This window comes from Streptomyces rubradiris, assembly GCF_016860525.1.
GTDB lineage: Bacteria > Actinomycetota > Actinomycetes > Streptomycetales > Streptomycetaceae > Streptomyces > Streptomyces rubradiris.
Genome location: NZ_BNEA01000015.1, coordinates 230687 through 692059, shown reverse-complemented (window position 1 = coordinate 692059; position 461373 = coordinate 230687). Strand labels below are relative to the sequence as shown.

Genomic DNA, 461373 nt, shown 5'->3' with positions numbered 1-461373 from the left:
GTGTCGCCCGTCGTCACGAGCCGGGCCACCAGACCGGCCGAGGCCGCGCACAGGAGACCCACGTTGCGCAGCACGTGCCGGAGGGCGACGGGCTGTCCGCCGCCGCCGAAGCAGTGGCAGGCCACTGTCTCCTCCCGGCGCAGCGCGCCGGCCAGCACGGCGGTGAACGCCGCCAGCAGTACGGCGGCCAGAGCGAAGCCGGCTGTCACGGTCGTGGGCACCGCGAGAGCGCCGACCACCGCCGTCTCGGCGCCGACGACGAGCACGGCGACAGGTCCGGTCCGGCCGCGCAGGGCGGGGACCAGCCGAGCCATCGCGACCCTGAAGCCCGTGTAGGCGGCGCCGCCGCGGATCTTGCCGACCACTGAGCAGAAGAAGACCAGGCCGAGGAAGATCCGGCCGGTGTCGATCAGATGGTTCACCGGGCTGAGTCCTTCGGTTGACCGGAGCGGGGTGCGACGGGGAGGCACGGGCCGGCCCGCCCCCTCAGGGCGGCCCGACCCGTGCCCGCGACGTCAGGACCTCAGCAACCACACCACTTCATGTAGTCCCGGTCGTTGCACGGGTCGTACGCCCAGTACGCCTTGTTCTGCGCACACCCGCTGTAGGGAATGCACTCGTACTGCCAGCACGCCACAGCCGAGGCCGATGCCTTGGGTGCCACCTTCTCCAGCAGACGGTCCGAGACCGCCCGAATGACGACACGCATGATCTGTTCCTCCTCCGGAGGTGGGGGACGGCGTCCCCGGGAAGTGCCCGGGGAGCCTGACCCCCGTGGACGGCAACGAGACTGCGCAGCGGCACCCGTCCGGCACAACCGCCTCCGCTCGTCCCGGACATACCGCCGCTGTCCGGTGTGGTCACAGGCGTGTCCGCATCGTGTCCGGCGTTGTCCGGACCGGCGGGAGCAGCCGGCGGGGGGCTCAGGTGTGAGAGAGAAGCGTCGGGCGTGAAGGGAGATGTCCCATACCTTCCGCTGTTTGTCCGGATCTGCGTTTGTCGGGCCGGGCCGGACCCAAGAGCATGTGGACGTGAGCACGGACAGCGTGGGAAAGCTCGACCCGCAGGGAGTGAGTGACGCCGCGGCCCTCGTTCAGCTGCTGCGCGAGCTCAAGCAGCGGTCCGGCCTCACCCTGCGCGAGTTGGAGGAACGGGCCCGCGCGCGGGGAGAGCTCCTGGCGCGCAGCACGGTCAGTGACATGCTCCGGGGCATACGTCTGCCGGCCCCCGGGACCGTGGCAGCGTTCGTCCGGGCCTGTGGTGCGCACGAAACGGACGTCGACGCCTGGCTGGAGGCCAGGCAACGGGCCGAGGAAGCGGCGAGTGCACGGCCGTCCGGGCCCGCCCCCGATCCGGACCCTGACATCGTTGCCGGGGCCCGGCGGACCCGCTCACGGGTGACGGCCCTGAGGCTCGGCGGGCTGACCCGGCGGGCCCGGTCGTGGGTCCTGGTCGGGGAGCTCACGACGTGTCTGGTCGCTGTCGCCGTATGGGCGCTCTCGGCGGTCCTCGGGGCTGCTCCCCCCTCACCGGCCGTCCCGCCTGACGTGAACACGGCGGCCCGGGATTCCCTGCGGGGCTTCGCGGAGATCCGTCCGGCCCGCACTCCCCAGCTGTGTCTCACCGAGGGCCGGGACACCCAGGGCGCATACCTGAATGCCGTCGCGGCACAACTCCCCTGCGAGGAGGCCCGGCCACCGCACACGTACCTACGGCCGGTCGAACCCAGCGCGGCGACGACGTCGTACTTCATCGAGTGGCAGCACCCGCAGCACGGGTGGGGCTGTCTGACCGTGCGACGCGAGGGGCCCGGCAAGGACCTGCTGGAACCGTGGCCGTCGAGGAGTTGCGACGCTCATCGTGCCTATCAGCACTTCCGCATCGAGCCCGCCGCCACGACCGACGGCCGTTACCGCCTGCGCCTGGAGGGCACTCAGCGGTGCGTGGGCCTCCGCGGCGATTCCACCGAGAAGGGGGCCGACGCGATGGTGGAACCCTGTGGCAAGGCAGCGGACCAGGAGTTCCTGATCAGGTCCGCGGCCTGACGCGGGACTCCTGATGGTGCGGCGGGCGCGGCTGAGGGCCGCCGACCTCGCCCACGACGACGGGTACGCCATGCCGCTGTTGCGGCTCTCCGGTACGACGGCGTACGTGTTCCCGAGGACATCGCCGCGGCCGGCGCCGACGACCTGACGCCCGTGCGGCCGCCGCGGCCCCGGCTCGGCGCCGCGCACATCGCGGCCCCCGGCGCGCGGCCTCGTCGCGCTGGACGTCCGCGGTGCGCGACCCCGGCGGCGAGCCGGGACGCACACCGTACCGGGGGGTCTCCCCGGTGCGGCGCGAGCCCGGCCGGCCCGTGCGGCGACGCTCGGCGTCCCCAGGGGGCGCCGAGGTGCTGCCCTGCCGTACGGGGGCCTAGCGCGGGGCCTGCCCCTGCTGGGCGGCGACGCTCTTGCGGACCTCGTCCATGTCCAGTGCGCGGGCCTGCTCGATCAGGTCCGCGAGGGCCGGCGCGGGCAGGGCGCCCGGCTGGGCGTAGACCGCGACCTGGTCGCGGACGATCATGAGCGTCGGGATCGACCGGATCTCGAAGGCCGCGGCCAGCTCCGGCTGCGCCTCGGTGTCCACCTTGCCGAACACCAGGTCCGGGTTGTCCTCGGCCGCCTTCTCGTACACGGGCGCGAACGACCGGCACGGCCCGCACCAGGACGCCCAGAAGTCGATCAGAACGAACTCGTTCCCGGAGACCGTCTCGTCGAAGTTCTCCTTGGTCAGTTCCACGGTGCTGGTCATGGCGTGCTTCCCTCTTCCTGGTGTGGGGTGTGCCGACGGCGCAAACACGGCCGCCGGGCCGCCTATTCCAGCCGTGCACACCGGTGTTCCGCGCGCGTACCCATGTGGCCGCGGCGCACACCACCCACCAGACTGACCCCATGACGGAAACGGAATCGAACACGTACGACGTCGTGGTGATCGGGGCGGGCCCGGTGGGCGAGAACGTCGCCGACCGGACCCGGGCGGCCGGGCTGACCACCGCCGTCGTGGAGAGCGAACTGCTCGGCGGCGAGTGCTCGTACTGGGCCTGCATGCCCAGCAAGGCCCTGCTCAGGCCGGTCATCGCCCAGGCCGACGCCCGCCGCCTGCCCGGCCTCGCCCAGGCCGCGCGGAGCCCGCTCGACACCCCGGCCGTGCTGGCCCGACGCGATGAGTACACCTCCCACTGGCAGGACGACGGGCAGGCCGACTGGCTCGCGGGCACCGGCGCCGACCTGTACCGCGGCCACGGCCGGCTCGCCGGCCCGCGCAAGGTCACCGTCACCGGCCCCGACGGCACCCTGACCACGCTCACCGCCCGGCACGCCGTCGCCGTCGCCACCGGAACCCGCGCCCAACTGCCCGACCTGCCCGGCCTCGCCGACGTCGGGCCCTGGACCAGCCGCGAGGCCACCAGTGCCAAGGCGGCCCCCGGGCGGCTCATCGTCGTCGGCGGCGGGGTCGTCGCCACCGAAATGGCCACCGCCTGGCAGGCCCTCGGCTCCCGGGTCACCCTGCTGGTCCGCGGCAAGGGCCTGCTGAACCGGATGGAGCCGTTCGCCGGGGAACTGGTCGCCGAGGCCCTCACCGAGGCGGGCGCCGACATCCGCACCGGCACCTCCGTGGAGTCCGTCCGCCGCGAGAACGGCACCGTCGTGGCGGTCACCTCCGCCGGCGACCGGATCGAGGCCGACGAGATCCTCTTCGCCACCGGACGCGCCCCGCGCACCGACGACCTCGGCCTGGAGACCGTCGGCCTGGAACCCGGCTCCTGGCCGGCCACCGACGACAGCCTCCGCGTCACCGGCACCGACTGGCTGTACGCGGTCGGCGACGTCAACCACCGGGCCCTCCTCACCCACCAGGGCAAGTACCAGGCCCGCATCGCCGGCGCCGCGATCGCCGCCCGAGCCGCCGGCGACACCCTCCTGGAGGAGCCCTGGGGCGCCCACGCGGCGACGGCCGACCACCACGCGGTACCCCAGGTCGTCTTCACCGACCCCGAGGCCGCCGCCGTCGGCCTCTCCCTCGCCGAGGCCGAGCAGGCCGGGCACCGGGTGCGCGCCGTGGACGTCGAGTTCTCCTCCGTGGCGGGCGCCGGCCTGTACGGCGACGGCTACCGGGGCCGCGCCCGCATGGTCGTCGACCTGGAGGACGAGATCCTGCGCGGAGTCACCTTCGTCGGCCCCGGCGTCGGCGAACTGATCCACTCGGCCACCATCGCGATCGCCGGCCGCGTCCCGGTCGGCCGCCTGTGGCACGCGGTCCCGTCCTACCCGACCCTGAGCGAGGTGTGGCTGCGACTGCTGGAGGCGTACCGGGACAACTGACCGCGCCGCTACGGCAGTCGGAACCCCAGGGCCTCGGCTGCCGCGTGCGGCGTCGGGTGGGCCCACAGGGACGCCACCGCCTCGTTCGTCGACAGCGAGCGCGGCTCCGCGCGGTCCAGGTACAGCGTGCCGTCGAGGTGGTCCGTCTCGTGCTGGACGATCCGGGCCGGCCAGCCGGTGAACACCTCGTCCAGCGGGCGGCCCCGTTCGTCCTCGCCGCGCAGCCGCACCTCGGCGTGCCGGGCCACCACCGCCTGCCAGCCCGGCACGCTCAGACAGCCCTCGAAGAACGCGGCCCGGGCGGTGCCCACCGGCTCGTACACCGGGTTGACCAGCACCCGGAACGGCTGGGGGACCCGGCCCCGGGCCGCCGCCACCTCCGGCGGCACCGGCGCCGGGTCCTCGATGACCGCGATCCGGAGCGGGATGCCGACCTGCGGGGCGGCCAGTCCCACACCGGGCGCCGCGTGCATGGTGGCGCGCAGCGCCTCGACGAACCGGACCAGCAGCGCGGGGCCGAGCTGACCGTCGTACGGCTCGGTGCCGCGCCGCAGCACCGGCCGGCCGGCCGCGACGATGGGCAAGGGACCGCCGGCGGCGAGGAGTTCCTCGACCCGCTCGGCGAGCGGTGTGTCATCACGGGGTGCCATCGCGTCAGCATGCCACGCCCGCCCCGCACCCGGCGGCACCCCCGGGCATCGGCGCGGGCCGCGCGGCCGGGGGCACTGTCAGTGGCGTGAAGTAGCGTGGGACGGGTCGGTGACAGAGCGGTGCAGACGGGGGAGGGGACCGGAGAGATGACAGGGCAGGACGGGCAGGACGGCCGGGCCCGGCGGCGCGGCCAGGGCGAGCTGGAAGGCCAGGTGCTCGGCGCGCTGCGCGAGGCGGACGGGCCGGTCAGCGCCGCCTGGGTGCAGCAGCGCCTCGGCGGCGACCTCGCCTACACCACCGTCGTCACCATCCTGACCCGGCTGCTCGCCAAGGACGTCGTCTCCCGCGAACGGCACGGCCGGTCCTTCGTGTGGACGCCGACGGCCGACGTCGCCCGGCTCGCCGCCCTGCGCATGCGCCGCCTGCTGGACGGCGAGCGGGACCGCGAGGCGGTCCTGGCCAGCTTCGTCACCGCCCTGCCGCCCGGCGACGAACAGGTGCTGCGGGCCCTGCTCGACATCCCGGCCCCGGACGCCGGCCGCCCGGAGGACTGAGCGCCGATGGGGGTCTTCGTCTTCCTGCCGCTGGTGCTGCCGCTGTCCGCGTGGCCGGTCGCCCGGCTCGCCGAGAACCGGCTGCACCCGCGCACCGCCACCCGGCTGCTGACCGCGGTCGCCGTGGTCATGGCCGTGTGCAGCACGCTGTGCCTGGCCCTGCTCATGGTGGTCGGCACCGCGCAACTGCCCGGCAACCCGCTGCCCGACGGCTGGTCCGACCCCGAGGTGCGGGCCGCCGTCCCGCACGACGAGGTGGCCGGCCGGGCCGCGATACCGGCGCTCGCCGTGGTCGCCGCCGCCTGCGCCCGCACCCTGTGGCGGCACCGCCGGGTCACCCGCCGCGCCCGCCGGGCCCTGGCCGCAGTGCCGGGCCCCACGGTGGCCGTCCTGCCCGACAGCACGCCGTACGCGTACGCGCTGCCCGGCGGCCGGGGCCGGATCGTGGTCAGCACCGCCCTGCTGGACGGACTCGCCCCGGCCGAGCGGCGCGCCCTGTTCGCGCACGAACGCGCCCACCTGACCGCCCGCCACCACCGTCATCTGCTCGCCGCGCACCTGGCCGCCCGCGCCAACCCGTTCCTGCGCCCGCTGCGCACCGCCGTCGTCTACACGGCCGAGCGGTGGGCGGACGAGGAGGCGGCCCGCGCGGTGGGCGACCGGCGCACGGTGGCCCGGGCCATCGGCAAGGCGGCCCTGCTGTCGCCGCGCACCCCGGCGCCCACCCTGGCCGCGCTCGCCGCGACCGGGCCCGTGCCGCGCCGGGTGGCCGCGCTGCTCGCGCCCGCACCGGCGGCCCGCACCTGGCCGTCGGCGTTCACCGCGGTCGGCCTGGCCGCCTGGGGCGCCGCCGCCGGGGCGCTGGCCTCCGCCATGTCGTCGGCGAACTCGGCCGTCACCCTGGTGCTGATCCTGCGCGCGGCCACCCCTTTGTGAACCGGAGGCGTCCATGGCCCGCACGGCATGGACTGAGGTTGGGGCCGGGGCCTTGGGCGTACCCGGCGGCCGGCAGGAGCCGCCGGGCGGTCACCCGGACGGTCGCGCCCGGGGCCTGAGCGGGGCGGGCCGCGCGAACGGGCGCCGCCCGGGGCGCCAGGTGGCGACCAGCGCCGCCGCCAGCAGCAGTTCGGCGATGTCACCGCCGTAGTACATGATCTCCGCGCCGCCCCGGACCTCGGACGCGGGCGCGTGGACGGCCACGCCGAAGCCGCCGTACATCAGTTGCGCCGCGACCGCGTGCACGGCGATCGCGCAGCCCAGCCAGACCAGCCGGGCGGGCACGCCGGGCCGGGCCGGAGCGGGGTCGGGACCGGCGACGGCGTGCGCCAACAGGCACCCCGACAGCAGGAAGTGGGCGTGCGTCAGCCAGTGCCCGGCCGGGTGGGCCATGGCGGTGTCGTACAGCGGGGTGAAGTACAGCACCGGGAGACTGCCGGCCGACAGCAGCACGGCCACCGGCGGACGGGTCAGCAGCCGCGCCGGAGCGCTGTGCAGCACCGCGGTCAGCCGGCGCGCGCGGGGCGCGGAAACCGCGCGCAGCACCAGGGTGACCGGGGCGCCGAGCACCAGCGCGAGCGGGGCGTACATCCCGATGAGCAGGTGCTGGACCATATGACCGCGGAAGTCCCGGTGTGCGAGGGGCGCCACCGGCGGCAGCAGCGCCACCGCCAGCAGCACCACACCGGCGCAGAACGCGACGGTGCGCCAGGGACTCCAGGCCCGCGCCGGATTCCGCCGGCGCGCCCGGAGGACCAGCAGCAGATAGCCGCCCGCGCACACCAGCAGGGCCAGGACCGGCAGGACGGCACCCGGCGCGCCACCGGCCGCCGGGTCGGAGGTGTGGTGGTGGCCCATCAGGCGAGGCGTCCCGCACGGACGGCGCCCGGAGCCGCCGGGTCGAAGGACCGGCCGCCCCGCTTCAGCAGCAGCCCGCCCGCGACCAGCAGCGCCCCGAGGACCAGGAAGGCCACGTCCCACCACACCTGGTACGCCCCGCCGCGCACATGGTGGATGCCCAGGATCTGGTGGTCCAGCAGACCCTCCACCAGGTTGAACAGGCCCCAGCCGGCCAGGATCCAGCCCCACAGCACCCGCGAGGTCCACACCCGGCGCCGGCCGGTGGTCACCCGCGCGTACAGCACGGCGAGCCCGGACAGGACGGCCAGCCAGCACACGGTGTGGAAGACGCCGTCCCACACGGTGTTCATCTCCAGCCCGGAGACGCTCTTCGGGTCGTAGTACTTCACCCCGATGCGGTCGTGGTCGGTGCTGGTCAGCATGTGGTGCCACTGAAGGAGCTGGTGCAGCAGGATGCCGTCGACGAATCCGCCGAGCCCCACGCCCAGCAGGATGCCGGGCAGGCGCAGACTGGCGGGCGCGGTGTCGCTCCTGGTGTCGCGTACGGTCGTTGCCATCGCTCCTCGTCTCGGTCGATTCGAGTGGATCGGTTCCGGCTGAGGTGCCCTCACGACAGCTACCAGTTCCCGGACGCCACCGCTGCCGCAGGCTCGGCCATCTGCGCGGCCCTGCGGGACGGCCGACTTCCGACGGCCCGGGGACGCCCGCGGGGCGCGCGCGTCCGTATCCGGTACCCGGCGAAAGATTGATAAGCCATAACTTGCACGCTTTCAGCCGCGTTTCACCGGGTGCGGGCAAGTGCCCGCGACCGTATCTGGAAGGACAGGGAACCGATGAAACGGGTTACCCGAAACAGTGTCATCGCCGTCGCCGCCGCCTCGGGCGCGATGGCAGTGGCCGGGCCGGCGCACGCCGACTCCGCCGCGGGCGGTCACGCGGGCGGCTCGCCCGGGCTGATCTCCGGCAACGGCATCCAGTTGCCGGTACACGTTCCGGTGAACGCGTGCGGGAACACCGTGAACGTGGTGGGGCTGCTGAACCCCGCCATGGGCAACCGCTGCGCCAACCAGGGTGACCGGACCGGGGGCAAGGAGGGCGCCGCGACCTCGGGCGGGGCCACCGCCGTGGGCAAGGAGCAGGGCTCGCCCGGGGTGATCTCCGGCAACGGCCTCCAGCTCCCGGTCGACCTGCCGGTGAACGTCAGCGGCAACACCGTGGACGTGGTGGGGATCGGCAACCCCGTCTTCGGGAACCAGTCCGTGAACACCTCCGGCACCCGTCCCGACACCCCCGAGCGGCCCACACCGCCCGTGCGGCACACCCCGCCGCCGCGCCACGAGCCGCACGAGCCGTCGCACCCCGCGACCCCCACCCGCCCGGCGCCGCACCCGGCGTCCAGCGTCGTACGGCAGCGCACGCCCGGCACCCTGGCCCGCACCGGAACGGACGGCACCTGGACGGCCGCCGCCGCGAGCCTGGCGTCGCTGGCGGGCGGGACCGTGCTCTACCGGCGCTTCCGGCCGGGGACCGGGCGCTGACCCCGGCCGCCCCCTCCGACTCCGGGAGGGGGCGGCCTCCCGCTGCCCGCCACGCCGGATCCGCCCCGGCGGGGCCGGCCGCACGACCGCGGCCGGTGCGGGCTCAGCGGCGCAGGACGACCTCCTGGTCCATCCGGGACAGCTTCTCGGGGTTGCGCACGGCGTACAGGCCGGTGACACGGCCGTCGGCGATGCGCAGGGCGAGCACGGTGTCCACCTTGCCGTCGAGCCGGAGGACCAGTGCCGGGCAGCCGTTGACCAGGGCCGGGCGCAGCGCCGCCGCGCCGAACCTGCGCAACCCGGCGGCCAGCGGGGCGACCCGCTCGGCGCCCACGACCGGCTCCGGCGCGGCCCGGACGATTCCACCGCCGTCGCCCAGGAAGACGACGTCCGGCGCCAGGATGTCGAGCAGCCCCCGCAGGTCGCCGGTGTCGACGGCGCGCCGGAACGCCTCCAGCGCGGCGTGCGTCTCGGCGGCGGAGACCGTTCCGCGCGGCCGGCGGGCGGCGACATGGGCGCGGGCCCGGTGGGTGATCTGACGGACCGCGGCCGGGCTCTTGCCGACGGCCCCGGCTATCTCGTCGTACTCCACCGCGAACACCTCGCGGAGCACGAACACCGCCCGTTCGGTGGGGGTGAGCGTCTCCAGCACCAGCAGCATCGCCATCGAGACGCTGTCGGCCAGTTCGGCGTCCTCCGCCACGTCGGGCGCGGTCAGCAGCGGCTCGGGCAGCCAGGGACCGACGTAGGACTCCTTGCGCCGGGCGAGCGTCCGCAGCCGGGCCAGCGCCTGGCGGGTGGCGATCCGGACCAGGTACGCCCGCGGGTTGCGCACGGTCCCCGGGTCGACGTCCGCCCAGCGCAGCCAGGTCTCCTGGAGGACGTCCTCGGCGTCGGCGGCCGAGCCGAGCATCTCGTAGGCGACGGTGAACAGCAGGTTGCGGTGGGCGACGAACGCCCGGGTGGCCAAGTCCACGCCCGGCACCCGGGGTTCCGCGGTGCCCGTGCCCGTACCCGTACCCACTCCCGTGCTGCGCCCGCTCATGTCCGCTCCCGCCGGTCCGCCCTCGTCACACCCACGAGATGCCGGCGGGCGCCGCCGTGTGACATCCGCGGCCGGTGACGTGCCTCACAGGGGCGAGCGGGGCCTCACCAGGTGACCGGCAGCCGCACCGGGAAGCGGCGGATGGTGCCGGTGTCCCACTCGATGTCCTCGGGGGCCACGGCGAGCCGCAGCGTGGGGAAGCGGGTCAGCAGGCCGGTGACCGCGCTGTCCAGCTCCGCCCGGGCGAGCGGCGCCGCCAGGCAGTGGTGTCCGCCCCAGCCGAACGTCATGTGCGGGCGCACCGGTCGCTCCAGGTCCAGCCGGTGCGGGTCGGGGAAGACGGCCGGGTCCCGGTTGGCCGCCAGGTACGACACGTGGACGTAGTCGCCGGCGCTGATGAGGGTGCCCTCGACCTCCGCGTCCTCCAGGGCGATCCGGGGGATGCCCACGCCCTTGCGGAACGGGATGAACCGCAGCAGCTCCTCCAGCGCGCCGGGGAACCGGCCGGGGTCGCGGGCGAGCGCGGCACGCTGCTCGGGATGGGTCAGCAGCACGTAGGCGATGTCGCTGATCTGGCAGGTCGCGGTGTCGTTGCCGCTGAGGATGAGCGTCACGGCCAGCACCGCAAGCTCGTCGTCGCTCAGCGGCTCCTCGCCCTCCGGCACCGGGGCCGTGGCCAGCGTGCTGAGCAGGTCCTCGCCCGGCGCCCGCCGCCGCTCCGGGACCAGCCCGGCGAAGTACGCCCGCAGGGACGCCTTGGCCTCGGCCGCGGTCTGCCGGGCGTCGGCGGAGGTGGCCAGCAGCCGCATGGTGCGGTCCCGCAGCTCGTCACGGTCGGCCTCGGGCACGGCGAGCAGCTCGCAGATCGTCAGGTGCGGCAGCGGCACCGACAGATGGGTCACCAGGTCGGCGGGCGGGCCCGTCTCGGCCATCGCCGTGAGCAGGCCGGCCACCACCCGGTCCACCGCCGGCCGCATGGCCGCCACCCGGTCCCGGGTGAACGCCTGGGCCGCCACGTGCCGCAGCCGGGTGGCGTGCGGCGGGTCCGTCACGTTGATGGACTCCGGCGACACGATGGGCTCGGGCGTCATCCTCGGGTAGTCGCGCCCGACGATCGCCGCCCGGCTGAACCGGGGGTCGCACGTCACCTGACGCACGCCGGCGAAGCTGGTCACGAGCCACGCCTCGGCCTCGCCGTAGGGGAGCCGGATCCGGCTGACCGGGCCGCGCCGGGCCAGCGCGTCCAGCTCCGGGTCGAAGTCCAGCGCCTCAGCGAAGTCGAAGGGGCATTCGAGCACTGTCGGTTCCTGGAACGACATCACAGCCTCCTTTGTGCGCCGCCGGGCGCGCTCCTCGCATGCGGCCGGGCGCGTTTGCCGGTGAGGGCGCCGCCGACCGGAGTACGGCCGGCAGGTGTACGGCCGGCCGGGCATTCGTGGCTCGTACGGCTCCGAGGCGTCGCCTCGTCCCCGGGAGAGTCACTTCCCCAATATGCGGGAGGTCGACGGGCTTCGCACGACAGACGCGGGTGGCGCGGGCGGGTCGCGGACATCGGCCCCGCGGGCTCGGCGTCGGGTCGCGGGCGTCGGGTCGCGGGCGTCGGGTCGCGGGCGTCGGCCCGGCGGGCTCAGGCGTCGACCCGGTGCCGTCGGCGCCGGAGCAGGGCGGAGCGGCCGGGCGCGGCGGTGCCGCCGCGGGCGGCGGCGCGGGCGGGGCCGTCGGGCATCGTGAAGGTGAAGACCGCCGTGGCCGCCGCGATCGCGGCGAGGGCGAGGAAGGCGTGCTGGTACGCGGCGACGGGCGGGGCCGCGGCGGCGCCCGACGGGGTGCCGAGGACCAGGGCCGTGGTCACCGCCGCCGGCGCGAGCGCGCCGCCGGTCTGGCGCACCACGGTGTTCAGCATCGTGGCCTGGGCCAGGTCGGCCCGGTCGACGGTGGCCAGCGAGGCGACCGTCGTGGGGATGAAGAAGCAGCCGATCGCGGCGCCGAACAGGAACATGTAGCAGCGGACCGTCCACAGGCCGGTGCCGGCGTCGCAGCCGGCGAGCAGCACCAGGGTCGCGCTGACCCCGGCCAGTCCCACGCCGACGATCAGGCGCGGACCGACCCGGGCGTACAGCGCGCCGGTGATCTGCACGGTCAGCAGGACGCCGAACGCCTCGGGGAAGGTGGTCAGGCCCGACTCCAGCGCGGTACGGCCCTGCGCCTGCTGGAGGAAGAGGGGCCCCAGGTACAGGGCGCCCATGATGGGTATCAGGCCGACCAGGTTGATCAGGTTGGTGTCGCGGAAGAGCCGGTCGGTGAACAGGCGCAGCCGCAGCAGGGGGTGGGCCGTGCGCAGCTCGACGGCGACGGCGGCGGCCAGCAGCACCGCGCCCAGGACCAGGCAGCCGACGACGGCGGGGGAGGACCAGCCGCGGTTGGGTCCCTCGCAGACGCCGAACATCACGGTGCCCAGCGCCCCCGCGCTCAGCAGCAGGCCGGGCACGTCGAACCGGCCGGGCCGGCCGCCGCGGTCGCCGGCCAGGAACAGCGCGCCGAACAGCACGGCCGGGAGTCCCACGGGCAGGTTGACGTAGAACACCCACCGCCAGGACAGGTGGTCCACCAGCAGCCCGCCCAGGACGGGGGCCGCGGCCGGGGCGATCTGCTGCGGAATGATCATGTAACGGGAGACGCGCACTTGTTCGGCGGGGGTGAAGGTGCCGAACAGCAGCGCGGCGGAGGCCGGGAAGAGGACGCCGGCCGACAGTCCCTGCACCGCGCGATAGGCGACGAGCTGACCGAGCCCGGCCGCCGCCCCGCACAGCAGCGAGGAGCCGAGGAAGCCGGCCAGGGCGGCCAGCAGCACGCGTTTGCCGCCGAACCGCTCGACCAGCCAGGCGGAGGCCGGGATGGCCATGGCCAGGCAGACCGGGTAGGCGACGACGACGCCGTCCAGCGCGGCGGTCGTCAGGTGGAACTGACGGGCGATCGAGGGCAGGGCCACGGTGGTGATCGCTCCGTCGACGATCGCGATGAACGTCACGCTGACGCAGATGACGGGGACGACCAGACGCTGACTGAGCGACGGCAGGGCGAACGGCACGGAGGGACGACGGCGCATATGCTGAGCATACGCACTATGTTGTTGCTCAGTACATGGCTTTCGGCGTGCCCGATGCGGGACGGGGCCTGACGGGCAGTAAGCGGACCGGGCCGGCCGGGCCGACGGCCGGGCTCGATGGTCCCGGCCGTGCGGGACAGGAGAGACTGGGCACCATGGCAGTGCACGGCAGCAGCGACATCCTCATCGACGAGCTGTACGAGACGACCAACCGGCTACGGCAGTTCGTGGAGGCCCGGCTGCGGGAGAAGGGGGCCTCGGTGGCCCGGCTGCGCGCCCTGCGCATGCTGGCCAGGTCGCCGGAACCACTGCGGATGCGGGACCTCGGCGAGCTGGCCGGGATCGCCGCCCGCACCACCACCACGATCGTGGACAGCCTGGAACGCGACGGCCTGGTGGAGCGGGTACGCCACCCCACGGACCGGCGCGCGTTCCTGCTGCGCCTCACCGAGGACGGGCTGCGCTGCCACCGCGAGGCGGAGGAGACCGACCGCCTCGCCCTCGCCGAGGCCACGGCGACGCTGGACGCGGCCGACCGCGAGCGGCTGCGGGCCCTGCTGGCCCGCATCCGGGAGAACACGGGGTGAGTGCCCTCCCGGTGGCGCCGGGCCGCCGTCAGCCGGCCACCAGCACCGGACGCAGCATCAGCGTGCGCAGCTGGTCGCGGGTCAGCGGCGGGCTGCTCAGCAGGGGACCGAGCCGGCCGTCACCGTCATAGCCGGTACTGTCCCGCACCGACAGGGCCCGCCCGTCGGGCAGCAGCAGGCGGCCGGTGAGTTCCTCCCCCCACACCGGGGTGCCCTCGTCGTGCCGGGCCGGCTGCCGCCAGATCGTCAGCACCCGGCCGTCGGGCAACTCCTCCCGTACGCAGTCGGCGCGGCGGTCGCCGGTGTCGGCGTCCGGTGCGCACAGGTCGGCCGCCGGGTCCCCGCCGGGATGCTTCCCGGCGACCTCCTTCGCGCTGCGGACACTGATGTGCAGGAAGCCGACGCCGCCGTCCCGTCGTACGGCGTACTCGCCGTCCAGCGGGCCCCCCGTCCCGGTATCGGTGCCGGCCGCCGGGTCGGCGCCCTTGATCAGCACCGGCCAGGAGACCTCCTCCACCTTCCCGACCCCGGACGGCAACAGCGCGGCGAGCTTCTCCTGCCGTCCGGTGCCGGCGGTCAGCTGCGTGGGGGCGGTGGCCGTCACCGCCCGTTCCGTCCCGCCGGATGCCAGGCCCGGCCCGGCGATCACGGCGGCGGCGACCAGGGCCAGCCCCGTCCCCCCGACCACCGCCCGGCGCCGGCGGCGGATCCGGGACGCCGCGCCGAAGACCGCGGCCGGGTCGGTGGAGGGACCGGTGACCCCCTCGACGGCCCGCCCCAGCAGCTCCCGCACCTCGTGCGTGCCGTCGTTCATACGCGTTCCCCTTCCCTTTCCCTCTCGGTCTCCCGCTCCATGCGGGCGCGCAGCACGGCCAGGCCGCGAGCGGTGTGACTCTTCACCGTGTTCTCCCGCATGCCGAGCACCGCGGCCGTCGCCTCGACGCTCTGGTCCTCCCAGAACCGCAGGACCAGCACGGCGCGTTGCTTCGGCGTGAGCCCGGCCAGGGCCGCCCGTACGGCCATCCCGGTCTCCGCGTCCGGCTCGGGCACGGCCCGGTCGGGCAGCTCCCCGTACGCGTACTCGCGCCGCCAGAACCGTCGCCGCCCGGCGATGAAGGTGTGGTACAGCGTCTTGCGGGCGTACGCCTCGATGTTGTCCAGCCGCTGCCACCGCCGCCAGCCGAGGACCACCTTGACCAGCGTCGTCTGGACCAGGTCCTCCGCGTCGTCGCGGTTGCCGCAGATCAGATACGCGCTCCTGAAGAGCGCCAGGCGTCTGTCCCGGACGAAATCGTGCAGCGCGTCCTCACCGCGCTTCATCCCGTCCCCCTTCCCGGCCCGCGGACGCGGACCGTCTCACCCCTCAAGTGCGCTGGGCCGGACGGTAGGTTGCGGCACGGGGCGGCGGATACGGGCACGCCCCGCTCAGGGGTGTGCCGCCCGCGGGGTGGGCGTCGCCGTGACCGGGCTCGGGGTGGCCGGGGTGGGCGCCGGGGACGGGGTTCCGGTCCGCGGGTGCGGTGAGCGGGCCGGAGGGGCCGGGGCCGGGTGCCCGTCGTGCGTCGTGGAGAGCACCAGCGTGAGGAACACCAGCGCGGCGACGGCGGCCAGGGCCATCGCGCCCACCACCATCCGGCGCGCCCGCGTGCGCCGCGACCGCACCGGCGGGGCGGGCGGTGACAGGGGCCGCAGGTCGGCCGGACCGACGGCGTGCGCCCGCGCGGCCAGCGCGGCCCGCAGGCGCTCCTCGACGGGCGCCGCCCCGCTCCCTGTACCGTACTCGTTCATCGCAGCCCCTCCAGACGCCGGCCCAGAGCGTCCAGGGCCCTGCTGGCCGTGGACTTGACGGCACCGCGCGACAGGCCGAGCGTCGCCGCGATCTCGGCCTCGGTCAGATGCGACCAGTACCGCAGCACCAGCACCTCCCGCTGCCGCCGGGTCAGCGTGCGCAGCGCGGCCAGCACCTCCCGGTGGTCCTCGTGCAGCAGCACGTCCTCCTCCGGGGCGGGCGCGTGCTCCTCGGGCGCGGGAACGTGCGCCCGTACGGTCCTGCGGCGACGCAGCACCGAGCGGGCCCCGTTGACGACGCTGGTCCGCAGATACGCCTCCGGGTCGTCCAGCGCGGCGAGCCGGTGGCCGTGCCGCCGGAACAGCGCGGTGAACGCGTCCTGGACGACGTCCTCGGCCGTGGGCAGATCGTCCACCAGCAGCACCGCGAGGCGCACCAGGGACAGCCTGCGGTGGTGGTACAACTCCTCGATGCCCGGCGGCGTTCCGGCCGCGACCGCGCCGGCCGGGGCACCGGTGCGGGGCGCGGCCGGTGTCGTACCCGCGTGGGTGCGGGCGAGGACGCGGACGCGGAGCACGTGGGTGAGCCGCCGCGGCCAGGACGCGGAGGGCTTCGGGGCGCCGGCGCGTGCCCAGGGCAGGGCCGTGGCCGGTGGTGTCGCTGTCGTCATGGGTCTCCCGGTGCCTGGTCCCGGTGCGGGGAGCCGCCGCGCGACGGCTCCCCGCACCGGACCTGCCTCAGTGCTGCCGCGGAACCGGAACCGGCGCCGGTGCGGCGTGGCGGTGGTGGTGCGGGACGGGCACCGGGCGGTCCGCCTCCGGGGCCGGGGCCGGGGTCGCCGTGGCCGGAGCGGGGACGGGGGAGGGGACGGCCGTGGCCGGTGCCGGCGCGGGGGTCGCCGTACCCGTCGGCGGTACCGGGGCGGGGGTTCCCGTGCGGACCGGCGACGGCACCGGGGCCGGGGTGGCGGTGTGGGTCGGTGGGACCGGGGCCGGGGCCGGGGTGGCGGTGTGGGTCGGCGGGGCTGGGGCCGGGGACGGGGTCGCCGTGTGGGCCGGCGGTACCGGAGCCGGGGTGGATACCTGGTCGTCCGCCGGGGCCGGGGCCGGGGCGGTGGCCTGGTGGGCCTGGGTGGGGGCCGCGGACGAGCGGTCGGCCTTGGCGGGCCCGCTGTCCTGGGCCGCCTGCGCGGTCATGGCGCCGGCGACGGTCAGGGCGGCGCCTACGGCGGAGACCCCCAGGGCGGCGCGCAGCCGGTGCGTACGGTGCTGGCGTGGGGCACGGTGTGCGGACATGTGTTCCTTCGGTCGCTCGGGTCGGACGTCTGTCGAAGTGGAGGCCTCCACCCCGACAGACGTCCGGCCCCGGACGAGGTTGCAGGTCCCGGCCGACGAATTTTCTCCGCCACGTTCCCGCGCCGCCGGCGCAGGCAGGTCCGGGCGTCTCGGCCCAGCGGCTTCAGCGCGCTGCCGGCCCCCGGACGTGACCCGCGTCCGGCGGACCGCCGTCAGGCAGCGTCAGCCGCAGGGCCGGCCGTCCACTCGGGGGCCAGCACCGCCCAGATCTCCTCGTCGTGCCGCTCGCCCCGGTGGAGGTGGCTCTGCCGCAGGACCGCCTCCTTGCGCATGCCGAGCCGGCGGGCGACGGCGATGCTGGGCGCGTTGCCGGCCGACACCCACCACTCCACCCGGTGCACGCCACGCTCCCGGATCGCCCAGTCGATCAGGTGCCGCGCCGCCCGGGTCACCAGACCCCGGCCCACCGCGTCCGGCTCCAGCCAGCAGCCCGCCTCCGCCGTGCCCTGCGGGACGTCCAGCCGGCGCAGGATCACCGCGCCCACCAGGGTGCCGTCGAGGCGGATCGCCCGGATCAGTCCCGCGTCGGCCGCCTCCTTGCGGGCGTACGCCTCCAGGAACGCCCGGCTGGACTCCGGGTCCGTGACCGCGTCCGGCAGTCCGTTGAACCGGCCGATGAACTCCCGGCCCCGGTCCACATGGGCGAGGAACTCCTCGGCCTGCCAGGGCTGGAGCGGGCACAGCTCGGCGCCGTCGTCACCGAGAGAGAGCGCGAACATGGGTCACCTTCGGGTCGTCGGAGGACAGGGGGTATCCGGTGGGCATTCGGTGGCCAGCCTATGGCCGGCGCCCGACCTGGTGTTTCAGGGGGCTCCGGCCACCGTCCGGCCCCTGTTGGCGGTCACGCCTCGAAGGCCGCCGCGCCCTCCTCCGCGAAGGTCAGCGCCGCCGGATGGCCGAAGAGGCCCGGCAGGCCGCCGGTGTGCAGGAAGACCGTCTTCTCGCCCGGGCGGATGTCACCGTCCCGCACGGCCGCGTGGAGGCCGGCCAGGGCCCGGCCCGTGTAGGTCGGGTCCAGGACCAGGCCCTCGGTGCGGGCGGCGAGCCGGAGCGCCTGCGTCACCGGGCCGGTCAGGGCCGCGTACCCGGCGCCCACCTGGTCCCGGCGCACCCGCAGCCCCTCCGGTGCGACCTCCTCGTCCGTGAGCGGCGCGGCGAACTCCGCCACCGCGGCGGCCGGTTCGGCCAGCGCGCCCACGTCGACACCGAGCACCGAGTCGCTGCCCAGGGCCGCGACCAGCCCCGCCATGGTGCCGCCCGAGCCGAGCGCGACCACCACCGTGCGCAGCCGGGGCACCTGTTCGCGCAGTTCCGCCCCGCAGTCCGCGTAGCCCCTGGCCGACAGGGTGCTGGAGCCGCCGAACGGGATCAGCGCCGGACGGGCGCCGGCGGCCCGCAGCCGCGCGCGGACCTCGTCGGCCGCCGCGTCCAGCCCGGCCCGGTCCGCCTCGCCGGCCCAGGCGATCCGTGCTCCGAACAGCCCGTCCAGGGCGAGGTTTCCGGAGTGCGAGCCGCCCGGGGAGCCGCGCAGGACGAGGACCACGTCCAGCCCCAGCCGGGCGCCCGCGGCGGCGGTCAGCCGGGCGTGGTTGCTCTGCGGGGCACCGGTCGTCACGAGGGTGTCCGCGCCCTCGGCGAGGGCCGCGCCGAGAGTCCACTGCAGTTTGCGGACCTTGTTCCCGCCGCCGCCGAGTCCGGTCAGGTCGTCCCGCTTCACCCACAGGTCGTCCGGCCCGAGTCCAAGCGCGGTGGCGAGCCGGGGCGCCGGTTCGACGGGGGTGGGGAAGGTGCCCAGCGGCACGGGCGGGTGCTGGCTCATCGCGGTGTCCTCGGTTCGGTGTTCGGCGGGCGGGGGTGCCGCCGCGCCCAGTCGATCACGGTGGGCGGCCGGCCGTCACCCACGCCGGCGGACGCGCCCCGGGTCCGCCTCACACCGGCAGCAACCGGGCTGTCAGCGCGCCGAGTTGCCGGGCCGTGCGGCACTCGTGCATCTCCACCAGGCCGGCGTACGCGGGCGCCGCCGAGTCGCCGGTGCCCCAGAGGTCGCGCGGCTCGGGGTTCAGCCAGTGGACGCGCCGGGCCCGGCGGGCGATGTCCCGTACGGCGGCGAGGTTCGGGTCGCTCATGTTCGTCCGGGCGTCACCGAGGACGAACACCGTCGTACGCGGGCCGACCGCGCCGCCGTACCGTTCGGCGAACTCGCCCAGTGCCATGCCGTAGTCGCTGCCGCCGTGCCAGCCGGTGAGCGTGGCCTCGGCGCGGATGCGGGCGCCGAGCCCGTCCGGGTCGGCTCGGCCGTGGCCGAGCAGGCCGGTGACCTCGTCCAGCCGGTTGACGAAGGCGAACACGCGCACCTTGGTGAACTCCTCGTGCAGCGCCTGGACGAGGAGCATGGTGAAGTCGGAGAACCCGGACACCGAGCCGGACACATCGCACAGCAGCACCAGTTCGGGGCGGACCGGTCGGCGCCGGCGCAGTACCGGCCGCATCGGCACCCCGCCCGTGGACAGCGAGGTGCGCAGGGTGCGGCGCAGGTCGATCGTGCCGCGCGCGGCCCGGCGGCGGCGCGCGGCCAGCCGGGTGGCCAGCTTGCGCGCGAGCGGCTGGACGGTCCGGCGCAGTTCGGCGAGCTGGTCCCGGCCGGCGTACAGGAAGTCGACCCGGTCGGCGGTCGGGCTGACGCCCCGCCGGGCGATCTCGTCGCGTCCGCGCCGCTCCGCCACCCGGCGCCGCGCCTCCGTCCCGACCATCCGCCGGAACTCCTCGATGCGGCGCCGGATCTCGTCGTCCAGCAGCCGGTCCGCGAAGTCAGCCCCGCCCGCGCCGCTTCCGCCCGGGTCCCGCATTCCGGCCCGTACCCGGGCCAACAGGGTCTGCGGCCGCAGCCGTTCCAGGGTCTGGTACGCCGACCAGCCGTCCGAGCCGGGTGAACTCCCGTACCCGCCCAGCCCGTCGACCGCCTCGGCCGCCAACCGGGCGAGCAGCGCCCGGTCGTCGGCGGCCAGCGCCCCGACGAGCCGGTCGCGCAGGTCGTCCCGGTCCCCGGAAGCGCTCCGCGGAGCGCCGACGCCGCGCGGGAAGTACAGGTCGAAGACCGAGTCGAACAGGGCCCGTTGGCCCGGACCGTGCAGCAGGGTCGCGGCCAGGCCCTCGCGCAGCAGCTCCCGGTCCGCGAGGCCCAGCGCCGCCACCGCCCGCGCCGCGTCCACGGTCTCCCCGGTGCCGATCCGCACCCCGTGCGCGCGCAGCGCCCCGACCAGGCCGGTGATCCGGTCGGCGACGGCGGTCACAGCGCGTCCAGGTCCAGCTTGGCCGCCGCCTTCTGGATGTCGTCCTGGTGCTTGAGGATCACCCCGAGGGTGTCCCGTACGACGCCCTCGTCCAGGGTGCCGGCGCCGAGGGCCAGCAGGGTGCGCGCCCAGTCGACGGTCTCGGCGACGGACGGCGCCTTGCGCAGGTCCATCGCGCGCAGCGCCCCGGCCACCCGCACCACCGACTCGGTCAGCGCGTCCCCGAGGCCCGGCACCTTCAACCGTACGATCCGCCGCTCCAGTTCCTCCTCCGGGAACCCGATGTGCAGGAACAGGCAGCGGCGGCGCAGCGCCTCGGACAGTTCCCGGCCGGCGTTGGAGGTGAGGACGACGAAGGGGCGGCGGGTGGCGGTGACCGTGCCCAGTTCGGGGACCGTGATCTGGAAGTCGCTGAGCACCTCCAGCAGCAGTCCCTCCATCTCGACGTCGGCCTTGTCGGTCTCGTCGATGAGCAGCACCGTCGGCTCGTCACCGCGGATGGCGGTCAGCAGCGGGCGGGGGAGCAGGAACTCCTCGCTGAAGATGTCGGTACGGGTCTCGTCCCAGCTCTCGTCGCGGCCCGCGCTGATGCGCAGCAGCTGCTTGGCGTGGTTCCACTCGTACAGCGCCCGGGACTCGTCCACGCCCTCGTAGCACTGGAGCCGTACCAGCCGGGCGCCGGCCACCTGGGCGACGGCCTTGGCCAGCTCGGTCTTGCCGACCCCGGCGGGTCCCTCCACCAGCAGCGGCTTGCCCAGCCGGGCGGCGAGGAACACGGTGGTGGCGACGGCGGGCGAGGCGAGGTAACCGGCCTCGGCGAGGCGGACGGAGACGTCGTCGACGGACGTGAACAACGGGGGCCTCCGGCGGGTCGGGAGCAGTGCGGTCCTGGAGCGGGCCCCAGGGGAACGTTCCGGCTTCTATCTAAGCGCTTGTTCAGTTCCCGCGCCACGGTTCCCTCCGGCCGGCCACGCCCGGTGAGCGCCACGGTCCGCGCCGATCAGCCGTGTCCGGCGAGCACCGCGAGCCCCGTCCAGCACGGGCCCGCACCCCTGCCCAGCGACGGCCACACCCCCGCTCAGCAAGGGCCCAGACCCCCATCCAGCCCACCCCAACGCGCCTTTGCCCGCCCCCGCCCGCTGCAATGGACCCGTGGCACCGCTCCCCGACGACTGCCTGACGCGCAACGAGTGGATCTGTGGGATCTACCTGAGCACCCGTCGGCAGATCCTGCTCGACGCGGTCGTCCAGCATCTCCAGCTGACCTCCCTGTCGGTGCTGCTCGGCCTGGTCGTCGCGGTGCCGCTCGCGGTGCTGGCCCGGCGCTGGGGCTGGGCGGCCGGCCCGGTGCTGGCCGTGACGACGATCCTGTACACCATCCCGTCGCTGGCCATGTACTCCCTCCTGCTGCCCCTGTACGGCCTGTCCGCCGCCCTCGTCGTCGCCGGGCTGGCGCTGTACTCGCTCACCGTGCTCGTACGGAACATCCTCGCGGGCCTGCGCGCCGTCCCGGAGGAGACCCGGCAGGCCGCGCGCGGCCTCGGCTACGGACCCGTCCGCCTGCTCCTCGCCGTGGAGCTGCCGCTCGCCCTGCCCGCCGCGATGGCGGGCCTGCGCATCGCCACCGTCTCGGCGGTCTCCCTGGCCACGGTCGGCGCGATCGTCGGCTACGGCGGCCTCGGCAACCTCATCTACGCGGGCATGAACAGCTACTTCAAGGCCCAGGTGCTCACCGCGTCCGTGCTGTGCGTGCTGATCGCCGTCGCCGCCGACCTGCTCCTGCTGGGCGTGCAGCGGCTGGTCACCCCCTGGACCAGGACGGCCCGCGCATGAGCACCCTCGCCGCCGCCTGGGACTGGCTCACCGACCCCGCGCACTGGCCGGGCGAGGACGGCATCCGGCACCGGCTGCTCCAGCACCTGCTGCTCACCGCCGTCTGCCTGCTGCTGAGCTGTGCGCTCGCCCTGCCCGTCGCGCTGGTCCTCGGCCACCTCGGCAAGGGCGGCGCGCTCGCCGTGAACCTCTCCAACGCGGGCCGGGCCGTGCCCACCTTCGCCGTCCTGGTCCTGCTGCTGCTCACCCCCGTCGGCCGCTGGGACGACGGCCCCACCGTGGTCGCCCTGGTGCTGTTCGCCGTACCACCGCTGCTCACCAACGCCTACGTCGGCATGCGCGAGGTCGACCGCGGTGTCGTACAGGCCGCCCGGGGCATGGGGATGACCGGCCGCCAGCTGCTGTTCCACGTGGAACTGCCCCTCGCGCTCCCCCTCCTGCTGAACGGGGTCCGGATCGCCGCGGTCCAGCTCGTGGCCACCGCCACCATCGCCGCGCTCGCGGGCGGCGGCGGCCTCGGCCGCATCATCACGGCCGGGTTCAACCTGGCCAGCACGCCCCAGGTGGTCGCGGGCGCGTTCCTCGTCGCCGCCCTCGCCCTCGCCGTGGAGGCCGTCTTCGAACTCGCCGAGCGACTGGCGCCGGCCCGGGCGAGGGGCGGCCGGCCATGACAAACCCCAGGACACCCGGCCTGGCCCTCCTCGCCCTGTTCCTCCTCGCCGCCTGTGCCGCCGGCCCCGCGCTGGAGGACCGCGGCCAGGTCACCGCCGCGCCCGGTGACAGCCGCCGGCTGACCATCGGCTCGGCCGGTTTCACCGAGAGCGACCTGCTCGCCCAGCTGTACGCCCGGCTGCTGGGCGACGCCGGATACCGGACCTCCGTCCTCACGGTCGCCAACCGGGAACTGTACGAACCGGCCCTGGAGTCCGGCCGGATCGACGTCGTACCCGAGTACGCGGCCACCTTCGCCGACTGGCTGAACGCCAAGACGCACGGCGCCGACGCGAAACCCGTCGGCTCGCCGGACCTCGGCGCCACGATGAAGGCCCTGCGCGCCCTCGCCGCCCCCCGGGGCCTGACCGTCCTCGCGCCGGGCCGGGCCGTCGACCAGAACGCCTTCGCGGTGAGCGCCGGCTACGCCCGCCGGCACCGCCTGAAGACCCTCAGCGACCTCGGCGCCAGGAAACTTCCGGTACGGCTCGCGGCGGGCGACGAGTGCGTACGGCGGCCGTACTGCGCCCCGGGCCTGCGGAAGGTGTACGGCATCGACATCACCGCAATCGACCCCAAGGGCGTCGGCACCACCCAGGCGAAACGGGCCGTGCAGCAGGGCCGGGACCAGATGGTGCTGACCACCACCACCGACGCCACCCTCGACTCCTTCGGCCTGGTCCTGCTCGCCGACGACAAGCGGCTGCAGAACGCCGACCACGTCGTCCCGGTCGTCAACCGTGCCCGCGCCGGCGGCCCCCGGGCGGCGAAGGCCCTGGGCCGGCTGGGCGACGTGCTCACCACCGCCGACCTCGCCGCCCTGAACCGGCAGGTCGACTCCGCGCGCCGGCTGCCCGCCGACGTGGCCCGCGCCTATCTGGAGGACAAGGGGCTGACCGGGTAGGCCGCCTCAGGCGTCCGCCACCGAGTCGAACGGCACCTGCCCCCGCGTCACCCCGCGCGCGTCCGCGTCCACCGAGCGGCGCAGCGCCTCGTGCAGCTTCGCCGGGGTCAGCACGCCGAGGAACCGCGCCCCGTCCAGCACGGCCACCCACCCGGCGTCGTGCTGGAGCATCACCCCGAACGCCTGCTTCAGCGGCGCCCCGACCGGCACCCAGGCGGTCATCCGGTGGGCCCGGTCCCCGACCGTGCCGCCCGCCGCCAGTTCCCCGACGCCGACCCAGCCGTGCAGGTCACCGTCCGCGTCCAGGACCACCGCCCACCGGGCGCCCTGACCGAGCAGCCGCTGCCGGGCCCGCGCGGCGGACTCGTCCGGGCGGGCCACCGGCGGCTGCTCCAGGTCGTCCGGCTCGATCGCGGTGACCGACAACCGCTTCAGCCCCCGGTCGGCGCCCACGAAGGAGGCGACGTACGGCGTGGCGGGCGCCCCGAGGACCGCGCCGGGCGTGTCGAACTGCTCGATGCGGCCCTGCCCGTACACGGCGATGCGGTCACCGAGCCGGACGGCCTCCTCGATGTCGTGCGTGACCAGCAGCACCGTCTTGCGCACCTCGGCCTGCATGCGCAGGAACTCGTCCTGCAACTGCTCGCGCACCACCGGGTCGACCGCGCCGAACGGCTCGTCCATCAGCAGCACCGGCGGATCGGCGGCCAGCGCGCGGGCCACCCCGACCCGCTGCCGCTGCCCGCCGGACAGCTGGTGGGGATAGCGCGGCCCGTACGTCTTCGGGTCCAGGCCCACCAGGTCCAGCAGCTCGGCCGCCCGGGCCCGGGCCCGCGCCCGCTTCCAGCCGAGCAGCGCGGGCACGGTCGCGGTGTTGTCCAGGACGGTGCGGTGCGGGAAGAGGCCCACCTGCTGGATGACGTACCCGATGCGGCGGCGCAGCCGCACCGGGTCGACGCCGGCGATGTCCCGGCCGTCGACGAGGATCCGGCCGGAGGTCGGTTCGATGAGCCGGTTCACCATCATCATGGTCGTCGTCTTGCCGCACCCGGACGGCCCGACGAGCGTCACCAGTTCGCCCTCGGCGACCTCGAAGGAGAGGCCGTCCACGGCCGTCGTACCGTCCGGATACCGCTTGGTGACCTGCTCGAACCGGATCATTCCCCCACGCTACGGCAGCCGGCCCGGCCCCTCATCCCGCCGTGCCCCGACCGGCGGACCGCGCCCGCCGAGGGGTCATCCGAGCAGGATCACCTCCAGCGTGCGGGGGCCGTGCACGCCCTCCACCCGGTCCAGTTCGATGTCGCTGGTGGCCGACGGACCCGAGATCCAGGTCAAGGGGCGCGCCGGGTCGAGGCGTTCGAGGGCCTGCGGGACGGAGGAGACGACCTGGTCCGGGACGCGGACGACACAGATGTGGTGGTCCGGGATCAGCGACACGCGGCGCCGGCCCTGGTCCGGGGAGCCGTCGAGCACGAGGGTGCCGGTCTCCGCGATCGCCACGGCACAGCCGGTCACCACGCTGTCCACCCGGTCCAGCCGCGCGGCGGTGAGTGCCGCCCGGTCGTGGACCCGCACAGGATCGGCCTCGGCCAGCCACCCGGGCGGCAGCCCCGGCGGCACCAGCACCTCCCGGGAACCGCGCTCGGCGAGCAGCCGCATGACAACCGTCGGCAGTTCCTCCGCGTCCGTGCGGTGCACGATCGCCCGGTAGTCCGCCAGGTTCTCCGCCAGCAGCTCCACCGTCTCCGCGACGGTGCGCTCCCCGTGCGCGCGCAGGTAGTCCCGGGGCACGGCCTCCTCGTACGGCCGCTGGTCCGGGGTGACGTCCGCGAGGGCCCGCCGCACCCGCCCCAGAATCCGCTCCCTGCTGTTCACCTGTCGCCGTCCTTCCCGCCGCGGGTGCGCTGCCACCAGTCCCGGAAGGGCTCCGGGGGCACGGCAGGCAGATCCCGCGCGCCGCTCCACGCCCGGCCAGGACCCGGCAGGGTGCGCGGATGCAGCCGGCGCGTCCGGGAGGCCAGCCGCTGGCCCGCGCGCAGGGCGCCGGGGTGGGCGAACGCCCAGCGTGCCGCCCGCATCGCCGCCCGCTCGGCCGCGTGCCCCTTCGCCGGTTTCAGCAGCACCTTGTTGCCCCGGCGCACGGCCGGGCCGCCTTCCACCACCCGCTCCCTCAGGTGCACCAGCACCTCGGGGATGTCGATGGCGACCGGGCACACCTCGTAGCAGGCCCCGCACAGCGACGAGGCGTACGGCAGGGAGGCGTCGATCTCGCTGCCCGTGCCCCGCAGCTGGGGGCTGAGGATGGCGCCGATGGGGCCCGGGTAGACCGAGCCGTAGGCGTGCCCGCCCGCCCGCTCGTACACCGGGCACACGTTCAGGCAGGCCGAGCAGCGGATGCAGCGCAGCGCCTGGCGGCCCACGGTGTCGGCGAGGGTGTCGGTGCGGCCGTTGTCGAGCAGCACCAGGTGGAAGGCGCGCGGGCCGTCCTCGTCCGTGGTGCCGGTCCACATGCTGGTGTACGGGTTCATGCGCTCGGCGGTCGAGGAGCGGGGCAGGGTCTGCAGGAAGACCTCCAGGTCCCGCCAGGTGGGCACGGTCTTCTCGATGCCGACGACCGAGATCAGTGTCTCGGGCAGGGTCAGGCACATCCGGCCGTTGCCCTCGGACTCGACGACCACGAGGGTGCCGGTCTCGGCGACCATGAAGTTGGCGCCGGAGATGCCGACCTTCGCCCGCAGGAACTTCTCCCGCAGGTGCAGCCGGGCCGCCTCGGCGAGGTCGGCGGGCGTGTCCGTCAGGTCCTCGGGCGCCGGCCGGCCCCACTCGCCCATCTCGTGCGCGAAGATGTCCCGGATCTCGCCCCGGTTGCGGTGGATGGCGGGGACGAGGATGTGCGAGGGGCGGTCCTTGCCCAACTGCACGATCAGCTCGGCGAGATCGGTCTCGTAGGCGCGGATGCCCGCCGCCGCGAGGGCCTCGTTCAGCTCGATCTCCTGCGTGGCCATCGACTTGACCTTGACGACCTCCGACTCGCCGGTGGCCCTGACCAGTTCGGTGACGATCCGGTTGGCCTCCGCGGCGTCGGCCGCCCAGTGCACCGTACCGCCGGCCGCGGTGACCGACTCCTCCAACTGCTCCAGGTACCGGTCGAGATGGCGCAGGGTGTGGTCCTTGATCCGGCGGCCCGCCTCGCGCAGTTCCGCCCAGTCGGCCAACTCGCCGACGGCACGGGCCCGTTTGGCGCGGATGGTGTGGGTGGCGTGGCGCAGGTTGCCGCGCAGGGTGGGGTTGCGGACGGCCTCCCGCGCGGCCTCCGGAAACGCGGGCATGCCGACGAACGTGCCGCTCACAGCGCCGGTTCCTCCTCCGTGCTCGCCAGGATCTCCGCGAGGTGTACCGGCCGCATGCCGCTGCCCAGCCGGCTCATCGTGCCGCCGATGTGCATGAGGCAGGAGTTGTCGGCCGCGCACAGCACCTCGGCGCCCGTCGACTCCGCGTCGCGCACCTTGTCCACGCCCATCGCCGCCGACACCGCGGCGTTCTTCACCGCGAATGTGCCGCCGAACCCGCAGCACTCCGCGGCCCCCGGCAGCTCGGCCAGCTCCAGCCCCTTCACCGCCTCCAGCAGTCGGCGCGGCCGGTCCCCGAGCCCGAGTCCGCGCAGCCCGTGACAGGTCGGGTGGTAGGTGACCCTGTGCGGGTAGTAGGCGCCCACGTCCGTCACCCCGAGCACGTCCACCAGAAACTCCGTCAGCTCGTACGTCTTCGGCACCACCGGCGCCAGCGCCCGGGCGAGCCCGTCCCCGCGCCCCTCGGCCCGGGCCCGCTCGCCCAGCCGCGGATACAGCTCCCGCACCATCGCCCCGCACGACCCGGACGGGGTCACGATCGCCTCGTAGTCGCGGAAGACATCGGAGAAGTGCCAGGCCAGCGGCTCGGCCTCGTGCCGGTAGCCGGTGTTGTAGTGCGCCTGCCCGCAGCAGGTCTGGTCCATCGGGAAGTCGACGTCGACACCCAGTCTGGTCAGCAGCTTCACCACGGCCCGGCCGGTGTCCGGATACAGCGTGTCGTTGACACAGGTCAGGAACAGGGCGACACGCATCGGGCTCCTCGGTGTCGGTCGTCGGACGGGTCGATCGGATCATCGGACGATTGCAGGGTAGTCGGCGGGGTCCGGCCGCGGGGAGAACGCGGCTCACCGCGCGGCGAGCCGCTCCTCGGCCGCCCGCCACCGGCCGGTGTCCCCCCGGGGTGAGTACCGGGTGAGCGGCTGGGTACGGGTCAGCAGCCGGCGCAGCGCGGGCAGATCGCCGGCGAGTCCGTGCGCGCGGGCCTGCACCAGCACATTGCCCAGGGCCGCCGCCTCGGTGGCGCCCGCGACGACCGGCAGCCCGCAGGCGTCGGCCGTCAGCTGGCACAGCAGCGCGTTGCGGGTGCCGCCGCCGACGAGGTGCACCACGTCCACCGGATGGTCGGCCAGCCGGGCCGCGTCCAGCACGGCCCGCCGGTGCGCGAGGGCCAGCGAGTCCAGGATGCACCGGGTCACCTCGGCCGGGGTCACCGGCACCGGCTGCCCCGACGCCCGGCACGCCTCGGCGATCCGCTCCGGCATCCGGCCCGGCGCGAGGAACGCCGCGTCCCCGGCGTCCACCACCGAACGCAGCGTCGGCACGGCCGCCGCCTGCCGCAGCAGCAGCCCCAGGTCCGGCTCCCCCCAGGCCCGTACGCACTCCTGGAGCAGCCACAGCCCCATGATGTTGCGCAGGTAGCGGACCGTGCCGTCCAGCCCCAGCTCGTTGGTGAAGTTCGCCGCCCGGCTCTCCTCGGTCAGCACCGGCGCGGTCAGCTCCAGGCCGGCCAGGGACCAGGTGCCGGTGCAGATGTAGGCGAACCGCTCGTGCGTCGCCGGGACCGCCACCACCGCCGACGCGGTGTCGTGCGAGCCGACCGCCGTCACCGGCACCGGGCCGCGCAGCCCGGTCTCCGCCAGCACCTCGGGCCGCAGCGTCCCGGCCGGGTCGCCGGGCTGCCGCAGCGGCGCGAACAGGCCGAGGTCGATGCCCAGCCGGTCGGCGACGCCGTGCGCCCAGGTACGGGTCCGGGGGTCGACGAGCTGGGTGGTGGAGGCATTGGTCAGCTCGGTGCCCTGTTCGCCGGTGAGCCAGTACGTCAGCAGGTCCGGGACGAGCAACACCCGTGCCGCGAGGGCGAACCGGGCGGTCGAGCGGTCCGCCGTGAGCTGGTACAGCGTGTTGAACGGCGCGTACTGGATGCCGGTCGCCGCGTACAGCTCCGCCGCCGGCACGGTCGCCCACACCTTCTCCGCGACCCCCTCGGTGCGGGCGTCGCGATAGTGGACCGGGTTGCCGAGCAGCGCCCCCGCGCCGTCCAGCAGGCCGTAGTCGACCGCCCAGCTGTCGATGCCGACCGAGGCGAGCCGGCCACCGCCGCGGGCGCCCGCCGCCCGCAGCCCGTCCAGGACACCGCCGTAGAGCGCGAGGATGTCCCAGCGCAGGCCCTCCGGGAGCCGCAGCGGCCGGTTCGGGAACCGGTGCGCCTCGGTCAGCTCCACGGAGTCCGGGCCCACCCGGCCCACCATGACCCGCCCGCTGGACGCGCCCAGGTCGACGGCCGCGTACGCCTTCACGCCCGCGCTCATCGCAGGAACGCGGCCGCCACACCCGCGTCGACCGGGATGTGCAGCCCGGTGGTGTGCGTGAGGTCCCCGCCCGTCAGCGCGAACACCGCGTTCGCCACGTGCTCGGGCAGCACCTCGCGCTTGAGCAGGGTCCGCTGCGCGTAGAACTCGCCCAGCTTCTCCTCCGGCACCCCGTAGACCGCGGCCCGCCGAGCCCCCCAGCCCCCGGCGAAGATGCCGGAGCCGCGCACCACACCGTCCGGGTTGACCCCGTTCACCCGGATGCCGTGCTCGCCCAGCTCGGCCGCCAGCAGCCGCACTTGGTGGGCCTGGTCGGCCTTGGTGGCGGAGTAGGCGATGTTGTTCGGCCCGGCGAAGACGCCGTTCTTGGAGACGATGTACACGAGGTCGCCACCGAGTCCCTGCGCCGTCATCACCCGCGCCGCCTCCCGGGACACCAGGAACGAGCCGCGGGCCATGATGTCGTGCTGGAGGTCCCAGTCCCGGGCGGTGGTCTCCAGCAGCGGCTTGGACACGGAGATCCCGGCGTTGTTGACGACCAGGTCGACCCCGCCGAAGGCGAGCGCCGCCGACCGGAACGCGGCGGTGATCTGCTCCTCGGAGGTGACGTCCACGGTGACGGCGACGGCCTGGTCCGGCCCGCCCAGTTCCTCGGCGACCCGCGCCGCGCCCTCGGCGTTCAGGTCGGCGACGACGACACACGCCCCCTCCGCGGCCAGCCGGTGCGCGATGGCCCTGCCGATCCCGCTGCCCGCCCCCGTCACCAGCGCCACACGCGTGGCGAGCGGCTTGGGCGCGGGCATCCGCCGGAGCTTGGCCTCCTCCAGCGCCCAGTACTCGATGCGGAACTTCTCCGCCTCCTCGATCGGCGCGTACGACGAGACGGCCTCGGCGCCCCGCATCACATTGATCGCGTTGACGTAGAACTCGCCGGCCACCCGGGCGGTCTGCTTGTCCTTGCCGAAGCTGAACATGCCGACGCCCGGGATCAGCACGACGGCCGGGTCGGCGCCGCGCATGGCGGGGGAGTCGGGCCGGGCGTGCCGCCGGTAGTAGGCGGCGTACTCCTCCCGGTAGGCGGCGTGCAGTTCCCTCAGCCGGGCGACGGCGTCCACGAGCGGGGCGGCCGGCGGCAGGTCCAGCACGAGCGGCCGCACCTTGGTGCGCAGGAAGTGGTCCGGGCAGGAGGTGCCGAGGGCGGCCAACCGGGGGTGCTCGGCGCGGGCCAGGAAGTCCAGGACCACGTCGGAGTCGTCGAAGTGCCCCACCTGCGGCCGGTCCTGTGACGCGAGGCCCCGGACGTACGGCGCGAGCGCGGCGGCCCGCTCCCGCCGCTCCGCCTCGGGCAGCGCCTCGTACCCGGCGACGACCGGCCCGAACGGCTCCGCCCTGCCCCGCTCGGCGAGGAACGCCTCGGCGGTGCGGATGATGTACAGCGAGTTGCGCTCGCACTCCTCCGACGTCTCGCCCCAGGCGGTGATGCCGTGCCCGCCGAGGACGCAGCCGACCGCCCGCGGGTTGTCCCGCTTGATCGCGGCGATGTCCAGCCCGAGCTGGAACCCGGGCCGCCGCCACGGCACCCACACCACGCGGTCCCCGAAGCACTCGGCGGTCAGCTTCTCCCCGTCGGCCGCGCAGGCGAGCGCGATACCGGAGTCCGGGTGCAGATGGTCCACGTGCGGGGCGTCGACCAGGGCGTGCATGGCGGTGTCGATGGAGGGCGCGGCCCCGCCCTTGCCGTGCAGGCAGTAGTCGAAGGCCCCGACCATCTCGTCCTCGCGCTCCACACCGGGGTACACCCCGGTCAGGGCCCGCACCCGGTCCAGCCGCAGCACGGCCAGCCCGGCGTCGGTGAGCGTGCCGAGGTCGCCCCCGGACCCCTTGACCCACATCAGCTCCACATCACCCCCGGTCACGGGATCGGTGGCGGTGCCCTTGGCGGAGGCGTTCCCGCCGGCGTAGTTGGTGTTGCGGGGGTCGGAGCCGAGACGGTGGGAGCGGGAGAGGAGAGCGGCTACTTGGGGATGGGTGGTCATGGCTGTCGGTTCTTTCCAGGAGAGGGAACGTTACGAAGGGGCGCGGGGAACTGCGTGACCGGCCGAAGACGGCCCGCACCCCGCGACGGAACAGCGACCCGGCAGACGCTCACGCCCCCCAGCCCGCCTGCTCCCCACCGACCCGCTCGGCGACGATCTTCTCGGCCCACCCGGACCGGGCATACGCGGCCATCGGATCGGGGTCCACCCCCATCTCCTCCCGGACCGCACGGAGCAACGGCCGCACATCCGTGTCGTACGCGTCCATCAGCACGGCGTTGGCCCCCAGCACGTCCCCCGCGGCCTGCGCCTTCGCCAACGCGTCCCTGTCGACCAACAGCGCCTTCGCCGTGGCCTCCTGAACGTTCATCACGGAGCGGATGATCGCCGGGATCTTCGGCTCGATGTTGTGGCACTGGTCGAGCATGAACGCGACCTCGGAGGTGAACCCCCCGCCGCGCACCACCTCGTACATGATCCGGAACAGCTGGAAGGGATCGGCCGCCCCCGCCATCAGGTCGTCGTCGGCGTAGAACCGCGAGTTGAAGTCGAACCCGCCGAGCTTGTCCTCCCGCAGCAGTGTGGCGACGATGAACTCGATGTTGGTGCCCGGCGCGTGGTGCCCGGTGTCCACCACCACCCGCGCCTTGTCGCCGAGTCCCAGGCAGTGGGCGTATGCGGTCCCCCAGTCGGGCACGTCCGTGGTGTAGAACGCGGGCTCGAAGAGCTTGTACTCCAGCAGCATCCGCTGTTCCTCACCGAGCCGCGCGTACACCTCGGCCAGCCCCTCGGCCAGCCGGTCCTGGCGGGCGCGCACATCGTCCTGCCCGGGGTAGTTGGTGCCGTCCGCGAACCACAGCTTCAGGTCCCGGGAGCCGGTGGCGTCCATGATGTCGACGCAGCGCAGCAGGTGGTCCACGGCCTTGCGCCGTACCGCCGCGTCCGGGTGGCAGACGCTGCCCAGCTTGTAGGCGTCGTCCTGGAAGGTGTTGGAGTTGATCGTGCCCAGCCGCACCCCCTGGTCCTCGGCGTACTTCGCGAGCGCGGCGTAGTCCTCCACGGTGTCCCAGGGGATGTGCAGGGCGACCGACGGCGCGACCCCGGTGAACGCGTGCACCCGCGCCGCGTCCTGGATCTTCTCCCAGGGCGAGCGCGGCACCCCGGCCTGCGCGAACACCTTGAACCGGGTGCCCGAGTTCCCGTACGCCCACGACGGCGTCTCGACGGCCTGGGTCTTGAGCGCGGCCTTCACCGCGGCGAGGTCGGTCACTTCAGGGCTCCTGTGGATATCGGGCGGACGACGGACCGAGTGTATGAAACGATTCAGAACGGCAAGCTAGGGGCCGTCACCAGGGGTGTCAAGCACTCCGGCCAACCCGGTCACCGCGACCGTGCCATACCCGAGCGATGCTCGAAAGTTTTTCGATCCGGGCCCATTGACGTGACAGGGGCACGGTGTCTACGGTCCCGGCAATCCACTTGAAACCTTTCACGGCATTGTGGGCGGCTCCGCGGCCCCCGCGCCGGTGCCGTCGAGGAGCCCCATGACCCATCCGCCCGGCCCGGGACCTCTCCCGGTGCTCGCGCTGAAGGGCGTCTCCAAGTCCTTCGGCGCCGTACGCGCCCTGCGGGACGTCTCCCTGGAGCTGCTGCCCGGTGAGGCGCACGCCCTGGCCGGCGAGAACGGCGCGGGCAAGTCGACGCTGATCAAGATCCTCGCCGGGGTGCACCGCCCGGACACCGGGCAGGTGCTGCTCGACGGCGGACCCGTCGTCCTCCACGGCCCCGGCGACGCCCGTGCCGTCGGCATCGCCGTCATCCACCAGGAACCCACCCTGTTCCCGGACCTGTCGGTCGCCGAGAACATCTTCATGGGCCGCGGGCCCACCCGTGCCCTCGGCCGGATCGACCACAAGGCCACCCGCGCGGCGACGGCCGCGCTGATGCGGCGGCTCGGCGTCGGTCTCGACCCCGGGCGGCCCGCCCGCGGACTGTCCATCGCCGACCAGCAGCTGGTGGAGATCGCCAAAGCGCTCTCCTTCGACGCCCGGGTCCTGATCATGGACGAGCCGACCGCCGCCCTCACCGGCAGCGAGGCCGCCCGGCTCTTCGGCGTCGTGCGCACCCTGCGCGAGCAGGGCGCCGCCGTGCTGTTCGTCTCCCACCGGCTTCAGGAGATCCTCGAAATCTGCCAGAAGGTGACCACCCTGCGCGACGGCACCCGGATCGCCACCGAGCCCCTCGCGGGAATGACCGAGGACGACCTGATCCGCCGCATGGTCGGCCGCGACCTGGCCGAGCTGTACCCGAAGCGGCACGTCCGCGCCGGCGACGTCGCCCTCAGCGTGCGCCGGCTGACCCGCGAGGGCGTCTTCACCGACGTCTCCTTCGACGTGCGGCGCGGCGAGATCGTCGGCCTCGCCGGGCTGGTGGGGGCCGGCCGCACCGAGGTCGCCCGGGCCGTGTTCGGCGTCGACCGCCGGGACGCGGGCGAGGTGGAGGTCGCCGGCCGGCCGCTTCCCAACGGCGCGCCGTCGGCCGCGATGGCCGCCGGACTGGCCCTCGTCCCCGAGGACCGGCGGGCCCAGGGCCTGGTGATGAACCTGTCCGTCGAACGGAACATCGGCCTGACCGGCCTGCGCACGACCGCCCGCGCCGGCCTGGTGCACCGGCGCGCCGAACGCCGCCGGTCCCTGGACTGGGCGGTGCGGCTCCAGGTGAAGTACGCCCGGATCGCGGACGCCGTCTCCACCCTGTCCGGCGGCAACCAGCAGAAGGTCGTCCTCGCCAAGTGGCTCGCCACCGCCCCGAAGGTACTCGTCGTGGACGAGCCGACCCGGGGCATCGACGTCGGCACCAAGGCCGAAGTGCACCGCCTGCTGGGGGAGCTGGCCGCCGACGGGGTGGCCGTCCTGATGATCTCCTCCGATCTGCCGGAGATCCTCGGCATGGCCGACCGGGTCCTGGTGATGCACGAGGGCCGGATCACCGCCGACCTCCCGCGCGCCGCCGCCACCGAGGAGACCGTGCTGGCCGCCGCCACCGGGAGGGCCGCCGCATGACGGTGACCACCACGGACGAGCCCTCCGCCGCCGGGACACCCCCCTCCGGCGGCGCCCGGCTCCTGGAGCGCGTCCTCAGGATGCGCGAACTCGCCGTCCTCGCCGTCTTCCTGGTGATGATCGCGGTCACCCAGGCGGGCAACAGCCGGTTCCTGTCCGAGCAGGGCGTGAAGGACCTGCTGCTGAACGCGGCCGTCCTGGTGCTGGTCGCCACCGGACAGTCGCTGGTCGTCCTCACCCGCAACGTCGACCTGTCCGTCGGCTCCACGCTCGGGATCAGCGCCTTCGCCGCCGGCACCTGGCTGCACGGGGGCGGGAACGCGGTCGTCGCGGTGCTCGTCGCGGTCCTGCTCGGCGTCTGCTGCGGGCTGCTCAACGGCCTGCTCGTCAGCCTCGGCCGGGTTCCGGCCCTCGTCGTCACCCTCGGCACCCTCTACGTCGTGCGGGGCGCCGACTCCCTCTGGGTGGGCGCCCGCCAGATCACCGCCGCCGATCTGCCCGCAGGCTTCGCCGACTTCGGCTCCGGCGGCATCCTCGCGGTGCCCTGGCTCGCGCTGATCGCGCTGGCGGTGCTGGTGGCCACGGCGTACTACCTCAAGCACTACCCCGGCGGCCGGGAACTGTACGCGCTCGGCTCCAGCCCCGAGGCGGCCCGGCTGGCCGGCATCCCCGTGCGCCGCCGGATACTGGCCGCCTACACGTGCTGCGGCGCCCTCGCCGGACTGGCCGGAGCGCTGTACCTGGCGCGGTTCGGCAACGTCGACTCCGGCACCGGCAGCGGCTACGAACTCACCGTGGTCAGCGCGGTGGTGGTCGGCGGCGTCGCCTTCACCGGCGGGTCCGGCAGCGTGTACGGCGCCGCGCTCGGCGCCCTGCTGCTCACCTCCGTGGGCAGCGTGCTGCCCGCGCTCGGCGTCAGCTCCGTGTGGGTGCTCGCCATCGACGGCGCCCTCCTGCTGCTCGCCATCGCCGTGGACCGGGTCGTCGCGCTGCGGGTGGCCACCGCCCTGAAGAAGAGTCCGGGCCCGAGGAGGCCCGCCATGGCGAAGGGGAACGCCGGTGCCTGAGTCACGAACGGGAACGCCGGTGCGTGAGTCGCGGAGGGCGACGCCGGTGCGTGGGTCACGAACGGGAACGCCGGTGCGGGGGTCACGAACGGGAACGCCGGTGCGGGGGTCACGGAAGGGAACACCGGTGCCTGAGCCGCGCAGGGGAACGCGGATGTCCGAAGCCGCGAAGGAGGGCACCCGTGCCTGAGCCGCTCACCCGCGCGGTCCGCTGGGACACGGTCGTCGGCGCGCTGCTGATCGTGCTGTCGCTGCTGTCGTTCGGCTGCGTCGACGGCTTCGGCAACGCGCTCAACCTGTCGTTCCTGCTCGGCAACACGCTCCCGATCGCGCTGATCGCCCTGCCGATGACGCTCCTGGTGGTCTCCGGTGACGTCGACCTGTCCGTGGCGTCCACCGCGGGCCTGTCCGGCGCGGTGCTGGGCCGGCTGTGGAACGAGGGCCTGGCCATCCAGACGATTATCCCGCTGTGCCTGCTGCTGGGCGTGGCGTGCGGGCTCGTCAACGGCCTGCTGGTGACCCGGCTCGGGCTGCCCTCGCTCGCGGTCACCATCGGCACGCTCGCCGCGTACCGGGGGATCGCGCAGATCGTGCTGGGCTCCGACACGGTGACCGACTTCCCGCCGCAGTACCTGGACTTCGCGGCCGGCCGCATCGGCGACTCCTTCCTGCCGCGCGCCTTCCCCCTCTTCCTGGTGCTGCTCGCCCTCGCCGCGGTGGTGCTGCACGCCACCCCGTTCGGCCGCTCGCTGTACGCGATCGGGGCCGGGGAGGAGGCGGCGCGGTTCGCCGGCATCCGGGTCAGGCGGACCAAGCTCGTGCTGTTCGTCGCCACCGGGTTCATGTCCGCGCTCACCGGGGTGTTCTGGGCGCTGCACTACGCCAGCGCCCGCTACGACAACGCCACCGGGCTCGAACTGTCCGTCGTGGCCGCCGTGTTGCTCGGCGGAATCGACTTCGACGGGGGCCGGGGCACGATCGGCGGCGCCCTCGCCGGGGTCTTCCTGCTGGGCGCGCTGCAGAACGTGATGAGCCTGCTCGACGTCTCGGCCCAGTCGCAGACCGTGGTGACCGGTGTGCTGCTCGTGGTGTCCGTGCTCGGGCCCCGGCTGGCCCGGCGGTTCGCCGTGGCACGACGGCCGGCCTAGACCCCTTTTCCCCGGACGAAGGACGCCTACGATGCCGCACCCCTCCCCGCGCCGCGCCCGCGTGCTGCTCGCCGCCGGCACCGGGCTCGCCCTCGCGCTCACCGCCTGCGGCGGCACCACCAAGGACGACGTCAAGGCGGACTACGCCGCCCCCGCGCCCGCCGGCCCGGCCGACCCGGGCGCCGCGACCAAGAAGGACCTGACCGTCGGATTCCTGCCCAAGCAGGTCAACAACCCCTACTTCACCACCGCCGGCAAGGGCGGCGAGCGGGCCCTCGCCGAACTCGGCTCGCACTACAAGGAGGTCGGTCCGGGCAGCGCCACCGACACCGCCGGGCAGGTGAGTTACGTCAACACCCTCACCCAGCAGCGGGTGGACGCCATCGCCGTGTCCGCGCAGGACCCCGGCGCCCTGTGCACCGCGCTGAGGCAGGCCATGCGGGGCGGCATCAAGGTCGTCACCTACGACTCCGACACCACCCCCGGCTGCCGCAACGCCTTCGTCTCGCCGGCCGGTGCGGAGGACCTGGGCCGTGTCCAAGTGCGGCTGCTCGCCCGGCAGATCGGCTACAAGGGCGAGATCGCGATCCTGTCCGCCGCGCAGACCGCGACCAACCAGAACACCTGGATCGGCCATATGAAGGACGAGCTGAAGGACCCGAAGTACAAGGACATCCGGCTCGTCGGCATCGCCTACGGCAACGACGACGCCCAGCAGTCCTTCCAGCAGACCCAGGGCCTGCTCCAGGAACACCCGGACCTGAAGGGGATCATCTCCCCGACCACCGTCGGCATCAAGGCCGCCGCCCGGTACCTGTCCGGGTCCAAGTACCGGGGCAAGGTCCGGCTGACCGGCCTCGGCACCCCGAACGACCTGCGCCGGTACGTCAAGAACGGCACCGTCGAGGCCTTCGCGCTGTGGGACCCGGACAGGCTCGGCGCGCTCGCGGCCCGCACCGCCGTCGCGCTGGCCTCCGGGCAGATCAGCGGCAGGCGGGGCGAGACCTTCCGGTCCGGCGGGACGACGTACACCCTCGGCGAGAACGGCGTGATCGACCTCGGCGAGCCGACCGTGTTCGACGCCCGCACCATCGACCGGTACCACTTCTGAGAGGACGGAGACTGTTCATGCAGCGCGTGTGCTTCCTGCTGAAGGTCAGGACGGACCGGCTCGCGGAGTACCGGGCGCGGCACGCGGCCGTCTGGCCGGAGATGCTCGACGCCCTGAAGGCGGCCGGCTGGCACAACTACTCGCTGTTCCTGCGCGAGGACGGCCTGCTCGTCGGCTACCTGGAGACCGAGGACTTCGCCGCCGCCCAGGCCGGCATGGCCGCCACCGAGGTCAACGCCCGCTGGCAGCGGGAGATGGCGCCCTTCTTCGAATCCCTGGACGGCACCCGGCCCGACGAGGCCATGCGACCGCTCACCGAAGTGTTCCACCTCGCCTGAAGTCCGGGAGCCACGCGGATGAGACCCTCGCTGACCGGACCGGCCCGCACCCGACTGGACGCCCGCGCCCTGTACTTCGTCTCCTACGACGGCCTGGTCAACACCAACTCCTTCCAGAAACACGGCCTGCTGACCCACGGCGGCCACCAGTACGCCGTCTGGTACACGGCGAGCCGCGAGGCGGTCGTGGCCCGCCGCGCGCTCGGCACCGCCGCCTGGACGGCCGTCACCCTGCCCCACCGGCTGAAGGCCGACGACTCCCACAACGTCATCTGCATGGGCGTCTCCCCGGTGGACGGCCGCCTGCACCTGAACCTCGACTCCCACAGCGACGGCTTCCACTACGTCAAGTCCGTCGCCGGACTCCTTGACGATCCCTCCGGCACCGCCTGGGGCCCGTCCGCCTTCGGTGCCGTACGGACCACCCTGGACGGCCTGCCGCTCACCGAGCGGTTCACCTACCCGCAGTTCCTCACCACCCCCGAGGGCCGGCTCCAGCTGTCCTACCGGGCCGGCGTCTCCGGGAACGGCCGCAACGCCCTCGCGGAGTACGACGGTTCCCGGTGGACCGCGCTGGGGGAGTGGTCCGGCGCCACCGGCACGTACACCAGCGCGCACGGCTCCAGCACCGCCCGCAGCATGTACCTGCACGGCCTCGACTACGACCGGCGCGGCCGGCTGCACGCCCTGTTCACCTGGCGGGAGCGGGACCCGGCCGTCCTCGCCGACGGCGGCGGACTGACCAACCACGACACCGGCTACGTCACGTCCGACGACCGCGGCCGGACCTGGCGCGACGACGCGGGCACCGTGGTGGGCACCACCGGCGGGCCGGACCGGGTCCGCGTCACCGACCCCGGCCTGGTCGTCGACCCGCTGGGCCCGGACCACTGCCTGATGAACCAGGAGAGTCAGTGCACCGACTCGGCCGGCCTGCCGCACGGAGTCGTCAGCCACCTCCCCGTCCGCCTCGGCCCGCGGCCCGGCGGCTACGCCGCGGCCCGCACCGCCCACGCCCGCGCCCACCATCTGCGCAAGACCGCCGCCGGCACCTGGCTGAAGACCGAGATCCCCGTCCCGCTGCGCTCCAGCCAGCGCACCAGGCTGGTCCTGGACCGCCACGACAACGCCTACGCCGTGCTGCCCCGCGGCCGGATCGCCGCCGCCTCGGCGGCCCGTGGGTACACCGACTGGGCGCTGCTGTTCGACGGCGCCGGGCTGAACGCGTTCGGCGAGGTGGTGGTGGACGAGACCCGGATCGCGGCGGACGGCGTCCTGTCGTTCATGTACCAGGAGAAGTCCGCCGGTACGACGCCCTCACCGCTGTACGTGGCCGACTTCGCCCTGCCCGCGTGACGGTAATGTGAGGCTCGTCCCGCCGCATCCCGTCCCCTGGAGGTCCGAAACCCGATGGCCCAGTCGGTGGGTATCAAGGACGTCGCCCGCGCCGCCGGAGTGTCCGTGGGCACGGTGTCCAACGTCATCAACCGCCCGGACACCGTGGCGAGCGAGACCCGGGCCCGGGTGCTGTCCGCGATCGACCGGCTCGGCTACGTCCGCAGCGAGTCGGCGCGCCAGCTACGGGCGGGCCGCAGCCGGATCATGGGGCTGCTCGTGCTCGACATGGGCAACCCGTTCTTCGTGGACGTGGCCCGCGGCGCCGAACGGGCCGCCCGGAACGCCGGGCTGGGCGTGATGGTGTGCAACAGCGCCCAGGACGCGGCCGAGGAGGCCGAGTACCTCTCGCTCTTCGCCGAACAGCGGGTGCGGGGCGTGCTGCTGACCCCGGCCGACGCCACCGGCCGCAACATCGCCGCCTTCCGCCGGCACGGCATCCCGTTCGTGCTGGTCGACCGGGTCGCCGAGGGCACCACCGAGTGCTCGGTGTCGGTGGACGACATCGCGGGCGGCGCGCTCGCGGTGCGCCACCTGGTGGACGCCGGGCACCGCTCCATCGCCTACGTCAGCGGGCCGCCCGGGCTGAACCAGGTCCGCGACCGGCGCACCGGCGCGCTGTCCGCGCTCGCCGAGGCCGGGCTCGGGCCCGAGGCGCTGCGCGAACTGCCCACCGAACGCCTCGACGTGGCCGCGGGCCGGGACGCGGGCGCCCGGCTGCTCGGCCTCGCCGACCGCCCCACCGCCGTCTTCTGCGCCAACGACCTGCTCGCCCTCGGCCTGCTCCAGGCCATGTACGCGGCGGGCGTCGCCGTCCCCGACGAACTGGCGATCGTCGGCTACGACGACATCGAGTTCGCCGCCGCGGCGGCCGTCCCGCTCACCTCCGTACGCCAGCCCGCCGTCACCCTGGGCACCCTCGCCGCCGAACTGCTGCTGGAGGAGACCGAGCGGGGCGAGCGGGCCCACGAGCACCGCCGGGTGGTGCTCCAGCCGGAGCTGGTGGTGCGCCGCTCCAGCCTGGTCGCGCGCTGACCGCCCGTCCGGTGTCCGAACGGTGATCCCGGGGTGCGGCCCGCGCGCGCTCATGTGCTGAACTGGGACGCGTCCGTACCGCCCGTTCCGGGAGACCCGTTGAGCCACAGCTACCGCCAGCCCGGCGTCGTCCTCACCGACCACCACTTCACCGTGCCCCTCGACCACGCCGACCCGGGGGGCGAGACCATCGAGCTGTACGCCCGCGAGGCGGTGGCGAGCGGCAAGGCCGGGCAGGACCTGCCCTGGCTGGTGTATCTCACGGGTGGCCCCGGCTTCGGGGCGAATCGTTTCGTCGGACGTCAGTCCTGGCTCGACCGGGCCCTGGAGGAGTACCGCGTCCTGCTGCTCGACCAGCGCGGCACCGGCCGCTCCACCCCCGCCACCCGGCAGACGCTCCCGCTGCGCGGCGGCCCCGCCGCCCAGGCCGACTACCTCACCCACTTCCGCGCCGACTCCATCGTCCGCGACTGCGAGGCCATCCGCCCCCGCCTCACCGGCGGCGCCCCGTGGACCGTGCTCGGCCAGAGCTACGGCGGCTTCTGCACCGTGTCGTACCTCTCCCTCGCCCCCGAGGGCGTGCACACCGCACTGATCACCGGCGGCCTGCCGTCCCTGCACGCCCACGCCGACGACGTCTACCGGGCGGCCTACCCGCGCATCGAGCGCAAGGTCGCCGCCCACTACGACCGCTATCCCGAGGACGTGCGACGGGCCCGCCGGATCGCCGACCACCTCCTCACCCACGACGTGGTCCTGCCGAACGGCTACCGCTTCACCGTGGAGGCGTTCCAGTCCCTCGGCCTGATGCTCGGCACGACCGACGGCAGCCACCGGCTGCACCTGCTGCTGGAGGACGCCTTCGTGCGCACTCCTGCCGGCCACGAGCTGTCCGACGCCTTCCAGGAACAGGCGCAGACCCTGCTGTCGTACGCCGCCCACCCGCTCTACGCCCTCGTCCACGAGTCGATCTACGGCCAGGACGCCCGCCCCACGGCCTGGGCCGCCGAACGCGTCCGCGCCGAGTTCCCGCGGTTCGACGCTGCCAAGGCGCTCACCGGGGACGGCCCGGTGCTCTTCACCGGCGAGACCGTCCACCCCTGGATGTTCGAGGCCGACCCCGCCCTGCGGCCCCTGCGCGAGACCGCCGACCTGCTCGCCGCCCGCACCGACTGGCGCCCGCTGTACGACCCGGCCCGCCTCGCCGCCAACGAGGTCCCCGTCGCCGCCGCCGTCTACCACGACGACATGTTCGTGGACGCCACCCACTCCCTGGAGACCGCCGCCGCCATCCGCGGCCTGCGCCCCTGGGTCACCAACGAGTACGAGCACGACGGCCTGCGCACGGCACCCCGGGTCCTGGACCGGCTGCTGTCCCTGGTCCGCGACGAGGCATGACGGGCGGGCCGCACCGGCTTGACCCTCCCCCTACGTCAGGCCGCAGCCTGTGACCGGACGAAAGGGCGGGCACATGGGCTACTCGGTGGGCCAGGTCGCGGCGTTCGCCGGGGTGACCGTGCGGACGCTGCACCACTACGACAGGACGGGGCTGCTCTCGCCCGGCGAGCGCAGCCCCGCCGGCTACCGCCGCTACGGCGACGCCGACCTGGCCCGGCTCCAGCAGATCCTCTTCTACCGGGAACTGGGCTTCCCGCTCGACGAGATCGCCGCCATCCTGCGCGACCCGCACGCCGACGCACTCGGCCATCTGAGGGAACGCCAGCGCCTGCTGCGCGAGGAGATCGCCCGGCTCGAACGGCTCGCGGAGGTGGCCGAGCAGGCCATCGAAGTGCAGCGCACCGGGGTGCGGCTCAGCCCCGAGGAGCGCTTCGAGGTCTTCGGGGAGATCTCCTTCGACCTCAGCTACGCCACCGAGGCGCAGCTGAAGTGGCGGGACTCGGCCGCGTACCGGGAGGCGATGGCACGGGCGGCCGGCCACAGCAAGGAGGACTGGCGGCGGCTGATGGCCGAGGCCGCGGCCTGGCGGGCCGACCTGCTCGCCGCCTTCGACGCCGGTGAACCCGCCGACGGAGAGCGGGCCATGGACCTCGCCGAGGAACACCGCCGCCATCTGGCCCGCTGGTTCACCCCCTGCCCGCCGGACACCCACCGGCGCGTCGCCGACGACCTGGCCGCCGACCCGCGCGCCTTCGCCCTCCTCGTCCCGCCGTCACAGCAACGGCCCGGCCTCGCCGCGTACGTGAGCAAGGCGATCCACGCCAACGCCGCCCGCCGCGAAGCCGCCGGCCCGGAACCCGAGGAGCAGCCATGAGAATCCTGATCGCCACGGCCGGATCGCGCGGTGACGTCGCGCCCTACACCGGCGTGGGCGCCGCACTGACCCGCGCCGGGCACCAGGTGACGCTGGCCGCCACCGACGGCTTCGCCGGCCTCGCCCGCGGTGCCGGGCTGGGTTTCCGGCCGCTGCCCGCCGATCCACGGGCGCACGGCGGGGCCGGGAGCCGACGGGACCTCATGCGCACGGCCGCCGCCTTCGTCACGGAACTCGGCCGGGGGTTCGCCGACGCGGTCACCGACGACACCGAGCTGCTCCTGTTGTCGGCCACCACGGCCCCGCTCGGCTGGCATCTCGCCGAGGCCACCGGCCTGCCCAGTATCGGCCTGTACCTCCAGCCGACCGCGCCCACCGGTGACTTCCCGCCCGTGGTCGCGGGCGCCCGGTCGCTGGGCCGGGCCGGCAACCGGGCGGCCGGCCGGCTGGCGCTGCGCATGACCGACCGGATCTACGCTCCGGCGGTGGCCGAACTGCGCCGGCGGCTCGGGCTGCCCCCGCTCACCGCCGCCGCGATGCGCCGCCGCCGGGAACGGGCGCACTGGCCGGTGCTGCACGGCTTCAGCACGGCCCTCGTCCCCCGGCCCGCCGACTGGCGGCCCGGCCTGGAGGTCGCCGGCACCTTCCAGCCCCACCTGGGCACCGGCGAACGCCTGCCCGCCGCGCTGGAGGACTTCCTGCGGGCCGGACCCCGGCCGGTCCTCGTCGGCTTCGGCAGCATGGCCGCCGGGCAGGGCGAGCGGCTCAGCGAGATCGCCGTGGCGGCGCTGCGCCGGGCGGGGCTGCGCGGCATCCTCCAGTCGGGCGCGGCCGGGCTCGCCGCCGACGGGGACGACCTGCTCACCGTCGGCGAGGTGCCGCACGCCCTGCTGTTCCCGCGGCTGGCCGCCGTCGTCCACCACGCCGGGGCGGGCACCACCGCCGCCGCGCTGCGCGCCGCCGTGCCCTCGGTCGCCGTACCCGCCGCGGCCGACCAGCCGTTCTGGGCCGCCAGGCTCGCCGCGCTCGGCGCCGCCGCGGCCCCGGTCCCGCTGCGCGGCCTCACCGTGGAACGGCTCGCCGCGGCACTCACCGAGGTGACGGGCCGGCAGACGTACGCGGCCGCCGCCGCGCGGGCCGCCCGCCACATGGCCCTGGAGGACGGCGCGGACCGGGTGCGGGCCGCCGTCGAGCGGGTGGCCGGGCGACGCGACGGACAGGGAGCTTTCGCAGGTCAGTAGGCTGGTTGTCATGCCGGAGAAGACAACCGTCCCCGCCGACCTGCGGGGCGAGTGCGCACAGTGCTTCGGACTGTGCTGCGTCGCCCTGCCCTTCGCCCGCTCCGCCGACTTCGCGGTGGACAAGCCCGCGGGCACCCCCTGCTCCAACCTCCGGGACGACCACCGCTGCGGCATCCACGCCCGCCTGCGGCAGCAGGGCTTCACCGGCTGCACGGTCTACGACTGCTTCGGCGCCGGGCAGAAGGTGTCCCAGGTCACCTTCGGCGGACGGGACTGGCGCGGCGGGCCGAAGGAGCACGCGCGCCGCATGTTCGACGTCTTCCCGGTCGTCCGGCAGCTGCACGAGCTGCTGTGGTACCTGACGGAGGCGCTGGGACTGCCCGCCGCCGCACCCGTCCACCCCGAGCTGCGCACGGCCCTGGAGCACACCGAGCGGCTCACCCGGCAGGGCCCCGAGGAGCTGGCCGCGCTGGACGTGGCCGCGCACCGGCAGGAGGTCAACGTGCTCCTGCTGCGCACCAGCGAGCTGGTCCGGGCCGGTGCCACCGGCAAGGGCAGGGGGAAGGCGAAGGGCAAGGACCGGCGGGGCGCGGACCTGATCGGCGCCCGGCTCAGGGGCGCCGATCTGCGCGGGGCGAGCCTGCGCGGTGCCTACCTCATCGCCGCCGACCTCACCGGGGCCGACCTGCGCGACGCGGATCTGATCGGCGCGGACCTGCGGGACGCCGATCTCACCGACGCGGACCTGACCGGGGCCTTCTTCCTCACCCAGCCGCAGGTGAACGCCGCGCGGGGCGGCGCCGGTACGCGTCTGCCGGGGTCAGTCACCCGCCCCGCGCACTGGACAGCGGCTCGCTGACCGGGGCTGTGGCTGATGCCGCCGGGGTGCGGCGGGTTCGTCCTGGTCCGGGGGGACCGTACGCCGCGCCTCTTCGGGGTGCCGGCGTCGTCGTTCCAGCCGTAGCCGCAGCCCCTCCGGCATGAGTGTCAGGCGTTCGGTGACGGTCAGGCGGTAGCCGGGGTCGGTGTGCAGCTCGTAGCGGCGCAGCAGCAGGCCGAGGACCAGGATCGCCTCGTGCAGGGCGAACTGCCGGCCGATGCAGGCCCGGGCCCCGGTGCCGAACGGCTTGAAGGTGTGCGGCGGACGGGCGCGCACGGCCTGCGGGGTGAAGCGGTCCGGGTCGAACCGCTCGGGGTCCGGGCCCCACACCTCCGGCGCGCGGTGCAGCATCGGCGTCAGCACCAGGGCCCACGCGCCCCGGCGCATCGGATGCTCCCCGGCCAGGACGGTGTCCTGGCGGGCCTCGCGGGCGAAGGCGGGCGCGGTCGGCCACAGCCTGAGCGACTCGTCCAGCACCCGGCGCACGTAGCGCAGCCGGGCGACCTGGTCGTAGCGGGGGTGCGGGGTGTCGCCCCAGACGCGGTCCACCTCGGCCCGGGCCCGGGCGGCGATCTCCGGGTGCCGGGCGAGGTAGTACAGGGCGAAGGAGAGCGCGCCCGAGGTGGTCTCGTGGCCCGCCACCAGGAACGTGATGACCTGCTTGCGGACGTTCTGCGGGGACAGCCGCTCCCCGGTCTCCGGGTGCGCGGTGGCCAGCATGCGGTCCAGCAGGTCCCCCTTGCCGCCCCCGGACCGGCGCCGGGCCGCCACGAGTTCGTCCACCGTGCGGTTCAGGTAGGCCATGTCGGCCGCGTTGCGCCGGGTCGCGGTGCGCAGCAGCAGCGGGGCCAGCGGGACGGGAACGGTGTTGAGGCGCTGGGCGTAGCCGAGGGTGCCGATCATCGCGGTGACGAACGGGTGCGGCCGGTCGCGTTCGAAGGAGCCGAAGTCGTGCCCGAAGCCGGTCCGCGCGATGGTCTCCAGGGTCAGCCGGGTCATGTCACCGGGCACGTCCACCGTGCGCCCGGCCGCCAGCCGCCGGTCCCAGTGGTCGGTGAGCCGGCCGGCCACGGACAGCATCATGCCGTGGTAGCCCTCCATGGCCTCCCGGCTGAACCCGGGCGCGAGGACGTCGTGCGCCAGCTGCCAGTTGGGCTCGTGGTTGTAGGCGGTGAACAGGCCGTCCCCGGCCACCGGCCGCAGGTTGGCGACGCCCAGCCCGACGTGCTTGGCGAACCGTGACTCGTCGGCGAGGTCGGCGACCAGCCGTGCCCCCCACACCAGCACGAACTCGTTGCCGAAGGCCCGGCGCCGGAAGATCGGGCCCAGCTCGCGGGCGTGGCGCAGGGAGTCCTGGAGCGGGCGGTGCCGGTCGGCGCCTAGCACATCGCCGAGCAGCGGCAGCCGGTGCCGCGGGTGCGGTATGCGATGCAGTTCCGGCCAGCCGTGCTCGGCGCTCCGGAAGCCCTTCGGCGGCCGGTTCCCCTTGGTCTTCGTCGTCTCCGCCATGCGTGATCCCCCTTGATCCAGCGGATGGTTGACGCCGCCCCCGCGTGTTGGACGTGGGTTCAATAACGCGTTTCAGTGTGGTGCCGTATTAGATTCGGCGTCAAGTAGAGTGACGGCATGCCCGCGAACGAGGGGGAGCGCGCCCGGCGCCGGCTCAGTACCGAAGAGCGCCGTGAGCAGTTGCTGTCGGTCGGCGCGAAGCTGTTCTCCGAGAGCGCCTACGACGATGTGTGGGTGGAGCGGGTCGCCGAGATCGCCGGGGTGTCGCGGGGGCTGCTGTACCACTACTTCCCCACCAAGCGGGAGTTCTTCGCCGCGGTCGTGGAGCGCGAGAGCGAGCGGATGCTGCGGATGACGGCGGCCGTGCCCGGGGTGCCGGTGCGCGAGCAGCTGGCCGCCGGCCTCGACGCGTATCTCGGCTATGTCGAGGCCCACGCGCACGGGTTCCGCGCCTTCCACCGCGCCGCCGCGGCCGGCGACCCCGTCGTGCGCCGCGTCTACCAGCGGGCGCTGGCCGCGCAGGAGCGGCAGATCCTGGCCGCGTTCGCCGCCGACCCCGAGTTCGGGCCGGTCGTCGAGAGCGCCCCCGAGGTGCGTCTGGCGGTGCGCGGCTGGCTCGCCTTCACCACCGCCGTGTGTCTGGAATGGCTCGGCGGGCAGGGCGAGTCGGGTCGCGAGCGGGTGCGCGACCTGTGTGCCCGCGCGCTGCTGGGCGTCCTCGCGTAACCCGGAACGACTCCGTCCGCCGGTGCGGCGTGGTTGGCGCGGGCCCCGAACTCCGATAGGTTAGGCAAGGCTTACCTAAGGAGGTCTCGGATGGGTGACACGCAGGACTGGACGGCCGCCCCCGGCGCGGCGGAACGGGCACGCACGGTGCTGTCCGTGGCGTGGTCGTGCGCGGTGACCGCGGACGGCGTGCGCGAGGAGTACGCCGGAGCGCACACCGTGACCGAGGACGGCCTGGTGCGGCTGACCGTGCCCGACGACAGCGGCCTGTTCGCCGCGTTCCTGTGCGCCCCGCGCCAGGAACCCTCCGCCCTGCTGGAGTTCGCCGACGTCGCCCCCGTACCGGTGCGCAACCGCGTCCGGGCCCGGCTCTACCTCTCCGGCCGGCTGGAGCCGTCCGAGGGCGCCCTGCTCTTCCGCCCCACCCGGGTCGTGCTCCGGCAGGCATCCGGGCCCGTCGTCGTCGACCTCGACGAGTTCGCCGCCGCCCGGCCCGACCCCCTCGCCGAGGCCGAGGCCCGGCTGCTCACCCACCTCGCCGACGCCCACCCGGACGCCGTCGAGCGGCTCAGCCGCCTGGTGCGGCCGGAGAGCCTGCACGCCGCGACCCGGGTGGTGCCGCTCGCCGTCGACCGGCACGGACTGACCCTGCGGATCGAACGCACCCGCGCCCACGGCGACGTACGACTGCCCTTCCACACGCCCGCCGACGACCTGCCCCAGCTCACCGAGCGCGTGCACGCCCTGCTGGCCCAGGCCGCCGCCGCGGGCTGCCCCCGGGCGCTACAGCGGCAACGCGCAGACGGCGACGGGTGACGCGAACGGCTCGCCGGCCGGGCTCAGCCGCCCCCTGCCCGCGTCGACGTGGAAGACGGTGACCGTGCCGGAGCGCTGGTTCGCCGCGAACAGCAGCCGGCCGTCCGGGGAGAACGCGATCTGCCGCGGGAAGTCCCCGCCCACCGGCACCGTCCCCAGCAGCCGCAGCCGGGCCCCGGCGGCCTCCACGGCGTACCGGGCGAGGCTGTTGTGGCCCCGGTTGGCCAGGAACGCGAACCGGCCGTCCGCCGTCACCAGGAGCTGCGCCGGATAGTTGGTGCCACCGTCCGAGCCCGTCGGCTGCGGCGCGCCGACGCTCAGTCGCCCGGAGCGCGGGTCGTAGGCGCAGACGGTCACGGTGTCGTCCACCTCGTTGGCCAGGTAGGCGTACCGGCCACCGGGGTGGAAGGTCAGGTGGCGCGGGCCCGCGCCGGGCCGGGTGCGCGCGCGGGCGACCTCCGTGAGCGTGCCCCGCACCGGATCCAGGCGGTAGGTGTAGACGGTGTCGGTGCCCAGGTCCACGGCGAGCACGTGCCGTCCGTCGGGGCTGGTGACGAACTGGTGGGCGTGCGGCCCCTGTTGGCCGGGACCGGGCGGCGGGGAGGTGTGCGTGACCCGGTCGGTGCGCTCGCCCAGGGCCCCCGAGGCGTCGATCGGGTGCACCGAGACGCTGCCCGAGCCGTAGTCGGCGCTCAGCAGCCAGCGACCGCTGGGATGCACCGACAAGTGGCAGGGACCCGCGCCGCCGGTGCTCCGGGTGCCGAGGACCCGCCGGTCGGCCAGGCGCACGGCCGTCACCGCGCCGTCCTGCCGCTCGGCCACCGCGTACAGCGTCCGGCCGTCCGGGTGCACGGCCAGATACGACGGGTCGGACACCCCGGTCAGCGTGCCCTCCCCGGTGATCCGGCCCGACCGGGGGTCGTACGCGGCGATGCCGATGCCGGTGCCGCCGCCCGCCACCGAGGTGTAGGTGCCCACGTACAGCGGGCGCGGTCCCGACGGCCCCCGGGACGGCCCGGAGGGCTCCGGGGTGCCCCGGGTCGCCGGAGCGTGCGCCGACGGGGTCACCCGGGCCGTGCACGCGGTGAGGGCCGCCGTGCCCGCCACCGCCCCGACGAACCGGCGCCTGGTCCACCCGCTCCCGTGCTCCCGGCTCCGTGCGGATGCCCGTGACTCCGTCTCCATGCCCCACCTCAGGTCGTCGGCCGGCCCGCTCCTGACAGGACACCTTGGCCCGCACCCGCCGCCAGGGGCAACCCGTGCCGCGCCCGGGCGGCCCCGGCGCACCTCACCGGGAACGGTTGCCGAGGCCCGCGCGATTGCGCCACAGCTCCTCCTGGACCCCGAGCCAGTCGCGCAGCCGGGCCAGCCGGGGCAGCTTGGTCCGGTGCTCGCGGGAGACCCGGTCCAATTCCTCCAGCAGCCGCCGGGTGCGGTGCTCGGTGTTCAGCTCATCGATGATCCTGGTCGTCTCGGTCAGCACGGCACCCAGCAGCTGCCAGTCCGTCCAGTCCTCGGCGATCTCCTCCCGGAGCAGCTCCGCCAGCCGGTCCCGGGTGCCGGCCGCCGTGTGCAGCTCGGCCGACAGCCGGGCCTCGGCCGACTCGGCGTCCTGGCTCAGATGCGTGGTCACCAGCACCGCGAAGCTGACCACCGCGTCGGCGATCTCCGACAGCAACTGCTCCACCGTCGCCCCCACCCGGGGCGGGAACAGGTCCTGCGAACCGCGGGCCTTCGCCAGGTCGGTGAACGAGCGGGCCAGCACCCGCAGCACCACCGTGCAGATCTCCAGCGTGTCCAGACCGGTGCGCAGCACCACCCGGTGCAGCAGCCCCTCCTTCACCCGCGGATTGAGCCGCAGACTGTCCTCCGCCTGCCGCAGCGCCGCGTCCACCCCCGTGATGTCGTGGTCGAGCCGGCGCGCCTCGTGCAGCCGCTCGGCCGCCCGCTGCCAGGGGACCCGGCCCGCGGCCTCCTCGCCCATCCGCAGCATCAGCTGCCGCACCCGCCGGGCCAGGCCCTCGATGGACCGGCCGGCCTCGTCCACCCACACGGGCGGTGGCAGCAGCAGATTGCAGGCGGTACCGACGGCCGCGCCGATCAGCGTCTCCACGATCCGGGCCCACGCGGTGTACCCGACCGTGGCACCGAGCACCAGCATGGCGCTGATCGCCACCTCGGCCGTGTACTCGTCCACCCGTACCAGCCGGCCCACGGCCAGCGCGGCGACGATGAGCAGCGCCAGGCTCCACCAGGTCAGACCCACCAGCACGCTGAACGCGATGGCGACCAGCACACCGGCGACCACCGAGTTCACCCGGCGGATGCCGTTGGTCAGCGTGGCGTAGAACGTCACCTGGACGACCAGCAGCGCGGTCAGCGGCGCGGTGAGCGGGGCCGGCTCCGGGCTCAGCCGGAGCGCGATGACATAGGCGACCGACGCGGCCCCGGCCGACCGCAGCGTCTGGACGACCGCCGGCTCCCGGCGACGCCTCAGCACCCGCTGCAGTCCCGAGGTCCACTTCCGTACGTTGATCATCCTTTGGCCTGTTCCCGTTCCTCGGGCAGGTCGAACCTGGCCGTTCGCGGGCTGTTCCCGGCCACGCCCGCCACGGCGCGGGCCGGACGGCTCTCAGGTGTACAGCTTGTCCAGGAAGGCGAAGAGGTTGTTCCGGGTCCGGGCGATCTGCTCCTCCAGGGTCAGGCTCTCCTCGAACCGCCCCCCGGACTCCGGCGCCTTCCTGCCGCGCACGTACAGCGAACACGCCAGGTCGGTGCACATGTACAGCCCGACCGAGTTCCCCTCCCGGCCGGCCGTGCCCGCCTTCCGCGCGGTCATCAGCGACACCCCGCCGCCGGGGTGCGTGGTCAGGCACACCGAGCACAGGCTGCGGTGCAGGAAGCCGCGCTGCGAGGCCGGGTAGCGCAGGGCCACACCGGCGAGACGGCCGTCGCGCTCGGTGACCAGATAGCTGCGGTCCGGCGCGCCGGGGTCGCGCCAGCCGAGGAAGTCCAGATCGTCCCAAGGACGGTCCCCGAGATCCCGCGGCACGGCCAGACGCTTGGCCTCGCCCTTGGAGCAGTTGACGAAGGAGGCGCGGATGTCCTGCTCGGTGAGCGGTCTCATGGGGGTCCTTCCGGATGTGACGGCACGCTGCCTAGAGATCCTAGGCAGGCGGCTATCGTATTTAGCCCGGCAGGAGTGGGCCAATGGTTTTCCGGCAGGGCTACTCGGACTCCCCGGGCCGCGCCCGCGGGGGCCAGACCCCGGGCAGCAGCACACCCAAGGCGTAGGCGCGGGCGACCAGTTCGGTGCGGTTGGCGGCACCCCAGCGCGCCGACAGCCGCCGCAGGTGATAGGTGACGCCGTCCCTGCTGAGACCCAGCTCACGGGCGGCGCGGGCGGTGGTGGCCCCGCCGGCCAGCAGTGCCAGCACCTGCCGCTCCACCTCCGTGGTGGGCGCCGGCCCGGGCCCGGGCGCGGCGCGCTCGCCCAGCACCCGCAGCATCACCAGCAGCGCCGGTGTCTCCTCGGCGCTGTCGCTCACCGGATCCGCGGTCAGCTCCCCGTACCGCTCCGCCCCGCCGGGCGCCCGCCAGCACACCGACACCTGGTAGCGGGAGCGGTGCCGCAGCCGCAGCGCCTCGGCGATCCGCTCCACCTGACCGGCCTCCTGCGGCCGGAACAGCTCCAGCACCTGCCGGCCGCGCAGCCGGCCCGGGGTGGTACCGCACTCCGTGGCCATCGCCGGGTTCGCCAGCACCACCTGGCCGTACACATCGCACACCGCCACCGGTACCGACACCCGGTCGAACACCAGCAGCGCGCGGTTGCGCCAGGTCACCGCGTCGGCCCGTCCCGCCTCCATCGCACCTCCCGGTCCGCCGGCCGCCCGCCCATCAAAGAGGAAAAGGCAGGTCAGCGGCAACTCGAGGGAGGCGGACACGGCCCCGGGCCGGCCGTGCCCGCGCATGACCGGGCACCGGGTGGCGCTGCCCGGTCACCCGCGGGCGCGCAAGAGCCGTCACCGACTTTCCCCTACACGATCGTGTAGTGCCCTGGCGCCGGTCCGGCCCGCCCGTCGACCACCCTGGAGCGCAGGAGTCCGTTCCCGCGAAAGGCAGTTGTCGCGCATGCCCCCCACCACACTGCACCCCGAGCCCGCCGCCACCCTGCCCGGCGTGCCCGTCGTCGACATCACCGCCACCGGCCCCGGCCGCACCCCCATCCAGCAGGTGATGCGGCTGATGCGCGAGCACGGCCCGGTGCTGGTGCGCCGGCTGCACGGCCGGGACGCGATGTTCGTCGCCGACACGGACCTGGTCGCCGACCTCGCCGACGAGGGGCGGTTCGCCAAGCACGTCGGACCCGCCCTGGAGAACGTCCGCGAATTCGCCGCCGACGGCCTGTTCACCGCGTACAACGACGAGCCCAACTGGGCCAAGGCGCACGACATCCTGATGCCCGCCTTCGCGCTCGGCTCGATGCGCACCTACCACCCGGTGATGCTGAAGGTGGCCCGCCGCCTCATCGACTCCTGGGACCGGGCCGCCCGGGACGGCCGGCCCGTCGACGTGCCCGACGACATGACCCGCATGACGCTCGACACCATCGGACTGGCCGGATTCGACTACGACTTCGGGTCCTTCGAACGCGCCGAACCGCACCCCTTCGTGGAGTCGATGGTCCGCTGCCTGGAGTGGAGCATGACCCGTCTGGCCCGCACCCCCGACGGGGACCACGCGGCCGCCGACGCCGCCTTCCGGGCCGACGCCGACTACCTCGCCCGGGTCGTGGATGACGTCATCGCCGCCCGCACCGGCACCGACCAGAGCGGCGCCAAGGACCTGCTCGGGCTGATGCTCAGCGCCCCGCACCCCGCCGACGGCACCACCCTGGACCCGGCCAACATCCGCAACCAGGTCATCACCTTCCTGATCGCCGGCCACGAGACTACCTCCGGCGCCATGTCCTTCGCCCTGTACTACCTCGCCAAGCACCCCGCCGTGCTCCGGCTCGTCCAGCGCGAGGCCGACGCGCTGTGGGGCAGCGCCCCCGACCCCGAGCCGACGTACGACGACATCGGCCGGCTCACCTACACCCGCCAGGTCCTGAACGAGGCGCTGCGGCTGTGGCCGACGGCCGCCGCGTTCAGCCGGCACGCCCGCGAGGACACCCTGCTCGGCGGCCGGATCCCGCTGCGCGCCGGCCAGGCCGTCACCGTGCTCACGCCGATGCTGCACCGCCAGAGCGTGTGGGGCGACAACCCGGAGCTGTTCGACCCCGAGCGGTTCACCCCCGAGGCCGAGGCGGCCCGCCCGGTGCACGCCTACAAGCCGTTCGGCACCGGCGAACGCGCCTGCATCGGACGGCAGTTCGCGCTGCACGAGGCGACCATGCTGCTCGCCCTGCTGGTCCACCGCTACCGGCTGCACGACCACACCGGCTACCGGCTCACCGTGAAGGAGACCCTCACCCTCAAGCCCGAGGGCTTCACCCTCACGCTCACCCCGCGCACCGCCGCCGACCGCGCGCACGCCCCGCTGCCCGGCACCGCCCCCGCGCCCGCCCAGGACACCCCGGCCCCGGACACCCTCCCGGCCCGGGTCCGCACCGGCACCCGCGCCCTGTTCCTGCACGGCAGCAACTACGGCACCTGCCGCGACTTCGCCGCCCGGCTCGCCGACGAGGCCGCCGCCGTGGGCTGCGCCACCGAGGTCGCCGCGCTGGACGCCTACGCGGACGGCCTGCCCACCGACCGGCCCGTGATCATCACCGCCGCCTCCTACAACGGCCGCCCCACCGACGACGCCACCGCCTTCGCCGCCTGGCTCGACGGCACCCCCGACCTGACCGGCGTCACCTACGCCGTCCTGGGCGTCGGCGACCGCAACTGGGCCGCCACCTACCAGCAGGTCCCCGCCCGGATCGACGCCCGCCTCGCCGAACTCGGCGCCACCCGGCTCACCGGGCGCGCCGCCGCCGACGCCTCCGGCGATCTCGCCGGCACCGTACGGGAGTTCACGGACCGCCTGCGCACCGCGCTGCTCGCGCGGTACGGCGACCCGGACGCCGGGCCCGGCACCCCGGAGGAGGAGCCCGCCCACGCCTACGAGGTACGCACCCTGACCGGCGGCCCGCTGGACGCCCTCGCCGCTCGGCACGGCCTGGTCCCGATGACCGTCACCGAGGCCCGCGACCTCACCGCGCCCGGCCACCCCCGCACCAAGCGGTTCCTGCGCATCGCCCTGCCCGACGGCGTCACCTACCGCACCGCCGACCACCTGACCGTGCTGCCCGCCAACGCCCCGGAACTGGTGGACCGGGCACTCGCCGCGTTCGGTCTCGACGCCGACGCCGTCCTGGACATCCGGGCCACCCGCCCGCGCCGCGACAGCCTTGCCGTCGACCGGCCGCTGACGGTACGCGAACTCCTCACCCACCATGTGGAGTTGCAGGAGCGCCCGACCGACCGGCAGCGGGCCCTGCTCGCCGCGGCCAACCCCTGCCCGCCCGAGCGCGCCGCCCTCGCCGCCCTGCCCGGCGACGACCCGCGCACCCTGGTGGAGCTGGCCGAGGACCACCCCGCGCTGCGCGGCGCCCTCGACTGGCCGGTCCTGCTCGACCTGCTCACCCCGCTGCGCCCCCGCCACTACTCGATCTCCTCCGCGCCCGCGACCGACGCCCGCCACGCCGACCTCATGGTCTCCGTGCTCGACGCCCCGGCTCGCTCCGGCAAGGGCCGCTACCGGGGCACCGGCTCCGGTCACCTCGCCTCCCTGCGGCCCGGCGACACCGTGTACGCCCGCGTCCAGCCCTGCCGTGAGGCGTTCCGCGTCGACGGCTCGGCGCCGGTGGTGATGGTCGCCGCCGGCACCGGTCTGGCGCCGTTCCGGGGAGTCGTCGCCGACCGGCTGGCCGCCCTCCGCTCGGGCGCCGGACTCCCGCCCGCCCTGCTGTACTTCGGCTGTGACGCGCCCGACGCCGACTATCTGCACGCCGACGAGCTGCGGGCCGCCGAGCGGGCCGGCGCCGTCGCGCTGCGCCCGGCCTTCAGCGCCGCCCCCGTGAACGGCGCCGCCTTCGTCCAGCACCGCATCGCCGCCGAGGCCGATGAGGTGTGGCGGCTGCTGACCGCCGGGGCGCGGGTGTACGTGTGCGGCGACGGCGCCCGCATGGCACCCGGCGTCCGCGAGGCGTTCCGTACCCTGTACCGGAAGCACACCCCGGACGCCGACGCCGCGCAGGCCGAGCGGTGGCTCGACTCGCTGGTGGCGGACGGACGTTACGTGGAGGACGTGTACGCGGCCGGGTGAGCCGGGCCGCGGGGGAGGGGCCCGGTGGGAGACCCCGCGGAACGCACGCCGGGGCACCCGGCGGACCGGGCTCGCGCGGAACCGGCGGAGCGGACACCGGGCGACCCGGCGGCCCGGGGTCGTGCGGAATCGGTGGGGCGGGCCCGGCGGGCGCCGGCGGAGGCGGGCGTACCGCCGCCCGTCTCCCCGGCCCGCTGGGCGACAGCACGCGTTCCGCTTAGCTCACAGCGTGAACTAAGGCGTGGGGTAATGTCGCGTCCCGCTGCCCGAAGGAGTATGTTGCAGGTCGGGCACGGTTCGTGAAGGGAGCCACATGGCGGGGCGCAACGGGCGCACGGTACGCGACCTGAGACGAGGCAACCGCACGGCGGTGCTCCAGCGACTGTACTTCGACGGCCCGCTCAGCCGCTTCGAGCTGGGCCCGGCCACCGGACTCAGCTCCGGCTCGGTCAGCAACGTGGTCGCGGACCTGATCGCGGACGGCCTGGTCGAGGAGGCCGGCAGCGTCGACTCCGACGGCGGCCGGCCCCGCACCCTGCTGCGCGTCGCCCCGCACAGCGGACAGATGATCGGCGTCGACGTCGGCGAAACCCGCGTCCGCGTCGAGCTGTTCGACCTGGCCCTGACCGAACTGGCCCGGGTGGAACGGCCGTTGACCCCGCAGGGCTACGACGTCGACGTCATCGCCGGTCACATCCGCGACGGCGTCGCCGAGGTCCTCACCGCCGCACAGGCCGCCCCCGGCCGGCTGCTGGGCGTCGGCGTCGGCGTCCCGGGCATCGTCGAACACACCCCGGACCAGGGCGCCGTCGTCCACGGGCAGACCATCGGCTGGGACGCCGTCCCGCTGGAGCGGCTGCTGCGCTCCGCCTCCCCGCTCCCCGACGGGGTGCCGTACCTCATCGACAACGGCGCCAAGACCCTCGGCCAGGCCGAGATGTGGTTCGGCGCCGGGCGCGGCGCCCGCAACGCCGTGGTCGTGCTGTTCGGCTCCGGCGTCGGCGCCTGCCTGGTCACGCCCGAGGTGGAGCACGGGCGGGCCGTGGAGTGGGGGCACCTGACGGTACGGGTGCGCGGCCGACGCTGCCGCTGCGGTGCCCCCGGCTGCCTGGAGGCGTACGCCGGCGCCGAGTCGCTGCTCGCCCGCTGGCGCGAGGAGGGCGGCCGGCCGCCCGAGGACACGGACGAGGAGACCGCGCTCACCGCGATGCTCGCCGCCGCGTACCCGCCCGAGGGCACCGCGCCGGACCCGGTCGCGCTGGCCGTCCTGGAGGAGACCGCCGAGTACCTCGGCGCCGGCCTGTCCGACCTGATCAACCTCTTCCAGCCCGAGCGCATCCTCATCGGCGGCTGGGCGGGCCTCCAGCTGGGCACCCGCTTCCTGCCCGCCGTCCGCCGGCACGCGGCGACGTACGCCCTGCGCCATCCGGGCGACCAGGTGACCATCGAGCTCGGCCGGCTCGGCCCGGACGCGGTCACCGTCGGCGCCGCGATCCTTCCCCTGGCCGACTTCTTCGCCGCCGGCGGCCGCCGCCCGGAACCGGCCGGCGAGACTCCGCTCCCCACCTGGCACACGGCCCTCAAGGAGAGGGCGCCGCACTGACCCCGGCCGCGCCCCGCCGGCGCGTGCGGTCCGGCGGGCCGGCCGCCGGCAGACACCCCCCACGCGGGCCTACGCCGGTGACTCGTCCGGACCCGGGTGTTCCGGGTGCACCGTGCCTGTCCGGGGCGCGCCGCGCGGGCCGGTGCCGGCCTCGTCCGTGTCCGGCGCGGTGTCCTCGCCGTCCTCGCCCCGCCCGTCCTCGGCGGGCCGCCCCGGGGCGGTGACGTCCCACCGGTCCTCCCCGGCACCGACCTGCTGGTCGGGCATGTCCCTGGGCACCGGCCGCTCCTCGCCGCCGGACCCGGGTTCCCGCACTGCCATGGCGTCTCTCCGCTCCTCCGTCGGGCCTCGGGGCCCGCTCAGCCGACCTTCCGTCCCCGCATGGGCTCGGTCTCCATTCCGCCGCCCTGCCGCAGGCCCTCCAGGAACTCCTGGATCACCTCGGTCGCCGTACGCCGGGGACGCCAGCCCAGTTCGGTGCGGGCCCGCGCGCAGTCCATCAGCGGCAACCGCAGCACGGCGTCGAACAGGTGCGGAGACGCGGGCAGCAGGTGCAGCCCCCAGGCGGCGGCGATCGCCGAGCGGGCCGCCGTACGCGGCAGCCGGACGGGCCGGGAGCCCAGCAGCTCGGCCAGGACGGCGGCGTCCAGCGGAGGATCGGCGGCCAGGTTGAAGGGGCCCCGGGCGTTGTCCGAGCGCACCGCGAGCCGGTAGGCCTCGGCCGCGTCGTCGGTGTGCAGCGCCTGCACCCGCAGCCCCGGGATGTCCGGCAGGAACCGCAGCAGCTCCGGCCGGGCCAGCGGACCGGGCAGGAACCGCCCGCCGAAGATCCGCCGCTGCTCGCTCGCCGACTGCCACTTGAACAGGAACGCCGGCCGCATGCGCACCACCCGCACCTCGGGGTGATCGCGTTCGAACACGTCCAGCGTGCGCTCCAGATAGGCCTTCTCCCGGCAGTACGCCGCGTCCGGCCAGCCGTGTGTCGGCCAGGACTCGTCCACCGCGCGGTCCTTCGGCCCGGGTGAGTAGGCGCCGACGGAGGAGGCGTGCACCAGCACCGGCACCCGGGCCGCCGCGACCGCCTCGAAGACCCGGATACCGCCCAGCACATTGGTCCGCCAGGTCCGGGCCGGGTCGTGCGTCGGCTGGAACGCCCAGGCGAGGTGGATCACCGCGTCCGCGCCCTCGAACCGCTCGGCGAGGTTCTCCTCGTCCGAACCCAGGTCCACGGCGGACCACTCGGTCTTCGGCGGCGACCACTGCGGCGTCCGCCGGGCCAGCCCGCGCACCTCGGCCACCTCGGGGTCCTCGGAGAGCAGGCGCACCACACTGGTACCGACATTGCCGGTGGCGCCGGTCACGACCACCCTGCTGCCCGCTGAGCTGCTCACCTTCGGCTCCTCTCGTCGGCACGGCCGGGCTGCGACGAGCGCCCGGGTACCCGGACACCCGGCGCGCACACGCGGCACGGCGGCGGCTCCGGCGCCCATGTCGCGGTGACGGCGGTTTATCGCGTTGAGGGCGGGGGAGCGCGGACATAAGGTCACCGGCATGTCTCTACGTCTTCGTATGCGCCAGGCACTGCCGGAAGCGATGCGTGCCCGCGACAAGGCCGCCGTGAGCGCCCTGCGCTCGACCCTGGCCGCGCTGGACAACGCCGAGGCGGTGCCGGTGAGCGAGGCCGAACTCCGCGGGGTCGCCCTCGAACTGTCACCGGCCGGCGCCGGCACCACCGAAGCCGCGCGGCGTGAGCTGAGCGAGCGTGAAGTGATCCACGTCGTACGCGCCGAAGCCGGCGAACGGCTCGAAGCCGCCGCGCGGTTGACCGCACCGGCCCACGCGGACCGGGCCGCCCGGCTCCGCGCGGAGGCCGACGTCCTGCTCGGGTTCCTCGACGGCCCGGAACCCGCGTAGGACACACCTCCGCATGCCCCGGACGCCCCGGACGCCCCGGACGAGGATGGTTCACGTCACCGCGGCGGGTGGGCGGCGTCGTAGCGGCGGCGGTTGTCGTCGACCTCGTGCCGGTGGGTGACGGCCCAGTCGGCGAGGGCGGTCATGGAGTCCAGCAGGGTGGTGCCGAGCGGGGTGAGCGCGTAGTCGACGCGCGGCGGCACGCTGGGGTGCACGGTCCGGGTGAGCAGTCCGTCGCGCTCCAGCTGGCGCAGGGTCAGGGTGAGCATCCGCTGCGAGATTCCCCGCACCGCGCGGTGCAGTTCGCTGAAGCGCAGGGTCCGGTCGCGCAGTTGCCCGACGACCAGGATGCTCCACTTGTCGCCGATCAGGGCCAGGATGCGCAGCACTTGCCGGCACACCTCGTCGTCCGTCTCGCCACCGCCCGCGGCCGCCGGCGGCCCGGACCCGGCATCGCGGTGCCGTAGGGCCGGTGAGCTGTTCCCGCGGGCCGTCATGGGTTACCTCCTTGTGCGTCACCGACATGAATGTGCCGTCTTGTCCCCGGCAGGCCGGTGACAAAGGATGCTGCTGCGAACAAACAGTAACCATCCGGCGGGCAGGTCGCGGCCGCGTCCGACCGTCCGCCGTGGCCGGAAGGGGCAATGCGGTGACGAAGACGCTCGCTGTGGTCGGGGCAGGCCCGGGACTCGGGATGGGCGTGGCCCGGGCTTTCGGCAGCCACGGTTTCCGGGTGGGGCTGATCGCCCGGAACCAGGACACCCTGGGCCGTCTGGTGGACGAGCTGACCCGGTCGGGCGTCACGGCGGCGGCCTTCCCCGCCGACATCCGGGACCGCGAGGCGCTGGCCGGTGCCCTCGCCGGAGTCGGGGAGCGGCTGGGGCCGGTCGACGTGCTGGAGTACAGCCCGAGCCCGACCGGCGCCATCACCAGCGCCGCGCGGACCACGGCCGCCTCCGCCACCGAGCAGTTCGAGCTGCATGTGCTGGGCGCGGTCACGGCGGTCGGGCAGGTCCTGCCGCACATGCTCGCCCGTGGCGCGGGGACGTTGCTGCTGACCACGGGGGTTTCCGCGACGATCGCCGCGCCCTTCCTGGGCAATGTGGGCCTCGCCATGGCCGGCCTGCGCAACTGGGCGCACGCGCTGCACGCCGAACTGGGCCCCCAGGGAATCCACGCGGCGACGGTGACCATCGCCTCCCGCATCGTCCCCGGCGACCCGGTGACCGGCCCCGACGCCATCGGCGCCCGCTACTGGCGCCTCTACCGGCAGCCGGACCGCAGGGAAGAGGTCATCGGCGACCCGGAGGCGTTCCGCGCGCTCGTCGCCGGGACGACCGGCGTGAGCGACGCCGACGGCTGACCGGCCCCGCAGGTGTCAGTCCGCCCGTCGACCCGGGGAACGACGGCAGACCCACCTCCGGAGGGACGCGACCCGCCTCCGGAGGGACGCGACCCGCCTGCCGTGGACCAGCCGGGTGCGCACGGAGCGCCGTGCCGGGGGCAGCGGCAGCCGCGTCTGCCGGACGTAGGCCTTCCATTCCTCGTACACCCCGGGCGCGAGGACGACGGCGAGCAGTATCGCGGGGATCACGACGGCGGACAGCACTGCGACAACTCCTTCCTCACGGCAGGCGGCTCATGTCCGGACGGGTTCCGCCACCTCCACCTGGGCCGGCCGCAGCAGCTGGTCGCCCACCCGGTAGCCGGGGCGGAGGACGACGGCACAGGTGGACTGCCGGACGTCGGCGGTGAACGTGCAGGAGACGGCCTCGTGCACGGCCGGGTCGAACGGGTCGCCCGCCGTGCCGAACGACCGCAGCCCCAGGGCCGCGAGCTCGCTCTCCAGGACCTCGGTCACCCGCCGGAAGCCGCCCGTGACCTCGCCCTGCTTGTGGGCCTGGTCGATGGCGTCCAGGACGGGCAGGAGGCCGGTGAGCACATTGGCCACCGCTATCTCGCGGACCGCCAGACGGTCGCGGCCGACCCGTTCGCGGTAGGTGTCGTACTCGGCCCGCACGCGCCGCAGGTCCGCCGTGCACTCGCGCAGCCGCGCGCGCAGCACGGCGGCCTCGGCGGGCTCGCCGGCGGTCCGGGCCGGCTGCCGGGCGGGTTCGACATCGCCACGGCGGCGGGGCTCCAGGCTGTTTCCCGGTTCCCGCCGCCGGGTGGCCCCGACGACCGACAGCGCGGGCCTGCCACGGCGGCCGGTGCCGCTCGGACCGGTCATCCGGCACCGTCCTGCCGCTTGTCCTCGTCGACGATCTCGGCGTCCACCACGTCCTCGTCCGCCCCGCCCGCACCGGACGCGCCACCGTCCGTACCGGACGCGCCCCCGCCCGCACCGCCACCGGCCGCCTGCGCGCCCTGTGCCTGCTGCGCCTGGGCGTACATGGCGGTGCCCACCTTCTGGGCGGCGGCGGTGACCTTGTCCGTGGCCTGCCGCAGGACCGCCGTGTCCGCCGGCTCCGCCTTCAGCGCCTGCTTCAGCTCGGCCAGAGCCGTGTCGACCTCGCTTCTGATGTCGGCGGGGATCTTGTCGGCGTTGTCGCTCAGGAGCCTCTCGGTCTGGTAGGCGACCTGCTCGGCACGGTTGCGGGTCTCGGCGGTCTCGCGCCGGTTCCGGTCCTCCTCGGCGTGCTGCTCCGCCTCCCGCATCATGCGGTCGATGTCGTCCTTGGGGAGCGAGGAGCCGCCGGTGACGGTCATCTTCTGTTCCCTGCCGGTGCCGAGGTCCTTCGCCGTGACGTGCATGATGCCGTTGGCGTCGATGTCGAAGGAGACCTCGATCTGCGGGACGCCGCGCGGCGCCGGCGGCAGACCGGTCAGCTCGAACATGCCGAGCTTCTTGTTGTACGCCGCGATCTCGCGCTCGCCCTGGAAGACCTGGATCTGCACCGACGGCTGGTTGTCCTCGGCCGTGGTGAAGATCTCCGAGCGCTTGGTCGGGATCGTGGTGTTGCGCTCGATCAGCTTGGTCATGATGCCGCCCTTGGTCTCGATGCCGAGGGACAGCGGGGTGACGTCGAGCAGCAGGACGTCCTTGACCTCGCCCTTGAGCACACCGGCCTGCAGGGCCGCGCCGACGGCCACGACCTCGTCCGGGTTGACGCCCTTGTGCGGGTCCTTGCCGGTCAGCTCCCGCACCAGGCCGGTCACCGCAGGCATCCGGGTCGAGCCGCCGACCAGGATGACGTGGTCGATGTCCGACACCTTGATCCCGGCGTCCTTGACCGCGTTGTCGAACGGGCCCTTGCACCGCTGGAGGAGATCGCTGGTCAGCTGCTCGAACTGGGCGCGGGTGAGCTTCTCGTCCAGGTGCAGCGGGCCCTCGGCGGACGCGGTGATGTAGGGCAGGTTGATCGTGGTCTCCGAGGACGACGACAGCTCGATCTTCGCCCGCTCCGCCGCCTCCCGCAGCCGCTGCACGGCCATCTTGTCCTTGGCCAGGTCGACGCCGTAGTGGTTCTTGAACTGCTGGACCAGGTGGTCGACGATCCGCTGGTCCCAGTCGTCGCCGCCCAGATGGGTGTCGCCGTTGGTGGCCTTGACCTCGACCACGCCGTCGCCGATCTCCAGCAGCGACACGTCGAAGGTGCCGCCGCCGAGGTCGAACACGAGGACCGTCTGGTCGTTCTCCTTGTCCAGGCCGTAGGCCAGGGCGGCGGACGTGGGCTCGTTGATGATCCGCAGCACCTTCAGCCCGGCGATCTCCCCGGCCTCCTTGGTCGCGGTGCGCTGGGAGTCGTTGAAGTACGCCGGTACGGTGATCACCGCGTCCGTGACGTCCTCGCCGAGGTACGCCTCCGCGTCCCGCTTCAGCTTCTGCAGCACCCGCGCGGAGATCTCCTGCGCCGTGTACCGCTTGCCGTCGACGCTCCCGGTCTCCGGGAACCTCCACTGCGCGTCACCCATGTGCCGCTTGACCGAGCGCACGGTGCGCTCCACGTTGGTGACGGCCTGCCGTTTGGCGACCTCGCCGACGAGCACCTCGCCGTTCTTGGCGAACGCCACGACCGACGGGGTGGTGCGGGCGCCCTCCGTGTTGGTGATGACGGTGGGCTCGCCGCCCTCCAGGACCGAGACCACCGAGTTCGTCGTGCCGAGGTCGATTCCTACCGCGCGTGCCATGGCCCTTTCCTCCCTCCGTGTCCCAGACCCCGGAGCGGACACACGTCACTGAGAGTCTGGATGAAGTCCCCACGCCAGCTTGTCAAGAAATCCAGGTTTCCACCTCTTTACAAGCTTTTGCGAAGGACGGTAGCTGTGGAGACGGGACCAGGCCGGAAGGAGGCAGGCCGATGATCACCGAACTGGCTGTCGAGCGCGTGGAATTCACCTGCGGCCACTGCTGGCACACCTGGAGCGCCGATTACGACGTGCAGTACTACCGCGACGAGAACGGCGCTGAATGGGAGTACTTCACCCGCGACGGAGACGGCGTGCCGTCCCCCTACGAGCCACAAGGCGCTCCGCCCTGCCCGCTCTGCGGTCGCCGCTGGGTGGGCCGTCTCACCGCCCGCCGGCCCGTCCCCGTGCCGCCCGGCCCGGCCGGCACGCCCCGGCAGCGGCTCACCACCACCCGCGAGCAGCACCGCACCGACCGCCATGCCGCGCCACCGCTGGGCGCGGACGCCGCTGAGCGGTCCCGGGACACCACGGCGGGGGCACCCGGCGATTCGTGAGGCTCCCGGAGGGTGCCGGGCCGCCGCCCGCTCAGCCGGCGGGCGGCGACCCGGCCGCCGAGATCACGGTGAACCGGGCGCCGTCGGGGTCGCGCAGTACGGCCTCGTGCTCGCCCTCCTCCAGGACGCCTCCGCCGTGCCGCCGCGCGGCCCGCGCGCACCCCGGCACATCGTCCACCAGGAAGGTGACCTGCCAGTGCGGCCGTACCGAGGGGTCGGGCGCCGTGTCCGACTCTCCCGACTCGAGGCGCGCGACGACGTGGCCCTGGCTGCGCAACAGCACCTCGTCGGCCTCGTACTCGACCTCACAGCTGCCGGGGCGGTCCGAGGCCCAGTCGAGGACACCGCCGTAGAACATGGCGGCGTCGAAGGCGTCGCGGGTGTGCAGGGTGATGAAGGCGGGTGCCGAGCGCCGCCAGGGTTCCCAGCGGCCGAACCGCTCCCCCTCCCAGATGCCGAAGGTGGCCCCGTGCCGGTCGGAGAGGAGTGCCACGCGCCCGGGCGGCAGCCGCAGCGGGCCGACGCCCGCCGTGCCGCCCCGCTCCCGGGCCCGCGCCGCGGCCTGGTCGGCGTCGGGGACGGCGAAGTACGGCGTCCAGGCCACCCCCGTCTGCCGCAGGGCGGGCAGCACGGCGATCCCGGCGACCGGCGCCGAGTCCGCCAGCGCGATACGGAAGTGATCATCTGCTTCGGCCGGGCGCCACTGCCAGCCGAGCACGGCCCCGTAGAACCGCTGTGACGCCTCAAGGCCGTGGCTGGTCAGGCTGATCCAGCACGGTGCGCCGCACCCGGAGCCCGCGGAGCCGGCGTCCGTGGCCCCCGGGGTCCGTGTCTTGCCGTGATTCATGGCCATCGCGCCCGGCCTCCTGTGTCCCAACCGCCAGCGCTGTGAGACCGATGTCCGACGGGAATGCGAAACCTGAAACGTCAGCGTACCCACAGCACCCCTGGGGAAACGGCTCCTGCCGCGTGTCGCTAGCGCCTGGTGAGGCGGGTGAGGGTGACGCCGTTGGGGAAGGCGGTGCGCTCGGCGACATCGAACGCGGTGGGGGCGAACGTGCCGTCGAAGGCCGGTATCCCGGCACCGGCCACCACCGGGTAGCTCTTGAGCACCAGTTCGTCGATCTCGGGCAGCAGGGCACCCGCGAGCTTCCCGCCGCCGCACAGCCAGATGTCCAGCCCGGTGCCCGCCTCCCGCTTGAGCGCGCGGACCAGGCCGAGCGGGTCGCCCGGGACGACGGTGACGGCCGGGTCCACGTCCGGCGTGAGGGTGCCGGAGACCACGTACTGGCGCAGGTGCGCGTACGGACGGGTGATCCCCGCGTCGAGTGCGGGACGGTAGGTGCCGAGGCCCATGACGACCGTGTCGAAGCGCCGGCCGGGTGCGCCGTCCAGGCCGGCGGCGGCGCGGTGGGCCGTCGGGACCGTCTCGGGATACAGGGCGCCCGTCCAGGCGGAGTAGGCGGCGGCCTGCCGTTCGTCGCCGGCCGGGAAGAAGTCGTACTCGCCGCCGGGGCCGGCGATGCGGCCGTCGAGCGAGACGGCGACGTAGTACACGAGCTTGCGCAAGCTGGTAACTCCCTACGTAGTACTCTGGTTGAAGTGGTTTGAACGTAGTACTACAACTGGAGTGGTGTCAATGGTGAGACGGAACGACCAGCGCCGGGCCGCCCTCGTGGACGCGGCGATCGAGGTGCTGGCCAGGGACGGCGCGCGGGGCCTGACGTTCCGGGCGGTGGACACGGAGGCCGCCGTGCCCGTCGGCACCGCCTCCAACTACTTCGCCGACCGCGACGACCTGCTCACCCAGGCCGGCGCCCGGGTCTACGAGCGGCTCCAGCCCGACGAGGCCACGATCAGCCGTCAGCGGTCGGCCGGCCGCGACCGGGAGACCTACGCGGAGCTGATGCGCGAACTCGTCGGCCGCGTGGCCGCTTTCCGCACCGGCTACCTCGCGCTGCTCGAACTGCGCCTTGAAGCGACCCGCCGCCCCGGACTCCGCGAGGTCCTCACCGAGCGGGTCCGGGCCGACATGGCCGCCAACGTCGCCTACCACGAGGCGTCCGGCCTCCCCGGCGACGCCACCGCGGTCAAGCTGCTGATGCTGACGCTCAACTGGCTGATCGTCGAGCAGCTCACCCTGCCGGACGTCTTCACACCGGCGGAGCGCGAGCGGTTGGTGGCGGCGGCGGTCGAGCGCATCGTGACCGAGGGGTAGGCGGCCGGGGCCGTCCGTACCCGCTGTCCCGGAAGGCCGGGGCTCAGCGCCGTAGCGCCGCCCGGGCCGGCAGCGTCACCGCCAGCAGGCCGAGCCCCACCGCGCCCCCGGCGAAGGCCGCGTACACCAGCGGCGGCACGTACGGGTCCTCGCCGGTCAGGCCGCGGGTCATCGGGATCAGGGTGGCCGCGGCGATGGCCGTGCCGAGGGCGACGCCGGCCCCCGCCACCAGCAGGCCCTCCCAGCGCAGCATGCCCATCACCTGGCGCCGGGTGGCGCCGACGAGACGCAGCACGCCGAGTTCCCGGCGGCGGTCCAGGACGGTCATCACCAGGGTGTTGACGGCGGCCACGGCGGCGAAGCCGCCCAGGACCGCGGCCATCGTGTAGTTCGCCCAGGCGTTCAGCTCGCGACCGGCGCTCCGCTCGACCGCGTAACCGGACCCGTCGGCGACCTGGCCCAGCGGGGCGAGGTCCCGCGCGTCTCCGCCGCGTACCAGCAACGTGCTGTCGAAGCCCGAGGAGACGTGGGCGGCCAGCGACGCGCGGTCCATGGTGACGGCCGGCAGGCCGAGCCCACGGCCGTAGACGGCGACGACCTCGGGGCGGGCCCGGGTGCCGTCCGGCAGGTACAGCGGCAGCCGGTCGCCGACCGTGACCCCGGCCGACGCGGCGAGCGTGGTGTCGACGGCGATACGGTCCCCGCCGAGCCGGTCCAGGTCGCCGTCGCGCACATCGAGGTCCTGCACCTCGGCGAGCCGGGCGCCGGAGCCGGAGACACCCTGGGCCGCCGCGTCCTGCAACCAGCGGCCGCCGCCCGACCCGACGGGCACCAGCACCTCGGTGTCCAGCAGGCCCACGGCCGCCCGGACGCCGGGAGCACGGGCGGCGCGCTCGACGGCACCGGCGGACAGCCCGGCGGGGTGGGTGACGACGTGGTCCGCGGTGATGCCGGCGCGCGACTGCTCAGCGGCGACGTGGCTTTCGCTCGTGTGCAGGAAGGTGAGCGTCGAGGCGAAGGCCATGGCCAGCACGATCGGGGTGAGCGCGGACGCCAGCCGGCGGGCGTTCGTACGGGAGTTGGCGGCGGCGAGCGAGGCCGCGGCGCCCAGACCGCGCAGCGGCAGCCCGGACAGGGCCGCGCACAGCCGCGCCACCAGCGGACCGAGCAACGCGACCGCCAGCATGAACAGCATGACCACGCCGAGGGCGGCGTTGGCCGCGTCCTCCCCGGCCGAACGTGCCGCGAGCACGGTGAGGAACCCGCCACCGACCAGGGCGCCCAGGCCCAGTGCGGTACGGATCACGCCCGGACGCCGCCGTTCCACCGACGCCTCGGTGAGCGCCTGCCCCGGCTTGATCCGCGCGGGCCGGCGCCCGGCCGCCCAGCCGGCGGCGAGCGCGGTCAGCAGCCCCGCGCCGACGGCGACGACGAGCGGGAGCCAGGAGACATGCAGGCGCACGGGTTCCGGAATGGCCCCGCGGTCCTTCAACTGCCCGAACCACCAGTGCGCGAGCCCCACCCCGGGCAGGCAGCCGGCGAGCCCGGCGACGGGCGCGACGAGCAGCCCCTCGGCGGCGACCGCGCGGCGGATCTGCCGCGGCGTGGCGCCGATGGCGCGCAGCAGCGCGAATTCCCGGGCGCGCTGGGCGACGGACAGGGCCACCGTGCCGGCGGCGGTGAAGACGGCGACCATGGCGGCGATTCCGCCGAAGGAACCGCCGAGCCCGGTGAGCGTCTCCTTCGCGTACCCGAGCCCGCGGTTCTCCACCGCGCCGCGGTCGTCACCGGTGCGCACCCCGGCGCCGGACCCGGCGAGCGCCTCGCGCACACCGGCGGCGAGGGCATCGGTCTCCGTCCCGCCGTCCGCCAGTACGACGATGGCGTCGGCCTTGCCGGGATGCCCGGCGAGCACGGGGGACCGGGCGTCGGCGAACCAGCCCACGGGCCCCCCGGCCAGGTCGCCGGGCCCGGCCTGGGCCAGCCCCGAGACGCGGAAACCGGCGCGTCCGGCGGCGGTTTCCAGCACGACGGTGTCGCCCACCCCGGCCCGCGCCGCCCGCGCGGCGGCGGCGTCCAGGACGACCTCCCCGGCACGCGGCGCGGCCCCGGAGCGGAGCGCGGTGCCGGTGAAGGCGTGCGATCCCCAGCCATGGCCCGTGACCGCGCGGTTGCCCTGGCGCACGGGGAACGTGAAGTCCGGGACGGCCGCCCGGACACCGGGCACGCGGGCCGCCCGGCCGGCCAGCGCGGTGTCCACGCGGGCGGTGTCCGGCAGCGGGGTCGTCTCCTCGGAGCGGCTGTCCCCGCTGCCCGTGACGAGGTGGGCGTACTGGTCGGCCGCCGCGACGACCGGCGCCTTCGCGTACCGCGCGGGCGGGACCGAGGCGCGGACGCCGGTCTCCAGGAGGATGCCGCAGGCGGAGACGATCAGCGACGCCATCATCAGCGCCACGAAGGTGCCCGCGAACGAGGCGGGCTTGAAGCGTACGGCCGCGCGGGCGAGGCCGTTGGGGGCGAGGGTCCTCACGCGGCGGCCACCGCCGCAGCGCCCGTACGGGAGGTGAGGGCGGCCATGCGCGCCGCGATCTGTTCCGCCGTGCCGCGGTCGAGGCCGCCGGCGAAGACGCCGTCGGCGAGGAACAGCACGCGGTCGGCCCATGCGGCGGCGGCCGGATCGTGGGTGACCATGACGACGGTCGCCCCGAGGGTGTCCACCGCCTGCCGGAGCAGGCCGAGGACCTCGGCGGCGGTCACCGTGTCCAGGGCGCCGGTGGGCTCGTCGGCGAACACCACGTCCGGGTCGGTGATCAGGGCGCGGGCGACGGCCACGCGCTGCTGCTGGCCGCCGGACAACTCGCCGGGACGCCGCCCGGCCTTGTCGGCGAGACCGACCCGCGCGAGCATCGCCTCCGCCCGCCGGCGGTCCCGGCGCTGCCCGGCCAGCCGCATGGGGAGCAGCACGTTCTGCTCCACGGTGAGGGAGGGCAGCAGGTTGAAGGCCTGGAAGACGAAACCGAGGCGGCTGCGCCGCAACTCGGTGAGCTGGTTCTCGCGCATGCCCGTGATCTCCGTACCGCCCAGGCGCACGGAGCCGGCCGTCGGCCGGTCGAGACCGGCCGCGCACTGCAGGAAGGTGGACTTGCCGGACCCGGACGGGCCCATGACGGCGGTGAACGTGCCGCGCGGCAGGGCGAGATCGACGCCCGCGAGGGCGTGCACGGTACGGGAGCCGCGGCCGTACTCCCGCCGTACCCCGCGCAGTTCGACGGCGAGCCCGGGTGTGCCCTGGGGCTCCAGCCGGTCGTCCGCCGTCCGCCGCTTGCCGCCGCGCAGCCTCATGGTCCGTCCTCTCGCGATCTTTCCCAGCCGATGACCCGACGCTACGGAGCACGGCCGTCGCGGGACATGGAGGCTCCCGGCGGATCGGGGTGGGGATATCCCGAGCGCGCCGGTCAGGACAGCTCGACCGGGGGCGGAACCGGCCGGTCAGGACAGCTCGACCTGCGGAACGGACCGCGAGGCGGACGCCCGCGCCCACGAGGCAGCGGCCCAGGGCTCACCGCTGCCGGACGCCAGAAGTGGCTCAAGTCCAGCTCAGAGAGACGAACATCTCCTGGATACGGTCCTGGTCGGACCATAGTGTTCTGGTTGCCGCCCGTGACCAAGGCGGGTGTCTGAAGAGGGGGGCACACATGAGCCTCGGTACGCGCCCGGCGGCCATGGCATCCGGCACCGCGCTGCGGCTCCGCCTGGGGACCGTAGCGGCGCGGGTCGTCACCGGCATAAAGGGCCGGGCCGACCGGGAGAACCATGACCGTGAGCGTCACCAGTACGGGGAGACCTCCTCATGAGGCCGGTGCCTGTATGGCTGCCAGGCGTCGCTCTGGCCCCGGTGCTGTGCCTGACGGCGTGTACGCCCGGCAACGTCCCCGCACCCGATCGCGCTGCCGCAACGTCTCCTCGCGCGAGCGCGGAACGCCTAGCGGAGGACGACCTCACCGCGCAGGCGCAGTCGGCGTTGGACGCGGTCACCGACCAGGGCCCGTCCATGGTCGAGTCGGGTGTGGAACGCGTCTCCGACGGAGTCCACACCCAGCCCGGCCTCCCGGCAGGTCGTTCCTACGAACTGACGGTGGTCTGTGCCGGTGCGGGAGAAGCGTGGCTCTTCTTCACCCCGAGCAGGACGGCGCCGGGCAAGGCCGTACCCTGCGATCGCTCAGTTGTCTTCGAGCGCTTCACAACCGGTAAGTCCGTGCGCATCGATGTCAGAGGTGACGCCCGTGCGACCGGAATGATCGCTTGGCGGATCAACACCGTCTGAGGCGGTCCGGCGCGGTCGCGTCCCGGGCGGGAGATGGAGCTGGGCGGACTGCCTGTCGCTGCGACAGCCTGGCGCCGGTGTAGCAGGCGCCGGCTGAAACCTCAGACCGTCCGGCAAGTGCGCCTGTGCCTGGAGCAGACGTTCCAGCACGCCTTCCCCCGAGTAGGAGAAGGCGTCCGAGCCGTCCTGTTTCCGCGAGACCACAGGGAGCGGTGCCCTTCGGATGCCGACCAACGGCTCGGCGTGGGACGGGCCTTGAGTCGTGGGCGCGGTCAGGGGCGCGCGGGCCAGGGCGCCCGACCGCCGGCCGGTGATGACCGGCTGTGGGTCCGTCTCTTGCGGAGGGTCGCCGCAAGTGGCAAACAGGGGGTCCTCACCCCGCTCCCAGGGGGCGCATTTCGGCGCGTACACCACCCAACCGGTTCCAGCCCGAACAACCGGCGTTCTCCAGCCACTTGACCCGATCTCCCTGCACCGGACGCCTCGGCCGGGGCAGCATACAAAGCGTGCTCGATCAGCTACGTAACGCAATGAAATGGGGGATGATGGCCAGCCAGCCGGACCCGGATCTCTCCAACTCCCTGGCCATGCTCCACACGGCCGTCATGCACACGGACAAGAACATCCGGGACGCGCTCGACAAGAGCGTGGAGAAGCTGGAGTCGGCCGGTCGGGCCGCCCAGGACAGGACGAAGGAGGTCGTCGACGAACTCGGCCGGATGCGCGCCGGCTTCGGCGACGTCTACACCAAGCTGAACGCCAACGGGGAATCGCTCAACAGCACAGTCCACGACATCGTCACCCAACTGCGCACCGGACTGGAGGACGTCCGCGCCGCGCTCGCGGATCTCACGCCGCCCGCGCCGCCGCAACAGCACCCCGACCCGCCGACCCCTGATCCTGGCCCCACGGTCCACGAGACACCCGGCACCGAGCGGGACCGCACCAGCCCCGCGACGGCACCCGTCACCACCATCACGGAGTCCGGCGAACTGCCGGGAGAAACCCTGCACAGCGTGATCCCGGCGCAGCGCACCGTTGACCCGTGCCCCGCTCCCGGCCCGGCGCTGACGGTCGACGCCGTCCGCCGTGCTGTCCGCGAGGCCCTCAGTGAGGCCCTCAGTGACGCCCTCGGTGAGCAACTCGCCCCCGTGCTCGCCGCGCTCACCGCCCCGGACGGCACCGCTGGCGAGAGCCTGGCCGATGACCGGCACGACGGCCCGGACCCGCTGCAGGAAGCCGCCGGGGAGATCAAGCAGGAACTCGGCACCGCCCTGGAGGAAGCCCGCTCCGGCCTGGCCTCGCTGCAGCGGGAGATCGCCGGTCTGCGCGGTGCCGTGGAGGAGTTGCGGACCCGGCCCGGCCCCAGTTCCGCAACCACGACTCCCGAGGTGAGCACGGAGCACAGCACCCTTCTCAAGACGGCCGCCCGCGTCTCCACGGCCTCCCTGCTGTGCCACCGCGACATCTGGGAGTTCCTCACCGCCCACGCCGGACGGCACCCGCACTTCCGCGTGCCGCCGCACGTCACCGGCGAAGGCGGCGAGCGGATCCGCGCCGCACTGTCCGGCCGCTCCCTGATCGCCCTGCTGATCAGCCTCCACGCCATCAAGCACACCTCCGGCAGTGGCGACGGTGACCAAGAGCTCGCCGCCACCTTGTACGAACGGATCGAGAACAGCCTGACCGGCCTCGCCCCCGACGGTGAGCCGGTCACCATCGCCCTCGACGACCGCGCCGCCCCCGGCCCGAACACCCCGGCCATCGAAAACAGCACCCCGGCCGACGGTGAACCCGAGAACACGGCCACCCCACCGGCTCCCGGGGAGCAGAACACCGGCACCGGCGAGACGGACGGCCCCGCCACCGCGTGACCTGTCCCGGCCTGCCGTGTCGGTGCGATGGTCCGCAGGCCGGGGACGACCGGGCCGGTGCTTCGGGTGATCCGCCCGAAGCACCGGGTGCCGGGCTTCGCGGTCCTCTTCCCTGTCGCGCGCGGTTCTCCACCAGACGGGCGGTCCCGGACGGCCGCCGATGTCCCTCTTCCCTGTCGCGCGCGGTTCTCCATCCTCCGACCAGGACAGCGGCCGCGACCGGGTGCCGCTCGTCGGCTGGGCCCACGTCAGCCGTGTGGGGAGCTCTCGCCCCGCCCACCCGCACCCTCGGCTGGGTCGGCCGCTGAGTCCGGTCGCCGGGATGGGCGCGGCCCCGCGTTTCCGTCGCCGGGGACGCGGGACCGCAGGTTCGGCTTCGCGGGCCGTTGGGGGACTTCCCGGTGTCACACCCGCTGGTAGCGGAGCGAGGTGCGGCCGGAGCCGTCCGAGAAGATGTCGGCGCGGTAGGTCTGACCGACGCTGTTGACCCGCCGTACCTGGAGGCGGATCACGGTCTCCCGGTTCACGGTGATGCGCTCGCTGATCGGTGCCGTCGACTGCCTGGCGACGGGCCCGCTCAGCGGGGGCGTGTTCATGTGCGTGACCAGGCGCTCGCTCTGCGGTACCAGGGTGCCGTTGGTGACGTTCCAGAGCCGGGCCTGGACGGACGCGAGGAGGCGTGCGTTGCCGTCGCCGGCGACGCGTCCGCGGACGTCCGCGTCGAGGAGGTAGGTGCCGGGCCGGGGCAGCGTGACCACGACCGTGGTGTTCACCCACCGTCCCGAGGGGGTCCCCTGTAGGTTCAGGCTGCCTGGCCGCATGTGGTGGACGCCCCCGTCGGGGCCCTGCGCGGAGGCGGTGGTGGTGCTCTGCAGGCTGATCACGGCGCCGGCCAGACAGAGCAGGACGACCGCGATGACGGCGGAGAGCCGGTGTCGGACGACATGCATGTTTCCTCCCGGATTCAGGCCCGATGGACGGGCGCTGGCGTCAGAGTAGGAAACGCGCATGGAGGGCGTAGTCCCTCGAACGGGTGAAGAGAGCGCTTATCGGATAAGACTTCATATCAGGCGCACTACCGGCGTGTTGGAGACACGGCCCGCTCCCGTCCTGGGCTGCTCCGCGCCTGGGTGGCACTCTCCGCGCCGGCCGGCATCCTGCCGTTCACCCGGCGACGACGCCCCGCGCCGAAGGACCGCGGGCCTTCCCCTCAGGTCTGGCCGGAGCGGTGGCCGGCCGCGCGGCGGAGGGCGTCGCGGCAGGCGAGGATGGCGGGGTGCCGGCTGCCGCCCCGGCGTACGACGGTGGAGATGCGGCGCGTGCGCCGGCCGCGGGGCAGTGGGCGCAGGGGGACGGTCGGAGTCCGTCCGCTCCAGACGAGGTCGGGGAGGAAGGCCGCGGCGTGCTTCTGCTCGACCAGACGCTGGTGGAGCAGGACGTCGGTGGTCTCGAACCGCACGTCGGGTTCGAAGCCGGCGTCACGGCACAGGGTCACGGCCCAGTGCCGGGCGGCCGTGCCTTCCGGCTCCATCACCCAGGGGTGGTCGGCGAGCGAACGCAGCGCCGCCGTGGGGCCGTCGGTGTCAGGGGCGCCGGCCGGCGTCGGCAGGGCGAGGCGCAGAGGATCGTCGAGCAACTCCTCCTGCTCGAGTTCGGCGGGCCGCGGGTTGGGGTTGCCGGGGTATTCCTCGGCGAGGACGAGGTCGAAGTCCCGGGCCTGGAGCGCGGGCAGTGCCGCTTCCGGCTCCATGTGGGTGACGTGGACGCGCAGGTGCGGATGCCGGTCACGCAGCAGGCCGAGCGCGGTCGGAACCAGGGCCAGGGCGGCCGTCTGGAACGAGGCGATGCGCAGCGTGCCGGTCAGGTCGGTCAGAGAGGCGGCGATGTCCGCCTCCGCGCGTTCCAGGCGTTCGAGGACCGCCTCGGTGTGGGCGACGAGGATCTCGGCCTGCGCGGTCAGCCGCACCCGCCGCCCGACCGGCTCGAGAAGCCGGACGCCGACCTCGGCCTCCAGCTGGGAGAGCTGCTGGGAGACGGTCGAGGGGGCGTAGGAGAGGGCGGTGGCGACGGCCGCCAGGGTGCCCCGGTGCTTGAGTTCCCGCAGCAGACGCAGTCGATGCAGGTCGAACATGACAAGCGTGGCTCTCCTCGCCGTCCCGGACCGAACAGAACGCTCGGTTTCTCCGATGAATATAGGTCGGAAACATTCGCTGGACCGATCGCAGGGCGCACCGCACCCTGATCATGTGTCTGACAACGCTTCCCCTCGCCTCGCCCTGCCATGGTTCGTACGGCCCGAAGCCCGCGCCTGGCGGTGTGAACCCGCGCCCGCGAAGGCACGGGCCTTCCACTCCTCGCTGCCCGACTACGCCCGCACTCCACTGACGGAAGTCCCGTCCCTGGCGGCCGAGCTGGGAGTCGGACGGGTCTTCGTCAAGGACGAGTCGTGCCGACTGGGCCTCCCCGCGTTCAAGGCGCTGGGCGCGTCCTGGGCGATCCACCGGGTCCTCGCCGAGCGGGCCGCCGATGGCGCGGGGGAGGACCCGGTCACCCTGGTGACCGCCACCGACGGCAACCACGGCCGCGCGGTGGCCCGCATGGCACGCCGCCTCGGTCAGGACGCCCACGTCTTCGTCCCCCAGGGGGTGCATCCGCGGGCCGTGGCCGCCATCGTCGCCGAACAGGCGAAAGTCACCGAGGTCGCGGGGCCCTACGACGAGGCCGTACGCCTGGCGGCCGAGGAGGCCACCGCGCCGGGCACGGTCCTCGTCCAGGACACCGCCTGGCCGGGCTACGAGCGGATACCCGGGTGGATCGTCGAGGGCTACTCCACCCTCTGCGCCGAGGTGGACGAGCAACTGACGGCCGAGGGAGTCCCGGCCGGCCCCGACCTCGTCTCCATACCGGTGGGTGTGGGATCGCTGGCCCAGGCCGTGGTCACGCACTACCGCAGCCGCCCGGGCGGGCGGGCCCCGGCGCTGCTGTCCGTGGAACCGGAGGCAGCGCCCTGTGTCCTGGAGAGCCTCATCGCCGGCGAACCCGTCAGCGTCACCACGCGGCCGACCATCATGGCCGGGCTGAACTGCGGCGCCCCGTCCGGCATCGCCTGGCCCCGCCTGCGCGGCGGACTGGACGCCGCCGTCGCCGTCGCGGACCACGACAGCGCCCGCGCGGCCGGTGATCTGGCCGCCGCCGGTGTCCCCTCGGGCCCTTGCGGAGCCGCGGCGCTCGCCGGCCTGCGGGCGGTGCTCTCCGGCGCGGGCGCCGGGGTACGCCGTACGGCACTCGGGCTCGGGCCGGACTCGGTCGTCGTACTGCTGAGCACCGAGGGCACCGCGGCCAACCCGCACTCCGGGCCCGGTCACGCGCCGAACGGCTGATCCGGACTGCGACCGGCTGCTGTGTTCGGTCATGTGTTCAGAACGCCATGGGGCGCGGTCATTAAATATGACCTACTTGAGCGGAATCCTTTCCTCTTCGCCGCGACTGTTGGGGGAAATCGGTGAGGGTACATCACGAGAGATGGAATTTGCGGCAGACTCGCAGGGGGAAACATGACCAATCCGGAAGGGGACGGTCCGGGTCAGGAACTCGCCGTCGCCGATCGGCCGGTGGCCGTGGCGTGCGACGGCGGTGGCGAAGGGTATTGCGCGGGGCCGACCTTGAGCCGCGCCGAGCTTTTCACGCTCACCGGTGACGACGACAACAAGGACCACGACACCGGTATCTACATCACCGTCAAGACGAGTGACGAGAAGTCGCTGCTGGCCTCGATCAACAACGCGGACAGCTCCGGCAAGGACATGACCACGTACAACGACGACTCCCATCACATCGTCCCGCTCGTCGTCGAGGCGCCGGGCGCGCGGAAGTGGGAGTGCTCGGGCTTCCGGGTCCGCATGTGGATCAAGACGAACGGCAACGACAACTGGACCATCGACGTCGCCCGCGTCACGCTCTACTTCAGTGACGGCACCACACTGGTCGCCGAGAAATTCGGATTCAACCTGGACGGAGACGGCGCCACGGCCGAGTTCGCATCGCTGTAGGCGGGCGTTTTCCGCCGGTCGCCAGGGGAGTCTCTCGCCGGTGAGTGTTTCCGGAATGCGTTCCGAGGCTGGTCGAGCGGAAGGCATTCCGGAACGCCACCCCGGTCAGATGCCGATGTGGGGGGTTGTGGGGCTGAGGTAGTGGGCCGTCGTCCGGTCGCTGTGCGGGGCGAGCAGGTCCTGGAGTTCGTCCGCCGCGGTCTTGAGGAGGTGGCCGTCGCGGGTGGCGTGGAGCGTTTCCAGGACGAAGGCGACGTGTGTCGAGTCCTCGGTGACGCGGGTGCGGTGGGCGTCGCGGTGGTTCCAGTGGCGGGTCAGCACGCCGGTGGTGTCGGCGTAGATGATCTCGCCGGGCTTCGGGTTCTCGACCGTGTCGGGTTCGCCGAGCGGGGTGAACTCCTCGGCCCCTTCGGCGTGGCGGATGTCGACGTCTCCGGTGACGTGGTCGAGGTCGAAGGCGCCGGCGGGCAGGCCGTGGCGGACGGAGACGGCGTTGTAGGAGTCGACGGCCGGGTTGATCCGCGGCAGGCCGCCCTTCTTGGCCATGCGGCGGCCGAGCGCGTCGACGCTGGGCCGGATGCGACGGGGATTGGTGCCGAAGGAACGGTAGGCGGCGTGCCACGCCTCGATGCGCGGATCCGTCTCGTCGGCCGGCTGCCAGGTACCGGCGGCGAGTTGTTGCTCCAGGTCCGCCACGGCCGTGACGGTGGCGGGCCAGGGCTCGTGGCCGCGCAGGCCGGTGACGGTGACCACGGCGATGAGCGTGTCGGGGAACGCGTCGGCGACGGCGGGGCTGATGCGGAAGGCGGTCATGGGCGTGATCCTGTTTCGTGCGAGTGCGAGTGCGAGTGCGAGTGCGAGTGTGGGGTGCGGGGTGCGGGGAGCGACGGCCAGGGGCCGGGTCATGGGGTCCAGGTGCCGATGCGGCCCAGTCGGCGCAGTTGGTGTCGGGCGGCGGGTATGTCGAGGCCCTGGCCGCGGCGGGTGAGGCGGTCGGCGACGGCGGTGCGGTGCTCGACGGGCTTGTGGTCGTCGTACTTGAACTTGGCGCGTACGTCGACGACGTCCAGGCGCAGGCCGCGGATGCCGGGGAGCATCCGGCCGTACGGGGGTTCGCCGGGGTCGATGGGGGCGTGGTCGCCGTCGGGCTGGAAGTGGGCCATCTGGCGGCGCAGCAGGTCGGCCTTGGCCTCGGGGTCGTCGATGATGTGGGCCCGGCAGGTGAACTGGACGGCGGCGTAGTAGCTGGTGGGGACGGAGTCCGTGGGCGGGATGCCCGGCTTGGCGCGCCAGGGGCCGGGGACGAAGGCGTAGTCGCCGACGACGGTGAAGGTGACGTCCGGGTCGCGCTCGATCGCCTTCCAGACCGGGTTGGGGCGGGCGAGGTGGATCAGCAGACGGCCGTCGTCGGGGGCGAAGTGGGTGGGGACGACGACGGGCGGCAGGCCCGAGGGGCCGTTGACACAGAGCTGGCCGAAGTCATGGCCGTCGGCGATCCAGTTCTGCCATTCGGCGTCGTCCAGGGCGGCGTCCCAGGGCTGGATGAACATGCGCTTCTCCCTGTGGGAAGGGCGGGCGGGCGAGGGTGAGGGCGAGCGGGTCGGTGGGCGGGCGGGGAGAAAGGGGCCCTACAGCGACCCCGGGACCCTACGGCGGCCCGGGCGGCTCGGTCGCATATGGACGCGCCGAGGTGCTCGGCTGTCCCGGCGCCCGCACGGACCGGGTCCGGCGGCCGACCGGCGGCAAAGCGTTCACGAGACGATCCCTTACCATCAATGGAACGACTGAACCGTACAACGTACCGACCGGGGCGTGTCAATCGAACGACCGAGCGGTGCAGTGCAGTGCCCCATTGAGGAAGTGATCGGATGGCAGAGACCGAGGCGGCCCTGCGGACGCTCGCGCGCAACGTCCGGGCGGCCCGTACCCGCGCGGGTCTGTCGCTGGACGAACTCGGCCGGCGGGCCCAGGTCAGCAAGGGGGCCCTGGTCGCGCTGGAGAAGGCCCAGGGAAATCCGAACTTCGCCACTCTGGTACGGCTGGCCGACACCCTCGGTGTCTCCGTCTCCGCCCTGCTGGAGGGCCGCGCCGAAGGACGCGTACGCGTCGTGGCCGCCGGTGATCTGACCCCGCTGTGGACCGGAGCGCGGGGGAGTGAGGCCCGGCTCATGCTGACCACCCAGGGGCCGGCCCCCGTCGAGGTCTGGCGCTGGACGCTGGAACCGGGTGAGGAGTACCCGAGCCACCCCCACCAGGCCGGCGTCGTGGAGACCGTCAGTGTCACGTCCGGTCGGATGACGCTGATCGTGGACGGTGCCGAGCACCCCGTGGAGGCCGGGCAGACCGCCGCCTTCGACGGGGGCGTCCCCCACGCCTACCGGGGCGCGGGCACCGGGACCTGCCACCTGATCATGACCGTCCACCTTCCGCCCGGCCCCGGCTCCCCGTCCTGACCCGCGCCCCCATCTCCCACGGACAGGAGCTCGAAACCGGCCGTCGTCATGGAAATGCCCCGGCCGTGACGGGGGAATCACGGCCGGGGCGGTCGATGGTGGGCGCGGACGGCGGTCGCCTCGCGGCGAAAGGCTCCACAGGGCTTCAGCCGAACGATCGTCCCTGTGGGCGAATGGTGAGGCCCGGGGACACTGTCCCGTCCACACCCACGGCTTGTTCAACGGGCAACCATACGGGGGTGTTCCGTTCACTCGCGTGACCTGCGTCACGGCTTACGCCAGCGGGCTCCCGGCCAGCCGAGCCAGCAGGTCGGCGGGGTCGGCGTACACCGCCTCCGCCCCGGCCTCCTCCAGGTCCGCGCGGGGAATCCCGCCGCACAGCACCCCCACACACCGCACCCCGGCCTTGCCGCCCGCCCGCATGTCCCACACCGTGTCCCCGACGAACACCGCCCGCGAGGCCGGGACCCCGGCCAGCTCCAGGGCGTGCTCCACCGGCTCGGGGGCCGGCTTGCCCTCCTGGACGTCGTCGGAGCTGGCCGTGGCCGTGATGGCGTCGTCCGCGTCGATCGCCCGGCGCAGCGCGCCCAGCTCGGCGCCGCTCGCCGACGTGGCCAGGACCACCGCCCAGCCGTCCCCGCGCAGCCGCCGCAGCAGCTCCCCGGCGCCCGGCAGGGCGGGCAGCCGGTCGAAGTACTGGCCGTACAGCGCCGTGTGCGCGGCGCTCAGCTCGCCGTCCTGGTCCCGGTCGCGGCCGTCGCCGAGCAGGTGGGCGATCAGGTCCGTGGAGCCCAGGCCGACGGCCCGGTGCACGGCGTGCATGGGCACCTCGTGCCCCGCCTGGCGGAACGCCTCCCACCAGGTGACGACGTGGAGGTGGTTGGTGTCGACGAGGGTTCCGTCCACGTCGAAGACGGCGGCTCGTTCCATGCGGGGTTCCTTTCCTGGCGCTCGCTCCGGGGACGGACGGGTACCACGCGGGGGCGGTTCGGGAACCCGCTGTCCGCGCCCGGAACCCGCCGTGCGGGCCGGGACCCGGCGTGCGGGCCCGGAGGGGCGCCACGCCGGACGGGCCAGGAGGGCCACGCGGACGGGGTGTGGAGGGCACGACGGACGGGGCGGGAGGGGGGCGCGCCGGACGGGGCGGGTACCTGCCGCGCGGGCCAGGAGCGGTGCCGCGCCGGACGGGCCGGATGCCTGCCGCGCGGGCCGGCGCGGGATCATGCCGAGAGGGTCGGGAACCCTCGCGGCGACCAGGGCGGATAGCCCGCCGACCCCGGGTCAGGGGCCCGTCGCCCGGGACGGCAGGCGGCCCTCGTGGGTCCAGGCCAGCAGGTCCTCGGCCGGCCAGGTGGTCACCACCCGCCCGGGCGGCACCCCGCACTCCTCGGCCCGGGCGCAGCCGAGGATCTGCCAGTCCAGCTGGCCGGGGGCGTGCGCGTCGGTGTCGACCGCGAACAGCACCCCCGCCTCGACCGCCCGGCGCAGCAGCCGCCGCGGCGGGTCCAGCCGCTCCGGGCGGCTGTTGATCTCGACCGCCGTCCCCGACTCGGCGCACGCGGCGAACACCTCGTCCGCGTCGAACCGCGACTCCGGGCGCCCCCGCCCGGTGACCAGGCGCCCGGTGCAGTGCCCGAGGACGTCGGCGTGCGGATCACGTACGGCGGTGACCATGCGGCGGGTCATGGACCGGGCGTCCATCCGCAGCTTGGAGTGCACCGAGACCACGACCACGTCGAGCCGCTCCAGCAGCTCGGGCTCCTGGTCCAGCGAGCCGTCCTCCAGGATGTCGCACTCGATCCCGGTGAGCAGCCGGAACGGCGCCCAGCGCGCGTTCAGCTCCGCCACCACCGCCAGCTGCTCACGCAGCCGCTCGGCCGACAGGCCCCGGGCCACGGTGAGCCGGGGCGAGTGGTCGGTGAGCGCCGCCCACTCGTGCCCCAGCCCGGCGGCCGTCCGCCCCATCTCCTCGATCGGGCTGCCCCCGTCGGACCAGTCCGAGTGGGTGTGGCAGTCCCCGCGGATCAGCGCCCGCAGCCCGGCCCCCGGCCCCTCGGGCGGCGCCCCGGCCTCCTCCTCGAGACGGCGCAGATAACCGGGCACCTCACCGGCCAGCGCCTCCCGCACCACCTGCGCGGTCTTCGGCCCGACCCCCTTCAGCGACTCCAGCGTCCCGGCGGCGGCCCGCTCGGCCACCTCGTTCCCCGGCAGCGCGGCCAGCGCCCGGGCGGCGGTACGGAAGGCCCGTACCCGGTAGGTGGGCGCGAGCGCCCGCTCCAGCAGAAACGCGATCCGGTCGAGTGCGGCGACGGGTTCCATCCCACCAGGTTCACACCAGGGGGCGGGGGACCGCACGGGCACCCACGCGCCCCACTGTGCTCCCTCACCCCCGCGACGGTCCCGTTTGTCCACCCCGCCCCCGGGTACTGCCATGCCCACACTCACCGAGAGGAGGCCGGTCATGCCCCGAGCGGCCATCGTCACCGGCGCGGACTCCGGCATCGGCCGCGCCACCGCCGTACGCCTGGCCGAGGCGGGCCTGGACGTCGGGATCACCTGGCACACCGACGACAAGGGCGCCGAGGAGACGGCCGAGCGGGTCCGCGCGCACGGCCGCCGCGCCGCCGTGACCCGGCTGGACCTGACCCGGCTGCCCGAGGCCGCCGACACCGTGGACGAGCTGTGCGCGGAGCTGGGCCGGATCGACGTCCTGGTCAACAACGCGGGTACGGGCACGATGACGCCGTACCTCGACCTCACCCTGGAGGACGTGCGCCGGGTCCTGGACGTCGACCTCGTCGGCCCCTTCCTGCTGGGCCAGCGGGCCGCGCGCCGGATGATCGAGCAGGGTGACGGCGGCCGGATCGTCAATGTCACCTCGGTGCACGAGCACCAGCCCCGGGTCGGCGCGGCCCCGTACTGCGCGGCCAAGGGCGGGCTCGGCCTGCTCACCCAGGTGATGGCCCTGGAACTGGCCGAGCACGGCATCACGGTGAACGCGGTCGCGCCCGGTGAGATCGCCACCCCGATGACCGGCCAGGAGGACACCGACGTGCACACCGTGCGCCGGCCCGGCGTGCCGCTCGGCCGGCCCGGCGACGCCCGTGAGGTCGCCGCCGTGATCGCGTTCCTGGCGAGCCCCGACGCCTCGTACGTCACCGGCGCCTCCTGGAGCGCCGACGGCGGCATGCTGCGCATGGGCCCGCAGGCCGGATCCCATCTGACCAGTGACGACTGGCGCCGCCCATGACGGGCCGCCCCGGCCGCAGCCGCGTGCGGCCGGCCGCGGGGGTGCGGCCGGCCGTCGTGGACCGCCCGTCGGTCCGCCGAGCGTTCTAGGCTCTATTCCATGACCGAACAAGCAGCTCCCCACATCTCCCACCCGCGGATCCTGGTCCTCGGCGTGTGCCCGGGCAAGCCGGGTGAGCCGCCGTTCCGGATCATGGAGATCGACGGTCAGGTGGTCGGTGAGGCCAGGAACGTCACCGACGTCCTGGAGGCGGCGGCCTCCCACGGCATCACCATTCATGATCTCGACGATCCGGACGTGATCCGGTTCGTGGGCGGGGACAAGTACACCTGGCGGCCGCGTCGCTGAGCGGACCGTTCAGCCGACCGTCCACTTCTGGTTGGCGCCGCCCGTGCAGGTCCAGATCTGCAGCCGCGTACCGTTGGCCGAGTTGTTCCCGGTGACGTCGAGGCACTTGTCCGCCTGCGGGTTGACGATGTCGCGGGCCGCCGGGAGGGCCCACTTCTGGGCGGGGCTACCGTTGCAGTCCCACAGCTGGACGGGTGTGCCGTCGGCGGTGCCGCCGCCGCTGACGTCCAGGCACTTGCCGAGGGCCCGTAGCGTGCCGTCCGAGCCGACGGTCCACGCCTGCGCGTTCGTGCCGTTGCAGTCGTAGAGCTGGACCGGGGTGCCGTTCGCGGAGTTCGCGCCGGCCACGTCCACGCACTTGCCCGCCAGGCCCCGGATCGGCACCCCGGCGGCGCTGTCGCTCGTCGTCACCGACACCGAGTCCACCACCAGCGTCTGCGGGAACTGCGTGGAGCCGTCCGGGTCGCCGGGCCAGTAGCCGCCGACCGCGAGGTTCAGGATCAGGAAGAACGGCTTGTTGAACACCCAGGTCCGGCCGCCCAGATCGGCGGGCGTGCGGCGCTGGTAGACGTTCCCGTCCACCGACCAGGTGATCGAGTCGGGCGCCCAGTCGACGGCGAAGGTGTGGAAGGCGTCCGCGAAGGCCTGCCCGTTCGGCAGGGTGTAGCCCGCGCCTATGCCGCCCGAGCCGGAGTAGCCGGGGCCGTGGAGGGTGCCGTGCACGGTCGACGGTTCGAAGCCGACGTTCTCCATCACGTCGATCTCGCCCGAGTCCGGCCAGTTGACCGGGGTGCCGAGCATCCAGAACGCCGGCCACATGCCCTGCCCGCGCGGGATCTTCATGCGGGCCTCGACATGCCCGTACTGGGCGGTGAACTTGCCGGCGGTGTTCAGCCGGGCGGAGGTGTACTGGCAGCTGCCGTACCAGCACTGGTAGCCGGCCGGGTTCTCCTTGCGGGCCGTGATCACCAGATGGCCCTGGCCGTCCAGGGCCGCGTTCTTCGTGCCCGAGGTGTAGTACTGCCGCTCGTGGTTGTTGACGTTGTCGCCGGTCTCCAGCGTCCACTTGGAGCCGTCGACCGCCGCGCCCGCGGGCCCGTCGAAGGTGTCGGAGAAGGTGGTGACGGCCGCGGCCGCCGGGGCGGCGCTCTCGGCGCGCGCCGGGCCGACGGCGGCGGAGCCGATCAGCGCCGCGGACAGGGCGGCGAGGAGACATCTGCGGAGCAGGCGTGGGGAGGCCATGGCTCTCCGTTTCTCGTGGGGGTGGTCGTGGAGGACGCCGTGGGGATGCGTGTCTTGATTTAAGGGGTGAGATAAGGGGCCGTCAATACTCTGGTACGGACCAGCTGTCGGCCCTGACCGTACGGACCCCTCGGCCGTCCCGGCGGCAACTTCCCGGTCCGGCACGCCGGTTGCCCGGCCGGACCCGCCCGGGTTTCCGTTCCCGCCTCCGGGGCACTCCGGGTGCGGACCCGCGCGCCGCCGCTCCCGCGCGGGTCCCGCGGTGCTTGGATGCCCCCAGCGGCATTCCGGGCACATCGCCGCGAATCCCTGCGCGACGCACCGAGGAGGTGCCGCATGAACCGCCGTACGGCCCCCCGCGCGGTCCTCCTGGCCGCCGGCGAACTCCTGGCCTGGTGGGCGGCGCTGGCACTGCTGTGGCTGGTGCTCATCACGACCGTCGACACCCTGGAGCGGATCGTCGGGGCGAGCTGCGCCGCCGTGGGCGCGGTGCTGGCCCGGGCCGGCCGGCGGGCGGTGACCTGGCGGTGAACGGCTGGAACCTCGCGGCGGCCGTCCTGCTCGGCGCGGGCGGGGCCGCCGCGCTGTGGGGCGTGACCACCGGCCCGCCGGCCCGCCGGGTGATCGCTCAGAACATGACCACCTCCGCCGTCTGCCCGGCCCTGCTGCTCCTCGCCCAGGGCTACGGCCGCCCCGCCTACGTCGACCTCGCCCTGCTGCTCTCCCTGCTCGGCCCGGTCGGCACGCTGGTCTTCGCCCGGCTGTTCTCCGACGACCTGTCCGAGGGGTGCCCGGGCGCCTGGGGGCTGACCTGGACGGCGGTGGGGGCCGGCGCGGTCGTCGTGATCGTGCTGTGCGTGGCCGTCGGTCCCGGCCGCGCCCTGGTCAAACTGCTGCTGACCGGTGCCCTGTTGACCGGCGGCAACATCATCGCCTCCCGGGCGCTGGCCGGCGGATTCCGGGGGGTGCGGGGTGGCTGACGCGCTGATCGGCCTCGCCCTGCTGCTCGTCGCCGCCTCCGCCACCGCGGCCGTGGCCCAGCGCGACCCCGCCCGCCAGGCGCTGGTGCTGTCCTTCATGGGCGTGCTGCTGGCCGCGCTGTTCACCGTGCTCCAGGCCCCGGACGTCGGCCTGTCCCAGCTCGCCGTCGGCTCGGCCCTCACCCCGCTGCTGATCATGCTGTCGGTCCGCAAGGTGAGACGGCGGGGCCGCGCGAAGAAGGAGGCGAAGTGAAGCGGCTGCGGGGCCGTGCGGGGAAGGAGCGGCTGCGGGCGTGCGCGGAGGGAGCCGAAGCGAACCGGCTGCGGCGGCGTGCGGAGAGGGAGCCGAAGTGAAGCGGCTGCGGCGGTGTGCGGAGGGGGAGCCGAAGTGAACCGGCTGCGGCGGGGTGCGGAGAGGGAGTCCGAGTGAACCGGCTGCGGCTGTGGTTGCTGGCCGTGGGCGGCGCAGGGCTCGCCGCCCTGCTCGTCGCCGCCTGCCTCGAACTGCCCGGATTCGGCGGCGACCGCCACCCGTACGGCGACCGGGCCGTCCACGCCTCCCTCCTGCGGCACACCGCCAACACCGTCGCCTCCGTCAACTTCGACCAGCGCGCCTACGACACCCTCGGCGAGATGAGCATCCTGTTCGCCGCCGTCCTCGGCTGCGTGGTGCTGCTGCGCCAGGCCCGCGACGAGCACCGCGCCCCGCCCGAACCCGCCGAGGTGGCCCGCCCGGTCCGCCGCTACGCCCTGCTCGTGCTGCCCGTCGCCCTGGTCACCGGCCTCTACGTCATCGCCCACGGCCAGCTCAGCCCCGGCGGCGGCTTCCAGGGCGGGGTCGTCGCCGCGACCGCCCTGCACCTGCTCTACCTCGGCGCCGACTACGGCGCGCTGGAACGCGTCCGCCCGCTCGGCGTCTACCAGACCACCGACGCGCTCGCCGTCGGCGCCTACCTCGTGATGGGCCTCGCCCCGGTCCTGGCCGGCACCGCCTTCCTGGCCAACACGCTGCTGCCGTACGGCACGTTCGGCACGCTGTCCTCCGGCGGCGCCGTCCCGCTGCTGAACGCGGCCATCGGCATGGAGGTGGCGAGCGCGGCCGTCGTGCTGCTCGCCCACTTCCTGGACCAGGCCGTCGAGATCGAGGAGGAGCACGGCAGGTGAACACCGCGGACGAAACGGAGAGGCGCACACCGTGATGCACGTCCTGCCGTACCTGGTCGCCGTCCATCTCTTCCTGACCGGCTGCTACGGCCTGGCCACCAGCCGCAACCTCATCCACGCCGTGGGCTGTCTCGCGGTGTGCCAGTCCGCCACCTACGTCCTGCTGCTCGCGGTCGGCTACCGCGACGGCGGCACCGCGCCCGTCTTCTCCGACGTCCGGCCCGGCTCCCGCCCGGTGGTCGACCCGGTGGTGCAGGCCCTCACCCTCACCGACATCGTCGTGGGCGCCACCGTCACCGCGCTGCTGCTCGCCCTCGTGCTGCAGATCGCCAAGCGGCACGGCACGGTCGACCCCGACGAACTGCGGGAGCTGCGCGGCTGATGCGCCATCTGCTCCCGCTGCTCGTCGCCCTCCCCCTGCTCGGCGCCGCCCTGCTGGCGGCCACCGGCCGCCGGCTGCCCCGGATCGCCGTCGAGATCACCGGGTTCGTGGTCTGCGGAGGCACCGCCGCCCTCGCCCTCGTCCTGCTGCTGAACTCATCCCCGCCGATGACCGAATGGGTCGGCGCCTGGCCGCCCGCCGGCCGGGAGAGCGTCGGCATCCTCGTCGTCGGGGACGGCCCGGCCCTCGGCATGGCCACGCTGGCCTCGCTGCTCACCCTCGCCGCGCTCGCCTACTCCTGGCGCTACTTCGACGCGCCTCCGCACGGCCTCACCGGCGCGTTCACCGCGCTGATGCTGGTCTTCCAGGGCGCCATGTGCGGATTCGCCCTCGCCGGCGACCTGTTCAACGCCTTCGTGTTCTTCGAGTTGATGAGCGTGGTGGCGTACGCCCTGACCGGCTACCGCATCGACGAGGCCAAGGCCGTCCAGGGCGCGCTCACCTTCGGCATCGTCAACTCCCTCGGAGCGTACGCCTTGTTGATGGGCATCGCCCTGCTGTACGCCCGCACCGGCGAACTGGCCATGGCGAGGATCGGCCACGGCCTCGACGCGGCCGGACCCGGCGGACCGGACGCGCTGGTCCTAACCTCCTTCGTGCTGGTGCTCACCGGACTGCTGGTCAAGGCGGCGGCCGTGCCCTTCCACTTCTGGCTGCCCGACGCGCACGCCGTCGCCCCCACCCCGGTCTGCATGCTGCTGTCCGGCGTCATGGTCGAACTCGGCGCCTACGGCGTGTGGCGGGTGTACGGCACCGTCTTCGCCGGACCCGGCGGCATCCCCGCCGCCGACCTGACCCGGGTGCTGGTGACCCTCGGTGCCCTCACCGCCGTGACCGGCGCCGTCATGTGCTGGTACCAACGGCACATCAAACGACTCCTCGCCTACTCCACGGTCGCCCACACCGGACTGTTCCTCGTCGGCCTCGGCGTGCTCACCCCCGAGGCCGACGACGGCGTCGCCCTCTACCTCCTCGGGCACGCCGGGGTGAAGGCCGCGCTGTTCGCCTGCGCGGGCGCCCTGCTGGACCGGTTCGGCAGCGTCGACGAGCACTCCCTGCACGGCCGGGGCCGGCCGCTGCGCGCGACCGGGGTGATGTGCGCCGTCGGCGCCCTGGGCCTGGCCGGGCTGCCGCCGTTCGGCACCGCGCTCGGCAAGGCGGTCACCGAGGAAGCGGTCGGCGGCCCGCTCACGGTGGTGTACGTGGCCGCCTCCGCGATCACCGCGGGCGCGGTGCTGCGGGTCACCGCCCGGGTCTTCCTCGGCCTAGGGCCGCGCCCCCGGGACGCGGAGTACGAGACCAGCGGCTCGGACGAGGAGCCCGAGACCACCGGCCTGCTGAGCCGGATCCCGGACACCATGACGACCGTGCCCGCCGTGCTGCTCGCCGCCGCCCTCGCGGTGGGCGTGTCTCCCGGTTTCGGCACGCTGGTGGCCCGCTCCGTCGGCCGGGCCGGCCCGGGCGACGCGCACGCCGCCGTGCACTGGACCGCGCACGGCGTGTTGCTGGGCGTGGCCTCCACCGTGCTGGCCGTGGCGCTGGCCGGCCTCGCCGTCACCCGCCCGGACCGGACCGCCGCGCCCGGCTGGGCCGCGCCCCTCAGACGCCTGCAGTCCGGGCACGTCGGTGACTACGTGGCCTGGCTGCTGGTGGGCACGACCGTGCTGGGGGCGCTGGCCCTGCCGGGAGTTCTCGGGTACTGAGCCACCGTAGGTCCGCCCGCCGGGGAGGCACCGTGCCCTGCGCCCTCGCTCACGGCGACCCGGCCGGGCGGTCCAGCGCGGCGTCCAGACCCGGCTGCGGGGGCAGCAGCCGGGCCAGGCCGGTGACCCGGATGACCCGCAGCGTCAACGGGTGGGTGCACACCAGGTGCAGCTCGCCGCCGCGCTCCAGCACCCGGGAGCGCGCCCGGTACAGCAGCCGCAGCCCCGAGCAGTCGAAGAACTCCACCGGCCGCAGATCGAGCACGGCCCGCACACCGGCCCGGCCGGTGACCCGGTCGAGGAACGGGCCGATCTCCTCCGCGGCGACGAGGTCGATCTCGCCCCGGAACTCCAGCACCGTGTGCCCGCGGTAGGCGTACACGCCGAGCTGCCGGGTGAGGGGCACAGGTTCGTGTCGCACCTCGGCACCACCTCCCACCCGCACACCGACGTCACTTTCCGACCGACAAGTTACCGTTACCGGACGGAATTTGAGCATGTTCGATTGACATATGTCTGCGACTTCGCGGCGTGTCGCCGGGGCTCGCTCAGTCCGCCAGCAGCACCAGCTTCCCCGCCGTCCGGCCGGTCTCGCCCAGCTCGTGCGCCTTCGCGGCCTCGGCCAGCGGAAACGTCCCGGCGATCGCCGGTGCCAGCCGCCCGGACTCCGCCAGTTCCGCGATCGCCCGCATGCCGGCCCGGTCGGCGTCCACCAGCATCCACACCGCCCGCACGCCCAGCCGCTCGGCCTCGGTGTGGAAGTCGTCCGAGGCCGGCGGCAGGATCGAGACCACCACACCGCCCGGCCGCACCATCCGCAGCGACCGCACCGCGTTCTCACCGCCGAGCGTGTCCAGGACGACGTCCACGTCCCGCACCGCCTCTGTGACATCGGTGGCCCGGTAGTCGACCGGCTCGTCCACGCCGATCGCCCGCAGGAATCCGTGCTTGCCCGCGCTCGCCGTGCCGATCACGTACGCCCCGCGCGCCTTGGCGATCTGCACGGCCACGTGACCGACCCCGCCGGCCGCCGCGTGGATCAGCACCCGCTGTCCGGGCCGCACGTCCGCGTGCTCGGTCAGCGCCTGCCAGGCCGTCAGTGACACCAGCGGCAGCGCGCCCGCCCGCACGTGGTCCAGGCCGGCCGGCTTGTGCACCAGGGCCCGGGCCGGGGCGATGACGTACTCGGCGTGCGAGCCGTGGCCGAAGGGGAAGGGCAGCATGCCGAAGACCTCGTCACCGGGCCGGAACGCGGTCACGCCGAACCCGGTCTCCGCGATCTCCCCGGAGACGTCCCAGCCGAGGACGAACGGCGGCTCGCCGAGGTGCCCGCCGATGGCCCGCAGCTTCCAGTCGGCGGGGTTCACCCCGGCCGCCCGGACCCGTACCAGCACCTCGTTGGCCCGCGGCCTCGGCCGCTCGACCCGTACTTCCCTCAGCACCCCGGGTCCGCCGAGGACGTCCTGGCTGATGACACGCATCGTGTTCGCTTCGTTCATGATCACCAGCCTGCCGGAGCCCGCCCGGCCGGGAAATGGCATGAATGCCAATCACCGATAGGATCATGCCATGCCCGCCCCGCGTCCGCGCACCCACCGTCCGCAGCAGGTCGCCGTCCTCGCCCTCGACGGCGCCTACCCCTTCGAGCTGGGCATTCCGAGCCGCGTCCTGGGTGCCGCCGACGGCCGCTACGAGGTGCGCACCTGCACGGTTGACGGCCGGCCGGTGCGCTCCGGCGCCGACTTCACCATCGGTGTGGCGCACGGCCCCGAAATCCTGGACACCGCCGACACGGTCGTCATCACCTCCGTGCCGCCCGCCGACATCCCCACCGGACTGTCCGGCGACCTCGCCGCCGCGCTCGCCCGGATCCGGCCGGACGCCCGCATCGTGTCCATCTGCACGGCCGCCTTCGTCCTCGCCGAGGCGGGCCTGCTCGACGGCCGCCGGGCCACCACCCACTGGCAACTGGCCGACGCCTTCCGCCGCCGCTACCCGAAGGTGGACCTCGACCCCGACGTGCTGTTCGTCGCCGACGGCCGCATGCTCACCTCCGCCGGCGCGGCCTCCGGCGTCGACATCTGTCTGCACATCGTCCGCACCGACCACGGCAGCGCACTGGCGAACACCGCCGCCCGCCGCTGTGTGGTGCCCCCCTTCCGGGACGGCGGCCAGGCCCAGTACATCGAACAGCCGGTCCCCGAGAGCGGCGCCGCGAGCACGGCCGCGACCCGGGCCTGGGCGCTGGAACGACTGGACCGGCCGCTCACCCTCGCCGACCTCGCCGGCCACGCGCGGATGAGCCTGCGCACGTTCGTCCGCCGCTTCAACGACGAGGTCGGCCTCAGCCCGGGCCGCTGGCTGATCCAGCAGCGGGTGGCCCGCGCCCGGCACCTGCTGGAGGCCGGCGACCTGCCGGTGGACCGGATCGCCGCCGAGGTCGGCTTCGCCACCGGCGCCTCGCTGCGCCAGCACCTGCACGCGGCGCTCGGAGTGTCCCCCCAGGTCTACCGCCGCACCTTCCGGCAGACTCGCTGAACCCCATGCCCGGACCGACGCCGTGCGGGCGGCCCGCGCTCATGGCCACACTGAACGGAACGACCGGTGAGAAGAGGAGGCCGTACGCCATGACCCCGCCCCCCGCCCGTTCCGTCGAGCAGTGCACCGAGGACGTCCTTCGCCGGCTGGAGAACGATGTCGACGCGTGGGTCGCCACCGCCGCTCCCGACGGTGCGGTGCCCCATCTCGTGCCGCTGTCGTTCGTGTGGGACGGCACCTCGCTGCTGATCGCCACCGCGGCCGGCAGCCCCGTCGGCCGCGGCCTCGTGGCCACCGGCAGGGCCCGGCTCGGTGTCGGTTCCGCCAGGGACGTCGTCCTGATCGAGGGCGTCGCCCAGGCGGTGACCCCCGAGGACCTCCCCGAGGAGGACGCCGAGGTGTTCGCCGGCAAGACCGGCTTCGACCCGCGCCGGCTGGCCGACCGTTACCTGTACTTCCGGGTCGTCCCGCGGCGGGTCCAGGCATGGCGGGAGGAGAACGAACCGCACGGCCGCGAGCTGATGCGCGACGGGCGGTGGCTGGTCGCCGGCTGAACCCGGGCGCTGTGCCGGGCGCCGGCCGGCCCCGGCCGCCTTATGGCGCTACGGTCAGCCCGGCCGCCCCATGCCGACGGCGACCAGCCCCTGCCGTCTCAGGCCGGTGACGATCAGCCCCTGCCGTCTCATGCCTGTGTCGGTCAGTCCCGGTCGTCCCGTTCCGGTGTCGGTCAGTCCCGGCCGCCCTTGTCCGTCGTCGGCCACACGCCCGTCGAGCGGGCGATGGCCTTCGCGCCGGTGCGGTCCACGGCGCTGCGTACCACCGCGAAGATCGCCCCCTGGACCGCCGCCGCCAGCAGGATCTCGCCCCAGCCGCGGTCCGGGTCCAGCGCGTCGGGCGCGTCGTCCTCGTGCCGGATCACCTTCCACGCCTTGCGGAACGCCAGCCCGGCCAGCGCGCCGCCCGCCCAGCTGAGCGCGAAGCCGAACGGCTGGTAGACGAGCGGGAGCTTCTTCTTGTGCTTGTCCTTCTTGGCCATGTGTCACTCCTTCCTCGTCGGGCCGCCCTCATGCGGGCCGGCCCTGGGGGGCCACCCGTTCGCCCGGCGGTACCGCGCCCGGCGGCGTGCCGTCGCCGAACGGCCGGCCGCCCAGCTCCGCCCGGTGGTGCTCGGTCAGCCAGCCGCCGAGGTCCGGGCCGAGCGGCACGATCCCGGTGGGGTTGATGCCGGTGTGCACCTGGTAGTAGTGCCGCTTGATGTGGTCGAAGTCGACCGTGTCGCCGAAACCCGGCGTCTGGAACAGGTCACGGGCATACGCCCACAGCACCGGGTGCTCCGCCAGTTTCCAGCGGTTGCACTTGAAGTGGCCGTGGTAGACGGCGTCGAACCGGACGAGGGTGGTGAACAGCCGGATGTCCGCTTCCGTGAGGGTGTCACCGACCAGATAACGCTGCCCGGACAGCCGCTCGCCGAGCGCTTCCAGCCGCCGGAAGACGGCCGCGCACGCCTCCTCGTACTCCCGCTGCCGGGTGGCGAACCCGGCCCGGTAGACCCCGTTGTTCACGTCCTCGTACACCTCGGCCATCACCTCGTCGATCTCCGCGCGCCGGGCGGCCGGGTACAGGTCCGGTGCGCCGGGGCGGTGCAGGGCGGTCCACTCGGTGGCCAGGTCCAGGGTGATGCGCTGGTAGTCGTTGGTGACCAGCCGCCCGCTGGGGACGTCCACGATCGCGGGCACGCTGACGCCACCCGGACAGCCGGTCTCCCGCCGGTCGTAGGCCTCGCTCAGGAACCGGATGCCGAGCACCGGGTCCCGGCCGTCCGGGTCGAGGGTGAACCGCCAGCTGCGGTCGTCCTGGACCGGATCGGCGACCGCCAGCGACAGCGCGTCCTCCAGCCCCAGCAGCCGGCGCGAGATCACCGCGCGGCTCGCCCAGGGACAGGCACGGGAGACCACCAGCCGGTAGCGGCCCGCTGCCACCGGCCAGCCGTCCCGGCCGTCGGCGGTGATCCGGTCGTCGAAGTGGCTCCGGGACCTGGTGAACGTCCGGTGCCCGTAGGCGCTGTTTCCGTCGCCACCCATGTCTCCTCCTCGCCGGCCGGTTCCTCCTGGACCACGCGTTCCCCGTTTGGCGCGGACCGCACGGTGTGAGGTGCACGGTCGGGGGCAATCGGCGAGAGGTGAGCGGAACATCCTCGAATCGGGAGACGGCCGCGCGTACGGACGGGGGCGACGCCCACCGGCCGGCCCGCGGAGCACCTCCGGGCGCGCCACGGACCCACACCGGACGCGGCGGCCCGCCGCACCACCGCGACGGAACCGGCGGCCCCACAGGCCCCGGCGGACACACCGCCCCGGGCACCAGCGGCCACGCCGACACCGGCCCCCGCGCCGATCCCGCCGCCCCGGACACCGGCGGCCACGCCGACACCACCCCCCGCACCGAACCCGCCGCCGACCCGGACACCCGTCGCCGCCCCGGCTCCCCGGGCGGTGCCAAGGGTGACCGGTCCACCAGGGTCACCGTGCTCGTCGCGCTCGCGGCCAATCTGGTGATCGCCGTCGCCAAGGCGGCCGGTGGGGTGCTGGCCGGCTCGCCCGCGCTGCTGTCGGAGGCCGCGCACTCGGTCGCCGACAGCCTCAACGAGGTCTTCCTGCTGGCCGCCCTGCGCCGCAGCCGCCGCCCGGCCGACAGCCGGCACCCGTTCGGCTACGGCAAGGAACGCTTCTTCTGGTCCCTGCTCGCCGCCGTGGGCATCTTCGTCATGGGCGGCTGCTTCTCCTTCTTCCAGGGCTTCGAGGCCCTGCGCGTCGGCACCGAGGAAAAGTTCAGCGGCTATGTGGCGGGCCTGATCGTGCTGGGCGTGGCGCTGGTCGCCGAGGCCGGTTCGCTGCTGCGGGCCCTGCACCAGGTGCGCCGACAGGGCGGCGGGCTCCGCGGGCTGCGTGATCCCGCGCTGCGCACGGTGGTCGCCGAGGACGGCACGGCGGTCCTCGGCGTGACCCTCGCCCTGGTGGGCATGGCCCTGCACATGGTGACCGGGCAGACCGCCTGGGAGGCGTCCGCCTCGCTGGCCATCGGGGTGCTGCTGGTCTACGTCGCCTACCGGCTCGGCCGCGACGCCCGGGACCAGCTGATCGGGGAGGCCGCCGACCCGGAGCTGAGCGGCAGGATCGGGTCGCTGCTGCGGGCCCAGCCGGAGATCGACAGCGTGGAGGCGCTGTTCACCATGAAGCTGGGCCTTGACTCCACGCTGGTCGCCGCCCGCATCGACCTGGTGCCGGGCCTGGACAGCGAGCGCGTCGAGGAGGTCGCCGACCGTATCAAGCGGTCCCTGGCCCGGACGTTCCCGGACGTCGGCCAGATCTTTCTCGACGTCACCGACCGGTCCGCGGCCGGGGCAGCGGAAAGCCCCGCCGCGACGGGGGAACGCGGCGGGGCCTGACCGACGAGTGCCCGGCGCCGGGCCGCTCCACACGCGCCCAGAACAGATTTTTCTGAAACGCAGCGGTCGGCGGCCGGAAATCAGCTCTGGCCGGGGGAGTCCTCGTCGAACGGTTCCAGCACGAAGACGGGGATCTCCCGGGAGGTCTTCTTCTGGTAGTCGGCGTACGGCGGGTACGCGGCCACGGCCCGCTCCCACCAGTCGGCCTTCTCCGCCCCGGTGACCTCACGGGCCCGCATGTCCCGCTTCACCGGGCCGTCCTGCAGCTCCACGTGCGGGTCGGCCTTGACGTTGAAGTACCAGACCGGGTGCTTGGGCGCACCGCCGACGGAGGCGACCACCGCGTACCGGCCGTCGTGCTCCACCCGCATCAGCGGCGTCTTGCGGAGCTTCCCGCTCTTCGCGCCCCGGGTGGTCAGCACGATCACCGGCAGCCCGGTGTCGCGCAGCGTCGTCCCCTTCGTCCCGCCCGAACTCTCGTACAACTCGACCTGCTCGCGCACCCACCGTTCCGGGCTGGGCTCGTACACGCCCTCAAGAGGCATGGGATCCGATTCCTTTCATGCGTCCGGCGGACATCCGCCACGGCAGTCGACAACCGTGGCCGCCGGACATATCCGTACCGCGCGGTGCGGGTACTCATGTCCGCCGACGCGCCGCCCCCCGTCGCCGGGGCTCCCGCGCGGTCCGGCCGGGGCGGTGGCCGGTTCCCGCCCCCCGGTCCGGGGTACTTCGGCCAGATGACGAAGGCCGCCGAAGTGGCCGAACTTCCCGTCGACCCATAGATGCCTGGGGCATCTAATGAAGATCGGCACGACGCACTCATTCGTCTGCGAGGTCTTTCCATGACGGAACTGACGGACATCACCGGCCCGGCTGCCCAGGCCGAACCCGTCGCATTCCCCCAGGACCGCACCTGCCCCTACCACCCCCCCACCGGATACGACCCGCTGCGCGACGGGCGACCCCTGTCCCGCGTCACCCTCTACGACGGCCGCGAGGTCTGGCTCGTCACCGCGCAGGCCACCGCCCGCGCCCTGCTCGCCGACCCCCGGCTGTCCACCGACCGCCGCCGCGACGGCTTCCCGGTGCCCACCCCGCGCTTCGAGGCGGGCCGCGACCGCAAGCTGGCCCTGCTCGGCCTTGACGACCCCGAGCACCAGCAGCAGCGCCGGATGCTGATCCCGTCGTTCACCGTCAAACGCGCCACCGCGCAACGCCCCTGGATCCAGCGGATCGTCGACGAACTACTGGACGCCATGATCGCCCGGGGGCCGGTCGCCGACCTCGTGTCCGCGTTCGCGCTGCCCGTGCCGTCCATGGTCATCTGCGCACTGCTCGGCGTGCCCTACGCCGACCACGAGTTCTTCGAGGAACAGTCCCGCCGGCTGCTGCGCGGCCCGACCGGCGCGGACACGACCGAGGCCCGGGACCGGCTGGAGGCGTACCTCGGCGACCTGATCGACGCCAAGGCCAAGGAGGCCGAACCCGGCGACGGCATTCTGGACGAACTGGTCCACAACCGGCTCCGCGCGGGCGAGCTGGACCGGGAGGACCTGGTGTCGCTCGCCGTCATCCTGCTGGTCGCCGGGCACGAGACGACCGCCAACATGATCTCCCTGGGCACCTACACCCTGCTCCAGCACCCCGAGCGGCTGGCCGAGCTGCGGGCCGACCCCTCGGTGCTGCCCGCCGTCGTCGAGGAACTGCTGCGGATGCTGTCCATCGCCGAGGGGCTGCAGCGGATGGCGCTGGAGGACATCGAGATCGACGGCACCACCATCCGGGCCGGTGACGGCGTCCTCTTCTCTACTTCGGTCATCAACCGGGACACGGCCGTCTACGACGACCCCGACAACCTCGACTTCCACCGCGCCGACCGGCACCACGTGGCGTTCGGCTTCGGCATCCACCAGTGCCTGGGCCAGAACCTGGCCCGCGCGGAACTGGAGATCGCCCTCGGCACCCTGTTCACCCGGCTGCCCGGGCTGCGTCTCGCCGCCCCCGCCGAGGAGATCCCCTTCAAACCGGGCGACACGATCCAGGGGATGCTGGAACTCCCCGTGACCTGGTAAGAGGCTTCGCTCATGCACATGGACATCGACATCGACCAGGACGTCTGTATCGGCGCCGGACAGTGCGCGCTGGCGGCACCGGGCGTCTTCACCCAGGACGACGACGGCTACAGCACGCTGCTGCCCGGCCAGGAGAACGGCGTCACCGACCCGATGGTCCGGGAGGCCGCCCGCGCCTGCCCGGTCAGCGCCATCACCGTACGGGAGCGCACCGCCTGACGGACACGGCGGTACGGCGCGGCCCCGGCCCCGCCGTACCGCCGTGGCGGTGCCCCTACCGCACCGCGCGGACGTAGGCCGCGCTGCCCGGGGTGGACACGTCCCGGTCCCGGCGGACGATGCTCAGCCGGCCGCCCCAGTGGGCGCGGGCCGCGTCCAGGCCCCGGTCGGTGTACTCGATGTCCACCACCCGGTCGTCGAACGCCTCGGCGTACACCCCGCACTCGTCGTACTGGCCGCACTCCTCCGTCACCGCGAAGTCCAGTCCGGCCCGCTCGCGCCGCGCGGCCAGTTCGGCGGTGTTCTTCTGCGCGATGGCCAGGTGCCGGGCGTGCGCGTGCCGGGACAGCAGGGCCATGAACGCGGTCGCGTCGTCCGGGGTCAGCAGCCCGTCGGAGCGGGTGTAGCTGTCGTAGTTGTCGGGTTCGACGGCGTCGAAGCCCTTGTCCGCGCAGCCGTCGATCCAGCCGTTCACCCGCTTCGCGACCCGCTCCCGCTTGGCCGGGGTGCGGATGTCCAGCAACGGCTCGTCCCAGTCCTCGTCGATGACCGGACCGCCGCGCCCGTCGCGCAGCAGCAGATCGGCCGGCCAGGAGGACCGCTCGGCCGGCTGGGCCTGGAACGCGTTGACGTAGCAGATGTTGTACAGGCCCGGGGCGGGGGAGTCGGACCGGTCGCGGCTGACCACGCGCACGCCCTTGGGCGGCGGGTAGGCGCCGCCGATCTGGTAGTCGAAGCCGGCGCCCTTCGGGGGCAGCCGCACCGCGGCGGGCTTTCCGGAACCGTCCTCGTGCCCGTCACCGGAGGCGCAGCCGGCCAGCGCCGACATCGCGACGGCCAGGGTCGCTGCCAAGGCGCCCAGGGCCGTACGCGGCCTCCGGACGCGGGGATCACCCATGGGGGGCAAGTCCGCTCCATCCTGCCCACGCCGGGCGGCGCGGCACGTCCAGGATCAAATCGTCCGTACGCTCCCGTCGTCAAGTCGCTTCCCGGGCCACGTCGTAGGCTCGCCGGTGATCATCGTCTCGACGGCAGGAGCAGTAACGATGCAGTACGTGAAGCTCGGTTCGACGGGCCTGGACGTGTCGCGGATCTGTCTGGGCTGCATGACGTACGGGGTGCCGGACCGCGGCACGCACGAGTGGACGCTCGACGAGGAGGCGTCCCGGCCGCTGATCCGGCAGGCGCTCGAGGCGGGCGTGAACTTCTTCGACACCGCGAACGTCTACTCCGACGGCACCAGCGAGGAGATCGTCGGCAAGGCCCTGCGGGACTTCGCCCGCCGTGACGAGATCGTGCTGGCCACGAAGGTGCACGGCCGGATGCGGCCGGGCCCCAACGGCGCCGGGCTGTCCCGCAAGGCCATCATGACCGAGATCGACCACAGCCTGCGCCGCCTCGGCACCGACTACGTCGACCTCTACCAGATCCACCGCTACGACCACGCCACCCCCGTCAAGGAGACGATGGAGGCGCTGCACGACCTGGTCAAGGCGGGCAAGGTCCGCTACCTCGGCGCCAGTTCGATGTACGCGTGGGAGTTCGCCAAGGCCCAGTACACCGCCGAACGGCACGGCTGGACCAAGTTCGTCTCCATGCAGAACCACTACAACCTGCTCTACCGCGAGGAGGAGCGGGAGATGCTGCCCCTGTGCGCGGACCAGGGCGTCGGCGTGCTGCCGTGGAGCCCGCTCGCCCGGGGCCGGCTCACCCGCGACTGGGGCACCGTCACCGGACGCAGCGCCACCGACGACTTCGGCAGCCGGCTGTACCTGGAGAGCGACCGCGCGATCGTCGAGGCGGTCACCCGGATCGCGGCCGGCCGGGGTGTGCCGCGCGCCCGGGTGGCCCTCGCCTGGCTGCTGCACCAGGACACCGTGACGGCGCCCATCGTCGGCGCCGCCAAGCCGCAGCACCTCGAGGACGCGGTGGCCGCGGTCGGACTGGAGCTGACCGCCGAGGAGATCGAGGAGCTCCAGCGGCCGTACACCCCGCGCGCGGTCAGCGGCCACTGACGGCGCGGGGCCGGGTCGGCGGGCGTGCCGGGGCGGCCCCTGACCGGCGGCGTCGCGGCGTGAAGTCCGAGCGGAGCCGCCGCGCCGTCACCGGCCGTCCGGTCGGCCGCCCGATATGAACCAGCCTTCCTGTGACGGACGTTCATATCGAGCCGCGGGGTCACGGCTGGTGGTGCGGTGGCGGTGGCGGGATCGTGGCCAGGTCGGGGGCCGGTTCCGGCCACACCAGCAGGACCGGGCAGGGCGCGTGGTCGACGGCGAACCGGACGGCGGGGCCGAGGCTCTTCGGCCCGAGCCGGGAGCGGTCGCCGTCCCGTGCCAGCACCAGCAGCCCCGCCCCCTCGGCGGCGGCCACCACCTCCCGCTCGGCCCGGCCCGACCGCTCCTCGCGCACACAGGGTCGGCCCAGCCGCCGGGCCGCCGCGTCCAGCAGCGCGGCCGCCGAGGTGCCGCCGAGCGCCTCCAGCCGGTCCCCGGGGTCCCGCTCCCAGCCCTCGGCCGGGCGGTGTCCTGTCCGGTGACCGCGCCCGAGCAGCCCGTCGAAGGCCCCGTGCGCCACCGCGGGCACCTCGGGCCCGCTCACATGGAGCAGCACCACCTCGGTGGCCTGCGGCGCGTGCGCGCGCACCGCGTCCACACAGGCCGGCCAGGTGCCCTCCACCAGCCAGGCGACCACCCGCATCCGCCGAACCTCCCGCCGTCGTGCGCGCTACGGGACGCAACCCGCCCACCGCCTACAGAACCAGCAACGATCCCCACAGTGCCACCACCGCGACCGCGAGGGACGACGGCACGGCGAGCAGGCCGAGCCGGGTGAACTCCCCGAGGTTCACGTCGTGCTCGTGCTGGTGCACGATCCGCCGCCACAGCAGCGTGGCCAGCGATCCGGCGTAGGTGAGGTTCGGGCCGATGTTCACCCCGAGCAGCACCGCGAGCACCGCCCCCGGGCCGGCCGGGGCCGCCAGCGGCAGCAGGACCAGCACCGCGGGCAGGTTGTTGATCAGGTTGGCCAGCAGCGCGGCCAGTGCGGCGATCGCCAGCAGCTCGGCCAGCCCGGTGCCGTCCGGCATGACATGTCCCAGCACGTCCGCGAGCCCGTTGTCGACCACCGCCCGCACCACGACGCCCAGGGCCAGGACGAACGCCAGGAAGGCAGGGGACGCCGCCCGTACGACCGTCAGCGGGGTCGCCCGGCGCCGCGCCAGCGCCCGCCCGGCCAGCACCAGCGCGCCCCCGGCCGCCACCCAGGCCGGCTCGACGCCGAACAGCGACGCCACCACGAACCCGGCCAGCGTGCAGGCCACGGTCACCAGCGCGAACAGCGGCAGTCGCGGTGCGGCGCCGACGGCCCGGTCCGCCGGGGCCGCCGCGGCGAGGTCGCGGACGAAGAACCGCCGGAACACCAGGTACTCGACGCCGATCGCGGCCAGCCACGGCAGGGCCATCAGCGCCGCGAACCGGGTGAAGCTCAGCCCGCTGGCCGCGAACGCCAGCAGGTTCGTCAGATTGGACACCGGCAGCAGCAGCGAGGCCGTGTTCGACAGGTGCGTGCAGGCGTACACATGCGGTTTGGGCCGTACGCCGGTGCGCGCGGCCGTGGCGAACACCACTGGGGTGAGCAGCACGATGGTCGCGTCCAGGCTGAGTACGGCGGTGATCGCCGAGGCCAGCGCGAACACGGCGGACAGCAGCCGCACCGGACGGCCGGCCGCCCACCGGGCCATCCAGGCCCCGCACGCCTGGAACAGCCCTTCCACGTCGCAGAAGTGGGCGATCACCAGCACCGCCGCCAGGAAGCCGACCACCGGGCCGAGCCGTTCGGCCTCGGCGCGGGCGTGCCCGAGGGAGAGGGCGCCGGTGGCCACCGCGACCCCGGCGGCGGGTACGGCCATGACCGCCTCCGGCCACCCGAAGGGCCGTACGACGGCCCAGGCCAGCACGGCGATCAGCAGAGCGGCGGACACGGCCGCGGCGAGCGGGGTGTTCAGGGCGGGTCCTTCCGGAAATGATCACGGGGCTGCCCGCCCATGAAAACAGACCGGACACCGAAGGCCGGTCAGGGGCTCGGCCGGGGGGCGGTCAGGGGCCCGTGCCCGGGCTCAGCACCGTCAGCCGGACGGACGAGGCGGTCCCGGAGACCGGGACCGGGCCGCCCGGCCAGGCCACCCGCAGCGGGTCCCGTTCGTCCGGCGGGGTGACCAGCAGCCCGGCCGGTGTGGCCGACCGCGCCCCGCTGACCTCCGGGTTGGAGAAGGTCAGCCCCGCCCAGGCGCTCTGCCCCGGCCGGACCGTGACGGTGACCGGGGTGCCCGGTACCCGCCTCGGGTCGGCGCCGAGCTGATGACCGGAGGCGTCGACGAAGGCCGCGCCCGGATAGCCGCGCAGGGTGCAGGTGCGGCCGGAGGCGTTGGTGAGCACCAGCGGGAAGTTCTCCTGCCCGGCGCCCGGGTCGTTGCGGCCCACCGAGGCCCGCAACTCCGAGGTGTGGCAGCGGGAGCCGCCCGCGGGCGTCGCGGGCGCGGCCGTCGTGCCGCCCGAGGGCGCCGTCGTCCTCGGCGGAGCCGGCGAGGCGGTCCGGGCGGGGGCGGAGGAGGTGGCCGGGGCGGACGCCGGGGGGCTCGGGGTCTCCCGCGCGGGGGCGGCCGTACCGGCGGAACTGGCCGGCGGTTCGCCGCTGACGTCCTCGCCGCTGCCGTTGCCGCAGCCGGCCAGCAGGCCCAGCACGGCGGCCGTGCTCACGAGCAGGGCCCCGCGCCGCGTGGACCGGGGGGTGTGCACCATGTCGCTCAACACTCCTGAAAGGTCGTGGCACGCGACCGGGGTGCGTGCCTGGGGCGCCGGGTGCGCCGTTTCTCCCCGTCCGATGCGCGGACCGCCGGAAAAGTTCGGGGCACGCGGGTTCTTTTCCCCGATTCGCCCCTGGGCAGGCGCCGTTCAGGCCACCCGCGGCGAACGCGGTACGCCGTCGGTCGCGTCGCCGTCACCTCGTCGGCGTACCCGCGCGTACACCCGCGGCCGGACGGCACCGTCCGTTGGGGCAGGCGCGGACCCGGTGAGCGGGCAGCCGCTCCGGGACCGGGTCCGGCGCGCCCTACCGGTCCCGCTCGAACAACGGCAGCTCGGCCCAGATGGTCTTGCCCTCCGCCGTGTGCCGGCTGCCCCAGCGCTGGGTGAGCTGGGCGACCAGCAGCAGACCCCGGCCGCCCTCGTCGAACACCTTGGCCCGGCGCAGATGCGGGGCGGTGTGGCTGGCGTCGGAGACCTCGCAGGTCAGCGTGTTGGCGTCGTGGATCAGCCGGAGCCGGATGGGGTGGGAGCCGTACCGGATGGCGTTGGTGACCAGCTCGCTGACCACCAGTTCGGTCGTGAACGTCGCCTCGCTCAGCGCCCAGTCGGACAGCTGCTCCACGACCTGCTTGCGGATCGGCGCGACCAGCGCCGGATCGGCGGGAATGTCCCAGGTCGCCACCTGCGAGGCGGGCAGGCCCCGGGTACGGGCGAGCAGCAGGGCCACGTCGTCGGGTGCGCCGCCGTAGGGGAGCAGGGTGTGCAGGACGCGGTCGCAGGTCTCGTCCAGGGAGCCGGCGTACGCCCCGAGCGCCGCGTGCAGCATCTCCCGGCTGGTCTCCGGGTCCCGCTCCCGGGACCACACCAGCCCGTCCGTGTACAGCGCGAGGACCGTGCCCTCGGGCAGCTCCACCTCGGCGGACTCGAACGGCAGCCCGCCCAGGCCCAGCGGGGGACCGGCGGGCAGGTCCAGTGCGCGGGGCGCGCCGCCCGGCTCCAGCACCACGGGCGGCGGATGCCCGGCGCGGGCCAGGGCGCAGCGCCGGGACACCGGGTCGTAGACGGCGTACAGACAGGTGGCGCCGAGTTCGCCGGGGCTGCCCGCCTCGCCGGCGCTCGCGGTCCCGGACTCGTCCGAGAGCCGCAGTACCAGGTCGTCCAGGTGGGTCAGCAACTCGTCCGGGGCCAGGTCGATGTCCGCCAGGGTGCGCACGGCGGTGCGCAGCCGGCCCATGGTGGCCGAGGCCCGGATGCCGTGCCCGACCACGTCCCCGACGACCATCGCGACCCGCATCCCGGACAGCGGGATCACGTCGAACCAGTCCCCGCCCACCCCGGCGCGCGCGGCCGGCAGATACCGGGAGCAGGCCTCCAGCGCGGCCGTGTGCGGCAGCGAGCGGGGCAGCAGGCTGCGCTGGAGCGCGAGCGCCGTCTCCCGTTCGCGCGAGTAACGGCGGGCGTTGTCGATGCAGACGGCGGCCCGCGCGGTGATCTCCTCGGCCAGCAGCACGTCGTCCGGGGTGAACGCCTCCGGGCGCCGGTGCCGGCCCAGCACCGCGACCCCGAGGGTCAGCCCGCGCGCCTGGATCGGCACCGACATCGCGCAGTGGACGCCGAACTCGCGCACCGGGGTGCCGCCCGCGCCGTGCCGGGCCGGTACCCGGCCCACGGCGCCGGGGGCCGGCGGGACGGCGACGGTGCGGCCCGTGGCCAGCGCGTCCGCCTGCGGGGAGCCCTGCGGGTACTGCTCCGTCTGCCCGGGGCCGATCTCCGTCTCCGGTACGCCGGGCAGCACCGACCGCTGGGCGGTCCGGCGCAGCCGCACCGGCGCGGTGATGCGGGCCGGGGCCTCGGCGCCGCCGTCCTGCGGATCGAGCAGGTCGATGGTGACGAAGTCGGCGAGCGCGGGCACGCACACGTCCGCCAGCTCCTGGGCGGTACGGGTGACGTCCAGCGTCGTCCCGATGCGCACGCTGGCCTCGTTGACCAGCTGGAGCCGCTGCCGGGCGCGGTGGTTGTCGGTGATGTCGTGCGCGGCCATGGACACGCCCCGCACCCGGCCCGCCCGGTCCCGCACCGGTGCCATCCGGGCCAGCCAGGCGTGCGCCCGGTCCTCGCCGCCGGTGCGCAGGAAGGTCTGCACGTCCAGTGGCCGGCCCGAGGACAGCACCCTGAGCAGGTCCGCCTCCAGTTCCTCGCTCTGCGGTTTGCCGCCGATCTCCGCGATCCGCAGCCCCCGTACCCGCTCCTCGGGCAGCCCGACGACGGCGGCCATCGCCTCGTTCATCCGGCGCAGCCGCAGCCGGTCGTCGTACACGGCGATCGCGCAGGGCGACTGGATCAGGCCCGCCTCGGTGAGCGGGTCGTCGGCGGCGGGCGGCTCGGTGCCGGCGAGCGGGGTGACCACGAGCCAGTCGCCCGGCGCGCCGTCGTGCGGCGGGCGGTGGTGGGCGAGCAGCCACACGGAGACGGTACGGCCGTCGCGGTGGCGCAGGCCGAGCGTGCCCTCCCAGCGCGGGCCGGGGGGTGCGGCCGGGGCCGGGGCGCCGCCGGCCAGCAGCTTCGCGGCGGGGCGGCCCAGGACGGCGTCCGCCGGGTGGCCGAGCAGGCGGACTGCTCCCTCGTTCCACTCCACCAGCGTGCCGTCGTCGCCGATGACAGCGCGTGCCGTGCCCGCGTCGTCGAACGGATAGACCCGGCTCATCGTCGCCGCTCCCAAGCGCACACACTCTCAGTGAACAGGTGGCACCACTCGTGTTCCAGCGTAGTGCGTGACGTCTCCCGGTGAGCGGCGGCGCCGGGGCCGGTCGGCCGACCGGTCGAACACGGTCAGGGGCCGGTCAGGGGCAAATCCGGACTGTTCACGGCCGGAGGCGGCCGGGCACGTCCGCACTCTTGACGGTCGCGGTGAGCAGGCCGTCAGAATCTGTTTGGTCGCGATCAATTGTGAGTAGTTCTGAGTCCTGATGAGCCCTGAGCCATGACGGGGGTCCCTTCCGTCATGACGAGTCCCGATGGGGGAGAGCCGCCTATGACGGTCACGCGCAGGTCGGTCCTGGTCGCAGCCGCGGCAGCGCCCGCGGCCGGAACGCTCCCGGCCCTCGCGGCGGCCCCGGCCGCCCTCGCCGCCGAGGCGTCCGGCACCGGCGGACGCCTCATCGTGCCGCTGCGGGACGGCTGGCGGTTCCGCCTGGCCGACCCGGTCGGCGCCACCGACCCGGCCGGCGACCCGGCGCGCACCGCCGGCCCGGATCACGACGACTCGGCCTGGCACGAGGTCGCCGTACCGCACGACTGGAGCATCGAGCAGGCCCCCACCACCGAGCACAACACCACCGGCGGCACCGGCTTCCTCCCGGGCGGCCTCGGCTGGTACCGGCTCGCCTTCACCCTCCCGCGCTCCTGTACCGGCCGGCGGATCTCGGTGGAGTTCGACGGCGTCTACATGGACGCCCACGTCTACTGCAACGGCACCGAGGCGGGCCGCCACCCCTACGGCTACACCGGCTTCGCCCTCGACCTCACCGATCTCGTGCACACCGACGGCAGCACGCCCAACGTGCTCGCGGTCCGGGTGCGCAACCAACTGCCCAGCAGCCGCTGGTACTCCGGCAGCGGCATCTACCGCGAGGCCCGCCTGGTGATCACCGAGCCGGTGCACGTCGCCCGCTGGGGGACGTACGTCACCACCCCGGAGGTCTCACCCGGCCGGGCGCTGGTCCGGGTGCGCACGATGGCGCGCAACGACTCCGGCACCGCCGCGGACGTGGAGATCAGGTCCCGGATCACCGCCCCCGACGGCCGGACCGTGGCCCGTACGGACAGCACGGTCGCCGTCGCCGCCGCGGGGGAGGCCGCCGCGACCCACGAACTCACCGTCCCGGACCCCCTGTTGTGGGACTTCGCGACGCCGGGGCACCGCTACACCCTGCACACCGAGCTGCGGGTGGGCGGCCGCACCACCGACACCCACCGCACCCCCTTCGGCATCCGCACCTTCCGCTTCGACCCCGACGAGGGCTTCTCCCTCAACGGCACCCCCACCAAGATCAAGGGCGTCGACCTCCACCACGACCAGGGCGCCCTCGGCGCCGCGATCAGCGCCGACGCCGTCCGCAGACAGCTGCGGATCATGAAGTCGATGGGCGTCAACGCCCTGCGCACCTCGCACAACCCGCCCGCGCCGGAGCTGATCCGGGTCTGCGAGGAACTGGGCATCGTGATGCTGGTGGAGGCCTTCGACTGCTGGCGCACCGGCAAGACGCGGTACGACTACGGCCGGTTCTTCGACGAGTGGTGCGAGCAGGACGCCACCGAGATGGTCCTGGCCGCCCGCAACTCACCGGCCGTGCTGCTGTGGTCCATCGGCAACGAGATTCCCGACTCCACCTCCACCGCGGGCCTGGTCATGGCGGACCGGATCATCGGCGCGATCAAGGCCGCCGACGGCACCCGGCCGCTCGTCATCGGCTCCGACAAGTACCGGCGGCTGCCCGCCAAGGGCTCGGCGGCCGACCTGATGCTCGCCAAGCTCGACGGCCTCGGCCTCAACTACAACACGGCCAAGTCGGTGGACGCCCTGCACGCCGCCTACCCGCACCTGTTCCTCTTCGAGTCCGAGTCCTCCTCGGAGACCTCCACCCGGGGCACCTACCAGGAGCCGGAGCACCTCAACACCGGCGAGAACCACACCCCCGGCAGGCGGGAGGTCTCCTCCTACGACAACAACCTCGCCTCCTGGACGATGAGCGGCGAGTACGGGCACAAGAAGGACCGGGACCGGAAGTGGTTCGCGGGCCAGTTCCTGTGGTCCGGCATCGACTACATCGGCGAACCGACCCCGTACGACGTGTTCCCGGTGAAGGCGTCCTTCTTCGGCGCCGTCGACACGGCCGGCTTCCCCAAGGACATGTACCACCTGTTCAAGAGCCAGTGGACGACCGAGCCGATGGTCCACCTGCTGCCGATGACCTGGAACCACGAGGAGGGCGACACCGTCGAAGTGTGGGCGTACGCCAACGTGCCCACGGTCGAGCTGTTCCTCAACGGAGAGTCCCTGGGAGTACGGGAGTTCGACGTCAAGCAGACCACCGACGGCCGCACCTACCTGGAGACCACCGAGGCCACCGGCGACGACAAGACCTTCACCGACGGCCCCTACCCGGGCAGTTACACCAGCCCCAACGGCAGCGCCGGCAAACTCCACCTGACCTGGAAGGTGCCGTACCGGCCGGGCGAGCTGCGGGCGGTGGCCCGGCGGGACGGCAAGGCCGTCGCCAGTGACGTCCTGCGCACGGCCGGTGCCCCGCACGCCGTACGCCTCACCGCCGACCGCACCTCCCTCGCCGCCGACGGCCGTTCGCTCGCCTTCGTCACCGCCGAGATCACCGACGCGCACGGGGTCGTCGTGCCCGACGCCGCACACCTCATCGCCTTCGGCGTCTCCGGCGGCTCCCTGGCCGGCGTGGACAACGGCCGCCAGGAGAGTGCCGAGCGCTACCAGGCGAGCACCCGCACCGCCTTCCACGGCAAGGCGCTCGCCATCGTCCGGTCGGGCGTGCGGCCCGGCACCCTTGAGGTCACCGCCCGGGTGGCCGGCCTGCGCCCGGGCACCGTCCGCCTGCGCACCACCGAGGCCGGCCACGCCGCGACCACCGCACCCGCGGTGCTCCGCCCCGACCCTCCCGCGCCGCCCGCCCACCCGTACGCGGACGCGAGTTACTCCGGCCGTCCGGACACCCCGCCCGCCGCGATGCTGGACGGCGACCCGGCCACCGGCTGGTCCAACGCCTTCGTCAAGCAGGCCACCGCGCTGCTGCCCGCGTTCGACGGGGCCCGGGCGAAGGACTGGGTGTCGGTCGACTTCGGGCGCGCCCGCACCCTCGACCGGGTGGCCGTGTCCTTCACGGCTGACGCGGGCCACACCCCGCCCGCGCGGGCCGAGGTGGCGGTGTGGGACGGGCACGCCTACGTCCCGGTGACCGGGGCGAGGACGGAGTGGGCCACCGCCTCCGACAGCCCCACGGTCATCACCTTCGACCCGGTCCGCGGCTCCCGGCTGCGCCTGACCCTCACCAGCGCCCGCCCGGGCCGCCCGGAGGGAGCGGTGCGCATCAGCAGGCTGGACGTGTGAGGGGGCGGGTTCGGAGCCGGCGGTACCGCGATGCAAGGGGTCCCACCTGGGCGTATTTACGCGTGAGTACTCGCGCGGTACCGTGAGGGCATGCCAGCTCTCAACGTGGAGTTCAGCGAACGGGAACTAGAGGACCTGCGCCAGATCGCCAAGGAGCGCGGTACGTCGATGAAGGCCCTGGTGCGCGAGGCCGCCGCCGCCGACATCGCCCGGCACCGCGCACTCCAGGAGGGCGCGGAGGCGTTCCGCCGCTTCTTCGCCGGCCACGCCGAGGAGTTCGCGGCGGCCTTCCCCGACGACGAGCGCCCCGGCCGGGGCGAGGCCGCCTGACCGATGTCCTCCGTCATCCACATCGACGTTCCCTGGCTGCTCCAGCGACACGAAGAAGTCCTGCCCGACCAGCCCGCCGTGGACGACTTCTCGGCGCTGGTCGCGGCCGTCGCCCGGCACCGGGTGGACCCGCCCCGGCTCGGCGTCGACTCCGACGCGGCCTGGCGGGCCGCCGCCCTGCTGCACACCCTCGCCGTGCTCAAGCCGCTGCCCGCCGCCAACGCCCGCTTCGCCTGCGCCACCGCCGTCGCCTACATGTTCGTCAGCGGCGCCGGCATCGACCCGCCCTACGGCGCGCTCGTCGACCTCGCGCGGGACCTCATCTCCGGCAAGACCGACGTCTACGGCGCCGCCGACCGGCTCCGCTCCTGGCAGATCTGATCCCGCTCCGGCCGGTGGGGGAAGCCACCGGAACCGCCGGCCGGAGCGGGGCCCTACGGGGAGGACCGGGTCCCAGTCCACCACCGGACCGCGCCCCTGGGGAGCGTGTGCGTCCGGCCGGTGCGTGCGCCTGCTTCGCACGGGGCGCGCGGGGCCGTGCCGTCCGTGCGTCCCGTGCCCCGGCCGGACGGGAACCGTCCACGCGATGATCACTTCATGAACACGCGGAGTCATGAAGGGTCTCCGGGCGGGCGGGATCGGAATGTTTCAGGACGATTAACGACGCGCTGATTTTCGGCCATCCAGCTCGCCCCAGGACCGGGGAACCGCTCTGTTACGGGCTCCCGCCGTTCGAATTCCGTGACTTCACGCCACTGATTCAACACGAAAGGTTACTGAAACCCATGGGTTCGATGTGAGTTTCGGCGGTGGACTCGGCAGAGTGGCGCACGCCGCTCCGGCACCCGACCGGGCTGGAGCCGGCAACCCGTCTGTTCGAGCGGAAGGATGCACACAATGCGGAACACCGCGCGCTGGGCAGCGGCCCTCGGCCTCACGGCCGCCGCCGTTTGCGGACCCCTGACCGGGGCCGCCGTCGCCGCACCGGGCGCCGCCCCGTCGTCGCTCTACGCCCCCTCGGCACTGGTGCTCACCACCGGCCACGGCGACGACGCGGCCACGGCCACTCCGGAGCGCGCCGTCACCCTGAGCTGCGCGCCCACTGCCTCCGGCACCCACCCCGCCCCGGCTGAGGCCTGCGCCGAACTGCGCGGCCTCGATGGCGACCTCGACGCCCTCAAGCCCGCCGACGGCGTGATGTGCACCAAGGAGTACAACCCGGTCGTGGTCACGCTCCAGGGCGTCTGGCAGGGGCAGCGCCTCTCCTACGAGCACACGTTCGACAACGCGTGCATGAGGGATGCCGTGGGCGGCAGCCTCTTCGCGTTCTAGGACCGGGATCGCATGGAACCCCGTGAACGCCGGATCAGGCCCGCAACTGGGGAGTGCGGCCCCTGGGCACGGGGAACCTGCGATCTCGCACCGGGGCAGGCGGGCGGAGTGGGGCCGCCCGCCGGCTCCGGGCAACACAGCCGCTCCCCGGCCGGTCCGTGGGGGGCCGTCCGGGGAGCGGCGAAAAACGTACGGTTTCAACGCGGCGGGTCCGCTCTGCGCCGGTGACTCGTGTCGCACCAGGGGTAACGGCGGCTGCGCCGACAGGTACACAGAGCGACACGGAACCGGTCCGACCGAACCGTGGTCCCGTCCTCCAGTTCGACTTCCACGGGCCCTTCCATCAGGAGGGGCCCGCGCCGTCGCACGGTGACCCGCCGGGCGGGCGCGGCGGGGGCGCCGGGTTCGCCCGGCGCGCTGTCAGAGGGGTCGTTCGGCACGGATGACCACCAGCTCTTCCTTGTCGTCGGCCGGCCCGAGCAGCCCGCGCCGGCGCAACCAGTCCTCCCGGGAGCGCAGCACCGGGCCGAACGGGACCCGGCGGCGCCGGACCACCTCGGCCTTCAGGCCCGCCGCCCGCAGCAGCTCCAGGGTGCGGTCGGGGCCGCTCAGCGCCGAGTGCACGAGCAGCAGCAGCCCGCCGGGGCGCAGCAGCGCCGGGGCGTCCCGGCAGATCCGGTCCAGCAGCAGCCGGCCGTCGCTCCCCGCGTCCCAGGCCCGGGCCCGGCCGCGCGGCCCGCGCCCGTCCTCCGGCGCTGGCACATAGGGCGGGTTCGCCAGGATCAGGTCGTAGGCGCGGCCCCGGACCGGGGCGAAGAGGTTGCCCCGACGGATGCGCACCGGCAGCCGGCTCAGCCAGGCGTTCAGCCGGGCCGTCCACACCGCCTGCCGGGACACGTCCACCGCGGTCACCTCGGCACCCTGCCGGGCCGCCGCCAGCGCCAGGGCCCCGCTCCCAGTGCCCACGTCCAGCACGCGCGCGCCCGGCGGCGGGGCCTCCTCGCGCAGGGCCTCCGCCAGCATCTCCGTGTCGTCCTGGGGGGCGTACACGCCCGGCAGCAGCAAAAGGTTCACGTAACCCGAATGCCCTTCATTTCAGGATGTATGGGAAATCCGTCGCTCCGGCTCCCGCTGCCCCGTCGTTCCCAGAGGCACCCGCAGGCACGACCGGCCCGCCCGCCAGTCGGTCAGCAGCCGCCGGGCCAGCCGGTCCTCCAGGTACTCGGTCGCGTCGATCCCGAAGGCGACGTCCGGCGCCAGCTCCGGTTCCTCGGCGAGCAGCCCGCCGATCACCTCGTGCCGGACCACCTGCTCGTGCACCGCGTCGGCCTCCACGTGCTCGTCGTAGAAGAACTCCGCCGCCGGGCCGGCCCCGGTGCGGCGCATCGCCTCGGCGAGCCGGCGGGAGGCGGGCGAGGAGGTGATCTCCACCTCGGCGAAGTGGCCCACCAGCGCGCCGCGCAGCTCCCGGTGCAGGCCGAACAGGGACATCAGGTTGACCAGGGCCAGCATCTCGGCCGGGGCCGCGTCCAGATGGCGGCCGTAGGCCGTGTCCAGGCCCAGGTCCGTCATCAGGTCGGCGAACAGCCGCGCGTGCACCCGGTCGGCCCGGCCGCCGCCGAACTCGTCGAACTCCACCGCGGCCATCGCCGCCTTCGCCCGGCCCCACAGCCGCGGCAGCACCCAGGCATGCGGGTCGGCCTCCTTCAGGTGGTACAGCGAGCGCAGCGCCGCGTACTCGCGCAGCTGCCACAGCTCGCCCTCCTTGTGCAGGAAACCGGCGACCCCCGCCCCCTCGGCCGGCTCGACCAGCAGGGCGCCGAGCGCGTCGTCCAGGCTGTCGTGGACCGGGGTGTCGGCGCGCAGCGCGTCCAGGAAGCGGCCCTCCAGCGCGGCCCGCACCCGCAGCAGCTCCGGGTCCCACTCGCGCTCCGCGGGCACCCCGGCGAAACCGCGGTAGTGCAGCTCATAGCACACGTACAGGGCGAGCTGGAGGTCGTCGCCGTACGGGTCCGCCGCCCCGGCGTCGGCGGAGCGGGGGAGCGGGCCCGCGCCGCGCAGGCTCGCGGTCAGCGCGGCGGACAGGGGGCCTCGGGGTCGGGGCAGCCGGGGTTCTCGCGGGTGGTGACTCATGGAACCCGGGTACCCGGCGCGGCGTCGATCAACGGCACGGCTCGGTATCCGGTTCACCGGTCAACGGCACGGCCGCTCGCTACGGGGCCCGCCGGACAGCGACATGGCTCGCTACGGGGTCCGCCGGTCGGCGGCATGGTTCGCTACAGGGTCCGCCGGTCAGCGGCACGGCTTCTTACCTGGCCCGTCGAGCAACGGCTCGGCCGATGTATCGGACGTATCCGGTCCGCCTGCCGACGGCGTGGGCCGTGACCCGGCCCCCGGCCCACGGCCCGCCCGTGAGCAGCCCCGGGGCGCGCCCGCCCGGTCGGCTCACTTCCCTCACTCCCCGTCCGCCTGTTCCTGGGCCCCGGTGTTCGGGGTGATGGCGTCGCCGGCCTGGCCCGAGGCCTTGTCCTCGTCGCGCTTCTCGGCCTGTTCGACCTCCCGGAGCACCTCCTCCAGGGCCGACTCCTGCCGGTCTTCGTGGTCGTCGTGGCCGTTCCCGCCCGGCATGACCTCTCCTTTCCGCCGATGGGGTGATCTCCCTTGCGAGTTACCCGGCGGCGCCGTCCCAAGCGTCCGGCAGTGCGGCACGACGGCCGCTTCCGGGGCCGGGGGAGCCGGGGGGAGGCGGTCCGCTCCGGGCACCGGCCCACGGCCCGGGGGCCTCCGTGCGGGCGGCGGGGACGGTCCTCGCCGTGCGCGGTGTTTCAGGGTGTGGCGCCCTGGATACACCCCGAGGGTTCGGCCCCCACAGTTCGCGAGCCCGTACGCCGTCGCAGTGAGGTCGTCACATGTCCCATGCCCCGTCTCCCGCAGGACCGTCGAACGGCACCCGGCCGGCCCCGGCCCCGGCCCACGAGCAGCGCGCGGCCCCGCCGCCCGGCGGCCGGCCCGGCCGGGGCGGTGCCGCCCTGGTGACGGGCGCCTCCTCCGGCATCGGCGCGGCCGTGGCCCGCCGGCTGGCCGCCCAGGGCGGCTGGCGGCTGGCGCTGAACGGCCGCGACATCACCCGACTGGAGCAGGTGGCCGCCCAGTCCGGCGCGGTCGCGCTGCCCGGGGACCTCTCCCGGCCCGGCGCCGACCGCGCACTCGCCGAGCTCGCCGTGGAGCGCCTCGGACGGCTCGACCTGCTGGTGGCGGGCGCCGGTGTCGGCTGGGCCGGCGACTTCACCGGCATGCCCGCCGCCCGCATCGACGAGATCGTGGGCGTCGACCTGCTGGCCACCGTCCGCCTGGTGCGCGCCCTGCTGCCACCCATGGTCGCCGCCGGAACGGGCCGTGTCGTGCTCATCGGCTCCCTGGCCGGCAGCGTGGGCGTGCGCGGCGAGGCCGTCTACTCCGCGGCGAAGGCCGCCCTCGGCACCTTCGCCGACTCCCTGCGCTACGAACTGCGCGGCACCGGGGTCGGCGTCAGCCACGTCGTCCCCGGCGTGGTCGACACCCCCTTCTTCGACCGGCGGGGCATCCCCTACACCCGGTCCTGGCCCCGGCCAGTGCCCGCCGAGCGGGTCGCGGACGCGGTCTGCGCCGCCGTACGGCACGGCAGGGACGAGGTGTACGTCCCCGGGTGGCTGCGGCTGCCCGTCCTGGTGCGCGGCGCCGCGCCCGGACTCTACCGGCGGCTCGCCGCCCGCTTCGGGTGAGCGGCCATGACCGCGGTCACGGTGCTGCTCGCCCTGCTCGCGGCCCTGGCCAACGCGTCCGCCTCGGTGCTCCAGCGCCGGGCCGCCGTACAGGAGACGGACCAGGGCGGCGGGCCCGGGCTGTCCATCCTGCGCCGGCTCCCCCAACTGCTGCGGCGCCGCAGCTGGCTGGCCGGGGCCGGCATGCTGCTGCTGTCCAGCCTGCTCCAGGCCGGGGCGCTGGCCACGGGCAGCCTGTCCCTGGTCCAGCCCCTGCTCGCCGCCGAGCTGCTGTTCACCCTGGCGGTCGGCAGCGTCGTCTTCCGCCGCCGCCCCGACGCCCGGACCTGGCTGGCGTTCGTCGCCCTGGCCGGCGGACTGGCCCTGTTCCTGCTGGCCGCCGCGCCGACCGCCGGGCGGGACATCGCGCGGCCCGGGGCCTGGCTGCTGGGCGGCGGCGGAGTGCTCGGCGCCGTCGTGCTGCTCTGGCTGGCCGCCCGCCCGGCCCCGGGCGCCTCCCGGGCCACCCTGCTCGGCCTGGCCTCGGCGCTGTGCTTCGCCACCACGGCCGCGCTGCTGAAGGAGGCCGTGGGCCGGCTGGCGGACGGGCCCGCGGCGATGTTCGGGCACTGGTCGCTGTACGCCACGGGCGCCGCCGGACTGGTCGCCTTCGTGCTCCTCCAGGGCGCGCTCGCCGCCGGACCGCTGACGGCCTCCCAGCCCGCCCTCACCCTCGGCGACGCGCTCGGCAGTGTCGTCCTCGGCTGGGTGCTGTTCGCCGAGACGATCCACCTGGGCCTGCGCATGCTGCCGGAGGCCGTCGGGGTCGCCCTGATCGGCGCGGGCAGCATCGGCCTCGCCCACGCCCCGTCCGTGGGCGGGCAGTGGGACACCGGCGGCCCGGCGTCGTCCCCCGGCTCCACTACCGCTGTTCCCCGCACACCGAGGAGGTAGGTCCACCGATGTTCCCCGTGTCCGGACGCTCCTGGCGGACGGCCGCCGCCCTGCTGCCGGCCGGCGCCGCCGCGGCCCACATCGTCCCGGCGGCGAGCTGGCTGCCGGGACTGCGGCCGTTGCTCCTCCCTGGTCTCGCCGGCACCGGCCACGTCCGGCACATCGCGCTCACCTTCGACGACGGACCCGATCCGCGGTCGACCCCGCGGTTCCTCGACGCGCTGGACCGGCTCGGGGTGCGGGCCACCTTCTTCGTGGTCGGCGAGCACGCGGTGCGCCATCCCGGGCTGGTCCGCGAGACCGTGCGGCGCGGGCACGAGCTGGGGGTGCACGGCTGGCGCCACGACCGGCCCTGGCGGCCCGCGTTCGCCCGCGACGCCGAGGAGGTGGCCCGGACCGTCCGCGTCGTCCACGACCTCACCGGGCGGCGCCCGCACTGGTACCGCCCGCCCTACGGCATCCTCACCACCGGCCGCTGGCTGGCCGCCCGGCGGGCCGGGCTGCGCACGGTGCTGTGGTCGGCGTGGGGCAGGGACTGGACGGCCGACGCCACACCGGGGTCCGTCCGGGCCAGGGTCGCCGCGGACCTGCGCGGCGGCGGCACCGTGCTGCTGCACGACGCCGACCGGTACTCGGCCCCCGGCTGCTGGCACGCCGCGCTGGGTGCCCTCCCGGCCATCGTGGCGGACTGCCGGGAGGCGGGCCTGACGGTGGGTCCCCTCCGCGACCACGACACGGCCCCGGCCGCACCCCGGCCCGCCGAACCGGAGCGCGTGGCCGGGGGGTGACCGTGCCGGTGCGGTGGCGTGGACGCGTACCGGCGGGAGCGGCCCCGCCCGTGGCGCGGCGGCGGGGCCGCTGCGCCGGGGCGGGCGGCTGGCGGGGGAGTGTGCGGATGTCTGGGTGGGGGTTCTGCCGCAGGGAAGTGTGGCTGCCGTGGCGGGGGTTCTGCCGCAGGGAAGTGTGTGCGCGGGGCCGGGGGGCGGCCCCGCGCTCGCCGCGTGCCGGTGCGATGAGTGCGCCGGGTGCCGTGCCGGGGTGCGGCGCCGGGGCGTCTTCAGCGTCTCTCAGGAGGCCGCCGGTGTGCGCGGCACCGCCCGTCTCACAGGTCCCTCAGGCTCTCCAGCGCGTCCCCCCGGAACAGCGCGTGCCCCCGGGCCACCCGGGCGGCGCGTTCGGGCGTGTTCTCCCCGAGGCCGTCCAGGGCCTTCAGGAGCGTGGGACCGTCGGGGGCGAGGGCGCACAGGCCGAGGTCGGCCATCCGGCGGACGCCCTCCGCGCCGTGGCCGGGCAGCGGGCGGTGGGCGACCACCGGCAGGCCCGCCGCGAGCGCCTGCACGGCCGTCTGGCCGGCCGCGTTGTCCACCAGGGCGTGACCCGCCACCAGCAGCCCGGGCATGTCGTCGACCCAGCCCAGGGCCAGCGCGGCCGGCTCCCGGGACATCCGGGCGTACAGCCGCTCGTTGCGGCCGCACAGCACCACCGGCAGCCAGCCGGCCCCGGCCAGGAGCCGGGCGGTGGCGGCCGGCCGCGACGCCGCGCCCCACGCGCCGGCGGACAGCAGCACCGGGGGCCGGCCGGGCGCCCGCGCGGCGAACCGCTCCCGCCACCGGGCCGCGCCGGGGGCCGGAGCACGGAAGGCCGGGGCGACCACCGGGCCGGTGGTGACCACGGGCGCGCCGAGCGCCCGGCGCACCTGCGCCGCCGCCGTGTCCGTCAGGCACAGATACCGGTCGTTGCCCGGGTGCAGCCACTGCCGGTGCACCGCGAAGTCCAGCAGGAACACGGCGCTGGGCACGCGCAGCGCCCCCCGGGCCCGCAGGTGCCCGGTGAGCTGCGCGGCCAGATGGAAGACGGACACCACCACGTCGGCGCGCAGCCGGTCCACCAGGTCCGTCAGCCGGTCCCCGGCGAGCCGGGCCAGCGGCACCCCGCTGGGCCGCGGGCCGCGTCCCTCGCGCAGGAACGCGCCGTAGATCCCGGCGTACACCCAGGGCAGATGGCGCACCGACGCCTGGTAGCCGCGGCGCAGCCCGGTGCCCAGGCCGTGGGGCAGCAGCCGCAGCACGTCGACCATCTCGGCCCGCTCGCCCCGGGCCACGGCCCGGCGCGCGAGTTCGGCGGCCACGGTGTCGTGACCGGCTCCCATGCTCGCGCTGAGGATCAGGGTCCGCCGCCGGCCGTCCGGCGTGGCGTGGTCGGTGCTTCGCACGGATTGACGTTTCTCCGCGGTGGCGGTGCCCAAACCGCCCGCCGGTCGGCCGGGTCACCCGTGCGCACCACCCCGCAGGGCCGGTGCCCGCCCTGCGGCTGCGAGCCGCCCGGCACGTGCCAGGCTGGGGACATCGGTACGACGGCGGGTCGGCGGCGAGCACGGGAGGAGCCGTGAGGCGGTTGCGGCGCGGCCTGCACCGCGCGTGGCGGTGGCTGCGGGTCCGGGCCCTGTTCGAGCACGGGCGGGAACTGGAGCTGATGCACCGGGCCATGGGGTTCGCCACCCTCGCCCTGGTGACGCTGGCGCCGCTGCTGATCGTGGTCGCCGCGGCCGACCCCCTGGTGCGCGGCGGCTTCGCCTCCTGGCTCACCGACGGCATGGGCCTGTCCGGCCGGTCCGCGCGCGCGGTCACCGACGTCATCAGCCCGCCGCGCAAGGTCATCGGCACCACCAGCGTCCTCAGCGGCGTCCTGCTCGCCGTCTTCGGCGTGGCCTTCGGCGGCAGCGTGCAGAACGCCTACGAACGGATCTGGGGCCTGGCGTCCGGCCCCTGGCACCGGGTGTGGCGGCAGGCGACCTGGCTGGTGGTGCTGACCGCGTACCTCTACCAGGAGGCGGCGACGAAGACGACGCTGCACGGCGGGCAGCGGATCACCCTGTCCACGGTGAGCGGCGCGCTGTTCTTCTGGTGGGGACAGCGCTTCCTGCTGGGCGGCCAGGTCCGCTGGCGGGCGCTGCTGCCGGGCGCGGTGGCCACCGTCATCGGCCTGATCGGCCTGCGGGCCTTCTCCTACCTGGTGTTCACCCCGCTCATCGTCACCAACGCCCTCAGCTACGGCGCCGTCGGCACCGTCCTCGTCGTGGAGTCATGGCTGATCGGCGTCGGCTTCGTCATCTACGGCGGAGCCCTGTTCGGCCGCTGGTTCACCGAACACCACTGGATGCCCTCCCACCACGAGCCGGAGTGGACGGACGGGACCGACGAGCGGGAGGGGTCTTAGGCGGCCGAGGGACCTCGTGGCACAGAGCGGACGGCGGCGTCCGGCGCGGCCGGAACGCCGTCGAAGCCGTTGGCGTCATCGCCGCTGTTCCCGTGTCTTCCCGCTCCCGGGTGCCGGACGGGCTGCCGGTCGTGGTCATCCGGCGGGCCGGTAATAGGCCGCCACGGGGTCGCGCGCCTCGTCGTGGAGGGCCGGACCGTCGTGCGGCACCGTCGGCCAGGCGCCCGACGGCGGGTTGAGCGCGACGAGTTGCTCGGTCGACAGGGCGTAGACGACCCGGCCGATGCCGGAGCGGATGATGCCTCCGTCGCACATGCCGCACGGCTGGCAGCTGGTGTACAGGGTGGTACGGGCGGCCGTGTCCGGGTCGAGTTCGCGGGCCGCCCAGCGGGCGAGCTTCAGTTCCGGGTGGGCGGTGATGTCGTCGTCCCGCCGGACCGTGTTGTGGGCTTCCGCGAGCACGGTGCCGTCCGGTCCGGCCAGCAGGGAACCGTACGGCGCGTCGCCCAGGGTGACCGCGTGGGCGGCGATGCCGATGGCACGCCGCAGAAGGGCCTCGTCGGCCGAGGTGATCATGATCGAGTGCTCCAGTGGGTGGCCACGGTGGTGAGTGCCCGCCATGCCGCGTCGGGCCGGCGAGTCGCTTCCGGGTCTCCGTGGTAGGGGTCGAGTACGACGGTGTCCGCGCCCAGCAGGCGCAGCTGGTCGAGATCGTCGAGGATCTGTTCGACGGTGCCGACGCCGGCGAGCCGGTCGGAGGCGTCGACCGGTGCGCTGGTGACGCGCAGGGCGATGCGCGGCGCGAACCCCGGCAGCGCGTGCCGTTCCAGGACCGCGCGCATGTGGGGCAGGGAGAGCCGCAGCGGGTGCCAGGCGTCACCGAACTTCACGGCGCGCCGCAGGGCCGCCTCGCTGTGGCCGCCGACCCAGAGCGGAACGTCGCCCTCCGGGCGCCCGGCGTCCCTGGCCTCCCGGAGAACGCCGAGACATTCGTCCGTGAGCCGGCCACGCGCGGTGAACGGCACGCCCAGCGCCTCGAATTCCTGCCGGGCCCAGCCGACACCCGCCCCGAGGACGAAGCGACCGCCGCTGAGCTGGTGGAGGTTGGCGGCCATGCGGGCCACCAGCAGGGGATGCCGGTACGGCAGGATGAGCACGGTCGTGCCCAGCCGCACCGTGGTGGTGAGACCGGCCAGCCACGACAGGGTGGTGAACGGCTCGTAGAAGGGTTCCGGGTACCGCACGGCCACGTCCGGTGTGACCGCCACATGGTCCGACACCATGAGGGTGCCGAAGCCGAGGTCCTCCGCGAGCCGCGCCCATTCACGCAGGATGCCGGGATCGGTCCCCGGGCCGAAATTCGGTACGTTGACGCCGAGTTGCATGGCCCGAGGCTATCCCGGTGATCATGGCGTACGGAATGGAAACCTCCCTGCGTAACCGCTGTTTCTCCGTGATTTTGCTGGTACTTTCGCCGCATGGCCGGGAAACTTGATCATGTCGACTGGGCGATCATCGAGCAGCTGCAACGGGAGGCCCGCATCTCCCTCAGCGAACTGGGCCGCCGTGTGAACCTCAGCCCGTCGGCCACCACCGAACGCGTCCGCAATCTGGAGGCCCTGGGCGTCATCACGGGCTACCGCGCCGAGATCGACCTGGCCAAGGTCGGCTACCCCGTCCTCGCCGTCGTCCGCCTCAAATATCCGGGCAACCGCCACGAACCGCTGCGCCGCCTCCTCGCCGAACGCCGCGAGATCCTGGAGTGCCTGCGCACCACCGGCAACGACTGCTACACCCTGAAGGTGGCCGCGACCTCCATGGAACACCTGGAGGTCCTCATGGACGAACTCGCCGGCTTCGGCAGCACCACCACGAGCGTCGTCTACAGCCAGACCCTCCCCTACCGCGGCCCCATCGCCCCGGACTGACCACCGGCCCGCCCCCCGATCGTGGCCGCACCAGCGCTCGTCCGGGGCCCTGCTCCCGCGCTCCCCGTCTCTCTCCCCCCGCCCGACACCTTGTGCCGCTCAGGCGAGCTGCCGGCGCACCAGTTCGTGCAGGCGGCCCCCGGTGTCCGCGAGGAGTTCGGACGGAGTGCCCTGCTGGACGATCTTGCCCTCCTCCATCACGATCACCCGGTCGGCGTCCAGGACGGTCGACAGCCGGTGGGCGATCACGATCCGGGTGGCGTTCAGCTTGCGGGTGCTGTCGATGACGACGCGCTGGGTGTCGTTGTCCAGGGCGCTGGTCGCCTCGTCGAGGAACAGGATCCGCGGCCGCCGGATCAGGGCCTGGGCGATCATCAGGCGCTGCCGCTGCCCGCCGGAGATCGCGCCATTGCCCGCCACGATGGTGTGCAGCCCCATCGGCATCCGCTGGATGTCCTCCGCGAGGCCCGCGAGCTCGGCCGCCGCCATCACCTCCTCCGGCGTGTACGGCTCCGCGCCGCAGATGACGTCCATGATCGAGCCGGAGAACGGCTGCGCGTGCTGGAGGACGACCCCGCACTGGCGGCGCACCGCGGACTGGTCCAGCGCCGCCAGGTCCTGGCCGTCGTACAGGACGCTGCCGGAGACCGGCCGGTCGAAGCCGATGAGCAGCCGCAGCAGCGTGGACTTGCCGCAGCCGCTCGGGCCGACGACCGCCACGAACTCGCCGGGCCGTACGGCGAAGGACACGTCGTCCAGGACCAGCGGGCCGTCGTCGGCGTACCGGAAGGACAGCCGGCGGGCCTCCAGCGCGCCCGACAGCGGACCCGGACGGGTGCTGGAGGCCCGGACCTCGGGCCGGGCCTGAAGCACCGGCTTGATCTCCTCGAACAGCGGCAGCGCCGCCACCGACGACACGAACGCGCCGGTCAGCTGGGTGACCGAGGTCAGCAGCATGGTCACCGACGTGTTGAAGGCGAGGAAGTCCGCCGCCGACATCGAGCCCTTGGCCGGGCCCGCCAGCAGCATGAACATCAGCAGGGTGCAGACGGGGAGGTAGACCGCGCCCAGGACCGTGGTCAGGTTCTTGATCCGGCCGACCTTCTGCTGGAGTTCCCGGCCGCGCGCGAACTCGCGGGCCCACGCCGCGTAGGCGTAGTTCTCGGCCGCCGCCACCCGCAGCTTGGGCAGCCCGCGCAGGGTCTGGAACGCCTGGTTGTTGAGCTTGTTGCCGAGCACCACCAGCCGCCGCTGCCAGCGCACCTGCCACAGCCCGAGCCCCGCGAACACCGCAGCGACCACGAGCAGCATCCCGACCGCCGCGAGCGCCATCGGCACGCTGTACCACAGCAGCAGCCCCAGGTTCATCGCGCCGACCGTCACCGACTGGGCGACGACCGGGCCGACGCCCGCCAGCAGCCGGCGGATCGCGCTGATGCCCATCGCCGCACTGGCCAGCTCACCGGTCGAACGCCGGGTGAAGAACCGGGTGGGCAGCCGCAGCAGCCTGTCCCACACGGCCGGTTGCAGCGCCGCCTCGATACGGCCCTCCAGGCGCAGGATGGACAGGTTCTCCAGCAGCGTGAACGCCGCCGCGACCACCCCGCTCACCATCACCGCCAGGCACACCCGGCCGATCAGCCCCTCCTCGGCCCTCGGCACGTACTCGCCGAGCACCTTGCCGGTCGCGATCGGCACCAGCGCGCCGACGGCCACCGTCACCAGCCCCGCGAGCAGCAGGTTCAGCAGGTCGCCGCGGGTCCCGCGGAGACTGAACCGCAGCAGCCCGAGCGGGGAGAGCGGTTTGTCGGGCAGCGGCCGGTAGAACATCACCGCCCGCGGCTCGAACTCCCCGGCGTTGTCCTTGCCGACCGGGGTCTCGCGGCCGGTGCCCGGGTGCACGGCGACATAGCCGCCGCGCCGCCACAGCAACGCCACCGGGGCCCCGGACAGCGCCCGGTGGCCGACCAGCGGGCCCGCGTTCTCCCGCCACCAGCGCCCCTCCAGGCGCACCGCGCGGGTGCGCACCCGGGAGGCCAGCGCGACCCGCTCCACCGGGTCCAGCCGCTCGCTCGCGGTGCCGCTCCGCCCGGGCTCGGCGAGCGCGATCCCGGCCGCCGCGGCGACCAGCTCGCAGGCCGCGTAGGTGGCGTCCGCGTCGGCGGCCGTCGGGTGGCGGGCCGAGCGCTTGCCGATCGCGGCCAGCAACGTCCGGTCGGCCTGCGCGCGCACCGCCTCGCCGGCCCTGATCCCGGCGGCCGTCCGCGTCTCGTGCGCCTGCTCCAGCTGCTCGATCCACCGGTCCAGCGCGGTCAGCAGCCGGTACTGCTGGTCCACCATGCTCTGCCACAGCGCCGGGTCCATCAGCAGATCGGCCGCGGCCTCGGCGCCGTACAGCGAGCCGTACTGCACACTGCCCGGCGGCACCTGCATCCAGAACACGTCGTCGTCGGCCGGCGCGGCGGCGCGTTCGTCCGCCAACGGCGCCTGGAACAGCACGGACAGGCCCCGGCCGACGCCCAGCGCGACCGCGTACTCCAGCGGGCTGGAGGCCGGCGGCACGTACTGCGGGGTGCCGTACTCGTCGTAGGACCAGGTCTGGGTGCCGGCCGGCTGGTACAGCTCGCGCAGGCCGACGCGGTGCACCACACAGTCCCGGACCGGGCGGGCCACCAGGGTGTGCCGGGGCCCGGTGACCGGGCCGAGCAGCAGCGTGCCCGCCTCCAGCCGGCCCAGGTGGTGCCAGTGGCCCTGCTCGGCGGCGTCCACCGCGAACAGGTCCAGCGCGCCGGCCGCGACCAGCCACACCACCTGCGGGCCTTCCAGGTCCAGGCGGCCGAGGCCGGCGCAGTCCAGCCGGGTGCCCAGCGACCCGAGCGCCCCGAGGACGAGGTCGCCTTCCTGTACGGACGTCATCTCACCGCTCCCTGACCAGCGCCGCGTACGCGCCGCCGCGCGCCACCAGCTCCTCGTGCCGCCCGCGTTCCACGACCGTGCCGTGCTCCAGGACGACGATCTCGTCGCTGTCGCGGACCGTGCTCAGCCGGTGCGCGATCACCACACAGGCGCAGCCGCGCCGGCGCAGGTTGTCCATCACCACCAGCTCGGTCTCCGCGTCCAGTGCGCTGGTCACCTCGTCCAGCACCAGGATGCTCGGCCGGCGCACCAGCGCCCGCGCGATCTCCAGGCGCTGGCGCTGCCCGCCGGAGAAGTTCCGGCCGTCCTGCTCGACCCGGCTGTGGATGCCCCCGGGCCGGCGCATCACCACGTCGTACAGCGCCGCGTCCGTCAGTGCCTCCACCACGGCCTCGTCGGGGATCGACGGGTCCCACAGGGCCACGTTGTCGCGGACCGAACCCTCGAACAGGAAGACGTCCTGGTCCACGAAGGACACGGAGGCGGCGAGCGCGCCGCGCGGGATGTCCTCCAGCCGGCGGCCGTCGATGCGGATCACCCCGTCCCACGGCGTGTACAGGCCCGAGATCAGCCGGGAGACCGTGGACTTGCCGCTGCCCGAGCCGCCGACCAGCGCGACCTGCTGCCCGGGGCCGACGGTCAGGTCGAAGCCGGTCAGCAGTGGCTTGTCGAGCGGGCTGTAGCCGAAGGTGATGTTCTCCAGCTCGACGTGGCCGTGCAGCCGCCGGGCCGAGTCGCCGCCGGGGCGGGCGTAGAGCGGGTCGGTCCGGAAGTTCTCCACGTCCTTCAGCCGGGCCACGTCGGCCGCGAAGTCCTGGATGCGGCCCGCCACGCCGTTGAGCCGGGTCAGCGGCGCGGTGAAGCGGGCGACCAGCGCCTGGAAGGCGACCAGCAGCCCGACCGAGATGTGCCCCTCCACCGCGCGCAGCCCGCCGATCCACAGGATGAGCGCGCTGTTGAAGGTGGCGAGCGTCGGCGCGACCACGCCCAGCCAGGCGCTCGGCACACCGAGCCGCTGCTGCTCCTCCAGCGTGGTGGCGTGCTGCCCGGCCCACTTGCGGAAGTAGCCGTCCTCGCCGCCGGTCGCCTTCAGCGTCTCGATCAGCTGAAGTCCGGTGTACGAGGTGGTGGTGAGCCGTGCGGTGTCCGCGCGCAGCTTCGCCGTACGGGTCGCGCGCAGCCGTACGACGAGCCTCATGGCCACCACGTTCAGCAGCGCCACCGCGATGCCGACGAAGGTCAGCTGCGGGTCGTAGGTGTACAGCAGGACCGCGTACAGCACGACCACGATCGCGTCCACGCCGGCCGCCGCGAGGTCGCGGGCCAGGGTCTCGGCTACCTGGTCGTTGGACTGCAGGCGCTGCACCAGGTCGGCGGGGGAGCGCTGGGCGAAGAAGGTCACCGGCAGCCGCAGCAGATGGCGCAGGAACCGGGCGCTGGAGAGGGTTGAGGAGATGATCCGGCCGTGCAGCAGGTTGGCCTGCTGCAGCCAGGTCAGCACCAGCGTGAGCAGCACACAGGCGGCCATCGAGGTGAACAGCACGCCCAGCAGCGAGGTCTGCCCGCCGATGAGGAACGTGTCGATGTAGGTGCGGCTGAGCGCGGGCACGGCCGCGCCGACCGCGACCAGCAGCAGACTGGCCAGCACCGCCGCCGGGAGGGTGCCGGCGGTGCCGCGCAGCCGGGCCGGCATCGCGCCGAGCACCCCGGAGCGGCGCCCGCCCCGGGCGAAGCCCTCGCCGGGCTCCAGCACCAGCACGACCCCGGTGAAGCTGCCGTCGAACTCCTCCATGGGCACGAAACGGCGGCCCTTGGCGGGGTCGTTGACGTACACCCCGCGCCGGCCGAGGCGGCGGCCCATGCCGTCGTAGACGACGTAGTGGTTGAACTCCCAGAAGAGGATGGCCGGGGCCCGTACCTCGGCGAGGGCGGCCAGGTCCATCTGCATGCCCTTGGCGGTCAGCCCGTAACCGCGGGCCGCCTTCAGCAGGTTGGAGGCGCGGGAGCCGTCGCGGGAGACACCGCAGGCGATGCGCAGCTCCTCCAGCGGGACGTGCCGGCCGTAGTGGGCGAGGACCATCGCGAGGGAGGCGGCGCCGCACTCGACGGCCTCCATCTGCAGCACGGTGGGCGTACGGGTCCTGCCGGTACGGGACTTGGGGGCCGGCCGCTTGGCGGGGGCCGCCCGTCTGCGGCCACGGGTTTCCTGGGCGGTGGTCACGGGAGCAGCCAATCGACGGGGTGCTGGTCGGCGAGGTGGACGGAGCCGGTGGCGAGGGTCATGGACTCCAGCCGGAACGGCGGTCCGCCGGCGCTGGACCAGCGGTAACCGCTCTTGGTGGCGGGCGACTCGGCGAGCTCCACCAGGACGGCGACCGGGCGGCCCTCGCGGGTGAACTGCTCGCCGAGCTGGCTGTCGCCGAGGTACGCGGCGATCGACCGGGCGGACTGCGCGCCGCGGTCCACCGACTTCACGGTGCCGCGCAGCACGCCGTAGCGCTGTGCCGGGACCGAGGAGACGGTCAACTCGACAGAGGCGTGCGGCGGGATGGCGGCGGCGTTCTCGGCGGGCACGTACACGGTCGCGTACAGCGGGTCGGAGGCGTGCGCGACCTTCTCGACGGCGGCGACGTCGGCGCCCGTCCGGATGATCTGCCCGATGGACGCGGCGAGGGTGGTGACGCGGCCGGCGGCGACCGTCCGCACCACCGTTTCGCCTTGTTCGGTGCGGACCTTGAGGACGGGCGCGTTCGCGGGGAGCCGTTCGCCCTGCCGGGCGAGGACGGCCGTCACCTGCCCGGCCACCGGGCTCTGGAGCACATAACTGCCCTGTCCGTGGGTGAGAATGGCGGGCGCGCTCACCGTGGCGGCCACCGAGCCGGTCACCGCCCACACGGAGGCGGCGGCCATGACGACGACGGTGACGCCGAGCGCGAGCCAGCCCTGCGGACGGGCCAGCCGCACCGGAAGGTCCAGCTCCTCCGGCGACTGGAGCTTGGCGAGGGCCTGTTGGCGGAACTGCACGGAACTTCCCTCACCTGTGGGTAAGACGCATGAGGTGACGCATGGGGTGACGCGTCCGGTGCCCAACGTCCGAGAGTCCCGGAGCCGAGGGACGGCTCCGGGACTTCGGGTGACACCGGGGTGTGATCAGAGACCGGCGACCAGGCCGTTGATCGGGGCGGTGTTCAGGCCGGTGACACCCTCGACGGTGCCGACGACCGTGTTGACCAGACCGGTCACGCCGGGGGCGATCTCGTTCACGGTGCCCAGGGTGCTGTTGAGGGTGTTCACGGACAGACCGCCGGAGACGTTGTCCAGCTCGGCGTCCGAGATCTCGACGGTCTCGACCTGGGGGGTGGAGTTCATGATGGAACTTCCCTTCGTATGGATGACTTCACAAGGGGGGAGCGGCCCCCTCTGGGGACAGACGGACGGCCGCGACCGCGGGCGCCGGGCACCCGGTTCCGGGGGCCCGCCGGACCCCGGCGGTGCGATGGATCAAAGCACGCACGCGGGGCGCTCTTCCAATCAATCAGGGCTCTCACCTGGGAACTTGGCTCCCGACGGGGTTCATCCGTGCAGGTGTGCGCACGTCGTGTCGGCGACTCCTTCACATGCCGCACGGCATCGACGCGACGGGCGCCTTGCGGGCCGGAACGCGAATCCGGCACTCCTCGCCAAAGGCGTGTCGCGGGGTGCGCGGTTGTGCAGAAGCCCGGGGGCCGGTGAGGCGCCTGGGTAATGGATGTGCAGATTCCCTGAAGGGGGGCTTCCGCTTGATGTCGAAAGCTGATCGTTACCGATAAGTAACTGACAGTAATCGACCGTGGGTTGTTGGCTGGTGGCCGGCTCACCGCCCCACCACGGCCGTGCGGAACCGGGATTGAACACACCGCGCCGCCGGTGCGTACCTACGACCGTCCAGGCGCCGCGACACCCACCCCGGTCCGCACGGCCCGCGAGCGGCGGGCTCCCCCTCCCAGGAGGTCGACAAAGTTGAGTCACCAGCGAATGCCCCGGCGCAAGGCGGCGATGGCGGCGGCCGGTGTCGCGGCACTCGGCGCGGCGGCGTTCCTGCTGCCCCGCGCGAGCGCCTCGCAGGAAGCGGGGGACGACGGCCGGGCGCCGGGCGCCACCGGCGCCGCGAGGACCCTGCGGGCCACGGACGCGCCGGACCTCGACGCCCGGTTGCGCAGGCTCCTCGGCGACGCCTTCGCCGGCTCCTACTACGACAGCGGCCGGCAGCGGCTCGTCGTCAACGTGGCCGGCGGCGACGGCGACGTCATCGGCCAGGCGAAGAAGTCCGGCGCGGTCGTCCGGCAGGTGGCCAACAGCGCCGCCGAACTCAGGGCCGCCACCCGGACGCTGAGGGCGGAGGCGGCCATCCCGGGCACCTCCTGGGCCGTCGACCCGCACACCGGCAAGATCCTCGTCACCGCCGACTCCACGGTGACGGGCGCCCGGTGGGACAGGCTCCGGTCGGCCGTGCGCGGGCTCGGGTCCGGCACGGCGACCCTGCAGAAGTCCGCCGGCACCTTCAGGCCGTTCGCCTCGGGCGGCGACGCCCTCTTCTCCCGGGCCCAGGGCGGCAGCGTGCGCTGCTCCCTCGGCTTCAACGTCACCGCCGCCGACGGCACCCCCGCCTTCCTGACGGCCGGTCACTGCGGGGTCGCCGCCGGGGAGTGGTCTGACACGGAGACCGGCGAGCCCACGGCGACCGTCGACCGGGCGACCTTCCCCGGCCAGGGCGACTTCTCCCTCGTCACGTACGACGACCCGGGCACCCGGGCGCCCAGCGAGGTCGACATCGGCGACGGCCGGACCGTGCCCATCGGCCGGGCCGCCGAGGCCACCGTCGGCCAGGCCGTGTTGCGCATGGGCTCCACCACCGGGCTGCACGACGGCCGGGTGACCGGGCTGGACGCCACCGTCAACTTCCGGAGCGAGACCGACCCCGGCGGCGTGGACACCGTCACCGGCCTGATCCAGACGGACGTGTGCGCCGAGCCGGGCGACAGCGGCGGGCCCCTGTTCACCCAGGACGGCGGCGCCCTCGGCCTCACCTCCGGCGGCAGCGGCGACTGCACCGGCGGCGGCGAGACCTTCTTCCAGCCGGTCACCACCGCCCTCCGGGCCACCGGGGCGACCCTGGGCGGGGGCGGGACGGGCGACCAGGCGGGTACGGGTGATCAGTCCGGTGCCGGTTCTGACTCCGGTTCCGGTTCCGGCGCCGATTCCCCCTCCGATTCCGGAGCTTCCCCTTCCGGTTCCGGTGCCAATTCCCCTTCCGGTTCCGGTGACGAGGCCGGCGCGGGTGCCGGTGGTGACCCGGCCGGCGGGGACGGTGACTCGTCGGCGCCCTCCGGCGCCTCCCGTTCCGGCGCGGCGGACGACGGATGGCCGGCCCTCACCGGTAAGCGCTGAGCGGACCGGAGCCCCCTCGGACTCCCCGGCCGGCCCCCCTCGGTTCCAGCCGGCGGGGAGCGGTCCGGCCCTCCTGCGGGAGGGCCGGACCCGGACCGTCGGAGCGCAGGGCCGGACCCGGACCGTCGGAGCGCAGACCGGGCCCGGCCCCGGGATCTGTGGGCTGGACCTCGTCGTCCGGTGGGAGCGGCGGACGGCCGGTCCCACCGACGCCCGGCCGGGCCCCGGCCCGGCGTTCAGCCGTCGTCGCGGGCCCGGAGCAGCAGCACCGCCACGTCGTCCACCCGTTCCCGCGCCGCCACGCTGTGCCGGACCACCTCGTCCACCAGGCGCTCCAGCGGCTGGTCGCCCGCGTCCGCGAGCAGTGCGCCGAGGTCCGCCAGCGCGTCCTCGATGTCGACGCCCCGGGACTCCACCAGCCCGTCGGTGTACAGCGCGAGGAGCGAGCCCGGCGCCAGGGACACCTCGGTCGTGGGATACACCGCCGAGGCGTCGATGCCCAGCAGCGGACCCCCGGCCAGGTCCAGCACCCGTACCTTCCCGTCCGGCCGGCGCAGCAGCGGCGGCGGATGGCCCGCCCGCGCCATCACGGCCCGCCCCTGCGCCGGGTCCAGCCGCAGATACAGACAGCTGGCGAACAGCTCGGCGCCGAGCTCGATCAGCAGCCGGTTGGTGCTGCTGATCACCTCGTGCGGCGCCTGTCCCACCGCGGTGTACGCCCGTACGCCGGTGCGGAGCTGCCCCATCAGGCCCGCCGCGGTCACGTTGTGCCCCTGGACGTCCCCGATCACCGCCGCCGCCAGCGGCCGGGCCGGCACCAGGTCGTAGAAGTCGCCGCCGATCTCCATGCCGTGGGTGGCGGGCAGATAGCGGGCCGCCGCCTCGATGCCGGGCAGCGGCGCCAGCGAGTGCGGCAGCAGCGCCTGCTGGAGGCCGTGCGCCAGGCTGTGCTTCGCGTCGTAGAGCCGCGCCCGCTCCAGGGCCTGCGCGATCAGCCCGCCGAGCGAGGTCAGCACCGCCCGCTCGTCGGCGGGGAACACATGCGGCTCGGCGTACGCCAGCACACATGTGCCCACCGGCCGGCCGGACGCGATCAGCGGCAGGTACGCCCAGGCCGCGAAGCCGTCCGGGGTCTCGTGCCGGCTCGGATACAGCCGCTCCAGGTGCGCCCGGGAGTCGAAGAACGCCGGCACGCCCGTGCTGAGCACCTGTGTCCCCGGGGTGCGCTCGGCCAGCGGCAGCCCGTCGAACCGCTCCACGATGTGCGGGTCCCGGTAGCCGCGGTGCCCGAGCACATGCAGCCGCCCGCCCTGCGAACCGAGGATCGCCATCGCCTGGCTGCCGACGGCGGGGGCCACCTCGTCCCAGACCAGCTGCACCACGTCCCGCACCCCCACCGCCTCGGTCAGCGCGCCCGCCAGGCTCAGCACCTGGGAGATCGTCATCAGCCGGGACGGGCCCGGGCCGGTCTGCCGGGCCCCGTGCGGGGGCTCCGTCACCGAGTGGGCCCGGCTGACGCGCACGCTCAGCCCGGTGGTGCTCGGGTACAGCCGGAACCACAGCCAGTCCCCGGGCGGGCGCAGCGCCACGAACGACGCCATCTGCTGGCTGATCAGCGCCGCCCGGTAGCGGTCCTCGTACATCGGGTCGTTCAGCCAGGGCACCGAAGCCCACAGCGATGTGCCCAGCAGCTCCCCGGCCGGCCGGCCGAGCAGTTCGGCGGCGGCCGGGTTCACGAAGCCGATCCGGCCGTGCAGATCCAGTGACATCAGCCCGTACGGCAGCCGGGACACCAGTCGGACCGCCTCGACCGAGCCCAGCGTCTCCGCCACCGTCGCGGCCCCGGCCACCGAGGACGCCTGCATGTCCTCCTCCGGGCCGGGCGCCCGGGACCAGGGCGCCGACCGTTCCAGCCGCAGCGCCAGCCGCTCGCAGGCCGCCCACAGACGGTCGCGTTCGGCGCCGGTCAGCTCCGGCGGACGCCCGCCGGGCCAGGTCACGAACACCGCCCCGTACACCCGCCGCTCCGTCGCCACGGGCAGCGCGGCCAGCGCGAACGGATACGGCAGCACCACCGCGATGCGCGGGTAGCTGCGGGCCATCTCCTCCTCGCCGCCCACCCACACCAGGCGCCGTTCGCACACCGCGTCCACCACCGGCAGCGGGGCGCTCAGCCCCACCCGCTCCCACGGCGCCGCGAACGCCCGGGGCATGCCCGCGTGCACGGCCATCTCCAGGACCGGTTCGTCGGGGCGGAGCAGATACACCGCGCCGGAGTGCGCGTGGACCTCGTGCATCATCGACACCAGGGCGAGCGACAGCACCGGCCGGGCGGCCGTCTCCCCGTCGGCCGCCGGTGCCGGTTCCGGCCCCGGCCCGTCGGACACGCCGACCACCTCCTCCGGCCGCGTGCCGTGTCCAGGGCACAAGACTCCCTCGGGGCGGCGCCCGGCGCACGGCGAACGGTCCCGGCGCCCCGGTGCGGCCGGCGCGCGGCGCGGCGCACCGTAACCCTGTCAGACCGCTGCGTGCGCCGCCGTCCTGCGCGCGGGTTACAGGGCGCACGGACGGGCGCGCGGTGCGCCTTTGGTGCGGGGACAGCTTCTATGCGCCCCCCTGCCACACCAGGACGACCGGAACCGTAGGCGTGCGTGCGGGCCGGTGGATTCCGGATCCCGCGGCGGCAGGGCGCCGGGGCGACGGGGTGCGGGGCGGGCCGGACGTGTGGGTGGCGGGGCCAGGTCGCCCACGGCGTGTCGCTCGCCGTCCGCGTGGCGGGCCCAGCGTGTCCGGTGGCTGAATCGTCACCACAGGTCAGGCGAGGTTCGGCCAACCCGTTGTACCGGCCGGTAGGGCACCGGCCCGGGCGCCCCGCGAACGGGAGGCGGCACCTCAGGCGTCCCCCTGGCATCTTTTTTCCCGCGCCCGGTTTGCCGGTGAGCCGCCGGGGCACACGCGGGGGCGACGATCAGGCCGCGGCCTCCGCGGGCGCGAGGGGCTCCGTCAAATGCCCCGACGATGACGCAAAAGCACCTGCACAGTACTCTCCGTTCAACTTCAGGGGGTTGCTTGCGCGTGACGCACCGTGAAGACTGTGGCCGAGTTCCCTCGAAACGAAGGTGTCCCGGGGTGTGCACCATGCCCATCACGGGGTGGCGTCCGCGCAACACGGGAGGGCGGGCGCCCAGAACGCGTCATCTCGCACCTCGTTTCGAACGGCCGGGGCTGGGGGCCCGCTGTCGTACAGGAGCCGGGAGGGTCCCGCGTGATCGCTGCGCGGGAGGTATCGCCGAGGGGATGGGTTATGTCGGGTTGGCGCGCCGCACGACCGTGCTCGCCGCGGGGCCGTGGCCGGCCGCGCGGTCGCCGCGTCCTGTATCGCACGTGTTGAGGGCCATGGGGCCGCCCCTGCGTCGGACGGGCGGCGACTGACCGCCCCGCCGCGCACCACCGAGGCCGCGCGGGCCACGCGCTGCCTCCGGACCGGTGTCCGGAAAGCGCCGGCACAGCCGTGTCCGGAACCGCTCGCGCCCCGGGCGGCCGGGGCCCCGACAGCCCCGGTGTGTGACTCCCGCGTGCCCGCACGCGCCACCCGCTAGCAAGGAGACAAGGTGATCAGCAAGCAACCGACGGGCGAGCGCCTTCTGTTGGAGGAGTTGCCCGACCGCTGGCGGCGCTTACGCGAGGCCGGGCCGGTGCGGTACGACGAGACACAGGGCGTCTGGCAGGTGCTGGACCACGAGTCGGTCGCCACCGTGCTCGCCGACCCGGCGACGTACTCCTCGGACCTGTCCGCCCTCACCCCCACCCAGCCCGACTTCGAGACCTTCCGGCAGGGCAACTTCGTCGGCATGGACCCGCCGGCACACCGCAGACTGCGCACCCTGGTGAGCCAGGCGTTCACCCCCCGGGTCGTCCAGGGACTCGGACCCCGGATCGAGGCCGTCTGCGCCCGGCTGCTGGACGCCGTGGCCGACCGCGACCGGTTCGACCTGGTCGACACGCTGGCCTACCCGCTGCCGATCATCGTCATCGCCGAACTGCTCGGCGTCCCGGCCGGGGAACACCGGCTCTTCCAGGAGTGGGCGGCCGTGCTGTTCGGCGGCGACCAGCTCGGCGAGGCGCCCGACATGGCCGACCTGGAGCGGGCGCTGGAAGCCATCGCCCCCACGGTGCGCGAGATGAACGGCTACATGCTGGAGCACATCCGTGCCCGCCGCGCCGACCCCGGCGACGACCTCACCAGCAGACTCATCGCCGCCGAGGTGGACGGCGTGCGCCTGCGGGACGAGGAGATGGTCGGCTTCGTGGCGCTGCTGCTGGTCGCCGGGCACATCACCACCACCGCGCTGCTCGGCAACGCCGTCGTCGCCTTCGACCGCCACCCCGGCACGGACGCCGCGCTGCGCGCCGACCCCGCGCGCGTCCCGGCCGCCGTCGAGGAGGTGCTGCGCTGGCTGCCGCCCTTCCCGGAGCTGGGCCGCCGGGTCACCCGGCCCGTGGTCCTCGGCGGCCGTGAACTCCCGGCCGACACCCTGCTGATGGCCCATCTGGGCGCCGCCAACCGGGACCCCGCCCGGTTCGCCGCGCCCGACGTCTTCGACGTGACCCGGAGCCCCAATCCCCATCTCACCTTCGGGCACGGCATCCACTTCTGTTTCGGCGCACCCCTGGCCCGGCTGGAGGCACGGATCGCCCTGCGCATGTTGCATGAACGATTCCGCATGCTGGTGATCCCCTCCTACGAGGACATCGCCTACCAGAACCCGGCCGTCATCGTCGGCGTACGACAGCTCCCCGTCGAGGTCGGCAGACCCTAGCCCCGGCGCGTGCAGCGCCCTCCGGCCGGCCCCCGCACCGCTCGTCACGGGCCGGACCGGCACGCCCGCACCAAGACCCATCCAACGGAGTCCCCTTCTCATGCCGTACACCATCCCCGCCGCTCCGGCCGCCTCCCGGACACCGTCCCCCTCGCCCCGGGAGTCGCGGGAACCGCACCGGGAGTTGCAGGACCGTCTCGACGCCCTCGCCCGGACCCACCGGGTGCCCGGAGCCCAACTGGCCCTGGACACCGGCACCGACGTGATCGCCGTACACACCGGCACGGCCGACGTCACGACCGGCAGCCCCTTCACCGCGGACACCGCCGTCCCGCTGGGCTCGCTCACCAAACCCTTCACCGCCGCGCTCGTCCTGCTCCTGGCCGACGACGGCGACCTCGACCTGGACGAACCCGCCGCCGGCCTGCTTCCCGAACTGGCCGCGATACCCGAGGTGACGATACGTCACCTTCTCGCCCACACCGGCGGGTTGCCCACCGGGCCCGATTCGGACACCGCCGCCACGACCACCGCCGCCCGCTATCTCGCGGCCGTCTGCACCGACCGCGACCTGCTGTTCCCGCCCGGCACCGGCTTCTCCTACTCCAACGCCGGCTACGTCGCCGCCGGACGGCTGGTGGAGACGACCACCGGCATGCCGTGGCCCGAGGCGGTCCGGGCGCTGCTCCTCGAACCCCTCGGCATCCGGCCCGCGTTCACCGGCGACACCGCGCCCGCCCGCTCCGTGGCCGCCGGACATGCCGTCAACACCGCGACCGGGCAGGCCCGTCCGGCCCGGCAGAACCTGGCACCACTGGAGGCACCGGCCGGCGCGCTGCTCGCGAGCGCCCTGGACCTGGTCGCGTTCGGCAACGCGCTCACCGGCCGCTCGGACCTGCTGCCGCCCGCCGTCGCCAAGGAGATGCGCCGGCCCGAGAGCGCCGCCCGCCCCGGGACGCTGGCCGACGGCTGGGGCCCCGGACTGGCCCTGTACCGGCGGGACGACCGGATCTGGTGCGGCCACGACGGCAACGCCCAGGGCACGTCCTGCCATCTGCGGGCGGACCCGGAGAGCGGGGTCGTGGTCGCCTTCACCGGCAACTCCGGGTCCGCGACCGCGCTGTGGCGCGACCTCGCCGAGGAGGTGACCCGGCTCACCGGCATCCCGGTGCCGGCCGGCCCGCACACCGCGGACCGGGGGCACGCCGTGGACCGGGGGCGGCCCGTCGACCTGCCCGGCTGCGCGGGCACGTACCGCAACGGCACCACGACCTACCGCGTCGCACCCGGTCCCGACGGCGCGCCGGCCCTCTCCGTGGACGGGGACCTGCCCCTCCCGCTGGTCTGTTACGCCGACCTGACCTGCGATCTGCGCGATCCGGCCACCGGGCGGCTCGAACCCGGCGGACGGTTCCACCGCGATCCGGCCACCGGCCGGATCGACCGGGTACAGATCTCCGGACGCACGGCACGCCGGACCGACGACGGCTGAGACGGGGCGCCGCCGGTGCCGGTGCCGGTGCTGGTGCCGGTGTCAACCGGTAGCGGTGCCGTGCCGGTTCGAGTCCGGCTCCGGGGCTGTGCCGGTCGCGGTTTCGAGTCCTGGTTCCGGTTCCGGTTCGAGTCCCGCTTCGGTCGCGCTGGTGTGGCCGGTTCGCGGGGACGGCCGGCGGGGAGCCGGTGGCTGCCATGGGTCCGGGGCCCGGCTCCGTTCGTGGTCCCACCGCCCCGTGGTCCCGCGGTCCCGTGGTCGTCGTCTTGGCCGCCGGTCTGTCGCGGTTCGGATCGGTCCGGTGTGACGGGATCGTTCGTCGCCGAGACCAGGCATCTCTTCAGGCCACCAGGCACCGTTCGCGGACACCGGTCACCGCTCCCGGACACCGCCGCCCGCCACGCACAGCCCGCTCCGTCACGCACCTCCGGTGACCCGCCGTTTCCCCGCCCCGGGGCCCACCGGGGTCGCCCCGCGCCGTATCGCCCCGCTCTCCAAAGGACTTCACCCATGACGGACCTGCACGACAAGCCCGCTCCGGCGTCCTCCCTGCCGCAGGCCGGCCCCGCCGCCGGCCTGCCGGAAAGCGGTGCCGCACCGGCGTATCCGACGCTCGGCGAGCTGTTCACCGCCTGGGTGGCCCGCACCCCGGACGCACCGGCCCTCACCGACGGACAGCGGACCTGGACCTACCGCGAACTCGCCGCCCGTGCCGAGCGGTTGGCAGCACACCTGGTACGGCGGGGGGCCGGACCGGACCGGGTGGTGGCCCTGGTCCTGCCGCGCTCCATGGAGCTGATCGCGGCCGAGCTGGCCGTCGCGCGGGCGGGCGCCGCCTTCCTGCCCGTGGACCCGGCCTACCCCGCCGAGCGCCGGGCCCTGATGCTCGCCGACGCCGGGCCCGCCGTCACCCTCGACGATCCGCGCCGGGTCCGCGAACTGCTGGAGACGGGCGAGCCGCCGGCCGCCGAGGACGGCACCGACCGGCGGGCCCGCGCCGACCGGTGGGCCGGCGCCGACCACGCGGCGTACGTCATCTACACCTCCGGCTCCACCGGCACCCCCAAGGGCGTCACGGTCACCCATCGCGGCCTGGGCGGCTTCACCTCGGCCGCCGCCGAACGGTACGCGGTGGGTCCCGGCGACCGGGTGCTCCAGTTCTCCTCGCCGAGCTTCGACGCCTCCGTGCTGGAACTGTGCGTGTCCGTCCTGTGCGGCGCCACGCTGGTCGTACCGCCGCACGGGCCGTGGCTCGGCGACGAACTGGCGGCGGTCCTGGACGAGTACCGCATCACCCACGCCCTGATCCCGCCCGCCGCGCTGGCCACCCTGCCCGACCCCGCGCAGGGCACCGCGCGTCATCTGCGCACGCTGATCGTGGGCGCCGAGGCCTGCCCGGCGGGGCTCGTGGACCGCTGGGCGCCCGGCCGCCGCATGATCAACTCCTATGGTCCGACCGAGGCCACCATCGTCGCCACCTGGACCGGGCCGCTCACCGCCGGCCGGGGCACCCCGACGATCGGCGGTGCCCTGCCGCACACGCGGGTGTACGTCCTGGACGCCGCGATGCGGCCCGTGCCGCCCGGCGTGGACGGGGAGCTGTTCGTCGGCGGCGACGCGGTGGCCCGGGGGTACCTGGGCCGGCCGGGCCTGACCGCCGCCCGCTTCGTCGCCGACCCCTTCGGCGCGCCCGGCGCCCGGCTGTACCGCACCGGGGACCGGGCGCGCCGGACCGCCGACGGGGAACTGGAGTTCCTGGGCCGGCTGGACCGGCAGGTGAAGATCCGCGGCTTCCGCGTCGAGCCCGGCGAGATCGAGGCGGCCCTGCGGCGCGCGGGCGGCGGGGCGGTCGGCGAGGCGGTGGTCGTGGTCCGCGAGGACACCCCGGGCCACCAGCGCCTCGTCGCCTACGTCACCCCGGCACAACAGCCGCCACCCAGCGCGTCGTCCGACACCGCGGAAGGGGCCGACTCGGCCGCGCCGTCCGACTCCGCCGAGCCGACCGACTCCATGGAGCCGGATGACGCCGCTGGCCTGGCCGACGCTGCCGAGCCGCGTGGTGTCACCGACCGAGCCGACGCCGCCGTCCGAGCCGACTCCGTTGCCCTGACCGCCGCTGGGCGGGCCGACTCTGCCGAGCCGGGTGATGCCGCCGTCCGGGCCGACTCTGTTGAGCCGCGTGATGCCGCCACCCTGGCCGACGCTGCCCAGCCGGCCAACTTCGCCATCCTGACCGGCTCCGCCGGGCCCCGCGACCTCGCCGAGCAGGCCGACACCGCTGCCCCGGCCGACGCCACCGAGTCGGCCGACCTTGCCGAGCCGGCCGGCTCCGCCGCCCCGTCCGACTCCGCCCATCCGGCTGCCTCCGCCGCCCCGACCGACTCCGCCGAGTCCCGTAATCCCGTCGCCCCGGACCGCCTCGCCGAACCGCTGAGTCCCGTCGAGTCGCTGGACCCCGGCTCTCTCCGTGCCGCCGTGGCCGGTCTGTTGCCCGCGCACATGGTGCCCGCCGTCGTCGTGGTGCTGGAGCGGATGCCGCTCACCCCGCAGCACAAGATCGACCGGCGGGCGTTACCGGCGCCGGAACGTGCGGCCGCGGCCGGGCGGGTGGCGCCCCGGTCGGAGCGGGAGCGGGTGCTCGCCGGGATCTGGGCCGAGGTGCTGGGTGTCGACGAGGTCGGGGTGACCGACGACTTCTTCGACCTCGGCGGCGAGTCCCTCCTCGCCGCCCGGGTGCTCGCCCGGGTCCGGGACGAGCTGGGGGTACGGCTGACCCTGCGGGACGTGTTCACCGCGCGGACCGTCGCCGCCCTCGCCCCGCTGCTCGCCGACCCGTCGGCCGCCGCGGCATCGGAGCCGATCCCGCCGGCCCCGGCCGAGGGCGCCCTGCCGCTGTCCAGCGCGCAGCGGCGGCTGTGGTACCTGGACGACCTCTCCGGCGGCGGCACCGAGTACAACACCGGCGTGGCCCTGCGGCTGCGCGGCGCCCTGGACGCGGACGCGCTGCGCCGCTCCCTGCACCGGCTCGCGGCCCGCCACGCCTCCCTGCGCACCACCTTCGCCACCGCCGACGGCCAGGGCGTCCAGCGGGTGGCGCCGGAACCGGAGCTGCCGCTGCGGACGGCCGACCTCTCCGGCGCTCCGGACGCCGAGGAAGCCGTCGAGGCGCTGCTCACCGAGGAGTTGGAGCGGCCCTTCGACCTGGCGGCCGGCCCGCTCACCCGGGCCCTGCTCGTCCGGTTGGGCGCCGAGGAGCACGTACTCCTCCTGGCCCAGCACCACATCGTCACCGACGGCTGGTCGGTCGGCATCCTCACCCGCGAACTCGCCGCCCTGTACCACGCCGAGACCACCGGCGAGCCGGCCGGGCTGCCCGAACCCGCCGTGCAGTACCCGGACTTCGCGCTGTGGGAACGCCGGCAGCGCACCGGCGACGCGGACACCGCCGATCTCGCCTACTGGAAGCGGCACTTGGCGGGACTCCAGCAGTTGGAGCTGCCCACGGACCGGCCGCGTCCAGCCGTGCGCACCACCGCCGGCGCGGCCCACCGGCACACTCTGCCCGCCGAGTTGGTGACCCGGCTGCGCCACCTGGCCGCCGGGCGCGGCACCACGCTGTTCACCCTGTTCGCGGGCGCCGCCGCGCTGCTGTTCTCCCGCTACTCCGGACAGCGGGACATCGCGTTCGGCACCGTCACCACCGGGCGCGGCCGGCGGGACCTGGAGGACGTGCCCGGGTTCTTCGCCAACACGGTGGTGCTGCGCGGCGAGGTGGACGAGCGGGCCACCGTGGACCGGTTCGTGGAGATCATGCGGACGACCGTGCTGGACGCCTTCGCCCACGACGGCGTGCCCTTCGACCGGGTGGTGGAGGAACTCGCCCCGCCCCGCGACCCCAGCCGCACCCCGCTGGTCCAGGCGCTCGTCGTACAGCAGAGCCCGCTGCCCGTTCCGCCGCTCGCCGGGGAACTGCGCCTGGCCGAGCACCCGCTGCCCCGCCCGGCCGCCCGCTTCGACCTGGTCCTGGAGTTCACCCCGGACCCGGGCGGCGGCTCGCTCCTGACCGCCGAGTTCAACACGGACCTGTTCGACGCGGCGACCGTGGCCCGGATGACCGCCCATCTGCACCGCCTGCTGGAGGGCATGGCGGACGGCCCGGGCCGCACCCTGGCCGAACTGCCCATGCTCTCCGCCGCGGAGCGGCACACGCTGGTGGACAGCTGGAACCCGCCCGCCCGCGAGCCCCGGGAGACCGGGCCCGCCACGCTGCCCGGACTCCTCCACGCGCAGGCGGCCCGCACCCCCGGCCGTACGGCGGTGATCTGCGGACCGGACCGGCTGGCGTACGCCGAGGTGGCCCGGCGCGCCAATCGGCTGGCCCGGCTGCTCGTCGCACGCGGCGCGGGCCCGGAGGCCCTGGTCGCGCTGTGCCTGCCGCGCACCGCCGACCTCGTGCCCGTGCTGTGGGCGGTACTCGCCTCGGGCGCCGCCTACCTCCCCGTCGACCCCGGTTATCCCGCCGGGCGGGTCCGGTTCATGCTCGCCGACGCCCGGCCCGCGCTCGTCGTCGCCACCCGGGAGACCGCCGCCGCCCTGCCCCCGGACTGTGACCCGCTGTTCCTGGAGGACGCCACCGACCCGGCGGGGCCCGACACGGACCTCACCGACGCCGACCGGCTCCGCCCGCTGCTGCCGGACCACCCCGCGTACGTCATCTACACCTCCGGCTCCACCGGCCGCCCCAAGGGAGTGGTGGTCACCCACCGCACGGTCGCCGCGCTGGCCCGGTGGGCGGGGGAGCGGTTCGGCGCCGAGGGGCTGGACCATGTGATCGCCGCGACCTCCCTCAACTTCGACGTCTCCGTCTTCGAACTGCTCTGCCCGCTCACGGCCGGCGGCACCGTCGAGGTGGTCGCCGACCTGCCGGCTCTCGCCGACGGCACCGGACCACGGCGGGCCGGGCTGCTCAGCGGGGTGCCGTCCGTCGTCTCCCGGCTGATCGCGGGCGGCACCGCACCCATCACCGCCGGCACCGTCGTCCTCGCCGGCGAGGCCCTGCCCGCCCAGACGCTGCACGAGCTGCGCGCCGCCCTGCCCGGCTGCCGCGTCGCCAACGTCTACGGCCCCACCGAGGCCACCGTGTACGCCACCGCCTGGTTCGCCGGGGACCGGCCGCCCGAGCAGGCCCCGCCCATCGGCGCCCCGGTGGCGCTCACCCGGGCCTATGTCCTGGACGGCGCCCTGCGCCCGCAACCCGTCGGTGTCACCGGTGAGTTGTACCTCGGGGGCGGCGGCCTGGCCCGCGGTTACCTGAACCGTCCCGGACTGACCGCCGCCCGGTTCGTCGCCGATCCGTTCGGCGCGCCGGGGCAGCGCATGTACCGCACGGGAGACCTGGTGCGCCGCCGCGCCGACGGCACGCTGGAGTACGTCGGCCGGACCGACCAGCAGGTCAAGGTGCGCGGCTTCCGCATCGAGCTGGGCGAGGTGGAGGAGGCGCTGCGCGGCTGCGCCGGCGTGGCCGAGGCCGCGGCCACGGCGGCCACCGACCGCGACGGCCACCGGCGCCTGGTCGGCTACGTCGTCCCGGCCGCCGGACAGCGGACCGAACCCGAGGCCGTGCGCCGGGACCTGGGCCGCACACTGCCCGACTACATGGTCCCGTCGGCCGTCGTCGTGCTGGACGCGCTGCCGCTCAGCCCGAACGGCAAGGTCGACCGCGGCCGGCTCCCCGACCCCGGGCCCGCCGTGCGCGCGGTTCGGCATGTCGCGCCCCGCACGCCCACCGAGCGCGCGCTCGCCGCGATCTGGGCCGAGGTGCTGCGGGTGGAGCGGATCGGCGTCGACGACAACTTCTTCGAACTCGGCGGCGACTCGATCCTCAGCATCCAGGTGGTGGCCCGCGCCCGGCAGGAGGGCCTGCCGCTGACCTCCCGGGACGTCTACCAGCACCAGACGGTGGCCGCCCTGGCCCGCCGCGCGGACGCGGTCGGCGGCCCGCGCGAGGCCGCCCCCGCGCCCCAGGCGGCCACCGGCACCGCCCCCCTGACCCCCATCCAGCACTGGCTGTTCGACGCCGCCGCACGCGCCGGCCACTTCGCCCAGGCGCTGTCCGTCCGGCTGCCCGACGACCTGGACCCGGCGGCGCTCGAGGACGCGCTGAACGACCTGGTCGCCCACCATGACGCCCTGCGCTCCCGCTTCACCGCCGACGGCACGGACGGCCGGCCCGTCTGGGCGGTGGCGGAACGGGCGCCCCGCCTCCGCCTGGCCCGCCACACCGGACCGGAGACCGACACCCCGCACTTCGGGCCCTTCGACCTCGCCCGAGGGCCGCTGCTGCGGGCCGTGCTGCACGACACCGGAGCCGGCCGGACCCCGGTGCTGCACCTCGCCGTCCACCACCTGGTGGTCGACGGCGTCTCCTGGCGGCTGCTGCTGGAGGACCTGGACCGCGCCTACCGGGCCCGCCGCACCGGCCGCGACGGCGCCGCCGCGCTGCCCGCCAAGTCCTCGCCGCTGCGCCGGTGGGCCCACCGGCTCGCCGCCCACGCGGCGGACGGCGGCTTCGACGACGAACGGGCGTACTGGGCGCGGGCCCTCCCCGAGGCCGTCCCCGCGCTGCCGACGGGGCCCGCCGGAACGTACGCCCAACAGCGCGCCCACACCGTGCGGTTGAGCCCCGAGGTCACCTCGGCGCTGCTGCGCACCCTGCCCGACACCTACCGCACCCGGGCCAACGACGTCCTGCTCGGCGCCCTCGGCCGGGCCCTGTGCGGCTGGAGCGGCCAGGACCGGGTGCTGGTCGACGTCGAGGGCCACGGCCGCGAGGATCTCTTCCCCGAGCTGGACATCAGCCGCACGGTCGGCTGGTTCACCACCCGGTACCCCGTCGCGCTCGCCGTCCCCGAGGACGCCGGCTGGGACACCGTGCTGAAGCGGGTCAAGGAGCAGCTGCGCGCCGTACCCCGGCACGGCCTGGGATACGACGCGTTGCGCCGGCTCGCCGGTCCCGGGGCGGCGCCGCCCGCCCCCGGCGCGCAAGTCAGCTTCAACTACCTGGGGCGGATGGAGCTGCCGCAGGACCCCGACGGCCTCTACCGGGGCACCGTACGCCCGCTGGAGCTGGACGCCGACCCGGCCGCCGACCGCCCGCACGCCCTGGAGGTCGTCGGGCAACTAGTCGACGGCGCCCTGGAGTTCACCTGGTTCTACGCCGACGGGCCGCAACGCGGGGAAGAGGTCGCGGACCTCGCCGGGCGGTTCGCCGCCGCGCTCGCCGACCTGGCCCGGTACGCCACCCGCCCGGGGGTGGCGGGCCGCACCCCGTCCGACTTCCCGCTGGCCCGGCTCGACCAGGCCGCCGTCGACCGGATCACCGGCCCGGACCCGGCGGCGGTGGCGGACGTGTACCCGCTCACCCCCACCCAGGCGGGCATGCTCTTCCACGGCCTGTCCCAGGACGACCGCGGTGTCTACCTCCAGCAGCTGACCTTCGTCCTGGACGGCGTGCCCGACCCGGGCGCCCTCGCCGCCGCCTGGCAGCACGTGACCGACCGCACCGAGACGCTGCGCTCCCGGGTCGTCTGGCAGGACGTGCCCGAGCCGCTGCTGGTGGTGGCGCGCCACGCGGACCTGCCGGTCACCCACCTGGACTGGCGCGACCTGACCGAGGACGAGCGCCGCGCCCGCCTGGACGACGTGCTCGCCCGGGACCGCGCCGAGGGCATCGACCTCGGACGGGCCCCGCTCCAACGCCTGTACCTCATCCGCCTGTCCGGGACCGCCGTGCGCGTGGTGTGGACCTTCCACCACCTGCTGCTGGACGGCTGGAGCATGTTCCAGGTCCTCTCGGACGTCTTCGCCCACCACGCCGGGGCCGCCCCCGGCACCCTCCCGCACCGCCCGCCGCACCGGGACTACGTGGCCTGGCTGCGGCGACGCGACCCCGCCCCGGCCGAACGGCACTGGCGCCACCGCCTGTCCGGGCTGACCGAGACCACCCCGCTGCCCTACGACCGCGAGCCGCGCGAGGCCCACCGCGCCGAGTCCACCCACGCCGTGCGCCGCACCCTGCCCCCGTCCGCCACCCGGACGCTCCAGGAGCTGGCCCGGACCTCCGGCCTCACCCTGAACACCCTGGTCCAGGGCGTCTGGGCGCTGCTGCTGGCCCGGCAGGCGGGCCGCGACGAGGTGGTGTTCGGCACCACCGTCGCCGGACGGCCGCCCGAGCTGCCCGGCGCCGACACCATGACCGGCCTGTTCATCACCACCCTGCCCACCCGGGTCACCGTCCCCGGCCACGGCACCCTGCTCGACTGGCTGCGCGCCCTCCAGCACGACCAGAGCGAGGACCGCCGCTTCGACCACCTGCCGCTCACCCGGCTGAAGGCGTTCACCCAACTCCCCGAACGGGCCGGGCTGTTCGACAGCATCGTGGTCTTCGAGAACTACCCGGTCGACGACGACCTCGCCGCCGCCCACGGGCTGCGCCTCAGCGGCCTGGAAGGCGTCGAGACCACCAACTACCCGCTGAGCCTGACCGCCTACCCGGGCCAAGAGCTGACCCTGCGGCTCGGCTACGACCCCGGGCTGTTCGACGCCGCGACGGCCGAGCGCATGGCCGAGTACCTGACCGTCCTGCTCACCCACCTGCCCGCCGGCGCCCACCGCCCGCCCGCCCGGCTGCCGCTGCTCGCCCCGGACCGCCGCGCGCAGGTGCTGCGCGCCTGGAACGACACCGCCACCGACCTGCCCGACACCACCGTCGCCGCCCTCTTCGCCGCACAGGTGCGCCGCACCCCCGGCGCCGTGGCCCTGGACGCCGGGGACACCCGCCTCACCTACCGCGAACTAGACCAGCAGGCAGGTGAGTTGGCGGCCCGCCTGGCCGGGCTCGGGGTACGGCCGGAACGCCCGGTCGGCGTGCTCATGGACCGCTCCGCCGGGCTGATCGTCGCCCAGCTGGCCCTCGTACGCACCGGCGGCGTGTACGTGCCGCTGGACGGCAGGGCCCCGGCCGAACGGCTGCGCCGGATGCTCGCCGAGGCGGGCGCCGACCTGCTGCTCACCGACGCCGGCCGGGAACGGACGGCCCGCGAACTGCTGCCCACGGGCGGGGTGCTGCGGGTGGACGACACATCCGGCGCACCCGCCGCGGCGGCACCCGTGGCCGAGCCCGCGCACCCGCACACCGTCCACCCCGACAACGTCCAGTACCTGATGTTCACCTCGGGCTCCACCGGCACCCCCAAGGGGGTCGCGGTGCGCCAGCGGGACGTCGTCGCGCTCGCCCTGGACCGGGCCTTCGCCGGACACGACCGGGTCCTCGTGCACTCGCCGCACGCCTTCGACGCCGCCACCTACGAGGTGTGGGTGCCGCTGCTGCGCGGCGGCACGGCCGTCCTCGCCCCGCCCGCCGGCCTCGACGCCGCCCAGGTCCGCCGCGCCGTCACCGAGCGGGGCGTCACCTGCCTGTGGCTGACCGCCGGCCTGTTCCGGCTGCTCGCCCAGGAGGACCCCGGCTGCCTGCGTGGCGCCCGCGAGGTGTGGACCGGCGGTGAGGCCGTGCCCGGCGCGGTGGTCCGCCGGGTCCTCGACGCCTGCCCCGGGCTGACCGTCGTGGACGGCTACGGCCCCACCGAGACCACCACCTTCGCCACCCGCCGCGTCTTCCGCTCCGGCGACCCGCTGCCCGCCGTCCTGCCCATCGGCCGTCCCCTGGACAACACCCGCGTCTACGTCCTGGACGCCGCACTCCAGCCCCAACCTCCGGGCATTGCTGGTGAGTTGTACATCGCGGGCGCGGGGCTGGCCCGGGGCTACGCGGGCCGGCCGGGCGCGACCGCCGCCCGCTATGTCGCCGACCCCTACGGCCCGCCCGGCACCCGGATGTACCGCACCGGCGACCTCGTGCGCTGGAGCGCCGACGGCGAACTGCACTTCGTCGGCCGCGCGGACGACCAGATCAAGATCCGCGGCTTCCGGGTCGAACCCGCCGAGATCGAGGCCCGCCTCACCGCCCACCCGGCCGTCGCCGAGGCCGTCGTCTCCCTGTACGAGGACGCCGGACGCAAACGGCTCGCCGCCCACCTCGTACCGGCCGAAGGCGCCGACGTGCCCTCCGCCGCCGGGCTGCGCGCCCACCTGGCGGCCGCACTGCCCGACTACATGGTGCCCGCCGCGTTCGTCACCGTGCCGGAGCTGCCGCTGACGGCCAACGGCAAGGTCGACCGGCGGCGGCTGCCCGCCCCCGACTGGGCGGCGGGCGCCGAACGGACCCACCGCGACCCGCGCACCGACACCGAACGGACCCTCGCCGCGATCTGGGCCGAACTGCTCGGCGTCGAACGCGTCGGCGTGGACGACAACTTCTTCATGCTGGGCGGCGACTCCATCCTCAGCATCCAGGTGGTCTCCCGGGCCCGCGCCGCCGGACTCACCCTCACCCCCCGCGACCTGTTCCGGCACCCCACGGTGGCCGAACTGGCCGCCGCGGGCGGCGGCGCCGCGCCCGCCGTCACCGGCACCGCGCCGGTCGCCGGACCGGCCGGTCTCACCCCGATCCAGCACTGGTTCCTGGACGCCCGGCCCGCCCACCCCGCCTTCTTCAACCAGTCCGTCGTGGCCGAGACGCCCGGCCCGGTGGACGAGGACGCCCTGCGGCGCGCCCTCACCGCGCTGTGGACCCACCACGACGCCCTGCGCGCCCGGTTCCGCCACGGTCTCGACGGCGCCTGGCACCAGGACATCGCCGCCCACGACGGCCCCGCCCCAGAACTCCTGGAAGTCCACGACCGGCGGGACGAAGAAGGCGTCACGGCCGCGACCCACGCGCAACTCGTCCTGGAAACGGGCCCGTTGTTCGTCGCCCGCCTGTTCACCGCCGACGGCGCCGGGCCCGCCCGGCTGCTGCTCGTCGCCCACCACCTGGTGGTCGACGGCGTCTCCTGGCGCATCCTGCTGGAGGACCTGGAGACCGCCTACCGGCAGGCCACCGCCGGCGAGCCCGTACGGCTGCCCGCCCGCACCACGTCCGCGGCCGAGTGGGTCCGCCGGCTGCGCGAGAGGGACCTCACCGGCCAGCTGCCCCACTGGGAGCGGACCGCCCGCGCGTGCGCCGATCCGCTGCCCGTGGACTCCGACGGCGGCAACACCATGGCCGACATCCGCGAGGTGACCGTACGGCTCGACCGCGAGCGCACCGACGCCCTGCTGCGCCGGGTGCCCGGCGTCTACCGCACCCGCGTGGACGACGTCCTGCTCACCGCGCTCGGCCGGGTCCTCGCCGACTGGACCGGACGCGCCACCGTCGCCGTCGGCCTGGAGGGACACGGCCGCGAGGACCAGTGGGCCGAGGACGTCGACCTGTCCCGCACCGTCGGCTGGTTCACCGCGCTCCACCCGGTCGCCCTGACCGTCCCGGCGGCGGGGGACTGGGGCGCCGCCCTGAAGTCCGTGAAGGAACAACTGCGGGCCGTACCCGACCGGGGACTCGGCTACGGCGTGCTGCGCCACCTCGCCCGCGACCCACGGCTCACCGCCGCCCCCGAACCCGGCATCAGCTTCAACTACCTGGGCCGCTTCGACTGGTCCGCCGACGACGCCGCCCTGGTCCGGGCGGTGCCCGGCGGCCTGGGCGGCGCGGAGGCACCGGACACCGAGCGGCCGCACCTGCTGGACGTCGTGGCCCGCGTCGAGGACGACCGGCTGGAGATCACCTGGCACTACAGCGGCGGACGCCACCGCGAGGAGACCGTCACCGCCCTCGCCGAGGGCATGCTGGACGCGCTCGGCGGCATCGTCGCCCACTGCGCCCGCCCCGACGCGGGCGGCCGCACCCCGTCGGACTTCCCGCTGGCCCGGCTCGACCAGACCGCCGTGGACCGCGTCGCCGGCGACGGCCGGGACGTGCAGGACATCTACCCGCTCACGCCGATGCAGGAGGGCATGCTCTTCCACAGCCTGCTCGACCCCGCCGGCCGCACCTACGTCAACCAGGTGCAGCTCGTGCTGGCCGGCGTCACCGACCCGCACGCGCTGGCCGAAGCCTGGCAGCACACCGCCGACGCCAACCCCGTGCTGCGCACCGGCCTGGTCTGGCAGGACACCCCCGAACCGCTCCAGGTCGTACGGCACCGGGCCACCGTGCCCGTCACCCACCACGACTGGTCCGCGTGGCCCGACGAGCGCCGCGCACCCGAACTCGACCGGCTGCTCGCCGAGGACCGCGAGCGGGGGATCGACCTCGCCGCCGCGCCCCTCATGCGGCTGACCCTGATCCGGTTGGCCCCCGACCGGGTCCGCATGGTGTGGACCTTCCACCACGTCCTGCTCGACGGCTGGAGCGCCGCCCAGGTCTTCGAGGAGGTGTGCGAGCGGTACGCCGCCCTGACCTCCGGGCGCCGCCCGCACACCCCCGAGCGCAAGCCCTTCGCCGACTACCTGCGCTGGCTCGCCGGGCGCGACACCGGCCAGGCCGAGCGGTACTGGCGCACCACCCTCGCGGGCTTCCAGGCCCCCACCGAACTGCCCCGCGACCGGCGGCCCGCCGAGGCACACCGCACCTCCTCCTGCAAAACCGTGCGCATGACCCTCGGCCCGGACCTCTCCGCCCGGCTGCGGGAGACCGCCCAGCGCCACGGGCTCACCCTCAACACCGTGCTCCAGGGCGCCTGGGCGCTGCTGCTGTCCCGCTACGGCGGCGGCACCGACGTGGTGTTCGGCACCACCGTCTCCGGACGGCCCGCCGAACTGCCCGGCGTCACCTCGATGGTGGGCCTGTTCATCAACACCCTGCCCACCCGGGTCCGCGTCGACGGCTCCCGCCCGCTGCCCGAGTGGCTGCGCGAGATCCAGACCGCCCAGTCCGAGGCCCGCCGCCACGGCTTCGTCTCGCTGGCCCAGATCCAGTCCTGGAGCGAACTCCCGGGCGGCACAAACCTTTTCGAATCCCTCGTGGTCTTCGAGAACTACCCCTTCGACCCGGACGCGCCGGCCCGGCACGGCCTCACCATGGAACCGGAACGGGACCTGGAGCCGACCAACTACCCGCTCAGCGTGGTCGTCGCGCCCGGCGACACGCTCACCGTGCACCTGGACCACGACCCGGCCGCCTTCGACACCACCACGGTCACCGCGCTCGGCGAGAGCCTGCGCACCCTGCTCACCGGCATGGCCACCGGCCTCGACCGCCGCCTGGCCGACCTGCCGCTGCTGGACCCGGCCGAGGGCCGCGCGCTGGTGGCCCGGTTCGGCGGACGGACGGCCGAGGCACCCCGGGGCACCCTGCCCGACGCGTTCCGCCGGCAGGCCGAGCGCACCCCCGGCGCCCCGGCCGTCCGGCACGGCGACCACGTGCTCACCTACCGGGAACTCGACGCCCGCTCCAGCCGGCTCGCCCGGCGGCTCATCGCCGCCGGCGCCGGACCCGAACGGTTCGTCGCCCTCTGCCTGCCCCGCACCGCCGACCTGGTCACCGCGCTCCTCGCGGTGCTCAAGAGCGGCGCCGGCTATCTGCCCGTCGACCCCCGGTACCCGGCCGAGCGCGTCGCGTTCCTCTTCGACGACGTACGGCCCGACGCCGTGATCACCGCCGTCGAGACCGCCGGCCGGCTCCCCGAGGGCGACTTCACCCGAATCCTGCTCGACGACGGGGAAACCGGGGCGCCGGACACCCCGGTGGGCGACGACGAGCGGCACACCGCCCTGCTGCCCGGCCACCCGGCCTACGTCATCCACACCTCCGGCTCCACCGGCCGCCCCAAGGGCGTCGTCGTCAGCCACGCCTCCGTGCTCGCCCTCACCGACTGGGCGGCGGCCGAGTTCGCCGGGCGGGGACTGGACCACGTGGTGGCCTCCACCTCGCTCAACTTCGACGTGTCGGTCTTCGAGGTCTTCGCGCCGCTGCTGTCCGGCGGCTGCGTGGAGATCGTCCGCGACCTGCTGGCCCTCGCCGAGCGCCCCGGGCCCTGGCGGGCCGGACTGCTCAGCGCGGTGCCCTCGGCCCTGGACCGGCTGCTCGCCGAGGACGCCGTACGGATCACCGCCGACACCGTCGTCCTCGCGGGGGAGGGGCTGCCCGCCCGGACCGTACGCCGGGTCCGCGACGCCATACCCGGCAGCGAGGTGCGCAACATCTACGGCCCCACCGAGGCCACCGTCTACGCCACCGCCTTCACCTGCGACCCGGCCGACCCGGACCGGGACCCGCCGATCGGCCGGCCGCTCGGCGGCGCCCGCGCCCACGTCCTGGACGAACGGATGCGCCCGGTGCCCGTCGGCGTGCCCGGCGAGCTGTTCCTCGCCGGGACCGGTGTCGCCCGCGGCTACCTCGGGCGCCCCGGCCTGACCGCCGCCCGCTTCCTGCCCGACCCGTTCGGCCCGCCGGGCAGCCGCATGTACCGCACCGGCGACCTGGTCCGCTGGACCGCCGACGGCGACCTCGTCTACCTCGGCCGCGGCGACGACCAGGTGAAGGTGCGCGGCTTCCGCATCGAACTCGGCGAGGTCGAGGCCGCGCTGGCCCGCCACCCGGCCGTGGCCGCGGCGGCGGCCCGGGTGATCGAACACGCCGGCCACCGCCGCCTCGTGGGCTATGTGGTGCCCCACAAGCCGGTCCCGGCGGACGACCCCGGGGCGTCGGGGGCGGCGACCGTGCAGGGATCTGCCGCTGTCGGGGCACCGGGCACGACCCCTTCCGGGGCACCGGATACGGCCATCGTGCCGGGTTCTGCCGGTTCCGGGGCGTCGGGTGCGGTCACTGGGCCGGGCTCGGCTGGTTCGGGGGTGGCGGGTGTGGTCACCGTGCCGGGTTCTGCCGGTTCCGGGGCGTCGGGTGCCGTCATCGTGCCGGGTTATGACGGTTCCGGGGAGCCCGGTACGCCGGTGTCGGCCATGTCCGGCGGCTCCGAGGGGACCGGCGCGGTCGGCCTGCCGGGGGCCCGTACGGGGGTTCCCGACCCCGCCGAGCTGCGTGCCTTCCTCGCCCGGAGTCTGCCCGACCACCTTGTCCCCGCGCTCGTCGTCCCGCTGGAGCGGCTGCCGCTGGGGGCCACCGGCAAGCTCGACCGGCGGGCGCTGCCCGTGCCCGAGTGGGCCGCGCCGGCCACCGGTACGGCCGGACGGCCGCCGCGTACCGAGGCCGAGCGGACCCTCGCCGCGATCTGGACCGAGGTGCTGGGCGTGCCCGAAGTCGGCGCCGACGACAACTACTTCACGCTCGGGGGCGACTCCGTCCTCGGCATCCGCATCGTCTCCGCCGCCCGCCGGGCCGGTCTCGCGCTGACCCCACGGCACCTGTTCACCCACCAGACCCTCGCCGAATTGGCCGCCGCCGCCGAACGGTTGCCGGTCTCCGCGGTCGTCGCCGAGCAGGGCCCGGTGACCGGCGACACCCCGCTCACCCCCGTACAGCACTGGCTGCTGTCCACCCTCACCGGCGACCCCGCCCACTTCAGCCAGACGGTCGCCCACGAGCTGGCGGCCGACCCCGACGAGACGCTGCTGCGGGCCGCCCTGGCCGTCGTACTGGAGCACCACGACGCGCTGCGGATGCGCTACGAACGTCAGGCGGACGGGAGTTGGCGGCAGTACGGCACGCCGCCCGGCGACCGTGACCCGTACCTGGAGGTGCACCACGGGGCGGACCCGGCGGCGGTGGCCGAGGCCCTCGGTGCCGGGTTCGACCTGGAAGGCGGACCGCTGCTGCGGGCCGCGCTGTGCCGCCCGGCCGACGGAACACGCGCGGTCAATGGGGCACACCCGGCCGACGGAGCACGCCCCGCTGACGGCGCCCGGCCGGTGCTGCTGCTGGCCGCCCACCACCTGGTCGTGGACGCCGTCTCCTGGCGGCTGGTCCTGGAGGACCTGGACACCGCCTACCGCGCGCTGCGGGACGGCGGACGGCCCGCCCTCGCCCCGAAGAGCACCGCGTTCCGGGACTGGGCGCGACGGCTCGCCGCACACACCGAGGCGGGCGGCTTCGACGGCGAACTCCCGTACTGGCAGGGGACGGACACCGGCACCACGCTGCCCGTCGACAACCCCGGCGGCCCGAACACCGTCGCCGACGAGGACAGCGTGACCGCCGGGCTCGACGCGGAGGAGACCCGCCGGCTGCTCCAGGACGTGCCCGAGGCGTACCGCACCCGCGTCAACGACGTGCTGCTCACCGCGCTGGGCCGGGTCCTGGCCCGGTGGACCGGCCGGGACCGGGTGGCGGTGACCCTGGAGGGCCACGGCCGCGAGGAGCTGTTCGAGGACACCGACCTGGCCCGCACCGCCGGCTGGTTCACCGCGATGTACCCGGTCGCCCTGGACGTGCCCCGGGACGCCGGCCCCGGCACCGCGCTGAAGTCCGTCAAGGAGAACCTGCGGGCCGTACCGCACGGCGGACTCGGCTACGGCGCGCTGCGCCACCTGCGTCCCACCGCCGGCCGCGACCTGCCCGCCCTGCCGCCGGTCTGCTTCAACTACCTGGGCCGGCCGGACACGGCCCCCGCCCCCGGCGGCCTGCTGCACGCGCCTCACGGCGGCCTCACCGGCGGCATGGACCGCTCCGCGAACCGGCCGCACCTCCTCGACATCCTCGGCCAAGTCACCGACGACCGGCTGGAGTTCACCTGGGCGTACTCGCGCGGGCGGCACCGGCGGGAGACCGTGGCCCGGCTGGCGGCCGAGCTGGCGGCGGAACTGCGCGCGATCATCCGGCACTGTGCCGAACCCGGCGCGGGTGGCCGCACCCCCTCCGACTTCCCGCTCGCCCCGCTGGACCAGGCGGCAGTGGACCGGCTCGTCGGCGACGGAGCCGGCGTCACGGACGTCTACCCGCTCACCCCCACCCAGGCCGGCATGGTGATGCACGGCCTGGACGAGGCCGAACACGGCCTCTACGTCGAGCAGATCACCTTCGTGGCCGACGGCGCGCACGACCCCGCGACGCTGGCCGCGGCCTGGCGGCACGTGGTCGACCGCACCCCCGTGCTGCGCACCTCCGTCGCCCTGCACGGCGTACCGGTGCCCCTCCAGGTCGTCCACCGGAACGTGACCCTGCCGGTCACCGAGCACGACTGGAGCGCGCTGCCGGCCGAACGGCACACGGCGGAGCTGGAGCGGCTGCTCGCCGAGGAGCGGGCCCGGGGCCTCGCCCTGGACCGGGCCCCGCTGCTGCGGCTCGCCCTGGTCCGGCTCGGCCCGGACGCGGTCCGGGTGGTGTGGACCTTCCACCACGTCCTGCTGGACGGCTGGAGCGTCTTCCACGTCCTGTCCGACGTCATGGCCGCGCACGCCGCCCTGACCCGGGGCGAGCTGCCCGAGCTGCCAGAGCGCCGGCCGTTCGCGGACTACGCCGCCTGGCTCGCCGCCCGCGACACCGCCGCCGCCGAGGAACACTGGCGCCACACCCTGGCCGGACTCGGCGCCCCCACCCCGCTGCCGTACGACCGGCGGCCCGCCCCCGGCGCCACCCCCCGCTCCGGCACCTGGCTGTCCCGGCGGCTCGACACCGGGCGGACGCGGAGCCTTCAGGAGTTCGCCCGCCGCCACCGCCTCACCCTCAACACCCTGGTACAGGGCGCCTGGGCGCTGCTGCTGTCGAGGTGGAGCGGCCGGCGGGAGGTCTGCTTCGGCACCACCGTCTCCGGGCGGCCCGCCGGACTGCCCGGCGCCGACACCATCACCGGCCTGTTCATCACCACGCTGCCCGCCCGCACCGAGGTCGACGGCGCCGCCCGCGGCGACACCTGGCTGCGCGCCCTCCAGGAGGCACGGGCCGAGGACCGCCGCCACGACCACCTGCCCCTGAGCGAACTGCACTCCTACACCCAACTCCCGCCGGGAACAGCTCTGTTCGACAGCCTTGTGGTGTTCGAGAACTATCCGGTCGGGGACACGACCGCGGGCACGCACGGGCTGGCGCTGCGCGACCTGGACGCCCGGGAGGCCACCAACTACCCGCTCACCGTGGTCGTCTCGCCCGGCGACCGGCTCACCGTCGAACTCGGCTACGACCCGCGGTACTTCGAGAAGTCCACCGCCGACTCGATGGCCGGACAGCTGCTGCACACCCTGCACGCGCTGGCCGCGCCGGACGACACCGCCCGCCTCGACGACCTCGACGTGCTCCCGCCCGCGCACCGCGAACGGCTGCTGCACGGCCCGTCCCGGCCCGCGCTCGCCCCGGTGCCCGCCGCCACCCTGCCCGCGCTCGTGGAGGCCGCCGTCGACCGGTGGCCCACCGCACCCGCGCTCGACGCCCCCGGCACGCTCCTCACCTTCGCCGAGGCCGAGGCCCGGGCCAACCGGATGGCGCACCGGCTCATCGCCCGCGGCGCCGGACCCGGTGACCTCGTCGCGCTGCTGCTGCCCCGCTCGGCGGAGATGGTGCTGGCCCAGCTCGCGGTGGCCAAGTCCGGCGCCGCGTTCCTGCCGGTGGACCCCGCCTACCCCGAGGAGCGGATCGCCCTGATGCTGCGCGACGCCGCCCCCGCCCTCACCCTGGACGCCAAGGAGATCGCCGCCCTGCTCGCCGCACCCCCGGACGACACCCCCGGACACCGGCCCACCGACGCCGACCGGAGGCGCCCGCTCGACCCGGACGACCCGGCCTACGTCATCTACACCTCCGGCTCCACCGGCACCCCCAAGGGCGTCGTCGTCACCCACCGGGGCCTCGCCGCGTTCAGCGCGGCCGAGGCAGCCCACTACCAAGTCGCCGCCGGAGACCGGGTGCTGGCCTTCGCCACGCCCAGCTTCGACGCCTCCGTGCTGGAGCTGTGCATGTCCCTGCCGCACGGCGCCCGGCTCGTCGTACCCCGGCCCGGCCCGCTGCTCGGCGCCGAACTCGCCGGCGTACTGCGCACCGAACGCGTCACGCACACCCTGCTGCCGCCGGCCGCGCTCGCCACCCTGCCCGCCGACACCCCCGGCACCCTGCCGGATCTGAAGACCCTGATCGTCGGCGCCGACGCGTGCGGCGCGGAGCTCGTCGCCCGCTGGGCCCCGCACCACCGCATGGTCAACTCCTACGGCCCCACCGAGGCCACCGTCGTCGCCACCTGGTCCGCCCCGCTGGAGCCGGACGGCGGCGCGCCGCCCATCGGCCGCCCGCTGCCCGCCACCGGCGCCTACGTCCTCGACGTCCGGCTGCGGCCGGTCCCCGACGGCGTACCCGGCGAACTGTGGCTGAGCGGACCGTCGTTGGCGCGCGGCTACCTCGGCCGCCCCGGACTGACCGCCGCCCGCTTCCTGCCCGACCCGTTCGGGCCGCCCGGCACCCGCATGTACCGCACCGGCGACCTGGTGCGCCGGGACGGCGCGGGCGAACTGCACTACCTCGGCCGCACCGACCACCAGCTGAAACTGCGCGGTCACCGCATCGAGGCGGGCGAGGTCGAGGCGGTTCTCGTACGCCATCCGGGCGTGCTGGACGCCGTGGTGACCGTACGCGAGGACGAGCCGGGCCTGCCGCGGCTGGTCGCCCACCTGCTCACCGCCCCCGGCGCCGAACCGCCCACCGCCGCCGCGCTGCGCGAGCTGGCCGCCCGCTCGCTGCCGGGGTACATGGTGCCGTCGGCGTTCGTGGTGCTGGACCGCTTCCCGCTCACCGAGAACGGCAAGACCGACCGGGCCGCGCTGCCCGCCCCGGCACCGGCCGAGCAGGAGCGGGAGCGGCCGGAGTACGTGGCGCCCCGCACGCCCACCGAGGAGGCGCTGGCCGCCCTCTGGGAGGAGGCACTCCAGACGGCCGTGGGCGCGGAGGACGACTACTTCCTGCTCGGCGGTGACTCCCTGCGCGCCCTGCTCATCGCCTCCCGCGCCAACGACGCGTTCGGCGTCACGCTCACCCCCCGCGACGTCCTGGTCTCCCGCACGGTGGCCGCCCTGGCGGAACTCGTGGAGGAACAGGTGCTGAGCGAACTGGAAGCGGCCGCGTACGGCGGTGACGGACCGGACCCCGCCCACGGCGGACCCGACGATGAAGACGCCGCGTACGGCGGCCCCGACCACGACGAACGGTGAGGATCCGACGACCATGACGTCTTCGACCCCTTCCAACCCCTCCGGCTCCGCCGACTTCACCGCCAACTCCTCCTCAGAAACGGCCCGTTCATCCGGTCCGTCCCGGCGGGACCGCGTGGAGGCGCTGCCCGAGGAGATGCGGGAGGCGCTGCGGCGGCGCCTGGCCGGCCGGGCCGCGGGCGGTGCGCCGGCCGCCCGGCGGGGCATCCCGCGCGCCGACCGGGACCGCCCGCTGCCGCTGTCGTCCGCCCAGCAGCGCCTGTGGTTCCTGGACCGGCTGCGGCCCGGCGACGCCCGCTACAACAGCGCGGTCGCGGTCCGCTTCACCGGCGCGGTGGACCACGAGGCGCTGCGCGCCGCCCTCGCCACGGTCGTGGCCCGGCACGAGGCCCTGCGCACCACCTTCGAGGAGACCGACGGCCGCCCGGCGCAGCGCGTCCACCCGGCGGGCGCGGTGCCGCTCCCGGTCCGGGACACCGGCAACCTGGACGCGGACCTGCTGGCGGAGTACTCCCGGCCCTTCGACCTGCGGCACGGGCCGCTGCTGCGCGCCCTGCTGCTGCGCGAGTCGGCGACCGCGCACGTCCTGCTGCTGACGGCGCACCACATCGTCACCGACGGCTGGTCGATGGGCGTGGTGCTGGACGAACTGTGCGCCGCCTACGACGCCTTGGCACGCGGCGAGGTCCCCGAGCTGCCCCCGGTGCCGACGCAGTACCCGGACTTCGCGGTCTGGCAGCGCGCACAGCTCTCCGGCCCCCGCCTTGAGCGCGAACTCGCCCACTGGAAGGAGAAGCTGGCCGGGACGGTGGCGCCCGAGCTGCCCCTGGACCGGCCGCGGCGCGGAGCGGAGGCGGGCGAGGGCGCCGTGCACGCCTTCACCGTCCCGGCCCCCCTGACCGCGCGCCTGCGTGACCTCGCCGCCGAACGGCACAGCACCCTGCACACCGCGCTGGTCGCCGCCGTCCAGGCGCTGCTGGCCCGCTGGTCCGGGCAGGACGACATCGCCGTGGGCTCCCTCACCCCCGGCCGGCCCCGCACCGACCTCGAACGGACCGTCGGGTTCTTCGTGAACACCGTGGTCCTGCGCACCCCGGTGGACGCCTCCGGCTCCTTCCGCGACCTGCTGACGAAGGCCGCCGACACGGTGAGCGACGCCTTCGCCCACGGCGACACGCCGTTCGAACGGATCGTGGAGGCGGTGGGCGCGCCCCGTGAGGCGGGCCGCAACCCGCTGTTCGACGTGATGGTGCTGCTGCACCCCGCCCCGCCCGCCGCGACCGCCCCGCGCGGCCTCGCCGCCACCCCGGTCACCGTGCCCCGGCGGGCGGCCACCTTCGACCTGAGCATCGAGTTCGTACCGGACGGCACCGGCCTGACCGGGCTGCTGGAGTACCGCACCGACCTGTTCGACGCCGGCACCGCCGAACGGCTGGCCGGACAGCTGCTGCGCCTGCTCCAGGGCGTGGCCGAGGCACCGGACCACCCGCTCGACAGCCTGCCGCTGCTGTCCGGGGAGGAACTGCGGCAGGTCCTGCACGACTGGAGCACCGGCCCCCGGCAACCCCTGCCCGAGGCCACCCACCCGGAGATCTTCCAGCGCCGCGCGGCCCGCACCCCGGGCGCCCTCGCCCTCGTCGCGGGCGGCGAACGACTGGACTACGGCACGCTCAACGCCCGCGCCAACCGGCTCGCCCACCACCTCATCGCCCTCGGCGCCGGACCCGAACGGCTCGTCGCGCTGCGGCTGCCACGCACCGCCGACATGATCACCGCGATCCTCGCCGTGTGGAAGGCGGGCGCCGGCTATCTGCCGCTGGACCCGGCGCTGCCCGCGGAACGCGTCCGGTTCCTGCTGGACGACGTCCGCCCGGCCCTGGTCCTGGACGAGGCCGCGCTGCGCGCCGTACCCGCGACCGCCCCGGACACCGACCCCACCGACGCCGACCGGCGTGCCCCGCTGGACGCGGAGCACACCGCGTACGTCATCCACACCTCCGGTTCCACCGGCCGCCCCAAAGGCGTCGCCGTGTCCCACCGCGCGGCGGCCCACCTGCTGGCCGCGCACCGGACCGGATTCGTCGCCGAGGCGGGCGGCGGCCCGCTGCGGGTCGCGCTCACCGCGTCCTTCTCCTTCGACACCTCCCTGGAAGGCGTGCTGCTGCTGGCCGACGGCCACCCGCTGCACCTGGTGGACGAGGACACCCGGATGGACCCGGCCGCCCTGGTCGAGTACGTGGTCGAGCACCGCATCGACTTCCTCGACCTCACCCCCTCCTACCTGCGGCAACTGCTGCCCGCCGGACTGCTCACCGACCCCCGGCACCGCCCCCGCGTGCTCATGCTCGGCGGCGAGCCGGCCGGCCCCGCGCTGTGGCGGGAGCTGGCCGCCCACCCGGACGTGACCGCGTACAACTTCTACGGCCCCACCGAGTGCACGGTCGACGCGCTGTCCTGCCGGATCGACGGACGCGACCGCCCGCTGGTGGGCCGCCCGCTGCCCGGGCTGCGGGCGTACGTGCTGGACGCCCGGCTCCGGCCGGTGCCGCCCGGTGTCGGCGGCGAGCTGTACCTGGCGGGCCCGCAGCTCGCCCGGGGCTACACCGGCCGGCCGGGGCTGACCGCGGCCCGCTTCCTCGCCGACCCGTACGGGGCGCCGGGGGAGCGCATGTACCGCACCGGTGACCTCGCCCGCTGGACCGCCGACGGCCGCCTCGACTACCTCGGGCGCGCCGACGACCAGGTCAAGGTGCGCGGCCACCGCATCGAGCCCGGCGAGATCGAGGCCGCCCTGCTCGCCCTGGACGGCATCGCCGCCGCCGCGGTCGTCGCCGTCCCCGACCCGCACGGCCACACCCGCCTGGCCGCCTACGTCGTCCCCGCGCCCGGCGCGCCCCGGCCCGCCCCCGCCGAGCTGCGGGCGGCCCTGCGCCGGGTGCTGCCCGAGGCGCTGGTGCCGTCCTCCTTCACCCCGCTTCAGGCACTGCCGCTGACCACCAGCGGCAAGCTGGACCGCCGCGCCCTCCCGGTCCCCGAACTCAGGCCGGAGGAACGGGAGTTCACCGCGCCGCGCACCCCGGAGGAGGAACTCCTCGCCGCCATCTGGGCCGAGGTGCTCGGGGTGGACCGGGTGGGCGTCACCGACAACTTCTTCGAGCTGGGCGGCGATTCCATCCTCAGCATCCAGGCCGTCTCCCGGGCCCGCGCCGCCGGGCTCGACATCGGCTCACAGGACGTCTTCCGGTACCAGACGGTCGCCGACCTGGCCGCCGCCGCGCCCCGCCGTACCGCCGCCGTACCCGCCCCCCGGCGCCCGCAGGAGGACGGGCCCGCCCCGCTCACCCCGGTCCAGGAGTGGTTCTTCGCCACGCACGGGCCGCTGCGCCACTTCAGCATGTCGATGCTGCTCGACCTGCCCCGCGACCTCGACGCGCGGGCACTGGAACGGGCACTGGACGCGGTGGCCGCCCGCCATCCGGCCCTGCGGACCCGCTTCACCCGCACCGGGGACACCTGGCGGCAGCAGGCCGGCACCGGCCCGGCCGGCGGGCTGCTGACCCGCTGCGACCCCGGCACCCCGCCCGCCGAGGCGGCCCGCGCCGCCCGCGCCGCGCTGGACCCGGCCACCGGCACCCTGCTGCGCGCCGCCCTGCTCACCGGCCCGGACCGCCCGCAACTCTTCATCACCGCACACCACTTGGCCGTCGACAGCGTCTCCTGGCGCATCCTGCTCACCGACCTGGAGACCGCCTACCGGCAGGCCGCGGCGGGCGAGGAACCGCGACTGGAGCCCGAACACACTTCGTTCACCGCCTGGGCGCACGCCCTCGCCGAGCGGGTCCGGTCCGGCGGCCTGGACGACGACCTGCCGTACTGGACACGGCAGATCGCCGAGCCGCCCGCCCCGCTCCCCGTCGACCTGCCCGGCACCCCGCTCGCCGGATCGGTACGCACGGTCCGCACCCGGGTGGACCGGGACACCACCGAGGCCCTGCTGCGCAAGGTGCCCGGCGTCTACCGCACCCAGGTCAACGACGTGCTGCTGAGCGCGCTGGGCCGGGTGCTCGCCGACTGGACGGGCACCGACCGGGTGACCGTCGCCCTGGAGGGCCACGGCCGCGAGGAGGACCTGGCCGAAGGCGCCGACCTGGCCCGCACGGTCGGCTGGTTCACCACCCAGTACCCGGTCACCCTCACCCCGGCGGGCCCCGACGACTGGGGGACCACCCTCAAGGCCGTCAAGGAACGGCTGCGGGCCGTGCCCCGGCGTGGCCTCGGCTACCAGGCCCTCGGCCACCTCGGCTCACCCCGGCCCGAGGCCCGTGCGCTCGGCGAACTCCCGCTGCCCCAGGTGTGCTTCACCTACCACGGCCAGTGGGAGACGCCCGCCGGAGGCGACTTCGCGCCCGCCGCCGACGTACCCGGCCCCGACATGGACCCCGGCGCGCCCCTGGACCACCTCCTGGACGTGTCCGCCCTGGTCGCCGGCGGCGAGCTGGAGATCACCTGGTACTACAGCGACCAGGTGCACCACACCGGCACCGTGCGGCGGCTGGCCGACGCCATGGTGGCCGCGCTCGCATCCATCGCCGAGCACTGCGCCCGGCCCGGCGCGGGCGGCCGCACCCCCTCCGACTTCCCGCTGGCCCGCCTGGACCAGGCCGCGGTGGACCGCCTGGTGGGCGACGGGCGGGACGTGGAGGACCTGCTGCCGCTCACCCCGCTCCAGGAGGGCATGCTCTTCCACCGGCTGGTCGGCGGACCGGACGACGTGTACGTGGACCAGGCCGCCCTCCTGCTGGACGGCGTCACCGACCCCGACGCCCTCGCCCTCGCCTGGCAGCGGGTGACCGACCGCACCCCGGCCCTGCGCACCTCGGTGGTGTGGGAGGGCGTCCCCATGCCACTCCAGGTCGTCCACCGCCAAGTCACCGTTCCCATCGAACAGTTGGAATGGCGTGAGCTGGACGAGCGGGAGCGGTCCGGACGGCTGGAGCGGCTGCGCGCCGACGACCTCGCGCGCGGCCTGGACCTCGGCACGGCACCGCTGACGCGGCTCACCCTGATCCGGCTGCCGGACGCCCGGCTGCACCTGCTGTGGACCTCCCACCACCTGATCCTGGACGGCTGGAGCCTCGCCCAGGTGCTCACCGACGTGTTCGAGGAGTACGCGGCCCTCACCGCCGGCACCGCGCCACGGCCCCCGGCGCGGCGCCCGTTCGGCGACTACGTGCGCTGGCTGGCCGGCCGGGACACCGAGGCGGCCCGCGCGCACTGGCGGACCGTCCTCGCCGGGTTCGCCACCCCCACCCCGCTGCCCGCCGACCGCGTCCGACGCCCCGGCCACGAGACCCGCTCCGGCCGCGTGCACACCGCCGCCCTGTCCGACGAGATCTCCGCGCGCCTCGCCCGCACCGCCCGCGCGGCCGGGCTCACGCTCGGCACCGTGGTCCAGGGCGCCTGGGCGCTGCTGCTGTCCCGCTACGCCGCCGAGCCGGACGTGCTGTTCGGCACCACCGTCTCCGGACGCCCCGACGACCTGCCCGGCGCCGAGTCCATGGTGGGCATGTTCATCAACACCCTGCCCACCCGCGTCCGCGTGGACGACGCGAGTACCGCGGCCGACTGGCTCCGGCGGCTCCAGGAAGAGCAGGCCCAGGCACGGCGGTTCGCCGACGTGTCCCTCGCCGAACTGACCGCGCTGAGCGACGTACCCGCCGGCAGCCCGCTGTTCGACAGCATGGTCGCCTTCGAGAACTACCCCTTCGACCAGGCGCGTTCCGCCGCCACCGGCATCCGCCTGACCGACGTCTCGGCCCGCGACGCCACCAACTACCCGCTGGTGCTGCGCGCCTGGCAGGGCGAGCGGTTCGGCTTCGACCTCGGCTACGACCCCGAGCTGTTCGACACCCCGACCGTACGCGCCCTCGCCGGCCGGTTGTGCCTGCTGCTCACCGAGCTGGCCGACGACCCGGACCGGCCCGTGCACGCCCTCGCCTGGACCACGGCCGAGGAGCGGCACCGGATGCTGACGGACTGGAACGGCACCGCCGCGGGCCGGCCCGCCGGCACCCTGGACGCCCTGTTCACCGCCCAGGCCGCCCGCACCCCCGGCGCCGAGGCCGTCACCTGCGGCGGCGAACGGCTCGACTACGCCACCCTGGACGCGCGTTCCGGACGGCTCGCGCACCGGCTCGCCGAACTCGGCGCCGGACCCGAGACGTTCGTCGCCCTCGCCCTGCCCCGCTCCACCGACCTCGTCGTGGCCGTCCTCGCCGTCCTCAAGACCGGCGCCGCCTACCTGCCCATCGACCCCGCCCTGCCCGCCGAACGCGTCCGGCACCTGCTCGACGACGCCCGGCCCATGGCGCTCGTCACCACCGGGCAGACCCTGGCGGACACCGCCGTACCCCGGGTGCCGCTGGACGACCCGGACGTGCGCGCCGACCTGGCCCGCCGCCCGGCCGCCGGCCCGCCCCGCCGCGCACTGCCCGAGAGCCCGGCCTACGCCATCTACACCTCCGGCTCCACCGGGCGCCCCAAGGGCGTCGTCGTCCCGCACGCGAACGTCGTCCGGCTGTTCACCCGCACCCGGGACTGGTTCGGCTTCGGCCCCGACGACGTGTGGACGCTGTTCCACTCCTACGCCTTCGACTTCTCGGTGTGGGAACTGTGGGGCCCCCTGCTGCACGGCGGCCGGCTCGTGATCGTCGCCGAGGACACCGCCCGCTCCCCGGAGGACTTCCTGCGCCTGCTCGCCGACGAACGGGTCACCGTCCTCAACCAGACCCCGTCCGCCTTCTACCCGCTGATCCGCGCCGACGCCGAACTCCCCGAGGTGAGCCGGCGGCTGGCGCTGCGCACGGTGGTGTTCGGCGGCGAGGCGCTGGACGTGTCCCGGCTCGCCGACTGGTACGCCCGCCACCCGGACACCGCGCCACGCCTCGTGAACATGTACGGCATCACCGAGACCACCGTGCACGTCACCTACGCCCCGCTGGACACCCGGGCGGCCCGCGCCGGCACCGCCGGCCCCATCGGCACCGGCATCCCCGACCTCCGGCTCTACGTCCTCGACGGCCGCCTGAAACCGGTACCGCCCGGCGCCGTCGGCGAACTCTTCGTCGCCGGCGAGGGCCTGGCCCGCGGCTACCTGGGCCGCCCCGGACTCACCGCGACCCGCTTCCCCGCCGACCCGTTCGGCCGCCCCGGCACCCGCATGTACCGCACCGGCGACCGGGCCCGCTGGCGGGCCGACGGCACCCTGGAGTACCTGGGCCGCGCCGACCAGCAGGTGAAGATCCGCGGCTACCGCATCGAGCCCGGCGAGATCGAGGCCGCCCTGCACCGCCACCCGGGCGTCGGCGCGGCCACCGTCGGCGTGTACGAGGACGCCGTCGGCACCCGCCGGCTCGTCGCCCACGTCGTCGGCACCGGCACCGGCGACCGCGCCGTACCGCCCCCCGCCGCGGCCGAACTCCGGGCCCACCTGGCCGGGTTGCTGCCCGCGCACATGGTGCCGGCCGCCTATGTGCCGCTGCCCGCGCTGCCGCTCACCGCCAACGGCAAGCTCGACCGGCGCGCCCTGCCCGCGCCCGGCCCCGACGGCTTCGCCGCCGACGCCGGCCGGACCCCGCCGCGCACCCCGGCCGAACGGCTGGTCGCCGCCGCCTGGACGGACGTCCTGGACACCGACGAGGTCGGCGCCGACGACGACTTCTTCGCCCTCGGCGGCGACTCCATCCTCGCCGTGCGCGTCACCTCCCGGCTGCGCGCCGCCTTCGGCGCGGACGTCTCGCCCCGGCTGCTGTTCACCCACTCCACGCTGTCCGGCCTCGCCGCCGAGCTGGGCGAGCCCCGCGCCGGGAGCACCACCGCCGACACCATCCCGGCCACCGGCCCCGACACCCCGGCCCCCCTGTCGTACGCCCAGCAACGCCTGTGGTTCCTCGACCGGTTCGAGCCGGGCGGCACCGCGTACACCACCCTGTCCGTGCTGCGCCTGCGCGGCGCCCTGGACACCGGCGCGCTCGGCACCGCGCTGGACGGCCTGGTCGCCCGGCACGAGGCGCTGCGCACCACGTTCGCCGAACACGACGGGCAGGCACGGCAGTTCGTGCACCCGCCGCGGCCCGTGGACCTCCCGGTGGACGACCTCGCGGACAGCGCCGCGCTGGACGCCCTGCTGGACCGCGAGGCCGCCACCCCCTTCGACCTGGCCGCCGGGCCGCTGCTGCGGGCCCGTCTGGCCCGGCTCGCCGCCGACGAGCACGTCCTCGTGCTGGCCGTCCACCACATCGTCACCGACGGCTGGTCCGGCGGTGTGCTGGCCCGGGACCTCGGCGAGCTGTACACGGCGGCCCTGGAAGGCCGCCGCCCCGACCTGCCCGGCCTGCCCGTCCGCTACGCCGACTACGCCGCCTGGCAGCGCGCCCGGACCGAGCGGGCGGAGTCCGGCCTCGCCTACTGGCGCGAGGCCCTGGACGGCGTGGTCCCGCTGGAGCTGCCCACCGACCGTCCGCGCCCCGCCGTCCGCTCCCGTGACGGCGCCCTGCTGACGTTCACCCTGCCCGCCGATCTCACCGAGCGGCTGCGCGAGCGCGGCCGGGAAGCCGACGCCACCCTCTACATGACCCTGGTGACGGCCTGTCAGGTGCTGCTCGCCCGCTGGGCGGGCCAGGAGGACGTCACCGTCGGCACCGTCACCGCCGGCCGGGACCGGCCCGAACTGCACGACGTGGTCGGCATGTTCGTCAACACGCTGGTGCTGCGCGCCCGGGTCCGCCCCGACCTGTCCTTCCGGGAACTGCTGGCCGAAGTGCGCACCACCGTCCTGGAGGCGTCCGCCCACCAGGAGGTGCCCTTCGAACGCGTGGTGGACGCCGTCCAGCCCGAGCGGGACACCAGCCGTACGCCGCTGTTCCAGGTCATGGTCGCCCTGCACAACCTCGACGCCGAGCCGCCCCGGCTGCCCGGTGTGACGGTGGAACCGGTCACCCCGCCGGTCCGCACCGCCGCCTTCGACCTCGCCTTCGACTTCGTGGAGACCGACGACGGCCTCACCGGCCACCTGGAGTACAGCACCGGCCTGTTCGACGCCGGCACCGCCGAACGCCTCGCCGCCCGGCTGCGCGTCGTGCTGGAGGCCGCCGCCGACGACCCCGGGCAGCGAGTGGGCCGGCTGCCGCTGATGACCGGCGACGAACGGCGCCAGGTGCTCCGCCACGGCCGGGGCGCCCCGCTGCCCGCGCCGGATACCACCTTCCCCGCCCTCTTCGAGGCCCAGGCCGCCCGCACCCCCCACCACACCGCCCTGGCCGCCCGCGACACCACCCTCGACTTCGCCACGCTCAACCGGCGCGCCAACCGGCTCGCCCACCACCTCATCGCCCGGGGCGCGGGCCCCGAGGACGTGATCGCCGTACGCCTGCCGCGCACCACCGACCTGATGGTCGCCCTGCTCGCGGTCCTCAAGGCGGGCGCCACCCTGCTCTGCCTGGACCCCGCACTACCCCGGCAGCGGCAGGACCTCCTGCTCGCCGACGCCCGCCCGCACACCCTGCTGACCGGCCTGGACGAGGTGCCCTGGGACGGGCTGCCCGACCGCGACCCGACCGACGCCGACCGCGTCCGGCCCCTGCTGCCCCGGCACACCGCCTACCTCGTCTACACCTCCGGCTCCACCGGCCGCCCCAAGGGCGTCGCCGTCGAACACCGGCAACTGGTCAACCTCTGCCACGACCACCGCGAGGGCCTGCTCGCCCCGCACACCACGGACGGGCGCCGGCTGCGCGCCGCGCTCAGCGCCTCCTTCTCCTTCGACACCTCCTGGGAGGGGCCCCTGCTCCTCGCCCTCGGCCACGAGGTGCACCTCATCGACGAGGACGTCCGCCTCGATCCGCGCGCGTTCTGCGCCCAGGTCGCCGAACACCGCCTGGACCTGGTGAACGTCACCCCGACGTTCCTGCGCGAACTCACCGCCGCCGGACTGCTCGCCCCCGGCCGCCACCACCCCCGCCTGCTGCTCGTCGGCGGCGAGGCCGTCACCCCGGCGGTCTGGCGCGAACTCGCCCGCGCCGAGAGGGAACTGGGCGTGGCCGTGTACAACATGTACGGGCCCACCGAGTGCACCGTCGACGCCGTCTACGGCCGCACCGCGGACCGCCCCGACCACCCGGTCATCGGCCGCCCCGGCGGCGGCCTGCGCGCCTACGTCCTCGACGGCGCCCTCAGCCCGGTGCCGCCCGGTGTGCCCGGCGAGCTGTACCTGGCCGGGGCACAGGTCGCCCGCGGCTATCTGAACCGGCCCGGCCTCACCGCCGCCCGCTTCCTCGCCGACCCGTTCGGCACGCCGGGGGAGCGGATGTACCGCACCGGGGACCGGGCCCGCTGGGACCGGGACGGGCTGCTGGAGTTCCTCGGCCGGGCGGACGCACAGGTCAAGATCCGTGGGTTCCGCATCGAACCCGGCGAGGTGGAGGCCGCCCTGCTGGACCACCCCGATGTCGCCGACGCCGCGGTGACCGCCCGGGAACACGCCGGCCGGCTCGTGCTCGTCGGCTATGTGGTGCCCGCCGCCGGGCGCGTCCCGTCCGCCGACGCCCTGCGCCTCGCGCTGCGCCGCACCCTGCCCGACCACATGGTGCCCGCCGCGTTCGTCCCGCTCGCCCGCATCCCGCGCACCACCAGCGGCAAGACCGACCGGCGCGCCCTGCCCGCCCCGCCCGAGCGGCCCGACGGCACCACCCCCTACGTCGCCCCCCGGCCCGGCACCGAGGAACGCCTGGCCGCGATCTGGGCCGAGGTGCTCGGCGTCGAACGCGTCGGCGCCCGCGACAACTTCTTCGCCCTCGGCGGCGACTCCATCCTGAGCATCCAGATCGTCTCCCGCGCCCGGCAGGCCGGATACGCCCTCACCACCAAGGATGTCTTCCGGCACCAGACGGTCGCCGAACTCGCCCTGTGCGTGAAGGAGTCCACGCCGCATGCGGCCGTCGAGGAGACCGGTGAGGCGCCGCTGACCCCGATCCAGCGCTGGTACCTGGACGGCCGCGACCCCGCCGAGCCGCTGCGGTTCTCCATGACCCAGCGCCTGGAACTCGCCGCCGGCACCCGCCTCCCGGCGCTGGAGCGGGCCACCGAGGCGGTCGTCCGCCGCCACGCCGCCCTGCGCACCCGGTTCCGCCACACCTCCGACGGCTGGCGCCAGGAGGCGCTGCCCGAGGCACCGGACGGCGTGTTCACCCGGCACGACGTGGCCGCGCTGGACGACCCGGCGCTGGAACGCGAGGCCCAGCGGCTCACCGAGGAGGCGCAGGCCGCCCTCGATCCCACGGCCGGGCGGGTCGTCCGCGTCCTGTTCCTCGACCGGGGTCCGCAGCGGCCGGGCCAACTGGTGATCACCGCACACCACTTGGTGATCGACGGAGTGTCCTGGCGCATCCTGCTCGCCGACCTGGAGGCCGCCCACCGGGCGGCGGCGGCCGGCCGGCCCGCCGACCCGCCCGCCACCGGCACCCCCTACGGCCACTGGGCCGCCCGCCTGGAGCGGCACACCCGCTCCGGCGCCCTGGACGCCGACCTGCCGTACTGGACCCGCACCGGCGAGGCCCCCGCCGAGCTGCCCGCCGGACGCCCAGGACCGAACACCCACGGCACCGCCGCCACCCTCACCGTCACCCTGGACCAGCCCACCACCGACGCCCTGCTGCGCCGGGTCCCGGAGACCTACCGCACCCAGGTCAACGACGTCCTGCTCAGCGCCCTCGGCCGCACCCTGGCCCGCTGGTGCGGACGCGACACCGTCCTGCTGGGCGTCGAGGGCCACGGCCGGGAGGAGCTGTTCGAGGACGTGGACCTGTCCCGGACCGTCGGCTGGTTCACCGCCGAGTACCCCCTCGCGCTGCGCGTCGCCCCGGACGCCGGCTGGCACGACACCCTCCGCTCGGTCAAGGAACAACTGCGCGCGGTCCCGCTGCACGGCCTGAGCCACGGCGCCCTGCGCCACCTGCTGCCCGGCAGCCCCCTCGCCGGCGCCCCGGCCCCGCAGATCGGCTTCAACTACCACGGCCAATGGGACACCGACGGCACCGACGGCCTGTTCCGCGCCGCGCTGCCCCCGGCGGGACGCGACACCGACCCGGACGAGGCCCGCCCCTACCTGCTGGACATCACCGGCGTCGTCCAGCACGGCCGCCTCGAACTCGGCTGGACCTACCCGGCGGCCGTCTACGACGAGGCCACCGTCCGCCGGCTCGCCGAGGACACCCTCACCGCCCTGCGCGAGATCGTGGCGCACTGCGCGGACCCCGTGGCCGGCGGCCGCACCCCTTCCGACTTCCCCCTCGCCGGCCTCGGCCAGGAACAGCTGGACCGGCTCGCCGGCACCGGCCGGCACATCGAGGACGTGCTGCCGCTCACCCCGCTCCAGTCCGGCATGCTCTTCCACGGCCTCGTCGACACCGAGCACGCCTACTTCGACCGCACCGCCGTACGGCTGTCCGGGGTGGCCGACCCGCGCGCCTTCGCCGCCGCCTGGCAGCAGGTCGCCGACCGCACCCCGGCGCTGCGCACCAGCGTCCACTGGCACGGCCTGCCCCACCCCGTCCAGGTCGTCCACCGCCACGCCGAACTGCCCGTCACCCACCTCGACTGGCGCACCCTGACCCCCGCCGGACGCGCCGAGGCCACCGAGCGGCTGCTCGCCGAGGACCGCGCGGCCGGCCTGGACCTCACCCGCGCGCCGCTCACCCGGCTCACCCTGGCCGCCCTGCCCGGCGACGAGGTGCTGCTGCTGTGGTCCACCCACCACATCGTCCTCGACGGCTGGAGCACCGGACAGCTGCTCGCCGAGGTCTGCGCACGCTACGCGGCCCTCACCGGCGGCCCCGAGGAGGCACCCCCGGCACGGCGGCCCTTCGCGGACTTCCTGCGCTGGCTGCGCGCGCAGGACGAGACGGCCGCCGAACGGCACTGGGCGGACGCCCTCGCCGGGTTCACCGCCCGCACCCCGCTGCCGTACGACCGCACGCCCGCCGAGGCCCACCGCGCCCGCTCCGCCGCCGCCGTCCACCACGAGCTGGACCCGGAGGTCTCCCGGCGGCTGCGGGACAGCGCCGCCCGCGCCGGGCTCACCGTCAACACCGTGGTGGAGGGCGCCTGGGCGCTGCTGCTGGCCCGCTCCGGCGGCCGGGACGACGTGGTGTTCGGCACCACCGTCTCCGGCCGCCCGGCCGAACTGCCCGGCGTGGAGGGCATGATCGGCATGTTCGTCAACACCGTGCCGACCCGGGTCAAGGTCCCCGCCGGGCCGGCGCTGCCCTGGCTGCGCGACCTCCAGGAACGGCAGAGCGACGCCCGCCGCTTCGACTTCCTCGCTCTGCCCCGTATCCAGGCCGTCAGCGAAGTCCCGCCCGGCGAGCCGCTGTTCGACAGCATGGTGGTGTTCGAGAACTACCCCGTGGACGAGTCGGCGACCGCCCGCACCGGCGTCCGGGTCGAGGAGGTGCGCGCCGACGACGCCACCACCTTCGCCTGGTGCCTGCGCGCCCATCTGGACGAACGGCTCGGCTTCGAGCTGGCCTACGACCCCGCCTTGTTCGACGCCGGCACCGCCGAGCGCGCCGCCGGGCGGCTGGCCGCACTGCTCACCACCCTCGCCGACGGCCTCGACACCGACCTGGCCGGCCTGGACCTGCTCACCCCGGCCGATCGCGAGCTGCTGGCCGCCTGGAACACCACCGCCCGCCCCACCGACCCGCGCAGTCCCGTGGACCTGTTCGCCGAGCAGGCCCGCCGCACCCCGGACGCGGTCGCGGTCCACGACGGCGACCGTGAGCTGACCTACCGCGAACTGCACGCGTGGGCACGGGCGTTGGCCGGCCGGCTGCTGGCCGGCGGGCTGGCGCCCGAGGACCGGGTGGCCCTGCTGATGGACCGCTGCGCCGAACTCGTCGTCGCCCAGCTCGCGGTCCTGCTGGCCGGCGGCGCCTACGTCCCCGTCGACACCCGCGCCCCCGCCGAACGCCGCCGCACCCTGCTCGCCCAGGCGGGCGCGACCACCCACCTCACGGCAGCGGACGTGACCGCGGCCCGCACCGCAACGGCGGGGCACCGCCCGCTGCCCGCCGACCCCGACCGGCTCGCCTACGTGATGTTCACCTCCGGCTCCACCGGGCTGCCCAAGGCCGTCGCGGTACGGCACCGGGACGTGGCGGCGCTGGGCACCGACAGCCGGTTCGGCGGCGGGGTGTGCGACCGCGTGCTGCTGCACTCGCCGGTGGCGTTCGACGCGGCCACCTTCGAGGTGTGGGCGCCCCTGCTCAACGGCGGCCGCGTGGTCGTGGCGCCCGGCGGGAGCGTGGACGCGGCCCTGCTGCGCCGGCTCGCCGACGGCGGCGGGCTCACCGCGGTGTGGCTGACCGCCGGACTGTTCCGGCTGCTCGCCCAGGACGCCCCCGACTGCTTCCGGGGCCTGACCCAGGTGTGGACCGGCGGCGACGTCGTCCCCGCCGCCGCCGTGCGCCGGGTGCTGGCCGCCTGCCCCGGACTGACCGTCGTGGACGGCTACGGCCCCACCGAGACCACCACCTTCGCGACCTCTTTCGCCCTCACCGACCCGGCGGCCGTGCCCGGCACCGTCCCCATCGGCCGGCCGCTGGACGACATGCGGGCACACCTCCTCGACGCCCGGCTGCGCCCCGTACCGCCGGGCTGCCCGGGCGAGCTGTACCTGGCCGGCGAGGGCGTCGCCCGCGGCTATCTGGGCCGCCCCGGCGAGAGTGCCGCCCGCTTCCTCGCCGACCCCTTCGGTCCGCCCGGCGCCCGCATGTACCGCACGGGCGACCTGGCCCGGCGGCGCCCGGACGGCACCGTGGAGTTCCTCGGCCGGGCCGACGACCAGGTCAAGATCCGCGGCTTCCGGGTCGAGCCCGGCGAGGCCGAGGCCGCGCTGGCCGCCCACCCGGGCGTGACGGACGTCGCCGTCCTGGCCCGCGAGGACCGGCCGGGCGCCAAACGGCTCGTGGCCTACGTCGTCGGCGAGGCCGGCCGGGACGCCGAGGCGCTGCGGGCCTTCGCCGCCCGAAGCCTGCCCGACTACCTCGTGCCCGCCGCGGTGGTCCCGCTGGCCGCCCTCCCGCTCAGCCGCAACGGCAAGGTCGACCGGGCCGCCCTGCCCGCGCCCGAGGCCCTGCCGGGGCGCGCCCGGACCGAGCCCCGCACCGAGGCCGAGCGCCGCACGGCGGCCGTCTTCGCGGAGGTGCTGGGCAGCGAACCACCCGGTGTGGAGGACGACTTCTTCCAGCTCGGCGGCGACTCGATCCTGAGCATCCGGCTCGCCTCCCGACTCGCCGAGGCCTTCGGCACCGACGTCACCCCGCGCGCGGTGTTCAGCCACCCCACCCCGGCCGCCCTGGCCCGCCTCCTCGGCACCCGGCGCGGAACCGGCCGCCCGGCGCCGGCCCCGGCCGACCGCGGCGCCGTCGCCCCGATGTCCCACGCCCAGCAACGCCTCTGGTTCCTCCAGGAGTTCGAGCCCGGCGGCACGGAGTACGTCACCACGCTCGCCCTCCGGCTGCGCGGCACCCTGGACACCGGAGCGCTCCGCGCTGCCCTCGCCGCCGTGGTGGCCCGGCACGAGTCCCTGCGCACCACCTTCGACAGCGTCGACGGGCGCGGCGTCCAGATCGTCCACCCACCCCGGGAGGTGCCGCTGCCCGTCCGCGACCTCTCCCAAGTCGCCGACGCCCTACGGGAGTCGGAGGTGCGGCGGCTGGTCGCCGAGGACCGCGCCCGCCCCTTCGACCTGCGCGAGGGCCCGCTGCTGAGGACCGGCCTGATCCGGCTCGGCGAGCAGGACCACGTCCTCTCCCTCGCCCTGCACCACATCGTCACCGACGGCTGGTCCACCGCCGTCCTGCTCGGCGACCTCGCCCACTACTACCGGGTCGAACTCGGCGTAGTCGACGAGGAGTTGCCGCCGCTGCCGGTGCAGTACGCCGACTACGCGCACTGGCAGCGCACCACCGGGGACGGCGACGCCGACGAGCACCTCGCCTACTGGAAGGAGCGGCTGGCCGGCACGACGCCGCTGGAGCTGCCCACCGACCGGCCCCGCCCGCCGGTGCGCACCAGCTCGGGCGCGACCACCCGGCTGACCGTGCCGGCCGCGGCCGTCACCCGGCTCACCCGGCTCGCCCGGGACCACGGCACCACCCTGTTCACCACGCTGGTCGCCGCCGCCCAGACCTACCTCGCCCGGCTCTCGGGCACCGAGGACATCGCCGTGGGCACCGTCACCTCCGGCCGCGACCGGCCCGAGACCCAGAACCTGGTCGGGTTCTTCGTCAACACCCTGGTGCTGCGCTCCCGTGCCGAGGCCGCACGGCCGTTCTCCGCGTTCCTCACCGACGTACGGCAGACCGTCCGCGACGCCTTCGCCCACCAGGACGTGCCCTTCGAACGGGTCGTGGACGCCGTCCAGCCCGAGCGGGACACCAGCCGCAGCCCGCTCTTCCAGGTCATGGTCGTCCTCCAGAACACCCCGGCCGCCGCCCTCGACCTGCCCGGCCTGGACGTCACCGACGTCGAACCGGAGTCGGAACAGGCCGCGTTCGACCTCACCGTGGAGTTCGCCGAGACCGGCACCGGCGCCCTGCACGGCCTGCTCACCTACAACACCGACCTGTTCGACGCGGCCACCGCCGAACGGATGGCCGCCCAGCTCGGCACCCTGCTGCGCGCCGTCGCCGAGGACCCCGACCGCCCGCTCGGCGCCCTGCCGCTGGCCTCCGACGGGGAGCTGAACGCCCTGGCGGCGCACGGCCGGGGCACCTTCCGCCCGGTGCCCGAGGCCACCCTGCCCGCCCTGTTCGAACGGCAGGCGGCCCGTACCCCGGACGCCGTGGCGCTGATCGACGGCGACCGCGAACTGACCTACGCCGACGTCGACCGGGCGGCCAACCGGCTGGCCCACCGGCTCCTCGCGGACGGCGTCGGACCGGAGCGCGTGGTGGCCCTGGCGCTGCCCCGCTCGGCGTCGACCGTGGTGGCCCAGCTCGCCGTCGCCAAGGCCGGCGGCGCCTTCCTCCCCGTGGACCCCGACTACCCGGCGCCCAGAAGGGAGTTCATGATCCGGGACGCCGGCGCCCACCTGGTCCTCGCCGACCCCGCCGAGGTGTGGACCGCCGACGGACCGGACACGGCGCCCACCGACGCCGACCGCACCACCGCGCTCACCGCCGCCCACCCCGCCTACGTCATCTACACCTCCGGCTCCACCGGCACCCCCAAGGGCGTCGTGGTCACCCACCGGGGCCTGGCCTCCTTCGCCGCGGCGGCGGCGGAACAGTACGCGGCGGGCCCCGGCGACCGGGTCCTGCAGTTCGCCTCCCCTAGCTTCGACGCCTCCGTGCTGGAACTGTGCGTCTCCCTGCTCGGCGGGGCCGCGCTGGTCACCGGCGAGGAAGGACCGCTGGTCGGGGAGCGGCTCGCCGAGGTGCTCGCCGCACGGGAGATCACCCACACCCTCATCCCGCCGGCCGCGCTGGCCACCGTACCGCCCGGGACCGCCGCCGCCCTGCCCCGGCTGCGCACCCTCATCGTGGGCGCCGAGGCCTGCCCCGCCGACCTGGTCGACACCTGGGCCCCCGGCCGCCGGATGATCAACTCCTACGGCCCCACCGAGGCCACCGTGGTCGCCACCTGGACCGGCCCGCTGACCCCTGGCACCGGCACCCCGTCCATCGGCCGCCCCGCCGGCACCACCCGCGTCCAGGTGCTCGACGCCGCCCTGCGCCCCGTACCGCCCGGCGTGACCGGCGAGCTGTACGTCTCCGGGCCCGGCCTGGCCCGCGGCTATCTGGGCCGGCCGGGACTGACCGCCCAGCGGTTCCTGCCCGACCCGTCCGGGGCCCCGGGGGAGCGGATGTACCGCACCGGGGACCTGGCGCGGTGGACCGCCGACGGCCGGCTCCGGTTCGCCGGACGCGCCGACGACCAGGTCAAGCTGCGCGGCTACCGCATCGAACCCGGCGAGATCGAGAGCGCGCTGCGCCGCAGCCCCCTGGTCCGGGACGCGGCCGTCGTCGTCCGCGCGGACCGGGCCGGCGCACCGGCCCGGCTCGTCGCCTACGTCGTCCCGGCAAAACCGGACGGCACCGCCCTGCCCGTCGGCGAACTCCGGCTGCACCTGGCCGGTTCGCTGCCCCCGCACATGGTGCCGTCGGTCTTCGTCCCGCTGGAGCGGCTGCCGCTCACCCCGAACGGCAAGACCGACCGCCGAGCCCTGCCCGCGCCCGGCCCCGCCCAGGCCGCGGACGGACCGCGCACCGCGCCGCGCACCGACACCGAACGCCGGATCGCCCGCATCTGGGCCGATGTGCTGGGCATCGAAGAGGTCGGCGCCGACGACAACTTCTTCGCGCTCGGCGGCGACTCCATCCTGAGCATGCAGGTCGTCTCCCGGCTGCGCCGCGACGGACTGCACGTGGCCACCCGCGACCTGTTCACCCACCAGACCGTCGCCGACCTCGCCACCGTCGTCCGCACCGCGCCCCGGCGGTCCGCCGACGGCCCGGTCACCGGCGAGGTGCCACTCACCCCGATCCAGCACTGGTTCCTCACCACCCCGCGCGCCGCCCACCACCACTTCAACCAGTCGGCACTGCTGGAACTCGACGGCACGCCCGACCCGCGCGCCCTCGCCGCCGCACTCGACGCGCTGCTGGAACACCACGACGCCCTGCGCATGACGTTCACCCAGGAGCCCGGCGGCTGGCGGCAGTTCAACCCGCCGCCCGCCGCCGGCCAGGACATCCTGACCCGGCACGACCTGACGGGCCTGTCCGCCGACGACGCCGACGCGGCCATGGCCAAGACCGCCGACGAACTCCACGCGAGCTTCGACCTGGCCCGCGGCCCGCACCTGCGCGCGGCCCTGTTCACCGGCGCTGCCGACCGGCCCGTCTTCCTCCTCCTCGTCGTCCACCACCTGGTCGTGGACGCCGTCTCCTGGCGCATCCTGCGCGACGACCTGGAGACCGCCTACCGGCAGGCCCGCCAGGGCGGCCCGGTCGCCCTGGGGGAGCGGAGCACCAGCTTCCGGGAGTGGTCCCGGCGGCTCGCCGCGCACGTAGCCGAGGGCGGCCTCGACCACGAACTGCCCTACTGGGAACAAGCGGTGAACACCGAGGAGCCCCCGGCCCCGGCCCCCGCCGCCGGTGCCGGACCGGCCGCCACGGTGGACGTGGAACTCGACGAGGAGGACACCACGGCCCTGCTGCGCTCCGCGCCCACCGCCTACCGCACCCGCGTCAACGACGTCCTGCTCGCCGCCCTCGCCCTGGCCCTGGCCCGCTGGACGGGACGCGACCGGGTCCGCCTGGACCTGGAGGGACACGGACGCGAAGACCTGCTCGACGGCGTGGACCTGACCCGCACCGTCGGCTGGTTCACCACCGTCCACCCCGTGGCCCTCCAGGTGCCCGAGCCCGGCGACCTCGGCCCGGACCGGGACTGGCGGGCGCTGGTGAAGTCGGTGCGCCGCCAGCTGCGTGCCGTACCCGGCAACGGCATCGGGTTCGGCGCGCTGCGCACCTTCGGCCCGCCCGAGGTCCGCGAACGCCTCGGCGGCACCGCGCACAGTCAGGTGGTGTTCAACTACCTCGGCCAGTGGGACGCCCGCCCCGACACGGCGGACGGCGGCCTGGTCCGCGCCGAACACGGCTCCTTCGGCCAGGACCACGACCCCCGGGACCCCGGCTCCCACCCGCTGGAGGTGGTCGGCGCCGTCCAGCACGGCCGGCTCGCCTTCACCTGGCACCACCGGCCCGGCGTCCACGACACCGCGACCGTGCGCCGGGTGGCCGAGGAGTTCGCCACCGCCCTGCGCCACCTCGCCCGGCACGCCAGGGGAGGCCGGTGACGACCTTCCGCCCCCACGGCCCCCGCTCACCACCCAGCCGCCCGCGACCATCCACACTCGCACGCCCACTCGGACACCGCACGACGAAGGAAGACGACATGGACGAGAACACCCGCTACCAGGTCCTGCGCAACGACGAGGAGCAGTACTCCCTCTGGCCCGTCGACATCGAGGTGCCCGCCGGCTGGCAGCCCGTCGGCAAGGAGGGCACCGAGGCCGAGTGCTCCGCCTACGTCGACGAGGTCTGGACCGACATGCGGCCCAAGAGCCTGCGCGAGCGCATGGAGAACGCCGGCGCCTGACCGCCGTACCACCACGGACCCGCCGGGCCGGCCACACGCCGGCCCGGCGCGCCCTGCCCTCCCCCCACACGAGCCGCAGCACCGGCGCCCCACCGCCCTCGGCCCCGTCGCACCGCATCACTCCCGAGGAGCCCGCCATGACACCCGAGACCCCCGTCCTGCGCACCGAACGCCTGGACTTCCTCCCCTACCGGCCCGAACACGAGGACGTCTTCGTCGCCCTGCTGCGCGACGAGGAGGTGTGCCACTGGATGGGACAGGACCTCGTGCCCGAACCGCAGCTCCGCGAGCTGTTCCGGGCCATCCTCACCGAGGTCTACCCCCAGCGCCGGTTCGACGTGTGGGGCCTGTGGCTGGAGGGCCGCTACGTCGGCCACGCCGAGGTCAAGCCGACCGGCAACGTCGACGGCCACGAACTCGTCACCGCGCTCCTCCCCGCGTACTGGGGGCGCGGCCTGGGCGGCGAGGTGGTCCGCGGCCTGCTCCGGCACGCCGCCGACACCCTGGGACTCACCGAGGCGTACGGCATGGTGGGCGCCGAGAACACCGCCAGCCTGGCCATGTGCCGCCGCCTGGGCTTCCGCCACGTCCGGGACGTCATCGGCGACGACGGCTCGGTCACCGAACTGCTCGTCATCCCGACCAAGGACCCGGGGTGAGCGGGGCGGCCCGGAGACGTCCTGATCCGCCCCAGGAGCCCGCGCACAGGGGCCGGGCGGAGCCGGTGACCGGTGGCCGACCCGCCACTCGGGTGCGGGTGCGGCCACTTCCGGCAGGTCGCTCTGGGCGGGAGCGCCGAAGCTGCCTAAGGTCGGTTGGCGTGTCGCACACCTTCGAAGAACTGGTCGCGAAGCAACGCGCGGCCGACGCCGCCCAGGCCCAGGTCCAGGAGTTGCGGGAGGCCTACGGCCCGCCGGCCGAGCAGCGGCTGACCGGCGTCCAGGCGGGCACCTACGAGACCGCCCTGCGGGCCTGGCGCGACCTCGCCCGCGATGTGCAGACGGCGGTGAGCGAGTACGCCCGGGACACGGGACGGCCCCGGGCCGAGGTCGAGGCGGAGGTGGAACGCGCGGCGGCCGGCGAGCAGGACGGAGCCCCGTAGGGCCGCCGGACCAGGCATCCGCCGACCGGCCCCGGGTACCCGGCGTCCATGAACACTGCCATGTACCAAGCGGCCACGGGCGCGCAGACCTTCGGGTACGTCCTGATCCTGATCGCCGGAGTGGCCCTCGTCGCGGGAATCATCTGGGCGTTCCGGCTGGGTGCCAAGGTGCGTGAGCGGGAGCCCGCGCCGCCGCGCCCGGACGAGCAGCCCAAGATGCCGCCGGGCGGGCCGGTGCACGAGACCCGCGAGGTCCGGGAGCCCGACGAGGTGCCCCGGGCCGCCGACGAGAGCGAACGCCTCACCCCGCACCAGCTCGGCAACGTCGGCACCAAGCGCGCCGCCGACCAGAGCCGTCCGCGCTGGACGCCGGGGTCGAGCGGATCCTTCGGCGGCGGCGGGGGCGGCCGGACCTGAGGCCACCATCGTGCGCGGCGAAGACGGACGGCCCCTGAGCGCGCGCGGCTCCCGGAAGCGGCCGGGGAAGGCCGCCCCGGAGAGTTGCCCCCGCAGGAGCCCGAAAGACCGACGCGGCGGGCCTGGGCCCAGCCGGTCTCGCCCCCGAGCGCATCGCGCTGCGGGTGGCGGACCGGCGGAGGCGGCCGCGGGGTCGGCTCCCCCCGAACGGGCCCCGTGACCGGCCGGACGTCAGCCGATCAGCCGCGGGTCTTGGCCAGGAGCTCCACGATCTCGGCGGTCGTGCCGGTCTCACCGAGCCGCGGGAAGATCCGCTCCACGCTGTTGGCGTGTGCCTCGGCGTCGGCGTCGGCCATGGCGTCCGTGGCGAGGGTGACGTGGTAGCCGTGCGCGTAGGCGTCGCGCGCGGTGGACTCCACGCCGATGCTGGTCGCGATGCCGGTCAGCACGATCTGCGTGATGCCCCGGCGGCGCAGCTGGACGTCCAGGTCGGTGCCGTGGAAGGCGCTCCAGTTGTGCTTGGTGACACGGATGTCGCCGGGGTGGCCGGACAGCTCGTCCACGATGACGTCCCACCCCTCCGGGAAGGCGAGCCCGCGCGCCTGGCGTTCGGTGCGGCCGGGCACCGCGTCCGCCCCGTCGGCGGCGAAGGAGACCCGGACCAGGACCACGGGCAGTCCGTGCGAGCGGAAGGCGTCGGCGAGTTCCGCGGTGCGGGAGACGACCTCCGGGCCCGGGCGGGGCTGCGTGGGCATGGCCACGATGCCGTTCTGCAGGTCGATCGCGACGAGGGCGGTACGGGGGTCGAGCGTGGTGAGTGACATGGGTCGGTCGGACCTTTCGGGTGTCTCGGGGGTGATCCGGCCGAGGGAACGGTCGGAGAGGAGGGAGGGGAGGAGGGGCATCGTGACCGGGGCGGTGCGTGACCCGACCGCGTGGCCGGTCCGTGCCGTACGCCGCGCGGTCACGGCGCGGACAGCCGCTCCAGCAGTTCCAGCGCCGCGAGGACTGTCCGCCGTTCCTCCTCGGTGTAGCGGTCCTCGAAGGCACGGGCCAGCCACTCCTCGCGCGCCTGCCGGTTGCCTTCGACGCGGGCCCGTCCGCTGTCGGTCAGGGTGACCAGCTGGCGGCGGCCGTCGTCGGGGTCGGGGGCCCGGCGGATCAGCCCGTGCCGCTCCAGCGCGGCCAGCGTGACGGCCATGGACTGCGGGCGCACCCCCTCGGCGGCGGCGAGCGCGCTGGCCGTGGCCGCGCCGTGCTTGCCGACCAGGGTGAGCGCCGACTCCTGCGAGGGACTGAGGTCGGTGTCCTGCGCGACCTCACGGATGCGGCGCCGCAGCCTGCTGAACACCACGCGCAGATCACGTGCGGTGCGGGCGGCGGAGTCGGAGATGTCGGCCATGCGCGCCAGGCTATGACCGACAGCTGTGACTGTCCAGTTTGGACTGTTCAGTTTTGACTGGCTGTTTGCCGGGGTACTCGCCGGGCCTCGGACAGGCCAGCACGTCGGTGAACCCAAGGAGCGCTCATGACCCCTGCGGACAGGTCCGGCCTGGAGGCGGCTCTCCACGCCGAGGTGGACGGCGAAGTCCGCTTCGACGCGGGCAGCCGCGGCGCCTACGCCACGGACGGTTCCAACTACCGGGAGATCCCGATCGGCGTCGTCGTGCCCCGCACCGTGGAGGCGGGCGCCCGCGCGGTGTCGGTGTGCGCGCGCTTCGACGCCCCCGTCCTCTCCCGGGGCGGCGGCACCAGCCTCGCCGGACAGTCGACCAACACCGCCGTGGTGATCGACTGGAGCAAGTACTGCACCGGCGTGCTCTCCGTCGACCCCGAACGGCGCACCTGCGTGGTGGAACCCGGCATCGTCCTGGACGAACTCAACCGGCGACTCGCCCGCCACAAGCTCCAGTTCGGCCCCAAACCCTCCACCCACAGCCACTGCGCGCTCGGCGGCATGATCGGCAACAACTCCTGCGGCGCCTCCGCCCAGGCCTACGGCAAGACCGTCGACAACGTCCGCCGGCTGGAGATCCTCACCTACGACGGGCAGCGCGCCTGGGTCGGCCCCACCCCGCCCGACGAGCGGGAACGGATCATCGCCGGCGGCGGCCGGCTCGCCGAGGTCTACGCCGGCCTGGACCGCGTCGCCACCGAGTACCTCGCCGACATCCGCCGCGGCTACCCGAAGATCCCGCGCCGCGTCTCCGGCTACAACCTGGACTCCCTGCTGCCCGAGAACGGCTTCGACGTGGCCAAGGCGCTCGTCGGCAGCGAGGGCACCCTGGTGACCGTCCTGCGCGCCGAACTCGACCTCGTGCCCGTGCCGGCGTACCAGTCGCTGCTCGTCCTCGGCTACGACGACATCTGCGCCGCCGCCGACGACGTACCCCGCCTGCTTCAGCACTGCCACCCCACCCAACTGGAGGCCCTGGACGACCGGATGGCCCAGCTGATGCGCGAGGAGGGCGCCTACCTCGACTCGCTGGCCGTGCTGCCCGAGGGCGACAGCTGGCTGATGGTGCAGTACAGCGGAGACAGCCAGGAGGACGTCGACGAGCAGGCGCACGCGCTGCTGCACGCCCTCGGCCGCGACGAGAAGGACCGGAACGTCGCCTTCTCCGACGACCCCGAACGCGAGCAGAAGATGCTCAAGGCCCGCGAGGCCGGGCTCGGCGTGACCGCCCGCCCGCCGGACGACCGGGAGACCTGGGAGGGCTGGGAGGACTCCGCGGTACCGCCCGAACGGCTCGGCGACTACCTGCGTGACCTGAAGGGCCTGTTCGCCGAGTTCGACTACGGCCACCCGTCCCTGTACGGCCACTTCGGACAGGGCTGCGTGCACACCCGTATCCCTTTCGACCTGCGCACCGCCGAAGGCGTGGCCGTCTTCCGGCGGTTCACCGAGCGCGCCGCCGACCTCGTCGCCTCCTACGGCGGCTCCCTGTCCGGCGAACACGGGGACGGCCAGGCCCGGGGCGAACTGCTCACCCGGATGTTCGGCGAGCGGCTCGTGACCGCGTTCGGCGAGCTGAAGGCGCTCTTCGACCCCGGCAACCGGATGAACCCCGGCAAGGTCGTCCACCCGAACCCGGTCGACGGTCAGCTGCGGCTCGGCCCCGCCTGGCGGCCCGCCACCCCGGCCACCCACTTCGGCTACCCCGAGGACGAACACTCCTTCAAGCGCGCGGTGATGCGCTGCGTCGGCATCGGCAACTGCCGCGGCCACACCGGCGGCGTCATGTGCCCCTCCTACCGGGCCACCATGGAGGAGGAGCACTCCACCCGCGGCCGGGCCCGGCTGCTGTTCGAGATGCTCGGCGGGCATGCGGACTCCGTGATCGAGGACGGCTGGCGCTCCACCGCCGTCCACGACGCGCTCGACCTCTGCCTGGCCTGCAAGGGCTGCAAGTCCGACTGCCCGACCGGCGTCGACATGGCCACTCTCAAGGCCGAGTTCCTCTCCCACCACTACGCGGGCCGCAAACGCCCCATGGCCCACTACTCCATGGGCTGGCTCCCGCTGTGGGCCCGGCTCAGCCGCACCGCGCCCCGGCTGGTGAACTCCGCGCTGCACGCGCCCGGTCTGGCCGGCCTCGGCAAGCGGCTCGCCGGCGTCGACCCGGCCCGCGAGGCACCGGTGTTCGCCGAGGAGTCCTTCGTCCAGTGGTGGCGGTCCCGCGACCGGCCGGAACCGGACCCGGCCGACCCGCGCACGGTCGTGCTGTGGCCGGACACCTTCAGCACCTACTTCCACCCTGCCATCGCCCGGTCCGCCGTCCGCGTCCTGGAGGACGCCGGCTTCCGCGTCGCCGTCCCCACCGAACCGGTGTGCTGCGGACTGACCTGGATCTCCACCGGCCAACTCGTCACCGCCGAAAAGGTGTTGCGGCGGACCCTCGGTGTGCTGCGGCCTTACCTGGAGGCCGGTACGCCCGTCATCGGCCTGGAGCCCTCCTGCACGGCCGTCTTCCGCGCCGACGCCCCCGAGCTGATGCCCGGCGACCAGGACGTCCAGCGGCTGGCCGGACAGGTGCGCACCTTCGCCGAACACCTCGTCCACCACGCCCCCGACGACTGGCAGCCGCCGCGACTGTCCCGGCGGGCCACCGTGCAGACCCACTGCCACCAGCACGCCGTCATGAAGTTCGACGCCGACCGCGAACTGATGCGCCGCGCCCACCTCGACACCGAGGTGCTCGACGAGGGCTGCTGCGGCCTGGCCGGCAACTTCGGCTTCGAACGCGGCCACCACGAGGTGTCGATGGCCGTCGGCGAACTGGGCGTCCTGCCCGCCGTACGCGCCACCGCCCCGGACAGCCTGGTCATCGCCGACGGCTTCAGCTGCCGCACCCAGATCGAACAGGGCGCGACCGGCCGCCGCGCGCTGCACCTCGCCGAGGCCCTCGCGTTCGCCCTCGACGGCAACCTGCCCAGCGACCGGCCCGAACGGCTGGCCGTCCGCCCCGCCGAGCCGTCCCGTACGGCCGGCTGGGCGACCGCCGCCCTGGTGGCCGCCCTCGCCGCGGGGACCGCCGCCGCGGTGGGCGGGCTGCGCCGGCCCGGGAGGTGAGCATGAGCGACCAGCCGGCCGTCGACGCGGTCGACACCGCCGTCTACACCGTGCCCACCGACGCCCCCGAGGCGGACGGCACCCTCGCCTGGGACAGGACCACCCTCGTCCTGGTCACCGCCCGCTCCGGCACCACCACCGGGCTCGGCTACACCTACGCACCCGCCGCCACCGCCCACCTCGTCCGCGAACTGCTCGCCGGCACCGTGACCGGCCTGTCCGCGTACGACGTGCCGCGTGCCAACGAGCGGATGTGCCGGGCCGTGCGCAACGCCGGACTGCCCGGCCTCGCCGCCCAGGCGATCGCCGCCGCCGACATCGCCCTGTGGGACCTCAAGGCCCGTCTGCTCGGCCTGCCCCTCGTCCACCTGCTGGGCGCCGCCCGCACCGATGTGCCGGTCTACGGCAGCGGCGGCTTCACCACCTACGACGCCGGTCGGCAGGAACGCCAGCTGCGCGGCTGGGCCGAGGACCAGGGCATCCCCCGCGTCAAGATCAAGATCGGGGAGTCGTGGGGCGCCCGGCAGGACCGCGACCTGGAACGCGTCGCCCGCGCGCGGGCGACCGTCGGCGACACGGCCGAGCTGTACGTGGACGCCAACGGCGGCTACACCGGCGGCCAGGCGGTACGGGTCGCGGGGGCGCTCGCCGACCAGGGCGTCACCTGGTTCGAGGAACCCGTCTCCTCCGACCACCTCACCGTCCTCGCCGGCATCCGCGGCCGGATCCCGCTCGACGTCGCCGCCGGCGAGTACGGCTACACCCTGCCGTACTTCGAGCACATGCTGGCCGCCGGGGCCGTCGACTGCCTCCAGGCCGACGTCACCCGGTGCGGCGGCATCACCGTCTGGCTGCGCGCCGCCGCGCTCGCCCAGGCGCGCGGGATCGACATCTCCGGACACTGCGCGCCGCACGCCCACGCCCACGCTGCCGCCGCCGTGCCCAACCTCCGTCACCTGGAGTGGTTCCACGACCACGTCCGCATCGAGCACCTGCTGTTCGACGGCGTCCTCGACCCGGCCGGCGGCAGCGTCACCCCGGGCGCCGACGGGGCACCCGGGCTCGGCCTCACGCTCGCGCGCGAGCGGGCGGCGCCGTACCGGACGGAGTGAGCCGGAAGGCGCGGACACCGGGCCGTACACCACGCCGTACAAAACGCCGGACACCGTGCCGGACATCGTGCTGGAAGAGGAGAAGGACCATGCCCCCCACCGTCGTCATCACCGGCGCCAGCGCCGGCATCGGCCGCGCCACCGCCCGCCTGTACGCCCGGCGTGGCGCCGACGTCGTCCTGGTCGCGCGCGGCGAGGGCGGTCTCCACGCGGCGGCCGACGAGGTCGCGGCGCTCGGCGGACGGCCCCTGGTCCACGTCGCCGACGCGGCCGACCCGGCGCAGCTGGAGGCGGCGGCCGACGCCGCGGAGCAGGCTTTCGGGCCGGTCGACGTGTGGATCAACTGCGCGTTCGCCACGGTGTTCGCGCCGTTCGAGGAGATCACCGCCGAGGAGTTCAAACGGGTCACCGAGGTCACCTACCTCGGCTTCGTCAACGGCACCCGCACCGCCCTGAAGCGCATGCTGCCCCGCGACCGGGGCACGATCGTGCAGGTCGGCTCCGCGCTCGGGGAACGGTCCATCCCGCTCCAGTCGGCGTACTGCGGCGCCAAGCACGCCATCAACGGCTTCACCTCCTCCGTGCGCACCGAACTGCTGCACCGCGGCAGCAACGTGCGCATCACCGTCGCCCAGATGCCCGCCGTCAACACCCCGCAGTTCGAATGGGTCCGCTCCCGGCTGGCCAAGCACCCCATGCCGGTCCCGCCGATCTACCAGCCCGAGGTGGCCGCCCGGGGCGTGCTGTACGCGGCCGACCACCCGCGCCGCAAGCAGTACTACGTCGGCGCCTCCACCGTCGCCACCATCTGGGCCAACCGGCTCTTCCCGGCGCCGCTCGACCGCTATCTGGCCCGCACCGGCTTCGAGTCCCAGCAGACCGACAGCGTCCCGCCGGCCCACCTGGACAACCTCTTCGAACCGGTCGACCGCACCCCGGCCGACGACCAGGGCGCGCACGGCGCCTTCGACGACACCGCGCACACCCGCTCCTGGCAGGAGACCCTGCTCCGGCACCCCGCGGCCACCGCCCTCGGCGCCGGCGCCGCCGTGCTGGGCACCACCCTCGGCGTACGCCGCCTGACGGGACGAGCGGCCTAGGCACGGCCCGCCCCCCCCCGGCGAGCCGTCCACGCTCCGGGGCCGGCCGGTGTCCGGCGCAGGCACGCACGGCCACGGACACCGACCCGATCCCCGGTGGTGCGCTTTTACCCGGCGTACGTCTCGAACTCGGCGACCTGCGGGGTGCCGCTCGCGCCGGTGATCTGGAAGGTGACCTTGGACAGCGTCGTCCGGGGGAGGGAGATGACGCCCGCACCGCTGCCGGAGGCGAGCACCGCCCCGGTGTCGCCGTTGAGGACGCGCCAGGAGCCGATGCGGCCCGAGGTCCCCGCCGTCTCCCGGATGTTGACCGAGGAGACGGCGGTGGGCGAGCCCCACTTGATGGAGATCGAGCCGGTCGTGCCCACCGGCGACCAGTAGGTGTTCAGGTCACCGTCGCGCACGTTGCCGTAGCTCGTGCCGTTGGCCTTGCTGGAGCCGTCGGAACCCGCTCCGATGCTGAGGTTCGTCCCGCCGGGCTGCGTCGGCGTGGGCGTCGGGGTCGGCGTGGGGGTGGGCGTGGGAGTGGGCGTGGAGGTCGGTGTCGGTGTCGGTGTCGGCGTCTGCGGTGTGCAGTTGCCGTCGGAGACGCGCAGCCCCTTGCCTGCGCCCGCCGTCTGGCCCACGACACTGGGCACGCAACCGGCGGCGTCGAGCGTGTAGGCGTACGGAATGGAGACGGTGGTGTTGGACTGCGGGTCCGGGCCGGCCGGGTGGTTGTCGGTGCCGGGGCTGGTCCAGGTCACGTTGTCGAAGGTGTTGCCGGCGACCTGCCAGTAGCCCAGCTCGTCGGTGTAGAAGGTGCCCAGGACGTCCTTGGAGTCCTCGAAGTAGTTGTTGTCCACCTTGGCGCGGGCGCCGGCCCGGGAGTTGATCCCGGACTTGTTCAGGCGCACGTAGTGGTTGTTGTACATGTGGGCCGTGCCGCCGCGCAGCAGCGGAGCGCGGGAGTCGATGTTCTCGTACAGGTTGTGGTGGAACGTGATGTAGCTGTTCGACAAGTCGCTCTCGCTCGACCCGATGAGACCGCCCCGGCCCGAGTTGCGCAGCACGCTGTACGACAGGGTGACGTACTGGGTGCCGTCCTTCATGTCGAAGAGCCCGTCGAAGCCCTCGTCCTCCCCGCCTGAGGCCTCCAGCGTCGCGTGGTCGACCCAGACGTTGCGGACGTCGCTCTCCATGCCGATGGCGTCACCGCCGTTGGACGTGGGGGAGCCGGACTTCTTGACGTTCCTCACCGTCACGTTCTGGATGACGATGTTGCGGGACTCGCGGATGTGGATGCCCAGTTGGTCGAAGACGGCCCCGCTGCCGACCCCGACGATGGTCACGTTGCTGATCTGCTTCAGCTCGATGACGCCGTCGGCGGTGTTGCAGCTGCTGCCGGACACCTTGCTGGTGTTGGCGTGGTTGATGGTGCCCTCGACCTGGATGGTGATCGGGGTGCTGCTGTCGGCCCGGGAGCACAGGGCCGCGTGGATCGCGGTACCGGTGGTGGCCCGCACGGTCTGCCCGCCCGCGCCGCCGGTGGTGCCGCCGTTCTGTGTCGCGTATCCCGTGGCGCCTCCGACGGCGGCCGACGCCTGCTCGGGCATCGCCACGAGCATGCCGGTCGCGGCGGCCACACCCAGCGTGGCCAGGGCCGCGTACAGTCGCATGGCGACTGGTCGTCTCATCGTCGTCTCCCACTCGGTCGTTCGCCGCCGGACGCGGCTCGAATTCTGGGTGGTGCTCCTCGTGCGGTGTGGGGGGTGCTGCCGTGCTGAGCCGAACGCGGGAAAGCGCTTTCCGCGCCGTGAGAATAGGGTGACCTCCGGTTGACGGCAAGGTTTCGGACAGTTACGGAACCTGTCGTTCCGATCGGGAGAGGCTCACGGCGACGGGTGGGAGAAAACGCTCTCTCCGGGCCGGTGCGCGGCTCGTACGGCCCTCCGAGCGGGAGAGTGCGGGCGAGAGCGAGGGGCGAGGGCGGCCGCCCGCCGCGGCGGCGCGCCCGGCCGGGCAACGCGCACGACCACGTCCTCCCGGACTCCCGCCGCCCCTGTCGCCCCTCGGCGCGCGGTCAGCCCCTGACCTGGCCATCTCCCGGAGCGGGCACCGTCGCGGTACTAGGCTGACGGCGTGCGCCTCCTGCTGATGTCCGACACCCACCTTCCCAAGCGGGCCAAGCGGCTCCCGGAGCAACTGCTCGCCGAACTCCCGCACGCCGATGTCGTCTTCCACGCCGGGGACTGGGTCGACACCGCCACCCTGGACCTGCTGGAGAGCCGCAGCCGCCGGCTGATCGGTGTGTACGGCAACAACGACGGCCCGGAGCTGCGCGCCCGGCTGCCCGAGGTGGCCCGTGCCGAACTGGGCGGCCTGCGTTTCGGCGTGGTCCACGAGACCGGCCCCGCCCAAGGCCGCGAGGCCCGGTGCGCGGCCCGCTTCCCGGACCTGGACGTCCTGGTCTTCGGACACAGCCACATCCCCTGGGACACCACCGCCCCCGGCGGGCTGCGCCTGCTCAACCCCGGCTCCCCGACCGACCGCCGCCGCCAGCCCCACTGCACCTACCTCACCGCGACAGTGGCCGACGGAGCGCTCACGGACGTGACCCTCCATCAGCTGCCGCGGCGCTAGCCGGCCGGGCCCGGCACCGTCCGTTCCTCGGATCGCTCAGGCGATGCCGCTCACCCCCGCATGGATCGAACCCGAGGGTCACCGGCGGCACCGGCTCGGGCCTTCACCGGCGGTCAGCGGACTGTCCAGGTGCCCACGGACAAGAACGGCGGGGCCGAAGCCCCCGCGCTCACCGCCGGCGTCACGCCCGGGGCGTTCGCCGTAGCGGTCACCGCATCCTCGAACCCGGACAGCGCCCCCCGTGACCTACGCGGCGGAAGTGGTCGGCGCCTCCTCAGCAACCATCCGCTCACCACCAACAGGGCCGGCCTCCGCGGAGGGCGAGAACGGGCCGCCGGACAACCCCCAGCGGCGCCTGTGCGAGGATGCCGGGATGATCTCCAGCGGCGGCATACCCGATGTCGTACCCGCGGGCCGCATGGCCGGCCACGCGCAACCCGTGCTCGACCTGCCGGACGGCCTCCGGCTGCGGCCCTGGCGGCCCGAGGACGCCGAGGCGCTGCTCGCCGCCGGGCAGGACCCCGACATCCGGCGGTGGAACCTGTTCACCGTGGCCGACGCCGCGCAGGCCCGCGACCGGATCGCCCGTATGCACGAACGGTGGCGGGCCGAGACCGGCGCGGTCTGGGCCCTCGCCCGGCCGGACGGCCCGGCGGCCGGACTCGCCGGGCTCAACGACGTGGACCTGGCCGGCGGCAGCGCCGAACTCGTCTACTGGCTGCTGCCCCGGGCCCGCGGCGCCGGCCTCGCCGTGGCGGCGGTCCGCCGGCTCACCCGGTGGGCCCTGGACGACCTGGGACTGCACCGCCTGCGCCTGTGCCACTCCACGGCCAACCCCGCCTCCTGCCGGGTCGCGGAGCGCGCCGGCTTCCGCTACGAGGGCACCCAGCGCAGCGCCCTCCTGCACGCCGACGGCTGGCACGACCAGCACCTGCACGCGAGGGTGGCCGGGGACGCCGGGTAGCGCCGCCGCACGGGCGTCAGTCCGCCTCCCGCGGATGGATCGCCCCGCTCGTGCGGCTGAGGGGCGCACCGGTACCGCCCCAGCGCAGCGCCACGATCTCCGCCGCCACCGACACCGCCACCTCCTGCGGTGTCCGGGCGCCCAGGTCCAGCCCGATGGGGGAGCGCAGGCGGGCCAGTTCCGCGTCGGAGAGGCCGGACTCGGCCAGGCGGCGCAGCCGGTCGTCGTGGGTGCGCCGGCTGCCCATCGCCCCGATGTACGCGGCCGGGCGCCGCAGCGCCTCCCGCAGCACCGGCACGTCGAACTTGGGGTCGTGGGTCAGGACGCAGATCACCGTCCGCGCGTCGGTGGGCGTGCCGCGCAGGTACCGGTGCGGCCAGTCCACGACCACCTCCACGCCCTCCGGGAACCGGCGGGGCGTGGCGAACACCGGGCGGGCGTCGCACACGGTCACCCGGTAGCCGAGGAAGTCCCCGATCCGGGCCACGGCGGCGGCGTGGTCGATGGCGCCGAACACCAGCATGCGCGGCGGCGGCGCGAAGGACTGCACGAACACGGTCACGGTGTCCTCGCGCCGCTCCCCGTGCGGCCCGTAGTGCCTGAGGCCGGTCGCGCCGAGGGCGAGTTCGCCGCGCGCGTCGGCGGCGACGGCCGCGTCCAGCCCCCGGGTGCCGAGACCGCCGGCGGCCGTCCGCGACCACACGGCGAGGGTGGCCCCGCGCGGCGCCGGCCCGTCGACCACGGTGGCCACGGTGACCGGCTCACCGGCGGCGACGGACGCGGCGACCGCGCCGAACGCCGGATCCCGGGCCCAGGTCACCTGCCGGACCAGCACGGTGATCTCACCGCCGCAGGTCAGCCCGACCGCGAACGCGTCCTCGTCGCTGTACCCGAAGGTCTCCAGCCGGGCCGTACCGCTCTCGGCGGCCTCCTGTGCCAGCTCGAAGACGGCGCCCTCCACACAGCCGCCGGACACACTGCCGACCACCTCGCCGTCCGGGCCGACCGCCATGGCGGCGCCGGGCCCGCGCGGCGCGCTGCGGCTGACCTCGACCACCGTGGCCAGCCCGAACGGCAGCCGGGCGGCGTACCACCGGTCCAGCGCCGCGAGAATGTCACGCATCGCCCGCTCCGTTTTCGTTGAACGTTCACCCGCCACAGGTGCCTCGCGGCCGTTCCGTCGCACGGCACCGTCTCAAGGACATGACACCTGGTGCCCACGCTCAATCCGGGCATCCCCCGGCACCGGCACGGGCGGGCCGGCCGCCGGGCGGCTTACTGGGGGCTACGGTGTACGGCCCCCCGCCCACACCTCGGCCCCCCGGTCGGCGTGGCCCCGTAGCCGGGCGGCACCGGAAGCCGCCGGCTGCTGCTCACCGGTGCCGACTCCGGTGCCCCGCGCTTCGCCCTGGTCGCCGACGGAGCCACGGCGCCCCCGGCGGACCTGGTCGCCGCGGCGCGGATGGAGCCACGGCGCCCCCGGCGGACCTGCTCGCCGCGGCGCGGACCGAGCCGGCCGGGTGGGCGGCGGCACGCTTCCGGCAGCCGAGCGGCGTGGCCTCCGGGGTGAGTGGGGCACCCCGGAGACCACGGTCCGAGGGCGCGTCAGCTACCGGCGGGGCCGGTCCAGTCGGCGGGCACACGGCCCAGCCGGACGCGCTGCGGGTGGTCGCCGACGGCGACCGACGCCACCTTCCGCCCGGTGGCGAAGTCGATCGCCGTCACCTGGTCGGCGCCGCTCTCGGAGACGACGCAGTCCTTGCCGTCCCCGCTGACCGTCGCCCAGTACGGCTTGGCCGCCGGGACCAGCGGCCCCTCCTGGAGCGAGGCGCGGTCCACCACGGCCGCGTAGTCGTCCATGGTGCCCGCCACGCACAGCTCGGTGCCCGCCGGGTTCATCGCAATGCCGTGGTGGCGCGAGTCGTTGACCCAGGTGGTGCGGTCCTCGCTGGTCGCCGGGTTCTTCGGCAGCGTCTTCATCCGGGTGATCCTGTCGGTGGCGACGTCGTACTCGAAGAAGCCGTTGAAGAACGACACCTGGAAGTAGAGCTTGGACTCGTCGGGGGAGAACACGGCCGGGCGGACCGCGTCGGAGAAGTCCTCCAGCCCGAACGCGTCCAGCCGCTGCCGCATGTCGATGACCTTGACCTGCTGGAACGTCGTGGCGTCCACGACCGTGAGGTGCCGGTCGCCCTTGGTCCAGTCCCAGCCCGGGCCGTCCAGGTCGGTGTTGACCTCGCCGATGGACATGTTCCAGAGATACTTGCCGTCCTTGCTGAAGACGTTCTCGTGCGGCTTGTCGCCGGTCTTGAACGACCCCAGCTGCCGCCCGGTGGCGATGTCCAGCACATGCACGGTGTCGGCGGTGGACGCGGAGACCGCCACCCGGGTGCCGTCCGGCGAGACCGCCATGTGGTCGGCGCGGTAACCGGCCACCGGGAAGCGCCAGTTGACCGCCCCGTCGGCCAGGTCGATGGAGACCACGTCTGCGAAGCTCGGCCGGGACACCACCACCGACCGGCCGTCCGGAGTGGAGTACATGTCGTCGGCGAACTGGTCGTGCCCCTCGCCGACGCTGTTGCGGATCGCCTGGAAGTAGATCCACTTGACCGGGTCCGTGTTGATCTCCGCCATCCGCGCGTCCTTGTCCGGGACGACGCTGATCCGGCCGATCTTCGCGTAGTCACCGGAGGGCCGGATGACATCGGCGGTGCCGTCCCAGTTGTTGCCGACGAACAGCACCTCGCGCAGGCCGTCGGGGGCGGCGGAAGGCGCGGAGACGGCGGCCGCCGGCCCGGCGAGGGCCAGGGTGAGGGCGACGGCCACGGAGCACAGGTGCCTGGTTCTGGAGGCGGCCATGACGGCTCTCTTTCCTCGGGGAGGTCGGGGAAGGCAGGGGAGCCGAGGGAAGCCGGAGGGGGTCCGGGATCTGAACACGGCCGCATTCACGAGGAACTTACTGAAAAGTAAGGAGGGAGCGGCCTTCTCGACAAGACGTGTGCACGACAAGATTGGGCCACCGGGGAAGACCATGGCCGACCACGGGCGACCGGAGGGCGACGGCAGGGGGACACGTCGGGCGGCAGGCTCGGAGCGCCGACGGGACGCTACGGCGGCCGGTCCGCAGAAGAACGGCAGGCCGAGCGGCGCCGTCGCTTCCTCGACGCGGCGCTGCGGCTGTCCGGCGACGCCCCGGCTACCGCGGCACCACGATCGCCGCCCTCAGCCAGGCCGCCGGCCTGTCCACCCGCCAGTTCTACGAGGAGTTCCGCCCATCACCTCCGACCCGCACCGCATCCGGATCGCCTTCATGGAGATCATCGCGGAGAGCCCCCGGCCGGGGGCGCAGCGCCTGGCCCGCCGCGCCCGCTGGGCCGACCTGATCCGCGCCGAGGCGGACGCGGCCGAGGCGGACGCGGCCGTGGCCCGCGGGGAGGCGGCACCGCGCGACTACCGGCCGGCGGCCACGGCTTTCATCGGCAGCGTCAACGGGCTGACGCACGACTGGACGGCCGGCTGGACGGACGCCACGCTGGACGAGGTGGTGGACGAACCGGTCCGGCTGCTGCTGGGCATGCTCCGGCCGGAGGACTGGCGCCCCGCAACCCGCTGGGACGGCGCTCGCGCAGGTCGGCGGGGGTGCGGTTCGGCTCGGCGCGCGTGATCCGCCAGGAGCTGGTCTGCTGGGGACGAAGGCCGTCGCCCCGATTCCCGGAGAGCGCCATGAGCACCTATCGCGTCGCCCAGGTGACCGAACCCAACGGCACCTTCGAACTCGCCGAGCGGGAGATCCGCCCGCCGGGGCCCGGGCAGGTGCGGATCGCCGTGGAGGCGTGCGGAGTCTGCCACAGCGACGCGCTGTTCGTCGGCGGCGGGCTGCCGGGCGTGACCTTCCCCGAGGTCCCCGGGCACGAGATCGCCGGGCGGATCGAGGAACTGGGCGAGGGCACCCCGGAGCGCGGCTGGAGCGTCGGCGACCGGGTGGCCGTCGGCTGGTTCGGCGGCGCTTGTGGCCACTGCCCGTCCTGCCGCCGGGGCGACTTCATCGTGTGTGCCGCCCTGAAGGTCCCCGGCTGGGCCTACGACGGCGGCTTCGGAGAGCTGACGACCGTACCCGTCGACGCCCTGGCCAGAATCCCCGACGCGCTCTCGGCGGCCGACGCCGGGCCCCTGGCCTGCGCGGGCGTGACCACGTACAACGGGCTGCGGCGAGGTCCGGCCGAGCCGGGCGACCTGGTCGCGGTGCTCGGCCTCGGGGGCCTCGGCCACCTCGGCGTGCGGTACGCGGTGGCGATGGGCTTCGAGACCGTGGCGATCGCCCGGGGCGCCGGGAAGGCCGACTTCGCCAAGCGGCTCGGCGCCCACCACTACGTCGACAGCACGGCGTCGACCCCGGTCGCCGAGGCCCTGGCCGCCCTCGGCGGGGCGAGGGCCGTCCTGGCCACCGCCGGCAACTCCGAGGCCATCACCGCGACCGTGGACGGCCTGGCCCCGCGCGGCGAACTGACCGTCATCGGCGCCACACCCGAACCGCTGGGCATCAGCCCGGTGCAACTGATCATGAGCGGCCGGGTGGTCCGCGGGCACCCCTCCGGCACCGCGCGGGACATCGAGGACACCATGGCCTTCAGCGCCCTGCACGGCATCCGCCCGATGACCGAGACGGTGCCGCTGGAACGGGCCGGGGAGGCGTACGACAGGATGCTGTCCGGCGCGGCACGCTTCCGCATGGTGCTGACCACCGGCTGACGCCCGGGGGCCGGGGCCCAGGCGGTGGGCGGCCGGGTCGGGCCGGCTGGCGAGCCGGTCCGGGCGGCGGGCATGGGCATGGCACGGTGCCCGGCCGGGATCCGACATCCCCCGGCGGCCGGTGTGCCGGCGGGCACGGCCGGGTGCGGGGGCGCGGGCGGCAGGTCCGGATCGGTTGGTGAGCGGGTCCGGGGCGGCGAGAGCACGGGGGCTGGCGCAGTGCGCTTCCGGAAGCCGGCATGCCCGGGTGCCGGTGTGCCGTCGAAGGCGGCCGAGGCGAGGGCGGCAGGCCCGGGCTCAGCCGGCGAGCCGGGCCAGGGCGGTCAGTACCGGCGCGGTGCCGTCCTCGTCGCGGATGCGGGTGCCCAGGGCCTCGGCGCACCGTCGGAACGCAGGGTCCCGGGTGGCCCGTACCAGCGCCGTGGCCAGCGCGTCCCCGGTCAGCCGGCGCAACGGTACGACGGCCGGGGCGACCCCCAGCGCGACCAGCCGGGCGGACCAGAAACCCGCGTCGAACTGCACCGGCACCGGCACCGCCGGCACTCCGGCGCGCAGCCCCGCCGCCGTGGTGCCCGCGCCCGCGTGATGGACCACGGCGGCCATCCTCGGAAAGAGCAGCGAGTGCGGCACCTCGCCGATGGTCAGCATGTCGTCCCCGTCGGCCGCGAGCCCGCCCCAGCCGCGCTGGATCACCCCGCGCAGCCCGGCCCGCCGCAGCGCCGCCACCACCCGCGTACTCAGCCGCCCGGCGTCCGGCACGGTGGCGCTGCCCAGCCCGACGAAGACCGGCGGCGGCCCCGCCTCGATGAACTCCTCCACCTCGGCGGGAAGCCGGCTCTCGACGTCGTACGGCCACCAGTAGCCGCCCACCTCCAGCCCCGCCCGCCAGTCGGCGGGCCGGGGCACCACCAGGGGGCTGAAACCGTGGTGCACCGGCCAGCGCCGCCGCTCCCGGGCCCGCCGGGCCGCGGTGGCGCCCAGCGGGGGCAGGCCGAGCCGCTCGCGCAACGCCGGCACCGCGCCGGAGAAGACGTGTTCCACGGCCAGGCTCACCCCCTGTCCGGCGAGCCGGTTCACCGGCCCGCCCCAGGCGCCGCCGCCGAGCACCGGCGGGGCGAACTCCCGGGTGGCGGCGAGGGGTTGCAGATACACTCCCAGGCTCGGCAGCCGCAGCCCCTCGGCGATGGTGTGCCCGAGCGGGGCCAGTGAGGCGGACAGCAGCAGCACCTCGCTGTCCCGCGCCGCCTCCAGCAGGTCCTCGGTCATCCGTCCCACCAGGCGCCGCGCCAGATCCACCACGCGCACCAGCTTCCCGGCCCCGCTGGCGCTGCGGTGCAGACCCCGGCCGCGCGGCGACCGGAGTTCCGCCAGCGGATCCACCGGCAACGCGTGGAACCGTACCCCCGACCCCGCCACCAGCGGTTCGAAGCGGCCGTGGGTGACCAGCGTGACCTCGTGCCCGGCCAGCGCCAGCCGGTGCCCGAGCCCGGTGTAGGGGGCGGCGTCACCCCGGGAACCCGCCGTCATGACCGCAACGCGCACGACCGCCAGTATGGCTGCTCCCGCGGCCACGGCGCCCGCCCGTCGGCGCGAATGCCCGGTACGTACGCGCGTGGCGCCGGCACTGAACACCGTGAGGGTCGGCGGGGCCCGGCTGGTTCACCGGCAGCGAGCTGCCGAGTACGGCCGTGGGTTCCGGTCCCGGCCGGGCACCCCGGGCCCTCGCACCCGTACCGCCGCCCCTACGCGCCGAGTTGCCGGCCGGCCGCCGTCACCGTCTGCTCCAGCAGCGTGGCGATCGTCATCGGACCCACCCCGCCCGGCACCGGCGTGATCAGCGAGGCCCGCTCCACGGCCGAGTCGAAGTCGACGTCGCCCACGTTCCCCGGGTTGTAGCCCGCGTCGATCACGACCGCGCCCGGCTTGACGTCCTGCCCGCGGATCAGCCGCGGCCGGCCCACCGCGGCCACGACGATGTCGGCCTCGCGGACCGCCGCCGACAGGTCCCGGGTGCGCGAGTGGCAGTACGTCACGGTCGCGTCCCGCGCCAGCAGCAGCATGCCCACCGGCTTGCCGAGGATCGCGCTGCGGCCCACCACCACGGCCCGCTTCCCGGCCGGGTCGACGCCGTACTCGTCCAGCAGCCGCACGATGCCGCCCGGCGTGCAGGAGACGAAGCCCGGCAGCCCGAAGCTCATCGTGGCGAACGAGGCGAAGGTGACACCGTCCACGTCCTTCTCGGGCGCGATCGCCTCGAACGCGGCCCGCTCGTCGATGTGGTCGCCCACCGGGTGCTGGAGCAGAATGCCGTGCACCCCCGGGTCGGCCGACAACTCCCGCAGCGTAGCGACGAGTTCGTCCGTCGTCGTGGTGGCCGGAAGGGCGACGTGCCGGGAGGTGATGCCGGCCTTGCGGCAGCGGTTCTGCTTCATGCGGACGTAGGTCACCGACGCGGGATCCTCGCCGACCAGCACGGTCGCGAGACACGGCGCGGTGCCGGTGCGCTCGGTGAGCTCGGCGGCCCGCCGCGCGGTGTCCTCCACGATGCGGCGGGCGAGCGCGGTGCCGTCCATCAGACGGGCGGCCCGGGTCTGGGTCATGCTGCACACTCCTGGACTGGATCGACTCTTCTCGCCCAGGCGCGCGGCTGACCTCACGGGCCGCTCCCCGGTGGTGCTCCACCTCAGCGCCAGTCACGGCCCGCGTACAGCGTAACCGAGCGTGCGTACGACCTTCGGACCGCCTTTCCTCCGCCGCCGGGCCGGGGCCGTCCGCCCCGAGCCCGGTACCACCGGGCCGGGCTACTCGTCCCACACCTGGATGATCAGCTGATCGGCGATCCTGCCGTCCCGCAGCGTGAGCATCGACTCGGCCAGGACCCGGGTGCCGTCCGCGTACTCGCAGGACTCGCTGTAGGCGGCGTGGTCGCCCTGGATGACGCACTGCTCCAGCTTGTGCGTCATGTCGCGGCGGTAGATGTCGTCCAGCAACTCGGCGATCTGTACCCGGCCGTGCAGCTCCGTGGGGTGACTGGGCTGGTGGACACGGTCGACGATGCGGACCCGCGCGTCGTCCGCGTAGAGCGACAGAAGGGTGTTGCCGGTGTCGCCCTCTATGCCCCGGCGCAGTGTCCCGGCGTCGAAAGCGGAGCCTGTCGCGCTGCCCATGGTGACCTCCTTCAGGCGCCCGCGGCCCGCCCGTGAGCGGACCGCCACGGGTCCCCCCTGACGAGACTCCTCCGCCCCGGCGGCCCCGGCAAGCCCGGCCGCCGCGGTCCGCCTCACGGGTGAGCCCACCGGGCCACCCGTGTCCGGCCGGGCGACCGGGCCGTTGCTGAGGGCATGATCTCAACACGTCGCATCGCCGCCGCCGTCGGTCTGGCCGCCGGGATCGCCGGCATCGCCGCACCCCAGGCGGACGCGGCGGGCACCGGCGTCCCCGTCGTCGGAAAGCTCGCCGCCCTCTCCACGCTGGACTCGCTCACCGCCGGTGACATCCCGGCCCCGTACCGCGACCGCGTGCCGAAGGTCAGCGAACAGGTGCAGGAGCTGAAGCACTTGCGCGAACTGAACCAGCTGCGTCAGGTGGAGCAGGTCGTCGCCCCCGCGGCGCCCCTGCTCGGCCTGGTGAACGCCGTCCCCGTCCGCCTGCGCTGACCCCCGCCCGCGCCGCGGCCGACGGCGGCCGGAAAGATCCGCGATCATGTGCGTGACCCTTCCCGCTGCCGGCCGGCCGCGTCGTAGGGTCGTCGGCGAAGGCATTCGATGAAGGGACAGGCCATGGCGCAGGAAGTACGCGGCGTTGTCGCACCGGGCAAGGACGAGCCCGTACGGGTCGAGACGATCGTGGTGCCGGACCCGGGACCCGGCGAAGCCGTCGTACGCGTCCAGGCCTGCGGGGTCTGCCACACCGACCTGCACTACAAGCAGGGCGGCATCTCCGACGACTTCCCCTTCCTGCTCGGCCACGAGGCCGCCGGCGTCGTGGAGTCGGTCGGCGAGGGCGTCACCGACGTCGCCCCCGGGGACTTCGTCATCCTCAACTGGCGTGCGGTGTGCGGGCAGTGCCGGGCCTGTCTGCGCGGCCGGCCCTGGTACTGCTTCAACACCCACAACGCCCGGCAGAAGATGACCCTCGCCGCCACCGGCCAGGAGCTGTCCCCGGCCCTCGGCATCGGCGCCTTCGCCGAGAAGACGCTCGTCGCGGCCGGCCAGTGCACCAAGGTCGACCCGGCCGTCTCCCCGGCGGTCGCGGGCCTCCTCGGCTGCGGGGTGATGGCCGGCATCGGCGCCGCGATCAACACCGGCGGCGTCGGCCGCGGCGACTCGGTCGCCGTCATCGGCTGCGGCGGTGTCGGCGGCGCGGCCATCGCCGGGTCGAACCTGGCCGGCGCGGCCCGCGTCATCGCCGTGGACATCGACGACCGCAAGCTGGAGACGGCACGCACCCTGGGCGCCACCCACACCGTCAACTCCAGGGAAACGGACCCCGTCGAGGCGATCCGCGAGCTGACCGGCGGCTTCGGCGCCGACGTCGTCATCGAGGCCGTCGGCCGCCCCGAGACCTACCGGCAGGCCTTCTACGCCCGCGACCTGGCCGGCACCGTCGTCCTTGTCGGCGTCCCCACCCCCGACATGAAGCTCGAACTGCCCCTGCTGGACGTCTTCGGCCGCGGCGGCGCCCTGAAGTCGAGCTGGTACGGCGACTGCCTGCCCAGCCGCGACTTCCCGATGCTGATCGACCTGCACCTGCAAGGCCGCCTGCCGCTCGACGCGTTCGTCACCGAGACCGTCGGACTCGACCAGGTGGAGCAGGCGTTCGAGCGGATGCACCACGGTGACGTGCTGCGCTCGGTGGTGGTGCTGTGATGACCGCGCGGATCGAACGCCTCGTCACCAGCGGCCAGTTCACCCTGGACGGCGGCACCTGGGACGTGGAGAACAACGTGTGGCTCGTCGGCGACGACCGCGAGGTGATCGTCATCGACGCCGCCCACGACGCCGAGGCCATCGCCCGCGCCGTCGGCGACCGCCGGCTGACCGCCATCGTGTGCACCCACGCCCACAACGACCACGTCAACGCGGCGCCGCGCCTCGCCGACCTGACCGGCGCCACGATCTGGCTGCACCCCGACGACCTGCCGCTGTGGCGGCAGACCCACCCGGACCGCGAACCCGACCGGCACCTCCTCGACGGCCAGGTCATCGAGGCCGCCGGCGCCGACCTCACCGTCCTGCACACCCCCGGACACGCCCCGGGCGCCGTCTGCCTCTACGACCCCGGTCTCGGCACCGTGTTCACCGGCGACACCCTCTTCCAGGGCGGCCCGGGCGCCACCGGACGCTCCTTCTCCCACTTCCCGACCATCATCGACTCCGTCCGTGACCGCCTCCTCACCCTGCCGGCCGGGACCAAGGTCCTCACCGGGCACGGCGACGCCACCACCATCGGTGCGGAGGCCCCGCACCTCCAGGAGTGGATCGAGCGCGGGCACTGATTCCGGGCGCCCGCCGGAACACCGACAGAAGATGTCCGGTATTCCCGTGAGAGTGGCAGGGCACAGCTCGCACGGCACACGGGAGGCAGGACATGACAGGACCGCTGGACGGCAAGGTGGCGCTGGTCGCCGGGGCGACCCGGGGCGCGGGCCGGGGCATCGCCGTGGAACTCGGCGTGGCCGGCGCCACCGTGTACGTCACCGGCCGCAGCACCCGCGCCCACCGCTCGGAGTACGACCGCCCCGAGACCATCGAGGACACCGCCGACCTCGTCACCGAGGCCGGCGGCCGGGGCATCGCCGTACCGGCCGACCACCTCGACCACGCTGCCGTACGGCACCTCGTGGACCGGATCGCCGCCGAACAGGGCCGCCTCGACGTCCTCGTCAACGACATCTGGGGCGGGGAGCGACTCTTCGAGTGGGACACCCCCGTGTGGGAGCACGACCTGGACAAGGGGCTGCGGCTGCTCCGCCTCGCTGTCGAGACCCATGCCGTCACCAGCCACCACGCCCTGCCGCTGCTGCTGCGCCGGCCCGGCGGCCTGGTCGTGGAGGTCACCGACGGCACCGCCGAGTACAACCGCGACACCTACCGCGTGAACTTCTTCTACGACCTCGCCAAGGCGTCCGTCCTGCGCATGGCCTTCGCCCTGGGACACGAACTCGGGCCGCGCGGCGCGACGGCCGTGGCCCTGACGCCGGGGTGGATGCGCTCGGAGATCATGCTCGACACGTACGGCGTGCGTGAGGAGAACTGGCGGGACGCCCTGACACGCGAACCCCACTTCGCCATCTCCGAGACCCCGCGCTTCACCGGCCGCGCCGTGGCAGCCCTGGCCGCCGACCCGGACGTGGCCCGGTTCAACGGGCAGTCCCTCTCCAGCGGCGGCCTGGCGCGGGTGTACGGCTTCACCGACCTCGACGGCAGCCGCCCGGACGCCTGGCGGTACCTGACCGAGGTACAGGACGCGGGCAAACCGGCGGACGTCACCGGGTACCGGTGAACTCCCTGGCGGCGCCGGTAAATCCGGGTCCGCTTCGCTCCCGCACGGCCACGCACAGGGGCTGACGGGGCGTCAGAGCGAAGCGGCCGGCGCCCGCGGCACCCGGTCGGTGTCCGCCTCGGTGGTCCGCCAGTTGCTGAACGCCGCGCGCGGCCCGGGCACCCCGTCGTACACCGTCGGCGTCACGAACGCCTCCCCGGACGCGGCGACCACCCGGGCCAGCCGCGCCACCCGCTCCTCGGACGGGTCCGCGGCGAGGGTGAAGCAGACGACGTTGAGCCGCACCGGGGCCAGCAGGCTGAGGCCCGGCAGCGCCTCGATGCCCGCGCCCAGCCGGCGGGCCAGCGCCACATCGCGCTCCACGATCTCCCGGTGCCCGGCCCGGCCTAGGCCACCAGCGAGAACCAGGCCGGCAGGGCCCGCAGCCGGCGCGAGTTCTCCGAGGTCAGACGCAGGAACTCCGGTTCGCCCGCGGGCAGTTACAGATACGGCGAGACGTTGTGGAACACCGCCACCTGCGGATCGCGGCGCCGGGTGAACTGAACGGCCGCGTCATAGGGCACGTTCAGCCATTGCGCAGGTCCACGCAGACCGAGTCGGCCGCGTCCAGCCCGTCGACCAGCGCGGCGTATCGCGGGCTGAGCGCGGCGAACGCGCCGAACGCCCCGTCCACGTGCGGCCAGAAGTCGTACCGTTCCTTCAGTGCGGCGATCGCCCGCAGATCGTCGAAGTCGACGGTGTTCACGGTGCCCGCGTTCGCGACCACGATCACCGGCCGGCCTGCCCGCTCGGCCAGCGCGGCCTCCAGCGCGGCCACGTCGACCGCCTCCCGCCCGCCCGGCAGCAGCGGCACCCGCCGCAGCCGGTCCCGGCCCGGGCCCAGCACCGGCATCGCCTTCGCGACGCTGGAGTGCGGGCCCGCTCCAGCTCCTGGGCCCAGGAACCGCCCGCCCCCGACAGGTTCTGGTCGAACGCGGACGTCAGCCAGTCCCCGGCGACGGACGCGGGTGTCGCCCCACCGGTGACGAAACAGAGGTCGCGCGGGCCGGCGGAGCCGGAGAAGCCGGGCGCCCACCGCTCGGCGAAGCGGGCGGGGGCGCCCTCGCCGCCCCCCCCTCGGCCGGCAGCGGCGCCCGCCCCGGCACCGGGCCGGACGCGGCGACCGGCCGCCCGGCCGGCCCCGCCATCTCGCGGGCGGCGACATCACGGGCGGCCTGCAGCAGTTCGGAAAGCCGGGCGAGATCACCGGCGAGCGTACGGTCCATGCGCCGCACCCTAGGCCGCGCGGGCCGCCCCCCGCCCGGTCCACTTCGCGACAAGTGGACCGGACGAACCGGGCACCGGCCCGCCGGCTCCGGCTGCCGTGCACGGCGGCTCCCGAGACCTCGACCCGGGCGGCGGGGCTGTCCGGGGTGTGCGATACGGTCTGGACTTCACCGTTTCGTCACAGCCTGACCGGAACCACAACCATGCCCTCCCCGGCCGCGTCTAGTAGTCCGAGACCGCGGGAATCGAGCTGGGGAGCACCCGGGAGGACCGGGCGAGCAGACCAGGAACCGGAAGGAGAGAGGCCGCCATGGGGGGCATACGCAGACGAGGCGTCGTAGGGCTGGGCGTGACGGGGCTGGTGGCGCCGCTCGCGCTCGCCTTCACCGCGGCACCGGCCCAGGCCGCGAGCTGTTCCACGAGCACCGGGCCGTACCAGAAGCAGGTGGAGAAGTTCCTGGGCCGGCCGGCCGACGGCAGGCAGTCCGCCGCCGACTGCACGGCGATCCGGGCGTTCCAGGCCAAGCACGGCATCACCCCCACCATCGGCTACGCCGGTCCGGTCACCTGGGGCGTGATGGACCTCATGAACAAGCAGAAGGCCGTCGGGAACAAGCCGAACAAGGACGGCAAGTGCCCGGTGAACAAGGGCCGGATCGCCTGTGTGAACCTCACGCTCCAGCTCAGCTGGATCCAGGACGGCAAGAAGCTGGTCTACGGGCCCGTGCCGGTGCGCACCGGCCGTGACCGCAACGAGACCCGCACCGGCCTGAAGAAGATCTACTGGCGGGACATCGACCACGTCTCGAACCTCTACGACGTGCCGATGCCCTACAGCCAGTTCTTCGACGGCGGCCAGGCCTTCCACTCGGTGGGCATCAGCGTGTGGAACCCGCCGGGTTCGCACGGCTGCGTCAACATGACGAAGAAGGACGCCAAGAAGTACTGGTCGCTGCTGAGGAACGGCGACGACGTCTTCGTCTACGGCCGCAAGCCGGGCACCTGAGCCCGGACCGGTCCCGTCAGACCGCGGGGGCGTCCCCGAGGTCCGGGATCTCCAGCCGTACACCGCCCTGCCGTGCCGACTCGTGCGCGACGATGCCCGGCAGGGTGTAGCGGGCGGCCACCCACGCGTTCACCGGCGGCAGTGTGCGCCGGGTCACGGCGGTGACGAAGTCGTCCACCAGGAAGTGGTGGCTGCCCTCGTGCCCGTTGGGCAGGTGGTCGAACTCACGGGGCAGCCGGGACCGGTCGTGCACCGGCGCCGAGCCCGAGGTGAAGGCCGCGCGCAGCTCGGGCGCGACAGCGGCGAGGGACGGGTCGTCGGGTGCGACGGCCCGCTTCGGCTCCAGCAGCTCGGTGATGTCCTCGACACCGCCGCGGTCCTGCCACAGGGCCACCGTGGCGAGCTGCTCCATGCTGGCCTCGGTCCCGAAGAACCGGAACCGGGACTCGCGCAGGTACGCGGGGTAGCCGACCCGCCGGAACTCGTTGGTGCGGAACGATCCGCCGCCCGCCACCTCGAACAGCGCGGTGGCATTGGACACGTCGTTGTCGAACATGCTGACCGAGCGGTCGAAGACGCCGTCGGCGCCCTCGTCGCGGACGCCGATCGCCGACACGCTCACCGCGTGCGTCCGCCAGGCCCCGAGCACCCCGCCCACCGAGTGCGTCGGGTACAGCAGCGGGGGATAGCTGGCCGTCGCCCGCCAGTTCTCGCCGCCGCTGTACCGGTAGGCGTCGTAGAAACCCAGGTCCATGTCGTGGACGTAGTCGCCCTCGGCGTAGAACACCCGGCCGAAGGCGCCCTCGGCGATCCGGGCGCGGGCCAGCACGGTCGCCGGGTGGTAGTGGCTGGTCTCGCCCATCATGTACGTCAGCCCGGTGGACCGGACGGTGGCGACGATCGCGGCGACCTCCTCGGCGGTGACCGCCATCGGGACGGCCGAGAACACGTGCTTGCCCGCGTTCAGCCCCTGCATGACCAGCGGACCGTGGGTCCAGCGCTGGGTGAAGACCGCGACCGCCTCGACGGCCGGTGACTCCAGCATCGCCGCGTACGACGGGAACGTGCCCGCGAGACCGTGCGCGGCGACGAGGCGCTCGGCGCGCTCGGGCAGGAGGTCGGTGACATGGACGTCCCGTACGCCGGGGTGGGCGTGGAAGAGCGCGGCGAACCGGCCGGAGAACTGCCCTGCGCCGACGATGCCGAGGGAGAAGGTCATATGGATCACTTTCGCGACGGGGGATTTTTCGCGTCAAGAGCGCGGCCGGTCACCCCCGGACGCGCGCGGGACCGCCGTTCTCCACGGATGCCCGCTGGGGGCTTGACACAGGGACGTGATGAGTAACACGGTCCGAAATGTCCGTATCGCTCGCACTTACTCACAGCGCCTTCACCTCGGTCGGCATATGCTTCACAGCATGTCCACCACTGTTGCAGCCGCCTCCGAGCGATCGGCCGCGGAGGTCAACGAGGAGATCCGGGCCCTGTGGCGCCGGTCGGGCGGGACACTGACCACCGAGCAGCGCGCGGAGTACCAGCGCCTCGTGATGGAGTGGGCCGCCGCGGCCCCGCGGTCGCACCGGGCCGCCTGACCGCCCCCCGCGCCGTACCGCCTGATCCGCGCCCACCACGCCGTACCGCCTGATCCGCGCCCACCACGCCGTACCGCCTGATCCGCGCCCACCGCGCCGTACCACCCAGGGCACCCGTCACGACACGGGTGCCCTTTTTCCGTCCGCCTCCGCCTCCCGGTCAGTTCCAGGTCGCCGAGCAGTGCCGCCGGTACGCCTCGCGGTCCCGCTCGGCCCGCAGGTACCGGGTCGCCGCCAGCGCGGCCAGACTGCCCGCGATGACCAGCAGCCCCGGCCCGGCGTTGCGGACGTCCGTCAGCCGGGCCGCAAGGGTACGGAGCGTGCCCGGGGCCGCCGCGCCCGACGAGGGCGTGGGGGAGGAGGCGTCCGCCCGGAGGCCGCCGCCCGGGTCACCCGCCGCCGGGACCAGCCGGACGCCCAGCGCCGACAGCGCCCCGGTCACCGGCTGGAAGAACGTCGTCCCGCCCGTCGTGCAGTCGCCGCTGCCGCCCGAGGTGACACCGAGCGCGATGCCCTCGGCGAACAGCGGGCCGCCGCTGTCGCCCGGTTCGGCGCACACCGTGGTCTCGACGAGTCCGGTGACCGTCCCCTCCGGGTAGTTGACGGTCGCGTCGAGCGCGGTGACCCGGCCGTCGCGCAGCCCGCTGGTGCCGCCGCTGCGGAACACCCGCTGTCCCACCGCGGGATCGGCCGCCCCGGTGATCCGCACGCCCTTGCCGCCGCCGACCGCCACCACGTCGGCACCCGCCCCCGCCGTGCCGCCGGAGTACCGCACGAGCGAGAGGTCACTGCCCGGGAAGGCGCTGTCGACCGTGGTGCCGAGCGGCCGGCCGCCCAGGCCGCCGGCGAACCAGGCGGTCCCGGCGGGCCCGCAGTGACCGGCCGTGAGGATGAACTCGGACCGCCCGTCGGTGACGTTGAACCCGGCCGAGCAGCGCCCGCCGGCCGACAGGATCGGCCGGGCGCCGTTCAGCCGCGTGGTGAAGACGCCCTGCGTCCGCTCCATGTGCACGAAACCGCCGGCCCGGTGGGCGACTCGGCCCAGCCGGGACCAGTCACCGGCGGACACCGTGCGGTCGGCCCGCACCACGACCCGGTTGGTCCGGTAGTCCACCGCCCACGCCGTGCCCGGCACCCGCGGCGCCGAACGCAGCGCCGCCGTCGCCGACTTCAGCTCGTCCATGCTGTGCGCGACGGTCCTCGCCCCGGCCCCGGCCCGGCGCACCGCCCGGGCCGCGGCGCCGTCGGTCACCGCCACCACCGCCCGCCCGTCGGCACCGATCCAGCTGCCCGCCGTACGGGCGGTGCCGAGCCGCGCCACCAGCGCCGCACCGGTGTCGCCGGGCCGTCCCGGCGCGGCGGCCGAGGCCTCGTCCGCCCCGGCGGCCCGGGCCACCATCGCGCCTCCCAGGAGGAGTCCGCAGGCCGCCGCCAGGCGTGTCACCCGTCGGACGACCCGTCGTCGTGCGTGCCGCATGCGAGGCTCCCGAAGCCGGACCCGCGACGCCCGTGCGGGCACCGCGGGGCCCCCGCCCGGGCGGGGGCCCGCTCCTCCATACGGCGCCCGGCGCGCGGGTGTTCAGCGGCGGTTGGGCTCAGTCCTTGCGGGCCACCCCGCCGAACATGGCGACCTCCGCCGGCTCCGGCCCGTCCGCGGGCTCCGGCCGCCACCGCGAGCAGGACACCACCCCCGGCTCCAGCAGCCGAAGGCCGTCGAAGAACCGGGTGACATCGGCGGGCGTGCGCTGGGTGAGCTTCGGGGTGCCGTGCTCGTTCCAGAACCGCACCGCCTCGTCCACGTCCGGCATCGACGGGCTGGTGATGGTGTGCGACAGCACCAGGTGGCTGCCCGCCGGCAGCCGGTCCGTCAACTGCCGTACCAGGCCGTAGGGATCCTCGTCGTCACCGATGAAGATGACCACGCCGAGCAGGATCAGCGCCACCGGCCGGCTGAAGTCCAGTGTCCGCGACGCGTGTTCGAAGATCGCGTCGACGTTGCGCAGGTCCTCGTCCAGATAGTCGGTACGGCCCTCGGGCGTGCTGGTCAGCAGGGCCCGCGCGTGCGCGAGGACCAGTGGGTCGTTGTCCACGTACACGATCCGCGACTCCGGCGCGATGCGCTGTGCCACCTCGTGGGTGTTGTCGGCCGTGGGCAGTCCGGTACCGATGTCCAGGAACTGCCGGATGCCCACCTCGCCGGCCAGGTGGCGCACCGCGCGGCCCAGGAAGAGCCGGTCGGCGAGCGCGTACTGCCCGATGCCCGGGTGCAGTTGGCGAATCCGGTCGCCGGCCTCCCGGTCGACCTCGTAGTTGTCCTTGCCGCCGAGCCAGTAGTTCCAGATCCGGGCGGTGTGCGGCTGGTCGGTGTTGATGCGGGCGCGCAGCGAGGCGGCGACGCCGTTGGCGGCTGCCGGGATGTCGGTCACGTGGGTCAGCTCCTGGAAGACTGGGGGCCTTTGACGGGCGGGTACACCGTGCGGGACGCAATCTAGCGCCCCGGCCGATCTTCGCCGTCTGGACCCCGGGCCCGGCGGGCGGGAGACTGCGCACATGGATCCCACACGACTCGCCCGGCTAGGTGCCGGCCCCTACCTGCTGCTGACCAGCTTCCGCCGGAACGGCACCCCCGTCGCCACCCCGGTCTGGGTGGTCCGGGACGGGGACACCCTCGGCGTATGGACCGCCGGCGACAGCGGGAAGGTCAAGCGGATCCGGCGCCGCCGGGATGTCCTCGTCGGCCCCTGCGACCGGCGCGGCAACCCCACCGGCGACCAGCTGCCCGCCACCGCCGAGATCACCGGCGCCGACACCACCGCCCGCTACCGGTACCTCATAGCCCGCAAGTACGGCGTCGTCGGCCGCCTCACCCTGCTGGGCAGCCGGCTGCGGCGCGGCTCGCGGGGCACGGTCGGCATCCGGGTGACCCTCGGCCAGTGAGGGCCACCCGGACGGCGGCCACATGGACGGCGCCGGACACCGAGTCCGCCGGCCCCGCGGCGCTTCCAGCGCCGGTTTCGCAGGTCCTACGACGCGCCGAGCACCGAAACCTTCGGTCCTACGGCGCGTCGAGCACCGTTTCTGCAGGCCCTACGACGCGTCTAGCACCGAAACCTTCGGTCCTACGGCGCGTCGAGCACCGTTCCTGCAGGCCCTACGACGCGTCTAGCACCGATCCCGTGGCCTCCAGGCCGCCGGCGCGCGGCTTGCCGGTCTCCGGGTCGAGCTGCCGGATCCGCACCGACTCGGCGGACTCCCGCACCGCGTCCTTGACCGTGGGCACGGTGAGGTCCACGCTCGTGCGGCCCGCCGGGATGTCCGCCCACAGCCAGAGCCAGGCCACCTTGGACAGCGGTCGCTCGGGGTCGGGCTTCTCCCCGGCCTGGTCCCGCAGCCAGGTCGCCGGCACGTCCTTGGTGGACAGCTCCGGAGCGGTGGCCTGCGCGAACCCGAAATAGGCGTCCATGTCCACGTCCACCGGCTCCGACAGCGTCACCCGCCACTTCAGCGACTGCCCCTCGGTCACCTTCGCGGCGACCGGCGTCAGCGTCATCGTGGGCGCCGGGTCGTCGTCGCGCACGGTGAGCCCGCCCCGGTAGGAGCCGACGACCGCGCCGCGGACCGCCTTGACCAGCACGTCGTGGGACACATCACGGCCGTAGCGGGTGTTGCCCCGCACCTCGACCGGCACATCCGCGTCATGACTGCCCGGACGCACCGTCACCAGCCGGTCCGTCGCCCGCCCGGTGACCGGGTCGACGACGTACACCCGGACCTGGCCGCTGCCGCCCCGGCCCGACACCCGCACCGGAACCCGGTAGGTGCGCGTGCCCGAGTCCCCCTCGGCCACGGTCGTCCGGCCGACGTCCACGCGCGGCAGCGCTTCCACGCGCACCGCGGGGGTCCCGGCCCGCCAGCCCCACGCGTCCATCAGCCAGGCCCGCCCCGAGGCCGAACGCGAGGTCAGCTCGAGGGACTTGACCGACCCCAGCTTGAGTCCGGCGCGGCCGGCCGCGGCCAGGGGCACCCGGACCTCCCGCGCCCAGTAGGAGGCGGTCCGCTCGCTGCCGGGCAGCCCGTCCAGCGTGACCTGGCCGAGACGGGCCTTCTTGCCGGAGGTGTCGGTCAGCGACACGTCCAGCCGCGTCCCCCGGGTGTTCGGCGGTACGAACACCCGCAGGGCCAGCGCCGTCGAACCCGACAGCGACACCGGCTTCTCGGGCGTCACCCGGGCAGGGCTGCCGGCGCGTGTCCAGTGCAGCGCGACCGCCTGCCGGCCGGTCTCCCGGTCGGTCTCCCACCGGGCGAAGTGCGGCGAGGCCCCCTTGGTGTTCGCGGCCAGGCAGCTGCGCGCCGGGCTCGGGTCGACGGCGGCGCACAGCTTGCCACCGGTCACCGACACCCCGCCGTCCGGCAGGAACCCGCCGCCCCGGCGGGCGCCCACCGCGTGGCTCAGCACCCGCGCCGGGTCCGCCGACGGCGCCCGCTTCCCGGAGCCGTCCAGCAGCGGCCGCACCCGGTCGTCCCCGGCGAGGAACAGCCGTGCCGCGGCGGCGATGTACGTGCTGCCGGCCCGGTGCTGCCGGTCGGCGGACAGCCGGGTCGCGGCCCGCTTGCCGCACACCGGGTCGGGGTGGCCCGGCTCGTCGTAGAAGTCGTCCTCGGCCGGCGCCGCGGCCTGGCCCGGCGTCCACTCCGAGTTGAAGAAGTTGTGGTTGGCGCCGATCACATACACCGCGCTGTGCAGCGCGCTGCCGTTGCCGACCGCGCGCGTGCCGTCGACGTACACCTCGCCCTGGAGGTCGGAGACGTCACCGTCGCAGCCCGGCAGGATGGTCACCGACGGCACGTCCGGCACCGGGTTCTGCCCGAAGACGGTCGGGCCGATGAGGACGGTGCCCCGGACGGTCCAGCGCACCCGCCCGTGGTAGCCGTCCTGGTCGGCGGGCGGCGGGGCCAGGCTGTCCAGCGCGGCCCGGTTGACGCCCTCGCCGCCCCGGGAGTGCCCGACCAGCAGCACCTTCGACAGATCGGCGCGGGGCGCCTCACGGACCGCCTGCGGCGCCGTTTGGGGGTGTGCGGCCCAGTCGGCCCACCGGGCCAGGTGCTGCCGCACCAGCGACGACCGGGCCTGCGCGCCGCCGTCCTCGGCCGCGAAGTCCTGCCCGTTGATGCCGTTGGCGGCGATGGACACGGTCACATAGCCCTGGGAGGCGAGCAGTTTCTGGTCGCGCAGATAGCCGCGGTGGCTCGGTATCGGCTTGGTGCCCGCCGTGCAGGGCCAGTCACCGCTGATCTCCCCGGGGCCCTTGTAACAGGTGGCGTGCCGGCCGTGCAGGAACAGCGCGAGGGGCCGCTTGCCGGCGGCGCCGACCGGCGCGACGACCACCGCGCGCATCTCCACCGGCTCCGGGAAGCCGGGCAGCCGGACCGAGTTCAGCGCGTACTCGCCGGTCCTGGTGCGATAGCCGCCGGGCTTGCCCGGGTCCACGGCGTTCGCCGGCAGCGGGGCGGGCGGCTGGACCGCCGGCGTGGCACCCCGCGCTTCCCGCGTGTCCAGCCGCCGCCCGCCGGACCAGACCTCCAGCCCGCCCGGCCGCGCGGCCGGCAGGATTCCGCGCAGCTCGGTCAACCGCCGTTCCCCGAGCGGAAGCCGGAAGGTGTGGCCGTCCGCCGCCGGCCGTGGCACGCCCAACAGGCGCCCTCCGGCCCGGAATTCGACCCGCGCGTCACCCATCGGCACCGGCCGGTCGGACCGCCACACCAGCTCCGGCGCCGAGCCGCCGCCGGTCAGCCGCCATCCCGGCGGCAGCGGCGTGCCCTCCCGGGCCGCCAACACCCCATCGACACCACCTGGTTGGGAGCCGGCGAACGCCACCCCCGGGGATGCCCCGGCCACCGCGAGCAACGCGGCGGCCATCACCCCTATGTGCCGGGCACGGACCACTGTTCCTCCTTGAACCCCGACCTCGGACGTCACGGGCGGCCCCGGACGTCCCTTCGCCCCCGGAGGATGGAAGGCGAAGGCTGTGGGTTGCCTGTGCGCGGCGGGTGATGGATCACATCGCGGGCCCGCACGGTCGGGCGCCGCGCCGGCCCGCCCGGCGGCCGGGACCGGGAGGGGCCCGTCGCCGCGCCCGTGACTGGACGCCCGGCGGCCGGGAAAGGCCCTTCGCATGAGCCGAACCCAGCCGCCCCTGCGCGCCGCAGTCGTCGGAACCGGGCACCGCGCCCGGCTGTTCACCCACGCACTCGCCACCCGGCCCGCCTACCGGGTGGCCGCCCTGTGCGACCCCAGCCCGACCCGCATGGCCTTCCACAACCGGCTGCTCGCCGAGGCCGGGGCGCCGCCCGCCGCCCAGTGGGACCCCGGCCGGTTCACCGAGATGCTGGAGCGGGAGGACATCAGCGAAGTCGTCGTCACCACCGTCGACTCCGCGCACGACCACTACATCGTGCCCGCCCTGCGGGCCGGCTGCCGGGTCGTCACCGAGAAGCCGATGACCGTCGACGCCACCCGCTGCGCCCGCATACTGGACGCGGTCCGCACCACCGACGGCTCCCTGACCGTCGCCTTCAACTACCGCTTCGATCCGGTGCACGCGACGGTACGGCGGCTGCTCGCCGAGGGCGCGGTCGGCGAGGTGCTGTCCGTGCACTTCGAGTGGCTGCTCGACGTCCGGCACGGCGCCGACTACTTCCGCCGCTGGCACCGCGACAAACGGCACAGCGGGGGCCTGCTGGTGCACAAGGCCGGCCACCACTTCGACCTGGTCAACTGGTGGCTCGGCGACGAACCCGCCGAGGTCTTCGGCTACGGCAGGCTCGGCTTCTACGGCCGTGCGGCGGGCGAACGCCACGGACTGCGCCGCCCCTACATCCGGGCCCACCGCGCCCCCGAGGCCGCCGACGACCCCTTCGCCCTGCACCTGGCGGCCGACGACACCCTGCGCGCCCTCTACCTGGACGCCGAGGGCGACGACGGCTATGTGCGCGACCGCAATGTCTTCGACGACGCCGTCACCATCGACGACGACATGGCCGTCCTGGTCCGCTACGCGCGCGGCGCCACGATGACGTACCACCTGACCGCCTACTCACCGTGGGAGGGCTACCGGGTGATGGTCAACGGCAGTGCCGGGCGGCTGGAGCTGGAGGTGGAGGAGAGCCGCTGGCAGCCGCCGGTCCCGGCGGGCGCGGGCGGCGGCGGCGCCGGGCACGGGGAGCGGGCCGCCGCGCACGCGGGCGGGGTACGGCTCACCCTGCGCCCGCTGTGGCAGCCGCCGGCCGAGCTGCCGGTGCGGGCCGCGCACGAGGCGCACGGCGGGGCGGACCCGCGCATGCTGGCGGCGCTGTTCGGACCGGCGCCGGGCCCGGCCCCCGCGCCGGACGGTCCGGGCCCGGCGCCGGACGGCTGTACCCCCGCGCCGGACGCTCGGCACCCGGACGCTCCGTACCCGGCGCCGACGGCCGGTGCGCGCGACGGGGCGCTCGCGCTCGCCGTCGGCCTCGCCGCCGATCAGGCGTGCGCGACCGGACGTCCCGTGGCGGTACGGGACGTGGTCCCGTCGCTGTGGAGCCGCTGAGACACCCGCACGGCGGTCAGGTCCAGGCCCGGTACGGCTCGTCCACCAGCTGGAAGACCGGTTCACCGCGCACCGGGTCCTTGGCGGTGGACAGCCGGACCCGGTCGCCGCTGTGGATGCCGACCGGCGGGCCCATGACCCGGCCGCGGACGACGAACCCCTCCGCCATCTCCACCAGCGACACATTGCGCGCCGCGGGGGTGTTGCGGTGCACCACGCTGGAGTGGCGGACCGTGCCGACCCCCTCGCTGCGCTCGGTGCGCAGTTCACTGCCCTGGCACACCGGACACAGCAGCCGGTGGTACATCGCGGTGCCGCACCAGGTGCAGCGCTGGAAGAGGAGGGCGTCCCGGGAGTCGGCGGCGGGGTCGAGAACACCCGTCGCGGAACCGGCCGCCGGCCCCGAGGTGCTTGCTGAGTGGTGGTACACGCTGGTCACTCCCTGCGCTCGGCCGGAAACCCGCGTGCCCGAGGGCGGACCGGGCACACGTGCGCACGGTCGGCGTGCCACCGTGCACGCCGCCAGGTTATGGCACTCAGTGTCACTCGTAAAGGCACTGCGTACCCCTAAAATCAGCCGATCCAAGCCCCTGAGGGGCTCGCCACAGGGGCGGTTCAGGGCCGTTCGAGCACCGTCTCCAGTTCCTGCACCACCCGCCACAGGGGGGCGTCCCGGCGGGAGACCAGCACCACCACGTCCCCTCCCGGCCCCGGCCCGGGACCGGCCGGGCCGCTCCGGACGGCCGGTGCGTCCGCCGGCCGCGCGTACGTCGTCTGCACATACGCCAGCGCGTGGTCCACGGCCGCGCCCGCGTCGCCCACGCCGTCGGACCGCAGCCAGGAGCGCAGGGCGTTGTTGTGCGCGGCGACCACCGCCGCCGCGATCACATCGGCGCGCAGTGTCCCGTCGGGCCGCCCGGCGAACCGCCCGCGCAGGTACTCGGCCAGCGCCCGCTCGTAGCGCCACACGACCGACAGCTCATAGGCGCGCAGCCCCGGCACCTGGCGGGTGAGCCGGTAGCGCTGCACGGAGAAGGCCGGGTTCTCGGCGTACATCCGCAGCACCAGCCGGGCCGCGTCGCACACCCGCCGCACCGGCTCGTGCTCCGGGCCGCTCGCCGCGAGGAAGGCGGTCATGTCGGCCAGGCAGCCCTCGTGGTCGGGGAAGACCACGTCCTCCTTGGAGGGGAAGTAACGGAAGAACGAACGCCGGCCCACCCCGGCCAGGGCCACGATGTCGTCCACGGTGGTCTGTTCGAATCCGCGCTCGAGGAAGAGCCGGAAGGCCGCCGCCACCAGGGCGTCCCGGATCGGCGGCCTCGCGGCCGGCACCGCGCTGCTGGAGCTCATGGACGGGAACGTAGCACCCGGACCGGCCTCCTGGCACTCAGTGCAGCCTGTGTGTCCGCTGAGGGTACTGAGTGTCGTTCCTCCCCTGCCCGGGGGCGGGGCCAAGGAGGCCGCACCCTGCGGCGTAACCTTTCTCCCACGCTCGCCGGCCCCGGCCCCGCACCCCCAGGAGACCTCTCATGCCCGCCGCACGACCCCGCCTGCTGTACGTCACCGACCTGGCGTACCAGGCCCGCGGGCGCCGCTACTGCGACGAGGACATCCACCTGACCGCCCGGCTGCGCGCCCACTTCGACCTGGCGCTGTGTCATCCGCTGGACGCGGCGGCCCTGATGGACGGCTTCGACGCCGTCGTGGTCCGCAACAGCGGGCCCGTCCTCGGCCACCAGCGGGAGCACGACGCCTTCCGCGCCCGGGCACTCGCCACCGGCACCCGTGTCTACAACCCGCTCACCGGGAAGGCGGACATGGCCGGCAAGCAGTACCTGCTCGACCTGACCGCCGCCGGGTTCCCCGTCATCCCGACCGTCGACCGCGCCGCGGACCTGCGTCTGCTGCCGGCCGCGGAACGGTACGTGGTCAAGCCGAAGCTGGGCGCGGACTCCCTCGGCCTGCGGATCGTGCCCGCCGCGGAACTGGGCGCGCTCGCCACCGGTGAGGTCCTCATCCAGCCCTGCGTCGACTTCGCCTACGAGGTGTCCTTCTACTTCGTGGACGACGACTTCCAGTACGCCCTGTACGCCCCCGACCCCGCCCGCCGCTGGGAGCTGGAGCCGTATCCGGCCACCGCCGCCGACCTGGAGTTCGCACGCCGGTTCATCGACTGGAACGCCCTCGGCTGCGGCATTCAGCGCGTCGACGCCTGCCGCGCGCCCGACGGCGGCCTGCTGCTGATCGAACTGGAGGACCTCAACCCCTACCTGTCCCTGGACGCGCTGCCGGAGCGGGACCGGGACGGCTTCGTCGCCGCGTTCACGGCGTCCCTGAGCCGGTTCGCGCGCGGCGAGACCGGCCCAGCCCGACCGTGACCCGCTGCCCGGCCCCCGCCGTGCCGGACAGGTCCCCGAACCTCAGCGTCAGTTCCGCCCCGGTGGCCGAGGAGACGAGGGTGGCCGGCGCGGACATCACCGCGGTGACCGGCCGCCGCCAGATCACCGTCAGGCCGGTGCGCACGCGCATCGGGTCGCTCACCACGATCACCGCCGTGCCGTCGGCCTGCTCGCAGACCACCACGCAGCACGGATCGCTCGCGGTGAGCGCGCCGGCCGTGCCGCCGAACCAGAAGTTCACCCCGGTGAACCCGGCCGACGGCACCGAAACACCCTGCTGTCGATTGGAGTTGGCGAGCACGTCCAGCCACCCGGAGTCCGCCGCCCGCGCCCGGGTGGCCTCCGCCGTCGCGCCCGGCAGCAGCACATAGGCGTACGTGGCGTCCGTCGGGTCGGTGCCGTGGTCGACGTAGAGGGTCTGATAGGTACGGGTCAGGACGTCCGTGGAGCCCCTCTTGTTGATCAGGCGCCAACTGCCGTCGCGGGCCTCGCGCAGCGCCCGTACCGTCGCCCCGCCCGGGAACACATATCCGCCGTGCCCGCCGAGATGCGCCCACTTCGCCCCGGTCAGCGTCCGGTGCCGGCGGGTGCCGGTGGACTCCACCGTGCCGTCCGCCGTGAACGGGGCGTCGCCCGCGGCACCGAGGTTGCGGTTGTCCACCGTCGTCTGCACGGCCGTGCCGTCGGCGCAGGTGATGCCCGCGCCGAGACACACCACCGCGTCGTCCAGGAAGAACCACGACTTCTTGGCCCGCAGCGACGACTGGAAACCCTTCAGATACTGACCCACCGCCGCCCGCTGCCCGTCGGTCGCCCCGCCCACCCAGCGCACGTCCGGCTTGACCCCGCCCCAGTCGCCGCCCGCCCCGTCCGCCAGTGCCTTCCGGGAGACCGTGGTACCCGGCAGCCGGTAGGGGTCGACGGTCGGCCAGAAGGCGTCGCCGTACTGATCGCCTCCGAACGTGGCGCCCCACCAGTACAGCATCCCGGAGCCGGTGTGCCAGCCGCGCAGGTTCTCCCCGTCGCCCGTCTCGTAGTGGCTGATCCTGCGGTCGGCCATGCTCAGCGACGCCGCCCAGCCGGGCCGGCGGTGGGTGGCCCGGGCCATGCACGGGAACAGCCGGTGCCCCGTCGGCTCGGGCACCGCCGGCACCGACGCGTCGTCCTGGACGCCCTTCAGCCGGGCCAGGTGCGGCACGCTCAGCGTCGGGTCGGCGAGCGGCGGGCTGCAACGGTCGCGCTCCATCCAGCCCTTCACCAGACCACGCCAGTGGGCGTTCTCGGCCGCGCCCGCACCCTGCCCGAGCAGCACGATCGAGGCGAGGACCGCGTGTCCGCGGGTATGGTCGTCATGCTGGAGACGGGCACCGGCCGCGCGCCCCCGGCTGATCGCCCGGCCCGAGACGCCGTCCATGACCAGCCCGTTGTACACGAACGGTGCCCAGGCCCGCTCCACCGCGTCGAACACGTGCCGCTGCCCGGGATCCGTCACCTCCCAGCCGGAGCCCGCCAGCAGCGCCAGCAGCAGGCCCAGCCCGCCGAGCAGCACCGAGCCGTAGGAGCCGGTGTACGGCACCGACCGGTGCTGGATGAAGGAACCGTCGGCGTAGAGACCGTCGCCGGAGGTGACGTACCGGAAGACGGGGGAGAGGGCGTCCCGGGCGAGGGCCACCTTGCCGGCGTCCGCCCCGACCACCCCGCGCAGCGCCAGCACCCGGCACAGGTCCACCCGGTTGGCGCCGGTGCTGTTCCCGGTGTAGCCGGCCACGACCGAGTCGGGCACGAAGTGGTCCACCGCGGTGAGGAAGCCGGTGCGCCGCGTGTCCGGCAGCGCGTCGTACAGCAGCACGCACAGGTCCAGCAGCGCCTGCGGGACGCCGATCTGCCAGGTGTACCAGTTGCCGTACGGGACCTGGCCGGCGTGGTAGACGTCGTCGTGGAGGTGGCCGAGCCCGGCGAGGAGCGCGTCGCGCACCCGCGGGGCGCCGGTCAGGCCGGTGCCCGGCTGGCAGTAGGCCTGCGCGAGCGTGCTCAGCCGCGCGTAACTGCTGTGCAGACGGGAGGAGGAGGCGTACGACCCGTTGTCGGCGTCCGGCTCCAGGTCCGCGTACACCAGGTCGGGCCACAGGGAGCCGGCGGCCGGGGCCATGGTGGCGAGGTACCGGCCGGCCGTGCCGCCCAGGGCGGCGAGCCGGGACCGGAAGGGTTCGGCGGCGGGGTCGAAGCCCTCGCCGAGGATCAGGGTGCGCCACCTCGCCCGGAGCGCCGAGAACTCGTCCGGCGCGGTGAACGCCCAGGTGGTGCCGAGGCCCAGCACGGCGGCGGTGCCGGAACCGGCGGCCAGGAAGGAACGGCGTGACCAGGGGCGTGACCAGCGAGACGTCATGATGGCGCTTTTAGCACGAGGCCGGTCCGCTCCGGAGACGACACGCGTCGCCCGCCCGCGGCCGCGCACGGGCTCCGGCGACGATTCGGGAACGGTACGCGGGGCACACCGCCAGCAGGAACCACACCCCTCCGGCCGAGCGGGCCGGACCGGGCGGCGACGGACGGGAGCGGAGCACATGGGCGACGAGAGCGGTACGGAGAACGCGGACGGCGCGCCGGCCGGCGGCGGGCAGGTGGCGCGCGCCGGGGACCTCGACGGCTTCTTCGACCGGATGGACCCCGACATGTGCGTGGTCACCGCCGTGGCGGGCGGCGAGCGGGCCGGGTGCCTGGTGGGCTTCGCCTCGCAGTGCTCCATCCGGCCGCCCCGGTTCGTCGTGTGGCTGTCCAAGGCCAACCACACCTACCGCGTCGCCCGCGCCGCACGGCACCTCGCCGTCCACCTGCTCACCCGCGACCAGCGGGACCTCGCCGAACGCTTCGGCGGCCGGACCGGCGACGAGGTGGACAAGTTCGCGGGGCTCGCCTGGCGGGAGGGGCCGGCCGGCGCCGCCGTGCTGGACGAGGTGGCGGCCTGGTTCGTCGGCACCGTCGTACACCGCGTCGACGGCGGCGACCACGTCGGCCATGTGCTCGACCCCGTCCAGTGGGGGGAGGGCCGGCCGGGACCACTGCTGCGGCTCTCCGACGCCGCCACCATCGAGGCGGGCCACCCCGCCTGAGCCGGCGGCTAGGTGTCCGTCTCCGCAGGCGTCGCCGCCGCGTCCTGCACCTCTTCCAGTGGCATTCGGATGTCCAGCACGCACACGTCGTCGCGCCGTTCGTCCGCGAGCAGCGCCGCGAGCAGCGCGTCCAGCGAGCCGGACTCGCCGCAGCCGTGCGCCCGCACCGCCTCGGCCAGCCGGGCGAAGCCCGCGTCGAGGCCCTCGCCGGGGCGCTCGACCAGACCGTCGGTGTACAGCAGCAGCCGGTCACCGGGTTCCAGCCGCAGTTCCAGCGACTCGTAGACGGGGGCGCCCGTCGCGCCGAGCAGTATGCCGCGGGGGCGGTCGAGGAAGCGCGCCTCGCCCCGGCGCACCAGCAGCGGCGGCGGGTGCCCGGCCTGGGCCCAGGCCAGCACGTGCCGGTCGGGGTCGTAGCGGGCCAGGACCATGGTGGCGGTGATCTGGCCGTCACGGGAGTTCAGCAGCAGCTGGTTGAGCCGGGCCAGCGCCCCGGTGAGCGAGGAGCCGGTGCTGACCATGCCCTTCGCGGTGAACCGGAGCTGGGCCATGGTGGCGACGGAGTCGATGCCGTGGCCCGCCACGTCGCCGACCACGAACAGCGCGTCGCGGTCGGGCAGCTCGACGGCGCTGAACCAGTCGCCGCCGACGTGGATGCCGGCCTGCGCGGGCAGATAGGCGACCTCGACGCGCAGCCCGGCCAGCCGCACCGGCTTGCTGGGCAGCGGCAGCAGGGCGTGCTGGAGCCGGGCCGCCAGCGCGCGCTCGGCCTGCAGGGTGCCGCGCTGGAGCAGCATCGTGCGCTCGCTCTCCACCAGCGCGAGCTCCGCGCTGCGCTGCGCGGTGAGATCCTGCACGAAGCCGTGGACCTCGACGGGGGTACCGTCGGGGGCCGGGACCGCCTCCGCGACCATCCGCAGGTGCCGCACGCCCGCGGCCGTCTCGGTCCGGAACGGCACGTCGAGGGGGCGCCCGCGCGAGACGAGGCCGGCGATCGCCCGGGCCAGCGGCCGGGTGTCCTCCGGCCGGGCCAGGCCGGGCAGCCGTTCCAGCGGCAGCGGCGGCTGGTCGGCGCGCAGGCCGAGCACGGTGTAGGTCTGCGCGGCCCAGGCGATCTCGCCGGTGAGCAGGTTCCAGTTCGCCCAGCCGAGGTTGCCCAGCCGCTGCACATCGGCCAGCCGCTGCTCCTGCCGGTCCCACGGGTCGTACCGCAGCCAGGTCAGCACCAGGCCCTCGCCCAGCGGTGCCGCCCGGACCGTGTAGGTGGCGGTCACCGGCGCCGGGACGGTCGCGTCCTGGTAGGCGAACGGCTCGCTCTCGTACGTCACCCCTGTCTCCAGGGCCCGCAGACAGCCCCGCCACAGGGGAGCGCCCGCGACCGCCGGGTAGTTCTCCAGCAGGTGCCTGCCGACCAGGTCCCGGCCGGTCCGGCCGAACACGTCGGTCGCCTCCGGGGTGGCGGCGGCGATCCGGTAGTCCGTCACCTCGCCGGAGGCCGTGCGCAGCGGGGTCAGCAGCACCGCCTGGCCCGGCAGCGCGTCGAACACCTCCTGCACGGTCCGCGAGACGTCCCCGGCCCCGGCGTCGCGCGGGCTGTCGAAGGCGCGCAGCCGGCCCGCGCACAGCCGCGCCACGGCCCGCAGCAGCTCCCGCTCGCGCGGCGTGAACGGCGCGTCGTGCCGGCGCAGCACCCCGAGGGTGACGCGCGCGGTGCCGCCCTCGGGGACGGGCAGCCAGGCCCGGGTCAGCCACCGCTCAGGCGGCCCGATGAGCAGGTGGCGCGCGCGGTCCTCGGCGGGACGCTCCAGCCAGTACGGCCGCCCGGACCGCAGTGCCTCCAGCGCGGGCAGGCCGGGCAGCGGCGGGACGTGACGCCACTGGGAGGCGAGGGCGGCCTCGACTCCGGCGTGGCCGATCAGGGCGAGCCCGTCCTCGGGCAGCCGTTCGTACAGCAGCACCGCGTCGGCGGCCACCTCGGGCGCCAGCCGGTCCAGCAGACAGCCGGCCAGCTCGTGCGGCGAGCCGACCCGGACCAGGGCCCGGCCGAGGGCTTCCAGCACCTCCGCGGCGTCCCCGGCGCCCACGGGCACGCTCTCACCGGCACCGGCACCGGCACCGGCACCGGCACCGGTAGCGGCGGACGCGGGCGGGGGTGCCGGGCGGGCGGGCCGCTCGCTGGGCGGCGGCAGCGCGCCGAGGGTCAGCCAGCACTGTTCCAGGAGCGAGCGGTTGCCGTCCTCGGCCCGCTGGAGGAGTTCCTCGTGAGCGGCGTCCGGCGCGCAGCCGGAGACGGCCATCAGCACGCCCTTGGCCCGCTCCACGACGGCCGTGGTGGCGGCCAGCTCCCGCAGCCGCTCCAGCTCGGCGCGCTGCCGGGCGACGACCTCGGCCGGTGCCGCCGGCTCCGGACCGGTGGCGGGGTCGCCCGGAAGCAAAGGCTCGCTCGTCACGCGTCGAGCATCGCACACCAGGGCCGCTCGGATCACTCGTCTGCCGGGCCCCGGTTCCGGTGACCGCCGTATGAGCCCGGGAGGCCGGGGCCGGGGTCAGCGGGCGGTGCCGCGGGCGGCCAGGGCCGCGCTGACCACGCGGACGCTGCGCGCGATGTGCTGGAGCTGGAGTACCTCCGCGGCGTACAGCTTGATCGTGTGTTCGATCACCGATTCGGGCAGTCCGAGCACCGGCAGCTCGGTCCGCGCCGTCTGCAGGGCGGTCCGGGCGACCCGGATCTCCTGCTGCACCTGGATCTGCGCGTGCCGGGCGAGCAGGACCGGGTGCCGGATGAGTGCCGGGTAGCCGGCGTAGCGCGCGGGGATCAGCTCGCGCAGCCACTTGACCGCCGATCGTTCCCAGTCGTAGCTGCCCGGCGTCTTGACCTGACAGGGCCAGTCTTGGCTGATGCGCGTGCTGGTCAGGGGCATGATCATCGCTTCCGGTGGGCGGCGTCCGGAGGGCAGTATTTATATATGCCTAGCGCTTTGCAAGACGTATGAAAACATTCATACGTCTTATGCGGTGAATCATCCCCGTCCCGGAGGCCGATGGCCGCAATATCTTCACGACTGCCCGATCTCCACGACGGCCCGGCACGGGCGGGAGGAACCGGCCGTACGCTCGCCGGTCAGTCCCGGAGGAAGAACTGGTGCTGCTCCGACAGCTGCTCGTACTTCTCCAGCCGGGCCTGGGTGCGCTCCGGATCGGCGTCCGTCATGGCCTGGAGCAGCGCCGCCGCCAGCACCCCGGGTGCCGCGTAGGAGTCAAACACCAGCCGCGAACCGGTGCCGGTGGCGAAGGTGACGTCGGCCTCGTCGGCCAGCGGCCCCAGCGCCAGGTCCGTCACCAGGGCGACCTTCAGGCCCGCGGCCCGCGCCACCCGGACGGCTTGCAGCGTCTCCTGGGAGTGCCGGGGCATCGCGAAGGCCAGCACCCAGTCGCCGCCCGCCTCACGGGCCTGCGACAGCGCGTCGTAGGCCACGCTGCCGCCGCGGGTCACCAGCCGCACGTCCGGGTGGATCCGGCGGGCGGCGTAGCCGAAGTACTCGGCGAGGGACACCGAGATGCGCAGCCCCAGCACGGTCAGCGGGGCGGAGCGGGACAGCTCGCGGCCGACCCGGATGACCCGGTCGGGATCGGCGAAGTCGCGCCGCAGGTTCTCCAGGTTGGCGATCTCGGCGTCCACGGCCGCCTGGAGCTCGTTGGCCCGGTCCTCCTCGCCGGGCCCGCCCGCGAGGCCGCTCAGCGCGATCGACTGGAGCCGCTCCCGCAACGCGGGGTAGCCGCTGAAGCCGACGGCGGCGGCGAAGCGGGTGACGGAGGGCTGGCTGACCCCGACCCGGTCGGCCAGCTCGGTGATCGACAGGAAGGCGGCCTCGGTGAGGTGCTCGATCAGGTACTGGGCGATCCGCCGCTGCCCCGGCGACAGGCGCGGCCCGTCGAACAGCTCCCGCAGCCGGGAGGTCGGGGCGGCCTCGGTCTGGGGGGCGGTCCGGCCCGAGGTGATCGCTGACGCCTGCGCACGTGCCTGCTGCGGCGAGGGCACCGGTCGGCCTCCTTTGTCTGCCACGATCACTCAACATAGCTCACCGACCCTCGTGACCAGGGGGTTGAGGCGGGACTGGCAAGCCCCACCGCGCCTGGACAGGCTTCAATGAGCACGGAGACATGGATGAGCCGCCAACCCGGGCCACTACGACATCGCGGGCGCCACCCGGCTGTGTGATACGGACCGAGGATCTCCGAGCAGACGAACAGCGTCATCAGTCTGCCGTTCCGGCTCTCGGAGTCCCTCTTACGTTCGTGCAGTACGTCCCTCTTACGTTCGTGCAGTACACGATCGGCCGGAGACGGGACGGCAAGCGCACTCGCGAGAGCCGGGGCCAGTCGGCCGGGAAGTCACCGCTGGACGGAGAGCGCGGCGCTCACACCGAGCAGCCCTTCCAGTTCAGCCACCGTGGACGCTTCGTCCGTCGCGAGGACGGCGGTGATGCCCAGGGCCTCCGCCGGTGGGAGGTTCCGAGGGTGGTCGTCAACGAACACGCATGCCTGTCCAGGCAGCCCGAGGCGTGCCAGCGTCAGCTCGTAGATGGCAGGGTCGGGCTTCGCCATGCCGACCTGCTCGGAGATGACGTGCACGTCGAAGAGGTCCCAAACGCCGGCGTGCTCGTACGGGTTGAAGGGGGCCACGCCGAAGCTGTTCGACAAGAGAGCGAGACGGTGTCCCGCGTCCTTGGCGGCACGCGCGAGCGCGGCCATACGCCGGGCCGCGGGCACCGCGGACCAGGCCCGACCCATCAGGTTCTCCGGTGCGACATGGTCACCGAGAAGGGCCGCGGTGCGCTTGTTCCACTCCTCCTGGTCGATCTCACCGACCTCCAGCGCCGCGTACAGCCGCCGGCCCTCAGGGTCATCGTTGAGCGTGGCACGCCACGCTTCCGGGCGAAGCCCCTCAGACTCGCACCAAGTTCGGTGCACGGACCGCGGATCGGCGGTCAACACCCCGGCGAAGTCGAGGATGAGCCCCTGCATGGCCGGCTCGGCCGTGGCACCCATGGGTTGCGGCATGCTGGTCGCTTCCTCTCCCTTGCCCTCACGAAAAGCCACCGCGCACGGACGGGGTGGATGCCTGCAAGCCTTGCGCGCTCTCACCGCCGCTGAAGTCCACCGATGACCCCCGCATGCCCTCCGGCTTCTCCGCTTCGCCCGGTATGAGGGGCGCCCAGTGAAACAGGGGTCCGGTGGGGTGTCCGGCATCAGTCGGTACGGTCGTCGCTGTTCAGGCGGCCTGGGCTTCAGCCGGCCTCAGATCTCATGGAGGCCGGGCGGCGCAGTTCGTCTGCCGGAACACGCGGTGGCCGGTACCAGCAGGTCCGCCCGTTCCCGGGTCGACGCGACCAGGTCGGCGTTGCGCTGGTCCGGGCCCCGCACCCAGGCCACCGCCGCCGCGTGCTCCTTGCCGAACTCCTCGTGCCGGGCGACCAGTCGGCGGATCCGCTCCGCCTCGTCGATCTCGCAGAACCACACCTCGTCCAGGCACGGCCGCACCCGCGCCCACGAACCCTCGGTCAGCAGCAGGTAGTTGCCCTCGGTCACGACCAGGCGGACCTCGGGCGGCACCGGGATCGCGCCCGCCAGCGGCTGCTCCAGCACCCGCTCGAACCCCGGTGCGTACACCACTTCGCCGCTCTCCTCGCGCAGCCGCCGCAGCAGCGCCGCGTACCCGCCCGCGTCGAAGGTGTCCGGGGCGCCCTTGCGGTCCCGGCGGCCCAGCCGGTCCAGTTCGGCGTCGGCGAGGTGGAACCCGTCCATCGGTACCTGCGCGGCCCACCGCGGCCCGTCACCGTTCAGGGCGTCCACCAGCCGCTCGGCGAGGGTCGTCTTGCCCGCGCCGGGGCTGCCCGCGATGCCGAGCAGGGCGCGCCGACCGTCCCGGGGCAGCGCGCGGGCACGGGCGAGGAGGTCGTCGAAGGTCCGCGGTACGCGGTCGGTGGTCACAGGCACACCGGAAAGTGTGTCACCACCCGCGGGGAGCACATGTGGTGTGCGCCACCCACTGGAGTGCCCCGGACGGGGAACAGTCCTCGGTATGACTCAGCTCGGTCTGCCCGACACCATCCAGGCCTGCCTCTTCGACCTCGACGGGGTCGTCACCAGGACGGCCGTCGTGCACGCGGCGGCCTGGAAGGAGACGTTCGACGCGTTCCTGCGCGGCTACGACGGCGAGCGGGGGCGGCCGTTCGACGCCCACGCCGACTACGACGAGTACGTGGACGGCCGCCCCCGCGCCGACGGCGTCCGCGCCTTCCTCGCCTCGCGCGGCATCCACCTGCCCGAGGGCGAGCCCGGCGACCCGCCCGACGCCGCCACCGTGCACGGCCTCGGCAACCGCAAGAACGAGCTGCTGCTGGAGAAGATCCGCACCGGCGGCGTCGAGGCGTACGAGGGCACCCTGCGCTATCTGGAGGCCGTGCGCGCCGCGGGCCTGCGCACCGCGATCGTCTCCTCCAGCGCCAACTGCCGGGACGTGCTGCGCTCGGTGGGCGCCGAGCACTTCTTCGACGTACGGATCGACGGCGTGGTGGCGGCCGAGCGGCATCTGCCGGGCAAGCCCCGCCCCGACACCTTCCTCGCCGCGGCCCGGGACCTGGGCGTCGAGGCGTCCCACGCGGCCGTGTTCGAGGACGCGCTGGCCGGCATGGACGCGGGCCGCGCCGGCGGCTTCGGCCATGTGGTCGGCGTGGACCGGGTGGGGCAGACCGACGCGCTGTACGCGCACGGCGCCGACATCGTCGTCAAGGACCTGGCCGAACTGGGAGGCAAGCGGTGATCACCGACCGGTCGTACGCCGTCGAACCCTGGACCGTCCGGGAGACCGCCCTCGATCTCGGCGTGCTCGCCCAGAGCGAGTCGGTCTTCGCGCTGTCCAACGGGCACGTCGGCTGGCGCGGCAACCTCGACGAGGGCGAGCCGCACGGCCTGCCCGGCAGCTACCTCAACGGCGTCCACGAGGTACACCCGCTGCCGTACGCGGAGGCCGGCTACGGCTACCCGGAGTCCGGACAGACCGTCATCAACGTCACCAACGGCAAGATCATCCGGCTGCTGGTGGACGACGAGCCGTTCGACCTGCGCTACGGCCGGCTCGTCGCCCACGAACGCGTCCTGGACCTGCGCCGGGGCGTGCTGGAGCGCACCTGCGAATGGACCTCCCCGGCCGGCTCCACGGTCCGGGTGCGCTCCACCCGGCTGGTGTCGCTCGCCCAGCGGGCGGTGGCCGCCGTCGCCTACGAGGTGGAGGCCGTCGGCGACCGCAGCCGGGTGGTGATCCAGTCCGAACTGGTCGCCAACGAGAGCCTGCCCGAGCCCGACGGCGACCCGCGCGCGGCCCGCGCCCTGAAGTCACCGCTGGAGCAGGAGGACGACTTCGCCTCCGGCAACCGGCTGCGGCTGGTGCACCGCACCCGGCGCAGCGGCCTCAGGGTCGCCGTGGCCGCCGACCACGTCGTCACCGGCCCCGAACGCACCACCACCCGCAGCGAGAGCGGCATCGACGTGGCCCGGCTGACCGTCACCTCCGTGCTGGAGCCGGGACAGACGCTCCGGGTGGAGAAGCTGGTCGCGCACGGCTGGTCCGGCGCCCGGTCGCTGCCCGCGATGGCCGACCAGGTCGACGCCGCGCTCGCCGCCGCGGCGCACGACGGCTGGCAGGGCCTGCTCGACGGCCAGCGGGCCTGCCTGGACGACTTCTGGGCCGGTGCCGACGTGGAGGTGGAGGGCGACGAGGAGATCCAGCAGGCCGTCCGGTTCGCGCTGTTCCACGTGCTCCAGGCCGGGGCCCGCGCCGAGCGGCGGGCGATACCGGCGAAGGGACTGACCGGCTCCGGCTACGACGGGCACGCCTTCTGGGACACCGAGATGTTCGTGCTGCCCGTGCTCACCCACACCGCCCCACAGGCCGTCGCCGAGGCGCTGCGCTGGCGGTACAGCACCCTGGACGAGGCCCGCGAACGGGCGGTCCAGCTCGGGCTCGCCGGGGCCGCGTTCCCCTGGCGGACCATCGCCGGGCCGGAGGGCTCCGCCTACTGGCCGGCCGGCACCGCCGCCTTCCACGTCAACGCCGGCATAGCCGACGCCGCCACCCGGTACGTCGAGGCCACCGGCGACACCGACTTCGAACGGGAGACCGGCCTGGAGCTGCTGGTGGAGACCGCCCGGCTGTGGCGGTCGCTCGGCCACCACGACACCCACGGCGTCTTCCACCTCGACGGCGTCACCGGCCCCGACGAGTACAGCGCGGTCGCCGACGACAACACGTACACCAACCTGATGGCCCGGCAGAACCTGCGCGCCGCCGCCGAGGCCGCCGAGCGCCACCCCGACCGGGCCCGGCACCTCGGCGTGGACGAGGAGGAGAGCGCGGCCTGGCGGGACGCCGCCGACGCCATGCACATCCCCTACAACGACGAACTCGGCGTCCACGAACAGCACGCCGGGTTCACCCGCTACCAGCGCTGGGACTTCGACGCCACCCGCCCCGACCAGTACCCGCTGCTGCTGCACTTCCCCTACTTCGACCTCTACCGCAAACAGGTCGTCAAACAGGCCGACCTGGTGCTGGCCATGTACACCTGCGGTGACTGGTTCGAGCAGGAGTACGACGAGGAGCAGATCGCCCGGAACTTCGCCTACTACGAGCCGCTGACCGTCCGCGACTCCTCCCTGTCCGCCTGCTGCCAGGCCGTCGTCGCCGCCCAGACCGGCCATCTGGACCTCGCCTACGCCTACACCGCCGAGGCCGCGCTGATGGACCTCGCGGACCTGGAGCACAACACCCGGGACGGGCTGCACATCGCCTCGCTCGCCGGCACCTGGATGGCGCTGGTCGCCGGGTTCGGCGGCATGCGCCGCGACGGCGACCGGCTGCGGTTCGCGCCCCGCCTGCCCGAACGGCTGCGCCGCCTCGCCTTCCACGTCGCCTTCCGCGGACGCCGACTGCGCGTGGACATCGGCGCGGACAAGGTGACGTACGCGCTGCTGGACGGCGAGCCCCTGACGCTCCGTCACCACGGCGAGCCGTTGACGGTCAACACCGACGAGCCGGCGGTCCGCCCCGTACCACCGGTGGTACACCGGCCCACCCCCACCCAGCCGCGGCACCGGGCACCGAACGCGGGCGGGGGGCGGTGAATCGCGGAGCGCCGTAGGGGGTGCGGGTCGTGCGCCGGGTGGAGACGTGCGTGGCCGGTCGCGCAGTTCCCCGCGCCCCTTGAGCCAGTCGCGGCCGGCCCGCCCCGTGGGCACCGTGTCGTACGCGAACCCGCCGCCGATCGACTGCCGGATCTCCGCCGGGGTCAGCGGACGGTCGGCGGCCCGGAACGGCGAGTAGCGCGCGCTCCAGGCCCCCCGCGCCGCGCCGCCGACGGCCACGGGACCCCGCGCCGACCCTGCCCGCCACCATACGGAAGGCAGGACGGAAGGCAGGGCCGTCGGCCGGATGGCCCTGCCCGCCGGGCACGGCCGGGTGATCCGGGCCGGTCCGGCCGTGTTCCCGCCGCTCGCCTCCCGGCAGTCGAGGGGCGGCGCGGGACAGTGGACCCTACGACCTATGGGGATACAAGGGGTGGTCATGGCCGGCAGCGCGCACGCGACACTCGGCACGGCGAGCCGCGCGCGCTCCGCCCCCACGCGTACCACCTGGCCGCTCGCCGCCGTCGCCGCGGCCTTCACCGTGGCCCAACTCCTCCTCGTACCGCCCGGCATGGGGCTCGGCTGGGACGAGACGGTGTACGTCAGCCAGGTCGGCCGCCACGCCCCCGCCGCCTTCTTCAGCGCGCCCCGCGCGCGGGGCGTCTCGCTGCTGGTCGCCCCTGTCGCGGCCTGGTCGTCGTCCACCGCGCTGCTGCGGCTCTACCTCGCCCTGCTGTCCGGCTGCGCCCTGTACTGGGCCCTGCGGGCCTGGCGCGGCCTGTTCCCCGTCCGCGTCCTCGCCCTGGCCGGCGGCCTGTTCGGCTCCCTGTGGGTGACCCTCTTCTACGGTCCCCAGGCCATGCCCAACCTCTGGGTCGCCCTCGGCGCCCTGGCCGCCGTCGGCTGCTTCCTGCGCGCCCGCACCGGCCGCACGGCCCTGTGGGGGCTGGCGGGCGGCGCGGCGCTGATGGCGTGGATGCGGCCGGTGGACGCGGTATGGGCGGTCCTGCCCCTGGTCGCCGCGGGCCTGGCGCGCCGTCGGTGGCGGGCCCTGCTCGCCCTTTCGGCGGGACTCGCGGCCGGCGCCGCCGAGTGGGTCGCCGAGGCGTACACGAGCTACGGCGGCCTGGCCCGCCGGCTGTCCGACGGCTCGGCGATCCAGGGCGGCCTCGGCTGGCACCTCGCCGTCGTGGACCAACTGCGAGCTCTGGGTGGCCGGACGCTGTGCCGGCCGTGCACCGGCGCCCTGCCGCACCCCCTGCTCACCCTGTGGTGGTTCGCCCTGCTCCCGCTCGCCGCGCTCGCCGTGCTCGTCGCCCTCCGTGCCCGGCGTCCGGCGGCCACCCTGCTCCCGCTCGGCTGCGCCGCGACGGCCGCCTTCCCCTACCTGTTCCTGATCGGCTACGCGGCGCCACGCTTCCTGCTGCCCGCCTACGCCCTGCTGGCCGTGCCGCTCGCCGACGCCCTCGCCCGCCTGCTGTCCGCCCGGCGCGCGCCGGTCCGGGCGCTGGTGTGCGCCGGGCTCGCCGCGCACCTCGCGGCGCAGCTCGCCGTGGCCGTGCGGACGACGGACAACACCGTCCGCGCGCGCGAGGCATGGGCCCGTACCGTGGCGGCTCTGCGTGGCCATGGCGTCCGCCCGCCCTGCCTGCTCACCGGCCACGAGGCCATCCCGGTCGCGTACGCCGCCGGCTGCGCCTCGGCCGCGACCACCGGGCCCAACGCCAACACCACGCCGGACGCCATCACCCGGACCGCCCGGCGGATGCCGGTCGCCGCGCTCGTGCCGGCCGGAGCCGCGCCGCCCGGTTACGCCCGCGGCTGGACGTCCACGGCCGTCGGCACGGTCCGGCTGTACTACGTCGTCCCGGGCGCCGGCTCATGACCTCGCCGGCCGGTCTCACCGCTTCCCTCGGCCGCCGGCGCGCCTATTGGCACGCGGCCGGCTGCCTCGCCGTGCTGTGCGGCGCGCTGTACGTGGTCCGTCGGCACTGGCCCGCGGTGGAGAGCGGGGCCGGACGGCTGGCGGTCGCCGACCACGGCTGGCTGCTGACCGGCGCGGTCGCGGCCGCGGGCACCTGGGCGGCCTCCGCGCTCGCCCAGCAGGGCGCCGTCATGGGGCGGCTGCCCGGACCCCGGCTGCTCGCCGCCCAGTTCGCCGCCTCCGCCGCCAACCACCTGCTGCCCGCGGGGATCGGCGCGGGCGCGGTGAACCTGCGCTTCCTGATGCGCTGCGGACTGCCCGCCGGGCGCGCGGCCGGCGCGCTCGCCGTCAAGACCGCCACGAGCGCCGCCGTCCGCCTGGCGCTGATCGCGCTGCTCGCCCCGGCCTGCCCCGGGCTGCTGCGCCTGCCGCGGGTGCCCCCGGTGGCCGTCGCCGCCGCCTGCGGACTGGCCCTGCTGCTCGTCCTGCTGCTCGTCACGCCCTGGTGGTCGCGGTGCCGGCGGGCGCTCGCCGCCGTGCTGGCCGACATCCGGGCGCTGCACGCCCGCCCGGCCCGCGCGGCCGCCCTGTGGGGCGGCTCGCTGGCCTTCGCCGCGCTGCACGCCCTGGTCCTCGTCGCCGTCACCCGGGCCGTCGGACTGCCGCTCGCCCCGCTCCAGGTGGCGTTGCTGTACCTCGCCGCGAGCAGCGCCGCCGCCCTGCTGCCCACCCCGGGCGGGCTGGGCTCGCTGGACGCCGCGCTGGCCCTCGCCCTCGGCGCCGCCGGCACCCCCGGCGCGGGCGCCGCGTCCGCCGTGCTCGGCTACCGGCTGCTGACCGTCTGGCTGCCGCTGCTGCCCGGCCTGCTGGTGCTCGGGGTGCTGGTGCGGCGCAAGGCGCTGTGACCGCCGGGAGTTTCCCGCGCGCCCCCCGCAGGTAGGAGTCGGGTACATGCCATACGACAGGAGGGGGAGCCATGCCCGGGAACCACCGCACGGGCCTGCCGGACGAGGCCTTCTTCACGCCGGGGACCTCGTCGTTCACCGAGTTCCTGGCCGCCCACCGCCCCGGGCTGCTGCCCACCGCGCCCGCCCTGCCGGCCGGCGTCCAGGCGGCGCCCGGCCGGTTCCCGCACGGCACCACCGTGCTCGCGCTGACCTACCGCGACGGCGTGCTGATCGCCGGCGACCGGCGCGCCACCATGGCCAACCTCATCGCCCAGCGCGACCTGGAGAAGGTCCATCCGGCCGACGACCACACGGCCGTCGCGTTCGCCGGCACCGTCGGCCTCGCCCTGGACATGGTGCGGCTCTACCAGGTCGAGCTGACCCACTTCGAGAAGGTCGAGGGCGTCCCGATGACCCTCGGCGCCAAGGCCACCCGCCTCGCGGCCATGATCCGGCAGAACCTCGCCCAGGCCATGCGGGGGCTCGCCGTCGTCCCGCTGCTGGTCGGCTACGACCTCACCGCGCCCGGCGGCGGGCGCGGCCGGATCTTCGCCTTCGACCCGGCCGGCGGGCTGTACGAGAAACAGCACTTCCACGCCGAGGGCAGCGGCTCCCCGTACGCCCGGGGCGCCCTGAAGAAGCTGTACCGGCCGGGCCTGACCCGCCGCGAGGCCGCGCTCGCCGCGCTCCAGGCCCTCTACGACGCGGCGGACGACGACTCGGCCACCGGCGGCCCCGACCTGCACCGCCGCATCTTCCCCGTCGTCTCGGTCATCACCGAGGACGGCTACGAACGGCTGCCCGCGCCGCAGACGGAGGAACTCGCCCGCGACATGGTCCGGCAGCGCTCCGCCCGCCCCGACGGGCCGCACGCCGACGGGCCGCACGCCACAACACCGGACTGAGTGCGGGGCGGTACCGCCGGCCCGGGGCGGCTTTCCCTGCCCATGGGACAGGCATGCCGGGGTCTTTACTGCACAGGGGTTGCAGGTGCCGGGAAATGGCATAAGGGTGGGGCGGGTGCAGTACCGGGGGAAAGGTCCTCCCCGACGGCCGTCCCTGATCCCGCTCCGCCCCCTCCCCGCTCGGTCCGGGCCCACCCGCCGGACCCGGCACCGCGTCCGCGGCTCCCGACGCGGCAGGAGCGGATCAGGGACGGCGACGTCGGCCGCTGCCGCGCTCACGGCCGGGGGATTAAGGCGCCGACCGGGGGAAACGCGGACCAGGACGGTCCGTGAACCCTCAGGAGGCGACCATGAGCGACCAGCAGTCCGAGCAGACCCCCATGGCGGACGACACCTACCAGCCGACCGGCGGCAACGAGGAACAGGAGGACGCCGGACCGCTGGACCTGCAGGACGCGGTCGGCGAACGCACCTACGACGACATGCTCGACGAGGGCTACTCCCCGCCCGAGCGTCCGCTGGGCGTCACCAAGCACGGCACCACCGCCGCCGAGCAGCACGAGGGGGAGACCCTGGACGAACGGCTCGGTCAGGAGGTCCCGGACGTCTCGGCGCCGCCCGGCGACGAGATCGGCGACCTGCCCGGCGGCGAGGGCGAACCACTGGACCCCGAGGCCGGCACCGCCCGCGCGGGCCGCCTGGTCGCCCCCGACGAGGGCAGCCACACCGACACCACCAAGGAGGAGGTGGCCCGGGACGTCGGCATCGACGGGGGAGCGGCGGGCGCCGAGGAGGCCGCGGTCCACGTGGTGGAAGAGGAACCCTGAACCCGCCGGGCGCGCTCCGCGCCGGCCGTCCCGGACGGGCCCGGCACTGTCCCGGCATCCGGCGCCGGCCTGTGCCACCGGCTGCCGGTGGCGCGCCGCCCGCCGCATGCCCTTCACAGCACCACAGCGCGGGCCGGGCGCCCCTCGCGCCCGGCCCGCCGGCCTGTTCCTCCCGTCCTGTCGCGTCGGTCCCCGGACCGCCCTAGGGCAGCAGCTTCTCGATGGCCGCAGGGCCTTCCGACTCCAGCTTGCGGCGCGCCCAGTCGAGGGTCTTGGGCGTGACGTCCCGGCCCGCCGCCATCACCAGGTCCTCGGGGCTGATGTTCCCCGCGGGCGCGGAGTGGAGCAGGGCGTCCGGGGTGCGGACGTCGTCCGACGCGCGGGACTCTTCGGGTGTGGATGCCGACATGTTGCCTCCTCCTCGGTCCGGATGAGCGCATCCGTGCCGGTGCCTCCGAACGGGGCACCCTCTCACCATTGCCCGCCCCGGCGCACCCTGCATCCGGAAGGCGCCGGGGGCGGGTGCCGAGCGCGTTCCCGCGCCACGGCGAACCACTCCCTCCTAAGCTGGAAAACATCCCGTGGGCGGGAAGACGCCCCGCGTCCGGGAGACACCCGCGAACGGAGCGAACGCCCGCAGCCGGCCGGCATCCGCAAGCGGACAGAACACCCGCACCGCTCACCGGGAGGCCGCCGATGGCCGCGACGCCGTTCGCCGAGGACGCCCCCAGCCCCCGCCCCCGCTACCTGCGCATCGCCGACCACGGCCTCATCGGCGACCTGCGCAGCGTGGCCCTGGTCGGCACCGACGGCACGATCGACTGGTACTGCTGCCCCTCGTTCGACTCCCCGAGCGTCTTCGCGGCCATCCTCGACGCCGAGCGCGGCGGACGCTACGAGCTGGCCGCCGCCGTCCCCGCGCGCACCAAACAGTTCTACTTCCCCGACACCAACGTGCTGATCACCCGCTTCTTCACCGACGAGGGCGTCGGGGAGGTGCAGGACTTCATGCCCGTCGGCTGCGAGGAGTCGCTGGAGGTGAGCCGGCACCGGCTGATCCGGCGCGTGGTGTGCGTCCGCGGCACCGTCCCCTTCCGGGCCCTGATCGCGCCGCGCTTCGACTACGGCGCCGCCCCGCACGCCCTGCGCACCGCCGACGGCATGGTCTTCTTCGAGTCCCCGGTCCTGTCCCTGGCGCTCACCTCGACCGTCGCCGTGGAGACCGACGGCCGGGACGCGCGGGCCGAGTTCAAGCTGACCGAGGGCGAGACGGCGGTGTTCGCCCTCGACCAGCTCGGCGCGCGGGTGCCGCCCCGCGCCTGCGCCCACGCCGAGGCGGAGCACGAGTTCAACGCCACCGTCGCCTACTGGCGCCGGTGGCTGCACCAGTCCCGCTACCGGGGCCGCTGGCGCGAGATGGTGCACCGCTCGGCCCTCACCCTGAAGCTGCTCACCTACGCCCCCACCGGAGCCATCGTCGCCGCGCCCACCACCAGCCTGCCCGAACAGCTCGGCGGCGAGCGCAACTGGGACTACCGCTACGTGTGGGTCCGCGACGCCGCGTTCGCCGTCTACGCGCTGCTCAGGCTCGGCTTCAGCGGCGAGGCCGAGGCCTTCATGAAGTTCCTGACCACGCACATCAGCCCCGGCGACGGCGCCGCCTCGGGGCCGCTGCAGATCATGTACGGCATCGACGGCCGCGCCGACCTGCCCGAACGCGAGCTGCCCCACCTGGAGGGACACCTCGGCTCCGCACCGGTCCGGGTCGGCAACGCCGCCGCCGACCAGCTCCAGCTGGACATCTACGGGGCGCTGATCGACTCGGTCTACCTCTACGACAAGTGGGCCCAGCCCATCTCCAGCGGGCAGTGGGACGACCTGTGCCACCTGGTCGACTGGCTGTGCGACCACTGGGACCAGCCCGACGAGGGCGTCTGGGAGACCCGCGGCGGACGCAAGAACTTCCTGTACTCCCGGCTGATGTGCTGGGTCGCCATCGAGCGTGCCATCCGGCTGGCCAACCACCGCGGGCTGCCCGCCGACCACCGCCGCTGGCGCCAGGCCCGGGACGCCATTTACCGGCGGATCATGGACCGCGGCTGGTCGGACCGGCGGGGCGCGTTCGTCCAGTACGAGGGCGCCGACGTCCTCGACGCCTCGGTGCTGATGATGCCCCTCGCCAAGTTCATCGCCCCCACCGACCCCAAGTGGCTGTCCACCCTGGACGCCCTCACCGCAGATCTCGTCTCCGACTCCCTCGTCTACCGCTACGATCCGAAGGTCAGCCCCGACGGCCTCCGCGGCGACGAGGGCACCTTCTCCATCTGCTCGTTCTGGTACGTCGAGGCGCTGGTGCGGGCCGGCCGGCTCGACGAGGCACGGCTGGCCTTCGAGAAGATGCTCACCTACGCCAACCACCTCGGCCTGTACGCCGAGGAGATCGGCCGCACCGGCGAGCAGCAGGGCAACTTCCCCCAGGCGTTCACCCACCTGTCCCTGATCAGCGCCGCCTTCAACCTGGACCGCGCCCTCGGCTGAGCCGGCCCCCGCCCCGATCGGCCGGTGTGTCCGCAGGTCGCACGGGTACCCGGGGTCTCCCACAGCGGAATCGACCCAAGTCTCGACAGAAGGAGGAGACCGGATGACCAGCACCAGCGAGACCGGCGGCGTCACCGGCACCCGCGACAAGGACTACAACCTCATCTGGTACGTCGAGGCGTGCCTGAGCAACGCCCTGCGGCTGGAGCAGTACGTCCAGGACGCCGAGCGGGACGGGGACAACGAAGTCGTGGAACTGTTCCGCAAGGCCCAGGCCGACAGCCGCAAGGGCGCGGAACTGGGCAAGCAGCTGCTCCGCTCCCGCCTCAACGGCGGCTGACCGCCGCTCCCGCTCAGGGCGGACGGCACCCTGGGACGGCCCGGCGGCCGCGCCTCGCGCACCCGCCAGGCCGTCCGACCGTCGGCCGCGGCCGTGCTCACGGCAGCGGCTGTTCCGCCCAGATGACCTTGCCGTGGGGGGTGTAGCGGGTGCCCCAGCGTCCGGCGAGCTGGGCCACCAGGAACAGGCCCCGGCCGCCCTCGTCGGTGCTCGCCGCGTACCGCAGGTGCGGTGAGGTGGTGCTGCGGTCGGAGACCTCGCAGATCAGCGTGCGGTCCCGCAGCAGCCGTACCCCGATCGGGCCGCGCCCGTAGCGGATGGCGTTGGTGACCAGCTCGCTCAGGATCAGCTCCGTGGTGAACGCGAGCTCCTCCAGACCCCAGTCGGCCAGCCGCCGCGTCACCGAGGACCGCACCTTGGCCACCGCCGCCGGATCGGACGGCACCTGCCACTGCGCGACCCGGTCACCGCCCAGCACCCGGGTGCGGGCCACGATCAGCGCCACGTCGTCGCTCGGCCGGGCCGGCAGCCGGTCCAGCACCGCCCGGCACGTCTCCTCCGGCGAGGCGCCCGGCGTCCGCCGCAGGGCCTCGCCCAGCAGGGCGAGCCCCTCGTCGATGTCCCGTTCCCGGTCCTCCACCAGACCGTCGGTGTACAGCACCAGCCGGCTGCCCTCCGCCAGCTCCAGCTCCGCCGTCTCGAACGGCAGCCCGCCCAGGCCCAGCGGAGGCCCCGCGGGCACGTCCGGGAACTCCACCGTGCCGTCCGGTCGCACCAGCGCGGGCGGCGGATGGCCGGCCCGGGCCACGGTGCACCGCCGGGACACCGGATCGTAGATCGCGTACAGACAGGTCGCGCCCGTCACCACGGCCCCGCCCGCCGCCCCGGTCTCGTCCTGGTCGAGCCGCCCCACCAGCTCGTCCAGCAGACCGAGCAGCTCGTCCGGCGGCAGGTCGAGCGCCGAGAAGTTGTGCACGGCCGTGCGCAGCCGCCCCATCGTCGCCGCCGCGTGCAGCCCGTGCCCCACCACGTCCCCGACCACGAGCGCCACCCGGGCCCCCGACAGCGGCAGCACGTCGAACCAGTCGCCGCCGACCCCCGCCTGGGCCGGCAGATAGCGGTAGGCGACCTCCAGGGCGCCCTGCTCCGGCAGGGAGCGCGGCAGCAGACTGCGCTGGAGGGTGACGGCCATGCCGTGCTCGCGGGTGTACCGGCGGGCGTTGTCGATGGACACCGCCGCCCGCGTCACCAGTTCCTCCGCCAGGGACACCTCCTCGGCGTCGAACGGCTGCGGCTTCTCCGCCCGCCAGAAGCTCACCAGGCCCAGCACCAGGCTGCCCGCCCGCAGCGGCACGGTGATCAGCGAGTGGATGCCGTAGTCCAGCACCTGGTCGGTGCGCTCCAGATCCTGCGCCCGCCAGCCGGGCGCCTCGCGCAGCCGCTCCACCACCACCGACTGCCCGGTGGTCAGCGCCCGGGCCTGCGGCGAGGTGGGCACGAACCGGATCCTCGCGCCGGCCGGATACAGCGGGGAGTCCTCGCGCACCCCCGCGCGGGCCGTGCGGCGCAGCGCCGTGCCCGGGCGGGGCTCCTCCCCGCTCAGCACCGCGTCGAACAGGTCCACGGTGGCGAAGTCCGCGAACCGGGGCACCGCCAGCCCGGCCAGTTCCTCGGCGGTGCGGGCCACGTCCAGGCTGGTACCGATGCCGACCCCGGCGTCGTAGAGCATGTCCAGCCGCTCCCGGGCCACCTCGGCCCGGCCCGACAGGGCGCGCAGCTCGGTGGAGTCGCGCAGCGTGGTGACGCTGCCGGCCGGACCGCCGCGCAGGTCGGTGGGCCGCTGGTTGATCGCCAGCAGGCGGTCCTTGACCAGGTGCACCTCGTCCGTGGCGATCCGTCCCGAGGCCAGCAGGCCCGCCGTCTCGTCGTCCAGCCCCAGCTCCAGCACGTGCCGCCCCTCGGCGTCCGCGGGCAGGTCCAGCAGCCGGTGGGCCTCGTCGTTGGCGAGCAGCAGCCGGCCGTCGCCGCCGACGATCAGGACACCCTCGCGGACCGCGTGCAGCACCGCGTCGTGGTGCTCGTACATCCGGGTCATCTCGTACGGCCCCAGGCCGTGCGTCTGGCGCAGCAGCCGCCTGCTGACCAGGGCCGTGCCCGCGGTGGCCAGCGCCAGCGCGGCGGCGGCCGCCGCGAGCAGCAGCGGCAACTGCTGGTCGGCGGTGCCGCCCACGTGCGCGGTGGTGATCCCGGCGGACACCAGCCCCACCACCTCGCCCGCCGGGTCCCGCACCGGCACCACGACCTGCACCAGCGGGCCGATGGTGCCGGTGATGTGTTCGGTGACCGTGCGGCCGGCCAGGGCCGGGGCGATCGTGCCGACGAACTTCTTGCCGATGCGGTCGGTCTTGGGGTGGGTGTAGCGGACGCCCTGGGTGTTCATCACCACGACGAAGTCCACGCCGGTCGCGATGCGGGCGGCCTCCGCGCGCGGCTGCAGCACGGCCGTGGGATCGGGGGAGCGCAGGGCCTCGGCCGTGCCCGGCGCGTTGGCGAAGGTCTGCGCCACGGCCAGGGAGCGGTTCCCGGCCTCCACATCGGTGTCGTGCCGTACCTGGAGCACCTGGGCCACCACCGCGGAGACGACCAGGAGCAGCACGATCGCCACTTGCAGGAGGAACACCTGGCCGGCCACGCTGCGCCCGGTCACCGCCGACCGGAGCACCCCGGACCGGCTGCCGCCCGGTCCGCGTGCCCGGCGCGGGCTGTGCGGTGCGCGCGGGTGCCCTGACGTTCGGGGCGGCCGGGGAGCGGACCGGCCGGGCAGTCGCACCATGTGCCCATGTCTACACTGCCCGGCGCCGTGAGGCGAGAGCGTCACCCGAGGCGCCGACGGCCGACCGGAGGGCACCCGACCGGCACCGGGAGCGGCCACGGGCCGTACGGGATGTTCCGGAAGCGGCCCCGTACGGGGGCTGGGGGACAGGGGGGCGACCCGGCCGGCTCACGGGCCGTACCGGAGGATTGGGCCATGGCGGGGGACCGGCCGGTTCCGGGGGCGTTCCCGGGTGGCCGGGCATGGCGGCGGCCGGCCGGCTCGTGGGGCGTATCGGAGGCCGGGTGCATGGCGGTGACCGGCTCTCGGGTCGTACCGGACGCCCGGGGGGCATGGCGGTGGGTCCGGCCGGTTCCCGGGCCCTACGGGAGGGCCGGGTCCGTGGCCAGAACGGGCTCACGGGCCGTGGGCGGGTGCCGCGCGGCGGCCGTGGCGTCCCGGGGCCGGGGGCGGCGGGTGGCGGGCGGCCAGCAGGAGGGCCACGTCGTCCGGGCGGTCGGCGGCGAGCCGGGCGGCGTCGGTGAGCCGGTCGGCGACCGCGGCCAGGGAACGCGCGCCCGTCCCGCCACGCCGGCGCACGGCCGCACCGGCCTTGGCCAGCGCCAGCCGCAGCTCCGCGATGCCCTCGTCGATGTCGGCGCCGGGCCGCTCCACCAGACCGTCGGTGTACAGGGCCAGGATCGCGTCCGGCACCAGCACCAGCTCCGTCACCGGGTACCGGGCGTGCGGATCCACCCCGAGGACGACACCGCCCGGAACGTCCAGCACCCGGGTCCGGCCGTCCGGGCAGCGCAGCAGCGGCGGCAGATGACCCGCCCGGGCGATCCGGGTCAAGCCGGTGGCGGGGTCCAGCCGCAGACAGCAGCAACTGGCGAACTGGCCCGGGTCCAGGCCGATCAGCAGGTGATTGGTGCCGCTGAGCACCTCGTCCGGCGGCCGGTCGCCCAGCGCGAACGCCCGCACGGCGCTGCGCAACTGGCCCATGGTGGCCGCCGCCTGCACCCCGTGCCCCTGCACATCGCCGATGACCAGCGCCAGTCCGTCCCCGGACTCCACCACGTCGTACCAGTCCCCGCCCACGTCCATGCCCTGCGTCCCCGGCAGATAGCGGCCCGCGGTCTCCACCTCGGGGTGCGCCGACAGCCGGCGCGGCAGCAGCGCCTCCTGGAGCCCGCGGGCGAGGGCCGCCTCGCTGTCGTAGCGGCGGGCCCGCTCCATGGCGTGCGCGATCAGCCCGGCGAGCGCGGTGAGCACCGTACGCTCCTGCGCGCTGAACCCGCGCGGCCGGTCGAAACCGAGGATGCAGGAACCCACCGGCCGTCCCGAGGCGATCAGCGGCAGGAAGGCGCGCGCCCCCACGGCCGCGTCGAGGGCGAGCCCGGGATAGGCCGCCCCGAGCTGCGCCATGGACTCGAAGAACAGCGGCCTGCCGGTGGTCAGGGTCTCCACCCCCGGGATCCGCGCGTCCAGGCCGACGCCCTCGAACGGGTCGAGGAACCCCCGCGGGAACCCGGTTTCCCAGGCCAGGTGGAGCCGCCGTTCCTGGAGCAGGTAGATGGCCAGCCGCCGGCCGCCGAACGCGGGCAGCAGCTCCCGCACGACCACCGCCGACACCTGCCGGGCGGTCACCGCGTCGGTCAGCGCGATGGCCAGCGCGATCGGCCGGTACAGCGGTGCCATCGAGCGGCCGTCCGGCTCCGCCCCCTCGTCCGGGTGCGCCCGGGGCACCGGGCCGGCCGCCGGGTCCATGCGGCTGGCCGGGACGAGCGTGCAGGTCAGCAGGTCCGCCCCCGGATGCACCGACACGGCCAGCCAGTCACCGTCGCCGGGTCCGCCCCGGTCGTCGCCGGCCGGCCGCCGCGCGTGGAAACACACGGGCTCCGGCGCGAGCAGGGCGCCGCGCAGGTGGTCGTCGTACGGCGGCCCGGACAGCCAGGGCAGCGCGTCCCACAGCGCACGCCCGAGCAGCCACTCCCGGCACCGGCCCACCATCCGGGCCGCCGCCGGGTTGGCGTACACGATCAGCCCCAGCCGGTCCAGGCAGAGCACGCCCTGCGGCAGCGGGTCCGCCGCGCTCTCGGCGCAGGCGGCCTCACCGGCGTGGATCACCACCCCGGTGACGGCGGGCCCGGCGCCGGGGGCGTCCGCCGGCCACAGGTCCAGCAGCCGCGGTGTGCCGTCCCCGGCCCGCAGGCTCAGCGGCGCGCCCGGCGGTCTCCCGGCCGCGGTGTCGCGCAGCGCGGCCAGGACCCGGTGCGCTTCGGCCGGCGCCAGGGCGTCGGCGAGCGCGTCGGCCGTCCCCGCGAACGCGCCCGCGTCCCGGCCGAGCAGGGCGTGCAGCCGGTCGTCCGCGCGGACCAGCGAGGTCGCCGGATCCCAGGTGAAGCGCCCCACGGCGGGCCGCGCGGTCCGGGCCGGGGGCGGCCGTACGCACAGCGGCGCCTCGTCCCAGCGGACCGCGCCCTCGTCCCCGCCGGCCAGGCCGAGCAGCTCGGCGCCCAGGCCCTCGGCCAGCCGCACCAGCAGCCCCTGGTCGAGGAGTTCGTCCCCGGTGTCCGTCAACGCCGGGCACAACACCGTCAGCACCCCGAGCGGCCGCGTCGCGCCCGGCACCGGCACATACGCCGACCCGAACGGGAAGGGCAGACCGGCGGCGAACTGCGGGTACCGGCGCATGGTCTCCGTGGCGTTCGGCAGGACCACCGGGCCGCCCAGCCGGTAGGCGTCGGCGACCGGGAAGGGATGGTCGGCGTGCAGCCGCCACCAGGGCCGGAACAGCGGGCCGGGCAGTCCCGCCAGCACCGCCAGACGCAGCACGTCCGGGGTGCCCGACCGCAGGTACACGCCCGTCGCCCGGCCGCCGGCCGTGCCGAGGACGGCCGCCGAGGCGTCGGCCAGCAGCGCGGTCAGCCGGTCCCGCGTAGGCCCCGCCCGCTCGCCGCTCCCAGCCATCGGCCCCACCTCGTCCCGTGTGCCCGCGCTGGATGACACAGCAAGAATGCGCCACGAGGGGCGGGGGACGCACCTGGGCGGCTCCGTACGTTCTCCGGTATCGCCCTTCGGTGTCGCCCTTCGGTGTCGCCGGAGGCCGGCCGACGGAGGCCGTCAGCCCTCGGGCGTCCGGCGCGGCAGCGGCAGGCTGCGCAGGGCGAGGAGCAGGACGCCGATGTCGTCCAGGTACACCGGGTCGGGCAGCAGGTCGGTGGGCAGCAGCAGATAGGCGACCGCGCCCCAGAACACCCAGCGCGGGCCCGTGGGCAGCCCCGCCCGGCGCAGCGTGCGCCGGGTCCGCACCAGCCGCACCAGCAGGGCCACGGCGGCGGCGAGCAGCGCCGCCGCCACGCAGGCCGCGATCAGCAGCAGGGTGGTGGTCGTGTCCATCAGGGCTCCTTGTCCTGGCCGTCCGGGAGGGTCAGGACGGCTTCCCGTCCCCCGGCGCCGCCGTGTCCGTCGGTGCGGCGGTGTCGGTCGGTGCGCCGGTGTCGCCGGCCGCGCCGGACGGGGCGTCCTGGGCGGGTTCCGGCTGCTGGCGTCCCCACACGGGCAGTTTGAGCCGCTCGAACGTCCGCGTCAGCTGGTGCAGGGCACCCGGTGGCCGGGAGCCGGGCCGCTGCTGCGGCAGGGCGGGCGGGGGCATGTCCCGGTAGGCGGCCAAGGCCTCCAGCGCCTGCTCGGCGGCCTGCTTGTACAGGTCCCGGGACTTCGTCATGGCCTCCAGCGCGTCGGCGTACATCGCGACCAACCGCCGCTCGCGCTCCAACTGCTCCTGGAGGGTCATCAGGGTCCAGTTCTCTCGCAGGTCCGTCAGCGCGTCGGCGGCGTCCTGGGACAGGGGGCGCGGCTGGGCGACGAAGTGCCGTAGCGCGGCGACGAGTTCGGCCGGCTCCGAGCCGTCCAGGAAGACGTTGCGCACGCTGTGTTCCCGGCCGTCGTAGTCCTTCGGCGCCGGGTCCGGCGGCAGCAGGACGGCGCCGCCGCGCGGCACCTCGACGCCCAGGTCCTTCAGCGCCCAGTTGACCCCGCGGAATTGCTGCGGTGTGGCCCGGTGCTCGATCACGCGGTGCCGCAGACCGGGCGGGAGCAGTGCCGCCAGCGGCAGCCGGCCCCGCTCGTCCGGCGTCATCGCCTCGTGCACGACGACATGGACACACCATGCCTCCCGGGCCGCGTCCCGCAGCCGGCGGCGCATCTCCTTGTCGTCCTCGGGCAGCGGGTTGACGTGCCGGAAGCGCAGGCCGGGGACCGAGGGGTGGTGATCCCAGGAGCCCACGTCGTCGGCGGAGCCGCCGTCGGGCCAGAACAGGGTCGCGGGGGAGGGCCAGGTGTCGTCCCACGGCCGCTCCGCCTCCGCGACCAGCCGCCACTCCTGTCCCTGCGGCCGGCCCCGTGGCGGCAGGAGGGACAGCCGGGCCCGCACGGTCACCGCGCCGCCGGCCCGCCAGCGGGCCTCGAAGACCCGCCGGCCGGTGTCCCCGGCCGCGGGCGGTTCGGCGAAGTCGTCGATGTCCCCGCTCTCCTTGTGCCGGCGCAGGGTGCGGCGGACGACGTCCTCGGGGGCGGGACCGGTGTGGCGGCCCCGCACCGCCCAGAGGGTCTGCGGGACGGTGGCGTGGTCGGTGGCGGAGTTCGACATGAGCCAATCTGCTGATGGGGGCGGGTGCGCCTCCCAGTATCACCGCTCGGCGGCGCGGCACGGGCGCGGGGGCCGAACCCCGCGCGTCGCCCGGGGGTACGCCCGGCGCACCGGCACGCGACCGCAGGCCCGCGCGGGGACGGCGTACGCCCGGACACCCGGCCACGACCTCGTCAGCCGCCTGACCGGTCACCCGTGGTCGCGATCTCGTCCGTCACCTGACCGGGCACCCGTGGTCGCGATCTCGTCCGTCACCTGACCGGTCACCCGGGGCCACGACGTTGCCCATCGCCTGACGGGTCACCCGGGGCCGCGGCCTCGTGCGTCGCCTGACCGGTCATCCGGGGCCGTGACGTTGTCCGTCGTCTGACGGGTCACCCGGGGCCGCGATCTCGTGCGTCGCCTGACCGGGCACCGCGGGGCCGTGGCCTTGTCCGCCGCCGGCCGGGCACCCGGGGCCGCCGCGAGCGGGCTGCTCGGTATCGAACGCCCCCGCGCCGGCCCCGCCGCCTTCCCGGCGAGGCCGGGACGTTACGCCCCGCTCTCCCGCAGCATGTCCTCCCGCTCCACGATCTTCACCCGCTCGCGGCCCTGCGGCTCGCCCAGGGCGCGCTCGGCGGCGTCCAGCTTGTACCAGCCGTCCCAGGTGGTGAAGCGGACGTTCCGCTCGGCGAGGAAGGCGTCCACGGCCTCCGGCTCGGGCGCGGACGGGGTGTGCAGCCTGCCGTTCGCGAAGTCGTCCAGCAGGTTGGCCACGGTCTCGTTGGCGTCACCCTTGGTGTGGCCGATGAGGCCGACCGGGCCGCGCCGGATCCAGCCGGTGACGTACGTGGACTGAAGGTGGGTGCCGCCGTCCTCGATGACCCGGCCGCCCTCGTCCGGCACGGTCCCGGAGTCCTCGTCCCAGGGCAGCTTGGGCAGCTTCTCGGAGAGGTAGCCGACCGCGCGGTAGACCGCCGTGACGTCCCAGTCCTTGAAGGCGCCGGTGCCCTTGACGTTGCCGGTGCCGTCCAGGGCGGTGCGCTCGGTGCGCAGGCCGACGACCTTGCCGTCCTCGCCGAGGATCTCCGCCGGGGACTCGAAGAAGTGCAGGTAGAGCTTGTGCGGGCGGTCGCCGATGTCCCGGATCGCCCAGTTCTCCAGCGTCTTGGCGACCATGTCGGCCTGCTTGTTGCCGCGCCGGGTCTCGATCGAGCCCTCGTCGTAGTCGATGTCCTCGGGGTCGACGATGACCTCGATGTTCGGCGAGTGGTCCAGCTCCCGCAGCTCCATCGGGCTGAACTTCGCCTGCGCCGGGCCACGGCGGCCGAAGACGTGGATCTCCACCGCCTTGTTGGCCTTCAGGCCGTCGTAGACGTTCGGCGGGATCTCGGTCGGCAGCAGCTCGTCGGCGGTCTTGGCCAGGATGCGGGCCACGTCCAGGGCCACGTTGCCGACGCCGAGGACGGCGACCTTCTCCGCCTGGAGCGGCCAGGTGCGCGGCACGTCCGGGTGGCCGTCGTACCAGGACACGAAGTCGGCGGCGCCGTAGGAGCCGTCCAGGTCGATACCGGGTATGGACAGCGCGCGGTCGGCCATCGCGCCGGTGGAGAAGATCACCGCGTCGTAGAAGGCGCGGAGGTCGTCCAGGTTGAGGTCCGCCGGGTAGTCGACGTTGCCGAAGAGACGGATCTGCGGCTTGTCGAGCACCTGGTGCAGGGCGGTGATGATGCCCTTGATGCGCGGGTGGTCGGGCGCGACGCCGTACCGGATCAGGCCGAACGGGGCGGGCATCCGCTCGAAGAGGTCGATGGACACACCGGGGTCGGCGGCCACCTCGGATTTGAGCAGGGCGTCGGCGGCGTAGATCCCGGCGGGGCCGGCTCCGACGATGGCTACCCGCAGGGGGCGCGGCATGATCAGGTTCCCTTCGAACGTGAACGGGCGACTTGATCAGGAAGCCTAAACTAAGGCAGACCTTACCTGGTACGGGGGTCTGCTCTATGACCTCATAAGCCGCCCTTATGACTTGTCCAGGGCTTCCTTATGTGCGTCCGGCGCCCGTGCGGGGCCGACCGGTCGGGCCGGCGGGCCGGTCCGGCGCATCGCCGCCTCACCGGTGGGGCCCGTGGCCCGGATCGGGTCACCGGACTGTACGACAGGCTCGGTCCGATCACTTGTGGGAGCGCTCCCAAAAGATCAGTATGAGGTCATGTCCTCCCTCGACCCGGCCCCCCTGATCCGGCCCTACCGCCCTGCCGACCGGGACGCGGTCGCCGACGTCTGCGTCCGCACCGCGCACCTCGGCGGCGACTCCCGGGCGGTCTACCCCGACCCGGGCCTGATGCCGTCGCTCTTCGCCGAGCCGTACTGTCACTTCGACCCGGACCTCGCCTTCGTACTGGACGACGGCACGGGCCGAGCCGTGGGATACATCCTCGGCACCGCGGACACCGAGCGCTTCGTCGCGGACTTCCGGCGCGTCTGGATACCCCGGCTGGCCGGCCGCTACCCCGAACCCGCCGGGCCGCCGAGCACGCCCACCGAGGAGATCGTCCGGCTGCTGCACCACCCGGAGCGGATGCTGCTGCCCGAACTCGCCGACTACCCCGCCCACCTGCACATCGACCTGCTGCCGCGCTGGCAGCGGCTAGGACACGGCCGACGGTTGCTGCACACCTTCCTGGACGCCCTGCGCGGACAGGGCGTCCGGGCGGTCCACCTGGGCATGGTCACCGCCAACACCGCCGCCCGCGCGTTCTACGACCGGGTCGGCTTCCACCCGATCCCTGTAGCGGACGCCGGGCCCCTCACCTACCTGGGCCGGAGCACGGCCAGGGACTGAGCGGGGCCCGGCGGCGGCCCTCAGGAGAGCGCGAGCGTGCTCTTGGCGAGCTCGTACGCGGGCAGCATCTCCTCGTGTTCGCGGGTGTCCATGCCGCCGAGGTGCAGGACGACCGGGCCGTCGGGCGTACCGACCGCGAAGGCGCACTCCTTCTTGGTCTCCTCCAGGATCTTGTCGGCCGACACGTACTCGACCTCCACGGCCGGGACACCACCGCCGGTCTTGAAGGAGTGGTACTGCGCCTTGCCCGCGCCCTTCTGGGCGGCGACGAACGCGCGCAGCACGCCGCCCGCGTCGGCGTCGCCGGGCTTGCCCTTCCATACGCGCAGGAAGCCGATGTTGCCGGCCGGCTTGGCGTCTATCTCGCAGGCCGCGGTGACCGGCCCCTGCCGGAGCATGGCCGCGGCCAGTTCCCCGGCCAGGTCGCCGTCCTCGCCGCCCTTCGAGAGCTGGGCCGACTCCTTCTCGGCGTCGATGGACTTGGGCTCCCAGTCCTTGGCCACGCCGAAGCTGACGGGCAGTTCACAGGCCGAACCGGCCGGGCCGAGGGTGCCGCCACGGGCCGCCGCCGTGGCCTTCTCCCCGGTGTCCTCGGCCGCCGCCCCCTTGGCATCCGCCGACGCGTCCACCGACGCGCTCGCGGATGTCTTCCCGTCGTCGTCCGCCGTTCCCGCGCAGCCGCCGAGCAGCACCGCGAACGCCGCCGCGACGGCCACACGACCGCCGACCGTCCCCACCCTGACCCGCACTGTCGTCTCCCGTTCGATTCGGAGCCGCAACTCTAGCCGAGGGCACCGACAACGCCGGGCGGAACGCGGCTCACCGGCTCTCGGGCGGCTGGTCCGGGCGCCGGGCGTGCACGAACAGCTGCGGTTCGGGCGTGGCCCCGGGCAGGTCCGGGGTGAACTGGGAGCACTCCTCGGCCAGCACCGTCAGACCGGCGCCGGCCACCAGGCCGGTGAACGCCTCCGCGCCGAAACTGGTCACCCGGATCGAGCGCCCCATGAACTCGCCCTCGGCGTCCTCCACGTCGAGGGGGACGGTGGCCAGCGCGACCAGCCCGCCGGGCCGCACCACCCGCGCCAGCTTCGCCACGACGGCCGCCTGTTCGGCGCGTGAGAGCTGGAGCAGCGAGAAGTACGCGCACACCGCGTCGAAGGAGGCCTCCGCGAGCGGCGCGTCACGGATGTCGGCGAGCCGGAACTCGGCTCCGGGCACCTGCCGGGCGGCCAGCTCCACCATCACCGGCGAGACATCGATGCCGAGCACCCGGTGCCCGGCCCCGGCCAGCGCGTGCGCGGTCGGCCGTCCCGTCCCGCTGCCCACGTCCAGCACCCTGCTGCCCGGCGCCAGCCGCTCCAGCAGCCAGTCCAGGGACGCCCGGCGCGCCGTGGAATCGGCGTACGCCCGCTCGTAGTCCAGGCCCAGCGCGTCGAACACCACGGCGGCCGGAGTCCGGCCGTTCTCCTCGGTCATGACGACTCCTCTCGCGACCCCGGCGGACGCGTCCCTCGCGCCGCCCGGCGCCGCCCGCCGTTTGCGCCCGCGGCGCACGCACGGCAGGGTGCCGGGTGTGCCTACCCTGCTGATCGTCCATCACACCCCGTCCCCGAACTGCCAGGCGCTGTTCGAAGCCGCCGTGTCGGGTGCCACCGCACCGGAGATCGAGGGCGTCCGCGTCGTACGCCGGGCGGCCCTGTCGGCCACCGCCTCCGACGTGCTGGAAGCCGACGGGTACCTGCTCGGCACGCCCGCCAACCTCGGCTACATGTCCGGCGCGCTCAAGCATTTCTTCGACCAGGTGTACTACCCCTGCCTGGACGGGACCAGGGGCCGGCCCTTCGGCTACTACGTCCACGGCGGCAACGACGTCACCGGTGCCGTGCGCGCCGTCGAGACCGTCACCACCGGCCTCGGCTGGCGCCGGGCGGCCGAGCCGGTGACCGTCACCGGCGAGCCAGGCAAGGCCGACACCGAGGCGTGCTGGGAACTGGGCGCCACGGTCGCGGCGGGACTGATGCCCGGCGACTGAGCGGCGGCCCCGGCCGCGCCGGGCGGCGGTCCGGGAGGCACCGGCCCCCGCCGCGCCGTGGCCGGGGAAGCGCAGGCTCCCTCCGCGCGGCCACCGGAGTGATCCTCGTGTGCTTACGTGCGGTGACCGGCGTGGGCCCAAGCTCGCCCTGAACCGCTCTGTTAGTCATATTTATGTGTTTATCGGATCGTTGGTCGGGTGTGGACGGGCCGTCGGGACCCGGCTTCCCGCGGTGCTGCCCCTGATCATGGCCGTGTCGGCCGGAGCGGTGGACCGCGCCGTCGCCGACGGCGCGGGCACCCACGGGCTCGCCCTGGAGGTCACCGTCAACACCAGGCCCGGCACGGCGGCGACCCGGACCGGCATCCGCGTCGGACACCCGCTCGTGAAGACGTACCGCCTGATCAACCGGACCGGGGCCGACCTCTACGACGTCCGGGTGAGCGACCCGGGCCTGCCCGACGCCGTCATCCGCTGCCCCGGCGGCGGTGATCACCTCCGCATGCTCCGCGGCCTCGACTCGGCGACCTGCACCGCGCGGTCCACCGCGCGCCCGGGCACCTGGATCGCGGACGTCACGGCCGTCGGCCGGGTTCCCTCCCTCGGCTACGAGTCCCGGGCGTCGGCCCGCTCCGGATACGCGGGCGTCGGCGGGCGGCTGTCGCTGACCGAGACCGTGACGACCGGCGGCGAAGTCCCCGAGGACGGTGCCCTCCTCCTCGGCCGGGCCACCGTCTTCTACGACGTGACCAACACCGGCAACCGCACGGTGTACGACCTGCGGCTCATGGACCCGGTCCTCCAGCCCCCCGCCATCGTCTGCGCGACGGGCGACGACACCGTCCCGAGCCTCGAACCGGGCGTCACGGCGCGGTGCGTGGCGATCGTCGAGCGGCCCCCGGGGGAGTACCTCAGCGAGGGGCACGTCAAGGGCACCGACCGGCTCACCACGCTCCGGCCCGACGGCTGCCCGGAGAAGCCCCCGAAGCTCAAGGCGTGGGCCACCGGCGGGTTCACCCTGAACCCGCCCCCGCCCCTGCCACCCCCGCCACCCCCACTGCCCCCGCCACCACCGGTACCGCCGACGCCGCCCCCCGTACCGCCCGCCCCGACCTTCGTCCCCGTACCTCCACCGGCCCCGCCTCTCCCCGCCCCGCCGCCTCCCGCTCCGCTGCCACCGCCCCCTGCGCCGGTTCCGCCCCCCGCGCCGCCGGTGCCACCCGCCGGGCCGGTGCCACCCGCCGGGCCGGTGCCGCCCGCCGGGCCTCCGGTGCTGCCCATTCCGCCCGGTGCCGTCTTCCCGCCGCCTCCGCCGCTGCCGCTGCCGGGCGCGCCCGCTCCGGGTGTGGCCGTGCCCGCCCCCGGCGTGGGCGCGGTCGCGGGGCCTGCGGGCGCGGTGGCGGGAGCCGCCGCTGGCGCCGGGGGTGCGGGAGCGGGGGTCGGTGCTGCTGCCGGGGCCGGTGTGGGCGCGGCTGCGGGTGCGGGTGCCGCCGCCGGAGCGGCAGCCGCGGGTGCCGGCGCGGGCGTTGGTGCGGCAGCCGGTGCGGCGGCGGGCGCGGGTGTGGCTGCGGGTGCCGGTGCGGCGGCGGGTGCCGGTGTCGCGGCGGGCGCCGGGGTGGCGGCGGGCGTGGGTGCGGGCGTCGGCGCTGGTGCTGCGGCGGGTGCCGGTGCTGGGGGAGCGGGAGCAGGAGTCGGCGCGGCGGCGGGTGCGGGTGCCGGGGGCGCAGGTGCGGGGGTTGGTGCCGCTGCGGGTGCGGGTGTGGGCGCTGTGGCCGGTGCCGGCGCTGCCGCCGGGGCAGCAGCCGCTGGCGCCGGGGCCGCCGCCGGGGCAGTTGCCGGTGCCGGGGCCGCCGCGGGTGCCGGTGCGGCAGCCGGCGCAGTCGCGGGTGCTGCCGCCGGTGCCGGCGCGGCCGCAGGCGCTGCGGCAGGAGGGGCGGCGGCTGCCGGCGGTGCCGGTGCTGCGGCGGCCGGGGGAGCGGCGGCGGCAGGCGGTGGTGGCGGGACCGCTGCCGGTGGCGCGGGAGCAGCTGCCGGCGGAGGAACCGCGGGAGCCGCGGCGGGTGCCACGGCCGGTCAAGGTGGCGCCACCACCGGTCAGGGCCAGACCACCGGCGGCCGGGCCGCGGGCGGTCAGGCAACCGGAGGACAAGCCACCGGGGGAGAAGCCACCGGGGGACAGGCCACCGGCGGCCGGACGACGGGCGGTCAGGCCACTGGCGGCCAGGCGACCGGAGGCGAAGCAGCCGGGGGCCAGGCAACCGGGGGCCAGGCCACGGGCGGTCAGGCGACCGGAGGCCAAGCCACCGGCGGCGAAGCGGTCGGCGGCCAGGCAACCGGAGGCCGAGCCACCGGAGGCGAAGCGGTCGGCGGCCAAGCCACCGCAGGCCGGTCCACCGGTGGTCAAGCCACCGGAGGTCAGTCCACCACCCCCTTCACCGCAACCCCCCGCACCCCCGCCCCCTCGCCCTCCGCCCCCTCCATCATGTCCCGGTTCATCCGTCCTGGAGGCAGGCCGACCGGGCTCGGTCTGCTTGCCGTGCTGTTCCTGCTGCTGATCCCCGCCGCCCTCGCCGCCGCGCTGCTCGGCTCGCGGCGCATCGGCAAGTAACCCCCAACCCCCGGCAATCACCCCGGCCCCCGCCCCCCTTCCCGGGCCGGGACATGGAATCGAGACGACAGGAGACCGCGCCGATGATCGAGACCTTCGCCGTCGTTCTGGGGATCGCCGTGGTCGCCGCGGGCGCCGTGCTGCTCCAGCACCGTTTCTGGCCGCCCGATCCGGACGAGGAACCCCGCGAGGACGTCGCCGAGTACATCGCCATGATGGTCAGCGTGCTCTACGCCCTCGTGCTCGGTCTGTCGATGGTGGCCGTGTGGGAGACCCGGTCCGCGGCGGAGGACCATGTGCAGGCGGAGGCGAGCGCCGCGCACCAGATCCGGCTGCTCTCCGCCGGGCTGCCCGCTCCGGCGGGTGAACGCACCAGGGAAGCCGTCGACGCGTACGTGCACCATGTGGTGTCCGAGGAGTGGCCCGTCATGGTCGCCGGGCAGCCGCCGGACCGGCGCGGCTGGGACCTGCTGAACGACCTGAGGGCGGCGGGCCAGATCCCCGTCGGCGCCAGTCCCGCCCAGCAGGCCACGCTCCAGGAGACCCTGGCACAGCTCAGCGTGCTGGACGACGCCCGGCGCGGCCGGGAGGCGGATGTCGGCGAGACCCTGTCACCCGTCCTGTGGTTCGGGCTGATCGTCGGCGGGCTGCTGACCGTGGCCTTCATGTTCATGTTCGGCGTACGGCGCAGCGTCACCCACGTGGTGATGGTGATGGGCCTGACCGCGCTCATCACCTTCACCGTGTTGCTGGTCTACGGGCTGAACGAGCCCTTCGACGGCATGTTCGCCGTCGACGCGTCCGCGTTCTCCCGCTATTTCCCGGGCAGTTGACGGTGCGGCGCCCGGCGGCCGGCCGCTTCCTCGTGCAGCCGGGCCGCGATCCGCCGCTGGTCCGGCCAGCGCACGTCGTACGCCCAGCCCCACCGCTCGAACCGGGCGATCAGCCACGCCGTGAGGTCCGGCTGGCCGCGCAGCCCGCCGTGCCGGGCGCTGTTGGGGTCGGCGTGGTGGAGGTTGTGCCAGCCCTCGCCGAAGGTCAGCAGGGCCACCCAGGACACGTCCCGGGACTGGTCGCGGGTGCGGTAGTGGCGCGGACCGAAGGCGTGGGCCACGGAGTTGACCGACCAGGTGACGTGGTGCACGACCGCGTACCGCACCAGGCTCGCCCAGAAGAAGGTGACCAGCGCGCACCGCGGGTCCTGGGTGACCGCCAGGACCAGGACCGGCGGCAGCGCGAGCGAGACCGCGATGGCCAGCGGATAGCAGCGGTCCAGACGGCGCACGTCCGGGTCGGCGAGCAGGTCGGGGGCGTAACGGGGGTAGTGGGAGCGGACCGGTGAGGAGGCGAACCAGCCGACCTGGGCGTGCCACAGCCCCTTCAGCAGCGCCCGCCGGGTGGTGCCGTACTTCCACGGCGAGTGCGGGTCGCCCGCCCGGTCCGCGTACTGGTGGTGGCGCCGGTGCTCGGCGACCCACATCGTCACCGGGCCCTCCATGGCGAGGCTGCCCGCCACCCCGAGGGCGATCCGCAGCGGGCGTTTCGCCTTGAACGACAGATGGGTGAAGTGCCGGTGGAAGCCGGCGGTGATGCCCATGATGGACAGCGCGTACATGCCGGCGCCGAGGACCGCGTCGTACCAGCGCGGCCCCCAGCCGCCGGCCAGGGCGACCGGCAGCACCAGCGCCAGCACGGCCAGCGGACCCACCACGAGGGTGAGCAGATAGCCGGTGCGCAGCGGCAGACCGACCGGGACGGTGTCGGGGAGCGGGGCGGGCGGGCCCTCAGGGTGTTCGGGGGTCACGGTCACGGTGTGTCTCCCGCGCGGCGGGACGGGGTGGTGCAGGGGGTCATGGGCGGCGATTATGCGCCGACCCGGTGGCCACGGCGCACCAGGCTCGGCGCGCGGCGCTGCCCGCGCGGGCATCCTCTACCTGGATGGATGAAGGTGCGGGCGCGGTCCCGCTGGCCGACCATGGGAGCCGGGGACGCGCCCGCCGGCGCGGCCCCGGCTCCGCCCCATGTCACCGAGCCGAGGGAGCGTCGGATGCGAGCGGACGGCACCGCACCCGGACGGCCCGCGCCGGACGGCCGGGACGCCAGGGACCTGCTGCGCCGGTGCGCGCGGGAGGTGGTGGACGTCGCCGAAGGCATCCGCGCGGTCTCCGCGCGCACCAGCACCGCGCTGTTCACCCCGGCCCTGACCGCCTCCGCGCGCCGCCGCCCGCGCACCGGCCTGCCCGCCCAGTGGGCCCTGCTGCGCGCCCTGACCAACAAACACGGTCTCGGCGGCTCGGCGATCACCGCGCCGAAGGGCGTGGGCCACGTCCTCGGCACCGCCGGCGAGGTGCTGGGCCGGGAGAGCCTGGCCGCGCTGGTGGCGGTCACCTCGCTGCGGCTGCGGATCGCCGCCGTGCTGGTCGACCACCCGGAGTTCGTGCGCGATCCCGGCATGCGCCGGCTGACCGAGGCCGTGACCACCGACAAGGACCTGGCGGCCGTACGGTCCCTGCGCGCCCTGTTCCGCGACCAGGGGGCCCAGCGCGCGCTGTCCGGGCTGGCCCCGCTGATGGCAGAACTCCTCGCGATCCGCGCCCTGCTGGACGAGGACCCGCACAACGACGAGACGGGCTGGGCGCTGGCCACCGGCCGCGAACTGTCCGCCGACCCGCTGCACGGCGTCAGCGCCGCCCACCTCGCGGGCCTGGACCGGGGCGAGGGCGCCGCCGAGGCCGTCGGCCTCACCGACCAGGAACGGCAGGTCATCGCCACGAAAGGGTCGTTCCTCGGCTTCCTGCGCAACATCGAGATGCTCTCCACGAACGGGCGAATCCTGCTGCAGAACGTGCGCGGTCCGGACGGCGTGGTCCGCTATGTCCTCCAGGCGCCCGGCATGGCACCGGGCCGCCCCCGCACCGACTCCCCGCAGGACTTCGTCGGCGCCTGGCGCAACCTGTTCATGCCCGACTCGCCGTACACCCGCGCGATCCTGCTCGCCCTGCGGGACTACGGCATCCCCCGCGGCGCCGACCTCGCGCTGATCGGGCACAGCGAGGGCGGGATCGCCGTGATGAACCTCGCCCAGAGCGAGGAGTTCTGCCGCACCTACCGGGTCACCCACGTCGTCGCCGTCGGCTCGCCGGTCGACACCAAGAAGCCCGCCGACCCGCGCACCTGGGTCGCCAGCATCACCAACCAGCACGACATCGTGCCCGTCCTCGACGGCCGCGGTGCGGGCTCCGCGTTCGACCCGCACCCGAACTGGTACGAGGTCGACTACACCGGGCCCACCCACGAGTTCCCGCTGTGCCACATGCTCCACGAGTACATCGAGCACCTGCGCACCGTCATCCCCGAGGCCCGTCAACGCGTCGACGAGGCCCTCGCCCCCTACCGCGGCCCCGTCGTGCGCACCCAGGCCTACCAGCTCAAGGACCGCGCCAACCCGCCCGAGGGCTACCCCTTCCTCACCCTGCCCACCACCTCGCTGCCCACCACGGCCGGCCCGGTCGACGTGCCCGTGCGCTACTACGACTCCTCCGCCGCCCACCTGTGCTTCCCCGTCGACGCGGACACCGCCCGCGGACTGCTGCCCGGCGTCACCTGGATGACCCCGAGCCGGCTGGGCCGACGGGCGCTGGCGGTGCTGTCGCTGTACGAGCACCGCTGCACCACCATCGGCCCGTACACCGAGATCTCCCTCTCCGTGCTGGTGGACGACCTGTGGCGGCCCCGCCCGTATGACGTGGCCCTGGACCTGCTGCGCCGGGTCGACCTGCGCCGCACCGGCCGCTACGTCGTCTCCCTCGCCGTCACCAGCGAGGAGGCGCGGGTCGTCGCCCGGGAGATCTGGGGCCAGCCCGCGGTCCGGGTGAGCGCCGAGGCCAGGCTGACCGGCCGGGACCTCGCCGTCCGCGCCCCGGAGCTCGGCCTGGCCGTCGACGGCCGCCTCGGGCCCGGGGCCCGCTGCCCCGAGGCCGACTGGATCCTCTACGGGCGCCGGGGCGAGAGCACCATCCGCACCCTGGTCCGGGCCCACGGCGGGCTGCGGCTGCACAGCGGCGGTGGCATCCGGCTCCGGCTGGACACCCCGGCCGCCGAACCCCTCGCCGGCCATCTGCGCCGGCTCGGCATCGCCACGGCCCGCCCCCGACTGGTCCTCACCTGCCCCCAGTTCATGCTCCACCGCAGCGCCGGCGCCGTCCTGCCACGCTGACGCCCCACCCCCACGGGAGCCCCGCCATGGTGACCGAGTCCCCCGACGTCACGTCGTACGACGCCGAACTCCTCGACCGCGCCGAGGCGTTGCGGTCGGACGCCGAGCTGATGGACGAGTACGCCCGGCGGCTGCGGGCCACCGCCGACACGCTCGCCGGCTGCCCGGCGGCCCCGGAGTGGAGCCGGCCCACGCTGGAACGGCAGGCCGCCGCCTGCGCCACGGCGGCGGAGCAACTGCGCACCGCGGCCGAGGCGTTGCGCACCCACGCGGCAGCCGGCGACTGAACACGGCCACGGAGGAGGGAAAGGCCGCAGACCCCGAGGTTGCGGCAGACCTCCACGCTCATCACCCTCCTGCGGACACTCCCGTCTTTACCCGGACTGTCTCTCGCCGTCTCCCGTACTTTTTCCGGCGAAGGCCGTGGTGCGTTCGGTGATCTGCCGGACTGCGGGCGCGTGCGCGAGGGCCGGGCCGTCGACATAGGAACCGCCGCTGCCGAGTTGGCACCGCTGGTGGCGCAGGGCGGCCCGCTGCGCGGGGAGAACCCGCAGGAGCTTGCCGCTCGCGTGGTGACGGCCCATGGCAGGGCGTCGGGCTGAACTCGGCCGGTGGACAACCCCCGTTGGCGCGGGGACGACGCTGGGATGAATACGGGGCCAGCCGTCTTCGAGGGCTCCCGTCCGAGTCAGCGGAGAAGGACTTGCCGACGGCGAGCAGCTACTGCCGCTGGCCGGACAGCGCGTCACCGAAGGGCCGCTGTCCAGCTCGATCGGCAGGTCCGCGTCATCGGCAGGGAAACGGCGCAGGGTGAGACGCTCGGTCTCCAGGCAGGTGTCCACGAGCCGGTCCACGCCTGGAGCAGCCGAGCGGCCCAACGGTTTTGCTTCGGCTCCGGGCGCTTCCGCCGCCTACGACGTCAACCGGATCGCGGAGATGTCGAACTGCAGCCGGACCTTCTCGCTCACCATGGTGCCCCCAGCCTTGAGGCGCTGGTTGTAGACCAGGCCCCACTCGGTGCGGTCGATGGTAGTGGTGCCGTCGAAGCCGGCCCGCTCGAAGCCGAACGGGTCCAGAACCGAGCCGAGGTAGTCGATGTGCAGGTCGACGGGCCGGGTGACGCCGCGGATGGTCAGGTCCCCGGTCATGCGGAAGGTCTCTCCGCCTTCGTGGACGGTGGAGGTGCTGTGGAAGGTCATTTCCGGGTACTGGCGCGCGTCGAAGAAGTCGGCGCCGATGATGTGCGCGTCCCTTTGCTGCACGCCCGTGTCGACGCTGGCGACCCGGATGACGAGGTCGGCCCGCGACTCGGAGGGCTGGGCTCCGTCGAAGTACAACGTGCTGTCGTAATCGGTGAAAGCCCCCCGGACCGTCGTGACCATGGCGTGCCGTACGGAGAATCCGATGTGGCTGTGCGGGCGGTCGATCGTCCATCGCCCGGTCAGGGCCTGAAGTGCCGGGTCGAGTGCGACACCCCGGGACGTGGCCCCCGCGAGAGCCGGGGCCGGCTCGCTGACGGCGGTCTGGCGTCGGCCGAAGATACCCATGATCGTGAGCCCTTTCCCATCTGAATCGCTCTGTGCTGCCAAGGTGTCGCCGGGGCGCTGCCCCGATCGGTGACCCCGCCCGAGGGGATGCGGTCGACGGTGAACCCGCTACGACTGTTACTGCGGTGGCGTGGGCGTGTCGTGGGTGCGGTACATCGCCTGTACGTCCAACTCCAGTTGGACGGTCGGCCCGACGACGGCGATGCCGCGGGCGAGCATGGAGCGCCAGTTGAGGGTGAAGTCCTCCCGATGGAGTTCGGCCTTCGCGAGGGCCGCGCAGCGCAGTTCCTGTTCGTAGCCCCCGTTGATCGACCCGAGGTAGGTGGTGTCGAGGCTGACGGAGCGGCTGGTGCCGTGCATGGTGAGGGTGCCGTGCAGGGTCCACTTGGAGCCGCCGAGGTGGGCGAACCGGGAGCTGGTGAAGTCGATGTACGGGTAGCGTTCGACGTCCAGGAAATCGGCCGAACGCAGATGGTTGTCGCGGGTGTTGTTGCCCGTGGTGACACTGGAGGCGTCGATGCGTACCGCCACCTGTGAGTCGGCCATGTCCGGAGCGATGCGGAGGTTGCCCTGGAAGCGGGTGAACCGCCCGTGGACATGGGCCATGCCGACGTGCTTGGCGATGAACCGGATCGCGGTGTGCGGAGGGTCGAACAGCCAGGTACCGGCTGTCGGAAGTTCCAACTGGCGGGCGGGCTGGAGCACGACTTGCGCGGTGGGCCGAGCCACACCGGCCGCGATGTCGAGGTTCTCGCGGGCAGGTGACAGGCCCTCGGCCACGATCATCACGCTGTAGGAGCCGGGTGGCAGCGTGGCTATGAAGTAGCCGTGGGGGTCCGTGGTGCCACGCGTCGCGATCCGGTGGCTGTCCAGCGCGGTCACGGTGACCTCGGCTCCGCCCATGGGCTGCCCCATGGGATCGAGCACCTCGAAGCCGCACGCCCCGGCGCCGGGCGGCAGCGGGACCGAGATGCTCGACACGGCACCGGAGGCACCACGGGAACGCCGACGACGGAGCAGCCCGAGAGCCATGGAGTTCACCCTTCTTCTTCTGCGCCTCGGTCACGCGACTCGGTCAGAGTTCTTGCATTCCCCGTCGTCAAGAAACGTCGGCGACGGGAGGACGGACGCAAAGCCAGTAGTTCGCCGATGATCATAAAGCGCTCTGCGAGTAGGTCACTCGAGCCGGTGTGGAAGCTGCTCAACCCACTTGGGGACGGGTGTGGGGCCGCATACCGGTACATCGGCCGACCATATCGCCACAGCTCGATTCGTTGTTTTGCGGCGATGCTGTGGTGAAGGGCACGGAAAAGAGCCCGGAAATTCACAACCGATCTGCGCTTTCATCACGGGCCTGACACAGAACTCGCCGTGCCGCCGTCCTTCCGTGGGCCGGTGAGAAGGAGGCGCTGCCAGACATCGACGAGCATCTCGATATCCACACTGCCCGTCCAGGTCCCGCTCCTTGTCTCAGGGGAGGGGCATGCCGCATGCGGCGACCCGCAGCGCGCGCCACTCCTCGTGGGTGAGGTCCGGCTCGCGCAGGGTTGCGTCCCGGCGGGCGGCGACGCGCCGATCGCACGCAGGCGGGCCGTGACCGCGGCACCGGTACCCCGTCCGGCGCGGGTGACGACGGAGAGACGCCACGCGAGGCCGGGGGGAGACCGAAAGGGCGCTGGGCCACGTGCCAGAGTGTGCCGCCTCCCCGATACCCTCGCGGGCCGAGAGTCGCGCCCGCCGGGCAGTCAGCCCCCGGTTCTGGTCGACCCGCGCCCGGTGCTGCGATTCGACCGACGCCCGAACTGCTCGACTCCCTCCACGAGGAGGCGCTGCTCCAGCAGCGGATCGTGGACGACCTCCAGGACCTCGCGCTCGCCGAAGCCGGCGCGCTCACGTACCACCGCTCCGAGGTCGACCTGCGAGATCTCCTCGAAGCCACCCGCACCGCGTACCGCGCCCGCGCCGGGACGGCGGGCGTGACGTTGGAGGTGGAGGCCCCGCACCCGGTGTACGTGACCGCCGACGCGGACCGGCTCCGCCAGGTCGTCGGCAACCTCATCGGCAACGCGCTGCGCGCCACGCCGTCCGGCGGGCGCGTGACACTGGCCCTCGTCCCGCACGGCGAGACGGCCGTTGTCGAGGTGCGGGACACCGGCGACGGGATACCGGCGGAACACCTGCCGTACCTCTTCGACCGCTTCTGGCGGGCGGACACGTCACGGGGGCGGGCGACAGGCGGCAGCGGCCTCGGCCTGGCGATCGCCCGGCAGATCGTGACCGACCACCGGGGCGCCATCGACGTGGCGAGCACGGTCGGGGTGGGCACGACGTTCACCATCACCCTGAGCGCGCGCCCGGCCCCGCCCCTGTGAACCACTCAGGTTCCCTCCGCGAGCCGGTAACCCCGTCCGTACACCGTCTCCAGCAGCCTCGGGCTTCCCGGCACCTCCAGCTTCCGCCGCAGGTTCATCACGTGCGCGTCGACCGTACGCTCCAGCACCTCCTGATCGAAGCCGAAGACCCGCTCAATGATCTGTGCCCGGGTGAAGACCCGCCCGGGCTCGCGTGCCAGCGACTCCAGGATGGAGAACTCCCTCGCAGTCAGTGTCACCGGCCGGCCCGAGACCCGGGCCTCGAACCGCGCGGTGTCCAGCTCTACCTCGCCGACCCGCAGCAGCGTCGTCCCGGCCGGCGCCGACTTCCTGGCCCGCCGCAGCAGCGCCCGTACCCGCGCGGTCAGTTCGCGCGGACTGTAAGGCTTGGTGAGGTAGTCGTCTGCGCCGAGGTCGAGCCCGAGGAGCATGTCCTCCTCGGTCGTGCGGGCAGTGAGCAGCAGGATGGGGACGTCCGCGGTGCCCGGCTCGGTTCTCAGGATGCGGCACACGTCGAGTCCGTCGACGTACGGCAGCATCACGTCAAGCACGATCAGATCGGGCCGGATCGAGCGCGCCTTCTCCAGAGCGGCGCGACCGTCGGCCACGACCTGCACCGCATTGCCCTCCCGTTCCAGATAGGCCCGGATCAGCCGAGACTGTTTCTCGTCATCCTCAGCGACCAAAATCCGAGCGCTCAACGCTTCTCCCCCAACGAGATCCCGCGAGTTCCAGCACCGTAATACAGAACCGGCCGAGCATTTCGGGGGCTGGGTCGGTAACCCGGCAGCGGGCATGCAGAAGGCTGCTGTTGGCTCCCAGGCCCTGCACAAAGCCCTGTACCGACGGACACCGGCTGCGCGCGGCCCTGGGATCGGTGCGCGACACGACCAACCCTCACGTACGACCGTAATGACGCTGGGAGGTGTGCCGGTGGGCCGGATCGGCGGAACCCAAGGGCGCGCGGACGGCGCGTCGCCCGGCCCACCGGTCCCGAGGACCGCTCAGGCCGCCGCGGCCCGGGTGTCCGCCGCGCTCCGGCCGAGCGAGACGACGTAACGCCCCTTGTCCTCCGGCAGGTTGCGGTGCACCAGGTCGGAGAAGCTGCGGGTGTGGCGGATGACCTCCCAGCCCTCGGGGGAGAAGGTGGCGGGCCCGAACAGGCGGGGCGCCAGCAGCGGGTTGTTCAGCGCCTCGGAGAACGCGTCGACGGAGATGATCCGTTCGAGCAGTCGGCCGAAGATCGCCCCGGGCTCCGGCTCCTCCGCGAACAGCCCCACGTGCAGATCGATCGCGTCCACGTCGCCGTACACGTCCATCAGCGCCCGCTGGACCCGCGGGTCGCCGGAGATCTGCCCCGGCTCGGTGACCCGGGGGAAGCCGTAGTAGGCCCGGTAGTCGTTGTACGAGGCCAGCCGCAGCTCCCGGCCGACGGCGACGCTGCGCTCCTCGATGGGCAGCAGCAGCGGGTCGGTGTTGAACAGCCCGGACAGCCCGGCCGGTTGCCGGGACAGATCCTCGAACAGCGGGCCGAGGCCCCGGTCCAGGACCAGTCGCCCGTTGGCGATGGTGTGCGCGAGCGGCACCGGCCGGCCCGCGATGGTGTACGTCGACGGGATCAGGCTGTGCCAGCGGTAGACGAGGCTGAACTCGATCGTCGCCCGGTTCTCCCGGTGCCACACCCCCCGGTCGGTGCGCACCGGGTCGAGCACGAAACCGAAGTGGTACGGCGTGATGTGGTTGATGTACTCCTCCAGCATCACCCGGATCATCAGCACGATCAGCGTGTTTCGGGTGGTCTGGAAGAGCCGTTCGTCGTCCCAGTCCGGGTGTGCGGCGGCGAGCAGGCCGGCGACCCGGTTGTGCTCGCGCAGGAACAGGACGTTCAGCGCCATCGGCCCGATGTGCGCGTGCGCCCGCTCCCCGCCCCACGCGAACAGCGTGTCCACGAACTCCTCGGGTACCTCGTCGAACCGCACCGGCCGGATCGCCCGGAACTCCTCCCTGATCCGCCCGCCCTCGCACAGCGCGGGCGGGAACTCGCCGCCGTCGACGATCCGGCTCTTGAGCCGGCCGCCCCGGAAGGCGCGCAGACAGGCGGTGACCTCCTGCCGGTCGCCGTAGAGCTGGCACATGTCCAGGGTGTGCGGCGAGTCGGTGCGCCGGGGATCGCCGGTGGCCGCGTGCCCGCGCAGGAAGCCGTCGGTGAACCACTGCGCGAACGCCGGCAGCAGCGCGGTGGACCGGGCGCAGCAGCGGCCCTCGCCCTCGCGCCGGAACAGCTCGGCCACCCGCTCCGGGGCGGGCAGGTCCCGGCGCACCCCGGTCACCGGCGGCAGCTGCCGCCCCACCCAGGACCGGTCGGTCAGCGAGTCCCAGGAGGTGTACGGGGCCTTGGTGCTCAGCGGGTTGGGGCGCGGCGGCGCCTTGAGCACGGCCAGGTCGATCAGCCGGGAGTTGAGCCTGCGGTGCAGCCACCGGCTGCGCTGGGCCGCCTGCCAGGCCGGGCCGTAGTGGGTCAGCAGATGTGTCTCGAAGCGGTTGCGCAGCCCGTCCCGGGACCTGTCCCTGGCCCCGGTCCAGGGCGGCGTCCCCTCCTGGGGCGGTCGGGAGGTGACGGTCATCGGTCCTCCGGTCGGTTCGCGGATCGGTCGCTTCAGGGATCGGTCGACGCCTGGTACGGCCGGTCCGCGGACCGGCCGTCCCTACGGTCAGGGCGCGGGCACGGCGTCGCGGCCGGACCGCACGGTGTAGTGCTGCGGGAACGGGGTGCCCGCGTAGTCCAGGGCGCGTTCAGCCCCGGGCAGCGGGCGCACGCCGGGGCGTAGCAGCACCCGCCGCACCAGCTCGGGCACGATGACCCGGGCCGCGTACCGGCCGACGCAGTCGTGGGCGCCGTAGCCGAGGACGAGGTCGTGCGCGGGCGGGCGTCCGGGCCGGAACTCGTCCGGCGCGTCGAGCACTTCCTCGTCGAACATCGCCGACGCGAAGCAGGCCAGCACCACGCTCTCGGCCGGGATGAGCGTCTGCCGCGCGGTGCCCGCGGCCAGCAGGTGGTCGCGCACGCACAGTCGGGGCGTGACCGGCACGAACGGGTGGAAGCGCAGCGCCTCCCACACATAGGCGTCGAAGCGGGACGGGTCGCTCTCGCCCGCAGCGCGCTCCGCCTCCGCCAACACCTCGGGACGTACGGCGAGTTCCTTCAGGGCGGTGGCCGTGCACTGGGTGGCGTTCTGCTGATAGCCCGTCAGATAGCCGACCAGGTTGGCGTTGACCCGCTCGTCGTCGAAGCCGTACTCGGCGGGCAGCCGGGTCCGCAGCATCCGGGCGAGCACGTCGTCCGGGCCGTCGTCGCCCGGCGCGGACCGGCGGCGGGCGATCACCTCGGCGACCCGGTCGTGCAGTTCCCGGCCGGCGGCCACGCCCGCCGCGTGGATCTCCGGGTCACGCCCCGGGTTGATGGCGAACGCCCACTGCATCCGGCGCGTGCAGGAGTGCAGCGTCTCCTCCTCGATGCCGGTGAAGCCCAGATAGGCGACCGCGACCCGGGCGGCGGCCAGGCGGGCGTAGTCCTGGACGAGGTCGAAGGTGTCCGTGCCCCGGCCGACCGCCTCGTCCAGCACCTCGTCGGCGATCCGCGCGGTGAGTTCCCGCACCCTGGGCGCGTCCTCGGCGGCGAGCATCAGTTGCCCGTACCCGCGCTCCCGCCAGTGCACGTCCGCGCCGTCCCGGGCGAGGATGAACGGCCCGCCGAGCACCTCCTCCAGCGCCGGCCCGAACACGCCCACGGTGAACGTCTCGGGCGCCGACAGCACCTCCAGGACATCGGGGTGCCGGGTGACGAACACACCGATGGGCGTGCCGAACACCGGCCGGTGGGTGCGCAGTTCGGCGAACAGCTCCGCCCGGCCGGTCGTCATGGCCCGCCGCAGCAGAGCCACCCGCTGCGGGACGTCGTCCTGGGGGATCGCGTCATAGGCGGCGAGGAAGTCCATGCCGGTCATTCAGCCACCGGCCCCCGGCCACCGCACGCCGGACGGGCATTCGGGGCAGAGGGGTGCGGGCGGGCCGGGCGCGGGTGACGATGGACGTCCGGGGACGTGGCGGAGAGGAGAGCCCGATGCTGTCGGCGTGGGCCGGGGCGCTGGTGCCCGTGTTCAGCGACACGAGCGTGACCGGCACCGGCCATCTGGCGCGGCCGCCCGGCACCGGGCGTCTCCTCGCCGCCAACCACACCTCGTTCTTCGACCCGGTCCTGCTCCTCGGCACCCTGCACCGGCTCGGCCTGCGTCCCGCCGTGCTGGCCACGGCCGGACTGTGGCGGGTGCCGGTGCTCGGCCGGGCCCTCACCCGCGAGGGCCACGTACCCGTGCACCGGGGCAGCCGCCGCGCCCCGGACGCCCTCCGGCACGCCGCCGACGCCCTGGCCGCCGGCCGGGACGTGCTCATCTACCCCGAGGGCGGCCTGCCCGGCTACCGCGCCTCCCACGACCGCCCGCCCGGCCGCCTGAAGTCCGGGGCGGTCCGGCTCGCGCTGTCCACCGGCGCGCCCGTGATCCCGCTCGGACACGCCGGCGCCCGCCGGGTCTCCTCCGGCAGCCGCGCCAAGCAGCTCGCCGGCTGGGCCACCGCGCCGCTGCGCCGCCCCCGCGTCCACGTCCACATCGGCCCCGCCCTCCGCCTGGACACCGCCGACCACCCCGTGACCACCCTGGAAACCGCCCTCGCCGAGGCATGGTCGACCGCGGTCCGGGCTTTGGCGGAGAGGGCGGACGGCCCGGCGGAACCGGCTGATCCGAGAGGGCCGGGGGTGGCGGGAGCGACTGGTCCGACCGAGCCTGGGCCGGCGGGGAGCGGCTGATTCGGCCGGCGTGGGACGGCTGGTTCGGCTCGGGCTGGGACGGTGGGGAGCGACCGGTTCAGCTGGGCTTGGGGCGGCTGCTTCGACTGGGCCTGAGGCGGCTGGTTCGGCTGAGGCGCCTGGGGCGGCGGGGAGCGGCTGATCCGACGGGGCGGGCACCATGCCGGCCAAGCCCGCCCGCCCGGACGCGCCCCGCACCGTACCGCCAACCCCGCCGAGCGGCACCGCACCGTACCGCCAACCCCGCCGAGCGGCACCGCACCGTACCGCCAACCCCGCCGAGCGGCACCGCCCCGTACCGGCCGAGCCCGCCTGGACGGGCACCGTACCGGCCAACCCGGCCCGGGAGGGCCCGGCACGGCACCGCCCCCGACCAGCTCGGGAAGGCCCGCACCGCACCGCCCCCGGCCGGCTCGGGAAGGCCCGCACCGCACCGCCCCCGGTCGGCCCGGTACAGAACCGCACCGCCCGGCCGGGCACCGTATCGGCGTGCGGGGTGAGCGGATCCGCTCGCTCCGTTCGCGCATCCGGGTGGTAGCGCGCCTCTTCCCTGGCCGAACGAGCTGTCGTAGCGCGGGGCCGGCCCGTGCGGTGCGGATAATCACGGCTCATGCAACAGGTGCACACGGGCACGTCCCGGGCCCCGGTCGCCGTCACCGGACTCGGTCTGATCACCCCGGCGGGCATCGGCCGGGACGCGGCCTGGGCGGGACTGTGCGCCGGGCAGTCCACCGCCGCCGTCGACCCCGCCCTGGCCGGGCTGCCGGTGGCCTTCTCCTGTCAGGTCCACGGTCTGGACGCGCCCGCCCTGCTCGGGCACCGGCTGGCCCGACGGCTCGACCGGTTCACCACCTTCGCGCTGCTCGCCGCCCGCGAGGCCGTCGCCGACGCCGGGCTCGACCCGGCCGGCTGGGAGGGCGCCCGGGTGGGCGTGGTGATGGGCGTCGGCACCGGCTCCATGCAGGGCTGGCAGGCCGAGTTCGACCGGCTCGCCGACGCCGTCCCCGAGCGTGTCTCCCCGCTGGCGCTGCCGCGCAGCGTGCCCAACATGGCCGCCGCGGAGATCGCCCTGGACCTCGGCGCGCTCGGCCCCAACATGGTGGTCAGCACCGCCTGCGCCTCCGGCACCAGCGCGCTGGGCCTCGCCCGGGACTGGCTGCTGTCCGGCCGCTGCGACCTGGTCCTGGCCGGCGGCAGCGAGTCGGCCCGGCTGCGGATGACCGCCGCCTGCTTCGCCCAGATGCGCGCCCTGTCCCGCCGCGCGGACAGCCCCGACGCCGCCTCCCGCCCCTTCGACCGGGACCGGGACGGCTTCGTCCTCGGCGAGGGCGCCGCCGTCCTCGTCCTGGAGCGCACCGCGGACGCCCGCGCCCGGGGCGTACGCCCCCAGGCGCTGCTCGCCGGGTTCGGCGCCTCCTGCGACGCCCACCACTTCACCGCCCCGCACCCCGACGGCGACGGTGCCGCCCGCGCCCTCGGTGCCGCCCTCGCCGACGCCGGTCTGGCCCCGGAGGACATCGACCACGTCAACGCGCACGGCACCGCCACCCCTCAGGGGGACGCCGCCGAACACAACGCGCTGCACCGCGTCTTCCGCCGCCCCCCGCCCGTCACCGCCCTCAAAGGCACCATCGGGCACGCCATCGGCGGCGCCGGAGCCATCGAGGCGGCCTGCACCGTGCTCACCCTGCGCCACCAGCTGATCCCGCCCACCGCCAACCTGGACACGCTCGATCCGGCCATGGACCTGGACATCGTCACCAAGGTGCCCCGTCCGCACCGGATGGCGGCGGCCGTCAGCAACTCCTTCGGCTTCGGCGGCCAGAACGCCGTACTCGCCTTCACCGCCGCCGACTAGTCCGCCCGGGCGGAGAAAGGGCCGTCATGTCCTCCGAGTTCTCCGACGCCGCCCCGCCGGCGGTGGCCGGCGGCCGGTCCTGGCCCACCGGCGAGCAGCTGATGATCGGCGTTTTCGTCGCCGTACCGTTCCTCGCCCTGCTCGCCGCTGTGCCGCTGGCCTGGCGGCACGGGCTGAGCCCCGTGGACCTCACGCTCGCCGTCGTCTTCTACCTGGTCAGCGGGCTCGGCATCACGGTCGGCTTCCACCGGCACTTCACCCACGGCTCGTTCAAGGCCCGTCGGCCGCTGCGGATCGCGCTCGCGCTGGCCGGCAGCCTCGCGGTGCAGGGCCCGCTCATCACCTGGGTGGCCGACCACCGCAAGCACCACAGGTACTCCGACCGGGACGGCGACCCGCACTCGCCCTGGCGGTACGGCCACTCGCCCCGCGCCCTCGCCAAGGGCATGCTCTACGCCCACCTGGGCTGGCTGTTCGAGACCGAGCACGCCTCGCCCCGCGCCTACGCGCCCGACCTGGTCCGCGACCGCGCCCTGATGCTGATCTCCCGGCGCTTCGGCCTGCTGGTGCTCGCCTCCCTCGCCCTGCCCGCCCTGCTCGGCGGGGCGCTGACCCGGTCCTGGCAGGGCGCCCTCACCGCGCTGTTCTGGGCCGGGCTGGTCCGGATCTGCCTGGTCCACCACGTCACCTGGTCCGTCAACTCCATCTGCCACGCGACCGGTGCCCGCCCGTTCCGCAGCCGGGACCGCTCGGGCAACGTGTGGTGGCTGGCCCCGCTGTCCTTCGGCGAGTCCTGGCACAACCTGCACCACGCCGATCCCACCAGTGCCCGGCACGGCGTGCTCACCGGCCAGCTCGACGCGAGTGCCCGGCTGATCCGCTGGTTCGAGCGCCTCGGCTGGGCCTACGACGTGCGCTGGCCGGACCACCGCCGCCGCCCGGCCCGGCGCGAGCCGCACGCCGACGGCCCGGCAGAGGCGGACCGGGGCCGGGCAGGGAGGGCCGGGGCAGGGAGGGCCGGGGCGGACCGGGCCGGCGTCAGCGGACCCGTTCGGCCGCCGCGCGGGTGAGGTGACGGCGTGGCCCGGAGCCGCCCCGGGCCCGGCCCGTTCCGGTCGCGGGCGCGTCGGTGAGCGGCCGGACGAAGAGGCTGACGCTGGCCTCCTCCGCGAACCCGTTGCGGCGCATCAGCTCGGCCGAGGCGGTGTTGCGCCGCTCCACGTCCGTGACCACGCACACCGCGCCGGCCTCGGCCAGTCGCGCACAGCACTCCCGCACCAGCCGGGAGGCCGCCCCGCGCCCCTGGTAGTCGGGGTCGACGGCGATCCACTCCAGGTAGCCCCAGTCGGCGCGCTGCTCGAAGGACAGCGAACCGAGCACGAACCCGGCGACCCGGTCCCCGTCGAGCAGCACGAGACAGGCCGGGTCCGGCGCGTCCAGGTGCCCGGCGACGGCCGACAGCGACCAGCCGGTGTAGGGCATCGCCCCGGTGTCGTACACCCGGTGACCGAGGTCGAGAACGGCGGCCAGGTGCTCGAAGCCGAGCGGGCGCAGCGTGAGCTCGCCGGCGGGGGAGCCGGGCGGGGACGCCGACGGCTCCTGTGGCGGTGGTACGGCGGTGGGGTCGGTGGGCGTGTCGGCCATGAGCAGCACTCCCTTCGGGCGGCATTTCGCAGCATATGTCCGCTCCGTCGGTCGGGCACGACCGATTCCGCTCCGCCTCCCGGCCCCGCCCGGTTCCGTTGCGCTTCCCGGCCTCGACCGGTTCCGCTTCGCCTCCCGGCCTCGGGCCGGGCCGGATGTCGTAGGGGAGGCGTGGTTCAGGGGGGCGTGCGGTGAGCCCGGAGGCGAGCCGGTCGGGGCCGCAGAGCCCAGGGAGTCGACCAGGACACTCGCCTCCGGGTGGTTCACAGGGCGGGGCACCGCGCCCGCTCCGCCCGACGCCGGCGCGGTGCCCGCGCGCCGGGCGGCACGCTCGCCGACGCCTGTGTCGCCGGCTGCCGGCAGGGCCGACGGCCGGGGTGCGACCCCCGCCGCGCGGGAGCGGTCCGCGACGGCGGGTGGTCGGCGGCCGGGCGGGGGAGCCGTCGGGGGGAAAGACGGAGTCATCGCCGTCCGCCTTCCGTCCGGCCTCGTGAGCGGGGTCGCGGTCGGCGGACCGGCCGTTCGGGCGGCGCACGCTCGCGCTGCCTGCCGGAAGGCCCTGCCCGCGGCCTGTCTTCCCTGGCCGGACGTGCCGCCTGCTCCGTGGGTCGGCCGGAGCAGCGGGACCACTCTGGCATCTGCCAACCAGGCATCGCAACCGGCAAGTTGAAATTTGCAAGTGGCGAAGTGCATGCTGCATCCGACGGAACGTGATCGAATGGGCCGGCAGCCGATCCGCCTGCGCGGACGGCCGGAACCGACGTGGACGGCCGAAGCCGACGAGGGGGTGGGCGTGACCGGGGAGACCGAGTGGGGCGGCGCGCCCTCCGTGCTGCGCATGATCCTCGGCAGACGGCTGGAGGAGCTGCGCACCCGGGCCGGCCTCAGCTTCGCCGAGGCGGGCGCGGCCATCGGGGTCAGCCACTCCACGATCCGCCGCATGGAGGCCGCCAAGGTGGCCCGGCTGCGGCTCGCGGACGCCGAGAAACTCCTCCAGGTCTACGGCGTCACGGACCGAGAGGAGATCGAGACCTTCCTGCAGTCCGTGCGCGAGGCCAACAAGCGCGGCTGGTGGCACACCTACCGCGACGTCGTGCCCCACTGGCTGCCCGCCTACCTCAGCCTGGAGCAGGCGGCCCTGCACCTGCGCGGCTACGAGAACCAGTTCGTGCACGGCCTGCTGCAGACCGAGGACTACGCCCGCGCCCAGCTCACCGCGTCCTACCCGCACGCCCCCGCCGAGACCACCGAACGCCGGGTAGCGCTGCGCACGCGTCGCCAGAAGCTGCTGACCGGGGCCCGACCGCCGCGGCTGTGGGTGGTGATGGACGAGACCGTGCTGCGCCGGCCGGTCGGCGGCCCGCGGGTGATGCGCGCGCAGATCGACCACCTCATCGAGCTGGGCCGGCTGCCCCACGTCACCGTGCAGGTCATGCCGTTCGCGGGCGGACCGCATCCCGCGCTGTGGGCCGGCGCCTTCCACCTCTTCCGGTTCCGCGCCCGCGAACTGCCCGACATCGCCTACCTCAGCGGCCTGGCCAGGGCCGAGTACCTGGACAAGCCCGACGAGGTGGTGGTCTACCGGGAGGCCCTGGACCGGCTGAGCGCCCAGGCGCCGTCCGCCCGCAAGACCGAGGCCCTGCTCGCCGAGTTGCGCGAGGAGTGGTGAGCCGCCGACCGTATCCGCCCGTCGCACCACCCCGCGCAACCGCCCCCGCACGCGCCGACGCGAGGGCCCGACCCCTGACCCGAATGGGAGACACGGCGTTGCCCGACAACGGATGGCCGGCCGACCGGATCGACACCGAGAACGCCCACTCCGCCCGCATCTACGACTACATACTCGGCGGCAAGGACTACTACCCCGCCGACAAGGAGGCGGGCGAGGCGATGACACGGGAGTGGCCCGCGCTCCCGGTGCACATGCGCGCCAACCGCGACTTCATGAACCGTGCGGTGCGCTGGCTGGCCGAGGACGCGGGCGTGCGGCAGTTCCTGGACATCGGCACCGGCATCCCGACCTCGCCCAACCTGCACGAGATCGCCCAGGCGGTGGACCCCGGGGCCCGGGTCGTCTACGTCGACAACGACCCGATCGTGCTCACCCTCTCCCAGGGCCTGCTGGCCAGCGCGCCCGAGGGCCGGACCGCGTACGTGGAGGCCGACTTCCGCGACCCTGCGGCCATCCTGGGCGCCCCCGAACTGCGCGAGACGCTGGACCTGAGCCGGCCCGTCGCCCTCACCGTCATCGCGATCGTGCACTTCATGCTGGACGCGGACGACGCGGTAGGCGTGGTGCGCCGGCTGCTGGAGCCGCTGCCCTCCGGCAGTTACCTCGCGATGACCATCGGCACCGCCGAGTTCGCCCCCGACGAGGTGGGCCGGGTCGCCCGCGAGTACGCCGCCCGTGACATGCCGATGCGGCTGCGCACCCTGGCCGAGGCCCACGAGTTCTTCGACGGCCTCGACCTGGTCGCGCCCGGCATCGTTCAGGTGCACAAGTGGCACCCCGACGGCGGCGCGCAGGGCATCCGGGACGAGGACATCGCCATGTACGGCGCGGTGGCCCGCAAGCCGTGACAGACCCGGGGCCGGGGTCCGACCCACCTCCCGGACCCCGGCCCCGCCCCTCGTCGTACGACGCGTACGACGGGCCGTACGGCGGGCCGGGCGGCCGCCGCACCCGCGACGACCGGAACACAGCCCCCTGGAACGAACCCCGGCAGGACCGGAGGCGACCCGCCTTCCGTCAGGACCGGAGGAAACGACCCCCGCGACTACGGAACCGGAGTGCCCGGAAAGCGGTCTTAGGGACCGCCGAAGGCCGGGATCGGCGCGGTCGCGGAGAATCCGGGGGACCGCACGCCGAGGTCGGCCGGATCGGCGTCCGGTCCGACCTGAAGACCCTGAAGACGACCGGCCTCGGGCCGGCCGCCTGGCCCGGGTGTGGGCCCCGCCCCGCCCCATTCGGGGCGAGGTCCACGCTCCGCGCGCCCCGGGCGCCGGTCAGGCGTGGCCGTGCGGGTGGTACGGGCGTGGCAGCCGCATGCCCCGGTCGGCCATGATCCGCCGCACCCGGTCGGGATAGTCGGTGATGATCCCGTCGACGCCCAGGTCCATCAGCGCCTCCACGGTCGCCGGGTCGTCACACGTCCACGGCACCACCTTCAGCCCACGGGCGTGCGCCTCGGCGATCATGGCCGCGTCGGAGTAGAACCGGAAGTCCGGGTCGCCGACCTTGCCGCTCTGCGGGAAGCCGTAGTTGGGGGAGAGGGTGGTGACGCCGGGCAGGGTCGCCGCTGCCCGGACGAAGTCACCGCCGTAGTCGTCGGCGTCGATCCCGCCCAGCCACGGGGAGGCGCCGGGCCGGCCGACCTGGAGGAAGTCGTGGTTCGTCAGCGCCACCAGCGGCCACCTCGGCGCGAGCCGGTGCATCACCTTCAGTGCCCCCCAGTCGAACGACTGGATGGTGACCTGCCGCTCGATGCCCGAGCGGTGGATCTCCTCGTACACCCGGCGCACGAACACCTCGCGCGGCGCGGTCTGTTCGGGCGCGCCCGCCTCCACCTTGGTCTCGATGTTCAGCTTCACGCCCCGGGCGCGGTAGCTCCTGACCAGGCCGAGGACGTCCTTCAGCTCCACCATCCGGAACCCCTTGACGACCTCCTGCCCGGGGAAGCCGGGCAGTTGCCGGTAGCCGCAGTCCAGCGTCTTGATCTGAGCGAGCGTCAGATCCTTGATGTACTTGCCGGCATAGGGGTACATCGGGTCGCCGGGCGTGAGCGGGCCGGTGTCCCGGCACTTGACGCCACTGATCTGCCGGTCGTGGTTGACGACGACCTTCAGGTCCCGGGTGATCTGGGTGTCCAGCTCCAGCGTGGACACCCCGAGCCGCAGCGCCTTGCCGAAGCCCTCCAGCGACTCCTCGGTGGTCAGGCCGAGGCCGCCGCGGTGCGCCTGGAGGTCGAAGCGGGCCGGCGCGGGTCCGCCCGGCGCCGCGTGCGCGGTCACCGGGGTCAGCGGCGCGGACAGCACGGCCAGGCCGACGGCCAGGGGCCGCACGAGGCGTCGCAGGGACGGGCGTCGCGGGGGCAGGTGCCGTAGGGACGGGTGCCGTAGGGACGAGGGTCGTACGGACATCGGGAACCTCACTCGGGTCTGAGCGGGCGGAGGAGTCCGCCGGGCGCGTGGCGGATTCTCGCAATGCCCCGCGGGGCCGGCCACCCTCCCGGCTGAACACTCCGGCACGGACAGGTGAACGTCCCCGCCGTCCCGGCCGGGGCACGCACCGGATGCTCAGCCGTGGCGGCGGCGGCGTTCGGCGGTGGTGCGGTGTACGGCGATGAGCGCGGCGTCGTCGCCGAGCTGGCCGCCGGCGTGGGCGAGCAGATCGCGCCGCAGATGGTGCATCAGCGCCTCCGGGCTGTCCCCGGTCCAGCGCGCCACCCGGTCGGCGAGCGGATAGAACCGGCCCCGCTCGTCCCGGGCCTCCACCACCCCGTCGGTGTACAGCAGCAGTGTGTCGCCCGGTTCGAAGGAGAACACGTCCAGCGTGTGCTCGACGCCGCACTGCACCCCGAGCGGCGGCGAGGGGTGCAGGCTCGGGGCCGTGACGACGTGGCCGGGGCCCAGCAGCAGCGGCGGCGGATGACCGCAGCTGGTCATCCGGGTGACCGCGTCGTGGTCCGGGATCTCCACGAGCAGCGCGGTGGCGAACCGCTCGCCCTCCTCCTCCGGGCGGTCCAGCTCGGCGGCGTAGCGGGTGATGCTCTGGTCCAGCGTGGTGGCGAGCTCCGTCAGCGGCACGCGTCGGTGCGCGCTCTCCCGGAAGGCGCCGAGCAGCAGCGCCGCCTCCCCGATGGCGGGCAGCCCCTTGCCGCGGACGTCCCCGATCAGCACGCGCACGCCGCCGTCGCAGCGGGCCGCCGCGTACAGGTCGCCGCCGATCTGCGCCTCGTCCTCGGCGGCCAGGTACAGGGAGGCGATGCGCACCGCGCCGATCCGCTCGGGCAGCGGCCACATCAGCACCTGCTGCGCGGCCTCGGCGACCGTGCGGACCCGGGCCAGCTGGGCCTGCCGGCGCATCCGCAGGGCGCTGTAGAGGACGGTGAGCACGACCAGGACGGTGAGGGCGATGATCTGGACGATGTGGTTCGTGGTGCCGAGCCCGCCGTGGGTGACGCCGAGGAAGACCTGCGCGGCCACCGCGAGGGCGCCGACCGCCGCGGTGGTGCGGGGACCGGCGAAGGAGGGGGTGAGCGCGGGGGCGATCACCAGGGCCGGTCCGAGGTGCACGTCGTGGGGAGCGTGCAGGTCCACGACGGTGATCACCACGATGAGCGCGACGGGCAGCGTCAGCAGCGCGCGGGCCGACTGCCACGGCCGCCGCGGTCGCGCGCGACCGAGCCGGGATGCCATGCCTCCCAGCGTGCGCCCGGGGTGCGTGAGACGCACGTCACACCGACAGATTTGGAATCGGACATTCCGGGTGGCGCTTCGGTTCCCGAATAGCGGACGCTGATCGCTTTGCCTTCATGAAGCGGATCGGCTAGCGTCATTCCCCGTTCAAATACCGGCTGGTTTGCCGATTTGACCTGGGAAATAAAGGCGCTTGACGGGTGATCTGAACCACCCTCAACCGAAATCGCAGCATTTAGCGTCCTGTGTCATGACACAGACGGCGATGAGGCCGGACGCCCACGACACGGCACCCGGCGACGGAGTACGGGGCAAGGGCCTCGGCGGCAATTCCATCGGCCTGCTGGGCAGCGCGGTCATCGGCCTGTCCACCGTGGCACCGGTCTACTGCCTCACCTCCACGCTCGGCTCCACCGCCGGTGAGGTCGGCCTGCACATGCCGGCCGTCTTCCTCGCCGGCTTCCTGCCGATGCTGCTGGTCGCCTTCGCCTACCGGGAGCTGAACAAGGCCGTGCCCGACTGCGGCACCTCCTTCACCTGGACCGTCAAGGCGTTCGGCCCGCACGTCGGCTGGATGTGCGGCTGGGGACTGGTCATCGCGACCGTGATCGTGCTGTCCAACCTCGCCGGAGTCGCCACCACCTACTTCTGGCTGCTGGCCGGGGAGGTCACCGGCAGCGACGCGGTCTCCGGCCTGGACGGCAACAAGGCCGTGCACATCGTCACCTGTCTGGCCCTGATCGCCGCCGCCACCGCGGTCAGCTACCGGGGCATGACCACCACGAAGGGCGTGCAGTACGCGCTGGTCGGACTCCAGCTCGTGGTGCTCGCCCTCTTCGTCGTCCTGGCCCTGGACAAGGCCCGCACCGGCGCCTTCCCCGGACACACAGACTTCTCCTGGTCCTGGCTCAACCCCTTCGCGGTGGACTCCTTCGCCTCCTTCAGCGCCGGACTGTCCCTGTCGATCTTCATGTACTGGGGCTGGGACACCTGCCTGACCGCCAACGAGGAAACCGTCGGCAGCGACAAGACACCGGGCCGGGCCGCCCTGATCGCCATGGTCGTGCTGGTCGGCTCCTACCTCGTCACCGGCGTCGCCGCGCAGATGGCCGTCGGCTCCGGCACCCACGGCCTGGGCCTGGCCAACCCGGACACCTCCGACAACGTCTTCGCCGCCCTGGCCGGCCCGGTCATGGGCCACCTCTGCGGCATCCTGCTCTTCGCCGCCGTCCTCGCCTCGGCCGCCGCCAGCCTCCAGACCACCTTCATCCCCGTCGCCCGCACGGTGCTCGCCATGTCGACGTACCAGGCCCTGCCCCCCTCCTACGCCCGCGTCCACGAGCGCTTCCGCACCCCCGGCCGGGCCACCGTCACCGCCGGCGTGGCCACCGGCGTCTTCTACGCGGTGATGTCGCTGCTCAGCGAGCACGTCCTGGTCGACACCATCTACGCCCTCGGCCTGATGATCTGCTTCTACTACGCGCTCACCGCGTTCGCCTGCGCCTGGTACTTCCGCCGCGACCTCACCCGCTCCGCCCGCGACGCCCTCTTCAAGGGCCTCTTCCCGGTCCTCGGCGGCATCCTGCTCACCGCCGTGTTCGGCAAGACGCTGTACGACATGTGGGACCCGGCCTACGGCAGCGGCTCCGCCGTCCTCGGCGTCGGCTCCGTCTTCGTCATCGGGGTCGGCCTGCTGGTCCTCGGCGCGGTGATCATGCTGGTGATGCGGCGCCGCGACCCGGCCTTCTTCCGCGGCCAGATCCTCACCGCCGGCACCCCGGCGCTCGTCGTGGAGGACTGAACCACTCCTTCGGGCGCCGTGTCGGGGGCGGCGCCCCGGGTACCCGTACCACCCCGGGCCGATCCGGCCGCCCGGGGTGCAAGGGTGCCGAATGGAGAGGTCATGACGCACGACGGGGAGGACACCGCGCCCCTGCGGCGAGCGGGGGTCACCGAACTCGGGCTCGCCACCGACGGGCCGCGCCGCGCGCCGGCGCCCGGGCCTGCGGAGCCACGGCACACGCCCGCTTCCGGTCCGACGGGGTCGACAGGACTGGTGGGGCCGACGGGGCCAGGGCAGGGCCGCGCCGCCGAGCCGGCGGGCCCGACAGGGCCGGAGCGGGCTTCCGCCGCCGAGCCGACGGCTCCGAGGCGACCGACGTGGCCGGGGCTCGCTTCCGCTTCCGATCCCACCGAACCGAGGGCCACCTCGGCCACGGACCCCACGGAACTGCCGTCCGCGCCCCCTTTGAGCCGCATCGGGCCGGGGCCCGCGCCGGCCCCGGATCGCGCAGGGCGGCGGCCCGGGGCGGCCCCCGGTCAGCCGGAGCCGCGGCCCGCGTCGGCCTCCGGCCGGCCAGAGCACTCGGAGCCGCAACCCGAGTCGGCGCCCAGGAGCGCGGAGCCGCCACCCGCGCCCGTTCCGGAGCCGAGCGAGCCGCCGCCCGTGTCCGGCCCGGAGCCGGGGGAGCTGCCGCAGGACCGCAGCCAGGCGATCCTGGAGGCCGCCAAGCAGATCGGCACCCTCCTCAAGCGCGCGGGCCATCCCTTCGCGCTCGCCGGAAGCGTGGCCGTCTACGCCCACGGCGGCAGCCGCTACCTCCAGCACGACGCCGACTTCGCCATCCTCCCCGACGACGCCGAGGCGGTGGCCGGCACCCTGCGGGAGGCCGGACTCGGCGTCCGGGTCCCGCCGGAGGACTGGCTGATCAAGACGACCTGTCACGGGCAGAACGTCGACATCATCTTCTCGCTGGCCCACCAGCCGGTCACCCGCGAGATGCTCGACCGGGCCCACGTCCTGCCGGTCGACTCGGTGCTCATGCCCGTCCTCAGCCCGACCGACCTGATCCAGAGCCTGATCAGCGCCTTCTCCGAGCACTACTGCGACTTCGGGTCCGTCCTGCCGGTGGCCCGCGCCGTGCGCGAGAAGGTCGACTGGGACGCGGTCCGCGCGGCCTGCGGCGCCGAGCCCATGCCCGCCGCCTTCCTCTTCCTCCTCGAACGGCTGAACGTGATCGACGCCCAGGAGGGCCAGCCATGACCGACACGAGCCCGCCGCCCCCGTCGGCGGCCGGGAACCTGGACTACCGCGTCGCCCACCTCGCCGAACACCTCGCCTCCGGGCAGCTGGGGGAACTCGGCGTACGACTCGAACTGCGCGGCGATGTCGTCCTGCTCACCGGCACCGTGCCGTCCACCCAGTGCCGGGACGACATCCTGCGCATGGCCCGCGAGGAACTGGCGGGGCACTCCGTCCACAGCGACCTGCTCATCGCCGGGACCTCCTCGCCCGACCACGGAGAGGACCTGACATGATCCGCGTCGCGGCCGTCGGGGACATTCACATGGGCCCCGAGAGCCAGGGCACGCTGCGCTCCGCCTTCGAGACCCTGCCCGGGTGCGCCGACGCGCTGCTGCTCGCCGGCGACCTCACCCGGCACGGCACACCGGAGGAGGCCGCGGTCGTGGCCCGCGAGATCAAGGACCTCGGCGTGCCCGTCGTCGCCGTACTCGGCAACCACGACCACCACGACGAACGGCCCGAGGAGGTCTCCGCGATCCTCCGGGACGCCGGCGCCCACGTCCTCGAAGGACAGGCCGCCGTCGTCACCGCAGACGGCGCCCGGATCGGGGTCGCCGGGACCAAGGGCTTCGGCGGCGGCTTCGTCGGCCGCTGCGCCGGGGAGTTCGGCGAACCCCTCATGAAGGAGTTCGTCCGCTACTCCCGCCGGTGCGCCGACGGCCTGCACGGCGCCCTGAAGGAGCTGGAGGAACAGGACTGCGACGTACGGATCGCGCTGACCCACTTCTCCCCGGTGCCGGACACCCTGGCCGGGGAGCCGCTGGAGATCTACCCGTTCCTCGGCAGCTATCTGCTCGCCGAGGCGATCGACACGGCGGGTGCCGACCTCGCGGTGCACGGCCACGCCCACGCCGGCACCGAGCACGGCATGACCACCGGCGGGGTGCGCGTACGCAATGTGGCCCAGCCGGTGATCGGACAGGCGTTCCACGTGTACCACCTGCCGGGTGCAGGGGACTGAGGTGGGGTGTGCGGGCCGGGGTGCGGTGGCCTGACGTGGGGCGTACCCGCCAGTTACGGCGGCGCGGTCCTGTACCCCGCGGGACCGGGACCGTCAGGCCGCCGTTCCCAGGGCCTCGCGGCCGGTCACGTCGCCGTCCTTGGCGGCGAGCGGCACCGGCACCGGCCCGCCCCGGCGGCGCACCAGCAGGCCCGCGCCGATCGACCCGGCGATCAGCAGACCGCCCGCCACGAGGGCACCGCGCGCCCCGGCCCACTCCATCAGCAGACCCAGCAGCGGCGGCCCGCCGAGGCTCCACACCGTGCCGATGCTGCTCCACACCCCGAGCACCCGGCCGCGCAGATGCGGCGGCGGGTCGGTCTGGAGCACGGCGGTACCGGCGGTGTCGGAGACGGACTCCACGACCGCCATCGGCAGCACCAGCACCAGCAGGACCGCAAGCGTCGGCGACAGACCGGCCACCACCTGGAGCAGCGCGCCGGCCGCCGCGAGCAGGCCCACGGTCCGCACGGACGGCTTGCGCAGCCGGGCGCCGAGGACCGCGCCGATGATGCCGCCGACGGCCAGCACGGTGGACACGGTGCCGAACGCCCCGGCGCCACCCGCGAGCGGCCCGGTGACCAGGACGGCGAGGGTCAGGCCGTAATTGCGGCCGAAGACGGAGCTGAGACCCGTGATGCCCGCGAGGGCGACCAGCCGGGGCCTGCGCACGAAGAAGGCCAGGCCCTCGCGTACGCCCGTCCCCGCGCGGGCCGGCGCCTCCCGAGGCACGGCCGCCGCCGGCTCGGCGGCCCCGGCGGCCGGGCGCAGGAACGGCACCACCGAGGCCACGAACAGGAACGACAGCCCGTTGGCGGCGTACGCGGAGGCCGTACCGAGGAAGCCGACGGCGACCCCGGCCAGGGCGGTTCCGGCCAGCCGGCCCGCGCTGTGCACCAGCGCGCCCACCCCGATCGCCGACGGGACGTCCGCCACGGGCACGAGATCGTTGCCGAGCAGGGCACAGGCCGGCCCGTCGACGGTGGCGATGACGCCGGTCACGGCGGCCAGCACCAGCAGCGCCGTCATGTCGATCCGGTCCAGCGCCACGAGCAGCGCCGTGGTGAAGGCGACCGCGCCGAGCAGTGTCTGACTGACCGCGACCGTCACCTTGCGGGGCCAGCGGTCCACGGCCGCGCCGCCGAGCAGGCTCACCAGCAGCGCCGGGGCCGCCTGGACGGACATCGACAGACCGGTCGCCGCGGCCGAGCCCGTGATGTGCAGCACGAGCAGGTTCTGCACGGTGAGCTGCATCCACGTACCGGCGTTGGAGACGAAGTTGGCCACCGACCACCAGCGCATGCCGCGGTGGCGCAGGGAGCGCCACGGCGAACGGGAGGCCGGGGCGTGGGCGGGTGTGGGCACGGCAGAGGCAGAGGGCACGGCGGGGTACTCGACAACCAGGGGTCGGGAGAGACCGGCGGGGTCCGTCGGGCCGGCTGCGTCGCACGGCTGGGCCGCCTGGTCAGGGCGCCGACCATGGTGACAGACGGGACGCCCGAGTCGACGCCACACCGGGCGCGGAACGGGCCCGCGGAACCGGGAAAACGCCCTCCGAGCAGGCCCGTCACCACCCGCGTGGGGTTCCTCACAGGCGCATCCGCACGTTGATCGCCCAGAGGCCGCTCGCCTACAGATTGATGGCGCGCATCCCCGCCTCGTCGTACCGCTCGCCCGCCGGCTCGGGCAGCTCGGCGTCGATCCGGGCCAGGTCCTGCGCGGTCAGCTCGATATCGGCGGCGGCGGCGTTCTGCTCCAGGTACGTACGGCGCTTGGTACCCGGGATCGGCACCAGGTCCTCGCCCTGGGCCAGCACCCAGGCGATGGCCAGCTGGGCCGGGGTCACGTCCTTCTCGGCGGCGATCTCCTTGACCTTCTCCGCGAGCCGCAGGTTCGCCGCCAGGTTCGCGTCGGTGAAGCGCGGGTTCGTACGGCGGTAGTCGTTCTCGTCCAGTTCCTCGGGCGAGGCGAAGCGGCCCGCGAGGAAGCCCCGGCCGAGCGGCGAGTACGGCACGAAGCCGATGCCCAGTTCCCGGCACGCGGGCAGCACCTCGGCCTCCACGTCCCGCGACCACAGTGAGTACTCGCTCTGCACGGCGGTGACCGGGTGCACGGCGTGGGCGCGCCGGATGGTCTCCGCGCTCGCCTCGCTCAGCCCGATGTACCGCACCTTGCCCGCGGCGACCAGCTCGCCGAGCGCGCCGACCGTCTCCTCGATGGGCACGTTCGGGTCGACGCGGTGCTGGTAGTACAGGTCGATGTGGTCGGTGCCCAGGCGCCGCAGCGAGCCCTCCACCGAGCCGCGGACATGCTCGGCCGAGCCGTCCTGCGGGCCGATGGTGCTCATGTCACCGGGCACGGCGCCGTCCATCCGGTAATTGAACTTCGTGGCGATCACATACTCGTCCCGGCGCCCCCTGACGGCCTCGCCGACCAGCGACTCGTTGGTGAGCGGTCCGTACATCTGCGCGGTGTCCAGGAAGTCGATCCCGAGGTCCAGGGCCCGGCGGATGGTCGCGATTCCCTCCGCCCGGTCGGCGGAGCCGTAGAAGGCGGACATCCCCATGCAGCCGAGCCCGATGGCCGACACCTGAAGATCCCGCAGACTGCGCTTGTGCATGGGGTTCCCTTTCGCACGCTGGGTCGTACTCTCCGGCGACGCTACGAGGTGAAGCGCCCTCGAAGTCAAGACGGGCCCGGCACGCGGGTGACGGGACAGGGGGCGGCTCGCGGGGTCAGTGCCCGGGGAAGTCGGGCAGCCGGTCCCTGATCTCCAGCGCCTGCTGCCTGATGCGCTCCGCCTGGCCCTCGAGTTCCTGTGCCTGGTCGGCGAGCTCCTGAGTGATCGGCCGGCCGACCCCTTCGGCGACGGAGCGGAGAAAGCCGGGGGACGGGGCGAGGCCGGCGGAGCCCCCGGAGCCGAGGAGGCCGCCGAGGAGGCCGCTGGAACCGTCGGATCCGAGGAGGCCGTTGATGAGGCCGGCGACGTTGTTGTCGGGAGGAGTACCCATGTGAGTCTCCGATGTCCTGGTACCGTGCCGCCGTTCGGCGCGGCTTCTACTTCCTCCATGCGCCGCCCACGCGGACGACACGCATACGGCTGTCGGAATTCACTCCGGAGGCTGACCTTCGGAGGGCTCCTCCGTCACGGGCGTTGAGTCGAACCCCGCACGCGCGGCGGGGCCCCGGAGCCGTACCGTACGGCTCCGGGCCCCGCCGCGGTGGCGCCGGTCGCTAGCCGCGCGTCGCGCACGGGTCACAGCAGGAAGGGGCCGGTTCGACGCAGATGGTGACGGAGTCGGTGTTGTCGGAGGTGTCCGGCTCGGTCTCGTTGCCGGTCACCGTGGCGGTGTTGGTGAGCGGGCCCGCCTCCGTGGCCTTGGCGCGCAGGACGAGGGTCGCGGTGGCGCCGTCGGGTACGTCGCCGACCGCCCACTCGCCGGTCGCCGGGTCGTACGTGCCGGACGCGGTGTCGGCGGACAGGAAGGTGAGGCCGTAGGGGAGTTCGTCGGTGACGACGACGCCGGTGGCCTGGTTCGGGCCGGCGTTGCGGACGGTGATGCGGTACGTCATGGTCTGGCCGACGGTCACCGTGGTCGCGTCGGCCGACTTCGTCACGTTCAGGTCGGCCGCCGGAAGGATCTCGGTGATCTCCTCGTCGGACGTGGCGGTGAGCGGCTCCGGGGTGTCGCCCAGCCGGTTCTCGTAGGTGGCGGTGGCGGTGTTGCTGATCCGCGTGCCGCCGGCGGACCGGTCGACGACCACCCGGTACTCCACCGTGGTGCCCGCCGGCAGCGTCTCGGTATTGGGCAGGCTGCCGCCCTGCCCGGCGGACGCGCCGGAGCCCAGGTGGAAGACGACCCTGTTCGTCTCCTCGTCGAAGTACGCCTGGTCGTCGCCCTGTTCGTCGGTCTTCGGGCCCGCGTTCGGGCCGTCGACGATGCGCAGGGACCCGGGCACATACGTCGTGCCCTCCGGGATGTCGTCGCTCAGCACGACGTTCTCCGCCGCGCCGCCGCCCTCGTTCTTCGCGGTGACGCGGTAGGTGATGACGTCACCTACCTCCAACGGCCCCACGGGGATGGCGGACTTGGTCAGCTCCACGAACGGAGCGGTGCCGAAGAAGATGCCGTCGAGGAAGTTGCCGACGCTGCGGTTGCCGCCGGCGGCGGAGACCGACCTGAAGGAGAAGCGCGTCGTCGTCTGCCCCGCCGGGACGGTGTAGGTGCCGGTGTAGTAGCCCCAGGCGGTGGTGCCGTCGGTGAAGCGTCGCTGTTCCACCGGTGAGCCTGGCGCGCCGATGTCCAGGGCCATGGTGTCCTGCCCCAGCCGGCCACGGTGGTAGAGCCGCCAGTACAGGGTGGACCCGGGCGTGGTCGGCAGGTCCTGGTAGAGCGTGGAGACCTCGTTGGCGTTCAGCTCGGCGAACTGGGAACCGTCGGCCGACGGCACGCCGTTGAAGCCCGACCGCCAGATCTCGATCATGTGGTCGGACGCGGTGGTGAGCCAGCCCGGGACCCGCGTGGGCGCCTGTGTCTGTGAGGCGTCCGGCAGGATCGCCATGTCGGCGACGGGAGGCTGTTCGAAGCTGCCGTTGACGAGCGTGACCCGGAGTGGAGCGGCGGGAGGTGTGGTCATGGGTCTTCCCCTTGTGTCGGCGTTGCCGGAGTGCGCCCCGGCCGGCCGCGCATGCGCCGGCGGCGACGCCCGGATGCCCAGCCAGGGCAGCGCATCCGGGTGACCTCGGGAAGGGACGGCCGAACGGCTCTCGCCAACCTGGCGCAGCGGGTTTCAACCGCCCCGCGCCAACGCCGCTTTCACCCGGTCACCCGTCACCGCCGGGACCGTGCCACTCCAGCAACCCGCGTACACGTGACACCAGGCGCCAGCTCAGCCGTGGCCGAAAACGCCTGCTCACCCCGTGTCGCTCACCCCTTCCCAGGGGGAATCGGGGGGCGCGAAGTTGACACCCTCGGTGCGCGGCACCGCTGCCGTGCGCCGAGGGCGCTGAGCCGGTGCGCTAGGGGTTGAGTCGTACAGGCAGTTCGAAGAGGTCGTTCTGGGTGACCACCGGCTTGTTGCGCAGCTCGCTCGCCGGTACCGCCAGGTCCAGGCCCGGGAACCGGGCGTACAGCGCCGGCAGGGCGATGCCCGCCTCCAGCCGGGACAGGGCGGCGCCGGGGCAGACGTGCGGGCCGTGACCGAAGGAGATGTGCCGGTTGCGCGTCTCACGGGTGATGTCGAAGCTGCCCGCGGTCGGGCCGTGCGCGTTCTCGTCGCGCCCGATCGCGCCGTACGACACGATCAGCGCGTCCCCGGCCGGGATCACCTTGTCGCCGACCGGCACGTCCTCGGTCGCGAACCGGATCAGGACGTGGGAGGTCGGCGTGGAGTAGCGCAGCGTCTCCTCGATCACCGCCGGCCAGTCGGCCCGCCCGGACAGCACCAGCGCGCGCTGCTCGGGGTGGGTGGAGAGGTTGACGACGGCGTTGACGATCAGCGAGATCGTCGTCTCGTGGCCCGCCGCCACCATCAGCTGGAGCGTGGAGACGATCTCCTCGTCCGTGAGCCGGTCGCCGTCCTCCGCCGCGAGGATCAGCGCGCTGGTCAGGTCGTCGCCCGGTTCGGCCCGCTTCGCCGCCACCGTCTCGGCCATGATCCCGGCCAGTTCGGCGAGGGTCGTCCCGACCTCCTCCGGCGGGGTCTGGGTGGAGAAGAACTTCTCGAACAGCACCTTCAGCCGGGGCAGCCGCGCCTCCGCCATCCCCATCAGGTCGGCGATCACGTACATGGGCAGCGGATAGGCGAAGGCCGACTTCAGGTCGACGGTCCGGCCGTCCGTGGGCAGCGCGTCCAGCAGATCCTGGGTGAGCTTCGCTATCCGCTCCCGCATGCGCTCCACCCGGCGCGGGGTGAGCGCCTGCGCGACCAGGGTGCGCAGCCGGCGGTGGTCGGCGCCGTCGGCCGTGAGCATGGAGCGGCCCGGGTTGGCCAGGCCGATCAGCGGCCAGTCCGCGGGGATCTCACCGCGCCGCCAGGCCCCCCACACCTCGATGTCCTTCACCAGGCGCGGGTCGGTGAGCAGTGCCTTGGCCTCGGCGTGGTGGGTGACGGCCCACACCGGGACGCCGCCGGGGAGTTCGACCGCGGCGAGCGGACCGGCCGCGCGCAGCGCCGCGCTCTCGGCGTCCAGATCGGTGACGAAGGGGTCCAGGGCGATACGGGGTGCGGTACCGGTCGTCATCTGACGTGCCTCCCAGGGCAGGGTCGTAAGTGCGCGGGTACGGCGCCGGTCCGGGGAGGACGTCCCCGGACCCCCGGCCGCACGACGCACCGGCCGGGGCGACGCGGGATCAGCGGGCTGGTACGGGGCTGAACCGGACGGGCAGTCTGGTCAGTCCTCTCAGCCAGGGCGAGGGCCGCCGGGTGAGGGAGTCGGCGGGCACCGCCAGGTCGATGTCCGGCAGCCGGTCCAGTACCACCTCGATGCCGGTCCGCGCGATCACCTCGGCGACCTCCTGCGCGGGGAACGGGCAGCGGTGCTCGCCGTGGCCGAAGGAGAAGTGCGCGTTGTTGCCGCCGGTCAGCTCCGAGGCGTCGGTGCGCACCTGCGGATCGGAGTTGGCGCCCTGCAGACCGAGCAGCAGCAGGTCGCCGGCCCGGACGGCCCGGCCGCCGAGGCGGGTGTCGCGGGCGGCCCAGCGGCCCGCCACGTTCTGCGTGGGCGTGTCCTCCCACAGCACCTCGTTCATCGCCTCGGCGACGCTGTTGCGCCCGCCGAACAGGGAGGCGGCGAACCGGTCGTCGGTCAGCATCAGCCGGAGCGAGTTGCCGATCCAGTCCGCGGTCGGCTGGTGCCCGGCCGCCATCATCACCATCAGGTCCTGGACGATCTCCTCGTCGCTGAACCCGCTGCCGTCGGCGAGCATCCGGGAGACCACGTCGTCCGCGGGCTCCTTCCTGCGCTCCGCGACCAACCGGGCCATGGAACCGGCCAGGTGCGCCTGCCCGGCCAGCGCCCGCTCCCGGCCGTCGATCATGTCGTTCAGGGCGGTGACCAGCCCGGGGCCGTCCTCGTCGGAGAACCCGTACAGCCGGGCCAGGACCCGTACCGGCAGCAGCATGGCGTACTGCGCGATCAGATCGGCCTCGCCCTCGGCGCACAGCGCGTCGATCAGCTCGTCCGCGAACCGCTCGGCGTGCCCGCGCATCTCGAACGGGTCCACCGCCTCCAGCGCGTTGCTCACCATCGCCGCGCGCTGCCGGTGCCGTTCGCCGACGGTGTAGAGGATCGACGGCTGCTTGCGCCCGATCATCGGCAGCAGCGGCCAGTCCGCGGGGATGTTCTCCCACTGGTTCCACAGGTCCGAGTCCCGGCTGAACAGCACGGGATCGCCGGTGACCTGGTGCAGTTCCCGGTAGCCGAGCACCAGCCAGGCCGGGATGTCACCGTCGAGCAGCACCGGCACCACGGAGCCGTGGTCGCGCCGCATCTCCCGGTACAGGCGCGCGGGTTCGGTCTGGAACCGGGGTCCGCTGAGCGGGACGGCGTCGGGGGTGGTCACACGAACTCCTGTCGGGGCTGGCCCGCCCGCGCGGACGGGTCGGCGTACCGGTTCTTCACGTGCTGCACCAGCGTGATCAGCACCTGCTTGCCCGACTCCCGGGAGCGGGCGTCGCAGTCGACCAGCGGCACATGCGGATCCAGGTCGAGGGCCTCGCGGACGTCAGCGCCGGCCCGCACCGGACCGCCGAAGTCGTTGCAGGCCACGATGAACGGCGTGCCGTGGTGCTCCAGCCGGTCGATGGCGTACCAGGAGTCGTCGATCCGCCGGGTGTCGACCAGGACGACCGCGCCGAGCGTGCCGGTGAACAGCCGGTCCCACAGGAACCAGAACCGCTCCTGGCCCGGCGCGCCGAACAGGTACAGCACGTTGCGCGCGTCCAGGGTGATCCGGCCGAAGTCGAAGGCCACCGTGGTCGCGGACTTGCCGCGGACCTGGGCGGTGTCGTCGATCGCCTCGCCGGCCTGGGTCATCGTCTCCTCGGTGTTGAGGGGACGGATCTCGCTGACCGAGCGGACCAGCGTGGTCTTGCCGACGCCGAAGCCGCCCACGACCACGATCTTGAAGCCTTGGTCGGCGGTGGCACCCAACGGGGTCCTCCCCCGCTCTCGGCTCCGCTCGAGCGGGGGGACCCCCATGTCAGAGGTTGCGAAGTCCAACGAGCACCTGCTCCAGGATGTCGGGATCGGTGATGGCCGGCCGGCGCGGGTGCCGGGCGCTGACCCGGCCCGCCGCCAGCAGATCGGACAGCAGGACCTTGGTGATGCCCACGGGCAGCCGCAGCTCGGCCGCGATCTCCACCACCGACGTGGGGAACTGGGCCAGCTTCAGGATCGCCACGTGCTCCGACTGCATGCCGGCCGTCGGCTCCGACTCGGCGACCACGAGGGTGACCAGGTCGAAGGGGTTGTCGGGGTCGGACCGGCTGCGTCCCTGGGTGATGGTGTACAGCCGGTCGGGAGCGTCGTCGCGGCCCGGACGGTGCCTGCCGGGTCCGCTCATGACGTACGGGGCAGAGCGGTCAGGTGCGTGCCGAGCTGCTCCACCAGCTCGCTCATGTTGTGCCCGACGACACCGGCGTCCGCGTCCTCGGTGGTGATCACGGCCAGGTGGGCGCCGGCGCCCGCCTCGACGATGAACAGCACACCGCCGTAGAACTCGGTCATCGCCGAGCGCACCCCGCCGCTGCCGTCGCCGAACTCCACGGACGCGCCGTGCGACAGCGACTGGATGCCGGCGGCGATCGCGGCCAGCTGATCGGCCTGGTCGACGCTCAGCTCCGGCGTCCGGCACAGCTTCAGCCCGTCCCGGGACAGCACGAGCGCGTGCCGGGCACCCGGGGTCCTCTCCAGCAGGCCCTCCAGGAGCCAGGTGAGCTTGTCGTCGGCGGTGGTCGGGCCGGTCATGAAGTGGTGTCGCCTTCCGGGTGCGAGTGCGAGTGCGAGTGGGTGTGCGTGTTGGTGGGGGCGTCCGGCGCCGGTGCGTGAGACGCGTCGGGCGTGTGGGAGGGAGCGGACGGACGGGACGGTCCGGCCGGGTCGGACGAGCGGGCCGGGGGCGCCTCCTCCGGCGGGCCGGCCGCGGGAGCGGGCTCCGGGCTCGGCGGTGCCGACGGGCGGACGGCCTGGCGGAAGCTGCTGAAGCGGGCGGCGCGGGCCTTGCCCTCGTCCGCCGTCGGCGCGCTGCGCGGCCCGGTGCCGGACGCGGACCGGGCGCGCTCGGCCTCGGCGAGCGTACGGCCCCGGCGTCGCTTGGGCAGTCCGGCCGGGCCCGGTTCCGGCGGCGCGGCCGACTCGTGGACCGGGGCGGCCTCCAGCGCGGGCGGCGCCGGTACGGGCGTCACACTCTGCGCGGGCGTCACGTTCTGCGCGGGCGGGGCCGCGGCGGCCGGCTCGGCCGCAGTGGCCGGGGCGGAGCCGGTCAGGATGGCCTGCGGGATGAGCATCAGCACGCCCGTGCCGCCGCGCGCCGAGGGCCGGAACGACACCTTGAGCCCGTGCTTGCGGGAGAGGCGGCCGACCACGGCGAGCCCGAGCCGGGTGCCGGTCAGGCCGCCCAGCCCGGAGACGTCCCCGGCGACCGCCCGCTCGGCGCGGCGCAGTTGCACATCGCCCATCACCAGCCCGCTGTCCTCCACCGACACGATGACCCCGGCCGGCACCTCCTCCACGTACACGTGGACCTCGGCCGTGGGCGGCGAGAAGTTCGCGGCGTTGTCGAGGAGTTCGGCGAGCGCGTGCATCACGCCCTCGGCGGCGTGCCCGGCGACGGCGGCCTCGCTCGTCGAGTGCACCCGTACCCGCCGGTACCCGGCGATCCGGCCCATCGCGCCGCGCAGGATCGACTCCATGCTGATCGGCCGCGCCCACCGGCGCCCCGAACGCGCCCCGGTGAGCACGGCGATGGAGTCCGCGAGCCGGCCGGCCTGGGCGGTGCGGTGGTCGAGGTGGAGCAGATCGTGCAGCACGTCCTCGTCGGTGTGCCGCTCCTCCATCGCCCGCAGGTCGGCGAGCGTGGCGGTGGCCAGCGCCTGCATCCGGGCGGCGGTGTTGGAGGTCGCGGAGATCGCGGCCGCCCGCTCGCGCCGGGCCTGCTCCAACTCGCCCGCCAGCCGGGCGTTCTCCTGCCGGAGCCGGTCCAGCTCCCGGGTACCCTCGGCGACCAGGCGGTCCCGTTCGGCGGTGAACGAATCCGTCAGCTCGGCGCGCTGCCGGGCCAGTTCGTCCACGAGCCGCTGCCGCTCCTGGTGCGCCTCCTCGGTCGTACGGGCCTGCTGCTGGAGCAGCCGTCCGACGTCCTGGGTGACGCCCTCCAGCCGCTGCCGGGTGTCCCGGGCGGTGCGTCGCGCGTGCGCGGCCGTGGCCACCGCCACGCTGAGGACGACCGCCGCCACGGCCCCGCCGCCGGCGAGCGGGGTGCGTGCCGCGCCCGGTGCCACCGCCACGGCCGCGCAGACCGCGAGCGCCGACAGCACACCGGTGACGGCGAGGGCGGAGACGAACGTACGGAGGGAGGGTCGGTCGCCGGGATGCGTGGGCGCGGTCATCAGTCCGGTCTGGTCCTCGTGCGGCTGGGAGACATGGCACAGGTCGTGAATTCGCGGTCACTATACGAGAGTTCGTGATCAAAAAAGAACAGAACCCCTGGGTTCCGGGTCTCCGGCGGTCATCCGCGCCGAGATGCCGGTATTGAGGGGACGGATCAATGGGGGCGAAGGTTGCCTCTCGGTACCTGATGCGCAAGGTGGGACTTGCCACCCCTTAAAGATCTTGACGCCCCCGTTCCGGATCGCTGGACTGTCACCGGTGATCGATGAAGGACCCACCCGGCGGGCCCGCACCACGCTCGCCCGGCTCGCCCGGTGCGCCGGGCGCACGCTGGGCACCGAGTGGCACGGCATCGTCGTCGACCCGGTACGGCGGCTCGCGCGGCGCGGACTGTCCGGGCTGCTGCTCGCGTTCGTCGCCGCGTTCGGTGTCGTCCTCTTCCACGACATCGCCCAGTACCCCGCCGGAGCGGTGTGGGTACGACGGCTCGGCGGCGTCCGGGCCGACCTGCCGCTGTGGCTGTCCCTGCTGCGCACCCCCGTGTCCCTGTACGTCCCGGCGCTCGACCTGCCGGTGTGGGCGGGCATCACCCAGCTGTTCCTCGCCTTCGCCCTCGCCGAACTGACCCTGGGCCGGGCCCGGACCCTGTTCATCGCCTACACCACCACCCTGGCCGGCACCCTCACCGCCCGCCTGATGATCGCCCTCGGGCCCGGCTGGTGGGGGTTCGGGCTGCCGCCCGAGGCCGGGCGGGTGCTCGACACCGGCCCCTCCGCGGCCGTGGTGGGCCTGTTCACCTATCTCGCGGTGGTCCGGCGCGCCCCCGTGGTGTTCACGCTGACCGGCGGCTCGATGGTGTGGGAGTCCATCGCCGTACCCAACCTGGCGGGCCGCGAACACCTGATCGCCGTGGCCGCGGCCGTCGTCCTCGGGCTCCTGCACGGCCGGGGCGAGCGGCTGCGCACGGCCGTACGGTCCCGGCTCCGGCACCGGTCCGGCCCGGCCGGACCACCGCTTCCGGACACCGGCGGACCCGGCGCGCCCTTGTGGCCCCGGCCACCCCGCCGGTGTGATGGTTTCCGCACCTCGACCCGTACGGGCAGCCCCTAGGGTTGCCCGCGAGCGACGGCAGGGCGGGCCGAGGCCAGGGTGTTCGCCGCCGGCAGGCAGCTGAAGGGAATCCAGGATGTTCCGCAAGGTGCTGGTCGCCAACCGTGGAGAGATCGCGATCCGCGCGTTCCGGGCGGGCTACGAACTCGGCGCGCGTACCGTCGCCGTCTTCCCGCACGAGGACCGCAACTCGCTGCACCGGCTCAAGGCCGACGAGGCGTACGAGATCGGGGAGCCGGGGCATCCGGTGCGGGCCTACCTCTCCGTCGAGGAGATCGTGGCCGCCGCCCGCCGGGCGGGCGCCGACGCCGTCTACCCGGGCTACGGCTTCCTGTCCGAGAACCCCGAACTCGCCCGCGCCTGCGCTGAGGCGGGCATCACCTTCGTCGGGCCCGGCGCGGACACGCTGGAGCTGACCGGCAACAAGGCGCGCGCGGTCGCCGCCGCCCGCGCCGCCGGCGTGCCGGTCCTCGGCTCCTGCCCGCCCTCCACCGACGTGGACGAACTCCTGCGCGCCGCCGAGGACATCGGCTTCCCCGTCTTCGTCAAGGCGGTCGCGGGCGGCGGCGGGCGCGGCATGCGCCGCGTCGAGGACCCGGACCGGCTGCGCGAGTCCATCGAGGCCGCCTCCCGAGAGGCCGCCTCCGCCTTCGGCGACCCGACGGTCTTCCTGGAGAAGGCCGTCGTCGAGCCCCGCCACATCGAGGTGCAGATCCTCGCCGACGGCGAGGGCGACGTCATCCACCTCTACGAACGCGACTGCTCGCTCCAGCGCCGCCACCAGAAGGTCATCGAGCTGGCCCCCGCGCCCAACCTGGACCCGGAACTGCGCGACCGGATCTGCGCCGACGCCGTCCGCTTCGCCCGCGAGATCGGCTACCGCAACGCCGGCACGGTGGAGTTCCTCCTCGACCGCGACGGCAACCACGTGTTCATCGAGATGAACCCGCGCATCCAGGTCGAGCACACCGTGACCGAGGAGGTCACCGACGTCGACCTGGTCCAGGCCCAGCTGCGCATCGCGGCCGGCGAGACCCTCGCCGACCTGGGGCTCTCCCAGGACACGGTCACCCTGCGCGGCGCCGCCCTGCAGTGCCGGATCACCACCGAGGACCCCGCCAACGGCTTCCGCCCGGACACCGGCCGGATCAGCGCCTACCGCTCCCCGGGCGGCTCCGGCATCCGGCTCGACGGCGGCACCACCCACGCCGGTACGGAGATCAGCGCGCACTTCGACTCGATGCTGGTCAAACTCACCTGCCGGGGCCGCGACTTCCGAGCCGCCATCGGCCGGGCCCGGCGCGCGGTCGCCGAGTTCCGCATCCGCGGTGTGGCCACCAACATCCCCTTCCTCCAGGCGGTCCTGGACGACCCCGACTTCCAGGCGGGCCGGGTCACCACCTCCTTCATCGAGCGCCGCCCGCACCTGCTGACCGCCCGGCACTCCGCCGACCGCGGCACGAAGCTGCTCACCTACCTCGCCGACGTCACCGTCAACAAGCCGCACGGCGAACGGCCCGAGCTGCCCGACCCGCTGACCAAGCTGCCGCCGCTGCCCTCCGGCGAGCCGCCCGCCGGCTCCCGGCAGCTCCTCGTGGACCTCGGCCCCGAGGGCTTCGCCCGGCACCTGCGCCAGTCGCCGGTCCTCGGCGTCACCGACACCACCTTCCGCGACGCCCACCAGTCCCTGCTGGCCACCCGGGTACGCACCAAGGACCTCCTCGCCGTCGCCCCGGTCGTCGCCCGCACCCTGCCCGGGCTGCTGTCCCTGGAGTGCTGGGGCGGCGCCACCTACGACGTGGCGCTGCGCTTCCTCGCCGAGGACCCCTGGGAGCGGCTGGCCGCCCTGCGCGAGGCCGTCCCGAACATCTGCCTCCAGATGCTCCTGCGCGGCCGCAACACCGTCGGCTACACGCCGTACCCGACCGAGGTCACCGACGCCTTCGTGCAGGAGGCCGCCGCCACCGGCATCGACATCTTCCGCATCTTCGACGCCCTCAACGACGTCGGCCAGATGCGCCCCGCCATCGACGCCGTACGGGAGACGGGCACCGCGATCGCCGAGGTGGCCCTCTGCTACACCGGCGACCTCGGCGACCCGGCGGAGCGGCTCTACACCCTGGACTACTACCTGCGCCTGGCCGAGCGGATCGTCGAGGCCGGCGCCCACGTCCTCGCGGTCAAGGACATGGCGGGCCTGCTGCGCGCCCCGGCCGCCGCCAAGCTGGTCTCGGCGTTGCGCCGCGAGTTCGACCTGCCCGTGCACCTGCACACCCACGACACCGCGGGCGGCCAGCTCGCCACCTACCTCGCCGCGGTCCAGGCGGGCGCGGACGCGGTCGACGGCGCGGTGGCCTCCATGGCCGGGACCACCTCCCAGCCGTCGCTGTCCGCGATCGTCGCCGCCACCGACCACTCCGAGCGGCCCACCGGCCTCGATCTCCAGGCGGTCGGCGACCTGGAGCCGTACTGGGAGGGCGTCCGCCGGATCTACGCCCCGTTCGAGGCGGGCCTCGCCTCGCCGACCGGCCGGGTCTACCACCACGAGATCCCCGGCGGCCAGCTGTCCAACCTGCGCACCCAGGCCGTCGCCCTCGGCCTCGGCGACCGCTTCGAGGACATCGAGGCGATGTACGCCGCCGCCGACCGTATCCTCGGCCGCCTGGTCAAGGTCACCCCGTCCTCCAAGGTGGTCGGCGACCTCGCCCTGCACCTGGTCGGCGCCGGTGTCGCCCCGGAGGACTTCGAGGCGGACCCCGGCACGTACGACATCCCGGACTCGGTGATCGGCTTCCTGCGCGGCGAGCTGGGCACCCCGCCCGGCGGCTGGCCGGAGCCGTTCCGCACCAAGGCGCTCCAGGGCCGCGCCGCGCCCAAGCCCGCGCCCGAGCTGTCCGCCGAGGACCGCGAGGGGCTGGCCAAGGACCGCAGGCCGACCCTCAACCGGCTGCTGTTCCCCGGCCCGGCCCGCGCGTTCGAGACGCACCGCCAGTCCTTCGGTGACACGGGCGTCCTGGACAGCAAGGCGTTCTTCTACGGCCTGCGCCCGGGCAAGGAGTACGCCGTCGACCTGGAACCCGGTGTCCGGCTGCTGATCGAGCTCCAGGCGATCGGCGAGGCCGACGAGCGCGGCATGCGCACCGTGATGTCCACGCTCAACGGCCAGCTGCGGCCCATCCAGGTCCGGGACCGGGCCGCCGCCTCCGACGTCCCGGTGACGGAGAAGGCCGACCGGAACAACCCGGGCCACGTCGCCGCGCCCTTCGCCGGTGTGGTGACCCTGGCCGTCGCCGAGGGCGACGCGGTCGAGGCCGGTGCCACGGTCGCCACCATCGAGGCGATGAAGATGGAGGCCGCGATCACCGCCCCGAGGGCGGGCCGCGTCTCCCGGCCGGCCATCAACCGCGTGCAACAGGTGGAGGGCGGCGACCTCCTGGTGGAGATCGTCTGACGGGGACGAGGACGGGGACGAGGACGGGGACGGGGACGAGGGCGAGGACGGGCGCGGGCACGGGCACGAGGGCGGGTACGGGCATGGGCACGCGTCGGCGTCTGTGCCCGCACCCGTGCGTGCGCGTCGGCGTCTGTGCCCGCATCCGTGCGTGCGCGTCGGCGTCTGTGCCCGCACCCGTGCGCCCGCGCCCGCGTCCGTGCCCGTCGCGGCCGGTTTCCGGCCCGTGGCCGTCCGTCGTCGCCAGGCGCGGGAGGTGCCCCGTGGTGGCGCCTTTGCGGCCGGGTCGCCGGGCGGGCCGCACCCGTGTCGTCGGCCGGATCGCCGCCCACACCGCGGGCCGGGCCGCACCCGGCCGCCGACAGGCCGTCCGGCGCCTCGGCTGTCGGCCGACCCATCCGACCCGCGGGTCCCCCGTGACCGATCCCGTGGCCGGGCCGCCCCGGCCGTGACGGGCGTCCGGCCCGGCCCGGCTACAGGCGGCCGAAGTGGTACCGCAGCCGGGCCAGCAGCAGGTTGGGGTCGCGCTCGGTTCGGTAGGCGGCGCCGGGCACGTAGACCGTACGGCCGCGTACGGCGACGGCGGTCGGGCCGGCCAGCCCGTCCGCCTCGGTGAGGACCACGCTGTGGCCGCCGTCGCGCCGGACGAGTGCCACCTGGCCGCTGCCGTTCAGCGCGGCCAGGACGGTGCGGCCGGCGCCGGGGAAGGCGAAGTCGTCGATGCCGCCGAGCCCGCGCGCCCGGGTCTCCGGTGCCCCGGCGGAGCCGTCCTCGCCCACGGGGATGCGCAGCAGCGTCCCCCGGTCGGTGTTCGACACCCACACGGAACCGCGGTGGACCTTGATGCCGTTGGCACCGAAGCTCCCGGCGCGGGAGGGCCGCAGCTCCGTCCGGCGGGCCCAGGCGGTGGCCGGGCCGCCCGCCGCGGGGACGCGCCAGACCGTGCCGCGCACCGAGTCGGCGGCGTAGAGCACGCCCCGGCGCCCGTCGAGGGCCAGGCCGTTGGGGAACCCGTCGGGCGGCAGCGCGGCGATCTGCACCGGGGCGGTGCCGGGGGAGATCCGCCAGACGCCGGTCGCCCGGGTGCCGGTGGCGTAGTTGACGTACAGGGTGCCGTCGTGGGCGCGGACGATCCCGGTGACGGCGGCGCCGCCCACGAGCGGGGTGTGCGGGTCGGCGACCGCGGGCAGCTCGGCGAGGGTGGTGCGGGCCCCGTCGGGGGTCACCCGGACGACCGTACGGGCGAAGGCGAAGGTGAGGTCGGCGGAGCCGTCGGGTTCCAGCGCGATGTTCTCGGGCCGCTGCCCGGCGGCCGGGTCGAAGCGGGCGACGACACGCGCGTCGCCGACGGGCGGCTCGGTCTCGGTGGCGGGCGCGGCGGCGACCAGACCGAGTGCGAGCGCGGCCGTGGCGGCACCGGTCAGGCGGGGGCGTCGGGGCATGTGACCTCTTTTCGGTCGGCGCGCGGGGCGCCGGCGTGCGGGGCCACACCAACATGACGGTGGACGGACCGCCGCCCGCGGGAGCCGGGGCCGCGGGTTCGCCCGCGCGGACCACCCGGGCGCGCCGTACGAGGCACACCGCGCGGCATCCGGCCGCGGCGGCCCGGGCCGCCGCCCTCGGGCGGGCGGTCAGTCCCACAGGGGGTAGGTCATGACCTGCCGGTAGCCCTCCGGGCGGTCGCCCGGGTAGGTGAGGCTGATCCGCGTGTAGCGCCGCTCGCCCGGGTGGTCCTTCCAGGGCTTCGCGCCGTCGAGCCGGACGGTCACCGGGTAGGTGCGGAACGTGCCGGCCGCGCAGTACGGCTCGCAGTCGTTGACGACGTTCACGCCCACGGCGGTCGCCTCGCCCGGGCTCCACTCGGACCAGCGCAGCCCGGCGAGGCGGCTGTTCCCGTCGCCGCAGGCCAGGATGAAGTCGATGGGGCGTACGGTGCGCTGCCACAGGCAGTCGACCAGGACGGGCCGGTCCGCCCGGGAGCGGTGCGGCGCCGCCGAGTCCGGCGGACTGGCCGAGGCCGTCGTCATGGCCGCTGTCAGCAGGGCCCCCGCCGCCAGGGTGACCGTCGTTCCCACCACTGATCCGCGCATCGCCGCTCCCGCCCGTCGTGCTTGGTCCGAACGCGTGCCCCCGACGCTACGACCGTCCCGCCGTTCGCACCAGTCGCGCAGGTCGGACCGTATGCCGGGAATGTCCCGGAGGGCGGGGCGCCGGAGCGGGGCCCCGCCCTCCAGGGGCTGCCGCGGGTGTGTCATCCCCCGTCGGCCGGGCGCGTCAGCGTGTCTCCTCCAGGCGCAGGGAGAAGCCGCGGTCGAGCGGCAGACGGGCCGTGGTGACGGTCGTGACCCGGGTGGCGGGGTCGTGGGACCAGGCGGAGCGCGGGAGCGGGCGGCCGTCCAGCAGGACCCGAGCGGGCGCGGTGGCGTCGCCGTGCACCGTGAACCGGTACGACCGGGCGTCCACCTTGCCCGCGTAGCCGCCCCGGCTCGCGCCGACGCTCACGGTCGTGCCCCGGCCGTCGGCGCGCACCGACACCTTCTGCGTGGCCGCGGCGCCCCGGACGAAGTCCCGGGTCACGCCGTCGTCCTCGTACAGCGTGTAGTGGCTGGTGCCGTGCGCGGCCGGGTACAGGTCCCAGTCCAGCTCGTGCCGGTCGCGGGTCTGCCAACTGGTCGTCCCCTGGGGCCACATGGGGACGATCGCACCCTCGCGCACGAACAGCGGCAGGGTGTCCAGCGGGGCGTGGTAGCCGTCGAGCGTGGTCGGCCCCCGGTAGGTGCGCCCGGTCCAGTAGTCGGTCCAGGTGCCCTTCGGCAGATAGATGCCGTCGCGGGTGTCGGAGTCCTCGTAGACCGGCGCGACCAGGAAGTCCGGGCCGGACAGGAACTCGTACTTCGCGCGCTCGCCCAGGGTGGCCGGATCGTCGGGGTACTCCAGCCACAGCGGGCGCACCGCCCCCACGCCGGTCTTCGCCGCCTCGGCGGACAGCGTGTACATGTACGGCAGCAGCCGCTCCTTGAGCTGGAGGTAGGTGCGGTTGACCGAGGTGTACGGCTCGCCGTCCCGCCAGGGCTGCTGGTCGGCGGGCTTGCCGGTGGTGAGGTCGGTCGCCCAGCCGTCCATCGTCATGATGGCCGGCAGGAACGCCTTCCACTGCAGGTCGCGGGTGTACATCTCGGCGTCGTGGCGGTAGATGCTGCCGACGTCACCGGTGTTGTAGGCGATGCCGGACATCGTCGCGCCGGCGTACGTGGGGATCTGCCAGCGGATGTAGTCCCAGGACAGCTTCTGGTCGCCGCTCCACAGCACCCCGCAGCGCTGGGCGCCCGCCCAGGACACGGGCAGCCAGACGAAACCGCGGGCGTCGCTGTTGTCCTCGATGCCCTTCTTGGCGGCGTCACAGGCGTCCAGCGCGAACTTGTAGCCGTTGCCGACCCAGGCCACGTCCAGCTTGGCCACCCGCTGGCCCGCCTTCACCTGGTCGGCGAGCTTGTCGATGCCGTTCTCGGTCCACAGGCCGAGCTGGGCGTGGTGGTCCTGGAGGCCCTTGGCGGTCTGCTCCAGGTCCTCGTACCCGCAGCCGTACCCGTCGTTGACCAGCATCCAGCCGAGCGGCATCCGGTGCTCGGTGTAGCCGTCGGCGATCTTCAGCGCGTCCAGGGTGTGCCGCTCGCCCCGGTTGGCGTTGTGCAGGTAGCAGTCGGAGTCGCCCGGTTCCAGGCCGTACACCGGCGGCATGAAGGGGCGGCCCACCAACGCCGTGTACTTTCCGATGACTTGCTTGGCGTCGCCGAGGAAGTAGTAGGCGTCGAACCGGCGTTCCTGCTGACCGGTCGTCACCGGCGAGCCGAAGGTGTACACGCCCGGCGCGAAGGTGTTGCGGAAGACGCCGTAGCCCGCGCTGGAGAGGTAGAACGGCTGGGAGTTGTTGTAGCCGCCCTCGTTCCAGTCGAAGCTGTTGGCCACGTGCATCGTCCGGTCGCGGTGCGAGAAGCTGCCGTTCTGCTCGCCGCCGCCGAAGAACTGCTCGTCCGCGCCACGCGCGAGGCTCTGCCGCATGCCGCCGGTCGACCAGCGCAGCGGCTTGTCCTCCTGCCAGATCCGGGTGCGGTTGTCGGGCCGGTACAGCCCGAACCGCAGCGGCTTCTTGTAGACGCGCAGCACGGCCTGAGGGGAGCGGATGCCGTAGTAGTCGCCCGCGTCGAAGGACGAGGTGCCGCGCTGGAGCGCGGGCCGCCGACGCACGATGGCGGTGCCGGCCGGATCGCTGAGCGCGCCGGATGGGTCGGCCTGGAGCCGTAGCCGACCGCCCTTCAGGAAGTCGGCGCGCGCCGTCAGCCGGCCGGCGCCGATGGTGTAGCTGCCGTCGCGGCCGGAGAAGGAGGTGAGGTCGCCCGCGTCCGTGGTCGCGGGCAGGTAGGCGGTGCCGGTGAAGGAGTTGTCGTGCACGTCGTACGGCACCACGAGCACGTGGTACGTCCCCGACGCGCGCGGGATCACCGTGGCCTCGGGGTCGGCGGTGCCCGCGCTGGAGGCCACCTGCTTGCCGTGGTCGTCGTAGACGTACAGGTCGAAGTCGTCCGAGGGGCGCTCCCAGCTGATGGACAGCGGGACGCCGCCCTCGGGGTTGTCGTTCCAGTAGCCGTCCGGCACCGACACGGTGAGGTCGAAGCGGTGGCAGACCGTGCCGTCGGGGTCGGCGGCCCCGGTGGGGCACTTCTCGGGGCCGGTGCCGGTGCCTTTGGCGTAGACCGGGCTGCGCCAGCCGACTTCGGCGTGGGCGGGGTCCAGTACGGCGCCGGCGGCGGCGGGGGCGGCCTCGGCGGGTGCCGGGCCGGACAGCACGGTCGCGGCCAGGGCGGTCGCCAGCCCCAGCGGAACCCAGGCCGGCCATGGCACACGATGTCGGAGTCTTCGCACGGCGGAACAGCTCCCCTCGCACCTTCGCGGATTGACTGTCCTGAACTGGAGCTGCTCGGAAGCGCTTGAAACAAGCGTCAATCGAGCAACTTCACGCACGAAGCCTCGGGGTAGACGCAGGTACATGTCAATACCGGGGTGGGTGCCGGGCGGCGGAGCGCCCTCCCGGGCCGCCGCCTGCTGCATTGGCGGGACCCGGATCACCGGGTCGGGGGAGCGGGCCCCCGGCCGACGGGCCGGACCCGCGGGGCGGTGTGACGATCACAGCAAGGTGACACAGCGATTCCGGCCGTCACCGCGGCCGGTGGGAGGACCACACGATGAACTCCGCTCTCAAGCGCCTGCTCGGCGCCGGCGCGGCGGTGGCCACGGGCGCCACCGCCCTGCTCGGCACCGGCGCCGGCACCGCCGAGGCCGCCGGCCGCGCCCACTGCGACCGCGCCGAACGCCCCATATGGAGTGAGGGGCCCAGCCGTAACGTGACCGCCCGCCACTGCAGCGTGCCGGACCAGGACCACCCCTGGTACACCGTCGAGTTCGACACCCTCGTACAGCCCCACCAGAAGAACGACTACGTGGACGGGGGCGTGGAGCGGACCGGCACCCTGCACGACAGAAGCATCCGGTGCATGGGCTACACCACCGACAAGGACACGGTGAACTGGTTCGGCTGCCTGCCCCGCCTGAGGCACGTCTCCTGACCGCGGCCTCCCGCTTCCCGGCCGGTCAGGCCGACGGACCCGCGACGCGCAGCACCGCCGTCGCGGGCGGCGCGCCGGCGCCGGCGGCGGGGGTGACGGCGCCGACGGTGGTGGGGACAGCGCCGGCGGCGGGAGTGACGGTGCCGGCGGTGGAGGTGACGTCCGTCCACCAGTCGGCGCCGTCCTCGGCGTACCTCAGCAGCACACCCTCGCGGATCGCCCAGGGGCAGACCACCGCCCGGGACACGCCCATCAGCTTCAGCGCGGTGTGCCCCACCACCGCCCCCGCGAGGCTCTGCTCGGCGCGCGGCGCGGAGATCCCCGGCAGCCCGGCCCGCTCGGCGGCGGGCAGCGCGGCCAGCGCGCGCACCGCCTCGCGCAGGTCACGGCAGGTCAACTCCCGCTCCACAAACGGGCCGTGACGCCCCGGCGGCGCCCCGCACAGCCGGGCCAGCTGCTGGAACGTACGGGAGGTGACGGCGACGGTACGCGGCCGCTCCCAGCGGATCCGCGCGGCCACGTCCCGCAGCTCATGGCGGACCCGGCGGCGCAGCTCCTTCAGCTCCTTCGGCCCGGGCGGGTCCTGGAGGGTCAGGTACTCCCTGGTCAGCCGGCCCGCGCCGAGCGGCAGGGACGCCACGAAGCCGGGCATCCGGCCCCGCCCGAAGGCCACCTCCAGTGAGCCGCCACCGATGTCGAGCAGCGCCAGCGGGCCCGCCTTCCAGCCCAGCCAGCGGCGGGCCGCCAGGAAGGTCAGTTCGGCCTCCGTCTCCCCGGGCGGCGTGCACATGCGCACCCCGGTCCCGGACGCCACCCGGTGCAGCACCTCGTGGCGGTTCGGGGCGGTGCGGACCACCGTGGTCGCGAAGGCCAGCGGGCCCGCCGCCTGCCATCTGCGGGCCGTGGCGCTCGCCGCGCCCACCGCCTCGACCAGCCGCCGCACCGCCTCGTCCGCGATCGTGCCGTCCGGGCCCAGGTGTTCGGACAGGCGTAACTTCCACTTGACCGTGTGCACCGGCAGCGGCACGCCCCCCTCGACGTCCGCGATCACCAGCCGCACCGTGTTCGACCCCGCGTCCACCACACTCACCCGCATGGCCGGGACGTACCCGTTCCACCGGTGCGATCACCCTTCGCACGAGGGGCGTTCCGGAGCACGGGCCCGCCGGGCCGCGCCTCGAAAGCGGCTCGCGCGGCAGTCCGACATGGGCCAGGAGCGCACAGCGCACGGCCGGGGGAGAGCGGGCGCCCGTCCGGCGGCAGGGTACGCGCACACCGGCCGCACAGCACGCCCGCCCCGGCCCGGACGGCGGCCCCGAACGGTACGTGAACCGTGCCGCCGGCGCGCGAAAGTGCAAGAGCCGTGGGACGGGAGTCCATTGCCGCGGCGCGGCCGGAGCCGGATCGTTCCGTGCGACCGGCCCCTGAGGCAACTAGGAGCTACCGTGCGACTGTCGATCCGAGCGGGCGGCGCCGTGGCCGCAGCCGTCGCCCTGGTCCTGGGCAGCGGCACCGCGTCCCCCGCCGACACCCGCTACACCGTGACCGTGGGCACCCCGGTACCGTTCCCGCATCCCACCGACACCCCCGCCACCGCGTTCACCGACCGCGACGGCACCTTCCACTACCAGCAGTCCGCCGCGCTGTACGGCGCCGACGACCCCCGGGTCTGGGACTTCTACACCGGCAAGGACTTCGACACCGCCGCCTTCGACCGGACCCTCAGCGAGGCCGCCGACCCGGCCAACCCCGCCGACCGCAACGACGACACCACCTGGCGCTGCAACAACAGCCCCACCGGGCGGGAGGCGACGTACGCGCCGGCCGGCTCCGGATACGCGCAGAAGAACTACTGCGACCTGTCCGGGATCTGGATCGACCCCGACACCGGCGACTGGTACGGCCTGGTGCACAACGAGTTCACCCCGCGCCCCTTCGGCGACGGACTGCACTACGACGCCATCGACTACGCCGTCTCCACAGACCGGGGTCGCACCTGGACCATCAAGGACCACGTGCTCACCTCGCCGTACAGCACCAGGCGCGGGGACACCACGGCCTTCCCGCACGAGACGTACTCCTACGGCGACGGCGACCAGCGCCTCTTCGTCGACACCGCCTCCGGCTACTTCTACGTCTATTACGGCTCGCGGATCGTCGACAAGAGCGGCGGCTGGAAGGCCTTCTACGCACACGTGGCCCGCGCCCCGATCGCCGCGAAGATGGCCCCCGGCTCCTGGCGCAAGTGGTACGACGGCGCCTGGTCCCAGCCCGGCACCGGCGGCCGGGAGAGCAACATCGTCCCCGTCGACGCCGGGCACCCCACCGGCCACACCCCCGTCGGGTCCGAGTACGACCCGGCCCTCCACCGGCACCGCCGCCGAGCAGATCGCGGCCGGGAAGATGCCCCCGACCTCACCGCTGTTCGTGATGAACATCGCCTACGACGCCCACCTCGGCCGGTACATCGGCACCCCGCAGGCCGTCGACCAGAGCGGCGGCGCACCCCAGCAGTTGTACGCCACCGACGACCTGGCCACCCAGAAGTGGCAGCTCATCGGCGACACCGGCGACTACACCACCGCCTCCTGGTACCGCTGGTTCCTGGATCCCGTGAGCCGCACCGGCTCCGCCGTGCTCGGCCGGACCTTCCGCGCCTACTGCTCCTTCGGCTGCTCCCACGGCTCCTCGGGCGAGTACGCCGACGTCACCGTGGACTCCGCCACGCCGGCCGCCCCGCCGGTGGACACCGGCCGCCGCTACCGCATCGCCGCCGGTACCGGCCGTGTCCTCGCCCAGGAGTCCGGCGGCTCGGCCGTCACCTCCCTCGCCCTGCCCACCGGCTCCGCCCGCGAGTCGTGGTCCTTCACCCCGACGGGAGACGGCGCCTTCACCGTCGCCAACGCGGCGACCGGCCGCTTGCTGGGCGTGGACTCCGCACGCACGGCGGGCCGGGCCTGGGGAGCGCGGCCCACGGTGACCGCCGCCCCGGCCGGTGGACCGGCCGTCGGACAGCAGTGGTTCCTGATCGCGAATTCCTCAGCGCCCGGCATCCACCGCCTGGTCAACCGCTACAGCGGGCTCGTCCTCGGCCTGTCCGCGACCCCCGGCCGGCTCGCCGAGACCACTCCGTTGCGCACCTGGACGGCCCCCGCGGGCTCCCTGGGCGACGGCCGCACGGCCGCCGAACAGACCCTGTCCTTCACCCCGTCCCGGGCCTGACGCACGGCGGTCCAGGGTCCCGCCCTACGAAGGAGGTGGCGTCCGAAGGCTTGTGGTCGGCTTGGTTCATCCCTTAAATCAAAACCTGAACTAAGCCGTGGGGCCGACGAGTCGGCCCCGCCACGTCTGGAGCCGCCGTATGAGATGGAGACCCCTGGGTGTCGCGCTGGCCGCAACGGCCGCGCTGACCGCCCTGCCCGCCGCCCACCCCTCGGCCGACGCGGCCGAGATCCCCCTGTCCCAGGGGAAGACGGCCACCGCGTCGTCCGTGGAGAACGCCGGCACCGCGGCCGGCAAGGCCGTCGACGGGGACACCGGCACCCGGTGGTCCTCGGCCGCCGGCGACGACCAGTGGCTCCAGGTCGACCTGGGCGTCACCGCCTCGGTCAGCCGGGTGGAACTCGACTGGGAGGCCGCCTATGGCAAGGACTACAAGGTCCAGATCTCCGGGGACGGCACGACCTGGACCGACCTGAAGTCCGTCACCGGCTCCGACGGAGGCGCCGACACCCTCGACGTCTCCGGCCGGGGCCGCTACGTCCGGATGCTCGGCGTGCACCGGGCCACCCCGTACGGCTACTCCCTGTGGGAGTTCCGGGTGTTCGGCGGCACGGACACCGGCCAGGCGGGCTGCGACAGCGGCAACGCGGCCAAGGGCAGGCCCGCCACCGCCTCCTCGACCGAGAACGCCGGCACCCCCGCCTCCGCCGCCTTCGACGGCGACACCACCACCCGCTGGTCCAGCCGGGCCGCCGACCCGCAGTGGCTCCAGGTCGACCTCGGCGCCGTCAAGGACATCTGCAAGGTCGACCTGAACTGGGAGGCCGCCTACGCCAAGGACTTCCAGATCCAGGCCTCCGCCGACGGGCAGAACTGGAACACCCTCAAGTCCGTCACCGGCGCGACCGGCGGCACCGCGTCCTACGACGTCAGCGGCTCCGGCCGGTACGTACGGATCCACGGCACCGCGCGCGGCACCGGCTACGGCTACTCCCTGTGGGAGGTGGCCGTGCACACCGGAACCAGCGGTCTGCCGCCGGTCCAGGGCGGCGGCGACCTCGGCCCGAACGTCATCGTCGTCGACCCCTCCACCCCGAACCTCCAGCAGAAGTTCGACGACGTCTTCGCCCGGCAGGAGTCCGCCCAGTTCGGCACCGGCCGCTACCAGTTCCTGCTCAAGCCCGGCACCTACAACGGCATCAACGCTCAACTCGGCTTCTACACCTCGATCTCCGGCCTCGGACTGAACCCCGACGACACCCAGATCAACGGCGATGTCACCGTCGACGCCGGCTGGTTCAACGGCAACGCCACGCAGAACTTCTGGCGTTCGGCGGAGAACCTCGCGATCACCCCGTCCAACGGCACCGACCGCTGGGCGGTCGCCCAGGCCGCGCCCTTCCGCCGCATCCACGTCAAGGGCGGCCTCAACCTCGCGCCCAACGGCTACGGCTGGGCCTCCGGCGGCTACATCGCCGACTCCAGGATCGACGGCACCGTGGGCCCCTACTCCCAGCAGCAGTGGTACACCCGGGACAGCTCCGTCGGCGGCTGGACCAACGGCGTGTGGAACATGACCTTCTCCGGCGTCCAGGGCGCCCCCGCCACCAACTTCGACAACGGCCCGTACACCACCCTGGACACCACCCCCGTCTCCCGCGAGAAGCCCTTCCTCTACCTGGACGGTTCCGCCTACAAGGTGTTCGTCCCGGCCAAGCGCACGAACGCCCGGGGCGTCTCCTGGCCCGCGAACGCCGGCACCTCGCTCCCGCTCGACCGGTTCTACGTGGTCAAGCCCGGCGCCACCGCCGCCACCATCAACGCGGCCCTCGCCCAGGGCCTCAACCTCCTGTTCACCCCGGGCGTCTACCACCTCGACCAGACCCTCGACGTCACCCGCCCCGACACCGTCGTCCTCGGCCTGGGCCTGGCCACCCTGATCCCGGACAACGGCATCGACGCCATGCACGTCGCCGACGTCGACGGCGTACGGCTCGCCGGATTCCTCATCGACGCGGGCCCGGTCAACTCCGACACCCTGCTGCGCATCGGCACCCCCGGCGCGACCGCCGACCACTCCGCGAACCCCACCACCATGCAGGACGTGTTCATCCGCATCGGCGGCGCCGGACCCGGACTCGCCACCAACTCCGTCGTGGTGGACAGTGATGACGTCGTCATCGACCACACCTGGATCTGGCGCGCCGACCACGGCAGCGGCGTCGGCTGGGACACCAACCGCGCCGACTACGGACTGCGTGTCAACGGCGACGACGTCCTGGCCACCGGCCTGTTCGTGGAGCACTTCAACAAGTACGACGTCCACTGGAGCGGGGAGCGCGGCCGGACGATCTTCTTCCAGAACGAGAAGGCGTACGACGTCCCGAACGCCGCCGCCGTCACCCATGACGGCATCGTCGGCTACGCGGCCTACAAGGTCGCCGACACCGTCACCGCCCACGAGGCCTGGGGCCTGGGCAGCTACTGCAACTTCACGGCCGACCCGTCGATCGTCCAGACCCACGGCTTCCAGGTGCCCGTCACCCCGGGCGTCAAGATGCACGACCTGCTGGTGATCTCCCTCGGCGGCAAGGGCCAGTACGCCCACGTCGTCAACAACACCGGCGCCCCCACCTCGGGCACCGACACCATCCCCTCCAAGGTGACGTCCTTCCCGTAGGACCCGTACGGCACCGCCCGCGGGACGCGCCAGGCCTCAACCCCCGGCCTGGCGCAGCTCCGCCCAGGCCAGGCCGCGCAGGCCCGCGTCGCCCAGTACGTCCGCCGCCGTGCAGGCCAGCGCCTCCACCACGGCGAGGAGCACCCGGCGCGCCCGCTGCGAGGCCGCGGCCTCGGCGAACTCCGGGGTGTGGTCCGAACCCCCGGCGCCCATGATCGCGACGAAGGGATGGATGGCGGGTACCCGGCCGCTGACGTTGCCGATGTCGGAGGAGCCCAGATAGACGCCGGGAGCGGGCGCGGTGAGGGCGATCCCGGCCCGGTCCAGATGCCCGGCGAACCGCTCCGACAGCGCGGAGCTGTCCCGGAAGTGCTCGTAGCGCACGCCCGCCCGCTCCACGGTCACCGTCGTGCCGGTCGCCCGGGCCACCCCCTCGGCGGCCGTGCGCAGCTGCCCGGCCAGCTCGTCCAGGGCGGCCGTCGTCAGCGCCCGCAGCCCGAACCGCCCCTCCGCGTACTCCGGGACGATGTTCGTCGCCGTGCCGCCGTGGGTGATGATGCCCTGCGCGTGGGAGCCCTGCGGCAGCCGCCGGCCCAGCGAGGACACCACGTTGAACAGCTCGATCAGCGCCGCCAGCGCGTCGATGCCCTCGGTCGGATTGCCCGTCGGGTGCGCGGCCCGGCCCCGGAAGGCGACCCGGTACTGCTCCTGCGCGGTCAGCGGGGCCCGCACCCAGTCGTACACCCCCGGGTGGAACATCAGGGCCGCGTCCACCCCGTCGAAGACGCCCGCCTCCACCTCCAGCGCCTTGCCACCGCCGCCCTCCTCGGCCGGCGTGCCCACCGCGAGGACCGTGCCCTCCCCGCCGTCCCGCACGGCGTCCAGGACCAGCGCCGCCCCGAGACCGGCCGCCGCGATCAGATTGTGCCCGCAGGCGTGGCCGAGCCCGGGCAGCGCGTCGTACTCCAGCGGGAACGCCACCACCGGCCGCCCCCGGCCCGAGCGGGCCGTGAACGCCGTCGGCAGCCCCGCCACCTCGCGCCGCACCTCGAACCCCGCGCCCTCCAGCTCCCCCGAGAGCAGCGCCGCGGCCCGGTGCTCGGCGAACGCGGTCTCCGGATCCGCGTGCAGTGTTGATGCGACCGACCACAACGCGTCGGCGCGCCGCGCGACCTCCTCCCCGATCCGGCGGTACAGCGACACGGGTCCTCCTCGGTGCGGCGGGTGTGCTCCGTGCCGGGCCGGGTTCCACCCGGACGGCTCCTGACACCGGGCCGCCGGGTTTGGGGTGCCCCACCGGTGCAACACGGTCAGTGCGCGACCGAACAGTTCAGGAGGCAGTCATGGATCACTCCCGCGTACCCGTGCTGGAGGCTCTGCAGGAGTTCCGGCGACGAGGGGACGTGGTGTACGGGCCTCCCGGACACAAACAGGGCCGTGGCGCCGATCCGAGGGTGGTCGACATCCTCGGGCCGGACGTCTTCCGCTCCGACGTGCTCAGCCTCAACGGGCTGGACGACCGCCGCCAGTCCCAGGGCGTGCTGGAGCAGGCGCAGGAACTGATGGCCGACGCGGTCGGCGCCGACCACGCGTTCTTCTCCACCTGCGGCAGCTCCCTGTCCGTGAAGACCGCGATGCTCGCGGTCGCCGGACCGGGGGAGAAGCTGCTGCTGTCCCGCAACGCCCACAAGTCGGTCATCGCCGCGGTGATCATCAACGGGGTGGAGCCTGTCTGGGTGCACCCCAAGTTCGACGGCGAACGGCACATGGCCCACCCGCCGGAGGCCGACGACGTCCGCGACCGGCTGCGCGAGCACCCCGACGCCAAGGGCATGCTGCTGATCACCCCCACCGACTGGGGCACCTGCGCCGACGTGCGAGCGGTCGCCGACGTCTGCCACGCCGCCGACGTCCCGCTCATCGTGGACGAGGCGTGGGGCGCCCATCTGCCCTTCCACCCGGGGCTGCCCGTGTGGGGCATGAACGCGGGCGCCGACCTGGTCCTCACCAGCGTCCACAAGATGGGCGGCGCCATCGAGCAGAGCTCGGTCTTCCACCTCCAGGGCGACCGCATCTCGCCCGTCGTGCTCAAGCAGCGCGAGGACCTGCTCGGCACCACCAGCGCCTCCAGCCTGGTCTACGCCACCCTCGACGGCTGGCGGCGGCAGATGGTCGAGCAGGGGCACGACCTGCTGGACGCCGCCCTGCACCGCGCCGAACGCGTCCGCGCCCGGCTGCGGGAACTGCCCGGACTGCGGGTGATGGGCGGCGAGATCATCGACGAGGGGCTGGCCGCCGAGTTCGACCCGCTGAAGATCGTCGTCGACGTACGGGGCCTCGGTATCAGCGGGATGCAGGCCACCGAGTGGCTGCGCACGAACTGCCACATCGACATGGGCGGCTCGGACACCTGCCGGATCAGCGCCTCCATCACCCACTCCGACGACGAGCTGACCGAGAAGCTGCTGGTGGAGTCCGTGCGTTCGCTGGTGGAGCGGGCGGACGGCATCGAGCGGCGCCCGGCCGTGCACCTGCCCGAGCCGCGCGCCCTGGAACTGGAACAGGCGGTCCTGCCCCGGGACGCCTTCTTCGGCCCCGCCGAACAGGTGCCCGCCGAGCGGGCCGTGGGCCGGATCGCCGCCGAGATGCTCAGCCCCTACCCGCCGGGCGTGCCGGTCGTGGCACCCGGCGAGGTGATCACCGCGGAGATCGTGGACTATCTGCGCAGCGGCATCGCCCACGGTTTCCTCGTCCCGGACGCGGCGGACTCCTCCCTGGACACCTTCCGCGTCGTCGCCCGCCCCTGACCGGCCGGGCCCCGCACACCGTTCGAACTGCGCCGCGCCGGCTCAGCGCCTAGGGTGGCGGTGCGGGCGGCCGGGCACCGGCGGCCTGCCCCCGGGTCAAGAAGCCGGCCCTGCTGACGGACACGTCCGCGGCAGGAGGCTGTGGCCCTGCCGACGGTCCCCGGGCCGGACCAGCGCGTCCGGCGGGCCGCCGTCCCGGCAACTCGATACGAGACGGCCCGACTTCACCCCGACCGGGAACTCCCCGAGTTCCCGGTTTCGGACGCCCCGGCCCGGGGACCTCGGTACGAGGCCACCACCGGCCCCCTCCGCCCGGGACCCACCCGACGCGAGCCGCGGTGCCGGCCGCCCGCCCCGGCGGGGCCACCGTGCGGCGGACACCCGCTCGTCCGAGCCGGGCCCGCCCCCGTGACCAGCGAAGGAATTGCCACTGATGAGCGAGACGAACCCCCTGAAGCGAGCCGCGGACAAGGTGGCGGACGCCCTCCAAGGAGGACCCCAGGGCCCCGAGGACGGCATCCCGGGCAAGCCCGGCCCGAAGACGCCGCCGGTCGCCGAACCTACCGACCCCCACGAGCCCTTCCCGCCCAAGCCGGACCAGACCGGCCCCGACACCGTCTCCCCGACCGGGCAGCCCACCGGCGCCGACCAGGCCCGGATGGCGCAGAGCGGCAGCTACCTGACCAACGCCCAGGGCACCCGGCTGTACGACACCGACCACTCCCTCAAGGCCGGACCCCGCGGCCCGGTGCTCCTGCAGGACCACCACCTGCGCGAGAAGGTCATGCACTTCGACCACGAGCGCATCCCCGAGCGCGTGGTCCACGCCCGCGGCGCCGGGGCGCACGGCGTGTTCCGCAGCTACGGCACCGCGGCCAACGTGACGAAGGCGGCCTTCCTCGCCGAGGACGTCGAGACACCGGTGTTCGTCCGCTTCTCCACCGTGCTCGGCTCCCGGGGCTCCTCCGACACCGTCCGCGACACCCGCGGTTTCGCGACCAAGTTCTACACCAGCGAGGGCGTCTTCGACCTCGTCGGCAACAACATCCCGGTGTTCTTCATCCAGGACGCCATCAAGTTCCCCGACGTCATCCACGCCGGCAAGCCGCACCCCGACCGGGAGATCCCGCAGGCACAGAGCGCCCACGACACCTTCTGGGACTTCGTCACCCTGCACACCGAGGCCGCCCACCACACCCTGTGGAACATGTCCGACCGGGGCATCCCGCGCTCGTACCGCACCATGGAGGGCTTCGGCGTCCACACCTTCCGCCTGGTCAACGCCGCCGGCCAGACCACGCTGGTGAAGTTCCACTGGAAGCCGAAGCTGGGCGTGCACTCCCTGGTGTGGGAGGAGGCGCAGATCATCAACGGCGTCGACCCCGACTTCCACCGCCGGGACCTCGCCGACGCCATCGAGGCGGGCGCCTACCCCCAGTGGGAGTTCGGCATCCAGACCTTCCCCGACACCCCCGACCAGACCTTCGAGGGCATCGACCTGCTGGACCCGACCAACATCGTCCCCGAGGAACTGGCCCCCGTGCAGCCGATCGGGCTGCTCACCCTCGACCGCAACCCGTCCAACTTCTTCGCCGAGACCGAACAGGTCGCCTTCCACGTGGGCCACCTCGTCCCCGGCATCGACATCACCGACGACCCGCTGCTGGCCGGCCGGCTCTTCTCCTACCTGGACACCCAGATCACCCGCCTGGCCGGTCCCAATTTCCCGCAGATCCCGATCAACCGGCCGCACGCCCCGGTCAACGACATGCTCCGCGACGGCTTCCACCAGACGGCCGTCCACCGGGGCGCGGCCCCCTACCGGCCCAACTCCCTCGACGGCGGCTGCCCGTTCACCGCCGGCGCGGACCTGGGCGCGTACGTCGAGACGCCCGTACGCGTCCCCGAGGCGACCAAGGTCCGCGAGGCGCCCGAGTCCTTCAGCGACCACTTCAGCCAGCCGCGCCGGTTCTGGCTGAGCATGAGCCCGCCCGAGCGCGAGCACATCATCGGCGCCTACACCTTCGAACTCGGCAAGTGCTACGAAGTGGCCATCCGGGAACGGGCGTTGCAGGTCCTCGCCAACATCGACCCGGAGCTGTGCGCGGGCGTCGCGGCCGGCCTCGGCCTGCCCGCACCCGAACCCACCGTGCCCCTCGCCGACGTCCAGCCCAGCCCCGCCCTCTCCCAGGTCGGGCGCACCTGGCCCACCGACGGCCGGATCATCGGCATCCTCACCGGTCCCGACGGCGACCTCGACGGCGTACGGGCCGTCCGCCAGGCGGTCCTCGACGGCGGCATGGTCCCGCTGATCGTGGCACCGGTCGGCGGCACCCTCGGCGACGGCGCCGACGCCCTGACCGTCCAGCGGACCTACGCCACCGCGCGGTCCGTGGAGTTCGACGCGGTGCTGGTGGCGGGCACCCCCGGGGTGGGCGCCGACGCCTACGGAGCCCGGGACGCCAAGGCCGGCCAGCCCACCGCCGGGGCGGCCACCCCCGACCCGCGGGTGGGGCTGCTGCTGGGCGAGGCGTTCCGGCACGGCAAGGCCATCGGCGCGGCCAAGGGCGGCGAGGCGGCCCTGGAGGCGGCCGGCATCCCGCTGGACGCGCCCGGTGTGATCGCCGGGGACACCGCCACCGGCGTGCTGTCGGAGCTCACCCGGCTGCTCGGCGCGCACCGGGTCTGGGAACGCTTCCCGTCCGCCGCCTGACCGGCCGGACGGGGGAACGGCGCGGCGGTGGTGCCCGGACGGCGTAGCAGCGGAGGCGAACGGCACGACCACCGGGTGTGATGGAGACGACCCGACGTCAACCAGTGAGGCAGAACATGCGTCTTCGCTCCTTGGCCACCACGACCGTCATCACCGCAGCCCTCGCCCTGGCCGGCACGGCCGACGCCTTCGCCTCCGACGGCGGCGGCGCGTCCGCGGTCGGCGTCGCCGCCAACAGCCCCGGCGTCCTGTCCGGCAACGTCGTCCAGGTACCGATCAACCTCCAGGCCAACGTCTGCGGGAACTCCATCAACATCATCGGGCTGCTGAACCCGGCCTTCGGCAACGCCTGCGCCAACAAGTGACCCCCGCCGTGCGCCGGCCCCCGCGACAGGGGGCCGGCGCACGGCTGTTCAGCCACAGGTGGTGCGGCACAGCAACAGGCAGATGTCGTCGTCGTGTTCGGAGTCGTGCAGCATCGGCTTGAGCAGCGCGTCGGCCGCCTTGTCCAGCTCCGCCAGCTCCTTCGCGCCGAGCACCTGCACGGCCCGGGCGAGCCGGTCGATGCCCACGTCGATCCCCGCGGCCCGCCGCTCCACCAGACCGTCCGTGTACAGCGCGAGGACGGACCCGGGCGGCAGCTCGACGGTGTGCTCCTCGTACTCGTACGGCAGCGGCACCCCCAGCATGATCCCCGGCTTCGCGTCCAGCACCCGTACCTCTCCCCGGGGGCCGCGGGCGACGGCCGGCGGATGTCCCGCGGCGGCCCACACCACCTCCCGCTCCCCGGGCGTGAACCGGGCGATGGCACAGGTCGCGTACAGCTCCGGCTGCTGGTGGCGGAGCATGCGGTGCAGCAGGGTGAGGATGCGCGCCGGGCCGTTGCCCTCCACGGCGTAGGCGCGCAGGGCGGTGCGCAACTGGCCCATGATGACCGCCGCGCGCAGCCCGTGCCCGGTGACGTCGCCTATCACCGCCAGCACACTGCCGTCCGGCTGGGAGAAGGCGTCGTACCAGTCGCCGCCGATGTTCAGGCCGCGCGTCGCCGGCAGATAGCGCGCGGCCAGGTCCAGGCCCGGCACGGTGGGCAGCTTCGTCAGCTGCGCGCGTTGCAACGCCTCGGCGACATCCCGGTGCTGCTCGTACTGGCGGGCGTTCTCCAGCGCGATGCCCGCCCGCCGGGCCAGCTCCAGCAGCACCACGGCGGTGTCCGGGTCGAAGCGGTCGCCCGGCGCGGCCAGCGTCAGCACCCCCTGCACGGTGCGCCCGCCCAGCGGCAGGCACAGCAGCGGCCGGTCGGGGGAGAGCGCCGAGGCCGGCTGGTCGTCCACGCCGGGCAGCCCACCGGGACGCGGGCCCGCGTGCTGCGGACGGCCGGTGCGCGCCGCCGTCACCGTGGCCGCCGCCCGGTCGCCCGGCGGGGTCCGCTCGTCGTCCACCAGCCATACGTCGACGTGCCGGGCGTACTCCGGGACCAGCAGCTCGGGCAGCCGGCGCAGGATGTCCTCGTGGTCCAGGGAGGCGTGCAGCACCGCGCTGGCGTTGGCCAGGAAGGTCAGCATCCGGCGGGCGTTCTCCGCCTCGGCGCGGGCCGCCCGCTCGGCGTCCAGCAGGTCGCGCTGGGCCAGCGCGGCCGCCTCCAGCTCGGCGTGCAGCGCCAGCACGCCCTGGTTGGTCTGGTGCAGCTCCTCCCGGTGCAGGCGCAGCAGCTCCTCCGTCTCGGCGAGGCCCGCCAGCACGGCGGCGGTGTCCTCGTCGGCGCCCAGCAGAGCCTCGGCGAGCGGGGCGTCCTGCGGACCGGGCAGCGGGCGGGGCACCGCGCCGGGGCAGTCGAGCGTGTGCCGCCAGGGTTCCGGCCCGTCCAGGGCGATCGCCAGCCGGCCGTCCGGGCCCGCGGTCACGGCCAGTTCGGCGCCGCCCGCGTCCAGGGCGCGCCGCAGCCGCACCCCGAGGGCGCTGAGGAAACGGGCGCGGTCCAGCGCGGGCACCCCGGCGTCCGTGAGGAGCCGCGCCAGCCGGGCACGGGCGCGGGCCGCGTCGGCGGCGGAGGCGATGGTGCGGGTGTCGCGGGCGGCTGTCATGGGGCGGTGGTCCGGCGGTCGGGGGCCAGTACGGCCACGCTGGTGTCGTCGCGAACGGGGCGGGCGGGGCTGCCCGCGTCACGCAGGATCGCCGCGGCCAGCACCGACGGGTCGTGGGCGAGCAGCCCGGGGTCCTCCGGCGGGGTCCACCGGCTGGGCAGCCCGTCGCTGTGCACGACGAGCAGGCTGTCCTGGCGCCACGGCAGCCGGCGCACCGGGACCTGCGCCGGGAAGTAGGCCCCGACGATCCCCGGATGGGACACCAGGGACGTCCAGGACTCCCCACTGCGCACCCGGGCGCCCACGTTGCCGACCCCGGCGAAGCTGAGCTCCGCCCGGTCGGTGTCCACCTGCGCCACCGTCACCGCCGCGCCCCGGGTGGGCCGCAGCGCCGTGTGCAGTCGGCGCAGGATGTCCGCGGGCGGCAGATGCCCGGCCCGGCGCAGCTCCGTCACCGCCGCGGTGGAGGCGTGCGCGGCCTTCTGCCCGTGCCCGAGACCGTCCGCGAGCAGCAGCGTCAGCAGCCGCCCGGAGCGCACCCAGCCCCAGGCGTCACCGCACTGCGCGTCCTGACCGAGGGAGACCGTGATCCCGCCCGCGGGCAGCCGCGCCGGGGGCGCCCCGCGCTCGCCCGGCTCGGCGTCGATCCGGGCCGCCGCGACCGTCCCGCGGCCGGGCCGGCTGTACAGGTGGAAGGCGTTGGCGCTGCGCCGGCAGCTGCCCAGCCCCGCGCCGAGCGAGCCGTCGGCGGTGGAGTAGCCGTCGCGCAGGGCGGCGTCCACGTCGGCGATCCCCGGCCCGTGGTCCAGCGAGTACACCTGGACCGACGCGCCCGTGCCGCCGTCCGGCGGCTCCACCAGGTTCACCACCATCAGGCCGCCGCCGGCGTGCTTGAGCAGATTGGTGGCCAGCTCGGTGGCGACCAGCTCCGCCGCCGCCGTACGCGCGGGGGCCAGGCCCGAGTCGTCGCACGCCTCCCGGGCCGCCATCCGGGCGTCCCGCACCCGGGTGGAGTCGTGCACCGGGACCTCCCACACCCGGCTCATCACACCCCCGGGCGGGACGCGGGCACCTGGGCCACCCAGGCCACGGCCGTGACGGTCGTGCCCCGGCCGGGCTCGGTGTCGACACTGAACTCGTGCACCAGCCGCTTCGCTCCGCTCAGTCCCAGCCCGAGGCCGCCGCCGGTGGTGTACCCGTCGGTCATGGCCAGTTCCAGATCGCGGATGCCCGGACCTTCGTCGATGAAACTCATCCGAAGGCCGCGACTGCGCCCGTTGTCCAGCGGGGTGATCTCCACCCGCCCACCACCGCCGTGCACCAGCGTGTTGCGGGCCAGCTCGCTCGCCGCCGTGACCAGCTTGGTCTGCTGCACCAGGCCGAAGCCGAGCCCCGCCGCGCACTGCCGCACCTGCTGCCGCACCCAGGCCAGATCCGCGTCCGAGCCGATGGGCAGGCTCGTCGTGGACATCTGGCCGGACGGCTGCATCAGCTCCCCCTCTGGTTCAGCAGTTCCATGGCACGGTCGACGTCCAGGGCGGTGACCAGCCCGGGCAGCGTGAGCCCCAGCTCGACCAGGGTGATCGCCACGGCGGGCCGCATTCCGGCCAGGACCGTGCGCGCCGCCAGCAGCCCGGCCGTGGAGGCGATCTCCGCGAGCACCCGGCCGAGGAAGGAGTCGACCATGTCCACGCCGGAGATGTCGATCACCACTCCGGTCACCCGGTCCGTGGAGATGCGGTGGGTGATGTCCTGCTGCAACTGCTCGGCCATGCCGTCGTGCAGCTCCCCCTGGAGGGAGACCAGCAGCACGTCGCCGAGGGCGAGCACCGGCACCTGGGCCGGTTGGCCGGGAAGGGGCTGGTTCACCGGACCCTCTCATTCGCGTGCGCCCGGGACACCTCGATGCCCTGTTTGCCGAGCGCGTAGGCCAGCGCGTCGGCCAGCGAGGACCGGGTGAGCACCGAGCCCAGGTCGATGCCGAGCTGCACGATGGTCTGCGCGATGGCCGGGCGGATGCCGGAGACGATGCACTCGGCGCCCATCAGCCGGGCCGCGGCGACCGTCTTCATCAGGTGCTGGGCCACGAGCGAGTCGACGGTCGGCACGCCGGTGATGTCGAGGATGGCGTACCGGGCCCGCTGGTCCACGATCGCCTCCAGCAGCGACTCCATCACCACCTGGCTGCGGGCGCTGTCCAGGGTGCCGATCAGCGGTACGGCGACCGTGCCCTCCCACAGCTTGATCACCGGGGTGGCCACCTCCAGCAGCTGCTGCCGCTGCCGCTCGATCAGTTCCGCGTTCGCGTCCAGCGCCGTCTCCATGACCACCAGCCGCAGCGTGCCCAGCAGCAGGGTCAGCGCCAGCGCGGCCTCCTGGGCCCGCGGGGTGGTGGCGTCGGCGAACTCCTCGCGCAGCAGGTCCATCACGGGCACGCGCAGCCCGGCCACCTCGTCGGCGATCTGCGACGCGGTGGACCCGGTGCGGGCCCGGGTCTGCGTCATCCGCCCCAACTGGTCGCGCACCGGAGCGAAGCCGGGCGAGCCCACGTCCTCCAGCCGTCCGCTGACGGCCACCTCGGACAGCGCTTCCACCACGGCCTTGCACGCCTCCACCGCCTCGTCGCGGGAAACGGTGAAGACCGAGCGGAACAAGGGCGTGTCGGCCCAGCGCTGCGCGATCTGCTCTTTGCGCTGTTCCAGGAAGGAACTCACCACCTGAGGTGCCGATACTGCCGCGTCCTGCTCGGGCACTGTCATCCTCTCCTCTCGCACAGCCAGGTGCGCCGGTGGGCCGGCTCTCCGAAGCCGATCATTGCCGACCGCCCACCGTAGCGACCGGTGTCCGGCCGGGCCAAACCCGCTCCCGGCTCCGTGACCAGGGCAACTGACGCCCAGGCCGGGAACGGTCGGCCCGGTCCGGTGGGCGGGCGGGCGAGCGGGCGGGGCCCCGGTGGGTGGTCCACTGGCTGTCCGGGTACGACGGCTCGGCTCCTTCGGTGCGTGCGGCTGTCGCCTACCCGGTGGTGCGTGTCCGCCGGGCCGGCGCCGGTCAGCCGCCTACCCGCGAAACCCGCGGACTCTCCTCGGTCCCGCAGACGTCACCCGCGCGTGCGACACACGCCGGGGCGGGCGCGGCGGGCCGTGCGGGAACGGGCGGCCGGGGAAAGGGGGAACAGATGGCCGAACGGAGCCGGAAGAATCGGCTGGAAAGCGAGGGGCGGTCAGTCGCGTGCCGGTGCCGGTGCCGAGGGCTCCCGGCGGGCCGGTACCGAATCCGGCCGCGCGGCCGGACGGCGGCGGCGCAGCAGCAGGCGCCGGGCCGGGCGCTCCACTGCCTCGTACAGCACCCAGGACAGGCCGAGCGAGACGGCGAACGCGGTGGCGCTGACCGCGAGCCCCGCGCAGGCGCCGAAGCGCGGCTTCGTGCCCAGCACGGTCGTCGCGGCGCGCAGCACCAGTAGATGGACCATGTAGAAGGCGAACGACAGCTCCCCGAGCCGCACCATCCGCCCGCTCCGCCACAGGGACGGCAGCCCGTGCAGGTCGGCGACCGCCGCCGCGGGGATGAGCAGCGCGAACCCGGCGAGGGTGCACACGGTGGCCGAGTAGCCGGGCGTGACCTGCGGGACCAGGAAGTAGCCGATGACGGCCAGCGCGAGCGACGCCTCCAGCCCCGGCCCGCGCCAGCGGCCCAGCAGCACCAGCCGCGCGGTGACCGCGCCGAGCACGAACTCGGGCAGCCGGGCGGCGGGGAACGAGTAGACCGCGTGCGTCCACCATTGGTGGGCGTCCGTCCAGGCCAGCAGCACCACCGCGGCCACCGACAGCCCGCCCAGCGCGGTCGTGCCGCGCGCCCCGAGCCGGCGCAGCAGCCGGATCAGCAGGGGGAACGCGGCGTAGAAGAACGCCTCGCAGGCCAGCGACCAGCTCACCGGGTTCAGCGTCTGCCACCACGGCTGCCACCAGGAGTGCACCAGCAGCGCGTTGGCCAGGGCCTGATCCGGCGCCGGCAGCGGCCGGTGCGTCAGCGTCCCCGCCATGACCAGCGCCATGACGAGGGTGACCAGGTGCACCGGGTAGACCCGGGCGATCCGCCGCCACCAGAAGGCCGGCGCGCGGTCGCGGGGCCGCGCCGACCAGGTCAGCACGAATCCCGACAGGACGAAGAAGAACGACACTCCGGTGGCGCCGGCGCCGAAGCCCCAGGACACCAGGCGGCCACCCGTGCCGCCGAACCAGCCGAAGTTGTGCACGTGCAGTCCGAACACCAGCAGCGCCGCCATCCAGCGCAGTCCGGTGAGCGACGGCAGGGAGGGCGGGGCGGGCGGTGCGGGGGACCCGGCGGCCGCCTGGCCGGTCCGGGCGGGCGGCGTCCGGAGCGCCCGGGTCGTCGCCGTGGTCATCACATCACCTGCCGCAGGAGGATCGCGTGGGGCATGAAGGGGTTCGTTGCCCGTCCGCCGCCGGTCCATCACGTAGCTCGGGAAACTTCACACTGCTGCCGAACGACACGTCGCCGTGGACGCCACGGACGGCGGGACGGTGTGCACCCGCACGAGTGATGACATCGGTCCTTGGGCCACGCACGGCCGGCCGGGGACGGGCGCCCCGGTCAGCGCCGCGGCGCTCGCCCCGGTCAGGCCGCGGCGCCCGCCCGGGTCAGGGCCTCGTCAACTGCTCGCGGGTCATCTTCGACCGGCCCGGTACGTCCGCCGCGCTCGCCCGCTCGTACAGTTCCGCCTTCGACAGGGAGGCCAGTTCGCCGGACCGCTCCCGGAGCTTGCCCTCCCTGCCACCCGAGCCCGCCTTGTTTCCCTTGCTCCCCTTGCTCCCCTTGATTCCTTTGCTCCCCTCGCTCCTCTTGCCTTGCCTGCCGCCCGTGCCGCCTCGGGACCGGCTCTGTTCGACGCTGCGGCTCAGCGCCTCCATGAGGTCGATGACGTTGGTCGCCTCCGGCGGCCCCGGTTCGCCGACGACCTCCTCGCCCTCGCGCTTGGCGGCGACGAGCTTCTTGACGCGCTCCTCGTAGGTGTCGCGGTAGTCGTGCGGGTCCCAGTCGATGGTGAGGGCGTCGATCAGCTGCTCGGCCGTGCGCAGCTCCTTGCTGCCGGCCTTCGCGTGCCGTTCCGGCAGCTCGGGCACCACATCGGCGGGGTCGCGCACCTCGTCGGCCCAGTGCAGGGTGTGCAGGACGAGGACGTCCGGCTGGGCCCGCAGCGCGGTCAGGTACTCCTTGCCGCGCATCGTGAGCGTGGCGATCCCGGCCTTGTCCGAGCGGTCGAGGGCCGCCCGCATCAGCTCGTAGACCCGCGCGTACTCCTTGCCGCGCGGGCCGACGTAGTAGGTCCGGCCGAAGTAGACGGGCTCGATGCGGTGCAGGTCGACGAACCCGGCGAGGTCGATCACCTTCGACCGGCCGGGCGCGATCTCCTCCAGCTCCTCCGGCTCCACGACCACGTACTCGCCCTCGTCCAGCTCGTAGCCCTTGACGACGTTGTCGCTGCCGACTTCCTTGCCGGTGCGCTCGTTGACCCGCTTGTTGCGGATCCGGTCCGAGGTGCCGCGCTGGAGCTGGTGGAAGTGCACGGTGTGGTCCTCGGTGGCGGTGTACAGCCCCACGGGCAGGGTGACCAGCCCGAAGGTCAGGACCCCCGTCCAGATCGGTCTCGCCATGGCTCCTTCTCTCCTGTCGGCTGCTTCTCCCGGCATCGGGCCGTTGCGTCGTGGCGCTCAGTCGCGCTCGCCGGTGACCAGCCGCTCCACCCGCTGCGCGGCCGTCCCGGCGTGCCGCCGGGCCTCCTGTACGGCACGGCCGGCCCGCCGGGCCCGCTCCCGGGCCGTCTCCGCGTCGGTACGGGCCTGCCGCTGCTCCCGCTCCGCCCGGCGCAGCTCGGCGCGTAGCTCCCGTACGCGCCGCTCGGTCCGGGCCGCCCGGTCGCGGGCCGCCTCCGCGTCCGCGTCGGCGGTCCGGGCCTCCGCCTCGCGGTCGCGCAGGTCCCCCTCGGCGTCGCGGGCCGCCCGGCGGGCCTCCTTGATCCGGCGCCGCCGGGCCAGCTCGTCCGTGTGGTGTTCCGCAGTCTTGTCCCCGGGCTCGTCCCCGTGGTGCTCCGCAGTCTTGTCCCCGGGCTCGTCCGTGTGGTGTTCCGCAGTCTTGTCCCCGGGCTCGTCCGTGTGGTGTTCCGCAGTCTTGTCCCCGGGCTCGTCCCCGTGGTGCTCCGCCGCCCTGCCCCCGGGCTTCTTCCGGCGCGAGCCCTCGCGTTCCTCCCGGCGGCCGTCCCCGGCCCGCCGTGGCACATCGCTCGGCCGGGATTCGAGGGCATCCGCCTGCGGAAACCCGAACGTGGACTTCAGCGGTCTCACCAGCCGCCCCGCCGCCCACACGTGGGCCGCCTCCGGGTCGGCGAGCACGGCGTGCAGGGTCTCCTCGACCTCGCGCTGGACGCCCTCGCCCACCGGATGACCCTCCCGCTCGGCCAGCCGTCGGGCCTGCCGGCCCAGCGCGCCGATCACCTCGCCCTGCCGCCGGGCCAGTTCGCGCAGCCGCGCCCCGTCCAGCTCCCGGTGCGCGCGGCGCAGCTCCTCACCGAGGCCCAGCAGCGGCCCGACCTCCTCCGGCCGCCGGCGCACCAGCAGATTGCCCGCCCAGGCGGCCAGGCTCGGCCGCCGCAACGCGCCGATCTCCTTGGCGAGGGCCCGCTCACCGGCTTCGCGGGCGTCCCGGGCGCGACGGTCACGGACTGCCACGAATTCCTCCGGCCGCAGCCCGTACAGCTCGTCGGCGACGGAGTCCAGGTCCACCGGCGCCCCTCTCGACGGCCACCTCGATGACAGGGTCCCGGGTTTCGCGCCGTAGCGGCTTTATGTGCTGTTTGTGATGATTCGTCGGCGCTGTCGGTCCGGGTTCCGGTTCCCCCGTTCCGGTGGGCCTTCCGGCTCGCCGCACCGCTGCCGCCGGTCGGGGACCCCATGATGCGGGCATGCGCGCGACCCCGCCCCGCAGCCCCCGTCCGACCGGTGCGCACAGGGCCCCGAAGACGGCCGGACGTCGCCCGGACGCGACCAGAATTGCATCCTTCGTTTTCTTGAACCCCTCGTGTTTATGACGGTAGGTTCGGCCCATGTCCGCCTCCCCGAGACCGACCACCGCCGAGGAGCTGCGCGGTGCCGGCCTGCGCGTGACGGCAGCCCGCGTCGCGCTGCTGGAGACCGTCCGGGACGGTGACCACCTCGGCGCCGAGGCGATCGCCTCCGGTGTCCGCGATCGCGTAGGCCACATCTCCCTGCAAGCCGTCTACGAGGCCCTGCACGCGCTGACCGCGGCGGGCCTGGTACGCCGTATCGAGCCGGCCGGCCACCCGGCCCGGTACGAGGGACGCGTGGGCGACAACCACCACCACATCGTGTGCCGGTCCTGCGGGGCCGTCGCGGACGTCGACTGTGCCGTCGGCGACGCGCCCTGCCTGACCGCCTCCGACGACCACGGCTTCGCCATCGACGAGGCCGAGGTCGTGTACTGGGGCCTGTGCCCCGGCTGTTCCACCGGCCGCAGTTCCTGAGCACCGAGTTCCGCACAGTTCGGAAGGATTGCCATGACTGAGAACCACGACGCGATCGTCACAGACGCGAAGTCGGAGGAGGGGAGCGGCGGCTGCCCCGTCGCGCACGACCGGGCCCTGCACCCGACCCAGGGCGGCGGCAACCGTCAGTGGTGGCCGGAGCGGCTCAATGTGAAGATCCTCGCCAAGAACCCCGACGTGGCCAACCCGCTCGACGCGGACTTCGACTACGCGGCGGCCTTCCAGGCCCTGGACCTCGCCGCCGTGAAGCGGGACATCGCCGAGGTGCTCACCACGTCGCAGGACTGGTGGCCCGCCGACTTCGGCAACTACGGCCCGCTGATGATCCGCATGGCCTGGCACAGCGCGGGCACCTACCGCATCAGCGACGGCCGCGGTGGCGCCGGCGCCGGCCAGCAGCGCTTCGCCCCGCTCAACAGCTGGCCGGACAACGGCAACCTGGACAAGGCCCGCCGCCTGCTGTGGCCGGTCAAGAAGAAGTACGGCCAGAGCATCTCCTGGGCCGACCTGCTGATCCTCACCGGCAACGTCGCCCTGGAGACGATGGGCCTGAAGACCTTCGGCTTCGGCGGCGGCCGCGAGGACGTCTGGGAGCCGGAGGAGGACGTCTACTGGGGCCCCGAGACCACCTGGCTGGACGACAAGCGCTACACCGGCGACCGCGAGCTGGAGAACCCGCTCGGCGCCGTCCAGATGGGCCTGATCTACGTCAACCCCGAGGGCCCGAACGGCAACCCGGACCCGGTCGCCGCGGCCCGCGACATCCGTGAGACGTTCCGCCGCATGGCGATGAACGACGAGGAGACCGTCGCGCTGATCGCCGGCGGCCACACCTTCGGCAAGACCCACGGCGCCGGCCCCGCCGACAACGTCGGCCCGGACCCGGAGGCCGCCGGCCTGGAGGAGCAGGGCCTCGGCTGGCGCAACACCTACGGCACCGGCAAGGGCGGGGACGCCATCACCTCCGGCCTGGAGGTCACCTGGACGGCCACGCCGACCCAGTGGAGCGACGGGTTCTTCAAGAACCTGTTCGAGTACGAGTACGAGCTGGAGCAGAGCCCGGCCGGCGCCAACCAGTGGGTGGCCAAGAACGCCCCGGAGATCATCCCCGACGCGCACGACCCGGAGAAGAAGCACCGCCCGCGGATGCTCACCACCGACCTGGCGCTGCGCTTCGACCCGATCTACGAGCCCATCTCCCGCCGGTTCTACGAGAACCCGGAGGAATTCGCGGACGCCTTCGCCCGCGCCTGGTACAAGCTCACCCACCGCGACATGGGCCCGAAGTCGCTGTACCTCGGCCCCGAGGTCCCGGAGGAGACCCTGCTCTGGCAGGACCCGCTGCCCGAGCGCGAGGGCGAGCTGATCGACGACGCCGACATCGCCGCCCTGAAGACCAAGCTGCTCGACTCGGGCCTGTCCGTGTCCCAGCTGGTCACCACCGCGTGGGCGTCCGCGTCCACGTTCCGCGCCAGCGACAAGCGCGGTGGCGCCAACGGCGCCCGCATCCGCCTCGCCCCGCAGCGCGGCTGGGAGGTCAACGAGCCCGACCAGCTCGCCCAGGTGCTGCGCACCCTCGAGGGCATCCAGCAGGAGTTCAACGCCTCCTCCGGTGCCAAGAAGGTCTCCCTGGCCGACCTCATCGTCCTCGGCGGTGCCGCCGCCGTGGAGAAGGCCGCCAAGGAGGGCGGCTTCGAGATCGAGGTGCCCTTCACCCCGGGCCGGGTGGACGCCGGCGAGGAGCACACCGACGCCGAGTCCTTCGAGGCGCTGGAGCCGACCGCGGACGGCTTCCGCAACTACCTCGGCAAGGGCAACCGCCTGCCCGCCGAGTACCTGCTGCTCGACCGGGCCAACCTGCTGAGCCTGAGCGCCCCCGAGCTGACCGTGCTCGTCGGCGGTCTGCGCGTCCTCGGCGCCACCTACCAGCAGTCGCAGCTCGGCGTGCTCACCAAGACGCCCGGCGTCCTCACCAACGACTTCTTCGTCAACCTGCTCGACATGGGCACGCAGTGGAAGGCGACCTCGGAGGACCAGACCACCTTCGAGGGCCGGGACGCGAGCACCGGCGAGGTGAAGTGGGCCGGCAGCCGCGCCGACCTCGTCTTCGGTTCCAACTCCGAGCTGCGCGCCCTCGCCGAGGTGTACGCGAGCGACGACGCGAAGGAGAAGTTCGTGAAGGACTTCGTCGCCGCGTGGAACAAGGTCATGAACGCGGACCGCTTCGACCTGGCCTGACCGGCCCGGCCGGTCCGGTGACGGCCGTTCCGGCCCGCTGAACGGCGCGTCCGGGTCCGCCCCCTCGGGGTGGACCCGGACGTTTTTCCGTGCCGGCGTGCGCCGGGGCGTGTCAGCGGCCGAGGGCCGCCGCGCCCGCCTGCGCGTACCGCTCGTCCAGGTCGCCCGACGGGGCGCCCGCGACGCCGATGCCCGCGACCGGGGCGCCCTTGGCGGTCACCGGCGCGCCGCCCGCGAGGAACAGCGTGCCCGGGATGTCCTTCAGGTTCGGTGCCTGCGCCAGCCGCTTGGCCAGCTCCGAGGTCGGCGCGTTCCAGGAGACCGCGGTGTACGCCTTGCGCTCCGCGGACTCGTACGACTGCGGGCCCGCGCCGTCCCCGCGCAGGGTGACCACGGTGTTGCCGTTGCGGTCGACGACGGCCACGGACACCTGCCGGCCGTCCTTCTCGGCCGCGTCCAGCGCGGCGCGCGCCGCCTTGGTGGCCGCGTCCACGGACAGGTGCGTGCTCTGCGTCAGCTCGCCGCCGCGGGCCGCCACCGGCGCGGCGGCGGGCACGGCGTCGGTGGAGTCGGCGGCGTTGGCGGCGACCGTGCCGACGACACCGGCCCCGACGACGGCCAGGGCGGCACCGCCCACCAGGACGCGGTTGCGGCCGGACGTCTTCTTGCGACTGGGCATGCTGAGGAACCTCTCGGTAGATCCTGGGCGGGAGGCGGAACCGCTTCCCGGAACCGATCCTGCCGCCGGACCGGGCCGCGTCCCGTCGGTGGACCGGTCGCCCCGGGGGTCATCCGATCGGATGACCCCCCGGCTCCCGCACCTGGGCACAATGGAGGGTGTTTGCCCAGTTCAGCGCGGAGCCGAGGGAGGTGTCCTGGGTGGCCGCACCCGAGCGCGACGACACCCGCGCCCTCACCGTCGTCATGCACACGGCGTTCTTCGTGCTGCTGTCCGCGTCCGTCGCCCGCTACCTGGCCCGGCACGCCGGGGGACCGCACACCCCCTGGGTGATCGCCCTGTCCGTGCTGCTGGCGGTGCTCTACGTCCTCGGCCCCGCCCTCGGCACCCGCCCCGCACCGCGCCGGCTGGCCTGGCTCGGCCTGGTCGTGGCGGCCTGGGTGCTGCTCGTCGTCCTGGCCCCGAGCTTCGCCTGGTGCGCGGTCCCGCTCTTCTACACCGGTCTGCGCACGCTTCCGCCGCGCGCCGCCATCCCCCTGGTCGCGCTGCTGACCGCGCTCGCGGTGGCCGCCCAGCTCAGCCTGGCGGGCTGGCCCGACCCGAACGTGCTGCTGGCCCCGCCCGCGGTGGCCGCCGTGGCCACCACCGTGTTCGTCGTCATGCAGCGCCAGGCGGCCCGCCGGGACGCCCTGATCGCCGACCTGGTCCGCACTCGGCGCGAACTGGCCGCCACCGAGCGCCGCGAGGGCACCCTCGCCGAACGCGAACGGCTCGCCCGGGAGATCCACGACACCCTCGCCCAGGGCCTGTCCAGCCAGCGCATGCTGCTCCAGGCGGCCGACCGCCTGTGGGACAGCGCCCCCGGCACGGCCCGCGACCACGTCCGCACGGCGGCGGCCATTGCCGAGCGCAGCCTCGCCGAGGCCCGCCGCTTCGTGCACGACCTGACCCCCGCCGACCTCGCCGAGGGCGGCGGCCTGCTCCGGGCCCTGCACGCCGTCGCCGAGCGCGAGACGACACCCGATCTCACCGTCCGCGTGCACACCGAGGGCAGCCCGCCCGACCCGCTGCCCGCGCCCGTGGAGTCCGCCCTGCTGCGCATCGCCCAGGGCGCCCTCGCCAACGTCCGCGAACACGCGGCGGCCACCAGTGCCACCCTCACCCTGACCTGCCTGGACGACCAGATCGTGCTGGACGTGACCGACGACGGCCGCGGCTTCGACCCGAACGCCTCGGCAGACCCCGCGTCCGCCGCCGGGCGGCGCGGCCACGGCCTGCCCGCCATCCGTGCCCGCCTGCGCCAGCTGGGCGGCACCCTCACCATCGAGTCGGCACCGGGCGAGGGTACGGCCCTGTCGGCGGCGATCCCGTTGGAGCCGAGATGACCCACACTCCCGCGACGGAGGCCCGGACCCCGGTGCGCATCCTCGTCTGCGACGACCACGCCGTCGTCCGCGCCGGACTGCTGGCGCTGCTGCACAGCGCCCCGGACATCGAGGTCGTCGGCGAGGCGGGCAGCGGCGAGGAGGCGCTCGCCCTGGCCCGCAAGACGACCCCGGACGTCGTCCTGATGGACCTGCAACTGGGCGAGGGCATCGACGGCGTCGAGACCACCCGCCGGCTGCGCGCCGAGCCGGCCGCCCCGCACGTCCTGGTCCTCACCACGTACGACACCGACGCCGACGTCACCCGTGCCGTCGAGGCCGGCGCCACCGGCTATCTGCTGAAGGCGGAGCGCGCGGAGGACCTGTTCACGGCCATCCACGCGGCGGCCCAGGGCCGCCCGGCGCTCTCGCCCCCGGTCGCCGACCGCGTGATGTCCCGCCTGCGCAACCCCCGCCCCGCCCTCACCCCCCGGGAACGGGACATCCTCGCCCACCTCTCCCGGGGCCTGTCCAACCACGCCATCGCCCGCGCCCTCTACATCAGCGAGGCCACCGTCAAGACCCATCTGCGGCGCGTCTACGACAAGCTCGGCGTGGACACCCGGGCGGGCGCGGTGGCGGTGGCGAAGGAACAACGCCTGCTGTCCTGAGGAGACCGGGACCGGTGCGCCGGGTTTCCGGGCCGTAGATCTGCTGTCCACCCTGAGTTCGTCGAACGTTTCCGGCCGTGCGTCGTATCCACCACCCTGGCGCCGGCGTGGGTGGCTGCCGGCAAGCGTGCCGCATATGTCACTGATGGCAACGACCTCTCCAGAGGCGTGCATTTCGCGGCCGGCATCGCTTCGCGCCGGGCTGTCGGCTGCTGTCACACGCATCGACTCGACAGTACCCCGACAGGTGCGGCAGATTGTGGGCTCGTGGTCACCGCCGCCGCCCACGGTCTGCTGTCGCACGGACGCCTCCGGCCCGCCAACCGCCGGAACCGCCAACCCGCCGGCCTGCCCAGGGCACTGTCGCATGCCCGGCTGTTGGCGTCCGGCCTGGAATTGCCGTCGTCCTGCAGGGTCAGGCGGGTGGCGTTCGAGGTCAGGCTGTCCCCGGCGGTCAACACGGTTCCGGCGGTGAGGGTGTTGCCTCCTGTGATGTTGTCCAGCCGGGGAGAGAGGGCGTTGTTACGGGTCTCGGCTGGGTCGGCTCCCCAGCAGCCTCCTTGCCATGACCGGCTGCCGAGCGCGACCAGTTCGTATCTGCCGTTCTTCTGTCGGAGAACGGGTCCGCCGCTGTCGTCGGCACAAATCGAGTCCGCCTCCGTCTTCCCGTCGAGGGCAAGCGTGGTGCCGGTGACGGACTCCACGGTGAGGACCGCGGTGTGCAGCTGGTTCGGCACCCAGTCGGACTTGCTCCGCCCGAAGCCCGCGATGGTCAGTTCCTCACCGACGGTCGGTGCGGTCGTGGCAAGCGGGACGGGGACGATGCCGGTGGTCGGTGAGACCAGGCGTGCCATGACCATGTCCCGGTCGTTACGGGGAACAAGTTCGACCACTTCCCGGACTTGGCCGCCGGTGGTGGTGAGGTCGGTGCGGCCGATGGTCGCCAAGGTCTTCCACTTGGGCTTCCCTGTGGCGACTTGGCCGGTTCCTGGGTCGTCGGTGAAGCAGTTGGCAGAGGTGGCCAGCCACTGCGGAGCGATCAGTACACCGGAGCAGGCACGCAGGTTGTCGCCTATCTGTAATCGGGCGGTGAAGGCCAAGGAACCGCTGGCGGCGTCACCGGTGGCGGCCGACGCCGTGGTGGTGAGGCAGCCAACGGCCAGCGTCGCGGCCATGAAGCCGATGGTCAGTGTGACTCGTGCGCGGGGCTTGGGCATGATGTGAGACTCGTTCTGTGCGAACAATAAGACGCCATTTCACTTGGCGTTATCTTGCGGCAGTCTGGGGTGATGACTGCTGCGCTTGTCGAGCGGATGGCACCGGATGACCTGTGGACGTTGTTCCAGCGGGTGGTGCCACCAGCGCCGGTTCGCCCGCAGGGTGGAGGGCATCGTCGGCGAGGGGACCGCGAGGTGCTGGCCGCGATCATCTTCGTGGCCACCTCGGGCTGCACCTGGAACCAGTTACCACCGGGATTCGGCCTGTCGGGCGTGACGGCCTTCCGGCGGTTCACCGAATGGACCGAGGCCCGGGTGTGGGCCAAGCTCCACCGCCTGGTCCTGGACGAACTCGGTGCCCGGGGCGAGCTGGACTGGTCGCGGTGCGCAATCGACTCCGTCAGCGTCCGGGCCCTCAAAGGGGGCAGCTGACGGGACCGAATCCGACCGACCGCGGCAAGAAGGGATCGAAAATCCACCTCATCGTCGACCGCCAGGGCCTGCCCCTGTCGATCGGCATCTCCGCCGCCAACCTCCACGACAGCCAGGCCCTCATCCCACTGGTCCGCGGCATCCCGCCCATCCGCTCCAGCCGCGGCCCACGGCGCAGGCGGCCCGGCAAACTGCACGGTGACAAGGGCTACGACTACCGTCACCTGCGGCAATGGCTCGCATCCCGTGGCATCCGGCATCGTCTTGCCCGCAAGGGAATCGAGTCCTCCCGGCACCTGGGCCGGCACCGCTGGGTGGTGGAGCGGACCGTGTCCTGGCTGTCTGGCTGCCGCCGTCTGCACCGCCGCTACGAACGCAAGCCAGAACACTTCCTCGCCTTCACCGCCATCGCCGCGACCCTCATATGCCACCGCAGACTGACCAAGTGAAATGGCGTCTAAGTGGGTGATGCCTTGACGTCGGTGCACCGCGGCCAGTGGGCCGCTTTTGTGAGAGCACGCCGGGCCTGGCCGGTGCGGGATGGGCCACTGCCCGAAGAGCACGTGCTATCGCACGTCCACTCGCTAAAGGTCGTTGAGAGTGCCTAACGGGCTTGGCGAGCTCGCATGGCTGTGCGATGAGGGCGGATGGTCGGCGGCCGCGGCTAGCCGGTGACGCGGATCTCGACGAGAACGGACTGGGCGCCGCCCGTGGTTCCTTCCCCTACGGGCTCGAAACCGTCTTCCGGCACGTTGACAGTGGTCTTCACGCCGTTGGCAGTCAGATCCGCGCTGATGGGATGGTCGGCCGTTTCCAGGGCGAAAACCCTCGGGAGTTCCAAGGTGAGATGACCGGTACCGGCGTTGGCCCGGAAGCAGTACACCTCGTCACGGCTGGCCGAGGGATCCGCGACGGTCAGTACCCTGATCTGCTTCGCCGAGCTGTCGCAATCGGCCAGAATGATATGACCGTCTCCTCTCTTCAGTAGAATACCCTTTTCCGCAAGGATCCGGGAAGCGTTCGGATACGCGTAATCCTCGACCGCGACGGGGGGAACATCCCCGTCCAACGGGCCTGAGGTAGCCGACTATGAAGACTCCGCGTATGCGAGGGTGGACGCCCCTGCTATTGCGGCCAAGGTGCCCACAAGGCTGATGGCGAGACGTCGGTGAGTACGGAAGACCATTCACCCAAGTGACGAAGCGTGCTCAAGAAGAATCTCGACGGGAAACTTGAAAAATACCTGAGGTCGCGCGATATAATATCCCAGGATATCGGGTGCGACTGCTATACCAATGCTCCCATCGGATGGCAGTTCGATACGGACAGAATGGATCCCGTTTTCAAGGAAACTCTTGAAGCCCGGATCGCTGAACTCAGGAAGAAACACCCAGGGGTCGACCTCAGGTTGAGAGTTGTAGCCCCGAAAAACTAGACCAAAGGATGAGGGGCGTAAGATGAGTTTCCTGTTTGAAGCCGGTGACGAAACGCTTTGGGAAGCAGGGTACGTCAGCGGGCGAATGTATTTCGCTCTCGCTCAGGGAGTCGCCGACCACCTTCGTGTGTCACCCGGCCTGACGGGAGGAACGCCACGTGGAGACTGCCAGGTGGATGTGTCTGCGTTCCGGTCATTCGTCGAGCATCTGTACCGAGAATACTCGTCGACGCAGAGTGTCGTGCTTCATGACCTCCTGCGTGGCATGCTCATCACCTCGCTGATCATGCTTGAGCGGGCAGGGGCCCCCATCACGCTGGAGCCCGAGCATGAAGAGGCCTTCCAACAGGAGAAGGCTGTCCTCGCTCGGGCCATGGGATAGGCCGCAGACAAGGCGAGAAGAACCCCGACGGGCGAATGACCCGTCGGGGTTCCCCAGTGATCCTTTTCCAACCTCGACACCGTGGAGGAAGAGATCAGCGGGGGAGTTGTTCCGTCGGGTAGCAGCGCGGGGTGGGCGTACGGGGTCGTGGAGGGAGTCCAGGGAGGACGCCCTTTCGGCGCGGTAGCCGACGCGCTGTCGGTCGGCACGGCGGCGGTGGACTGTGGGCTCGTCGCTGGAATGCCGGCTGAGTAGGTCGGGACCGACGCCATGATCACACCGTCGTCGGGCAGTCCAAGAACTACCGGTACGTCACCTCGTCGTCGCGGTCGGTCGACCGGTTGCCCGGCTACCGCAACGACTGCGAGGTGTGGGGGCTGTCCGGTGCCAAGGATGCCGTCGGCCACACGGCTGTGATGGCTGACGGCGGCTACCGCGGCACCGGGCTGATCACCCCGCACCGCCGAGAGCGAGGTCATACCGAACTCCCGGCCTGGAAGGAGGAACACAACATCTCCCACCACACCATGCTTGGCATCGCCCGCCTGCACAGCCTCACCCTCACGGAGTGACGGGCGAACGGCCAGCCCACCCGGTGCGACCGAGGTCATTCACGGGCCAGCCCTTGGCTACTGAAGTTGATTGGGTGATGTCGGGCCCGTTCGCCTGACGGTGGGCCGGGTCGGTCCGATCGCACCGTTACGCAGGATATGCGCAGGGTGAGGCGACGAGGGCCCGGTGGTAGCGGGTGTAGGTCTCGAAGACCTCGGCGACCTTGAAGCCGAGCCGGATCAGCACGGCGCTACTCTTCCCATTTCCGTGGGTGACGCCCGCGAACACGTCGGTGGCGCCCAACATAGTGGCTCCGTACTCGATCAGCGCACGGCAGGCTGCAGTGGCGTATCCATGTCCCGTTGCCTCGTGGTCGAGCCAGTATCCGAAGCCGTATTTGGGTGGGTTGACGGCCACAAGGTCAACGCGGCCGACGAGGGCGCTGTGAAGGAGGACGCCGCAGCGGAGGGACGGGCTGGGGTCGTTGAGCAGCTCGGCATGTGCCCTCTTGTAGTCCGATGCGGCCAGCGCCTGGTAGTCGCCGTGCTGGGTGAGGTGTGCGCGATTTCGGTCGATGAGCGCGTAATATTCATCGGCTTGCTCAGCAGTGAGTACACACAACGTCAATCCGGAGACGTTGGTTTTGAGTTCGGGAAAGACGTGCTTGTCGTGATGACTACCGGCCATGTCGACTGACCCTACGACGGGGTCTGGGCCCCTGCCACGGCTTTTTGGTGGCGCGCAGCGACTGAATGCCGGTCAGCCGTCCGTGATCAGGCCGGTGCCGGTGAGACAGCCGTCGACCAGGTCCGGGCGGTACTGGATCTGCTTGAGCTGCGCTTCACAGCCCGGGTGATCTGGCCCAGGTCGGCGGCGGCGAGGTTGCCAATGTCGCGCTTGACCAGCGACCAGACGCCCTCCTGCGGGTTGAGATCCGGCGCATAGGAGGGCAGCTGGAATACAGTGAGCCAGTCGGCGTTGGCTGCGTGAACTCCCGCAGCGGGGCGGTCAGGTGGATGCGGACGTTGTCCCACACCAGCACGATCGGGCCGCCACGCTGGATACGGGCCCGGATGAGCAGGTCACGGAAGTCACGCCATCCGAACCCCTTCGGCTGGTCCTTGCGTCCGTTGTACTCGCGGACCGCGTAGAACATCCAAGAACGCTCGCCCGGCTTGTGGCAGGTCATGCCCGCCATTGATACCCGTCCCGAGTCCCGGCCCCGCACCCGCACCACTGGCGTGCAGCCGATCCGGCCCCAGGACCTGGCACGCGGTGGCGTCATCGACTGCCCGCCCTCGTCCTCGAAGAGATCCAGCCGCCGCACGCCGCCGCGATGCTCTTACCCGCGGCCAGACCTCCTTCTTCCACAGTTCCACCGCCTCCTCGTCACGCTCGATGGCCCGCCGGGCGGGCTGTTGCCACGATCACCCGTGCCGCTTCAGCAGCCGCCAGGTGCCCTCCACTGTGTACGAGACGTGGAACAGCCGACCGATCAGCGTCTTCACCCGTGCCAGCGACCATCGCTGGTCTGCCCAGCCGTGGGCGAGTGGACCACGCTCCAGCCTGTCCATCTGCTCCGGACCGAATCTCGGGCGGCCAGGCGAGCCCCTCGACAGGACCCCGACATCTCCGCGTTCACGCCAGGCACGGCGCCACCGACCGCTCGCTCACCCGCAGCGCGGCCGCGATCTCCCTGTTCTTCCCCCTGCGCCCGAAGCGTTCCACGGCCTCCAGCCGGATCCGCTCCCGCGTAGCCCTCCCGGTGTCGGTCAGCCCGCCGCCCTGCGCGTAACTCACGCCCCACGACTACCGGAAGCAACCGACCACCGTCAGACGAACAGGCCCGACATCACCCGATCAAGTTCAGTAGCTCCGCAAGGCCTCGAACGCGTCCCGGCCCGCCGCTCCGATCGCCAGGTCGACGTCCGGTGCGAGTCCCGCGCGGCGGGTCGCGCGGGTGAGTGCCGCCATGGCCACCCGGTCGCCGGAGTCCGCCTCGACGACCCCGATCTCGTGCCGCAGGTGCAGGAACGTGCCGGTCTTGCCGCTCCACCGCAGTGTGTCCGCGCGCAGTTCGGCCGCCAGCCGCTGGGTGAAGACCTGGTGCCCCATCAGCCGGCGCAGCTCGGCCGTCGCGGCAGGCGTGGCGATCTCGTCGCGCCACACCCGCTGGAGCAGGCCGACCAGCGCCGCGGCCGTGCCCGCGTTGGCGTGCGCCGGGTCCAGGGTCTCGATGGTGTGCCGGCCCGTCCCCTCGTCCCGGACGGCCAGTTCCAGGGCGAGGGAGAAGTCGTTCCCGGCGGCGCCGGCCGCGCACTCGTACAGGTGGTTCATCCGGTGCCGCACCCGGATGCCGTCGCACCCCCAGGCACGCAGCCGCGCGTCGGTCTCCGCCACCGGCACCAGGTCGAACAGGGCGTCCGCGGCGGCGTTGTCGCTCACCGACAGCATCAGCAGGAGCAGGTCGCCGACGGCCACCGTGGCCGGGTGCCGGAAGGCGGCGAGCCCGGTGGGGCCGACGCTGCTGGTACGGGGATTCACCGTCACCGGGCGGGCCGGGTCCAGCTCCCCGGCCGCGATCCGGTCCAGCACGGCCAGGGCGAGCGGGACCTTGGCCACCGACGCCAGCGGCACCGGCTCGTCCGCGTCGAAGCCGAGCTGCTCCCCGGTGTCGAGGTTGCGGGCGAGGAAGGAGCCGCGGACGCCCAGCGCCGCCCAGTCCGCGGCGATGGCCTCGGCGACGGCCGACAGGGCCGTGTCGCCGCCGGTGTACACCGGGTGGTGCGGCGCCGCGCTCATCCGCGTGCCGCCAGCCGCGCGGGGGCGTCCTCGTGGCCGGCCGTCGGCTCCGGCCCACCCCGGTGGGGCACGGCGCCCACCGCCGAGGCGAGCAGCGTGGCCAGCCATTCCGGTGCGGCCGCCGTGCCGTCCCGGTCCGGGGCGGCGCGCACGTCGTAGCCCCGGTGCAGGGCACGGTCGGCCAGCGGTGTCCAGTGGGCGCCGTGCTGCCGGGCGAACGGTTCGGCGCACAGCAGCAGCGCGTGCCCGGCCAGGGTCTCGGCGAGCGCGGTGGCCGCCGCTCCGGCCGGCCGGATCCGCTCCTCGGGCAGCCCGGCACGCGCGGCAGCCCGCGCCAAACGGTCTTCGAAGTACGGCACTTGATCCTCCGTCAGCAGCAACAAGGGCGGGGGAGCGGCACGTCCGGCGCCCCGGCCGCGGCGGGGTCGCAGCTCCTCCAGGTGCAGCGTGCGGCGCGCGGCCTTGGCGTCCGGCACCGGTGCGGACGCCAGCCCCAACGGCGCCCGGAACGCTGCCTGTTCCGGAGCGGTGCGTACCAGCGCGTACCCGAGCGAACCGTCCGCCAGCCCCGACGCCCGCTCCAGGGGCGGCAGTTCCCGGATGCCGAGGGTGAGTCCGTGCTCGGTGCCGGCGCGCAGGGCACGGGCCAGCGCGGCCGGGGCGCAGTCCGTGGGGACGCCGACGGCGCGCACCCGCGAGCGCCGGGCCGAGCGGGCGACCTGCCGCAGTCGCTGCGCCCGGTCCAGCACGTCCCGCGCGTAGGGGAGCAGCAGCACGCCCAGTTCCGTGGTCTCGATCTGCCGCCGGGACCGGTCGAACAGCGGGCCGCCGAAGTACTCCTCCAGTGTCTTGACGCGGCGGCTCAGCAGCGGCTGGGCGATGCCGAGCCGGTCGGCGGCCCGGGAGAACCCCGCCTCCTCGGCCGTCGCCACGTACGCCTCCAGGTGTGCCAGTAGATCCACCCGGCACTCATATCAATAAGGCATGGGAACTTCAAAGTTTCCTCTTGGACATGGATGCCTCCGTGCTGTTTCGCTGTCCCCGTCGAAGATCGGCACCGACGACGTACGTCCCGGGAGGAGTACGCCCATGTCCAGCACGCCCATGTCCAGTACGACCACGCCCAGTACGCCCTTGACCAGCGCGACCGCACCTGGCGCGACCGCGCCCGCGACCGGCGGTCCCGCCGCGCTGCCGCGCCGCCGCCTGCTGCGGACCGGCCTCGGCCTCACCGGCGCCGCGATGGCCGCGACGGCGCTCTCCGCCCCCGCCGTCTCCGCCACCCCGGGCACCGCCGCGCGCACCGGTCGATCCGGGCAGCCGGCCGAGTCGGCGGAGCTGGCCGGACTGGAGCGGCGCTACGGCGCCCGGCTCGGCGTGTACGCGCGCAACGTCCGCACCGGGCGGACCGTGGTCCACCGGGCGGGGGAGCGGTTCGCGATGTGCTCGACGTTCAAGGCGTTCGCCGCGGCGGCGGTGCTGCGCGACCACGGCGACCGGGCTCCGCTGGACCGGGTGGTGTACTACCCGCCGCGTGACATCCTGCCCAACTCCCCGCGCACCGAGGAGAACCTGGCGACCGGCATGACCGTGGCCGGCCTGTGCGCGGCGGCGATCCAGTACAGCGACAACGCGGCCGGCAATCTGCTGCTCCGGGAGCTGGGCGGCCCGGCCGGGCTCACCCGTTTCCTCCGGTCGCTCGGCGACACGGTGAGCCGGCTCGACCGGTGGGAGCCGGAGCTGAACACCGCGATCCCCGGGGACGTGCGGGACACCACGACACCCGAGGCGATCGCCGGGAGCCTGGAGCGCCTCACCCTGGGCCGGGCCCTGCGCAGGGCCGACCGGGAGCGGTTCACCGGCTGGCTGAAGGGCAACACCACCAGCGCGGAGCGGTTCCGCAAGGGGCTGCCGTCCGCCTGGGTCGTGGCGGACAAGACCGGCACCGGGGACTACGCCACCGCCAACGACATCGGGGTGGCCTGGACGACCCGGGGGACCCCCGTGGTGCTGGCCGTCCTGTCGGACAAGAGCGCCCCCGACGCGCCGGTGGACCAGGCGCTGATCGCGGAGGCGGCGGCCGTCGTCGCCCGCACCCTGGCCCCGGGCGAGTAGCCGACCCCCCGGTGTTCGTCATGCTGAACAGAAATCATGTACGCGTCTGTTGACGTGTACATGTCTTCTCCCTACCGTCGGGAAGGTCCAGAGGGAAAGCGCTTTCCGGTCACTGTTCACCATGCCACGACCGGCCGCCGAGTTCACCCTCTGGACCGCTCGCACCCGCACAGCCGAGTCGACCCGCAGGGAGAGAAAGCCGATGCACATGAGACCAGCCATCGCGTGCGCTGGGCTGCTGACCGGTGCGCTCGTCGCGCTGACCGGCACCACGGCCCAGGCCGTGACCACCCGGTACGAGGCCGAGAGCGCACCCGCGGTCTGCACCGGGACCATCGACTCCGACTGGACCGGCTACTCCGGCAGCGGATTCTGCAACGCCACCAACGCCTCCGGCGCCCATGCCCAGTTCACCGTGAACGCGGCGAGCGCCGGCACCGCGACCGTGCACATCCGCTTCGCCAACGGCTCCGCCACCGCCCGGCCCGCGACCGTCGCCGTCAACGGCACCACGGCCACCACCGCCGGCTTCGAGGCCACCGGCGCCTGGGACAGCTGGGTGACCAAGACGCTCACCGTGCCGGTCAAGGCGGGTGCCAACACCGTACGCCTCACCCCGACCACGGCCGGCGGCCTGCCCAACCTGGACTACCTCGACGCCGACCTGGCCACAGCGGCGACCGGCAGCGTGCTCTACGTGTCACCGACCGGCACCGACGGCGCGGCCGGCACCGAGTCGGCCCCGACCACGCTCACCTCGGCCATCAGCCGGATCACCCCCGGCGGCACCATCTACCTGCGCGGCGGGACCTACCGCCAGTCCGCCACGGTCACCATCCCGGCCGACAGCGACGGCACCTCCGCCGCCCGCACCACCCTGTCCGCCTACCCGGGCGAGAAGCCGGTCCTGGACTTTTCGGCGCAGACGGAGAGCCCGGCCAACCGGGGCATCCAGCTGTTCGCCGACTACTGGCGGCTGTACGGCCTCACGGTCCAGCACGCCGGTGACAACGGGATCTACGTCGGCGGCAGCAACAACGTCGTCGAGCGGGTGGTGACCGCCCACAACCGGGACACCGGGCTCCAGCTCGGCCGGATCTCCTCCAGCACCCCCAGCTCCCAGTGGCCGGCGAACAACCTGATCGTCAGCTCCGAGTCGCACGACAACGCCGACTCCGACGGCGAGGACGCCGACGGCTTCGCCGCCAAGCTGACCACCGGCACGGGGAACGTCTTCCGCTACGACGTCGCCCACCACAACATCGACGACGGCTGGGACCTGTACACCAAGACGGACACCGGCGCCATCGGCCCGGTGACCATCGAGTACTCCCTCTCCTACGGCAACGGCACGCTGAGCGACGGCACCGTCAACACCAACGGCGACCGCAACGGCTACAAGCTCGGCGGCGACGACATCCCCGTCGACCACGTCGTCCGGCACAGCATCGCCTACAAGAACGGCCACCACGGGTTCACCTACAACAGCAACCCGGGCACCATGACCATCTCCGGCAACGTCGGCGTCGACAACGCCGAGCGCAACTTCTCGTTCGACAAGGGCACGTCGGTGTTCCGCGACAACACCTCCTGCCGCTTCGCCGGCGGCGGCTCCAATGACAAGACGGTCGGCAGCGCCGACAGCTCCAACCAGTTCTGGACCGGCTCCAACGGCTCCCGCTGCTCCTCGTACGCGGGCGCCCTCGGCTGGTCCTTCGCCTCCGACGGCCACCTCGTGGTGACCTTCGGCGGCAGTGTCGTCAACCCGTAAGCGGGGTACGGCGGTTCGGGCAGAGCGGGACGCCGTCCGGTACGGCGTCCCGCTGCCGCCGGTGCCGACTGCCCCTCGCGTCACTCGAAGTCGGCAACGAAACGCTTCGAAGAGGGGGTCAGCCGACCGGATCGCCCGGCGAGACGGGAAGCGTCTCCAAATCCGGCGCGGCCAGCAGCTCCGCGATCAGCTCCGCGGAGCCGCCGACGTAGGTGCTGACCAGATCCACGTCACCGCCCAGCACCCAGGCCCGGTCCTGCGGCCACCACAGGTCCGGCAGCTCGGCGAATTCGTCCAGCGTCACCGGGGAGACGGCGTCGGCCAGCCGGCCGGCCAGCAGGACCTCCTCCCGGCCCGGCGTTTCGAACGTCGGGAACCGGTCCCAGTCCCAGCGGCCGTACCCGTGCCACAGCCCGAACCAGCACCGCTCGGGCGTGCCGGTGTGCCGGGCCAGCACGGGCAGCAGCGCCTCGGCGACCTCGGGCGGGGTCGGGCCCTCGGCGGGGTGCTCGTCCCACACGCCGGGCCGGCCGGGGTCGGATGCGTCGAGGCAGTCCTGGTCCGCCCCGATGACCTCGTGCCAGCGGCTGCCGGGCGTCACCCGTGTCCTGTGGGCGGCGGCCACCGCCGACCAGCGCACCGGCCGCTCGTCCAGCCGGGCCGGATGCAGGATCCGCGCGTAGGCCGCGAAGCCCGGCGCGGCGATGGCCGCCACCGTGCCGAACTCCCCCTGGCCGGGCCCGTGTTCGGTGAGCCAGTCGGCGGGGGAGAGATCGGCTGCCCGCACCCGCAGCCGCCCGTACCACTCGGGGGCGGGGGCCTGGTCGACCAGGGGGAAATCGTTCACCCGCCCAGTGTGCCGCAGGCGGGCCGGGGCGCAGGCCCCGGCCGCCTCAGGTCGCGCCGGCTACGCGACGCCGCCGTACGGGCGCGTGATGATCTCCAGGGCGTGTCCGGCGGGGTCCTTGAAGTACACGCCCCGGCCGCCGTCGTGCCGGTTGATCTCGCCCGGCTGCTTGCCGTGCGGATCGGCCCAGTAGGTGATCCCGGCCGCCCGGATGCGGGCGAAGGCCGCGTCGAACTCCTCCTCGGAGATCAGGAAGGCGTAGTGCTGCATGACGATCGACTCCGCCGGGATCGTGGCGAAGTCCAGCGTCACCCCGTTGCCGGTGGCGACGGGGATGAACGGGCCCCACTCGGTGCCGATCTCCAGATCCAGGATGTGGGACAGGAATGCGGCGGACTCCCGGTTGTCCCGGGCGTGCACGATGGTGTGGTTCAACTCGACTGACATGAGTGGAATGCCTCCGAGGGCAATCTCACGGGCACCTCCATGCCTCACCCGGACGGTGACCGACACGCGATGCCGTAGGCCGATCCTAGCGGACCTCTTCGTCCGGCCCCCGGTGCGTCACATGCCCGCCGGTCACGGTCAACACCACGGGAGAGTCGGTGAGTTCGTCGCCCGGCGCGTGCACCGGGTCGACGGCCAGCGCGGTCAGGTCGGCCCGGAAGCCGGGCGCGATCCGGCCGGCCACGGCGGACTCCCCGGCGGCCGCCGCGGCGTGCGAGGTACAGCCCTCCAGCGCCTGCGTCGCGGTGAGCCCCGGCCGGTGCGCCGCGGCACCCTTGGGGCGGCGGGCCGTCGCCAGCACCGCCCGCACGTCGTAGTGCGCGATCGGCCAGTCCGAGCCGAGCGCGACCGTGGCCCCGGCCTCCCGCAGATCCCGCAGCCGCCAGGCTCGGGCGGCCCGGTCGCCGCCCAGCCGGCGCGACCACTCGTCGGTGCCGTCGTCGCGGGTGTAGCCGGTGTGCGGCGGTTGCAGCGAGGCCGCGACGCCCAACTCGGCGAAGCGCGGCAGCAGTTCGTCGGGAGCGGTCTCGATGTGCTCGATCCGGTGCGCACCGTGCCCGCCCGGCCCCAGCGAGGCCACCGTGTCCAGGACGTGCCGGACGGCGGCGTCCCCGATGGCGTGCGTGGCGGTGCGCACCCCGGCCGCGTGCAGGGCGCGGACGGCCTCGGCGTACGCGCGCGGGTCCGGCCAGAACGCGTCGGTGCCCCGCCCGTGGCAGTCGGGGTGCTCCAGCCAGGCCGTGCCGCCCTCGACGGTGCCGTCCATGAAGAACTTGACCCCGCCCACCACCCAGTGCCGGCCGCCCCTGCCCTGCGCCTCGATCAGCTCGCGCAGGGCGTCGGCGTCTGCGCCCGGCATGCACCAGGGCGCGAACCGCAGCCGCACCGGCAGCACCGTCTCCCGCGCCACCGCCTCCACCAGCTCCAGGTCCCCGCCGTCCATCACATGGGCGCCGGTCAGCCCGGTCGCGGCCATGGCGGACAGCAACTCCAGCAGCCGTGCCCGCCGTTCACCGTACGAGGGCCGGGGCACGATGGCGGTGACCAGGTCCATCGCCGCGTGCTCGACCAGATGCCCGGTGGGCCGCCCCGAGGCGTCGCACACCACCTGGGCGCGCTGGTCGAAGGCGCGCGGTCCGGTCACCCCGGCGGCGGCCAGCGCGGGCCCGTTGACGAGGGCGGAGTGACCGTCGTACAGGCGCAGGAAGGCCGGGGTGCCGCCCAGCACGTCCGCCACCAGCTCATGGTGGACCGGGCGGCCCTGGAACGCGTTGTGGTCCAGCCCGTAGCCGACCACCCAGCCCTCGGTCCGCTCGGCGCGGGCGAGCGCCGCGCGCAGCCCGGCCAGGTCCGTCACGCCGGACAGGTCGGTGCCGGTCGCCATGTCGAGCCCCCACACCGGGTGGCTGTGCGCGTCGGTCAGGCCCGGCACCAGGTGCGCGCCGCGCAGATCGACGGTCTCGGTGCCGGGGCCGCGCCAGTCCCGCACGTCGTCCGCCGTGCCGACGGCGGTGATCAGCCCGTCGCGCAGGGCGACGGCCGTGGCGGTGGGACGGGCGGGATCCAGGGTGCGGATCCGGGCTCCGGTGAGGACGAGGTCGGCAGCGGGCATGCCGGGAACTCCTAGCGGGAAGAGGGTCATTCGGTGGGTTCGGTGCCGAACGTGGCGTAGATACCCGGCCGGTCGCGGCGCAGCCACCACGCGAGCGGCAGGCCGAGGAGGAAGACGGCGGGCGCGGCGACGACGAGCACGATGTTCACGGCGCGCGGCGCACCGGTGAACAGGTCGATGTGGGAGACCACCAGCACGATCGCGGTCGCCAGCAGGACGGTGGCGAGGGCGGGGGCCAGTACCGTGCGCACCCGGCCCTCGGTGTGCCGTACCCGCCGGAAGTAGCGGAACACGGCGAGCGCGGCCAGCAACTGGAGCAGCAACAGACCGATCATCCCCGGGGTGTTCACCCACAGCAGCAACTGCTGGTACGGGTCGGCGTCGGCGGCCCAGAAGGCGAGGACGACCACGGCGCCGAGGGCGGTCTGGGCCAGGCCGGCGAGGTAGGGGGAGCGGTGCCGGGGGTGGACGCGGCCCAGCCGGCGGGGCAGCACGCCCTCCTCGGCCAGCGCCAGCGCGTAGCGGTTGATGGCGTTGTGGAAGGCGAGCAGCGAGGCGATGACGCTGGTGACGATGAAGACGTGCATCAAGTCGGCGGCCCAGCCGCCCACATACGTGGTGATCGCGGTGAAGAAGAGCCCGGCCGGGTCCTCCCCGGCGGCCCGGACGACCCGGTCGTCGCCGAACGCCTGGACGGCGATCCAGACGGTGAACGCGTAGAACAGGCCGAGGAAGCCGACGGCCGCGTAGGTGGCGCGCGGGACCGTGCGCGCGGGGTCGCGGGCCTCGCGGCGGTAGATGACGGTCGACTCGAAGCCGGTGAACGCGGCGAACGCGAAGGCGAGGACGGCCGCCGTGCCGGGCACGAACACATGGGCCGGGGCGAGCGAGGACAGGGAGAGGCCGTGCGCGCCGCCCCGCACCAGCACCCCGCCCGCGAGCAGCACGAGTATCCCGGTCTCGGCGACCAGCAGGACCCCGAGGACCTTGGCGCCGAAGTCGATCGAGCGGTAGCCGCCGTAGCCGATCAGCACCAGGCCGGCCAGCGCCACCGGCAGCCAGGGCACGTCGGCGCCGAAGAGGGCGTGCGCGGTGTCGCGGGTGGTGGTGGCGAGGAGGCCGTAGACACCGATCTCCATGCCGTTGTAGCCGATCAGGGCGAGCAGGGCGGCGCCGATCCCGGCCGGGCGGCCGAGGCCCCGGGTGATGTACGCGTAGAACGCGCCGCCGCTGGTGACATGGCGGCTCATGGTGGTGAAGCCGACGGCGAAGACGGCGAGGGTCAGCCCGGCCAGCAGATAGCCGACGGGCGCGCCGACGCCGCCCAGCAGGAGGGCGAGCGGGGCGACCCCGGCCATGACGGTGAGCGGCGCGGCGGCGGAGACGACGAAGAAGGCGATGTCGGCGGTGCCGAGGGTGCCGGACCGGAGGCCGGGCGCGTCGGACGGCGCGTCCTCCTCTGGGAGTCCGGCGGTGGTCACGGACATGCGGGGGCCCTTCTGACGGGGGAGGGGGTCCCGATGGTGGGGCAGCGGGGTTGACGGGGGACCGGCGGGCGCGACCGGGGTGGGCCGTACGAACCGGTGTCTCCCGGGCGCGCGAGGGGATGGCGGGCGCCCGGGAGCCGTAAACCTAAAGGCTTTCGGTTTCCGCAATGTAACCTGCCGTTGGGCATCCGGGAAGACCTCAGGGGGACGCTGACCATGGGACGGCCGCGCACACCGCTCCTCGACCGCGAGCGCATCACCACCACCGCGCTCCAACTCATCGACGAGACAGGTGACTTCACCGTGCCGCGGATAGCCCGCGGGCTCGGCGTGCAGACCGGCTCGGTGTATCACCACGTGGACGGCCGGGACGGCATCGTGGAGCTGCTGCGCGAGCGCGTCTGCGCCGCCATCGACCCGGCCACCCTGGACCTGACCCCGTGGGACGCGGCCATGGAGGCGTGGGCGCGGTCCTACCGGGCCGCGTTCGCCGCCCATCCCCGGGTGATCCCGCTGCTGATGACCTCCCCCGTCCGCGCGCCCCGGGTCCTCGCCCAGTACGAACGCGCGGTGGGCGTGCTGCTCGCCGCCGGATTCGAGCCGGCCGGGATCATGCCGCTGATCGTCGCCCTGGAGAACCTGGTGCTGGGCTCGGCCCTCGACCTGGCCGCTCCCGAGGCGATGTGGGAGCTGGCGGACGGCACCCCGACCCCGCGCCTGGCCGAGGCGCTCGCGGCGGCGGGCGACGGCCGTGCCGACCGCGCCTTCGAGGTGGGGCTGATGGCCTTCCTGAACCACGCGCGGGCCCTGCGCGCGGGGCGGTAGCCGCTCACGCGGCGAAGGCCCGGCGGCCCGGCGCCTGCCCTCCCGCCAGGGGTACGCCCCGGTGGGGCCCCTCGCGTCGGGCTCGCCCCGGCGCCCGCGGGCGCGGGGGTACGTCCCCGTGGGCGGCCCCTCATCGGTGTGCGGGCGGCGCGGGGCGGGGCCGTCCTTCGGGCTCCCGTCCGCCGTGTCCGTTCAGCGGGCCGGGATCAGGTCCCCGGTCAGCGGTACCTCCGGCCGGCCCGTGTTGTTCACCACGGCCAGGCGGGGGCCGGCCGGTTCCGGGTGCCACTGGCCGCCGACCAGGGGCAGCAGCGCGATGTTCGGGGTGGGGCCGGCCGTCCAGTCCAGCGGGCCCGCGATGGTGTCGAGCCGGGTGCGGGCGACGGCGTCGGCGACCGAGGCGCGGTCGGCCGGGTCGGCGGCCGTGGTCAGGGCGTGGTGCGCGATCTCCAGCAGGGCGTGCGCGAGCCCCAGCGGCTGGAGCCAGGACGCGCCGGTGTCCTCCTCGTAGGCGCGGGCCAGCTCGGCGCACGTGCCGCCGTCCAGGCTGGAGCGGTAGGGGTGGACGGGGCTCCAGTAGACGAGCGTGGCCACCCGCGCGTCACCGAGTTCGGCGTGTACGTCGGGGGCGGGGGTGGTGTGGGTGTGCGGATAGGTCAGCCAGCGTGAGCAGGTGATCAGCCGGGGCCGCAGCCCCGCCGTTCGGGCCTGCCGGTGGAAGAGGGCCAGGTCGGTGGCGGTGGACGCGCTGGTGACCAGGTCGGCGCCGTGCTCGCGCAGGCGGGCGGCCTGCTCCCGCAGGTCGGTGGCCGGCTCGTGGTAGGGACCCAGGTCGGTCAGCGTGTGGCCGCGCCCGGACAGCGCCGCCTCGAATCCGTACCGCTCGTGCCGCAGCAGCCGCCCCTGGAGGTCGTCGTTCCACAGGCAGCCGACGGTGGCCCGGGGCGTGAGCTGCTCCCACATCCCGGCGAAGACCCGGGCGATGTCGTCCAGGCCCCAGGCGAAGTGGTACGTCCACCGGAACCGGTGCCCGGGACCGGCGCCCCGCGCGTGCACGTACGCCTGCCAGGGGAACGTCGTCGACACGCACGGCACCCCCCTCTCCTCACAGGCGTCCGCGACGGCGGGCAGCACCCGGGTCCCGGCCATGGTCAGCACGATGCGGGCGCCGTCCTCGTCCGCGAGGTCCCGCACCGCCTGCCGAGCGGCCCCGGGCTCCGAGCGGCTGTCCCGGACGGCGACGGTCACCTCGTGGCGTCGCCCGCCGTTGCGGACGTGCGCGAGGTGCGGTGCCAGGGCGCGCAGTACGTAGGAGAGCGGCGCCCCGAGCGGGGCCAGCCGCCCCGTCACAGGAGCGACGACGCCGATGCAGAGGGGAGCTGGGGCCATGGTGCCTGTCCTTCGCGGGGTTGCCTGCCGTGCGGTACGGGATCACCGGGGACAACGAGGAAGCGGAACATCGGCTTCGGTCCGCCGGGGTGAAAGATCCCAGGTGGGAAGGGCAACGGCTGTACGAGTTTCCCAGTACCGGCAGTAACATGATCACCTTGTTCCGGGTGTACCAGTCAGTCAACTAGGTGCCGTCCCCGGACGGCGCCCTGCCCGGAGAAGTCCATGTCATCTGTCAATGACGCGTTGGAAAACGCGCGCTCCACCTACGAACAGCACATGAACACGTGCCGCCAGTGCCATGCCGACGCCGCGCCCTGCGCCGTGGCCAAGCATCTGCTGCGCCTGTACAACCTCGCCCGCCGGGACGCGATGCGGGCCGCCGGTCCCAACGCGCCGACCGCCTGACCGGCACGGAACGCTTTTCACCCGCCGCCAGGCGGGAACCCGGCCGCCTGTCCCGTCCCCGAGAGACACAGGAGGCCACCGTGTCGGACCAGCGCGGTGACCGGCCCGATCCGGTCACCCAGCACGCCCGCCCCGACTTCCCCTCCCAGGACCAGCCCCACCCGGGATGGACCGGCCCCATGGACCCGCCGCCCGACCACGGCGAGGAGTCCTACCGCGGCGCCGGCCGGCTCGACGGGCTGCGGACCGTGATCACGGGAGGGGACTCCGGCATCGGACGGGCGGTGGCGCTCGCCTTCGCCCGCGAGGGTGCCGACGTGCTGTTCACCTACCTCGCCGAGGAACAGGACGAGGCACGCGAGACCGCCCGCCTGGTGGAGGACGCCGGCCGCAAGGCGGTCGCCGTGTCCTGCGACATCAGGGACGAGGACAACTGCCGCGCCCTGATCGCGCGGGCGGTCGACGAGTTCGGCAGCATCGACGTCCTCGTCAACAACGCCGCCTACCAGATGTCCCAGCCGGACGGCATCGAGGCCATCAGCACCGAGCAGTTCGACCGGGTGCTGCGGACGAACCTGTACGGCATGTTCTGGCTGACCAAGTTCGCCCTGCCGCACATCCCGGCCGGCGGCTGTGTCCTCAACACCACGTCCGTACAGGCATACCAGCCCAGCCCGCACCTGCTGGACTACGCGATGACCAAGGGCGCCATCGTCACCTTCACCCACGGGCTGGCCCAGATGGTCGCCGAGCGGGGCATCCGGGTCAACGCGGTCGCGCCGGGCCCGGTGTGGACCCCGCTGATCCCCGCGACCCTGCCCGACACCGCGGAGTTCGGCAAGCAGAGCCCGCTCGGCCGCCCGGCCCAGCCCGCCGAGCTGGCGCCGGCCTACGTCTACCTCGCCTCCCCCCAGGCGAGCTACATCACCGGCGAGATCCTCAACGCGACCGGCGGCACCCCGCTGCCCTGACCGCCGGGCGGCTCAGTCAGGGAAGCGCGGCTCGGCCCGGGAAGGGCGGCTCGGCCACTCAGCCCGGGAACGGTGGCTCGGTCAAGAGCTCCCGCAGCCACTCGGCGCTCTCCCGTGCCCCCGGCGCGGTGCCGGGGGCGGCGGGGAACATCCGGCCCCAGGAGGCGGCCCGGCCCAGCGCGCTCAGCCGCCAGGCCAGTCCCGCCGCCCGCCGCAGCCCGGCCGGGGTGCGGCCGCCGCCGGTCCACGGCTCCAGGTAGGCGTCGAGCAGCCGGGGCAGCACCCCGGGCCCGTAGCGGTCGCGGGCCCGCTCGGCGGGGACGCGCAGGCTGCAGAACGGGTGGGTGACCGCGGCGTCGCCCCAGTCGAAGAAGGTGAACCGGCCGGGGGCCGGCCGCAGCAACTGGCCGTCGTGCAGATCGGCGTGGTCCAGGGTGTCGGGGATGCCGGCGGCGGCCAGTTCGGCACACCAGTCGACGAGCCGGGGCCGCAGGGCCTTGAGCCGGGCGCGTTCGTCGGGGCCGAGCGCGGTGTTCGCGTCGAGCAGCCGGTCGAACACCTCGGGCAGGTCCGCGGTGCGCGCGGAGGGCACTCCGAGCCGTTCCATCTCGTCGGCGCGCGCCACCAGGTCGCGCTGCATCCCGGCGTACTGTCCGAGCAGCGACTCCCACTCGCGCGGCTCGACCAACTCCCGGTCGAGCACGGCCCGGAACAACTGCCCACCGTCGGGGAGCAGCGACCAGCCGCGCCCGGCGTCGACGGCCAGCGGGCTGAGCACGTGCTCCGGCACCCAGCGGGCCAGGGCGGCGGTCAGCGGGCCCTCGAACGCGGCGCCCGGCGGATTCGCCTTGAACCAGACGGCCCCCTGTCCGGTGACGGGCACCCGGACGAGCACCGACCAGGGCCGCAGCCGTACCCGCAGCGGGCCGTCCACGCCGAGACCCCGCTCGGTGAGGTGCCCGCCCACCCAGTCCAGTGCCGCCGCCCGCCAGGACTCGGTCTCCCACGGAGTCACGGCGTCCGGATACGCTCCCCGGTCCACTATCACTGTGCGTTCGTCTAGCATCGCCCTATCCCAGCAGCGCGTACGAAGGCGTGGCCAGCGATTTTTCCCGGGTGGAGCGCGGGCGCGTCAGTCCTTCACCGCCCCGCCCAGGCCGGAGACCAGGCGCCGCTGGACCAGCACGAAGAAGACCAGCACCGGGACCGTCATCACCGTGGACGCCGCCATGACACCGCCCCAGTCCGGTTCGTCGGGCTTGTAGAAGACCAGCAGGGCCATCGGCAGCGTCGACTGCGAAGTGTCGCTGATGATGAAGGACTTGGCGAAGAGGAAGTCGTTCCAGGTGGAGATGAAGGAGAACACGCTCGTGGCCACCAGGCCCGGCAGGACCAGCGGGAACAGGATCTGCCACAGGAACCGCGCGCGGCTCGCGCCGTCGAGGTACGCGGCCTCCTCCAGGGACTCCGGAACGGCCCGTACGAACCCGCGCAGCATCCAGATCGCGAACGGCAGCGAGAAGGCGATGTGCGGCAGGATCAGCGAACCCAGCGCGTTCAGCAGGCCGAAGTCCCGCATCAGGAAGAACAACGGGATGGTGAGCGCCTCCACCGGCACCATCTGGGCCACCAGGAACATGATGAGCAGGGTGGTCCGGAAGCGGAACCGGAAGCGCGTGACGGCGGTCGCGGCGAGGAACGCGATCAGCGCGGAGGCGAGGACGACGCTCCCCGCGACCAGGAGGCTGTTGACGAAGTACCGGCCGAACTCCTGCTGTTCGAACACGCGCCGGAAGGAGTCCAGGGTGGGGGAGGCAGTCCAGGGCCGTGGCTCGGTGGACTCGATCTCGCCGGCCGGCCGGAAGGCGCCGAGCAGCATCCAGTACAGCGGGAAGGCGACCACCCCGGCGGCCAGCAGCGCGGTCACCTCGGCGGCCAGCCGCCAGGGGCGCCGTACCGGAAGGCGTACGCGACTCACAGTTCCTCCCCTTGGCGGCGCAGCAGCCGCAGATATCCGAGCGTGACGGCCAGCAGGAGCAGCAGCATCACGACGCCGATCGCCGAACCGAGGCTGTACTGCGAGGACGCGAACGCCTTCTGGTAGGCGTACACGTTGAGCACCAGGTTCTGCCCGGCGATGCCGCCGCCGCCCGTCATCACGTAGATCTGGGTGAACACCTTGAAGTCCCAGATCACCGACTGGACGGTGACGATGCCGAGGATCGGCCGCAGCATCGGCGCGAGCACCGAGCGCCAGATCCGCCACTGCGAGGCGCCGTCCAGCGCGGCGGCCTCCAGCACCTCGCCGGGTATGGCGCGGATCCCGGCGTAGACCGTGATCATCACGAACGGGAAGGAACACCACACCACTTCGAGCAGCACGAGCAGGAACGCGCTGTAACGGCCGTACGTCCAGGAGAAGTCGCCGAGTCCGAGGAGGCGGTTCACCGGGCCGAAGTCGGGGTCGAAGAGGAACAGCCAGACGGTGGAGCCGGTGATCGTCGGTGTCGCCCACGCGCCCAGCGCGGCCAGCAGCAGCGCGAGTCGGGGGAGCGCGCGGACCCGGGTGAGCAGGACGGCGAGCGCGCAGCCCACCGCCAGCGTGCCGAGCACACAGGCCGCCGCGAAGCCGACCGTCGCCAGCAGCACCTGCCAGAACTGGTCGTCGGCGAACAGGTCGGTGTAGTTGTCCAGGCCCCGGAAGCGGGTCGGTTCGCCGCCGCTGACCTGGGCCTGGGTGTACTCCAGGAACGAGATCAGCCCGAGCTGGTAGACCGGGTAGACCAGCAGGGCGCCGAGGACGGCGAGGGCGGGGGCGAGATAGAGCCAGGGGGTCCAGCCGCCGCGCGGGCGCGGGCCTGTGCGGCGGGAGGGCGTCGTCGCGGGGGTCCGCCGGGCGGGGGCCGCCGGAGCGCTCCGCTTCACCGGGAGCGCCACGTCCGTCGTCCGCCTCATCCGGCGGACCCGAACGCGTCGTCCATCTTCTTCGCCGCGGCGGCCGAGGCGTCCGCCACGTCCTTCCGGCCGCTGACGATCTCCTGGAACATGGTCGGCAGTACCAGCGAGGAGTCGATCTGCGCCCAGGCGGGCGTGACCGGCACGAACTTGGTGCCGGCGGCGAGGGTGTCGACGAACGGCTTGACGAACGGCTCCTTGGCGGCTGCCTGTTCCCGTACGTCCGTGAAGGTCGGCAGGAAGCCCATCGCGTCGAACAACCTGCTCTGTGCCTGCTTCGAGGCGAGCCGCTTCATCAGGTCCACGGCGAGCGTGCGGTGCGAGGTGCTCTTCAGCACCCCGATGTTGTTGCCGCCCGCGAAGGCCGGCGCGATCGAGCCGGCCTTCGTCCCGGGCAGCGGGATCACCGCGTACTTCCCCTTGGCCTTCCCGGCGTCCACGGCGGCGTGGCTGAAGTTCCCGCCGATCGCCATGGCGGCCTTGCCCGCGGCGAACGCGGTCACCGTGTCGTTGCCGGTCCAGCTCGCGCACTTGGCGGCGGGGCAGTTGTCGTCGCCGAAGAGGGAGGTGTACGCCTCGATGCCCTTGCGGGCGGCGGGGGTGCCGAGGGCGGAGGCGTACCCGCCGCCCTTCTCGGTGGCCAGGTCACCGCCGTTGGCCCAGAGGAACGGCAGCGCGCCGTAGGTGTAGGCGCCCCCGACGGCCAGGCCGTACAGATCGGGGCGCGCGGCGCGGATCCGCTGAGCGGTGGAGATCAGCTCCGCCTGCGTTTCCGGTACCCGCAGCCCGAGTTGGCGGAAGACGTCGGTGCGGTAGTACAGGGCCCGGATGCCGACGAAGTACGGCGCACCGTAGACCTTGCCGTCCACGGTGACCGAGCGCCGGGCGGTGGGGTCGGTGTCCCGGGCCTCGCTCCAGGCGTCGAACTCCCGGGTGACGTCGGCGAGTCCGCCGTCCTTCACATAGCCGGCGGTGTCGGTGTTGCCGTACTCGATGACGTCGGGCGCGGACTTGGGGTCGTTGAAGGCGGCCTTGACCCGCTGGGCGCGGGTCTCCACCGGGATGTACTCCACGGTGACCTCGGTGCCCTGGTGCGCCTTCTCGAAGTCGGCGAGGACCGCGTCGACGACGCGTTGCTTGGGCTGGTTGTCGACCTCCTGGAAGAGCCAGACGCGCAGGGTACCGGTCTTCTCGTCCTTGCCGGAGGAGGAGGTGCCGGAGGTCTGGGGCGCGCAGGCGGTGGCCAGGACGGCGGCGAGCGCGGTGAACCCGGCAAGACGGACGGACAGCTTCATGGACTGTGCTCCTCCGATGAGGCGTTGCAACATGCGCAATGCTGGTTTCGCTGTGCACAACGCCTCGGAGGCTAAAGGCTGCGTTCACATGCCCACAAGAGGTCTCCACCACTCTGTGACCAGCCGACGCACACCGTGCAACGCCCAAGCGGACAAAGCGCCCGGAAGACGCGTCAGCGCACCGGGAAACCGAAGGAGTACCCCTGCTCCTTCAGCCACGGCAGCAGGGTGCGCAGCGCCGCCACCGTCTGCGAACGGTCACCGCCCGCGTCGTGGAAGAGGATCGTCGGGCCGTTGGCCAGCTCGCGCTTGACCGTGGCGATGATCGCCTCGCTGCCCGGCCGCTCGAAGTCCTTGGAGTCGACGTTCCAGCCCAGGGGCCGCATCCCGTGCGAGGCCGCCAGCTTCCGGCTGTAGGGGGTGAAGGCGCCGCCCGGGGCCCGGTAGTACATCGGCCGCACCCCGCCCGACGCCTTGGTGATCTGCCGCTCCGCGTCGAGGATCTGCCGCGCCTGGTAGGACTCGGACGCGTGGTCCATGCCGGTGTCGTGCGAGACCGTGTGGTCGCACAGCCGGTGACCGGCGGCCACCACCTGCCGGACCAGATCGGGGTGGGCCTCGGCCTGCGGGCCGACCATGCAGAACGTCGCCTTCACGCCGTTGTCCCGCAGCAGTTCGAGCACCCGCGGGGTCCAGACCGGGTCCGGGCCGTCGTCGATGGTGATGTTGACCGCGTGCGCGCCCCCGTCGGAGGCGTGGACTATCGACGGGGACACGGGCGTGGCCTTCGGCGCGGCGGGCCGGGCGGAGACACCCGGCGCGGCCGGCCCGCCGCCGCTCTGACCGGCCTGCGCCGACCACACCGACGTGACGGCGGCCACCGCCGTCACCCCGACCGCCGCCGCGATCACCCGGCCGTACCAACCCCGTCCGCCATGCCGTGCCATGTCCGCCCCACCCCTTGGTGTGTCCGTCGTGCCGTTCGAGCTCCGTGCACCTGGCAGGACGGGCGGAGAAGATCACGGGATCCGCCTGTTACGGATCACGGACAATTCCAAGGCGTTTTGGCGACAGTCGCCGCCGGCCGGGGCCGGAAATCACCCGTCGTCGCGTCACGACTGTTGATGCGCGGGCGGACCGCCGCGTCCAATGGCCGTCACCGGTGGCGGACCGCCGCCGGTGACGGACGTACGCATGTGGGGGGTTGGGGAGACAGTGCGTCATTCCAGAACACGCGCCGGGCGACCGGTGACAGGACCGGGAACCCGGCTGAACGGCATATCCGGTGCGGCGGCGCTCGTGGGCGCCGCCGCGCTCGTCGTCTCGGCGGCCACCGCCGCACCGGCGGCAGCCGCGACGGCCACGGCACGCGCGACGGCTTCGGAAGGGGGTTCCGCGACGCCCGGGCCCGGGGCCGACCCGGCGCCGCCCGCGCTGGTGGACGGCATCCGGGAACAGGCACCGGCGGCCCGCACGGCGGCGGACGCCGCCCGCGCCCACCTCGCCGCCCGCAAGGACCGCTACCGGATCGCCGACCCCGGACGCGACCTCAGGCCCGCCGGCACCCTCACCTCCGGCGGCCGGGAGACCGTACGCCTCCAGCAGACCCACCACGGCGTCCCGGTGCTGGGCGGGCAGTACCTCGTCCGCATGGAACGGCACGACGGCCACCGGATCGTCACCGGCACCTCCGGCCGGTACTTCACCGGGCTGCGCACCGGCACGACCGCCGGCATCGACGACACCCTCGCCGTGGAGCGGGCGGTCGACGCCGTACGACGCGACCTCGCCGCCCGGGACTTCACCGCGGGCCCCGACGGCGAGGACGCGGACACCGCGCTCACCGGAACCGCCCACGGGCTGGTCGTCATACCCAACGGCACCGGCGTCCTGACCCGGCACATCACCGTGCGCGGCACCGGCCCGGCCGGGGGCGAACCGGTGCTGCGCGAGGTGTACATCGACGCCCGGGCCGGCTATCCCGTCCTCCAGTACAGCGGTATCCGCACCTTCGCCGCGCCCGCCACGGCCCCGGGGCACGCGGCCCCGGCCGCCCTCACCGGTGCACCAGCACCCGACGGCACCGCCGGCAGCGGCGTCCGGCTGGACGGCACCACCGTCCCGCTCGCCGTCACCCACGACGACACCCGCGACGCCTACGTGCTGCGCGACCGCACCCGCATCCAGGACGACGCCGGGCACGTGCTCGCCACCTGGGACGCGGGCGGCCACTGGGCGAGCGACCTGTCCGGCGCCTGGCCCGACGACCTGCGCGAAGTCGCCTCACCGACACCGGAGTTCGGCAGCGAGGCCACCCGATCAGGCGCGGTCGACGCCCACTGGGCCGCCGGCCAGGTCTACGACTACTACCGCGCCAAGTTCGGCCGGGACAGCCTGGACGGGCACGGCATGACCGTCGACTCCGTGGTCGGCGCCACCGATTACGGGCAGCCGTACGTCAACGCCTTCTGGGACGGCCGGAAGATGGTCTACGGCTCCGGCGACGACGAGTACCGGCCGCTTTCCGCCGCCCTGGACGTGGTCGGGCACGAGATGACCCACGCGGTCGTCTCGGCCTCCGCCGATCTGGTGTACGCGGGCCAGTCCGGCGCCATGAACGAGGCCATCGCCGACTACTTCGGCAACGCCATCGAGGCCGACGCCCGCGGGCTGCCCATGGACGACCCCGGCTCCGGGCTCGTGGGCGAGACCCTGTGCCGCACCAAGGGCCCGCGCGACTGCGCCTTCCGCGACCTCAACGACGGGCGTACGACGGCCGGTTCCTTCCTCGGCGTCGGCTTCGGCACCGACAACGGCGGCGTGCACCTGAACTCCACCGTCTTCGCCGGCGCGCTCTGGGACATCCGCGAGGAGATCGGCCCCGAGCTCGCCGACGCGGTCGTCTACAAGGCGCTCACCGAGTACCTCACCCCGCTCGACGGCTTCACCCGGGGGCGGGACGCGGTCCTCGCCGCCGCCAAGCAGCTGGGGGCCGGCGGGCGCGTCCTCACGGCCGTCCGGAAGGCGTTCACCGCGCACGGCATCGTCCCGCACTGGGAGAAGGCCCTCGGCATCGACTCCGACGTGCTGCTCACCCGCGTCAACACCTACGACTCCCACCTCGGCGCGGGCGGCGGCTGGTGGGCCGCCGCCCGGTCAAACGAGTCCGGCTCGGAACCGTACTCGGTGTGGGCCGGCCGCACCGACGGCAAGGGACAGCTCAAGCTGATGAGCCCCAACGACGGCCGCTACCACGTCAATCCGGCCACCGACGGCACGACGGTGGTCTGGCAGGCCCACGGGCCCACCGGCGTGGACATCCTCGCCCGGCCCCTCGCGGGCGGACCGGTGCGCACCCTGTGGCACGGCCGGGGCACCGGCACGGCCCTCGGCGTCGACGGCGACACCGTGACCTTCGCCTACTACAACCACGGCGGCCGGGCCGGCGTGGCCTACCTGAGCCTGAAGGACCCGGCGAACCTCGTCACCATCGGCGGCGGCACCTATCACCGGGCGACCTCCCCGGCCGTCAGCCACGGCAGGATCGTCTACCAGGACCGCCGACGCGTCCGCGCCGTGTACGAGTCCACCACCCGGCTGATCGACGTGGCCACCGGCGCCGAGACGGTGCTCCAGAAGGCGGGGCCGGAGGTCTCGCTGGGCCCGACGGCCCTCACCGCCCAGCACGTCTACTGGCTGCTCGACGCCGTCGGCCAGAACGGCACCACCACCCTGCGCCGCGCCGCACTCGACGGCTCGGACGTCACCGACCTCAGCCCGGAGACCGGCCCCGGCGCCCTGAACGTCTCCGAGGTGACGGCCGGCGCGGACGCGGTGACGATGGTGGCCCGCACGCCTGGGGGGGAGCTCTCCAACGCGGCCTTGCCCAAGCTCTGGCAGTTCACCCCGGAGCGCGCGGGCGACGGCACCCGCCGCGCCCGGGTCTCGTGCAACCGGGGCGAGCAGCTCTCCGCCGCGGCGGCCGACGGCACCCGGGTGGTCTGGCTGGACGCGACCACCGGCACCGGCGAGGTGGTGACCCGGGCCCGCCCCAGCGGCACCTGCGCCTGACCGCTCGCACTCCGGTGCCCCCGCCCAGGGAGCGGGGGCACCGGAGTGAGGCGGCCGCCTCGGACCGCGGTCACCAGAAGTGACGACGGCCGGCGACCGCGTGGCCCATGGACCCCATGATCCACAGGATGGCTCCCACCACCAGCAGGATGATGCCGATAGTCCACAGGATCGAGATGCCCGTGACGAAGCCGATGATGAGCAGGATGATGCCGAGGGCGATCATGGCGTGCCTCCAGCGGGTAGTGGTGCTCCTGCTCGCCGGGTGCCCCGAACGCGGCGGAAATCGCATCCCGCGCGGTAAAAAATTCGCGTAACGGGATGATCGGTACCTGGTCGGCGGTGGCCGTAACCGGACGCGGATCGTCCGTGTTTCAAAAGTTCGGTCCGCAATGTTGATTTCTTGTTGCGGCAGCCTCACATTACCTATCGGTAGAACTCCTCGGTAATCCCTCCCGGCGTGCCCGTGGCACCGGCATGCCCGTGCGTCCCGCGACCTCCCCGGAAGGGAGAATGTCATGCCCCTGCCAAGCTTGCGCCGTGTCCTCACCGCGGCGTCCGCGGCCCTCGGCACCCTGGCCCTCGGTCTCGGCACGGCCCCCGCCCAGGCCGCCACGCCCCTCGACTACGCGGCCCTCGGCGACAGCTACAGCGCCGCGTCCGGTGTGCTGCCCGTGGACCTCACCAGCCCGCTCTGTCTGCGGTCCACCGCGAACTACCCCCACGTCATCGCCGACCGCACCGGCGCCCGGCTGACGGACGTCACCTGCGGCGCCGCCCAGACCAAGCACTTCACCGAGTCCCAGTACCCAGGCGTCGCTCCGCAGGCCGACGCGGTCACCGCCGACACCGACCTGGTGACGCTCACCATCGGCGGCAACGACAACGGCACCTTCATCAACGCCGTGACCGCCTGCGGCACCGCCGGCATCCTCAGCGGCGGCCAGGGCAGCCCGTGCAAGGACAAGTACGGCACGTCCTTCGACGACCAGATCGACGCCGGCACCTACCCGGCGCTGAAGGCCGCGCTCCGCGCCGTCCGGGCCAAGGCGCCGCACGCCAAGGTGGCCGTGCTCGGTTACCCGTGGATCACACCCGCCAAGGCCGACCCGTCCTGCTTCGTCAAGCTGCCCCTCGCCGCCGGTGACGTGCCCTACCTGCACTCCCTCCAGGCCCACCTCAACGCCGTGGTGCGGCGCGCCGCCGAGGAGACCGGGGCCGTGTACGTGGACTTCGCCGAGGCATCCGCCGGGCACGACGCCTGCCGGCCCGCGGGCACCCGGTGGATCGAGCCGCTGTTGTTCGGGCGGAGCGTCGTCCCCGTCCACCCCAACGCCCTGGGCGAACGGCGCATGGCCGAGCACACCCTGGGCGTCCTCGGCCTCGGCTGACCCGGCGCCGCCCGGTCGGCCCCCCGTCCGGGGCCGCCGGGTCAGGCGTCCGCGAGCAGCGGGTCGTACGGGGTCGAGCGGGCCCGGCCCGACATGAAGGACACGAAGTCCCGGACGAACGCGCCGCGCGGGTAGGTGTCGTCGCCGCCGGTCAGGTCGCGGTGGAAGCCCCGGCGGAACAGCGCCCGGTACTCGGCCGCGTCGATGCGCTGGTCGCCGTTGGCGTCGGTGACGTCGAAGAGGACCTCGGCGACCCGGATCAGGGCGGGACCGGCGAGCGCCGGCACGGCCTCGGTGTACTCCCGACAGCTGACGCGGCCGTCGCCGTCGGTGTCCAGAGCCGTCTGCAACTCCCGCCACCAGTCGGCGAAGGCGTCGTACAGCCGGGTCTCCGCCGGCTCGTCCAGGTCGAGGCGGCCGGCGAGTTCCCGGGCCATCGCGGCGAGGTCCGGCCAGTCCACATAGCCGTCCCCGGTCTGGTCCAGCACCGCGGCGAAGAACTCCTCCGCGCCGCGCCGAAGACCGGTGTCCGTGCCGGGGTCCGGCTCCGGCGGCAGCGGGGTGATCAGCCGGACCAGGGCCCCGGCCCGCCGCATCCGGTCCCGCAGTGCCCGCAACGTCCGGGCCCGGGGGTCGTCGCTGTCGGGGGAGAGGGCGAGCAGGTCCAGCACGGTCTCGGTGCGCAGCCAGCCCTCCGGGAGGAACCGGGCGAGACCCGCGCCCAGATAGGCGCTCTGCATCAGCGTCTGTGCACCGGGCAGTTCGGGCAGTCCCGCCCGGCGGCGGAACGGCTCCGGGAGGGATGCCACCGTGAGCACGCCGATGACCGGTCCGACGAGCGCCCGGCCGGCCGCCCAGAGGGTGGGCAGACCGTGCAGCAGCGGCGGTGCGGGCAGATGGTCGAAGAGCCGGTAGAGGATGATCCGCATCGCCTCCGTGTGCTCCAGCTCCTCCTCCACCACCCGCTCGTAGTACGGCCAGAACTCGTGGACCGTGGGCGGGAGATGCCGGGCGTCACCGTCCAAGGCGGCCAGATAGCCCCGGAATTCGCCGTACAGCTCCTCGATGGCGTCCTGTTCCAGCGGCTGCCCGCTGAACCGGCACATCGCGACGCTGCTCTCGAAGAGGGTGGCCACCACCCAGGCGCGCACCGCCGGGTCCATCGCGTCGTAGGGCCGCTCGCGGGCGTCGGCGCCGCTGATCCGGGCGTGCAGCCGGTTGAGCCGTGCCGCCTCCTTCTGCCGCGCCTCCGCGTCGGGACCGGACATGCGTTGCAGGCTAGTGACGGTGTTGCGCAGCCGTCGCCACGGGTGGGTCACGAAGGTCGAGTTGTCGGCGAGGGCCGCGCCGATCTGCGGGTGCGCCGCCTCCAGTACGGTCGCCCGGATGATGGCCAGGGCCCAGCGGGGATCGTTGAAGAAGCCGCGGAACCGGCTGCCCAGGCCGAAGAGTTGCTCGGCGCCGGTGGTGTGCTGGGGCTCGTCGGCGCCCGTCTCGGTCACGGTCGTCGTTCTCCGTTCTCGTTCGGCCGTACGCCGCCGAAACGGCGCTCGCGCCGCTGATAGGTGTGCAGGCACTCCAGGAAGTGCGGTGCGCGGAAGTCGGGCCACAGGACCGGGGAGAAGATCAGCTCCGCGTACGCGACCTGCCAGAGCATGAAGTTGGAGATGCGCTGCTCCCCGGAGGTCCGGATGACGAGGTCCACGTCAGGGGTGTCGGGGAAGGGCAGGTGCGCGGCGAAGCACCGCTCGTCCACGGCCTCGGCCGGCACCCCGCTGCGGATCAGCGACCGTGCCGCAGCCACGATGTCCCGGCGCCCGCCGTGATCGAACGCCACGGTCAGCGTCATGCCCCGGTTCCCGGCGGTCAGGGTGGTCAGATCGGCGAAGTCCCGGGCCAGCGGCGGCGGGATGCGGGGATCGGTCACGCCGAGGAACCGGCAGCGGATACCGCGCGCGTGCAGCAACGGGGCGTGCTTGCGCACCACGCGGCGGACCAGCCGCATCAGGAAGTCGATCTCGGTGCCGGGCCGTTGCCAGTTCTCCGTGGAGAACGCGTACAGGCTCAGCCACTCCACCCCGGCCGACCGGGCCGCCTCGATGACGTCGATCACCGTCGTCTCGGCCGCCCGGTGGCCCGACGTACGGGGCAGCGACCGCCGTGCCGCCCAGCGGCCGTTGCCGTCCATCACGCAGGCCACGTGCCGCGGCACCCCTCGGCGCCCCCGCTCCGGGACCGGGCCGGAGGCGGCACCGCCCACGACTTCCTCCACCGTTACTCCTGCCCCCTGCGGCACCGAACGGGTCCGTGCCGCTGCCCGGCCCCGTCGGACCGCGGGCCGGATCGTCCCCCGCAGACTGCCAGCCGCCCGCCACGGAAGGCGGGGCAACGGTCACGGTTCACCCTTCGCATTGCTGTCCGAGGCCCGGCGTGCACCCCGGTACGCCCGGCACAACCCGGACGGACCGGGGGTTGTCCTCCGGTCCCGTACGGGGGGCGGCCCCCCGGCGAATCCGCCTGCCTGCCGGAATGAGGACGCGGCGGGCCTTGCCTAGCGTGCTGTCACATGGCGATTTCCTTACCGCGCCGCGTGGTTCGCCGGCGCACCGGCCTCGTGGCCCTGGCCGTGACCTGTCTGCTGACCGCCGCCCCCGCCGCCGTGGCCCACCCGGCCCGGGACGCGCCCCGCGAGTGCGGCCCGCACCCGGAGCTGAGCCGGTCCGTCCGCCACCTGGTGACGCACGACCGGATCGCCGGCGCCGCCGTCCTGGTCACCGACCCCGGCCCGGCCGCGCCCTGCGCCCGCTGGACGGTGACCGACGGCACGGCCGACCTGCGCACCGGCCGCCCCATGAACACCACCGACCGGCTCCGCGCCGGCAGCGTCACCAAGACCTTCACCGCGACCGCCGTGCTGCGACTCGCCGCCGAGAGACGGCTTTCCCTGGACGCACCCGTCGAGCGCTACCTGCCCGGCCTGATCCGCGCGGGCGACTACGACGGCCGCCGGATCACCGTACGCCAGTTGCTGCGGCACACCAGCGGGCTGCCCGACTACCTCGACGCACCCGAGTGGCAGCACCCCGAGCGGATGCGCCACCGCCACTTCGAGCCGCGCGAGCTGATCTCGCGCGCCCTGCGGCTGCCGCCCCCGGACCGGCCCTGGCACTACGCGACCACCAACTACCTCGTCGCCGGGCTGATCATCCGCGAGGTCACCGGCCACAGCCCGGAGACGGAGATCACCCGCCGGATCATCGCGCCGCTGGGCCTGCGCGACACCTACTGGCCCGGCGACGACACCCGCATCCGGGGCCCGCACTCGCACAGCTACCTCACCGCGGCCGACGGCCGCCGCGTGGACGGCACCGCCTGGAACACGACCTTCGGCGGGGTCGGCGGCGCCCTGGTCTCCACCCCGGCCGACCTGACCCGGTTCGCCACCGCGCTCTTCACCGGCCGGCTGCTGCCCGCGCCCCAGCTCGCCGAGATGCGGCGCACGGTGGCCGCAGACCCCGACCGGCTGTGGCCCGGCGCCCGCTACGGGCTCGGCCTGATCTCCTCACCGCTGACCTGCGGCTCCACCTGGTGGGGCCACGCCGGCACCGTGCCCGGTGGCCACCGGGCACTGGTCGCCGTGGGGCCGAACGGCCGCACCGTCGCCGTCGCCCTGAACGAGGTGCCCGCCACGCTCCGGGCCGAACTGGACTTCCTCGACATCGTCGACAAGGCCCTCTGCGAGGGCACGCCCACCGAAAGGACCCCGGCATGACCGGCACCACCTCCCCGGGCCGCAGCCGCCCACGCCACCGCGCCGCGCGGGCCGCGGCCGCCGCCGCCCTGGCCCTGGCGGGCGCGCTGTCCCTGGGCACCGCCTCCGCCTCCGCCGTCCCGGCCCGCCCCGCCGCCGACCCCCTCGCCCGCTACCACCACCAGCACCTGCACTGGAAGAGCTGCCTGCTCGGCCCCGACGACGCCACCGGCAGGGAACTCGAACAGGCCGGCGCCCAATGCGCCGACGTCACCGTCCCGTTGGACTACGACCGCCCCGACGGCCGTACCCTCACCGTCGCCATCTCCCGCATCCGGGGCACCGACACCGCCCACCGCGTCGGCGCCCTGCTGCTCAACAGCGGCGGCCCCGGCGGCCCGACCCTCGGCGACCCACCCTTCGTGCGCCGCGCGATGCGTCAAGTCGCCGCCCGCTACGACGTGGTGGGCGTCGACCCCCGCTTCGTCGGCCGCAGCACCCCGCTGGACTGCCACTGGCCCACCGGCAGCATGATCCGCGGCGCCGGCACCGACCGCGCCGGCTTCGAGCGCGAAGTCCGCTTCGCCGCCGACCTGGCCCGCCGCTGCCGCACCCACGCCGGTGACCTCCTGCCGTACTCCAGCACCCGGAACACCGCGCGCGACATGGACGTGATCCGGGCCGCGCTGGGCGAGCGGCGGATCTCCTACCTGGGCTACTCCTACGGCAGTTACCTCGGCCAGGTCTACGCCACGATGTTCCCCGGGCGCACCGACCGGGTCGTCCTGGACGGCGTGATCGACCCCGCCCGCTACGGCCCCCGGCTGCTGCGCGACGTCGAGGACGCCAACCGGCACGCCCTGCGCGGCTGGGCCGACTGGGCCGCCGCCCACCACGCGGCCTACGGACTGGGACGCACCCGCGCCGCCGTGCTGGCGACCGTGGAAGCGACCCGGTCGGCCGCCGCCCGCACCCCCTTGCGCGTAGGCGGCTACCGGGTGGACGACCACGACCTGCCCGTCATCGTCTTCAACGGCCTCTCGCAGGACAACGCCACGGCCTACGGCGACTTCGCCGCGGGCGTGCGGGACCTGCGGCGCGCCGCCGAGGGCCGGACCGTCACCCCGTCCCCGTGGCTGGCCTCGACGCTGGAGTTCGCGCTGACCGGGCACGGGTCCGCCTACGGCAGCGCGCAGGCGTCCATCCTGTGCGGGGACGTGCCCGCGCCCCGCGACCCGGAGACGTACTGGCGCGACCTGCGCCGCGCCGGGACCGCGAACCGGCTCTTCGCACCGGTCACCCGCAACATCAACGCCTGCGCGTTCTGGGACCCGCCGCGCGAGCGCCCCACCTCCATCCGCGCCGACCTGCCCGCCCTGCTCGTCAACGCCACCGGCGACCCCCGCACCACCTACCCCGGCGCCCGGGCGGTGCGCCAGAACTGGCCCGGTTCCCGACTGGTCACCCTGCGCGACGCCGACCAGCACGCGGTCTACGGCGTCTACGGCAGCCCGTGCGTCGACGCCACGGTCAACGCCTACCTCGCCACCGGCCGCCTGCCCGCGACGGACGTCGGCTGCCCCCGGCCCACCTCGTGAGACGGCGGTTGGGCCCGGCCGGAGTGATCACCTAGCCTTCCGCGCATGACGCAACGACGTGCGATCCTCAGCGGATCCACCTTCGAGGAGCAGATCGGTTACGCCCGCGCCGTGGTCGACGGGGACCGGGTCCATGTCTCCGGCACCACCGGGTTCGACTACACCACCATGACGATCTCCGACGATGTCGTGGAGCAGGCCGAGCAGTGTCTGCGCAACATCGGCGCCGCGCTGGCCGAGGCGGGGTGCGGCTTCGCCGACGTGGTCCGGGTGCGCTACATGCTCCCGGACCGCGCCGACTTCGAGCCCTGCTGGCCGGTGCTGCGCCGCCGCTTCGGGGACGTCCGGCCGGCCGCCACCATGCTGGAGTGCGGCCTCGCCGACCCCCGTATGAAGATAGAGATCGAGGTCGACGCCCGTCGCCCGGGCGGGAGTTGAGCACGGCGCAGCGGCCGGGCCGGGACCGCCGAAGACCCCGCCCGGCCCCCGCGACTCAGCCCACCAGGGCCACGTAGCGCCCCCCGTGCGTAGGAAACCGGCCAACCTCCGGACGCCGGGCCGGCCGGTCCGGGCCACGCCCGGTGTCCGCTTCCGGTGACCGGCTGTCCGGCATCCGGGCACGCGCACGGTCGCCCACCAGTGCGCTGGACGAGGACGGGGCACGGACGCCGGGCGGCGGCGCGACGGGGGAAGGCGGAGCGCCGGTGATCGACGAACGTCCGAAAGCGGCCTCTTGGCCGGGGTTTTGCCCTCCCTGGTGATTACCCCGTGAACGATCTCGGGAAGGTTCCGGGAGTCGCCGACACGTGATCTTCACCGGCTTGCCCGGGGTCGCCGCGTGTCACTCGTCCGTCCCCGAGGGGAGGTGCAGTGATGAAGCTTCTTTTCGCCATCCGCAACCGGGTCGCCGCCGGCAAGAGCCTCAAGGCCAACGCCTGGTACATCTGGTACTGATCCCGTTCGCGCGCACGCGATGACGTCGCTGCCCGGTCGCACCGCCGCGCGGTCCGGCCGGGCAGCGCCGCCTCCCCGCTTCTCCTCGCCGCCGTCCCGTATCGGAGCAGCCATGCCGCCGTCACCCCCCGCGCGGGCGCGCACCACGGTGTTCGCCCCGCGGCTCGCCGCCCTCATCGATGACCACCTGGGCCGGGACGTCTTCCGGCTCGAACCGGACACCGTCGGGGTCGCGGGGCACGAGATCGCCGGCCGGATCCTGGCCGCGCGCCGGGCGACCGAGACCGAGCGGCCCACCTTCAAGCCCCTGCACGGCCGTTCCATCAGCCGCTCCGAGGCCTCCAGCGTCACCCGCACCATCGCCGACGACGTGCGCGAGGCCCTGGCCAGGCCCCTGCCGAAGGACGTGGACCTCGCCGGCCCCTGGCCGCTGACCGGGCACAACTTCCTGCGCGACCTCGTCCTCGGCCAGGACCCGCGCCGGCTGCGTATGTTGATGAGCCGCACCCTCGAACTCACCCCGAAACTCACCTGGTCGGTGATCACCGTCGGCGCCGCCCTGCCCGGCTGGCCCCGGCCGCACACCCGGCTCACCGGCCTCGCGAACCGCGCCGCGCGGGCCCGCGGTTACCAGGAACGGCGCTACGCCATGGGGATGTACCGCAGGGCCGCGGCCCCCGTGTGCTTCACCGTCTCCACCCTCGTGGCCAACGCCCTCTGGCTCGGCGCCCCGTTCGGTGACGGCACGTCCAACCGGAACATCATCCTGGAGTCCCTGCGGCTGCTGCCGCCCTCGTGGAACATCCTGCGCAACGCCTCCCCCGAATACCCGGCCATCGACGCCCGGATAGGCGAGCGGGACGATGTCCTGCTGCTGCCGCTGCTCTCCCACCGCGACCCCGCCCTCTGGGACGACCCCGACACCTTCCGCCCCGAGCGCTGGGACCGCCTGGACCCCGACGCCACCCCTGGCTACCTGCCCTTCGGCCATGTCTCGGAGCGCTGCTGGGGCCGCCACATGGTCATGCCCCTGGCCGAGCTGCTGCTGGACCTGGTCCGCGGCTCCGGACTGGTGGTCGACCCCGGCCAGCGGGTCGGCCGGGTCCCGCTGCTCGGGTTGCTGGGTGTGGAGGAGGTACGGCTGACCCGGCCGCGCTGACGGCCGCCGCGCCGGAAAGCGAAGCGGAGCGCACCCGGAGCCGAGGCCCAGCGCACCGGAACCGAGCCCCGGGCCGTTGGCCACAGCCACTATGTCAGGTAACCTGACATGAAAAGCGCACGAGCCGGAGGCTTCGCATGACCATCGAATACGCCACCCGCTACCGGTCCCGCTCCCTCATCCCCCCGGAGCCGGGCAAGCCCTACTTCATCGAGAAGGGCCTGGGCGACCGGGCACACCTGTTCGGCGACCTGATCACGATCTACGCGGGCGGCGAGCAGACCGAGAACACCTTCAACTTCTTCACCTGCGAGGGCCCCAAGGGCGAGGTGATCCCCGCCCACTCACACGCGGACACCTACGAGGTCTTCTACATCACCCAGGGCGCGGTCCGGCTGTTCGTCGAGGACCTCGAGGGCGAGCAGTACGAGAAGCTGCTCACGCCCGGGGACTTCGGCTTCGTGCCGAAGAACTGCGTGCACGCCTACCGTATGGAACGCCACCACTCGCAGGTCGTCGGCGTGGCCGCCGGACCGGGCGGTACCTTCGAGCGGTTCTTCGAGTCCCTCGGCACCCCGGCCGAGGAACTGGGCCTGCCGGCCCGGCCGTTCGTGCCCGAGCCGGAGAAGTTCCGGACCGTGCCCGAGCAGTACGACGTCCGGTTCCGCCCCGACCACCAGTGGCGCACCGGAAGCTGACGACCGTGACGCCGCGCGGACGGCGCGCCGGTGACCGCGGCGCCGCGCGCACGGCGTCCCGGTGACCGCGGCGCCGCGCGGACGGCGCCCCGGTGGCCGCGGCGCCGTGCGAGGAGTACGCCGGTGACCGCGCCCGTTTACCGTCCCGGATTCGTCGACGTCCATGCCCACTTCGTCACCGACTCCTACGCCCGCCGTCCGCCGGTCCGGGGCGGCCGGCCACGAACGGCCCGACGGCCTGCCCGGCTGACCGCGGTGGCCGGCCCGAGCGCCTGGAGCCGACGGACCGCGCCGGCATCGACACCGCCGTACCGTCGGTGTCGTCCCCGGGCACGCACTTCGGCGACCCGGCCGCGGCCCGCGCGCTGGGGCGCCGGCCGAGGCGGCCCGGTCGCACGCCGCGTTGTTCGGCACCGCGCCCGCCCCGGTGCCGGGCACCGACCGGCGCTCCCCGGCCGCCGCCGACGCCCGGACCCTGTTCCCCCGCCTCGCCCACTGAGGAAACCCATGCCATCCGAGGACCCCATGCAGGAAGAAGCCGTGTCCCAGGACGCCCCGTCCCTCCCCGCGCAGCCGCCGGCGCCCCCGGACCCCGCCCGGCTGCCCCTGCCGCCGCCCGCCCGGCCCGCGCCCGGCGTACGGCTGCTGCGCGGCGCCGTCTACGCCGTGCCCGACGGCAGCAGGCCGCTGGAGACCGACCTGTGGCTGCCCGAACCGGCGGACGGCCCGCTGCCCGTGGTCGTCTTCGTGCACGGCGGCGGCTGGCGCACGGGACTGCGCGACGACCTTGGGCCGCGGTTCCGGCACTGGCGGCCGGGACCGTTCGCCCGGCTGGCCGGGGCCGGCGTGGCCGTGGTCTGCCCCGACTACCGGCTCAGCGGCGAGGCCCGGCACCCGGCCCAGCTCGACGACCTGCGCGCGCTGCTGGTCTGGCTGCGCGACCGGGCCGACGAGCTGGGCCTGGACCCGGACCGGGTGGTCCTGTGGGGCGAGTCCGCGGGCGGTCACCTGGCCGCGCTGACCGCGCTCACCGTCGCGGTGGCCGGCACCGGCGGGCCGGCGGTGACCGTGCGCGGCTGCGTCACCTGGTACGCACCCACCGACCTCACCCGCCTCGCCGAGGACCACCCGCCGGGCCGCTTCGACCCGCGGGACCCCACCTCGCGCGAGGCACTGCTGCTCGGGGCGGCCCCGGCCGCCGCCCCGGGCCCGGCCCGGGACGCCAGCCCCGCCCTGCGGGTGACGCCGGCGGCGCCGCCGTTCCTGCTGCTGCACGGCACCGGGGACGAGCTCGTGCCCTGCGCGCAGAGCGACCGCCTCGCGACGGCGCTGCGGGCGGCGGGGGTGCCGGTCGAGCAGGTACGGGTGCCCGGCGCGAACCACTTGTGGCTGGGGCTCGCGGAGGAGGAGGTCGAGCGGGTCTTCGCGCGCACGGCCGGGTTCGTCACCCGGCACTGCGCCCGGGAAACCGAAGGATAGGAGGATAATCCGCTGGGTATCCGATCATCCGAGGAGCCATGAGTCATCGCGCCGCCAACCTGCCCCAGCTCCTGTCCGAGGCCCGCCGCTGGTTCGAGGACGCCCTGTTCGCCAGCATGGAGGCGGCCGGCGAGCAGCCGGTGACCACCGCGCAGGCGTCCGTCTTCGCGATGCTCGACGCCGAGGGCACCACCGTCTCCGAACTCGCCCGCCGAATGGGCGTCGCCCGGCAGACGGCCCATCAGGCGGTGCACGGACTCATCGGCATGGGCCTGCTGGAGCAGGTACCCGACCCCGGCTCCGCCCGGCGGCGGCTGATCCGGATGACCGCCGAGGGCCTGCGCGTGCACGAGCGCGCGCAGGCCACGATCGGGGTGGTCGAGTCGGTGCTGGTGGAGCGCATCGGACCGGACGCGGTGCGGGCCCTGGAGGGCGCCCTGCGCTTCGACTGGGGCGCGCCCCCGCTGGTCGCGGCTCCCTGAGGACCAGCCGAGCCCGATCCAGCCGGCCGCGCCGAGCGTCCGCTCCCGGCCCTACGAGGCCGCGTTCCGCCCGGCGGTGCGGGCCGGGACCTCCTCGATGCGCTGCACGGCCCGGCTTAGCACCAGCACGCCCACGACGATCAGCAGCGCCCCGCACAGCTCGGGCACCAGCCACCACCCCGTGCGCACGCGTTCGCCGAAGAGGGTGATGCCGAGGGCCAGGCTCACCACCGCGTCGCCGATGGTCAGTGCGGGCTGCGCCGCGGCCAGCGGACCGGCCTGCAACGCGTTCTCCAGCAGCAGCACGGCGGCGACACCGGCGAGCGCGAAGCCGTACGTCTGCCAGGATCGCAGGAACGCCGTGAGGCCGTGGTCGGCGAAGGTGCCGCTCGCCGACTTCAGCAGGGCGGCGGTCAGGGCGTTGCCCGTCGCGGAGGCGGCCGCCAGCAGCGCGGCGCGCCGGGCCGGCGGCCGGCCCCGGCCGGCCAGTCCCATCAGCGCGGCCATCACGCCGGCGCACAGGAGCAGGGCCGGCAGCCACCGGGCGAGCGGCGCCTGGTCGGTCGCCCCGTGCGGGGCCGCGGCGAGCAGCAGGACGGCGAGGCCCGCGACACAGCCGCCGACCCCCCACCAGCCCGAGCGCGGCAGCCGCCGGTGCATCAGCGGGGCGGCGATGAGCAGCGCGAAGGGCAGTTCCAGGATGAACAGCGGCTGCACCAGCGCCAGCGGGCCGTTGACCAGGGCGAGGCTCTGGAACAGCGCGGCGCAGACCACGCCGGCCATGCCGATCATCCAGATGGGTTGGTGCACCAGCTCCGCGAGCAGCCGCAGCCCGCCGTGGGTACTGGCCGAGGCCGCCTTGCGCTGGAACGCGGTGCCCACGGCGTTGCTCGCCGCTCCCGCGACGGCGAACACCGCGGCGAGTTCGATCACGGCTCTCTCCCGCCTGCGGCAGACCTCCCGGAATCGGACGCCTTCAGCCTACGGAAGGCGGCGCGGGCACGCCCTGCGGGCCGGGCGTGCCCCACGCCCCGGCGGCGGGGCTCAGCCAAACAGCGGGAAGCGGCCGGCCGCCGGACCCAGCGCGGCGCGCTCGGCGTCGGTGAGCGCGGCGCGGCCGGTGCCCACGCGCGCGTAATGGGCGTCGCTCCACTGCGGCAGGCCGGGCCGGCCGAGCAGCCCGTCGAGGGTGGCGCGCACCGCGGCCAGCCCCTCGGGGGAGGGCCCCGGCGCGTGCGGCAGCGCCACGGTCAGGTCGAGATGGTGGACGGTCGCCTCCACCGCGAGCGTGGTGATCAGGTCGCCGGCCGTCAGCACGTGCCCCTGCGTGACCACCCGGCGCGCGGGGTCGGCCTCCCCGGCCGCGTGCACGACCGCCGCCAGCGTCTCCAGGTACAGGCCCTTGAGCTGACCGAAGTCCAGGAACATGCTGCCGTTCACCCGCGCCCAGCGCCGGCCGTTCGCCGCCCCGGCGGTGTCCGGCAGCCAGCCGCGCCAGTACGTCACCCAGTCCCGGTCGGCGGGTTCCTCCGTGGGTGTGTGCAGGGCCACCAAGGCGCGCTGGGCGTCCCCCGCACAGTGGAACACCAGGTCGCGGACCGCCCAGCCCGTGCACCCGGTCGGCTGCCACGACTCCTCGTCACCGAGGCCGGCGACGACCGCCGAGGCGGCCTCGTAGGCGGCGCGCAGCGTCCGCGCCGGACAAGATGTGAACTCGGTTGTCATACGTGCTCTTTTCCTTGTCGGCGGTCCCTGCAGGCCACGGTTCCGGGGCATCCCGGGCGCCCGGACCGGTGGTCCCGGGCGAGGGTCCGGGCCGGACGCGGTCCGGTGGCTGTGCCGCCCGGCGCACATGACCCCTGACCGCCTCGTGGGCGGCCCGGGGTCACGTGCCGGCGGGTGCGGTACTCAGGCGGCGAGGCGCTTGGCCAGGTCCCGCGCCTTGGTGGCGGCGTCCTCCAGGGCACGGTCACGGGATGCCTCGTACAGCGGGACCAGTTCGGCCATCGCCGGGTCCACGGTCGCCAGGGTCAGCTCCGGGACGATGAAGTCCACGTCCAGGCCGAGGCCGCTGCCGAGCGCGGCGCCGAGGTAGTTCTGCACGTACTCGAAGCCCTCGCGCGGGGTGCCCGGCGCGTAGGAGCCGCCGCGGCTCGCGACGACGATCACCGGGGTGCCCTTGGCGGACTGGGTCTCGCCCGCGGTGCGGCCCATCAGGATCACGTTGTCCAGCCACGCCTTGAGGGTGGAGGGGATCGTGTAGTTGTACATCGGCGCACCGATCAGCACCGCGTCGGCCTGCTCCAGCTCCTCGATCAGCTTGACGCGCTCGGCGAACGCGGCGGCCTGCTCGGGGGTGTGGGTGGCCGGGTCGGTGAAGCCGGCGAGGTGGGTGTCGGCGGTGATGTGCGGAACGGGCCGCGCCGCCAGGTCGCGGTAGACGACCGTGCCCTGCGGGTGCTCCTCCTGCCAGTGCTTGCGGAAAGCCTCCGTCACGGCACGGGAGGCCGACGCCTCGGCCGGGAACACGGACGAATCTATGTGGAGCAGGGTGGCCATGAATGTCTCCAAAAAGCGGCGGGAACAGCCGGACGTCGGGAGCGTGGGCTGATGTTTCGTGCGGTACTACTTTTACCATACGTACTTACGTTTCTTCAGCACCCTACGGCGGGGTAGTACGCTGACCCCATGGACGACAACCACGACAGCGCGGCCTGCAAGCGGGTGGACCAGGGCATCACCCGCGTCTTCCAGCTCCTCGGCAAGCGCTGGAGCGGGCCGATCGTGGCCGTCCTGGTGGGACAGCCCGCCTACTTCGCCGACCTGCGGCGGGCCGTCCCCGGCATCAGCGAACGCATGCTCTCCGACCGGCTCGCCGAACTCGGCGCCGCCGGCCTCGTCCTGCGCGAGGTCGACGAGGGCCCCCCGCTGCGCGTCTCCTACCGGCTGACCGAGGCCGGCGCCGCCCTCGAACCCGCCCTCCGCGAGCTGGCCCAGTGGGCGAAGGACCACCTTCCGGACGTCCCGGAGCGCGCCGGGACCGCCCTGGACCGCCCGCGTCGCGCATCGGCCTGACGTCCCTGGGTCACCGCTGAGCGAAGGCCGCGGCGGTCCCGGCCCGACTCGTCAGTCCAGGATCGTGGCGTTGCCGCGGCGGCGAAGGTCGGCCAGCGTCTCCAGCATGGCCTCGATCTGCTCGGGGGAGTGCCCGACCCAGTCCTCGAGCTCCGAGACGACGCGCACGGGCTCGCGGGTGCGATAGGAGCGGGTGGGATTGCCCGGGAACCTCTTGTCGGTGACGTTGGGGTCGTCCTCCAGAGCACCGGTCGGCTCCACCACGTAGATCCGGCCCGGCCCGTCGCCGGCCGCCAGCTCGGCGCCCCAGACGGCGGCGTCCAGCGTCTCGGAAACGTAGACGTGGCGGGAGGTGCGCCCTTCCTCGAAGTTGGACGCGTGACCGGGGGTCAGCACATCCCCCGGAGCGAGGTCCGCCTTCGTCCCGTGCAGGTACGTCCCCGCCTCGTACACCTGGAAGGGGACAGGGGCGTTGGTCATGTGTGTTGCTCCTTCGGCCTGGACTCGGGCCAACAGCAAACCACGGCAGCCCTGTTGCTCCAGCAAGCGGCCCGCGACGGCCCACCGGCACTCCGCGGTCACGACCTGGTAGGCGGTCACCCTCCCGCGCGTCCGGGGCGGCCGTGCTCAGTCCACCGGCCAGGTGCGCACCGGGGCGTTGAGGTGCATGTAGTCGATGAAGACCTCGGTCATCCCGCGCAGCGCCTCGTGCCGACGGTCCCCCTCGTCGGACACCTTCTCCTCCAGCGTCGCACCGGGGCCCCGGGCACCATGCGGGCCGGGGGGACCGGTGGCCGGACCGCGGTGCGGGTCCGGGCTGCCGGCGGCCAGGTGCCGCCGGCAGCGGAAGCGGAAGGGGGAGTGAGGGCGCCGGCCGGTCAGGACTTCTTGCGGGCCACGCCGCCGTAGAAACCTATCTCCTCGGACCGGGGCGGCGGCGGGGCGTCCGGACGCCAGAACGGGACCTGGGCCAGGCCCGGTTCCACCAGTTCGAAACCGTCGAAGAACCGCTCCACCTCGGCCCGGCCGCGCAGGTTCAGGGACGCGGTGGCATTGGTGTAGACGGCCTGGGCGTCGGTGCGGTCGGCGAAGTCGCCCGTGGCGTGCGACAGCACCAGGAAGCTCCCGGCCGGCAGCGCGTCACGCAGCGTGGCGACGACCTCGGCGGGCCGGTCCGTGTCGGCCAGGAAGTGCAGGATGGCGACGAGGAGCAGGGCCACCGGCTGATCGAAGTCGATGATCTGGCGGACCTCGGGGTGGTCCAGCACGGCGCGCGGGTCACGCAGGTCGCCGAGGACGATACGGGTCGTACCGGACCGGCTGAGCAGGGCGTTGCCGTGCGCGGCGACGATCGGGTCGTTGTCGACGTAGGCCACGCGGACGTCGGGCGCCACCGTCTGGGCGACCTCGTGCACGTTCGGCGACGTGGGCAGCCCGGTGCCGATGTCCAGGATCTGCCGGATCCCGCTGCCCACCACGTACCGGACGGCACGCTCCAGGAAGGCGCGGTTCGCCCGGACGCCGATGCGTGCCTCGGGGGCCGTGGCGGCCAGCGCGTCGCCCGCCCGCTGGTCCACCTCGTAGTTGTCCTTGCCGCCCAGCAGATAGTCGTAGATCCGCGCGGGGTGCGGCTTGCTGGTGTCGATGGTGACGGCCTCGTAGCCGTTCTCTGTCACGCTGTGCTCCTCTCGGCGGCCGGCCCGGCCTCGGTCCGCGACGGCCGGGCCCAGCCTCCCATAGGAACTTCCCGGAGGTTCACGGGAGTTCCCGCAGGCCGCGGGGCGGGAGGGGGTGAGGAGGGGGCGACCGGGGAAGCCCCTCATCCGGCCATCCCGACGTCCTCCGGCCTCCGTCCTCAGTCTTCCGTTCTCCGTCCTCTGTTCTCCGGCCGCCGGCGTCCGTGGGGGCCGCCCGAGGGCCTCACCCGGCCGGCTCCCGCCCGGTGGCACAGGCGCCACCGGGGGCGGAGAGTCGGACCAGGACCGGCGGTGCGGGTGCGTCCGCCGGCCGTCCCCCACGGACCGGCACGCCGTCTCGGCCGCCCAGGCGGCGGCGGGCCGCCCGGCAGGGGCGGGGAACGGTAAATCCATTGCGCTCGGGCCGTTCCCCGCCCCGTCGGTCGCCGGGCCGCCGCCCGCCCCGCCGACACCGCTCGCTGAAGAAGCGCACGGACGCGGCAGAGCTCACGGAAAAGCGGCGCTCGCCAGAAAACGATGTGCGCCGACGCGGGCGCCCGCGCTACCGTGACCGCATGCCTACGCCCCGAATTTCTTAGCCGAGGACCCGCTTCCACGCCAGAAGTGTGTCCTCTCGCTTTTTCGGAGCGTTACCCCATGATCACCGCTCGTGATGTCGAGCTGCGCGCCGGTGCCCGCCTCCTGCTGACCGGCGTCTCCTTCACCGTCTCGCCCGGCGACCGGATCGGCCTCGTCGGCCGCAACGGCGCCGGCAAGACCACCTTGATGACCGCCCTGGCCGGACAGTCCGTGCCGACCGCCGGCGACATCGTCCGCACCGGACCGGTCGGCTTCCTCGCGCAGGACTCGCGCGCCGCCGACCCGGCCGTGACCGTCACCGACCGCATCCTGTCCGCCCGCGGCCTCGACACCGCCCTGCGCGCCCTGCGCGCGGCCGAGGCGGCGCTGGCCGCCGCCACCGGCGCGCCGGAACTGGACCGGGCGATGCGCGCCTACGCCCGCGCCGAGGCCGCCTTCCAGGCCGGCGGGGGCTACGCCGCCGAGGCCGAGGCGGCCCGGATAGCGGCCGGACTCGGCCTGCCCGAACGCGTGCTGGACCGGCCGGTCGGCACCCTGTCCGGCGGGCAGAAGCGCCGCGCGGAACTCGCCCGCATCCTGTTCGCCGGGACCGACCGCACCCTGCTGCTGGACGAGCCGACCAACCACCTCGACGCCGACTCGCTCGCCTGGCTGCGCGCCTTCCTCCAGGCCCACCGGGGCGGCCTGGTGGTGATCAGCCACGACACGGCCCTGCTCGCCGACGTCGTCAACCGCGTCTTCCACCTGGACCCGGCCCGGGCGACGATCGACATCCACAACACGGGCTGGCGGACGTACCTCACCCGGCGCGAGGCGGACGAGCGGCGCCGCACCCGGGAGCGGGCGAGTGCCGAACGCAAGGCCGCCGCGCTGCACGCGCAGGCCGACCGGATGAAGGCCCGCTCCGCCACCGCCACGATGGCCCGGAGCATGGCCCGGCGCGCGGACCGGATGCTGGCCGGGCTGGAGCCGCGGCGGCGCGCCGAGAAGACCGCGCGGATCCGGCTGCCCGAACCGGCCCCCTGCGGGCGGACGCCGCTCGGCGCCGTCAGCCTCGCCAAGTCCTACGGCGGCCACCGCGTCCTCGCCGGGGTGGACCTCGCCGTGGACCGGGGCGGCCGGCTGGTGGTGCTCGGCCTGAACGGCGCCGGCAAGACCACCCTGCTGCGGATCCTGGCCGGCGCCGAGCGCCCCGACGCCGGGCGGGTGGTGCACGGGCACGGGCTGCGGCTGGGCTACTTCGCCCAGGAGCACGACACGCTCCACCCTGGGCGCACGGTCCTGGAGAACCTGGCCCTGGCCGCGCCCCACCTGACCCCCGGTGAGGCCCGGCGCGTCCTGGGCGCCTTCCTGTTCACCGGGGACGACGCCGACAAGCCCGCCGGTGTGCTGTCGGGCGGCGAGAGGACCCGGCTGGCGCTGGCCGGCCTGGTCCACTCCGGGGCGAACGTGCTGCTGCTGGACGAGCCGACCAACCACCTCGATCCGGCCTCCCGCGCCGAGGTGCTGGCCGCGGTCGGCTCGTATCCCGGCGCGATCGTGATGGTCACCCACGACGAGGGCGCCATCGACGCCCTGCGCCCCGACCGGGTCCTGCTGCTGCCGGACGCGGACGAGGACCTGTGGAGCGAGGACTACCGAGACCTGGTCGCCCTCGCCTGACCCGGGGTGTGCCCCGGGCGGGCACACCAGGGCCGGCCGGCCCCTCCCGGCCCGCGGCGACCCCTCCCGGCCCGGGGCGTCCCCTCCCGCTCCGGCCGGCCCCTCCGGGCCCGGGGCGTCCCGGGCGTGCGGAGGGACAGGTCCGTACGGGGTCAGAAAACGGCGGTCGGGAAACGGCGGTCGGGAAACGGCGGTCAGAAATGCGTGCCGCCGTCGACGCGGATCTCGGTCCCGGTGATGAACGCGCCGTCCCGCGAACCGAGCATCGCCACGACGGAGGCCACCGTCTCCGGGCCGGCGAACCCCTGGCCGAGCGCCGGGGAGAGCTTGGCGAACAGGCTCATGTCGGCGTCGGCGGGCAGTCCGGGCCCGTTGCTCTGCCCGCTGGCGCCGCTGCCGTCGGTCATCCCGCTGGAGATGGAACCGGGCTGCACGGCGGTGAAGCGGATGCCCCGGCTCGCGTACTCGGAGGCGAGCGCGTGCGTCATCGACTGGATGCCGCCCTTGCTCGCCGCGTACGCCGCCATATAGGGGTGCGCGAAGGCGGCCGAGGTGGAGCTGAAGTTGACGACCGCCGCGTCCCGGCCCGCCAGCAGGGCCGGGATCGCCTCGCGGATCACGAGGAACGTGCCGACGAGGTTCACCTGGAGGACGCGGGTGAACTCCTCAAAGCTCGTCTGGTGCGAGTGCGAGGAGCGCAGGATGCCGGCGGCGTTGACCAGCACGTCCAGCCCGCCGAGCGTGGCCGTCGCGGCGGCGACCCCGGCGCGTACGGAGGCCTCGTCGGCGACGTCGATGACGAGGGTGGTGAGCCGGTCCGCGTGCCCGGCCGCCTTCTCCGCGGTGTCCCGAAGACCCCGCTCGCTCACGTCCGCGGCCACCACGCTGCCGCCCTCGGCGAGGACGCGCAGCACGGTGGCCTGGCCGATGCCGGAGCCGCCCCCGGTGATCAGCACGCGGCGGCCTTCGTAGCGGTTCATGTGTTCTCCTGCCCGGCCCGCCGGGGTGCGGCGGGCCCTGTGCGACGCCGGTTCTCCTGCCGTCCGACGCCCCGATGGTCTTCACGTTACGCCTAGGTGGCACGTTTTGCCATCGCGGCATTGCATGCCACCACGGGGTCTGGGGACCTACTCTTCTGGGATGAGCACCAAGCCGCCCACCTCCCTCACCGACCGCCGCAAGGCCGCGACCCAGCTGGACATCGCTCACGCGGCGGCGGAGCTGTTCGCCGCGCGGGGGCCGCACGCGACCACCGCCGAGGAGATCGCCCGGCACGCCGGCGTCGCGCTGCGCACCTTCTACCGCTACTTCCGCTCCAAGCAGGACGCGGTGAGCCCCCTGCTCGCGGCCGGGGCCGACCGGTGGCGGGCGCTGCTGGAGGCGGCCGAGCCCGGCGCCGGTCTGCTCCGGGCGCTGGAGACGGCGGTCGAGGAGTCGCTGGCGGCACCCGGTGAGGAGGCCGCCGCGGCGCTGGAGCGGACCCGGGGACTGCTGCGGGCCGCCGCGGACGATCCCGCGCTGCGCGCGGTGTGGTACAGGGTGAACCAGGAGTCGGAGGAACGCCTCGTCCCGGTCGTCGCCCGGCTGGCGGACGGACGCCTGGAGCACTTGCGGGTGCGCCTGGTCGCGGCGGCGGCCACGGACGCGATCCGTATCGCGCTGGAGACCTGGGCCGCCACGGAGGCGGGCGTCACGGGCGAGGGCTCACCGGCCGCGCTCGCACTCCGGTGCCTGCGCCAACTCCTCGGCGGCATGGAGGAGTTGCCGCCGGTCCGCGACCGGTAGGACGGCCGGCGGCCGGGCGGCCCACGCCCCGGGCCGGGGCCGTTGTCAGTGGGTGCCCCTACGGTGAACAGCAGTCGGGGGCCCGCCGGAACGGCCGCGGGTCCGTCTTGGGGAGGGGTCTGCCATGTCTACGGGGTCCGCGGTGTCGACGACGTACCTGGAGCTGTCGCAGGAGGGCGGCGGCGCCCACAAGTTCTACGAGGTGACCGTCGACGGCCGGGTGGTGACGGTGCGCTACGGCAGGATCGGCGCCGCCGGGCAGACGCAGACGACGACGTTCCCGACCGAGGAGAAGGCGCGGGCCGCCGCCGCGAAGAAGGCCGGCGAGAAGATCCGCAAGGGGTACGCGCCGGCCGTCCAAGGGCAGCGCGCACCACGTGCGGTGACCCGCCGTCAGGTCAGTTCGGCACCCTCCACGGCGCGGGCCGTGGCACCGGTGCTGTGGCGGTTCCGCACCGGCTCGGCCGCGTTCGGCATCCACGTCGACGACGAGCGCTGCTGGGTGGGCAACCAGGCCGGTGACGTCTACACCCTGGACCACGAGGGCGCCGTGCTGGCCCGCTTCAGCCTGCCGGACGGCGTGAAGTGCCTGGTCGCCGACGACTTCTGGATCTACGCCGGCTGCGACGACGGCACGGTGTACGACCTGTCCTCCAAACTGCCCTTCGCCGCCTACGGCATCGCCGCCGACGTCGACATCTTCTGGCTGGACATCCACGAGGGCGTCCTGGACGTCTCGGACCGCGACGGCAGGCTGACCGTCATCGACCACGAGGACGAACACCAGTGGTCGCGCCGCAGCCGGGGCGAGCACGCCTGGATGGTGCGCGCCGACGACCGGGCCGTCTACCACGGCCACCAGGGCGGCGTCACCGCCTACGCGCCGGACGGCGGCGGCGAGCTGTGGCACACCCCCACCAACGGCGGCGTCCTGTTCGGCTGGCAGGAGCGGGAGGCGGTGTACGCGGGCACCGCGCACCGGGTGGTCCAGCGGCTGTCGAAGGCCACCGGCGCGATCGAGGCGACGTACGTCTGCGACAGCGCGGTGTACTCGTGCGCCACCTCGCCCGGCGGGCGGTTCGTCTTCGCCGGTGACGCGGCCTCCTCCGTCTACTGCTTCGACCAGCACGGCCGGCGGCTGTGGAAGCTGGGCACGGGCGGCGGCTCGGCGCTGTCGATGCAGTACCGCGACGAGCGGCTGTACCTGGTCACCACCGACGGCTCCCTGGTCTGCGTCGACGCGAGCGAGGCGGCGATCGCCGCGGCCCAGCAGGGCACGGTCCCGGTGGTGCGGGACGTCAAGCTCGCCGCCGCCACGCCGACGTACGCCCCGGCCACGGCCGTGACCGCGGTCTCCACGGTCGACCGGGCACCCGCCGGAGCGATCGTGGTCGAATGCGTCCAGGAGGCCGGCCGGGTCCGGGTGCACGTCGTCTCCGAAGGCTACGACCCCTCCTGGAACGTCCAGTTCCCCCGCGCGATACGCGAACCCGGCGCCCGCTACGTCGTCGACGCCCTCCACCCCGCGTCGGGCGGCTTCTACCGAGTCCGCGGCGACATCCACCGCCTCCTCTGACCCGGCTTGGCCGAACGCCGTTCCAGAGGCCGGCGGGCGGGCCGCAGGGGGCCGGGCGGAAACCTGAACCTCCCCGCCGGGCGCGGTACAAGCGGATGCCCGGCGAACTGGTGACCGGCCGGTCCGGCTCAGGGTCGGCCGGTGCGCTCAGGGTCGGCCGTTCCGGGTCAAGGGCGGACGGCTCGCGCCCGCTCCAGCATCTCCCGTACGGCGGGCAGGGCCTCGGCGCGGTCCCGGGGGACCAGGCCGATCCGGGTGCGGCGGTCCAGGAGGTCGGAGTCGTCCAGGGCGCCCTCGTGGCGGATCGCCCAGAGGAGTTCGGCGCGGGTGACGGGATGGCCGGGGAGCACGGGCTCGGCCAGGCCGGGGTCCTCGGTGACGAGGGTGTGCACGGCCATGGCCTCGGTGCCGTAGCGGTGGACCAGGCGGCGCGGTGCGGGCAGCGCGCGCAGACGGTCGGGGGCGGCGGCGCCGATCAGCGGCAGGGCCGCGGTGGGGGAGGGGGCCGCGCGCAGGCCCCTCGCCCCGGCGGCGGCGTCCACGGCGTCCTGCGCCATCCGCCGGTAGGTGGTCAGCTTGCCGCCGACCACGGTGGTGACACCGTCGGGCGAGGTGAGCACCGCGTGCCGGCGGGAGATGTCCGAGGTGCGGGCCGGGGCGTCGGCTCCGGCGCCGGGCGAGGTGTCGAGCAGGGGGCGCACCCCGGCGAAGGCGCCGGCCACCTCCTCCCGGGCCACCGGGACGTCCAGGACCGAGCCGAGCACGTCCAGCAGGAAACCGATGTCGCTCTCGGGGACCTCGGGCACGTCCGGGACCCCGCCGTCCACCGGTTCGTCGGTCAGTCCGACGTAGACCCGGCCGTCCCCCTGCGGCAGCACCAGCACGAAGCGGTTGGTCTCCCCGGGGATCGGCACGTGCAGCCCGGCCGGCAGGGCGCCGAGCCGCTCGGAGCGCAGTACCAGATGGGTGCCGCGCGACGGGCGGATCCGGATGCCATCGGCGAGGGCGCCCGCCCACACCCCGGCCGCGTTGATCACGGCCCGCGCTCTGATCTCGCCCTCCTGGCCGGTGAGTTCGTCCCGGATCCGGGCGCCCGTCCCGGTCAGCTCCAGCGCCCGCACCCGGGTCAGCACCCGGGCGCCGTGCGCGGCGGCCGTCCGGGCCAGGGCGGTCACCAGACGGGCGTCGTCGGTCACCCGGCCGTCCCAGGACAGCAGCCCGCCGCGCAGCCCGGCCGCGCGGACCGAGGGCGCCAGATGCCGGGCCTCGGCCGCCGGCAGCCGGCGCGGCGCGGGCAGCACCTGCCGCGGCGTACGGGCGGCCACCCGCAGCATGTCCCCGGCCCGGTAGCCGGCCCACGCCAGCGCGGCCTGGGACCGGGACACCAGCGGGGTCAGCGGCAGCACGAACGGCTGGGCGGCCACCAGGTGCGGTGCCGTACGGGTCATCAGCACCCCGCGCTCCACCGCGCTCTCGTGGGCGACGTCGAACTGTGCCGAGGCCAGATAGCGCAGCCCCCCGTGGATCAGCTTCGAGCTCCAGCGGGAGGTGCCGAAGGCCAGGTCGTGGGCGTCCACCGCGACGACGTCCAGCCCGCGGGCCGCCGCGTCCAGGGCCGCCCCGGCGCCCGTCGCGCCGAGCCCGACCACCAGGACGTCGGCCACCCGGCCGTCGGCGGCCTCGGCCAGTTCCCGGTCGCGCCGGTGTGCGCTCAGGGACGAGCCGGGCGCGGCCTCGGTGTGGCTCATGGCGTCAGGGTCCTCTCCAGAAGGGTGCGCAGCTCACCGAGGAACGCGGCGGAGTCCAGCTCCGGATCGTCCTCGTCGGTCATCGTGCGCAGGGACAGGGTGAAGGACTGCACGGTCAACAGCACGGCGCGGGCCTGCCGTTCGGTGTGGCCGGGCCGTACGGAGCCGTCCGCGTGGCCCTCGCGCAGCGCGTCGCCCAGCAGCGCCAGCAGCGCCTCCTGGCTCGCGCCGCGCCGGTCGAGGACATAGGGCAGCAGCAGTTCCGGATCGACGTCGACGATCTTGCGGAAGAGGGGATGCGCCCGGAACGCCTCGACCCCGGCCACCAGCCCGTCCACGATCCGGGTGCGCGTGGCGACGCCGGGCGCGGGCCGCGGGATCGCCCGGGTGGCCACCTCGATCCACTCCCGGGTCATCAGATCGCCCACCAGCGTCCGCAGGTCCGGCCAGCGCCGGTAGAGCGTCATCCGGGAGACCCCGGCGCGGCGGGCCACGTCGGCGAGCGTGGTGCGTCGCACCCCGACGGCCAGCACACAGTCGCGTACCGCGTCGAGCACGGGATCGCCGTCCGAACCGTTGTGACGAATAGGCGTCATGTGTCACAGTGTAACGCCCCGGGGGAGGGACGGAAGCGGAACCCTTCCCGCACACGGCGCCCGAGCCGCACGAAGACCAGCTCACCGACCCTGTGAGGACGACCGTTCAATGGACATGCTGTGGAACGGCTGGGGCGACCCGGCCAAGGCGGCACCGCTGCCCGACACGGTGACCGGGCTGCTGCGCGACCTGCTCGGTGTCAAGCCGCGCGGCACGGCCGCCCCCGGCCTGGCGGACCTCCGCCCGCCCGCCGTCACGGCCCGGCCCGCCGCCCTGAAGGCCCTCGCCGAGGCCGTCGGCGGCACGGAGCACGTCCGCACGGACCCCGAGAGCCGCATCCGGCACACCCGCGGCAAGTCCACCCCCGACCTGCTGCGCATCCGCGCCGGAGACATCGCCGACATCCCCCAGGCCGTCGTCCTGCCCGCCGGTCACGACGAGGTCCTCGCCGTGCTGCGCGCCTGCGCCGCGCACGGCCTGGCCGTCGTCCCCTTCGGCGGCGGCACCTCCGTGGTGGGCGGACTCGCCCCGCACCGCGGCACGTTCGTCGCCCTCGACCTGCGCCGCATGAACGGCCTGCTCGACCTGGACCCCGTCTCGCGCACCGCCGTCCTCCAGCCCGGCCTGCGCGCCCCCGAGGCCGAACGGCGGCTCAACGCACACGGCTACACCCTCGGCCACTTCCCGCAGTCCTTCGAGTGGGCCACCATCGGGGGTTTCGCCGCCGCCCGCTCCAGCGGACAGGCATCCGCCGGATACGGCCGCTTCGACGAGATGGTGCTCGCCCTCACCCTCGCCACCCCCGAGGGCACCCTCGACACCGGCCGCGCCCCGCGCTCCGCCGCCGGACCCGACCTGCGCCAGCTGATCCTCGGCTCGGAGGGCGCCTTCGGCGTCATCACCTCCGTCACCGTACGCGTCCGCCCGCTGCCCGAGACCCGGGTGTACGAGGGCTGGCGGTTCGGCTCCTTCCAGGAGGGCACCGCCGCGCTGCGCCGGCTCGCCCAGGACGGGCCCCGGCCGACCGTGCTGCGCCTGTCCGACGAGACCGAGACGCTCATCGGACTCGCCCAGCCCGACGCGATCGGCACCGGCCCGGAGCAGGGCGACGCCGGATGCCTGGCGATCACCGGCTACGAAGGCACGGCGGAGGACACCGCGCACCGGCGCGCCCGCGCCGCTGACGTGCTGACGGCCTGCGGCGGCACCCTGATCGGCACCGAACCCGGCGAACGCTGGGCGCACGGCCGCTACTCCGCGCCCTATCTGCGCGACGCCCTGCTCGACGCGGGCGCCTTCGCCGAGACCCTGGAGACCGCCGCGTTCTGGTCCCGGATCCCCGAGCTGTACACGGCCGTCCGCACCGCCCTGACCGACTCCCTCACCCGGGCCGGCACCCCGCCGCTGGTGATGTGCCACATCTCCCACGTGTACGAGAACGGCGCCTCGCTGTACTTCACTGTCGTCAGCGCCCAGGGCGAGGACCCGGTGGCCCACTGGACGCCCGCCAAGCACGCCGCCAACGAAGCCGTACTGGCCGCCGGCGGCACCATCTCCCACCACCACGGGGTGGGCACCGACCACCGCGACTGGTACGTCCGGGAGGCCGGCCCGCTCGGCGTCTCGGCGCTGCGCGCCGTCAAGCGCCGCCTGGACCCCGACGGCCTGCTCAACCCCGGCGTCCTGCTGCCCACCGACTGACCCCGCCCGATCCGACCGCCTGCCTCGGAGGCCCACCGATGCGCCAGTTCACCGCCGTCGTCAACCCCACCGCGGGCGGCTCCACCGGGGCGGCGACCCTGCTCCGGCTGGCCCGGCTGCTCCGCGAGGCCGGGGCCGGGCTGGAGACGGAGTACAGCCACAGCCTCGCCCACGCCCAGGACATCGCCCGTGCGGCCGGTGGGCGCGGCCGGATCGTGCTGGCCGTGGGCGGCGACGGCATCGCCGGCGGCATCGGCGGCGCGCTCAGCGGCACCGGCACCGTCCTGGGCCTCGTGCCCGCCGGACGCGGCAACGACTTCGCCCGCGCGCTGCGTCTGCCGGCCGAACCCGAGGCGCTGGCGGACATCCTGCTGCACGCCGAGCCCCGGCCCGTCGACACCATCGAGGTGGAGTCGGCCGCCCACCCTCGCACGGTGGTGCTGGGCAGCGTGTACGCCGGTGTCGACGCGGAGGCCAACCGGCACGCCAACAACGCCCGGCTGCTGCGCGGCGCCGCCTCCTACTACGCGGGCGGACTGCGCGCCGTCACCTCCTGGCGGCCCGCCGACTACCGGGTCACCGTCGACGGCGCGGAGCACACCCACCGCGGCTACACCGTCGTGGCCGCCAACTCCCCTTATTACGGCTCGGGCCGGCTCATCGCCCCCGGTGCGCGGGTGGACGACGGGCTGCTCGACATCGTGCTGATCCGCGAGGCCCCGCGCCGGCTGTTCTTCGCCCTGATGAACGAACTGCGGACCGGCGCCCACGTCCGCCGCCCCGAGGTACGGGTGCTGCGCGGCCGGGAGCTGCGCATCGAGGCAGGCCGGCCCGTCCCCTACGGCGCCGACGGCGAGGTGGAGGCCACCCTGCCGGTCACCCTGCGGATCCGCCCCGCCGACCTGCCGGTCCTGTACTGACTCGCGCCCGCCAACTTGCCTGTGTCTTCCGGGGATTCACGGGGCATCACCCGCTCGTACCCGGGTAGGCGGAAGGTGCCTGGGAGGGGTGGTGGACCGATGACAGCGGAGCGGGCCGAGGGTGTGGTGCGGGCGGTCGTCGTGCACGACGGGCGGCTGCTGCTGATCCCGGAGAAGGACGGCTGGGGGCTCCCCTCGGGCACCCCGCAGCCGGCCGAGACACCCCAGGCCACCGCGGCGCGGGTCGTCTACGAGCTCACCGGCTACCTGGTCGACGGCACCGAGGCGTTGGACCCGGGGGACGGCGACGGCGGGACGGCCGTCCTGTGCCGGCTGCTGACCGACTCGCCGTCCGACGGCGGCCGGCTCACCCCGGACCACCTGCGCTGGTCAACGGCGGAGGAGACCACCGACATCTCCCTGCCGGCCCCCGTACGCCACTACCTCCAGGGCCACACACCCCCCATCTGAGCCCACGGCCCTGAGACCCGATGGTCCAACCCCCCTCCGACACGGCCCAAGGCCTCTCCGACCACGCCCGCCGGGCCGCTCCGCCCCCTCCCTCCGCTTGCGGTGCCGTCCGGCGGGGGGTTCAGTGAGGTAGGGACCCCTCGTGGGTCCCTCGCGTTGCCGACAGCGCGGATTGCCCTCGCGGACGCCGCTCGCGGAGATGCGCCGCGGACGGGCCGGCCCCCCACGCGCGCCAGGAGCTGTCATGTCGATGTCGTTCGGTGCACCGTTCGGTTCGTCGGACCCCTTCAGCGAGCTGCTGAACCGGTTCTTCGGTATGTCGCCGGCGTCATCGCCCCCGGCGGTGCAGCGCGTACCGATCGGACGGCTGCTGACCGAGTCCGCGCAGGAACTGCTCAACCTGGCCGCGCAGCGAGCCGCCGAGGACGGCACCCCCGACCTGGACACCGAACACCTGCTGTGGGCGGCCACCCGGGTCGAACCGTCGCGCCGGCTGCTCTCCCGGGCGGGCGTGGAGCCCGACGCGCTCGCCGCCGAGCTGGCCAAGGTGCTGCCCCGCGAGTCCGGCACGCCCTCCGCGCAACCGGGCCTGACGCCCGCGGCCAAGCGCACGCTGCGCGCCGCCTACGTCCGGTCGCAGGCCGCCGGTGTGTCCTACATCGGCCCCGAGCACATCCTCGGCGCCCTGATCGGCGACAGCGACACCGGTGCCGCCCGGCTGCTGCGGGCGGAGGGCCTGGACCCGGGGCGGCTGGCCGGCCTCACCGAACAGACGGCACCGCGCCCCGAGGCGGCCCCCGCCGAGCGCGGCCGGCCGGCCACCACCCTGGACGAGTTCGGCCGCGACCTGACCGAGGAGGCCAAGGCCGGCAGGCTGGACCCGGTCGTCGGGCGGGCCGAGGAGATCGAGCAGACGGTGGAGATCCTCTCGCGGCGCTCCAAGAACAACCCCGTGCTGATCGGCGAACCGGGCGTCGGCAAGACCGCGATCGTGGAGGGGCTCGCCCAGCGCATCGTCGCCGGCGAGGTCCCCGACACCCTGAAGGACAAGCGGGTCGTCGTACTGGACCTGTCGGGCATGGTCGCGGGCGCCCAGTACCGGGGGCAGTTCGAGGAGCGGCTGAAGAAGGTCATCGAGGACGTCCAGGCGGCCGGCGGCGACATCATCCTGTTCATCGACGAACTGCACACGGTGGTCGGCGCCGGCGCCACCGGCGAGGGTGCCATGGACGCGGGCAACATGCTCAAGCCGGCCCTCGCCCGCGGCGAACTGCACGTCGTGGGCGCCACGACCATCGACGAGTACCGCAGGTACATCGAGAAGGACGCCGCCCTGGAACGCCGCTTCCAGCCGGTGCTGGTCCCGGAACCCACCGTCGAGGAGACCGTGCAGATCCTCGAAGGACTGCGTGACGCCTACGAGGCACACCATCAAGTCCGCTTCGAGGACGGTGCGTTGACCGCCGCTGCCGAGCTCTCCGACCGGTATGTCAGCGACCGCTTCCTGCCCGACAAGGCCATCGACGTGATGGACCAGGCCGGCGCCCGGGTACGGCTGCGCGGCACCGGGCGCTCCACCGAGATCGTCAGCCGCGAGGACCGCATCGCCAAGCTGCGCCGGGAACTCGACCAGGCCGTGTCCGCCGAGGACTTCGAGAAGGCGTCGGAGATCAAGCGGCAGATCGCCGAGGTGGAGGGCGAACTCGCCGGCATCGAGGAGCGCCGCGAGGGCGTCGTCTCCGTGACGGCCTCCGACATCGCCGACATCGTCTCCCGCCGCACCGGCATCCCGGTCTCCCAGCTCACCGCCGGCGAGAAGGAGAAGCTGCTGCGCCTCGAAGAGGAGATGCACGAGCGGATCGTCGGCCAGGACGAGGCCGTCACCGCCGTCTCCCAGGCCGTGCGCCGCAACCGCGCCGGCATGGGCGACCCGAACCGCCCCGTGGGCTCGTTCCTCTTCCTCGGCCCGACCGGTGTCGGCAAGACCGAACTCGCCAAGACCCTCGCCGCCCTGCTGTTCGGCAGCGCCGACCGCATGATCCGTTTCGACATGAGCGAGTTCCAGGAGAAGCACACCGTCGCCCGGCTGGTCGGCGCGCCCCCCGGATACGTCGGCTACGAGGAGGCGGGCCAGCTCACCGAGAAGGTCCGCCGCCAGCCCTACAGCGTGGTGCTCTTCGACGAGGTGGAGAAGGCCCATCCCGACATCTTCAACACCCTGCTGCAGATCCTGGACGACGGGCGGCTGACCGACGCCCAGGGCCGCACCGTCGACTTCCGGCACTGCGTCGTCATCATGACGTCCAACATCGGCGCGCACCGCATCCTGGAGCACAAGGGCGATGTGTCCGATCTCAGGGGCGAGTTGATGGACGACCTGCGCGCCCGGTTCCTGCCGGAGTTCCTCAACCGGATCGACGACATCATCATCTTCCACGGCCTCACCGAGGACGACCTGGGCCGGATCGTGGACCACCTGCTCGACCAGAGCAAGCACAAGGTGCGCGCCCAGGGCCTGGATCTGGAGGTCACCGAGAGCGCCAAGAAGCTGCTCATCGCCCACGGCCACCAGCCGGAGTTCGGGGCCCGCCCGCTGCGCCGTACCATCCAGGCGGAGCTGGACAACCGCATCGCCACCCTCCTGCTCGGCGACGAGGCCGGACCCGGGGACACCATCGTCGCCGACGTGCGGGACGACTCGCTGCACTGCTCGGTGCGCCGCGGTGCCCCACAGGAACCCGCCGGCTCCGCCCCGGCACCGGCCGGGTGACGGCCGGGGACCTGTCAGGACGTCAGGAGGACGTGGGCTCGCCGATCGAGACCAGGACCGCCGTCGCCGGCCCGTCCGGGGTGTCGTAGCGCACGGTGTCCCCGGGCCGGCGGCCGAGCAGGGCCCGGCCGAGCGGGCTGTCGGCGGTGACCAGCGTCTGGTCCAGCGCCTCGGCCACCTCGCCGATCCGCAGCGTCTCCGTCTCGCCGTCCGGGAAGCGGACGGTCACCGTGCTGCCCACGCCCACCACGTCGGTCGGGGCGGGGCCGGCCGACGCGGCCTCGCGCAGCCGCTCGGTGATGTCCTCGATACGGCGGTCCAGGCGCCCCAGTTGATCGGCCCGCCGCAACTGGTCGGCCTGGTCGGCCTGGTCGCCGGCCGACGCGGAGGATTCCCGGAGCGTTCCGGCGACCAGCCGGCGTTCGTCCCGCAGGTCGGCCAGCTCCTGCTCCAGCGCACGGCGGGCCTGTGCGCTGATCGGCTCCGGGTCACCGGTCATGACGTCTGCTCCTCTGCGGGACGGGTAACCGGAAGAAAGAGTCCGGCGTTCCGCATCATAAGCGGATCAATCGCTCCCAGAGTGTACGAAGGGACATACCGGGTTAGTGTGCTGCTGTTCCGTCTCCGGGCCGAAGCCGGCCCCCCGGAAGGCGCGGAGGGAGGTGCCCCATGTCCTCGAAGCGACGCCGCAAGAAGAAGTCACGCCGCAACCACCCCGCCAACCACGGGCGGCGCCCGCAGTCCTGACGCCCCCGGCGGTCCCTCACTCCTCCAGGGCGTCACGGACGCTCGGGTAACAGGCGATCAGCGGGGTGAGGCCGACGATCTCCAGGGTGCGCAGGACGGACCCGCGGACGCCCGCCAGCCGTAGCCAGCCCGCCGGCTGATGGGCCTGGTGTCCGGCGATGAGGACGTTGATACCGCTGGAGTCCATGAACGGCACACCGCTGAGATCCGCGACCGTGCGGGCCCCCGCCGCGGGGTCCGCCGGGGTGAGGGCGTCCCGGAGCACGCCCGAGGTGTGGTGGTCGATCTCGCCGGTCACCGTGACGACGGTGACCCCGTCGATGGTGGACCGGAGGACGGACAGCCGCTCCGGTCCCGCCTGCTCGTTCATCTGCGCCGTGTCCGCCACGCGTTTCCTCGTCTCGCTCGCCGATCCGGGGCCCGGTCCCGGGCCTTCCCCGCCGGGGTCCGCCGCCGGCCTTTCTCACCGGCCTTACCGGGCCGTGCCCCGCGCATTCCTCAGCGGGCGGCTGCCCCGGATCGCACGGAAGATGCCGACCGAGCGTGCCGCGCTCCGGCGCGTGTCCGCCCACCGGCTCACCACGGCAGGACATCTCGACAAGTCGATACCGTATGCCGGAAAATGCGTACCGCACTACGGAATCGTGGGGGATTGATGAGGGGGCGGAACGTGCGGTGGTCGGACGGTGTCCGGTGGGGGCGTCGAGGGCGGGGCGGGGGCTCGGGACGGTGGCTGGCGCGTGGACCGGCCCAGGTGATGTTCCTCGCCGACGCGCGGACCGGCGCGGTCTTCTGCCTCGCCCTGGCCACGGCCGACTGGCGCTACGGCGGCTACGCCCTGGGCGGTGCCGCCCTGGGCACCGGTACGGCACGGCTGCTGCACGTCGCCCGGGACCGGGTGGAGCAGGGACTGGAGGGGTACAACTCCTGCCTCGTCGCCCTGTGGTGCGCGGTGTTCCTGGGCGCGGGCCGGCTGTCCACGGCGCTGCTCGCCGCCGCGGCCGGCGTGGTGACCGCGGTCGCCACCGCCGCCGTGGTCCGGCTGCTGCACGGGTTGCGGCTGCCGCCGCTCACCCTGCCGTACTGCCTGCTGGCGAGTGCGGTCACCATCGCCGCACCCGCCTTCCGGCGCGTCCGGCCGCACGACGCCGGCCTCGCCGCGCTGCCCGGCCCGGCCACGGGACCGACCGCGCCGCACTGGGAGGACCTGTGGCGGGCCTTCTTCCGTAACATCTCCCAGGTCTTCTTCCTGGACCAGTGGTACGCCGGGGCGCTGCTGCTCCTGGGGCTGTTCCTGGCCGACCGGGTGGTGGGCCTGCTGGCCTGCGCCGGCAGCGTCACGGGCATCCTGACCGCGTGGGCGCTCGGCGCACCGGCGGCCGGCATCGCCGACGGCACGCTGGGCTGCAACGCGGTGCTCGTCGCCGTCGCCCTGTGCGGCGTGTTCCTCGCGGCGACCCGGGCCACCCTGCTGTACGCGCTGCTCGGCGCCGCGACGGCGACCGCCGTGACCCCGGCCGTCGCCCATCTGCTCGCCCCCTCCGGCGGCCGGGCGTTCACCTGGCCGTTCGTGCTGACGACCCTCTGCTTCCTGGCCGCCGCCCGCTCCTTCCCCCGGCTGACCGGCCGGCCCCCCGCCCCGGACGAGGTGCGCCCGCAGCTGCCCGGCGCGACGGCGCGGGCCGCGTAGACCGCCGGGCGGCGGAGCCGACCGCCCGGACCATGCCCGTGCACTCCCCGCTGCCCAGCCGGACCGGGCGCCGGGGTGCGCCGCTCACCACCGGCTCCGGCGCCAGGCCCAGGGCAACCGAGCCCGCCGCGCGGATCGCGGTGACCGTACGGAACGGCACCGGTATCACCGGCCGTGCCCGGCCCCTCGCCGACGCCCTCACCGGCCGGGACTTCCGCTCCGCCACCACCGGCAACGCGCCCGGCCCCTGCAAGACGGTCACGCTCGACGGCGTCGCCATGACCCCGGCCCGGGCATGCGCCACGGCCAGTGCCGGGCCCGACTCCGGCGGCTGACCCGCCCGGCCGGCCGGCCGCCGTGCCCGACCCTGCGCCAGCGGGCCTCGCACCAGCAGAAGAGGCCGAACGCGGCCAGCCCCAGCGCGACCAGCGCGAGCAGCCACGGTCCGGCCGGCAGATCCCGGAAGGCGCGCAGCGTGTCGTCCACGCCCTTCGCCTGCCCCGGCTGATGACGCACGGCCGCGACGACGGCGAAAACACCGGCCGCCGCGAACACGATCCCGCGAGCCGCGCCCCCGGTCACCCCGAGGGCCCCGACCACCCGCCGGGTCCGCCCGGACAGCGCCTGGGCCCGCAGATCCTTCAGGAACTTCCGGCGTACGGCCCGCACCGAGATCCACAGCCCGGCGACCACCACGCCGGCCCCGGCGAGGCCGAGCAGCCACTGCCCGCCGGGCCACTCCAGCACCCGGGCGGTCACATCGTCGGTCTGCCGGTCGGACGAGCCGCTGCCGCTGCCCCGGTCCCCGGCCGCGTAGGCGAGCACCGAGTAGGAGACGAAACCGTAGAACAGGAACCGGAACAGGGCCGCCGCCCGCCGGGAGACCTTGGAGCCGTCGGGGCCCGTCGTGCCGAACACCGCCTCCGACAGCTGCCATACGGCCAGCCCGGCCAGCGCGGCGCCCACGATCCACAGCAGTGCCACCCCGAACGGCCGCCCGGCCAGCTCGCCGAGCGCGCCGCCCCGGTCGGCCTGCCGCTCGCCGCCGGCGCCGCCCAGGGCGATCCGCAGCGCGATCACCGCGACCAGTACGTAGAGCAGGCCGCGCGCCGCGAAACCGGCCCGGGCCGCCACGGCCATGGGTCTGCTGTCCGCGGCCCGGGCCGAAGAGCGTAGTACGTCCATACACCGCCGGTGCCCCCGCGTCCCGCCCCGACACCTGCCCGGGCGGGCCGCTCAGCGCGGTGCGGCGCCGGTACCGCCTACGGGACGCCGTCGCCGGCCCGCCAGGTCTCCGCCGAGCAGCACCACACCGGCACCCGCGGTCAGCAGCCCGCCGGCGAGGAAGACGCCCCGCGGGCCGGCGTGCGGCAGGAGCAGCGCCCCCAGCGCGGCGCCCGCCGCGATCCCGGCGTTGTAGCAGCCGGAGTTCGCCGCGAGCGCGAGGTCCGTACGGCCCGGGGCACAGTGCAGCATCGCGTTCTGGGCGGCCATGAACACCGGACCGAGCGCCCCGCCGGTCAGCACCAGGAACAGCACCGCCGCCGCGGGCCGGTCACCGGCCGCGTACAGGCCGAGCATGCCCACGGTCTGCACGGTCACGGCGGCGGTGAGCGCCGCGCGCGGGAAGCGGTCCAGCGCCACGGCGGTGACGCCCACCCCGGCCAGGCACGCGGTACCGAAGACCGAGAGCAGCACACTGACCGTGTCCGGGGTGAAACCGCTCACCCGGTCCAGGAACGCCACGATGTACGTGTATCCCGCGAAGGCGCCGGTGGCGGAGAGGAACCCCGCCGCCAGCACGGCCCTGAACCGGCGGGCGTCGGGCCCGGCCGCGTACGCGGCGGGCTCCTCCTCCGGGGGCGAGGCCGGCAGCAGGGCGGCGATCGTCACCAGGCAGAGCAGACCCGGCACGGCCGGCAGCGCGAACGGCAGCCGCCAGCCGCTCAGCCGGCCCAGCCAGGTCGCGGCCGGAACGCCGAGCACCAAGGCGAGCGAGCCGGCCACGGACAGCGCCCCTACCACCCGCCCGCGCACCTCCGGCGCGAACAGGCCCACCGCCACGGGTCCCATCACGGCCCAGAACAGTGCCTGCGCCAGGGCGGCCAGCAGCCGCCCGGCGAGCAGGATGCCGTACGAGCCGGCCAGCGCCGACACCAGGCTGGAGACCACCAGCGCGGCCAGCAGCCCGGCGAGCACATGGCGCCGGGGCACCGCCCGCAGGACATGGGCGAGCGGCACGGAGGCCACGGCCACCGCCAGGCCGTACCCGGTGACCAGGAGACCGGCCGCCGGTACGGACACCCGCAGGCTCGCGGCGACGGGCTCCAGCAGGCCGACCGGCAGGCTCTCCACCGTGTTGAGGGTGAAGGCGGCCACCATCAGGGCCGCGAGCACGGCCGCCCGGCGCCAGGCAGCCGGCCGCGCCGCGACCCCGCGCGCCGCGTCCGCCCCGGCCCCTCGTGGCTCTCGCATGGCACCGTCCATGGCAGAACCCCACCGTGCCCACCCGCCCCACCGCAACCGAATTCACCCGCCGCCGGGCTCGCCCCCAACGGCCGTCGGCCGCCCAGATGTTGACCCAGCGTGCGGTACAGTACGTACTGTTCGGTTTGGTTTCCGGCCGGGGAGGGTGTGTGGCTCAGCAGGACCGGGCTGTCCGGACCCGGAGTGCCGTGCTGCGGGCCGCGGCGGCGGTCTTCGCCGAGCGCGGATACGCGGCCGCCACCATCTCGGAGATCCTCAAGCGGGCCGGTGTCACCAAGGGCGCCCTGTACTTCCACTTCGACTCCAAGGCGGCCCTCGCACAAGGGGTGTTGCAGGAGCAGTTGACGCCCGAGCACCACCTGCCCCGCGACCTGAAGTTACAGGAGTGGGTGGACGCGGGCATGACCCTGGCCAGGCGGCTGCCCCGGGAACCCTTCCTGCTCGCCGGCGTCCGGATCTCCGCCGACCGGCCCGGCCGTGACGTGCTCGGCAGCGCCTGGCCGGCCTGGGCACGGCTGACCTCGCACGCGCTCACCGAGGCCAAGATGCGGGGCGAGGTGCTGCCGCACGTGGTGCCCGAGAAGACGGCCCAGGTGTTCCTCGGCGCCTGGGTGGGCGCGCAGTTCGTCTCGCAGACCCTCGCCGGCTGGGCGGACCTGGACGACCGCACGGCGGCGCTGTACAGCCACCTCCTCGCCGCGATCGCGGCCCCACCCGTCCTCACCCGGCTCGACACCGCCCCGGACCGCGGCGCCCGGGTGATCGCCGAGGCCCGGCAGCGGTCCGGGGACCTGTCGTGCATCGCCTGCTGACCCGGCCGTAGGACCGCCCGGCAAACCGTACGGGTGGTTTGCTCCGGGGCCCGGCCCGGCACGCCCGTCACACGGGCCCGGAGAGGAATCCCTCCAGCATCTCGCGCAGCACCTCGGGCCGTTCCATGTGCAGATCGTGCCCGGTGCCGGGGACACTCACCGCCACGGTCGGCGCTCGCTCCGCGAGCATCGCGTCGATGTCCGGCCCGGGGATCAGGCTCGACCGGGCGAACACGGCCAGGGTGGGACAGCCGACCCGCCGCCACGCGGGCAGGGAGGACCGCCGGGCGGTCTCCGCCAGCGCGGCGACCATCACGTCCCGGTCGAACCGGGGTCGCCAGCCGTCCTCGTGTCGCTCCAGGCCGGCTGCCCAGCCCTCGCCCACCGGGCCGCCGCCGAAGAAGGCGACCGCCGCCGCTCGGGAGCGGAACGGCACCGGCCACGAGTCCAGCCACGCGCCGATGGTCGCGGGAGCGCGGGGATCGGCGGCGCGGGGTGCGGCCTCGACGAGCACGAGTGCCCGGACCAGCGCGGGGTGGGCGGCGGCGGTCAGCAGTGCCGTGTGACCGCCCAGCGACTGCCCGACCAGCACGGGCCGGTCCAGCCCCAGCCGCGCGGCGACCGCCACCACGTCCGCCACGAAGGCCGCGGGCGAGACATCGCCGGGGTGCCGCTCGCTGGCCCCGTGCCCGCGCTGGTCGACCGCGACCACCCGGTGACGCCCCGACAGCCTCTCCGCCAGGGCGTCCCACTCACCGGCGTGGCCGGCCAGCCCGTGCAGCAGCACCACGGCGGGCCCCCGACCGCCCCCGTCACGGCAGACCAGCCGGACCCCGTCCCGGACCACCACCCGCTCCGACCACTCCACAAACCGGCTCCCTCATCACCGTCGTTCGCCGTTCCCGACCGGGCGATGCTAGCGGCCGAGCGGGCGGCGGCCGAGACGATGGACGTCGTACGCGGCGAGCAGCAATCCACTGTCCGCATCGGTACGAGCGTGGGGCTCGGGCCGCGTCTGGACGGAGCGCTCACCGCGCTGTCGGAGCAAGCGCCATGGTTGCTCGTCGAACTGGTCAGCGGCCCCACGACGACCCGGATGCGGCAGGTGCGTGACGGGTACCTGCACGCCACGTTCGTGCGCGGCGCCGACCGCGCCCCGGGCCTCGAACTGCTGTCCCAGGCCGCCGTGCAGCCCGTGCACCGGATCGCTTTCCGGCCCTTCGCCGACCGGGCCAGGGTGCCGTCCCTGCCGACCTACCTGGCGACGCGCCCCGACCCGCCGTCCCGTCGGCTCACGGCCCTGCTTCAGGCGTGCAACCAACAGGCAGAGCAGACCGACACGGGCTCAAGGAGGCGCACTTCCAGGACGGCGGCCGTCGCGCCGGCTCCTTGGAAGAGGTCCGCCTCACGGACATCGAGTGGCTTGAGTTCGAGCTGCAGCAGCCGCGTCCCCGAACCATCCGCGGGCCTCTGTGACTGAGCGCTTCAGCCGGCGAGTGAGGGTTCGGGCCGGCGGGCTTGCTCACCCGGCCGACTGAAGCGCCCGCGAGCCGGTCCCGCGTCAGCCGAGCCCGACCAGCTCTGCGATCGTTCCGCCGAGTACCCGGTCGCGTATCTCGCCGGGGCTGGTAACTCGTTCCACCAAGGCCCGGGTGAGGACCGGGTCTCCGTACGGTGCGTCCGAGCCGAACAGGGTCCGGTCCGGGATCTCCTTGATGGCCAGCCGGACTGCGAAGACGATGTTGGCCGTCGACAGCTCCAGGTACATGTTCGGGGTGTTCCGCACCAGTTCGACGGCCTGCATCCAGTGCCGGCCTCCCAGCTGGCTGACCACCAGCGGGACGCCCGAGTACCGGCCGGCCAGCGCGGCCAGCGTCGCCAGGTCCTCCGCGGTGGTCGGCGCGAATCCGTGCACGACCACGGGCAACCGCCCCTGGTCGGCCGCTGCCCGGAGCACCGGTTCGATCAGCCCTGCTCCTCCCGGCGGCGGCGTCAGCTCCCCGATCCCGCGCAGTCCACGGCCGATCACCTCCTGTTCCACGATCGCGGCTGTCTCCTCCGGCCCCAGACCCAGCGGCACCGACAAGAACCCGATGAACCGCTCCGGCTGCGCGGCGAGCGCGGCGTCCAGCTCCCGCCACGCCCCCCGGTACGCCTCGACCGTGCCGGCCCGGCCTCCGAGCGCCTTCTCCAGGACGGCCATCTCCCGGCGCAGTGCGGCCAGGTCGTGGGCGCGCTCCGGGTGCGGCCGGGTGGCGAACAGGACGGCGCGGTCGACTCCGGCTTCGTCCAGCAGCCCCACATGCACCTCGACCGGATCGTGGACATGACTGTGCGCGTCAATGATCACTGATTCGTTCCCTCCGTCTCGACCGATCCGGAATTCGGCCGGTCAAGGCACTGTTGCTCCTTGACACCGTTGGAAGGTCAAGTCGAAAGGGGCGGTCGGTGCTGATCGGGGAGCTGTCACGCCGGACCGGAGTCAGCGAGCGGCTGTTGCGCTATTACGAGCGGAGGGAACTGATCCACGCCGACCGCCGTGCCAATGGCTACCGCGAGTACGACGACCAGACAGTGGAGACAGTGCGCTGGGTCCGCGCCCTGCTCGCCGTCGGCCTGCCCACCCGCGTCATCCGCCAGGTCCTGCCCTGCACTGACGACGCGACGACGCTTCTGCCCTGTCCCGGTGTCCTCACCAGCCTGCGCGACCAGTTGAACATCCTCGACCAGCGTGCCGACGACTTGGAGACCGCCCGTAGTCTGCTCCGCCAGACGATCGCTGCCATCGAGAACACGCCTGATCGGGCTCCGGCGCCGGGTGCCCGAACTCCGCGGAGCTCGCCCACCGGGGAGTGACGCTCGCGCCGTCGACCGTTGAGGACACGATGGAGAAGAACATCGACACCGTGACGGAATGGTCCGGGATCCAGGTACGTTCCGCCTGGTGGTACTTCGACGCCTCCGCCCTGGCACCCGGCACCTCACCAGGCGCCCGTCCGGCTCACGGCTGTCCGCCGCGCTCCAGGGGGATGCACTCGCCGGCCTCCACCGCCACCGGCAGCCGGTTCCCGCCGGGCGGGAGGGGCAGGTCTCCAGGTCGGTGTAGGCGCACGGCAGGTTCCCGGCGCGGTCGAAGTCGAGCGTGACCGTGCCATCGGCGCCGGGCGCGTCGATGTACAACGAGCGGTTCGCCGCGTACGTCGTCATGCCCGAGGTGGCGTCCGTGAACAGCACCATGAGGCCGCCGGGACCCCTGCCGTTGAACGGTGAGCCGGTGCCACGCGCCGGCCGGCTCGACTCGGCCTTGCCGGGGGAGTCGTAGACGTGCTCCAGGCCCTCGTCGGCGGCACCGACGGTGACCGGCCGCGGTGCGTCGTCGAACCGGGCCGCTTCCGGGCCCAGCCAGTGCGGGCCGTTCATCCCGGCCACGGCACCGCATGTCGGGGGCATATACCGGTGGTTGGACCGTTCTGCCGCGCGCTTGGGCCTGCCGATGAGGGGAAGTGCGGGACCGGTCATTAGGATGTGACACCAAGACAACCATGCGACCGGCCCGTTCGACGCGTGCCGGTCGGGGTCGCCGATGCCAGGGTCCGCTCCCCGGGCTGCGGTGATCTTCCTTCCCAGGAGGACCCTCCGCATGTTCCGACGAATAGGCAACGCCGTCGTCCGTCATCCCATTTGGACGATCGTGGCGTGGCTGATCGCCGCGGTGGCGATAGTCGCCACCGCACCGAGCCTGCCCTCGAACAGTGACGAGAGCAGTTTCCTACCCAAGAGTTACGAGTCCATCAAAGCGGCGGACATCCAGCAGAAGGCGTTCCCCAGCGCCTTCACCCCGTCCGCGATCGCGCTCTACCAGCGCACCGACGGCGGCAAGCTCACCGCCGCCGACCAGAAGGATGTCGCCCGGATCACCACCGAGCTGGGCAAGAAGCACATCGACCAGGTGCAGAAGGTCGTCCCCGGCCCGCCGTCGAAGGACGGCAAGTACACCATGACCCTGGTGCAGATGGACAGCAAGAACGCCGGTCAGCCCAAACAGGCAGACGCGGCGAAGGAGTTGCGCGAACAGGCCAAGGAACTGGCCAAGGGCACGCAACTCGACGTCAAGCTCGGCGGTTCCGCGGCGCAGGCACTCGACCAGCAGGACTCGTCCAAGCGCGGCGAGGCGTTGATCGGTATCGGCACCTTCGTCATCATCCTGGTGACCCTGCTGATCATCTTCCGGGCGCCGATCCTCGCCGTACTGCCCCTGGTGCTGATCGGCCTGGTGTCCGCCGTCGCCAACGGCCTGATCGCCTACGCCACCAAGCTGTTCGGCCTTGAGGCCAACAGCTCGATCTCCTCGATCCTCATCGTCGTACTCTTCGGCGTCGGCACCGACTACTTCCTGTTCCTGATATTCCGCTACCGAGAGAGCCTGCGTGCCGGGGACGAACCCAAGCAGGCCATGATCAACGCGGTGGACCGGGTCGGCGAGGCCATCGCCTCGGCGGCCGGAGCGGTCATCATCGCCTTCCTCGCCCTGGTGCTGTCCACGCTGGGCTTCCTGAAGCAGATGGGCCCGGCGCTCGCCATCGCGGTCGGCGCCACCCTGGTCGCCGGCCTGACCCTGATCCCCGCCGTGGTCTCGCTGATCGGGCCCAAGGTCTTCTGGCCGTCGAAGTCCTGGCAGAAGGAGCCGCAGAACGCCCGCTTCGCCGCCCTCGGCCGCGGTGTCCAGCGCCGCCCGGCGCTGACCGCCATCGTCTCCGGTCTCGTGCTGCTGGTCCTGTCCATCGGCAGCCTCGGCTACAAGGCCACCTTCGACCTGGCCTCGGGCTCCATGCCCAAGACCAAGGAGTCCATGGTCGTCCAGGACGAGATGCAGAAGGCGTACTCGGCGGGTGCGGCGGCTCCCACCGACGTCTATCTGTCCAGCACCGACGGCAAGCAGCTGGACGGGTCCCGGTTCAAGGAGTACGCGCGGAAGCTGGGTGAGGTGGACGGCGTCGCGAGCGCCCGCATGACCCAGCTCAACAAGGAGGGCACCACCGCCGACTTCACCGTCACGCTGAAGTACGAGGCGTCGACGGACGAGGCGATCGACGCCGTGGGCCGGGTCCGCGACGTCGCGCACTCGGCGGCGCCCGACGGCACCGAGGCGTTCGTCGGCGGCATGTCCTCGATCTACAAGGACATCGACGAGGCGGTCAACCACGACTACCGGACGGTCTTCCCGGTCGCCGCCATCCTCATCATGGTCATCCTGGGGCTGCTGCTGCGCAGTGTGGTCGCACCCTGGTACCTGATCGCGTCCGTGGGCCTCGGCTTCGGCGCCACCCTCGGCGCCACCGTGTGGATCTTCCAGGACTGGCAGGGCCACTCGGGTCTGATGTTCATGCTGCCGGTGATCATGTACCTCTTCGTGGTCGCGATCGGCACCGACTACAACATCCTCATGATCGCCCGGCTGCGTGAGGAGGCCCGCGAGGGCCGGGATCCGCGCGAGGCGGCGGGCATGGCCCTCCGGCATGCCGGGCCGACCGTGGCCGCCGCGGGCTTCATCCTGGCGGCGACCTTCGCCACGATGATGCTGGCGGGCAACTCGCTGCTGTCGGAGATGGGCTTCGCGGTCTCCTTCGGCATCGTGGTGGCCGCGTTCGTCATGGCGATGTTCTTCACCCCGAGCCTCACGGCCCTGATCGGCCACGCCGCCTGGTGGCCGGGCCACGGGGACCGGGCCGAGACGCCGGGGGCCGGGGCCGCCGGTTCCGGTACGGTCCGGCACGGCGAGGACCGGGACACCACCGCCCACGATCCGGCGGGCCGCCGCGGCTAGCGGCGACCACGACGGAGAGAGGAGCCCTGCCGGGCCGCTTGGCCCGGCAGGGCTTTTTTCATGCCGCTTCCCGGCCGGATGCCGTTTCCCGGCCGCTTCCCGCTTACTGCCCGGTCACCTGGCGCCGGTCCGGAGTGTGCGCACCGGTGCCGGTCGTCGTCCGGGCCGTGGCCGTCGGCCATGCGTCGTACCCTCGGCCGCCGCGGCCCGTACGGGCACCGGCGCTCGGGGGCGTTGGGCGACGAGCGGAACGCAGTGATGCGGGCGGGCGCCCGTCACACCTCCGGCGCGGCCGGGCGGACGGCGACCGCGTCGACCTCGAACAGCATGCCGGGCAGCGCGAGAGACGCCACGCCGCTCAGCGTCTGGGCCGGCAGCCGGTCCCCGAAGCGGGCGAGCAGGGCCTTGCCGAGGACTTCCAGCTTCGCGGCGTCGTGGTCGACGACGAACGTGCCGAGCCGGACGACGTGCTCGTACCCGAGCCCCTCCGCCTCCAGGGCCAGCCGCAACCGGTCGAAGGCCAGCTCGACCTGCGCGGCGAAGTCACCGGGCACCGGGGCGCCGGTGGCGTCGGAGGCGTACTGGCCCGCGATGAAGACGAGCGCGCCGGGCGCCGAGACGGCGTGGCTGTAGCCGAACGGGGTCGGGTCGTGCAGGGTGGCCGGGTTGGTGATCGTGCGCACGTCGCGGGCCATGGATGGTGCTTCCTTCCGTCGGGCACGGCCGCCCCGGGGCGGGGCACGCCGCATGCGGTACGAGGGCGGCAGTCGCCTCCCGACTCTCCAACACCCGCCGGTCACCGGCCATTCCGCCCTCCCCGAGGCTGCTTGCCGGCTCCGTTCCGGCGGTCGGCCGGCGCGGCGTGAGCGCGCGCCGCATGCACGTGTGAGCCCTGTACGCGCCCCCCGCCGCGCGAGAAGACTCGCAGTCGGCGGGCAGGTGGCCGTCGGCCGTCCGCCCGGCGTCCCGAGCCCGCGGACATCTCGCGTCCAGACCCCAGAAAGGCAGGTCGGCCACTGTGCTGTTGCGTCTGCCCACGTCCGTACCGGAAGCCCAGCAGTGCCTTGCCGACGGGGCCGTGCCGATCGGCGGGGCGACGCTCCTCTGGGCGACCTGGCAGCGCGACGGATTCCCCCAACTCGCGGTGTCGCTGCGGCAGGTGCCGGAGGCGAACGCCGTCGGGCGGGAGACTCTGGGCGGCGCCGTGCTGCTGCACCGGATCGACGCGACCGTGCCGGACGTCCTGCGGCTGGCCGCGGCCACCATCGGCACCGGGGCCGTGCGGCGGACCGCCACGGTCGGCGGCAACATCGTCGGCAGTACGCTGCGCTGCCTGCTGCCGCCCGCCCTGGTCCTGGACGCCCGGGCCACGGTCCTGGAGCCCGAGGGGGTGCGCGAGGCGGACCTGGCGGAGGTGGTCGCCAAACGTCCCGTGCTGCTCGGTCTGCGCTGGCGCACGCCCCTCGTCTCGGCCTACCGCAAGCTGCCCGCCGAGCCGGGCGGGGAGCCGCCCCTCGTCGTCGCCTCGGCCCTGCACGCCGAGGACGGTGAGCGGCGCCGCCTGCGTGTCGCCGTACGGGACGGCTACGACGTGCTCACCGGCACCACCCGGTGCGACACCGGCGCCGAGGACGCCCTCGACGCCCTGCGCGGCACGGCCCTCGGCGACCTGCCGGACACCGCGTGGGAGGCCGTCCGCCCGCAGGTCACCGGCCTGCTGGAGGGCGGCGGGCAGCACTGAGGGCCGCCCCCGGGAGGCTCGGCGCCGGGCCGGCGGCGTGTCACAGTGGCGATATGGCGACACAGGCGGACCTGGCGGTACTGGTCGGGCTGCAGGCCTCCGGGAAGTCCACGTTCTACGCGCGGTGCCTGTCCGGCCGGTACGAGCTGGTCGGCAAGGACCTGTTCCCGCGCGGGGCGAGGAACAAGCAGGCCCGGCAGATGCGGCTGGTCACGGAGCACCTGGCGGCGGGCCGGCCCGTGGCCGTGGACAACACCAACCCGTCGCCGCGGGAGTGGGCGCCGCTGGTGGCGGCGGCGCGGGCCCACGGGGCCACCGTCACGGCGTACTGGTTCCCGCCTGACGTGCCGGGCTCCCTGCGCCGCAACGCCGCCCGCGAGGGCCGCGGCCGGGTCCCCGACGTCGGCGTCCTGGCCACCCTCGAGCGGCTGCGCAGACCCTCGGTGGCGGACGGGTTCGACGCGGTGCATGAGGTGCGGTTCGACGGACGGGGCGGCTTCGAGATACGACCCTGAGCCGGCCGGAAGATCATCCGCCGCGGAGCGTGTGGCGTCCGGCCGCCCAGAGCGGCCGGGCGCGGAAAGCACAAGATCGGTACGGGCTTCCGGTTCCGGCGGCCGGCGGGTACCCCTGGAACCGGAAGGGGGCGGCCTCGGCCGGGGGCCGCCCGCGAGGAAGGAGCCCAGCCGTGGACGGATGGTATGTGGACGACCGCTGCACGAACTGCGATGTGGCCCGGCAGTTCGCGCCCGAGCTGATCGACGAGGCCGACGGGAAGTCCCGGATCCTGCGCGCCCCCGCCGACGAGGCGGAGAACCGGCGCCTGCACGCGGCGGTCTTCGCCTGCCACACCCGCTCGATCCGGCCGGCGACCGGCCGCGTGGACCCGTCGCTGGACCCGTTCCCGCTGGCCCTGGACGACGGCGTGCTGATCTGCGGCCACAACTCGACGCACACCGCCGGCGCCAACTCGTACCTGCTGCTGCGGCCGTCCGGCACCCGGATGATGATCGACACCCCGCGCTGGAGCAGTGCACTCGCCGAACGCTGGACGGCCGGCGGCCCCGTCACCGATGTGCTGCTCACCCACCGCGACCACGCCGCGCACGGCCGCCGCTACGCCGACCACTTCGGCGCCCGGCTGTGGATCCACGAAGGAGACCTGGACGCGGCGCCGGACGCGGACCAGGTGATCCGCGGCCTGGAGCCACAGGAGATCGCCGAAGGCGTCACCGTCCACCCCCTGCCCGGACACACCCGGGGCAGCGTCCTGTACCTCGCCGACGACCGGTACTGCTTCAGCGGCGACAGCTTCTACTGGTCGCGGACCACCGGGGACCTGGAGGTCGCCGACAGCGTGACCTGGTACTCCATCGAGGAACTGGCCGCGTCCCTGGCCAGGACGGCGCACCGGCTGCGGTTCGAATGGGTGCTGCCGGGCCACGGCGACCGCAACCGCCTGCCGGCCGACGAGATGTCCCGCCGCCTGCGCGCCCTGACGGATCGCACCCGCCTGCTGCGGCCCCGGCCGGTCGACTTCAGGGCGCTGCGCTGGTGAGCGGCAGGAGCATCCGTGACGCCGAACCTGCCGGGCCGTCGAGGGATGAGACCCGATGGCCCGGCAGATGGCGATTCATGAGCGGTGCGGCGCGGTGGTCAGCGCCATTCGGCCGGGAGACCGCTCAGCTGCTCCAGGATGTCCCACTGCGCCGGCCTCGCCTCGGGCACGGCCCAGGGCGCTCCGATGCCCACCCAGTAGCCGCGCAATGTGCGGATCTCCCGAAGCTTCCGGAGATCGCCGGGCGTGCCGAGGTCGCCGATCCCCGACTCGGTGCCGCAGCAAGGACAGACGGTCTCGGTCGGCTCGCCGTCGCTCCAGAACGTCGGCCCTTCGAACCCGCAGATCCGGCACACGGTCTCGGTGCCCAGTGAAACGTGGTCCGACCTGCTGCCGATCTGCCGCGCACGGTCGATGGGCGGCGGCGTTGGCGTGCGCCACTTGGAAGGGATGTTCCCGACCTGCCCGAGCAGGTCCCAGTCTCGGGGCTTGTTCCAGGGGGCGCACCACTGGGCGCCGGTTCCGAGCCATAGGCCGCGAGAGTGATGAAGACCTTCGACCCCCCTCCACGAGCCCGGCTCCGCGCCGAAGTCGGCGATACCTGACTCGTTCCCGCAGCTGTCGCAGATGGCGGCCGTGGGCCAGCCGTCCTCCCAGAACCGCTCCTTGTCGAACCCGCAGATCCGGCAGAAGTCCTCGATGGCTTCGCCGTAGACCTTGGTCTGTGGTTGTGTCCCCACCCTCACTCCTGTGCTTGGCCCCCTGCTGGTTCCCCATCTTGCCGTACTCGACCTGCCCGTCGACCCGTTGGGGCGCCGCCCGGCCGTGGTCTCCCCGTGCTCACCACCACGCACGGAACGGCCGCGGCCGAAAAGCTGACGCAGGAACAGCTCTGCGCGCTGTCCCGCTACGAAAGCGTGATGGCCCTGGACACCCGCCTGCACGAGACGATCCGGGCCGTCAACCGGAGCCGCCACCAGGACAGTCCCAGCACATCGCCTTCGGCCGCGAACTGGTCTCGGCCCTCTTCACCGAGGTCGAGAAGAACTCGACCGAGCAGGAACCGGCCGACGTGGCGGCCTACATCAAGCGGTACATGACGTACAGCTTCGAGTCGCTCCCACCACGCGGTTCGACCTGGGCACCGGCGACGCGCTGGTCGTCCTGTCACCGGACGAGACCGACCTCCTCAGGGAACTGGACGCCGCTTTCTTCGGCTGGGGATGTGCGCGGGGCGCCCGCGAGATCCTCCCGCCGCCGGTCTACCCGGTCGGGGCCCTGGAGAAGTTCGGCGTCTGCACGAACTTCCCCCACCTCGCCCTGGTGGGAACCGGCCTCGACCTCGACACGGGCTCCGCCAAGCCCTCGGAGGGCCGGTTCGCTCCCAAGACACCATCGCCCGGTTCACCGAAGAATCCTGGAGTTCTCCCGGGCTGTCCCGCGGCCTGGAGAAGGTGGCCGCGACGGACTCTGAGGTATGTGACTGACGGCCGGACGGGCGTGTACGAGGCGGTACGACGGTCAGGACAGCAGTCTCTGAGCCATCTGCCGGGCCCGCCGGAAGGGCTCGACGCTGCGCTCGCTCATCGCGGTGACCACGGCCCCGTCCATGAGCAGCGTGAACTGTTCCGCCAGCTCCGGCGCCCCGGCGTGGCCGGCGTCCGCGATCAGGCCGCGCACGTAGTCGGTCACCTTGCGCTTGTGCTCGACCGCGAGCCGGTGCACGGTGCTGCCGGGCTCCTTCGCCATCTCCGCCATGGCGTTGATGAAGGCGCAGCCACGGAACGAGCTGTCCTCCGCCCCCTCGGCCAGGGCGTCGAAGACGGCCAGGGGCGCGCCGCCGCGGGCCTCCACCCGCTCCCGCAGCCACCGCCTCCAGTGCTCGTCCCGGCGCCGCAGGACCGCGGACACCAGGTCGTCCTTGCCGTCGAAGTGCCGGTAGAGGGAGGCGCGTCCGACGCCGGAGTGGCTCAGCAGGCGCTCCAGGCCCACTCCGTTGATGCCCTCCTCGTAGAAGAGCTCATCGGCTGCCTGGAGGAGGCGGTCACGTGCGCGAGTCGGCATGTGGCCAGGGTAGTCGCCCTTGACGCTAAACGGTACCGACCGATACCGTCCGCCGAAATGGTACTGATCGGTACCGAAATCGAGGAGGGTTCATCGTGAGTAAGTCCGTTCCGGACCGGAAGAGCGGGACGCCTGGGGGGAAGACCGACGAGGGAGAGTCCGCCGCACCGTGGCGGGGAGTCCTCGTCCTGGCATTCGGTGCCTTCGCCATCGGTACGGACGAGTTCGTGCTCGCCGGTGTCCTGCCGGAGTTAAGCGATTCCCTGTCCGTGGGCATCACCACCGCCGGGCAGGTGGTCACCGTGTTCGCGCTGACCTGCGCGGTGATGGCGCCGATCCTGGGCACGCTCACCGCCGCCTGGCCGCGTCACAAGGTGCTCAAGCTGTCCGTGCTGGTCTATCTGCTGGGCGTCGTGGGGACCGGTTTCGCACCGTCGTTCCCCGTGGTCCTGGCGGCCCAGGTGGTCGCCGCCGTCGGTGCGGGCCTCTACATCCCGGCGGCCAGCGTCACCGCCTCCGCGCTGATGGGGCCCGGACGCCGCGGCCGGGCCATCGCCGCCGTCACCACCGGACTCACCGCCGCCACGGCGCTGGGCGCTCCGATCGGGACCGTGGTGGGCAGCGTCTTCGACTGGCGGGCCACAATGTGGTTCATCGCCCTCCTCACCGTGCTGAGCCTGTTCGGCGTGTTCGCCCTCGTGCCGGCGGTGGTCGTAGGGGCTCCGGGCGGTCTGCGCCAACGCCTCGCGCCGCTCCGCGACCGCCGCGCGGTCGCCGTGCTCGCCGCGACGCTCGTCGCCTTCACCGCGGCCTACATCGTCTACACCTACATGGCCGAGGTGTTCGCCCCCGCCACCGGCGGCGACGGCCGGAAACTGGCCATCCTCATGTTCGCCTTCGGCCTGACGGGCATGGTCGGCAATTACTACGCCGGGACGCTGGCCGACCGGTTCGGGGCACGTGTGGTGGTGGGCGGCTCGATCGTCCTGCTGGCGGTCAGCCTCCTCGTGGTGCCGCTCGCCACCGGCTCGTTCGCCGCGGCGGCCGTCGTCATCGTGGTGTACGGCATGGCGGCATGGGGCATCACCGCGCCGCAGCAGTCGCGCCTGATCTCCCTCAACCCGGAGTCGGCTCCCCTCCTGATCTCCCTCAACGCCGCGTTCCTCTACCTCGCCATCGCCCTGTCCGGCGTCATCGGCGCGGTGGGCCTCAACACCATCGGGGCCCGGAACATCAGCCTGATCGGCGCCGCGGTGGCCGTGCTCGCGCTGGGCCTCTCCGAACTGGGGCACCGGCTGGCCAAGAGCTCGCCGGAGCGGACGGCCAAGGTCGCCGCGTAGCCGGCCGGCGTGTCATCCGGCCCGCAGTGAAGGGCGTTCCCATGTGCGGAATCGCTGGATGGGTGGACTTCGAAGTGATCGACATCGAGGGCGGCCGGCAGCCGATGCGCACCTCGGAGACCGGTCCGGACGGCGAGAGCCGCTCGTGGTCGTCAGCTACAGCGGCGAGGTGTACGACTTCGAGGACCTCCATGAGGAACTGGTCCTCCTGGGACACCGCTTCCGCATCAGGAGCGACAGCGAGGTCGTGCTCCGCGCCTACCTCCAGTGGGGCAGCGATCTCGTCGACCGCTTCGACGGGATGTACGCCTTCACCCTGTGGGACACCCGGACCGAGGAACTGCTCCTGGTCCGGGATCGTCTCGGGATCAAGCCGCTCTTCTACGTCGGCCGCGCGGGCTTCGCCAGGAGGCGTGCTGGAGACTCGACATCCCGGCAGTGTCGCGAGGGTGCGGGAGATCCTGGAGGACGCGGTCGCCCGGCAGATGGTGTCCGACGTGCCGCTGTGACTGCTGCTGTCGGGCGGCCTGGGCTCCAGCGCGCTGACCGCGCTCGCCCAGCGTTCGCCGGACGCCGGCGGCGGGGGACGGGTCCGCGCGTTCTCCGTCGACTTCTCCGGCCTCGCCGAGAACTTCCGGCCCGAGCCGTTCCGGGAAGCGCCCGACGCTTCCACGCCCCGGTCGCCTCGCAGGCCGACACCTACCCCTGGCACGCGATCAACAAGGTTCCGGTGAGCGAGCAGGCCACGAGCTTCCTGGACCCCGCCCCGGTCAAGGAGTCGAACCTCGCCGACCAGTACCGCAGCGCCGCGAACGAGGTCACCCACCTGCCCGGTGACAGCCCGGTCGAACGGCGGATGAGGCTGGCGAGTTACCTGGACATCACCCGCTTCCTGCAGATGATGCTGGACCGCGAGGACCGGATGAGCATGGCGACCGGCCCGGAGGTCAGGGTCCCGCTGTGCGACCACCGGCTCGTCGAGTACGTCCACAACGCGCCCTGGTCGGTGAAGACGTTCGAGGGGCGGGAGAAGAGTCTCCTGCGGCACGCGGCCAAGCACCTGCTGCCGGAGTCGATCGGCCAGCGCCGCAAGGCGCCCTACCCCTCGACCCAGGACCCCGGGTACGACGAGGCGGTCAACCGGGAACTGAGCCGGGTCGCCGCCGACCCCGGCGCCGCCCCTGCTGAACGTCGGGGCGATCCGTACCCACCTCGCCAAGCCGGTCGGCACCCCGTACTCGACGACGCAGCGTTCCGTCTGCACGGAGACCCCCGTGCGGCTGAACGCCTGGATGGAACTCCACGGCGTCGATCCGCGCGGCCTGTTGTCTGAGGCCCGGCGACCGCCAAGACGAGGGCGGGAGGGCGTCCGCCCGGACACCCTCCCGCCGCACGCCCGGCGGATCAGAACTCCTCGTCGCCGAACTCTTCGTCGCCGAACTCTTCCTCGCTCATGCCGGGCGTGGAGAGAAGGCCCTGCATGATCTGCTTCATGTCCAGCACCTTGGCGTCGGCCGGCGCGGTGGGCCTGATGCCGTCGCTCATCCGCAGGACCAGGCCCAGCTTCTTGACCTTGGCGGTCTCGGCCAGCTTGGCGAGGTCCACGTTCACCTCGGTCAGCTCACCGTTCTTCAGCGTGAAGTCCGCCGTCACCTTGGCGTTGGGGGCGTCCTTCAGGTCCTTCTCCGTCGGCAGGTCCATGCCCGGCGGCAGGTCCTTCGCCAGCGGGCGGATGCCGCCGATCATCTTGGTCATGAGCGTGCGGAACGGGGCCGTGGCGGTGATGTGCTCGGTGTCACCGTCCCCCTCGGCCGCCTTCAGCTTCACCTCGCGGGCGACGATGTCCCGCAGGGTGTTCATGAGCTTCTTCTGCGTCTTGGCGTCCAGGGACGGGGTGGGCGAGGGGCTCTCCTCGTCCTCCCCGCCGCCGAGGCCGGCCTTCTCCATCTCCTTGACGCTGAACTTCACCCACTTGCCCTGCAGGACGTCCTTGAGGGCCCCGGCCTCCGGCGGCAGTTCGTCGGCGGGCGGGACGGGGCTGCCCGACAGCTTGCGGAAGGCGTCGGGGTCGGCGCGGAGGTAGATGAAGTCACCGATCATCCGGTACTCGGCGAGGTCGCCGGCCGGGCTGCTGATCTTCATGGCCATGCCGACGAGGTCCTTCTCACCGGACTCGGCGAGCGGCTTCTTCGACTCCACGGTGAGCGTGATCTTCGCGTCGCTGATCAGCTTCGCGGCCTCGTCGGGGATCTCGTCACCGGGCTCCGGCTCGGACTTGGCGTCCAGCGCCTTCAGGGTCGCGGCGTCGGTGTCCAGGTCCAGCTCGAAGGAGAGCGTCTTCTCCTCGCCGAGCTTGTCGAAGGCCTTGTCGAGCTTCTGGCCGGCGGAGAGCTGCTCCACCGTTCCGCAGGCGGCGGAGCCCGCGAGGACGGCACCGACTACGGCGGTGGCGGTGAGGGTCTTACGTATGGCGCTGATGATGGTCTCCTTGTAGACGCGACCACAGTGTGATCGATCAGAAGACTCACAACCGCCGCACAAGGTTGCATCACATTTTTTATCTGTTCTTGGTGAACCGGTCGGACGGCCCGAGGTACCGGAAGGCCTTCCCTTCCGTCTGATACAGGAAGTACCCCTGGTCCTGTTGTGGGTCGATGCTCCGGGGGACGCCGGCGGTGAGGCGGAGGGGCTTGGCGAGTCCCTGATAGGTGAGGTCCGACAGCCGCTCGGCGACCGCCCCGGCGGTGATCCCGGCCCGGCCGCCCAGCGACTCCAGGGCCCGGGCGACCAGCCCCACCGCGTCGTACGCCTCCGGGGCCCAGCGGCCGGGCGCGACGCCATAGGCCGCGCGGTAGGCGGACCGGAAGGCGCCGGACACGCTGCCGGGATCGGTGAACGGGGCGCCGAACACCCACCCCTCGGCCGCCGCCCCGCCCTTCCGGAGGAAGTCCGGCCGCATGAGGTGCCAGGTGCCGAGGCGCGGCCCGGTGAAGCCGGTCTCGGCGAGGACACGGGCGCAGCGCGCGGCGCGGTCCGCCGAGGTCCCGGTGAAGACGACGGCCTGGGCCCGGTCGGCGAGCGCGGCGCGGACGGCGGGGGAGAAGTCGCCGCTTCCCGCCGGCACGGGGTACACGCGGGTCGTGCCCTCGTTCGGCGGACGCCGGGTGAGCGAGCCGGCCAGGTCGGACCCCACGCGACCCGCCGCCCGGTCGTCGATCACGGCGGTACGGTCCACCGGCCGCACGGAGGTCAGGTACGCGGCCAGCGGAACCGCCAGGAACTCCTCCGGGGCGCGGGTGACGCGCAGGGTCCGCAGGGTGTCGTCCTCTTCCAGCCGGGGATCGTCCAGCGAGACCAGGACCATGGCGGTGCGCGCGGTCCGGTAGCGCGGCGCGGCGGCCCGTGCCGCGGCCGGTGTGTCCGGGCCGAGGACCGCGCGCACGGCGGCCTTGGTGAAGCGTTCGGCGGCTTGTCGGGCCCGGGTGGCGTCGCCCCGGTCGTCGTAGGTGTCGAGGGCGAGCCGGAAGGAGATGCCCGCGCGCGCGTTGTGGTGCGCCACGGCCAGACGCGCGCCCCGCTCCTGGGCCACGCCGTCCGCCTGGTCCGCGCCGCTCAGGTCGGCCTGGAAGCCCAGGGTGTGCACGGGCAGTTCTCCGCCGGTTTTCTGACCGAGCGTCAGGTACGCGGCGGTCCCGCCGCCGAGTGCCAGAACCGAGGCCGTCGCGCCCCCCACCGCCAGCACCCGCCGCCGGTCCGGCGCGCGCTTCCCGGCCGGGGCCGTCGGCGCCGGACCGGTGACGGTCTCCTCGGGCGCGGGCCGACCCGTGGCGCGCCGGGGGGCGGGCAAGTCCAGTGCGCGGGCGGAGCGTTCGGCGACCAGGCGCAGCACGGCGGGCGGCAGCCAGCCCTCGGCCCCGCCGCCGGCGGGACCGGCGTCCCGCACCAGCTGCGTCCGGGGGTCCTGGAGCGCCGTCCGGACCCGCGCGGCCGTCGGGCGGCGCGCGGGGTCCTTGGCGAGGCAGCTCTCGATCAGCGGGCGCAGTCCGGCGGGCACGTCCGTGAGGTCGGGGTCCTCGTGCACCGTGCGGAACAGCACCGCCGCCGCGTGCCCGGTGCCGAACGGGCGCCGGGCCGAGGCCGCGTACGCCAGTACGCACCCAAGGGAGAAGACGTCGCTCGGCGGGCCGACCTCCTCGGCGCGGGCGCGGGCCTGTTCCGGTGACAAAAAGCCCGGTGTGCCCACGACGGCGTCGGGCGCGGTCAGCGCGGTGGCCCCGGCGGCGAGGGCGATGCCGAAGTCGATGAGCCGGGGACCGTCGAGGCCCAACAGCACGTTGCCCGGCTTGACATCGCGGTGCACCAGACCCGCCGCGTGCACGGCGGTCAGCGCCTCGGCCAGCCGGGAGCCCAGCACCCGCACCGCGGCCACGGGCAGTGCTCCATGGCCGTCGACCGCTTCCGCCAGGGCGGGGCCCGGCACGAACTCCGTGGCCAGCCAGGGCGAACGGGCCTCCGGGTCGGCGGCCACGACCGGCACCAGCCACCGCCCGGCCAGCCCTCGTACGGCCGTCACCTCGCGCCGGAACCGGGCCCGGAAGGCGGGGTCCGCCGCGTGTTCGGCGCGGATCACCTTCAGCGCGACCAGTGCCCCGCCCGTGCCGCGGGCGAGATAGACGACGCCCATGCCGCCGGCGCCGAGCCGGGCCAGCAGCCGGTGCCCGCCGATGTCCTCCGGGTCGTCCGCCGCGAGCGAGCGCATCACAAAGTCGCCTCGCCCGCGTAGGCGTACCGGCCGCCCTTCACCTCGTAGCGGAACACGTCGTACCCCTTGAGCTGCTGGTTCTCGTCGAACGCGTACGTGCGCACCAGCCCCTTGTACGTGCCCTTCGCCAGCAGGCCGTACAGCCTGCTCCGGGAGGGCCGGCCGCCCGCCTTGGCCAGCCGGGCGATGACCATGCGGGCCACGTCGTAGGCCTCCGCCGCCCAGTACGGGGGAGCGGAGCCGTAGCGCCCGCGGTAGGCGTCGGCGAAGGAGCGCACCCGTGCGGCCGACGGGTCGATGTACGGCGCGAAGACCTGCCAGCCCTCGGCGGCCGGGCCCGCTTCGGTCAGGAACTCCTGGCCGGCCGCCGGGTAGCCGAGGGCGCGCACGCCGGTGAAGCGCCGCTCGGCGAGCGCGCGGGCGACGGCCGCCGCGCGCGCCGGGGTGCCCGTGTAGACGAACCCGTCCGGCTCGCGCGCGAGCATCTCCGCGACCACCGGAGCGAGGTCCCCGGCGAGCCGGGGTACGACCCGTGGCTCGGCCGGGATCTTCAGGGTGCCGAGGGCCTGGAACGCGGTGTGGCCGATCTGCCAGGACGGGATGCCGCCGTCGCGGTCGATGAGGACGCCCGCCCGCCGGGCGCCCGCCTTGGCGAGCTGAAGGGCGATCAGCGCGGGCGACACCATGTACCCGGGCACGGCCTGGAGGAAGTGGCGGGGCTCCGAGACGCCGTACACCGCCTGCGCGGAGGAGGCCGTCAGCTGGGGAACGAGCTGTGCGTCGTAGGCGTCCAGGCTGGCGCCGGTGGTCCGGTCGCCGGTCGAGCCTATGACGGCGAGCAGGCCGGGATCGGCGGCCAGGGACCGGGCGGCCCGCACCGCGCGGGTCTCGTCGCCGCCGTCGTCGGCGACCGTGAGGGTGAGCGTGAACGGCTTGTCCTTCCGCGCGTTGAACTGCTCGACGGCCAGCCGTACACCGCGTTCCTGGGCCCGCCCCACGGCTTTCTGCGGCCCCGTCAGATCGGCCTGGACGCCCAGCAGCACGCGGCGTGCGGCGGGGGCGGGCGCGTCGTCGCGGCGGCTCGCCCAGAAGGCGGCACCGCCGCCCGCCGCGAGCAGGGCCGCGCCGCCGAGGAGCAGGATGCGACGGCGGCCGCCAGGGCCCGGTGCCGGGGCCGCGTCCCCGGGAAACCCCGTCGGCGGTTCCTCCGCCGCCGCGTCGAGGGCCGTCGCCTCGATGTCCGGCAGGGCGAGCAGCGCGGCGGACCGCTCCGCCACGAGCCGTACGACGTCGTCGGGCAGCCAGTCGGCGCCGGAGGGCGTGTCGCCGCCGAGCGCCTCGGCCACCTCGCGGGCGGTGGGCCGGGCGGCCGGGTCCTTGGCGAGACAGCGCTCCAGTGGCGCGCGCAGACCGTCGGGCAGCCCTTCCAGGTCGGGTTCGTCGTGGACGGTGCGGTACAGCAGGGCGTCCACGGCCCCGGTGCCGAAGGGCGGGCGCCCGGTGGCGGCGTAGGAGAGGAGGCAGCCGAGGGCGAAGACATCACTGGCGGGGGTGGCGGGGCGGGCCCGTGCCTGCTCCGGCGCGAGGAAGCCGGGGGTGCCGACGACCATGCCGTCCGCGGTGAGGGCCGTCTCCTCAGGGGCGCGGGCGATGCCGAAGTCGATCAGGCGCGGGCCGTCCAGGGCGAGGAGGACGTTGCCGGGCTTGACGTCCCGGTGCACAAGGCCCGCGCCGTGCACGGCGGTCAGCGCCCGGGCCAGCATCCGGCCGAGCGCACGCACCGCCTCCGGCGGCAGCGGCCCGCGGGCGGCGACCGCCTCGGCGAGCGAGGGGCCCGGTACGAAGGCGGTGGCCAGCCAGGGCGCGGGCGCGTCCGGGTCGGCGCCGGTCACCGCCACGGCCCAGGGGCTGTCCACCCGGCGGGCCGCGGCGACCTCGCGGCGGAACCGGGCGCGGAACTCGGGCTGGTCGGCGTACTCCGGCAGGATCACCTTGACGGCGGCCAGCGCCCCGGACCGCGCCCGTCCCAGGTACACGACCCCCATACCGCCGGCGCCGAGCCGCGCGAGCAGCCGGTGACCACCGAGGTGGGAGGGGTCGGAGGGCTTGAGCTTCCCGGTCATCGGCGACCGCCCTCGGGGGCGGCGGGGCCGGGGTGTTCGGAGGCGGTGGACCCGGATGTCTCCGGGCCGGCTGCCCCGGCCGCTTCCAGTCGCGCGGTCCCAGCGGCCTCCGGGCCGGTGGACCCGGTCGTCCTCGGGGCGTTGGACGCTGTCGCGGGAGGCGGCGGCGATCCGGTCGCGGTTCGTCGTTCGATCGCGCCGCGCAGGCTGGTGCGCATCGTGGCGTGCGGCTCGCGCAGCAGGTCCAGCAGGCCGCGCTTGGTCCAGCCCTTGGCGCCCCGCGCGGAGACCGCGAGGGTGAACTGGCCGATGCGGGTCTGCTCCCAGACGTACGGGTGGGGACCGCCGACGTCGTCGCCGGTGTAGGTGCCGGACTCGGCCAGGACGTCGTCGGCGAAACCGTTGCCCGAGTCCCCGAGGGCGTTCGGTACGTCGGTCAGGTCCCGGAGCACCTCACCGGGGCGTAGCAGCTGGGAGGGACAGCGCATCATCTCCTCCAGCACCTCGGCGTTCTCCCAGTCGGCCCGTTCGGCGGAGCGGTGCGCCGTGACGACGGCACTCAGGCGCAGCGGCCCCCTGCCGCCCCGCGCCGGAATCTCGTAGTGACGGGTCAGACTGGCGAGGACGTCCTCCGGGAGCGCCCGCTGCTCCCAGACGCAGGAATCCCCGAGCACCGCCCACCGCCGCGGGTCGCTCTCGTACGGCTCACGGCGGACGGTGCCGGGGCCGAAGGCGCTGGGCCCCGGCATGATGCCGCGGACCAGGGCGGCGGCCTCGGCCCGGGTCCGGGGGAGCCTGGCCGGGTCGGCGTCGACCGCGGCGGTCGGTGACGGGCCGGTGCCGGCGGCCCCGCCGTTCTCCGTCCCGGTCGCCGGCCCGTCGGGACCGTCCCCGCCGGAGGTGCAGCCGGCCAGCAGTACGCCGCACACCGCGACGGCGCAGCCGAGGCGCGCCGCCGACCCTCCCAGCTCCACGAAGTCCCCCCAGCGGGTCGCCCGGCCGTCATGCGTCGGACCTCATGCTAGGCGGCAACGGCCAAAGGCGGAGCGGCAGTTGACGATCGCGTGGCCCAGCTGTGCCACGGCTGTCACACAGTCCGGGCCGTGTCACCGCCCGCGCTCAACGGCTGTGCCCGAAGTGCCCGCCGGACTCCGGGGCGGGCGTCGCCGAGGTGTCCGGCAGCCCGGCGGGCCGGCCCGCCCGGACGGTGAACGCGGCGGTGTGGACCCGGCCGGCGTGCTTGAAGTCCAGGAACAGCCGGTAGGTGCCGGTGCTGGGCGCCATCGTGGTGAAGGAGATGTCCGGTCCCGGCCGCGTCCTGCCGTCCCCGGGCTCGCCGCCCGGGTGTACGTGCAGATGGCCGAGGTCTCCGGAGCGCAGCGCCACCAGGTGGCCGTAGGCGCCGAGGTAGGGCTGGAGGTCGCGTACCGGCTTGCCGTCGCGGGTCACGCCGAGTGTCAGCTCGCTGTCCCGGCCGGGGGAGAGCCGGCCGCGGAGGCTGACCCGGTACCCGTCGACCTCGGCCGTGGTGGCGGGGGCCGGGAGGGGCGCGGGTGTGTAGGCGCCGGAGGCGGTGAGGTCGGCGCCGAGGGTCAGCCCCTCGCCACCGGCCGGCGTGAAGTCGGCGAAGACCCGGTAGGCCCCGGCCCGGGGCGGCGTCAGGGGTGCGGACCAGGTGCCGTCGGCGGCGCGCGTCGGATGCAGGTGCTGGTAGTGGGTCAGGTCCCGGGAGGCGATGATCAGGTGCAGTTCCTTGGTGTGTTCCTCCTGGTAGGCGGTGAGCGGGCGCCCGGTGGCGTCCCGTACGACCGCGAACCGCAGGTCGGTCTTCCGGCCCGCCGTGACGGCCGGGGTCTTCAGGTCGAGGGTGTAGCCCCGCTCCGAGGTCTGCAGCCCGCCGGGCGCCGCCGCGGGTCCGGCGCCAGCGGCGGGCTTCCCGCCCGGCGTGGCGCCCGGGTGCCCGTCATGTGCCGCGCTCTCGGTCCGCAGGGAGATCTCGCCGACCCCGCCGCCGACGCCGTAGGCGATGCCGAACGCGGCGGCGAGCGCGGCGGCGTAGGCGGTGATCCGCACCCCGGTCTTCATGGTGACTCCTCGTCTGTTCGCTGCCCACAGGCGGCTCGATGACCTTCAACATACCCCAGGGGGGTACATAGTCAAGTCGGAGGACTCCTTGCCCGTTGATACGGGCCAGGGGTATGTGTGGAGCCGTTTCACCGCCGGCGCGCGACGAGAGGACCCGAGGATGACCTCAAGGCTGAAGACCTCCGGGCGGCGAGGCCCGGAGGGCGGCGGACCGGCCGCGTGGACCGTGCTCCGCAAGGGAGTCGGGCACCCCGTGACCCGCATGGCTGCGATCGCCCTCCTCCAGGCCCTGGCCGCCCGCCTCGGGGACGCGGGCCCCGGTCGGACGTGCGGCTGCCAAGGGCCCGGCGGGCGCGCCGCGATGTGACAGCAAGTCACTTCGCCATTACCCTGCGCATGTGATCGGAGCGTGGGGCGGCGGCGACGGGAGCGCGGGGCGCTCTCGCCGCGCCGCCCTGCTGATCGGGCTGGTCCTGGTGATCGCCGCCCATCTCACCGGCTCGGTGCACGCCTGCTCCTTCGCCGGATCCGGCCCGAGTGCCGTGGCGGCAGGGGAGGTCGTGCAGCCGGCGGACACCGCCGACGGCACGGATCCGACCGGCCCTCCCCGTCACCGGCACGCCGCGGACGGCCATCTGGACCACACGGCTGACCGGCCGCGCGCCGCCCTGGACGACACCGGGCTCGCCGGCGAACAACACCCGCCGGTGCTGCCGACCGTGCCCCGCGGGCGCGCGACGCACCCAGGATGGCGCAGACCCCCCGGTGTCCCCCGTGACCGTGCCAACGGCCCCTCGCTCGCGGCTGTTCGCGTGCTGCGGCAGTAGGGCGGCACCCGCACCCCCGGACCCGTCAGGCGGGCCGGGGGGTGCTCGCGCGCCATGCCCCCCACTCGCACAGCGCCCGCCCCGCCGAGGCCGGGCGCGAAGGAGCCGTACCCGCATGCCCCTCTCCCCGCTCGCGCCGCTCCGCACGCACACCTCCCGCCCGCCGGCCGCCCGGCACCCCGCCCAACTCGTGGGCGGCACACCGGTGCTGTGGGTGGATGAACCCTTCGCCCCGCCCGGCCGGGGCTTCCACGCCAAGCTGGAAGGCGCCAACCCCGGCGGCCTCAAGGACCGGCCCGCCCTGCACATGGTCCGCGAGGCCCGGCGCCGGGGCGACCTCGCGCCGGGCGCGCCGGTCATCGAGTCCTCCAGCGGCACCCTCGGTCTCGGCCTCGCCCTGGCCGGGCTGACCTACGGCCACCCCGTCACCGTCGTCACCGACCCCGGCCTGGAACCTCCCGTCCACCGCCTGCTCACCGCGCTGGGCGCACGGGTCGTCCGGGTCACCGCGCCGCACCCCGACGGCGGCTGGCAGGAGGCCCGCCGCGCACGGGTCGCCGAACTGCTCGCGCGCACCCCGGGCGCGTACTGCCCGGACCAGTACCGCAACCCCGACAACGCCGCCGCCTACCGGCCCCTCGCGGCCGAACTGATCGCCCAACTCGGCGGCGTCGACGTGCTGGTGGCGGCGGTCGGCACGGGCGGACACTCCGCCGGGATCTCCGCCGCGCTGCGCGAGAGCCGCCCCGGGCTGACGCTCATCGGGGTCGACGCGGTCGGCTCGGCGATCTTCGGCCAGCCGGCCGGCCCACGGCTGATGCGCGGACTCGGCTCCAGCATCCACCCGGACAACGTCGACTACGCGGCCTTCTCGGAGGTCCACTGGGTGGGCCCGGCCGAGGCCGTCCGGGCGTGCCGGAGCCTCGCCCGCCGGTACGGCGTCTCGGGCGGCTGGAGCGTCGGGGCGGTGGCGTTGGTGGCGGGCTGGGCGGCCCGGAACCACCCCGCCGGGACCCGGATCGCCGCCGTCTTCCCCGACGGCCCGCACCGCTACCTCCAGACCGTCTACGACGACGACTGGTGCCGCGACCACGGGCTCCTCGGGTCGGCCCCGCCGACGGAACCCGACGAGATCGCCGAGCCCGGCGCGCGCGTGGTGACGCGCTGGACCCGGTGTGCCCGGGTCCGCGATCCGCTCGCCCGCGCCCTGGCGAAGGCCGGTGCCCGGTGAGGGGGCCGTGGCCCCGGACGGCCGGCTTCGGCCGGCCGGCCCGGCTGCTGATGGTGAACCAGTTCGGCATCAACCTCGGCTTCTACATGCTCATGCCCTACCTGGCCGACCATCTGGCCCACGGCCTCGGCCTGGCCGCCTGGGCCGTCGGGCTGGTGCTGGGCGTGCGCAACGTCTCCCAGCAGGGCATGTTCCTCCTCGGCGGCACCCTCGCCGACCGCTACGGCTGCAAGCCGCCGATCCTCGCCGGATGCGCCCTGCGCGCGGTCGTGTTCGCCCTGCTGGCGGTGGCGGAATCGCTGCCCGTCCTGGTGGCGGCCTCGGCGCTGACCGGCCTGGCGGGCGCGCTGTTCAACCCGGCGGTGCGCGCCTATCTCGCGGCCGACGCCGGTGAGGAACGCAGAGTGGCGGCGTTCGCCGCCTTCAACGTCTTCTACCAGGCGGGCATCCTGATCGGCCCGCTCGCCGGACTGGCCCTGCTGGCCTGGGACTTCGGTGCCGTGTGCACGGTCGCGGCGGTCGTATTCGGCGCCCTGGCCGGGCTCCAGGCCCGGGCCCTGCCCGCCCGGCCCCCGGCCGGCCGGAGCGCCGGTCCCGCCTGGCGGGCGGTCGCCGCCGACTGGCGCGCCGTGGCCGCCAACCGGCCCTTCCTGCTGTTCGCCGCCGCCATGAGCGGTTCGTATGTGCTGGCCTTCCAGGTGTATCTCGCCCTGCCGCTGCACGCCCGGGGCCTGTTCGGCGCCCGGACCGGCGTGGTGACGGGCGCGGTGTTCGCCGTCTCCGCGCTCGCCGCGCTGGCGGGGCAGGTGAAGCTGACCGCGTGGGCGCAGCGCAATCTGCCCGGCCCGCGGGCCGTCGTCCACGGCCTGACGGTCATGGGCGCCGCCTTCCTGCCCCTGCTGCCCGGGACGCACGGCACCGTGACCGGGGTGGCCGCCCTGACGGTGTGCGCGGTGCTGCTGGCCTGCGGCGGCGCCCTGCTCTACCCGTTCGAGATGGACACCGTGGTGCGGCTCTCCGGTGATCGGCTCGTCGCCACCTACTACGGCGCCTACAACACCGCCTCCGGCATCGCGGTCTCGCTCGGCAACCTGGCCGTCGGGGCGCTGTTCGACACCGGGCTGCGCTGGCTGCCGTGGGCGGTGCTGGCCGCGACCGGCCTCGGCTGCGCCGCCCTGGTCGCGCGGCTGCACCGGGCCGGGCACCTGGCCGCGCGGCCCGTCCTGGCGGCCGGACGACTTGCCGCTGGATAGGGGTAGGGGGTATACCTGTGCCTCATCAGTGCTGCGATACCCCCACCCTCTAGGGGTATACGACGCGCTCCGTCTCATCACCACCCCCAGGAGGAAGTCCATGTCGTCCTGCTGCAGCCCCGACGGCAGCTGCCACTCCGGCTCGGCCACCACCCAGATCACCACCGATGCCGCCAGGACGGTCTACGCCGTGACGGGTATGACCTGCGGCCACTGCGAGGCCGCGGTCACCAAGGCCGTCAGCGGCGTCGACGGCGTGCTGTCGGTGGAGGTGGACGTGAAGACGGGCCGGGTCACCGTGGTCGCCGAGGAGGACCCCGACGACGCCGTGATCGCCCGGGCCGTCGACGAGGCCGGCTACGCGCTGACCGGCCGCGCCGCCTGAGGCCGGCCCCCGAGACGCTCCTCGCCGCGGTGCGGGGAGCGATCCGGCGGCAGCTGCCACATGGCACGCTGCGCGGCGTCGGCGAACACCGTCTCGCAGATGGGCGCGTGGTACGCCTCCAGCTCGTCCGGGCCGATCTCCGTGCAGCGGCCGGTGAACCGGGCGCCGTCGACCGACGCGATGGCCACCCCGGCGGCCCCCTCGGTCACGAACAGCGAACCGCTCACCCGGGGGTCCGCGCGGATGTCCCCGCTGTCCCGGGCGCCGGTGGAGGAACCCAAGACGAAGCGCAACGGCCCGGCGAACCAGGCGTATTCCAGGGTGGCCACCCACGGTGCTCCGTCCCGCGCGGTGAGCAGGTTCCTCGACGGCGTCGTCCCAGCGCGCCGGGTCCGCCCGGAGAACGCTTAACTGGTCGGACCGGGCGAGCGGTTCGCGGATGGTGTGGTCCAGGAGTTGATGGTCGTCTGGCTGCCGCCGATCATCAGCAGCAGCGTCGCCACCAGTTCGTGCTCGTTCAGCGACTCCTCGCCCTCCTCGCCCTCCTCGCGCGCGGCGAGCAGGAAGCTGGTGAGGTCGTCCGCCGGAGCGCTCCGCTTGGTGCTGATCAGCAAGTGCGTCGCGGCCACCAGGCCGTCGTACAGCGCGACCGACTCCTGCTCGGACGGGCCGGTCCGGGCGATCCCGGAACACCCGCGGCGCCTCGGGCCGCTGGTCGTCCAGGATGCCGAAGAGGTCGCAGATTACCTGGGCCGGCACGCTGTAGGAGAACTCCTGGCGCAGGTCCACCGGTTCGTCACCGGGCCGCGTGGCCGGCTGGTCCAGCAGCATGGTGACGTCCGCCTCGATGTGCGAGCGCGGCCGCTCCACCCGGCGCGGGGGGAAGGCCGGGACGATCAGCTTGCGCAGCCGCGCGTGCTCCCGCCCGTCCGCCGTGGCCATCGAGTCCAGGTCGACCCACGCAGACAGCCACGGCACGGAACCGGGCTGATAAGCCGGCACGGTCTTCTTCAGGTCCCGGGACACACCGGGGTGGGTCAGGAGCATCCGTACGACATCCCCCCCCCCCCCGGGACACCGACCAGGCCGCCACCCCCTCCGGTGGCTGCACGGGGACGGCGGGCCCCAGCGACCGCAGGCGTTCGACCTACGCGTACATGCACCGGCCGCCCCGGTTGTCGAACGTCTCGGTGGGAGTCGCGCTGAAGGGAATCACTGACACTTCCTGCCTCCTGACGAGGGGGCCGGACGCGGCGGCCGGCGCCGGTGTCGGACCGCTCCGGCCGCCGCGTCCGGCGGTGTTCACTGAAAATCGCTGTGCGTGCGGGTCTGTTGGTGCCGTTCCGTTGTTCCGCTGGTCCGTTCAGGCGCTGCCGGTCAGTCCGAATCGGCCGCGGGGACCGACGGGGCGGGGCTCGCCTCGGCGGGCCCGGCGTCGGGCACCGCCGAGCCGGTCGGCGGTACGTGACGCAGTGAAAGCGCCGCGGCGACGGCGCCCGCCGCCGCGATCACCGCTGCCGTGCCGGCGGCGACGTTGAGCCCGCTGGTGAAGGCGTCCCGGGCCACGGCCAGCAACTGGTCCCCGACCCGGCCGGGCAGCTCCCGGGCGGCGGCCACGGCGCCGTCGAGGTTCTCCCGGGCGGCGGAGGCCGCCGGGGCCGACAGGCCGTCGGGCAGCTTGTCGTCGACGCCGTCGCGGTAGACGGCGGTGCCGATGCTGCCGATGACGGCGACACCCAGCGAGATGCCGAGGTCGTTGACGGTGGACGCCAGGCCGCCGGCCGCGCCCGCCTTCTCCGGCGGCACCGAGCCGACCACGAGGTCCGTGGTCAGCGCCATGGACGGGGAGACCGCCGGGTAGAGCACGATGAAGCCGACGATGACCCAGGGCAGCCCGGTGGTGCTGTCGACGAGGGTGAACAGGATGTAGCCGACGACCTGCACGGCCAGGCCCGTGGCGATGACATACCCCGGCCGGACGCGCCGGGCGAGGACCGGGGAGCGCATCGCGACCACGATCAGGGCCAGGGCGGCGGGGAGGATCGCGAACCCGGTCTTCAGCGGCGAGAGGGCCTTCACCAGCTGGAGGTACTGGGTGAACATCAGATACACGCCGCCCAGGCCCATGGCCGACAGGACGAAGACGCCCAGCGCCCCGCTGACCGTCCGGTTCTTGAACAGCCGGACGTCCAGCAGCGGCTCGGCGGAGCGCAGCTGGCGGACGACGAACAGGACACCGAAGAGCAGGCCCACCACGACGGCCAGGGCCGGTACCAGCGGTGAGTCGCTGGTGGCGAACGACTTCACGCCGTAGATCAGCGGCAGCAGCGTCAGCAGCATGAGCAGCGCGCTGACCAGGTCCAGCCGGCCCGCGCTAGGGCCCTGCCGGCCCGGCAGCAGCAGGGGCGCGCCGATCACCACGACCGCCATCACCGGTACGGCGACGAAGAACGTCGCCCGCCACGAGAACGCCTCCAGCAGCAGACCGCTGAGCAGCGGGCCGAGCGCGACACCGGCCGAGATGGCCGCCGCCCAGGTGCCGATGGCGACGCCCCGCTGCTTCGGGTCCTGGAACATCGTGAAGATCAGTCCGAGCGTGGTCGGCATCTGCATGGCCGCCGCCACGCCGAGCAGCGCGCGCCAGACGATCATCAGCTCGGCTGAGTCGGTGAAGGCCGCCGTCGCCGAGACCAGCCCGAACAGCAGTGCCCCGGTGATCAGGAGGTTCCGGTGGCCGAAGCGGTCGGCCACCGTGCCCATCAGCACCAGCAAGCTGGCCATCAGGAAGCCGTAGATGTCCAGGATCCACAGTGTCTGCGTGCTGCTGGGCCGCAGATCCGCCGCGAGATAGGGGATGGCCAGGAACAGGATGGTCAGCATCATGAACAGCAGGAGCGCGGGAAGAACCAGCAGACACAACGCGGCCCACTGCTTGCCCCCTGCTCGTAACTGCGGACTCCCTGCCGAAGACATCAGCACTCCTCTCCTCGTCGAGACCTGCGGCAAGACCGCGCCGCGCCGTGGCACGGCCACCGGGCACACAGGCATACCCCTACCGGGTATTGCAGTGAAAATACGGGTGGGGGGTATAGGTGTCAAGCCGGGCTGAGGGCCTGCGGACGGGTGTGCTCAGCCCGTGCCGAGGCCGCGTGCCAGGCAGTGCCAGAACGCGGCCTCCAGCGCGTGCGCGGTCCACGCCCAGCGCACGGCGGCCACCGGGTGGTCCCCGCCGGCCAGGCCGTCCGCCAGGGTGGCCGTCGCCTGGTCCAGCGTGCGGCGCTGTTCGGAACGGCGAGCGACACCGTGCTGGCGCTGCCGGCGACCGCCGGCCGCGCGGTGACCCTGACCTCCGCCACGAAGACGTGCAACGGGCAGGCGCGCACTGCGCGGGCGCGCATGTCGGCGTGACCGGGGTGCGCGCCTGCGGCAGGTGCCGGCCCGTACCGCCGCGCCGGTGTTGGGGTGGGCCACCGGATGCGGCAAACGGCCTTCCTCGCCCCGACCGGACCGCCGCGAACCGGCGCTGGAGTCGGCCCAAGGTCCCGGGCCTCGTCCCGGAAGAACGCGTATGCCGGGGTGGCGAAGCCGAGGCGTACGAAGCCTTCGCCGCCCACATCTTTGAGGACATCCCGCGCCGCATCCGGGCGTCCCTGCCCCGACACATTGCCGGCAAGCACGGACATACGACGGCGGCGGGCGGACCACACGGTCCGCCCGCCGCCGTGCCGTGGTTCAGGCGGCGGCCCGGAACCGGCGCAGCCGCAGGCTGTTGCTGACGACGAACACCGACGAGAACGCCATCGCGGCACCGGCGATCATGGGATTGAGCAGTCCGCTCGCGGCGAGCGGCAGGGCGGCGACGTTGTAGGCGAACGCCCAGAACAGATTGCCCTTGATGGTGCCGAGGGTGCGCCGGGCGAGCCGGATGGCGTCCGCCGCGACCCGCAAGTCCCCCCGGACCAGGGTGAGGTCGCCCGCCTCGATGGCCGCGTCCGTTCCGGTGCCCATGGCCAGGCCCAGGTCGGCCTGGGCCAGCGCCGCGGCGTCGTTGACGCCGTCCCCGACCATCGCGACGGCGTGCCCCTCGCCCTGGAGACGCTTGACCACGTCCACCTTGTCCTCGGGCATGACCTCCGCTATCACCTGGTCGATGCCCGCCTCGGCGGCCACGGACCGGGCGACGCTCTCGTTGTCCCCGGTGAGCAGGATCGGGGTCAGCCCGAGCGCTCGCAGCCGCCGAACGGCCTCGGCGCTGGTCTCCTTGATGGCGTCGGCGACCTCCAGCACGGCACGCGGCTCACCGTCCCAGGCCACCGTGATGACCGTACGGCCCGCGGCCTCGGCGTCGGCACCGGCCCGCGCCAGGCCGGCGGGCAGCTCCATGGACCGCTCGGCGAGCAGCTTCTGCCGGCCGACGAGGACGCGGTGCCCGTCGACCACGCCCTCCACACCGAGCCCCGGCAGGTTCGAAAAGTCCCGCGGGGCCGGCAGCGTGCCGACCCGGTCGGCGGCACCGGCGGCGACGGCCTGTGCGATGGGGTGCTCGGAGGCGTGCTCCAGCGCGCCCGCCAGCCGCAGCACCTCCCGCTCGGCCACGCCCTCGGCCGGGTGCACGGCCAGCAGGCTCATCCGGCCCGTGGTCACGGTGCCGGTCTTGTCCAGCACGATGGTGTCGACCTTCCGGGTGGTCTCCAGCACCTCCGGCCCCTTGATGAGGATGCCGAGCTGGGCACCGCGCCCGGTGCCGACCAGCAGGGCCGTCGGGGTGGCCAGGCCCAGGGCGCAGGGGCAGGCGATGATGAGCACCGCGACGGCGGCGGTGAACGCCGCCGTGGCGCCCGCGCCGTTGCCGAGCCAGAAGCCGAGGGTGGCCACGGCCAGGCCGATCACGATGGGCACGAAGACGGCGGAGATCCGGTCGGCGAGCCGCTGCGCGGCGGCCTTGCCGTTCTGCGCGTCCTCCACCATCTGGGCCATCCGGGCCAGTTGGGTGTCGGAACCGACCCGGGTGGCCTGGACGACGAGCCGGCCGCCGGCGTTCAGGGTCGCGCCGGTGACGGCGTCGCCCTCGCCGACCTCCACGGGCACGGACTCGCCGGTCAGCATGGAGGCGTCGACCGCCGAACTGCCCTCGACCACGGTGCCGTCGGTCGCGATCTTCTCGCCCGGCCGGACGATGAACCGGTCGCCCACGGCCAGGTCCTCGATCCGGATCCGCTCCTCGCGGCCCCCACGCAGCACGGTGACTTCCTTGGCGCCCAGCTCCATCAGGGCCCGCAGGGCGGCGCCGGCCATGCGCTTGGAGCGCGCCTCGAAGTACCGGCCCGCCAGGAGGAAGGCCGTCACCCCGGCCGCGGTCTCCAGATAGAGGTTCCCGCCGCCGTCCGAGGGGGAGATGGTCAACTCGAAGCCGTGGGTCATCCCCGGGGTGCCGGCCGAGCCGAAGAACAGCGCCCACAGGGACCACAGGAACGCGGCGGCGGTGCCGACCGAGATCAGGGTGTCCATGGTGACGGCGCCGTGCCGCAGGTTGGTGAAGGCCGCGCGGTGGAAGGGCCAGGCGGCGTAGGTGACCACCGGCGCCGTCAGGGTGAGGGAGAGCCATTGCCAGTAGTCGAACTGCCAGGCGGGCACCATGGCCAGGACGATGACGGGCACGGCCAGCGTCACGGCGGTGATCAGACGCTCGCGCAGCGAGCGCAGCTCGTCGTCCGCCCGGCCGCCGCTCTCGCCCGCCTCGCCGCCCTCCGGTACGGCGGGCGCGGGCGGGGCCGCGGTGTAGCCGACGGCCTCGACGGTGGCGATCAGATCCGCCACCTGGAGGACGGGGGAGTAGGTGATCTTGGCCTTCTCGGTGGCGTAGTTGACGGTGGCCTCGACTCCCTCCATGCGGTTGAGCTTCTTCTCGATGCGGGCGGCACACGAGGCGCACGTCATCCCGCCGATGGTCAGCTCAACTTGGGCCAGGTCTGGGGTGGTTGTTGCCATCATGCTCCTCGGCAGGGGACTGCGGAGCCGGCGGACCAGGGGGCGGCCCGCGGCCGGTTGCATACCCCTACGGGGTATCGGTGAAGCTATGTATACCCCCGCGTCCACACAGAAGCAAGGCAGGAGAAGATCGTTGGCCGTATACAGGCGGGGGGTATGCCCGCCAGGGGGTCCGCCCGCGCGCTCGACGCCCGCTCAAGGCGCCCCCGTGCTCCCGGGCTTCGCGTGTCGCGCCGGGCATGGCCGGTCGGTCTCGGGTGCTTCATACGGGCCGCGGGTATCTTTCTGGAGGGAGCTCGCCGCGGTGCGGGGCATCCCTCGGGAGAGGGAAGGGAAGCGGAGTCATGGCGGGGCAGAAGAAGCACAAGGATGACGTGATGATGCGGCTCCGGCGCATCGAGGGCCAGGTCCGCGGCCTCCAGCGCCTGGTGGCCGAGGACACCTACTGCATCGACGTCCTCACCCAGGTGTCGGCGGTGACCCGCGCGCTGCAGTCGTTCGCGCTGCAGATGCTCGACGAGCACATGGCCACCTGCGTGAGCGACGCGGTCGCGGAGGGCGGCGAGGAGCGCGAGCGGAAGCTGAAGGAGGCGTCCGACGCGATCGCACGCCTGGTGCGTTCCTGACGGCGGACGACCGTCGCCGGCCGGCTTCTCCTCGACGCGTGTGCACCTTCGTACGGCGCGCAAGTCGCCCTGGGCCCAGGCGCGTTCCCTGATGGGTGCCGCGCGCGAGCGCCGGACCGCGGCCCCGGAGGGCGAGGAACGGCGTCGCCGTCAAGGCGCCCGACCGCCGCTCGCGCGGCTTCTCCGTCCGGGGCTTGTCCCGGCCACTCCCCGCCCCTAGGGTCGTCCCCGTACGACAGCAAGCGCTTTCCATGGCTGCCTGCGTCCTGCCGATCCCTCCCGAGGAGCGCCGCATGCCCCTGCCCGCACCCCGCCGCCGCGTCGCCGTGATCGGCACCGGGGCCATCGTCACCGGCGGCCATCTGCCCGCGCTCAGAGCCCACGCCGAGCGGGTCGAACTGGTCGCCGCCGTCGACCTGGACGAGGGCAGGCTGGACGCCTTCCGGCAGCTCGCGGGCGCGCGGGTCGCCGGGTTCACCTCGACGGAGGCCATGCTGGACGAGGCCCGGCCGGACCTGGTGCTGATCGGCACCCCGCCCGCCCTCCACCGGGAACAGACGGTGGCCTCACTCAAGGCGGGCGCCTGGGTACTGTGCGAGAAGCCGCTCTGCCTGTCCCAGGCCGAACTGGACGACATCGCCGCCGCCGAGGAGGCGTCCGGCGCCTACGCCGCGGTCGTCTTCCAGCACCGCTACGGCTCGGGCGCCGTACACGCCCGCGACCTCATCGCGCGCGGCGAGCTGGGCGCCCCGCTGGTGGCACACTGCCAGACCACCTGGCACCGGGACGCCGCGTACTACGCCGAGCCGTGGCGCGGCCGATGGGCCACCGAGGGCGGCGGGCCCACCATGGGCCACGGCATCCACCAGTACGACCTGCTGCTGCACCTGCTCGGCGAGTGGGAGGAGATCCGGGCCATGGCGGCCCGCCTGGTCCACGACATCGAGAGCGAGGACGTCTCCACCGCCCTGGTCCGCTTCCGCAACGGCGCGCTCGCCACCGTCGTCAACAGCGTGCTGTCCCCCCAGGAGGTGAGCCGCATCCGCGTCGACTGCGCCGACGCGACCGTGGAGTTGACCCACCTGTACGGACACGGCAACGACGACTGGGTCTACACCCCGGCCCCGCACGTCGACCCCGAGCGCGTCGACGCCTGGCGCGCCCCCGCGCACAACGTGCCCAGCTCGCACACCGCACAGCTCGGCGCCTTCCTCGACGCGTACGACCAGGGGGTACGGCCGCCCGGCAGCGGCCGGGACGCCCGCGCCGCCGTGGAGTTCGCCGCCGCTCTGTACAAGGCGGCGTTCACCGGCCGGCCCGTGCGCGCCGGCGAGATCGGCCCCGGTGATCCCTACTACACGGCCATGCACGGCGGCCACCCCGACTGGGCGCCCGAGGAGCGCGCGTGAGCATCCGCGTCAGCCACGTCCACGGCGAGCACCTCGCGGTCCAGGCGCCGAACGGCACCGAGATCCTCCGCTACGTCTACCGTCCCGACCCGGACCCCTTCGAGTCCCCCAAGCCCTACGCCCACCCGGTCCGCACCCTGTCCGGCCGCACGGTCACCGGGTACCGCCCGAACGACCACCGCTGGCACAAGGGCGTACAGATGACGGCCAGTCACCTCTCCGGCCAGAACTTCTGGGGCGGCAACAGCTATGTGCCCGGCCGGGGTTACCTCGCGCTGCCCGGCCGGGTCGGCTCCATGCGCCACGACGGTTTCGCCGCCCTCACCGCCGGGTCCGAACGGCTCGCTTTCACCGAGGAGTTGACCTGGGTCGCGAACGGCGGGCAGGAGTGGGCCCGCGAGGAGCGCGGCATCGAGGTGCACTCGCTCGACGAGGAGGCCGGCGCCTGGGTCCTGGACTGGTCGATCCGGCTCACCAACATCCGTACGGAACCCCTGGTGTTCGGCTCCCCGACCACCGCGGGCCGCGAACTGGCCGGGTACACCGGCCTGCAGTGGCGCGGGCCGCGCGACTTCACCGGTGGCCGGGTCCTCGCCCCCGGCGCCGGCTCCGGAGCCGCCGACGCTGGTGAACTGATGGGCAGTCAGGGACCCTGGCTCGCCTTCACCGCCGAGCACGACGAAACCGACGGACACTCCACACTGGTCTTCGCGCACGCGCCGGAGAACCTGGACGAGACCTCGGCCATCCACGAGTCCCACTGGTTCGTCCGCGCCGAACCCATCCCCACGGTCGCGTTCTCCTGGGCGTTCTTCGAGGAGTTCACCCTGGAGCCGGGGGAGTCCTTCGGCTACCGCTACCGGCTGGTGATCGCCGACGGAGCCTGGGACCGGGACCGGATCACCGCCCACCTGACGACCCTGCCGTGGTGACCGGGCCGGACCCCCGGCCGCCCCGCCGCTGGCCGGGGCGGCCGGCCTGACTCACCCCTACGACTACTGGGAGGCCGCCGACGGCATGTGCGGCGACAGCCCGCATCCGCACCTGGTGCGCACCGAGGCGTACGTCGTCACCGCGGCCGGGGAGCGGTGCAGACCCTCAGCCCCAACGGCTGCCGGGACGTCCCCCCGAGGCCGGGCACGGTCGCCTGGTTCACCCCGGGCACCGTCCACCGCATGGTGCAGGGCGGTGGGCTGCGCGTCACCGCGCCGATGCGGAACAGCGGCCTGCCCGAGGCCGGGGAAGCGGTGTTGACTTCCCTGCCCTAGGTGCTCGCCGACCCCGAGCGGTACGCGGCGGCGACCACGCTCCCGCCGGGCACCGGTCCCCGGCCGGGAGCCGCCGAACGTCCCCGCCCTGTGGCAGCCCGTCTGACGGTCGCCGCACGGCAGGACCCACACGCGCGAGCGCACACACCGGCCTGGTCGGAAGGTCATCGCGGCGTCCGAAGACCACCGTCCCCGTTCCCCGCCCATGACGAAGTCACCGTTGCCGCTTCGAGAGGACGGGCGACGACGACCACGTGAGCGGGCCGCCGGCCTCCCGCTGCCGCAGCGACGGGAGCCGCGTTCGGCGTCCGCCGCGTCCTCCGTGAACGCGAAGCCCGGTCAGGCCGCGGCGACGGGCAGCAGCCGGTGGGCGTCCCCGTGGGCGTCGACCCGGCCGGCGGCGGGCGGGGCGAAGCGGGTGCCCACCAGCAGGGTGTCCGTGCTCAACGGCGAAGGCGGCAGCGGCGGGGTGGGCGAGCTGGACCAAGCGGTGGACGCGGGTGCCGGTGGTCAGCGCCGTCTCACACCGGGCTGGCCGGTCCGACTGCGACGTGGCCGGGGGGGCCAGGGGGCCGGGAAGGCGCGGGCCCGGGACGATCCGCACGCCGTCGGCCGGGACGTCGACCACAGGTCGAGCGGGTCGGCCCACTCGACCGACCAGGTCGGCTGCCGCCTCCCACGCTGCGGGCCATTCCGTCAGGCGTCCGCGCGCCGCGCCCACCTCACCGCACGGTGATCCGCCCGGATGCCGGCGGCCTGACATCGGTCGCTCCTGAGTGACGCGGCCACGTCGGCGTAGGGGCTCTTACTGGCCAAGTGGCGCGGACGGCGGGCGGCGGGTGTCTTTGCCTGTATACGCGTATACGCGCGCACCCCCGCCGGGTGGGCGGGGGCGCGGAAGCGTTATGGGGTGCTGTCGGCTCGGCTCAGTACCAGCCGTTGGCCTGCCAGAAGTCCCAGGCCTTGACGGGGCTGCCGTAGCGGGAGTTCATGTAGTTGAGGCCCCACTTGATCTGGGTGGCCGGGTTGGTCTTCCAGTCGGCGCCGGCGGAGGCCATCTTGGAGGCCGGGAGGGCCTGGACGAGGCCGTAGGCGCCGGAGGAGCTGTTGGTGGCGTGGGGGTTCCAGCCGCTCTCGTGGGAGACGATCTTGCTGAAGGCGTTGAACTGCGCGGCGTCCGGGATCATCTTGTGCGCGATCGCCTGGGCGGAGGAGGCCTGGGCCGGGGCGGCGTGAGCCGGAGCGGCGGTCAGTGCCATGCCGGCGGTGGCGGCGGCCACGGCGGCGGTGGTGAGGGCCTTCTTCGGGGAGGCGATGCGGCGGATGATGGAGACGGTCACGAAGTACCTCTTGCGTCGGGGGCAGGGGATCGCCCGCATGTGGTGGGCCACGTGGTGTGGCCGGCATGCGTGGGCGCCGCGGCCCGCTTGGGGCTCGTGGCGCCTGGCGACGTCATCCAGATAAGCAGGCCCGCCGGGGGCCCGCAATGACCCCCTTTACTAGTGGTGGCCGGATTAGTGAGGGACGCGAAGTATGTGGCGTGCGTCTCAATCCGCAGGTCACAGGGGGTACGGGATGGGGTGAATCCGGCAAAAGGTGCTACGGCGTCGGGTCGTAGGTGACGTGCGTCATGTGGGGTCCTTCACCGGCTCGCTCACGACGCGTGCTTGGATTCGCGCGCTGGGTCACTGCTTGGGGTCGTCGAATGTGACCGCGGTCTCGAAGGTGACACGCCAGGCGGCCCTGACTCGCCCGTCCTGACTGTGGTCGTCGGCGCCGTCCGCCAGGACGAACGGGGCGGGGGCGAGTTCGTCAGCCGTTCATGTGCTGTCCGTCCTGGTGGGGACGTCATGTTCGGACTGGTCCATGACTGTCAGGCCGCCTTGCCCATGACAACGTCAGGACCGTCCCGTGACTGCATCGGCCGCTTTCCGGCGCCCTCGTGTCCTCACTCGCCTTCTCCTCGCCGTACCCCTCCTGGCCGCAGGCGCCCTGACCGGCCCACCGGCGGCGCACGCGGCCGTCGCGGACGGTGTCCGTATCAACGAGGTGGTGACCACCGGCGACGTCAACGACTCGATCGAGCTGTACAACAAGGGAACCGCCACGGTCGACGTGTCGGGCTGGATCCTGAAGGACAACGACAAGGACCACACCTACAAGATCGCTTCCGGGACCCTCCTGGGGCCGGGCGCGTACAAGGCGTTCGACGTGAGCGGCAAGTTCGGCCTCGGGTCGGACGACATGGCCCGCCTCTACCTCGCGGACGGCACGACCCAGGTGGACAGCTTCTCCTGGAGCGAGCACTCCGATCCGTCCTGGTCACGCTGCCCCGACGGCACCGGCGCGTTCGAGCGGGCGGCCACGGTGACCCTGGGCGGTCCCGACGACTGCGGTACGGGCGGTGAAGGAGGCGGCTCCACGACGCCGACCGCTTGGCCGGGAAGCAGCAGCGTGGCCACCGCGGACGGTTCCAACGTCTTCGGCCAGGACCTCAGCGGCCTCTACCAGGAGGGCGGCGTGCTGTGGGCGGCGCAGAACGGCGGCAGGCTGTGGCGTCTGGTGCGTGACGGCTCCGGCGGCTGGAAGCCGGACACCGCCGGCGGCTGGTCCTCCGGCAGGACTCTGCGCTTTCCCGGTGGCTCCGGCACCCCGGACAGCGAGGGCGTCACCCTGACCGGTGCCGGTTCGACCGCGGGAGCGTTCGTGGCCGGCGAGCGCGACGGGGACGCGTCGGGCACCAGCCGCCTGTCGGTGCTGAAGTACGACGTCAGCGGGTCAGGCTCGTCGCTGACCGCGGCCAAGGAGTGGAACCTCACCTCCGACCTGCCCTCGACCGGCTCCAACCTCGGTTTCGAAGGGATCACCTGGATCCCGGACACCGCACTGACCGGCGCCGGGTTCAAGGACGCCTCGACCGGCGCGGCCTACGACCCGGCCCGTTACAGCGGCCACAGCGGCGGAGTGTTCTTCGTGGGTGTCGAGGGCACGGGCATGATCTACGGTTATGTGCTGGCCGACTCCGGCTCCTACACCCGTGTCGCGTCCTTCAGCAGCGGCATGTCCGGGGTGATGGAACTGCAGTGGGAGGCCCAGGCCTCGCGCCTGTGGGCGGTCTGCGACGACACCTGTGACGGTCGGCACCGCACCCTGAAGATCGACGCGACCGGCGTCTTCACCACCACCGGCCTCTTCAACCGCCCGTCGGGCATGCCCGACTACAACAACGAGGGCTTCACCCTGGCCGGCGCGGACGAATGCGTAGCGGGTGCCAAGCCCGTCTACTGGGCGGACGACTCCAACGACGGCGGGCACGCCTTGCGCAGGGGCACCATCACCTGCTGAGGGGGGCGGGCTGGCGCGCGGCCGTCCTGGCGGGCCTTCACCGTCCGCCTCCACCCATCCCCAGCCCACCAGCGCGGATTTCGCCCCCGGTCCTGTGGGCTGTCGGTCACCCCGTGACGACGACCTTCCGACAGCAGGACGGAAACGATCCTCGGCGATCGGTCCGACCAGGTGTCGTTCGCCGTCCTGCGCGACGGCCGACCGCCTTCGAGGCCGCCGCCCGCCCCGCGCCGAGGCCCCATCCCGGCCCCTGCCCGAGGCACGGAGGCCGGGACCGGGGCCTGCACCGACCCGATGGCGCACGTTCTGCGGCGGCTGATCACCCGTCTCTCCGACCGCCGGCCCACACCCGTCGAGCACATCCCGCACTGGTCGGCCTGGCGCCGCCGACGACGCCAGGCCCGCACCAGCCGCTACAAACGCCGCGGACACAGCCCCTGACCGGGCCATCAGTCACGGCGAGCACCGTTGCGGTACCAAGCCGGTGATCATCCTGTCGTAGGTGTCGGGCCGGCAGCCCTTCACCGGGTCTCCCTTCCGCGTCGACGGACCTTCGCGACTGGTGCCCGGGCCGGCCGGGGCCTCAGGTGTCGCCGGCGGAACGGGCGGCCTCCCTGAACCAGGCGGCGACGTCCGCCGCGGTCGCCTCCACCTCCGTGGCGCCGGCTCCGCGCACCACGGCACGGCCCGCGCGAGTGGTGGTGGTCCGCGGTGTCGTCATCAGCGAACCCACCGCGAGCTTCAATTCCGCGTCGACCACACCCGGCCTGGCCCGGATGTCGTCGACCGATGGCATCGACAGCACCCGTCCCGGCGGAGCGCTCAGCGTGACCCATCCGAACAGGTCCTCGCCGGGCGCCGCACCGGCTCGCCCGGGGGCGGGAAGGGCCAGCACCGCCGCCGCCCACTCCCGATGCAGGTCGACCCCGGTGGTCAGCAGAACGGACCGGTCGATGCGTCCGCCCGCGATACGGCCGGCACACTCGCCGAAGACGAGTGTGCCGTCAGTCTGCTCGAAGGCCTCCAGGTGGTACACCCCGTCGGCGAAACCGAGGACGTCGGCCGCTTTCCGGACCAACCGCCGCGCCCGCGCGTACCGAGATTCCTCCTGAGCGGCGTGCAGCGCGACCGAGCCGTTGAGCGCTCCGTGCAGGGCGGTGATCTGGTTCCGGAAGTACCGGGACACGCAGATCTCGACGACCTGCCCGCCCCTGACCGCACCGTCGATGTGCAGTTCGTCGCCGGGCACGAACTCCTCGCACAGCCAAGGACCCGCGCCGTGTCCCTTCTTCCAGGCGGCGACGTCGTCGGCGGAGCGCAGCGCCGCGGTATCCGCGGCCCCCGCCCCGGACGGCGGCTTGACCACGACGGGCAGCCCGCCCACCGAGGCCACGGCTTCCGCCAGTTCTTCCGGATGCACGAAGACCGCGGACCGCGCCAGCGGTACGCCCGCACGGCGCAGCGCCGTCTTCTGGGCCTGCTTGTCGCGCAGCAGCACCGCCGTGGACAAGGGCAGCGAACGCGCCGCGCAGGACGCGCCGATCACCGCGGCCGCCACCAGGCCGTGCTCCAGGGCGCTGGTGACCACGTCGAACTCGTCCAGGCTGATCCCGTCACGCGCGAGACCCAGCAGGACCTGCTCGGCGTCCATCGGGTCCGCCACCACCACGATGCGGTCGACCAGACCGCGCCGGCGCAGCGAGACCGCATGTCTGGGCGTCGCCACACAGGTGATCCCTGCTCCCAGCTCGCCCAGCGCCGCCACGGATTCGTCCGGCTTCGCGCCGAGCAGCAGGACCCGGGCGCCGCCACCGACTTCACGCACCATGTTCTCCTCCCGAGGTAACCACCGGCATGGTCGCGGGGACCGCTGCGGCGCCCGCCCGTCGACGGCGCGCCGGGCCCTTCGCCGTCCGCTCCGCCGCGTCCATCACCCGGCCTCCGATCCGACCGGCTCGAACGGGTCGACCCGCTCCGCGAAGCCACCGTGCTCCACGACCGCCAACCCCTGGCTGTACGGAACACCCTGGCGCTCCAGTTGCTCCGCGACCGCCGGTGACGGCCCGGCGAACCGCAACAGGTCGGCATCCGGGACCACCACGACCCGCGGGTCGCGCATGTCCTCGACGGCGACCTGCCGCAGCGCGTCGACGCGGCGCTGGACGTGCGGCCAGTAGCCGGCCATCTTGGCGCCGCCCAGCACATGGCAGTCGCCCAGCAAGGAGAGCATCGCGAGGTTGCTGTAGTTGTCGAACACGGTCGCCTCACGTGCCGGGCACTCCACGAGCACGCCGTCGGGCCCCACCCGCCGCCCCTGCGCCTGGCCGGTGAGCAGGCGGCACCAGGCGAGCAGCGACACACCGGACTCGCCGGTCACGGCGGCGGAATCCGCCGCGTGTTCCTGTACGAAGGAGACGAGCAGGGAGAGCGGCAGGTAGGTCGCCACCGGTCCGGGCACCATGCCGGCCGCCCGTTCGACCACCGAGCCGACCAGCATGTACGAGACGGCCAGGTCCGCTCCCCATCGGGCGACCCGGGACGCGTGGAGGTCTGTCGGGGTCGCTCCGTCGAGCGTGACGTCCATCGGCGGCTGACTGGCGACGGTCACGTGCTTGCGCTTCTTGTTCCGGGAGAACTGACGATGACAGCGCACCTTCCCGTCCTCGTCCAGGTACCACCAGGCGTAGGGGCGCCAGCCCAGGTCGGAGAAGTTGATGTGGGGGAGGACGACGCGGAGGTGGTGGGGCGGGTCCGCCTGCCGTCGCTGGAGGGTGCCCGCGTACCAGCAGACCCGCGTGCGCGGGTCGAACACGTTGGGGCTCGCGTGCGGCAGCGACACCAGGACGGTCCCGCTCGCGGCCCACCGTGTCAGCGAGGCGTCGTCGAGTCCCAGCAGGGTCAGGACTTCGTCGGCGGCCGCGGCCGGCGCGTCCGGTCGTACCAGGTCCCAGCGCCTGCGCCGTACGTAGTCGATGAACGTCGTCTCAGGTGGCACCGACCAGTTCCTCCATCTCCCTGTTCCGTCCCACGCCCCACCAGCTGAGCCCGGCCGCGCCCAGGACGACGGCGAGCGCGAGCCAGGCGGCGGTGAGTCCGAGGCCCTCCACGAGCCAGCCGGCCACCAGTGCGGCGACGCACTTGGCCGCTCCCGCGACGGCGTTGCGCACCACGGTGAACCGTCCCACCTGATCCTCGGGCGGCGCCTGGTTGGTCAGCACCTGCATCACCATCACATGGGTGGTGAGAACGGCGCTGAGCACGAGGAACAACAGCACGACGGCGGCCGGCCAGCGGGTGACGGCGATGCCGGCGGTCAACACCGCGCCGACGAGGAAGGCGGCCCGCAGGACGACGTGCGACGTCAGTCGTCCGCCGGCCAACGCCGTTCCCGCGAGGAAGCCACCGCTCATGCCGGCCACGCTGAGCACCGCGTAGAAGTCGCCGGATCCGGGCGACACCGTCTGGGCCAGGGGGACGGCGACGGTGGAGATGAACGGGAGCGCGCCGCTGCTGGGGAACGAGTACAGCAGGATCATGAGCAGTACCCGGGAGCCGGCCGGTGAACTCCTCACCGGCTGCTTTCCGGCCGGTGCCCCCGCTCGCCCGGTGTCCTGGGCCACCGGTGCGGCCGCGGCGGCCGTCGTCTGCTCCGCGTACGGCCGCGAGTCCTCCTCGTGCGGCCGCGAGGGGGCGGCGCGTCGCACCGCCAGCAGTCCGGCCAGGTAGAGGAGGGCCGCGCTGACGAAGCACCAGCCGACCGCCCCGACACCGAGCAGCACACCGGCTGCCCCGCCGCCGATCGCCCCGCCGACCTGGGCCAGCGAGGTGGAGCGCTGACGCAGCCGTACGGCCTCCGACGCCGGGTAGCCCTGACGGATGACCCGGCCCGCGTGCGCCTTGTTCATCGTCTTGACGAAACTCAGACTGCACTGCACGACCGCGAACGCCCCCAGGGCCGGCCCGGGAGGCGAGCCGGCCAGCCATACCAGGGCGAGCAGCGAGGAGCCGGCGAACAGCACCCAGTTGGTCCGCGACAGCCGGTGGGCCGCGTCTCCCGAGTCGGCCCTCTTGCGGACGATCAACCCCAGAACGACACCCGGCAGGTAAGCCGCGGCGTTCATCGCCCCGGTCACCGCCGCGTTGTGGCTCAGGCGATAGGAGGCCCACATGATGGTGACCGCTTGGAGGGTCTCGGCGACACTGCTGGTGCAGAAGAAGGTGAGCAGCCACCGGGCGCCGCGGGCCGGCCGGGAAGTCGCCACATCCGTCATGGGGCCGTGCCGATCCCCGCCGGCACCGGTCCGGCGCCGCTCGGGGCCGTGATGGCGGTCCGCAGCCGGGCGGCCCCCTCCGCGGTCAGTCCCTCGTAGTAGGCGCGGTACTCGAAATCGCAGGAGTTCGTCGGGTCGGCCCCGCGGGTCATGTTCCCCTCGCCGATCAGGACGACACCGGGCAGCCGGCCTGCCTGGGCCGCCGGCAGCGGCAGGCTGCCGTCCGCGTTGGGGCGGGCCCAGAGCATCCCGCTGATCTCGGCCGCCGGATGGCCGGGCGCGAAACCGAGGTGGTCGAGGCCGAGTTGCGCGGCCACGAAGGCGGCCCAGATGTCCGCTCCGGTCGTGACACGCAGCAGTTCTCCCCAGCCGGCGCCGGCCGGACGGGCACCGACCTCCCCGAAGGACAGCTGCGCACCGTCGTACAGGAACTCCACGTGGAAGACGCCGTCGCCGGCGTCGAGCGCCTCGATCACGCGGCGGGTCAGATCGGTCAGCCGGGGCCGCAGCGGATCGTCACGGCGCAGGAACGACGTGCCCCAGGTCCCGGTGGTCTGCAGGGCCGGCCGGTCGTACTCGGAGATCACCAGCCAGGAGACCCGGCCGTCGTGGAAGACACCGTCGCAGTGGAACTCACGCTCGACCGCGACGGCCTCCTCCACCAGCCACAGACCGTCCTGGTCCGCGAGCCAGGTGCGAGCCCGGTCGACCGGCATCCGACGCACGTCCCGTGACGCCGAGGAGGCGATCGGCTTCACGACCACGTCGGTGGCGCCGGCCGTGAGCTCCGGCTCGTCCGTCAGGAACCGACCGGACAGCCAGGCGCGGGGGGAGGGCACCACGGAGCCGAGCCGGCCGCGCATCCGCCACTTGTTCGTGACCAGCAGGCTCTGCTGGTAGTCGAGCCCCGGCAGGCCGTACTGACTGCGCAGGAACCCGGCGGCGAGCATGGTGCTCTCACTCGTCGCCACCACCGCGGCGAACGGCCGGCGGGACATCAGTTCGTCGGCGGCGCGCAGCAGGCCGGGGCCCGGCAGCCGGTCGTGCCGTTCCGCCCCGGAGGGGAGACGGACGAACTCGTGGGTGTCCGAGAACATGCTCATGGCCCGGCGGGCCCATTCCTTGTCGCGTCCGAGCACGAGGACGCGGGTCCTGGATTCCGACACGTCAGGCGCTCCGGTTGAAGTCGGCTATCGCACGCAGTTCCTGTACCAGTTCCTTGTGTGTGGCGGCTTTGACGATGGCGTGTCCGCAGCGGCCGTAGATGCCCACCCGGTCGTTCTCCGGCGCGGGGTAGTCCACCTCGAACAGGTCGAAACGATCACGGAAGGACTGCTCCGACAGATCCCGGTCCGGGTTGCGGACGAGATAGATCCAGCCGAACAGGTCGGTGGGCTCGCTCCCCTGTTCCGGCACCTCGGGCGCCCGGCCGAGCGCCACGTCGAGGGTGGCGCCGTACAGGTCGATCCCATGCGTCATGCGCAGCACCTCCGGTGTCAGCGCGCCGGCCGGCCGCGCTCCCACCTCGCCCAGCACCAGTTCCCCGTCGGGCCGCACGAACGCCTCAAGGTGGAAGACGGTGTCGGGGGCGTCCAGCTCGCGCAGCACATCGGACGCGAACCGGCTCGCCCGGTCGCTCAGTTCGCTCTCGGCGGGCCCGAGCGGCGCGTCGGCGACCGCGCCCCCCTGGGTCCAGCCCATCAGCGGCGCGAGGTAGCTCGACGCCGCGGCCCACACCAGGCGGCCGTCCCGCCACACACCGTCGACGTGTATCTCGTGGCCCTCCACGAACGATTCGGCCACCGCCCGGACATGGGACACGAACGGATGACGGCGCAGATAGTCGTCGAGTTCTTCCTGGCTGCGGACGGGTTCGGTGGCCTGGGAGCCGAAACCGTCCGCCGGCTTGACCACGAAGGTCGCACCGAGGCGCTCCGCCAGTGCCGCGTAATCGGGGTCGGTGGGCCTGAGGTACACGCACTCGGCCGTGGGGATGCGCGGGGACACCGCGCGTTTCTGGATCCGCTTGTCGCGGAACTTCAGGCACCGTGCCAGATCGGTGTCACCGGGCAGTCCGAACACCGAACGCAGCACGGTCGCCGCGAACATCGGGTGTTCGTGGCCGGTGACGACCGCGCTGACGTCGGTGCCCGGATGCTCCGTCACGGCACGCAGGACCTCCTCGCCGTCGGCGAGGTCGGCGACCCTCGTGTAGGACAGACCGCTCAGCCCCGGCTTCAGCTTGTCGACGACGAAGTGGAGGTCCAGACCGCGTCGCCGAGCCGCCTCGACGAAACCCGCTCGATATCCCAGACAGACAACAGTCACTCTCGTGCACCGATCTCTTTCACGTATAGGTGATGGGCTGGGGGAAAAGGCTGCGTCGGCCGATAGCCCAAGGAGGTGAAGAACTCGATGTTGGCGCCGAGACTGTCGCGCAGGGCGATCACCATACGGCGTCGCCCCAGAGCCAGAGCCCGGTCCTCGACGGCGGCGACCAACTGCGTTCCGACGCCGCGCCGGCGCCACGGGACGGAGACGGCCAGGGCGTCCAGGGTGTGTCCCGCCGGATCCGGCGTCTGGTGCACCACGCCCACCAGCTCGTCCTCCCTGTGTGCCAGCAGCCAGGAGGAGGCACAAGCCCGGACTGCCTCGCCGGACCAGGTGAGCGCGGTGGGGCGGAACCCCACCGCGAAAGGCCGGTAGACCTCGTGGACAAGGTCCGCCACGGATGTCGCGTCCGCGGCACGCGCCTGCCGGATCCGGACGGGGATCACCGCGGACGGACGGCGTAGAACGCCTCGCTGACGTAGGGGAGCCGCACCCGTCCGCCCTCCTCGTACCGCGCGCACAGCTCGCGCAAGCGGGCGTAGAAGACCGGCCCGACGGCTGCGACGGCCCGTTGGGCCTGGGTGGAGGACGAACTCATGGTGACGAATTCGTCGACGGTCAGCGTCTGCACCCAGTCGGACGCCCGGCGCACCACCTCCGCGAACACCACGCCCAGTTCCTCCGCGATGTCGAAGCTGCGGTACGAGCGGCTGTAGCCGGGCGAGAGCTCCTCCAGCAGGTCCTCGTACGCGGCGGCGAAACCGCCGGCCGCGTGGTCGCGGTTGTTCTGGATGACCAGGCACAGCCCGGCGGGACCCAGGCACCGCGCGGCCTCGCGCGCATAGGCGGCCCGGTCCATCCACTGGTAGGACTGGGCGGCCACCACGAGGTCGACGGAGGAGGACGGGCACGAGGCGAGGTAGCCCTCGGCGGTGCTCTCGTGCCACACGACATGCGGGAACTTCTCCCGCCCGACCCGGATCATGTCCGTCGACACGTCCACCGCGTGCACCGCCGCGTCATCGGGCAGGTGCGGCAGCAGTCCCTCCAGGGCGATGCCGGTCCCGGCTCCGGCGTCGACGACCGTCGGCCGGCCGGTCTTCGGCAGGTACTCGACGACGTGCCGGAACAGCTCGGCGGGGTAGCGCGGCCGCGCCTGATCGTAGTTGTTGGCCAGTCCGTCGAACTTGGCTTCGGAAGTGGACAAGTGGCTTACGCTCCAGTGACTCGGGTTTTGACACGGGGCAGGAGACCGCCGTGGCTGATCATCTCCAGGAGGAAGGGCGGCGGTTCGGGGAAGGTGGCCAGGACCGTCCCCTCGCACCGGATCTCCCCGCGCCCCAGGTCGAGGGATATGGTCATCCCCTCGGTGAGGCGATCGGTGTCGGTTTCGATGGCCGGCAGCGCCAGGTTCCAGCAGTTGCGGAAGAGGATCCGCCCGAAGCGGGGGGCGATCACCAGGCCGATCCCGTTGGCCAGGAGGGTGGAGACCGCCTGTTCCCGGGAGCTGCCGATACCGAAGACCGAGTCGCTGACGATCGCGTCCCCCGGCTCGACGGTGTCGACGAACCCCGGGAGATACGCTTCGAACAGGTGCGGCGCGAGGAGCTTCGGGTCGGTGTGCATGTGCTTGTACCGGGCGGGGATGATGTCGTCGGTCGAGACCGTACCCGTGACCCGGCGTACCCGGTACGTCGATGTGTGCGTCACGGCAGGTCCTCCACCCGGGGAATGGCACCGGACAGCGCGGTGGCGGCGGCCACGACGGGCGAGGACAGGTAGATGTTGGCCTCGGGATTGCCCATCCGGCCGCGGAAGTTGCGGTTCATGGTCGACAGCACGTTCTCGCCCCGGGCGGGCAGCGGGCCCTGGGTTCCCACGCAGGTGCCGCAGCCGGCGGGGGTGACCACGGCTCCCGCGGTCAGCAGGGTGTCGATGTAGCCGGCGCGCATCGCCTCACGGTAGACCGCGTTGGAGCCCGGGGTCACGACGAACTGGATTCCCGGTCCCACCCGCCGCCCCCGCACGACCGCCGCCGCCTCGGCGATGTCCTCCAGCCGGCTGTTGGTGCAGCTGCCCAGGAAGACGTACGAGATCGGTGTGCCCGCCGCCTCGTCCAGCGGCACGGTCCGGGCCGGGAGGTGGGGGAGCGCCACCGTCGGCTGCAGGCCGCCGATGTCGAAGTCGACCCGGGGAAGTCCCGGCGCCGTCCCCGTGGGGACCGCCCCCTGCTCGTCGGGGACGAAGACGCACTTCGCACCGAGTTCGACGCCCAGGCTGGCCAGGCTGGCGGACGCGTCGTCGGAGAGCGAACGCGCCCACGCTCCGGTGAACTCCACCGACCGGTACAGGAAGGGCTCCTGGCCCTTGTCCCGCAACAGGGAGAGCAGGACGTCACGCGGCCGTGTGGCCCGTGCCGGCGTACCGGTGAACCTCACCTCGACGGTGTCGGGGACCCTCAGCCAGGTGGTCCCCGTCACCATCGCGGCCACGATGTCCGAGGCGCCCATCCCGAGCCCCAGCGCCCCGAAGGCACCGCCCACACACGTGTGCGAGTCGGAGCCCAGGACCAGGGCGCCGGGGGAGAACCAGCCGACCTCCGCGGCGAGCACGTGGCTGATCCCCTGGCCCCGTGCCCGTACGTCCACTCCGAGACGTGCCGCGAACCTGTCCGCGTCCTTCATCCGGTCGGCCATGTCGACGTCGGCCACAAGAACGGAGTGGTCGAAGACGAAGCTCACCCGCTCCGGGTCGAAGACCGTCGTGAAACCGTGCTGTTCGTACAGCCTGGCGATGGTGGGCGCGTTGCCGTCCTGTACATAGACCCGGTCGGGACGGACGGTGACCAGCCGGCCCGGCGTGACCGGGCCCTCACCGCCGGCCAAGTGGCCGGCGATGATCTGTTCGGCCAGCGGGGCGCCGCGTTCGAGCTTCTTCGTCACACCCGGTCCTCAGTGCTGTGCGGCGCGGGCTTTGCCGGCCATCTCGCGAAGACGGTGCGGAGGAACCGTCCCGCCGGTGGCGATGGCCTCGGTGCGCACCTCCTGCAGCAGCTCGTCCAGGGTGTCCGAGTCCAGTTCGGCGCCCTCCTCGCCCAGGGCGTGGGCGATCACGCCGCGTCCGGAGTGCTTGCCCACGAGCAGCTTGCGCTCACCGCCGACCCGCTCCGGGGGAAAGGGTTCGAACGTCGAGGTGTCCCGGAGCATGCCGGTGGTGTGGATGCCCGATTCGTGAGCGAAGACGTTGGGTCCCACGATCGGCTGCCACGGCGAGGAGGGGAAGCCGCAGGCGTGGGAGACCAGGCGGGACAGCGCGGTGAGTTGCGTGGTGTCGATGCCGAGGTCGACGTCGTACCACTGGCGCAGGCTCATCACCACCTGGGCGAGGTCGGCCATGCCGGCCCGCTCGCCGATGCCGTTGACCGTCACGTGGAAGTAGCGCACGCCGGCCTCGATGGCGGCCAGCGTGTTGGCCACGGCCAGCCCGAAGTCGTTGTGGCAGTGGGCCTGCAGGTCGATGTCACAGACACCGGTGATGGCGCGGACCCGTTCGGCGTACTGGCTGGGCGACAGGATGCCGATGGTGTCGGACAGACGCAGCCGGTCCGCGCCCGCCTCGGCGACGGCGACGGCGTACTCCTTGAGGAACTCGGGCTCGGTCCGCCCTATGTCCTCCGCGCTGATGCTGACGAAGCAGCCCTGGTCCTTGGCCATCTTCACCATGTCCTGCGCGGTGGCCAGCAGCCACGCGCGGTCCTTGCGCACAGAGTTCTTCAGGTGGTTGTCGGAGGTGGGCAGACCGATGTGCACGGCCCGGAAGCCCAGGTCGATGCTCTTCTGCACGTCACTTCGCACACCGCGGTTCCAGCCGATGAGGGTGACCTCGTCGCGGCGCTCCAGCATCTCCTTGAGGGCCTTGACCTCCTCGCCCCCCATGGTGGGAATGCCCGGCTCGATCCAGCGCACGCCGGCGTCCACGAGGGCGTTGAAGATCTGCACCTTCTTCTTCGCCGAGAGTGCCACCCCGGGAGTCTGCTCGCCGTCGCGCAGGGTGGTGTCCTCGAGAATCAGGTCATCGCGCATGATGGTGTTCCCCTTCCGATGTGGTGACGTTCTGGGTGACGTACCGGTTCTCGGGACGACGCAGTCCCAACTTCTCGCGAAGCGTCCCGGGTCGGTACCGCCGCTTGAAGACTCCCCTGTGCCGGAGCCGGGGCAGGATGTTCTCGGAGAAGTCGCCGAGGCTTTCCGGAAGCAACGGCGGCATGATGTTGAACCCGTCGGCGGCGCCGCTTTCGAACCACCGGACGATTTCATCGGTGACCGCGTCATAGCTGCCGATGAGAGTCATGTGCCCGCGTGAGGTGGTCATCCTCTCGTACAGCTGGCGGACGTTCAGCCCCTCGTCGTAGGCGAGTCGCTCGATGAGCGCGCGACGGCTCGTGTTCGCGTTGCTGGGCGGCAGGCGCGGCAGCGGTCCCTCGATGTCACACGAGGACAGATCGAATCCGCCGACGAGGTCCGACAGCATGCTCAAGCCGAATTCCGGCCGGATGAGCGACTGGAGTTCTTCGACCTTTTCCCGGGCCTCCTTCTCAGTCGTTCCCGCGTACACGGTGAGGCCGGGAAGGATGATGACGTCCGGGTTGAGCCTGGCATAGCGGGACGCACGCCGGTCGAGGTCCTTCGCGAACACGAGGGCGGATTCCAGGTCCGGCTGGGCCGTGAACACCATCTCGGCCGTTCTTGCGGCCAGTTCACGGCCGGCCTCGGAGGAACCGGCCTGCACGATCACCGGATGACCCTGCGGCGGTCGCGAGACGTTGAGTTCCGCGTCCAGGGAGAAGACACTCCCGCGATGACGCAGTTCGTGGCGCTTGGCGGGGTCGTAGAACCGGCCCTTCGCCTTGTCGGCGGGGAACGCGTCGTCCTCCCAGGTGTCCCAGAGCCCCTGCACGATGTCGATGAACTCGTTCGCCCGTCGGTACCGCTCCGCGTGCGCGGGGTGGGAGGGCAGCCCCAGGTTCCGGGCGGCTGCCTGCTTCGATGTGGTCACCAGGTTCCAGGCGGCGCGCCCTTCCGAGATGATGTCGAGACTGGCGTACTCGCGAGCCAGGTTGTAGGGCTCCTTGTAGGTCGTCGAGGACGTTGCCACCAGGCCTATGTCCTGGCTGACCATGGCCAGTGCGCTCATCAGCGTGAGGGGTTCGAAGAAGGTCACCCGTCCGCCGAAGCCGGCCCGGTCGTCGTTGAAGACCGCCGGGGCGTCGGACAGGAACAGCGTGTCGAACAGGTGCTGTTCGGCGAGCCGGGTCACCTCTACGTAGTGGCCGAGGTTGCGCGTGGCCGTGGTGTCACTTGCGGGATGCCGCCAGGAGGCGGCGTGGTGGCCGGTGCCGTAGGAGACGTAGGCACCCATGACCATGTGTTCCCTGCGTTGCGAGGGCATGTGGTCGGCTCCGGATGATCAGCTGCGGGGTGCCCGCACGATGGGCCTTTTGTCGTCGGGCATCGACAGGAGCTTCGAGGTCTCGATGCAGAGTTCCCCGGCTTCCAGGGCCCGGCCGTGGTCGAGGATGCGGTGGCTGACCTCTTCCATCGCTCTGGTCGCCGCGCGGAGCATCTGGTTGGCGTAGATGATCAGGTTGAAGCCCGCCGCGTGCAGATCCTCCTCGGTGACGGAAGGGTAGGCGGTGGGGATCGCCACCAGGAGGGTGTGCGGGTGACGCTCGCGCAGTTCGCGGGCCAGGTCGAGCACGGGTCGCTCGTCCGCGCTGCGGCTGTGCAGCACCAGACCGTCCGCACCGGCGGCCACGTAGGCGCCGGCGCGGTCCAGGATCTCCTGTCGCGACAGGCCGGTGATGAGCCCCTCCAGACGTGCGATGACCATGAAGTCGGAGGAGGACTGTGCGGCCTTTCCACGGGAGATCTTCTCGCAGAAATCGTCGACCGGCGCCATGGTGTGCAGTCCGTCACCGGGCAGCAGGGAATTTCGTTTCTCTCCGCTCTTGTCCTCGATCACCACTGCCGAGACACCACGACGCTCCATGGCCTTGACCATGTATTCGAAGTGGAGGACCTGTCCTCCGGTGTCCCCGTCCATGACCAGGGGCAGGGTGCTGACGGAGAATATCTGGTCGATCCAGGACAGCCGCAGTTCCATGTCGAGCAGTTCGATGTCCGGCAGGCCACGCAGTGCGGAGTCGGTCAGCGAACTCGACCAGAATCCGTGGAACGCCCTTTTGTTCGGACCTTTCCCTTGGGCGTGTTCCGCGATGACGGCAGCCAGTGGACTGTGCACTTCTATGATGCGCACAGTCTTTCCTCGGGCGAACGACTCCCGCAGGGATGCCAGCCGGGTCTCGTTTCCTACGGTGGAAATACTCATTGGTTCCCCTGTCGACGAAAGTGCTCCCTCGCCGGCCGGCAGATGTCCGGCCCCTCGCTCTCGGAGGGTCGGCTGCCTTGTCCCGGCTTGCCTGGACCGGTTTTCGGCATGGCCCACGGACCGCTGGACCGTGGAAGGTGAGGATGTCAGCGAGAGAAGCACGGTACGAGCGTGAAAATCGATGGCCGACGGCCACGATCTGCCAGGTCGATACCGCTGGACTACAGGCTTACCCGCAGGGAGGAACTGCTCGATCCCTGCGTCACGTGGAGAAAGTGGAAGTGCACACAGGGCGCGATCCCCTCTGCTTATCCCCCTTTGGGGAGGTGTCTCTCCCGGTCACGGAGAGGCAGGTAAAGGAAATGATCCGTTCCGCCATTGCGTCAACACCCGCCCCTGCCGCCGAAGTCGCGGGGGTCTGTTTCAGGCCACCTTCCGGCGCGTCCAGTGTTGCGCGAAATCAACCTTCCGGACGTCGAGCGGACATGCTTCGTCCACTGATAGTCACCACTGCGAGCATCGGGAAGTGACCTGACTCACACTGGTCTCCGAGCGTGGCCGTGGATCTCGGCGACAGACGCTTGGTAGGTACATCTATCGCTCACCCAACGTGACCGCGCCCGCACTTGACCGGTTGTCGTTCACCGGCTGACCCCCTACCCGCGGGTGCGGGCACCGAGGGCGAGGGGGACGCCGCGCCCGGGTGGGCGTCGCGCACCGGCGGGGAGGGCTGGGTGCGGCGCTGGGCGGGCTGCGATCGGACGTCGTGGCGCCCAGCATGATCGGTAAAGACTGGTAACAGGTTTCTTTACCCTACTTTACTGCACGGTGGAGGCGGCGACGCCGCACCGAGGGGCCGAACGGGCCGGGCCTGGCCCGGTGTTGGCGGCGCGGGCCCGCTGCCTGGGTCCGGAACGCGCGCAAGGTGCGGCGTAGTTGGCGGTGCGAGTGGCTGGAGCGGTCGCCGCGGGGGCGTCGTGGACGCCCTGCGGGCAGGTTTCTCAGTAAGCGGTGAGGCCGCCGTCGACGACGAGTTCGGAGCCGGTGACGAAGGAGGAGTCGTCGCATGCGAGGAAGAGGATCGCGGGGGCGACCTCTCCGGTACGGCCGGCTCGGCGCAGAGGAGTGCGCTGGATGTCCGGTTGCCGGTCGCCCTGCTCGTCCAGGGGGGCCTGGATCATCGGTGTCGCGATCACCCCGGGATGTATCGAGTCGACCCGTACGCCCTGCCGGGCGTACTCGACCGCGGCCGTCTTGCTCCGAGCCAGGTGCCTTTCTGGTTCACGTCGATGACGTGGTCCCACGCGTCCTCCTCGGTGTCCTCGATCCCCGGCCACCTTGCCCTCAAGTCGTCGTGCGGTCATGAAGCCCGCACGACGTCGGCATGCCGAGCCACGGGCCCCGCAGAGTCGCCGGACTGCGCCGAGAGGAAGTCGCCGTCCTGGCCGGAGTGAACGCCGACTACTACACCCGCCTCGAACAAGGCTGCGAACGCAGCCCCTCACCCCAGGTGATCGACGCCCTCAGCCACGCGCTGCACCTCGACGAAGACGCCAGGACGGTACCGGCTGGCCGGGGCCACGCCCGGCGAACGGCTTTCCCCCCACTCCGCCGGGCGGGTCAGTCCCGCCTTGCGACAGCTGATGGACGGCTACCCCAGTACCCCGGCGTTCGTCATGAACCGAACCCTCGACCTCCTCGCGGTCAACGCACTGGCCCAGGCCCTCTACTCGGCGTTCACCCCGGCGGACAACCTCGCCCGCATGACCTTCCTCGACCCCGCGGGCCCGGCCTTCTACACGGACTGGGAGCGGGCAGCCCATGCCGTCGTCGCCAACCTCCGCGAGGCAACCGGCTTCGCCCCGGACAACCCACGACTGCGCGAACCGGTCAGCACCCTCACCGAGCACAGCCCGGACTTCGCACGCCTGTGGCAGACCCACGCCGTGCGCGGCAAGACGCGGGACGCCAAGCACTTCCTCCACCCGGACATCGGCCAACTCACCCGCACTTACCAGGCGTTCGACGTACGCGAGGCACCCGGCCGGCAACTCGTCGTCTACCACGCCGAACCAGGAAGTCCCGGCGCCCAGTCCCTGTACCTGCTCGGCTCCCGCCACGCCACCCGGCGCCGGGCGGACTCCCCTCACGTCGCCGGCCAACCGATACAACGTGGAGATCAGCGCCGGTAGACCGCTCCTCGGCCACCGTGGGTGGCTCGGCCCGGGAAGTCGCGGCTCCGGCACGGCTTTTGTGCCGTCGGGCCGGTCCTCGGCGTCCCGGCTCGACGATCCCGGTGAACCAGAGCCCGAGACGCGGCGGCACCTGTTGCCGGTGCTCAGCGACGGTACGCGGCTGTCGCGATCTCGATGAAGGATCGGATCAACGGGTTGGTGTCACCTTCGTTCCACACCGCCACCACTCGGCTCGGCACCATGTCGATCAGCGGCACCACGGCCAGGTCCGCGGGCAGGTCGTGTCCGAGCGGGGCCAGGCCGACCGTGCCGTTCCACAGCACGGCGTGCAGGCATTCCTGGACGGCGCGCACCACTGGCCCCTGGCGCGGCCTGCCGCCGTTCCAGTACGCCTGCCAGCTGGGGTCGGTGCCCTGCGGGAACTGGAACCAGCGGCGGTCGTTCAGTTCGGCCAGCCGCAGCTGGTCGCGGCGGGCCAGCGGATCGTCGGCGCGCAGGACCACCCCGACCGGATCGGTCCGCAGCGCGCGCAGCGTCAGGGCGGTCTCGTCGAACGGCGCCCGGGTCAAGGCGACGTCGACCAGTCCGGCGCGCAGCCCGCAGGTCGGGTCGGTCAGATCGGTGTCGCGGATGCGGATGTCGATGCCGGGGTGGAGTCGGCGGTAGGCGGCGGCCATCCTGGCCACTCCCGGGTCGGCGCCGTCGCCCAGGATGCCGACGGTGATGGTCGCGGCGCCGGCCGCCGCGCTCACCCGTACACGGACGTGGTCGGCATGGTCGAGCAGGGCCCGCGCCTCGTCGAGCAGCACGGTGCCCACCGGGGTGAGCGTGACGCCGACGGGCGAGCGGGCGAAGAGCAGGGCCCCGACATCGGCTTCCAACCGCTTGATCGCCCGGCTCAGCGGCGGCTGACTCATGTGCAGCCGGGCGGCGGCCCGGCCGAAGTGGAGTTCCTCGGCGACCGCCACGAAGTAGCGCAGGGTACGTAGCTCCACGCTGCCACGATACCCACGAGGTATCGGCGATGCGGAACGGGTTTTGGACACCGGCAGGGCGTCGGCGGTGCACTCGTGGGCATGAGCGAAGAAACAAGGACCAGCGAGCCGCAGGCCGGCCCCGCCGTATCGGTGGTGGGCCCCGGCGACGGCGAGACGATCGTTCTGGGCACCACGCACATGCGCGTCCTGGAGGACGGCAGCCACACCGGGCACCGCCTCGCGATCGCCGAGTCCGTCCTCGCCCCGCACACCCAGGGACCGCCTCAGCACCGCCACTCCCAACACGACGAGGGCTTCTACATCCTCTCCGGCACCGTGCGGTTCACCGTCGGGGATGAGGACTACGACGCCACCACGGGCACGCTCGTGCTGGTTCCGCCCGGCACCCCGCACACCTTCGCCAACCTGTCCGGCCGACCCGCCGTCATGCTCAGCACCTTCACCCCCGACCTGTACGTGCAGTACTTCCGAGACCTTCAGGAGGTGCTCGCCGGTGGCCGGCCGCTGACGCCGCGGGCCACTGTCGACGTGATGAGCCGCTACGCCACCGAGCCCGCGGCAGACCTCGCCTGAAGCCGACGGCACAGCGGGGCACGGCCACGTCCGGGTTCCTCGGGTGGCGGGTCGGGCCCTCACCGATGGCTCTTCCGGTAATCGACGCAATCGACGGGTCCCCGGCCAGCCGGTGGCCCATGAACGGGAATCATGAACATCGCCTATTGGATCGTCGCGGGACTGCTCGCCGTCTTCTACGTCTACGCAGGCACGCTGAAGGTGAGCCGGAGCCGCGAGCAGCTCCGCCCGATGATGGCCTGGGTCGACCGGGTGCCCTTGCCCGCCCTCCGGGCGCTGGGGACGGTCGAAATACTCGGCGCGGCCGGCCTGATCCTGCCGCCGCTGACCGGCATCGCTCCCTCGCTGGCGACGGCCGCGGCCATCGGCTTCGTACTCCTGCAGGCCGGCGCGATCACCGTCCACCTGACCGGCGAAGACCGCAGGATCACGCTCAACGCCGGGCTCGCCGCCACCGCGGCCGTGTCCGTCTGGCTGGCCACCGGGCTGTGAACAGGCCCAGTGCCCAGCCCTCGACCGACGGATGCCACTGCCGGGCCGGTACGGCGGTCGCGCCAGAACGCTCGACCGGCCCTCGCGAGGGCATCCGTGGACGGGCTGGACGTTCTCCGCCGGCTGGGGCAGCCATCAGACACCGGACGCCACGCCGGTCGCACCCGAGCCGGTGGTGGAAGTCGGCGCCGACATCACCCGTGACACCTCAGACCGCTGGAGGCATGCCGCACACCGGCACCGGGCACGCCCCCCGTGGACAATCCCGCCGGGCGCCGGCGAACTGACGGCGGTACGCGGAACTCGGTCCCGTGGTCGTGGCATTGCCGACTTCGATGAACAGCAGCGACACCCTGTCCCATGGGGCGGTGAGGACGATGCCGGTCTTCGACGGTCTGCGGTGTTCCGCCCATACCGGGGCCGCTCGTCGGCCACCATGGGGTGTGTGGAGATCGCCGAGCTCGTTCTCGAATACGTGCAGGCCCTCGTGTGGCCGCTGATCACGCTCACCCTCGTGTACGTCCTGCGCGCACACCTGAGAGAAGCGTTCGCGCGCATGACACGGGTGGAGACACCGGCCGGGGCCATCGAGTTCGCGGTCGAGGCGCGCGACGTGCTGAACCAGGCGGAGAGCGTCGGTGACAGCGCAGGACAGGTACCGGCGTGGCGGGGGCCCCAGCAGGCCCACGGTGTGCCGGCACCCGCCGGGCCGCCCTCGGGCAACGGCCAGAACACGGACTACCTCCTGCCCGCTCCAGCCGGATCCGGGTCCGGTTACCCGCCGCCGGGGCACGCTCCGGGCGGGTCCGGGCAGGGCCATCCCCAGCCAGGGCAGCCTGTTCCGGGCGGACCCGCGTACGGCTACCCCCAGCCGGGGCAGCCCGGTTCGTTCGGGCCGGTCGTGGTTCCCTCCGGGCCTGGCGCGCCCCAGCAGAGGCCCGGGTCGGTGTGGCGGGACGGGTTCCGCGTCGCCAGGGGCGTGGCCGACTCCGCGCCGGCGGCGGCCGTCGTCACGGCGTGGGACGTGCTGGAGCGGCTGTGCCGGGAGGTGGTGCCGGCCCACGGTCCGGGCCGGCCGCCGACGGACGTGGCGTCCCTGGGCAGGGCGCTGGTCGCGTGCGGGCTGCCCGCCGGCAGCGCGGACGTCCTGACACGCCTGCGCGGTCTGCGTGACCGGGCCCCACACCTCTCCTACGGCGTCACCCCCGGCGCCGCACGCGATGTCATCGACGCCTGCCTCACCCTCGCCCGCGAGGTCGACGCGCTGCGCGGACAGTAACCGGACGACACACCGCTCACCACCTCGGCCGGACCGCCCACTCACCGCCCCGCCTTCGGCGCATGAGGCCGACGGCCGCCGAACCTCACGAGCACGACCCGGGGCCCTCACTGCTGCGCGAGGCCCTGGCCGCCGGGACGCGGCGCCCTACCCGGACTCCCAACGCGCCGCCGCCCGCCTGGTCCGCGTCAAGGTGCCCCGCTGGCGCGAGCAGTGGCGCGCGGTTGGTGGCGCCCCTTGACGGGCCGTTGGTCCGTACCTATCGTCTCGTCAACTCGGCCGTTCAGGAAGCCGTATGGCGTTCACATACGAGGACGGAACAGATGCAGGACAAAGACATACCCGCCCGACGTCGCCGTAAGTCCCCCCGTTCCGCTCTCGCACTCACCGCGGCGGCGACCCTGCTCGCCACCGGGCTGCTCGCCTGGCCCGGCAGTCAGCGGGCGCAGGCCGCACCCGCCGCCTTCGCGCACCCCGGCGTCACCGTCTCCCGAGCCCAACTCGACTTCGCCCGTGGCAAGGTGCTGGCCGGCGTCCAGCCCTGGAAGGGCGCCTACGACCAGATGATGGCGAGCAAGTACGCGAGCCTCAGCCGCACCCCGAAGCCCCGTGCCGTCGTCGAGTGCGGTTCGTACTCCAACCCCAACTACGGTTGCACGGACGAGCGCGAGGACGCGATCGCGGCGTACACCGACGCGCTCGCCTGGTACGTCACCCGTGACGAGCGCTACGCGAAGAAGGCCATCGAGCTGATGGACGCCTGGTCCGCCGTGCTCAAGGACCACACCAACAGCAACGCGCCGCTCCAGACGGGCTGGGCGGGCTCCTCCTGGCCGAAGGCCGCCGAGATCATCAAGTACACGTACACCGGTACGTGGGCCGACTCGGGCCGGTTCGCGACCATGTTGCGCGACGTCTACCTGCCCGAGGTCGTCAACGGCTCGAACTCCAACGGCAACTGGGAGTTGTCGATGATGGAGGCGGCCGTGGGAATCTCCGTCTTCCTGGAGGACAAGACGGCGTACGACGCGGCCATGGCGAGGTTCCGCACCCGCACCGCCGCCTATGTGTACCTCGCCTCCGACGGCGACCTGCCGAAGACCGTCCCGAGCCAGAACCTGAACACCCGCGACAAGATCGTCTCGTACTGGCAGGGCCAGTCGACCTTCGTCACCGGACTCACCCAGGAGACCTGCCGCGACTTCACCCACACCGGATACGGGATCTCCGCCATCTCGCACGTGGCCGAGACCAGCCGCATCCAGGGCCAGGACCTGTACGGCACCGATGTCGGCGAGCGGCTGCGACAGGCGCTGGGCTTCCAGTCCACGTACGAACTGGGCGCCGCCGTCCCGGGCTGGCTGTGCGGCGGCAGCGTCGACCGCGGGCTCGGCCCGGTCACCGAGGTCGGCTACAACGCCCTGCACAACCGCCGGGGCATCGCCATGACCAACACCGGGACCCTCACCGGACAGAACCGCCCGGCGGGCAGCAACAACCTCTTCGTCGCCTGGGAGACCCTGACCCACGGCGACAACCCGAACTGACGTCCGGATGGTGGCGGGCCGGCGGTCCCGGCCTGTCTCGTGGCCGCCCGGGAAGCCGGAAGGCCGGGAGGCCGGGAAACGCGGTGCCGGGCCGCGGTGCTGTGCCCGCGGCCCGGCACGGTCAGGTCACGCGGTGACCTGCTGCTCCGTGGGGCGACCCTCGGTACCTGGCGGTGCCCGCCGGCTCTCACCGGCGGCCCCGCGCCGGCGTACCGGCTCTCACAGGGCCGGACGGCCCGAGTCGCCCGGCTTGATCCGGCCGCGCCACGCGCCGGACTCCGTGCCGCGCCCCTCGATGTACTCCTTGAATGCCTTCATGTCGCCCTTGACACGGCGGTCGATGGTGCCGATCAGATCCCCGGCCTTCTCCACGGCCCCGCTGGGCTCGACCTCCAGCACCAGCTCCACCCTGGTGTGGGTGTCGTCCACCCGCTCGAAGCGGACGCTGCCCCTCTGGCTGGTGTCGCCGCTGACCGTGCGCCACGTGATCCGCTCGTCCGGCAGCTGGTCGACGATCTCGGTGTCGAACTCCCGCCGTACCCCGCCGATCTTCGTGGTCCAGTGATTGTGCCGGTCGTCCAGCTGGGTGACCTCCTCGACGCCTTCCATGAAGTTCGGGAAGCTCTCGAACTGCGTCCACTGGTTGTAGGCGGTGTGCACCGGTACGCCGACTTCCACCGCTTCCTTGACCGTGCTCATCTCCAGGTCTCCGTTCTCACTGGTGGGGTGTCCCGGGCGGGCCGTCCGTGCGGCGCGCCCGGGCCGGGAGTGCCGGGTACCCGGGGAGCCGACGGTCATGGCCACCGGTTTCGATCATCCCCGCCGGCCCGTCGGTACCCCCGGGACCGCGCCCGGCCCCCGCCGCTTCCGCCCAGGCCGGAAGGGTGCGGATCCGGCCACCGCCACCGTCTTCGGGTCACCGCCCTGACGTGGTGTTTTACAGTGTTTGCCACCAGTTCAGGGCAACAGGACCTGTGAGGAATTCGCGAACATGCCGACCGAGACGTTTGAGTTTCAGGTAGAGGCCCGTCAGCTGCTCCAGCTGATGATTCACTCGGTGTACTCGAACAAGGATGTCTTCCTGCGGGAACTCGTCTCCAACGCCTCCGACGCGCTGGACAAGCTGCGCCTGGAGAAGCTCTGGGACGACTCGCTCGACGCCGACGTGTCCGATCTGCACATCGAGATCGACATCGACAAGGACGCCCGCACCCTGACCGTGCGCGACAACGGCGTCGGAATGTCGTACGACGAGGTCGGGCAGCTCATCGGCACGATCGCCAACTCGGGCACCGCGAAGTTCCTCCAGGAGCTGCGCGAGGCCAAGGACAAGGCCGGCGAGGACGGGCTGATCGGCCAGTTCGGCGTCGGGTTCTACTCCGGCTTCATGGTGGCTGACGAGGTCACCCTGCTGACCCGGCGGGCCGGCGAGAGCCAGGGCACCCGGTGGTCCTCGCGCGGCGAGGGCACGTACACGCTGGAGAAGGTCGACGACGCGCCGCAGGGCACCTCGGTCACGCTGCACCTCAAGCCCGCCGACCCGGAGAACCAGCTCCACGACTACACCTCACCGTGGAAGATCCGGGAGATCATCAAGCGGTACTCGGACTTCATCACCTGGCCGATCCGGATGGTGCCCGAGAAGTCCGGTGACGACGACTCGACGCCCGAGCCCGAGACGCTCAACTCCATGAAGGCACTGTGGGCGCGGCCCCGCGACGAGGTCTCCGACGACGAGTACCACGAGCTGTACAAGCACATCGGCCACGACTGGCGCGACCCGCTGGAGACGATCCGGCTCCAGGCGGAGGGCACCTTCGAGTACCAGGCCCTGCTCTTCCTCCCGGCGCACGCGCCCCACGACCTGTTCACCCGCGACTTCAAGCGGGGCGTGCAGCTGTACGTCAAGCGCGTGTTCATCATGGACGACTGCGAGGCGCTGCTGCCGCCGTACCTCCGCTTCGTCAAGGGCGTCGTGGACGCCGCCGACCTGTCGCTGAACGTGTCCCGCGAGATCCTCCAGCAGGACCGCCACATCGAGATGATGCGGCGCCGGCTGACCAAGAAGGTCCTGTCCACGGTCAAGGAGATGATGACCAAGGACCAGGAGCGCTACGGCACCTTCTGGCGGGAGTTCGGCACGGTCCTGAAGGAGGGACTGGTCACCGACGCGGAGAACCGTGACGCCATCCTCGCCGTCGCCTCCTTCGCCAGCACCCACCACGACAGCGAGCCGACCACGCTGAAGCAGTACGTGGAGCGGATGAAGGACGGCCAGGAGGACATCTACTACCTGACCGGCGAGTCCCGGCAGAGCATCGAGAACTCCCCGCACATGGAGGCCTTCCGGGAGCGGGGCATCGAGGTGCTGCTGCTCACCGACCCGGTCGACGAGGTGTGGGCCGACGCCGTCGGCGAGTACGAGGGCAAGAAGCTGCGCTCCGTCGCCAAGGGGCAGATCGACCTCGACGCCAAGGACGAGGACAGCGCCGACGAGAACCGGGAGAAGCAGACCGAGGAGTACGCCGGGCTGCTCGGCTGGATGAAGGAGCAGCTGGACGAGGACATCAAGGACGTACGGCTGTCCGCCCGCCTCACCGTCTCCCCGGCCTGTGTCGTCTCCGACGCGCACGATCTCACGCCGGCGCTGGAGAACATGTACCGCGCGATGGGCCAGGAGGTGCCCCGCGCCAAGCGGATCCTGGAGCTGAACCCGGACCACCAGCTGGTGAAGGGCCTGAACCAGGCGTACAAGGAGCGCGAGGACCGCACGGAGCTGGCCGAGACCGCCGAGCTGCTGTACAGCCTGGCGGTGCTCGCCGAGGGCGGCCAGCCCAAGGAACCGGCCCGCTTCGTCAAGCTGATGGCGGACCGCCTGGAACGCGCGCTGTGACCCACCCGCGCGGGGGCCGGGCACGGCACACCGTGCCCGGCCCCCGCGCATCCGCCGGTGGGTTCAGAAGGCTCCGAGGTCGGCGGCCACCCAGTGCTCGGGACGCATGGTGACGATGAAGTGCTTGCCGAGCCGGGTCCGGTCGTACTCCACGAAGGCGGCGACCTTGTCCTCGGGGAGGTACCGCGCGGCCATCTCCCAGGACAGCTCGGGACTGTCCGGGTCCGTCGCGACGACCGGGCCCTCCACGGAGACGTAGCGCACGGTCGGTTCGGTGCGCTGCACCATCAGGCTGAAGCGCCCCGCCGCGCGGATCGCCCGCCCCTTGCGGGAGTCGGGCCCGGTGCGTACCCACAGGTCGCCGCCCGGCGTGTACTGGTACCAGACGGGAACCGTCAGCGGGGCGCGGTCCGGGTGTTCGACGACCGACAGGGCGCCGATGTGGGGCTCGGCCAGGAACAGTTCGCGTTCTCGTTTCGAGAGTGCCATCGGCCGACCCTAACGCCGGCAGCGGCACGGACGACAGACCCGTCGAGGCCCTGTCGGGGGCGGGTCAGCCGGCGCCGCGCTCCAGGACCCGGCGGGCCGCCTCGGCCTCCGCCGCCGGCGGGGACAGCTCGTCCAGGGTGTCCAGTTCGTCGTCCGCTTCCAGCTCCCGCGTCCAGGCCGCCGCGAGCCGCTCCTGCTCCTCGCGCGGCCGCGCGCCGACGGCCTCCCGGTGGCCGGGGTCCAGAGCCGCCAGGAATCGTTCGACCGGGTCCGTCGGCATGCCGTGCTCCTTGTCGCCGCGAGGGGTGCCGCTCCCGGCCAGCATGGCCAACCGTGCGCGCGCCCGCCGCCCGACACGGGCCCGGACCACCCTGATGGCCCTGCCGCCGGCCCCGGCTCCCCACGGTGCCCGTCAGGTCTGCCGGGCGTGCACGGGCGCGTTGGCGACCTCCTCCGGGCACTTCCGGTGCGGCTTGCGCCGCCGGTCGCGCCGCCAGTCGAACACCGCGAGGGCCAGGGAGGCCGCCATGCCGGCCAGCGCGGCGCCCAGCGCGGTGACGAGAGCGCCGCGGTAGTCGCCGCCGCGGCCAAGCATCAGATAGAACAGGCCGGGCAGCGCGGCGGTGCCGAGCGCCGCTCCCAGCCGCTGCCCGGTCTGCAGCGCGCCGCCCGCCGCGCCCGCCATGCGCACGGGCACGTCCCGCAGGGTCATGGTGATGTTGGGGGAGACCACGAAGCCGCCGCCGACGCCGCCGAGGAAGAGCACCGGCGCGGCGACCCAGGGCGCGAGGTCCAGGGGCGCGAGCCGCAGCAGCAGCGCGGTGCCGCCCAGGCCGGCGATCACCCCCGCGAGGCCGCAGACGGTGAGCAGGCGGCCGTACCGCTCCACCAGCCGGCCGGAGACCACGGCCGCGCTCGCCGAGCCGAGCGCGAAGGGCGTGACGGCCAGACCGGACCGGAGCGGGGAGAAGTCCAGCCCCCGCTGGTAGAAGAGGGCGAACACCAGCCACACACCGCTGAACCCGACGAAGTACAGCGTGCCGATGCCGGCGCCGATGGCGTAGCCGCGCACGGTGGTGAACAGGCGCGGGTCCAGCAGCGGCTGTTCGTCCCGGGCGACGAGACGGCGCTGCCACCAGGCGAAGACGGTGAGGAGCGCGGCACCGGCGAGGAACAGCCACCACAGCCGCTCGATGCCGCCGGACTCCGCCAGCACCAGCGGGCACATCAGCGCGAGTACGCCGAGCCCGAGGAGCAGCACGCCGGGCACGTCCACCCGGCCTCGTCCGGAGCGCCGGGTGCGCGGCAGCAGACGGCGGCCGAGCAGGACGGCCAGGACGCCGATGGGAACGTTGACATAGAAGATCCACCGCCAGCCCTGGTCCCCGGAGGCCAGGGCGAGGATGGCGCCGCCGGTGACCGGCCCGGCGGCGGAGGATATGCCCACGGTGGCGCCGAAGAAGCCGAAGGCCCGGCCGCGCTCGGCGCCGCGGAACATCTGCTGGATGAGCGCGGAGTTCTGCGGAGCCATGAAGCCGGCCGCCAGCCCCTGGGCGAGACGGGCCGCCACCAGCAGCGTGATGTCGGGGGCCGCGCCGCAGGCCGCGCTGAAGACCACGAAGCCGCCGAGCGCCAGCAGGAAGATGCGGCGCCGGTCCAGGGCGTCACCGAGCCGGCCGGCGGTGACCAGGGCCAGGGCGAAGGTCAGGGCGTAGCCGGACACCACCCACTGCACCTGCGCCGGGGAGGCGTGCAGGTCGTGCTGGATGGTGGGCAGGGCCACCGCCACGATCGTGACGTCGAGCAGGCTCATGAACCCGGCCACCAAAGTGACCCACAGGGCGCGCCACCGCTGCGGATCCGGCTCGTACCCGTCCCCGCGGGGGTCCGGTTCCCGGCCGCCCTTGGCCGACGTCGACGCTGTCACACGACCTCCTCTCCACCGAGGCCACCGGGCGGATCCACCGGGGCCACCGGTCGGACCAAGTTCCCCCGCCCCTACCGGGGACACATACCCGGCCCGTACCCGCCCGCCACCGCGTCCGGCCGTCGGCGCCGACGAGGCACCGGACGGACATCTCGCCTAAACTGACTGCATGGACACAAAGAGTGACGAAATACTTCCGCGTCGTGACCGTCCGCCGCTCTCCCGCGGCACCGCCCTGATCGTCGTTGCCGCCGCGGCCGGAGCGCTGCTCACGGGCTGCGGCAACGACAGCGGCGGCGAGGCCGCGCGGAGCGGCGCCGCCGAGGCTGCCCAGGTCGCCGCGACCTCGCCCACGCCGACGGCGGACGGCAACCTCACCGAGGACCAGCGGGAGCGCAAGGCACTTGTCCCCAAGGCCAAGACCGGCTACGAGCAGGCGCTCAGCGCGGCGGTGGGGGCGGTGTCGAACTCCAAGCCGGTCTCCGTCGAGCTCAAGGGCTCGCCCGACAGCCCCCGCTGGGAGGCCGAGGTCGCCACGGACGACGGCACCGCCCACACCGTCTCCGTCGACGCGGTCGACGGGAAGGCCGGCAAGGCGCGGGCCAAGGACGACGACGGCGACGACAAGCGCGACCTGGCGGACCTGCTGAAGAAGGCCACCGTCACCCCGCAGCAGGCCGCGCAGACCGCCACGGGCAAGACGAAGGGCACCGTCACCGCCGTCGAGCTCGACGACACCGACGGCGGCAACCCGAAGTGGTCCGTCGACGTCGTGACGACCGACGACTGGAACAAGACGACCTTCGACATCGACGCGACCAACCGCAAGATCCTCCGGGAGCACGTCGACCGCGACTGACGGCCCGCCCGGGGCCCCGGGAAGCGAGCCCCCGCGGCTCCGCACCGCCTCGACGCGGTGCGGAGCCGTCTCCTGCGCTCGGGCCCGTTTTCCCGCCCGGCCCGGGGGAACCCGGGCGTGCCGAGGAGTGGAGCGGAGGACGCCATGAGCGGACAGACCGGCGAGCCCGCCGACCGGTACGGGCGGGCCCGCGACGAGAAGGAGCCCGGAGCGCACTCCGGCGCCGAGAGCCAGGCCCGCGAGCGCACCGTGCCGGGCACGTCCAGTGCCAAGGAGGGCTACCAGCCCGACAGCGGCACCACGGCCGGCGAGCCGCTGCGCGGAGTGGAGGCCGGGGACCGGCGGCGGGACGACCGGCCGCGGGGCGGCGAGGAGGACCGGTCCGACGGCTGACGGCTGCCCGAGGCTACGCGTCGTCCCCGGCCGGGCGCCGTACCACCAGGCTGCTCACCTCGAAGGTCATCTCGGTCGTCTCCGGGTCGGGCGGCGGGTGGTAGCGCCCGGCGCAGACCGAGAGGTTGACGATGAGGAAGGCGTGCCAGCGGCGTCCCACCCCGCGCCGGTCCGCGAACACCCGCTCGCCGTTCAGCCACCAGTCCACCGAGTGACGCCCGAAATCGGTGCGCAGGTCGATCCAGGCGCCCGGCCGGACCGCGTCGTGGCGCACGTACCGCTGGGACCGGCGTACATGGTTGGTGAACTCCAGCAGGTCCGGGTGGTCCGGGTGGTATTCGAAGACGTCGACCTCCTGGCCGCCGTCCCGCCAGGTCCAGACGGCCGGCCACGCGCCGGTCTCCGTGGGCAGCCGGACCCGGGCCTCCAGAACGTCCCCGGCCAGGAGGACGAACTCCTCCTCGCTGTCCTCGGTGGTCAGCAGGCCGGTGTCCCACCTGCCGTCCGGCCGCCGGGTGGCCCGGAACACGCCCGAGCGGCTGTGATCGGCGTCGTCCACCAGATGGTCCAGCTTGTCGTCGCCCGGATTGACCGGGCCGCCACCCGGATAGGCCGAGGAACGGCCCGCCGTCCACTGCGCCGTGGAGGCGAAGTCCGCCGTGAACACCACGTCGGACCGGCGTGGATCCCGGGGGGCCGGCGGCGAGGCGCCCGTCGTCGGTTCGCTCATGTCGGATGTCTCACCGGCGGCGGCCCGGACATGCGCGGGGGCTGATCGGCGCAGCGTATTTCCTTCGTGTGGGTGAAGCGTGGGGGAGACGGACACGGCGGGAGCGTCAGGGCAGGCTGGCGCCCTGGGCCCGGAGTTCCCGCTGGACCGCGCTCACCGGGACGTCCCGCGGCCGCCGCCCCCGGGTCGCCGCGAGGGCCGCGCACACGCCCGCCGCCTGCCCGGTGGCCATGGAGATCGGCATCACACGGTAGGAGGAGTGGGCCACGTGGTCCCCGGAGATGCAGCGGCCCGCGACCAGCACCCGCTCCAGGCCCCGGGGCAGCAGACAGCGCAGCGGGATGTCGTACGACTCGCCGCGCGGCAGCCGTTCGAGCCTGGTGCCGCGACCGCTCGGGTTGTGGATGTCGACCGGGTAGGCGCCGCGCGCCACGGCGTCGTCGAACTTGCGGGCCGACAGCACGTCCTCGCCGGTCAGCAGGTACTCGCCGGTGATCCGCCGGGTCTCCCGGACACCCACCTGGACACCGCTCTGCACCACGTAGGAATCGGCGAAGCCCGGCACCCGGCCGCGCAGGAACCGGGAGATCTGCGCCATCTGCCGGTGCGCGGCGAGTTCCGCGCGGGTCAGGTCCCAGACGCTGGTGCCGAGCACCTCGGTGACCCGCGTGGAGTTGACCGCCACCTCGCCCGCGTTCGGGGTGGCGAAGAAGAGCATGTCCTCGCGCGGCAGGTCCAGCTCACCGGCGTCCGTGGCCGCGCGGACCAGGTCCCACAGCCCGTGCACGCCCTTCCACTGGTCCGGCCGGGCGCGGGTGTAGGCGGCGAACTCCTCGTGGTCGAAGCGGACCATGCGGAACATCAGCGTCATCGGCTGGGTCCAGCCGTCCTCCGGCCGGCCGGTCTCGTACCCGGCCCCCGCCGCTGCGGCGATGTCCCCGTCCCCGGTGCAGTCGACGATCACGTCCGCGTCCAGCACGAGCGGCCCCGACTTGGTCTCGAACACCGCACGGGCCCGGTCGGGCAGGCTGACGACGCCGGAGGCGAAGGCGTGCAGCAGCATCCGGACCTCGTGGTTCGCCAGCAGCTCGTAGGCCGCCAGCTTGAACAGCTCCGCGTCGAACGGCACGGTGTAGCCGGTCTCCAGCGAGGGCCGGATCGCCGCCCCGGTGCGCACCAGCTGCTCCAGGAGCACCCACAGCACCCCGCCGACGACCGGCTCGCCCTCGCCGTGGTCCGGCGGCAGCAGCCGCGTGGTGTCGCCGGGCACGGCCTGCTTGACCTCGTTGTGGAAACTCATCAACGGCATGACCAGGGCGGCGGTGGCGTTGCCGCCGAGGAAGCCGTAGCGCTCCACGAGGACCACCTCGGCGCCCGCGTTGGCCGCCCCGACGGCCGCGCCGAGGCCGGCCGGACCGCCACCGACCACCAGCACCTGGGTGGACCCCGCGTGCAGGGCCTGGCGCGGCGGCAGCTCCACCGTGGTGGGGACCCGGGGCGGCATCAGATGGGACACGTTCACTCCCTCGGGGTATGGCAGCCGTCGGTGTCAGCGGCCGGTGGAGGCGGGCACCGGAGTGGCGGCGCGGCGGACGCCGGGCGCGGCGGCACCGTCCAGATAGGCGAGGAGCCGCTCCCCGGTCCCGGCCGCCCGCAGCCGCATCGCGGCCGTGCGCCCCGCCGCGTCCGCCGCGCGTGCGTGCCGCTCGTCCCACAGCCGGTCCACCTCCGCCAGCAGCAGCCCGGACGTCTCCCGGACCACACCGCGCAGCGCGGGCGCGCCGATCCGCTGGGCGAAGTCGAAGACCTTCCCGGCGTACGGCAGCGGCAGCAGGGGGATGCCGGCGAGCGCGGCGAAGACCAGGAAGTGCAGCCGCATGCCGACGGCCAGGTCCAGCTGCGCGACGATGTCCAGGACCTCCTGGGGCCCGTGGTCGCGGTGCAGCACGGTGCAGTGGTCGGCCGCCGCCATCCGGGACGCCACGGCGTGGGCGTGCCGGATGTCGCCGCGCTCCATGGAGATGAAGACGATGTGCGCGTCCAGCCGCTGCACCAGGAAGTCGCCCATGCTGGCGAGCAGTTGGTGGTACCCCTCCTCGTCCAGGTGTTCGGCGGCGTGTCCGGGCTCCCGGACGCTCATCCCCACCAGCCGCCCCCGGCGGGGCACCGCCTCCGCCCGCAGCAGGGCCCGGCCGCGGTCGCCGGGCGCCAGCAACAGCGCCGGGTCGGCGGTGACGCAGACGGGCCGGGTGACGCCGGCCTCCTCAAGGACGAGCTTCGACTCCTCGTCGCGGACCGTCACCTCGACCGCGTCCGACAGCACCGTGCGCACGTACGCGCAGTCCGTCTCGTCGGTGAGCGGACCGGCCCCCACCGCGTAGGTGAAGACGGGGACGCCGAGGCTCTGCGCGGTGCCGGCCAGCCGCAGATACCGGCGCGCCTCGGTGTCGTAGAGGATTCCGCCCCCGCCGACCACGAGGACGTTCAGCCGGCGCAGCGACTCCGAGATGCCCTCCCGGCAGACCCCCTCCCAGCCGACCACCTCGACGTCCGGATGGACCGAGCGGGTGTGCGCCGGATTGCGGGAGAAGACCACGAACCGGGTGTCCGGGCGGCCGGCCCGGACCTGGTCCAGCAGGGCGGTGAGAATCGCCTCGTCGCCGACGTTGCGGCCCCCGTAGGAGCCCAGTACGCCTACGGTCACGCCGTCCGCGCCATCCATGACCGCTCCCTTACGGCTCACAGCAGAAGCTGTACCAGCTTGCCGCCTTCCGGTGGGAACACGCGACCCGGGCCGCGTCCGGGCCCGCCGCGTCAGCGGGCGACGCGTTGCTTGCGCCCGCCCCGGCGGAAGCGCACGGCGGCGTAGACCAGGGCCAGGACGAGGACCACGACGCCGATGACCAGGAGATAGAACAGACCTTTGACGACGAATCCGATGATCCCCAGGACGACGGCCACGAGGATCAGGAACAGGAACAGGCTCATCGGATCTCCCGGCGGGTTCGGCGGGTCAGCGGCGGGCCAGGCGTCGCTCGCCGCCGGCGCCCGGTGCGTAGGGCAGCTCGTAATGAGCGAAGACCCCCGGTTCGTCGTCGGCGGTCAGTTCGCCGTCGGTCTCGATGGACGGGGCCTTCTTCACCCGGTCCTTGCTCTGGGCGACCTTCAGGTAGCCCGGACCGACCGTCGCGCCCGTGAGGGGGACGAACGCCAGCCGGCGACGGGTGGGCAGACCCACGGTCACCGTGGCGAAGAAGGGCTGGTCGGTGGCGGTGTCCACGTAGACCGACTCCAGAACGCCGATCTTGTGGCCGCCGGTGTCGACCACGTCGTGACCCCGCCACTCGCGGATATCGGATGCCTCGAACATCGGTACCTCCTGTGCACGGGGTACCCACTCGCGGGCCGGGGATGTGGCACCGAGGGGGTCGATGCCCCGGACGGCGTACGGGCCCGGGGCCGGGTGCCGGGCCGGTACGCCGAGTGATCAGTTCACGGGCACGAGGTCAGGAACTCGATCAGCGCCGCGTTCACCTCGTCCGGCCGTTCCTGCTGGGTCCAGTGGCCGCAGCCGGCCAGCTTCAGCGGCTCCCGCCTCAGGCCGGGCATCAGCGAGGGCAGCCGCTCGATGAGCTCCGGTGTGCCGGGGAAGGCGGGGACCACGTCACGGTCGCCGTAGATGTACAGGGACGGCGGGGTGACCACGGCGCCGTGCCAGGGGGCGGTCAGCTCCCAGTTCCGGTCGAGGTTGCGGTACCAGTTCAGGGCGCCGGTGAAGCCCTGGGAGAAGCTCTCCGTGAGCGCGTCGAGATCCTCCTCGGTGAACCACTCCGGCAGCACCTCCGGGTCGGCCATGTCCGCGAGCCAGCCGCGCTCGGGGTCGACCAGCGGCTGTTTCCGTCCGGCGCCGGGAGCGTCCCCGGAACCCCAGTAGAAGAACTTGCGCAGCGCGGTGCGGGTGTCCTCGGCGAACTCGGCGTCCGCGACGCCGGGACGGTTGAAGTAGTTCCAGTAGAAGCGGCCGCCGAACATCTGCTCCATGGCGGGCAGCGGAGGCCGCGAGCCCCGGAACGGCGGCGGCACGCTCAGACCGGCCACCCCGCGCACCAGGTCCGGCCGCAGCAGCGCGGTGTGCCAGGCGACCGGCGCGCCCCAGTCGTGCCCGACGACGTACGCCTTCTCCTCGCCCAGCTCCCGGATCAGCCCGACGACATCGCCGACCAGATGCAGGATGGTGTACGCGTCGACGGCCTCGGGATGGTCGCTGCGCCCGTATCCGCGCTGGTCGGGAGCCACCACCCGGAAGCCCGCGGCGGCCAGCGGGCCGAACTGGCGGTGCCAGGAGTGCCACGACTCGGGGAAGCCGTGCAGCAGCACGACCAGGGGGCCCTCGCCCTCCTCGGCGATGTGCAGCCGGATTCCGTTCACGTCAACCATGCGATGCTCAACCATGGCCCCGAGACTACTCGCGTGATCATCTCGTGGTCGGTGACCCGCGTGACCGCCGTACGGCGGGCCCGGCCGGCCGAGCAGCGTGCGGAACGCGGTCGTGTACGCGGCGGGGTCGTCGCAGCCGGGCGGGTCCGCGACGCGGGTGACCGGCATGCCGGCGGCGAGGTGCCGCGGGGAGCCCGGGACGCGGGCGCGCTGCCGCCACTGCGCGAGGCTCGGGCCGGTGTGCCGCCGGAACAGACGGGCGAGGGTGCGTTCGCCGACACCGAGGGGGCGCACCCGCGCGCGGGCGGGGAGCCGCGGCACGGCGGTCGGATCGATGCGGAGGCCGTGGTGTTCAACCTCCGTCGTCGTGACCTGGCGTCGGGCCCGGGCGCGCGCCTGGCCCGGACGCGCGCGTGGCCCGGACGCGCGCGTGGCCCGGACGCGCGCGTGGCCCGGACGCGCGCGTGGCCCGGGCGCCCCGTCGCCGGCGCCCGGGCCCTCGGCGGCCCCGCGGATCAGCCGCTCACAGCCGCTGCCACAGCGCCGGGGCGTTCGGCGGCTCCCACCCCGCCTGCGCCTGGTGGCCCTGGAGACAGCGGTAGGAGGCCCCGCCGTACGTCACCGTGTCACCCGCCTGGTAGACGGTGCCGGCCGCCCAGGTGCCGCCCGGCTCACCGGGGTCTTCCGGGTCCTCCGGGTCCTCGGGGCCGGTCCCGGTCGTCTTGAGGGTGAGGCCGTAGGACTGCAGGATCGGGTTGACCGGCTGGAAGTACGTCGTACCGCCGCTGGTGCAGTTGCCCGAGCCGCCCGAGGTGACCCCCTGCGCCTGGCTGCCGGAGATGAACGAGCCGCCCGAGTCACCCGGTTCGGCGCACACCGACGTACGGGTGACTCCGCTGACGGTGCCCTCCTGGTACGTCACGCTGGTGTTGAGCTGCTGCACCGTGCCGCAGTGCCAGCCCGTCGTGGAACCGGAGCGGCACACCGAGGAGCCCACCGGGGCCTGCGTGGACCCGGCGACCTGGACGCTGGAACCGGTCACGTACGGCGTCGCCGTCCAGTTGGAGTTGGTCGCCACCCACGCCATGTCGTTGCCCGGGAAGACCGACGCCTGGAAGGTGCCCTGCGCCACCCGGTTGGAGCCGGTGGTGGTGCTGCCGGCCCGTCCGCAGTGCCCGGCCGTGGCGAAGCCCTGCTGGGTGCCCCGGGTCACCGGGAACCCGATCGAACAGCGGCTGCCGCTGCCGATGTAGTACGCGTCGCCGCCGCGCAGGTCGTACAGCGGACGGGGACGCTCGGCGGACTTCACGATCCGGGTGAGGGAGGCGTCGACGTGTGCGGCGGCCAGCAGGGAACGCGCCGCGTCCGGCCGTATCGCCTCCACCACCAGCGTGTTGGTGGGCACGTCGACGTACCAGACCGGGGCGTCGGCGGTGGCGCGGTGGGCCGCGGCGCGGTCCACCCGGGCCTTGGCGGCGTCCAGCGCGGCCAGGGAGTGCTCCACGACGACCGCGCGGGCGCCGTGCGCCAGGATCGCCGGCACGTCGGCCGGGTCGGTCGTGGCCACGGTCAGCGTGTCCGACTCCGCGCCGCGCACCCACGCGCCGGCGAAGTCCGTGCCGAGCGCGGACCCGAGCCGGCCGGCGGTGGCGCCCGCCTCGGCCTCGTTGGCCAGCCGGCGCTCCGCCTGTCCGTGGTCCAGTCCCAGGTCCCGCTGGAGCGCGCCGAGGAGGGCGGGCGGCGTCGCGTCGGTGCGGAGCGTCTCGGCCGCCGTGGGCGGGGCGGGGAAGGCGGACGGCTGGGCGCTCGCGGAGCCGCTGAGCCCGGCCACGAGCAGGGCACCCGCTGCCGCGGCGGCGGCGCACGCGGCTCTGAGGTGTCGTTGGAGCATGGGGAGGTCTCCTCGGATTCGGTGGGAGTGCCGAAACCGTAGGGAGATCCCGCCCCGCCCCATAAGACATCAGCCGACCCCCTGCCTCCGTGTTATGCACGGGGACGTGAGCGGGGGCGGCCGGCTCGCAAGGCGCGGTCGGTCAGGAGGCGAGACCGGTGCGGTGTTGCCGGGCCGGGGCCTCCCGGTCCTCGCGCCGCGCGAGCCAGTGCGCGTAGCTGTCGCTGCGGGCCGCCACGCCGGCGTGCGCCGCGCGGGCCTGCGCCAGCACCGTCGCCACCGTGTCCGGCCGCTGCCCGGCCCGGTGCCAGCCCAGCAGATGCCGCCACACCAGCGGGGTCCCGGCCAGCGGCCGGGTGGTGATCCCGGGCGTCGGCGGGAAGGTGGCCCGGCACAGACCCACCGCCCGGCCCACCTGCACCAGATGGACGCAGGACGCGGTGTCCGTCTCGTACATGCGGCGGGGCGTGAAACCGGCCCGCGCGCAGGCCGCGGTGAAACAGTCCCCGAAACAGCCGTCGCCCGGGACGCACGCCCACTCCTCGCCGGCCAACGCGGCCAGGTCGGCCTCCCGGCCGCGGGCGAGCGGATGGCCGTCGGGGAGCATCACGAACACCGGATCGACGGCGACCTCCTCCCAGGTCAGCTGTGGTGCGTCCGGTGGGGGAGCGGAGCCGCAGGCGCCGGCCAGCGCGAAGTCCAGGCGCCCCTCGGCCAGCAGCTCCGCCAGCTCCCGCTCCGACCAGGAGGCGCAGGTGGTCACGGTGGTGCCGGGGACGGCGTCGGCGAGCCGGTCCACCAGCGCGCCCAGCAGCGGACCGTGGGTGCCGCCGAGCCGCAGCCACTCGCCGTCGCACCGGGTGCGCGCGAACCGGGCCGCCTCCCGCTGGAGTTCGCTGACCGCGGGCAGCACGATCCGGGTGCGCTCCAGGACCAGTTCGCCGAGGGCGGTGGCCCGTACGCCGTACCGTCCGCGCTCGAAGAGCGTGCCGCCCAAGGCCCGCTCGATGCGCCTGAGCTGGGCGCTGAGCGCCGGCTGGGCGAGTCCGAGGGCCGTCGCCGCCTTGGTCAGACTCCCCGCTTCCGCGATGGCCCGAATGGTCTTCAGATGCCGCAACTCCAGCTCCATGAGGGGAGCTTGCGGGGTGGGGAGGTCCAGGGCAAGAGGCTGGTACAGACCAGAGGGGCGGGTTTCGCGGTTTCCCGGTGCCGGGGTCCGTGGCATGGTCACAGCGACGCGATTGGTCTGTACCTGAACGGCGCCCGTGCGGTGTCGGCAGGTCCTGGAGAAAGGGGAGCATGGCCGATGCGCAGCACCACCGTGTTACCGGGAACCCCCGGCTCGCCGCCCGCGGCCGGGGACGTGCCCCTGCACCGGCTGGAGGTGGCCGCACCCGGCGCCCCGCCCTTCGCCGCCGGTTCCTTCGAGGCCGTGGGACCGCTGTCCCGGTGGGACCGGCCGCACCGGCACACCTTTTACGAGATCGTCCACGTCAGCGCCGGTTCCGGCACCCACGTCGTCGATCTCGCGCGCTGGCCGCTGCGCCCCCCGCACCTGGCGGTGATCCTGCCCGGCCAGGTGCACCACTGGGAGGGCGGCCGGGGACCGGAGGGAACGCTCGCGCTGTTCACCGACGACTTCCTGGTGGACCACCCCCATGACCGCGAGGTGCTGCGGGAACTCGGCGAGCGGTGCTGGTTCGCCCTGGACCCCGAACAGGACCGGTCGGTACGGAGACTGATGGCCGAACTCGTCGCGGAGCACCGGGAGCGGGCCCCCGGACACGAGAGCGTGCTGCGCTCCCTGCTGCACGTGCTCGTGGTGCGCGCCGCCCGGCTGCCGGGCCCCGGCGGCGCCGGCCGGGACCCGCGGGCTCAGGGCCGGCCGGCCGCCGTCGCCGACGAGTTCGCCCGGCTGATCACCCGCCCGGAGGCGGCGACCTGGTCCGTCCGGGAGTGCGCCGACCGGCTCGGGGTGACCCCCCACTACCTCACCCAGGCGGTCCGGGCCGCCACCGGCCGCCCGCCCGGGCGGCTGCTCATCGAGGCCCGGACCTACCAGGCGCAACGGCTGCTGGCCCACACCCAGTTGTCGGTACGGCAGGTCGCCGCCCGCACCGGGTTCGCCGATCCCGCCTACTTCAGCCGGTTCTTCCGGCGGGAGACCGGCAGCAGCCCCGGCGACTTCCGAAAACACCACAGCCGCCCTCATCAGTCCCTCGAAGCCTCGCCGACGCACGCCTAGGTTCGTTGCCGACCGGCCCCGGGGCGCCCGCCCCCGCAGGAGGGGACCCCACAGGTCCGGCCCCACAGGTCCAGCCCCACAGGCCCGTACAGACCCAGCCCCACAACAGGGCCACGCAGGTCCGCCCTCGCGGAGGGAAACACGGGTCCGCCCCACAGGAGGAGGAGACATGGACGGAGCAGGTACGCACGACACCGACCGGAACGGCACCGGCGGCACCGTCGGCAACGGCGCGGACGCGCCGGACGCACCGGGGGGCGCCCGGCTCGTCGGCCGCAAGACCGTGCTGCGCGCGGCACTCGCGGCCACCGCCGCGATCCCCCTGGCCCTCGCCGGCGGCCCCGCCCTCGCCCGCACCCTGGCCGCGAACGGCGAGGAACCCCAGCTCACGCCGCCGTGCGACGACGGCGACGACCCCACCCCGGAGCAGATCGAGGGCCCCTACTTCAAGCCCAACTCGCCGGAACGCACGAGCCTGTTGGAGCCCGGACTGCCCGGTACCCGGCTCACCGTGAGCGGTTATGTCTTCGGCCGGGCCTGCCGCCCCCTGTCCGGCGTCCTGCTGGACTTCTGGCAGGCCGACAACAACGGCGCCTACGACAACACCGGGTTCCGGTTCCGGGGCCACCAGTACACCGACTCGCGCGGCGCCTTCGCGCTCACCACGATCGTGCCGGGCCTGTACCCGGGGCGCACCCGGCACATCCACGTCAAGGTGCAGGCGCCCAACCGGCCCGTACTCACCACGCAGTTGTACTTCCCGAACGAGCCGCGCAACAACACGGACACGATCTTCGACCCACGGCTGCTGATGACCGTGCGCGACGCCAACGGCGGCCGGGAGGCGGCGTTCGACTTCGTCCTCGACGTGGCCCAGGACCCGGGCCCCGGCCCCACGCCGCCCGGCGGCACCTGGGCCGTCGGCACCGCGTACCGGACGGGCGACCAGGTCACCTACGGTGGCCGCGGCTACGTCTGCCTCCAGCCGCACACCGCCCAGCCGGGCTGGGAACCCCCGGCCGTACCGGCTCTGTGGCGCGCGGTCTGAGCACGGGCGTGCGACGGTCCTGACGCGGCGGGCACCGGCCTTCCGGCCACGGCCGGTGCCGCCCCGCAGAGCCCACCGGGGCCGGGTCCCCCCAGGGTGAGGACGCCCGCCCCGGGTGGGGCCGGGGCGGGCGTCCTCAGGACTCGCCGCGCCGAGGCCGGGCACCTGCCGCACCCGCTCGGCGCAGGCCGGGTCCGCGAGCAGGTGCCGCGTCTGTCCGTCGACGCCTGGACTGTCGTCCCGGGACGGCGAGCGCGCGTGGACCGTGACGGTGCGGTGTGGCCGCGAGGGCTCAGGGTGTCGCCGACGGGATGTCGGCTTCCGCCGTCCGGGAGGACCCGGTACCGTCGGCGGACGCGTCGTGCGGGGACCGGCGCGGCGTACGCAGGACGGTCACGGCGATCACCAGTGCGCCCAGGACGAAGACCGCGCCGGCCCGGAAGGCGAGTTGGTAGCCGCCGGTCAGCGCCTCGTCGCGGGGGGCGCCGTCGTGCAGCAGGGTGCCGGTGTGCGAGGCGGCGAGGGTGCTCAGCACGGCGAGACCGAGGGAGGCGCCCACCTGCTGCACGGTGTTGAACATCCCGGAGGCCAGGCCGGAGTCCTGCGGGGTCGCACCCGACATGGCCAGTCCGGCCAGGGCCGGCATCGCCAGGCCGAACCCGATCCCGAGCGGCACGGTCGCCGGGAACACATCGGTGAGATAGGCGCCGTCCGCCGCGACTCGTCCCAGAACGCCCAGGCCGCCGCCGATCAGCACGAGCCCGGCCAGAAGGACGGCCCGAGCGCCGAACCTGCCGATGAGACGGGGAGCGAGGAACAGCGACATGACGCCGATCAGCAGCGAGACGGGTACGACTCCGGCACCGGTCTCCACCTCGTCGAACCCCAGCACCTTCTGCATGTACAGCACGGCCAGGAACTGGAAGCTGAACACGCCCGAGATCATGAGGGCGTGTGTGCCCAGCGCGCCGGACACAGCGCGGTAGCGGAACATCCGGGGCGGCAGCAACGGGTCCTCGGCCCTGGCCTGCCGTACGACGAACGCGGCGAGCAGGACGAGGGCGGCCAGGCCGGAGCCGAGTGTGCGAGCGGACCCGAAACCGTGGTCGGCCGCGGCGACGATGGCGTAGACGGCCGGCATGAGCGCGCAGGTGACCAGTACGGCGCCGAGCGCGTCGGTGCTCTTGCCCCGGCCCGCGCCCCGCTCGGCGACCAGCACCCGCTGCGCCAGGACGGCGGCGGCGACCCCGATGGGCACGTTGACGAAGAAGATCCAGTGCCAGCCGGCGGCCCGGGTCAGCACGCCGCCCAGCAGCAGGCCGAGGGTGCCGCCCGCGGACTGGACGAAGCTGTAGACGCCGATCGCCCTGGCGCGTTCGCCCGGCTCCGTGAACATGGTGACGACCATGGCGAGGGTGACGGAGGAGGTCACCGCGCCGCCGACGCCCTGGACGAACCGGGCGGCGAGCAGCATGGTCGCGCTCTGCGCCAGGCCGCACAGCAGGGACGCCAGGGTGAAGACGACCAGACCGGTGACGAAGACCCGCTTGCGGCCGAAGAGGTCACCGAACCGGCCCGCGAGCAGCAACAGGCCGCCGAACGGGATCAGATAGGCGTTCACGACCCAGCCCAGGGACGAGGAGGAGAAGTCCAGGCTGTCCTGGATGGCCGGCAGCGCCACGTTCACGATGGTGCCGTCGAGGATCACCATCAACTGGCCGGCGCAGAGGATCGCCAGCGCGAACCAGCGGGACATCCGGACTGCCGGTGCGGGCACGGCCTCAGCAGACATGCGTGTGCCTTTCATGGGAGCTGTTTTGTTACGGGCTCCATCCTGGGTAACCGTCCCCGAGCGGGGAAGAAGGCACTTTTTTGTCTCGCCGTCACAGCGATGTCCCGCCGTAACAGTGATGTGACGGGCGGGCCGGCCGGGAACCGGCTGCGTCGGCGGCGCGGACGCAGCCCGGACGCGGTGTTCAGGGGCAGGTGACCACCTGGCCGGCCCAGGACAGGCCCCCGCCGAAGGCGAGCAGCAGGACCGGGGCGCCGCCGGGCAGTTCGCCGCGCTCGGACAGCTTGGACAGCGCGAGCGGCACGGACGCGGCGGAGGTGTTGCCGGACTCCACGACGTCCTGGGCGATCACCGTGCTCTCCGGCAGGTCGAGTTGCCGTACGACGGCGTCGATGATCCGCAGATTGGCCTGGTGGGTGACCACGCCCGCCAGATCGGCCGGCGTCAGACCGGCCCGCGCGCAGGCCTCGCGGACGATGCCGGGCAACTCGCCGGTGGCCCAGCGGAACACGGTCTGCCCCTCCTGGGCGAAGCGCGGGTGCCAGTCGTCGACGAGCCGGACCGCGTCACCGCGGGTGGGGTCCGAGCCCCAGCACACCGGGCCGATCCCCTCCTCGGCGGAGGCGCTCAGCACGGCGGCGCCCGCCCCGTCGCCGAGCAGGACGCAGGTGCGGCGGTCGGTCCAGTCGGTGACGTCGGACATCTTCTCGGCGCCGATGACCAGGGCGTGCCGGGCGGCGCCCGCCCGCAGCGAGTGGTCGGCGCAGGCCAGCGCGGTGCAGAAGCCGGCGCAGCCGTTGTTGAGGTCGAAGGCCACCGGGGCGGGCAGGCCGAGGCGCCCGGCGACCTGGGCGGCGATGGAGGGGCAGCGGTCGATGGCCGAGCAGGTCGCCACGGTGATCAGGCCGATGTCGGCGGGCTCCAGCCCCGAGGCGGCCAGCGCCTTGCTCGCGGCGGCCGCCGCCATGTCGGTGACCGACTCCTCGGGGGCGGCGATGCGGCGGGTGGCGATGCCGGTGCGGCGCCGGATCCACTCGTCGCTGGTGTCGACCATGGTGGCCAGGTCGTCGTTGGTCAGGACGCGCGTCGGCTGGTAGTGGCCCAGGGCGGCGATACGGCTTCCCGGCACGGCGTGATCTCCTCGGCTCGGCATCAGATGCCCCGGAGAATAGCAACCGATCGGTCGGAAGCTGTAAAGGTACCCCTCGCCTACGATGGTGGGTATGAGCCCTCGCAATTCCGTGGCTGAAGCCCGCAGGACGCGGCAGCGCATCGTCGAGCGCGGTATCGCCCTTGCCTCGCGGGACGGCCTCGAAGGGCTCACGATCGGGCGGCTGGCCGCCGATCTGCGGATGAGCAAGGCCGGTGTGCTCGGGCACTTCGGCACCAAGGAGGCTCTTCAACTGGCCACTCTGGAGGGCGCGGCGGTGGCGTTCTCCCGTCTGGTGTGGGAGCCCGCGGCGGACGTGGAACCGGGCCTGCCCCGGCTGCGGGCCGTCTGCGAGGCGTGGATCGCCTATCTGGACCTGGACGCCGGGCGTGCCGTCTTCCCCGGCGGGTGCTTCTTCACCACGGCTTCCGTCGAGTTCGACGCCCGCGGCGGCCCCGTCCGCGAGGCCGTGGCCCGGATGTCCCGGGTGTGGCGGCGCCGGCTGGCCGCCGAGGCGCGTACGGCGATGGCGGCGGGCGACCTGCCGGCGGGCACCGACCCGGACCAGGTCGTGTTCGAGCTGATCGGCCTCTTCATGGCCCTGAACCAGGAGATCCAGCTCTTCGCGGCACCGGACGCCACCGACCGCGTCCGTCGGGCACTGGACCGCCTGCTCGGCCCGCGGCTGGAGCGGTCGGCCGCATAGCCGCGGTGTGCTGCCGTGGGACGGTCTGCTCCGTGGTGGCGAGTTCGTCCGGTGACCACCAGTGGGCGTTCGCCGCTCTGTCGCTGCCGTGCCACGGACCGCGGGTGCCGTGCCACGGACCGCGGGTGCCGTGCCACGGACCGCGGGTGCCGTGCCACGGACCGCGGGTCCGTGCCGCGGTCCGTGGCGGGCCGGCCGCGGGGAAGCCGGCCCGTGGTGTTCCCTCGTGCTCAGCCCGCCTTGTTCACCTGCGCGAGAGCCTTGCTGAGGCCGTAGGCCCACAGCTGGTTGACCCGGGAGCGCTCGGCGGTGTTCGGGTAGCGGTTGGTGCAGGAGGGGCCGGGGCCGCCGCCCGACATCAGCTCGCTGCACGGCCCGCTGTAGTGGTCGGGCAGGCCCAGCACATGGCCGGTCTCGTGGGCGGTGACGCGGATGGAGTCGTACTGCCGGTTCTGCGCGTAGTCCAGGAAGATGTAGCCGCGGCCGTGACCGTCGGTGGAGGCGTAGGACCCGCGCGAGTCGTTGCCCTCGTAGTAGGCGAAGTCGCCGCCGCTGGTGGTCGCTTGGAGCTTGACGTTGGACACGGAGCTGTTCCAGATCGAGGCGGAGCTCGATATCTGGCTGCGGAAGCTCGGGGCCTGTGAGGCGTTGTAGTAGACGGTCACCGCCTTCAGGGAGGGCTGCTCGGCCTGCCGCTTGGCGACCGACTTCATCACGGCGTCGAAGAACGCCTTGGTGCCGGCGTCCTCGGCGCTGCCCACGTAGCCGGCGGCCACGGTGCGGGCGGGTGCCGCGGCGGAGTCCTGCGCGCTGACCGGGCTCGCGGTGCCGAGCGCGGCCGAGGCCAGCCCGAGACCGAGGGCCAGGCCCAGAAGTCTCCTGGTGCTCTTCGATCCGGTGCTCTTCCGGAACGACGTCATGTGGGGGCTCCTTCTCGTCCTGTGGGGTTGAACGATCGGTTGCCAGTGAGTCTCGGGCAGCCCAACACGGCGGGGGATGATGGCACTTGGGGATAGCTCTGGGCTATCGCCGACCGACTCGTCCGCTTTCCTTGTAACTTGAACATCTGGTGTCGTGTTCCGTGCCGCCCTACGCTCCCCCCATGGACTTGGAGGTGAGACATCTGCGTGTGCTCTGCGCCATCGCCGACACCGGCAGCCTGCACAAAGCGGCCCGGGAACTCGGCCTGGCGCAACCCTCGTTGAGCACCCAGCTACGACGGATCGAGCGCGCGCTCGGCGCTCAGCTCTTCATCCGCGCCCGCACCGGCTGTCGGCCCACCCCGCTGGGGCTGGCGGTGCTCAGCCGGGCCAGGCCGCTGGTGGCGGAGTTCGCGTCGATCGTCACCGAGACCAGGGCGGCGGCGGCCCGTGCCGCCGGCGGGTTCCAGCTGCGCCTCGGGGCCACGGCCAGCCGGGCCATCCCGGGCTGGCTGCGGCTGCTGCGGGCCCGCCGCCCGGGGATCGAGCCGACGCTGCAGATGAGCGTGTCCGCCAACGCGCTGCTGGGCATGGTCGCGGCCGGCCGGCTCGACATGGCCTTCGTGCACGAGGTCGAGGGCAGTCCGCTGCGCGTGCCGCCCGGACTGTGTCTGCGGGTGCTGGTCGAGCGGGAACCGCAGTTCGTCACACTCGCCGCGGACCACCCGGCGGCGTCACGGCCGCAGGTGCGTCTCGCCGACCTGGCCGGCGACCGCTGGATGGTCGACTCCACGGTCGACGGCGAGTGGGACGCCCTGTGCCGGGTACTGCGCGCGGCGGGCCTCGATTCCGAGATGCTGCACGGCGACTACCTCACCGCGTACTCGCTGGCCGCCATCGGCGAGGTGGTCACGGTCAGCCAGCCGACCGCCCCGCTGCGTCCCGATCTCGCGATCCGCCCCCTGGAGGGCGACCCGATCGGGGTACGGCTGCTGCTCGCGGCCCGTACGGAACGCGAACTGGACGTCGTTTACCCGGAGTTGGAGGAGGCCTACTGGGCGGTGGCGTGGGAGGCGCCGGCGTACCGCGAATGGCTCGGGCGCGCGCACGCGGCGGACGGCGGCCCGGAGACTCCCGGTGTGCCGGTCTGCCCGCCCACGCACCACCCGGCCCCGGACACATCATCGGCACGCCGGCCGCGACCACTGGCGGCCGATGCGCACGCGGGGTAGGCGGGGGCCGCGGCGACAGGTGCGTGCTCCGGGGCCCCGGCCGGAGGGTCGGGAGTGGCCGGGCCCTGAAACCGTGCGCTCGGACGCCGGCGGACCGTGCGCGTTCCTCACGTGCCGTCCGCGGGCCACCTGCGGACCAACCGACGAGCGCGCGACCGCCTACCAGGCCGCACCCCGCCTCACCGGCAACCTCATCCAGACCCGACGCTGACCGAAGAGACGCAGCCTGGTGCGCAGGCACCAGGCCGGGGCGGTGACTGGTGCGGGAGGACCAG

General features: G+C 73.9%; 383 protein-coding genes, 12 pseudogenes and 1 riboswitch (1 of these 396 running past the window's edge). Of the genes and pseudogenes, 186 read left to right on the top strand and 209 right to left on the bottom strand.

Annotation, left to right across the window (positions count from 1 at the left end; genetic code table 11):
- A protein-coding gene (locus tag Srubr_RS16400; protein ID WP_189989159.1) for a MauE/DoxX family redox-associated membrane protein crosses the window boundary here: on the bottom strand, positions 1–422 show its 5' portion. Its footprint begins 139 nt before the window's first position; the window shows 422 of its 561 coding nt (coding positions 1–422); the start codon lies at positions 420–422; the stop codon falls past the left edge of the window.
- A 101-nt stretch (positions 423–523) separates the two neighbouring features.
- Positions 524–709 carry a hypothetical protein gene (locus Srubr_RS16395; RefSeq protein WP_189989157.1) on the bottom strand — a complete coding sequence of 62 codons (186 nt, stop codon included), beginning with the start codon at positions 707–709 and terminating at the stop codon, positions 524–526.
- Positions 710–1031: 322 nt separating this feature from the next.
- Here Srubr_RS16395 and Srubr_RS16390 point away from each other — a divergent pair, with 322 nt between their 5' ends.
- Entirely contained in the window at positions 1032–2045 is a 1014-nt protein-coding gene (locus Srubr_RS16390; protein ID WP_189989155.1) for a helix-turn-helix domain-containing protein, read from the top strand.
- 13 nt (positions 2046–2058) lie between these two features.
- Positions 2059–2193 (top strand): hypothetical protein, encoded by a 135-nt coding sequence (locus Srubr_RS41435; protein WP_268257558.1) that lies wholly within the window; start codon positions 2059–2061, stop codon positions 2191–2193.
- Between the two features lie 222 nt (positions 2194–2415).
- Here Srubr_RS41435 and trxA read toward each other — a convergent pair whose 3' ends face one another.
- Positions 2416–2793, bottom strand: a complete 378-nt coding sequence (trxA, locus tag Srubr_RS16385; protein WP_189989152.1) for a thioredoxin — start codon at positions 2791–2793, stop codon at positions 2416–2418.
- A gap of 140 nt (positions 2794–2933) precedes the next feature.
- On the opposite strand from trxA, the gene Srubr_RS16380 reads away from it, so the two are divergent.
- Positions 2934–4364: a dihydrolipoyl dehydrogenase family protein gene (locus tag Srubr_RS16380; protein WP_189989150.1), complete on the top strand. Its 1431-nt coding sequence runs from the start codon at positions 2934–2936 to the stop codon at positions 4362–4364.
- Positions 4365–4372: 8 nt separating this feature from the next.
- Here Srubr_RS16380 and Srubr_RS16375 read toward each other — a convergent pair whose 3' ends face one another.
- The gene (locus tag Srubr_RS16375) at positions 4373–5014 is read right to left on the bottom strand and encodes a peptide deformylase (protein WP_189989148.1); all 642 of its coding nucleotides are present in this window, start codon (positions 5012–5014) and stop codon (positions 4373–4375) included.
- Between the two features lie 147 nt (positions 5015–5161).
- Here Srubr_RS16375 and Srubr_RS16370 point away from each other — a divergent pair, with 147 nt between their 5' ends.
- Positions 5162–5569, top strand: coding sequence for a BlaI/MecI/CopY family transcriptional regulator (locus Srubr_RS16370; protein ID WP_189989145.1), 408 nt, complete (start codon positions 5162–5164; stop codon positions 5567–5569).
- Between the two features lie 6 nt (positions 5570–5575).
- On the top strand, positions 5576–6505 hold the full coding sequence (locus tag Srubr_RS16365) for a M56 family metallopeptidase (protein ID WP_189989143.1): 930 nt from the start codon (positions 5576–5578) through the stop codon (positions 6503–6505).
- A gap of 90 nt (positions 6506–6595) precedes the next feature.
- On the opposite strand, the gene Srubr_RS16360 is transcribed toward Srubr_RS16365, so the two are convergent.
- Positions 6596–7423 carry a cytochrome c oxidase assembly protein gene (locus Srubr_RS16360; protein WP_189989142.1) on the bottom strand — a complete coding sequence of 276 codons (828 nt, stop codon included), beginning with the start codon at positions 7421–7423 and terminating at the stop codon, positions 6596–6598.
- Positions 7423–7983 (bottom strand): DUF2243 domain-containing protein, encoded by a 561-nt coding sequence (locus Srubr_RS16355; protein WP_189989140.1) that lies wholly within the window; start codon positions 7981–7983, stop codon positions 7423–7425. The genes Srubr_RS16360 and Srubr_RS16355 overlap by 1 nt, the downstream gene beginning before the upstream one ends.
- Before the next feature lie 276 nt (positions 7984–8259).
- Here Srubr_RS16355 and Srubr_RS16350 point away from each other — a divergent pair, with 276 nt between their 5' ends.
- Entirely contained in the window at positions 8260–8964 is a 705-nt protein-coding gene (locus Srubr_RS16350) for a chaplin (protein ID WP_189989138.1), read from the top strand.
- A gap of 103 nt (positions 8965–9067) precedes the next feature.
- Here Srubr_RS16350 and Srubr_RS16345 read toward each other — a convergent pair whose 3' ends face one another.
- The 3 genes from Srubr_RS16345 to Srubr_RS16335 all read right to left on the bottom strand — a co-directional run bounded on the left by Srubr_RS16345 (position 9068) and on the right by Srubr_RS16335 (position 13037).
- Positions 9068–10009 (bottom strand): RNA polymerase sigma-70 factor, encoded by a 942-nt coding sequence (locus Srubr_RS16345; RefSeq protein WP_189989136.1) that lies wholly within the window; start codon positions 10007–10009, stop codon positions 9068–9070.
- Between the two features lie 104 nt (positions 10010–10113).
- Entirely contained in the window at positions 10114–11328 is a 1215-nt protein-coding gene (locus Srubr_RS16340) for a cytochrome P450 (protein WP_189989134.1), read from the bottom strand.
- A gap of 308 nt (positions 11329–11636) precedes the next feature.
- Positions 11637–13037, bottom strand: coding sequence for a DHA2 family efflux MFS transporter permease subunit (locus tag Srubr_RS16335; protein WP_203855079.1), 1401 nt, complete (start codon positions 13035–13037; stop codon positions 11637–11639).
- Between the two features lie 233 nt (positions 13038–13270).
- On the opposite strand from Srubr_RS16335, the gene Srubr_RS16330 reads away from it, so the two are divergent.
- Positions 13271–13702, top strand: coding sequence for a MarR family winged helix-turn-helix transcriptional regulator (locus Srubr_RS16330; RefSeq protein WP_189989129.1), 432 nt, complete (start codon positions 13271–13273; stop codon positions 13700–13702).
- Between the two features lie 28 nt (positions 13703–13730).
- On the opposite strand, the gene Srubr_RS16325 is transcribed toward Srubr_RS16330, so the two are convergent.
- The 9 genes from Srubr_RS16325 to Srubr_RS16285 form a co-directional block, all read right to left on the bottom strand.
- Complete coding sequence (locus Srubr_RS16325) at positions 13731–14516, bottom strand: hypothetical protein (RefSeq protein WP_189989127.1); 786 nt, start codon at positions 14514–14516, stop codon at positions 13731–13733.
- Positions 14513–15022 (bottom strand): SigE family RNA polymerase sigma factor, encoded by a 510-nt coding sequence (locus tag Srubr_RS16320; protein ID WP_189989125.1) that lies wholly within the window; start codon positions 15020–15022, stop codon positions 14513–14515. Before Srubr_RS16320 ends, Srubr_RS16325 begins: the two co-directional genes overlap by 4 nt.
- Before the next feature lie 105 nt (positions 15023–15127).
- Entirely contained in the window at positions 15128–15490 is a 363-nt protein-coding gene (locus tag Srubr_RS16315) for a hypothetical protein (protein WP_189989123.1), read from the bottom strand.
- Complete coding sequence (locus Srubr_RS16310) at positions 15487–16161, bottom strand: RNA polymerase sigma factor (protein ID WP_189989121.1); 675 nt, start codon at positions 16159–16161, stop codon at positions 15487–15489. Before Srubr_RS16310 ends, Srubr_RS16315 begins: the two co-directional genes overlap by 4 nt.
- Before the next feature lie 67 nt (positions 16162–16228).
- Positions 16229–16786 (bottom strand): hypothetical protein, encoded by a 558-nt coding sequence (locus tag Srubr_RS16305; protein WP_189989119.1) that lies wholly within the window; start codon positions 16784–16786, stop codon positions 16229–16231.
- A 212-nt stretch (positions 16787–16998) separates the two neighbouring features.
- Positions 16999–17565 (bottom strand): GNAT family N-acetyltransferase, encoded by a 567-nt coding sequence (locus Srubr_RS16300; protein ID WP_189989117.1) that lies wholly within the window; start codon positions 17563–17565, stop codon positions 16999–17001.
- A gap of 122 nt (positions 17566–17687) precedes the next feature.
- Complete coding sequence (locus tag Srubr_RS16295; protein WP_189989116.1) at positions 17688–18665, bottom strand: D-cysteine desulfhydrase family protein; 978 nt, start codon at positions 18663–18665, stop codon at positions 17688–17690.
- 109 nt (positions 18666–18774) lie between these two features.
- Entirely contained in the window at positions 18775–20136 is a 1362-nt protein-coding gene (locus Srubr_RS16290) for a vWA domain-containing protein (RefSeq protein WP_189989113.1), read from the bottom strand.
- Complete coding sequence (locus tag Srubr_RS16285; protein WP_189989111.1) at positions 20133–20990, bottom strand: AAA family ATPase; 858 nt, start codon at positions 20988–20990, stop codon at positions 20133–20135. The genes Srubr_RS16290 and Srubr_RS16285 overlap by 4 nt, the downstream gene beginning before the upstream one ends.
- Positions 20991–21288: 298 nt before the next feature.
- Between Srubr_RS16285 and Srubr_RS16280 the strand changes: the two genes are divergently transcribed.
- The 3 genes from Srubr_RS16280 to Srubr_RS16270 are packed head-to-tail and all read left to right on the top strand — an operon-like array spanning position 21289 to position 23584.
- Positions 21289–21969, top strand: coding sequence for an ABC transporter permease (locus Srubr_RS16280; protein WP_189989109.1), 681 nt, complete (start codon positions 21289–21291; stop codon positions 21967–21969).
- Positions 21966–22640 (top strand): ABC transporter permease, encoded by a 675-nt coding sequence (locus tag Srubr_RS16275; protein WP_189989107.1) that lies wholly within the window; start codon positions 21966–21968, stop codon positions 22638–22640. The genes Srubr_RS16280 and Srubr_RS16275 overlap by 4 nt, the downstream gene beginning before the upstream one ends.
- A complete protein-coding gene (locus Srubr_RS16270) occupies positions 22637–23584 on the top strand; it encodes an ABC transporter substrate-binding protein (protein ID WP_189989104.1) in 948 nt (315 codons plus the stop codon). Before Srubr_RS16275 ends, Srubr_RS16270 begins: the two co-directional genes overlap by 4 nt.
- A 6-nt stretch (positions 23585–23590) precedes the next feature.
- Here Srubr_RS16270 and Srubr_RS16265 read toward each other — a convergent pair whose 3' ends face one another.
- From Srubr_RS16265 to rhaI, 7 genes are all read right to left on the bottom strand, one after another.
- Complete coding sequence (locus Srubr_RS16265) at positions 23591–24745, bottom strand: betaine/proline/choline family ABC transporter ATP-binding protein (protein WP_189989102.1); 1155 nt, start codon at positions 24743–24745, stop codon at positions 23591–23593.
- 75 nt (positions 24746–24820) lie between these two features.
- Positions 24821–25462 (bottom strand): LutC/YkgG family protein, encoded by a 642-nt coding sequence (locus Srubr_RS16260; RefSeq protein ID WP_189989099.1) that lies wholly within the window; start codon positions 25460–25462, stop codon positions 24821–24823.
- Positions 25459–26937, bottom strand: coding sequence for a lactate utilization protein B (locus tag Srubr_RS16255; protein WP_189989098.1), 1479 nt, complete (start codon positions 26935–26937; stop codon positions 25459–25461). The genes Srubr_RS16260 and Srubr_RS16255 overlap by 4 nt, the downstream gene beginning before the upstream one ends.
- Positions 26934–27689, bottom strand: a complete 756-nt coding sequence (locus tag Srubr_RS16250) for a (Fe-S)-binding protein (RefSeq protein ID WP_189989096.1) — start codon at positions 27687–27689, stop codon at positions 26934–26936. The genes Srubr_RS16255 and Srubr_RS16250 overlap by 4 nt, the downstream gene beginning before the upstream one ends.
- 93 nt (positions 27690–27782) lie before the next feature.
- Entirely contained in the window at positions 27783–29246 is a 1464-nt protein-coding gene (locus tag Srubr_RS16245) for a rhamnulokinase (protein ID WP_189989094.1), read from the bottom strand.
- Positions 29243–31282, bottom strand: coding sequence for a bifunctional aldolase/short-chain dehydrogenase (locus Srubr_RS16240; protein ID WP_189989092.1), 2040 nt, complete (start codon positions 31280–31282; stop codon positions 29243–29245). The genes Srubr_RS16245 and Srubr_RS16240 overlap by 4 nt, the downstream gene beginning before the upstream one ends.
- A gap of 109 nt (positions 31283–31391) precedes the next feature.
- A complete protein-coding gene (rhaI, locus tag Srubr_RS16235; RefSeq protein WP_189989090.1) occupies positions 31392–32552 on the bottom strand; it encodes an L-rhamnose isomerase in 1161 nt (386 codons plus the stop codon).
- A 274-nt stretch (positions 32553–32826) separates the two neighbouring features.
- Here rhaI and Srubr_RS16230 point away from each other — a divergent pair, with 274 nt between their 5' ends.
- The 11 genes from Srubr_RS16230 to Srubr_RS16180 all read left to right on the top strand — a co-directional run bounded on the left by Srubr_RS16230 (position 32827) and on the right by Srubr_RS16180 (position 44810).
- A complete protein-coding gene (locus Srubr_RS16230) occupies positions 32827–34344 on the top strand; it encodes a sugar ABC transporter ATP-binding protein (protein ID WP_189989088.1) in 1518 nt (505 codons plus the stop codon).
- Positions 34341–35411, top strand: coding sequence for an ABC transporter permease (locus Srubr_RS16225; RefSeq protein ID WP_189989087.1), 1071 nt, complete (start codon positions 34341–34343; stop codon positions 35409–35411). The genes Srubr_RS16230 and Srubr_RS16225 overlap by 4 nt, the downstream gene beginning before the upstream one ends.
- A 182-nt stretch (positions 35412–35593) precedes the next feature.
- A complete protein-coding gene (locus tag Srubr_RS16220; RefSeq protein ID WP_189989085.1) occupies positions 35594–36559 on the top strand; it encodes an ABC transporter permease in 966 nt (321 codons plus the stop codon).
- A 31-nt stretch (positions 36560–36590) separates the two neighbouring features.
- Positions 36591–37670, top strand: coding sequence for a rhamnose ABC transporter substrate-binding protein (gene rhaS, locus Srubr_RS16215; protein WP_189989083.1), 1080 nt, complete (start codon positions 36591–36593; stop codon positions 37668–37670).
- 17 nt (positions 37671–37687) lie between these two features.
- On the top strand, positions 37688–38008 hold the full coding sequence (locus tag Srubr_RS16210; RefSeq protein ID WP_189989081.1) for an L-rhamnose mutarotase: 321 nt from the start codon (positions 37688–37690) through the stop codon (positions 38006–38008).
- An 18-nt stretch (positions 38009–38026) separates the two neighbouring features.
- Positions 38027–39364, top strand: a complete 1338-nt coding sequence (locus Srubr_RS16205) for a BNR repeat-containing protein (RefSeq protein ID WP_189989079.1) — start codon at positions 38027–38029, stop codon at positions 39362–39364.
- 54 nt (positions 39365–39418) lie between these two features.
- Positions 39419–40438: a LacI family DNA-binding transcriptional regulator gene (locus Srubr_RS16200; RefSeq protein WP_189989076.1), complete on the top strand. Its 1020-nt coding sequence runs from the start codon at positions 39419–39421 to the stop codon at positions 40436–40438.
- 99 nt (positions 40439–40537) lie between these two features.
- Positions 40538–41836: an alpha/beta fold hydrolase gene (locus Srubr_RS16195; protein ID WP_189989074.1), complete on the top strand. Its 1299-nt coding sequence runs from the start codon at positions 40538–40540 to the stop codon at positions 41834–41836.
- A 73-nt stretch (positions 41837–41909) separates the two neighbouring features.
- Positions 41910–42710 (top strand): MerR family transcriptional regulator, encoded by an 801-nt coding sequence (locus tag Srubr_RS16190; protein WP_189989803.1) that lies wholly within the window; start codon positions 41910–41912, stop codon positions 42708–42710.
- Positions 42707–43951 (top strand): glycosyltransferase, encoded by a 1245-nt coding sequence (locus Srubr_RS16185; protein ID WP_189989072.1) that lies wholly within the window; start codon positions 42707–42709, stop codon positions 43949–43951. Before Srubr_RS16190 ends, Srubr_RS16185 begins: the two co-directional genes overlap by 4 nt.
- A gap of 10 nt (positions 43952–43961) precedes the next feature.
- Positions 43962–44810, top strand: coding sequence for a pentapeptide repeat-containing protein (locus Srubr_RS16180; RefSeq protein ID WP_189989071.1), 849 nt, complete (start codon positions 43962–43964; stop codon positions 44808–44810).
- On the opposite strand, the gene Srubr_RS16175 is transcribed toward Srubr_RS16180, so the two are convergent.
- Positions 44772–46340: a cytochrome P450 gene (locus tag Srubr_RS16175; protein ID WP_189989069.1), complete on the bottom strand. Its 1569-nt coding sequence runs from the start codon at positions 46338–46340 to the stop codon at positions 44772–44774. The two genes, Srubr_RS16180 and Srubr_RS16175, sit on opposite strands and share 39 nt — an antisense overlap.
- A 117-nt stretch (positions 46341–46457) precedes the next feature.
- On the opposite strand from Srubr_RS16175, the gene Srubr_RS16170 reads away from it, so the two are divergent.
- The gene (locus tag Srubr_RS16170) at positions 46458–47066 is read left to right on the top strand and encodes a TetR/AcrR family transcriptional regulator (protein ID WP_189989067.1); all 609 of its coding nucleotides are present in this window, start codon (positions 46458–46460) and stop codon (positions 47064–47066) included.
- A 90-nt stretch (positions 47067–47156) separates the two neighbouring features.
- Complete coding sequence (locus Srubr_RS16165; RefSeq protein ID WP_189989065.1) at positions 47157–47882, top strand: DUF2470 domain-containing protein; 726 nt, start codon at positions 47157–47159, stop codon at positions 47880–47882.
- Here the strand turns inward: Srubr_RS16165 and Srubr_RS16160 are convergent.
- The 4 genes from Srubr_RS16160 to Srubr_RS16145 all read right to left on the bottom strand — a co-directional run bounded on the left by Srubr_RS16160 (position 47850) and on the right by Srubr_RS16145 (position 51751).
- Complete coding sequence (locus Srubr_RS16160; RefSeq protein WP_189989063.1) at positions 47850–49067, bottom strand: lactonase family protein; 1218 nt, start codon at positions 49065–49067, stop codon at positions 47850–47852. The two genes, Srubr_RS16165 and Srubr_RS16160, sit on opposite strands and share 33 nt — an antisense overlap.
- 103 nt (positions 49068–49170) lie before the next feature.
- On the bottom strand, positions 49171–50421 hold the full coding sequence (locus Srubr_RS16155; RefSeq protein ID WP_189989061.1) for an FUSC family protein: 1251 nt from the start codon (positions 50419–50421) through the stop codon (positions 49171–49173).
- Between the two features lie 93 nt (positions 50422–50514).
- Positions 50515–51009, bottom strand: a complete 495-nt coding sequence (locus tag Srubr_RS16150) for an FBP domain-containing protein (RefSeq protein WP_189989059.1) — start codon at positions 51007–51009, stop codon at positions 50515–50517.
- 100 nt (positions 51010–51109) lie between these two features.
- Complete coding sequence (locus Srubr_RS16145; protein WP_189989057.1) at positions 51110–51751, bottom strand: PAS domain-containing protein; 642 nt, start codon at positions 51749–51751, stop codon at positions 51110–51112.
- 265 nt (positions 51752–52016) lie between these two features.
- Here Srubr_RS16145 and Srubr_RS16140 point away from each other — a divergent pair, with 265 nt between their 5' ends.
- Positions 52017–55199 carry a bifunctional cytochrome P450/NADPH--P450 reductase gene (locus Srubr_RS16140; protein ID WP_189989055.1) on the top strand — a complete coding sequence of 1061 codons (3183 nt, stop codon included), beginning with the start codon at positions 52017–52019 and terminating at the stop codon, positions 55197–55199.
- Between the two features lie 313 nt (positions 55200–55512).
- Positions 55513–56802: an ROK family transcriptional regulator gene (locus Srubr_RS16135; RefSeq protein ID WP_189989053.1), complete on the top strand. Its 1290-nt coding sequence runs from the start codon at positions 55513–55515 to the stop codon at positions 56800–56802.
- A 69-nt stretch (positions 56803–56871) separates the two neighbouring features.
- Here Srubr_RS16135 and Srubr_RS16130 read toward each other — a convergent pair whose 3' ends face one another.
- Both Srubr_RS16130 and Srubr_RS16125 read right to left on the bottom strand, forming a co-directional pair.
- Positions 56872–57123 carry a hypothetical protein gene (locus tag Srubr_RS16130; protein ID WP_189989051.1) on the bottom strand — a complete coding sequence of 84 codons (252 nt, stop codon included), beginning with the start codon at positions 57121–57123 and terminating at the stop codon, positions 56872–56874.
- A 38-nt stretch (positions 57124–57161) separates the two neighbouring features.
- Positions 57162–58193 carry an SDR family oxidoreductase gene (locus tag Srubr_RS16125; RefSeq protein WP_189989050.1) on the bottom strand — a complete coding sequence of 344 codons (1032 nt, stop codon included), beginning with the start codon at positions 58191–58193 and terminating at the stop codon, positions 57162–57164.
- Positions 58194–58395: 202 nt separating this feature from the next.
- Here Srubr_RS16125 and Srubr_RS16120 point away from each other — a divergent pair, with 202 nt between their 5' ends.
- Positions 58396–58716, top strand: a complete 321-nt coding sequence (locus Srubr_RS16120) for a GatB/YqeY domain-containing protein (protein ID WP_189989801.1) — start codon at positions 58396–58398, stop codon at positions 58714–58716.
- Between the two features lie 56 nt (positions 58717–58772).
- Here Srubr_RS16120 and Srubr_RS16115 read toward each other — a convergent pair whose 3' ends face one another.
- Positions 58773–59213, bottom strand: a complete 441-nt coding sequence (locus tag Srubr_RS16115) for a winged helix-turn-helix transcriptional regulator (RefSeq protein ID WP_189989048.1) — start codon at positions 59211–59213, stop codon at positions 58773–58775.
- 152 nt (positions 59214–59365) lie between these two features.
- Between Srubr_RS16115 and Srubr_RS16110 the strand changes: the two genes are divergently transcribed.
- Positions 59366–60079, top strand: coding sequence for an SDR family NAD(P)-dependent oxidoreductase (locus tag Srubr_RS16110; RefSeq protein ID WP_189989045.1), 714 nt, complete (start codon positions 59366–59368; stop codon positions 60077–60079).
- A gap of 15 nt (positions 60080–60094) precedes the next feature.
- Here the strand turns inward: Srubr_RS16110 and Srubr_RS16105 are convergent, their stop codons facing one another.
- From Srubr_RS16105 to dnaK, 3 genes are read right to left on the bottom strand one after another with little or no spacing between them, the layout of a single operon-like run.
- Positions 60095–60325, bottom strand: coding sequence for a hypothetical protein (locus Srubr_RS16105; protein WP_203855029.1), 231 nt, complete (start codon positions 60323–60325; stop codon positions 60095–60097).
- Positions 60326–60355: 30 nt separating this feature from the next.
- Positions 60356–60946, bottom strand: coding sequence for a nucleotide exchange factor GrpE (gene grpE, locus Srubr_RS16100; protein WP_189989043.1), 591 nt, complete (start codon positions 60944–60946; stop codon positions 60356–60358).
- Positions 60943–62847 carry a molecular chaperone DnaK gene (gene dnaK / locus Srubr_RS16095; protein ID WP_189989040.1) on the bottom strand — a complete coding sequence of 635 codons (1905 nt, stop codon included), beginning with the start codon at positions 62845–62847 and terminating at the stop codon, positions 60943–60945. Before dnaK ends, grpE begins: the two co-directional genes overlap by 4 nt.
- Before the next feature lie 170 nt (positions 62848–63017).
- Between dnaK and Srubr_RS16090 the strand changes: the two genes are divergently transcribed.
- The gene (locus Srubr_RS16090) at positions 63018–63401 is read left to right on the top strand and encodes a hypothetical protein (protein WP_189989038.1); all 384 of its coding nucleotides are present in this window, start codon (positions 63018–63020) and stop codon (positions 63399–63401) included.
- A gap of 31 nt (positions 63402–63432) precedes the next feature.
- Here Srubr_RS16090 and Srubr_RS16085 read toward each other — a convergent pair whose 3' ends face one another.
- Both Srubr_RS16085 and Srubr_RS16080 read right to left on the bottom strand, forming a co-directional pair.
- On the bottom strand, positions 63433–64248 hold the full coding sequence (locus tag Srubr_RS16085) for a VOC family protein (RefSeq protein ID WP_189989799.1): 816 nt from the start codon (positions 64246–64248) through the stop codon (positions 63433–63435).
- Between the two features lie 128 nt (positions 64249–64376).
- The gene (locus tag Srubr_RS16080) at positions 64377–64970 is read right to left on the bottom strand and encodes a dihydrofolate reductase family protein (protein WP_189989037.1); all 594 of its coding nucleotides are present in this window, start codon (positions 64968–64970) and stop codon (positions 64377–64379) included.
- Positions 64971–65040: 70 nt separating this feature from the next.
- Here Srubr_RS16080 and Srubr_RS16075 point away from each other — a divergent pair, with 70 nt between their 5' ends.
- Positions 65041–65619: a TetR/AcrR family transcriptional regulator gene (locus Srubr_RS16075; RefSeq protein WP_189989035.1), complete on the top strand. Its 579-nt coding sequence runs from the start codon at positions 65041–65043 to the stop codon at positions 65617–65619.
- A 43-nt stretch (positions 65620–65662) separates the two neighbouring features.
- On the opposite strand, the gene Srubr_RS16070 is transcribed toward Srubr_RS16075, so the two are convergent.
- The gene (locus Srubr_RS16070; RefSeq protein WP_189989033.1) at positions 65663–68149 is read right to left on the bottom strand and encodes an ABC transporter permease; all 2487 of its coding nucleotides are present in this window, start codon (positions 68147–68149) and stop codon (positions 65663–65665) included.
- The gene (locus tag Srubr_RS16065; RefSeq protein ID WP_189989031.1) at positions 68146–68961 is read right to left on the bottom strand and encodes an ABC transporter ATP-binding protein; all 816 of its coding nucleotides are present in this window, start codon (positions 68959–68961) and stop codon (positions 68146–68148) included. The genes Srubr_RS16070 and Srubr_RS16065 overlap by 4 nt, the downstream gene beginning before the upstream one ends.
- A gap of 353 nt (positions 68962–69314) precedes the next feature.
- On the opposite strand from Srubr_RS16065, the gene Srubr_RS16060 reads away from it, so the two are divergent.
- From Srubr_RS16060 to Srubr_RS40760, 3 genes are all read left to right on the top strand, one after another.
- Positions 69315–69473: a hypothetical protein gene (locus tag Srubr_RS16060; RefSeq protein WP_189989029.1), complete on the top strand. Its 159-nt coding sequence runs from the start codon at positions 69315–69317 to the stop codon at positions 69471–69473.
- A 167-nt stretch (positions 69474–69640) separates the two neighbouring features.
- Positions 69641–69943 carry a hypothetical protein gene (locus Srubr_RS16055; RefSeq protein WP_229926388.1) on the top strand — a complete coding sequence of 101 codons (303 nt, stop codon included), beginning with the start codon at positions 69641–69643 and terminating at the stop codon, positions 69941–69943.
- Positions 69944–70485: 542 nt separating this feature from the next.
- On the top strand, positions 70486–71817 hold the full coding sequence (locus Srubr_RS40760; RefSeq protein WP_229926387.1) for a hypothetical protein: 1332 nt from the start codon (positions 70486–70488) through the stop codon (positions 71815–71817).
- Positions 71818–72221: 404 nt separating this feature from the next.
- On the opposite strand, the gene Srubr_RS16040 is transcribed toward Srubr_RS40760, so the two are convergent.
- Together Srubr_RS16040 and Srubr_RS16035 are read right to left on the bottom strand one after the other, a co-directional pair.
- Positions 72222–72767 carry a hypothetical protein gene (locus Srubr_RS16040; protein WP_189989027.1) on the bottom strand — a complete coding sequence of 182 codons (546 nt, stop codon included), beginning with the start codon at positions 72765–72767 and terminating at the stop codon, positions 72222–72224.
- Between the two features lie 260 nt (positions 72768–73027).
- Positions 73028–73948: a LysR family transcriptional regulator gene (locus tag Srubr_RS16035; protein ID WP_189989025.1), complete on the bottom strand. Its 921-nt coding sequence runs from the start codon at positions 73946–73948 to the stop codon at positions 73028–73030.
- A gap of 115 nt (positions 73949–74063) precedes the next feature.
- Between Srubr_RS16035 and Srubr_RS16030 the strand changes: the two genes are divergently transcribed.
- Both Srubr_RS16030 and Srubr_RS16025 read left to right on the top strand, forming a co-directional pair.
- A complete protein-coding gene (locus tag Srubr_RS16030) occupies positions 74064–75197 on the top strand; it encodes a diaminopropionate ammonia-lyase (protein ID WP_229926386.1) in 1134 nt (377 codons plus the stop codon).
- Between the two features lie 174 nt (positions 75198–75371).
- Positions 75372–75866, top strand: a complete 495-nt coding sequence (locus tag Srubr_RS16025) for a hypothetical protein (protein ID WP_229926385.1) — start codon at positions 75372–75374, stop codon at positions 75864–75866.
- A 105-nt stretch (positions 75867–75971) separates the two neighbouring features.
- Here the strand turns inward: Srubr_RS16025 and Srubr_RS16020 are convergent, their stop codons facing one another.
- Positions 75972–76679 (bottom strand): B3/B4 domain-containing protein, encoded by a 708-nt coding sequence (locus Srubr_RS16020; protein WP_189989021.1) that lies wholly within the window; start codon positions 76677–76679, stop codon positions 75972–75974.
- 89 nt (positions 76680–76768) lie between these two features.
- Positions 76769–77416: an FMN-binding negative transcriptional regulator gene (locus tag Srubr_RS16015; RefSeq protein WP_189989019.1), complete on the bottom strand. Its 648-nt coding sequence runs from the start codon at positions 77414–77416 to the stop codon at positions 76769–76771.
- Between the two features lie 318 nt (positions 77417–77734).
- Here Srubr_RS16015 and Srubr_RS16010 point away from each other — a divergent pair, with 318 nt between their 5' ends.
- Entirely contained in the window at positions 77735–78319 is a 585-nt protein-coding gene (locus Srubr_RS16010) for a helix-turn-helix domain-containing protein (protein WP_189989017.1), read from the top strand.
- Between the two features lie 273 nt (positions 78320–78592).
- Here Srubr_RS16010 and Srubr_RS16005 read toward each other — a convergent pair whose 3' ends face one another.
- Both Srubr_RS16005 and Srubr_RS16000 read right to left on the bottom strand, forming a co-directional pair.
- Positions 78593–79249 (bottom strand): HAD family hydrolase, encoded by a 657-nt coding sequence (locus Srubr_RS16005; protein WP_189989016.1) that lies wholly within the window; start codon positions 79247–79249, stop codon positions 78593–78595.
- Between the two features lie 351 nt (positions 79250–79600).
- Positions 79601–80638, bottom strand: a complete 1038-nt coding sequence (locus tag Srubr_RS16000) for a PHP domain-containing protein (protein ID WP_189989013.1) — start codon at positions 80636–80638, stop codon at positions 79601–79603.
- Positions 80639–80780: 142 nt separating this feature from the next.
- On the opposite strand from Srubr_RS16000, the gene Srubr_RS15995 reads away from it, so the two are divergent.
- Both Srubr_RS15995 and Srubr_RS15990 read left to right on the top strand, forming a co-directional pair.
- The gene (locus tag Srubr_RS15995) at positions 80781–81569 is read left to right on the top strand and encodes an SDR family oxidoreductase (protein ID WP_189989011.1); all 789 of its coding nucleotides are present in this window, start codon (positions 80781–80783) and stop codon (positions 81567–81569) included.
- Between the two features lie 99 nt (positions 81570–81668).
- Positions 81669–81917: a hypothetical protein gene (locus tag Srubr_RS15990; protein ID WP_189989009.1), complete on the top strand. Its 249-nt coding sequence runs from the start codon at positions 81669–81671 to the stop codon at positions 81915–81917.
- A 9-nt stretch (positions 81918–81926) separates the two neighbouring features.
- Here Srubr_RS15990 and Srubr_RS15985 read toward each other — a convergent pair whose 3' ends face one another.
- On the bottom strand, positions 81927–83159 hold the full coding sequence (locus tag Srubr_RS15985) for a glycoside hydrolase family 16 protein (RefSeq protein WP_189989008.1): 1233 nt from the start codon (positions 83157–83159) through the stop codon (positions 81927–81929).
- 336 nt (positions 83160–83495) lie between these two features.
- Here Srubr_RS15985 and Srubr_RS15980 point away from each other — a divergent pair, with 336 nt between their 5' ends.
- From Srubr_RS15980 to Srubr_RS15955, 6 genes are all read left to right on the top strand, one after another.
- Complete coding sequence (locus Srubr_RS15980) at positions 83496–83690, top strand: hypothetical protein (RefSeq protein WP_189989006.1); 195 nt, start codon at positions 83496–83498, stop codon at positions 83688–83690.
- Positions 83687–84139 (top strand): MrpF/PhaF family protein, encoded by a 453-nt coding sequence (locus Srubr_RS15975; RefSeq protein WP_189989004.1) that lies wholly within the window; start codon positions 83687–83689, stop codon positions 84137–84139. The genes Srubr_RS15980 and Srubr_RS15975 overlap by 4 nt, the downstream gene beginning before the upstream one ends.
- Complete coding sequence (locus Srubr_RS15970) at positions 84132–84392, top strand: Na(+)/H(+) antiporter subunit B (protein WP_189989001.1); 261 nt, start codon at positions 84132–84134, stop codon at positions 84390–84392. Before Srubr_RS15975 ends, Srubr_RS15970 begins: the two co-directional genes overlap by 8 nt.
- 173 nt (positions 84393–84565) lie before the next feature.
- Positions 84566–85303: an MnhB domain-containing protein gene (locus Srubr_RS15965; protein ID WP_189988999.1), complete on the top strand. Its 738-nt coding sequence runs from the start codon at positions 84566–84568 to the stop codon at positions 85301–85303.
- Between the two features lie 34 nt (positions 85304–85337).
- A complete protein-coding gene (locus tag Srubr_RS15960; RefSeq protein WP_189989793.1) occupies positions 85338–85685 on the top strand; it encodes a sodium:proton antiporter in 348 nt (115 codons plus the stop codon).
- A complete protein-coding gene (locus tag Srubr_RS15955) occupies positions 85685–87448 on the top strand; it encodes a complex I subunit 5 family protein (protein ID WP_189988997.1) in 1764 nt (587 codons plus the stop codon). Before Srubr_RS15960 ends, Srubr_RS15955 begins: the two co-directional genes overlap by 1 nt.
- A 49-nt stretch (positions 87449–87497) precedes the next feature.
- Here Srubr_RS15955 and Srubr_RS15950 read toward each other — a convergent pair whose 3' ends face one another.
- On the bottom strand, positions 87498–87869 hold the full coding sequence (locus tag Srubr_RS15950; RefSeq protein ID WP_229926384.1) for an anti-sigma factor antagonist: 372 nt from the start codon (positions 87867–87869) through the stop codon (positions 87498–87500).
- 127 nt (positions 87870–87996) lie between these two features.
- Complete coding sequence (locus Srubr_RS15945) at positions 87997–88947, bottom strand: NADP-dependent oxidoreductase (protein WP_189988993.1); 951 nt, start codon at positions 88945–88947, stop codon at positions 87997–87999.
- Between the two features lie 70 nt (positions 88948–89017).
- Here Srubr_RS15945 and Srubr_RS15940 point away from each other — a divergent pair, with 70 nt between their 5' ends.
- Positions 89018–89986, top strand: a complete 969-nt coding sequence (locus Srubr_RS15940; protein WP_189988991.1) for a GlxA family transcriptional regulator — start codon at positions 89018–89020, stop codon at positions 89984–89986.
- A gap of 89 nt (positions 89987–90075) precedes the next feature.
- On the top strand, positions 90076–90540 hold the full coding sequence (locus Srubr_RS15935; protein WP_189988988.1) for a pyridoxamine 5'-phosphate oxidase family protein: 465 nt from the start codon (positions 90076–90078) through the stop codon (positions 90538–90540).
- A 173-nt stretch (positions 90541–90713) separates the two neighbouring features.
- Here the strand turns inward: Srubr_RS15935 and Srubr_RS15930 are convergent, their stop codons facing one another.
- Positions 90714–91022, bottom strand: coding sequence for a DUF4235 domain-containing protein (locus Srubr_RS15930; RefSeq protein WP_189988986.1), 309 nt, complete (start codon positions 91020–91022; stop codon positions 90714–90716).
- Positions 91023–91050: 28 nt separating this feature from the next.
- On the bottom strand, positions 91051–92067 hold the full coding sequence (locus Srubr_RS15925) for a glutathione S-transferase family protein (protein ID WP_189988984.1): 1017 nt from the start codon (positions 92065–92067) through the stop codon (positions 91051–91053).
- A 443-nt stretch (positions 92068–92510) separates the two neighbouring features.
- Between Srubr_RS15925 and Srubr_RS15920 the strand changes: the two genes are divergently transcribed.
- Positions 92511–93431 (top strand): cation diffusion facilitator family transporter, encoded by a 921-nt coding sequence (locus Srubr_RS15920; protein ID WP_189989791.1) that lies wholly within the window; start codon positions 92511–92513, stop codon positions 93429–93431.
- Between the two features lie 80 nt (positions 93432–93511).
- Here Srubr_RS15920 and Srubr_RS15915 read toward each other — a convergent pair whose 3' ends face one another.
- The gene (locus tag Srubr_RS15915; RefSeq protein ID WP_189988982.1) at positions 93512–93976 is read right to left on the bottom strand and encodes a nitroreductase family deazaflavin-dependent oxidoreductase; all 465 of its coding nucleotides are present in this window, start codon (positions 93974–93976) and stop codon (positions 93512–93514) included.
- Positions 93977–94276: 300 nt separating this feature from the next.
- On the opposite strand from Srubr_RS15915, the gene Srubr_RS15910 reads away from it, so the two are divergent.
- Positions 94277–95506 carry a cytochrome P450 gene (locus Srubr_RS15910; protein WP_189988980.1) on the top strand — a complete coding sequence of 410 codons (1230 nt, stop codon included), beginning with the start codon at positions 94277–94279 and terminating at the stop codon, positions 95504–95506.
- 18 nt (positions 95507–95524) lie between these two features.
- On the top strand, positions 95525–95725 hold the full coding sequence (locus Srubr_RS15905) for a ferredoxin (RefSeq protein WP_189989789.1): 201 nt from the start codon (positions 95525–95527) through the stop codon (positions 95723–95725).
- A 55-nt stretch (positions 95726–95780) separates the two neighbouring features.
- Here the strand turns inward: Srubr_RS15905 and Srubr_RS15900 are convergent, their stop codons facing one another.
- Positions 95781–96623 (bottom strand): endo alpha-1,4 polygalactosaminidase, encoded by an 843-nt coding sequence (locus Srubr_RS15900; protein WP_189988978.1) that lies wholly within the window; start codon positions 96621–96623, stop codon positions 95781–95783.
- A gap of 148 nt (positions 96624–96771) precedes the next feature.
- Here Srubr_RS15900 and Srubr_RS15895 point away from each other — a divergent pair, with 148 nt between their 5' ends.
- Positions 96772–97740, top strand: coding sequence for an aldo/keto reductase (locus Srubr_RS15895; protein WP_189988977.1), 969 nt, complete (start codon positions 96772–96774; stop codon positions 97738–97740).
- A 160-nt stretch (positions 97741–97900) separates the two neighbouring features.
- Here the strand turns inward: Srubr_RS15895 and Srubr_RS15890 are convergent, their stop codons facing one another.
- From Srubr_RS15890 to Srubr_RS15875, 4 genes are all read right to left on the bottom strand, one after another.
- Positions 97901–98422, bottom strand: a complete 522-nt coding sequence (locus Srubr_RS15890; RefSeq protein WP_189988975.1) for a universal stress protein — start codon at positions 98420–98422, stop codon at positions 97901–97903.
- A gap of 52 nt (positions 98423–98474) precedes the next feature.
- A complete protein-coding gene (locus Srubr_RS15885) occupies positions 98475–99728 on the bottom strand; it encodes an SLC13 family permease (RefSeq protein WP_189989787.1) in 1254 nt (417 codons plus the stop codon).
- Between the two features lie 91 nt (positions 99729–99819).
- Positions 99820–100521 (bottom strand): DUF4232 domain-containing protein, encoded by a 702-nt coding sequence (locus Srubr_RS15880; protein ID WP_189988973.1) that lies wholly within the window; start codon positions 100519–100521, stop codon positions 99820–99822.
- Positions 100522–100831: 310 nt separating this feature from the next.
- A complete protein-coding gene (locus Srubr_RS15875; protein WP_189988971.1) occupies positions 100832–103231 on the bottom strand; it encodes a SpoIIE family protein phosphatase in 2400 nt (799 codons plus the stop codon).
- Positions 103232–103558: 327 nt separating this feature from the next.
- Between Srubr_RS15875 and Srubr_RS15870 the strand changes: the two genes are divergently transcribed.
- The 4 genes from Srubr_RS15870 (at position 103559) to Srubr_RS15855 (ending at position 108322) form a co-directional block, all read left to right on the top strand.
- The gene (locus tag Srubr_RS15870) at positions 103559–106660 is read left to right on the top strand and encodes a glycoside hydrolase family 2 TIM barrel-domain containing protein (protein WP_189988970.1); all 3102 of its coding nucleotides are present in this window, start codon (positions 103559–103561) and stop codon (positions 106658–106660) included.
- A gap of 90 nt (positions 106661–106750) precedes the next feature.
- Positions 106751–106990 (top strand): hypothetical protein, encoded by a 240-nt coding sequence (locus Srubr_RS15865; RefSeq protein WP_030607465.1) that lies wholly within the window; start codon positions 106751–106753, stop codon positions 106988–106990.
- Between the two features lie 3 nt (positions 106991–106993).
- Positions 106994–107371: a toxin Doc gene (locus Srubr_RS15860; RefSeq protein WP_189988967.1), complete on the top strand. Its 378-nt coding sequence runs from the start codon at positions 106994–106996 to the stop codon at positions 107369–107371.
- Positions 107372–107887: 516 nt separating this feature from the next.
- Positions 107888–108322 carry a subtilase-type protease inhibitor gene (locus Srubr_RS15855; RefSeq protein ID WP_189988965.1) on the top strand — a complete coding sequence of 145 codons (435 nt, stop codon included), beginning with the start codon at positions 107888–107890 and terminating at the stop codon, positions 108320–108322.
- A gap of 197 nt (positions 108323–108519) precedes the next feature.
- Here Srubr_RS15855 and Srubr_RS40755 read toward each other — a convergent pair whose 3' ends face one another.
- The 4 genes from Srubr_RS40755 to Srubr_RS15835 all read right to left on the bottom strand — a co-directional run bounded on the left by Srubr_RS40755 (position 108520) and on the right by Srubr_RS15835 (position 110950).
- Positions 108520–108762, bottom strand: coding sequence for a CDGSH iron-sulfur domain-containing protein (locus Srubr_RS40755; protein ID WP_229926383.1), 243 nt, complete (start codon positions 108760–108762; stop codon positions 108520–108522).
- Positions 108743–109396: a HemK2/MTQ2 family protein methyltransferase gene (locus tag Srubr_RS15845; protein ID WP_268257557.1), complete on the bottom strand. Its 654-nt coding sequence runs from the start codon at positions 109394–109396 to the stop codon at positions 108743–108745. Before Srubr_RS15845 ends, Srubr_RS40755 begins: the two co-directional genes overlap by 20 nt.
- A 21-nt stretch (positions 109397–109417) precedes the next feature.
- Entirely contained in the window at positions 109418–110455 is a 1038-nt protein-coding gene (locus Srubr_RS15840) for an iron-containing redox enzyme family protein (protein WP_189988963.1), read from the bottom strand.
- 321 nt (positions 110456–110776) lie between these two features.
- Entirely contained in the window at positions 110777–110950 is a 174-nt protein-coding gene (locus Srubr_RS15835; protein ID WP_167345730.1) for a hypothetical protein, read from the bottom strand.
- A gap of 281 nt (positions 110951–111231) precedes the next feature.
- Here Srubr_RS15835 and Srubr_RS15830 point away from each other — a divergent pair, with 281 nt between their 5' ends.
- From Srubr_RS15830 to Srubr_RS15820, 3 genes are read left to right on the top strand one after another with little or no spacing between them, the layout of a single operon-like run.
- A complete protein-coding gene (locus tag Srubr_RS15830; RefSeq protein WP_189988961.1) occupies positions 111232–112083 on the top strand; it encodes an SDR family NAD(P)-dependent oxidoreductase in 852 nt (283 codons plus the stop codon).
- A gap of 6 nt (positions 112084–112089) precedes the next feature.
- The gene (locus Srubr_RS15825; RefSeq protein WP_189988959.1) at positions 112090–113016 is read left to right on the top strand and encodes a DMT family transporter; all 927 of its coding nucleotides are present in this window, start codon (positions 112090–112092) and stop codon (positions 113014–113016) included.
- Between the two features lie 8 nt (positions 113017–113024).
- Complete coding sequence (locus Srubr_RS15820) at positions 113025–113804, top strand: polysaccharide deacetylase family protein (RefSeq protein WP_189988957.1); 780 nt, start codon at positions 113025–113027, stop codon at positions 113802–113804.
- A gap of 314 nt (positions 113805–114118) precedes the next feature.
- Here the strand turns inward: Srubr_RS15820 and Srubr_RS15815 are convergent, their stop codons facing one another.
- Positions 114119–115165, bottom strand: coding sequence for an MGDG synthase family glycosyltransferase (locus tag Srubr_RS15815; protein ID WP_189989780.1), 1047 nt, complete (start codon positions 115163–115165; stop codon positions 114119–114121).
- A 236-nt stretch (positions 115166–115401) separates the two neighbouring features.
- Here Srubr_RS15815 and Srubr_RS15810 point away from each other — a divergent pair, with 236 nt between their 5' ends.
- On the top strand, positions 115402–116232 hold the full coding sequence (locus tag Srubr_RS15810; RefSeq protein WP_189988955.1) for a ribonuclease BN: 831 nt from the start codon (positions 115402–115404) through the stop codon (positions 116230–116232).
- 135 nt (positions 116233–116367) lie between these two features.
- Here the strand turns inward: Srubr_RS15810 and Srubr_RS15805 are convergent, their stop codons facing one another.
- Both Srubr_RS15805 and Srubr_RS15800 read right to left on the bottom strand, forming a co-directional pair.
- Positions 116368–116808, bottom strand: a complete 441-nt coding sequence (locus Srubr_RS15805) for a nucleoside deaminase (protein WP_189988953.1) — start codon at positions 116806–116808, stop codon at positions 116368–116370.
- Positions 116805–117617 carry an LLM class flavin-dependent oxidoreductase gene (locus Srubr_RS15800; protein WP_189988951.1) on the bottom strand — a complete coding sequence of 271 codons (813 nt, stop codon included), beginning with the start codon at positions 117615–117617 and terminating at the stop codon, positions 116805–116807. The genes Srubr_RS15805 and Srubr_RS15800 overlap by 4 nt, the downstream gene beginning before the upstream one ends.
- A 93-nt stretch (positions 117618–117710) precedes the next feature.
- Between Srubr_RS15800 and Srubr_RS15795 the strand changes: the two genes are divergently transcribed.
- Positions 117711–118160, top strand: a complete 450-nt coding sequence (locus Srubr_RS15795; RefSeq protein WP_189988948.1) for an Lrp/AsnC family transcriptional regulator — start codon at positions 117711–117713, stop codon at positions 118158–118160.
- 99 nt (positions 118161–118259) lie between these two features.
- On the opposite strand, the gene Srubr_RS15790 is transcribed toward Srubr_RS15795, so the two are convergent.
- The 4 genes from Srubr_RS15790 to Srubr_RS15775 form a co-directional block, all read right to left on the bottom strand.
- The gene (locus Srubr_RS15790) at positions 118260–121076 is read right to left on the bottom strand and encodes an NHLP bacteriocin export ABC transporter permease/ATPase subunit (protein ID WP_189988946.1); all 2817 of its coding nucleotides are present in this window, start codon (positions 121074–121076) and stop codon (positions 118260–118262) included.
- Between the two features lies 1 nt (position 121077).
- The gene (locus Srubr_RS15785) at positions 121078–123297 is read right to left on the bottom strand and encodes an NHLP family bacteriocin export ABC transporter peptidase/permease/ATPase subunit (RefSeq protein ID WP_189988944.1); all 2220 of its coding nucleotides are present in this window, start codon (positions 123295–123297) and stop codon (positions 121078–121080) included.
- Positions 123294–124100: an HlyD family efflux transporter periplasmic adaptor subunit gene (locus tag Srubr_RS15780; protein ID WP_189988942.1), complete on the bottom strand. Its 807-nt coding sequence runs from the start codon at positions 124098–124100 to the stop codon at positions 123294–123296. Before Srubr_RS15780 ends, Srubr_RS15785 begins: the two co-directional genes overlap by 4 nt.
- Before the next feature lie 126 nt (positions 124101–124226).
- Positions 124227–124445, bottom strand: a complete 219-nt coding sequence (locus tag Srubr_RS15775) for a hypothetical protein (protein WP_030607508.1) — start codon at positions 124443–124445, stop codon at positions 124227–124229.
- A gap of 630 nt (positions 124446–125075) precedes the next feature.
- On the opposite strand from Srubr_RS15775, the gene Srubr_RS15770 reads away from it, so the two are divergent.
- Complete coding sequence (locus Srubr_RS15770; protein WP_229926382.1) at positions 125076–126503, top strand: S1 family peptidase; 1428 nt, start codon at positions 125076–125078, stop codon at positions 126501–126503.
- 236 nt (positions 126504–126739) lie between these two features.
- Here the strand turns inward: Srubr_RS15770 and Srubr_RS15765 are convergent, their stop codons facing one another.
- Positions 126740–128899, bottom strand: coding sequence for a SpoIIE family protein phosphatase (locus Srubr_RS15765; protein ID WP_189989776.1), 2160 nt, complete (start codon positions 128897–128899; stop codon positions 126740–126742).
- Positions 128900–130114: 1215 nt separating this feature from the next.
- Here Srubr_RS15765 and Srubr_RS15760 point away from each other — a divergent pair.
- The 8 genes from Srubr_RS15760 to Srubr_RS15715 all read left to right on the top strand — a co-directional run bounded on the left by Srubr_RS15760 (position 130115) and on the right by Srubr_RS15715 (position 174579).
- Entirely contained in the window at positions 130115–131323 is a 1209-nt protein-coding gene (locus tag Srubr_RS15760; protein ID WP_189988940.1) for a cytochrome P450, read from the top strand.
- Positions 131324–131423: 100 nt separating this feature from the next.
- Positions 131424–132815, top strand: coding sequence for a serine hydrolase domain-containing protein (locus Srubr_RS15755; protein ID WP_189988938.1), 1392 nt, complete (start codon positions 131424–131426; stop codon positions 132813–132815).
- 510 nt (positions 132816–133325) lie between these two features.
- On the top strand, positions 133326–152834 hold the full coding sequence (locus tag Srubr_RS40750) for a non-ribosomal peptide synthase/polyketide synthase (protein WP_229926380.1): 19509 nt from the start codon (positions 133326–133328) through the stop codon (positions 152832–152834).
- A 13-nt stretch (positions 152835–152847) separates the two neighbouring features.
- Entirely contained in the window at positions 152848–172758 is a 19911-nt protein-coding gene (locus Srubr_RS15735) for a non-ribosomal peptide synthase/polyketide synthase (RefSeq protein ID WP_189988936.1), read from the top strand.
- Positions 172759–172856: 98 nt separating this feature from the next.
- Positions 172857–173060 (top strand): MbtH family protein, encoded by a 204-nt coding sequence (locus tag Srubr_RS15730; protein WP_014676677.1) that lies wholly within the window; start codon positions 172857–172859, stop codon positions 173058–173060.
- Positions 173061–173197: 137 nt separating this feature from the next.
- Positions 173198–173719, top strand: a complete 522-nt coding sequence (locus tag Srubr_RS15725; RefSeq protein ID WP_189988934.1) for a GNAT family N-acetyltransferase — start codon at positions 173198–173200, stop codon at positions 173717–173719.
- 161 nt (positions 173720–173880) lie between these two features.
- Positions 173881–174162, top strand: a complete 282-nt coding sequence (locus tag Srubr_RS15720; RefSeq protein ID WP_189988932.1) for a hypothetical protein — start codon at positions 173881–173883, stop codon at positions 174160–174162.
- A 48-nt stretch (positions 174163–174210) separates the two neighbouring features.
- Positions 174211–174579, top strand: coding sequence for a DUF6479 family protein (locus Srubr_RS15715; RefSeq protein WP_373313325.1), 369 nt, complete (start codon positions 174211–174213; stop codon positions 174577–174579).
- A gap of 239 nt (positions 174580–174818) precedes the next feature.
- Here the strand turns inward: Srubr_RS15715 and Srubr_RS15710 are convergent, their stop codons facing one another.
- Positions 174819–175403, bottom strand: a complete 585-nt coding sequence (locus Srubr_RS15710) for a hydrolase (protein WP_189988930.1) — start codon at positions 175401–175403, stop codon at positions 174819–174821.
- Positions 175404–175543: 140 nt separating this feature from the next.
- Positions 175544–175981: a MarR family winged helix-turn-helix transcriptional regulator gene (locus tag Srubr_RS15705; RefSeq protein WP_189988927.1), complete on the bottom strand. Its 438-nt coding sequence runs from the start codon at positions 175979–175981 to the stop codon at positions 175544–175546.
- Positions 175982–176107: 126 nt separating this feature from the next.
- Here Srubr_RS15705 and Srubr_RS15700 point away from each other — a divergent pair, with 126 nt between their 5' ends.
- The 3 genes from Srubr_RS15700 to Srubr_RS15690 all read left to right on the top strand — a co-directional run bounded on the left by Srubr_RS15700 (position 176108) and on the right by Srubr_RS15690 (position 181364).
- A complete protein-coding gene (locus tag Srubr_RS15700; RefSeq protein WP_189988924.1) occupies positions 176108–179152 on the top strand; it encodes an FAD-binding and (Fe-S)-binding domain-containing protein in 3045 nt (1014 codons plus the stop codon).
- A gap of 2 nt (positions 179153–179154) precedes the next feature.
- Positions 179155–180264, top strand: coding sequence for an enolase C-terminal domain-like protein (locus tag Srubr_RS15695; protein WP_189988922.1), 1110 nt, complete (start codon positions 179155–179157; stop codon positions 180262–180264).
- Positions 180265–180353: 89 nt separating this feature from the next.
- Positions 180354–181364: an SDR family oxidoreductase gene (locus Srubr_RS15690; protein WP_189988920.1), complete on the top strand. Its 1011-nt coding sequence runs from the start codon at positions 180354–180356 to the stop codon at positions 181362–181364.
- A 107-nt stretch (positions 181365–181471) separates the two neighbouring features.
- Here the strand turns inward: Srubr_RS15690 and Srubr_RS15685 are convergent, their stop codons facing one another.
- Positions 181472–183040, bottom strand: a complete 1569-nt coding sequence (locus Srubr_RS15685) for a pectate lyase family protein (RefSeq protein ID WP_189988918.1) — start codon at positions 183038–183040, stop codon at positions 181472–181474.
- Between the two features lie 445 nt (positions 183041–183485).
- On the opposite strand from Srubr_RS15685, the gene Srubr_RS15680 reads away from it, so the two are divergent.
- Positions 183486–183986, top strand: coding sequence for a metallophosphoesterase family protein (locus Srubr_RS15680; RefSeq protein ID WP_189988916.1), 501 nt, complete (start codon positions 183486–183488; stop codon positions 183984–183986).
- 373 nt (positions 183987–184359) lie between these two features.
- Complete coding sequence (locus tag Srubr_RS15675) at positions 184360–184950, top strand: GNAT family N-acetyltransferase (protein ID WP_189988914.1); 591 nt, start codon at positions 184360–184362, stop codon at positions 184948–184950.
- Between the two features lie 16 nt (positions 184951–184966).
- Here the strand turns inward: Srubr_RS15675 and Srubr_RS15670 are convergent, their stop codons facing one another.
- Both Srubr_RS15670 and Srubr_RS15665 read right to left on the bottom strand, forming a co-directional pair.
- On the bottom strand, positions 184967–186073 hold the full coding sequence (locus Srubr_RS15670; protein ID WP_189988912.1) for an XdhC family protein: 1107 nt from the start codon (positions 186071–186073) through the stop codon (positions 184967–184969).
- A gap of 482 nt (positions 186074–186555) precedes the next feature.
- Complete coding sequence (locus tag Srubr_RS15665) at positions 186556–187809, bottom strand: YncE family protein (RefSeq protein WP_189988911.1); 1254 nt, start codon at positions 187807–187809, stop codon at positions 186556–186558.
- 219 nt (positions 187810–188028) lie between these two features.
- On the opposite strand from Srubr_RS15665, the pseudogene Srubr_RS15660 reads away from it, so the two are divergent.
- Together Srubr_RS15660 and Srubr_RS15655 are read left to right on the top strand one after the other, a co-directional pair.
- Positions 188029–188614 (top strand): annotated as a pseudogene (locus Srubr_RS15660) (TetR/AcrR family transcriptional regulator); the annotation flags it as partial.
- A 59-nt stretch (positions 188615–188673) separates the two neighbouring features.
- Positions 188674–189699, top strand: a complete 1026-nt coding sequence (locus Srubr_RS15655; protein ID WP_189988909.1) for an alcohol dehydrogenase catalytic domain-containing protein — start codon at positions 188674–188676, stop codon at positions 189697–189699.
- Positions 189700–189996: 297 nt separating this feature from the next.
- Here Srubr_RS15655 and Srubr_RS15650 read toward each other — a convergent pair whose 3' ends face one another.
- From Srubr_RS15650 to Srubr_RS15640, 3 genes are all read right to left on the bottom strand, one after another.
- Positions 189997–191226 (bottom strand): glycosyltransferase, encoded by a 1230-nt coding sequence (locus tag Srubr_RS15650; protein WP_189989772.1) that lies wholly within the window; start codon positions 191224–191226, stop codon positions 189997–189999.
- 215 nt (positions 191227–191441) lie between these two features.
- A complete protein-coding gene (locus tag Srubr_RS15645) occupies positions 191442–192299 on the bottom strand; it encodes a bifunctional 5,10-methylenetetrahydrofolate dehydrogenase/5,10-methenyltetrahydrofolate cyclohydrolase (RefSeq protein WP_189988907.1) in 858 nt (285 codons plus the stop codon).
- Positions 192300–192325: 26 nt separating this feature from the next.
- Positions 192326–192406, bottom strand: a riboswitch (ZMP/ZTP riboswitch).
- A gap of 94 nt (positions 192407–192500) precedes the next feature.
- A complete protein-coding gene (locus Srubr_RS15640; RefSeq protein WP_189988905.1) occupies positions 192501–192866 on the bottom strand; it encodes a nuclear transport factor 2 family protein in 366 nt (121 codons plus the stop codon).
- 174 nt (positions 192867–193040) lie between these two features.
- On the opposite strand from Srubr_RS15640, the gene Srubr_RS15635 reads away from it, so the two are divergent.
- The 4 genes from Srubr_RS15635 (at position 193041) to Srubr_RS15620 (ending at position 196203) form a co-directional block, all read left to right on the top strand.
- Positions 193041–193355, top strand: coding sequence for a hypothetical protein (locus tag Srubr_RS15635; protein ID WP_189988903.1), 315 nt, complete (start codon positions 193041–193043; stop codon positions 193353–193355).
- 123 nt (positions 193356–193478) lie between these two features.
- Positions 193479–194567, top strand: a complete 1089-nt coding sequence (locus tag Srubr_RS15630) for an S-(hydroxymethyl)mycothiol dehydrogenase (RefSeq protein WP_189988901.1) — start codon at positions 193479–193481, stop codon at positions 194565–194567.
- Complete coding sequence (locus Srubr_RS15625) at positions 194567–195196, top strand: MBL fold metallo-hydrolase (RefSeq protein ID WP_189988899.1); 630 nt, start codon at positions 194567–194569, stop codon at positions 195194–195196. The genes Srubr_RS15630 and Srubr_RS15625 overlap by 1 nt, the downstream gene beginning before the upstream one ends.
- A gap of 92 nt (positions 195197–195288) precedes the next feature.
- Entirely contained in the window at positions 195289–196203 is a 915-nt protein-coding gene (locus tag Srubr_RS15620) for an SDR family oxidoreductase (RefSeq protein ID WP_189988897.1), read from the top strand.
- A gap of 72 nt (positions 196204–196275) precedes the next feature.
- On the opposite strand, the pseudogene Srubr_RS15615 reads toward Srubr_RS15620, so the two are convergent.
- Positions 196276–197468, bottom strand: a pseudogene (locus tag Srubr_RS15615) (pyridoxal phosphate-dependent decarboxylase family protein).
- Between the two features lie 311 nt (positions 197469–197779).
- Here Srubr_RS15615 and Srubr_RS15610 point away from each other — a divergent pair.
- Positions 197780–198475 (top strand): L,D-transpeptidase family protein, encoded by a 696-nt coding sequence (locus tag Srubr_RS15610; protein ID WP_189988895.1) that lies wholly within the window; start codon positions 197780–197782, stop codon positions 198473–198475.
- A gap of 16 nt (positions 198476–198491) precedes the next feature.
- Here the strand turns inward: Srubr_RS15610 and Srubr_RS15605 are convergent, their stop codons facing one another.
- The gene (locus Srubr_RS15605; RefSeq protein ID WP_189988893.1) at positions 198492–199694 is read right to left on the bottom strand and encodes a Gfo/Idh/MocA family protein; all 1203 of its coding nucleotides are present in this window, start codon (positions 199692–199694) and stop codon (positions 198492–198494) included.
- 187 nt (positions 199695–199881) lie between these two features.
- Here Srubr_RS15605 and Srubr_RS15600 point away from each other — a divergent pair, with 187 nt between their 5' ends.
- The gene (locus Srubr_RS15600; protein WP_030607632.1) at positions 199882–200067 is read left to right on the top strand and encodes a hypothetical protein; all 186 of its coding nucleotides are present in this window, start codon (positions 199882–199884) and stop codon (positions 200065–200067) included.
- Between the two features lie 160 nt (positions 200068–200227).
- Here Srubr_RS15600 and Srubr_RS15595 read toward each other — a convergent pair whose 3' ends face one another.
- Positions 200228–201544: a S1 family peptidase gene (locus Srubr_RS15595; protein WP_189988891.1), complete on the bottom strand. Its 1317-nt coding sequence runs from the start codon at positions 201542–201544 to the stop codon at positions 200228–200230.
- A 118-nt stretch (positions 201545–201662) separates the two neighbouring features.
- The gene (locus Srubr_RS15590; RefSeq protein WP_189988889.1) at positions 201663–202493 is read right to left on the bottom strand and encodes an SAM-dependent methyltransferase; all 831 of its coding nucleotides are present in this window, start codon (positions 202491–202493) and stop codon (positions 201663–201665) included.
- 124 nt (positions 202494–202617) lie between these two features.
- On the opposite strand from Srubr_RS15590, the gene Srubr_RS15585 reads away from it, so the two are divergent.
- Positions 202618–203004 (top strand): PPOX class F420-dependent oxidoreductase, encoded by a 387-nt coding sequence (locus Srubr_RS15585; protein WP_189988886.1) that lies wholly within the window; start codon positions 202618–202620, stop codon positions 203002–203004.
- 214 nt (positions 203005–203218) lie between these two features.
- Here the strand turns inward: Srubr_RS15585 and Srubr_RS15580 are convergent, their stop codons facing one another.
- On the bottom strand, positions 203219–205984 hold the full coding sequence (locus Srubr_RS15580; protein WP_373313338.1) for an alpha/beta hydrolase: 2766 nt from the start codon (positions 205982–205984) through the stop codon (positions 203219–203221).
- 256 nt (positions 205985–206240) lie between these two features.
- Between Srubr_RS15580 and Srubr_RS15575 the strand changes: the two genes are divergently transcribed.
- Positions 206241–207650: a Gfo/Idh/MocA family protein gene (locus Srubr_RS15575; protein WP_189988883.1), complete on the top strand. Its 1410-nt coding sequence runs from the start codon at positions 206241–206243 to the stop codon at positions 207648–207650.
- A gap of 16 nt (positions 207651–207666) precedes the next feature.
- On the opposite strand, the gene Srubr_RS15570 is transcribed toward Srubr_RS15575, so the two are convergent.
- Complete coding sequence (locus Srubr_RS15570) at positions 207667–208080, bottom strand: Zn-ribbon domain-containing OB-fold protein (RefSeq protein ID WP_189988881.1); 414 nt, start codon at positions 208078–208080, stop codon at positions 207667–207669.
- A 185-nt stretch (positions 208081–208265) separates the two neighbouring features.
- Positions 208266–209000, bottom strand: coding sequence for a TetR family transcriptional regulator (locus Srubr_RS15565; RefSeq protein WP_189988879.1), 735 nt, complete (start codon positions 208998–209000; stop codon positions 208266–208268).
- A 179-nt stretch (positions 209001–209179) separates the two neighbouring features.
- Here Srubr_RS15565 and Srubr_RS15560 point away from each other — a divergent pair, with 179 nt between their 5' ends.
- Positions 209180–210028 (top strand): ATP-grasp domain-containing protein, encoded by an 849-nt coding sequence (locus Srubr_RS15560; RefSeq protein ID WP_189988876.1) that lies wholly within the window; start codon positions 209180–209182, stop codon positions 210026–210028.
- Here Srubr_RS15560 and Srubr_RS15555 read toward each other — a convergent pair.
- Entirely contained in the window at positions 209973–212435 is a 2463-nt protein-coding gene (locus Srubr_RS15555) for a polysaccharide lyase 8 family protein (protein WP_189988874.1), read from the bottom strand. The genes Srubr_RS15560 and Srubr_RS15555 overlap by 56 nt on opposite strands.
- A gap of 178 nt (positions 212436–212613) precedes the next feature.
- Between Srubr_RS15555 and Srubr_RS15550 the strand changes: the two genes are divergently transcribed.
- Positions 212614–213159, top strand: a complete 546-nt coding sequence (locus tag Srubr_RS15550; RefSeq protein WP_189988872.1) for a flavin reductase family protein — start codon at positions 212614–212616, stop codon at positions 213157–213159.
- 8 nt (positions 213160–213167) lie between these two features.
- Here the strand turns inward: Srubr_RS15550 and Srubr_RS15545 are convergent, their stop codons facing one another.
- The 5 genes from Srubr_RS15545 to Srubr_RS15525 form a co-directional block, all read right to left on the bottom strand.
- Complete coding sequence (locus Srubr_RS15545; RefSeq protein WP_189988870.1) at positions 213168–215609, bottom strand: SpoIIE family protein phosphatase; 2442 nt, start codon at positions 215607–215609, stop codon at positions 213168–213170.
- A 96-nt stretch (positions 215610–215705) separates the two neighbouring features.
- Positions 215706–216086: a hypothetical protein gene (locus Srubr_RS15540; protein WP_189988868.1), complete on the bottom strand. Its 381-nt coding sequence runs from the start codon at positions 216084–216086 to the stop codon at positions 215706–215708.
- Positions 216087–216280: 194 nt separating this feature from the next.
- Positions 216281–217198 (bottom strand): MurR/RpiR family transcriptional regulator, encoded by a 918-nt coding sequence (locus Srubr_RS15535; RefSeq protein WP_189988866.1) that lies wholly within the window; start codon positions 217196–217198, stop codon positions 216281–216283.
- 353 nt (positions 217199–217551) lie between these two features.
- Complete coding sequence (locus Srubr_RS15530; protein WP_229926379.1) at positions 217552–218220, bottom strand: HAD-IA family hydrolase; 669 nt, start codon at positions 218218–218220, stop codon at positions 217552–217554.
- Between the two features lie 237 nt (positions 218221–218457).
- Positions 218458–219156 carry a nucleoside/nucleotide kinase family protein gene (locus Srubr_RS15525; protein ID WP_229926378.1) on the bottom strand — a complete coding sequence of 233 codons (699 nt, stop codon included), beginning with the start codon at positions 219154–219156 and terminating at the stop codon, positions 218458–218460.
- 85 nt (positions 219157–219241) lie between these two features.
- On the opposite strand from Srubr_RS15525, the gene Srubr_RS15520 reads away from it, so the two are divergent.
- From Srubr_RS15520 to Srubr_RS15495, 6 genes are all read left to right on the top strand, one after another.
- Entirely contained in the window at positions 219242–219982 is a 741-nt protein-coding gene (locus Srubr_RS15520; protein ID WP_189988864.1) for an HAD family hydrolase, read from the top strand.
- Positions 219979–222342 (top strand): glycoside hydrolase family 65 protein, encoded by a 2364-nt coding sequence (locus Srubr_RS15515; protein ID WP_189988863.1) that lies wholly within the window; start codon positions 219979–219981, stop codon positions 222340–222342. Before Srubr_RS15520 ends, Srubr_RS15515 begins: the two co-directional genes overlap by 4 nt.
- Before the next feature lie 439 nt (positions 222343–222781).
- Positions 222782–224227, top strand: a complete 1446-nt coding sequence (locus Srubr_RS15510; protein WP_189989767.1) for a hypothetical protein — start codon at positions 222782–222784, stop codon at positions 224225–224227.
- The gene (locus tag Srubr_RS15505) at positions 224224–225171 is read left to right on the top strand and encodes a lysylphosphatidylglycerol synthase domain-containing protein (protein WP_189988860.1); all 948 of its coding nucleotides are present in this window, start codon (positions 224224–224226) and stop codon (positions 225169–225171) included. The genes Srubr_RS15510 and Srubr_RS15505 overlap by 4 nt, the downstream gene beginning before the upstream one ends.
- A 71-nt stretch (positions 225172–225242) precedes the next feature.
- A complete protein-coding gene (gene prcB / locus Srubr_RS15500; RefSeq protein ID WP_189988858.1) occupies positions 225243–226118 on the top strand; it encodes a proteasome subunit beta in 876 nt (291 codons plus the stop codon).
- A gap of 350 nt (positions 226119–226468) precedes the next feature.
- Complete coding sequence (locus tag Srubr_RS15495; protein WP_189753750.1) at positions 226469–226945, top strand: DUF5709 domain-containing protein; 477 nt, start codon at positions 226469–226471, stop codon at positions 226943–226945.
- A gap of 202 nt (positions 226946–227147) precedes the next feature.
- Here the strand turns inward: Srubr_RS15495 and Srubr_RS15490 are convergent, their stop codons facing one another.
- The gene (locus Srubr_RS15490; protein ID WP_189988856.1) at positions 227148–227354 is read right to left on the bottom strand and encodes a hypothetical protein; all 207 of its coding nucleotides are present in this window, start codon (positions 227352–227354) and stop codon (positions 227148–227150) included.
- Between the two features lie 287 nt (positions 227355–227641).
- Here Srubr_RS15490 and Srubr_RS15485 point away from each other — a divergent pair, with 287 nt between their 5' ends.
- Positions 227642–229483 (top strand): glycoside hydrolase family 15 protein, encoded by a 1842-nt coding sequence (locus Srubr_RS15485; RefSeq protein ID WP_189988854.1) that lies wholly within the window; start codon positions 227642–227644, stop codon positions 229481–229483.
- 103 nt (positions 229484–229586) lie between these two features.
- Positions 229587–229823 (top strand): hypothetical protein, encoded by a 237-nt coding sequence (locus Srubr_RS15480; protein ID WP_189988852.1) that lies wholly within the window; start codon positions 229587–229589, stop codon positions 229821–229823.
- A gap of 97 nt (positions 229824–229920) precedes the next feature.
- Here Srubr_RS15480 and Srubr_RS15475 read toward each other — a convergent pair whose 3' ends face one another.
- From Srubr_RS15475 to Srubr_RS15455, 5 genes are all read right to left on the bottom strand, one after another.
- Positions 229921–232656, bottom strand: coding sequence for a SpoIIE family protein phosphatase (locus Srubr_RS15475; RefSeq protein ID WP_189988850.1), 2736 nt, complete (start codon positions 232654–232656; stop codon positions 229921–229923).
- A 396-nt stretch (positions 232657–233052) separates the two neighbouring features.
- Positions 233053–235608, bottom strand: coding sequence for a PP2C family protein-serine/threonine phosphatase (locus Srubr_RS15470; protein ID WP_189988848.1), 2556 nt, complete (start codon positions 235606–235608; stop codon positions 233053–233055).
- A 153-nt stretch (positions 235609–235761) separates the two neighbouring features.
- Entirely contained in the window at positions 235762–236037 is a 276-nt protein-coding gene (locus Srubr_RS15465; protein WP_189988846.1) for a DUF1232 domain-containing protein, read from the bottom strand.
- A 31-nt stretch (positions 236038–236068) separates the two neighbouring features.
- Entirely contained in the window at positions 236069–237289 is a 1221-nt protein-coding gene (locus tag Srubr_RS15460; protein WP_189988844.1) for a hypothetical protein, read from the bottom strand.
- A gap of 531 nt (positions 237290–237820) precedes the next feature.
- Entirely contained in the window at positions 237821–239185 is a 1365-nt protein-coding gene (locus tag Srubr_RS15455; RefSeq protein ID WP_189988842.1) for an FAD-dependent oxidoreductase, read from the bottom strand.
- Positions 239186–239480: 295 nt separating this feature from the next.
- On the opposite strand from Srubr_RS15455, the gene Srubr_RS15450 reads away from it, so the two are divergent.
- Entirely contained in the window at positions 239481–240113 is a 633-nt protein-coding gene (locus tag Srubr_RS15450; protein WP_189988840.1) for a GNAT family N-acetyltransferase, read from the top strand.
- A 20-nt stretch (positions 240114–240133) separates the two neighbouring features.
- Here Srubr_RS15450 and Srubr_RS15445 read toward each other — a convergent pair whose 3' ends face one another.
- Together Srubr_RS15445 and Srubr_RS15440 are read right to left on the bottom strand one after the other, a co-directional pair.
- On the bottom strand, positions 240134–240862 hold the full coding sequence (locus tag Srubr_RS15445; protein WP_189988837.1) for a lipoprotein: 729 nt from the start codon (positions 240860–240862) through the stop codon (positions 240134–240136).
- Positions 240863–240932: 70 nt separating this feature from the next.
- Positions 240933–241589 carry a class I SAM-dependent methyltransferase gene (locus tag Srubr_RS15440; RefSeq protein WP_189988835.1) on the bottom strand — a complete coding sequence of 219 codons (657 nt, stop codon included), beginning with the start codon at positions 241587–241589 and terminating at the stop codon, positions 240933–240935.
- A 97-nt stretch (positions 241590–241686) separates the two neighbouring features.
- On the opposite strand from Srubr_RS15440, the gene Srubr_RS15435 reads away from it, so the two are divergent.
- From Srubr_RS15435 to Srubr_RS15425, 3 genes are all read left to right on the top strand, one after another.
- Complete coding sequence (locus tag Srubr_RS15435; protein ID WP_189988833.1) at positions 241687–242145, top strand: flavodoxin family protein; 459 nt, start codon at positions 241687–241689, stop codon at positions 242143–242145.
- A gap of 232 nt (positions 242146–242377) precedes the next feature.
- Complete coding sequence (locus tag Srubr_RS15430; protein ID WP_189988831.1) at positions 242378–244753, top strand: hypothetical protein; 2376 nt, start codon at positions 242378–242380, stop codon at positions 244751–244753.
- 83 nt (positions 244754–244836) lie between these two features.
- A complete protein-coding gene (locus Srubr_RS15425; RefSeq protein ID WP_189988829.1) occupies positions 244837–245586 on the top strand; it encodes a bestrophin-like domain in 750 nt (249 codons plus the stop codon).
- Here the strand turns inward: Srubr_RS15425 and Srubr_RS15420 are convergent.
- The gene (locus Srubr_RS15420) at positions 245568–246563 is read right to left on the bottom strand and encodes an acyl-CoA desaturase (protein WP_203855028.1); all 996 of its coding nucleotides are present in this window, start codon (positions 246561–246563) and stop codon (positions 245568–245570) included. The two genes, Srubr_RS15425 and Srubr_RS15420, sit on opposite strands and share 19 nt — an antisense overlap.
- Before the next feature lie 237 nt (positions 246564–246800).
- On the opposite strand from Srubr_RS15420, the gene Srubr_RS15415 reads away from it, so the two are divergent.
- Together Srubr_RS15415 and Srubr_RS15410 are read left to right on the top strand one after the other, a co-directional pair.
- Positions 246801–248969, top strand: a complete 2169-nt coding sequence (locus tag Srubr_RS15415) for an acetoacetate decarboxylase family protein (protein WP_189988825.1) — start codon at positions 246801–246803, stop codon at positions 248967–248969.
- 26 nt (positions 248970–248995) lie between these two features.
- Positions 248996–249256 (top strand): hypothetical protein, encoded by a 261-nt coding sequence (locus Srubr_RS15410; RefSeq protein WP_189988823.1) that lies wholly within the window; start codon positions 248996–248998, stop codon positions 249254–249256.
- A gap of 87 nt (positions 249257–249343) precedes the next feature.
- Here Srubr_RS15410 and Srubr_RS15405 read toward each other — a convergent pair whose 3' ends face one another.
- The 3 genes from Srubr_RS15405 to Srubr_RS15395 form a co-directional block, all read right to left on the bottom strand.
- A complete protein-coding gene (locus tag Srubr_RS15405) occupies positions 249344–249553 on the bottom strand; it encodes a hypothetical protein (RefSeq protein ID WP_189988821.1) in 210 nt (69 codons plus the stop codon).
- Positions 249554–249880: 327 nt separating this feature from the next.
- Positions 249881–250516 (bottom strand): YceI family protein, encoded by a 636-nt coding sequence (locus Srubr_RS15400; RefSeq protein WP_189988820.1) that lies wholly within the window; start codon positions 250514–250516, stop codon positions 249881–249883.
- A 117-nt stretch (positions 250517–250633) separates the two neighbouring features.
- A complete protein-coding gene (locus tag Srubr_RS15395) occupies positions 250634–251548 on the bottom strand; it encodes a YceI family protein (RefSeq protein WP_189988818.1) in 915 nt (304 codons plus the stop codon).
- A gap of 815 nt (positions 251549–252363) precedes the next feature.
- On the opposite strand from Srubr_RS15395, the gene Srubr_RS15390 reads away from it, so the two are divergent.
- On the top strand, positions 252364–252888 hold the full coding sequence (locus Srubr_RS15390; RefSeq protein ID WP_373313322.1) for a sensor histidine kinase: 525 nt from the start codon (positions 252364–252366) through the stop codon (positions 252886–252888).
- 5 nt (positions 252889–252893) lie between these two features.
- On the opposite strand, the gene Srubr_RS15385 is transcribed toward Srubr_RS15390, so the two are convergent.
- The 3 genes from Srubr_RS15385 to Srubr_RS15375 all read right to left on the bottom strand — a co-directional run bounded on the left by Srubr_RS15385 (position 252894) and on the right by Srubr_RS15375 (position 256892).
- The gene (locus Srubr_RS15385) at positions 252894–253589 is read right to left on the bottom strand and encodes a response regulator transcription factor (protein WP_189988817.1); all 696 of its coding nucleotides are present in this window, start codon (positions 253587–253589) and stop codon (positions 252894–252896) included.
- Between the two features lie 303 nt (positions 253590–253892).
- Positions 253893–255512, bottom strand: coding sequence for a peroxidase family protein (locus Srubr_RS15380; RefSeq protein WP_189988815.1), 1620 nt, complete (start codon positions 255510–255512; stop codon positions 253893–253895).
- An 87-nt stretch (positions 255513–255599) separates the two neighbouring features.
- Positions 255600–256892: a cytochrome P450 gene (locus tag Srubr_RS15375; protein ID WP_189988813.1), complete on the bottom strand. Its 1293-nt coding sequence runs from the start codon at positions 256890–256892 to the stop codon at positions 255600–255602.
- A 116-nt stretch (positions 256893–257008) separates the two neighbouring features.
- Here Srubr_RS15375 and Srubr_RS15370 point away from each other — a divergent pair, with 116 nt between their 5' ends.
- From Srubr_RS15370 to Srubr_RS15360, 3 genes are all read left to right on the top strand, one after another.
- Positions 257009–257749 carry a lysophospholipid acyltransferase family protein gene (locus tag Srubr_RS15370; RefSeq protein ID WP_189988811.1) on the top strand — a complete coding sequence of 247 codons (741 nt, stop codon included), beginning with the start codon at positions 257009–257011 and terminating at the stop codon, positions 257747–257749.
- 610 nt (positions 257750–258359) lie between these two features.
- Entirely contained in the window at positions 258360–259607 is a 1248-nt protein-coding gene (locus Srubr_RS15365) for a beta-ketoacyl-[acyl-carrier-protein] synthase family protein (RefSeq protein WP_189988809.1), read from the top strand.
- Between the two features lie 26 nt (positions 259608–259633).
- On the top strand, positions 259634–260677 hold the full coding sequence (locus Srubr_RS15360) for an acyl-CoA desaturase (protein ID WP_189988807.1): 1044 nt from the start codon (positions 259634–259636) through the stop codon (positions 260675–260677).
- Here the strand turns inward: Srubr_RS15360 and Srubr_RS15355 are convergent.
- Complete coding sequence (locus tag Srubr_RS15355) at positions 260646–261251, bottom strand: GNAT family N-acetyltransferase (RefSeq protein WP_189988805.1); 606 nt, start codon at positions 261249–261251, stop codon at positions 260646–260648. The two genes, Srubr_RS15360 and Srubr_RS15355, sit on opposite strands and share 32 nt — an antisense overlap.
- A 793-nt stretch (positions 261252–262044) precedes the next feature.
- Here Srubr_RS15355 and Srubr_RS15350 point away from each other — a divergent pair.
- Positions 262045–262920 carry a helix-turn-helix domain-containing protein gene (locus Srubr_RS15350; RefSeq protein WP_189989765.1) on the top strand — a complete coding sequence of 292 codons (876 nt, stop codon included), beginning with the start codon at positions 262045–262047 and terminating at the stop codon, positions 262918–262920.
- Between the two features lie 98 nt (positions 262921–263018).
- The gene (locus Srubr_RS15345) at positions 263019–263831 is read left to right on the top strand and encodes an SAM-dependent methyltransferase (protein WP_189988803.1); all 813 of its coding nucleotides are present in this window, start codon (positions 263019–263021) and stop codon (positions 263829–263831) included.
- A gap of 426 nt (positions 263832–264257) precedes the next feature.
- Here Srubr_RS15345 and Srubr_RS15340 read toward each other — a convergent pair whose 3' ends face one another.
- Both Srubr_RS15340 and Srubr_RS15335 read right to left on the bottom strand, forming a co-directional pair.
- Positions 264258–265391 carry a glycerophosphodiester phosphodiesterase family protein gene (locus tag Srubr_RS15340; protein ID WP_189988801.1) on the bottom strand — a complete coding sequence of 378 codons (1134 nt, stop codon included), beginning with the start codon at positions 265389–265391 and terminating at the stop codon, positions 264258–264260.
- A 156-nt stretch (positions 265392–265547) separates the two neighbouring features.
- Positions 265548–266669, bottom strand: a complete 1122-nt coding sequence (locus Srubr_RS15335; RefSeq protein WP_189988799.1) for a PP2C family protein-serine/threonine phosphatase — start codon at positions 266667–266669, stop codon at positions 265548–265550.
- Positions 266670–266919: 250 nt separating this feature from the next.
- Between Srubr_RS15335 and Srubr_RS15330 the strand changes: the two genes are divergently transcribed.
- From Srubr_RS15330 to Srubr_RS15315, 4 genes are all read left to right on the top strand, one after another.
- Entirely contained in the window at positions 266920–268470 is a 1551-nt protein-coding gene (locus tag Srubr_RS15330; protein WP_189988797.1) for an APC family permease, read from the top strand.
- A gap of 447 nt (positions 268471–268917) precedes the next feature.
- A complete protein-coding gene (locus Srubr_RS15325) occupies positions 268918–269712 on the top strand; it encodes a nucleotidyltransferase family protein (protein WP_373313321.1) in 795 nt (264 codons plus the stop codon).
- On the top strand, positions 269709–269987 hold the full coding sequence (locus Srubr_RS15320) for a BON domain-containing protein (RefSeq protein ID WP_189988795.1): 279 nt from the start codon (positions 269709–269711) through the stop codon (positions 269985–269987). Before Srubr_RS15325 ends, Srubr_RS15320 begins: the two co-directional genes overlap by 4 nt.
- Positions 269984–270715, top strand: a complete 732-nt coding sequence (locus Srubr_RS15315) for a metallophosphoesterase family protein (RefSeq protein ID WP_189988793.1) — start codon at positions 269984–269986, stop codon at positions 270713–270715. Before Srubr_RS15320 ends, Srubr_RS15315 begins: the two co-directional genes overlap by 4 nt.
- A 93-nt stretch (positions 270716–270808) precedes the next feature.
- On the opposite strand, the gene Srubr_RS15310 is transcribed toward Srubr_RS15315, so the two are convergent.
- From Srubr_RS15310 to Srubr_RS15265, 10 genes are all read right to left on the bottom strand, one after another.
- Positions 270809–272056, bottom strand: coding sequence for an MFS transporter (locus tag Srubr_RS15310; protein WP_229926424.1), 1248 nt, complete (start codon positions 272054–272056; stop codon positions 270809–270811).
- A gap of 328 nt (positions 272057–272384) precedes the next feature.
- On the bottom strand, positions 272385–273374 hold the full coding sequence (locus Srubr_RS15305) for an aldo/keto reductase (RefSeq protein WP_189988790.1): 990 nt from the start codon (positions 273372–273374) through the stop codon (positions 272385–272387).
- A 115-nt stretch (positions 273375–273489) separates the two neighbouring features.
- Positions 273490–273765, bottom strand: a complete 276-nt coding sequence (locus tag Srubr_RS15300; protein ID WP_189988789.1) for a hypothetical protein — start codon at positions 273763–273765, stop codon at positions 273490–273492.
- 223 nt (positions 273766–273988) lie between these two features.
- Complete coding sequence (locus tag Srubr_RS15295; protein WP_189988787.1) at positions 273989–275392, bottom strand: DUF7507 domain-containing protein; 1404 nt, start codon at positions 275390–275392, stop codon at positions 273989–273991.
- A gap of 382 nt (positions 275393–275774) precedes the next feature.
- Positions 275775–276998 (bottom strand): cytochrome P450 family protein, encoded by a 1224-nt coding sequence (locus Srubr_RS15290; protein ID WP_189988785.1) that lies wholly within the window; start codon positions 276996–276998, stop codon positions 275775–275777.
- Positions 276999–277107: 109 nt separating this feature from the next.
- Positions 277108–278319, bottom strand: coding sequence for a cytochrome P450 (locus tag Srubr_RS15285; RefSeq protein WP_189988783.1), 1212 nt, complete (start codon positions 278317–278319; stop codon positions 277108–277110).
- On the bottom strand, positions 278316–278978 hold the full coding sequence (locus Srubr_RS15280) for a GTP-binding protein (RefSeq protein ID WP_373313320.1): 663 nt from the start codon (positions 278976–278978) through the stop codon (positions 278316–278318). The genes Srubr_RS15285 and Srubr_RS15280 overlap by 4 nt, the downstream gene beginning before the upstream one ends.
- Positions 278959–279321: a DUF742 domain-containing protein gene (locus Srubr_RS15275; protein ID WP_189988779.1), complete on the bottom strand. Its 363-nt coding sequence runs from the start codon at positions 279319–279321 to the stop codon at positions 278959–278961. Before Srubr_RS15275 ends, Srubr_RS15280 begins: the two co-directional genes overlap by 20 nt.
- Positions 279318–279725: a roadblock/LC7 domain-containing protein gene (locus tag Srubr_RS15270; RefSeq protein WP_189988777.1), complete on the bottom strand. Its 408-nt coding sequence runs from the start codon at positions 279723–279725 to the stop codon at positions 279318–279320. Before Srubr_RS15270 ends, Srubr_RS15275 begins: the two co-directional genes overlap by 4 nt.
- Entirely contained in the window at positions 279722–281365 is a 1644-nt protein-coding gene (locus Srubr_RS15265; RefSeq protein ID WP_189988775.1) for a sensor histidine kinase, read from the bottom strand. The genes Srubr_RS15270 and Srubr_RS15265 overlap by 4 nt, the downstream gene beginning before the upstream one ends.
- A 259-nt stretch (positions 281366–281624) precedes the next feature.
- Here Srubr_RS15265 and Srubr_RS15260 point away from each other — a divergent pair, with 259 nt between their 5' ends.
- Together Srubr_RS15260 and Srubr_RS15255 are read left to right on the top strand one after the other, a co-directional pair.
- The gene (locus Srubr_RS15260) at positions 281625–282476 is read left to right on the top strand and encodes a hypothetical protein (RefSeq protein WP_189988773.1); all 852 of its coding nucleotides are present in this window, start codon (positions 281625–281627) and stop codon (positions 282474–282476) included.
- Between the two features lie 76 nt (positions 282477–282552).
- Positions 282553–285927 (top strand): pyruvate carboxylase, encoded by a 3375-nt coding sequence (locus Srubr_RS15255; protein WP_189988771.1) that lies wholly within the window; start codon positions 282553–282555, stop codon positions 285925–285927.
- Positions 285928–286400: 473 nt separating this feature from the next.
- Here Srubr_RS15255 and Srubr_RS15250 read toward each other — a convergent pair whose 3' ends face one another.
- The 3 genes and pseudogenes from Srubr_RS15250 to Srubr_RS15240 all read right to left on the bottom strand — a co-directional run.
- Positions 286401–287369 (bottom strand): hypothetical protein, encoded by a 969-nt coding sequence (locus Srubr_RS15250; RefSeq protein ID WP_189988769.1) that lies wholly within the window; start codon positions 287367–287369, stop codon positions 286401–286403.
- Positions 287370–287558: 189 nt separating this feature from the next.
- Positions 287559–288017, bottom strand: coding sequence for a hypothetical protein (locus tag Srubr_RS15245; RefSeq protein ID WP_189988767.1), 459 nt, complete (start codon positions 288015–288017; stop codon positions 287559–287561).
- Positions 288018–288207: 190 nt separating this feature from the next.
- Positions 288208–290376, bottom strand: a pseudogene (locus Srubr_RS15240) (glycoside hydrolase family 31 protein); the annotation flags it as partial.
- A 791-nt stretch (positions 290377–291167) separates the two neighbouring features.
- On the opposite strand from Srubr_RS15240, the gene Srubr_RS15235 reads away from it, so the two are divergent.
- On the top strand, positions 291168–291548 hold the full coding sequence (locus tag Srubr_RS15235) for a hypothetical protein (protein ID WP_189988765.1): 381 nt from the start codon (positions 291168–291170) through the stop codon (positions 291546–291548).
- Positions 291549–291573: 25 nt separating this feature from the next.
- Here the strand turns inward: Srubr_RS15235 and Srubr_RS15230 are convergent, their stop codons facing one another.
- A complete protein-coding gene (locus tag Srubr_RS15230; protein WP_189988763.1) occupies positions 291574–292644 on the bottom strand; it encodes a Ppx/GppA family phosphatase in 1071 nt (356 codons plus the stop codon).
- 1307 nt (positions 292645–293951) lie between these two features.
- Between Srubr_RS15230 and Srubr_RS40745 the strand changes: the two genes are divergently transcribed.
- Positions 293952–294770, top strand: a complete 819-nt coding sequence (locus Srubr_RS40745) for an RICIN domain-containing protein (protein ID WP_230426661.1) — start codon at positions 293952–293954, stop codon at positions 294768–294770.
- 139 nt (positions 294771–294909) lie between these two features.
- Positions 294910–297450, top strand: coding sequence for a discoidin domain-containing protein (locus Srubr_RS15220; protein WP_189988761.1), 2541 nt, complete (start codon positions 294910–294912; stop codon positions 297448–297450).
- A 36-nt stretch (positions 297451–297486) separates the two neighbouring features.
- Here the strand turns inward: Srubr_RS15220 and Srubr_RS15215 are convergent, their stop codons facing one another.
- Positions 297487–298653 (bottom strand): amidohydrolase, encoded by a 1167-nt coding sequence (locus Srubr_RS15215; protein WP_189988759.1) that lies wholly within the window; start codon positions 298651–298653, stop codon positions 297487–297489.
- A gap of 140 nt (positions 298654–298793) precedes the next feature.
- Between Srubr_RS15215 and Srubr_RS15210 the strand changes: the two genes are divergently transcribed.
- The 3 genes from Srubr_RS15210 (at position 298794) to Srubr_RS15200 (ending at position 303335) form a co-directional block, all read left to right on the top strand.
- A complete protein-coding gene (locus Srubr_RS15210) occupies positions 298794–300257 on the top strand; it encodes an aminotransferase class I/II-fold pyridoxal phosphate-dependent enzyme (RefSeq protein WP_189988757.1) in 1464 nt (487 codons plus the stop codon).
- A gap of 433 nt (positions 300258–300690) precedes the next feature.
- On the top strand, positions 300691–302970 hold the full coding sequence (locus Srubr_RS15205; RefSeq protein ID WP_189988755.1) for a catalase: 2280 nt from the start codon (positions 300691–300693) through the stop codon (positions 302968–302970).
- A gap of 116 nt (positions 302971–303086) precedes the next feature.
- On the top strand, positions 303087–303335 hold the full coding sequence (locus Srubr_RS15200) for a chaplin (protein WP_189988753.1): 249 nt from the start codon (positions 303087–303089) through the stop codon (positions 303333–303335).
- 48 nt (positions 303336–303383) lie between these two features.
- Here the strand turns inward: Srubr_RS15200 and Srubr_RS15195 are convergent, their stop codons facing one another.
- The 8 genes from Srubr_RS15195 to Srubr_RS15160 form a co-directional block, all read right to left on the bottom strand.
- Positions 303384–305051 carry a PP2C family protein-serine/threonine phosphatase gene (locus Srubr_RS15195; RefSeq protein ID WP_189988751.1) on the bottom strand — a complete coding sequence of 556 codons (1668 nt, stop codon included), beginning with the start codon at positions 305049–305051 and terminating at the stop codon, positions 303384–303386.
- Positions 305048–306097: an ATP-binding SpoIIE family protein phosphatase gene (locus tag Srubr_RS15190; RefSeq protein WP_189988749.1), complete on the bottom strand. Its 1050-nt coding sequence runs from the start codon at positions 306095–306097 to the stop codon at positions 305048–305050. Before Srubr_RS15190 ends, Srubr_RS15195 begins: the two co-directional genes overlap by 4 nt.
- Entirely contained in the window at positions 306097–306540 is a 444-nt protein-coding gene (locus Srubr_RS15185; RefSeq protein WP_189988746.1) for an ATP-binding protein, read from the bottom strand. The genes Srubr_RS15190 and Srubr_RS15185 overlap by 1 nt, the downstream gene beginning before the upstream one ends.
- Positions 306540–306920 (bottom strand): STAS domain-containing protein, encoded by a 381-nt coding sequence (locus tag Srubr_RS15180; protein ID WP_189988744.1) that lies wholly within the window; start codon positions 306918–306920, stop codon positions 306540–306542. Before Srubr_RS15180 ends, Srubr_RS15185 begins: the two co-directional genes overlap by 1 nt.
- A complete protein-coding gene (locus tag Srubr_RS15175) occupies positions 306917–307810 on the bottom strand; it encodes an STAS domain-containing protein (RefSeq protein WP_189988742.1) in 894 nt (297 codons plus the stop codon). Before Srubr_RS15175 ends, Srubr_RS15180 begins: the two co-directional genes overlap by 4 nt.
- Before the next feature lie 464 nt (positions 307811–308274).
- Positions 308275–309456: an acyltransferase family protein gene (locus tag Srubr_RS15170; protein ID WP_189988740.1), complete on the bottom strand. Its 1182-nt coding sequence runs from the start codon at positions 309454–309456 to the stop codon at positions 308275–308277.
- Between the two features lie 256 nt (positions 309457–309712).
- Positions 309713–310726, bottom strand: a complete 1014-nt coding sequence (ku, locus tag Srubr_RS15165) for a non-homologous end joining protein Ku (protein ID WP_189988738.1) — start codon at positions 310724–310726, stop codon at positions 309713–309715.
- A gap of 57 nt (positions 310727–310783) precedes the next feature.
- A complete protein-coding gene (locus tag Srubr_RS15160; protein ID WP_189988736.1) occupies positions 310784–311851 on the bottom strand; it encodes a hypothetical protein in 1068 nt (355 codons plus the stop codon).
- 320 nt (positions 311852–312171) lie between these two features.
- Between Srubr_RS15160 and Srubr_RS15155 the strand changes: the two genes are divergently transcribed.
- On the top strand, positions 312172–312609 hold the full coding sequence (locus tag Srubr_RS15155; RefSeq protein WP_189988734.1) for a Fur family transcriptional regulator: 438 nt from the start codon (positions 312172–312174) through the stop codon (positions 312607–312609).
- A gap of 33 nt (positions 312610–312642) precedes the next feature.
- On the top strand, positions 312643–314868 hold the full coding sequence (katG, locus tag Srubr_RS15150; protein ID WP_189988731.1) for a catalase/peroxidase HPI: 2226 nt from the start codon (positions 312643–312645) through the stop codon (positions 314866–314868).
- Positions 314869–314980: 112 nt separating this feature from the next.
- Here katG and Srubr_RS15145 read toward each other — a convergent pair whose 3' ends face one another.
- Positions 314981–315547 (bottom strand): GlcG/HbpS family heme-binding protein, encoded by a 567-nt coding sequence (locus Srubr_RS15145; RefSeq protein ID WP_189988729.1) that lies wholly within the window; start codon positions 315545–315547, stop codon positions 314981–314983.
- A gap of 245 nt (positions 315548–315792) precedes the next feature.
- Here Srubr_RS15145 and Srubr_RS15140 point away from each other — a divergent pair, with 245 nt between their 5' ends.
- From Srubr_RS15140 to Srubr_RS40740, 3 genes and pseudogenes are all read left to right on the top strand, one after another.
- Entirely contained in the window at positions 315793–316932 is a 1140-nt protein-coding gene (locus tag Srubr_RS15140) for a sensor histidine kinase (RefSeq protein WP_229926422.1), read from the top strand.
- A complete protein-coding gene (locus Srubr_RS15135; RefSeq protein ID WP_189988726.1) occupies positions 316929–317582 on the top strand; it encodes a response regulator in 654 nt (217 codons plus the stop codon). Before Srubr_RS15140 ends, Srubr_RS15135 begins: the two co-directional genes overlap by 4 nt.
- Positions 317583–317598: 16 nt before the next feature.
- Positions 317599–317879, top strand: a pseudogene (locus Srubr_RS40740) (inositol monophosphatase family protein); the annotation flags it as partial.
- Here Srubr_RS40740 and Srubr_RS15130 read toward each other — a convergent pair.
- Entirely contained in the window at positions 317798–318757 is a 960-nt protein-coding gene (locus Srubr_RS15130; RefSeq protein ID WP_373313337.1) for a S1 family peptidase, read from the bottom strand. The pseudogene Srubr_RS40740 and the gene Srubr_RS15130 sit on opposite strands and share 82 nt — an antisense overlap.
- Positions 318758–318871: 114 nt before the next feature.
- Between Srubr_RS15130 and Srubr_RS15125 the strand changes: the two genes are divergently transcribed.
- A protein-coding gene (locus tag Srubr_RS15125) for an IS5 family transposase (RefSeq protein ID WP_373319153.1) occupies positions 318872–319680 on the top strand; the annotation gives its coding sequence in 2 pieces (ribosomal slippage) (positions 318872–319219 and positions 319222–319680; 807 coding nt in all).
- A 215-nt stretch (positions 319681–319895) separates the two neighbouring features.
- On the opposite strand, the gene Srubr_RS15120 is transcribed toward Srubr_RS15125, so the two are convergent.
- Complete coding sequence (locus Srubr_RS15120; protein ID WP_229926967.1) at positions 319896–320300, bottom strand: hypothetical protein; 405 nt, start codon at positions 320298–320300, stop codon at positions 319896–319898.
- Positions 320301–320435: 135 nt separating this feature from the next.
- On the opposite strand from Srubr_RS15120, the gene Srubr_RS15115 reads away from it, so the two are divergent.
- The 3 genes and pseudogenes from Srubr_RS15115 to Srubr_RS15105 all read left to right on the top strand — a co-directional run.
- Positions 320436–320666, top strand: a complete 231-nt coding sequence (locus Srubr_RS15115; protein WP_189999155.1) for a hypothetical protein — start codon at positions 320436–320438, stop codon at positions 320664–320666.
- 22 nt (positions 320667–320688) lie between these two features.
- Positions 320689–321048, top strand: coding sequence for a DUF6086 family protein (locus Srubr_RS15110; protein WP_189999154.1), 360 nt, complete (start codon positions 320689–320691; stop codon positions 321046–321048).
- Between the two features lie 272 nt (positions 321049–321320).
- Positions 321321–321620: pseudogene (locus Srubr_RS15105) on the top strand (IS5/IS1182 family transposase); the annotation flags it as partial.
- 127 nt (positions 321621–321747) lie between these two features.
- Here Srubr_RS15105 and Srubr_RS15100 read toward each other — a convergent pair.
- The 4 genes and pseudogenes from Srubr_RS15100 to Srubr_RS15080 all read right to left on the bottom strand — a co-directional run bounded on the left by Srubr_RS15100 (position 321748) and on the right by Srubr_RS15080 (position 325364).
- Positions 321748–322287, bottom strand: coding sequence for a GNAT family N-acetyltransferase (locus Srubr_RS15100; protein ID WP_189999152.1), 540 nt, complete (start codon positions 322285–322287; stop codon positions 321748–321750).
- A 72-nt stretch (positions 322288–322359) separates the two neighbouring features.
- Positions 322360–323400, bottom strand: a pseudogene (locus Srubr_RS42245) (IS630 family transposase).
- A gap of 66 nt (positions 323401–323466) precedes the next feature.
- The gene (locus Srubr_RS15085) at positions 323467–324402 is read right to left on the bottom strand and encodes a serine hydrolase (RefSeq protein ID WP_189999150.1); all 936 of its coding nucleotides are present in this window, start codon (positions 324400–324402) and stop codon (positions 323467–323469) included.
- Positions 324399–325364, bottom strand: coding sequence for a LysR family transcriptional regulator (locus Srubr_RS15080; RefSeq protein ID WP_189999148.1), 966 nt, complete (start codon positions 325362–325364; stop codon positions 324399–324401). Before Srubr_RS15080 ends, Srubr_RS15085 begins: the two co-directional genes overlap by 4 nt.
- A 244-nt stretch (positions 325365–325608) precedes the next feature.
- On the opposite strand from Srubr_RS15080, the gene bla reads away from it, so the two are divergent.
- Together bla and Srubr_RS15070 are read left to right on the top strand one after the other, a co-directional pair.
- Positions 325609–326517 carry a class A beta-lactamase gene (gene bla / locus Srubr_RS15075; RefSeq protein ID WP_373313642.1) on the top strand — a complete coding sequence of 303 codons (909 nt, stop codon included), beginning with the start codon at positions 325609–325611 and terminating at the stop codon, positions 326515–326517.
- A gap of 202 nt (positions 326518–326719) precedes the next feature.
- Positions 326720–328288 carry a carbohydrate-binding protein gene (locus tag Srubr_RS15070; protein WP_189999146.1) on the top strand — a complete coding sequence of 523 codons (1569 nt, stop codon included), beginning with the start codon at positions 326720–326722 and terminating at the stop codon, positions 328286–328288.
- Between the two features lie 118 nt (positions 328289–328406).
- On the opposite strand, the gene Srubr_RS15065 is transcribed toward Srubr_RS15070, so the two are convergent.
- From Srubr_RS15065 to Srubr_RS15050, 4 genes are all read right to left on the bottom strand, one after another.
- Entirely contained in the window at positions 328407–329135 is a 729-nt protein-coding gene (locus Srubr_RS15065) for a hypothetical protein (protein ID WP_189999145.1), read from the bottom strand.
- 60 nt (positions 329136–329195) lie between these two features.
- Positions 329196–329582: a VOC family protein gene (locus tag Srubr_RS15060; protein WP_189999143.1), complete on the bottom strand. Its 387-nt coding sequence runs from the start codon at positions 329580–329582 to the stop codon at positions 329196–329198.
- Positions 329583–329667: 85 nt separating this feature from the next.
- Positions 329668–331254, bottom strand: a complete 1587-nt coding sequence (locus tag Srubr_RS15055; RefSeq protein ID WP_189999141.1) for an amidohydrolase — start codon at positions 331252–331254, stop codon at positions 329668–329670.
- Positions 331255–331280: 26 nt separating this feature from the next.
- Positions 331281–332741 (bottom strand): APC family permease, encoded by a 1461-nt coding sequence (locus Srubr_RS15050; RefSeq protein WP_189999139.1) that lies wholly within the window; start codon positions 332739–332741, stop codon positions 331281–331283.
- A 216-nt stretch (positions 332742–332957) separates the two neighbouring features.
- On the opposite strand from Srubr_RS15050, the gene Srubr_RS15045 reads away from it, so the two are divergent.
- The gene (locus Srubr_RS15045; protein WP_189999137.1) at positions 332958–333566 is read left to right on the top strand and encodes a TetR/AcrR family transcriptional regulator; all 609 of its coding nucleotides are present in this window, start codon (positions 332958–332960) and stop codon (positions 333564–333566) included.
- 192 nt (positions 333567–333758) lie between these two features.
- On the opposite strand, the gene Srubr_RS15040 is transcribed toward Srubr_RS15045, so the two are convergent.
- A complete protein-coding gene (locus tag Srubr_RS15040) occupies positions 333759–334955 on the bottom strand; it encodes an ABC transporter substrate-binding protein (RefSeq protein ID WP_189999136.1) in 1197 nt (398 codons plus the stop codon).
- A 225-nt stretch (positions 334956–335180) separates the two neighbouring features.
- Between Srubr_RS15040 and Srubr_RS15035 the strand changes: the two genes are divergently transcribed.
- Both Srubr_RS15035 and Srubr_RS15030 read left to right on the top strand, forming a co-directional pair.
- On the top strand, positions 335181–335363 hold the full coding sequence (locus tag Srubr_RS15035) for a hypothetical protein (protein WP_189999134.1): 183 nt from the start codon (positions 335181–335183) through the stop codon (positions 335361–335363).
- A gap of 80 nt (positions 335364–335443) precedes the next feature.
- Complete coding sequence (locus Srubr_RS15030) at positions 335444–336334, top strand: SDR family oxidoreductase (protein ID WP_189999132.1); 891 nt, start codon at positions 335444–335446, stop codon at positions 336332–336334.
- Between the two features lie 58 nt (positions 336335–336392).
- Here the strand turns inward: Srubr_RS15030 and Srubr_RS15025 are convergent, their stop codons facing one another.
- From Srubr_RS15025 to Srubr_RS15005, 5 genes are all read right to left on the bottom strand, one after another.
- A complete protein-coding gene (locus tag Srubr_RS15025) occupies positions 336393–337400 on the bottom strand; it encodes a phosphotransferase (protein ID WP_189999130.1) in 1008 nt (335 codons plus the stop codon).
- 66 nt (positions 337401–337466) lie between these two features.
- Positions 337467–338312, bottom strand: coding sequence for a carbohydrate ABC transporter permease (locus tag Srubr_RS15020; protein WP_189999128.1), 846 nt, complete (start codon positions 338310–338312; stop codon positions 337467–337469).
- Complete coding sequence (locus Srubr_RS15015) at positions 338309–339289, bottom strand: carbohydrate ABC transporter permease (protein ID WP_229926966.1); 981 nt, start codon at positions 339287–339289, stop codon at positions 338309–338311. The genes Srubr_RS15020 and Srubr_RS15015 overlap by 4 nt, the downstream gene beginning before the upstream one ends.
- Positions 339286–340584 carry an extracellular solute-binding protein gene (locus Srubr_RS15010; RefSeq protein WP_189999126.1) on the bottom strand — a complete coding sequence of 433 codons (1299 nt, stop codon included), beginning with the start codon at positions 340582–340584 and terminating at the stop codon, positions 339286–339288. The genes Srubr_RS15015 and Srubr_RS15010 overlap by 4 nt, the downstream gene beginning before the upstream one ends.
- Before the next feature lie 173 nt (positions 340585–340757).
- Positions 340758–341531 carry a polysaccharide deacetylase family protein gene (locus tag Srubr_RS15005; RefSeq protein ID WP_189999124.1) on the bottom strand — a complete coding sequence of 258 codons (774 nt, stop codon included), beginning with the start codon at positions 341529–341531 and terminating at the stop codon, positions 340758–340760.
- Between the two features lie 301 nt (positions 341532–341832).
- On the opposite strand from Srubr_RS15005, the gene Srubr_RS15000 reads away from it, so the two are divergent.
- On the top strand, positions 341833–344655 hold the full coding sequence (locus Srubr_RS15000) for a M4 family metallopeptidase (RefSeq protein ID WP_229926965.1): 2823 nt from the start codon (positions 341833–341835) through the stop codon (positions 344653–344655).
- Between the two features lie 70 nt (positions 344656–344725).
- On the opposite strand, the gene Srubr_RS14995 is transcribed toward Srubr_RS15000, so the two are convergent.
- A complete protein-coding gene (locus Srubr_RS14995) occupies positions 344726–344881 on the bottom strand; it encodes a DUF6131 family protein (RefSeq protein ID WP_189999120.1) in 156 nt (51 codons plus the stop codon).
- 292 nt (positions 344882–345173) lie between these two features.
- Here Srubr_RS14995 and Srubr_RS14990 point away from each other — a divergent pair, with 292 nt between their 5' ends.
- Positions 345174–346046, top strand: a complete 873-nt coding sequence (locus Srubr_RS14990; RefSeq protein WP_189999118.1) for an SGNH/GDSL hydrolase family protein — start codon at positions 345174–345176, stop codon at positions 346044–346046.
- A gap of 41 nt (positions 346047–346087) precedes the next feature.
- Here the strand turns inward: Srubr_RS14990 and Srubr_RS14985 are convergent, their stop codons facing one another.
- Together Srubr_RS14985 and uppS are read right to left on the bottom strand one after the other, a co-directional pair.
- Positions 346088–347548 (bottom strand): oxygenase MpaB family protein, encoded by a 1461-nt coding sequence (locus tag Srubr_RS14985; protein ID WP_189999116.1) that lies wholly within the window; start codon positions 347546–347548, stop codon positions 346088–346090.
- Entirely contained in the window at positions 347545–348234 is a 690-nt protein-coding gene (gene uppS / locus Srubr_RS14980; RefSeq protein WP_030788447.1) for a polyprenyl diphosphate synthase, read from the bottom strand. Before uppS ends, Srubr_RS14985 begins: the two co-directional genes overlap by 4 nt.
- Before the next feature lie 378 nt (positions 348235–348612).
- Here uppS and Srubr_RS14975 point away from each other — a divergent pair, with 378 nt between their 5' ends.
- The 8 genes from Srubr_RS14975 (at position 348613) to Srubr_RS14945 (ending at position 356167) form a co-directional block, all read left to right on the top strand.
- Positions 348613–349818, top strand: coding sequence for a serine hydrolase domain-containing protein (locus tag Srubr_RS14975; protein ID WP_189999114.1), 1206 nt, complete (start codon positions 348613–348615; stop codon positions 349816–349818).
- Positions 349815–351395 carry an alpha/beta fold hydrolase gene (locus tag Srubr_RS14970; protein ID WP_189999112.1) on the top strand — a complete coding sequence of 527 codons (1581 nt, stop codon included), beginning with the start codon at positions 349815–349817 and terminating at the stop codon, positions 351393–351395. Before Srubr_RS14975 ends, Srubr_RS14970 begins: the two co-directional genes overlap by 4 nt.
- Positions 351396–351440: 45 nt before the next feature.
- Positions 351441–351833 carry a RidA family protein gene (locus tag Srubr_RS14965; RefSeq protein WP_189999110.1) on the top strand — a complete coding sequence of 131 codons (393 nt, stop codon included), beginning with the start codon at positions 351441–351443 and terminating at the stop codon, positions 351831–351833.
- A gap of 435 nt (positions 351834–352268) precedes the next feature.
- A complete protein-coding gene (locus tag Srubr_RS42005; protein ID WP_351330066.1) occupies positions 352269–352349 on the top strand; it encodes a tryptorubin family RiPP precursor in 81 nt (26 codons plus the stop codon).
- A 112-nt stretch (positions 352350–352461) separates the two neighbouring features.
- Positions 352462–353508, top strand: coding sequence for a cytochrome P450 (locus tag Srubr_RS14960; protein WP_189999108.1), 1047 nt, complete (start codon positions 352462–352464; stop codon positions 353506–353508).
- 137 nt (positions 353509–353645) lie between these two features.
- A complete protein-coding gene (locus Srubr_RS14955) occupies positions 353646–354206 on the top strand; it encodes a quercetin 2,3-dioxygenase (RefSeq protein ID WP_189999106.1) in 561 nt (186 codons plus the stop codon).
- Positions 354207–354713: 507 nt separating this feature from the next.
- Positions 354714–355685 (top strand): alpha/beta hydrolase, encoded by a 972-nt coding sequence (locus Srubr_RS14950; RefSeq protein ID WP_229926964.1) that lies wholly within the window; start codon positions 354714–354716, stop codon positions 355683–355685.
- A gap of 38 nt (positions 355686–355723) precedes the next feature.
- Entirely contained in the window at positions 355724–356167 is a 444-nt protein-coding gene (locus Srubr_RS14945; RefSeq protein ID WP_189999104.1) for a MarR family winged helix-turn-helix transcriptional regulator, read from the top strand.
- Positions 356168–356218: 51 nt separating this feature from the next.
- Here Srubr_RS14945 and Srubr_RS14940 read toward each other — a convergent pair whose 3' ends face one another.
- The 3 genes from Srubr_RS14940 to Srubr_RS14930 all read right to left on the bottom strand — a co-directional run bounded on the left by Srubr_RS14940 (position 356219) and on the right by Srubr_RS14930 (position 358726).
- Complete coding sequence (locus Srubr_RS14940; protein WP_189999102.1) at positions 356219–357100, bottom strand: DMT family transporter; 882 nt, start codon at positions 357098–357100, stop codon at positions 356219–356221.
- Positions 357101–357211: 111 nt separating this feature from the next.
- Entirely contained in the window at positions 357212–357892 is a 681-nt protein-coding gene (locus tag Srubr_RS14935) for a maleylpyruvate isomerase N-terminal domain-containing protein (RefSeq protein ID WP_189999100.1), read from the bottom strand.
- A gap of 183 nt (positions 357893–358075) precedes the next feature.
- The gene (locus tag Srubr_RS14930; protein ID WP_189999098.1) at positions 358076–358726 is read right to left on the bottom strand and encodes an FMN-dependent NADH-azoreductase; all 651 of its coding nucleotides are present in this window, start codon (positions 358724–358726) and stop codon (positions 358076–358078) included.
- 129 nt (positions 358727–358855) lie between these two features.
- On the opposite strand from Srubr_RS14930, the gene Srubr_RS14925 reads away from it, so the two are divergent.
- The gene (locus Srubr_RS14925) at positions 358856–359242 is read left to right on the top strand and encodes a winged helix-turn-helix transcriptional regulator (protein WP_189999097.1); all 387 of its coding nucleotides are present in this window, start codon (positions 358856–358858) and stop codon (positions 359240–359242) included.
- 51 nt (positions 359243–359293) lie between these two features.
- On the opposite strand, the gene arr is transcribed toward Srubr_RS14925, so the two are convergent.
- On the bottom strand, positions 359294–359722 hold the full coding sequence (arr, locus tag Srubr_RS14920; RefSeq protein WP_189999095.1) for an NAD(+)--rifampin ADP-ribosyltransferase: 429 nt from the start codon (positions 359720–359722) through the stop codon (positions 359294–359296).
- A 398-nt stretch (positions 359723–360120) separates the two neighbouring features.
- Positions 360121–360918 (bottom strand): SAM-dependent methyltransferase, encoded by a 798-nt coding sequence (locus tag Srubr_RS14915; protein ID WP_189999093.1) that lies wholly within the window; start codon positions 360916–360918, stop codon positions 360121–360123.
- A gap of 657 nt (positions 360919–361575) precedes the next feature.
- Between Srubr_RS14915 and Srubr_RS14910 the strand changes: the two genes are divergently transcribed.
- Complete coding sequence (locus Srubr_RS14910; protein WP_189999092.1) at positions 361576–363180, top strand: ABC-F family ATP-binding cassette domain-containing protein; 1605 nt, start codon at positions 361576–361578, stop codon at positions 363178–363180.
- A gap of 194 nt (positions 363181–363374) precedes the next feature.
- Here the strand turns inward: Srubr_RS14910 and Srubr_RS14905 are convergent, their stop codons facing one another.
- Positions 363375–364160, bottom strand: coding sequence for an SDR family NAD(P)-dependent oxidoreductase (locus Srubr_RS14905; protein WP_189999090.1), 786 nt, complete (start codon positions 364158–364160; stop codon positions 363375–363377).
- Between the two features lie 160 nt (positions 364161–364320).
- On the opposite strand from Srubr_RS14905, the gene Srubr_RS14900 reads away from it, so the two are divergent.
- Positions 364321–364965, top strand: a complete 645-nt coding sequence (locus tag Srubr_RS14900; RefSeq protein ID WP_189999088.1) for a TetR/AcrR family transcriptional regulator — start codon at positions 364321–364323, stop codon at positions 364963–364965.
- Positions 364966–365089: 124 nt separating this feature from the next.
- A complete protein-coding gene (locus Srubr_RS14895) occupies positions 365090–366541 on the top strand; it encodes a WGR domain-containing protein (protein ID WP_189999086.1) in 1452 nt (483 codons plus the stop codon).
- Positions 366542–366708: 167 nt separating this feature from the next.
- Here the strand turns inward: Srubr_RS14895 and Srubr_RS14890 are convergent, their stop codons facing one another.
- Positions 366709–368289 carry a glycerol-3-phosphate dehydrogenase/oxidase gene (locus tag Srubr_RS14890; RefSeq protein ID WP_189999085.1) on the bottom strand — a complete coding sequence of 527 codons (1581 nt, stop codon included), beginning with the start codon at positions 368287–368289 and terminating at the stop codon, positions 366709–366711.
- The gene (locus tag Srubr_RS14885) at positions 368286–368885 is read right to left on the bottom strand and encodes a TetR/AcrR family transcriptional regulator (RefSeq protein WP_189999083.1); all 600 of its coding nucleotides are present in this window, start codon (positions 368883–368885) and stop codon (positions 368286–368288) included. Before Srubr_RS14885 ends, Srubr_RS14890 begins: the two co-directional genes overlap by 4 nt.
- 109 nt (positions 368886–368994) lie before the next feature.
- On the opposite strand from Srubr_RS14885, the gene Srubr_RS14880 reads away from it, so the two are divergent.
- The 4 genes from Srubr_RS14880 (at position 368995) to Srubr_RS14865 (ending at position 374748) form a co-directional block, all read left to right on the top strand.
- Positions 368995–370587 carry an FAD-binding oxidoreductase gene (locus Srubr_RS14880; protein WP_189999081.1) on the top strand — a complete coding sequence of 531 codons (1593 nt, stop codon included), beginning with the start codon at positions 368995–368997 and terminating at the stop codon, positions 370585–370587.
- A 38-nt stretch (positions 370588–370625) separates the two neighbouring features.
- A complete protein-coding gene (locus tag Srubr_RS14875) occupies positions 370626–371507 on the top strand; it encodes a diacylglycerol kinase family protein (protein ID WP_189999079.1) in 882 nt (293 codons plus the stop codon).
- A gap of 99 nt (positions 371508–371606) precedes the next feature.
- On the top strand, positions 371607–371978 hold the full coding sequence (locus Srubr_RS14870) for an NUDIX hydrolase (RefSeq protein ID WP_189999078.1): 372 nt from the start codon (positions 371607–371609) through the stop codon (positions 371976–371978).
- 244 nt (positions 371979–372222) lie between these two features.
- Positions 372223–374748 carry an ATP-dependent Clp protease ATP-binding subunit gene (locus tag Srubr_RS14865; protein ID WP_189999075.1) on the top strand — a complete coding sequence of 842 codons (2526 nt, stop codon included), beginning with the start codon at positions 372223–372225 and terminating at the stop codon, positions 374746–374748.
- 22 nt (positions 374749–374770) lie between these two features.
- Here Srubr_RS14865 and Srubr_RS14860 read toward each other — a convergent pair whose 3' ends face one another.
- Positions 374771–375247 (bottom strand): GreA/GreB family elongation factor, encoded by a 477-nt coding sequence (locus Srubr_RS14860; protein ID WP_189999073.1) that lies wholly within the window; start codon positions 375245–375247, stop codon positions 374771–374773.
- A gap of 264 nt (positions 375248–375511) precedes the next feature.
- Positions 375512–375865, bottom strand: coding sequence for an STAS domain-containing protein (locus Srubr_RS14855; RefSeq protein WP_189999187.1), 354 nt, complete (start codon positions 375863–375865; stop codon positions 375512–375514).
- Between the two features lie 387 nt (positions 375866–376252).
- Between Srubr_RS14855 and Srubr_RS14850 the strand changes: the two genes are divergently transcribed.
- Positions 376253–377185 (top strand): urea transporter, encoded by a 933-nt coding sequence (locus Srubr_RS14850; protein ID WP_229926963.1) that lies wholly within the window; start codon positions 376253–376255, stop codon positions 377183–377185.
- A 32-nt stretch (positions 377186–377217) separates the two neighbouring features.
- Positions 377218–377520, top strand: coding sequence for a LytR C-terminal domain-containing protein (locus Srubr_RS14845; protein ID WP_189999069.1), 303 nt, complete (start codon positions 377218–377220; stop codon positions 377518–377520).
- Here Srubr_RS14845 and Srubr_RS14840 read toward each other — a convergent pair.
- Entirely contained in the window at positions 377444–378325 is an 882-nt protein-coding gene (locus tag Srubr_RS14840; RefSeq protein ID WP_189999185.1) for a DUF1206 domain-containing protein, read from the bottom strand. The genes Srubr_RS14845 and Srubr_RS14840 overlap by 77 nt on opposite strands.
- A gap of 96 nt (positions 378326–378421) precedes the next feature.
- Positions 378422–379567, bottom strand: a complete 1146-nt coding sequence (locus tag Srubr_RS14835) for an MFS transporter (protein WP_189999165.1) — start codon at positions 379565–379567, stop codon at positions 378422–378424.
- Positions 379568–379821: 254 nt separating this feature from the next.
- Here Srubr_RS14835 and Srubr_RS14830 point away from each other — a divergent pair, with 254 nt between their 5' ends.
- Complete coding sequence (locus tag Srubr_RS14830; RefSeq protein ID WP_189999067.1) at positions 379822–380484, top strand: ScbR family autoregulator-binding transcription factor; 663 nt, start codon at positions 379822–379824, stop codon at positions 380482–380484.
- A gap of 67 nt (positions 380485–380551) precedes the next feature.
- Here the strand turns inward: Srubr_RS14830 and Srubr_RS14825 are convergent, their stop codons facing one another.
- Positions 380552–381352 (bottom strand): alpha/beta fold hydrolase, encoded by an 801-nt coding sequence (locus Srubr_RS14825; protein ID WP_189999066.1) that lies wholly within the window; start codon positions 381350–381352, stop codon positions 380552–380554.
- 45 nt (positions 381353–381397) lie between these two features.
- Here Srubr_RS14825 and Srubr_RS14820 point away from each other — a divergent pair, with 45 nt between their 5' ends.
- Entirely contained in the window at positions 381398–381964 is a 567-nt protein-coding gene (locus Srubr_RS14820) for a hypothetical protein (protein WP_189999198.1), read from the top strand.
- 81 nt (positions 381965–382045) lie between these two features.
- On the opposite strand, the gene Srubr_RS14815 is transcribed toward Srubr_RS14820, so the two are convergent.
- A complete protein-coding gene (locus Srubr_RS14815; RefSeq protein ID WP_189999064.1) occupies positions 382046–382834 on the bottom strand; it encodes an amidohydrolase family protein in 789 nt (262 codons plus the stop codon).
- A gap of 98 nt (positions 382835–382932) precedes the next feature.
- Between Srubr_RS14815 and Srubr_RS14810 the strand changes: the two genes are divergently transcribed.
- Positions 382933–383340, top strand: a complete 408-nt coding sequence (locus tag Srubr_RS14810) for a MerR family transcriptional regulator (RefSeq protein ID WP_189999062.1) — start codon at positions 382933–382935, stop codon at positions 383338–383340.
- A 273-nt stretch (positions 383341–383613) separates the two neighbouring features.
- Here Srubr_RS14810 and Srubr_RS40735 read toward each other — a convergent pair.
- Positions 383614–383904 (bottom strand): annotated as a pseudogene (locus tag Srubr_RS40735) (DUF1684 domain-containing protein); the annotation flags it as partial.
- 220 nt (positions 383905–384124) lie between these two features.
- Here Srubr_RS40735 and Srubr_RS14800 point away from each other — a divergent pair.
- Positions 384125–386308 (top strand): MMPL family transporter, encoded by a 2184-nt coding sequence (locus tag Srubr_RS14800; protein ID WP_189999060.1) that lies wholly within the window; start codon positions 384125–384127, stop codon positions 386306–386308.
- 275 nt (positions 386309–386583) lie between these two features.
- Here the strand turns inward: Srubr_RS14800 and Srubr_RS14795 are convergent, their stop codons facing one another.
- Positions 386584–387003, bottom strand: coding sequence for a RidA family protein (locus Srubr_RS14795; protein ID WP_189999059.1), 420 nt, complete (start codon positions 387001–387003; stop codon positions 386584–386586).
- A gap of 323 nt (positions 387004–387326) precedes the next feature.
- Between Srubr_RS14795 and Srubr_RS14790 the strand changes: the two genes are divergently transcribed.
- The 3 genes from Srubr_RS14790 (at position 387327) to Srubr_RS14780 (ending at position 389607) form a co-directional block, all read left to right on the top strand.
- On the top strand, positions 387327–388049 hold the full coding sequence (locus Srubr_RS14790; RefSeq protein ID WP_189999057.1) for an FAD binding domain-containing protein: 723 nt from the start codon (positions 387327–387329) through the stop codon (positions 388047–388049).
- A 53-nt stretch (positions 388050–388102) separates the two neighbouring features.
- Complete coding sequence (locus Srubr_RS14785) at positions 388103–388564, top strand: ATP-binding protein (RefSeq protein WP_189999055.1); 462 nt, start codon at positions 388103–388105, stop codon at positions 388562–388564.
- 173 nt (positions 388565–388737) lie between these two features.
- Complete coding sequence (locus Srubr_RS14780; protein ID WP_189999054.1) at positions 388738–389607, top strand: MBL fold metallo-hydrolase; 870 nt, start codon at positions 388738–388740, stop codon at positions 389605–389607.
- 98 nt (positions 389608–389705) lie between these two features.
- On the opposite strand, the gene Srubr_RS41685 is transcribed toward Srubr_RS14780, so the two are convergent.
- Together Srubr_RS41685 and Srubr_RS14765 are read right to left on the bottom strand one after the other, a co-directional pair.
- Entirely contained in the window at positions 389706–390347 is a 642-nt protein-coding gene (locus Srubr_RS41685) for a hypothetical protein (protein ID WP_308439954.1), read from the bottom strand.
- Positions 390348–391128: 781 nt separating this feature from the next.
- Positions 391129–391671, bottom strand: coding sequence for a TetR/AcrR family transcriptional regulator (locus Srubr_RS14765; protein WP_189999052.1), 543 nt, complete (start codon positions 391669–391671; stop codon positions 391129–391131).
- A 95-nt stretch (positions 391672–391766) separates the two neighbouring features.
- Between Srubr_RS14765 and Srubr_RS14760 the strand changes: the two genes are divergently transcribed.
- From Srubr_RS14760 to Srubr_RS40715, 5 genes and pseudogenes are all read left to right on the top strand, one after another.
- Positions 391767–393011 carry an MFS transporter gene (locus Srubr_RS14760; protein WP_189999050.1) on the top strand — a complete coding sequence of 415 codons (1245 nt, stop codon included), beginning with the start codon at positions 391767–391769 and terminating at the stop codon, positions 393009–393011.
- Between the two features lie 58 nt (positions 393012–393069).
- Positions 393070–393348 (top strand): annotated as a pseudogene (locus tag Srubr_RS40730) (class II glutamine amidotransferase domain-containing protein); the annotation flags it as partial.
- A 76-nt stretch (positions 393349–393424) separates the two neighbouring features.
- On the top strand, positions 393425–393520 hold the full coding sequence (locus Srubr_RS40725) for an asparagine synthase C-terminal domain-containing protein (RefSeq protein ID WP_229926970.1): 96 nt from the start codon (positions 393425–393427) through the stop codon (positions 393518–393520).
- Positions 393521–393745, top strand: a complete 225-nt coding sequence (locus tag Srubr_RS40720; protein ID WP_308439955.1) for an asparagine synthase-related protein — start codon at positions 393521–393523, stop codon at positions 393743–393745.
- Positions 393742–394344 carry an asparagine synthase-related protein gene (locus Srubr_RS40715; protein WP_229926968.1) on the top strand — a complete coding sequence of 201 codons (603 nt, stop codon included), beginning with the start codon at positions 393742–393744 and terminating at the stop codon, positions 394342–394344. The genes Srubr_RS40720 and Srubr_RS40715 overlap by 4 nt, the downstream gene beginning before the upstream one ends.
- Positions 394345–394415: 71 nt before the next feature.
- Here the strand turns inward: Srubr_RS40715 and Srubr_RS14750 are convergent, their stop codons facing one another.
- The 5 genes from Srubr_RS14750 to Srubr_RS14730 form a co-directional block, all read right to left on the bottom strand.
- Positions 394416–395411, bottom strand: coding sequence for a hypothetical protein (locus tag Srubr_RS14750; RefSeq protein WP_189999048.1), 996 nt, complete (start codon positions 395409–395411; stop codon positions 394416–394418).
- 157 nt (positions 395412–395568) lie between these two features.
- Positions 395569–397770 carry a bifunctional serine/threonine-protein kinase/ABC transporter substrate-binding protein gene (locus tag Srubr_RS14745; protein ID WP_189999045.1) on the bottom strand — a complete coding sequence of 734 codons (2202 nt, stop codon included), beginning with the start codon at positions 397768–397770 and terminating at the stop codon, positions 395569–395571.
- Complete coding sequence (locus Srubr_RS14740; protein WP_189999044.1) at positions 397770–399896, bottom strand: bifunctional serine/threonine-protein kinase/ABC transporter substrate-binding protein; 2127 nt, start codon at positions 399894–399896, stop codon at positions 397770–397772. The genes Srubr_RS14745 and Srubr_RS14740 overlap by 1 nt, the downstream gene beginning before the upstream one ends.
- Positions 399893–400870 carry a hypothetical protein gene (locus Srubr_RS40710; protein ID WP_229926962.1) on the bottom strand — a complete coding sequence of 326 codons (978 nt, stop codon included), beginning with the start codon at positions 400868–400870 and terminating at the stop codon, positions 399893–399895. Before Srubr_RS40710 ends, Srubr_RS14740 begins: the two co-directional genes overlap by 4 nt.
- 145 nt (positions 400871–401015) lie before the next feature.
- Entirely contained in the window at positions 401016–401981 is a 966-nt protein-coding gene (locus tag Srubr_RS14730) for a hypothetical protein (protein ID WP_189999042.1), read from the bottom strand.
- 160 nt (positions 401982–402141) lie between these two features.
- Here Srubr_RS14730 and Srubr_RS14725 point away from each other — a divergent pair, with 160 nt between their 5' ends.
- The 5 genes from Srubr_RS14725 to Srubr_RS14705 all read left to right on the top strand — a co-directional run bounded on the left by Srubr_RS14725 (position 402142) and on the right by Srubr_RS14705 (position 405677).
- Entirely contained in the window at positions 402142–402348 is a 207-nt protein-coding gene (locus Srubr_RS14725) for a hypothetical protein (RefSeq protein ID WP_189999040.1), read from the top strand.
- Positions 402349–402379: 31 nt separating this feature from the next.
- Positions 402380–402808: a hypothetical protein gene (locus tag Srubr_RS14720; protein ID WP_189999039.1), complete on the top strand. Its 429-nt coding sequence runs from the start codon at positions 402380–402382 to the stop codon at positions 402806–402808.
- Positions 402809–402923: 115 nt separating this feature from the next.
- Positions 402924–404039 (top strand): PLP-dependent cysteine synthase family protein, encoded by a 1116-nt coding sequence (locus tag Srubr_RS14715; protein ID WP_189999037.1) that lies wholly within the window; start codon positions 402924–402926, stop codon positions 404037–404039.
- On the top strand, positions 404036–405292 hold the full coding sequence (locus Srubr_RS14710; protein ID WP_373313636.1) for an MDR family MFS transporter: 1257 nt from the start codon (positions 404036–404038) through the stop codon (positions 405290–405292). The genes Srubr_RS14715 and Srubr_RS14710 overlap by 4 nt, the downstream gene beginning before the upstream one ends.
- A 100-nt stretch (positions 405293–405392) precedes the next feature.
- On the top strand, positions 405393–405677 hold the full coding sequence (locus Srubr_RS14705; protein WP_189999035.1) for a heavy-metal-associated domain-containing protein: 285 nt from the start codon (positions 405393–405395) through the stop codon (positions 405675–405677).
- On the opposite strand, the gene Srubr_RS14700 is transcribed toward Srubr_RS14705, so the two are convergent.
- The 3 genes from Srubr_RS14700 to Srubr_RS14690 all read right to left on the bottom strand — a co-directional run bounded on the left by Srubr_RS14700 (position 405650) and on the right by Srubr_RS14690 (position 408650).
- Complete coding sequence (locus Srubr_RS14700; RefSeq protein WP_189999160.1) at positions 405650–406036, bottom strand: pyridoxamine 5'-phosphate oxidase family protein; 387 nt, start codon at positions 406034–406036, stop codon at positions 405650–405652. The genes Srubr_RS14705 and Srubr_RS14700 overlap by 28 nt on opposite strands.
- 48 nt (positions 406037–406084) lie before the next feature.
- Positions 406085–406306, bottom strand: coding sequence for a hypothetical protein (locus Srubr_RS14695; RefSeq protein WP_189999032.1), 222 nt, complete (start codon positions 406304–406306; stop codon positions 406085–406087).
- Between the two features lie 748 nt (positions 406307–407054).
- Entirely contained in the window at positions 407055–408650 is a 1596-nt protein-coding gene (locus Srubr_RS14690; protein ID WP_189999031.1) for an MFS transporter, read from the bottom strand.
- A gap of 210 nt (positions 408651–408860) precedes the next feature.
- Between Srubr_RS14690 and Srubr_RS14685 the strand changes: the two genes are divergently transcribed.
- On the top strand, positions 408861–409085 hold the full coding sequence (locus Srubr_RS14685; protein ID WP_189999029.1) for a hypothetical protein: 225 nt from the start codon (positions 408861–408863) through the stop codon (positions 409083–409085).
- A 324-nt stretch (positions 409086–409409) separates the two neighbouring features.
- On the opposite strand, the gene Srubr_RS14680 is transcribed toward Srubr_RS14685, so the two are convergent.
- On the bottom strand, positions 409410–411665 hold the full coding sequence (locus tag Srubr_RS14680; RefSeq protein WP_189999028.1) for a heavy metal translocating P-type ATPase: 2256 nt from the start codon (positions 411663–411665) through the stop codon (positions 409410–409412).
- Positions 411666–412009: 344 nt separating this feature from the next.
- Here Srubr_RS14680 and Srubr_RS14675 point away from each other — a divergent pair, with 344 nt between their 5' ends.
- The 4 genes and pseudogenes from Srubr_RS14675 to Srubr_RS14660 all read left to right on the top strand — a co-directional run.
- On the top strand, positions 412010–412291 hold the full coding sequence (locus Srubr_RS14675) for a metal-sensitive transcriptional regulator (RefSeq protein WP_189999026.1): 282 nt from the start codon (positions 412010–412012) through the stop codon (positions 412289–412291).
- A 293-nt stretch (positions 412292–412584) separates the two neighbouring features.
- The gene (locus Srubr_RS14670) at positions 412585–413700 is read left to right on the top strand and encodes a Gfo/Idh/MocA family protein (protein WP_189999024.1); all 1116 of its coding nucleotides are present in this window, start codon (positions 412585–412587) and stop codon (positions 413698–413700) included.
- Positions 413697–414632 carry a DUF6807 domain-containing protein gene (locus Srubr_RS14665; RefSeq protein ID WP_189999022.1) on the top strand — a complete coding sequence of 312 codons (936 nt, stop codon included), beginning with the start codon at positions 413697–413699 and terminating at the stop codon, positions 414630–414632. Before Srubr_RS14670 ends, Srubr_RS14665 begins: the two co-directional genes overlap by 4 nt.
- An 85-nt stretch (positions 414633–414717) precedes the next feature.
- Positions 414718–415055: pseudogene (locus Srubr_RS14660) on the top strand (cupin); the annotation flags it as partial.
- An 839-nt stretch (positions 415056–415894) separates the two neighbouring features.
- Here the strand turns inward: Srubr_RS14660 and Srubr_RS14655 are convergent.
- The gene (locus Srubr_RS14655; RefSeq protein WP_203854960.1) at positions 415895–416308 is read right to left on the bottom strand and encodes a lytic transglycosylase domain-containing protein; all 414 of its coding nucleotides are present in this window, start codon (positions 416306–416308) and stop codon (positions 415895–415897) included.
- A gap of 571 nt (positions 416309–416879) precedes the next feature.
- Between Srubr_RS14655 and Srubr_RS14650 the strand changes: the two genes are divergently transcribed.
- Together Srubr_RS14650 and Srubr_RS14645 are read left to right on the top strand one after the other, a co-directional pair.
- Positions 416880–418313 carry a lamin tail domain-containing protein gene (locus tag Srubr_RS14650; RefSeq protein WP_189997136.1) on the top strand — a complete coding sequence of 478 codons (1434 nt, stop codon included), beginning with the start codon at positions 416880–416882 and terminating at the stop codon, positions 418311–418313.
- 294 nt (positions 418314–418607) lie between these two features.
- Positions 418608–418754: a hypothetical protein gene (locus Srubr_RS14645; RefSeq protein ID WP_189997135.1), complete on the top strand. Its 147-nt coding sequence runs from the start codon at positions 418608–418610 to the stop codon at positions 418752–418754.
- 142 nt (positions 418755–418896) lie between these two features.
- Here the strand turns inward: Srubr_RS14645 and Srubr_RS14640 are convergent, their stop codons facing one another.
- The 13 genes and pseudogenes from Srubr_RS14640 to Srubr_RS14580 all read right to left on the bottom strand — a co-directional run.
- The gene (locus Srubr_RS14640; protein ID WP_189997134.1) at positions 418897–420141 is read right to left on the bottom strand and encodes an ATP-grasp domain-containing protein; all 1245 of its coding nucleotides are present in this window, start codon (positions 420139–420141) and stop codon (positions 418897–418899) included.
- Positions 420142–420243: 102 nt separating this feature from the next.
- Positions 420244–421308 (bottom strand): hypothetical protein, encoded by a 1065-nt coding sequence (locus Srubr_RS14635; protein ID WP_189997133.1) that lies wholly within the window; start codon positions 421306–421308, stop codon positions 420244–420246.
- The gene (locus tag Srubr_RS14630) at positions 421298–422584 is read right to left on the bottom strand and encodes an MFS transporter (RefSeq protein WP_189997132.1); all 1287 of its coding nucleotides are present in this window, start codon (positions 422582–422584) and stop codon (positions 421298–421300) included. Before Srubr_RS14630 ends, Srubr_RS14635 begins: the two co-directional genes overlap by 11 nt.
- Positions 422581–423750 carry an ATP-grasp domain-containing protein gene (locus Srubr_RS14625; protein ID WP_189997131.1) on the bottom strand — a complete coding sequence of 390 codons (1170 nt, stop codon included), beginning with the start codon at positions 423748–423750 and terminating at the stop codon, positions 422581–422583. The genes Srubr_RS14630 and Srubr_RS14625 overlap by 4 nt, the downstream gene beginning before the upstream one ends.
- Position 423751: 1 nt before the next feature.
- Positions 423752–424912 (bottom strand): ATP-grasp domain-containing protein, encoded by a 1161-nt coding sequence (locus Srubr_RS14620; protein WP_189997130.1) that lies wholly within the window; start codon positions 424910–424912, stop codon positions 423752–423754.
- Positions 424909–425313 (bottom strand): GNAT family N-acetyltransferase, encoded by a 405-nt coding sequence (locus Srubr_RS14615; RefSeq protein WP_203855026.1) that lies wholly within the window; start codon positions 425311–425313, stop codon positions 424909–424911. Before Srubr_RS14615 ends, Srubr_RS14620 begins: the two co-directional genes overlap by 4 nt.
- A 44-nt stretch (positions 425314–425357) precedes the next feature.
- Complete coding sequence (locus Srubr_RS14610; RefSeq protein ID WP_189997128.1) at positions 425358–426122, bottom strand: class I SAM-dependent methyltransferase; 765 nt, start codon at positions 426120–426122, stop codon at positions 425358–425360.
- A 5-nt stretch (positions 426123–426127) separates the two neighbouring features.
- The gene (locus tag Srubr_RS14605; protein WP_189997127.1) at positions 426128–426625 is read right to left on the bottom strand and encodes a LeuD/DmdB family oxidoreductase small subunit; all 498 of its coding nucleotides are present in this window, start codon (positions 426623–426625) and stop codon (positions 426128–426130) included.
- Positions 426622–427857: a 3-isopropylmalate dehydratase large subunit gene (locus Srubr_RS14600; RefSeq protein ID WP_189997126.1), complete on the bottom strand. Its 1236-nt coding sequence runs from the start codon at positions 427855–427857 to the stop codon at positions 426622–426624. The genes Srubr_RS14605 and Srubr_RS14600 overlap by 4 nt, the downstream gene beginning before the upstream one ends.
- Before the next feature lie 9 nt (positions 427858–427866).
- Positions 427867–428997: a homocitrate synthase/isopropylmalate synthase family protein gene (locus Srubr_RS14595; protein ID WP_189997125.1), complete on the bottom strand. Its 1131-nt coding sequence runs from the start codon at positions 428995–428997 to the stop codon at positions 427867–427869.
- Positions 428987–430333 carry an LLM class flavin-dependent oxidoreductase gene (locus Srubr_RS14590; protein ID WP_229926797.1) on the bottom strand — a complete coding sequence of 449 codons (1347 nt, stop codon included), beginning with the start codon at positions 430331–430333 and terminating at the stop codon, positions 428987–428989. The genes Srubr_RS14595 and Srubr_RS14590 overlap by 11 nt, the downstream gene beginning before the upstream one ends.
- Positions 430334–430381: 48 nt before the next feature.
- The gene (locus Srubr_RS14585; RefSeq protein ID WP_189997124.1) at positions 430382–431230 is read right to left on the bottom strand and encodes an isocitrate lyase/phosphoenolpyruvate mutase family protein; all 849 of its coding nucleotides are present in this window, start codon (positions 431228–431230) and stop codon (positions 430382–430384) included.
- Positions 431231–432303: 1073 nt separating this feature from the next.
- A pseudogene (locus tag Srubr_RS14580) lies at positions 432304–432638 on the bottom strand (SDR family NAD(P)-dependent oxidoreductase); the annotation flags it as partial.
- 33 nt (positions 432639–432671) lie between these two features.
- Between Srubr_RS14580 and Srubr_RS14575 the strand changes: the two are divergent.
- Positions 432672–433494, top strand: a pseudogene (locus Srubr_RS14575) (helix-turn-helix domain-containing protein); the annotation flags it as partial.
- A gap of 146 nt (positions 433495–433640) precedes the next feature.
- Here Srubr_RS14575 and Srubr_RS14570 read toward each other — a convergent pair.
- Positions 433641–434492, bottom strand: coding sequence for a LysR family transcriptional regulator (locus tag Srubr_RS14570; RefSeq protein ID WP_229926790.1), 852 nt, complete (start codon positions 434490–434492; stop codon positions 433641–433643).
- Between the two features lie 81 nt (positions 434493–434573).
- Here Srubr_RS14570 and Srubr_RS14565 point away from each other — a divergent pair, with 81 nt between their 5' ends.
- The 4 genes from Srubr_RS14565 to Srubr_RS14550 all read left to right on the top strand — a co-directional run bounded on the left by Srubr_RS14565 (position 434574) and on the right by Srubr_RS14550 (position 438386).
- Positions 434574–435068: a cupin domain-containing protein gene (locus Srubr_RS14565; protein ID WP_189997123.1), complete on the top strand. Its 495-nt coding sequence runs from the start codon at positions 434574–434576 to the stop codon at positions 435066–435068.
- A gap of 132 nt (positions 435069–435200) precedes the next feature.
- A complete protein-coding gene (locus Srubr_RS14560; protein ID WP_189997122.1) occupies positions 435201–435560 on the top strand; it encodes a DoxX family protein in 360 nt (119 codons plus the stop codon).
- 445 nt (positions 435561–436005) lie between these two features.
- Positions 436006–436839 (top strand): hypothetical protein, encoded by an 834-nt coding sequence (locus tag Srubr_RS14555; RefSeq protein WP_189997167.1) that lies wholly within the window; start codon positions 436006–436008, stop codon positions 436837–436839.
- A 323-nt stretch (positions 436840–437162) separates the two neighbouring features.
- A complete protein-coding gene (locus Srubr_RS14550; RefSeq protein WP_189997121.1) occupies positions 437163–438386 on the top strand; it encodes an alginate lyase family protein in 1224 nt (407 codons plus the stop codon).
- Positions 438387–438605: 219 nt separating this feature from the next.
- Here the strand turns inward: Srubr_RS14550 and Srubr_RS14545 are convergent, their stop codons facing one another.
- Positions 438606–439085: an SRPBCC family protein gene (locus Srubr_RS14545; RefSeq protein ID WP_189997120.1), complete on the bottom strand. Its 480-nt coding sequence runs from the start codon at positions 439083–439085 to the stop codon at positions 438606–438608.
- A gap of 292 nt (positions 439086–439377) precedes the next feature.
- Here Srubr_RS14545 and htpG point away from each other — a divergent pair, with 292 nt between their 5' ends.
- On the top strand, positions 439378–441279 hold the full coding sequence (gene htpG, locus Srubr_RS14540) for a molecular chaperone HtpG (protein ID WP_189997119.1): 1902 nt from the start codon (positions 439378–439380) through the stop codon (positions 441277–441279).
- Between the two features lie 63 nt (positions 441280–441342).
- Here htpG and Srubr_RS14535 read toward each other — a convergent pair whose 3' ends face one another.
- From Srubr_RS14535 to Srubr_RS14525, 3 genes are all read right to left on the bottom strand, one after another.
- On the bottom strand, positions 441343–441768 hold the full coding sequence (locus tag Srubr_RS14535; RefSeq protein WP_189997118.1) for a pyridoxamine 5'-phosphate oxidase family protein: 426 nt from the start codon (positions 441766–441768) through the stop codon (positions 441343–441345).
- A gap of 64 nt (positions 441769–441832) precedes the next feature.
- A complete protein-coding gene (locus tag Srubr_RS14530; protein ID WP_189997117.1) occupies positions 441833–442048 on the bottom strand; it encodes a hypothetical protein in 216 nt (71 codons plus the stop codon).
- Positions 442049–442180: 132 nt separating this feature from the next.
- Positions 442181–443695, bottom strand: coding sequence for an MFS transporter (locus Srubr_RS14525; protein ID WP_189997116.1), 1515 nt, complete (start codon positions 443693–443695; stop codon positions 442181–442183).
- A gap of 169 nt (positions 443696–443864) precedes the next feature.
- Here Srubr_RS14525 and Srubr_RS14520 point away from each other — a divergent pair, with 169 nt between their 5' ends.
- Together Srubr_RS14520 and Srubr_RS14515 are read left to right on the top strand one after the other, a co-directional pair.
- Complete coding sequence (locus Srubr_RS14520; protein ID WP_189997115.1) at positions 443865–444554, top strand: PepSY domain-containing protein; 690 nt, start codon at positions 443865–443867, stop codon at positions 444552–444554.
- Between the two features lie 144 nt (positions 444555–444698).
- Positions 444699–444947, top strand: a complete 249-nt coding sequence (locus Srubr_RS14515; protein ID WP_189997114.1) for a hypothetical protein — start codon at positions 444699–444701, stop codon at positions 444945–444947.
- 13 nt (positions 444948–444960) lie between these two features.
- Here the strand turns inward: Srubr_RS14515 and Srubr_RS14510 are convergent, their stop codons facing one another.
- The 9 genes and pseudogenes from Srubr_RS14510 to Srubr_RS14475 form a co-directional block, all read right to left on the bottom strand.
- The gene (locus Srubr_RS14510) at positions 444961–445677 is read right to left on the bottom strand and encodes a LamG domain-containing protein (protein WP_189997113.1); all 717 of its coding nucleotides are present in this window, start codon (positions 445675–445677) and stop codon (positions 444961–444963) included.
- 106 nt (positions 445678–445783) lie between these two features.
- On the bottom strand, positions 445784–447193 hold the full coding sequence (locus tag Srubr_RS14505) for an FAD-dependent oxidoreductase (RefSeq protein WP_229926789.1): 1410 nt from the start codon (positions 447191–447193) through the stop codon (positions 445784–445786).
- Between the two features lie 33 nt (positions 447194–447226).
- Positions 447227–448399, bottom strand: coding sequence for a polysaccharide pyruvyl transferase family protein (locus Srubr_RS14500; RefSeq protein ID WP_189997112.1), 1173 nt, complete (start codon positions 448397–448399; stop codon positions 447227–447229).
- A 92-nt stretch (positions 448400–448491) separates the two neighbouring features.
- The gene (locus tag Srubr_RS14495; RefSeq protein WP_189997111.1) at positions 448492–448665 is read right to left on the bottom strand and encodes a hypothetical protein; all 174 of its coding nucleotides are present in this window, start codon (positions 448663–448665) and stop codon (positions 448492–448494) included.
- 25 nt (positions 448666–448690) lie between these two features.
- A complete protein-coding gene (locus Srubr_RS14490) occupies positions 448691–449047 on the bottom strand; it encodes a PRC-barrel domain-containing protein (RefSeq protein ID WP_189997110.1) in 357 nt (118 codons plus the stop codon).
- Between the two features lie 122 nt (positions 449048–449169).
- A complete protein-coding gene (locus Srubr_RS14485; protein ID WP_229926795.1) occupies positions 449170–450129 on the bottom strand; it encodes an alpha/beta fold hydrolase in 960 nt (319 codons plus the stop codon).
- A gap of 81 nt (positions 450130–450210) precedes the next feature.
- A pseudogene (locus Srubr_RS40705) lies at positions 450211–450408 on the bottom strand (helix-turn-helix domain-containing protein); the annotation flags it as partial.
- A 229-nt stretch (positions 450409–450637) separates the two neighbouring features.
- Positions 450638–452005, bottom strand: coding sequence for a trypsin-like serine protease (locus Srubr_RS14480; protein ID WP_189997108.1), 1368 nt, complete (start codon positions 452003–452005; stop codon positions 450638–450640).
- Positions 452006–452147: 142 nt separating this feature from the next.
- Positions 452148–453134 (bottom strand): LysR family transcriptional regulator, encoded by a 987-nt coding sequence (locus Srubr_RS14475; RefSeq protein ID WP_189997107.1) that lies wholly within the window; start codon positions 453132–453134, stop codon positions 452148–452150.
- Positions 453135–453311: 177 nt separating this feature from the next.
- On the opposite strand from Srubr_RS14475, the gene Srubr_RS14470 reads away from it, so the two are divergent.
- Positions 453312–454250, top strand: a complete 939-nt coding sequence (locus Srubr_RS14470; RefSeq protein WP_189997106.1) for a helix-turn-helix domain-containing protein — start codon at positions 453312–453314, stop codon at positions 454248–454250.
- A gap of 169 nt (positions 454251–454419) precedes the next feature.
- Positions 454420–455298 (top strand): dioxygenase family protein, encoded by an 879-nt coding sequence (locus tag Srubr_RS14465; protein ID WP_189997105.1) that lies wholly within the window; start codon positions 454420–454422, stop codon positions 455296–455298.
- A gap of 292 nt (positions 455299–455590) precedes the next feature.
- Here Srubr_RS14465 and Srubr_RS14460 read toward each other — a convergent pair whose 3' ends face one another.
- Together Srubr_RS14460 and Srubr_RS14455 are read right to left on the bottom strand one after the other, a co-directional pair.
- Positions 455591–457054 carry an MFS transporter gene (locus Srubr_RS14460; RefSeq protein ID WP_189997163.1) on the bottom strand — a complete coding sequence of 488 codons (1464 nt, stop codon included), beginning with the start codon at positions 457052–457054 and terminating at the stop codon, positions 455591–455593.
- Positions 457055–457274: 220 nt separating this feature from the next.
- Complete coding sequence (locus tag Srubr_RS14455) at positions 457275–458219, bottom strand: beta-ketoacyl-ACP synthase III (protein ID WP_189997104.1); 945 nt, start codon at positions 458217–458219, stop codon at positions 457275–457277.
- A 94-nt stretch (positions 458220–458313) separates the two neighbouring features.
- Here Srubr_RS14455 and Srubr_RS14450 point away from each other — a divergent pair, with 94 nt between their 5' ends.
- Complete coding sequence (locus tag Srubr_RS14450) at positions 458314–458946, top strand: TetR/AcrR family transcriptional regulator (RefSeq protein ID WP_189997103.1); 633 nt, start codon at positions 458314–458316, stop codon at positions 458944–458946.
- Between the two features lie 230 nt (positions 458947–459176).
- On the opposite strand, the gene snpA is transcribed toward Srubr_RS14450, so the two are convergent.
- Entirely contained in the window at positions 459177–459866 is a 690-nt protein-coding gene (gene snpA, locus Srubr_RS14445) for a snapalysin (RefSeq protein WP_189997102.1), read from the bottom strand.
- 182 nt (positions 459867–460048) lie between these two features.
- Here snpA and Srubr_RS14440 point away from each other — a divergent pair, with 182 nt between their 5' ends.
- On the top strand, positions 460049–461098 hold the full coding sequence (locus tag Srubr_RS14440) for a LysR family transcriptional regulator (protein ID WP_189997101.1): 1050 nt from the start codon (positions 460049–460051) through the stop codon (positions 461096–461098).
- Positions 461099–461373: the final 275 nt, after the last annotated feature.

Bases quoted from the DNA above. Each gene is read 5' to 3' on its own strand.
- Srubr_RS16395 (WP_189989157.1), bottom strand. From the start codon at position 709: ATGCGTGTCGTCATTCGGGCGGTCTCGGACCGTCTGCTGGAGAAGGTG.
- Srubr_RS41435 (WP_268257558.1), top strand. From the start codon at position 2,059: ATGGTGCGGCGGGCGCGGCTGAGGGCCGCCGACCTCGCCCACGACGAC.
- trxA (WP_189989152.1), bottom strand. From the start codon at position 2,793: ATGACCAGCACCGTGGAACTGACCAAGGAGAACTTCGACGAGACGGTC.
- Srubr_RS16380 (WP_189989150.1), top strand. From the start codon at position 2,934: ATGACGGAAACGGAATCGAACACGTACGACGTCGTGGTGATCGGGGCG.
- Srubr_RS16375 (WP_189989148.1), bottom strand. From the start codon at position 5,014: ATGGCACCCCGTGATGACACACCGCTCGCCGAGCGGGTCGAGGAACTC.
- Srubr_RS16370 (WP_189989145.1), top strand. From the start codon at position 5,162: ATGACAGGGCAGGACGGGCAGGACGGCCGGGCCCGGCGGCGCGGCCAG.
- Srubr_RS16365 (WP_189989143.1), top strand. From the start codon at position 5,576: ATGGGGGTCTTCGTCTTCCTGCCGCTGGTGCTGCCGCTGTCCGCGTGG.
- Srubr_RS16360 (WP_189989142.1), bottom strand. From the start codon at position 7,423: ATGGGCCACCACCACACCTCCGACCCGGCGGCCGGTGGCGCGCCGGGT.
- Srubr_RS16355 (WP_189989140.1), bottom strand. From the start codon at position 7,983: ATGGCAACGACCGTACGCGACACCAGGAGCGACACCGCGCCCGCCAGT.
- Srubr_RS16350 (WP_189989138.1), top strand. From the start codon at position 8,260: ATGAAACGGGTTACCCGAAACAGTGTCATCGCCGTCGCCGCCGCCTCG.
- Srubr_RS16345 (WP_189989136.1), bottom strand. From the start codon at position 10,009: ATGAGCGGGCGCAGCACGGGAGTGGGTACGGGTACGGGCACGGGCACC.
- Srubr_RS16340 (WP_189989134.1), bottom strand. From the start codon at position 11,328: ATGTCGTTCCAGGAACCGACAGTGCTCGAATGCCCCTTCGACTTCGCT.
- Srubr_RS16330 (WP_189989129.1), top strand. From the start codon at position 13,271: ATGGCAGTGCACGGCAGCAGCGACATCCTCATCGACGAGCTGTACGAG.
- Srubr_RS16325 (WP_189989127.1), bottom strand. From the start codon at position 14,516: ATGAACGACGGCACGCACGAGGTGCGGGAGCTGCTGGGGCGGGCCGTC.
- Srubr_RS16320 (WP_189989125.1), bottom strand. From the start codon at position 15,022: ATGAAGCGCGGTGAGGACGCGCTGCACGATTTCGTCCGGGACAGACGC.
- Srubr_RS16315 (WP_189989123.1), bottom strand. From the start codon at position 15,490: ATGAACGAGTACGGTACAGGGAGCGGGGCGGCGCCCGTCGAGGAGCGC.
- Srubr_RS16310 (WP_189989121.1), bottom strand. From the start codon at position 16,161: ATGACGACAGCGACACCACCGGCCACGGCCCTGCCCTGGGCACGCGCC.
- Srubr_RS16305 (WP_189989119.1), bottom strand. From the start codon at position 16,786: ATGTCCGCACACCGTGCCCCACGCCAGCACCGTACGCACCGGCTGCGC.
- Srubr_RS16300 (WP_189989117.1), bottom strand. From the start codon at position 17,565: ATGTTCGCGCTCTCTCTCGGTGACGACGGCGCCGAGCTGTGCCCGCTC.
- Srubr_RS16295 (WP_189989116.1), bottom strand. From the start codon at position 18,665: ATGAGCCAGCACCCGCCCGTGCCGCTGGGCACCTTCCCCACCCCCGTC.
- Srubr_RS16275 (WP_189989107.1), top strand. From the start codon at position 21,966: ATGAGCACCCTCGCCGCCGCCTGGGACTGGCTCACCGACCCCGCGCAC.
- Srubr_RS16270 (WP_189989104.1), top strand. From the start codon at position 22,637: ATGACAAACCCCAGGACACCCGGCCTGGCCCTCCTCGCCCTGTTCCTC.
- Srubr_RS16265 (WP_189989102.1), bottom strand. From the start codon at position 24,745: ATGATCCGGTTCGAGCAGGTCACCAAGCGGTATCCGGACGGTACGACG.
- Srubr_RS16250 (WP_189989096.1), bottom strand. From the start codon at position 27,689: ATGCGTGTCGCCCTGTTCCTGACCTGTGTCAACGACACGCTGTATCCG.
- Srubr_RS16245 (WP_189989094.1), bottom strand. From the start codon at position 29,246: ATGAGCGCGGGCGTGAAGGCGTACGCGGCCGTCGACCTGGGCGCGTCC.
- Srubr_RS16240 (WP_189989092.1), bottom strand. From the start codon at position 31,282: ATGACCACCCATCCCCAAGTAGCCGCTCTCCTCTCCCGCTCCCACCGT.
- Srubr_RS16230 (WP_189989088.1), top strand. From the start codon at position 32,827: ATGACCCATCCGCCCGGCCCGGGACCTCTCCCGGTGCTCGCGCTGAAG.
- Srubr_RS16225 (WP_189989087.1), top strand. From the start codon at position 34,341: ATGACGGTGACCACCACGGACGAGCCCTCCGCCGCCGGGACACCCCCC.
- rhaS (WP_189989083.1), top strand. From the start codon at position 36,591: ATGCCGCACCCCTCCCCGCGCCGCGCCCGCGTGCTGCTCGCCGCCGGC.
- Srubr_RS16210 (WP_189989081.1), top strand. From the start codon at position 37,688: ATGCAGCGCGTGTGCTTCCTGCTGAAGGTCAGGACGGACCGGCTCGCG.
- Srubr_RS16205 (WP_189989079.1), top strand. From the start codon at position 38,027: ATGAGACCCTCGCTGACCGGACCGGCCCGCACCCGACTGGACGCCCGC.
- Srubr_RS16200 (WP_189989076.1), top strand. From the start codon at position 39,419: ATGGCCCAGTCGGTGGGTATCAAGGACGTCGCCCGCGCCGCCGGAGTG.
- Srubr_RS16190 (WP_189989803.1), top strand. From the start codon at position 41,910: ATGGGCTACTCGGTGGGCCAGGTCGCGGCGTTCGCCGGGGTGACCGTG.
- Srubr_RS16185 (WP_189989072.1), top strand. From the start codon at position 42,707: ATGAGAATCCTGATCGCCACGGCCGGATCGCGCGGTGACGTCGCGCCC.
- Srubr_RS16180 (WP_189989071.1), top strand. From the start codon at position 43,962: ATGCCGGAGAAGACAACCGTCCCCGCCGACCTGCGGGGCGAGTGCGCA.
- Srubr_RS16175 (WP_189989069.1), bottom strand. From the start codon at position 46,340: ATGGCGGAGACGACGAAGACCAAGGGGAACCGGCCGCCGAAGGGCTTC.
- Srubr_RS16170 (WP_189989067.1), top strand. From the start codon at position 46,458: ATGCCCGCGAACGAGGGGGAGCGCGCCCGGCGCCGGCTCAGTACCGAA.
- Srubr_RS16165 (WP_189989065.1), top strand. From the start codon at position 47,157: ATGGGTGACACGCAGGACTGGACGGCCGCCCCCGGCGCGGCGGAACGG.
- Srubr_RS16160 (WP_189989063.1), bottom strand. From the start codon at position 49,067: ATGGAGACGGAGTCACGGGCATCCGCACGGAGCCGGGAGCACGGGAGC.
- Srubr_RS16155 (WP_189989061.1), bottom strand. From the start codon at position 50,421: ATGATCAACGTACGGAAGTGGACCTCGGGACTGCAGCGGGTGCTGAGG.
- Srubr_RS16150 (WP_189989059.1), bottom strand. From the start codon at position 51,009: ATGAGACCGCTCACCGAGCAGGACATCCGCGCCTCCTTCGTCAACTGC.
- Srubr_RS16145 (WP_189989057.1), bottom strand. From the start codon at position 51,751: ATGGAGGCGGGACGGGCCGACGCGGTGACCTGGCGCAACCGCGCGCTG.
- Srubr_RS16140 (WP_189989055.1), top strand. From the start codon at position 52,017: ATGCCCCCCACCACACTGCACCCCGAGCCCGCCGCCACCCTGCCCGGC.
- Srubr_RS16135 (WP_189989053.1), top strand. From the start codon at position 55,513: ATGGCGGGGCGCAACGGGCGCACGGTACGCGACCTGAGACGAGGCAAC.
- Srubr_RS16130 (WP_189989051.1), bottom strand. From the start codon at position 57,123: ATGGCAGTGCGGGAACCCGGGTCCGGCGGCGAGGAGCGGCCGGTGCCC.
- Srubr_RS16120 (WP_189989801.1), top strand. From the start codon at position 58,396: ATGCGTGCCCGCGACAAGGCCGCCGTGAGCGCCCTGCGCTCGACCCTG.
- Srubr_RS16115 (WP_189989048.1), bottom strand. From the start codon at position 59,213: ATGACGGCCCGCGGGAACAGCTCACCGGCCCTACGGCACCGCGATGCC.
- grpE (WP_189989043.1), bottom strand. From the start codon at position 60,946: ATGACCGGTCCGAGCGGCACCGGCCGCCGTGGCAGGCCCGCGCTGTCG.
- dnaK (WP_189989040.1), bottom strand. From the start codon at position 62,847: ATGGCACGCGCGGTAGGAATCGACCTCGGCACGACGAACTCGGTGGTC.
- Srubr_RS16090 (WP_189989038.1), top strand. From the start codon at position 63,018: ATGATCACCGAACTGGCTGTCGAGCGCGTGGAATTCACCTGCGGCCAC.
- Srubr_RS16085 (WP_189989799.1), bottom strand. From the start codon at position 64,248: ATGAATCACGGCAAGACACGGACCCCGGGGGCCACGGACGCCGGCTCC.
- Srubr_RS16075 (WP_189989035.1), top strand. From the start codon at position 65,041: ATGGTGAGACGGAACGACCAGCGCCGGGCCGCCCTCGTGGACGCGGCG.
- Srubr_RS16065 (WP_189989031.1), bottom strand. From the start codon at position 68,961: ATGAGGCTGCGCGGCGGCAAGCGGCGGACGGCGGACGACCGGCTGGAG.
- Srubr_RS16060 (WP_189989029.1), top strand. From the start codon at position 69,315: ATGAGCCTCGGTACGCGCCCGGCGGCCATGGCATCCGGCACCGCGCTG.
- Srubr_RS40760 (WP_229926387.1), top strand. From the start codon at position 70,486: ATGATGGCCAGCCAGCCGGACCCGGATCTCTCCAACTCCCTGGCCATG.
- Srubr_RS16040 (WP_189989027.1), bottom strand. From the start codon at position 72,767: ATGCATGTCGTCCGACACCGGCTCTCCGCCGTCATCGCGGTCGTCCTG.
- Srubr_RS16035 (WP_189989025.1), bottom strand. From the start codon at position 73,948: ATGTTCGACCTGCATCGACTGCGTCTGCTGCGGGAACTCAAGCACCGG.
- Srubr_RS16025 (WP_229926385.1), top strand. From the start codon at position 75,372: ATGACCAATCCGGAAGGGGACGGTCCGGGTCAGGAACTCGCCGTCGCC.
- Srubr_RS16020 (WP_189989021.1), bottom strand. From the start codon at position 76,679: ATGACCGCCTTCCGCATCAGCCCCGCCGTCGCCGACGCGTTCCCCGAC.
- Srubr_RS16015 (WP_189989019.1), bottom strand. From the start codon at position 77,416: ATGTTCATCCAGCCCTGGGACGCCGCCCTGGACGACGCCGAATGGCAG.
- Srubr_RS16010 (WP_189989017.1), top strand. From the start codon at position 77,735: ATGGCAGAGACCGAGGCGGCCCTGCGGACGCTCGCGCGCAACGTCCGG.
- Srubr_RS16005 (WP_189989016.1), bottom strand. From the start codon at position 79,249: ATGGAACGAGCCGCCGTCTTCGACGTGGACGGAACCCTCGTCGACACC.
- Srubr_RS16000 (WP_189989013.1), bottom strand. From the start codon at position 80,638: ATGGAACCCGTCGCCGCACTCGACCGGATCGCGTTTCTGCTGGAGCGG.
- Srubr_RS15995 (WP_189989011.1), top strand. From the start codon at position 80,781: ATGCCCCGAGCGGCCATCGTCACCGGCGCGGACTCCGGCATCGGCCGC.
- Srubr_RS15990 (WP_189989009.1), top strand. From the start codon at position 81,669: ATGACCGAACAAGCAGCTCCCCACATCTCCCACCCGCGGATCCTGGTC.
- Srubr_RS15985 (WP_189989008.1), bottom strand. From the start codon at position 83,159: ATGGCCTCCCCACGCCTGCTCCGCAGATGTCTCCTCGCCGCCCTGTCC.
- Srubr_RS15980 (WP_189989006.1), top strand. From the start codon at position 83,496: ATGAACCGCCGTACGGCCCCCCGCGCGGTCCTCCTGGCCGCCGGCGAA.
- Srubr_RS15960 (WP_189989793.1), top strand. From the start codon at position 85,338: ATGCACGTCCTGCCGTACCTGGTCGCCGTCCATCTCTTCCTGACCGGC.
- Srubr_RS15955 (WP_189988997.1), top strand. From the start codon at position 85,685: ATGCGCCATCTGCTCCCGCTGCTCGTCGCCCTCCCCCTGCTCGGCGCC.
- Srubr_RS15945 (WP_189988993.1), bottom strand. From the start codon at position 88,947: ATGAACGAAGCGAACACGATGCGTGTCATCAGCCAGGACGTCCTCGGC.
- Srubr_RS15940 (WP_189988991.1), top strand. From the start codon at position 89,018: ATGCCCGCCCCGCGTCCGCGCACCCACCGTCCGCAGCAGGTCGCCGTC.
- Srubr_RS15935 (WP_189988988.1), top strand. From the start codon at position 90,076: ATGACCCCGCCCCCCGCCCGTTCCGTCGAGCAGTGCACCGAGGACGTC.
- Srubr_RS15930 (WP_189988986.1), bottom strand. From the start codon at position 91,022: ATGGCCAAGAAGGACAAGCACAAGAAGAAGCTCCCGCTCGTCTACCAG.
- Srubr_RS15925 (WP_189988984.1), bottom strand. From the start codon at position 92,067: ATGGGTGGCGACGGAAACAGCGCCTACGGGCACCGGACGTTCACCAGG.
- Srubr_RS15915 (WP_189988982.1), bottom strand. From the start codon at position 93,976: ATGCCTCTTGAGGGCGTGTACGAGCCCAGCCCGGAACGGTGGGTGCGC.
- Srubr_RS15910 (WP_189988980.1), top strand. From the start codon at position 94,277: ATGACGGAACTGACGGACATCACCGGCCCGGCTGCCCAGGCCGAACCC.
- Srubr_RS15905 (WP_189989789.1), top strand. From the start codon at position 95,525: ATGGACATCGACATCGACCAGGACGTCTGTATCGGCGCCGGACAGTGC.
- Srubr_RS15900 (WP_189988978.1), bottom strand. From the start codon at position 96,623: ATGGGTGATCCCCGCGTCCGGAGGCCGCGTACGGCCCTGGGCGCCTTG.
- Srubr_RS15895 (WP_189988977.1), top strand. From the start codon at position 96,772: ATGCAGTACGTGAAGCTCGGTTCGACGGGCCTGGACGTGTCGCGGATC.
- Srubr_RS15890 (WP_189988975.1), bottom strand. From the start codon at position 98,422: ATGCGGGTGGTCGCCTGGCTGGTGGAGGGCACCTGGCCGGCCTGTGTG.
- Srubr_RS15880 (WP_189988973.1), bottom strand. From the start codon at position 100,521: ATGGTGCACACCCCCCGGTCCACGCGGCGCGGGGCCCTGCTCGTGAGC.
- Srubr_RS15875 (WP_189988971.1), bottom strand. From the start codon at position 103,231: ATGAGCCGGGTCTATCCGTTCGACGACGCGGGCACGGCACGCGCTGTC.
- Srubr_RS15870 (WP_189988970.1), top strand. From the start codon at position 103,559: ATGACGGTCACGCGCAGGTCGGTCCTGGTCGCAGCCGCGGCAGCGCCC.
- Srubr_RS15865 (WP_030607465.1), top strand. From the start codon at position 106,751: ATGCCAGCTCTCAACGTGGAGTTCAGCGAACGGGAACTAGAGGACCTG.
- Srubr_RS15860 (WP_189988967.1), top strand. From the start codon at position 106,994: ATGTCCTCCGTCATCCACATCGACGTTCCCTGGCTGCTCCAGCGACAC.
- Srubr_RS15855 (WP_189988965.1), top strand. From the start codon at position 107,888: ATGCGGAACACCGCGCGCTGGGCAGCGGCCCTCGGCCTCACGGCCGCC.
- Srubr_RS15840 (WP_189988963.1), bottom strand. From the start codon at position 110,455: ATGAGTCACCACCCGCGAGAACCCCGGCTGCCCCGACCCCGAGGCCCC.
- Srubr_RS15835 (WP_167345730.1), bottom strand. From the start codon at position 110,950: ATGCCGGGCGGGAACGGCCACGACGACCACGAAGACCGGCAGGAGTCG.
- Srubr_RS15830 (WP_189988961.1), top strand. From the start codon at position 111,232: ATGTCCCATGCCCCGTCTCCCGCAGGACCGTCGAACGGCACCCGGCCG.
- Srubr_RS15825 (WP_189988959.1), top strand. From the start codon at position 112,090: ATGACCGCGGTCACGGTGCTGCTCGCCCTGCTCGCGGCCCTGGCCAAC.
- Srubr_RS15820 (WP_189988957.1), top strand. From the start codon at position 113,025: ATGTTCCCCGTGTCCGGACGCTCCTGGCGGACGGCCGCCGCCCTGCTG.
- Srubr_RS15815 (WP_189989780.1), bottom strand. From the start codon at position 115,165: ATGGGAGCCGGTCACGACACCGTGGCCGCCGAACTCGCGCGCCGGGCC.
- Srubr_RS15805 (WP_189988953.1), bottom strand. From the start codon at position 116,808: ATGATCACCTCGGCCGACGAGGCCCTTCTGCGGCGTGCCATCGGCATC.
- Srubr_RS15800 (WP_189988951.1), bottom strand. From the start codon at position 117,617: ATGCAACTCGGCGTCAACGTACCGAATTTCGGCCCGGGGACCGATCCC.
- Srubr_RS15795 (WP_189988948.1), top strand. From the start codon at position 117,711: ATGGCCGGGAAACTTGATCATGTCGACTGGGCGATCATCGAGCAGCTG.
- Srubr_RS15790 (WP_189988946.1), bottom strand. From the start codon at position 121,076: ATGACGTCCGTACAGGAAGGCGACCTCGTCCTCGGGGCGCTCGGGTCG.
- Srubr_RS15775 (WP_030607508.1), bottom strand. From the start codon at position 124,445: ATGAACTCCACCCCCCAGGTCGAGACCGTCGAGATCTCGGACGCCGAG.
- Srubr_RS15755 (WP_189988938.1), top strand. From the start codon at position 131,424: ATGCCGTACACCATCCCCGCCGCTCCGGCCGCCTCCCGGACACCGTCC.
- Srubr_RS40750 (WP_229926380.1), top strand. From the start codon at position 133,326: ATGACGGACCTGCACGACAAGCCCGCTCCGGCGTCCTCCCTGCCGCAG.
- Srubr_RS15735 (WP_189988936.1), top strand. From the start codon at position 152,848: ATGACGTCTTCGACCCCTTCCAACCCCTCCGGCTCCGCCGACTTCACC.
- Srubr_RS15730 (WP_014676677.1), top strand. From the start codon at position 172,857: ATGGACGAGAACACCCGCTACCAGGTCCTGCGCAACGACGAGGAGCAG.
- Srubr_RS15725 (WP_189988934.1), top strand. From the start codon at position 173,198: ATGACACCCGAGACCCCCGTCCTGCGCACCGAACGCCTGGACTTCCTC.
- Srubr_RS15715 (WP_373313325.1), top strand. From the start codon at position 174,211: ATGAACACTGCCATGTACCAAGCGGCCACGGGCGCGCAGACCTTCGGG.
- Srubr_RS15710 (WP_189988930.1), bottom strand. From the start codon at position 175,403: ATGTCACTCACCACGCTCGACCCCCGTACCGCCCTCGTCGCGATCGAC.
- Srubr_RS15705 (WP_189988927.1), bottom strand. From the start codon at position 175,981: ATGGCCGACATCTCCGACTCCGCCGCCCGCACCGCACGTGATCTGCGC.
- Srubr_RS15700 (WP_189988924.1), top strand. From the start codon at position 176,108: ATGACCCCTGCGGACAGGTCCGGCCTGGAGGCGGCTCTCCACGCCGAG.
- Srubr_RS15695 (WP_189988922.1), top strand. From the start codon at position 179,155: ATGAGCGACCAGCCGGCCGTCGACGCGGTCGACACCGCCGTCTACACC.
- Srubr_RS15690 (WP_189988920.1), top strand. From the start codon at position 180,354: ATGCCCCCCACCGTCGTCATCACCGGCGCCAGCGCCGGCATCGGCCGC.
- Srubr_RS15685 (WP_189988918.1), bottom strand. From the start codon at position 183,040: ATGAGACGACCAGTCGCCATGCGACTGTACGCGGCCCTGGCCACGCTG.
- Srubr_RS15675 (WP_189988914.1), top strand. From the start codon at position 184,360: ATGATCTCCAGCGGCGGCATACCCGATGTCGTACCCGCGGGCCGCATG.
- Srubr_RS15670 (WP_189988912.1), bottom strand. From the start codon at position 186,073: ATGCGTGACATTCTCGCGGCGCTGGACCGGTGGTACGCCGCCCGGCTG.
- Srubr_RS15665 (WP_189988911.1), bottom strand. From the start codon at position 187,809: ATGGCCGCCTCCAGAACCAGGCACCTGTGCTCCGTGGCCGTCGCCCTC.
- Srubr_RS15655 (WP_189988909.1), top strand. From the start codon at position 188,674: ATGAGCACCTATCGCGTCGCCCAGGTGACCGAACCCAACGGCACCTTC.
- Srubr_RS15650 (WP_189989772.1), bottom strand. From the start codon at position 191,226: ATGACGGCGGGTTCCCGGGGTGACGCCGCCCCCTACACCGGGCTCGGG.
- Srubr_RS15645 (WP_189988907.1), bottom strand. From the start codon at position 192,299: ATGACCCAGACCCGGGCCGCCCGTCTGATGGACGGCACCGCGCTCGCC.
- Srubr_RS15640 (WP_189988905.1), bottom strand. From the start codon at position 192,866: ATGGGCAGCGCGACAGGCTCCGCTTTCGACGCCGGGACACTGCGCCGG.
- Srubr_RS15635 (WP_189988903.1), top strand. From the start codon at position 193,041: ATGATCTCAACACGTCGCATCGCCGCCGCCGTCGGTCTGGCCGCCGGG.
- Srubr_RS15630 (WP_189988901.1), top strand. From the start codon at position 193,479: ATGGCGCAGGAAGTACGCGGCGTTGTCGCACCGGGCAAGGACGAGCCC.
- Srubr_RS15625 (WP_189988899.1), top strand. From the start codon at position 194,567: ATGACCGCGCGGATCGAACGCCTCGTCACCAGCGGCCAGTTCACCCTG.
- Srubr_RS15620 (WP_189988897.1), top strand. From the start codon at position 195,289: ATGACAGGACCGCTGGACGGCAAGGTGGCGCTGGTCGCCGGGGCGACC.
- Srubr_RS15610 (WP_189988895.1), top strand. From the start codon at position 197,780: ATGGGGGGCATACGCAGACGAGGCGTCGTAGGGCTGGGCGTGACGGGG.
- Srubr_RS15605 (WP_189988893.1), bottom strand. From the start codon at position 199,694: ATGACCTTCTCCCTCGGCATCGTCGGCGCAGGGCAGTTCTCCGGCCGG.
- Srubr_RS15600 (WP_030607632.1), top strand. From the start codon at position 199,882: ATGCTTCACAGCATGTCCACCACTGTTGCAGCCGCCTCCGAGCGATCG.
- Srubr_RS15595 (WP_189988891.1), bottom strand. From the start codon at position 201,544: ATGCGGCACGCACGACGACGGGTCGTCCGACGGGTGACACGCCTGGCG.
- Srubr_RS15585 (WP_189988886.1), top strand. From the start codon at position 202,618: ATGGATCCCACACGACTCGCCCGGCTAGGTGCCGGCCCCTACCTGCTG.
- Srubr_RS15580 (WP_373313338.1), bottom strand. From the start codon at position 205,984: ATGGCCGCCGCGTTGCTCGCGGTGGCCGGGGCATCCCCGGGGGTGGCG.
- Srubr_RS15575 (WP_189988883.1), top strand. From the start codon at position 206,241: ATGAGCCGAACCCAGCCGCCCCTGCGCGCCGCAGTCGTCGGAACCGGG.
- Srubr_RS15565 (WP_189988879.1), bottom strand. From the start codon at position 209,000: ATGAGCTCCAGCAGCGCGGTGCCGGCCGCGAGGCCGCCGATCCGGGAC.
- Srubr_RS15560 (WP_189988876.1), top strand. From the start codon at position 209,180: ATGCCCGCCGCACGACCCCGCCTGCTGTACGTCACCGACCTGGCGTAC.
- Srubr_RS15555 (WP_189988874.1), bottom strand. From the start codon at position 212,435: ATGACGTCTCGCTGGTCACGCCCCTGGTCACGCCGTTCCTTCCTGGCC.
- Srubr_RS15550 (WP_189988872.1), top strand. From the start codon at position 212,614: ATGGGCGACGAGAGCGGTACGGAGAACGCGGACGGCGCGCCGGCCGGC.
- Srubr_RS15540 (WP_189988868.1), bottom strand. From the start codon at position 216,086: ATGATCATGCCCCTGACCAGCACGCGCATCAGCCAAGACTGGCCCTGT.
- Srubr_RS15530 (WP_229926379.1), bottom strand. From the start codon at position 218,220: ATGCCGCAACCCATGGGTGCCACGGCCGAGCCGGCCATGCAGGGGCTC.
- Srubr_RS15520 (WP_189988864.1), top strand. From the start codon at position 219,242: ATGACTCAGCTCGGTCTGCCCGACACCATCCAGGCCTGCCTCTTCGAC.
- Srubr_RS15510 (WP_189989767.1), top strand. From the start codon at position 222,782: ATGGCCGGCAGCGCGCACGCGACACTCGGCACGGCGAGCCGCGCGCGC.
- Srubr_RS15505 (WP_189988860.1), top strand. From the start codon at position 224,224: ATGACCTCGCCGGCCGGTCTCACCGCTTCCCTCGGCCGCCGGCGCGCC.
- prcB (WP_189988858.1), top strand. From the start codon at position 225,243: ATGCCCGGGAACCACCGCACGGGCCTGCCGGACGAGGCCTTCTTCACG.
- Srubr_RS15495 (WP_189753750.1), top strand. From the start codon at position 226,469: ATGAGCGACCAGCAGTCCGAGCAGACCCCCATGGCGGACGACACCTAC.
- Srubr_RS15490 (WP_189988856.1), bottom strand. From the start codon at position 227,354: ATGTCGGCATCCACACCCGAAGAGTCCCGCGCGTCGGACGACGTCCGC.
- Srubr_RS15485 (WP_189988854.1), top strand. From the start codon at position 227,642: ATGGCCGCGACGCCGTTCGCCGAGGACGCCCCCAGCCCCCGCCCCCGC.
- Srubr_RS15480 (WP_189988852.1), top strand. From the start codon at position 229,587: ATGACCAGCACCAGCGAGACCGGCGGCGTCACCGGCACCCGCGACAAG.
- Srubr_RS15475 (WP_189988850.1), bottom strand. From the start codon at position 232,656: ATGGTGCGACTGCCCGGCCGGTCCGCTCCCCGGCCGCCCCGAACGTCA.
- Srubr_RS15470 (WP_189988848.1), bottom strand. From the start codon at position 235,608: ATGGCTGGGAGCGGCGAGCGGGCGGGGCCTACGCGGGACCGGCTGACC.
- Srubr_RS15465 (WP_189988846.1), bottom strand. From the start codon at position 236,037: ATGGACACGACCACCACCCTGCTGCTGATCGCGGCCTGCGTGGCGGCG.
- Srubr_RS15460 (WP_189988844.1), bottom strand. From the start codon at position 237,289: ATGTCGAACTCCGCCACCGACCACGCCACCGTCCCGCAGACCCTCTGG.
- Srubr_RS15455 (WP_189988842.1), bottom strand. From the start codon at position 239,185: ATGCCGCGCCCCCTGCGGGTAGCCATCGTCGGAGCCGGCCCCGCCGGG.
- Srubr_RS15450 (WP_189988840.1), top strand. From the start codon at position 239,481: ATGTCCTCCCTCGACCCGGCCCCCCTGATCCGGCCCTACCGCCCTGCC.
- Srubr_RS15440 (WP_189988835.1), bottom strand. From the start codon at position 241,589: ATGACCGAGGAGAACGGCCGGACTCCGGCCGCCGTGGTGTTCGACGCG.
- Srubr_RS15425 (WP_189988829.1), top strand. From the start codon at position 244,837: ATGATCGAGACCTTCGCCGTCGTTCTGGGGATCGCCGTGGTCGCCGCG.
- Srubr_RS15415 (WP_189988825.1), top strand. From the start codon at position 246,801: ATGCGAGCGGACGGCACCGCACCCGGACGGCCCGCGCCGGACGGCCGG.
- Srubr_RS15410 (WP_189988823.1), top strand. From the start codon at position 248,996: ATGGTGACCGAGTCCCCCGACGTCACGTCGTACGACGCCGAACTCCTC.
- Srubr_RS15405 (WP_189988821.1), bottom strand. From the start codon at position 249,553: ATGGGCCGTCACCACGCGAGCGGCAAGCTCCTGCGGGTTCTCCCCGCG.
- Srubr_RS15400 (WP_189988820.1), bottom strand. From the start codon at position 250,516: ATGGGTATCTTCGGCCGACGCCAGACCGCCGTCAGCGAGCCGGCCCCG.
- Srubr_RS15395 (WP_189988818.1), bottom strand. From the start codon at position 251,548: ATGGCTCTCGGGCTGCTCCGTCGTCGGCGTTCCCGTGGTGCCTCCGGT.
- Srubr_RS15380 (WP_189988815.1), bottom strand. From the start codon at position 255,512: ATGACCGTCACCTCCCGACCGCCCCAGGAGGGGACGCCGCCCTGGACC.
- Srubr_RS15375 (WP_189988813.1), bottom strand. From the start codon at position 256,892: ATGACCGGCATGGACTTCCTCGCCGCCTATGACGCGATCCCCCAGGAC.
- Srubr_RS15370 (WP_189988811.1), top strand. From the start codon at position 257,009: ATGCTGTCGGCGTGGGCCGGGGCGCTGGTGCCCGTGTTCAGCGACACG.
- Srubr_RS15365 (WP_189988809.1), top strand. From the start codon at position 258,360: ATGCAACAGGTGCACACGGGCACGTCCCGGGCCCCGGTCGCCGTCACC.
- Srubr_RS15360 (WP_189988807.1), top strand. From the start codon at position 259,634: ATGTCCTCCGAGTTCTCCGACGCCGCCCCGCCGGCGGTGGCCGGCGGC.
- Srubr_RS15355 (WP_189988805.1), bottom strand. From the start codon at position 261,251: ATGGCCGACACGCCCACCGACCCCACCGCCGTACCACCGCCACAGGAG.
- Srubr_RS15340 (WP_189988801.1), bottom strand. From the start codon at position 265,391: ATGTCCGTACGACCCTCGTCCCTACGGCACCCGTCCCTACGGCACCTG.
- Srubr_RS15335 (WP_189988799.1), bottom strand. From the start codon at position 266,669: ATGGCATCCCGGCTCGGTCGCGCGCGACCGCGGCGGCCGTGGCAGTCG.
- Srubr_RS15330 (WP_189988797.1), top strand. From the start codon at position 266,920: ATGACACAGACGGCGATGAGGCCGGACGCCCACGACACGGCACCCGGC.
- Srubr_RS15320 (WP_189988795.1), top strand. From the start codon at position 269,709: ATGACCGACACGAGCCCGCCGCCCCCGTCGGCGGCCGGGAACCTGGAC.
- Srubr_RS15315 (WP_189988793.1), top strand. From the start codon at position 269,984: ATGATCCGCGTCGCGGCCGTCGGGGACATTCACATGGGCCCCGAGAGC.
- Srubr_RS15310 (WP_229926424.1), bottom strand. From the start codon at position 272,056: ATGCGCTGGTGGTCGGTGGCCAACTTCGTCTCCAACGCCGGTACGTGG.
- Srubr_RS15305 (WP_189988790.1), bottom strand. From the start codon at position 273,374: ATGCACAAGCGCAGTCTGCGGGATCTTCAGGTGTCGGCCATCGGGCTC.
- Srubr_RS15300 (WP_189988789.1), bottom strand. From the start codon at position 273,765: ATGGGTACTCCTCCCGACAACAACGTCGCCGGCCTCATCAACGGCCTC.
- Srubr_RS15295 (WP_189988787.1), bottom strand. From the start codon at position 275,392: ATGACCACACCTCCCGCCGCTCCACTCCGGGTCACGCTCGTCAACGGC.
- Srubr_RS15290 (WP_189988785.1), bottom strand. From the start codon at position 276,998: ATGACGACCGGTACCGCACCCCGTATCGCCCTGGACCCCTTCGTCACC.
- Srubr_RS15275 (WP_189988779.1), bottom strand. From the start codon at position 279,321: ATGAGCGGACCCGGCAGGCACCGTCCGGGCCGCGACGACGCTCCCGAC.
- Srubr_RS15270 (WP_189988777.1), bottom strand. From the start codon at position 279,725: ATGACCGGCCCGACCACCGCCGACGACAAGCTCACCTGGCTCCTGGAG.
- Srubr_RS15265 (WP_189988775.1), bottom strand. From the start codon at position 281,365: ATGACCGCGCCCACGCATCCCGGCGACCGACCCTCCCTCCGTACGTTC.
- Srubr_RS15255 (WP_189988771.1), top strand. From the start codon at position 282,553: ATGTTCCGCAAGGTGCTGGTCGCCAACCGTGGAGAGATCGCGATCCGC.
- Srubr_RS15250 (WP_189988769.1), bottom strand. From the start codon at position 287,369: ATGCCCCGACGCCCCCGCCTGACCGGTGCCGCCACGGCCGCGCTCGCA.
- Srubr_RS15245 (WP_189988767.1), bottom strand. From the start codon at position 288,017: ATGCGCGGATCAGTGGTGGGAACGACGGTCACCCTGGCGGCGGGGGCC.
- Srubr_RS15235 (WP_189988765.1), top strand. From the start codon at position 291,168: ATGAACTCCGCTCTCAAGCGCCTGCTCGGCGCCGGCGCGGCGGTGGCC.
- Srubr_RS15230 (WP_189988763.1), bottom strand. From the start codon at position 292,644: ATGCGGGTGAGTGTGGTGGACGCGGGGTCGAACACGGTGCGGCTGGTG.
- Srubr_RS40745 (WP_230426661.1), top strand. From the start codon at position 293,952: ATGCCCCCGACCTCACCGCTGTTCGTGATGAACATCGCCTACGACGCC.
- Srubr_RS15220 (WP_189988761.1), top strand. From the start codon at position 294,910: ATGAGATGGAGACCCCTGGGTGTCGCGCTGGCCGCAACGGCCGCGCTG.
- Srubr_RS15210 (WP_189988757.1), top strand. From the start codon at position 298,794: ATGGATCACTCCCGCGTACCCGTGCTGGAGGCTCTGCAGGAGTTCCGG.
- Srubr_RS15205 (WP_189988755.1), top strand. From the start codon at position 300,691: ATGAGCGAGACGAACCCCCTGAAGCGAGCCGCGGACAAGGTGGCGGAC.
- Srubr_RS15200 (WP_189988753.1), top strand. From the start codon at position 303,087: ATGCGTCTTCGCTCCTTGGCCACCACGACCGTCATCACCGCAGCCCTC.
- Srubr_RS15195 (WP_189988751.1), bottom strand. From the start codon at position 305,051: ATGACAGCCGCCCGCGACACCCGCACCATCGCCTCCGCCGCCGACGCG.
- Srubr_RS15190 (WP_189988749.1), bottom strand. From the start codon at position 306,097: ATGAGCCGGGTGTGGGAGGTCCCGGTGCACGACTCCACCCGGGTGCGG.
- Srubr_RS15185 (WP_189988746.1), bottom strand. From the start codon at position 306,540: ATGCAGCCGTCCGGCCAGATGTCCACGACGAGCCTGCCCATCGGCTCG.
- Srubr_RS15175 (WP_189988742.1), bottom strand. From the start codon at position 307,810: ATGACAGTGCCCGAGCAGGACGCGGCAGTATCGGCACCTCAGGTGGTG.
- Srubr_RS15170 (WP_189988740.1), bottom strand. From the start codon at position 309,456: ATGACCACGGCGACGACCCGGGCGCTCCGGACGCCGCCCGCCCGGACC.
- ku (WP_189988738.1), bottom strand. From the start codon at position 310,726: ATGGCGAGACCGATCTGGACGGGGGTCCTGACCTTCGGGCTGGTCACC.
- Srubr_RS15155 (WP_189988734.1), top strand. From the start codon at position 312,172: ATGTCCGCCTCCCCGAGACCGACCACCGCCGAGGAGCTGCGCGGTGCC.
- katG (WP_189988731.1), top strand. From the start codon at position 312,643: ATGACTGAGAACCACGACGCGATCGTCACAGACGCGAAGTCGGAGGAG.
- Srubr_RS15145 (WP_189988729.1), bottom strand. From the start codon at position 315,547: ATGCCCAGTCGCAAGAAGACGTCCGGCCGCAACCGCGTCCTGGTGGGC.
- Srubr_RS15140 (WP_229926422.1), top strand. From the start codon at position 315,793: ATGCACACGGCGTTCTTCGTGCTGCTGTCCGCGTCCGTCGCCCGCTAC.
- Srubr_RS15135 (WP_189988726.1), top strand. From the start codon at position 316,929: ATGACCCACACTCCCGCGACGGAGGCCCGGACCCCGGTGCGCATCCTC.
- Srubr_RS15130 (WP_373313337.1), bottom strand. From the start codon at position 318,757: ATGGCCGCGACGCTGGCCGTTGGCTGCCTCACCACCACGGCGTCGGCC.
- Srubr_RS15110 (WP_189999154.1), top strand. From the start codon at position 320,689: ATGAGTTTCCTGTTTGAAGCCGGTGACGAAACGCTTTGGGAAGCAGGG.
- Srubr_RS15100 (WP_189999152.1), bottom strand. From the start codon at position 322,287: ATGGCCGGTAGTCATCACGACAAGCACGTCTTTCCCGAACTCAAAACC.
- Srubr_RS15085 (WP_189999150.1), bottom strand. From the start codon at position 324,402: ATGAGCGCGGCGCCGCACCACCCGGTGTACACCGGCGGCGACACGGCC.
- Srubr_RS15070 (WP_189999146.1), top strand. From the start codon at position 326,720: ATGCACATGAGACCAGCCATCGCGTGCGCTGGGCTGCTGACCGGTGCG.
- Srubr_RS15060 (WP_189999143.1), bottom strand. From the start codon at position 329,582: ATGTCAGTCGAGTTGAACCACACCATCGTGCACGCCCGGGACAACCGG.
- Srubr_RS15055 (WP_189999141.1), bottom strand. From the start codon at position 331,254: ATGCCCGCTGCCGACCTCGTCCTCACCGGAGCCCGGATCCGCACCCTG.
- Srubr_RS15050 (WP_189999139.1), bottom strand. From the start codon at position 332,741: ATGTCCGTGACCACCGCCGGACTCCCAGAGGAGGACGCGCCGTCCGAC.
- Srubr_RS15045 (WP_189999137.1), top strand. From the start codon at position 332,958: ATGGGACGGCCGCGCACACCGCTCCTCGACCGCGAGCGCATCACCACC.
- Srubr_RS15040 (WP_189999136.1), bottom strand. From the start codon at position 334,955: ATGGCCCCAGCTCCCCTCTGCATCGGCGTCGTCGCTCCTGTGACGGGG.
- Srubr_RS15035 (WP_189999134.1), top strand. From the start codon at position 335,181: ATGTCATCTGTCAATGACGCGTTGGAAAACGCGCGCTCCACCTACGAA.
- Srubr_RS15025 (WP_189999130.1), bottom strand. From the start codon at position 337,400: ATGCTAGACGAACGCACAGTGATAGTGGACCGGGGAGCGTATCCGGAC.
- Srubr_RS15015 (WP_229926966.1), bottom strand. From the start codon at position 339,289: ATGAGGCGGACGACGGACGTGGCGCTCCCGGTGAAGCGGAGCGCTCCG.
- Srubr_RS15010 (WP_189999126.1), bottom strand. From the start codon at position 340,584: ATGAAGCTGTCCGTCCGTCTTGCCGGGTTCACCGCGCTCGCCGCCGTC.
- Srubr_RS15005 (WP_189999124.1), bottom strand. From the start codon at position 341,531: ATGGCACGGCATGGCGGACGGGGTTGGTACGGCCGGGTGATCGCGGCG.
- Srubr_RS14995 (WP_189999120.1), bottom strand. From the start codon at position 344,881: ATGATCGCCCTCGGCATCATCCTGCTCATCATCGGCTTCGTCACGGGC.
- Srubr_RS14990 (WP_189999118.1), top strand. From the start codon at position 345,174: ATGCCCCTGCCAAGCTTGCGCCGTGTCCTCACCGCGGCGTCCGCGGCC.
- uppS (WP_030788447.1), bottom strand. From the start codon at position 348,234: ATGGACGGCAACGGCCGCTGGGCGGCACGGCGGTCGCTGCCCCGTACG.
- Srubr_RS14975 (WP_189999114.1), top strand. From the start codon at position 348,613: ATGGCGATTTCCTTACCGCGCCGCGTGGTTCGCCGGCGCACCGGCCTC.
- Srubr_RS14970 (WP_189999112.1), top strand. From the start codon at position 349,815: ATGACCGGCACCACCTCCCCGGGCCGCAGCCGCCCACGCCACCGCGCC.
- Srubr_RS14965 (WP_189999110.1), top strand. From the start codon at position 351,441: ATGACGCAACGACGTGCGATCCTCAGCGGATCCACCTTCGAGGAGCAG.
- Srubr_RS42005 (WP_351330066.1), top strand. From the start codon at position 352,269: ATGAAGCTTCTTTTCGCCATCCGCAACCGGGTCGCCGCCGGCAAGAGC.
- Srubr_RS14960 (WP_189999108.1), top strand. From the start codon at position 352,462: ATGCCGCCGTCACCCCCCGCGCGGGCGCGCACCACGGTGTTCGCCCCG.
- Srubr_RS14955 (WP_189999106.1), top strand. From the start codon at position 353,646: ATGACCATCGAATACGCCACCCGCTACCGGTCCCGCTCCCTCATCCCC.
- Srubr_RS14950 (WP_229926964.1), top strand. From the start codon at position 354,714: ATGCCATCCGAGGACCCCATGCAGGAAGAAGCCGTGTCCCAGGACGCC.
- Srubr_RS14945 (WP_189999104.1), top strand. From the start codon at position 355,724: ATGAGTCATCGCGCCGCCAACCTGCCCCAGCTCCTGTCCGAGGCCCGC.
- Srubr_RS14935 (WP_189999100.1), bottom strand. From the start codon at position 357,892: ATGACAACCGAGTTCACATCTTGTCCGGCGCGGACGCTGCGCGCCGCC.
- Srubr_RS14930 (WP_189999098.1), bottom strand. From the start codon at position 358,726: ATGGCCACCCTGCTCCACATAGATTCGTCCGTGTTCCCGGCCGAGGCG.
- Srubr_RS14925 (WP_189999097.1), top strand. From the start codon at position 358,856: ATGGACGACAACCACGACAGCGCGGCCTGCAAGCGGGTGGACCAGGGC.
- arr (WP_189999095.1), bottom strand. From the start codon at position 359,722: ATGACCAACGCCCCTGTCCCCTTCCAGGTGTACGAGGCGGGGACGTAC.
- Srubr_RS14910 (WP_189999092.1), top strand. From the start codon at position 361,576: ATGATCACCGCTCGTGATGTCGAGCTGCGCGCCGGTGCCCGCCTCCTG.
- Srubr_RS14905 (WP_189999090.1), bottom strand. From the start codon at position 364,160: ATGAACCGCTACGAAGGCCGCCGCGTGCTGATCACCGGGGGCGGCTCC.
- Srubr_RS14900 (WP_189999088.1), top strand. From the start codon at position 364,321: ATGAGCACCAAGCCGCCCACCTCCCTCACCGACCGCCGCAAGGCCGCG.
- Srubr_RS14895 (WP_189999086.1), top strand. From the start codon at position 365,090: ATGTCTACGGGGTCCGCGGTGTCGACGACGTACCTGGAGCTGTCGCAG.
- Srubr_RS14890 (WP_189999085.1), bottom strand. From the start codon at position 368,289: ATGAGCCACACCGAGGCCGCGCCCGGCTCGTCCCTGAGCGCACACCGG.
- Srubr_RS14885 (WP_189999083.1), bottom strand. From the start codon at position 368,885: ATGACGCCTATTCGTCACAACGGTTCGGACGGCGATCCCGTGCTCGAC.
- Srubr_RS14880 (WP_189999081.1), top strand. From the start codon at position 368,995: ATGGACATGCTGTGGAACGGCTGGGGCGACCCGGCCAAGGCGGCACCG.
- Srubr_RS14875 (WP_189999079.1), top strand. From the start codon at position 370,626: ATGCGCCAGTTCACCGCCGTCGTCAACCCCACCGCGGGCGGCTCCACC.
- Srubr_RS14870 (WP_189999078.1), top strand. From the start codon at position 371,607: ATGACAGCGGAGCGGGCCGAGGGTGTGGTGCGGGCGGTCGTCGTGCAC.
- Srubr_RS14865 (WP_189999075.1), top strand. From the start codon at position 372,223: ATGTCGATGTCGTTCGGTGCACCGTTCGGTTCGTCGGACCCCTTCAGC.
- Srubr_RS14860 (WP_189999073.1), bottom strand. From the start codon at position 375,247: ATGACCGGTGACCCGGAGCCGATCAGCGCACAGGCCCGCCGTGCGCTG.
- Srubr_RS14855 (WP_189999187.1), bottom strand. From the start codon at position 375,865: ATGAACGAGCAGGCGGGACCGGAGCGGCTGTCCGTCCTCCGGTCCACC.
- Srubr_RS14850 (WP_229926963.1), top strand. From the start codon at position 376,253: ATGTTCCTCGCCGACGCGCGGACCGGCGCGGTCTTCTGCCTCGCCCTG.
- Srubr_RS14845 (WP_189999069.1), top strand. From the start codon at position 377,218: ATGCCCGTGCACTCCCCGCTGCCCAGCCGGACCGGGCGCCGGGGTGCG.
- Srubr_RS14840 (WP_189999185.1), bottom strand. From the start codon at position 378,325: ATGGCCGTGGCGGCCCGGGCCGGTTTCGCGGCGCGCGGCCTGCTCTAC.
- Srubr_RS14835 (WP_189999165.1), bottom strand. From the start codon at position 379,567: ATGGTGGCCGCCTTCACCCTCAACACGGTGGAGAGCCTGCCGGTCGGC.
- Srubr_RS14820 (WP_189999198.1), top strand. From the start codon at position 381,398: ATGCTAGCGGCCGAGCGGGCGGCGGCCGAGACGATGGACGTCGTACGC.
- Srubr_RS14800 (WP_189999060.1), top strand. From the start codon at position 384,125: ATGTTCCGACGAATAGGCAACGCCGTCGTCCGTCATCCCATTTGGACG.
- Srubr_RS14795 (WP_189999059.1), bottom strand. From the start codon at position 387,003: ATGGCCCGCGACGTGCGCACGATCACCAACCCGGCCACCCTGCACGAC.
- Srubr_RS14785 (WP_189999055.1), top strand. From the start codon at position 388,103: ATGGCGACACAGGCGGACCTGGCGGTACTGGTCGGGCTGCAGGCCTCC.
- Srubr_RS14765 (WP_189999052.1), bottom strand. From the start codon at position 391,671: ATGCCGACTCGCGCACGTGACCGCCTCCTCCAGGCAGCCGATGAGCTC.
- Srubr_RS14745 (WP_189999045.1), bottom strand. From the start codon at position 397,770: ATGCGCTCGCTCGCGGCGGACGACCCGGAGGACATCGGCGGGCACCGG.
- Srubr_RS14740 (WP_189999044.1), bottom strand. From the start codon at position 399,896: ATGACCGGGAAGCTCAAGCCCTCCGACCCCTCCCACCTCGGTGGTCAC.
- Srubr_RS14730 (WP_189999042.1), bottom strand. From the start codon at position 401,981: ATGAAGACCGGGGTGCGGATCACCGCCTACGCCGCCGCGCTCGCCGCC.
- Srubr_RS14725 (WP_189999040.1), top strand. From the start codon at position 402,142: ATGACCTCAAGGCTGAAGACCTCCGGGCGGCGAGGCCCGGAGGGCGGC.
- Srubr_RS14715 (WP_189999037.1), top strand. From the start codon at position 402,924: ATGCCCCTCTCCCCGCTCGCGCCGCTCCGCACGCACACCTCCCGCCCG.
- Srubr_RS14705 (WP_189999035.1), top strand. From the start codon at position 405,393: ATGTCGTCCTGCTGCAGCCCCGACGGCAGCTGCCACTCCGGCTCGGCC.
- Srubr_RS14690 (WP_189999031.1), bottom strand. From the start codon at position 408,650: ATGTCTTCGGCAGGGAGTCCGCAGTTACGAGCAGGGGGCAAGCAGTGG.
- Srubr_RS14680 (WP_189999028.1), bottom strand. From the start codon at position 411,665: ATGGCAACAACCACCCCAGACCTGGCCCAAGTTGAGCTGACCATCGGC.
- Srubr_RS14675 (WP_189999026.1), top strand. From the start codon at position 412,010: ATGGCGGGGCAGAAGAAGCACAAGGATGACGTGATGATGCGGCTCCGG.
- Srubr_RS14670 (WP_189999024.1), top strand. From the start codon at position 412,585: ATGCCCCTGCCCGCACCCCGCCGCCGCGTCGCCGTGATCGGCACCGGG.
- Srubr_RS14645 (WP_189997135.1), top strand. From the start codon at position 418,608: ATGGCGCACGTTCTGCGGCGGCTGATCACCCGTCTCTCCGACCGCCGG.
- Srubr_RS14640 (WP_189997134.1), bottom strand. From the start codon at position 420,141: ATGGTGCGTGAAGTCGGTGGCGGCGCCCGGGTCCTGCTGCTCGGCGCG.
- Srubr_RS14630 (WP_189997132.1), bottom strand. From the start codon at position 422,584: ATGACGGATGTGGCGACTTCCCGGCCGGCCCGCGGCGCCCGGTGGCTG.
- Srubr_RS14595 (WP_189997125.1), bottom strand. From the start codon at position 428,997: ATGCGCGATGACCTGATTCTCGAGGACACCACCCTGCGCGACGGCGAG.
- Srubr_RS14590 (WP_229926797.1), bottom strand. From the start codon at position 430,333: ATGGGTGCCTACGTCTCCTACGGCACCGGCCACCACGCCGCCTCCTGG.
- Srubr_RS14565 (WP_189997123.1), top strand. From the start codon at position 434,574: ATGAGCGAAGAAACAAGGACCAGCGAGCCGCAGGCCGGCCCCGCCGTA.
- Srubr_RS14560 (WP_189997122.1), top strand. From the start codon at position 435,201: ATGAACATCGCCTATTGGATCGTCGCGGGACTGCTCGCCGTCTTCTAC.
- Srubr_RS14550 (WP_189997121.1), top strand. From the start codon at position 437,163: ATGCAGGACAAAGACATACCCGCCCGACGTCGCCGTAAGTCCCCCCGT.
- Srubr_RS14545 (WP_189997120.1), bottom strand. From the start codon at position 439,085: ATGAGCACGGTCAAGGAAGCGGTGGAAGTCGGCGTACCGGTGCACACC.
- htpG (WP_189997119.1), top strand. From the start codon at position 439,378: ATGCCGACCGAGACGTTTGAGTTTCAGGTAGAGGCCCGTCAGCTGCTC.
- Srubr_RS14535 (WP_189997118.1), bottom strand. From the start codon at position 441,768: ATGGCACTCTCGAAACGAGAACGCGAACTGTTCCTGGCCGAGCCCCAC.
- Srubr_RS14530 (WP_189997117.1), bottom strand. From the start codon at position 442,048: ATGCCGACGGACCCGGTCGAACGATTCCTGGCGGCTCTGGACCCCGGC.
- Srubr_RS14520 (WP_189997115.1), top strand. From the start codon at position 443,865: ATGGACACAAAGAGTGACGAAATACTTCCGCGTCGTGACCGTCCGCCG.
- Srubr_RS14515 (WP_189997114.1), top strand. From the start codon at position 444,699: ATGAGCGGACAGACCGGCGAGCCCGCCGACCGGTACGGGCGGGCCCGC.
- Srubr_RS14510 (WP_189997113.1), bottom strand. From the start codon at position 445,677: ATGAGCGAACCGACGACGGGCGCCTCGCCGCCGGCCCCCCGGGATCCA.
- Srubr_RS14500 (WP_189997112.1), bottom strand. From the start codon at position 448,399: ATGGATGGCGCGGACGGCGTGACCGTAGGCGTACTGGGCTCCTACGGG.
- Srubr_RS14495 (WP_189997111.1), bottom strand. From the start codon at position 448,665: ATGAGCCTGTTCCTGTTCCTGATCCTCGTGGCCGTCGTCCTGGGGATC.
- Srubr_RS14490 (WP_189997110.1), bottom strand. From the start codon at position 449,047: ATGTTCGAGGCATCCGATATCCGCGAGTGGCGGGGTCACGACGTGGTC.
- Srubr_RS14485 (WP_229926795.1), bottom strand. From the start codon at position 450,129: ATGGTTGAGCATCGCATGGTTGACGTGAACGGAATCCGGCTGCACATC.
- Srubr_RS14480 (WP_189997108.1), bottom strand. From the start codon at position 452,005: ATGCTCCAACGACACCTCAGAGCCGCGTGCGCCGCCGCCGCGGCAGCG.
- Srubr_RS14475 (WP_189997107.1), bottom strand. From the start codon at position 453,134: ATGGAGCTGGAGTTGCGGCATCTGAAGACCATTCGGGCCATCGCGGAA.
- Srubr_RS14470 (WP_189997106.1), top strand. From the start codon at position 453,312: ATGCGCAGCACCACCGTGTTACCGGGAACCCCCGGCTCGCCGCCCGCG.
- Srubr_RS14465 (WP_189997105.1), top strand. From the start codon at position 454,420: ATGGACGGAGCAGGTACGCACGACACCGACCGGAACGGCACCGGCGGC.
- Srubr_RS14460 (WP_189997163.1), bottom strand. From the start codon at position 457,054: ATGTCCCGCTGGTTCGCGCTGGCGATCCTCTGCGCCGGCCAGTTGATG.
- Srubr_RS14450 (WP_189997103.1), top strand. From the start codon at position 458,314: ATGAGCCCTCGCAATTCCGTGGCTGAAGCCCGCAGGACGCGGCAGCGC.
- snpA (WP_189997102.1), bottom strand. From the start codon at position 459,866: ATGACGTCGTTCCGGAAGAGCACCGGATCGAAGAGCACCAGGAGACTT.
- Srubr_RS14440 (WP_189997101.1), top strand. From the start codon at position 460,049: ATGGACTTGGAGGTGAGACATCTGCGTGTGCTCTGCGCCATCGCCGAC.